This is a genomic window from Pseudoxanthomonas daejeonensis, from assembly GCF_022637495.1.
Classification (GTDB): Bacteria; Pseudomonadota; Gammaproteobacteria; order Xanthomonadales; family Xanthomonadaceae; genus Pseudoxanthomonas; species Pseudoxanthomonas daejeonensis.
Map to the genome: position 1 here is coordinate 3,005,021 of NZ_CP093331.1, position 454,781 is coordinate 3,459,801.

The window sequence follows — 454,781 nt, forward strand, 5'->3', positions numbered from 1 at the left end:
CGCATCCCGCTGATCGTCGGCCGCGGCCTGACCGCCAAGGCGCGCGAGTCGCTGGGCCTGCCGGCCTCGGACCTGTTCCGCCTGCCGCAGCAGCCGGTCGACAGCGGCAAGGGCTTCTCGCTGGCGCAGAAGATGGTCGGCCGTGCCTGCGGCCTGGCCGAAGGGCAGGGGGTGCGCCCGGGCGCCTACTGCGAGCCGAAGATGACCTCGGTCGGTTCGCAGGACACCACCGGCCCGATGACCCGCGACGAGCTGAAGGACCTGGCCTGCCTGGGCTTCTCGGCCGACCTGGTGATGCAGTCGTTCTGCCACACCGCCGCGTATCCGAAGCCGGTGGACGTGAAGACCCACCACACCCTGCCGGAGTTCATCTCCACCCGCGGCGGCATCTCGCTGCGTCCGGGCGACGGCGTGATCCACAGCTGGCTCAATCGCATGCTGCTGCCTGACACCGTCGGCACCGGTGGCGACTCGCACACCCGCTTCCCGGTGGGCATTTCGTTCCCGGCCGGTTCCGGCCTGGTCGCGTTTGCAGCGGCCACCGGCGTGATGCCGCTGGACATGCCCGAGAGCGTGCTGGTCCGTTTCAAGGGCCAGATGCAGCCGGGCGTGACCCTGCGCGACCTGGTCAACGCGATCCCGCTTTACGCGATCAAGGCCGGTCTTCTGACCGTGGCCAAGGCCGGCAAGAAGAACATCTTCTCCGGCCGCATCCTGGAAATCGAAGGCCTGCCGCAGCTGAAGGTCGAGCAGGCGTTCGAGCTGTCCGACGCCTCGGCCGAGCGTTCGGCCGCAGGCTGCACGGTGCGCCTGGACAAGGAGCCGATCATCGAATACCTCACCAGCAACATCACGCTGCTGAAGTGGATGATCGCCGAAGGCTATGCCGACGCCCGTTCGCTGGCCCGCCGCATCAAGAAGATGGAAGAGTGGCTGGCCAACCCGCAGCTGCTCGAGCCTGATGCCGACGCCGAGTACGCCGCGGTCATCGAGATCGACCTGGCCGATGTGCATGAGCCGATCGTGGCCTGCCCGAACGACCCGGACGACGTGAAGACCCTGTCCCACGTCGCCGGTGCGACGATCGACGAGGTGTTCATCGGGTCGTGCATGACCAACATCGGCCACTTCCGCGCCGCGGCCAAGCTGCTGGAAGGCAAGCGCGACATCCCGACCCGCCTGTGGGTCGCGCCCCCGACCAAGATGGACGCATCCGAGCTGACCAAGGAAGGCCATTACGGCACCTTCGGCACCGCCGGCGCGCGCATGGAGATGCCGGGCTGCTCGCTGTGCATGGGCAACCAGGCGCAGGTGCGCGAGGGCGCGACCGTGTTCTCGACCTCGACCCGCAACTTCCCCAACCGCCTGGGCCGCAACTCCAACGTCTACCTGGGCTCGGCGGAACTGGCGGCGATCTGCTCGCGCCTGGGCCGGATCCCGAGCAAGGCCGAGTACATGGCCGACATCGGCGTGCTGGATGCCAGCGGCAACGAGATCTACCGCTACATGAACTTCGACCAGATCGAGGAGTACCAGGACGTGGCGAAGACCGTCGCGGCCTGACGCATCTGAATCAACGGAAAACTGAAAGGCCCGGCCATGCGCCGGGCTTTTTTGTGCAGCGACGCCAAGATCAGATCCGCAGCACGCCGACGAAGTTCTGCAGCCACTCGCCCAGGTTCGGGGTCAGCGTGGCCGCCAGCATCAGCAGCAGGACCAGCAGCTTGGCCCCGAGGATCCGCATCAGGTCCATCAGCGACACGTGTTGCGCATCCTTGGTGAACATCTGCCCGATCAGCGGTGCGCGTTCCAGCGAGATCGACAGCCAGGCGCTGACCGCGAAGGCCAACGTCATCGAGCCCAGCGCCACCGCGCTCTGTTCCCACTCCAGCGCGAACGGGAACACCTCCTGCATCGCCAGCAACACCACCGGCGCAGCGAACGCGGCCCACAGGCAGCTGCGCACGCAGGTCAGGCCGAACTTCATTTCGGCCGCCGTCTGGTCACGCCAGCGAGCCAGGCGTGCGCGCTGGTCGGTCGATGCGATCGCGGCCTGGACATCGGCCGGATCGGGCACCGGCCAAGGGTCGTCGCCACGCTCCAGCGCCAGCCAGTCCTCGTCGTGGAACACTGCGGCCAGCGGCGAGCGCGGCGACATGCCCAGCCAGTGCGGATTGGGCCAGTCGGCGGGGAGGGCGCCATCGGGCAGGCGTTCGATCACATGGTCGCGCAGGTCGCGGCCCAGTCGGACCAGGCGGCCGTTCTGCAGCAATGCCTGCGACAGGAAGAACACGCCCAGTCCGAGCAGTGCCAGGGCGAGCGCGCCTGGCATGCGCGCGCCGTCGACCGCTTCGGGCATCCGGCTGCCCCAGTAGGCCAGTGGCGCCAGCACCGCGGCGATGGCCAGCAGGATGGAACTGAAGGTGTAGCGGCGGCTCAGGTAGCGGCCGGCATCGAACTCCGCCGGCGCATGCCGCAGGTGGATCGCGCAGCGCCGGTTCCAGGCGCGCAGCCGGGTCATCACCAGCCCGGCGAACCACAGGTACAGGGCGAACATCGCCCACAGGGTGACCCGGTCGCGGCCGTGGATCAGGTCGAGCGCGCCGCGCATGGCGCCGCGGAACTGCTCGGTCAGCAACAGGTGGCCCCAGCGCACCGCGAACAGCAGCAGCGTGGCCAGCGCGAGCAGCGCCAGCAGCGCGCAGGCCAGCGAGGGGGCGCTGTACGCAGGACGGCCGGCCGCCGATGCCAGTCGCGAAGCGTGGCCCTCGGTGCCGCCCCGCAGCAGCCGGTCCAGCCGCCACCCGGTCTCGCGCAGCGCATAGCGCACCGGCGGCAGCACCGTGCGCCCGGGACGCGAGGACAGCATCAACCACAGGCTGGCGATCAGCGCCAGGCTGGACGCGGCGACCAGCATCGGCAGCACCAGGTTGAGCGAGAGCACGCGGAAGTCGGCGGCGATGAGGGTGCTGCGTGCGCGGGCCCGCCAGGTGCCGGTGTTTTGGGTCGCGCTGGATCCGGGCACCGCAGGCGCATCGTCGAGCCGCATGTAGGTGTCAGGTTCCAGGCCCTGGATTCCGGCCAGCGTGACCACGCTCAGCGGCGAACGATTGCGACCACCGGGGGCCGGCACCATGTCTTCCGTTGCCTGCGTTCCCGTGGCCTGGGACGCAAGCAGTTCCTGGCTGGCACGGAACAGGTTGGCCGCATAGTCGGTCGGGAAGGCGAAGATGCGCCGGGTTCCGGGCACGATCTCGCGCTCGCCGGCGCCCTCGCGCGGGCGCTGGCATTCGGTGCGATAGCGGCGCCTGCCTTCGACCACGTCCACGTAGCAGGCCTGCATGCGGCCGTTGGCGACCATCAGGGTGCCGCGGTTGGCGCGCCGGTACTCGGGATGGGCGAGCAGGTGGTCGCCTTCCAGCGCCACCGGTATCGCCCCCGGCACCGAGCGTCGCACCACCGCGAGCATGAACAGCCGGTCGCGCACGTCGGTCGCCACCACCATCACCGCGCGCGGTCGCACGTAGACGTTCAAGGCGTCCATCAGCTGTTGCAGGCTCAGTTCGTCCGAGCGCGTGCTCAGCTGCGGCTGGTAGACCGGCGGCAGATCCAGGCTGGCGCCGGCGTCGCGCATGTCCAGCTCGAGGAAACGGCGGGTGACCAGTTGCGGATTCTTCGCTGCCTCGCGATCGAGATTGGCGTGTTCGGCACGGATCGCGGAAATATTCTGCGGGAACTGCAGGTAGGTCGGTTGCGGGCTGCCGGCGCAGGTCGGAGCCTTTTCGCCCATCGCTTCGGCGGCGGCGCGCTCGCCACCCAGCTGGGTGCGGGTCTCCTGGGTGCCCTGGCCGAATGCGGACTCTTCGGTCAGCACCACCACCTCGCCCGGGCAGATGCCATGCACGACTTCCAGGTAGGCGAACAGGTGGGCCATCTGCGCCAGCTGGTCCCACTGGGCGAAGGTGCGGTAACGGACCGAATATCGACCCGCCGGATCATCCTGCTCGATCAGCCGGTTGCTGGCGACCGTCGCCGACGGGCTCATCAGGTCCAGGTGCAGCCCGGCCTGCTGGGCGATGCCGGAAATCGAAGCCAGCGATCCGGAGAAGGTGGGGCCGAGCACCGCCACGCGTGCGGTGGCGCCAAGTTCGGCAGGAGCGCCGGTCATGCATGCGGCGCCGCCATCGTCCCTGCCCGGCCGCTCGCCGCCGGCGTTGAGCGCGATGGCCTGGCGCACGGCCCGGCACAATGCCAGCCGCTGCACGCCGAAGGTCGGTGATTCGCCCACCAGGTAGAGGACGAAGTAGCGCGTGCGCGGTCCCGCATTTTCGGGATCGCGCCAGGCATCGTTGCGGAACACGAGGACGCCGGGCGTGCTGCGGAATGGTCGCGGCGGCGGCCCGTCGCTTTTTTCGGCCACGACCGGCCAGGGCATCGCATGGCCCTGCAGCACGTAGCCGCCGAACTGGAAGCTTCGCACCAGCGTGGCCACTTCGATGTCGAACGAACGCCCCAGCCGCGACTCGACCGGGTCGGGCAGGGTGGCCACCGCGGCCTGCCAGTAGGCGCCGGTGCGCGCACTCACGCCGGGGAGCGGATCGAACACGTCGCGCACTGCCGCCGAATCGACCAGTACGCCTTCGCCGCGCGCAGCCGGATCCGGTTCGACCGCCGCTTCCACGCCGGGCGGTGCGGGCGGTGCGGGCAGGGCCACGGTGGCATCGGCGCGCGCGTGCAGGCCCAGTGCCAGCACGGGCACCAGCAGCAGGCCGGCCACTGTGCCTTTCGCGCGCGCGCGGCATGCGGCCCATGCTCGGCCGGCGACGCCGGTCACCGCCTCCATCTCGCCTCTCCTCGTTCCAGCCGGCGGGCGCGAGGCGCCCGCTCAGGCCTTGTGGATCAGGTCGAACACCAGCCGCTGCAGCGCCTTGTCGTCGTCCAGGCTGCCGTGGGTGGTGGCCTCGGTCGAACGGCTGGAACTGCCGTCGATTGCCGTGGCGCTGGGCAACCGGGCGATGTCCGAATGCGGGCTGGCCACCGCCATCATCTGCGCGCCCCACGGCAGGGTGGCGCGAGCCGGCACCAGGTCGCGCTCCAGGCCCAGGATCGGCGTCTCCTTCTTGTCCTCGAACGAGCGCGAGACCAGGTATAGCAGCGAATGGCCGTAGGGCTTGCAGGTCGGGTCGGCGCGCTCGGCCGCATCGGTCAGGTGCGCCACCAGCAGCTTGGTCCCGGTCTTCAGTACCGCCTTGCCCAGGGTGCGGTCGAACTCGTCGACCCGCACCGCCGGCGCGATCAGGCTGACCGAGCGCAGGTCGAAACCGGCCTGGATGGCCGCCGCGCCCAGGTGCGAATGGAGGATGCCGCCGGCCGAGTGTCCGATCAGGTGCAGCCGGATCTTCGGCAACCCGTATTCCTTGCCCTTGGCCTTGTACAGGTCGAACAGCATGCGCACGCCCGACCCGGGGTTGCTGCTGATCCGGGCCGCGTTCTCCTTCATTTCGCTCCACAGCGGACGACCCAGCGGGCGGGCGATACCTTCCACGCGCTGGTTCCACCATTCCTTCCAGTTGTCCTTGACCTTCTGCCACGCGCCGGATGCGCGCGCCTCGTCCGGTGCGATCTTGTCCTCGATCATGTTGGTGACGGTCTTGATCGCGCCGGTTTCCCACATCAGGAACACCGGGAAGATCTTCTCGTCATAGAGTTTCGGTACCCACAGCTTGGCCGACTGGGCCGCCGCGTCCTCGTTGTTGAGGCCGCCGTGGGCGTAGATGGCGATGTCCACCGCCTGGTTGGCGCGCATGCCCCACTTGCGGCAGGCCTCCTTGAGGTGGATGCGCAACAGCGCGTCCACGTCCGATTCCTGGGTGCGGAACTGGCCGCGCTGGCTCAGCTTGCCGTTGTTCTCCATGTTGATGATGAACGGGCTCAGCTCGTGCGCGGCCAGGATCGGATTGCTGGAAACCACGCCCTTGCCGCTGGTATCGATGCGCAGCGAGGTCGCATCGGCGATCGCCTCGTGCTCGGCGGTGACCACGCCCAGCTGCGCGACCCAGCAGTCCATCGCGTTCTCCAGCCAGTCGCTGTAGCGCAGCACCGCCAGTCCACTCTTGCCCCAGACATTGCCCCAGGAGTTGTGGACGATGAAACCGTCGCGCGTGTAGCCGACGATGGCGAATGCATGCCCGCCGTCGGGGCTGCCGGTCTTGCGCTTGATCACCGGCAGGTCGGCCGGGTCTTCCGGTCGCGGCACCGGCTGGTCGAGCAGGAGTTCTTCCCAGCCGCCATGGGTGAAGGCGCTGGCGTACAGCGCGCCGACCTGGTCGATGGCCACGTGCATGTCGCGCAGCGAGCGTGGGTCCAGGCGGTAGTACGCGCCGAGCGGGCGCTTGATCGCGTCGGTCCACCAGTCCTCGCTGGCCGCCTGCTTGGGTACCGGCATGTCCATCTTCGGCCACAGCCGCGCGCTGCTGGCGCCATGGCGCAGCCAGCCCTTGAGCGCGCCGCGCAGCGAGGAGCCGGAGTCGGCCTCCGGACCGCCGTCGTCGTTCTCGGCCCACTCGTCGTAGCGGCGCGCCATGCTGTAGAGCATGAACGGCGACATCGACTCGACATGGCGGCCGGCGCGTACCAGCAGGTACTCGATCACCACCGCCAGCGAATAGCCGGTGCAGGCGCTGGTCATGCCCTGGTCGAGCATGGGCCGCACGTCCGGCGGATAGCGCACGTCCTGTGGCGCTGATGAGACCGGCGGCTGGTACTCCCAGTCGCGCAGGTCGACCGAGTCCGGCCGCACGTTGAAGACGCGGCTGGTGCGCTTGCGCGCGGTGCCCACGGCGGTCAGCTCGAGCATTTCCAGCGGCGCCATCTCCGGCCGGCCGGGTGCGACCAGCGAACGGGGCGAGGCTTTCTTCGCGGCGCCCGCGCCAGCGCGGCGCCCGCCGCGCACCGGCGCGGCCGCGTGCCGCGCGTAAGCGGCAGCCATTTTTTCGTCGTAGCGGTTCTGCCGATAACCGGGGCCGTTATAGAGGCTGGCGAACTTGGCCCAGTCCTTGCGGCGCAGCGGCACGATCAGCGGCGAGCCGGGTCGAGCCAGCAGGCTCGCGAACGCTTCCAGTTGTCCGTCGGCGCCACCGGCATTGCACTCCACGAAGCGCCCGACGCTGTCGAAACCGCACAGCGCGTAATTGAAGCCCATGATCTGGAACGCGCCCCAGCTGGCCGACTGCATCGCCGCGGCAGGGTCCAGCGCTGCGGCCTTGTCCAGGCGCTTCCATTCGCCGGCCAGCGAGCCCGAGTACTGGCGCCGGTCCCACTTGGGATAGCTGATGTTGGGATGGCTGGCGCTGTACCGCCCCGCGGTGAGGCGGTGGAAGATATGCCCTTCGAACAGGATCTTGGGCCGGCGGTCCGGCGCGGGCAGGAAGCCGCTGCCGCTGGACTCGACCTCGGCGATGGCTTTCAGGGCGGGCAGTTCGACCTGGAGGCGGGCCGCCAGCTGCTTCCACATCGCATCGCTGACGCTGCGCTTGATATCCGTGTCCATGCGGGCTCCACTCCATGACGGGTGACTACGAGGACAACGCAGGCGGGCCGTGGCTCAGGACACCAGTCGCCGCTTTCGTGAGCGGTTCAGCGCAGGTAGGTCGACAGGTCCTCGGGCAGGCGGATGTCGACCAGGCGCCAGCGCAGGCCCTGGCGCTGCAGGACGAACACCGTGCGGTGCCCGTTGGCGTGCTCGAGTGTGCCGGTGAAACGCGACAGCGATTCGTAGCGCAGGCGCGTGCCCTGCAGCGGGCGCGCCGGTTCGGCCTCCGCCCAGGTGTCGCCACCGACCGTGCGGCCGCCCGCGCGCTGCCACAGCACGTGGCCCTGCAGCAGGGCACCGATGCCAAGCGGCGTGGCCAGGGTGTCGACCGCCACGCCGCTGGCGCTGCCGGCTACCGCCAGGGCCAGGGCGCCGAAGAAGTTGCCTGCCACGTCCTCGCCGGCGGTCCGGACCATGCGATCGTCCAGCTGCGCCTTGAGGTTGACCCGCAGCCGCGGGAAGTCGACATGCCGTTCGAGGGCGGCGGCATCGCGTTGCGCGATCGCGCGTTCGATCCCGCGCACCGCCAGCCAGGGGCCGGCGGCCACCCAGGCGAGCAGCGCCAGCAGCAACAGCACGAGCGCTGCGACGATCCCGCGCAGCGGTGGCGCACGGCGGCCAGGAACGGGAGGCGGCGCGGGTTTCGGATCCATGGCTCAGAACTCCAGGTCCAGTGCAGCGCAAAGGTAGTCGATGAACGGCCCCAACGCAGCCAGGTCGGTTTCGAGGGTCTTCCTCAGGCGCGGACCGGTCATGGCCGCATCATCCAGCGGCCGCGTGAACACCCAGTTGCGGTGCTTGAGGTCGTCGATGAACTCGAAATCGGCCGGGAAGCCGCGCGGTGCGCGCGACAGCACTTCGCTGTCATCCAGTTCGAAGCGCCGCCGCAAAGCCGGCGCATGCGCGGTCTTCTTCCAGGCGCCGGGGTTGTCGAGGATGAACTGGCGCACGCGGCGCTGGGTGTCGGGCTCCGGATGCCACAGTCCGCCACCGACGAAGCTCTCGCCTGGCTGCAGGTGGACGTAGAACGACGGCGCGGGAACCTCGCGGCGACGCTCGTGGAACAGCCGCGCGCCCTGCCACGGCTTGTACGGCGACTTGTCATTGGAGAAGCGCGCGTCGCGGTAGATACGGAACAGCGATCCGCCGACCGTGCGTGGATCGGCGCGGAAGTGCGGGCTCACCGCGGCCAGTCCAGGCTGCAGGTCGGTGATCAGGCGCAGGAACGGCTGGCGCACGTGCGCCTCGTAATCCTCGCGGTGGGCTTCGAACCAGGCCTTGTCGTTGTGCCGGGACAGGCCGCGCAGGAACTTGAAACTGGCAGCGCTGAAATACGTGCTCACAGGGTCGCCTGCAGTTCGCGGCCCCAGTGCTCGAGCGGATCGAGCAGGGCCAGCTTGGACGGGTCGCCGGCGTGGGTTGCGCGCAGCGTGGCGATCTCGGCGAAGTAGCCGTCAAGACCGTACTCGGACAGTTCGCTGCCGTCGGCCAGCCGGCGGCGGCGATAGTCATCCCAGCGTCCGCGTTCGGCGGGCGTCAGGGTCTCGGGCCAGTTGCGCGCGCGATAGCGGAACAGCAGTTCAGGCAGGCGCGGGTCGCGGAAGTCGAAGGCGCGCGTGCCGAGCTCGGCCGGCGCGGTGGCGCGCACCTGGGTGCACAGCCGCTTGTCGCCTTCACCGCAGAAGCCCGAATACAGCGCGCCATCCACGTCGCCGTCGGCGTAGTCGCGGCCGGTGGCGTAGACCTGGCGTGCCTTCTCGGCCAGGGCCGGCCCACGCTCGCGCAGGCGCACGGCCTTGGCCTGCAGCGTATCCGGATCCAGCCCCAGGCGCTGGAAATCCTCCGGGCGCAGGTGCGCCCAGGGCACCAGCATCGGCGACCGGTTCAGGTGCACTTCCTTCAGCGGCACGCGGGCTACCCCGGGCGGCAGGTCGGCGACGGGCGTGTAGAGCCGCTCGGCGATGCCAGCGGCGTCCTGTTCGATCAACGCATCGATGTCGCCATCCAGGTCGAACACGATCACCCGGTTGCTGATCGACGGATGCACGCTCAGCGGCAGGACCATCGCCGCGCACAGGCGGCTGGCCGGATAGCGTTGCGATACATGCAGCACCGGCTGCATCGCGAAGGTGTCCACCAGGCCGGCGGCGTGGCGCTTGTCGCGCAGCTTCAGCGCGTAGTCCCACAGCCGGGGCTGCGACTGGCGCAGCAGGCGCGCCAGGCCGATCGTCGCGTACACGTCCGAGAGCGCCTCGTGCGCATCGCCCTCGCGTACACCGTTGGCCAGCGCCAGGTGCTCGAGCCGGAACGAGGTGGCGCCGTCTTCGCGCTTCGGCCAGGTGATTCCTTCGGGGCGCAGCGCGTGCGCCAGGCGCAGCACGTCGAGCAGGTCCCAGCGCGAGTTTCCGTTGCGCCACTCGCGCTCGTAGGGATCGAAGAAGTTGCGGAACAGGGTGTGGCGGACGAACTCGTCGTCGAAGCGCAGCGAGTTGTAGCCGAGCGTGCAGGTGCCGGGACGCGAGAGTTCGTCGACGATGCGCGCGGCGGCTTCGGCCTCGACCACCCCATCGCGCAGGGCCTGTTGCGGCGTGATGCCGGTGATCAGCGTGGCGATGGGCGAGGGCAGCAGGTCTTCGGCGGGCTGCACGAACAGGCTGACCGGGTCCTCGACCACCTGCAGCGCGCTGTCGGTGCGGACCGCGGCGAACTGGGCGATGCGGCTGCGCCGGGGATCGGCGCCGAAGGTTTCCAGGTCGTAGAACAGGAAGCTGTCGGTCATGGGCTGCCTTCGCGCTAGCGCGCGTCCTCCAGGACCGGCAGGCGCTCGTGGACGATGCGGTCCAGCGCGCTCCAGTCGACCGCGGACAGGTCGTCGTGGCCCTGCGTGGCCTGCTCCAGGATCGTGCGCTGGATCTCGCTGCGCTCCAGCGCGACCGCGTAGGGAATGCGCATGAACGTGACCATGGCGTAGTGCGGCACGAAACGCTGCGGATGGCGCTCCTGCAGGGCCCGCTCCAGGTCGCGTTGCAGCAGGAAGCGCGGGTCGTCGACCCGGTCGCGCATCTCGATGTAGTTTTCCAGCGCCATCGCCTGGATCGCCGCCGCGTTCGGCTGGCGCTCGGCCTCGAACGCGGCGAACGCCTGTGCGAGCATGGGATGCGCGTCCATGGCGTCGGCCAGCGCCACGCAGTCCTCGAAGGCGCAGTTCATGCCCTGGCCGTGGAACGGCACCATCGCGTGGGCGGCATCCCCGAGGACCACCGCGCGGCCGCCCAGGTGCCAGCGGTCCAGGTACAGCGTGCCGAGCAGGCCTGGCGGATGCTGTTCCCAGTCCTGTTCCAGGTCCGGGATCAGCGGCAGCGCGTCGGGGAAATCGCGTGCGAACAGCGCCCGGACTTCTTCGCCGCTGCGCACGCTGGCGAAGCTGGGGTCGATGCCCGGTGCCCCGTGACCGCCGGGCCGTCCATGGTTGGGCAGGAACAGCGTGACGGTGAAGGTGCGCTCGTCGTTGGGCAGCGCAATGCACATGTAGTGCCCGCGCGGCCAGATGTGCAGCGCGTTGGGCTCGATCCGGTAGCCGCCGTCGGCGCCGGGTGGGATCGTCAGTTCCTTGTACGAATGGTCCAAGAACTCGGTGCGCTCGCCGATCCCGGCCTTGCGCACCATCTCGCCACGCAGGGCCGAACCTGCGCCGTCGCTGCCGATCAGGGTGGAGAAGCGGATGTCGTGCGGCTGGTCGTCGCGGTCGTCGATCAGGCGCGCCGAACCCGCGTCGAAGTCGACCGTGTGCAGGCGCCGGTGGAAATGGATCGTGGCGCCGGCGCGTTCGGCGGCGCGGAGCAGGGCGATGTTGAGGTCGGCACGGTGCACCGACCAGATCACTTCCGAATCGTCGCGTCCATACCGTTGCAGCTGCAAAGACCCGTCCAGGCCGTGGATCATGCGCCCGCGCATCATCACCGCCTGCGCCATGACCGCGTCCTCGACGCCGGCCGCGCGCAAGGCGTGGCGTCCGCGTTCGGCCAAGGCCAGGTTGATCGAGCGCCCGGACTCGTAGCCCTTGATCCGCGGGTCGCCACGCCGCTCGTAGACGGTGACCTTCCAGCCGCGCTGCGAGAGCAGGATGGCCAGCAGCGAGCCGGCCAGGCCGGCGCCGACCAGGGTCAGGCCGCGCTCGCGCGGCGTGGAGTCAGACCCCACGCCAATGCTCCACTTCCTCGACGAACCGCAGGACGTCGGCGAAGCGGTTGTACAGCGGCGCTGGCGAAATCCGGATCACGTCCGGTTCGCGCCAGTCGCCGAGGATGCCGGTATCGCGCAGGTACCCGAACAGTTCGCGGCCGCGCTCGCGCCCGCCCGCCACGCGCAGCGAAAGCTGCGCGCCGCGCCGGGACGGATCGGTGGGGGTGATGATCTCCAGCGTGCCGGCCAGGCGCTGGCGGATGAGCTGGTCGAGGAAGCCGGTGATCTTCTCCGACTTGGTACGCAGCACGGCCATGCCGCCGGCGCGTTCGAACTGGTCCAGCGAGGCACGCAACGGGGCCAGTGCCAGCACCGGCGGATTGGACAGCTGCCAGCCCTCGGCGCCGGCGGCTGGAACGAATTCCGGCGCCATGCGGAAGCGGGTGGCCGCATCGTGGCCCCACCATCCGGCCAGTCGCGCCATGCCCGATTGGCCATGCCGTTCGTGCACGAAGCAGCCGGCGACGGCACCCGGACCGGCGTTGACGTACTTGTAGTGGCACCACACCGCGAAGTCCGCGCCGCTGTCGTGCAGCGCCAGCGGCAGGTTGCCGACCGCGTGGGCCAGGTCGAAACCTGCGACCGCGCCCTGGGCCCGCGCCAGCCGTGCGATCTCCTGCAGATCGAAAGCCTGCCCGGTGCGGTACTGGATGCCGGGCCACAGGACCACCGCCAGGCGCGGCCCGTGTTCGGCGATGGCACGCTCGATCGCCTGCATCGACAGCGTGCCGTCGGGCTCGTCGGGCTGTACCTCGACCAGGTCGGTGGCCGGGTCGAAGTCGTGCAGGCGGATCTGCGATTCCACGGCATGCCGGTCCGACGGGAACGCGCCGGCCTCCATCAGGATCACCGGCCGCTCGCGGGTGGGCCGGTAGAAGCTGGCCAGCATCAGGTGCAGGTTCACCGTCAGCGTGTTCATCGCCACCACTTCGCCCGGCTGCGCGCCGACCAGGCGCGCCAGCGGTTCGCGCACCAGGCCGTGGTAGGTCATCCAGCCGGTGTCGCCGCTGAAGTGACCCTCGACCGCCTCGCCGGCCCACTTGTCCATCACCTCCAGCACGTGCGCCCGCGCGCCGCGCGGCTGCAGGCCCAGCGAGTTGCCGACGAGGTAGGTCTGCTCGCGGTCGCGGTGCCTGGGGATCAGGAACTCGTTGCGGAACGGACGCAGCGGGTCGGCGGCGTCCATGGCGAGGGCGTGGGTGCGGGCGCTTGCGGTGGCGTGACTCATGGATTCCAGGTACGGAAGAGGGTGGGCAGCCGCATCAGGTGATGTCGGCCAGCGATTCGGGTTGCGGGTCGTAGCGCGCCGGGCGCGGGTTGAGGTGGCCGCAGTGGCTGCACGTGCGGTGCGCCTCGGAGCCGTAGAAGCGTTCGAACACCGGCGGGAAGTCCTGCTCGATGTCGCGCAGGTGGAAATACTCTTCGTACAGCTTGTGGTTGCAGCGTTCGCAGAACCACAGCAGGCCGTCGTCCTCGTGCGCGAGCCGGCGTCGCTCGACCACCAGGCCGACGCTGCCGGGCAGCCGTTGCGGCGAATGCGGCACCCGCGGCGGCAGCAGGAAGATCTCGCCGGCGCGGATCGGGATGTCGCGCAAGGCGCCCGGGCCGCCCTGCGGGTTGTCCTGCACGCGCAGCACCATTTCACCTTCGAGCTGGTAGAACCACTCCGGGCCTTCGTCCCAGTGGAAGTCGGTGCGCGCGTTCGGGCCGCCGACCACCATCACGATGAAATCGCCGTCGTAGATGCACTTGTTGCCGACCGGCGGCTTGAGCAGGTGCCGGTGTTCCTCGATCCAGGCCTGCAGGTTGAGCGGGGCGGGCAGCATGGCGGATTCCTGCGCGGTGCCGGGGCCGGCACTTGAAAGCGGATGGCTCAGCGGTTCTCGCGATCCTGGCGGATGCGGGCGAGGGCGGCGTCGTACTTGCCGGACAGGCAGTCGATCGTGTCGATGTCCATGCCCAGGTGGTGCACGCGACCATCCTTCAGGCTGTAGACCCAGCCGTGCACCGTCAGTTCCTGCCCGCGCGCCCACGCATCGCGGACGATCGTGGTCTGGCAGACGTTGACCACCTGCTCGAGCACGTTGAGCTCGCACAGGCGGTCGTGTTGCAGCTCCAGGCCGCCACTATGGTGCAGGCAGTCGGCATGGCGGTCGGCCACGTCGCTCACGTGGCGGATCCAGTTGTCGACCAGGCCCAGCCGCAGCCTGGTCAGGCCGGCGTAGACACCGCCGCAGCCGTAATGGCCGACGACCAGGATGTGCTTGACCTTGAGCACGTCGACGGCGAACTGGATCACCGACAGGCAGTTGAGGTCGGTGTGGACCACGACATTGGCCACGTTGCGGTGGACGAAGACCTCGCCCGGCGCCAGGTCGATGATCTGGTTGGCCGGCACCCGCGAATCGGAGCATCCGATCCACAGGAATTCCGGCGCCTGCTGCTGCGACAGCCGCGAGAAGAATTCCGGATCCTCGGCGCGCACGCGCTCGGACCAGGCATGGTTGCGGTGGATCAGTTCGTTCAGTTCGTCGGCCATACCGGCATTATCACAGACCCGGGCCGGTCGCCGCTCGCACCCCGTGCCGGGCGGCCGCGCGCCGGTTCAGTCCCGTGGCCTTGCCAGCCGGTCGGCCATGAGTGCGGCCACCCCGGCGGCGGCTTCGCCTGGCAGCTGCCCAAGGCCGGCGATGGCGCCTTCGACATTGGCCACCGGATGGTTCTGGTTGAGCTTGAACTTCAGCTCGACCCGGTCCGGCTCGAAGCGGAACCCGACGATGCCGCGCAGCTGCGAACGCTCGCGCGGGTTGTCGTGGTCGTAGCGCCATTGGCCGCCCACCTGCGCTTCGAAGCGCTCGCCCAGGCGGGCGACGATCGAGGCGAGCGCCGCTTCCTCGTGCAGCGGCTGCAGCATCCCGGCCAGGTGCGCGACCGCGTAGTTCCAGGTCGGTACGCGGGCCGCGTCTTCCTTGTCCGCATACCAGCCCGGCGAAATGTAATGGTGCGGGCCGTGAACGAGCAGCAGGGCGGGGCCCGCATGCGCGGCCTGCGGATTGGGCCGCGCCCAGTGCCCTTCGATCAGGATGCGGCCGCCATCGCGCGCATACAGCACCGGCAGGTGCGACACGACCGGCAGGCCATCGGCGCCGCAGGTCACCAGGGTGGCGAACGGATCGCGCGCTACCAGCCAGTCCAGGCCGGCGAGGTCGTGTTCGGCGAAGGCGTGGGGTGTGTACATGGGCGTGGTCGTTCCCGCTGACGGGAACGCCTGCCGGCTCAGGCCCGGCGGCCGAGGTTGACGGTCATCTGCGCGACCAGTTCCTCGTCGCTATCGGCGCGAGGGGGTGCGATTTCGTCCAGCGAAAAGCCGCGCTCCAGCGCGTCTTCCTCGTCCATGCCATCGAACTCGACGAAACCGGCGTCCATCAGCAGTGCGCGCGCGGTGTCTTCGCTGTCATAGGTGTGCAGGTTGCCGTTGTGGTCGAGCACCTCGCCGGTGCCGCCTTCGCGTTCGCCCAGTCGTGCCCAGTGCAGGACGTGGCCCAGCGTGGCCAGCCACCAGGACTGGTGCAGGGAAGCATCGGGATTCATGGCATTACCTCGGCGACCAGCCAGAGCAGGCCTGCCATCGACAGGCCGAAGATGATGGTGAGCAGGGCGATCCGCGCCGGCGTGGCCAGGCCGCTCAGCGAGCGGTCGGGGGTGGCGCGGTAGCCGCCGCCCAGCAGCCAGCGCAACGCAGCCGGATTGGCGAAGGCGCCCGGCCCGAAGTCCGCGGAGGTGCCGGCATGCCGGTCACGCACGTGGACCAGGGTCAGCGGCCAGAAGATCACGAAGGCGGTGGCCCCGGCGATGGCCACGCCGACGAAACACAGGGCGAAGAACAGGATCATGGTGCTTGTGACATCCACATCAGGTTGAACCCCGGCACATGCACGTGCCGGGTCTTGCGAGGGGCTCGCATCGGGTTGAACCCCGGCACATGGACGTGCCGGCTCTTGCGAGGGACTCGCATCCTAGAACTCGGCGCTGCCTGGCGCGCGCGGGTAGGCGATCGCGTCGCGGATGTTGGACAGCCCGCACACGTACACCACCAGCCGCTCGAAGCCCAGGCCGAAGCCGGCATGCGGCACGCCGCCATAGCGGCGGAAGTCGCGGTACCAGCCGTAGTGTTCCGGATCCAGGCCGAACTGGGCCATGCGCGCGTCGAGCACGTCCAGGCGCTCCTCGCGCTGGCTGCCGCCGATGATCTCGCCGATCCCCGGCGCCAGCACGTCCATCGCCGCGACGGTCCTGCCGTCGTCGTTCAGGCGCATGTAGAACGCCTTGATGTGCTCGGGATAGTTCATGACCACCACCGGGCGGCCGACGTGTTCCTCGGTCAGCCAGCGCTCGTGCTCGGTCTGCAGGTCCAGGCCCCACTCGACGGGGAAGTCGAACTTCTTCCCGGATTTCTGCAGCAGGGTGATCGCCTCGCTGTAGTCGATCCGCTCGAACGGCGCGTTGATGAAGCCTTCGAGCTTGGTGATCGCATCGGGCTGCACGCGTTCGGCGATGAAGGCCATGTCGTCGGCGCGTTCTTCCAGCACCGTGCGGAACAGGTACTTGAGGAAATCCTCGGCCAGGTCGGCGTCGGCGGCCAGGTCGGCGAAGGCGATCTCCGGCTCGATCATCCAGAACTCGGCCAGGTGCCGGGTGGTGTTGGAGTTCTCGGCGCGGAAGGTCGGGCCGAAGGTGTAGACCTTGCTCAGCGCCAGGCAGTACGCCTCCACGTTGAGCTGGCCGGACACGGTCAGGAAGGTTTCCTTGCCGAAGAAGTCGCGGGAGAAATCCACCGCGCCGTCCTTGCCGCGCGGCAGGTTGGCCAGGTCCAGGGTCGAGACGCGGAACATCTGGCCGGCGCCCTCGGCGTCGGAAGTGGTGATGATCGGCGTGCTGATCCAGTAGAAGCCGCGTTCGTGGAAGAAGCGGTGCACGGCCTGGGACAGGCAGTGGCGGATGCGGGTCACCGCGCCGAACAGGTTGGTGCGCGGGCGCAGGTGGGCGAACTCGCGCAGGTATTCCAGCGAATGCTGCTTGGGCTGCATCGGATAGGTCAGCGGATCCTCGACCCAGCCCACCACCTCGATCCTGGAGGCCTGGATCTCGAAGCTCTGGCCCTGGCCCTGCGAGGCGACGAGGGTGCCGGTGGCGATCACCGAACAGCCCGAAGTGAGGTGCTTCACTTCCGATTCGTAGTTGGCCAGCGTGGACGGCGCAACGACCTGGATGGCGGCGAAGCAGGAGCCATCGCTGACGTTGACGAAGCTCAGGCCGGCCTTGGAGTCGCGACGGGTCCGCACCCAGCCGCGTACCGTGACCTCGCCGCCGGCGGGGATCCTGCCCGCAAGCGCATGTTCGACGCTGACCACCGTCATGGCTTGAATCCTTCTGGCCTGGGGCCCATCTGTGAGAGCGGAAGTGTAGCGGCTGCGGCCGCGCGGTTGCGAGGCACCGATGCCCGCGCCGCGCCGCAGCGTCCTGCGGCCGATATCAATCCCGGCACCGGCGAGGCGCCGGCCCCGCCTATAATCGACGGGCAATCCTGGAGGTTCCTGATGGCCGTAACCCTGACCCCTGTCGCCCTGGAGCGCGTGCAGCGCTTCCTGCAGCACGACCCGGCCGCGCTGGGCCTGCGCTTCGGCGTGACCCGCACCGGTTGCTCCGGCTGGGGCCACGTGGCCGACCTGGCCCGCGACAGCCGTGAAGGCGACGCGGTGTTCGAGCAGTCCGGCGTGCGCATCTTCGTGGACGCCGACAGCCTGCCGCTGGTGGACGGTACCGAGATCGATTTCGCCCGGCAGGGACTGGGCGAGACCTTCGTCTTCAACAATCCCAACGCCACGGCCGGATGTGGCTGCGGCGAGAGCTTCACCACCGGCGAGGCCTGAGCGCCTGCGGCTTCGAGCGGAGACTTCCGGCACGGCGCCGTCGGCCCGCGACGGGTTAGGCTTGGGCTTTGCCGTCCAGCTGGAGACTCCATGCGCCGCACCGTCCTCGCCGCCGCCCTGGCGGCCTGCTGCTTCCCCGCATTCGCCGCCCCCGCCGCACGCGAGCCGGCCGTCGCGTCGCGCAACGAAGCCGCAGTCGCACTGCATCGCCTGTTCGATGCCGAGTGGGAGCGCGGCCTGCGCGAATCCCCGGAAAATGCCGCCTACCAGGGGGATCGGCGCTACGACGACCGCTGGAGCGACATGAGCCTGGCGGCCATCGCCCGGCGCGAGGCGGCCGATCGCGAAGCGCTGGAAGCGCTGCAGCGGATCGACCGCGCGTCGCTGTCGCCGGCCGACCAGCTCAACTACGACACGTTCGCCTGGCTGCAGGAACGGGCGGTGGCCAGGCAGAAGTTCCGTGAGTACCTGCAGCCGATCGGCCACCAGGGCGGAGTGCAGACCGCCGACGGCATCGCCGAGCTGCTGCCGTTCGCCAGCGAGCAGGACTACCGCAACTGGATCGCACGCCTGCATGCGCTGCCGGTGCTGCTGGAGCAGAACACCGCCCTGATGAAAGCGGGCGCGGAGGCCGGCAGCATGCCGCCGAAGGTGCTGATGCAGCGCGTGCCGGCGCAGATCCGCGGCCAGGTGGTGGAGGATCCCGCGAAGAGCCCGTTCTACAAGCCGTTCCTGAAGATGCCCGAATCGATCCCGGCGGCCACGCAGGAAGCGCTGCGCAAGCAGGCGCGCGAGGCGATCGCATCGCAGGTGGTCCCCGCCTATCGGGAATTCGGCCGTTACTTCGAGCAGGACTACCTGCCGCGGGCCCGCGACACCATCGCCGCGACCGATCTTCCGGATGGCCCGGCCTACTACGACTTCCTCGCCGGCTGGTACACCACCACCGACCTGACCGCCGGGCAGATCCACGAAATCGGCCTGAAGGAAGTGGCGCGGATCCGCGCGGAGATGGAGAAGATCCGCGCCGAGGTCGGCTTCAAGGGCGACCTGCACGCCTTCTTCCAGCACCTGCGCACCGATCCGAAGTTCTTCCACAAGGATCCGGCCGACCTGCTGGAGGCCTACCAGGCCCTGTCCAAGCGCATCGATCCGGAACTCGTGAAGGTCTTCCGCACCATCCCGCGCCTGCCGTACGGGGTGCGTGCCATCCCCGACAACATCGCCCCGGACACCACCACGGCCTACTACCAGCCCGGCGCGGTGGACGGGAGCCGGGCGGGGTTCTACTACGTCAACCTGTACAAGCCCGAGGTGCGGCCGACCTGGGAAATGCTGGCCCTGTCCCTGCATGAAGCCGTACCGGGCCACCACTTCCAGTTCGCCCGCGGGGCCGAGCTGCCGGACCTGCCGATGTTCCGCCGCACCGCCTACTTCGTCGCCTACGGCGAGGGCTGGGGCCTGTACGCCGAGCGCCTGGGCTACGACATGGGCCTCTACGACGACCCCTACGACCGCATGGGCCAGCTGGCCTACGACATGTGGCGCGCGGTGCGGCTGGTGGTGGATACCGGCATGCACGCCAAGGGCTGGAGCCGGCAGCAGGCGATCGACTTCTTCATGGACAACTCGCCCAAGACCGGACAGGACGTGGTCAACGAGATCGACCGCTACATCGCCTGGCCGGGCCAGGCCCTGGCCTACAAGATCGGCCAGCTGCGGATCTCGGCCCTGCGAGAGGAGGCGGCGCGCGAACTGGGTCCGGCCTTCGACGTGCGCGACTTCCACGATGCGGTCCTGGATACCGGCTCGGTACCCCTTGAGACGCTCGAGAAGCGTGTCCGGACCTGGATCGCCGAGCGAAAGCGGGCCGGCAAGCCGGGCTGAATCCCGGGGTCAGGGCGGTCCGGGGGAGAGTATGGGCCGGGCCGGGGGTACCCGGCCCGGAACCGCGGGCCCCCGGCCGTGCCGCTATCCAGACCGGATCTGTACCCGGGATTTGCGTCCAAGTGCCTGACCCTGCATAATTTCCGGCTCCCTGCGCTACCTGGTGCGGGGAGACCTTGCCCCACCGCATCCAGTTCCGGATCGACGGGGGGCTGCCAGGCCTGCAAGGGCCGCATCCACGAGGAAGACACAATGCGTCATTACGAAGTCGTGTTCCTGGTCCATCCGGACCAGAGCGAGCAGGTGCCGGCCATGATCGAGCGCTACAAGTCGCTGATCGAAGGCTCCAGCGGCACCATCCACCGCCTGGAAGACTGGGGCCGCCGCCAGCTGGCCTACCCGATCCAGAACCTGGTCAAGGCCCACTACGTCCTGTTCAACATCGAGGCCAGCCAGCCTGCGATCGACGAGCTGGTCGAGACCTTCCGCTTCAACGACGCGATCCTGCGCCACCTGGTGATCCGCCGCGATGGCCCGGACACCGAGCAGTCGCTGATCATGAAGAGCAAGGACGAGAAGGGCGACAAGCCCGAGCGTGGCGAGCGCCGCCGCCGTGACGAAGAAGGCGAGGGCGCACCTGCTGCTGCTGCCGCCGACAACGACGGCGACAACGCCGAAGCCGCCTGATCTCGCCCCCTAGGAGCACACACATGTCCAAGTTCTTCCGTCGCCGCAAGTTCTGCAAGTTCACCGCCGAGGGTGTCAAGGAGATCGACTACAAGGATCTCAACACCCTGCGCCAGTACCTGACCGAGAACGGCAAGATCGTTCCGAGCCGCGTGACCGGCACCAAGTCGCGTTACCAGCGCCAGCTGTCGACCGCGATCAAGCGCGCGCGCTTCCTGGCCCTGATCCCGTACACCGACAACCACGACGTGTGATGCGGGTCCTTCGCAACAGTCCGCGCATCCACCTGCGGACTGCTGGCGAAGGGCGCCCCGGGTCACACCCGCTGTCGAAACACACCCGTCCTATTCGGACAGCACTCGTTGCGGCGCCCCGGCGCCGCTAACGGATAACGGAGCAAGACAATGCAACTGATCCTCCTGCAGAAGGTGACCAACCTCGGCAACCTCGGCGACAAGGTCGACGTGAAGCCGGGCTACGGCCGCAACTTCCTGGTCCCGCAGGGCAAGGCCGTGCCGGCCACCGCCGCCAACGTGGCCGAGTTCGAGGCCAAGCGCGCCGACTACGAGGCCAAGGCCAAGGCCAACCTTGACGGCGCCCAGGGCCGCGTCGCCCAGCTGGAAGGCGCCAGCGTGACCTTGAAGGTCAATGCTTCCACCGAAGGCAAGCTGTACGGCTCGGTCGGCCCGCGCGATATCGCCGACGCCTTCACCGCCGCCGGCCTGCCGCTGGAGAAGAGCGAAGTGGTGATGGGCGAAGGCCCGATCCGCCACATCGGCGAGTTCGACGTGCTCGTGCACCTGCACGCGGACGTCGAGACCACGGTCAAGGTCGTGGTCCAGCCGGAAGCCTGATCCATCCGGCCATGGCATGACGAAGGGCGCCGCAGGGCGCCCTTCGCTTTTGTGCGGCGCCGTCGCGGCCGGTGAGATGCCCACCGGTTATGCACAGGGTTATCTGCAACGTCCCCTCTGCCGAGGCGACTACCATGGCCGATCCCGTTCCCTTCCTTCCCTCCGCACGCAGCCTGGAGTCCAGCGCCCCGATGTCCGCACGCCCCGGCTTCCGCAACGACCGCAGCGACCGCAGTGATGCCCGCATCGAGCAGCTCCGCGTTCCGCCCAATTCGGTCGAGGCCGAACAGGCGGTACTGGGCGGATTGATGCTCGCCCCCGAGTCCTACGACGCGGTCGGCGACGTGCTGGTGGAGAACGACTTCTACCGGCGCGACCACCAGCTGATCTTCAGGGCGATCCGGGAGCTGGCGGAGAAGAGCCGCCCGTTCGACGCGGTCACCCTGGGCGAGTGGTTCGATTCGCAGGGCTATTCCGAGCAGATCGATGGCGGTGCCTATCTGGTCGAGCTGGCGACGACGACGCCTTCGGCCGCCAACATCCGCGCCTACGCGGAGATCGTCCGCGACAAGGCGGTGCTGCGGCAGCTGATCGAGATCGGCACCGGCATCGTCAACAACGGCTTCCAGCCCGAAGGCCGCGACAGCGCCGAGCTGCTGGCCAAGGCCGAGCAGGAGGTGTTCGCGATCGCCGAGGCCGGGTCGCGTGGACGCCAGGACTTCACCCCGGTCAACCGCGCGCTGACCGAAGCCTTCGAGGTGCTGCAGAGCCGCTACAACAGCGGCGGCGGCGTCACCGGCCTGCCCACCGGCTACACCGAATTCGACGAGATGACCGCCGGCCTGCAGCCGACCGACCTGATCATCCTGGCCGCGCGCCCGGCGATGGGCAAGACCACGCTGGCGCTGAACATCGCCGAGTACGGGGCGATGAAGTCGAAGAAGGCCGTGGCCGTGTTCTCGATGGAAATGTCGGCCTCGCAGCTGGCATTGCGCCTGATTTCCTCGATGGGCCGGGTCAATGCGACCCGCCTGCGTACCGGCCAGCTCGAGGACGAGGACTGGAGCCGCGTCACCAGCGCGATCCGCATGTTGCGCGACGTCAAGATATTCATCGACGACACCCCGGCGCTGTCGCCCGACGTGCTGCGTTCCAAGGCGCGCCGGCTCAAGCGCGAGCACGGCCTGGGCCTGATCGTGATCGACTACCTGCAGCTGATGCAGGTGCCGGGCAACAACGAGAACCGCGCCACCGAGATTTCCGAGATCAGCCGCTCGCTCAAGGCGCTGGCCAAGGAGCTCAACGTGCCGGTGATCGCGCTGTCGCAGCTCAACCGCTCGCTGGAAACGCGTACCGACAAGCGTCCGGTGATGGCCGACCTGCGCGAATCGGGCGCCATCGAGCAGGATGCGGACCTTATCGTCTTCATCTACCGCGACGACTACTACAACCGCGAGAATTCGCCGGACAAGGGCCTGGCCGAAGTCATCATCGGCAAGCAGCGAAGCGGCCCGACCGGCTCGCTGAAGCTGAAGTTCTTCGGCGAGTACACGCGCTTCGACAACCTGACCCACGACGCGGTCGGCGTGTTCGAGTAGCGCGGTTCCAGGGAGGTGGCGGCTGCGTGACAGGCCGCGCGCGCCCTTACCCGGCGCTCACGATCGGCGCCGTAGCATTGCCCGTCCGTGGCCGGAATGGCCATGTTTACCATGCACAGGAGCGTGTCCATGATCCGCAAGCAGACTTCCTTCGTCCTCGCCGCCGCGCTGCTCACCGTCGCCGTGGCCGGCTGCCAGACCACCGACCCGTACACCGGCCAGCAGCAGGCCAACCGTACCGGCACCGGTGCGCTGATCGGCGCCGGCATCGGCATCGCCGCGGGCCTGCTGACCGGTGACAGCGCCGTCGAGCGCCGGCAGCACGCGATGATCGGCGCCGGCATCGGCGGCCTGACCGGCGGCGCGATCGGCAACTACCAGGACCGGCAGCAGGCCGCGTTGCGCGAGAAGCTGCAGGGCACCGGCGTCGACGTGGCGCGCAAGGGCGACAACATCACCCTGAACATGCCGGGCAATGTCACCTTCGCCTTCAACAGCGCCAACATCGACCCGAGCTTCTATCCGGTGCTCAACGACGTGGCCGGCGTGCTGCGCGAGTACAACCAGACCGTGGTCGAGGTGGCTGGCCATACCGACAGCATCGGCAGCGAGGCGGTCAACCAGCGCCTGTCGGAGCAGCGTGCCGGCGCCGTCGCCCAGTACCTGTCCGCGCAGGGCGTGCAGCAGGAGCGCCTGATCACCATCGGTGGCGGCAAGCGCTATCCGATCGCCAGCAACGACACCGAGGCGGGACGCGCGGCGAACCGCCGGGTCGAGATCACCCTGGTGCCGGTGCAGTCGTAAACCGATCCCCCGGCCGCGGGCTCGCGGAGTCGACGAAGAAAACGGGCCGCTTTGCGGCCCGTTTTTTTGGCGCGAGATCGCGGATGTGGAGGAGCCGCAGCTCAGCCTGTGACCTGTTCGAGGATGCGCTTGCCTTCCCGTCCGGCGGACTCTTCATCCGTGGAGGCGCTCGCTGCAGCGGCCTGGCTTTTGAGCTCTCCGGTGACGCTGCACATCGCCGGGCACTGGGCCATCATGTAATCGGCGTTGGAGCTCAGCCGTTCGACCAGGAAGTCGACGAAGGCGCGCACTTTCGGCGACACCACCCGGCCCCGCGGGAACACCGCGTTGAGGTCGACCTCCGGACCGGTCCAGCCGGCCAGTACGCGCCGCAGCACGCCGGCCTCCACGTACGGCTTTGCGGTGACGTCGCTGGCCAGGGTCAGGCCTTCGCCGCACAGCACCGCGCCCAGCAGGGCGGATGGATCGTTGGCGGCCATCAGCGGGTTGATCGGATATTCCACCGTGCGGCTGCCGTCGCTGAGCGGCCAGGTGATGCGCGAGGGATGGTGGTGGTAGCTCTTGCGGACCGCGACGATGCGATGGTGCTGCAGTTCGTCCGGATGCAGCGGCTCGCCATGCTTGGCGATGTAGTGCGGGCTGGCGAAGATCTGGGTGCGGAAGCTGGCCAATCGCCGCGCGACCAGGCTCGAGTCGGGCAGGGTGCCGACGCGCAGGGCGACGTCGATCTCGTTGCCGATCATGTCCACCGGATCGTTGCTCATGTGCATGTCCAGGCGGATGTCGGGGTAGCGTTCGTGGAATTCGCCCAGCAAGGGCGATATCCAGGCGATGCCGATCGAGTAGGAAACGGTGAAGCGCAGCCAGCCACGCGGGCCGCCCTGCAACTGGCCGACCGCGCTTTCGGCTTCGTCCAGTTCGTGGGCGATGCGCTGGCAGTGCTCGTAGTAGACGTTGCCGGCTTCGGTCAGGCCCAGCCGGCGCGTGGTCCGGTGCAGCAGCTGCGCGCCCAGGCGCGTTTCCAGTTCCTGCACCTTGCGGCTGACGGTGGTCTTGGGCAGGCCGAGGGTCTTGGCCGCGGCGATGAAGCTGCCCTGTTCAACCACCTTGACGAAGACCAGGGTGTCGTTGAGGTCTTATGCCATGTCGGAAATCCGGGAGGAGGAGAATGGATTGGCCCTTCGGCGGGATGATTATTCCCTTTAATCAGGACTAATCAAGTCCTGATTGGCGGCGTAACTTGGCCGGCATCCCCCGTAGCCCTGGCCACACGCATGTGGATCACCAAGTTCATGTCCCGCCTGTTCCCGTCACCGGCCCCAAGCCGGGAGCGGGTTTTCGTTCGGCCTGGGCTGGGTGAGAGCCGGCCCACCGGGCATTTCCGGGAGTTCACCGTCCCGCCGCGCTACCAGCGCGGTGGCGTGGGCGAGGCCAGGAGGGCATCGAAATCCATTGGGTGCCCAGATGGGATTATCCCGTGTGTGGGAGGAAATATCCCGTGAGCGGGATGCTTTCCCCCGAGACCCTGGTGCTGGGCGCCAGTGGCCGGGTCGGTTCCGGCGTGGTCGCCGCGCTGCTGGAAGCAGGCAGCCCGGTGCTCGCCGTCGGACGCGACGACAGCCGGCTGCAGGCGTTGGCGCAGATGCATGCCGACGAGCCGGCGCTGGAGCTGCTGGCCGGATCGGTGGCGACCGACCGCGAGGCGGCACGGCTGGCCGCGCAGGTCGCCGAACGCCCGCGTCGACTGCGCGCGGTCATCGATACGGTCGCCGGCCCGCGTCGCAGTGCCCGCCTGCTCGATCGCCGCGCCACGTTCCTGCGCCACAGCCTGGATCGCGGCCTGCTGCCGCACCTGGCCGCCGCGCGCCACCTGCTGCCGCTCCTGGCCAACGACAGTCGCCAGGGCGAAGTCGACGCAGCGCGCTACCTGCTCATCGGCGGCCCGCAGGCCGAGTGCGGCTGGGCCGGATACGGACATGCATCGATCACCGGAGCGGCGCTGCGCATGCTGGCCAAGGTGCTGCACGAAGAGGCACTGCCTCTGGGCATACGCCTGCAGCTGCTGGCGGTCGATGCGCCGGTCTGGGATGCCGATAACGCCAGCTCCGCCTGCAGCGGCTGGCACGCCGCGCTCGCAGTCGGGCGCAGCGCGGTATCGCTGGTCGCCGGCAGCGGACGGCCTGATTGCATCGTGGCCTGTTCCGCGCGCGACGCAATTCCCGCGAGTCCCTTGCTGGCGCGTGACTTCGCCCAGGCGCTGCAGGCCGCGGCAGGTACCCATGACGGCGGCCGTGCCGCGGCCTGATGCGGGCTTCCGCCTGCTGCTTTCTTCCACTTCTGCCTATTCCGATCCCCGCGAGGTTTCCCCCATGAACATCCATTCCTTCTTCCATGCGCCGTCACCGCGGCTCCTGCGCCTGGGCGCCGCCAGCGTGCTGGCGTTGGCGGTCCTGGCCGGTTGCAGCGGACAGGCCAGCGAACAGGCCCCGCCTCCGCAGGTTGGCGTCGCGCAGGTCCTCGTCAGGCAGGTCAGCCAGTGGGACGAGTTCAGCGGTCGCATCGAGGCGGTCGAGAGCGTCGACCTGCGTCCGCGCGTTTCCGGCTACATCGAGCAGGTCAACTATCGCGAGGGGCAGGAGGTGAAGAAGGGAGATGTGCTCTTCACCATCGACGCACGCAGCTATCGCGCCGAGCTGGCCCGGGCGCAGGCCGAACTGTCGCGGGCGCGGACCCGTGCAGACCTGGGTCGCCGCGAAGCCGACCGTGCACGCCGCCTGTCCGAGCAGCAGGTCATCGCCGTGGAAACCTTCGAGCAGCGACGTTCCGCGTCCGAGCAGGCACAGGCCGACGTGGCCGCGGCGCAGGCCGCGGTCGATACGGCGCGGCTGGCGCTGGACTGGACCCAGGTGCGTGCGCCGATCAATGGTCGCGCCGGGCGTGCGCTGGTGACCGCCGGCAATCTCGTAGGCGCCGGCGATGCCGCCAGCGTGCTGACCACCGTGGTCTCGCTGGACAAGGTGCACGTGCATTTCGACGCCGACGAACGCAGCTTCCTGCGCTACGCGGAGCTGGCGCGCAAGGGCGAGCGGCCCAGCGAACGCGAAGGCACGCTGCCGGTACAGGTGGCGCTCGCCGACGAGACCGGTTTCCCGCACGAAGGCAGGGTCGACTTCCTCGACAACCAGGTCGATCCGGGCACCGGCACCATCCGTGCCCGCGCGGTACTCGACAACGCCGACCGTCGCTTCACGCCCGGCCTGTATGCACGCGTTCGCCTGCCCGGCAGCGGTGCATTCAAGGCTGCCCTGGTCGACGACAAGGCGGTGCTCACCGACCAGGACCGAAAGTACGTCTACGTGGTCGATGCCCAGGGCAAGGCGCAGCGGCGCGACGTACGCCTCGGGCGCTTGGCCGACGCCGATGGCCCGATCGATCGCCCGACAGGCGGCGCGCCCCTTCGCATCGTCGAGGCCGGCCTTTCGGCAGGCGACCGGGTGATCGTCAGCGGCGTGCAGAAGGTGTTTTTCCCCGGAATGCCGGTCGAGTCGCGACCGGTTGCGATGGGCGCACCCGCAACCGCTGCGGCGCCCGCCGTCGCCGCCAACTGAACTGACGCGCCACGCGCTCCTTGCCCGCTCCTGCCGCCCCCCGGCAGGGGCAGGGCGCCCCCATTCCCACGTTCCAGGAAATCCACCCATGGACTTCTCCCGATTCTTCATCGACCGGCCGATCTTCGCCGCGGTGCTGTCGATCGTGATCTTCGCCGCCGGCCTGATCTCGATCCCGTTGCTGCCGATCGGCGAATACCCCGACGTGGTGCCGCCTTCGGTAGTGGTGCGCACGGTCTATCCCGGCGCCAATCCCAAGGTCATCTCCGAAACGGTGGCCACGCCGCTGGAGGAGGCGATCAATGGCGTGGAGGACATGATGTACGTCAAGTCCGTCGCCGGCTCCGATGGCGTCCTGCAGCTGACCGTCACCTTCAAGCCAGGCACCGACGCCGATGATGCCGCCGTGCGCGTGCAGAACCGCGTGGCGCAAGCGCTGGCGCGGCTGCCCGAGGACGTGCGCCGGCAGGGCGTGACCACGCAGAAGCAGTCGCCGGTGTTCCTGATGGTGGTGCACCTGACTTCCAGCGACGGCCAGTACGACTCGCTGTACCTGCGCAACTACATGCGCCTGCACGTCAAGGACGACCTGGCGCGGATCCCTGGCGTCGGCGATGCGCAACTGTTCGGCGGCGGCGACTACGCCATGCGCCTGTGGCTGGATCCGGACAAGGTCGCCGCGCGCGGCCTGACCGCCAGCGACGTGTTGCGCGCGGTGCGCGAGCAGAACGTGCAGGTGTCGGCCGGGCAGCTCGGCGCCGAACCGATGCCCAACGGCAGCGACTTCCTGCTGCCGATCAACGCCAAGGGTCGCCTTGAGAGCGTCGAGGAGTTCGGCGCGATCGTGCTCAAGAGCGGTGCCGACGGCCAGACCGTGCGCCTGGCCGACGTGGCCCGGATCGAGCTCGCCGCAGGCGACTACACGCTGCGTGCGCGCCTGGACGGCAAGAACGCTGCGGCGATCGGCGTCTTCCAGGCGCCGGGCGCCAACGCGCTGGAGATCCGTGATGCGGTGGTCGAGCGGATGGCCGAGATCCGCAAGACCCTGCCGCCGGGCGTCGAGATCCAGTCGATCTACGACACCACGATCTTCGTGCGCGACTCGATCAAGTCGGTCGTGACCACCCTGCTGGAGGCCACCTTGCTGGTGGTGCTGGTGGTGATCCTGTTCCTGCAGACCTGGCGTGCCTCGATCATCCCGCTGCTGGCCGTGCCGGTTTCGGTGGTGGGCACCTTCGCGGTGCTGTACCTGCTGGGCTACTCGATCAATACGCTGACCCTGTTCGGGCTGGTGCTGGCGATCGGCATCGTCGTCGACGACGCCATCGTCGTTGTCGAGAACGTGGAACGCCACATCGAGCATGGCGCCACGCCGCTGGAAGCGGCGCACCTGGCCATGCGCGAAGTATCCGGGCCGATCATCGCCATCGCCCTGGTGCTGTGCGCGGTGTTCGTGCCGATGGCATTCCTTACCGGTGTGACCGGACAGTTCTACAAGCAGTTCGCAGTCACCATCGCCATCTCCACGGTGATCTCGGCGATCAACTCGCTGACCCTGTCGCCGGCGCTGGCGGCCAAGCTGCTCAGGCCGCACGACGCGCCCAAGGACGCCTTGTCGCGCCTGATCGACCACCTGTTCGGCTGGCTGTTCCGGCCGTTCAACCGGTTCTTCAGGCGCACCTCCGAGCGCTACGAGGGTGCAGTGGGCTGGGCGCTGGGCCGGCGTGGCGCGGTGTTCGCGGTGTACGCGGTGCTCCTGCTCGGCGCTGGCGTGATGTTCAAGGCGGTGCCGGCCGGCTTCATCCCGGTGCAGGACAAGCTGTATCTGATCGCCGGCGTGAAGATGCCCGAGGGCGCATCCATCGAGCGTACCGACGCGGTGCTGAAGAAGATGGCGGCGATGGCGATGGAAGTGGAGGGCGTCGCCCACGAAGTCGCCTTCCCGGGGCTGAATCCGCTGCAGTTCACCAACACGCCCAACAGCGGCGTGGTGTTCTTCCCGCTCAAGCCGTTCGCCGAGCGCAAGAACAGCGCCGAGCAGATCACCGCCGAACTCAACCAGCGTTTCGCCGGCATCGAGGAAGGCTTTACCTTCGCGTTCATGCCGCCGCCGATCCAGGGGCTTGGCAACGGTTCGGGCTGGTCGCTGTTCATCGAGGACCGCACCCGCCTGGGCTACGGTGAACTTCAGAACGCCGTGCAGGCCTTCCAGGGCGCGGCCGCACAGACGCCGGGGCTGGGATATCCGATCAGCAGCTACCAGGCCAACGTGCCGCAGCTGGATGCGGAGGTCGACCGGGTCAAGGCGAAGGCGCAGGGCGTCCCGCTCACAGAGCTGTTCGACACCTTGCAGACCTACCTCGGCTCGGCCTACGTCAACGACTTCAACATGTTCGGCCGCACCTGGCAGGTGATCGCCCAGGCTGACGGTCCGTTCCGCGACGAGGTCGAGGACATCTCCAACCTGCGCGCCCGCAATGACCGGGGCGAGATGGTGCCGATCGGATCGATGGTCCAGATCCGCGAGAGCTACGGCCCCGATCCGGTGATCCGCTTCAACGGCTATCCCGCTGCCGACCTGATGGGCGAAGCCGATCCGCGCGTGCTGTCCTCCGGCGAAGCGATGGCCAAGGTGACCGAACTGGCGCAGCAGGTGTTGCCACCGGGCATGGGCATCGACTGGAGCGACCTGAGCTACCAGCAGGCCACGCAGGGCAAGGCGGCGCTGGTCGTGTTTCCGCTCGCGGTGTTGCTCGCGTTCCTGGTGCTGGCCGCGCTGTACGAAAGCTGGACCCTGCCGCTGGCGGTGATCCTGATCGTGCCGATGACGCTGCTGTCGGCCCTGCTCGGCGTGTGGGCCAGCGGCGGCGACAACAACGTGTTCGTGCAGGTCGGCCTGGTGGTGCTGATGGGATTGGCATGCAAGAACGCGATCCTCATCGTCGAGTTCGCCCGCGAGCTGGAGCTGCAGGGCAAGGGCGTGGTCGAAGCGGCACTCGAAGCCTGCCGCCTGCGCCTGCGTCCGATCGTGATGACCTCGGTGGCCTTCATCGCCGGCACGGTGCCGCTGGTGCTGTCCACCGGCGCGGGCGCCGAGGTGCGCTCGGTCACGGGCATCACCGTGTTCGCGGGCATGCTCGGCGTGACCCTGTTCGGCCTGTTCCTGACCCCGGTGTTCTACGTCGCCCTGCGCAAGCTTGCGGACCGGCCGCTGGTGTCGCATGGCCCGGCCGCCGACGTCGCACCGGCACACGCTTGACCCTCATCCCCCAAACAGGAAGACATCCATGAATACCTCATCCAAGGTCGCGCTGGTCACCGGCGCCACCCGTGGCATCGGCCGCGAGACCGTGCGCCAGCTCGCCGAGAACGGCGTGCACGCGCTGTTGGCCGGTCGCAATCGAGAGAAGGCCGTGGAGGCGGCGCTGGAACTCCAGGCGCAGGGCCTGCCGGTAGAGGCCATCGCCCTGGACGTCACCGACGCCGCCAGCATCGCCGCTGCTGCGCAGGAGATCGAGCGCCGCTACGGTCGCCTGGACATCCTGGTCAACAACGCCGGGGTCATGCTCGACGAGATCGGAAAGTCCGTGTCGGAGCAGTCGCTGGACACGTGGCGTCGCACCTTCGACACCAACGTGTTCGGACTGGTCGCGGTCACCCAGGCGTTCCTGCCGCTGCTGCACCGCGCGCCCTCCGCACGCATCGTCAACGTCTCCAGCCTGCTGGGTTCGCTGGCGCTGCACGCCCAGCCGGGTTCGCCCATCTACGACTTCAAGGTGCCTGCCTACAACGTGTCCAAGAGCGCGGTGAATGCCTGGACCGTGCAGCTGGCCTATGAGCTTCGCGACAGCAGGATCAAGGTCAACACGATCCACCCCGGCTACGTGAAAACCGACATGAACGGTGGAGAGGGCGAGATCGAGATCGCCGACGGCGCACGCACCGGCGTCAGGCTGGCCCTGATCGGCGAAGACGGCCCGCAGGGCGGCTACTTCTATATGGACCAGGTGCTGCCATGGTGATGCGACCCTTGCTTGCGGCCTTGTCGCTCGCGCTGCTGTCGGCCTGCGCGGTCGGACCGGACTACCGGGCCTCCACGCCCGCTCCGGTCCAGCTGCACAACGCCGAAGCACCGGTGTTCGCCACGGACTCGCCGGTGGCCGAATGGTGGCGGCAGTTCGAGGATCCGGTGCTCGACCGGCTGGTAGGAGATGCGCTGGTCGCCAATCCGGACCTGCGCATCGCCATGACCCGGGTGCAGGCCGCGCGCGCGGTGTTCGTCGAGCTCGGGCTGGATCCTTGGCCGCACGTGCAGATGGACGCGGGCCAGGTGCGCGGGCGGCAACCGGCCGGCGACGGCGTGCGCACGGCCGTCGAGGAGTACAGCCTGGGCTTCGATGCAGCCTGGGAGCTTGACCTGTTCGGGCGGCTGCGGCGCGGTGCGGAAGCGGCACGCGCCGACCTGGGCGCCGAGCAGGCCGGACTGGAGGACGTACAGGTCAGCGTCGCGGCCGAGGTGGCGCGTAACTACTTCCTGCTTCGTGGTGCGCAGAAACGCGTCGCGGTCGCCGAGCAGACGCTGGGCAACCTGCACGAGACCCAGCGCCTGACCGAGACACGCTGGGAACTGGGCGCCGGCAGCGAGGTCGACGCGCAAAGTAGTCGAGCACGGCTGAAGGCGATCGAGGCGGACATCCCGCTGTTGAAATCGATCGAGGCGCGTGCGCGCCACCGGTTGGCCGTGCTGGTCGGTGAAAGGCCTGGCGCGCTCGATGCACTGCTGTCGCCGAGGCAGGCCCCGGCCTACGCGAAGGCATTGCCGCTGGGTGATACGCGCGAGCTCTTGCGCAACCGGCCCGACGTGCGCGCGGCCGAGCGTCGCCTGGCCGCCGCGACCGCGCGCATCGGTGTCGCCACGGCCGACCTGTTCCCGCGGATCAGCATCGGCGGTTTTGCCGGCTTCGTTTCCGGCGACTTCAGCGGGCTGGTTAGCGGCGACAACGAGGCCTGGTCGCTGACGCCATCCATCCGCTGGGCCGCGTTCGACATGGGCAGCGTGCGCGCGCGCCTGCGCGCCACCGAGGCCACGGCCGATGGCGTCGCCGTGCAGTACGAAAAGACGGTGCTGCTCGCGCTGGAGGACACGGAGAATGCGCTGGTGGATTACGCCAGGCGCCAGGAACGCCTGCGCATCGTGGTCGACCAGGCGGTCGCCGCTGGCAGGGCCAGCCAACTGGCCGAAGTCGGCTATCGCGAAGGGGGCGGTGACTTCCTGGCCTTGCTCGATGCGCAGCGCAACCAGCTCGCAGCCGACGATGCGCTCGCCGACGCGGAGGCGGCGGTGAACATCGCGGCCGTCGCGATCTACAAGGCGTTGGGCGGGACAGGCCAGGCCGGGCAGGGGGCGGATCTGGCAGCGACGGGTGCAGTCGAGGCTTACTGATGGCGGCGCACGGCGTCTTCACGGGGCTTCGGCGATGTTGCGCCGATGGACTGGATCGAAGAACTGCGCGTGCTTCCCGGAGTGCTCTACGCGATGGCGCTGGGCGGCGCCATCGGCTTCGAGCGTGAGCTCAAGGACCGGCCCGCCGGCTTCCGTACCCACATGCTGGTCGCCGGAACCGCGGCGTTGCTGCTCGGCCTGAGCAGGATGGTGCTGGAAGACTCGCACTACGCCGGCAATGGCCTGCAGATCGACCCGTTGCGCCTGGTGGAAGCGGTGATCGCGGGCGTGTCGTTCATCGGTGCCGGCACCATCTTCGCCAGCCGCGGCGGCCAGGGCGTGCAGGGCATCACCACCGCGGCATCCCTGTTGATGGTCGCGGCGATCGGGATCACGGTTGGTTTCCGCTACTACATCCTCGCCCTGGCAATCACCCTGTTGGCTTTGGCGGTGCTGACCGTCCTGCGTGCACTGGAGCGCCGCGCACGGCATGAGTTCGAGGGTGCACGCGACCGGTGAGCACCCGCTGGCATCGGGCGGTGTCCGCGCCTAGCTCCGTGCGCGGCCTGACGGTGATCGCGACACGGCGCGCCTGCCGTGCCCACCCAGCGAACTGCGGCCGCCATGAACGCATGCACAGCGCCGGTGGGGGGCGCCTTGATGCGGGGGGCAGGCGTCCCTACACTGGAAGGGTCTGGCGAGATGGCTTCGCCCGCGCTACCGGGGGTGTCCTGGTTTCGACGGGGGTTGCGAAATCGACTGGCGCATGCCGAGGGGGCAGCTTTCCTCGTTAATCCAGCGGCAAAACTCTAGTTGCCAACGACGACAACTACGCTCTCGCCGCTTAAGGCGTAGCCCCGAACCCACTTGTGCCTGTGCTCGTGGATGTAGGGTCATTATCACAGGATCGCCGGGGGTGGTTGCCTGTCAGCGCCCGGTTAACCCAAAACAGGCTGGTCCTTGGGTGCGCTTAGCACGCCGTGCTGCCACGGGACGAGATCCAACGGTGAGCTAAGCATGTAGTGCCGGAGATGGAGTACCTTCGGACGGCGGTTCGACTCCGCCCACCTCCACCAAAAATTGATTAGAAATTCATTTCTAATCATCGACTTAGGCCACCTTCGCGGGTGGCCTTTTTCGTTGTACGGACGCCTGTACGGAAAACATTCGGAAAAGTCTGACCCCGTATGTAGGCATCCACTGATGGTGCGGCCGGCGCAGAGGCGCGAATCTTAGGACGCCAGCAACGCGCGCGCCGACCCTTGGAGTCCAGGCCCATACCCCGCGCGGGTCCCGTTGATCCTCCCCTGTGTCCGGGGCTGCTGGCTACTTCTCGCCAAAGGCGTCTTCTACCTCGCGGGGCGCGATGTCCCGCCGAGACCGCCGTCGAGCTTGCGACCTGATTGCGGCCCGCGAACTAGGCGGTGCCCGACCCATCTCTTATTTTCTTATGCATGGTAGGCGGCTTAGAGAATCTCAGGTCTTCCGGAATTCCGAATAAGAGACTCACGCGTCCCACTAGATATTTCATGAACGAAATGTGCGCACTCACATAGTCAAGCTCATAGCTATATCGCCAGTCTACAAAGGTTCGCGATGCCAGCGCTAACTCTTCATGAAACGACTTTGGACGCAAGAATTCCTCTACTAGCGCTTCGTCCAGCACAAGAGAGGTCATGATGATTGTTTCCCTGTTCTGGGTGAAGTGCTTGTCGAATCCTGCCGTGAACAAGAATTGGGTTTCGGCGTCTAGATGGCCGAATAGTTCAAGCAAATTGTGGCCACCGTCTGAAACCCTAAGTGCTCGCAGCTGTGCCGTTTCGGAAATGTTGTTCTGCTTGCAAATGAGTGCCTTGAAAGCGATCTCGATGGCAAGCGCCCCCATCACAAGTGCTGCCGGCGCCGGCACTTCGGTGCCTGCCTTTCCGTCTCCCCGCGGTTGCTCATCAATCAATCGGCGGTACGCTGCCACCAGCATGACTGAGTGATTCTTCATCTGCACCCAATTCAACGCCATCCGATTCGCTCCAATACAAAACTGCGGCCCCTAATACCAGCGAGCCGCAGCTACAAACGGACCACGGCTACTTCTTCTTTCCGCCCTTGTCCGGACGTTGGGTCATTGCAGAGGCGGCAGCCTTCTTAGCGTCGGCCGCCGTTCCCTTTCCGCGCATCACTTTGGACGCCGACGTACCTGCTGCCTTGCCGGTTTGTTCGTTCTTGGCCATGATTTTCTCCTTCGCTGGATGATTCCAGCAAAGTAAGGCTGCGCCGCTCTAACGCATCGAACAAGTCTGTTGCAACTGGGTTTGAAGGTGCGACAATAACCGCCCCCTGAATAAAAAAGCCCCGCCCTGCGTTAAGCGGTTGGCGGGGCTTCTGCATTAGAGCGACGGAGCTAGACGCTAAAACAATCCGTCGGCACGCCTTCCATTCCTAATGCCCGCCAGGCCGCAAGCCTCGCCAGGTGTTCCGCCAGGTCTCTCGGTACCATCGCGACGAGTCTTTCCAAGTCCGGCAGATGATCCGGTATGACAGCCACAGCATCCACGGGCGACTGTGTCTTCTTGTCAATAATTTCCAGAGTTTCGCTATCGATCGTTGCTTCGTAACGCAAGGTTGTTCCCCTGTTGGTTGGAGGATCGCGCCGGACAAGGCGTGCACAGAGCATGCGATGCAGGCCCGCGCCCGTGAAATCGATTGTTCGGATCGTGGACAGCGGACAATAGGCGGGCTTTATCATCTACACCCGTCGCAATCTGTCCCTGGCATCCTGCTACGCCGCGTCATCGGCCAACCTTCCGCGGCGATCGACGCCGGCTTGACGGCGCTGCTCGGCCTCGATCCGTCGTGCCAGCGCTTCGGTCGACTCGCCGGGCTGCTGCGTGATGTTGTACGTATGCGACGACGCGTCGGTCACAGTGACACCGCCGCGCGGGGCTGCTGCCGGCACGGCCGGCGCTGCGCGACCGCGAGCGCTACCAGCCCGCACCGGTGCGCGCTTGCCTGCCGGGGCCGGGCCATCGCTGAAGGCCGCTTTTGCCAACAGCGCGCCGGTCCCGACGACGGGGATACGGGATGCGATGCTGTTCAACGTCGCGGCTTTGCCGATAACCCAACCGATCACGCGCACCAGGGCAGCGAAGCCCCGAAGCCCGTTGGCGATCACCGCGCCCAGGACGACGCCGAACGTGCGGCCAGCGGCGGCGGCGCCCTTGAGTTCTTCGCTCGTCAGGTTCAGCGGCGCCAACAGCTTGACGACCCAGGCCCAAGCCTTACCGATCGCATTCGCCATGCCGTCCCACACGGGGCGCAGCGGCGCGAGCGCGGCTCCAATCTCTGCCATCGCCGGGCCGACCGCCAAGCGAATGCCTTCGAACATGCCGCCCATGAAAGCCTTGATCGGCTGCCAGTATTTCCGGACGATCAAGGCGCCAGCCGTGAGCGCTCCGACAGCAATCGACACAGGACCGGCGCCGATGGCCGCGATCGCCGCGCCAACAGCCCGCAGCGGACCGGCGATCCGCATAGCAACAGGACCGAATCGCCCCAAGGCGGCCAGCGCGCCAGCGGCTCGCATGCGAGCGAATAGCCCCATGACGGATAAGACCGGACCCTTGACCGCCGTCCAGGCGTAGGCGACGCCAGCGGTAGCGGCGCGGAGGCCGGTCAGCGCCAATGCAGACCCCACGATCCCCTTGATTAGCCGCGGGTTCTCTCGCGACCAATTCGCAAAGCCTTCGATCATCGGCGCTGCGGTTTCCATCATGCGTGTCATGGCCGGCACCAAGGCATTGCCGATCACGACCGACACCTCCCGCATGCGGTTCTTCGTGATTTCCCACTGCGCGCCAGCCGTGCCGAGACGTGCATTGAACTCGCGCGCCATGCTGCCCTTAGCTTCCTCGCCCCGTACCAGCGCCAGTTGGCGGCGGTACTCTGCTGCGCCAGTAGCGAGCTTGGCAACGTCGTCGCCGTACTCGGCGCCAAATAGGCGCGTTGCGGCGGCCATGCGTTGTTCGGTGTTGAGCGCGTTGAGCTTGTCCAGGACCGACAGGATTGTGCCGGTGGCATCCCTTGCCATGCTGGCCTGAACGCCGTCGGCATTGAGCCCCAAGGAGGCCAGACCGGAACGTACGCGTTTGGACTGGACCGTCGCGGCACCGAGGATGCGCAGGACGGCGTTGGATGCGGTACCGGCTACCTCGGCCGAACTGCCGAGGTGAACAAACGTGGACCCGAGCGCAGCGGCTTCCCTTGCGGGCATCTTCAGTGCGCGCGCCATGCCGCCAATCCGTTGCATGACGTCGATGATTTCGCCGCCCTTGGCCTGCGACCTGTCATCCAGGTAGTTGATCGCGTCGGCAAGTTCGCCGATGCGCGGAATCGGAATCTGGAAAAGGCCCGCGATCTTGCCCATGTCGTCGGCAAGCTGGCCCGCCGGCATTTCGAACGCGTCCGCCATCATGGCCGCGGTGCGGGTGAACGCGACGACTTCGTCGTTCGCGACTCCCATCCGCAGCCCAGCGGCGACCATGTCCGCAAGGTCGTTCGTCGCCAGCGGAAGTTCGCGCCCAAGCTGCTGAACCTGCCGGGCCATGCTGAAATAAACGGGCGTCAGGTTGCCGGCAGCATCGCGCGCGCCGTCAAGCTGTTTTGCGACACCCAGCATCGCGGTTTCGAACTGGACGGCCACGCGCACGGGCGCCAGGCTGGCCGCGGCCACAACACCGAACGTCGCCGCCGCTCCGAAGAACTGGCCGCGCGCTTCACCGCGGCGGGCCTTGTTCGCCTCGATGCGTTCCTGCACGCCGGCAAGGCGGGCCTGCGCAATGCGCAGCTTGTCGGCCTCGCGCGCAAGTTGGGCATACTCGCGCCGCATCTTGTCGACGTTCTTGCCCATCCGCCCGAAGGTGTTGATCTGGCGCCCAAGCAGCCGTTGCCTACGCTCGACGTTCATGACCTCCTCGCCGATTGCCTTCAGACCGAACCTTGTCGAAGACAGGGCAGACCGAAGGCTGCCAGAGATGGCGCCACCGATCACGATGCTCGCTTTGAGAGTTTTGATAGACATTGCCAATTCTCAGGACATACCTACATGAATGATTCTTCGGACACTCCTTGGCGTAAGCTCAAAGAGGAATGCGATCACATTCGGGCTTAGCCCTTCCATCGCGCGATCAAGAATTGCCTGATTCCGCTGCTTCTTGAAAGCAGGCGCTATGGCCGAAAATTCAAGAATCTCGCCACCAAGACGGGCGGACAATGCCTTTGCGTCATCTTCACCGAGCAGTTCGACAAGTTCGTGCCCAAAGAAGGAATTGACTTTTTCTGGGATGTAGATGGACCCGTGACCGCCGCCGTAGACAGATTGGGCCTTTCGTTCGGATGGGGGGCGCTTGCGCGCCCACACATCCATTCCGAAGTCGACCGCCTTTTGCCAGCCAAGCACTTCGGCGACATCGTGATAAGCGCGGCCCAGGAGAAACCGCACAGGAGCGGTTTCCCACGGGTCACCGTTTCCCAAGGTTTCGCACCTGGTCAAGAATGTGGGCGTTTGGGTCTAGGCTATAGCCACCTCTCACGGCCAGGCGCTTGCGCTGGTGGCGGCTGAATTTCTGTTTCGGCTTGGCCTTTACCCTAAGCCTCGGTTCCAGCGCCGTTTCGGTAATCATTCGCGCGATAACCTCGTCGCGCGGGTCACCGCTCTCAACATAGGTTGCCCAAGCGCCAGCAATGAGGGCAGCGACGTTGTTTGAGAAGCCCGGCCCCAAGCATACGGACATCAGGCGGCATCCTGCCAGGTGTCGCCGCGCATCGGGGCAATGATGGTGTTCGCGCCGGCTGCGGTCACTTCGGCGGGAGTCGCATCGACCGCGAGTCCCCGGCGGATCAATCCGACGGAATCACCCATACTGACCTCAACGATTGCGCCGACTGCCACAATCTGATTTGCGATCAGGAAAGTGTGCGGATTGCCGATCACCTTCAGGTGGCGGCGGGTGGTAGATACGGTCTTTGTCTTCTCGATAAGCGCCATGCTTAGTCGGTTCCTTAGTCTTGATTGTTCCAGCCATGAGCCCAGGAGGATCGGACGCGGTTGGCGTGCTTGATTGGTGCGACGTGTATCCGAACGCGGGCGCCTACGTGTCCAACCGCGCGGTTAACTGCGTCGTTTGTAAGTTCCGGAAAGAATTTGCGAACACGGCGTTCGGCCTCGGCTTTGTCATACAAAAATGCGCCTCCGAGCATCGGACAGATGACGACTATTCGGTCGCCCGTCTCGTCGCGGGAACGGCTCGAAATTACGGCCGCTTCTATGGCCGATTCCAGGGCGGGGGAAAGTACTGCCGGCGGTCGCTTAGGGGCCCGACCCTGAGAAGGCCCGTTTAAACGACCGCCGACAATGGGGCGGAGCAGTCGCATTACGCGGCGACCGTCCAGAACGCAGATTCATCCGGCACTAGCGGCAGCATCGTGGCCCAAGCGGTACACGCCAGATGGCCCGCCTTTCCAAGCCTTTCGTAGTGGACCGTCACATCTTCGTTGACCGCGATGCCGCACCGGTTCCAGGCGCCGATGATGGTCGATGCTGTGTCTGCGCAAAGTTCAGCACGTACGCCAGCTGCACGCAGAATTCCGTCGTTTCCGAACGCGGCGCCGGCACTGCCAGTACCAACGATCGCGCGAAGTTCGTCGACGCGGAGCCCGCGCGCTGCGGCCGCCGCCAGGCTGAAGGCGCCGGGGCCAGTCGCCGTCACGGCGCTCAGTAGGACGGCGTCGGCCGCGCGGGCCAGGCCCAACGACAAAGCGATCGAAATTTCCGCGTGCAAGTCTTCAGGGGTATCGCGGCGCCGTACGCTTCGGGGAATCTCAAAGCGAACGCCGAGGGTGATTGCTTGCTTCCAAGACATCGAGGCGCCGAGGACGGGCAGGGCGACCGTCGGTGCATCGTCCTCGCTGTCGATGTCGACGACGCTGAAGGTCGCGGCTTCGATAGTCCGGAATTCGACCGGAACGTCCTCAACCGCGATCCCGCCCCGCAAGCCGACGGCATGTGCCTTGCGAGTATCAGGCAACACCATCACATGAGCGCCAACGCCAGCGACCCGTGAGGCCGCGACGATTGTGGCATCCATCTTTGCGGTCGCGCAGGCACTGCCAGCCTTGGGTGCGCGAATCAGACGGCCTTCCTTGTCGAACGCCGTAGGTAGGCTGGCCGTCTTCAGGTTGATTGGCAGGGAACGCGCAGTATGCGTGCGCGCATAGGCGGTCGGCTCCTGAAAGCCTGGCGGCGTGAGACCGCGATAAGGCTGCGCCAGGTCGGCGTCTTGCGCAGTCCTATGCAGCTGTTGCGCGATGCCTAAGTCAGGGGTCATGCGATTTGGAGTCCTACTTGGGTGTATGGCGCTAGTGTCAATGGCAGGGAAGCGCGTTCCCATTGCAGGAATGTCCGCCCATTGAGTTCTAGAGTCCTTAGCAGGAATTTCCTCGGCGCCAGGTATGAACACATAGCTGCCGGTGTCGCTTATTTCTCTACCGGGCTTAAGTGCCGGGCCTTGTTGCTATACCGAGCGGTATAGAAAACAACAAGTCAGTTCTGAAACTCCTCGCACATCGAGAATCGCGCGGTGTCGGCGACCCCGCAGGCCACCCCCCGTCCGGAAGGACCCATATGTGTCGCGAAGGAAATCGACTAATGTCTGTAGTCGGTACCTTTAATGGGAGAGAGGTGTGGGTATTCCTGCCGAGCAGTGCGTTGCGCTACTTCGTGATGCTCTCAATAATCGACCCGCTGATCCTTGGTCTGATGCGGCCGCTGCTTGGTTTGCTGACGTTGCCGGCATCGTATCTGCCCATAGTCCGATCCAAGGCGCAACGTTTCAGGCCATGCTGCCTCGCGTCACGGACATTCACTTGGCGGCCCAAAATCCGTTAGCCGCTAGTATGACCATGAGCGCACAGGCAGAGTTCGTTGCAAGGGCGCGAAGCTTGCTTACCCAATTGCAACTAGCGACTAACACGTTCACCACGCGCCAGCTTGGCGCAGGGGCGGTTCACGACTATTTCGAGGAAGTCCGGCAACTCTTAGCTGGTGCATCCCGTGATGTGCTGTTCATCGATCCCTACATCGACGCCACTTTCGTCACGCGTTACCTTCCGCAGATTCCCCAAGGTGTTGGGGTTCGCCTACTGACGGCGGAGCGGCAGGTTGCCGCGCTGCGTCAATCGCTGAACCTATTCCAGGCTCAGCACGGCACCGCTGTAGAACTGCGCGCGTTGCCCGACCGGTCGATGCATGATCGCCATCTAGTCGTCGACGCCCGCGACGTCTACCAGTCCGGCGCTTCGTTCAAAGATGGCGCGAGGAACGCGCCCACGTCGATCAATCAGATCGTAGACGTCGCCGCCGACTTGATTCGCGCACATGAAGCGAATTGGAGCGGTGCGCGCGTGGCCTAGTTCGATTGGTAGGCGGGTACGGCGGGTACGGTGGGTACGGCTTTTCCATATAGCCGATGGACTAGGACAGGTACTTGAAATTGCTTGTCCCCACCAATGCTCTGCCTCTGCTTCTTATAGATTTGGTGGTATAGCCATACCCACCATACCCGCTTAGAGAGAAATGCCTTTATGCACAAACAGTTAAGGCGGGTACGGGGTGGGTATCGGGTGGGTACGGGTCAGCGCTAGGCGGGTACAGCTTTTGACCTTATCCGGTCCTTTCTGCGGCTCCGGCGGCTTCGTTTCAGGACAGGTGCAATTAACTTCGGTGCCTTTAGCCATCCTGTGCCCCGCGCAAAAAAATGCCCCGACGTGAGCCGGGGCGATTCTGGGGCAGTTGGCCGCTATAGGTCGAACACCTGGCGTCCGCTCGTCTTTCGCGGCTGCCGACCCGACTGGCGTAGCCATTTTCCTACCGCGGTTGCCTCCTGCCTGGTGCAGGGGAAGCGCCCAGCGGTCAGCATTAGTTGGCCAATAGTGAGCGACTTGCCTCTCAGCGCGGCGACGGCTTCTTCGAACCACGGCTGCGGCTCAACAGGAACGACGATCTTCGGCCGAAGCGCAGGGCGGCCAGGCTTTCGCTTCGCTAGCGCGATCGCCACGAATAGGGCGTCCGTCGAGACGCCAATGCTTGGCATGACGGCTTTGATCCGTTGGGCACGCTGTGCCGCTTCGATGATTTGAATGTCGTCGATCATGCGGCGGCCACCAGGTGCGCCGACAGCACCCGACTCAGTTCGCTAGCGGGGACTACAGTCCGCCTACCGAATCGCGAGGTTGCGACTTCACCACTTCGAATCAGCTGATACATGGTCGATCGACCGACGGCCAATCGGCGGGCCGCTTCCTCAACGGAGAATGCGATTGCTTCGGGGTGTGTTTCTTTGCGTTCGCGCATGCTGTCTTAGTCCTCTATTTCCGCTCGGAATTAAGCGGACGCGGACAGATTGACGACGACGCCATCGGATGTTCATTGCAGGAATTTCCGCAGCGTTTAAACGCTACAGGAAGGCCAAGCTTGCCAGTTTATCGCGAGCCGCATCCTGCGCCAGGTGGCCGTAGTGCTTGGAGATCATTTCCAGAGACGTACCGGTCAACCGCGCAACCGTGACAGGGTCCAGGCCGCCGATGATTGCATCGGTGATCCATGCATGCCGAAGCGTATACAGCACGACGTCGGACGGTAGTTCAGCCCTGGCCGCTGCCGCCTTGACCTGGGGGGCCCACGCTTGCGGAGTCCAGGCCGCATCACCGTTCGTAAACATCGGTGCACCTGGTAGTTTGGACTTCGCTAAGCGGTCGAAAAGGCTGCGTGCAGGTGGCGACACAGGAACTGTGCGCGCCCCGGTCTTCGTAGTGAACGTGGCAAGCCCGTGCCGTGCGTCCCAATCCTTGCGAAGCATTGCCGCCGGGTCCCCCGGACGGCACCCGGTAAGCGCGACACATTCCGCGAGCGCGCGCAGGTCGCAAGGCATTGCTTCCAGTAGCGCGCGGCGCTGCGCCTTGTCGAGGTAGCGTTCCCGGCGCACGCCGGCGCCCTTGTGCGGCTTTATCGCGCCCCACTCGATAGCGCGATCCTGGGGAATCTCCCGGCGGCTTACGGCGCGATTAAGTGCGGCCTTCAGGGTCGTGAGGTTTCTATTTAGCGTGGCGCGCGAGGGGAGGGCCTTCTTGCGGCCCGTCATCTCTCCGGCCTCCATGCGCAGCGCCCATGCCTCCAGGTGCCGCTGTGTGAGCTTGTCCGCTCGGACCTTTCCAATCGGGTCGGCGTAGACAATGCGGTCGAATCGCTTTCGGGCGTCGACGGCGGCGCGGGTGCGTCCCTCGGCTTCAATGGCGGCGGTGTAGTCCCGACATACGTCGGCTACCGTGACCAGCCGGTCCGCCTGGACGCCTGCGTCGACCGTTTTGCGCCAGCGCCTAGCCTCCCGCTTGGCACTTTCGTAGTCATGTTCCGCGGACGCTGGGCCCAGGGACTGATAGACCTGCTTGCCGTCCTCGGTCCGAAAGCGGGCCACCCAGTTGCCGCCAAGGCTCAGGCGACGGAATCCTACGTATAGCCCGCGCTCTACCGGGGGGCCCCAATAGGGCTCGCGTCGAACCTGAAGGCGATTGCGTACACCGACTTTGTCGATATCTTCGCGGCTCATCGCAAGTTCCGTACGGACTGGGTACGGAAAATGATAACAGCCCCTTGCGGATAATGACAGAGTAAAAACTAGCAAAAACAGTAGCTTAAATGTATGTCAGGGTCCGTCAGAATCCAGAATAATCGCCTTCGGACGGCGGTTCGACTCCGCCCACCTCCACCAATTTGGTCCGCGGCTTCATGCGGATGTTGCTGAAGAACCCGATCCCCCAGGTTGTGGTGGATCGGGTTTTTGTTTTGGGCGCAGCGCGCACCCGCCTGCACTTCATCATCGCCCTTTCACCCTTCCTGCACGACTTCGCGATGAGGCCGCGCCTACGCTTCGGGCTGCTTCCCCGGAGTGTCTGCCATGGGTGCGGAAAGCGCATTCAACACCGTAGCCAAGAAGGCTTCGCATGCGGCCGGGACGCCCTGGGTGTTCTGCCTCGCGCTAGGCGTGGTTCTGGCGTGGGCCATGAGTGGGCCCTTGTTCGGGTTCAACGACACCTGGCAGCTGGTGATCAATACCAGCACGACCATCGTCACCTTCCTGATGGTGTTCCTCATCCAGCACACGCAGAACGCCGATACGGCGGCGCTGCACCTGAAGCTGGACGAACTGATCAGGGCGACCCGCGAAGCGGACAACATCCTGCTCGACATGGAGGAGATGGACGAGCACAAGCTGGAGGCGTTCCGCAGCCAGTACGAGGCGCTTGCCGAGAAGGCGCGGCGCGCGCCGGAGAAGGGGCAGGGTGGCTCGCCTTGCCGGGATGACGCCTGACGGCACCTTGGCCAAGTTGCTGCATCCCGGGCCGGGCGGTGCCCAGGGAGCAAAAAAAGGGCCGGGAACGCCCGGCCCTGTCTGCATCCGCTTCGGCTTCGAGTCAGGGGAAGGAGGCGACGAGCTCCAGCTCGCCGTCGTCGTTCTCGGCTTCGATGCGGGTGGGAATGAAGCGCAGGCCGGCGCGCGAATCGGCGATGACCCGGGCGATCTGCATGGCCTGGTCACGTTCCAGGAACCAGAACGAGGGTTCGCCGTTGTCGATCAAGCGCCAGCCGCCGTGGGATCCGACCAGCTGGAGGGTGCTGTCATCCATTGGGGCTGCTCCACGGGAAGAGGGTCCCCGGCCCGGCATCCTGCCGGCGACCTTGTCCATTGCAGAGCGGTTCCGTTGCTGGCGGTGCAAGCCGTTCTGCCGGGGCAACGACAGGATGCCTTCCCAGGATGCCCATGCGCAGTCGGGATACTTCCCGATTTCGTGTAGGACTTTTCCTACCCGCCCGCTGGAGGGGGGCTAGGGACGTCGGACCGACCGGTCAGGCGTTCTTGTTGTGGCGGCGCATGGTCCGCTGCTTCTCGCGCTGCCAGTCGCGCTCCTTGGCGGTATCGCGCTTGTCGTGCTCCTGCTTGCCCTTGGCCAGGGCGATCTCCAGCTTGACCTTGTTCCCGCTCCAGTACATCGCGGTCGGCACCATGGTGTAGCCGTCGCGCTGGACGCCACCGATCAGCTTGTCGATCTCGTGGCGGTGCAGCAGCAACTTGCGGGTCCGACGATCGTTGGCGATGACGTGGGTGGAGGCCTGGATAAGCGGGGTGATCTGGGCGCCGATCAGGTAGATCTCGCCGTCCTGCACGTAGGCGTAGCCGTCGGTGAGGTTGGCGCGGCCGGCGCGGATGGATTTCACCTCCCAGCCCTGCAGCGCCAGTCCGGCCTCGAACCTGTCGATGAGGTGGTATTCGTGGCGCGCGCGCTTGTTCAGCGCGATGGTGCGCTGGGCGGGCGCGGCCTTGGCTTTGGCCTTTGCCTTATCATGGGCCGGATTCTTGCTCATTCCACCATTGTCGCCGAATTCCGGCGTCCGCAGACGCACCAAGCATGCCCAGCATCCAACGCAGCGCCCTGGTCGGCCATTCCGCCGCCCGCATGTTCGACCTGGTCAACGACGTGGCGGCCTATCCGCGCCGGTTCGCCTGGTGCGAGCAGGCGCAGGTGCTGGAACAGGATGAGGGGCGGATGCTGGCGCGCCTGGACCTGGGCCTGGGTTCGCTGAGCACGTGGTTCACCACCGAGAACCGGCTCGAACGGCCGCACCGGATCGACATGCAGCTTCGCGATGGGCCGTTCCGCAAGTTGCACGGCGTGTGGAACTTCCACGTGCTGGACGAATCGTCCTGCAAAGTGACGCTGACACTGGAATTCGAGCCGCATTCGCGGCTGCTCGGGCCGGTGTTCACGCTCGGCTTCCAGGGCCTGGCCGACCGCATGGTCGACGATTTCGTGCGCGTGGCCGACAACGGCGGGTGACAGCGATGCTGCGCGTGCAGGTGGTGCTGGCCTGGCCGCACCGGTTCGTGCAACTCGACCTGCGGCTCGAGCCGGGCGCCACGGTCGCTGATGCGATCAGGCAGGCAGGCCTGGACCATGAACCCGGCGTGGCGGGCCATGCGGTGTTCGGGGTGGCGGTGGAACCGGCCACGCTGCTGCGCGACGGTGACCGCCTGGAGCTGCTCAGGCCCTTGCAGGCCGATCCGAAGGAGGCGCGGCGCCGGCGCGCACAGCGCCAGCGCGAAGGCTGATCCGGCTCAGCGCCGGCCCTTCTTGTCCTTGTCCCTGGCCAGGTTCGGGCCGAACTGGCGATAGGCCTTCTGCGACAGCTCCAGGTCCTGCTCGGGGAAGTAATCGCCATCCCAGCGGACTAGCGTGTCGTTTTCGAAATAGAGCGTCAGCGTCTTCGATTCGACCGTGCCGCGACGGTTGGTGCGTTCGGTTGCGGCGTAGTCCCAGCGCTGCGCATGGAACGGATCGGCCACCGAGGGCGTGCCAAGCAGGGCCGCGACCTGCTGCTTGCTCAGTCCGGGCTTGAGCTGGTCGACCGCTTCCTTCTCCATCAGGTTGCCCTGGTAGATCGGCTGCTTGTAGAGCACGCCGCAGCCGGCGACGGCGAGCGAAAGGGGAGCGATCAGCAACAGGCGACGGAAGCTTGGCATTGCGGGCACGCGGGACGGAAAGTGGGCCGATGATACACTCCCGGCGCGCCTGGAGGCCGTCGTACGGCGGCTGGCGGTAAACCGGCAGTGAATGGCCGGAAGAACGGAGAGAGGTCATGGAATCGAACGATCTGCGCCGCGTCGGTCTGAAGGTGACCCACCCGCGCATGCGCATCCTCGAACTGCTGGAGGAGAAGCAGCCCCAGCACCACCTCACCGCCGAGGACCTCTATCGCCGCCTGCTCGAGCATGGCGACGAGATCGGCCTGGCGACCGTGTACCGGGTGCTGACCCAGTTCGAGGCCGCTGGCCTGGTGATCAAGCACAACTTCGAGGGCGGCCAGGCGATGTACGAACTGGATCGCGGTGGCCACCACGACCACATGCTCGACCTGGACACCGGCAAGATCATCGAGTTCGAAAGCGCCGAGATCGAGAAGCTGCAGCGCGAGATCGCTGCCAAGCACGGCTATGAACTGGAAGAACACTCGCTGGTGCTCTACGTGCGCAAGAAGCGCCGCTGAATCCAGGCGGCGGCGTCACCGCGGGGTGAGTTCAGCGCGAGCGGGTGCCTGACCGGCGCGCCGGACGGACCGACTCCTCGGCTTCGACGGCGTCCGCTTCGGCCGCGATGGCTTCGTCCAGCAGCCGGCGTGCGGCTGCATGGGCCTCCGGGCCGATTTCGACGCCACCGAGCATCCGTGCCAGTTCGGCCTCGCGGCCGCCGTCGTCGAGCAGTTCCACGGCGCTGCGGGTGATGCCTTCCACCGGGGCCTTGCTGACCCGGTAATGCGCGTGGCCCTGCGCGGCGACCTGGGGCAGGTGGGTCACGCACAGCACCTGGCGCGCGCGACCGAGCGCGCGCAGCTTGCGGCCGACAATCTCGGCTACGGCGCCGCCGATGCCCGAATCGACTTCATCGAAGACCATCGTCGGCACGGCATCCGAACCGAGCGCGGCGACCTCGATCGCCAGCGAGATGCGGGACAGTTCGCCGCCCGAGGCGACCTTGCGCAGCGGCCGCGGCGGTTGGCCGGCGTTGGCGGCAACGAGGAACTCCACGCGTTCGGCGCCGTTCGGATCCGGTCGCGCGCCGTCTCCCGGTTCCAGTTCGACCAGGAAGCGGCCGCCACCCATGCCCAGTTCGGCGATCAGCGCGGTGGTGGCCGTCGCCAGGGCCTGGCCGGCGCTGCGTCGGGTACCGGTAAGGGTAGCTGCTGAGTTACGCCAGGCGGCAGACGCGGCGGCGATCTCGCTGTCGAGCCGATCCAGGCGCTCGCCGGCGCCGCGCAGTACGGCAAGTTCGGCGGCCACGCCATCGCGGTAAGCCGCCAGCTCGGCCGGGGCGAGGCGGTGCTTGCGGGCCAGGTCGTGGATGCGGCCCAGGCGACGCTCGAGCTGCTCGAAACGCGCCGGGTCCACTTCCAGGTCGTCGCGGATGCGTCCGACCAGGGCGAGCGCTTCCTCGACCTGCACGCCGGCGCCTTCGAGCAGGGTGTCGGCTTCGGCCAGGCGCGGCTCGTGCTCGGCGGCACGGGCCAGGGCGGCGCGGGTCTGCTGCAGCTGGCGGGCGAGCGATGGCGAGTCCTCGCCGCCCAGGCGGACCAGCGCGTCGTCGCAGGCCTCGATCAGGCCCGAAGCGTGCGCGTGCCGGCGGTGCGCCAGGTCGAGTGCCTCCAGCGCGGCGGGCTCCAGGTCCTCGCGCTCCAGTTCGGCCAGCTGGTGCTCCAGCCAGCCGATCCGGTCGGAGACGTCGCCCTGGGCCTGCAGGTGTTCGCGTTCGGCCAGCAGCGCCTGCCAGGCGGCCGCAGTCGCCTGCACCGCGGCGCGCTCGGCCTCGTTGCGGGCATGGGCGTCGAGCAGGGCCAGCTGGCTGGCCCGCGAAAGCAGGGACTGGTGCTCGTGCTGGCCATGGATCTCGACCAGCAGGCCGGCCAGCTCGGTGAGCTGGGCCAGGGTGACGGGGCGGCCGTTGATCCAGGCGCGCGAACCGCCGTCGGCGCGGATGATCCGCCGCAGCTGGCACTGGCCGTCCTCGTCCAGTTCGTTGCCGCGCAACCAGTCGCGCGCGAGCGCATTGCCGGTAAGGTCGAAGTCGGCCGACAGTTCGGCGCGTTCGCTGCCGTGGCGGACCACGCCGCTGTCGGCCCGCAGCCCGGAGAGGAAGCCCAGCGCATCCACCAGCAGCGATTTGCCCGCGCCGGTTTCCCCGGAGATCACGGTCATCCCGGGGCCGAATTCCAGTTCGGTGGCGCGGACGACGGCGAAATCCTTGAGGGCGAGGTGGCTGAGCATGTCGGCATTGTAGAGGCGGGCACGGGCCTTCCGCAGGCCGGGGCAGCCTGCGGCCCGGCGGTCGCGTGGGCTGAGACGCGCCGTGACCGGACCGCCGCATGGGTGATGTTCCGCTTGCGGGCCGGTCGCCGCTGGGGCTATCTATCCGCCATGAATCCCAACCCGCCACCGGCCCTTCCGCTCGACCCGCGCGCGCGCCAGCTGCTGCGCACCCTGATCGGGCGCTACATCCGCGACGGCGAGCCGGTGGGATCGCAGACCCTGGCCCGCCATGCCGGCCTGGATGTCAGCCCGGCCACGATCCGCAACATCCTGGCCGACCTGGAGGACAGCGGCCTGCTGAGCTCGCCGCATACCTCGGCCGGGCGGGTGCCGACCGTGCAGGGCTACCGGGTGTTCGTGGACAGCCTGCTGCAGGTCAAGTCGCTGGGCGAACGCGAGATGGCCCGGCTGCGGGCCGAGCTCACCGCGGGGGCGGGGGGCACCCAGGCGCTGCTGGGCAATGCCTCCGAGCTGCTTTCGGCGATGACCCATTTCGTCGGCGTGGTCGGCGCGCCGCGGCGCGGGCAGTTCGCTTTCCGCCAGATCGATTTCGTCGCGCTGGGCGGGCGCAGGATCCTGGCCATCGTGGTGTTCGCCGACGGCGAGGTGCAGAACCGGGTGGTCGAGCCGCAGCGCACCTTCGAACCGGCCGAGTTGGAAAAGGTCGCCAACTACCTCAACACCCATTGCGCCGGCCGGCCGCTGGCCCAGATCCGCGCGACCCTGCTGCACGAGCTGCGCCAGGCCCGCGACGAGATGGAGCTGCTGCTCGCCCAGTCGGTCGAGCTGGCCGAACAGGCACTGGAGCCGCCCGGCGACGACATGGTCCTGGCCGGGCAGACCCGGCTGATGGGCCTGCAGGACCTGTCCGACGTGGAGCGCCTGCGCGAGCTGTTCGAGGCCTTCGCCCGCAAGCGCGAGATCCTGCAGTTGCTCGAGCGCACCCAGCGCGCGCCGGGGGTACGCATCTTCATCGGCGAGGAAACCGGACTGGCCCCGCTGGACGGGGTCTCGCTGGTGACCGCGCCGTACGGCGCCGGCGGCCAGGTGCTGGGCGTGCTGGGTGTGATCGGCCCGACCCGGATGGCCTATGACCGGGTGATTCCGGTGGTCCAGGCGGCTGCCGACGTGCTCGGCGCGGCGCTGCAGTCGTCTGGCGAACGCCCGGCGACTTGAATCCGGTCGGCGGTCGAATCGGCTCCGCGACTTGAATCGCTCCACCCCGGCCCCCATACGGGCCGGATGGGCGGCCGGGAGCGCCGCCACGGAGCCGATTGCATGACCCAGAACGACATCCCCTCCGCCGCCGGTGCGGACGACGAAGCCACCCTCGAGCTGCAGCTGCGCGACGAGATCGAAGCCCTGAAGGGCGAGATCGAACAGCTGCGCGCCGACTCGCTGCGCGAGCGCGCCGACCTGGAAAACCAGCGCAAGCGGGTAGCGCGCGATGTCGAGCAGGCCCGCCGCTTCGCCAACGAGCGCCTGCTCGGCGAACTGCTGCCGGTGTTCGACAGCCTCGATGCCGGCCTGGCGGCCGCGGTCGACCAGAGCGGCCCGCTCAAGGACGGAATGGAGCTGACCTACCGCCAGCTGCTCAAGGTCGCCGCCGACAACGGCCTGTCGGTGGTCGATCCGGCCGGCCAGCCGTTCAATCCCGAGCACCACCAGGCCATCAGCCAGGCCGATCCGGGCGCCGCCGCGCCGGGCAGCGTGCTGCAGGTCTTCCAGAAGGGCTACATGCTCAACGACCGCCTGCTGCGTCCGGCGCTGGTCGTGGTGGCCCGGCACGACTGAACTGGTCTCATCCATGCCGCGACGCCCTCTTGAACGGCGCCGGCGCGGCCCTATCTAGCGAGCAAGGCCACGGTTTCACCGGCCATTCCATTCCGAGGGAGCACCACACAATGAGCAAGATCATCGGCATCGACCTGGGCACGACCAACTCGTGCGTCGCGATCATGGACGGCGGCAAGGCCCGCGTGATCGAGAACGTGGAAGGCGACCGCACCACGCCTTCGATCGTGGCCTACACCAAGGACGGCGAAGTCCTGGTCGGCGCGCCTGCCAAGCGCCAGGCGGTCACCAATCCGAAGAACACCTTCTACGCGGTGAAGCGCCTGATCGGCCGCAAGTTCACCGACGCCGAAGTGAAGAAGGACCTGGACCTGGTGCCCTACGGCATCCTCGCCCACGACAACGGCGACGCCTGGGTGCAGACCAGCGACGGCCGCAAGATGGCCCCGCAGGAAATCTCCGCCAAGGTGCTGGAGAAGATGAAGAAGACCGCCGAGGCCTTCCTGGGCGAGCCCGTCACCGAGGCGGTCATCACCGTGCCGGCGTACTTCAACGACAGCCAGCGCCAGGCGACCAAGGACGCCGGCCGCGTCGCCGGCCTTGACGTCAAGCGCATCATCAACGAGCCGACCGCCGCGGCCCTGGCCTACGGCCTGGACAAGGACGACAACCGCGATCGCAAGATCGTCGTCTACGACCTGGGCGGCGGCACCTTCGACGTGTCGATCATCGAGATCGCCAACATCGACGGCGAGAAGCAGTTCGAGGTGCTGGCCACCAACGGCGACACTTTCCTCGGTGGTGAGGACTTCGACGCGCGCGTCATCGACTACCTGGTCGAGGAATTCCAGAAGGACCAGGGCATCGACCTGCGCAAGGACCCGCTGGCCCTGCAGCGGCTGAAGGATGCGGCCGAGCGCGCCAAGATCGAGCTGTCAAGCGCGCAGCAGACCGAGGTCAACCTGCCGTACGTGACCGCCGACGCCTCCGGTCCCAAGCACCTGACCATCAAGCTGACCCGGGCCAAGCTCGAGGCGCTGGTCGATGACCTGGTGAAGAAGACCATCGAACCGTGCCGCACCGCGCTGAAGGACGCCGGCCTGCGCGCCAGCGACATCGGCGAAGTGATCCTGGTCGGTGGCCAGACCCGCATGCCGAAGGTGCAGGCGGCGGTGACCGAGTTCTTCGGCAAGGAACCGCGCAAGGACGTCAATCCCGATGAGGCCGTGGCGCTGGGCGCCGCGATCCAGGGCGGCGTGCTGGGTGGCGACGTCAAGGACGTGCTGCTGCTGGACGTGACCCCGCTGAGCCTGGGCATCGAGACCCTGGGTGGCGTGTTCACCAAGATCATCGAGAAGAACACCACGATCCCGACCAAGGCCTCGCAGACCTTCTCCACCGCCGAGGACAACCAGTCCGCGGTGACGGTGCACGTGCTGCAGGGCGAGCGCGAGCAGGCCCGCTTCAACAAGTCGCTGGCCAAGTTCGACCTGACCGGGATCGATTCGGCGCCGCGCGGCATGCCGCAGGTGGAGGTGTCGTTCGACATCGACGCCAACGGCATCCTGCATGTGTCGGCCAAGGACAAGAAGACCAACAAGGAACAGAAGGTCGAGATCAAGGCCGGCTCGGGTTTGTCCGAGGACGAGATCGCGCGGATGGTGGCCGATGCCGAAGCCAACCGCGAGGAAGACAAGAAGTTCCACGAGCTGGTGCAGGCACGCAACCAGGCCGACGGCCTGATCCATGCCACCCGCAGTGCCATCACCGAGCACGGCGCCAAGGTGCCGGGCGACGTGATCGGCCGCGTGGAGGGCGCCATCGCCGAGCTGGAGACCGCACTCAAGGGCGACGACAAGGGCCAGATCGAGGCCAAGTCCAAGGCCCTGGAAGAGGCCGGGCAGTCGCTGTACGCGGCGGCTGCAGCGCAGGGCGGGGCCGAAGGCGATGCCGGTGGCGCCGCTTCCGGTGGCGCGCAGGATGATGTCGTCGATGCCGAGTTCACCGAGGTCAAGGACGACGAGAAGAAGTAAGCCGCGTGCGGCGTAGCGCCGCCGGTGGTCATGCAGCCCGCGCCTTCGCATGGCGCGGGCTGTCTCGTAAGTCAGACACGGAATCCCGATGAGCAAGCGCGACTACTACGAAGTGCTGGGCGTGGCCCGCAACGCCAGCGACGAAGAACTGAAGAAGGCCTATCGCCGTTGCGCGATGAAGCACCACCCGGACCGCAATCCGGGTGACTCCGCCTCAGAAGCGGCGTTCAAGGAGTGCAAGGAGGCCTACGAAGTGCTGTCCGACGGTGGCAAGCGCCGCGCCTACGACGCGCATGGGCATGCCGCGTTCGAGCACGGCATGGGCGGCGGTGGCGCCGGCCCAGGCCCGGACATGGGCGACATCTTCGGCGACATCTTCGGGACCATCTTCGGCGGCGCCGGCGGTGGCCGCGCTGCGCGTCGCGGCGCCGACATCGGCTACGTGATGGAGCTGGACCTGGAAGAGGCGGTGGCCGGGGCCGAGAAGCGCATCGAGATCCCGACGTTGGCCGGGTGCACGACCTGCACCGGCACTGGCTCGGAAGACGGCAAGGTCGAGGGCTGCAATACCTGCCACGGCCGCGGCCAGGTGCGGTTCCAGCGCGGCATCTTCACCATGCAGCAGGCCTGCCCGGAGTGCGGTGGCCGTGGCCAGGTCGTGCGCAACCCGTGCAAGGACTGCCATGGCGCGGGCAGGATCGAGGACGAGAAGGTCCTGTCGGTGAAGATCCCCGCGGGCGTGGACAACGGCGACCGCATCCGCCTGTCCGGCGAGGGCGAGGCCGGTCCGCCGGGCACGCCGCCGGGCGACCTGTACGTGGAAGTGCGCGTGCGCGAGCACGACATCTTCCGCCGCGACGGCGACGACCTGCATTGCGACGTGCCGATCCGGATCTCGCAGGCCGCGCTTGGCGACACGGTCAACGTACCCACGCTGGAAGGCGAAGCGGAAATCCGCATCCCGGCCGAGACCCAGGCCGGCAAGGTATTCCGCCTGCGCGGCAAGGGCGTCAAGTCGGTGCGCAGCCGCAGCCCCGGCGATCTTTACTGCCGCGTCGTGGTCGAGACGCCGATCAACCTCACCGCCGAGCAGCGCGAGCTGCTGGAGCGGTTCGAGGCGACGTTCATCGGCGAGGAAGGACGCAGGCATTCGCCGCGCTCGGCCACGTTCCTCGACGGGGTCAAGTCGTTCTTCGGCCGGATCACTTCACCGTAAGCAGTCGCGCACCTGCGTCTGGCCGCGCAGGTGCGCCATGGAACACCGACTCCGGCATCGGGCGCCTGCATCGAAGTGCAAGTAACCCGGTGTGATCAGCCTCAACCGTTGCAGCTGAAACGCTGCGCGCCGCCCGCGAGGCGACGCGCTAGCATGCGTGGCCCGGAATCACGGTCGATCGAATGAGCGAGGCGCTCGAAAGCCACCTGGTCCACGAACGTCGCAACCGGCCTTCCGGATCGTTGCCGGTCGACCTGGTGTCGGTGCAGTCGCAACTGGCCTATGGCCACGCGGGCAACAGCGCGGCGGTGCCGGTGTTGCGCATGCTCGGCGTGCGCGTGGTGGAAGTGCCGACCACGCTGCTCAGCAATACCCCCTTCTACGCGACCTTGCGCGGGCGGGTGCTGCCCGCCGAATGGCTGGCCGACGTCCTGCAGGGCCTGGACGATCGCGGCGTCAGCACCCGCGCGCGGATGGTCGTTTCGGGCTATTTCGGCAGCGTCGCCAACGGCGAAGCCTTTGCCGGCTGGCTCGAGCGCCTGCACCACGGAGGCGTGGCGCCGCGTTACCTGCTCGATCCGGTCATCGGCGACACACATACCGGCGCCTACGTCGAGCCGGGACTGGAGTCCGTATTCGCCACGCGGCTGCTGCCGCTGGCGTGGATGGTCACGCCCAACGCCTTCGAACTGGAGCGGCTTGCCGGCCAACCGGCCTTGCACGAAGCCGACGCGGTGCAAGCGGCCCGCACCTTGCTATCGCGTGGCCCGCAGTGGGTACTCGCGCACAGCGTGGAAGGCGGGGATGGAGCGCTGGTCACGCTGCTGGTGGGGCGTGAGCGCGCCTGGCGCATGACCTCGCCGCGCCTGGACGTGGACGTGGCGGGCACCGGCGACGTGCTGTCGGCCCTGCTGGCGACGTTCCTGCTTCGCGGCGAGCCACCGCAACGAGCTGCCGAGCGTGCGCTGGCCGGCGTGCATGCCACGCTGGAATCGACCCTCCTCCATGGCTGGGAGGAGCTCGACGTGCTCGCCGCTCCGGCGGCGGCGCTGGCGGAAGGGCCAGCGCGTTTCCCGGCGGTGCCGCTTTGACTTCGACGATCTTTACCCCCGGAGCGCAAGCAGGCGGGGCGCCGGTAATCGGCCTGGTCGGCAGCGCCGGCGCTTATGGGCGCTGGCTGCGCCGGTTCTTCGAGGAGCGCATGGGCCTGCGGGTGCTGGGCCACGATCCAGCCGATGCGGGCAGCGATCCACCGTCGCTGCTGGTCGAAGAGGCGGAGGTGCTGGTCTTCGCCGCGCCGATCCGGCACACGCCCGGGCTGATCGCCGATTACGTCGCGCGTTCGGCGGGTCGCGAGCGGGGTCGCCTGTGGCTGGACATCACCTCGCTCAAGCAGGCGCCGGTGGCGGCGATGCTCGAGTCCCAGGCCGAGGTGGTGGGCCTGCACCCGATGACCGCACCCTTGAAGACGCCTACCTTGAAGGGCCGCGTGGTGGTGGTCTGCGAAGCGCGGCTGGATGCCTGGCGGCCGTGGCTGCAGCACTTGCTTGAAGCGTTGCAGGGCGAGTACGTGCGCAGCACCCCTGCCCACCATGACCGGGTCATGGCGCTGGTGCAGGCCATGGTCCATGCCGCGCACCTGGGGCAGGCCGGCGTGCTGCGAAGTTTCGCTGCCGAACTCGGCGGACCGGCGCAGCTGATGCCATACCGCTCCATCGGCTTCGAGATGGATGCGGCGGTGACCGCGCGGATCCTGTCGCTGAACCCGGAAATCTACGAGGACATCCAGTTCGGCAATCCGCACACCGGCGAAATGCTGGAGCGGTTGGCTACCGAGATCGCCCGCCTGCGCACCCTGGTCGGTCGCGGCGATGAGCCGGCGCGCGCCGAGTTCCGCGAACACTTCCTGAGCCGCAACCTGGAGGCCTGGGGCGATGGCGCCGCTGCCGACGGCAGTTACACCTTCGAGCGCGTCGGCTACCTGCTGGCCGACCTGACCGAGACGCGGCGGCTGAGCGTGCACCTGCCCGAGGATCGCCCGGGTTCGCTGCGGGCGCTGCTGCACGTGTTCGAGGCGCATGGCATCAGCCTGTCCTCGATCCACTCCTCGCGGACGCCGGCAGGCGAAGTCCATTTCCGGATCGGATTCGATTCCGGCGCCGATGTCGCCTCGCTGCGCGCAGCCGCCGCGGAGATCGACCAGTCAGGCCTGGGACGCGTGCTGGAGCGCCCCTGACGCGTCGCAGGATCAGTCCGCGGTCAGTATCAGGGTGCCATCGGCATTGGCGAAGCGATCGTCCCGGCGTTGCAGTCGTTGGCCGTCCGCCAGTTCGTAGCGCAGCGACGGCTGGCCATCGGGCCCTCCGTGCTCGTCGTGGAATTCGATGATGATGTAGGGATTGCCGTCGCTGGCGGTGGCGGGGAACTGGCGGAAGGACATGCTGGCCTCCTGGGCTGTCGACGGACGCGACCGGTCCGGCACCGATTATTCGCGCCGCGCCTTAAGCAGCCGTTGCCGCACCGTGAATGTTGTGTAGGCACGCCGGAAGCAGCGTGCTTGGGCCCAGCCCGGGCCGACCCGGTACAATGCCCTCCATGACTACCACCTATACCCTGTCCCGTCGCGCCCAGGCGCTTACCAGCTCGGCCATCCGCGAGATCCTCAAGGTCACCGAGCGCCCCGAGGTCATCTCCTTTGCCGGCGGCCTGCCGTCCCCGGCGACCTTCCCGGTCGAGCGCATGCGCGAGGCCACCGAAAAGGTCCTGCGCGAGGCGCCCCAGGCCGCCCTGCAGTACGGCCCGACCGAGGGCTTCACGCCGCTGCGCGAGTGGATCGCCGCGCGCCTGAGCCATGGCGGCGCGGTGGTTCCGGCTTCCCGCGTGCTGATCACCACCGGTTCGCAGCAGGGCCTGGACCTGCTGGGCAAGGTGCTGATCGACGAGGGCAGCAAGGTGCTGGTCGAGACACCGAGCTACCTCGGCGCGTTGCAGGCGTTCTCGCTGTTCTCGCCGGACTTCGCTTCGCTGCCGAGCGACGAGCAGGGCATCGTCACCGACGGCCTGTCGGTCGAACAGCTGGCCGGCGCGCGCTTCCTGTACTGCCTGCCCAATTTCCAGAACCCGACCGGCCGGCGCATGCCGCTGGAGCGGCGCAAGGCGCTGGTCGCGCTGGCGAACGCGGCCGGCGTGCCGCTGGTCGAGGACGATCCGTACGGCGAGCTGTCCTACGGTGGCGAGGCGCTGCCGAGCCTGCTGTCGATGAACCCGGACGGCGTGATCTACATGGGATCGTTCTCCAAGGTGCTGGCGCCGGGCCTGCGCCTGGGCTATGTCGTGGCGCCGGAGCCGGTGTTCGGCAAGATGGTCCAGGCCAAGCAGGCCGCCGACCTGCACACCCCGTCGTTCTCGCAGCGCATCGTGTACGAAGCGGTGCAGGACGGCTTCCTCGACGCGCACATTCCGTCGATCCGCACGCTCTACGGGCAGCAGTGCGAACGCATGCTGGCCGCGCTGGAGCGCGAGTTCCCGGAGCAGGTGAGCTGGAACCGGCCCGATGGCGGCATGTTCATCTGGGTCGACCTGCCCGAGGGCGTGGACAGTGGCGCTTTGCTGGCCAAGGCGATCGAGCGCAACGTGGCCTTCGTGCCGGGCGCGCCGTTCTATGCCGTCAATCCGAAGAAGAACAGCCTGCGCCTGTCGTTCGTGACCGTACCCGGCGAGAAGATCGACGCCGGCGTGAAGATCCTCGGCGAACTGCTGAAGGCCGAGATCGCCGCGCTGCCGGCGGCCGCCTGAGGTAGCGGGACGCGCGTTGATGGCATCGCGCGCCCCCTGCCGGATCGATGCCGTGCTGGTGGGCCGGGCCGTGGATTACACCCGGCCCGGCAGCCGCAGTGCGATCGACAAGCATCCACTGGCGGGCCCGGTCGGAGTCGGCCTCGAAGGCCTGGCCGGGGACGAGCAGGGCGACCGCCGCGTGCATGGCGGGCCCGACAAGGCCATCCATCATTACCCGCGCGACCACTACGCGACCTGGCAGGGCGAGGTGGGCGCACACCCGCTGCTGATGGCGCCTGGCGCCTTCGGCGAGAACATCAGCACCACCGGCATCACCGAAGCGGACGTGTGCCTGGGCGATCGCCTGCGGCTGGGCACGGCCCTGGTGGAGGTCTCGCAGGCACGGCAGCCGTGCTGGAAGCTGTCCGACCGTTTCGGCATCGCCGACATGGCGCGGCGCGTGCAGGACACCGGTCGCTGTGGCTGGTACTACCGGGTACTCGAGCCGGGGATCGTGCAGGCCAGTGACGTGCTGGCCCTGGTCGAACGGCCGCACGTGGACTGGGCGCTGCCGCGCCTGTCCGAACTGCTGTACCGGCGCACGCTGGATCGCGACGAGTTGCGTGGCGCATTGGCGCTGCCGCTGGTGCCGTCATGGAGACGGCTGTTCGAGCGCCGGCTGGAGCAGGGCGACACCGAGAGCTGGGAGTCGCGTCTGCACGGTCCCGGAGCCTCGCCCTAGGCTTCGACTCAGGCCGGCGATGGTGATGCGGTCTGATTCGCGTTGGGATCCCACGCCGACGATGGCGTGTTGCGCACATCCGGTCCACGCGGTCCGGGCGGGCGTGATCAGGCCGGGCGGCTGTAGTTCGCCAGGCGCCTCGCCAGCTCGTCCGGTGGCAGCCCGGGTGCGAACAGGAAGCCCTGGCCAACCGGCACGCCCAGTTCGAGCAGGAAGCGGCGTTGCGATTCCTGCTCCACGCCTTCGGCGACCAGGCCCAGGCCCAGGCTGCGGGCGATCGCGCTGACCGCCTCGCACACGGCGACGTCGGAGCGGTTCTCCGGCACGCCCTCCACGAACAGCTGGCTGAGCTTCAGTCCGTGGATCGGTAGCCGGCGCAGGTAGTTCAGCGCGCTGTAGCCTTCGCCGAAATCGTCGATGGTGAGCATCACGCCCATCCGCCGCAGCTCGGCGAAGGTGCGCAGGGTGGCGGGTGCGTCCTCGATCAGCACGCGCTCGGTGAACTCCAGTTCCAGCGCCGAGCCGGGCAGGTCGAACTCGCGCAGCGTCTCGGCGACCTTCACCGCCAGGTCTTCGGCGACGAACTGCCGATAGGACACGTTGACCGCCACGCGGATGATGCCCAGGCCCTGTTCCTGCCATTCGCGCACCTGGCGGCAGGCCGCGCGCAGCACCCAGTCGCCGATGCGGACGATGTCGCCGGTGGTCTCGGCGTGGCTGATGAACAGGTCCGGGCGCAGTTCGCCCAGCTGGTGGCTCTGCCAGCGGATCAGCGCTTCGGCGGCGACGATCCTGCCCTGGCGCAGGTCCACCTGCGGCTGGTAGACCAGGCGGAACTCGGCGTTGTCGAGCGCGCGCCGCAGCTGGGTCTCGATCTGCAGGCGGTCCTGCTGCTTCTGCGCCAGGTCCGGGGTGAACACCTGCCAGCCGTTGCGGCTGCGGCGCTTGCAGTCGTACATGGCGATGTCGGCACTCTGGATCAGCTGCTGCGGCCGCGTACCGTCGGCTGGTGCATAGGCGATGCCGATGCTTGCGCCGACCATGAACTCGTCTTCGCCGAACATGAAGGGCCGGGTGAGGGCCTGCAGGATCTTGTCGGCCAGCTGCGGGGCCTGCTCCGGCTCGCTGCCGTCGCACAGCACCAGGAATTCGTCGCCGCCGAAGCGTGCGAGCAGTCCCTCGGTGCCGATCGCGTGCGCGATGCGCTGGCCGGTGCGGACCAGCAGGTCGTCGCCGGCGGCGTGGCCGAGCACGTCATTGACGGTCTTGAAGCGGTCCAGGTCGATATACAGCACCGCCACCGCGCAGTGCGCCGGTTCGCGCAGCCGTTCGTCGAGTTCGCCCAGGATCGCGTCGCGGTTGAGGATGCCGGTAAGCGGATCGGTGCGCGCCTGGATGCGCAGCGTTTCCTCGGCCTGCTTGCGTTCGGTGATGTCCTGCAGCGTGCCGGCGATGCGCGGCGACACGTGGTTGCCCGGCTCGACCTCGCCGATCATGCGGATCCAGAACGCGTGGCCGTCGCCACGCTGGCCCTGCAGCTCCAGGTCGAAGCCGGTGCGCTGGGCGAACACGCGCTCGAGCGCGGCTTCCAGCCGGATGCGGTCGCCGCTGCGCATCCGCGCCAGCAGGTCGTCCATCGCATGCGAGCCCGGGGCCAGGTCGACGATGCGCATGGCCTCGCCGGTGAGGTACATGCGCTGGCGGCCACGGTCCCATTCCCAGCCGCCGATGTGGGCCAGCGACTGGGCGCGGTCGAACAGGGTGCTGTCGCGCTTGAGGTCGGTGATGTCGCTGAACAGCACGAACACGTGGTCGGCCTCGTCGCGGCCGGACGAGAACACCGGGACCGTGGTCGCCGAGATCCAGACCATGCGGTCGCTGGCCAGGTTGTGCAGGCCGATCACCGTGCTGGGGATGATCTGCCCGCTGCGCAGCGAGCGCTGCGCCGGCCACTGGTCTGCCGGCAGCACCCGGCCATGCTCGTCCAGGATGGTCCATTCCTGCGTAGGTGCGCGCAGGTCCGTTTCCAGCCCGGGGCCGAGGATCCGGTGCGCGGCCGGGTTGGCCGACAGCAGGTGGAACTGGCGGTCCAGCAGCAGCACGCCCTTGTCGATGGACTCCATCAGCAGGCGGTAGCGCGATTCGGCCTGCCAGCGGCCGCTTAGGTCGCGGGCGACGGCGACGATGCAGCGGCGCCCGGCATGCTCGAACCCGGCCGAATGCACCTCGACCGGGAAGCGGCTGCCGTCGCCGCGCATGTTGGTGACCTCGATCACGTAGGTCTCGCCGCGGTTGATCGTTTCCCAGACCGGCTTGAGGTGGTCCGGCGGCAGGTCCGGATTCAACGTCTCGATCGGCTGGCCGATGATCTCCTCGCGCGACCGGTGGTAGGCGCGGATGCCGGCCTTGTTGAGGTCCAGGACGATGCCGGTCTCGCTGAGCACGCTGACCGGGTCGGGGACCGCGTCGAACAGGGCGTGATAGCGCACGCGCGCCGACTCGCCTTCGGCGAGGGCGTGGCTGAGCGCGTCATGGGCCTGCTGCAGGAGCAGGCGGGTGCCGTGGGGCAGGGCGCGGTCGTGCAGGGCAGGTTCCTGCAGTGCCGGCTCTCGTAGCGCACGTTCCAGTGCGGCCAAAACCGCTTCCGGATCCGCCAGCGAAGCGGACTCGGAGACGGCCTGGCCGGCGGCGCTCATGCGGCCGCCAGCGCCCGTCCGACCTTGCTGCCGGTCGGCCGGCCCAGCTTCGCAGCCAGCCAGCGGCCGGTCTCGGCCAGAGCGTCCAGGTCGATGCCGGTATCGATGCCCATGCCCTGCAGCATATACACCAGGTCCTCGCTGGCAAGGTTGCCGCTGGCGCCGCGGGCGTAAGGGCAGCCGCCGGTGCCGGCCACCGCCGCATCGGCCACGCGAACGCCGGCCTCGATGCAGGTGGCGACGTTGGCCAGGGCCTGGCCGTAGGTGTCGTGGAAATGGACCGCCAGCGCGGCCATCGGGACCTCATCGGCCACTGCCAGCAGCATCCGGCGCGCCTTGAGCGGGGTACCCACGCCGATCGTGTCGCCCAGCGAGATCTCGTAGCAGCCCAGGTCGTGCAGGCGGTGCGCGACCCGGACCACGTCGGCCAGCGGCACGTCTCCCTGGTACGGGCAGCCGAGCACGGTGGAGACGTAGCCGCGCACGCGCACCCCATCTGCGCGCGCGCGCGCCAGCACGGGCGCGAAACGTTCGATCGACTGGTCGATCGAGGCATTGGTGTTCCGGAGGTTGAAGGCCTCCGAGGCGGCGGTGAATACCGCCACCTCGTCGGCACCGGCAGAGCGGGCGCGGTCGTAGCCCTGTTCGTTGGGTACCAGTACCGGATAGGACACGCCGTCGCGACGCCGGATGCCGGCCATCACCTCGGCCGCATCGGCCAGCTGCGGCACCCACTTGGGGCTGACGAAACTGGTTGCCTCGATGCTGCGCAGGCCGGTGGCCGAGAGCCGGTCGACCAGTTCGATCTTGTCGGCGGTGTCGACCATCGCCGATTCGTTCTGCAGCCCGTCGCGCGGGCCTACCTCGATGATGCGGACGAATTCGCTCATGCCTGCTCCGCGGCGGCGGCCACGGTGGCAGCCACGACCGCGAGGACCGCATCGGCCTCGACGAAGTCGCCGGTGGCCGCGCGCAGCTCGGTGACCACGCCATCGCGTGGCGCCCTGACGGTCAACTCCATCTTCATGGCTTCCATCACCAGCAGTTCGCTCCCCGCGAGTACGGCCTGGCCCGCGCTGGCCTTGACCAGCACCACGCGGCCAGGCATCGGCGCCAGCACGCGACCATCGCCGCCGCTGTCGCCCGATCCCTCGCCACGCTCCGCCGGCAGCAGCCGCAGCGGCAGTCGCCGATGGCCGTCGTGCAGCTCCAGCGTATCCCCGTCGAAGCGCGCCGCCAGGCGCCGACCCTGTCCGTCGATACGCAGGTCCAGGCTTCCATCGGCCAGGCGTGCGCCGGAGATTGCGTGGGTCGCGCCGTCCACCACGATCGTCCAGTCACCGCCATGCCCGGTGGCGCTGGCGTCGTGGACCTGGCCGGCGACCTGCAGCCGCAGGCGGCGGGCGGCGCGGCCCTGCAGGCGCCAGCCGTCGCCGAGGTGCCAGGGCGAATAGGGGTCGCCGCTGCCGCCGGCTTCGCGGCTCGCATCCGCTTGTGCGCGCAGCAGGGACGCCGCGCATGCCGCCGCCAGCAGGTCCGCGGGGGCGGGGTCGGTGCGGTCGAGGAACTCGTCCAGGTGCCGGTCGAGGTAGCCGGTGTCGATCCGGCCTTCGACCACGGCCGGATGACGCGCCAGCACCTCGAGGAAAGCAAGGTTGGTCTTGGGGCCGGCAACGTGGCAGGCGGCCAGCGATTCGCGCAGCAGCGCCAGCGCGCCGGGTCGGTCCGCCGCATGGACGATCAGCTTGGCGATCATGGGGTCGTAGAACACGGTGACCGTGTCGCCCGCTTCCACGCCCGCGTCGATGCGGACCTGCGGCGAAGGCGGCGGCAGTTGCAACGCGCGCAGGGTGCCGGAGGCGGGGAGGAAGCCCGACTCGGGATCCTCCGCGTACAGCCGCACCTCGATGGCATGGCCGTTCCGGGGCACCTGCGGCTGCTGCAAAGGCAGTGGTTCGCCGGAGGCCACGCGCAGCTGCCATTCGACCAGGTCCAGCCCGGTGACCATCTCGGTGACCGGATGCTCGACCTGCAGCCGGGTATTGATCTCCATGAAATAGAACGCGCCGTCCGGATCGACGATGAACTCGACCGTGCCGGCGTTGACGTAATCGATGGTGCGCGCGGCGGCGACCGCGGCTTCCCCCATCGCCTGGCGCAGTTCATCGGTCAGGAACGGCGAGGGCGATTCCTCGAGCACCTTCTGGTAGCGGCGCTGCGCCGAACATTCGCGTTCGTTGAGGTGGATCACCTGGCCGTGCGTGTCGCCGAACACCTGGATCTCGATGTGCCGTGGTGACGACACATAGCGTTCCAGCAGGACGCGGTCGCGGCCGAAGGCGTTGCGCGCCTCGCGCTGGCAGCTCTCCAGTGCCGGCGCGAAGTCTTCCAGCCTGTGGACCACGCGCATGCCCTTGCCACCACCGCCGTGGGCCGCCTTGACCATCAGCGGGAAACCGGTCCGCGCGGCTTCGCGGGAGAGCGTGGCCAGCGACTGGTCCTCGCCGTTGTAGCCGGGTACCACCGGTACGCCGGCCTGGGCCATCAGCTGCTTGGCACCGGCCTTGCTGCCCATGCGCCGCATCGATGCGGCGTGCGGCCCGATGAACACCAGGCCGGCGGCGGCGACCGCTTCGGCGAAGTCCGCGTTCTCGGACAGGAAGCCATAGCCCGGATGGATCGCCTGCGCGCCGCTGCGCCGCGCCGCCTCGATCACCGCGTCGCCGCGCAGGTAGCTGTCGGCCGGCGCCGGACCGCCGATGCAGTGCGCTTCATCGGCCAGGCGCACGTGCAGCGCGCCGGCATCGGCCTCCGAGTACACCGCAACGCTGGCGATGCCCAGCCGGCGACAGGAGCGGATGATGCGGCAGGCGATTTCGCCTCGGTTGGCGATCAGTATTTTTTCGAACATGCGGGTCTGCGACGGCTCGGTGGGGTGCCTGCCCGTTCCGGCCGGCGGCAAGCGGATTCGATGGGAGTGGTTGCGTGGCCGGGCCTGGCCGTCATTCCTCTGGAAGCCAGCGCGGCGCGCGCTTCTCGAGGAAGGCGCCGATGCCTTCCTGGCCTTCAGGCGACACGCGCAGGCGCGCGATCAGTGAAGCGTTGGCGCGATCGCGGACGACCGGATCAGCGGGCAGCATGGCCTCGCGCACCAGCACCTTGGCCGCGGCCGCGGCCCGCGGCGCGGCGCGGCAGAGCAGGGCGACCTGTTGGGCGACCGCGTCGTCCAGCGCATCGGCCGGCACGACCCGGTGCAGCAGGCCGACCTGCAGGGCGATATCGGCGTCGAAGGTCTCGGCGGTGGCGAACCAGCGCCGCGCCTGGCGCGGGCCGATCGCCGCGATCACGTACGGCGAGATCACCGCCGGCAGCAGCCCCAGCCGGCTTTCGGTGAGGCCGAAACGCGCCTGCGGCGTGCCGATGGCGATGTCGCAGCAGGCGACCAGTCCCACGCCGCCGCCGAAGGCCGGTCCCTGGACCCGGGCGATGGTCGGCAGCGGCAACTCGTCCAGGGTGCGCATCAGGCGGGCGAGGGCGAGGGCATCGTCGCGGTTCTCGTCCTCGCTGGCGGCGGCCATCCCGCGCATCCACTGCAGGTCGGCGCCGGCGGAGAACGAGGCGCCTTCGCCCTCCAGCACCACGACCCGGACCGCGTCATCGTTGGCGGTGGCCTGCAGCGCCGAGGTCAGCGCGGCGATCAGGGCCGGGTCGAAGGCGTTGTGCAGTTGCGGCCGGTTCAGGCGCAGGCGCAGCACGGGGCCTGCGCGTTCGATCAGCAGCGGTTCCGCCATCTTTCGCTTCCGGGGATTGCAGGCCTGGATGATAGCCGCGCCAGCCGGCACGGCCATGACGCAGCGCGGCGTGCCCGCAGCGGCGGTGATAGAATTGAGAACAGTTCTTGATAACCGGATGTCCCGTGACGCTGTCCGAGCTGCTGCCGCGCACCCCTGTCGTCGTCGAATCCGTGGTGGACCACCACCCGCACGATCCCATCGCCCGCCGCCTGCGCGAGTTGGGCTTCGTCGCCGGCGAGCCGGTGCAGGTCGTCGCGCGGGGGCCGTTCGGGGCCGAACCGCTCCTGGTCCAGGTCGGCTATACCCGTTTCGCCCTGCGCAGGTCCGAGGCCGCCCGCGTGCACGTTGCCCCCGCCCTCGGCGAGGCCGGCGCATGAGCGCCCAGGCCGCCGCCCCGCTGCGCCTGGCGCTGCTCGGCAACCCCAACTCGGGCAAGACCGCGCTGTTCAACCTGCTCACCGGCAGCCGGCAGAAGGTCGCCAACTACGCCGGTGTCACCGTAGAGCGCAAGGAAGGCCGCCTCCATTCGCCGGCGGGCCATTCGTATGCGGTGTTGGACCTTCCGGGTGCCTACAGCCTCAACCCGGCCAGCCTGGACGAGGCGATCACCCGCGACCTGTGCCGGGGCTTCTATCCCGGGGAGGCGGCCCCTGACGTGCTGGTCTGCGTGGTCGACGCGACCAACCTGCGCCTGCACCTGCGTTTCGTGCTCGAAGTGCGGCAGATGGGCAAGCCGATGATCGTGGCGCTGAACATGAGCGACGCCGCGCAGCGTCGCGGCATCACCATCGATCGCGCAGCGCTGGAGCGCGAACTGGGCGTACCGGTGGTGGAAACGGTCGCCGTGCGCCACCACGGCGCCAATAGCCTGGTTGAACGGATCGATGGCGTGGCGGCGCACCTGCATCCGCCGGTCGCGCAACTGGCCGATGACGCCGACCTGCATGCCGAGACCCGGCGCCTGCTCGCCGCCACCGTATCCATGCCGACCCGCACGGCCAGGATCGACGATGCGCTGGACCGCTGGCTGCTGCACCCGGTGCTTGGCCTGCTGACCCTGGCGGTGGTCATGTTCCTGATCTTCCAGGCGGTGTACGCCTGGGCCACGCCGGTCATGGACCTGATCGAGGCCGGTACCGCCGCCCTGGGCGAATGGGTCGGCGCGCGCATGGCCGAAGGGCCCCTGGCCAGCCTGCTGGTCGACGGCATCATCGCCGGCCTCGGTGGCGTGATCGTGTTCCTGCCGCAGATCCTGGTGCTGTTCGCCTTCATCCTCGCCCTCGAGGAATCCGGCTACCTGCCGCGCGCCGCATTCCTGCTGGACCGGATGATGGCGGGCGCCGGCCTCTCCGGACGCTCGTTCATCCCGCTGCTGTCCAGCTTCGCCTGCGCGATCCCCGGGATCATGGCCACGCGCAGCATCCAGGATCCGCGCGACCGCCTGGCCACGATCCTGGTCGCGCCGCTGATGACGTGTTCGGCGCGTCTTCCGGTGTACGCGTTGCTGATCGGCGCGTTCATCCCGGCGCGCGAGGTCTGGGGGGGCTTCAACCTTCAGGGGCTGGTGCTGTTCGGCCTGTACATGGCCGGCATCCTCAGTGCGCTGGCGGTGTCGTGGGTGATGAAGAAATGGCGCCGCGACAAGGGCGAGCATCCGCTGATGCTGGAGCTGCCGTCGTACCGCCTGCCCAATCCGCGCGATCTTCTGATCGGCCTGTACGAGCGCGGCATGATCTTCCTCAAGCGCGTCGGCGGGATCATCTTCGCCCTGACCGTGCTGCTGTGGGTGCTGCTCTCGTTCCCGGCGGCGCCGGTGGACGCGACGATGCCTGCGATCGACTACAGCTTCGCCGGCCGCATCGGCCATGCGCTGGCGGTGGTGTTCGCGCCGCTGGGCTTCAACTGGCAGATCTGCATCGCACTGATCCCCGGCCTGGCTGCGCGCGAAGTGGCGGTGTCCTCGCTTGCCACGGTCTATGCGCTGTCCGCCGCCGACGACGAGGCCGCCGCCCAGGCACTGATGCCGCTGATCACCGATGGCTGGTCGCTCGCCACCGGATTGTCGCTGCTGGTGTGGTTCATCTACGCACCGCAATGCCTTGCCACCTGGGCGGCCATCAAGCGCGAGACCGGTTCGTGGAAGACGATGGCCATCGCTGCCGGCTACCTGTTCGCGCTCGCCTACCTGGCCTCGCTGCTGACCTACCAGGTCGCGGTGCGGCTCGGGGCGGGCTAGGGCGCACGACGATGAACATCGCGCTGCCGCTGTGGCTCCAGTACGCCGTCATCGGCGTGGTGGTCGCCCTTGCCCTGTGGATCTTCGCGAAGAAGCAGCTGCCGGGCAGCCTGCGCCGCGCTCGCCTGGCCCTGGCCGCACCGCTGGTACGTGATGGCCGGCCTGCATGGATGCGTTCGCTGGCGCGGCGCATCGCCCCGCCGGGCTCAGGCCCGGGCGTGTCGGCCTGCGGTGGCTGCGACAACTGCGGCCCGGAGCCGAAGCAGCGTTAGCTGGATCGTTCCCGCTCGCCCCGCCTGAAGTGGCTTCAACCAGCGGCAGGGACGTCGGGATTAGAAGGGGTCGCGGTTGCCGGCGTGTCGGCTTTGCGGACTGAAGTCCGCTCCTGCAGGAGTCCGACGAATGGCCGCCTTCGCTGGCGGGCATGACCGCGACACCGAACGATTCGCAGCCCGGGGATACTCGCCCGCGTGGAGCGTCGCTGCACCTTGTAGGAGCGGGCATGACCGCGACGCCGAGGTGGTCCGGAGCCACGGGAGCGCCGCCCAGTTCGACGTTGCCGCCTCCTGGCGCCCAACGATCAGCCGTCCGCACCCTCCGGCAGCCACGCGCGGAAATCGCCGCTGCAGTGGAGCAGGGCCATCATGTACAGCATCCCGTCGTAATAACGGTGCTGCCCGGTCGGTACCGGGTGCTCCCACAGCGCACGGACGAAGGCCAGGCGTCGCGGATCGTCGGCGGCCAGGCTGGCCACCGCATTGGTCGCGATCAGGCCCGTCGTCCGACCCCCACCGAGCGGTTTACCGTCCAGTGTGTACAGGCTCTGGTAGGAGTCCATGCCCTGGGCTTCGAAGAATGCCTGCAGGCGGTTGCTCAACTCTATCTGGCGGGGATCGCGCGCCCACCAGGACCAGTCCACCGACCAGTTCATGGCGCTGCGCCACGCGTCGTAGCGGAAGTCGGCCGACTCCGGGCGCCAGGGCGCCGCCCACGGCGAGCCATCGAAGTTGCCGTAGTCGGGCGTAAGCGCAGTCCTGGGGTGCGAGGCGGTGGCGAAATAGTCCCGGCTGACCTGCGCCGCCTGGCGCCAGAAATCACGGTCCGCTTCGGGCCCGACGCGTGCCCAGATTTCATAGAAGGCGGGCAGGTGGTAGGACGCGTCGGTGTGCGCCGCGTTCGCAACGTCGGGAGTGAAGCGCACCATCTTCGCTTCCCGGTCGAACAGGTTCACCGCGGTCATCTCGCCGCGTGCGGTCGTGCCGGTGATGCGTTCGCGATGCAGTACATCGGTGAGCAGGCGCGTGGCCTGCGCGCTGTAGTCATGGAGGCCTTCGCCATCGCCCCAGCGCTGCGCGGCGAAATAAAGCGCGGTGATGAAGTATTCCTCGCCATCCGGTGCGGGCATCTCGTCGTTGGCCACTCCATCGGTGCCGACCGACCAGGCGAAGTAGCCATGCGCCGGGTGCGCCGGGTCGTCCTGGTACATGTGGGTCATGGCCCAGTTCCAGATCGCGTCGAACTCGGCCTTACGGTCCAGCTGCACCGCGATCATCATTCCGTACGACATGCCTTCCGAGCGCACGTCGTCGCTGTTGACGTCGTGGATGTAGGCGAGCGGGCCATGCGCATTGCTGCCGGCTTCGTAATAGACGGCCTGGTCGGTGCCGTTTCCATGGAACAGCTGCTGGAAGGCCGCTTCGACCTTCGCTTCGGTTTCCTCGCGCCCGTAGCCGGCTTCGGCGAACAGGTCCGGGTACTGCCCGGAGGCAACGGCGCCCTTCGCTGCCGTCGCGTCCTCGGATGGGGCAGGCGCGCGTGCGGAACCCGCCGTTACGGGCGCCGGCGTGCATGCGGCCAGCATGGTGCACAGCAACCAGGGAGCGGCCAGGGCGGCGATGCGATGGTAGTGGACGGTCATGCGGTTCCTGTGCGTACGTTCGGGGCGTGGAGGCTGAGGACGTTAGCAGGGCGCCAGCCCCGTACGCATCGGCATGCGCGTCGTGCCATCACTGGTCGGGAATGTCAGGCTCGACCAGGCGCGCGAGCTGCTCCAGGGATTCCTGCCAGCCCAGGTAGCACATCTCGACCGGGATCACTTCGGGAATCCCCTCCTGCACGACTTCCAGTTCGGTCCCGCACAGCACGGCCTTCAGGCGGACGCTGACCTGCATCTCGCCGGGAAGGTTGGGATCATCGAAGCGGTCCACGTAGCGGATCCGCTCGTGCGGCACCAGCTCGAGATATTCGCCACCGAAGGAATGGGTGTTGCGGGTGCCGAAGTTGGTGAAGGACATCCTGAAAGTGCCCCCCACCCGCGCCTCCAGGTGCGCGACGCTGGCCGTGAAGCCGTAGGGCGGCAGCCATTTGGCCATTGCGTCGGCCTCGGTGAACGCGCGATAGACGCGCTCGGGCGGACAGCGCAACACGCGATGGAGACGGACGGTACCGGTAGCCATGGCGATTCTCCGCGAGTGGTTGGATTTCGTTTACGACGGATCGGCCGCAGTGCGATCGACAGGGCGGCAGCGTCGTCAGCGCATGCCCTTGTGTTGCCCGCCATCGATAGGCACGCAGGCGCCGGTCACCCACATCGCCCGCGGCGAGGCGAGGAACAAGGCGACGTCAGCCACTTCCTGCAGCGTGCCCATGCGACCCCAGGGAATGCCCGCGCGCACCGCTTCGTAGCGCGGCGGATCCTGGCGACGGACCTGGTCCCACAGGCCGCCATCGAACTCGATCGAGCCGGGTGCGATCGCGTTGGCCCGGATCCGGTCGGGGCCATGGAAGATCGAGAGCTTCTTGGCGTAGGCGATCAGCGCGGCCTTGGCCGAGGCATAGCCGAAATCCGGCCCGGGACTGGCTTCCAGGCCCGAGATGGACGCGACCAGGACGATGCTGCCGCCGCCAGCCGCCTTCATCCACGGGATCACCTGTTCGCAGGCGCGGGCCGCGGCCAGTACGTCCACGCGCAGGCTCGCCTCGAAATCGACCACCGAGGGCCCCAGCGCAAGCGCCGAAGCGTTGTGGACCAGGACGTCGACGCCGCCGAAGGCCTGGCGTACGCCGTCCAGGAAGTCCGCCAGCGAGGGCCCGTCGCCGAGATCGCAGGGGCGGACATGGACGCGTCCACCGTGCCGTCGCAGCGATTCCTCCACCTCGTGCAGCGCGTTGCGGCCACGTGCGTCGGCACCACGGGCGCAGGTGGCCACGTCGGCGCCTTCCGCCGCCAGTCCCAGTGCGATCGCGCGCCCGATGCCGCGACTGCCGCCGAGCACGACGCAGCGCTTGCCTTGCAGTTGCAGGTCGATGGCCTGGTTCCTCCCGGATCGATGGTGGACCGCGCGGCTACATGCGGAACACGCCGAAGCGTGCCGGTTCGACCGGTGCGTTGAGCGAAGCCGACAGCGCAAGGCCGAGTACGCGGCGGGTGTCGGATGGGTCGATGATGCCGTCGTCCCACAGGCGCGCGGTGGCGTACCACGGGCTGCCCTGCTGTTCGTACTGCTCGCGTACCGGGGCCTTGAACGCCTCTTCCTCCTCCGCGCTCCACTGGCCGCCGCCGGCTTCCAGGGCGTCGCGGCGCACGGTCGCCAGCACGCTGGCGGCCTGTTCGCCGCCCATCACGCTGATCCGCGCGTTGGGCCACATCCACAGGAAGCGCGCGCCATAGGCGCGCCCGCACATGGCGTAGTTGCCGGCGCCGAAGCTGCCACCGATGACCACGGTGAACTTGGGCACCGACGAGCAGGCCACCGCCGTCACCATCTTCGCCCCGTCCTTGGCGATGCCGGCGTTCTCATACTTGCGGCCAACCATGAAGCCGGTGATGTTCTGCAGGAACACCAGCGGGATGCCGCGCTGGTTGCACAGTTCGATGAAGTGCGCGCCCTTGAGCGCGCTCTCGGCGAACAGGATGCCGTTGTTGGCGACGATGCCGACCGGATAGCCATGCAGGTGGGCGAAGCCGGTGACCAGGGTCTTGCCGTAGCGCGCCTTGAACTCCTCGAATTCGCTGCCATCGACCAGGCGCGCGATCACTTCGCGGATGTCGAACGGGCGGCGCGTGTCGGGTGGGACGATCCCGTAAAGCTCCTCGGCTGCGTACAGCGGATCGCGCGGCGCGCGCACGGCGACGTCGATGCGCTTCTTGCGATTGAGGTGGCTGACGATGCCGCGCGCGATCTGCAGCGCGTGCTCGTCGTCCTCGGCGTAATGGTCGGCCACGCCGGACACCGCGGTATGCACGTCGGCACCGCCGAGTGATTCGGCATCGACCACCTCGCCGGTGGCCGCCTTCACCAGCGGCGGGCCGCCGAGGAAGATCGTGCCCTGGTCGCGCACGATCACAGACTCGTCGCACATCGCCGGCACGTAGGCGCCGCCGGCGGTACAGCTGCCCATCACGACCGCGATCTGCGGGATGTTGTCCGCGCTCAGTCGCGCCTGGTTGTAGAAGATCCGGCCGAAGTGCTCGCGGTCGGGGAAGACTTCGTCCTGCAGCGGAAGGAACGCGCCGCCGGAATCGACCAGGTAGATGCACGGCAGGCGGTTCTCGCGCGCGATCTCCTGCGCACGCAGGTGCTTCTTGACCGTCATCGGGAAGTAGGTGCCACCCTTGACCGTGGCGTCGTTGGCCACGACCACCACTTCCTGGCCGCAGACCGTGCCGATGCCGCAGACCATGCCAGCGGCCGGCGCGGCATCGTCGTACATGCCCTCGGCCGCCAGCGGAGCGATCTCGAGGAAGGACGAGCCGGGGTCGAGCAGGGCATCGATGCGGTCGCGGGCGAGCAACTTGCCGCGCTCGGTATGGCGCTGGCGGGCCTTGTCGCCGCCGCCCCCGGCGGCGCGCTCCAGGCGCCGCCGCAGTTCAGCGGCGAGCTGGCGGTGATGATCGGAGTAGGCGGCGAATTCGGGCGATCGCGGATCGATCTGGCTGCGGAGGGCGGGCATGGGCGTCCTGGCGTGCGGATGCACGCAGGATACGGCAGCGCCGGCGATCCGCCTTCTGGCGGCGCAACAAGGCACGCTGGAACGGGGCGGCGGCTCCGTTCCGGCGTGCCCGGACTTTCAGTAAGGAATTACTGGTCCTCGGCTTTGCGCTCGGCCTTCTCGGCCGCTTCGCGGGCCTTGATCGCGGCCCTTTCCGCTGCATCGGCAGTGGCGTCGGCAGCGCGTGCGGTCGCGTCGCGGGTGGCATCGGCAGCGCGGTTGGCGGCGTCGCGGCTGGCGATCGCGGCCTGGTCCAGGGCCTGCTCGGTTTCCGCCGCGGCCTGCTGCGCATGGACTTCGGCGTTGGCGCCGGCTTCGCGGGCGGTATCGACGGCGTCGGCTGCCGCTGTTTCGGTCGCCGCCGCGGCATGGTCGGCAGCGGCAGCCGCATGGTCGGCGGCACGACCGGCTTCGGTGCGGGCAGGCTCGTTGCAGGCGGTGAGGGCGAGCGCGGCGGCGATGGACAGCAGCGGAAGAAGTCGATTCATGGCGATGGTCCTCGAGTGGGAAGGGTCGCCAAGGAGGATGGCTGAAGCGACTTCAGCATCCCGTGAATCAGCGCGCGTGCGGGGCGCGCGCAAAAGAAGAAAGGCCGCCGGTTTCCCGACGGCCTTTCCAGGTACAGCAGGAAGGTCAGCAGATTACTGCTTGACTTCTTCCTTGGCCTCTTCGGCAGCGTCCTTGGCCTGCTCGGCAACGTCGGCAGCAGCCTCGGCGGTGCCAGCAGCGGCGTCGGCGGTGGCGTCGGTCGCGGCGCCAGCGGTGGCGGCAGCAGCGTCGGCAGCGGTGTCGGCGGCAGCGGCAGCGGCGTCAGCAGCGCCCTGGGCAGCGTCGGCGGTAGCGGCGCCGGCGGCAGCAGCCGAGTCGGCAGCAGCCTGGGCTTCGGCAGCGGCGGCGTCAGCAGCAGCGGCAGCGTCCTGGGCCTGCTCCTGCTTGGAGCACGCGGCCAGGGCCAGACCCAGGGCCAGGGCGATCAGCAGCTTGTTGATGCTCATGATTGGATGTTCCTCGTCGTTAAGTTGGGCAACGCGCCATTGCGCGCCGGCAACATGATGACAAGCCGGTGTCGGCTGTCAAGCGCCGGTTGGGTCACCTTTGTAAAAGGTTGGTGAAAAACGGTTACAGCACTTCCACCGCCAGCGCCGTGGCCTCTCCACCACCGATGCACAGCGCAGCCACGCCGCGCTTCAGGCCCCGGGTACGCAGGGCATTGACGAGGGTCACGACCAGGCGCGCACCCGACGCACCGATGGGATGGCCCAGCGCGCAGGCACCCCCGTTGACATTGACCTTGGCGTGCGGGATGCCCAGCTCCCTGATCGGCGCCATGGCCACCACGGCGAACGCTTCGTTGATCTCGAACAGGTCCACGTCGGCGACCGACCAGCCGACCTTGTCGAGCAGGGTGGAGATCGCCCCGATCGGCGCAGTGGTGAACCATTCGGGCTGGTGCGAGAAGGTGGCATGGCCGGCGATCCGCGCCAGCGGCTGCATGCCACGGCGCGCAGCCTCGTCGGCCGACAGCAGCACGGTGGCCGCGGCGCCGTCGGAGATGGAGGACGAGCTGGCCGCGGTGACGCTGCCATCCTTCCTGAAGGCCGGCTTCAAGGTGGGAATCTTGGCGACGTCGGACTTGCCCGGCTGTTCGTCGCTGGCGAACTCGACCTCGCCCTTGCGGGTGGCGACCTTGACCGGAACGATCTCGCCATTGAACGCGCCGGCGGCCTGCGCGGCCTGCGCGCGGGTCACCGATTCGATGGCGAACGCATCCTGCTCCTCGCGGGTGAATCCGTACTTCTCGACGGTGGCTTCGGCGAACACGCCCATCGCCTGGCCGTCGTAGGGATTGGTCAGGCCATCCCAGGACATGTGGTCCACCGCCTGGAAGTTGCCATAGCGGTTGCCGGTGCGCGAGTTGGGGATCAGGTGCGGGGCATTGGTCATCGACTCCATGCCGCCGGCGACCACGACGGTGGCCGAACCGGCCTTGATCAGGTCGTGGCCGAGCATGATCGCCTTCATGCCCGAGCCGCACACCTTGTTGATCGTGGTGGCGCCGGCCGAGGTCGGCAGCCCGGCGGCGAGCGCTGCCTGGCGGGCGGGGGCCTGGCCCAGGTTGGCCGGGAGAACGCAGCCCATGATCACTTCGGTGACATCGGCGGCCGCGATGCCGGACTGGTCGAGCGCGGCGGAAATCGCGGCGGCGCCCAGGGTCGGGGTGGGCACGCCGGTGAACTGGCCAAGGAAGGAGCCGATGGCAGTGCGCTTGGCGGCAGCGATGACGACGTCGGACATGGGGGTATGCCTGTGGGGATGAGCCCCGATTATCGCGGCACCCGCCGGCACCCGCCACCGTGCTCCCGGACAGGCGACAGTCCTTGCCGATTGCGGTATAGAAACGGCGTGTCGGGGGACGGGGCGGCGATGCCGCCGATCATCGAGGATTGCGTGACGTGAAACACATTTTTGGCAATAAATTCGCACGCGGCGGCGTGGCGCGCTCCCTGCTGGCGGTCGCGATCGCGGCCACGCTGGCCTCCGGCCTGGCCGCCTGCGGCGGCGGCGGCGGGGGCAACCTGCGCCCGGGCAGCCCTTCGTCACCCCCGGTTTCACCGCCGCCGACTTCACCGCCCCCGACCTCGCCGCCGCCACCGCCCCTGGTCCAGCCGCCGATCGACGCGCACCTGACCCTGACCCACGCCACCGCGGCCGAACGGCAGGGCTATACGGGGGCGGATTACCGGATCGGCGTGATCGACACCGGCGTCAACCGCAACCACCCCAGCCTGGCCGGGCGGGTCGCGGCCAACCTCATCTACGTGAACCGCAACACCAACGACATGAACGTGGACGACAAGGTCGGCCACGGCACGACCGTCTCCCTGCTTGCCGCGGGTGCAGCGTATGGGAGCTGGCCGGGCGGCATCGCGCCGGGGGCCTCGATCCTGTCGGCGCGCATCATCAACGACGAGCGTCCGACCGACGACGGTTCCGGCCAGGGCAACGAAGTCACTGGCGCGCTGGGCCTGAAGCCGATCCACCAGGACCTGGTGGCCCGTGGCATGCGGATCATGAACAACTCCTGGGGCGGCCTTTACTGGAAGCAGGCCACCGCGACCGCGCCGATCGCCGACGAGTACCGCTTCTTCATCAAGGACAACGACGGCCTGGTGGTCTTCGCCACCGGTAACGAAAGCCGTCCGGACCCCACCAACATGTCGGCGCTGCCGAGCCAGCCCGGCCCCAATGGCACGATGCCCGCGGCCGACCTGGAGCAGGGCTGGCTGGCGGTGGCGGCGCTGGATACCTCCGATCCCAGCCGGCTGATGTACTACTCCAACGCCTGCGGCCTGGCGAAGAGCTACTGCCTGGTCGCGCCGGGGACCTCGATATTCCCGTCCCATACCGATACGGGCGCCACGCCCAACCTCAAGTACGGCAGCGGCACCTCGTATGCGGCTCCGCTGGTCTCGGGTGCCGCGGCGGTGGTCTGGCAGAAATTCCCATACTTCAACAACGACCTGGTCCGGCAGACACTGCTGGGCACGGCGACCGACCTTGGCACTGCCGGCCCGGACGCGGTGTTCGGCTATGGCCTGCTCAACGTGGCCAAGGCGCTGGACGGGCCGGGGCGGTTCGACTGGGGCGATGTCACGGTCACGATTCCGGACTCGTCCACCGGCACCGCCTGGAAGAACGACATCAGCGGTGCCGGTGGGCTGATCGTTCGCGGCCCCGGCGCCCTGGCGCTGGAGGGTAAGAATACCTACACCGGTAATACCCGCGTTGAATCCGGCTTCCTCGGGGTACTGGGCTCCATCACCTCGTCGGTTTCGATCGGCGCCACCACCAATGGTTCACCTGCGTCGTTCCAGATTTTCCCGGCCGCGCGTGTGAAGGGTAACGTCGAGAACCGGGGCACGTTCGCGAGTACCAACGTCGGCGGCCCAGGCACGATCGAGGGCAATTACGTGCAGTTTGCCGGCGCCACCTTCCTGACCCGGCTAGGTGCGCATCCACTGCAGATCACCGGTACCGCCGCACTCCAGGGGGGTAATGTCCGGGTGAACGGCGTGGTCGACGGATACGTCACCCAGTCTCGGCAGACGCTGCTCAGCGCGACCCAGGGCCTGAGCGGCGCGTTCGACGGCATCCAGGTGGGCGGCGGGCTTTTGCTGGACAGCACGTTCGGCTACGACGCGACCTCGGCTTGGCTGAACATCACCCGCGTCGAGGTGACCGCAGCGGCATTGAGCCTGAGCAGCATTACCCCTGCTTCGCTCGGCGCGGCCAGTCGTGTCGAAAGCGCGTTCGATGCCATCGATTCCGGTATGGAAGGCGTGGCCGATGGATTCATCCGCACGGCGGGAGAGGTCCAGCAGGTGTCCAGCGAGGCGGCATTCGTTGCGAGCCTCCGTAGCCTCTCCGGCGAAGTGCACGCATCGGCCGCGGCCGCGACGTACGACACGCTCGACCTGGGGCGGCGTGCGCTGTCCTCGCGCTTCGATGATCTGTCGTCGGGCACCCGCCGCGCCGGTGGCTGGATGGAGGCGCTCGGTGGCACGGCGTCACTGGGCAGCGGCGTCGATGCACAGGTCGATGGCTGGCTGGCCGGCCATGACGTGGGCCTGGACGGGGCGATGGTGGCAGGCGTGGCCTTCGGCGAGTCGACGACCGACAGCCGCATCAACGGCCTGATCGATCGCAGCCGCGAGCGGCAGACGCAAGCCCAGGCCTACCTGGGCCGGCAGTGGAACCAGACCTACCTAATGGGCCAGTTCGGCGCCGGCCAGTGGCAGCGGCAGATCGATCGCGAGCTGCTGCTGGGCGCCAGCCGCTACGGCGTGCACAGCGACTACGACGGCGACTTCGCCGTGGCCGGAGTGGAAGCGGGCTACCGCTTCGACGGCGCAGCCGGCTCGCTGGTGCCATACCTGGGTACCGAGCACACGCAGGTGCGCAGCGATGGCTTCCAGGAGCAGGGTGCGGCCGGGTTCGGCCTGCGCACCGGCGCCAGCACGTCTTCGCGCACGCAGGCCATCGCCGGCCTGCGTGCCAGCCGCGACTGGCAGCGGATCAGCCTGAGCGGCTATGCGGAGTGGCAGCAGACCCTGGCCAGCGATGGACTGGAGGTGTCGGCCAGCTTCGTCGGCGTGGATAGCTGGTCGCCGCTGGCGGCGTCCAATCCGGCGCTGTCGGGCGGCATGGTCGGGTTGTCGGCCAAGGCATGGTTGACCACGAACTCGACCGTGTCGTTCGGCTACGACCAGCGCTTTGGCCCGCGTGGAGACGCGAGCCTGGTGTCGCTGAAGTACGCGTTCGGGTTCTGATCGTCGAAGACGCTCAAGGATCATCGTGATCGGACTGCCTCACGGGAGCAGGGCAGTCCGATCTTTCATTTGGCTGAAACCAAGGGGAAGTTGATGTCGATCGACGGGGGGAAGTACAGGCGCGCAGCGCTGTACTTGGGGTTGAGTGCGGCCATCGTGATGCTGGCGGGCTGTGGTGGGGGCGGGGCGAACACGAAGCCGGATCCGGCGCCGACCAGTCCGCCGCCGACTTCGCCTCCACCACCGCCGCCGGTTTCACCGCCTCCGCCTCCGCCGGTGTCGCCGCCGCCTCCGGTTTCACCGCCACCACCAGTCTCGCCACCACCAGTCCCGCCACCGCCGCCGGTATCGCCGCCACCCCTGGTCGGACCACCGCCCGGATTTGATGCGCACCTGGTCATGATCAATGCGACCGACAGCCAGCGTCAGGGTTACACCGGTGCCGGTGTGCGCATCGGCGTGATCGACACCGGCGTCGACCGCAATCATCCGGCGCTGTCGCCGAGGGTCGAGGCCAACCTGACTTACGTCGATCCAGCAACCAACGATGTGGCCGTCGACGACAAGGTCGGCCACGGTACGGTGGTCGCGCAGTTGGCGGCGGGAAAGCCACTCGGGCAATGGCCGGGCGGAGTCGCCCCCGGGGCGACCGTCCTTTCGGCGAGGTTCCTGGATGACCGGTCACCGCCTAGCGCATGGGAGACGGCCGAGCTTTACGGCGGGCTAGGCATCAAGGCAGCCAACGAGGACCTGGCCAATCGAGGCGCCAGGATCCTCACCAATGCCTGGGGTGGTCCGCGTTGGACGAGTGATGTCGACAATGCAACGCTGTATCGCGAGTATCGGACTGTGATCAAGGATGACGGTGCGCTGGTCGTCTTCAGCGCCGGCAACAATGGGCGCAGCGAGCCCACTGAGATGGCTTCGCTACCTAATGAGCGTGACGGCAGCACGTACCCGAGTGCCAACCTGGCTGAACTCGAGCGCGGTTGGATTGTGGCCGCGGCGATCGATCCATCCGATCCATCGCAATTGATGGCCGGCTCCAATGCATGTGGTCGCGCCAGCTACTACTGTCTGGTCGCGCCGGGCAAGGCGGGCTTCATTGGATCCAATGACAGCCAGGGCAATCCGACCTACCAGTTCGTCAGCGACCCCACGTATGCGGCAGCGCTTGTTTCTGGTGCGGCCGCGCTTCTGTGGGAGAAGTACCCGTATCTGAATAACTACATGATCCAGCAGATACTGCTGGATACGGCGACCGACCTTGGCGCGCCGGGTCGCGATCCGGTGTTCGGGCGTGGTCTGCTCAACGTCGGGAAAGCGCTTGGCGGTCCGGTCGAGTCCCACCAGGAGTGGCTGAGGCCCGGCTTTGGCGGGGAATCGGCCTGGACCAATCCGATTACAGGTGTCGGCGGGCTGCAGAAGTCCGGTAGTGGCACGTTGAGCATCGGTTCGCCAACGGCGGATCTTGACTACGCAGGTGAGACCCAGGTCAACGGGGGAACCTTGCGTGTGCTGGGCAGGCTTACGCGTTCGAACGTAATTGTCGCGTCCTCTTTCAGCTCCACGCCTGCACGGCTTGAGATCGTGGGTTGGCTCGGCGGAAATGTGGCCAACCATGAGGTGGTTCACGTGGGCGAGACACGGCCCGACGCCAATGGCATCAATATTGCGGGTAATTATCTGCAGAGCGGCTACGGCAGCAAGCTGTCGGTAGTGCTTGGATATGACCCGCTGCATGTTGCTGGTACCGCGACGCTCACCAGCGGCATCCTCCATGTCGAAGGCGTGCGCCAGGGATACACATGGAAGTCGCGTGAGTACGTCCTCACTGCCGATGGAGGAATAACGGGTCAGTTCACTTCGATCGAAAGCGCACCGGACATATTTCTGTATGCAACGGCGGGCTACAGCGCAACCCAGGCCTGGTTGGACATCAACCGGCTCGAGGTTACCGCAGCGGCACTGAGCCTGGCCGACATCACGCCTGCGGCGATCGGTGCGGCGCAGCGTGTGGAGGCGGCGTTCGACGAGGTCGACGGGCGCCAACGCGATGGTGCAGGTGGTATTTCCGATGCTTTCCTGCAAGTTGCCGGCGAATTCCAGAACACCGCGAGCGCCAATGCGGCGGCCGCCTCCCTGCGCAGCCTGTCCGGCGAAGTGCATGCGGCGGCCGCGGCGGCGACGTACGACACCCTGGACCTGGGTCGGCGTGCGCTGTCCTCGCGCTTCGATGATCTGTCGTCCGGTGCTCGTCGCGCGGGCGGCTGGATGGAAGCGCTCGGTGGCACGGCGTCACTGGGCAGCGGCGTCGATGCGCAGGTCGACGGTTGGCTGGCCGGCCATGACGTGGGGCTGGACGGGGCGATGGTGGCAGGCGTGGCCTTCGGCGAGTCGACGACCGACAGCCGCATCAATGGCGCGATCGATCGCAGCCGCGAGCGACAGACGCAGGCGCAGGCCTACCTGGGCCGGCAGTGGAACCAGACCTACGTAATGGGGCAGTTCGGCGCCGGCCAGTGGCAGCGGCAGATCGATCGCGAGCTGCTGCTGGGCGCCAGCACCTACGGCGTGCACAGCGACTACGACGGCGACTTCGCCGTGGCCGGCGTCGAGACGGGTTATCGCTTCGACGGCGCGGCCGGCACGCTGGTGCCATACCTGGGTACCGAGCACACGCAGGTGCGCAGCGATGGCTTCCAGGAGCAGGGCGCGGCCGGGTTCGGCCTGCGCACCGGCGCCAGCACGTCTTCGCGCACCCAGGCCATCGCCGGCCTGCGCGCCAGCCGCGACTGGCAGCGTTTCAGCCTGAGCGGCTATGCGGAGTGGCAGCAGACCCTGGCCAGCGATGGACTGGAGGTGTCGGCCAGCTTCGTCGGCGTGGACAGCTGGTCGCCGCTGGCGGCGTCCAACCCGGCGCTGTCGGGCGGGATGTTCGGGCTTTCGGCCAAGGCATGGTTGACCACGAATTCGACCGTGTCGTTCGGCTACGACCAGCGCTTTGGCCCGCGTGGGGACGCGAGCCTGGTGTCGCTGAAGTACGCGTTCGGGTTCTGATCCGCGAACGCGTCGACGTCATTTTCTCGTAGGAGCGGGCATGGCCGCGACACTGATGGCGTTGGGCGCGCAGGCCGGGGTGATTCCGAGCGAACGCTCGCGCCGTTTCCATCGCCACATTGGCCGGAGCCGGAGTGCGAACAGTGATCGAACAATGACCTTCAACGCCGGGATCGGGATCGCATCATGAACCCGGCGGCATTGGTGTCGCGGTCATGCCCGCTCCTACAGGGGCGGGCGCAGCATTCGGATGGTCCGCGGCATCCCGTGCGAACGGATCAGCCTCGTTCCAGCCCGGCGCAGCGCGGCGCAGCGCGGCGGGCGCTCGGCTGACCTGCGCGGCATGCCGCGCAAACAGGTCATCCTCGTTCCGGCCCGCCGCAGCGCGGCGGGCGCTCGGCTGATTCACGCGGCAGTGCCGCGTACGCGAATCAGCCTCGCCCTTCGAACAGTTCGCGGCCGATCAGCATGCGGCGGATCTCGTTGGTGCCGGCGCCGATCGCGTAGAGCTTGGCGTCGCGCAGGATGCGGCCGGCGTCGAATTCGTTGATGTAGCCATTCCCGCCCAGCGACTGGATCGCCTCGAGCGCGACCTGCACCGCGGCCTCGGATGCATGCAGCAGGCAGCCGGCCGAGGCGGCGCGCGAGGCGTGGCCGGCGTCGAAATCGCGCGCGACCTGGTAGGCGAATGCACGACTGGACTGCAGGGCGGTATACATGTCGGCGATCTTGCCCTGCATCAGGCCGAAGGTGCCGATCGCCGCGTCGAACTGCTTGCGCTCGCGCACGTAGGGCAGGGTGATGTCCATCGCCGCCTGCATCAGGCCGATCGGGCCGCCGGTGAGGACCAGGCGCTCGGTGTTCAGGCCGCTCATCAGCACGCGCACGCCCTGGTTCACTTCGCCGAGTACGTTTTCCTGCGGGATCTCGCAGTCGGCGAACACCAGTTCGCAGGTGTTGGAGCCGCGCATGCCCAGCTTGTCCAGCTTCTGCGCGGTCGAGAAACCCTTCATGCCGCGCTCGACGATGAAGGCGGTCATGCAGCGGCTGCCCGCGTCCTTGCCGGCGGTGCGCATGTAGACCACCAGCACGTCGGCCTCGGGGCCGTTGGTGATCCACATCTTGTTGCCGTTGGCGACCCACACGCCGTCACGCAGTTCCGCACGGCAGCTCATCGAGCCGACCACGTCCGAACCGGCCCCCGGTTCGCTCATCGCCAGCGCGCCCTTCCATTCGCCGCTGCACAGCTTCGGCAGGTACTTCGTGCGCTGCGCGTCGTTGCCGTTGAGGTACAGGTTGGACACGCACAGGTTGGAGTGCGCGCCGTAGCTCAGGCCGACCGAGCCGGAGGCGCGCGAGATTTCCTCCATCGCCACCAGGTGGGCCAGGTAACCCATCTCGCTGCCGCCGTACTCGCCTGGCACGGTCATGCCCAGCAGGCCCATCTCGCCGAGCTTGGGCCACAGGTCCTGCGGGAAGGCGTTCTCCTCGTCGATCGCCGCCGCGCGCGGCGCGATCTCGGCCTCGGCGAACCGGCGCACCGCCTCGCGCAGGGCGTCGATCTCCTCTCCCAGCTGGAACGCGTGCATCGGATCCCCTGATGGTTACATGTGCACCCATTGTAGGCGCGTGCCGCCACGGCCACACGTGCGACCGCACAAAAACCGGGTTCGCGCATGCTCATTTCCCGAGGCAGGCATCAGCGCTCTCGCTGGAGCGGGCACGACCGCGACACCGACGCCGTGGGAAGCACGAGGGCGTCGCTCTGTCAGGTTCACCGGTGTCGCGGGCTGAACCCCGCTCCTACAAAGGCGTTGCGTCATGGCGTGTTGCAGGAGCGGGCACGACCGCGACATCGACGCGGTGGGAAGCACGAGGGCGCCGCCCTGTCAGGTTCGCCGGTGTCGCGGGCTGAACCCCGCTCCTATAAAGGCGTTGCGTCATGGGCGTGTTGTAGGAGCGGGCATGACCGCGACACCGATGCCATGGAAGCACGAGGGCGTCGCCCTGTCAGGTTCGCCGGTGTCGCGGGCTGAACCCCGCTCCTACAAAGGCGTTGCGTCATGGCGTGTTGTAGGAGCAGGCATGACCGCGACACCGGAAGCACGAGGGCGCCGTCCTGTCAGGTTCGCCGGTGTCGCGGGCTGAACCCCGCTCCTACAAAGGCGTTGCGTCATGGCGTGTTGCAGGAGCGGGCACGACCGCGACATCGACGCGGTGGGAAGCAGGAGGGCGCCGCCCTGTCAGGTTCGCCGGTGTCGCGGGCTGAACCCCGCTCCTACAAAGGCGTTGCGTCATGGCGTGTTGTAGGAGCAGGCATGACCGCGACACCGGAAGCACGAGGGCGCCGTCCTGTCAGGTTCGCCGGTGTCGCGGGCTGAACCCCGCTCCTACAAGGGCGTTGCGTCATGGCGTGTTGTAGGAGCGGGCATGACCGCGACACCGATGCCATGGGAACGACGACGGCGTCGCCCGCGCCCAAGCCCAGGAAATCTCAACGCATCGCCGGTGTTGCCGCCTCGGTGTCGCGGTCGTGCCCGCTCCTACGGAAGCAGGTCCCGCCCTCAGCGCTCGCCGCGCAGGTGTCCCATGCGCGGGCGGGTGCGGCCCATCGGCAGCTTGAGCTTGCCGATCGCGTTCAGGCGTGCCTCGGCGATGCGGTCGGCCGCGTACTGCGGGCTGATGCCTTCGCGCTCGGACAGGTCGAAGATCCTGCCGACGTTGTGGTAGATGCTGCGGATCAGCCGCATCGCGCGCTCGCGGTTGTAGCCGTCGATCTCCAGCGACACGTTCATCACGCCACCGGCATTGACCGCGTAATCGGGCGCATACAGGATCCCGCGCCGGTACAGCTCGTCGCCGATCGCGTGGCTGGCCAGCTGGTTGTTGGCCGAGCCGCACACGATCTTGGCCTTCAGGCGCTCCAGCGTCTGCGCATCGATGCTGCCTTCCATCGCGCACGGCGCGAACACGTCGGCGGCGACGTCGTAGATCTCGCTGCTCGACACCGCTTCGGCGCCGTACTCGCTCACCGCCCGATCGACCAGCTTCGGATCCAGGTCGGCGACGTACAGCTTCGCGCCGCGCTCCTTGAGCAGCTTCACCAGCTCCATCCCGATGTGGCCCAGCCCCTGGATGGCGATGCTGGTCTTGCCCACTTCCTCGTGGCCGAACTTGCGCTGCAGCGAGGCCATCAGGCCCTGCAGCGTGCCGTAGGCGGTGAACGGCGCCGGGTCGCCGGAGCCGCCATGCACCTGGTGCACGCCGGTGACGAACTCGGTCTCCAGGTAGATCTGTTCCATGTCGTTGACGTCGGTGCCGACGTCCTCGGCGGTGATGTAGCGTCCGCCCAGCGCCTCGACCTGGCGGCCGAAGGCGCGGAACAGCACCTCGGTCTTGTCGGTCTTCGGGTCGCCCAGGATCACCGCCTTGCCGCCGCCGATGTTCAGCCCGGCCAGTGCGTTCTTGTAGGTCATCGTCCGGCTCAGCCGCAGCACGTCGCGCACCGCGTCGGCCTCGTTGGCGTAATGGCGCATGCGCACGCCGCCGACCGCCGGGCCGAGCACCGTGTTGTGCACTCCGATGATGGCCTTCAGGCCCGCCTCGGGGTTGTTGCAGAAGATGACCTGCTCGTGGCCGGAGGTGGCGAGGGTTTCGAAAAGCATCGTGGGCTCCGGGTCGTGTCGCGCGTGGACGGGCAGGGCGCGACAGGGGCCGTGTGTGGCTGGAGGTGGCGGGTCTGCGCCCGGGAAACGCCGGGTCCAGAAAACAAAAATGCGACGGAACCGGGGGTAGGGCGGGTCGTCGCAGGCGCATTCTAACCCCAGCCTTGTACCCCGTTCGCACGGGGCTTGAAAGATACGAACGGTCGTGCTATTCAAGCCGCCATGACTCCGTCCGCCGCCACCGCCGCCGCCACCCCCAAGGGCGCCAGCACCCGCGGGATGCTCCTGGAGCGGGCCTGCGGCATGGCTGCCCGGATCGGGCTGGAAGGGATCAGCATCGGCGAGCTGGCCAGTGCGGCCGGCATGTCCAAGAGCGGGGTCTTCGCCCATTTCGGTTCGCGCGAGGACCTGGTCCGGCAGACCCTGGACTGGGCGGCCGGGCAGTTCATCGAAGAGGTGATGACGCCCGCGCTGCGCCTGCCGCGAGGCATGCCGCGCCTGCAGGCGATCAGCAATGCCTGGCTGGCCTGGATCACCGCACACCCCGATGGCTGCGTGTTCCTCGGCGCGGCCATGGAATACGACGGCCGCCCCGGCCCGATGCGCGACCACGTCGCCACCCTGCTCGAGTCCTGGCGCGGCGCGCTCGAGCGCGCCGTGGCCCTGGCGGTGGAGCAGGGCCACCTGCGTGCCGGCACCGACCCGGCACTGGTCGCGTTCCAGTTCCAGGCCCTGATGCAGGGCTACCACCACGCCCGCATGCACCACCCGCAGTCCGCCCGTGCCTTGACCGAGCGTGCGGTCGCCGACCTGTTCGCGCGCTACGCGGCCGACACCTCCGCGCCCGCGGCTTCCCCCACCGCCTGAGTCCCCGAAGGAGCACCGCCATGGCTGCCGTCGCGCCCGTCACTTCCCCGAAAAAAAGCACGATCGTTCGGACTTCTTCGGTGCCGCGCCTGCTGCGGATGGCCTTTGCTGTCGGTGGCTGGCTGATGCCCGACGCCACCGTGCGCCGCGCTTCGCGCCTGTTCGGCACGCCGATGGCGTCCTCGCGCAGCCGGGCGCTGGCGGCCGAAGCCGGCGACGCACGCGTCGGCCAGGTCATGAGCGAAGGCCACGCCGTCGCCACCTACACCTGGGGCGATCCGGCGACGGAGCCCTACGTGCTGTTCTCGCACGGTTGGTCCAGCTTCGGCCTGCGCTGCCGGCCGTGGATCGCGCCGCTGCGCGCGGCCGGCTACGCGGTCGTCGCGTTCGACCATCCCGCCCACGGCCGCAACGAGGGCGGGCGCGCGATCCTGCCGTCGTTCGCCGCCGCACTTACCGCGGTTGCACGCCGGCATGGCGCGCCGGCCGCGCTGGTTGCCCATTCGATGGGCGGCGCGGCGGCGATGCTCGCGCTCAGCGCCGGCCTGCGCACCGGCCACGTGGTGCTGCTCGCGCCGGCCGCCGACCTGCGTGCCGCCGGCGGCCGTTTCGGCCGGATGATCGGCCTGGCGCCGCCGCTGGTGGCGCGCATGTTCGAAGGTTTCGAGCGCCAGATCGGCCTGCCGGTCGACAGCTTCGCCGCCCAGCACCACGCCCCGCGCATGGCCGCGCCGGCGCTGGTCGTGCACGACCTGGAAGACGACGACGTGCCGTGGGACGAAGGCGAGCGCTACGCCCGCCTGTGGCCCGACGCGCGCCTGCTCACCACCACCGGCCTGGGCCACCACCGCATCGCCGGCGATGCGACGGTGATCGACGCCACGCTGCGTTTCCTGCGTGGCGAAGCGGTCGGCGAGCGCGTGGTGTCCTCGCCGAACCTGCCGTTCGGGTTTGCGTGAGGACGGTGACGTGCGCAGGTAGGTAGTCGGCATCAGGCCCCGGCGCGAACGGTCCCGCCGTTTCGACGGCCCGTGTGTGCCGCACCGCCGGCAAGCCCGCCCCCTCGACAGGGCGGTTCTCCCCAGGGCGCCCGATGGCCGGGCGGGGCGGGCTTGCCGGCGGTGTGGCGTAAGGCGGGGCTTGCCCCCGCAAGCGCTTCAGCCCGTCGTAGGAGCGGGCATGACCGCGACACCGAGGCGGTCGGACGCACGAGGCCGTTCCCCGTGCCGAGGCTCTCGCCGGAATCACGACGCCATCGCCCCGGCCCAGGCCGTCGGTGTCGCGGTCATGCCCGCTCCTACACCAGCCCGCCACCTCGTGGTCAGCCCGCGCTTTTGTAGGAGCGGGCACGACCGCGACACCGAGGCGGGTGGGCGCACGAGGCCGTCCCCCGTGCCCAAGCCCCCGGTCGGAATCTCGACGGCGTCGCCCGTGCCAGGGCGTCGGTGTCGCGGTCATGCCCGCTCCTACGAGAACCCTGCCACCTCGCGGTCAGCCCGCGCTTTTGTAGGAGCGGGCACGACCGCGACACCGAGGCGGGTGGAAGCCCGAAATCGTTGCCCGTGCCGAAGCCGCCGGGTCGGAATCTCGAGGCCGTCACCCCGGCCAGGGGCGTCGGTGTCGCGGTCATGCCCGCTCCTACGGGAACCCCGCCACCCGCGGCCACCCCGGGCCCAACCACCCCCGGCCAAAGTCACGCTGCAGCGCACCCATACGTTTCGCCTGCAAGCACTAGAATCTGGCCCAAGTCCTTGATTCAAGCAGCGCACGCATGAGCACGCCCGCCAGTCCCCGCTCCTCGGAAGTCACCCCGCAGCCGAACCCCGACGCCACCCCGTTGCGCTTCGTCACCGCCGCCAGCCTGTTCGACGGCCATGACGCGGCGATCAACATCATGCGCCGGCTGATCCAGGCGCAGGGCGCCGAGGTCATCCACCTGGGCCACAACCGCAGCGTCGAGGACGTCGTCCGCGCCGCGCTGCAGGAAGACGCCGACGCGATCGCGCTGTCCAGCTACCAGGGCGGCCACGTCGAGTACTTCAAGTACATGGTCGACATGCTCAAGGAGCACGGCGCCGGCCACATCCGCGTGTTCGGCGGCGGCGGCGGCACGATCACGCCCGAGGAAATCCGCGAACTGGAAGCCTACGGCGTCGAGCGCATCTACCACCCCAACGACGGCATGAAGATGGGGCTGGTGGAGATGATCGAGGACGTCGTCGCGCGGGCCAGCGCCGCGCGTGTCGAGGCCAACCGTGCCGATGCCGTTCGTGGCAATGCCCCCGGTCGCGCCCTCGCCGATGCCGGTGCCACCGGCCCCAACGCCGCATCCCCCACCACAACGCCGCCGTCCACCGCCGACGAAATCTCCATCGGCCGCGCCCTCAGCGCCATCGAGGATGGCGACCACGCCGACGTCGAACTGGCCCGCCTGCGCAAGCAGTGGCAGCTGGCCTCCGGCCGCACCCCGGTCATCGGCATCACCGGCACCGGCGGCGCCGGCAAGTCCTCGGTCACCGACGAACTGCTCAACCGCTTCCTGGCCAGCTTCCCGGCGATGCGCATGGCGGTGATCTCGGTCGACCCTACGCGTCGTCGCAGCGGTGGCGCTTTGCTGGGCGACCGCATCCGCATGAACTCGCTGCGCAGCCATCGCGTCTACATGCGCTCGATGGCCACCCGCCGCCAGAACGTGGCCACCAACGCGGTGCTCAAGGATTGCATCGGCTACCTCAAGTCGCTGGGCTTCGACCTGGTGATCGTGGAGACCGCCGGCATCGGCCAGTCCGATTCGGAGATCGTCGACCTGGTCGACTTCCCGATGTACGTGATGACCTCCGACTACGGCGCCGCCAGCCAGCTCGAAAAGATCGACATGCTCGATTACGCCGAGCTCATCGTGCTCAACAAGTACGACCGCCGCGGTGCCGAGGATGCGCTGCGCGACGTGCGCAAGCAGTGGAAGCGCAACCGCACCGCCTTCAGCACCGCCGACGCCGACATCCCGGTCTATCCGACGATCGCCAGCCAGTTCAACGACCCCGGCATCAGCTGGATGTTCGCCAACCTGTGCCGGCTGCTGTCGACCAAGCTGTCGCTGCCGGTGGAGAAGTGGACCCCGCAGCTCGACACCACGCTCAAGGAGCCGCGCGCCACCGTGCTGATCCCCGGCGCGCGCGTGCGTTATCTGGCCGAGATCGCCGAGCAGGGCCGCGGCATCAACCGCCGCATCGAGACCGAGGCCGAGAGCGCCAGCCGCGCGCAGTCGTACTGGGAATCCCTGCGCGACCTGGGCGACCCAAGCCTGCCCGAAGCCCTCGGCCTCTATCCCGCCGATGCCCTGGTCACCGATGGCGCCCGCGCCGGTCGCAACGCATCTCCCGGCCGCGACGGCCTCCCTGTTCGCGACGCCAGCCTTGTAGGAGCCCGATTTATCGGCGACACGGGCAATGACTCAACGAAGCCGTCGGATGACCCGGCAACGCTGTCGAACGCGGGGATGCGCGACGGCGTCGGGTCGCCGATGAATCGCGCTCCTACAGGGGAAGCGCCGGACCGGTCTTTGCTCACCCTGCGCCAGCGCTACAACGACGCCGTGCAGTCGCTCTCCAGCGAAGCCCTGCGCCAGCTGCGCGAATGGCCGCAGCGCCTGAAATCGATCACCGACGAGGCCACCGAATACCAGGTCCGCAACAAGACCATCCGCGTGGAGAACTACCGGCAATCGCTCAGCCACCAGCCCGTGCCCAAGATCGCCGCGCCCACCTACAAGTCCTGGGGCGAGCTGCTGACCTTCCTGGGCAAGGAGAACCTGCCGGGCAGCTACCCGTACACCGGCGGCGTCTACCCGTACCGCCGCACCGGCGAAGATCCCATCCGCATGTTCGCCGGCGAGGGCACGCCCGAGCGCACCAACCGCCGCTTCCACTACCTGTCCGTCGGCCAGCCGGCCGCGCGCCTGTCCACCGCGTTCGACTCGGTCACCCTGTACGGCGAGGACCCGGCGCCGCGCCCGGACATCTACGGCAAGATCGGCAACTCCGGGGTCAACGTGCCGACCCTGGACGACATGAAGAAGCTGTACTCCGGCTTCGACCTGTGTGCGCCGACCACCAGCGTGTCGATGACCATCAACGGCCCGGCGCCGATGATCCTGGCGATGTTCATGAACACCGCCATCGACCAGCAGGTCGAGAAGCACCTCAAGGCCGATCCGCAGCGCTGGGCCGAAGCAGAAAAGAAGATCAATGCGTTGTTCGAGGGCAGGGAGCGTCCGAAGTACCACGGCGACCTCCCACCCACCAACGACGGCCTCGGCCTGGGCCTGCTCGGCGTCACCGGCGAGCAGCTGCTCGATGCCGACACCTATGCCGCGATCAAGGCCGAGACCCTGCGCACCGTGCGCGGCACCGTGCAGGCCGACATCCTCAAGGAAGACCAGGCCCAGAACACCTGCATCTTCAGCACCGAGTTCGCCCTGCGCATGATGGGGGACATCCAGCAGTACTTCGTCGACCACCAGGTCCGCAATTTCTACTCGGTGTCCATCTCCGGCTATCACATCGCCGAGGCCGGGGCGAACCCGATCAGCCAGCTCGCCTTCACCCTCAGCAACGGCTTCACCATCGTCGAGTACTACCTCGCCCGTGGCATGCACATCGACGACTTCGCGCCCAACCTGAGCTTCTTCTTCAGCAACGGGATGGACCCGGAGTACACCGTCATCGGCCGCGTTGCCCGCCGCATCTGGGCCCGCGCCATGCGCGAGCGCTATAGCGGCAACGAGCGCAGCCAGATGATGAAGTACCACATCCAGACCAGCGGCCGCTCCCTGCACGCGCAGGAGATCCAGTTCAACGACATCCGCACCACGCTGCAGGCCCTGTACGCGCTGTTCGACAACTGCAACAGCCTGCACACCAACGCCTACGACGAGGCCATCACCACGCCGACCGAAGAGAGCGTGCGCCGCGCGGTGGCCATCCAGATGATCATCAACAAGGAGCTGGGGCTGAACTTCTGCGAGAACCCCTGGCAGGGCAGCTTCGCCGTGGAGTACCTGACCGACCTGGTCGAGGAAGCGGTCTACAAGGAGTTCGAGGCCATCAGCGAGCGCGGCGGCGTGCTCGGCGCCATGGACACCATGTACCAGCGCGGCAAGATCCAGGAAGAGTCGATGTACTACGAGCACAAGAAGCACGACGGCTCGCTGCCCCTGGTGGGCGTCAACACCTTCCTGCCCAAGGAACACGCCGGCGAGGTCGCCACCGAGATCGAGCTGATCCGCTCCACCGAGGGCGAGAAGGGCCAGCAGATCGCCAACGTCCTGGCCTGGCAGTCCAACCGGAATGCTTTAGCCCCCGAAGGGGAGACCCAGTCAGGCCATGTCGCCGGCGACGACGAGGCGATTGCCGCGGCCACCGCCCACGACGGCCACGGCCTGGCGTATCTTCAGGACACGGCGCGCAGGCGGGGCAACGTCTTCACGGCGCTGGTGGAAGCGGTCAAGACCCACAGCCTCGGTCAGATCAGCCATGCGCTGTATGACGTGGGTGGTGAGTATCGAAGGAACATGTAGGTCTGACTTGAGGGGCGCTGGTGGGATTTTTTTTAATGGCGTTGAATGTCAATGCCAACTGGCCTATTCATGTAATCGATCGAAAGGTGAAACTTTACCCGCGCGCCTACACCCTGTTCGAGCAAGGTGGGATCAGCCAGTCCGCTGATGTGGAAGAATATTTCTTCCCCTTCATTGGTGCGGATGAAGCCGAATTTGTAGCTGTTATGAAAACGCGCTATCTGCCCTCGCACAAAAAGATCGAGTTGATCGGCCTCTAGCGAATCAGCATCGGCTTCTTGCTCGGAACAGCGGGAATCGATCCAGCCAAGGATCTGCTCCGATCTGGCATGATTCGGCGTACTTGCCTGGAAGGCTCCTCTGCACAAGGCGGCGGCACGACGGACCCGTGCCAAGCGCTGAAACATTTTGCTATCTGGGTATTCGATCCCGTCAAAGTATATTACCAACGCCTCCAGTGCATCGATTGCTCGCACGGGCTCTTGGTTCTGAGAATAAAAATCCGCAGTTCGACAATACGTCTGTATTTGCAGGTCGACGATCTTTGTGCGCACCCGCTCATGGCAGTCCGGCAGCGCAGAAAGGGCGTCGAGTATGTTTTTCGCCTCTTCGAATTTTGCTAAGTATAAGCAGCAGCGTGCATATTCAAGCTTTGGCTCAGGACTAGTCGGGGCAAGCTGCATTGCAATGGTCAGCTGCTCTGCGGCCTTCTCCGCGTCGTGAAGGTCTCGAAGCAAGAATCCGGCAAACATGGTGCGGGCATTCGCAGCTGCCGGCTCCGTCTCAATGGCGCGCTCATAGCTGTCGTAAGCCTCGCTTGCGTTCCCCATTAATGCATTGATCCATGCCTCGACACGGAAACACTCGTAGAAGTCGGGGGAAAGAATCTTTGCTCGCTCCACGATCTTCAAGGCTTCATCAAAATTTCGCTCTTTGGTTAGGGTCAATGCATCTTTCAGGTGCTTGGCAATGACCCAGTCGCTGCGGCTGCGAGTATGTATGGTGTACGGTGACAGCGGATTCTTGATGGATGCCTTCTTTTGGTCTTCAGCCGCACTAACGAGTTTGTTCTTTCTTGAGACTATTTGGACCTGCTTTTCCTTCCCTGCTGGAAAGAATTTAGACAGATAGGATCTGGCTAGTTGTGAGAGTTCGTAGCTGCTCTCGTATGTGTTTCCGAGGTGTGAGCTGTTCATCAAGAACATATTTGTCCGCATTAATTCTTGAACTGCCTTAAGAAGGATATCTTCATCAAGTTCTGTCAAGTAAGAAAGCTCGGCGACTGTGTACGATCCACCAAGGGCCTGCAAGGCGCGAACAATCGACCTGGCATCCTCGCTGATCTGATCGAACACATTCGACAGGCAAAATTTCAGAAATAGTGATTCGTCCGCGAGTACTTCTTCGGGGCGGCGCCCAATCTGTACAGCTGAAACAAACCACTTAATGTGAAGTGGGTTGTTTCGCATGCGCTTACAGTAAGTAGACAGCTTCTCGTTGGATGCATTTGTAAGTCGATTGCAGCCGCGGACTTCGGCGGTTGCCCGTAGTAGTTGAACTGCCTCGGTGTCGCTAAGGCCTTGCAGTTGGACCGGAAATTCAAACGCGCCAAGACCTATTCTGGTCGTGATCAGGACCTTGCTCCCGAAGGGCAAATCTTCAAGGACGGCTTTAAGGTGATGATCGAGCACCGTCTCAAGATTGTCGATGATAAGTAATATTTTGAAGGTATTTAAAAGTTCCTTCAGGTCTGAAATTGGATCTTCGGTGTCACTTCCGCCAAGAACTTCTACTGCGGCCTCCATTAGGCCAAGAGAGGAGTTTATGGCGCCCTTGATCCTTGATATCTCATTCGCTGTCAGTTGGGTTGCTTTGGCGGTGACGAATATGATTGCTTCAAATTTTGAAGTTGAGTCTAGTATTTCATAGGCGGCCTTTAGCGCTAGCGATGTTTTGCCTAGCCCGCCTTCGCCGACAACCGTAATTACGGGGTAAGGGCCATTGCATGCCTTAACCAGGTTGCTCAACGCTTGTTTTCGGCCGATGAATCCAGTTTCATCGAAATCAGCTAATGGCAAATTGTGAAGGATTCGAGTCGGTTCAGCGAACGGTGGAATTTTAATCTTCAGCACATGCTCTGGTGACACAGAGAGGTCCAAAACTGTGCGGTGGAGCTCCGGCCAATTCGCGTCTTCCCTTACAAGGATCTCGGTCAGATTCGTTGTTCTAGCAAGATCATCAAATTCAAGAGGGCGAGAATGCATGACACGATTGCGTGTCCCCACTAGACGATCGAACTCTTGTCGTAGGGAAGTGATTTGATGCGTGTATCGTTCCGGCAGTAGCCTCTGGTGGCGTCTGCTTAGCGCGATAACGTCGCCGAAGTCTATGAACTCAATAAGGCTTGCGGAATGTGGAAGCGATGAGTCGTTTAGAGGGTCAGCGCCCGCGCGGCTTAGTGCGGTTCTAAGTAGCTCAATTCCAAAAAAATCGGTTGGGCTCACCGCCGGGGCTGCGTATCGAACTAGATTGTTTCGCATATCCAGTTCGATGCTGGATATCAGCGCGTACAGCGTTAGGCGACTGAGGCTGGCTGACATATTCTTCTCGAGAGTCGGGTCGATGTTCTGAAGCTAGAGGTGCAGGGTCGGGTTATATACTTTCGCGGTCAATGCAGGTCATGGGCGTTGCAGCCATTCCGGGGGGCTCAGTCCCAGAGCACTTCTTCCGGCCTCCGGCTGCTTACCTGGGCTTCGTAGTCCGCGTCGATGTGCTCGAGGAACTTGTCCACGCTGTTGAATCCGGATGCCAGCTTGAGCTTGGTGACTTCATTCGCGAGGCCAGCGCCATTCAGTAGAAGCACCGGATATTGATCTTCGAACACCTCGCGCTGCACCGCCTCGGAGAAGAACGACGTGGTGACATAGGCACCGACCCAGCCACGGCGCAGTCGAGCCACTGTGCGGGCAATATGGACGCCTCCGGTGGGGGCATCGACCTTTTCGCACTTGGCCTGCCCTAAGACCACGAGCTTGGTCCGGGACAAGCCTTCGCCGATGTCGATGCGTCCTACGAAGTCCAAGCCGCCATCACCGGTGCCACGGGTCAGCCAGCCACGGTGATAACTGGCACCGGTACCCCGGATCATGGATTCGCAGGCCAGGCTGGCCAAGGCTTCGAACCGATGCCTCCGGGGTTCGTAGAACCGATAGATGGTCTCCAGCGTCTTGCTGTTCTCCGAGCCGACCGGTGCCACCTGTCCCTTCCTGGGGAGGATGTGATGTCGCGAGACGCGTCGGCGAATGCGCTCGATCTCTGGACTTCCATACCTGATCCACTGCAGCCATGCCTTCGGCGCCATGGCGTTGGCTGTGGCGACATCGAGGCCGGCGTCGCGGCGGTCCTTGATCCACAGCATCGCCAGACTCTCGTCTTCCTCGGTGAGCGAGAGCACCGCCAATTCGAAGAGGTAGTTGGTGAAGAACCCGCCGTTCTGTTCCGAATACTGAGTGACCCGACGTGCGCCAACGATCAGGGCCAACCCCGCGAACTCCTTGATGCCCTTGCGCGGTGAGCTAAAAAGCAGGATGGGAGCGGCCAAAGCGCGCTTGGCTTTGTCTGCCGAGGTGTGAAATTCGAACTGCTTCAGCAGGGTCCGGTTACCGGGGGCGATACCGGGATCGATATCGGGCTTTTTGTTATCGCCAAAAATAGCGGGCAAATCCCTCGTCAGGAGAGAGAGTGTCATGCCATGGGTTCTCGGCCGAACCCATCTTATGTTCGTTGCTCGATAACAGAATGACGGCGAGCCGTTCGCCATCGGGCGCCCGGGTCGCGCTGGGGGAGTTGATGCCTTTCTCGAGCTGCAGGCTTGGCGAGCCGGGCTGGGAGACGACGTAATAGAAGTTCGGCAGGCCATCGATCTCAGGAACATCGACCTGTGCGGGTCTGGGATAGCGATAGAGTTGTCCCATACGGAATCGCTTCATGACGTTCAACATTTCCCCATCTTCCCCTTGGACCCGGACTGAGGCAGCGGCTGTCGTCCAGGCGGCTTGGTTCCCAAGTACCAGGTTAACCCGGTAGGCAAACTGGGGGCAGGGGCGGCTTAGTGGCAGGAGGCCTACACCGGTCCCCGATTGGGCTCAGCAATATGGCGAAAGCCCACAATCCCACCGCCGCTTTGCCATCGCGAAAAGCTTTCGCACGTCCTGCGCAGAAACCGTTAGCTCCGCCTGCGTGAGGTCGCTGGCCGTGGCCGGTCGCAGTTCGAGGAACTCGTGGAAGGCGTGGTCCAGATCCTCATCTGCACTGCCGTACTCGGCGTTGTGGCGACGCTGCAGCGCTGGCAGCTTGACCTGCTCGGCAACGAAGTAGAGCCCATTGTCGAGGGAGTCGATGATCTGGGCTTGCAATGTGGGCGGGCAGGAACCTTGTAGGAGGACCAATCCGTGCGTCTTCCAGTTGGCGGCGTCTCGATAGAGGTATTCCAAGGCATGGAGCGGGGCGGGCCCGGGATGGGACTTCTTGCTCATGGCACAGGTTCCGTTTGGCGGTCCGCAAACGTTGTCCTGGCTATGTCTCAGGAGTGGAGACGGGGCGTGACCAGATCGGATAAAGGGGGATTCCTACCCCTGACTCGGAAAATTCCTACACGAACATCAGCCCATTCCCACACCCCAGCGCGGCACGCGCCGACTACGCCCGCGGAACTTTTCCGTTGACCCTGCGTCCGTCCAGCCAATCCCGGCTGGCTCACCGGAAAAGGAGAACCGCCGTGTCGCAGAACAACGTGTCCCTGGAACTGAGCAACGAGCAACTGGCGCAGGCCGAGCAGGCCGTCACCGCGCTGGAGCAGGCCCTGGTCGGGCTGGTGTCGCTGAAGGCGGCCGACCGCCGGCGGCTGGTCAAGATGGGCCAGAAGTCGGAGGTGTTCTGCCGGCAGACGCTGCGCGTGCTGTCGCAGAACCCGCAGGTGGTGCCGCCGGGGCTGGACCTGGCCGAGGCGCAGGCCGACCTGCTGGCGCTGGACCAGCTGGCGCCGTTGCTGGACCGGCTGCAGCGCCTGGCCGAGCGCGGCCGCGACACGGAGATGGCGCTGGGCGCCGATGTGATGGACGCGGCGCTGGAAGGCTATGGCCTGCTGCGGGTGTCCGGCCGCCAGCAGGGGCTCGATGGCCTGCGCAAGGAACTGTCCAACCGCTGGGCTCGCCGCAGCAGCGCCGAACCCGAGCCGGCCGAGGCCTGATCCGCGTTCCTTTGCACGACTTCCGCGCCGGCGCTGTCTCTCCCCCGCGCCGGGGTGCATCGGAGCCTGTTCCGGGCTAAACCCCCCGCTGCACCTTTCACGGCCGCCCCAGGGCGGCCGTTTCTTTTGCAACGGTCAGGGAAAATAACTCGGCGCGCAGGGCTCCGAGCTCGGCGTTCGGACAAATTTTCACCATCGCCAGGGCTCCGAGCTCCGACGTTGGACAAAATTTCACCGACGCCGGAGCTATTTTCTCGGCCGTCGGACAAAATTTCATCAACGTCGGAGCTATTTTCTCGGCGGTCGGACAAATTTTCAGCGACGTCGAAGCTCCGAGCTCGGCGCGTCGAGCTTTTTTCTCCGGCGACCGAGCTCCGAACTCCGATTGCCTGATTTACTTCGCGTCCGCCGGCGGATTGGTGTTGATCATCCACGGGATACCGAAGCGGTCGACCAGGGAGCCGAAGCCGGGCGACCAGAAGGTTTCGGCCAGCGGCATGGTCGGCTTGCCGCCCTCGGCCAGGGCGTCGAACCAGCGCCGGGCCTGGGCCACGTCGTCGGTGTGCAGGCTGACGTCGAAGCCGTTCTTGGGCTTGTCGATGTTGGGCGCCCATTCCGGCGGCATGTCCGCGCCCATCAGGGCCTGGTCGCCCACCTCCAGCCAGCAGTGCATCAGCCAGTCCTTGTGGTCGGGATTGCTGACCTGCATCTCCGGCGGCGCCTCGCTGTAGGGCAGGGCGAAGGTGATCTTGCCGCCGAGCACCTTGGCGTAGAACTCGAACGCTTCGCGGCATTGGCCCTGGAAGCTGAGGCTGGTGACGATCTTCATGTGCGCTCCTTGTGGTCCATGGAGCCGGGGGCTCCGGATACAACCATGCGACGGGTGGCGGCGGTGGGGATCGACATGATGGGGCGGCGCTTGCGCGTTGGGAATCGACACGGTGGGGTGCGGGGCGTTTTTTGTAGGAGCGGGCATGACCGCGACACCGAGGCGGCCGGAAGCACGATGCCGTCGCCCCGGCCGGGGGCGTCGGTGTCGCGGTCGTGCCCGCTCCTACAAAGGCTCCACTGCGACACGGAGGTGGCGGGAAGCACGATGCCGTCGTCGCGGCCGAGGGCGTCGGTGTCGCTGTCGTGCCCGCTCCTACAAAGGCTCGACTGCGACACGGAGGCGGCCGGAAGCACGATGCCGTCGTCGCGGCCGGGGGCGTCGGTGTCGCGGTCATGCCCGCTCCTACAAAGGCTCCACTGCGACACGGAGGTGGCGGGAAGCACGATGCCGTCGTCGCGGCCGGGGGCGTCGGTGTCGCGGTCGTGCCCGCTCCTACAAAGGCTCCACTGCGACACGGAGGTGGCGGGAAGCACGATGCCGTCGCGCCGGCCGGGGGCGTCGGTGTCGCGGTCGTGCCCGCTCCTACAAGGGCGCGGATGGGTGGCTGGGTTCTGGGATTAGCCGTGTCCATGATCGTCGCCGGGCGTGAGCATTCATGCCGTGGTGGATGCTACGGTCGGGTTCCCGCGCAGAAACCACAGGTTCACCACGCCACTCATGACCTACCGCCTCGCGACCTCGATCCTGACCTGCGCCCTGATCCTGGGCATTGCCGGCTGCGCCACGCCCTCGGCGCCGGATGCGCCTCCTGCCCAGGTCGCGGCTGCGATCCCGGCCAAGCCGCCGATCACCAAGTTCAAGGCCTACACGCAGCGCTTCAGTGGCGAGACCCTGCTCACCCAGAGCCATGCGACCGGCCACGTGGGCGACCTGTTCTTCACCCACTGGAAGGATGGGGGCGAAGCCTCGTTCAAGCTGGACGAGCAGGGCAACTTCAAGATCGACTGGATCGGTGGCGACTACAACTACGTCGGTGGCCCGGGCTGGGAAAGCGGCGACCGCAATCGCGTGATCGGCTATCGCTTGAATGAGGACGCGGGCGCGAGCTACGTGACCCTCTATGGCTGGGGCTACGACAAGACGATGGATCCGGCCGATCCGGCCCACCTGGTCGAGTACTACATCGTCCAGCGCGGGGTCCGCGAGCCGGGCCAGGGCGGCGAGCAGGGCGTTTCCTTCGTCAGCAACGGCGTGGAGTACACCACCTGGCGCACTGTGCGCACGCAGAAGCCCTCGATCAACAACACCGAGACGTTCTACCAGTACTGGAGCAAGCCCAAGGCGCAGTTGCCGCTCGGGGTCGACCACAAGATCATCTTTGCCGACCACGTAAAGGCGTGGGAAGCCAGCGGCTGGAAGCTCCCCAACCTGGACAACTTCGACGCCAGCGACGATCCCACCTACCAGGTCTTCGCGGTCGAGGTCTTCCTGGTGGAGAAGGGCGGCAGCGTGTCGGGGCGGGTGTGGGATGCGGGCGGGTAAGCGCGAGGCGCCGCCGGGGATGCCTTTGTAGGAGCGGGCATGACCGCGACGCCGACGCCCTCGGCACGGGCGACGGTATCGTGGATTCCGGCCGCCTCGGTGTCGCGGTCATGCCCGCTCCTACAGGGGTGGGGTGGCCGCGCTTACGGGAAGCGGGCGAGGGCATCGTGGATTCCGGCCGCCTCGGTGTCGCGGTCATGCCCGCTCCTACAGGGGTGGGGTGGCCGCGCTTACGGGATGCGGGCGAGGGCATCGTGATTCCGGCCGCCTCGGTGTCGCGGTCGTGCCCGCTCCTACGGGGGCGGGTGGCCGCGCTTACGGGAAGCGGGCGAGGGCATCGTGGATTCCGGCCACCTCGGTGTCGCGGTCATGCCCGCTCCTACAAAGAGGGGAGGCGACGGGATCTCGCCAACTTGGGGGCCAGGTTCAGTAGTCTTGGGCGGGCGAGGCGAGGGGTTCGTTGTCGCCGGGCCACCACACCTCCTTCCACCCAACCGGTGGTCGGAGTGCACTTCTCCGGGCGAAGGGTGCGTGTTCCTGGCCACCGACCGGTTAGGATCGCTCAACGCTGTCGCCATCATCCGAGTCGGAGCATCGCATGTATCCGTCCGTCCCCGTTCGACGCCGCGCGGTTGCCGCCGGCCTGCTCCTGGCGATGCTCGGCCTGCCGCCGTTGGCCTCGGCCAACGAGCCTGGTCTGGTCGCCGAGCCTGACCTCACCGCCGAGCGTGACCTCGGGGGTGAGCCTGACCCCGCCGCCGCCCCTGAACCGGCGGCCGAGCCTGACTCCGCCGCCGAGGCTACCGCCGCAGCCGAGCCTGATCCCGCCGCTGAGCCCGCCGCCGAGCCTGCCCCGGCCCCCGGACCTGACCTGGCCGCCATCGAGCGCATCGTTGCCGCGCAGCACAAGGTTTCGCTCAAGCGGTTGAAGGACTGGATCGCGCTGCCGTCGATCGCGGCCGAAGACCTCAACGCGCGCGAGGGTGCCGAGTACATGGCCAGGCTGGCGCGCGATGCGGGCTTCCAGCACGTGGAGATCATCGACACCGACGGCAAGCCGGGCGTGTTCGCCACGCTCGATGCCGGCGCCGAGAAGACCGTGGGCCTGTACTTCATGTACGACGTGAAGCAGTACGACCCGGCCGAATGGTCCTCGCCGCCGCTGGAGTCGCGGCTGGTCGACAAGCCGGGCCTGGGCAAGGTGCTGATGGGGCGCGGCGCGGTGAACCAGAAGGGCCCGCAGGCCGCGTTCCTCGGCGCACTGCACGCGATCCGCGAATCCGGGCAGCCGCTGCCGGTGAACCTGGTGCTGGTGGCCGAGGGCGAGGAGGAGATCGGCTCGCCGCATATCGGCCAGCTGGTGCACCGCCCGGAAGTGGAAGAGGTCTTGCGCGATTCGGTCGGCGTGTTCATGCCGTACGCGGCGCAGGATTCCGATGGCAACGTGACCATTTCCCTGGGCGCCAAGGGCGTGATCGAACTGGAACTGGTCGCCAGCGGCGAGAAGTGGGGACGCGGCCCGAAGAAGGACGTGCATTCCTCGCTCAAGGCCATGGTCGACAGCCCCGTCTGGCACCTGGTCAAGGCGCTGGACACGCTGGTTTCCGAGGACGGCAACACCATCACCATCGACGGTTATCCGAAGGCGCCGCCGATCAGCGCCGAGCACCGGGTGATGGTCGCCGCCGCCGCCCAGGTGCGAAGCGAAGCCAAGGCCAAGGAACAGCTGGGCGTGGAGCACTGGATCGACGACCTGGCCTGGCGGCAGGCCAACGAGCGCCTGGTCTCCCAGCCCACGGTCAACATCGAAGGCCTGGTCGCCGGCTACACCGGCCCCGGCGGCAAGACCGTGCTGCCCGGCCGCGCGGTGGCCAAGATGGATTTACGCCTGGTCCCGGGCATGAAGAAGGACGACGCGATCGCCGCGCTGAAGGCGCACCTGGAAAAGCGCGGCTACGGCGACATCGAGGTCAACGTCAGCGGCGGCTACGACGGCACCCAGACCTCCGCCGGCGCCGAGCTGATCCAGGCCCAGCGCGCCGTGCTCGAACGCCGCGGCATCAAGCCCCTGCTGTGGCCGCGCAACGCCGGTTCGTATCCCGGCTTCGTCTTCACCGACGCCCCGCTCAGCCTGCCCGCCGCCCACTTCGGCCTGGGCCACGGCGGCGGCGCGCACGCCCCGGACGAATACTTCCTGATCGAATCCAGCAACCCGGCCGTGCAGGGCTACGACGGCGCGGTGATGTCGTACGTGGAGTATCTGTATGAGCTGGGGAAGTGAGGGGGTAGCCGACAGGATCGGGCATCACTTTCCGCGCGCGTGTTGGCCGCCCGGGCGGGGCCATCGCGTTCGCCTCCGACATGCGTGCCATCCCGCGCACGCCACCAGGGAGAACGACATGCAGCACGGGCATCGGGTGGGGAAAGCCGTCTTCTGCGCACTGGCCCTGTGGGCCGGGTCGGCGGTCGCGGCCGGCAAGGAGCCTTCGGCGGGCGATTGCTTCAAGGCCGGCTTCGAGTCCAACAACGCCGATGCGGTCGCGGCCTGTTACGCCGAAGACGGGATCATCTGGTTCCCCGGTGGTCCGAAGGCCCAGGGACGCGTCGCCATCCGCGACCGATTCGCCCGCTTCCTGGACGGCTTCACGGTCAAGGAGGTACAGATGACCGAGATCGGGCATGAAGGCATCGGCGATGCCCGGGTGGCGTGGGGCACCTATGCCATCCGCGCGGTCGACAAGGCCAGCGGCGCCGAGTTCACCCAGAGCGGCCGCTTCACCGATGTGCAGAAGAAGATCGATGGACGCTGGCTGTATGTGGTCGACCATCCTTCGGATGATCCGCCGGCCAAGCCGGAGACGGCCAAGAACTGAGCCGTTGGAATTGCGGCAGGCATGAGGGGGCGGAAGCGATTCTGTCCGCCCCAATCTCACCGTGTGGGACGGCGATCGTTAGAATGCGCGCGTCCCGCCAGGGACTGCGGATGCGCCTGCATCCGCTATAGGGGCGCCTGGGAACACTCCCGTACGACCTCCAGCACGCGCCACTGGCCCGTGCGGGTGGTTGTGCGCGCTCCGCAAGCATGCATCTCAAACAGGGGAAATACCGTAGTGAAGAAGTCTGCAACCGTAGTCCTGCCGCTCATTCTGGCCATGCTGGCCCCGTGCGCCGGTGCCCAGTCGGTCTCGCCGGCATGGGATGCCTATCGCAACAAGGAACAGCAGCCGTCGGCCGCTCCCGCGCCGGTTCAAGGCGAAGCACAACCCGCGTCGCAGACGGCTGCGCCCGTCCAGGCGCCGACCTATGCAGCGCCGGCAAGCGTCCCGCCGCCGCCGCACGGCTATACACGTCCTGCCGCCGAACCCAAGGGTGGGTTCTTCCTGGGTGCGCAGGTGGGCAAGGGCTGGATCTATGACGATGTCGACCAGAACGTGGCGGCCATCAATGGCGGTTACCGCTGGCAGGCCGGCGACGTCACCTTGGTCGGCATCGAGCTGGCCAGTGGCCGGTTGGCCGAGACCGACGATGACGGCTGGCGTTACGGCAAGGTCACTTACGGCAGTGTCGGCGCCAATGCGCGCTTCAACTTTGGCGAAGGCAGCCCGTGGTTCGCGATCGCGCGCCTGGGCTACTGGTCGGCCGACGGCGATGGCGACGACGAAAGCGACGTGGATGGCGGCTACGCCAGCTTCGGCATCGGCGTGGACGTGACGCGTAACTTCAACGTCAACCTGATGTACACCAACCACGCCTACGCGACCACCTATTACTACTACGGTGGCTACGAAGAGACCGAGATCAATCGGGCCGACATGGTGACCCTGGGCGTCGAAGCCAGGTTCTGAGTTGTGCAGGGAGCGCAGGCCTGCCTGGCCTGCGCTCCCTTGTCCGGGCTTGTTCCCGGTAGCCGATGCGGGTTTTCCGCGCGGTGGCAACGCCGGCGACGACCGGGGCGGCAGGCCGGAGATGCCTTTGTAGGAGCGGGCATGACCGCGACACCGAGGCGGCCGGAATCACGATGCCGCCGCCGCGCCGACGTCGTCGGTGTCGCGGTCATGCCCGCTCCTACAAAAGCGGGAGGCGGGGCCTCACCAGTCCGTCGGCGCGTAATCCTTCAGGAACTGGCCCCAGACGTGGGTGCCGGTGTTGATGCCGTCGATGATCGGGTCGACGATGCGCGCGGCGCCGTCGACGATGTCCAGCGGCGGGTGGAAGCGTTCCTCGATGATCTTGCGCGCGGCGATCTCCACCGGATCCTCGTCGGTCACCCAGCCGGTGTCCACCGCGTTCATGTGGATGCCGTCGCCGTGGTAATCGGCGGCCGCCGTGCGCGTCATCATGTTCAGCGCGGCCTTGGCCATGTTGGTGTGCGGGTGCTTGGTGGTCTTGAAGTTGCGGTAGAACTGGCCCTCGACCGCCGACACGTTGACGATGTGCTTGTCACGCTCGGGCGTGCGCAGCATCAGCGTCTTCAGGCGCGCGTTGAGGATGAAGGGTGCCACCGCGTTGACCAGCTGGGTTTCCAGCAGCTCCACCGCGGGCACTTCGTCCATCTGCAGGCGCCATGAGTTCCTTCCGCGCAGGTCCACCTGCTGCAGGTCCTTGTCGACGCGGCCTTCCGGGAACAGGTGCGCCTGCCCGAGCAGTTCGTCGGCCAGCAAGGGCACCTGCGACAGTTCCGCCGCGCGCGCCAGGCCGGCCGGCGTGTTGCGCGCCATGCCATCCACCAGCGACTGGCTGCCACCGGGCAGCAGGTCGGCGGCGCGCACGCCTTCGTAGCCGCCCACCAGCTTGCGCACGTGCTCGGGCAGGGTGTGCAGGCCCGCGGTCTCGCCAGCCATCATGTGCGCGTAGAACGCCGGCGGGCGGCGCACGGTCTGGCAGGCGTTGTTGACGATGAAGTCGAGGCGGTCGCGGGTGGCGATGAGTTCGGCGCAGAACGCCTCGACGCTGGGCGTATGCCGCAGGTCCAGGCCGAACACTTCCAGCCGGTGGCCCCACTGTTCGAAGTCCGGTTCCTGCGCGTAGCGCTGCGCCGAATCGCGCGGGAAGCGCGTGGTCACGATCAGCGAGCAGCCGGCGCGCAGCAGCTTCAGCCCGGCCTGGTAGCCGATCTTGACCCGCCCGCCGGTGAGCAGGGCGACGCGGCCGCTCAGGTCGGCCGTTTCGGTGCGCTTGCGGAAATTGAACTCCGCGCACGCCATGCACATCTGGTCGTAGAAGTGATGGACCTGGGTGTACTTCTGCTTGCAGACGTAGCAGTGCAGCAGTTCGGGCGACTCGCCGACCGAGGCCACGTGCGAGGCGTCATACGAGGACACCGGATCGGCCGCGTTGTTGCGCGGGTCGTGCTGGCCCGGCGGATGCGGCGGGAAGTAGTTGGGCGTGGTGAACACCGGCTTGCGGCGCAGCGTGCGGATCCCGGTCTGGTCGAGCAGAGCCTCGGTCTTTTCGGCCTTCTCGCGGGCGCGTTCGCGCGCGTCGTTCCTGGCCTGCTTGCGCCGCGTGCGCGGTTCGGGATGGTGCACGAGCGCCACGGCCTGCAGCAGGCCGATGCGTTCGTCGTCGTCGAGCGCGTCGAGCACGCTGCGGTCGTCGCGGATCGCTTCGAGCAGTTCCCGCGCGATACGCGCGCGCTCGGGCAGGGTGGCATCGCCGGCGGCGGCGCGGGGTGGGGTGGTCATGGGCTGGGCAACGGATTCGGATCGGGGCGCGCGGGGCGGCCGGGTGGGCGCTTGCGCGGGAGGCGGGTGGCACGGGTGCGAGGCGCGAGGCCTGCCGGGGGCGACATGGTACGGCATGCGCGGCCGGCCCCCTGAAAACGCGGTCAGGTACGCCTGTGATCGATGCGGGTTTCCCGCACGGTCGAAGCTCACGGCGAGGGGCGGGGGTTCTGATCCCGTGGAGGAAGCGGTCGTTTCGAGGGGGCGTGTCCTGGCGGGTGTTGGCGCGTAGTGCCCCGTGGGAAGAAGGAGATGGGGAAAAGCAGGGGCAGAGGTGTGTCCCTGCCGCAGATGTGTCCGGTAGACCGGGCAGCCCTGTGGATCGCCGCACGCGGTTCACATACGCTTCCGGCACCCGCATCCGACGACGGTTGTTCGATGGCTTCCAAGGACTGCCTCACCGCCCTGATGTTCGCGCTGGCCGCGACCGCCGCCGGTTTCGCCTGCGCCGCGCCGCCGGGGCCGGCTGGCGGCAGGCCGGGCACGTCGGTGCCCGCGGGCGATGCCGCGTTGTCGCGCCAGGCGGGCCCGCCCGGGAAGCCGGCATCGGGCGCGCCCGGCCCCGCCTTCGAATACGCCTACATCCCGCCGGCCTCGCGCGACCTCAAGGACATATACCGCCGCGTGCGCGAGGCCGACCTGTGGCGGCAGCTGCCGGAGGTGCAGGAGATCGACGGCATGTTCGCTTTGCCGCGTCGCCTGCGCTTCGTCACCGCCGAGTGCGGCGAGCCCGGCGCGTTCTACCGCCCGGAGCAGGCCGAGGTGGTGCTGTGCTACGAGACCCTGCGCGCGCTCTACGCGCAGGGCCAGGCGCACCAGCAGGCGCTGGGGCTGGGCAAGGACCATCCGCTGCGCTACCTGCGGGCCAACGTGCGCTTCATGGTGCTGCATGAAACCGGCCACGCGCTGGTGGACCTGCTGGACCTGCCGGTCACCGGCCGCCAGGAAGATGCGGTGGACCAGCTGGCGGCGATCCTGATGCTGCGCTTCGGCGGACTCGCCGAGAGCCCGGGCGAGGTGATCGACGACCTGCGCCTGGTCGCCAACTGGATGCTCACCCGCAGCACCGGCGCCTATGACCTGGACGCCTTCGCCGACGAGCATGCGCTGGGCGAGCAGCGCTTCTTCAACCTGCAATGCCTGATCTACGGCACCGATCCGGACGACTTCGCCGGCATGATCGAAGCCGGCGACCTCACCGCCGCCCGCGCCGCCGGCTGCCCGCGCGAAAGCCGCCAGACCAGCCGCGCCTGGGTGCGCCTGTTGCTGCCGCACCTGGCGCCGGGGAGGGAGGCGTATGCGGACGAGGCGGTCCGGTATCTGGAACGGGGTGGGTGAGGTCGCGCAGGCTGGCGATGCTCAGGCAGCCTGCATCACCTCACGGCAGGTGTTGGCACCAGTACTGGATCTCGCTGCTCTTGCTCGGTTCGTAGACGTACTGGAAACCGCTGAAGCCGTAGGCATCCTTGCGCGCATCGAAGGGCGGTCGCCAGGTGGCCTGGTGGATCAGGACCGGATCGCCGCTGCTCATGCCATAGGTGTAGGCGCGGATGAACTTCCCGGTGGTGGGCAAGTCGGCATAGACCAGCTTGAACTCGAAGTAGCGGCCGATCTTGCGGCCTTCGACGGTGTAGGGCGTGGCCGTCGGTGCCGCGTCCACGATCCATTCCTCGCCGCCATAGATGAGGTGGCAGCGTGCGGTCGCGGCCTGGGCGGCGCCGCACGCCAGCAGTCCGCAGAGCAGCAGGCAACACGGCAGGAACGTGCGCATGGGGGGCTGCATCACGGGGCTCCCTTGCACAGGTTGACGGTGGTCGCGCCGGCCTGGCCGCAGGGGCTGGCCACGCCTTCGGCGGGCCATGGCACGCCATCGGCGTCGAGCCTGGCCACGTGCGTGCGCCAGTTGCGCACGCCTTCCGGGCCGACCTGCGCGGACAGCACCCAGCCGGTGGTGGTGGCTTCGGTCTCGAAGCTGTTGAACAGGAAATTGCCGAGGCTGTAGATGATCGGCTTGCCCTTGTAGACGTCGGCGCCCTGGGTCACGTGCGGGTGCCCGCCGACCACCATGTCGGCGCCGGCGTCGATCATGCGCCGGGCGAATGCGCGCAGGCGCGGGCTGGGCTGGGCTTCCTCCTCCCAGCCCCAGTGCAGGTAGGGGATCACGATGTCGGCGTGGTGGTCGCGGCGCGCGGCGACGATGTCCTCGATCACCTGTTCGTCCTCGCCGCTCCAGGCCACGCCCGGGCGGGTCGCGTCGGCCTCGAACGAGCGCGGCTTGAACTCGACGTAGCCGAGCAGGGCGATGCGCAGGCCGTCGCGTTCCAGGATCAGCGGCGCATGCGCCTCGGTGGCGTTGCGGCCGCCGCCGAAGCCGGGCAGGCCGGCGCTTCGCATCAGGTCCAGTTGCTCGGCGAACGCTTGCTTGCCGAAATCGCCGGAGTGGTTGTTGGCCAGCGACAGGCCGTCGAAGTGGCGCTTGAGCACCGGCAGCACGTTCGGATCGGCGCGGAAGGTGTAAGGCTTGGCCAGCGCGTCGCCACCGGTGGCGACCACGCATTCCAGGTTGCCGATGCGCAGGTCGTGCGCATCGAGCAGGGGCGCGAAGGCGTGGAACGGATCGATGCCGGCGGTGATCAGTTCACCGGGGCGCTCGGCGACCATGACGTCGCCGACGAAGACGATCGAGACTTCGCGGTCGGGCGATGCGGGCGATGCGGGCGCAGCGATGGCGGCTACGGGGAGGAGGGGCAGGCTCCAGGCGAGCGCGGCGAGCAGGAAGGGGGCGATTCGCGGCGCATGGGCTGGCGAAGCGGAGTGCGACGCCGGGCGCCGCGGGCCGGCGGCGATGAAGGCCTTCAGCCCGAGGCATACCCTGATTGAACCTGTTGCCATCGATCCGCTCCCCAGCGGGTACCTGACCAGTTCCCGGGTGATCCGGGTGCCTGCCGCCCATGACGCGATCGTACTCCGTATGTGTTGGGCCCTTGCGTAGGAGCGGGCATGACCGCGACACCGAGGCGGTCGGAACGGGCGATGCCTTGGGATCCGGCGGCCTCGGTGTCGCGGTCATGCCCGCTCCTACAAGGGCGGGTTAGGGTTTCTGCAGGAGCGGAATTCAGGCCGCGAAGCCGAGTTGGTCGGCACGGGCGACGCCCTGCGGGATCCGACGGGCTCGGTGTCGCGGTCATGCCCGCTCCTACAGGGGCGGGTTAGGGTTTCTGTAGGAGCGGACTTCAGGCCGCGAAGCCGAGGTGGTCGGCACGGGCGACGCCCTGCGGGATCCGACGGGCTCGGTGTCGCGGTCATGCCCGCTCCTACAAGGGCGGGTTAGGGTTTCTGTAGGAGCGGACTTCAGGCCGCGAAGCCGAGTTGGTCGGCACGGGCGAGGCCCTGCGGGATCAGACGGGCTCGGTGTCGCGCTCATACCCGCTCCTGCGAGGGCGTGGCCCGCTTCGCCTTGCTCAGGGCACGCCGGTGAGCTCGGCGCTCAGCGCCACCAGCCGTGCACGTGCCTGCGCATCGCCGGCTTGCGGGTCCATCGGGGACACCGGCTTGCCTTCGAGGTAGAACGCGCCGGGCTGCAGCGTCGGTGCGGTGATCAGGCCCATCACGTGGTCCCGGCCCTCGGCGACGGTGGTGCGGGCGGGGATGCCGATGCCCTTGACCATCGTGGTGTCCATCAGCGTGGCCGGGTGCAGGGAGATCATGGTGACGCCGCGCCCGGCGAACGCGGGGGCCAGCTGCGTGGTCATCATCGCCTGGGCCAGCTTGCTCTGCGCGTAGCCGCGATGGTGGGCGCCGGGTTTTTCCAGCATGACGTCGTCGAAATCGATCGCCGCCGCGGCGCCGGAAGAGATGTTGACGATGCGCGAGGGCGCGGCCGCTTCCAGGTTCGGCAGCAGCCTGTTCACCAGGATCCAGCCGGCGAGGTAGTTCACGACGAACTGCAGCTCGTAGCCGTCTTCATTGGCGCTGCGTCGCGGCGCGTTGTTGAAGGCGATGCCGGCGTTGTTCACCAGCAGGTCGAGCCTGGGATAGTCCCGGGCGATGGTGTCGGCGAAATCGCGCGTGGCCTGCAGCGAGGAGAAATCGGCGGCGATGAAGCGGGCCGAGCCCTTGCCGGACCGGGTGATCTCGTCGACCACGGCCTGGCCGCGTTGCGCGTTGCGGCCATGGACGATGACGTGCGCACCGTCGGCGGCCAGGGCCAGGGCGAGCTCGCGCCCGAGCCCGTCGGTCGAACCGGTGACCAGGGCGGTCTTGCCGGCGTAGGAGAGCGGGGCGTCGGCGGCCTGCGCCTGCCGCGGTGCGACGGCAAGCAGGACGGTCAGGGCGATTGCGGCGAGCAGGATGCGCATGGCGAAGCTCCGTTCGGGCAGTGGCCAGCATAGGCCAGGAACGCGGCCGGCGGCTGTGGAATCCGCTCCAGGGGCGTGCTACAGGCAGCCCGTGCCCGTCCGGGCACGTCGCGGGAAGCCTCCGATGAAAGCAGCCATCGCATGCGCAACGCTTGCCGGTTTGCTCGCCCTGGCCGGGCACGGTTTTGCACTGGCCGAAGGCGGTTGCGGCATGAACAGCAACAAGCCCTGCGCCGAGCAGGGAAAACACAGCGCCAAGGAGCCGGCGTACGCCGGCATGAACAGCAACAAGCCCACCGCGCAGAAGGTTGAAACCGTGCCCGCGCGCGCCGACGTGCAGGCCAAGGCGCCGGAGGAAACCGCGGCCAAGGCGACGCTGACCGGGGTCAGTGGCAGCGACCTCAAGGTCAAGCCCAAGCCGCCCAAGACCACGGAGAAAGAACCCGCCCGGTAGCGGGGGAGGCAGCGTCGGCGTGCAGCGGCGTCGTGGCGCCGGGTCCTGCCCGGCGGCCACGATGCGACCCCCGGTCGGGATCAGGCCGGCAACGCGCGGTTGCGCCCTTCGGCCTTGGCCCGGTACAGCGCTTCGTCGGCTGCGTGCAGCAGGTCATCGGGCGTGCCGCCCCGCGCCGGACGCACGCTGGCGGCGCCGATGCTGATGCTGAGGCGGCCGGCCACGGTCGAGGCGCGGTGCGGGATCGACAGCTCCTGCACGGCGGCGACCAGTGCGTTGGCCAGGGCGAGCGCGGCGTCGGCGTCGCAGTCGGGCAGCAGCAATGCGAACTCCTCGCCGCCGTAGCGCGCGGCCAGGTCGGCTTCGCCACGGACCTTCGCGGCCAGGGTGCTGGCCACGGTGCCCAGCGCATCGTCGCCGCCGAGGTGGCCGTAGCTGTCGTTGTAGGCCTTGAAGTCGTCGACGTCGGCCAGCAGCACGGCCAGCGGCGCGTCGCGCCGGGCATGGTCGTCCCAGGCCTGCAGCAGCCGCCGGTTGAATTCGCCGCGATTGGCGATGCCGGTGAGCGCATCGATCGCGGCAAGGCGACGCAGCTGCGCGTTGGCCTCGCGCAGGGCGTCGGTGCGCTGGGTCACCTCGCGGGTCAGCGACAGTTCGCGCCGGCGCGCGGCGCGCAGGCGCAGGCGGACCAGCCCGGCTATCGCACCCAGCCCGGCCAGCACCACCAGCAGGCGCAGCCACCACGTCTGGTGCCACAGCGGCAGCAGGCTGAACTGCACCGAGGCGCCGTCCTGGTTCCACACGCCGTCGTTGTTGCTGGCCATCACGCGGAACACGTAGTCGCCGGGCGGCAGGTTGGTGTAGTACGCGGTACGCAGGCTGCCGGCCTGGTTCCAGCCGCGGTCGAAGCCTTCCAGGCGGTAGCGGTAGCGCACCGCGGACGGGGCGACGTAGCTCATCGCGGCGAACTGCAGTTCCAGGCGCTCCACGCCCGGCCCCAGCCGGCCGGGATCCAGTGGATCCACGTCCACGCCATCGACCAGCATCCGCTCGACCGTCACCGGGGGCGGCTGCGGATTGCCCTGCATGCTGTCGAGGTCCACCACGACCACGCCCTTGGCGGTGCCGAACCACAGGCGGCCGTCGTCGCTGCGCGCGGCCGGCGTCTGCGAAGCGCCGTTGCCCTGGGCGTTGAGCATGCCGTCGGCGGTGCCGAACCAGCGCGGCTCGACCTGCGGTTTGCTGCCGTCGTCCAGCGCCTGCAGGTCGGCCTTGGCGATCCGGCCGATGCCGCGGTTGGAGCTGAACCAGAAGTTGCCGCGTCCGTCGTCGAGCAGGGCGAACACCGCGTCGCCATGGAAGCCGGCGCGTTCCAGGTAACGGGTCACCACGCCGTCGCGGATGCGCACGATGCCCACGCTGGTGCCCAGCCACAGGTCGCCTTCGGGCGTGGGGTGGAAGGCGAACACGCTGGTGCCGGGCAGGCCGTCGGTACCGCAGCGATCGAACACGCCGGCGTGCAGGCAGTGCAGGCCGCTGCGCAGGCCGATCCAGAGCCGGCCGTCGGGGTCTTCGTAGAGGGCGCGGGTGTCGTCGCCGCGACTGCCCTCCACCACATGCACCTCGTCGCCTTCGATCCGCGCCACGCCTTGCAGGGTGCCGGTCCACATGCCGCCTTCGCGCGCCGGCGCGAACGCGAAAACAATGGTGCCGGGTAGGCCGTCGCCGATGCCCAGGTTGCGCGCCTTGCCATCGCCGTCGAAGCGGGTGACGCCTTCGGTGCCGCCGACCCACAGCCGGCCTTGCGCGTCGGACACGATCGCGCGCACCAGCTGGCTGGGTAGCTGCGCGTTGTAGTCGGCGGCCGGCTCCAGGGTCTGGTCGCGGTAGCGGGCCAGGCCGCCGCCGTCGGTGCCGATCCACAGGTCGCCGCCCGGGACCTGGTGCACGGCGCGCACGGCGTTGGAGGCCATCTGGCCTGTGACCGTGACCAGCTTGGACTGGCTGAGCCGGTGCAGGCCGCTGGAGGTGGTGCCGATCCACAGGTTGCCTTCGCGGTCCTCGAACATCGAGCGCACGGTTTCTCCGTGCATGCCGGCGAGGCGCTCGTCGCAGGCGAAGCGCTCGGCGGTCAGCCGGCACAGGCCCATGTCCAGTGGCGCGAACCAGACCGTGCCTTCGCGGTCGCCGAACAGGTGGTAGATGCGGCGGCCGTCGAGCGCGGCCGCGCGCGGCTCGCGATGGAAGCGGCCGTCGCGGAAGAACGCCGGTCCAGCCTGCGTGCCGGCCCACGCCGTGCCGGCCGCGTCGATGGCCAGGCTGTAGACCGCATTGCTGGGCAGGCCCTGCTTCTCGTCGTAGACCGCCACCCGCTGGTCCTGCCAATGCACGACGCCCACGCCGTCGGCGGCGATCCAGACCCCGCCGTCTGGGGCGGCGACGATCGCCCGGTAGAAGCCGCGCGGCGGGAAGCCGTCGGCGTCGCCGAGCAGTCGTGGCTCGCCACCGACGATGCGGACCACGCCGGCATTGGTGGTCAGCCACAGCGCCCCGGTGGTGTCGGTCACGATGCCGAACACGCTCTCGATGCCCTCGGGCAATGGCACCGGTTCGAGGGTGCGTCCGCGCTGCCGGTACAGGCCGCCGTTGAGGGTGCCGACCCAGATGCCGTTTGCGCCTCCGTCCTTGCCGACCGCCGCGCTGACCGCGGTGATCGCCGAGCTCTTCAGGGCCGGGGCGCTGCGCGGGTCGATGGCGTCGAAGCCGGCGCCGCTGTGCCGGACCAGGCCGCCATAGGTGGCCAGCCAGATGGCACCGTCGCCCTGCTGGGCGATCGACAGGACGGTGCCCTGCGGCAGCTGGTTCTCGTACCAGACATGGGTGAACTGCCCGATGGCGCGCTGGGGGTCCAGGGCGTGGGCGGGTCCGGTGGGGAGGGTGGCGCACAGGACGGCGCACAGGAGGCCGCGCAGGACATGCGGCAGCAGCGCGCAGGCGCGCTGGACATCAATGGACATGCGGCATTCCGACATCGGTCCCCTAACCGGTCTGTGCGCATGGTACCAGCACGGGTGGCGCGGGCCTGTGGAAATCGGGGGCCGAGTGCGGTTTCCAGCGTCGGGAGCGCGCTCCAGGACGCGCGCCACGGGGTGCGACGGCGGCCTGCCGTTGCGGGACTGCCGGGTCTGGCCGGGAAGGGGGCTAGCAGGCGTCATCCCGGATGCCGACGCGTCGATCCGGCGGCAGCTGCCGCCTCCTGCGGGGCGCAGGAACTCGGGAACGGAACCACGGTCGCACGTCATCGGCCGACCCGACGCGGTACGATGCCGCACCCCCTTGATTGCACGTCGCGACTTCCTGCCGTGATCCTCCGCATGCGGGCCCGCAATCCCCACGACCCCCTGGCGGCATGAGCGACACCACGAAGCAACCGGCACCCGGAGCCGAGCCCCGGATCACGCGCCAGCAACCGTGGATCGCCGCGATCCTCAGCGTGTTGCTGCACGTGCTGTTCCTGCTGATCCTGCTGTGGTCGTCAAAACCCATCGTGACCACCCCGCAGGGCGCGTCCAGCAGCGGGCGGATGAAGGTCAATTTCGTCGGCGAGCCGGCGCAGGCCGAACAGGACGCGCCGGTCAGCCCGCGACCGACGCCGACCCAGACCGCCAAGCCCCCGGCCAAGCCGGTGGTGCGCGAGCGCGCCGACCCGAGCAAGCCGGTGCTGGAGGCCACCTTCATCCAGCCGCCGAGCGAACCGGAGCAGGAGCCCGAAACGCGCGAACGCCAGGAATTGCCCAGCGACAGCCAGGCCCAGGCGCCCGCGGCCAGTTCGCCGGCTCCGGCGCAGCGCCGGCCGGAGACCTGGACGGGTCGGCCACCGGGCATGCTCGAGGAGGACGTCGCCAACGACGACGGGCGCGGGCGTGGCCCGGTCGAGCGCGACGGCAACCAGCGCGACATGGCCGCCGGCGAGCCGAGCATGGACGTGGGCGGCTTCCAGATCATCTACGACCTGCTCGGCGAGGAGCGCCTGCGCGGCTGGATCGAGGCGGGCATGAAGGAGGTGTCGATCCCGCTGCCGGGCACCCGCTACCTGATGGTCTGCCCGGCCGAGGTCGCGCTGCGGCGCGGCTCCAGCAAATGCCGCCTGCTCGACCCGGGCGATCCGGAAATGGACGGAGTCGGCGATGCGCGCCAGGTGATCACGGTGATGTACGTGTACAAGCGCGGCGAACTGGTCTGGCGGGGGCCGGGGCCGTACCGGTGAGCGCCGCGGTATCCAGGCGCGCCGCGGGTGCCCGGGTGCTCCGTTCCCGCCATCGCCGTGCTTTCCGTACCATGCCCGCATGAGCACCCGTCCATTGCCGGCCACGGCCCGCCCCGAGCCGCCGCACGTCCTCCCCGAGAGCCCCGACGTATACAAGACCCTGCTGGAGTCGACCCGGGCGATCCCGTGGAAGATCGACTGGGCGAGCATGCGTTTCGCCTACATCGGCCCGCAGATCGAGACGCTGCTGGGCTGGGAGCAGGACAGCTGGCAGACGGTGGACGACTGGGTGGCGCGGATGCATCCGGACGATCGCGCCACGGTGGTGGACTTTTGTGTGTCCCAGTCCCGGGCCGGCGTGGACCACGAGGCCGACTACCGGGCGCTGACGCGCGACGGCGGCTACGTCTGGATCCGCGACGTGGTCCACGTGGTCCGCGACGCGGCCGGCGAGGTGGATTCGCTGGTCGGCTTCATGTTCGACATCAGCCAGCGCAAGCACGACGAGGAAGAGCTGCTGCGGCTGCATCGGGATCTGGAGCAGCTTTCGCTGACCGACAGCCTGACCGGAATCTCCAACCGCCGCAGCTTCGACCAGTGCCTGGAGATCGAATGGAACGCGGCGCGGCGCAGTGCCCAGCCGCTGTCGCTGGTCGTGCTCGACCTGGACCACTTCAAGCAGTTCAACGATGCCCACGGCCACCTCGCCGGCGACGAGTGCCTGCAGAAGATCGCCGGGGCGCTGCGGGCGATCGCGCGACGGCCCCGCGACATCGTGGCCCGTTTCGGTGGCGAGGAATTCATCCTGCTGTTGCCGGAAACGGGCGCGGCCGCAGCGGCTTTGCTGGCCCAGGAGTGCGTGGCGCGGATCGCCGCGCTGCGGATCGCCCATGGCGGGCAGGGCGCTGGTGCGTTCGTCACCGCCAGCCTGGGCCTGGGCACCGTCGCACACGTGGACGCAGGCGCGACGGCGCGCGATTTCCTGGAGGCCGTGGATGGTTGCCTCTACGCGGCCAAGCGCGCCGGCCGCAACCGGATCGAGACGCTGCAGGGCACGGCAACGGACCGGCCCCAGGCCTGACCGGGGGCACCGTCACGCGTGCTGTCTCTCGGGGATACCCGAAGCGGACGGCAAGGCCTGCATATGCATATGCATGCGCCGGCGCGGCGTCCGGGATGATCGGCTAGGATCGGGCCGGCAGACGGCGTCGACCTGCGGTGCGGTCGACGCAGGGACAGGCCTGCGACATCGGCCATGCAACGGAGGCGGCATGCGGATTCACGGATGGGTGGTGTACGCAGGCCTGCTGTGCGGCATGGCGACCGCCGTCGCGCACGCGGGCAACGACGACGCGTCGATCGACCGGGACGACCAGCAGGTGATGAGCACCATTGCCTTCCTCGATGCCCACCCGGACCTGAAGTACCGGCGCGAGGGCTGGCTGGCGTTCGAGGCCGGCGACTACGAGGCGGCGATCGGCCACCTCACGAAGGCGGCCCGCTTCGGCGACAAGATGTCGCAGGCGATGCTCGCGGAGATGGCGTGGAAGGGGCAGGGGCAAACGGTGGATCGTCCGCTCGGCTATGCCTGGGCGGACCTGGCCGCCGAACGCGGTTACCGGCAGTTCGTGGCGCTGCGCGAACACTACTGGGGCCAGCTCACGCCGCAGGAACGGGAGCGTGCGATCGAGGTCGGCCAGCCGCTGCTGCCGCTCTACTCGCAGGAAGTGACGCAGGTGACGATGAGCAAGCACCTGCGCAAGGCGCGGCGCTACATGATCGCCGGCCGGGTCAGCCGCGGTGGGGATGTGTACGTTCCGGGCGTGGGTGGCCTGTGGACCAAGATCCGTGGCCACGACTTCTACGCCGAGAAGTTCTGGAATCCGGAGTGGTACCAGGAATGGAACGACCAGGTCTGGATGGATCCGCCCAAGGAGAACGTGGATGTCGGCGAGCCGGCCACGGTGCCGGGCAGGGAGTGAGTCGGCCGGGTTCGTCTCCACATCGATGGTCCTGCAGGGAGGGTTGCGGCATGCGGAAGAGCGGATGGATGTTGGGCGTTGGCCTCATGCTGGGCATGGCGACCGGCGTCGTGCATGCGGAGGAAAAAGCGGACCCGTTGATCGATAGCCAAGATCAGCAGGTGATGAGCACCGCCAGCTTCCTCAACGCCCACCCGGACCTGAAGTACCGGCGCGAGGGCTGGCTGGCGTTCGAGGCCGGCGACTACGCGACGGCGATCGGCCACTTCACGAAGGCGGCCCGCTTCGGCGACAAGATGTCGCAGGCGATGCTGGCCGAGATGGCGTGGCAGGGGCAGGGGCAACCGGTCGATCGTCCGCTCGGCTATGCCTGGGCCGACCTGGCCGCCGAACGTGGCTACCGGCAGTTCGTGGCGCTGCGCGAACGGTACTGGGCCCAGCTCACGCCGCAGGAGCGCGAGCGTGCGATCCAGGTCGGCCAGCCACTGCTGCCGGTGTACTCCCAGGAGGTCACGCAGGTCGCGATGAAGAAGGAGCTGCTCAAGGCACGCCGCTCCATGACGGGAAGACGCTTCAACCGCGGTGCGAACGTCGTGGTGCCGGGTCCGGGCCCACTGTGGACGACGATCCGCGGCCACGACTTCTACGCGGAGAAGTTCTGGAATCCGCAGCGGTACCAGGAATGGACCGACCAGGTGTGGAAGGACCCGCCCAGGGAGAACGTGGACGTCGGCGAGCCGACCACGATCCCGGGCAGGCAGTAATCGGGGGCAGGCTTATCCGCGCAGCGCCGCCTCGATCGTGGCGATGTCGATCTTGCGCATCGTCATCATCGCTTCGAACGCGCGCCGGGCCACGGCCGGGTCCGGGTGGGCGATGGCGTCGGTCAGTACGCGCGGTGTGATCTGCCAGTTCAGGCCCCACTTGTCCTTGCACCAGCCGCAGGCGCTTTCCTGGCCGCCGTTGTCGACGATCGCGTTCCACAGGCGGTCGGTCTCGGCCTGGTCATCGGTGGCGACCTGGAACGAGAACGCCTCGCTGTGCTTGAAGGCCGGTCCGCCATTGAGGCCGATGCAAGGGATGCCCAGCACGGTGAACAGCACCGTCAGCACGTCGCCCTGCTTGCCGGAGGGGAAATCGCTGGGGGCGTGGAACACCGCGCCGACCGCGCTGTCGGGGAAAGTCCTGGCATAGAAAGTCGCAGCCTCGAGCGCCGCGCCGTCGTACCACAGGCAGATCGTGTTCTTCGGGGTCATCGGGGGTTCCTTGAGGTATTGCCGGTTGTATGGGTCCGACGGATGCCTGGGTTGGAAATCGACACGGCGGTTCGCGGGGTCGCAGCTGAGGCCGGGAGTAGAGCGGAAGCGGGATCAAGCGGGAGAGAAGGTCGCCGCGGGCACGGTGAAGGGGTTGGCGCAGCTCCGCGCAAGCCTGTCCGCCCGCGATGCCGCGGGCCTGTCCCCGGCCGCGGCCGCACTGCGTTGGAAGGCAATACATCCCCAGCGAGGTTCGGCCATGGCGACGACGGCGAAGAAGGCGACAAAGAAGGCGACGAAGACAGTGGCCAGGAAGGCCGGGGGCGGCGGCACGCCCGGCCGCGCCCGCGATATCACCGTCGCTCCCACCTACCGCCCGACCGTGGCGACCGGACCCTTGCGGGTGACCGCGCAGGGCGCCACGCTCAAGGATGACGGCCGCCTGATCATCGTCGTGCATGTCACCGATACCGACGGCGTGCCGGTGGCCGGACTGAAGGTCGCCAACTTCAAGCTCTGGCAGATGGGCCATCTGTTCGATTCGCTCGACGGATTCTTCGTGGTCGAAGTCGAAGGCGTCGCCGGCCTCGAGGGCACCTACCAGCTGGTGCGCAAACCCTGGTCGCTGGTCGGCAACGGCACCATCCCGTTCTTCGTCCGCGTGCAGAAGGGCGCGCTGCGCAGCGGCACGGCGATGACCTTCATCGTCAAGGTGCGCGAAGGGCTTGACGCGTAGGACGTCGCTGCGCGCCGCGACGCATGCAGCGCCGGCATCGATTGTTGCCCGAAGGTGACGTTGTTACCCTGCCTCGGAACCTGGCCTCCATGGAACGACGGCATGCATCGACGACATTTCCTCGGCAGCGCGACGCTGGCGGCAGCGGCGCTCGTGCTGCCGCTGGCCCATGGCGGCGCTGCACTCGCCGCGCCGCGTCGGCGCGTCCTGCCGCTGCCGCTCAATCCGGGCGATACGGTCGGCCTGGTCAGTCCGTCGGCGGCGACCGACGACCCGCTGGACCTGCAACTGGCGCAGGAGGCGATGCAGGCGCTGGGGTTGAAGGTCAGGCTTGCGCCGCACCTGGCCTCGCGCCGTGGCCACCTGGCCGGCAGCGATGCCGAGCGTGCCGGTGATCTCAATGCGATGTTCGCCGACCGCGAGGTGCGGGCGATCGTCTGCGTGCGCGGTGGCTCCGGCGCGGCGCGCCTGCTGCCTTTGCTCGACTACGAGGCGATCCGGCGCAACCCCAAGGTGCTGCTGGGCTACTCGGACATCACCGCGTTGCACAACGCGCTGCTGTCGCAGGCCGGCCTGGTCAGCTTCCACGGGCCGATCGGTTCGGGCAGCTGGAACGCCTTCAATGCCGACCAGTTCCGGCGTGTGTTCTTCGCGCGCGAACTGATGCAGTACCGCAACGTGTCCGACCCCGGCGACGAGCTGGTCCAGCGCAGGAACCGCACCGTCACCATCACCGGCGGCACTGCGCGTGGCGAGCTGGTCGGCGGCAACCTCAGCGTGCTGGTCGCGCTGGCCGGGTCGCGCTACCTCCCGGATTTCCGCGGGAAGATCCTGTTCCTGGAGGACGTCTCCGAAGCGCCGTACCGGGTCGACCGCATGCTCAGCACGCTCAAGCTGATGGGCGCGCTGGACCAGGTCGCCGGGGTGATCTTCGGCGAATGCACCGAGTGCGATCCCGGCGGCGGCTTCGGTTCGCTGACGTTGCCGCAGATCTTCGACGACCATTTCAAGCCGCTGAAGGTCCCGGCGTACCGCGGCGCGATGATCGGCCACATCCGCCAGCAGTTCATCGTCCCGGTGGGTGGCCAGGTGGAGATGGATGCCGACGCCGGGACGTTCCGGATGCTGGAGCCGGTGTTCCAGGGCTGAGCGACCGCGCCAGGGTGCGGTCGCGCGATCCTCCGTGCGGCCAGGTCAGGCGGCGTTGTCGCCCGGCTCGGCCGGCTCGGCCACTTCGGTGTCGCGCTCCCAGCCTTCGTTCTGCAGCACCAGGCGCTGGATCGCGGTGACGCCGTGGTTGGCGTCCAGTTCCGGCAGCACTTCGATTTCCGAGGGCCAGCAGCGATAGATGTTGTAGGCCAGCACCAGCTGGCCGGCTTCGTTGCACAGCTCCAGCCGCACGTCCTTGCGGAAGTCCTTGAGCGCGACTTCGGCGCCCCTTGCAGCCTGCAGGTTCCAGACCCGGTTGGCCCAGCGTTCGAATTCCAGGTCATGGGTCACGCCACGCTCGATGGTGATCGGCTCGAACTGGATGGCGCCCGGCGACTTGCGCGTGGACGACGGGTCGTTGCCGCTGCGGTGGGTGACGACGTCGGTGGTTCGCCGCAAGGCGCTGACCTTGGAGATGCCGGCGACCACGCGACCGTCCCAGATCAGGCGGAACTTGTAGGTCTTGTACGGATCGTGCCGATGGACGTTGACGTTGAACTCGGGCATGTCGTGCTCCGGGGACGATGGCGGATGCGGCAATGCCTGAGTACTACGCAAGTCTCTGCGCCGGCAGGACAGATGCGCGTCGACCCGCTGGACGATGCCAGCGTGCGCGAGCAAGCCGGACTCCGCGGCGATCCTGCAGGCCCCTTTGTCCCGGCCGCAAACGTCACCCGCGCTCAGCGATTGCTGTAGCTCGCATTGCCCAGCCCGGTGCCGATGGTCAGCACCGCCCACCGCCTGGTCTTGCGCATGCGCCGGTGCTCGCTCAGGCCCTGGACCACGGCATCGTTGTGCAGGACGACCTGCGGCGGGTTCCCGTCGATCGGATCGAGGTGTGCGGCGAGCGCCTCGGGCAGCTTGAACGGCTGCTCCCAGTCGCCCGGGAGGTTCTGCGCGCCGTGCGACAGGGTTCCGTCGGCTTCCACTTGGCCCGGGCAGGCCACGCCGACGAACGGGGCGAGGTCGATCCCGCGCGTGCGCGCCTGCGCGGTCAGGCCGTTGAGCATGGCCGCGAGGCGGATGACCGCTTCGTTGCGTGACGGCGCATCGTCGGCGTGGCGCCACTTGAGTACTTCCAGCACGCGCGCCTTGCCGCCATCCGGGTGCTTGCCAAGGCGGTGTTCGACGATGCCACAGCGGATGTTGGTCCCGCCCACGTCCACCGCGAGGAACGCGGCGCGGTCGCGGTGCGTGCGCGGCAACAGTGGCACCCAGCCCAGCAGGCCGCCCTCGTCGGCGTCGTGTCGCAGCGGGTGCAGGGACACGTCCACATCCGCATGCTCCAGCAGGCAGACCGCGCGGCGCGTCGCCAGTCCACCGGCCTCGTGGTCCGGGAAGCCGCCGCCGAGCACGATCTTCTCCACGCCCTTCCATTGCGGCTGGGCGAGGAAGACCTGCACCACGTGCACGAGCCGGCGTGCGTACTCCTCCACGGCCAGGTGCACGAGATGCGCGGCATCGGGATCGCCGCCGACCAGGACCAGGTCGATCTCCTTCTTTCCAAGCTCGGTCGACGGGGTCTTGCCGAACGGATCCTTGCCGGTGCGGTGATGCTGGCGCGCGGTCTCAAGCAGTTCGCGGAACGCGGTCTGGCTCGCGCGGTCGCCCAGGAAGCCTTCCCCGTCCGGATCGGGTACGAGCAGGTTGTAGTGGTCGATGCGCAGGCCTGGAAGTCGCGAGGCACCATGCATTCCACGCTCGTCCTTTGCAGTAGGGCGGGAGGACTTCGCCCGCGCGGGTGTCGGATGCGTGGGCATGTCGCGTGCAACCGCGCGCGTCAACGCGTGGTGTCCGGACCGTCGCCCAAGGCGTCGGCCTGGCCGAAGTCCGGCTGCGTGCTGCCGTCGCGTTCCGGCGTGCCGTCGGGTTCGCCGCGCCCCAGCTTGCCGCCCTTGCCGTAGCCGCGCTGGTTGTAGCCGCGGTTCTGCGCGGTGTCGGCGTCCACGCTTCCGTGCGTCGGCGCGGCGGCATCGCCAGCCTTGTCGCCAGCCTTATGGCTAACCTGGGGTGGCGGTGCCTGCGAAGCTGGCGCGTCCTTTCGTTCTGGCTTCATGGTCGTTCTCTCAAGGAGTGCTGCAACAGTGCGCGCAGCGGCGTCAGCACACGATCAAAGCCGTGCGAGCGTGGAGTAAATGGCGGACCAGCCACGCCGCCGGCTTCACGCCTTCGTGGCGGGGCGCATGCGAAGAACATCGGGTCTTCCCCGCGGACTTTCCTGTCATGAAGGATGTTGCTGGCATGCAGGTCGAAAGGGTCGCGATCGCAGGATCCGGCCTGCAGGGCACGCGCGTGCAGCAGGCGCGCGTCCCGGGCGCGCTGTTCATCCATGGTTGGACCGGTAGCCGCCAGGACATGGCCGGGCCGATGATGGCAGCGGCGGCGGCCGGTTTCGCATGCCTGGACTACGACCTGCACGGGCACCGCGCCACGGCGGACCAACGCGCGCAGGTGACCTTGCGCGGCAGCCTGGCCGATGCGGTCGATGCCTGCGATTCACTTGCCGCGATGCAGAACGTGGACGGCGATGCGATCGCGGTCGTCGGCAGCAGCTTCGGCGGCTGGCCGGCCGCATTGCTGACCACGCAGCGGCCGGTACGCTGGCTCGCTTTGCGGGTGCCGGCGCTGTATCCGGACCAGTGGTGGGACCGTTCCAAGGAGTCGCTGGACGACGCTGGGCTGGCGGCGTACCGGCATTCCAGGCGCGATCGCGATACGGACCAGGCGCTGGCAGCGTGTGCGGCGTTCGAAGGCGAGGTGCTGCTGGTCTGGTCCGGCCACGACGAGCTGCTGCCGGAGGGCGTGTCCGAGAGCTTCCAGGTCGCATTCCCGCGCGCGCAGGCGCTGACCGTGCGCAAGATCCGCAATGCCGACCACGGCCTGAGCGGCGGACGCAGCCGTTCGGAGTACCGGTCCCTGCTGGGGGCCTGGCTGGGCAGTGCGCTGGCCGCACGGCGCCGGCGCGGACTGCTGCCGGTGCTCGAGCCGGACGCGGAGTAGGGGGCGGAACCACCGATGGCATCGGCCAAGGACACCGCGCTGCTGATCCTGGACATGGTGAACCTGTTCGATTTCGAAGGCGGCGGGCGGTTGGCCCGCGATGCGCTTTCGATCGTGCCGGCACTGTCCGCACTGAGGGCGCGCTTCGATGCAGCCGGTGCCCCCGTCGTCTACGTCAACGACAACTTCACCCACTGGCAGGGCGAGTTCAGCGACCTGATCGGGCGCTGCATCGCCGCCGGTGGCGTGCCGGCGACGATCGTCGGCCGGTTGCGCCCGGCGCCGCACCACTACTACATCCTCAAACCCAAGCATTCCGCGTTCCTGGCGACCGCGTTGCCGGTACTGCTGGCCAAGCTCGGCGTGCGCCGGCTGGTGGTTACCGGACTGGCGGCGGATTCGTGCGTGCTGGTGACCGCGCAGGACGCCAACATGCGCGAGTACCGCTTGTGGGTGCCCCGCGACTGCGTCGCCGCGCAGACGCCGGCGCGCAAGGAGGGCGCCCTGGCCATCGTCAGGACGGCGTTGCTGGGCGACGTGCGTTCGAGTGCACGAATGGATGGGCTGTTTCCGGTGTAGCCGGGAACCGGCAGCAGCTCCGATGCGTGTTGCCTATGCCGGCGTGCGCAGCGCCGACGGTGCAGTACCTGGCGCCGATGCGTCCAGCGATTCCAGCCAGTGCAGCACCGACCGCTGCAGGTCCAGGGCCGAGGCGCAGTCGCGGGCGAGTCCTTCCAGGTGGGCATGCCGCGCGTACGGCATCAGGTCCATGTACGCAGCGATCTCGCGCCGTTCCAGCCGGACCCAGTCCGGAATGGCCATCAGCCTCGCCGAAGGCTCGATCGAACCGGCCAGGCGCGCGCGCAATGCCGGGTCCAGGGTTTCCAGTGCGCGGGCGAGCCGGCCCAGCTGGGCTTCGGTTTCGACATGGTGCAGGTCGGCGCGCTCGCGCACGTCCCACGGCAAGGCCGCGTTGTTGGCGATGGCTTGGAGGACGGACAGGCCGTAGTGCTCGACGCGACAGGCGTCGGCGAGGCGGAGGTCGAGGGTGGTGCGCGGCGCTGCGTCCATTGCAGGTCGATGTGGGAGGTGGATGCGTACGCTGGCATCACGCCGGTGAAGGCGGCATCCAGAATCGGGCCGCAGTTGTCGGATTCGCACACGCGAAGCCCGATTGGCGGCATGGATGCGGCCCGCGCCCGCATCGTGCTCAGTCCGGGAACTGCTCCACGTGGGTTTCGCCGCGTCGGCCGTAGTAGGTGACGTGCCGGCCCGCGATCCACACCGTGTAGCCGACGCAGCCGGCGGCCATCGACAGCCGCTTGAATTGTGGATACGTCACCACGCCGCGCTGGGAGCCGGCGATGGCCGTCTTCAGCGCGACGGTGTTGAATCCCTCCGGGATGGGCATGTCCGGCGTCTCCAGGGGCAGGTCCAGCGGGGCCCCGTCACGCGGGTAGTAGGTGGCGCGGGCGCTGCGGTAGTCCACGGCGTAGCTGTCCACGCCCGCCACGACCATCAGTCCGATCACCTGGCCGAAATGCAGCCGTCCTTCAGCCGAGCCGGCGGCCGCTTCGCGGATCAGCTCGTGCGTGGCGTGGGACATTGGACTCCTTCGGAACTGTCGCGGTGGACCGCGTGGACTCTACTCCCCGGGCGTGATGGCGCGGCGAGGGCGAACCGATCAGCTGCCGCGCTTGTGGAAGTACACCTGTTCGGCCGCCCAGCGCAGCGGCGGGGTCTGCAGCAGCAGGTCGAACGGCCAGTCGAACGGCATCCGGTCGTAGGCCCAGCGCAGGGCACGCTTGAAGCGGAAGCGCGGGGCGGCATCGATCGCCACCTGTTCCGGTTCCGGGCCTCCATCGCGCAGCCGGGCAGCGATGGCCCGCCCGACCGTCCAGCCGTGCTCCCAGGCCGAATGGATGCCGCCAGCGGTGACCGGCGAGACCACGCCGGCAGCATCGCCGACCAGGATGGCGCGGTCGCGGGCCAGGTCGAACACCGGGCCGCTGCACGGGATCAGCCCGGCGCGGGTGGTGCCGGGCCGCAGCAGGCGCGGCAACCCGCCAGCCTGGCCCACGCGTAGCAGGAAGTCGTCGATGTCGGGAACGCGCGCGCGCGCCGGGTCGTGGCGCAGCGCCAGCCCGGCCTGGATCCCGGTCGGGTTCTGCGCGATCCAGCCGATATAGCCCGGCGCATGGCGGCGGCTGATGAAGCAGTGCAGGGCGTCGGGATGGGCGAGCCGGGCACCCGGGAATTCGTACTCGATTCCGTAGAGGAACTGGCGCACACCACCCAGGCCGCAGTGCCGCGCCACGCGCGAGCGCGCACCATCGGCCCCGACCAGGTAGCGGGCGTGGCCGACGCCATCCACGCGCCAGCCCTCGGTGCTGCGTTCGCAGGAGGTGAACGCACTTCCCAGGCGAAGGTCGACCCCATTGGTCCGCATCTGCGTGGCAAGCCAGCGCATCACCGCCGGCGTGTCGGTGGTGAGGAAGTAGTAGCCCGGCGCCGCCAGCGCGACCTGCTTCAGGCTGGGTGCGTACAGGCGTACCTGTTCGACGCGCCGTACCATCGTGGCTGGCACGCGGCCGAGCAGGGTCTGTTCGGCCGCCTCCTTCACGATGATCCCGGTGGTGTGCAGTTTCTCGCCGGGGTCATGCTTGCGCTCAAGCACGCACACGTGCAGTCCGCGCTGGGCGGCGGCGATCGCGCAGGCGGCACCGGCGAAGCTGGCGCCGACCACGATCAGGTCGGGGGTTGAAGCGGGCATTGCGGCCCCACCGTCATCTTGGGATGGCGGAAGACTGGAGGCGGCGTGCGGGGCGTGGAAGAAGCGGGCGTGAAGTGGCGGTGGGCGCACGCGGCCTGGCGGCGGCCGCGTGGTCGGTCAGGGTGTCAGCACCACCTTGCGGCAGTCGTCCTCGCGGGCGTTGAAAATCTCGTAGCCGCGGGCGGCGTCGGCCAGTTTCATGCGGTGGGAGATGATCGCCTCGGGCGCGAGCCGGCCTTCGCCGATCGCCTCGAGCAGCTCGGGCATGAGTCCCTGGACGTGGGTCTGGCCCATCTTGAAGGTCAGGCCCTTGTCGAAGGCATCGCCGAACAGGAAGCCGTGGATGAATCCCGCATACACCCCCGGAACGCTGACGACGCCGCCACGCCGCGTGGCGGCGATGCACTGGCGCAAGGCGTGGCCGCTGGAGCCTTCCAGCTTCAAGGTGGTGAGCACCGTTTCGGTGGTGCTGCCCTTGGCCTCGAAGCCCACCGCCTCGATGGTGGCATCCACGCCGCGCCCGGCGGTGGCTTCCACGATCACGGCGGCCGGGTCGTCCTGCTCGTCGAAGTTGATCGGAATGATCCCGTAGGTCCGGCGCGCGAACTCCAGCCGGTACTCGTTGTGGTCGACCATGAACATGGTCTCGACCCCGACCATCCGCGCGCAGGCGGCCGCCATGTAGCCGACCGGCCCGGCGCCGAAGATCGCCAGGGTCGAGCCGGGTCCGAGCTTGGCATTGAGCACGGCCTGGTAGCCGGTAGGCAGGATGTCGGAGAGGAACAGCACCTGTTCGTCGCTCAGGACGTCGGGCACCGGCAGCGGGCCGACGTTGGCCTTGGGAACCCTCACCAGCTCGGCTTGGCCGCCCGGCACGCCGCCATACATGTGGCTGTAGCCGAACAGCGCAGCCGGCGGCTTGATCTTCTTGGCGTTCATCGCCGCGCCCCTGCCGGGGTTGGTGGTCTCGCACGCGGAGAACTCGTCGAGCAGGCAGTGGAAGCACTGCCCGCAGGCGATCACGAACGGAATCACCACCCGGTCGCCGACCTTGACCCGGGTGACCTCGCGCCCGGCCTCCTCGACCACGCCCATGAATTCGTGGCCGAGGATGTCGCCATCCTCCATCCCCGGGATCTTGCCGCGGTAGATGTGCAGGTCCGAGCCACAGATCGCGGTGGCGGTGACCCGCAGGATGATGTCGTCCGGTGCGACCAGCGCCGGATCCGGCACGGTCTCGACCCGCACGTCGCGCGCCCCCTGGTAGGTGAGGGCCTTCATCACGCAGCCCTGGATTCGCGCGCGGCGCGCTGGTTGCCACCTTGCTCGGCGAGCAGGGTCAGTTTCGCGTCGGTGGCCTTTTCCTCTTCCAGGGTCTCCAGGATCAGCGGCAGGGCCTGCTTGTAGCCCAGCTGCTTGGCCAGCGCGGCGAGGGTGCCGTAGGCGGCGATCTCGTAGTGCTCCACCTTCTGGGCGCCGCCGATGAGGGCGGCATCGCGCAACGGTCCGGCATCGATGGAGTCGATGATCTCCTTGCCTTCCTCTACCAGGCCCTCCATGGCGGCGCACTTGATCCGCTTCAGGCGGATGTCCAAGACCTCGACGATGCGGTCGATGCGTTCGATCTGTCCCTCGGTCTCGGCGAGATGGGTGGTGAAGCCGTCGGCGAGCGCGGGGTTGTCGGCTGCGCGCGCCAGCCTGGGCAGCGCCTTGGTCAACTGCTTCTCGGCGCTGTAGATGTCGGACAACTCATGGACGAACAATTCTTCGATGGTCTTGATGGTCATGTGGATTTGTTCCGATGTCGTGGTTCATGGGGTGGGGTGGGGTGGGCGCGGCCTGCGCTCGGCTTGCCGGTCGCGACGCTCGCGGATTCCAGGCTGGCCTTCCCGGGCGCCGGGCTGCACGGCGGGATCGTTGCGTTGGTCGCCCTCGCGCTTGCCCGTCTGCTCTCCGCGCCGCGGAAGCGGGGGATGCGCGGGAGGGGATTGCTCATGCTTCATGGCGTTCGCCTCGCAAACCCGTCAAACCAAGAGGGCCTCCGTAGAGGCCCTCTCCGCGATGACTGCGGCTCGTCTATGGGATCAGCGCTGCTGGCCCTGGTCGTTCCTGTTCTGGTCCTTGTCGCGATTGCGCTGCTGGTCCTGGTCCTGCTGTTGCTGCTGGCGGTTCTGGTCCTGCTTGCCCTGCTCGTCGTCGCGCGGGTTCTGCTGACCCTGCTGGCCCTGCTGGCCCTGCTGGCCCTGCTGGCCCTGCTGGCCCTGCTGGCCCTGTTGCTTCTGGTTCGGCTGGTTCTGGTTCTGATTGGCCATCTCGGCGCTCCTGCTGCCATGGCCGGGTGCCATGGTTCGATTGCAGGATGCACAAGGCCGCATTACCCATGCGGCGTGTTTTCGGTGAAGGCCTGCTTTACATCTTTCGCTGGCCAAATCGTTCATCAAATGCCTGGTGCTGCACAGGCTGGCCTGCATCACCAACCTCCTTGCGGACTGCCTGAACGTTCGCCCGATTTTCGCGTCCGGGCCTCACGTTCCACTGATCGCTCGGGTGGGAGCCTGCATGCGTTCCCAAATCAACGGCAGGCAGGCCATGAACCTCCTTTCCTCCGTCACCGGCGAGATATCCGACAGCAAGGTCGCGGCAGTGTTCGACAGCGAAGCGGAGGCGCGCGCGATCGCGCGCCAGGTCCAGCACATGCTCGGCGCGCAGCAGGGGCAGGTGCAGGTCATCACCCCGCTCGACACCCGGCCCGGTCGCAAAATGGAACCGGAAGGCCGCGGCATCTTCCGCACCATCCTCGTCGCGCACTACAAGCTGGGGCTTATCGGTTTGGCGATGGGCGCGACACTCTTCGCCGTGCTGTACATGTCCGGACTCGAGGCGGTGGTGCTGTCCCCCGGCCTGGCCGCCGCCCTGATCGTCGGCTACGGCGGCGTGTTCGGACTCATGGCCGGCGGCCTGGTGTCGCTGCGGCCCGATCACAGCCCCTACGTCGCCAAGGTCCGGACCGCGCTGAAGGAGGGTCGCTGCGCGGTCGTCGTGCACGCCTTCGACGACGCCCAGCGCGATCGCGCCCAGGAAATGCTGACGGCCCATGGCGGCGACACCATACGCACGCTGTGACCGTCGCCCTGTACTGCCGCGCAGCCACGGCGGCATTGGCCCAGAGGCCTACATCACCTGCGTTTGCGACCCGCTAGGCTGCGCCCAGTCCGATGCATCCGACGTCGGTTAGCCAAGGGGAGCGCAGGTACGATGTTCAAGTCCGTGGTACTGGCAATCGGGTTACTGTCGGTTCTGCCGGTATCGGCGGCCGAGCCCGCTGCGGCTGGTCAAGCTGGCCAGAAGACGACCCAGCAGTTGCTGGCGGAGTTCCGCGACGAGATACAGGTGATCGAGACCGAGGTGGTGTCAAAGTCGATCTCGCTGACCGCCGACGAGGCGACGCGTTTCTGGCCCGTGTTCAAGAAGTTCCAGACCGAGAAGGCGGCCATCATCGATGGCCAGGTCGGGGCGATACGCGAGTATGCGAGCGAGTATGCGGATTTGAACGACGAAGAATCGATGGAATACGTGCGATCGCTGCTGGACCGCGACCAGAAGATCCATGACCTGCGCGAGAAGTACCTGGTCGAGTTCGCAAAGGTGATCCCGCCGGGCAAGGCCGCGCGCGTGATCCATGTCAGCCGCCGCCTGGGCCTGGCAGGCCAGGCCCGCTTGGCCCAGGCGATTCCGCTGGTGCATTGAGGCGGTCGTCGCGACGTTGTGGCAACCGGCGTCCTTCCCCTTGGCGCCGGGCGCACCGGTCCCCGCCATGGGGAAACCCTACCGGTGCGCGTGGGCGGCCGCTTCCACCAGGATGCGGCCGCTTTTTCTTCCGCAGCGCGGGCTCGCGAGCTTCCACGCCGGGCGGTGGCGCCTTGCGGCGCGCGCGTCCGCGGCATCGGTGCCGGGCGCCGCGTCGTGCGATCGATGACGAATTTGCTAGGCTTGCCGGCCCTCGTCTGCAGGTCCGACCGTGTCCCCCATCCTGTGGTTGCGTCTGGCGCTGATCATGGCGCTGGTGGTGCTCAATACGCTGGTCCATGCGCTGCCCCTGCTTGCGGTCGGCGTGCTCAAGGCGCTGCTGCCGTTCGCGCCGTTGCGGCGGGCGTGCAATTCGGTGCTGACCGGGCTGGCCGAGAGCTGGATCGCGGTCAACAGCGCGATGATGGCGGCATTCACCGGCACGCGCTTCGAGGTCGAACAGCACGGCACGCTTGAGCGCGACGGCCACTACCTGGTCCTGGCCAACCACCAGAGCTGGGTCGACATCCTCGTCCTGCAGAAGGTGTTCAACCGGCGCGCGCCGTTCCTGCGCTTCTTCCTCAAGCGCCAGCTGTTCTGGGTGCCGGTGCTGGGACTGGCCTGGTGGGCGCTGGATTTCCCGTTCATGGGCCGGTTCACGCGCAAGCAGATCGCGAAGAATCCCGAGCTGGGTCGCCGCGACATGGAGGCGACCCGGCGGGCCTGCGACAAGTTCCGCGACATCCCGGTTTCGGTGATGAACTTCGTGGAGGGCACCCGCTTCACCCCGCAGAAGCATGACGGCCAGGCCTCGCCCTTCCGGCACCTGCTCAAGCCCAAGTCCGGGGGCGTGGCTTTCGTGCTCGATGCGATGGGCGACGGCCTGCACGCGATCCTGGACGTCACCATCGCCTATCCGGGCGGCCGCCCTTCGATGATCGACCTGATGGCCAATCGCGTGCCGAACGTGCGCGTGCTGGTGCGACAGCGCCCGATCCCGGCCGAACTGGCCGCCGGCAACTACCAGGAGGATCGCGCCTTCAGGGCCCGCTTCCAGAAATGGATGAACGGACTGTGGGAGGAGAAGGACCGCGACCTGGAGCGGATGCTGGATCCGGGGACGGAGGGTCCGGGCGCAGCAGCGCAGCGGTCCCGTTCCACGCCTCCGTCACGAACCGACGCCTAGATTGCCCAGCACAGCACAGCACGCGCATCCATGGCCGCCTCCTCGTTCCCGTTCAACGCCGAAGCGCTGCTGGTCCAGAGCCTCACCGACTACGCCATCTACATGCTCGATCCGGAGGGCCACATCCTGAGCTGGAATCCAGGTGGCCGGCGGATCAAGGGATATACCGACGCCGAAGTGATCGGCCACCACTTCTCGCAGTTCTACACGGAGGACGACGTGAGACGGGGCGAACCCCAGCGCGGGCTGGCCACGGCCAGGAGCGAGGGCCGTTTCGAAGCGGAGGGCTGGCGGGTCAGGAAGGACGGCTCGCAGTTCCGGGCCAACATCGTGATCGATCCGATCTGGCAGGACGGCGAGCTGATGGGTTTCGTCAAGGTGACCAAGGATGTCACCGAGCGGTTCAAGGCGCAGACCCGCCTGCAGGAAGCCGAGCGGACGCTGGCCCAGTCGCAGAAGATCCATGCGATCGGCCAGCTGACCCTGGGTATCGCCCACGACTTCAACAACGTGCTGGCGGTGGTCACGGCCAGCCTGGACCTGATCGCCAGGACCTCCTCCGAGGAGCGCCGCCAGCAGCTGGTGGATGCCGCCCAGAAGGCGGCGCATCGCGGCAGCATGCTGTCCCGGCAGATGCTCGCGTTCGCGCGCGGGCAGAACCTGTCGCCGGCGAACCTGGACGTCAACGAGCTCATCCGTGCATCGATCGAGGTGTACCGGCGCGCCGCCGGTGCGATCGCCACCTGCACGCTGGACCTGGTCGACGGTGACCCCGTCGCCTACGTGGACGGCGCCCGGTTCGAGGCGGCGCTGATGAACCTGGTGGCCAACGCGCGCGATGCGATGACCGCGCAGGGAAGCATCGTCATCGCCACCCGCGTCGTGCAACCGGCCGATGGCGTCCATCCCGATCTCCAGCCCGGGCGGCGCTACCTCTACATCACGGTCACCGACGACGGCCCGGGCATGGGCGAGGAGGTGCGCCTGCGCGCGATGGAGCCGTTCTTCACCACCAAGGACGTGGGGCGGGGCAGCGGCCTGGGCCTGAGCCAGGTCTTCGGTTTCGCGAGCCAGTCCGGTGGCTTCGCTTCCATCCACAGCGAGCCGGGTGCCGGGACCCGTGTCACCATCGCCGTTCCGGTCGTGGAGTAACAACGTGCCCAGACTGCTGTACGTGGAAGACGACGAGCTGTTGCAGATGGTGACCACCATCGCTCTGGAGGAGGCCGGTTTCGAGGTCACCCAGGCCAGCAACGGCCACTCCGCGCGCGAGCTGCTCGCCGCGAACGAAGGGTTCGACTACGTCGTCAGCGATATCAGCATGCCGGGTGGGGTGACCGGCGTGGACGTGGCCGAGGCCGCGTTGCAGGCGCGCCCTTCCTGTCGCACGGTGCTGATCTCCGGTTATGCGCTGGCGCAGTTGCCGACCTTGCCGGCGAATGCGCAGTTCCTCGAGAAGCCGTACCACGTGCGCGACCTGCTTGCCGCGCTGGGCGGGAACTGAGCGTTCGCCCCCGGCACGGCGGGCTGCCTCCCGCCGACGATCACTCCAAAGCGGCCAGTACCCGGGTGACCACGCCGGCCAGGTCCGGGGTCCAGCGGACTACGATCACCAGGTCGTGCTCGCGGTCGACGTATACGTGGTTGCCGCCGAAGCCGGCTGCCCAGAACGCGCTTTCGGGCGCGGCGGGAATGGCCTGGCGCCCGGTGTTGAGCCACCACAGGTAACCGTAGTCCGGCTTGACCGGCGAGGGTGCGACGGCCTGCGCGATCCATGGCCACGCCGGAGTCCATGACCGCGCATGGCTCGCCGGTTGACCTGAACGGCGGGGGAGAGCCTAATCGTCCGGCGGATCGACGGTCCGCGGGCGTGTGGCCGCTACGGCTGCGCGCGGGGGCATGGCGACCTGGCAGGCATCCCGGCACGGGTTGGACGGCAAGTGCGTGGCAAGTGCGACGCTTCTTCCGACTGGAGGCGATGCTTGGCCGACATCTTCGTTTCCTATTCCCGCCAGGATCGCGCCCGGGTCGCGCCGCTCGTCGCGGCGCTGGAGGCCCAGGGCTGGTCGGTATGGTGGGATCCGGAGATCAATCCGGGCGAGGAATTCGACTCCCTGATCTCGCGCGAACTCGAGGGTGCCCGTTCGCTGATCGTGGTGTGGACGCCGCAGTCGGTCGATTCGCGCTGGGTCCGCGGCGAGGCGCGCGATGCGGCCGACCGCGGCGTGCTGGTGCCGGTGCGTTTCGAGCACGCCAAGCTCCCGATCGACTTCCGGGCCCTGCACGCGACCGACCTGGACGACTGGGACGGCGATCGCGGCCATGCGGCGTTCGTGAGCCTGTGCAAGGCACTGGAAGGCAAGCTCGGCGCGCCCAAGCCGGATCCGGTCCCCGCGCGCAAGAGCAGCCAGGTCAGCATCTGCGTGCTGCCGTTCGCCAACATGAGCGGCGACCCCGAGCAGGAATACTTCTCCGACGGCATCACTGAGGACATCATCACCGACCTGGGCAAGGTCTCGGCGCTGTCGATCGTGTCGCGCAACCTGGCGTTCTCGTTCAAGGGCGCGACCGGCGGGGTGGCCGACATCGGACGCCAGACCAAGGCCACGCACGTGCTCGCCGGCAGCGTGCGAAAGGCGGGCGACCGGGTGCGGATCACCGCGCAGCTGGTCGACGCGGCCAGGGATTCGCAGGTCTGGGGCGAGCGCTACGACCGCGACCTCAACGACATCTTCGCCCTCCAGGACGAGATCTCGAAGGCCATTGTCTCGGCGCTGAAGTTGACCCTGCTGCCGCAGGAAAAGCAGGCGCTCGAGCAGCGCGCCACCACCAACGCCGAGGCCTACAAGCTGTACCTGATGGCGCGCCAGTTCTGGCTGCGCGACAACGAGCGCAACAACGAGATCGTCATCCGCATCTGCAAGCACGTGGTCAAGCTGGATCCGAACTACGCGCAGGCCTGGGCGACGATGGCGCTGGCGCAGTGGAACCTGTTCTGGCAGGCCGACCTGGCGTACGAAGACCTGGAGTATCCGGCCAAGCGGGCGCTGGAGCTGGGTCCGCACCTTGCCGATTCGCACGCGGCCTGGTCGGCGACATTGCGCAGCGTGGGCAAGTTCGGCGAGGCACTGGAAGCGGCGGACCGGGCGGTGGCCCTCGAGCCGGAGTCCTATGTGGCAAACCGGCTCGCCGGCCTGAGCTGCATGGGCCTACGCCTTTACGACCGGGCCATCGGTTACTTCGAGGTCGCCGCCAACGCGATGGAGTCGGACTTCACCGCGGCCAGCTTCATCGTCCAGGCCTGCGAGACCAAGGGCGACGTGGCGCGGGTGCAGGCGGCCGCCGAGCGGACGATGAAGCGGATCGAGAAGATCGTCGCGGACGACCCGGGGCACGGGCGGGCGATCGGGTTTGGCGTCTCCATGCTGGTGACCCTGGGCCAGAAGGATCGGGCGATGGAGTGGGCCACGCGTGCGCACCTGGTCGATCCGGAGAACGCGAACCTGCAATACAACCTGGCCTGCGCGATGTCGCTGCTGGGCGAGTACGGCCGCGCCCTGGACATCCTCGAAGACGTGGTGTCGCGCTCGTCGCAGGGCATGTTGAGCTGGATCGAAACCGATTCCGACCTCGATCCGATCCGTTCCGATCCGCGGTACGACGGGATGATCGGGGGCGCCAGGGATCGCCTGGCCCTGAAGGCCGACGTGCAGCCTGCCTGAGGCGCGGGAAGAATGGGGATGCCGATGACGGACACCGACACAGACGAGGCTCCGTTGCTCACCCACAGCCTCGTTGTCGGAGTTACCGGCCACCGAAAGTTGCGCGACGCCGACCTTGCGGGGTTGCACGCGCGGGTACGCGCCGGACTGCAGGAGGTGCAGTCGCGCCACCCGAACCTGCCGTTGGTGCTGCTTTCATCGCTGGCCGAGGGCAGCGACCAGCTCGTCGCCGAGGTGGCGCTGGAACTGGGCGTGCGCGTGATCGCGCCGCTGCCGCTGCCGCTGGAGCTGTACCGCGAGGATTTCGACGGGCCGGGCAGGGAGCGGTTCGACGCCCTGCTGGGTCGGGTTGAAATGATGCAGTTGCCGCTGGAGCCGGGTACGACCCGTGCGTCGGTGGCCGGACCGGGGCCGGAACGCGACCGGCAGTACGCGCAGGCGGGGATCTTCGTGTCGAGCCACTGCCACGTGCTGCTCGCGCTGTGGGACGGCGAGGAATCCACGCGCCTGGGCGGCACCGCGCAGGTGGTGCGCTACCACCTGCACGGTTCGCTGTACGGGGAGGCCGAGCGGCGTCACGCGGCGGCGACATTGCTCGGCCCGGACCAGGAGAACGTGGTGTACCACCTGCCGGTGGCGCGCCAGGGCGATCCCGACCTGGCCGGCACGCGGGGACGCTGGCTGGTGGCGGAGGAGGGGCGCGAGGTCGCAGTCCCGCTGCCGCCCGCATTCGCGCGGACCTTCCACCGGCAGGAGGCGTTCAACATCGACGCGCGCAAGTACGCGCGCCAGATCGCCGGACAGGCGCCGACTTCCCCGGCGGCTTCGGCGTGCCCGATCTGGCGTACCTTCACCGCCGCGGACTGGCTGGCACGCACCTACCAGCGGCGGGTGGCGCGGGTGCTGTGGATCACCTACGTGCTGGTGGCGCTGATGGGTTTCACCTTCTTCACCTACACCCACGTCGCCAGCCATGACCTGGTGATCTACGGTTTCCTGCTGCTTTTCCTGGTCGGGCTGGGCGTGGCGACGCTGGCCAGCCGTCGCCAATGGCAGCGCAAGTACCTGGACTACCGCACCTTGGCCGAAGGCCTGCGAGTGCAGTCGTACTGGCGGCGCGCGGGCATCGTGCAGCCCGGCACGCCGGCCGTGGCCCATGACAACTTCCTGCAGAAGCAGGACGTGGAACTGGGCTGGATCCGCAACGTGATGCGGGGCGCCAGCCTGGACGGCATGCGCGTGCCGGTGCAGGCCGATGCCGCGGAGGTGGATGCGGTGATCGCCGAATGGATCGGCACGCCCACGTCAGGCGGGCAACTGGCGTACTACTCGTCGGCGTCGCTTCGCCGCGGGCGCCTGCACCATCGCGCCGAGTCGCTGGGGCTGGCGTGCATCGGGCTGGGCGTGGGACTGAGCGTGGTGCTCGCCCTGTTCGCGCGCCAGTTCGATGCTCACCTCAAGCACGTGCTGGTGTCGGCGATGGGCTTCGTCTCGATCGCCGCCGGCGTGCACGAGGCCTACGTGCACAAGAAGGCCGACAAGGAAATGGTCCGCCAGTACCGGTTCATGCAGCGGATATTCGGTTCGGCGCAGCGGCTGCTGCAGGGCGCGTCCGGCCTGGCGGAGAAGCGCCGCATCCTGGTCGCGCTGGGCGAGGCCGCGCTGACCGAACACGCCGAATGGTCGCTCATGCACCGCGAGCGGCCGCTGCCGACCTCGCGCATCTGACGCCTGGCCGTCGCGCCGCCGCGCGCCGGCCGGTTACTTGCCCGGCTTCTTTTCCGGCTCGTCCAGGCGGGTAAGCACGCGGGTCGTGCCCAGCACTTCGATGCGACCTCCGGACTTGCGGAAGGCTTCCAGGTCGTCGGAGATGCGTTCGCTGGTCAGCGTGTTGCCGGATTTCGAGCTTTCGCCGGCAGGCTTGCGGTACGCGGTCGGGGTCTTGATCGGCTTGCGCGTCGCCATCTGGAAACTTCTCCGTGTCAGTACAGGGTCAAGGGGATGCCGCGCAGCCGCTGGTCGCGGTAGGTGGCGCGTACATCCCGGCAGTAGGGCCCGCCCATCGAGAACCGGCGGCAGATGGAAGGCCTTTCGTCATAGATCGAGCAACGCATGTGCAGCGGGTCGATCGCCGCGCACCAGCCTTCCTCGTTGTGTGCCAGCACTTCCACGCCCTGGGCATTGCGCGTGACGAAGTGGCGGGGTACCTGGTCGTCCTCCGGCATCAGCACCACGGTCAGCCGGCAGCACACCGCATCGCAGCGGCTGCACAACGGCTCCGCCTGGCGCGACTGCTTGCGCCCGGGGGTATCGGTGATGGCTTCGTGGCCTGGCACGCGGAATCCGGTGGAGCCGCACGCATTGCGCGCGGGTGGGGCATCGATGAAGGAGCGAGGCGCACCGTCGCCCGGGTGGCGAGGGGTTGCGGGGATTGCGCCATGGGACGCCGGTCCATCCTACTCCATGCGCGTGAACCGGGCCGGAGCGGTGCCGGTCCAGGCCACTTGCGGCCACGCCCGGAGCAGGGCCGGAGCACGGCCGGCTCCGGCCGGCCGCGGCCTGGCTGGCATGCCTCGCCGGTCGCACGCCGGCACGCTGCTAGAGTGGCTGCATCACGAATGCGGGGGCCCCCCAATGATCGAGCGTTTCCATCCGATCGGCGTTCCCGGCCAGCCCTGGGGCGAGGCCGAGCGGTCCGCCTGGCGGGCGCAGCAGCGCCGCCAGCGCAGCTATGCCGAGGACGTGCTCGATCCGTTGGCCCGGTTGCACGCCCACTGGGACGTGCAGGCCTATGGCGAGCTCGACTACGCGCCCGACTTCTATCCGCTGGTCGCCCTGCACGGCTGCGACTGGGACCATGCGCGCCCGGTCGCGCTGGTGACCGGAGGCGTGCACGGCTACGAGACCAGCGGGGTGCATGGCGCGCTCAAGTTCGCCGCCGACTGCGGCAGCGCCTACGAGGGACGGATCAACCTGCTGGTGGTGCCCTGCGTCAGTCCCTGGGCCTACGAGCACGTCCAGCGCTGGAACCCGGCGGCGGTGGATCCGAACCGGTCCTTCGGCGAGCACGGCGCCGCGCTTGAATCCATCGCCTTGATGCGCTTGCTGGCGCCGCTGCAGGGGCGGGTGCTGGTCCATGTCGACCTGCATGAAACCACCGACAGCGACGAGTCCGAATTCCGGCCGGCGCTGGCGGCACGGGACGGCAAGCCGTTCGAGCCCAATGGCATTCCCGATGGCTTCTACCTGGTCGGCGACAGCGAGAATCCGCAGCCGCAGTTCCAGCAGGCGATCATCGCGGCGGTGGAGCGGATTACTCACATCGCGCCGGCGGACGCGCAAGGGATGATGATCGGCTCGCCGGTGGTGGCGCCGGGGGTGATCAACTATCCGGTCAAGTCGCTTGGCCTGTGCGCGGGCATCAGCGGTGCGAAGTACGTGACCACCACCGAGGTCTATCCGGACAGCCCCAAGGCCACCGCCGCGCAATGCAACGACGCGCAGGTCGCGGCGGTGCGCGCGGCGATCGACTACGCGCTGGCGCACGGCTGAGACCGGTACGCGTCGCCGGTGCGGCCTTGGCCGCAGCGCAGAGGCAGCGGTCGGCGGGAGCGCGCGGTGATGGATAATGCGCAAGGGATGCGAGCGTGCGCTGCCTGTCCGGCGATGACCGGCGGGCCGCCCACGCGTGCCTTGCAGTTTTTCCGGGGGATCGGATGTCGGGATGGATCGGTTTGGGGCTGCTGGCCATGGCGCTGACGGGTGGCGCGTGCGCGTGGATCTGGCGCGCCCGGGCAATGCCTGGGCGGTCGCAGGCGGGGCATGCGGCCGATGTGGCGGTAGGTGTCGATGGCAGCGACAGCGACCCCGGACGCCAGTGGGCGTTGCCGCTGGTGGAGTCGGCACTGGGCGATGACCCGGTCGCGCCTGGCGCTACCGACGACGAGGTCGTGCGCGCGGCGGAACGCGCGCTCTCGCGTTTCGCGTCCGAACCGCAGCGCCTGCCACGCCGGCCGCAGTTGCTGCCCGAGCTGCTCGGCACGCTCAACGACGATGAAGCCTCCGGCAAGCGCATCGCCGCGCTTATCGCGCGCGATCCCGCGCTCGCGGCCGCGCTGCTCAGGCTGGCGAACAGCTCCCTGTACCGGATCCAGCCTGCGCCCGTTGAAAGCCTCGATCGCGCGGTTGCACTGATCGGCACCGAAGGCCTTCGCCGCCTGGTGGCGGTGGCGCTGATGCAGCCGGTGATGCGTACCGAACGGGGGATGTTCGGGCGCCTGCCCGAGCGGATCTGGGAGCACACGCAGCACGCCGCGCTGGAAGGCGCGCGCGTGGCCCGGGAAGTGGAAGGCGAGGATGCCTTCGCCGCCCAGCTGCTGGCGCTGCTGCAGGGACTGGGCGCCATTGTCGTGGTGCAGACCCTGCGCGACGAAGCGGCCAGCCGCGGACAGGAAACCCTGCCGCCCGAGAGGGTCGCCGACGTATTGCAGCGCTGGTCGCCACGCATCGGGCGGCTGGTGGCAGCGGAGTGGCAGCTGTCCCCGCGCCTGCTGGGCGCGCTGGACGAGCAGGCGCTCGATGACGTGGCCGCAATGGGCGGGCTGGGTCGGGCGCTGGCGTCGGCCGGACCCGCCGCGCTCGCTTCGATGGACCTCGGACAGGCGCTCGCGTGAGGGCCGGATCCGGGCCGATGACCCATGACTTTTGACCTAGACAGATTGTTCTAGACAATCCTGTCTGGAAGGTGCAGGATCGCTCCATCGCCCGATGGATGCCTGCCCATGTCCCGACCCGATACCCGACCCCCGAAGCCGACCGCCGCCGAGCTGGACCTGCTGCGGGTGATCTGGCGGCAGGGCCCGTCGACTGCACGCGAAGCGCACCTGGCGCTGCAGGTGGAGCGCCCGGAAGTACAGCCGGCGACCGTGCTGCGCCTGTTGCAGGTGATGCACGGCAAGGGCCTGGTGGTACGCGACGAGAGCAAGCGTTCGCATGTCTACGCCGCTGCGCATGCGCGCGATGCGCTGCAGACCAACCTGCTCGACGAGCTGATCCAGAAGGTGTTTTCCGGCTCGGGCAAGGCACTGGTGATGGCGGCGCTGGAGGGGCACGTCAGCGAAGGCGAGCGCGACGAGATCCGGCGCTTGCTCGAGGAAACCGAAGTGCCGCCCGCGGACCAGGGAGGAACCGGCCATGCATGAGCAGATCGCCGAACTGGTTCCGGTGCTGGGCCGGGCCTTGCTGCATTTCCTCTGGCAGGGCGGGCTGATCGGCCTGCTGGCGGCGCTTGCGCTGCAACTGCTGCGCAACGCGCGACCGCAGCTGCGCTACGCGGTGGCGTGCCTGGCACTGCTGGCCTGCGTGCTCCTGCCGATGGCCACGGTCGCCTGGGAGCTGGCGGACATGGCGCCCGGCGGTCCCGCCGACATGGTGCCCTTGGCGGGTCTGTCCGCGGCGCCGGCGGCGGCTTTCGCCGGGCCGGCACTGCTCGCTGGCCCGGCGGAGTGGCGCGTGGACGCCCTGCTGCCCTGGATCGTCGCCGCGTGGGCAGCCGGGGCGTGCGCGCTGTCGCTGCGCATGGCAGCCGGGGTGTGGTGGGTCTATCGCCTGCCGTTGCTGCCGCTGCCGCACATCCAGCAGAAATGGCAGCAGCGGGTCGATGCGCTGGCGGCACGTTGCGGCGTACGACGCACGGTCACCCTGCGCCTGGTCGACGAGATCGACACGCCGGCCGCGGTCGGCTGGTGGCGGCCGATGGTGCTGCTGCCGGTGTCGTTGCTGTCCCGCCTGCCGGCGGATTACCTCGAAGCGCTGCTGGCGCACGAGCTGGCGCATGTGCGCCGCCACGACTACCTGGTCAACCTGCTGCAAGGGCTGGCCGAAGCATTGCTGTTCTACCACCCGGTCACCTGGTGGCTGTCGCGTCGCATCCGTGACGAACGCGAGCACGTGGCCGACCGCATCGCCGCCGAGGCCATGGGCGATCCCCGACGGCTGGCCCTGGCCCTGGCGGCCCTGGCAGACGCACGCACCGCGCCTGGCCTGCTCCCGCAACCCGCACTTGCCGCGCTCGGCAACCACAGAGGACACCTCATGTCGCGCATCGAAAACCTCGTCCGTCCCGGCCGTGTCAGCAGCGGTGGCCGGCTGGTCTTCCCGCTGATCGGACTGGCTGCCGCCGGCCTGGCCTTCTACGCCCATGCACAGCGCGATCCGCAGGCGTCGGTTGCGCCGGCGATCACCCTGGCGCCCGCCGCCGTGGGCGTGCTCGCCTCGCCGTCCGCCGCACCCGCGCCTGCGCCGCGCACTTCGACGACCGCGCAGGCCGCCCCGGTCGCGAAGGGAACGCGTGCGTCCTCCATTCCGGCGCCGCCCGCGCCGCCGGCAGCGCCGGTAGCGCCGACCCTCAAGGCACCGCCTGCGCCCCCGGCTCCGCCGACCCCCAGCGCGGAAAAGGCGCCGCCCGCGCCTCCCGCGCCGCCGACCCCCAGTGCGGGCAAGGCGCCGCCTGCGCCTCCCGCGCCGCCTGCACCGGTCATCGCCGGCATGCGCCAGCATGGCACCCACGGCGAGCCGTACGCTTTGGTGCGCAAGGGCAGCGACGGCTACCTGATGTCCGGCTCCAGCGATGACATGCCGCAGATCGAAACGGTGCGCCGCTCGGTCGATGGCGACTTCCTCTGGTTCCGCCGCGGCGGCAAGGACTACGTGGTCACCGATCCTGCGACCGTGGCGCGCGTGCGGAAGTCATGGGCTGAAGCCGACGTGCTGGGCGAGCGGATGCGCGCGCTCAGCCAGGACATGGAAGGCCACGGCAGGAAGATGGAGGCCATCGGCCGCGAGATGGAGAAGGCTTCGGGCGACATGGGCTCACCGCCAGGCTTCGAAGCGGTGTCCCGCCAGCTCGAAGCGCTGGGTAGCGAGCAGGGCGAACTGGGCGAACGCCAGGCCCGCCTTTCGCTGGCCCTGGCCGATGCATCCGCTGATCGCGACGTCAGGCGCCAGGCCGAGCTGCAGGACCAGATGCAGGTACTGGAGCGCGAGCAGGCAGCGCTGTCGAAGCGGATGGAAACCCAGTCGCAGAAGCTCGAAGCGGAGGCCGGACGCCACCAGCAGCGCATGCAGCCCATGGAAGCGCTGTCGCGGCAGATGGAGCAGGCCTCCCTGCCGATGGAAGCACTGGGCAGGCAGATGGATGGCCTCGGCAAGCAGATGGACCAGGTAAGCCAGCGCGCCGAACGCGATACCCGCAACCTGATCGCCGAGTCGCTGGAGAAGGGGCTGGCGAAGCCGTCGCCGCAGCGGCAATAAGCTGTGACGTGGCGGGCACCCCGCGCGGGTGCCCGCTTCGGTATGTCCATGGCATGGGGAGCCGCCGGGCGAGATGTCCCCCGGCCGGGTTCGGCGCCACCTGCATCCGGCGTGATCGCGCCGCACGCAACACATTCCGCCTCCCGCGTCCAGTCCTGATCAGGGGCTTTTCGGGCGCCGGCCATCGGCTAGGCTCTCGCCGCCACTGCCACATCGCGCGTCCATGGCGCGTTCGACGGGCCTGCGGCAGGGGGATATCGATGAACCTGCGCGCGCGCGGCCGGAACGGCCACGTGATCGCGCATGGCGGTTCAAGAACGCCGCATCACGGCCGATCTTCCCCGGTGGCATGCCTGCGGGCTCGAACGCATCCGTGCGTCCGTGGTCGTGGCCGGCACTCGGACTACGGAACAGGGGATATCGATGCGAAGGATGATCAAGGGAATGCCGGCGATGCTGCTGGCGCTGTGCATGGCCGTGCTGGCCAGCGGCGGCGTGTCGGCGCAGTCGGCCGAGAGGCCTTCGGCTTCTGCATGGGAGCTGCTGGCTGGCCTGGCAGGGCAGAAGCTGAGCAAACGGGACGCGCCTGCTTCCGGCATCGCTTTCGAATGGAGCGAGGACGGGCGCACGTTGCGGCGTACCGAATGGCAGGGCGCGCGCATCACCAAGAACGTCAGTGACTACACCCTGTCGGAGGATGGCGCCCACATCCTCCAGGCCGAAACCCTGGAGAGTTTTCCTACGATCCATCGCCGATGGCTCGGTACGCCGCAGGCGGATGGCTCGATCGTGTTCGTCCACCAGGGGATCCTGAAGATGCCCTACCGGATGACGGTCGGGACGGACAACGGCCTCCAGGAACGATCCGTGAAGCTCGTCGGGGGGCGCTACGTGGACGGCCGCGGCACCCTGGACCAGGCATTCATCGCGAACGCGCCCGTGGCCCGGGCACCGGCTTCGCTCGCCGCTGCCGCCGGGCCGGGAACGGTCGCCGGGGGTGGGGCGACGGAAGCCGAAATCGCGGTATGGGGCGACTACGCAGGCTTCATCGGGCAACGCTGGCGCCTCGATATCGGCTCGCGCCCACGCGTGTTCGAGTTCAGCTGGATCGAACCGGGCCAGCGCATGCTTATCGCGGAAACCCACCTGGACGACGGCAGCGCGTTCTCGAAGACCACGATCAGCCGCACCCCGGTGCCGGGCGAGCTGCAGGTCGTGAACGAACGCAAGGGATTGAAGACGACGCGCCTCGCGCGCGTCCAGGCCGATGGATCGCTGCTGTTCCCGAAGCAAGGCGTGCTCGAGCCGGCCATGCGCATCTCCCGCCGCGATGGCGGCAGCTGGGTCGAACAGCAGCTCAAGGGCGACAACAGCGTGCGCATGGAATACGTGTACACCGCGCTGCAGGCGGCGGGTACGAACACGGCGGTCGCGGCCACCGCGGGCGCCGCGCCCGCGCCGGCGGTGGGCCTTGCGGCTTCTCCCGCGGTCAGATCCGCTGCGGCCGTGCCAGCCGTCGCGCCTGCTCCAGGTAACGCGGCCGGATCGTATCCGGTGCGCGTCATCAGCGGCGCCGGAACCATCAGCGGAAGCTTCAGCCCCGGCGTGTCGGGTATCGATCGCCAGGGCAACCGCTATGACTGCTACCTGCTCCAGACCCAGCCGGGCGACCGCTGGGAAATCACCACGCAGGCCGACGATGCGTACGTCCCGGGGCTGGTCGTGTCGCACCTCGGGCTGGCGCACGGGCCCGACTGCATGGCCAACCTGCAGCAGGTGGCCGGCGCGAAGCGCAGGGAGGCCTTCCTCACCTTCAACCAGATCCACTCGATGACCGCCGGCGGCGGCTACTACTGGTTCGTGCCCGTGGGCGTACCGGGCCGTTCCTACACGCTGCAGGTCAAGCGCAAGCCCGGCAAGCCGGGCGGTGGCATGGTGCCGGCCGGTGCCGCATCGATTCCTGCGCCGCTGGTCGCGGTGGATACCGGTCCGGCCGCGCCGGTGCTGGAAGATCCGGCATGGCGCGCCGAGCGCGTTTCAGCGGTGCAGGCGATCCTGGCCCGTCTGGAGGATCGCACCCTGCGCACGCAGTTCGGGTGGCAGGCCCAGGGCGAGCGTGCATACATCGAGTGGAAGCGGTACCTGTGGGGCGGCAAGGACGGGGTGTTCCGCATCGTCGGTGGCACGGTCAACGATGGTGGCGTCCACCAGTCGCCGGAGATGACCGACTACCGCCTCGATCCGGCCACGCAGACCTACCGCACGGTGGACTCGAAGGAGAACAACGAATTCCTGCCGCTGGACGCGGACACCCTGTTGGCCATCTTCTACGATGTCGATGACAGCGGCCGGCCGACCCGCAAGAAAGCAACGGCGGTCAAGCTGAACCCTGACGGCAGCCAGAGCTACGACGGTTCCCTGCGCTACTGGCCGAGCGATCGCGATGCACTCGCCGCCCTGGTGCCCGAACTGCGGACGCGCCAGGCCCGGATGCGCGCCGACCTTGCGCGCGAGCGCGAGCGCGCCGCACGGGAACTGGCCGAGCAGCAGGCGCGGGACGAGGCCTCCGGCGGCTCGGGCATCGGGCGCATGCTCGGGACCCTGGCCATCGCCACGGTCGGTGCGGCGACGGTGGGTTACCACGGTGGCAGCGCCGAGCAGATCATGGGGGGCGCACTGGTCGGCGCGACGATCGCAAATCCCGACAGCGCCGCGGCCTCGATCCTGGGCGCCGCGGGCCAGGAGCTGGTCACCGGTGGTGTTTCCGGGATGGGGGCCGCCAGCAGCCTGGCCGGGATGGCAAGCGGCGGTGGCGGCAGCTATCCGACCCGACCGAACCTGGCGCAGTCGGCGTGCGCGGGATTCACGGAATCCAACTACCAGCAGAAGGCCGTGTCCGGCGGCGGCGACCAGCAGCTGTACGCCATGTGTGGGCAGGCGTTCGACTACTACACGATGTACAAGCGCGCGATCGCGCAGGGCTACAGCGAGGCCGACGCCAACCGCACCTACGCGGCCCACCAGCAGTCCGCGGAAGTCGCGGCCGGCTACCTGCGCAGCCACGGAGCGGACTGAGCCATGCCCATGTCATTGCGCAGGATGCTGCCTCTCTTCCTGCTGGCCGCCAGCGCTCCACTGTCGGCGCAGCAGCTGAGCCACTTCTTCTGCTACGTGCCCGATCCGGCCAGCGGCACGGTGTTCGTCTCGCCGGTGATGCCGATCGGGCCGATGGCCGAGCGTGCCGGCTATGGCGCCGAATTCCTCGGCTACCTGCGAGGCAAGGGCCTGCTGCGCGGCCAGGCGCAGGGCTACTGCCAGATGCGCCCCTCGGTCGAGGCGATCACCCGCACGCAGTCCGCGCTGGCGCAGCAGTCGTGTCCCGAATGCGGCGGCGCCACCCGCTTCCAGGGAGTGGCGTGGAGCCGCAACGGCACTGCGGCGCCCGCGCCGCAAATCGCCAAGGCGGCGTCGGCGGCCCACAGCCCGGGAATCGAGATCGTGTCGCTCGACACGCCGTCCAACAATCCGGCGATCGAAATCCTGTCGTTCGACGCGCCGGGCAATCCGGCCTGGCTGCTGGTGATGGGTAACCGCCGCACCGGCCGCGTTGTGGTGGCCGGCAACCGTCCGTCGCGCCAGGCGGTGGAAAAACTGGAAGCGAAGTTCGACCCGGCCGACGGCTGGAAGACGCTGCTGATCAGCACTTCGCGCGGCGCCGGTGCGGTGGTGTGCGGGCCGGAGAACGGCGAGACGCGGTTCTTCGTGGCCAGCGAGCAGGCGGACACCGCGGCGGCGCAGATGAATGCCCGGCAGTTCGCGTTGCAGAACCTCCGTGGCGTGGCCACCGCCGAGCTGCAGGTCTGCGGCGGCCCGTGGGACACGCGGGTGCCCGACGACCGCTCGCAGACGATCAGCGACGACTTCATCCAGGAAATCAGCGACGAAGTGAAGCGGCAGATCCGCTGTGACCCGGCGCATGGCCGGCCGTGTCCGCCGCCGCCGCGACCGACCGCCAACGGCGTGCGCGGATGAGTGCTGCGGCCGCCGGGAATCGCCGGCGGCCGCGCGCACGGTTCAGCCCGACTCGCGCAGTCCGTCCACGTCCAGGATCAGGGCCAGGCGGCCGTCGCCGATCAGGGTGGCGCCGGCATAGCCGGGCAGGCCGCGCAGGGCGCGTGGCAAAGGCTTGATCACCACTTCCTCGCGGCCGCGGACCTGGTCGACGATCAGGCCGAAGCGCGAGTCGCCCATCTGCAACACGACCACGGTGAGCAGCGTCGCTTCGCATGCCTCGATGCCCAGCCAGCGGCGCAGGTCGAGCAGGGGCAGGGCATGCGACTGGCGGTCCAGCACCGGTCGGCCGTCGAACCAGCCCAGCGAAGCCGGCGCGGCGTGCAGCACTTCCAGCACGCGCGCCAGCGGCAGCGCGTACACCGCTTCGCCGGCCTGCACCAGCAGGGTCGGCAGGATCGCCAGGGTCAGCGGCACGCGGATCATGAAGCGGCTGCCGCGGCCCAGTTCGGACTGGATCTGGATCTGCCCGCCCAGTTCGCGGATACGCGACTGGACCACGTCCATGCCCACGCCGCGCCCGGAAATGTCGGTTACTTCGGCCTTGGTCGAGAAGCCGGGCAGGAAGATCAGGTGCAGGCATTCCTCCGGGCCCAGGCGCGCGGCGGCCTCGGGGTCGATCAGGCCCTTCTCGCGCGCTTTCGCGCGCAGGCGTTCGGGATCGATGCCGGCGCCGTCGTCCTGCACTTCGATGCCGACGTAATCGCCTTCCTGCTGCGCGGACAGGCGCAGCCGGCCCACGCGCGGCTTGCCCGCGGCTTCGCGCAACGCGGGCGCTTCGACGCCGTGGTCGATGCCGTTGCGGACCAGGTGCACCAGCGGATCGGCAAGGGCTTCGACCAGGTTGCGGTCCAGCTCGGTCTCGGCGCCGACCATCTCCAGTTCCACTTCCTTCTGCAGGGAGCGGGCGACGTCGCGGGCGACCTTGGGGAAACGCGAGAACACCTTGCCGACCGGCTGCATGCGCGTGCGCATCACCGCCGACTGCAGGCGCGCGGTGGCCACGTCGAGCGTGCCGACCGCGCGGTCCAGCTCTTCGTCCTTGAGCCGGGTGCGCAGGGTCTTGAGCCGGTTGCGGGCCAGGACCAGTTCGCCGATCAGGTTGACGATGGCGTCCAGGCGGCGCGTATCCACGCGCACGGTCTGCTCGGCTTCGCCGCCACCCGCGGCGCGCGGCGGCGCCGCGGCCGGCCGCGCTGCAACGGGTGCGGGCACGGCGGGAGAGGGTGCGCGCGCGGGCGCGCTGGGCGGCACGACGGCCGGCATGGCATGTGCACCGGGTGCGGCGGCGCCGTGCAGCTGGTCGAGCAGCGCTTCGAATTCGTCGTCGTCGATCATGCCCGAGGCGGGCCTGGACGGAGCCACGGCAGGGGGCTGCACGCCGGGCGCGGCCGTGCCGTGCAGCTGGTCGAGCAGCGCCTCGAACTCGTCATCGTCGATCATGCCGCCCGTTGCAGTGGCCACCGGTGCCGGCGACGCGACCGGTGCCGGCACGGCCACCGGATCGAGGCTGAACTGTGCGATCAGCTCGGCCGGTGCATGGACCGGTTCGGTTCCGCCGGCGACCGCGTCGAGCATGGCCTGCAGCCAGTCCAGCGAACGCTGCGCCGCATCGAAGTGCTGCGCTTCGAGCACGGCCTGGCCGGCGCGCACGCTGCCGAGCGTCTCTTCCGCCGCGTGGCACAGTTCGACCATGCCATGGATGCCGAGGAAGCCGGCTCCGCCCTTGAGCGTGTGGAAGCCGCGGAACACCGCATTGAGCTGTTCGCGGTCGTCGGGCGCATGTTCGAGCGCGACCAGCTGCTCGCCCAGCCGGTCCAGGATTTCCTGGGCCTCGACGATGAAGTCGGCCGCGATTTCCGGGGTCACGCCGCTCATGGCTCGCTGTCCATCGTCAGAGCCCCAGGTCTGCCAGCAGGGCGTCGGCATCGACCTGCGAGACCGCGTGGCGGTCCAGGCCGGCGACCGCCGGCCCGGCAAGTCCGGAACCCTCGTGTTCGCTTTCCTTCGGCGGCAGGCCGAGCGCGCCGAAGCCTTCGTGCACGGTGCGCACGATGCCGGCGACGCGGCGGATGATCTGCCCGGTCAGGTCCTGGTAGCTCTGGGTCAAGCCGATCTCGGTGAGGTTGTGGCGGATCCGGTCCAGCACTTCGTCCTGGCGCGCGGAGACGCCTTCGATGCGCAGGTCCTCGACCAGGTCGCGGCACTGGTCGGCCAGGTCCAGGGTGCGATGGGTCGCCTGCTCGGTGACCGTGACCACGTGGTCCAGGCGCGCGCAGGCATCGTCCAGTTCGGCGGCCTTGGCGTCCTCGCCGGGGATCTGCGGCAACTCGCCCAGCGCCTGGCTCAGCTCGCGGGCCAGGCGGCCCAGGCCCTGCACCAGCGGCCGGGTGCGTGCCGAGGCGAGGGCGTCGATCACCGCGCGCATGGCGGTCTCGTCGCCGCGCTCCAGCGCGTCGAGGGCCTCGTGCAGGCGCTGGATCAGCGCAATGCGCTCGGGCGAGGTGCAGGCATTCATGCGGTGGCTGCCAGGCGCTCGAAGATCTTGCCGAGCTTCTCTTCCAGGGTCTGCGCGGTGAACGGCTTGATGATGTAGCCGTTCACGCCGTTCTGCGCGGCCTCGATGATCTGCTCGCGCTTGGCTTCGGCGGTGACCATCAGCACCGGCAGGGTCTTGAGCTTGTCGTCGGCGCGGATCGCGCGCAGCAACTCGATGCCGGTCATGCCCGGCATGTTCCAGTCGGTGACCACGAAGTCGAACGGGGCCGAGCGCAACGCGGCCAGTGCCGTGTGGCCGTCGTCGGCCTCGGCGGTATTGCTGTAGCCCAGGTCGTTGAGCAGGTTCTTGACGATGCGGCGCATCGTCGAGAAATCGTCAACGATCAGGATGCGCATGTTCTTGTTCACTTCGTGCTCCGGTTCTTGGGTGGTGCGTGCAACTGCGTGCGGTGCGGGATTGCGTTCATCGCGATGGCGGCCTATGCGTCTTCCAGGCCGGCGTCGCGCGATTCGTACTGGGACAGGCGGCCACGCAGGCGCAGCACGGCCTGGCCGTGGATCTGGCACACCCGCGATTCGCTGACCCCGAGCACCGCGCCGATCTCCTTGAGGTTCAGCTCCTGCTCGTAGTACAGCGACAGCACCAGCTGTTCGCGCTCGGGCAACTGGCCGATGGCCTCGGCCAGCTCGCGGCCGAAATCACCGCGTTCGAGGTTTTGCTGCGGATTGAGGCCACCGCTGTGCAGGGTCACTTCGCCGTGGTCTTCCACGTGCGAGTCCAGGCTGAGCACCTGGCCGCGCGAGGCGTCCTCGAGCAGGCGCATGTACTCGGGCAGCGGCATTTCCAGTCGCGCGGCGACTTCCTGCGGCGTGGCTGCACGGCCGGTGGCCTGCTCGAGCTGGCGCATCGCGGCGGCCGCGTCGCGGGCGCGACGGTGCACCGAGCGCGGGACCCAGTCGCCACGGCGGATCTCGTCGATCATCGAGCCGCGGATGCGGATCGAGGCGTAGGTCTCGAACGAGGCCCCCTGGTCGGGGTCATAGCTGCGCGAGGCCTCGATCAGGCCGATCATGCCGGCCTGGATCAGGTCGTCGACCTCGACGCTGGCCGGCAGGCGCGCGGCCATGTGGTGGGCGATGCGGCGCACCAGCTCGGCGTGGCGGGCGACGGCGTCATCGGCGGTGGAGCGCTGGACGGCGCGGTATTCGGCGAGCGCGTTCATGCCGTCGCTCCCTGGCCGAGCCTTTGCTGGATCAGCCTGTCCACGAAGAATTCGATGTTGCCGCGCGGTGCCGCCGGCGCATCCCAGCGGGCGGCGCGGCGGGCGATCTCGGCGATCGCGCGGGCCGAGGGGCTGGCCGGGTAGGCGGTGGCGACGGCCTGCTGGCGCTGCACGGCCATGCGCAGCCAGTCGCACTGCGGGACGGCGCCGAGGAAGTTCAGCGACACGTCGCCGAGGAAGCGCTCGCACACGCGCGCGAGCTTGTCGTACAGGCCGCGGCCCTCGGCCGGGCTGCGCACCATGTTCGCCACCACCTGCATGCGGTTCACGCCGCGCTCGTGGGCGAGCACCTTGATCAGGGCGTAGGCGTCGGTGATCGATGCGGGTTCGTCGCAGACCACCACCACCGCGTCCTGCGCGGCCTGGCAGAAGGTCAGCACGCTGTCGGTGATGCCGGCGGCGGTATCGACGATGAGGATGTCCAGGTCGCGCTGCAGGTCGTTGAACACGTTGACCAGGCCCACGTGCTGGGCCGGCTGCAGTTCGGCCATGTGCCGGCGCCCGGAGGCGGCGGGCACCACCAGCATGCCGTTGGGGCCTTCGAGGATCACTTCGTCCAGCTCGCAGCGGCCCGACACCAGGTCGGCGAGGGTGTGCTGCGGCGACAGCCCCAGCAGCACGTCGACGTTGGCCAGGCCCAGGTCGGCGTCGAGCAGCAGCGTGCGCTTGCCCAGCCCGGCCAGCGAGGCGGCCAGGTTGACCGACAGGTTGGTCTTGCCCACGCCGCCCTTGCCGCCGGTGATGGCGATGCTGCGGACGGGAGCGTGACTCGGGTTGGCGGCTGACGGGTTCAAGTTGGCGTACTCACGCGGCGGCATGATCGTGCTCCGGGATATTCGGCTTATCGGCCGCGCGGCGCAGATCTTCAAGGCGAAGAACAATGCTGGCCGCATTGGCGCGGTGGAGGTCGTCGGGAACGCACTGGCCGTCGGTGATCCAGGTCAGCGGCAACTGGTGGTCCACGACCACCGACAGGGCGCTGCCCAGGCGGCCGGTCTCGTCCAGCTTGGTCAGGACCACGCCCTGCGGCTTGGCCGGGCCGAAGCGGCGCACCACTTCGTCCAGGTCGGCGTAATGGGAGTTGGCCGGCAGGACGAGCAACGTGCGCACCTCGCGGGCGGCGCGCAGCCAGTTGAGCTGGCTGGCCAGGGCGCGGTCGCGCTGGCCCAGTCCGGCGGTATCGACCAGCACCAGGCGGTAGTCCTGCAGGCGCTGCAGCAGGGCGATCAGGGCGGCATCGCTGTCGGCTTCGTGCACGGCGATCCCGAGCTGGCGGCCGTAGCTGTAGAGCTGTTCGCGTCCGCCGATGCGCGCGGTATCGGTGGTGACCAGGGCGATGTTGCGGGCGCCATGCTCGGCGGCGAAGCGCGCGGCGAGCTTGGCGATGGTGGTGGTCTTGCCGGCGCCGGTCGGGCCGACCAGGGCGATCACGCCGCCCTGTTCCAGCGGATCGACCGGGCACACCGGCAGCAGGCGCGAGACCAGGCCCAGCATCAGCCCGCGACCGCGGTGGTCGGGCGTGTCGGCCGGCACCTGCATGACGATGTCGCGGGTGATCCCGGCATCGAAGCCATAGTCCTCCATCAGTTCCATCGCCTGCAGGCGCACCGGCGAGCCGCGCAGGCGCTCGTCGGTGAGGCGGTGCATCTCGCGCTCGATCATCTGCCGCATCTGCGCAAGTTCGTCGCGCATGGCGGCGAGCTGTTCGTCGTTTGCCGGGGCCGGCGCGACTGGAACCGCGGTCAGCGTGGCGCCCGCTGCAGGTGCCGGCATGGCGGTGGTTTCGGCCTCGGCGACGGCGGCGGCGTTCTCCGGGGCGGACATCGCGCTGGGAGCCATGTTTGGTGCGGCGGCGGCCAGCGGTGCGTGCATGGCGTTGGCTGCCTGCGCGGTCGGCGTGGTCAGCGCCGCGGCCATCGCCGCGGCGAAATCGGCGGAGGTCGTTCGCGCGGTGGCCGGGACCGGCGCCGGCGGCATGTTGTCCAGGAAGGGATTGGGGCGCGGCGCGGCCGGTCGCGTGGCGACGGCGCGGGCGGCGGCTTCGGCGGTGGCCTCGGCCTCGGCGGCGCGCTGCGCGTCGAACAGCGCCTTCTGCACCGCGTTCTCGTCGTAGTTGCTGGCGGCGACGATCTCCACGCCCTCGTCGGTGCGGCGGTTGGAGAGGATCACCGCGTCCGGGCCATGTTCGGCACGGACCATGCGCAGCGCGGTGCGCATGTCGACGGCTACGAATCGTTTGATCTTCATGACTGCTCCTTACCGCTACCTGTTCACTTCATCGCATCAGCTGATCGTGCCGATCAGCTTGAGCCGCTTGTCTTCCGGCACCTCGGTGTAGGCCAGCACCGACAGCGAGGGCACGCTGTGGCGGACCAGCCGCGCCAGCGCGGCGCGAACCGTGGCTGGCACCAGCACCACCGCCGGTTCACCGCGCGCTTCCTGGCGGCCTGCGCAATCGGCCAGGCTTTGTTGCAACCGTTCGGCAAGACCCGGTTCCAGCGCGGCGCCGGAAGCGCCTTGCGCGGAATCCTGCAAGACCCGTTCCAGTGGCGCCGCCAGGGTGAACACCGGCAGCTCCGGCGCGGCACCGGCGATCTCCTGGACGATGAAGCGCCCCAGCGTGTTGCGCACCGCGGCGGTGAGCACGGCCGGGTCCTGGCTGTGCGCGCCGTGCTCGACCAGGGCCTCGGCGATCTTGCGCAGCTGGCGGACCGGCACGCGCTCGACCAGCAGGTTCTGCAGCACGCGCACCAGCACCGACAGCGACAGGGTCTTCGGGCTGAGGTCTTCGGCCAGCTTCGGCGCACGCTTGGCCAGGGTGGCCAGCAGCTCCTGCACCTCTTCGTGGCCGAGCAGCTCCGGCGCGTGTTCGCGGACCAGGTGCGAAAGGTGGGTGGCGACCACGGTGGCCGGGTCCACGACGGTGTACCCCATCGATTCGGCCTGCGCACGCTGGTGCGGCTGGATCCACACCGCATCCAGGCCGAACGCCGGGTCCTTGCCCTTGATCCCGTCGATCGCGCCCAGCGCGCCACCCGGGTCCAGTGCCAGGTCGCGGTCGGGATGGATCTCGCCGGTGGCCACCGGCACGCCGTGGACCAGCAGGCGGTAATGGTTCGCCGGCAGTTCCAGGTTGTCGCGGATGTGCACCGGCGGGATCAGGAATCCGATCTCGTGGGTCAGCTTGCGGCGCACGGCCTTGATCCGTGCCATCAGCTCGCCGCCCTGGGCCTTGTCCACCAGCGGGATGAGCCGGTAGCCGACTTCCAGGTCGAGCGGATCGACCGGGCGCAGTTCGTCCCAGTCCAGTTCGGCGCTGGACTGGCCCGGCGCCGGCAAGGCGCCGGCGACCGCGCCGTCGGCGCTGCCGTCCTGGCCCTGCTCGCTGCGCTTCCACAGTTTCCAGGCGCCGAAGGCCAGCGCACCGCCCAGTGTCAAAAAGGCGGCATTGGGCATGCCCGGGACCAGGCCGACCAGGATCAGGATGCCGGCGGCGATGGCCAGCGCCTTGTGCTGGCCGAACGCCTGGCCAACCATCGCCTGGCCCATGTCCTGGGCGCGCGAGGCGCGGGTGACCAGCATGGCCACGGCGGTCGACACCAGCAGCGCCGGCAACTGCGCGACCAGGCCGTCGCCGATCGAAAGCAGGGTGTAGGTCGCCGCCGCGTCGGCCACCGGCATGCCGTGCTGGAGCACGCCCACGCCCAGGCCACCGATCAGGTTGACGAACAGGATCAGGATGCCGGCGATCGCATCGCCGCGGATGAACTTGCTGGCGCCGTCCATCGCGCCGTAGAAGTCCGCTTCCTCGCGCACTTCCTCGCGGCGGGCCTTGGCCTCCTCGCGGGTCAGCAGGCCGGCGTTGAGGTCGGCGTCGATCGCCATCTGCTTGCCGGGCATGGCGTCGAGGATGAAGCGCGCCGTCACCTCGGAGATGCGCCCGGAGCCCTTGGTGATGACCACGAAGTTGATGATGGTCAGGATCGCGAAGACCACTATTCCGACCGCGTAGTTTCCGCCGACCACGAATTCGCCGAACGCGGCGATCACCTGGCCGGCGGCCTCGTGGCCGTCCTGGCCATGCAGCAGGATCACGCGCGTGGAGGCCACGTTCAGCGCCAGGCGCAGCATGGTCGTGGTCAGCAGGATGATCGGGAAGATCGTGAAGTCCAGCGGTCGCTGCACGTAGACCACCGCCAGCAGCACCACCAGCGAGATCGCGATGTTGAAGCTGAACAGCATGTCCAGCAGCATCGGCGGCATCGGCACCACGATCATGCCCAGCAGGGCGATCACCACCAGCGGTGCGCCCAGGCCGTTGCGGGCCAGTTCGACCAGGCGGCGCGACATCGGGGTGGACGAGGGCAGGGCGCTCATCGGCGGTTACCGCCCGGCTTTCCGTTGTCGGGGAACTCGTCCACGGCCACGGCGCCCAGCTGCGGCGAGGCGGGCGCGGTGCCGGCGCGCCAGGCGCGCAGCTGGTAGACGTAGGACAGGACCTGGGCGACAGCGGCGTACAGTCTCACGGGGATTTCCTTGCCGAGCTGGCTCTCCCTATACAAGGCGCGTGCCAGAGGCGGCGCCGACACGATCGTGACCCGGTGCCGGTCGGCCACTTCGCGGATGCGATGCGCCACTTCGTCCACGCCCCGCGCCACGACCGTGGGCGCGCGCATGTTGTCGCCGTCGTACTTGAGCGCCACCGCGTAGTGGGTCGGGTTGACCACGATCACGTCGGCGGCAGGCACCGCTTCCATCATCCGGCGCTGCGACAGCTGGAACTGCATCTGCCGGATCTTGCCCTTGACCTGCGGATTGCCTTCGCTCTGCTTGGCCTCGTCGCGAAGTTCCTGGCGGGTCATCTTCAGCTTCCGCAGCCAGTTCCAGCGCTGGTAGGGCGCATCGATCGCGGCCAGCAGCGCCAGCGCGCCGGCGGTGGCCAGCAGCAGGCGGCCGGCGAAGTGCAGGCCGGTGCGCGCAGCCTCCTCCAGGCTCTGGTTGGGCATGCTGCGCAGCACGTCCATGCCGTGGGCCAGGGTCAGGCCTGCGGCCGTGCCGACGAATGCGACGCGCATCAGGGACTTGGCGAGCTCGGCCAGGCTTTCCGGGCCGTAGGTGCGCTTGAGCCCGGACATCGGGTTGAGCCGGCCCAGGTCGGGCACGAGCGACTTGCCGGAAAACTGCAGGGCGCCCATCACCAGCGGTGCGACGAATGCGGCGAGCAGCGACACGACCGCCAGCGGCAGCATCACCCAGACCAGCTGCAGGACCAGCAGGCCCATGTGCCCGAACAGGCGTTCGGGCGCATGCAGCAGCGCCCGGTCCGGAGTGAGTGCGCCGCGCAGCCAGTCCTGGGTGCCATGCGCCAGCGCAGGCCCATAGCTGAGCAGCGCGATCACCCCGGCGCCGAACACCGCGGCGGTCGCCAGCTCGCGCGATCGCGGCAGGTTTCCCTTTTCGCGGGCCTCGCGCAGCCGTTTCTCGCTGGGTTGCTCAGTGCGCTCCTGGCCGTCCTCGTTCTCGGACATCGCCGGTTCCTGCCCCGGGGTGGGGACCGGGAATCAGGTCAGGCGATGCAAGCCCCGTTCCACAACCGACGCGAACCCCGCCGGGACAGGCCCATGCAGGCCGGTGAAGATCGGCTCCCGCTCGCTGCCGCGCCGCGGGCTCAGGGCGACGACCCGGCCAGGCTCGGAAGGCTGTCCAGCGGCTGCGGCCGGCCGATGTGGTAGCCCTGGATCCAGTCGACCTGAAGTTCCTCCAGGACCGCCAGGATCGCGGCATCCTCGACGTACTCGGCGATCGTCTCGGCCTGGTAGGCGCGGGCGATGGTGACCATGGCCCGGACCAGGTCGCGGTCGCGCGGGTTGCTGGCGACATTGCGCACGAAGGTGCCGTCGATCTTGACCAGGTCGATCGGCAACTGCTGCAGGCGCTCGAAGCTCTGCATGCCAGTGCCGAAGTCGTCGAGCGCGATCAGGCAGCCGCGCTGGCTCAGCCCGTCCAGCAAGGGGCGCACCTGGACCAGGCCACCGGTGATCGCGCGTTCGGTGATCTCGAAACACAGGCGCTCGGCGCAACCGGGGAACACGTCCAGCTGGTACAGCAGCCAGTTGCGGAAGTTCTCCGACACCAGGCTGCGACCGGTCAGGTTCACGGTCAGCCGCGGGTACGGCAGCTGGTGGCTGTTGTCGCGCATCCAGGTCAGCAGGGTCTCGATCACCGCGCGGTCGAGTTCGACCTCGCCGCGGCTGGCGTCGAGCTCGTCCATGTAGTCGCGCGGCATCAGCAGGCGCCCGTCGTCGCTGCGCAGCCGGCACAGGATCTCGCCCATCTGCGCGGTGGTCGCGGACAGTCGGCGGATCGGCTGCACGTGCAGTTCGATCTTGCGCCGGCGCAGCAGCGAAAGCGCCAGGGAATGGGTTTCCAGCATCGCCCGCAGCGCGGCCGGGTCGCTGAGCCCGGGTGTCGCGAACACCGGGGCGGTCTCGCCACGCTGGCGCGCGGCCTGCATCGCGCCGTAGGACGCGTCCAGCGCCAGTTCCAGCGATTGCGCACTCGCGTCGCGCAGCGGGCACACCCCCAGGTGGGGCTCGATCCGCACCTGGGCTTCGGCATAGTTGAACTCGAACTGTTCGATCCTGGCCAGCAGCGCCTTCCACGACATGTCCGCGCGGGTCGGCACCAGCGCGAAGCGGCCCATGCCCAGCGTGTAGGCCTGCACGTCCGGTTGCAGGAAATCATGGATCGAGGCGGTAAGCGCTTCCTGCGCCGGCAGGCCGTAGCCGGCCATCAGGTTGTCCAGGTGCTCGATGCCCAGGCAGCCGATCTCGGCGGGTGGTTGCCCGCCGTGGGTCAGGTCGTGGCGCAGCGCATTGATGTTGGGAACGCCGCTGAGTCCGTCGCGACGGCTTTCCTCGGCCAGTCGGGCGATGGCGCGGCGGTTGTCGCGCGCGATCACCTGGGTGAGCACCATGAGCTGCTGCAGCACGCTCATCTCGAAACCGATCTGCAGCAGGTGCAAGGCATCGCTGCGCAATCCGACCCGGGTGCCGGCGCCGACCAGGTAGACCAGCAGCAGGGTCACCGCGGCGATCAGCGGCGCCGACCAGCGCCAGGGCAGGCGCAGCACCGCCCAGACCATCAGCGCGGCGAGCATGAAGCGCTGGTCGAGCAGGCCGCCGAGGGGATGCTGGCTGCTCCCTGGCAGCGCCCAGAGCAGCGCCGTCAGCAGCATGGAATAGCCGCCCAGCAGGACCCACTCCCACCAGAACATGCGGCTGGGCATCGGCGCAGGCTCGTTGCGACCGGTGAAGAACAGCACGATCGGCAGCGTCAGGCAGAGCACGCCGAAGAAGCGCGCGAAGCCGACCTGCAGGGTCTGGTCGAGGAGGTTGGGTGGTGCGACTTCGGAGAACAGGCCGTTGACCAGCGCGTGGCCCAGCGCCCAGCCAAGCGGGTAGAGCACCAGCGCGATCGCGCCGTACGGAACGATGTCGCGCTGGCGGATCCTGTTCTTTCCGGGCGGGCGCGGCCAACCCATCCAGTGGGCGCACAGTACGGTCCAGCCATACATCGCCGCATACAGCGGCAGCGAGCGCAGCAACAGCTCCCAGGTGCCGCTGTCGTCCTCGCGCAGCAGCAGTCGCACGCACCAGGCCAGGAACAGCGACAGGTAGCCGATCCGGAAGTAGAGCTTGTGCGGCGAGAGCATCGCCAGGGCGAGCAGCACGCCCCATTGAAGGTGGGCCAGCGAGGCGGTCGCGCCAGTGCCGAAGCCCGGCCAGTAGGGAATGGCGAGCAGCGGCAGGCCGAAGCAGAGCGCCGCGATCAGGATCGCGTCGCGGGTATTGCGCCGGGTCCATTGCTGCATGACGCCCCCTGCGTCAGTGCCCGACCGCACTATGCGGCCGCCATCGGCAAATGGAAAGCGTTGCCGCCGATGCCCTGGGCCGGGGCGGCGCAGGCCGGCGCCTCGCCAGTACGGGGTGTGCATCGGCGGAGCCTCCACGCCGCATGGGATTGCTGCGCTACTGGCTGGTATCGGCGTGGTGGCGGGCGATCTTGACCCGGCTCAGGGAGCGGCGACGCGGGCGCCGGTGGCCCAGGCTGCATCGAACAGGGCCTGCACCGGCGTGGCCAGTTCACCGACCAGCACCGCCAGCAGGAACAGGCCGGTCAGCACGGCCACCGGCAGGCCGAGCTGGATCGGGTTGAGCGCCGGTGCCGCGCGGGCGAGCACGCCGAAGGCCAGGTTGGTCGCCAGCAGCGCGACCATCACCGGCAGCGCCAGCGTCAGGCCGCCGCGCAGGACCAGCGAGAACAGTTCGACCACCACGCCCAGGCTGGCGCCGGTGTCGCCCCAGGGCGCGGCGATCGGCAGCACCTGGTAGCTGCGCACCAGCAAGGCGATCATGGCCAGGTGGCCGTCGGCGGCGAAGAACAGCAGCCCGAACGCGATGTAGAACCACTGCGCGACCACGCCCGAGCTGGTGCCGCGCAGCGGATCGTTCATCTGCGCGAAGGCCAGGCCCATGCCCTGCGACACCAGTTCGCCGGCGAGCGCGCCGGCCTCGAACACCAGCTTCAGGACGAAGCCCATCGCCACGCCCATCGCCACTTCGCGGGCCACGCCCAGCACGGTGACCGCGTCGATGCCGCCCGCCTGGGGCGGCGGTGGCAGCATCGGTGCGATCGCCATCGCCAGCGCGCCGGCCAGCAGCACGCGCAGGCGCACCGGCACCGCGCGCGTGCCGATCAGCGGCATGGCCATCAGCATCGCGCCGGTGCGCAGCATGGTCCACATGATCGTGCCCAGCATGCCGAAGGCTTGCTGGCCATCGATCAGCATGGCGGTGGCGGCATCCATCGCGCGTCGCGCCCGGGTCAGCCGATCAGGTGCGGGATGCGCTGGAACAGCGCGATGGTGTAGTCGACCAGGTAGGCGAGCAGGAAGCTGCCGAGCGCGAACAGTGCCGCGGTCAGGGTCACCGCCTTGGCGATGAACGCGATGGTCGGCTCGTTGAGCTGGGTCGCGGCCTGGATGACGCCCACGACGATACCGACCACCAGCACCGCCAGCAGCAGCGGGCCACCGACCCAGAGCGCAACTTCCAGGCCGCGGCGCAGTTCGGTCAGGGCGAGTTCGGGGGCCATGCTCAGACTCCGTTGAAGCTGGCGGCCAGGGTGCCGACGGTCAGGACCCAGCCGTCGACCAGCACGAACAGCAGGATCTTGAACGGCGCGGAGATCAGCATCGGCGACAGCATCATCATGCCCATCGACATCAGCACGCTGGCCACGACCAGGTCGATGATCACGAACGGGATGAAGATCAGGAAGCCGATCTCGAACGCGGTCTTCAGTTCGGAGGTCACGAACGAGGCCACCAGCACCGGGAACGGCACCGCTTCCGGACCGCTGTAGGTGTCGTGCCCGGCCAGGCCGGCGAAGGTCATCAGGTCGGTCTCGCGCACCTGGGCCAGCATGAAGCCGCGCAGCGGCGATGTGCCCAGGTCCCAGGCGGTACGGAAATCGATGCGGCCGTCGAGGTACGGTGCGAAGCCGAGGTCCCAGGCCTTCTGCCACACCGGCATCATGATCATCGCGGTCAGGAACAGGGCCAGGCCGACCAGGATCTGGTTGGAGGGCGTCTGCCCGGTGCCCAGCGCCTGGCGCAGCAGGGCCAGCACGATGATGATCCGGGTGAACGCGGTCATCACCAGCAGCAGCGACGGCAGCAGGGTGATCGCCGTCATCAGCAAGAGGGTCTGCAATGGCACGCTGACCGGCGCATCGCCGATCCGGCCGACGGTCACGTTCGGCAGCGTCGGCATCTGCGGCGCGACGGGCGCGGCCAGCGCCAGCAGCGGCGCGCATGCGACCAGCAGCAGGGCAAGCAGGATGAGGACGCGGGAAAGGCGGAGGCGCGGCATGTCAGGCGTCCTTGCGCAGCCGCTTGGACAGCAGCTGGGCGAAGTCAGGCAGGTCTTTCAGGGTGGGTAGCTTGGGGGCTTCGACTGCGGGCAGCGGCTGCGCCAGTTCGTGCAGGCGGGTGATGCCGGCCGGGGTCACGCCCAGCAGCAGTTGCGTACCGCCCACGTCCAGCACCACGGCGCGTTCCTTGGATCCCAGTTGCAGGCTGGCCACCACGCGCAGCCCTTCGGTGGGGCGGAAACCGGCGCCGGGCAGGCGCCTGAGCAGCCAGGCCAGGCCCAGGATCAGCCCCAGCACCAGCATCAGCGCCAGGAACGCGCCGAACAGGCCGGTGGGCGCGGCCTGCGCCGCCGGCTTGGCCGCGTTCGCGATGGCCGGCGTGGCGGCAGCCAGGGTGGACAGCGTGAGGCTCACCGCAGTCTCCGGATCCGCTCGCTCGGGCTGACCACGTCGGTCAGGCGCACGCCGAACCGGTCGTTGATCACCACCACCTCGCCATGCGCGATCAGGGTGCCGTTGACGTAGACGTCCAGCGGTTCGCCTGCGCCGCGCTCCAGTTCGATGACCGAACCCTGGTTGAGCTGGAGCAGGTTGCGGATCGGCATGCGCGAGCGGCCCACTTCCAGCGACAGGGTCACCGGCACGTCGAGGATCACGTCGAGGTTGAGGTCGCGCGCGTCGAGCATGCTGTCGGACTGCAGCGCGTCGAACTGCGCCAGCGCGGTGGCGGATTCTTCCTGGGTGTTCATGCGGATGTTTCCTCGGTATTGACGGGCGTGCGCGGCGCCGGGGCGCCGGGCGGGCGGGTCTGGACGATCTTCACCGCGTTGCGGCCGTTGGACAGGCCGAACTCGCCGGTGAAGACCGGAATGTCCTCGACGCATACCGGCACGCTCGGCGGCAGGTCGATGGGCAGGATGTCGCCGACCTTGAGCCGGGTGAGCTGGCGCAGGTCGATGCGCTTGCTCGCCAGCACGCTGGAGACGGTGACCTCGGCCAGCATCAGCTGCTCGCGCAGCGTGCTGTTCCAGCTCTCGTCGCGGTCGATGCGGTCGCTCTGGATGCCGGCGTCGAGCAGTTCGCGGATCGGCTCGAGCATGGAGTACGGCAGGGTCACGTGGATCTCGCCGCCGCCGCCCTCCAGCTCGACGTGGAAGCGGCTGACCACCACGTACTCGCGCGGGGTGACGATGTTGGCGAAGTGCGGGTTGATCTCGGAGTTGATGTACTCGAACTCCACGTTCATCACCGGCGCCCAGGCCTCGACCAGGTCGGCGAAGGTCTGCTTGAGCAGCAGCTGGATCACCCGCATCTCGGTCGGGGTGAACTCGCGGCCTTCGATGCGGGTGGGGTAGCGGCCGTCGCCGCCGAAGAAGTTGTCCACCACGGTGAACACGAGCTTGGGCTCGAACACGATCAGGCCCATGCCGCGCAGCGGCTTGAAGCGGATCAGGTTGAGGTTGGTCGGCACGTACAGCGAATGCATGTAGTCGCCGAACTTGATCAGCTCGATGCCGCGCACCGACAGGTCGGCCGAGCGCCGGATCAGGTTGAACAGGCCGATCCGCCACAGCCGCACGAAGCGCTCGTTGACCATCTCCAGGGTCGGCATCCGGCCGCGGATGATCCGGTCCTGGCTGGCGAAGTCGTACTGCCGGGCGACGCCGGGATCGAACGGCTCGGGCTCGGTGCTGACGGCGCCGGAATCCACGCCATGCAGCAGCGCGTCGATCTCGTCCTGTGACAGCAGGTCGTTGATGCTCATGGCGCGCGGGATCCGGTTACTGGGTGACGAAACTGGTGAACAGCAGTTCTTCGACGCTGGGCGAGCCGGTCTCGGCGCGCATCAGCTTGCGCACTTCGGCCAGGGCCAGCGCCTGCAGCTTCTCCTTGCCGGTGCGATCGGCGATGCCCTGCGCATCCTGCTGGGCGAGCAGCATCAGCAGGCGCGCGCGGATCGCGGGGGCATGGCGTTCGAGCTGGGCCAGCGCGGCCGGATCGCGGGTCATCAGCTGGATCTCGACCTGCAGGTACTGCGGGCCGGCATTGGCGCCGGTGAGGTTGACCACGAACGGCGGTTCCAGCGCCAGGTACTGGGCCGGCGCGGGCAGCTTGGGCTTGCGCGCTTCGGCGGCGGCCTGCTCGGCAGCGGAGGCCTGGCGCGAACTCCAGTACCAGCCGCCGCCGGCGCCAGCGGCAGCCAGGACCGCGACAGCGCTGATGATCAGCGGCAGCTTGCTGCCGGCCTTGGTGGCGTGCGCGGCGCCTTTCTGGGCCGTGGCGCGGGAATTCTTGTCGGCAGCTGTGGCCACGCGTCGATCTCCTGAGGGTTGCCCCGGTCAGGATGCAAGCGGCGTGCCGTGGCTCCGGCGGGAAACCGGCGCGTGGGTCCCTGCGTACCGTGATGCCTGGTTTTCGTAGGAGCGGGCATGACCGCGACACCGACGCCGTTGGCCTGGGCGTCGTCGTCGTGGTTCCGATGGGCTCGGTGTCGCGGTCGTGCCCGCTCCTACAGGGACGGTGTAGTCCCGGGATTGGCGCGCCTGCGCCTGGATCAGGCGTAGGCGTCAAGCAGGCCGCGGGCGACCTGTCGTACCGGGGGCGGGGTGGCAGGGCCGTCATCCGTCCCGCCGCTTGCGCCACCACCACGGGAGCCATTGCCCTGTCCGCTGCCGTCCTGCTGCGACTGCTGGCCCACGCCGGCATGGGCCAGCTGGAAGCCGTTCTGCCCGAGCATTTCGCGCAATCGCGGCAGGCCGTTCTCCAGGGCCTGTCGCACTTCCGGCTGCGCACTGCTGAAGTCGGCGCTGATCCGGTCGCCGTCCAGCTGCAGGCGGATCTCCACCGGTCCGAGGTCCTGGGGCGAAATGCGGATGTGCGCGTGGCCGATCTTCTGCCCGGCCAGCCATTGCACGTGGGTACCGACGTCATCGGCGAAGGCTTCACCGTGCAGCTGCGGCGTCGGCGCATTGGGGGGCGTCGACAGCGGCGGCGTGGGCGAGGCCTGCGTAGCCGTCGCAGGTGAGGCCATCGCCAGCGGGAAGGCGCTTACGCCTGCGTTCGGCGTGGTGTCGGCACCGGCATCGGCGACCGGTTGCAGCAAAGTGGCCAGCGTATCGGCCGCTGCCGGGGTGGCCGCTGCATCGGCGGCGGCATCCGCGGTGCCGACGGCCAGTCCCCCGCTGGCAGTCATCGCCGCGGTGCTGGCAGCGCTTGCATGCGGGAACGGCGCGGCCATCGCGCTCGTCGGCGTGGGCGTGGGCGTCGTCGGTGGCGGTGTAGGCGTCGGCGCAAGACCCGGCGCGAGCAGGCTGGCCAGGCCCGGCGGCGGCCAGGCGGCTTCGGGGTCGGTAGTGGGCTCGTCCGCCGGCACCAGTTCCAGGGCGTCCCCGCTGGCGGCGCTCGCAGTGGGCGCCGGGGTGCTTTCAATGTCGCGCGCCGACGCGGCTTCTTGCGTCTTCGATGCGCGCGGCTGGGCGCTGTCGCGGCCACCGGATTCCGCCCGGCGGCCGGGGGCCTGCGCGGCCTCGCCCGATCCCGCCGGTGCGCCGCCGTCGAGCATGCGCGAAAAGTCCTCGCCCTCGCGGGCGTCACCTGCAGAAATGCCCGCCTGCTTGCCTGCCGAACCGGGCTGTGGCGCGGACGAAACTGCGCTGGCCAAGGCCGATGGATTCAACGCGATTCCCCTTCCGCATCGCCGGCCTGCTGGGCCGCGCGGACGCGTCGTGCGCCGAGGTCGTCCATCTCGCGCTGGCTGCGGCGTTCGTCGACCTTGCGCTCCTGCGCCCGGTAGCTGGCCGACAGCTGCTCGAGCACCTGCTTGTCTCGGCTGGCCAGGAGCAGGCGGGCGCGCTCGGCGTCCACGTTCTCGCGGCTGTGGTCCACGGTGCGGCTCTGCTGTTCCACCGCGCTCTCGAGCCGGTCCAGGAAGGCGCGGCGGTTGGCCAGTTGCGCCGGGCTGATCGCGGCCATCTGGCTGGAGGCGTACTCGTCGGCGTAACGGCGCAGTTCGGCCAGCCGCGATTCCTGCAGCTCGTGCGCGCGCTGGCGCTCGGCCAGGTCGCGGGCCACGGTGTCTTCGTGCTCCTGCGCGCGGCGCAGCAGCGGGTCGAAGCGGCGGGACTGCATCATGCGACGTTTTCCTTCTTGTGCAGCAGGCCGGGCTCAAGCAGGGCGGCCAGCGCGTCGCGGCTGTGGTGCAGGTCCGCGGCACGGGCCACGTCCTGGCCGAGGAACTCGACGATTTCCGGCCAGCGGTCCAGGGCCTCGTCCACCACCGGATCGCCGCCGCGCTGGTAGGCGCCGATGGCGATCAGGTCGCGGTTGCTGTTGTAGGCGGAGACCAGGCGCTTGAGCGCGCGGATCCGTGCGCGCCAGGTGTCGTCGGCGATGTCCTGCACGACGCGGCTGACCGAGGACTCCACGTCGATGGCCGGATACAGGCCGGCATCGGCGATCCGCCGCGACAGCAGGATGTGGCCATCGAGGATCGCGCGCGCCGCGTCGGCGATCGGATCCTGCGGATCGTCGCCTTCGGTGAGCACGGTGTAGAACGCGGTGATCGAACCGCGGCCGGCGGCGCCATTGCCGGCGCGCTCGACCAGGGCCGGCAGCTTGGCGAACACCGACGGCGGATAGCCGCGGGTGGTCGGCGGCTCGCCCACCGACAGGCCGATCTCGCGCTGGGCCTGGGCGAAGCGGGTGAGCGAATCCATCAGCAGCAGCACGTTCAGGCCCTGGTCGCGGAACCACTCGGCGATGGCGGTGGCGCGATAGGCGCCATGCAGCCGCGCCAGCGGCGGGCGATCGGCCGGTGCGGCCACGACCACGGCGCGGCGCAGGCCTTCCTCGCCCAGGGTGGTCTCGACGAAATCGCGCACTTCGCGGCCACGTTCGCCGATCAGGCCTACGACGATCACGTCGGCGGCGGTGTAGCGGGTCATCATTCCCAGCAACGTCGACTTGCCCACGCCCGAGCCCGCGAACAGGCCCACGCGCTGGCCGCGGCCGATCGGCAGCAGTGCATTGATCGCGCGCACGCCCACGTCCAGCGGCTGGATGATCGGTTCGCGCGCCAGCGGATTGATCGAGACGCCGGCCATGCCGACGCTGCCTTCGGCCCGGATCGGGCCGCGGCCGTCCAGCGGCACGCCGTCGGAATCGATCACCCGGCCGAGCAGGCCCTCGCCGACTTCCACGCCGCCGCGGCGACGGACCGGGACCACCCGCGCGTTCGGCAGCAGGCCATGCAGTTCGGCGCTGGGCATCAGCGAGGTGCGTTCGCCGGCGAAACCGACGACCTCCGCTTCGACCCAGCCGCCATCGGCGACTTCGACCTTGCAGGTCGCGCCCATCGGTGCCTCGCAGCCGGTCGCCTCGAGGGTCAGTCCGATGGCGCGGCGCAGGATGCCTTCGCGGATCAGGCCGCGACCGCTGGACGGATCCAGCGCGATCGTTTCCAGGCGCGTGGCCAGGCGCAGGTTGCGTGCCGCCAGCCAGTCGGCCGGCACGGCGCCGGGAACGGCCGGAGCGGGGGCGGCGGGACTGGATTGCGGCGTCATGCGCGCGCTCCGGCCTTGTGGATCACGCTTTCCAGCGCGCCGCGCAGGCGGGCTTCCAGGGTGCCGTCGATGCGCACCGCTTCGGCGTGCACGCGCAGGTCGCCGCGGCCCAGGGTCGGGTCGGGCACCAGGCGCGCGCCGCTGACCAGGGCCAGCAGCGGGGCCAGTGCGTGGATGTCGTCCGGGTGCAGGCGCACCTCGACGTCGCGGCTGGTGCCGCCGACCGCGTCGAGTGCTTCGCCGACCAGGTCCGAGAGCAGCACCGGGTCGGCGCCATAGGCCCGACCGACCAGGCTGCCGGCGATGCGCACGGCCAGCTCACCGAGCGCCGCGGTGACCTCGTCCTCGAGCCGGGCGAGGGGGCGGGAGAAGTTGTCGAGGATGCCTTCGATCTGGGCGGTCAGGCGGCGCACTTCGGCCTGGCCCTGGGCGAATCCCTCCTGGTGGCCCAGCGCCAGCCCGGCTTCGTAGCCGTCACGGCGCGCGGCCTCCTCGATGGACTGGACCTCTTCCAGGCTCGGCGGCCGCGGCAGCGGCATGTCGCCGGGCGCATCGATCGCGGCGGCGGGCGTCGCATCCAGGTCCGGGGCCAGCCAGCGCACCACCGCGCTCATACCAGCTCCTCGCCGCCGCCGGCGCCGCCGAGGCTGACCACGCCTTCGTCGGCCAGACGCCGCACGATGGTCAGGATTTCCTTCTGCGCGCCTTCCACGTCGGACAGGCGCACCGGTCCGCGTGCCTCCATGTCCTCGAGCAGGATCTCGGCGGCGCGCTGGGACATGTTGCGGGTGATCTTCTCGCGCACCTTGACGTCGGCGCCGCGCAGGGCGATGCCCAGGCGTTCGCCCGAGACTTCGCGCAACAGGGTCTGCAGTTCGCGGTCGTCCAGTTCGACCAGGTCGTCGAACACGAACATCAGGTCCTGGATGCGCTGGCTCAACTCGGCGTCCACCTGCGAAATCGCGCCGAGGATCGACTGGTCCTGGCCGGTTTCCAGGTAGTTGAGGATGTTGGCCGCGACCTTGACCCCGCCGATGTTGGAGGATTTCAGGTTCTGGTTGCCGGAGAACTGGCGCTCCATGATCTCGTTGAGTTCGTTGAGCGCGTTGGGCGGGATGCCGTCCAGGGTGGCGATGCGCAGGAGCACGTCGGCGCGGGTGCGCTCGGGCAGCAGCTTGAGCGTGTCGGCGGCGTGGTCGCCGTCCAGGTGCGAGAGCACGATCGCGATGATCTGCGGATGCTCGTTGCGGACCAGGTCGGAGATCGCGCGCGAGTCCATCCACTTCAGCGTGTCCAGGCCGGTGGTGTTGCGGCCGAGCAGGATGCGGTCGATCAGGCTGCCGGCCTTGTCGGCGCCCAGCGCCTGGATCAGCACGTTGCGGATGTAGTCGTCGGCGCCCACGCCCACCGAGGTCTGCTTGTCCAGCGCGCCGTCGAAGTCGTCCATCACCCGCAGCACCTGGTCGCGGGTGACGCCGCTCATGGTCGCCATCGCCAGGCCCAGCTTCTGCACTTCCTTGGCGCCCATGTGCTTGAGTACCTCGGCCGCGTCGTTCTCGCCCAGCGACAGCAGCAGCACCGCGGCGCGCTGCACGCCATTGAGTTCTTCGGTGGCGTTAGGTTGCTTCATTGCCCACCCACTCCCTCACCACCTGGGCGACCCGCTTGGAGTCGGACTTGACCGCTTCGCGCGCGTTGCGCAGCCGGTCCTCGTAGGCATCGGAGGCCAGCGCGATCGTCTGCTGGCGCGCGTGGCCGATGTGCGCGGTGTCGTTGGCCAGCGCCGGCATGTCGTCGTCGACCAGGGACACCTCGGCGGTTTCCTCGGCCAGGTCCTGGCGGTTGCGCGCCTTCGGCGCCGGACCGGCGATCTGGCGCAGCGCCGGGCGCAGCACGCCGAACAGCAGGGCCAGCACCACCAGCGCACCGAGCACCAGTCGCAGGGCATCGCGCACGCGCGGGTCTTCCCACCATTTGGGCGGCTCGATGGCATCGGCGTCTTCGCGTACGAACGCGGCGTTGACCACCGAGACCACGTCGCCGCGCGCGGCATCGAAGCCCACCGCCTGGCGGACCAGCTCCTCGACCCGCTTGACCTCTTCGGCGTCCATCGCCTGCAGCGCGTTCTTGCCGTCCTTGCCGGGGCGCGGCACGTGGTCGACCAGCACCGCGGCGGTGATCCGGCGGATCCTGCCCGCCGGCTGGCGGGTGTGCTGCAGGGTGCGGTCCAGTTCGAAGTTGCGGGTGGCGCTGCGCGAGCTTTCGGTCGGACCGGCCGCGGCGACGGTGGCATTGGCCGGAGCCGCCGCAGCCGGATCGGCAGGGTTGGCGGCGCCAGCGGCGACCGGAGCATTCGCACCGGGCGGGGTATTGCTGGTCGCGCCGGGGATGCCCTGCGGGCCCTCGGCGGCGGAGCTGTTCTCGCTGACCTGTTCGCTGCGCAGCTTGGCCGGCTCGCCGTTGAACAGTTCGCGCGCTTCCTCGGTGACCGAGAAGTCCATGTCCACGGTGACTTCGGCGTTGACCCGGCCCGGCCCGGTCAGCGGTTCGAGCAGCTCGCGGATGCGCTGGTTGTAGGACGTTTCCTGGCGACGGACCTGCTCGAACTGGGCGGCGCTGAGCGCCGATTCGCTGTCGCCGCCGTTGCTGCTGAGCAGGCGGCCGTTCTGGTCGACCACGGTGACCCGCTCGGGGGACAAATCGGGGATCGACGAGGACACCAGGTGCACGATCGCATCGACCTGGTTGCGCTCGAGCAGGGCGCCCGAGCGCAGCTCGAGCACCACCGAGGCGCTGGCGGCCTCGCGCTGGCGGGTGAACGCCGACGGCTTGGGGATGGCCAGGTGCACGCGCGCGTCGCGGACCGGGCGCAGCGTGGCGATGGTGCGGACCAGTTCGGTCTCCAGCGCGTGCTGGTAGCGCGCGTTCTCGACGAACTGGCTGACGCCGAAACCCGGGTCGCGTTCCATCAGCTCGAAGCCCAGGCGGCCGCTTTCGGCCAGGCCGGACCCGGCCAGCTTCAGCCGCGCGTCGTGCAGGTTCTGCTCGGGCACCGAGATCGCGCCGGTGGCCTGGTCGAGCTTGAACGGGATCTGCGCGGCGCGCAGCAGGTCGGCCGCCTCGGCGGTGGCCTTGGGGTCCAGGCCGGTATAGAGCGGGCTGTAGTCGGGCTTCTGCGACCAGAAGAACACGTACAGGCCGGCGGCGACCGCCAGCGCGATCATCGCCAGCGTGCCGGCCTTGCGGCCCAGCTGCATTTCCTGGAGCTTGACCACGGCCGAGGCGGCCTTCTCGGCGGCCTGCTCGCGGTTCAGTGATTCCCTGGATATCGAAAGCGCCATCGCGGTCCGGTCCCTGCGTTTACAGCGGCATGTTCATGACGTCCTGGTACGCCTGTACCAGTCGGTTGCGCACTTCCACGGTGGCGCGGAACGCCACCTGCGATTGCTGCGAGGCGACCATCACCCGGGCCAGGTCGGCACCGGGTTCGCCCAGTTCGAAGGCGCGCTGCAATGCGCCGGATTTCGCCTGGGCCTCGCTGACGCCATTGATCGCGCCGCGCAGGGTCTCGCTGAAACTGGTGCCGCCGACGGCGCCGACCTGGCCGGGTGCCTGCAGGCCTCCGGGCAGGCCCTGGATCGCGTCGCTGCGCGCCATGTCGCCCGCGACGCGCGGCGCCTGGCCCAGCTGGGTCTGGTAGGCACGGATCTGCGACAGGACGGAGCTGATCGAATCGGTCATGGGACCCCCGGGCAATGCACGCCGCTGTCGATGCAAGCGGCGTGCCGGAACCGTGCCGGCATTCCGGCAGGGGCAAGGGGCGGGTGACGCGGGGTGCGAAGGAAAGGCGCGCCGAAGGCGGCCCGTTCCGGGTCAGTCCGGTAGCCAGGCCCGGCGCCAGGCCTCAAGGCCCGGGCCTTCCAGCATCCAGTCGCGACGCACCGCGTCGCGCAGGGCCCCGCCGGCCGCGACGCTGGCCGCAGGCTCGGCCAGATGGGCGCGGATGGCGTCGATCCAGTCGCGCGGACGGTTGCGCACCCGGGTGGCGGGCAGGTCGCCGCGATAGGGCAACAGGTCGCTGCACACGACCGGATAGCCGCAGGCGCCGTATTCGAGCAGGCGCAGGTTGCTCTTGCAGGTGTTGAACGGATGGTCTTCGAGCGGCGCCAGCGCCAGGTCCAGGCCCAGCGCGGCCAGCACCCGCGGGTATGCGCCGATCGGCACGCCAGGATGGAACTCGGCCACGTGCGGCCGCAACCGCTCGGGACACATGCCGAAGAACACCCAGTCCACCTCGCCGGCCAGCGCCTGGACGACGCCGGCGATCATCGCCAGGTCGCCATCGTGGCTGACCCCGCCGGCCCAGCCGACCCGCGGCTTGCCGCCCGGCTTGCGCGCGGTCGCGGGCAGGCCGGTCCACAAGCGCGGATCGAGCCGGTTCTCGACCACGCGGATGTCCGGGTGCCAGCCGCGACAGGCCTCGGCCAACGGCTGGGTGGAGACCACGAAGCGGTCGGCATGGGCCAGGCCGCGCCGCAGCCGTTCGCCTACATCGCGCGGCATGTGCCGGCGATGGATGTTGCGCGCCGGCAGGTCGGGCAGCCAGTCGTCCAACTCGTAGACCTTGAAGGCCGGCGAGAAGCGCCGCAGGTGGCCCATGCGCGTGATGTCCTCTTCGCCGACGCGGCGCTGCATCACGATCACGTCGGGGCTGAAGCGTTCGACCTCCACCACGTCGAGTGCGCGCGGCGGCGCGGCGCCTTCGACCAGGCCCGCCGCCTGCAGCGCCAGGAACGGCTGCAGCACGCGGTAGTGGCCGCTGCCATGGGCGTCGCTGGGCTGGGCCAGCACGCGGGGCAGCAGGCCGGCGGGCAGGGACCGGCGGGAAAGGGCGGTCTCCTCGAGTTCGAAGCCGCCGGGCACGTCCAGGCGCAAGTTCGGGTTGTAGGCCGGGTCACGCGCCAGCACCGGAAGCCAGCGTGCGTAAAGCGCTTGCTGCGCCGGGGCGTCGGTGGCCGCGTCATCGGCCGCATGCAGCAGCAGTGCGTCGGGGGTCCACACGGTGAGGCGGCCGGCTGCACCGGCGCGCAGGCACAGGTCGACGTCGCAGCCCTGGTCCGGAAAGGCATTGGCGTCGAAGCCGCCGAGTGCCGCGAACACTTCGCGCTCGACCAGCATGCAGCTGCTCGAGACGGCGGCGTAGTCCTGCGCCACCTGCAGCCGGCCCATGTAGCCGCCTGCGCCGACCGGCTGGCCGGCGAACACGCGTCCCCTGCCGGCATGCAACCCCGGCACCAGTCCGGCATGGGTGATGGTGCCGTCGGCGGCAACCGTCTTGGCCCCGGTAATGCCGACCTCGGGACGCTGGCCATGGTTGAGCAGGCCGTGCAGCCATCGGGGGTCCAGCACGGCGGCTTCGGCATCGAGGAACAGCACGAATCCGTCGGCCACCGATTCCGCCGCAAGGTTGCGGGCGGCGGCGGGCGAGGTGCCGGCGCCGGCATCGACCACGCGGACCCGGCCGGCGGCGAGCGGAACGACCTGGTCCATCCATTGGCGCAGGCTGGCCGGAGCGCCACGGTCGACCAGCACCAGCTCGTAGTGCGGCCAGGCGGTGTTTTCCAGCACCGACAGCACGCAGCGCTCCAGCGGTGCCAGCGCATCGCCGGCCAGCACGATGATCGACACGGCCGGTTGCCCTTCGTGTCCGTAGTCGATGCGGTGCAGGCCGGGGGCGCAGCCGGTCACGGTCGCTGCGGAATAGCCGCGCTCATGCAGGTGCCGGAGGATCGCGCCACGCTGCGCCTCGTCGGCCAGGCGCGGTGGCGCGCAGGACAGCAGGGGTTCGGCCAGGTGGCCGAAGCCGGCCAGCCCGTGCCGCAGGACCAGGCGCAGGATCAGGTCCAGCTCCGCCGCACCTTCGTGTGCCGGATCGAACCCGCCCGCATCGAGCACGCACTGGCGGCGGAAGATCCAGTGCCCGGCCATTGCGGCCGGATTGCCGAGCAGGAGGTCGAGGTTGAAGTCCGGCCGCAGCGCCGGCGCCATGTGGCCGTCGTCGTCGCGATACCACTCGTCGGCGTAGAGCGCCTGCAGGCCCCCGGCCGTGGCCAGCTCGGGCAGCAGGCGACGCAGGCCGCTGCCGGTGAACTCGCTGCCGGCCTCGACCACCAGCACCCAGTCCACGTCCCAGCCGGCGAGCGCGGTATCGAGCGAGGCGGCGGTCGCGCCCGGTTGCCAGGGCACCGCTTGCGCGGGCATCGGGGCGTCTGCCGGCAGCGCCGCATCGCCGGCCACGCGGACATCGATGCGCGCCTGCGCGGGCGCGTGGGTGGCCAGGCTCGAAAGCGTGGTGCGGAGTCCGTCCGGCGCGCGCGCGTCGGGGACCACCAGCACGCCCAGTACCGGCAGGCCCGGCAGGCTTGCCAGGTGTGCGTCGTAAAGCAGCGCCTGCGCCGGCAGGAGGCGACGGCGGGCCTGCCAGTCGTGCTTCTGCCACTGGCCCAGGCCGGCCGCGTGCGCGTCCTCCAGCGCCTGCACCAGGTCGAGCGGTTCTGCGGGCACGGAACGGTCCAGGGGGGCCGCCGCGACCATGCGCGTGTCGCGGTCGCCGCGATACCAGCCCAGCGCGCGGATGCCGTGGCGGAACGCCTCGTGGCCCGGATCTCCGACGCCGGGCCGGTCCCGCCCCGCCTGGCTGAACTGCTGGCGCGAGACGCGGAAGTCGAGCAGCGCCGTGCCGAGCATCGCCACCGGGCCACGACGCAGCAGCTTGGCGTACAGGGCCAGGTCGGCGACCCAGGCGACGCGCACGCCATCCAGCACCGGCAGGTCGTCGCCCATCTCCAGCAGCGGCGCACGCCGGCACATGACCGAGCTCGGTTCGCCGAGGAAGTTGATCGTGCGGTCGGCGAGGAAATCGACCAGGTCGTGGCCGTCCAGAAGCAGGTCCCGGCGCGGGAAGGCGGTGGCCGGCGTGTCGGGCAACAGCGCGCCGTTACTGTCGACCCGCCGCCGCCGTGCGGTGGCGAGCACCGCGCCGGGGGCGCGTGCGAACGCGTCGACCAGCGCGGCGATGCAGCCGTCGTGCAACACGTCGTCGTCGTGCAGGAACTTGATGTATTCGCCGGATGCCAGCGCGATGGCGCGCGCGGTGCTGCGCGTCTCCCACAGGCGCGAGGGGTTGCGCGAGTAGTGCACCGGGAAGCCGGCGGTGGCGGCGAACGCCTCGACCAGCGCCTGGACCCGGTCGTCGCGCGAGTCGTCGCAGACCACCAGTTCGAGCGGGCGATGGGTCTGCCTGCGCACGCTTTCCAGTGCCTGCCCCAGCCAGGTGGCCTTGTAGGCCGGCATCACCACGCTGACCAGCGCGGCGGCGGTGGAGGGTGCCTGCCCGCCGTCGCTCATCGTGCGCCCCGCGCGGCCACGGCCTGGCGCAGGCGCTCGACCAGGCGATGCGAATTGGCGCTGTCGTCATGCTGGAAGAACATCCGCCGCACCATGCAGTAGTGCGGGTCGGGATGATTCGCCGGACGGGAAAGCGCCGCGTCGAGCGCGGCCAGCAAGGCGTCGAAATCGGTGGCGACCGGGCCGGGGAAGGCCAGGTCCATATCGTAGAGCAGGCCGTTCTGGTGGTCGCGGAAGTGGTCCGCGTCCCAGGCGAAGCTCACCACCGGCAATTCCAGGTACAGCGCATCGATATACACCGACGAGTAATCGGTGAGCACGACCGCGCTCTCGCGCAGGAGCGGGGCGATCTCGTGGAAGGCGTCGTGTTCCAGCTCGAAGATGCGGCCGTCGAGGTCGCGGTCGCGGTCGAATGGCGATGGCGCGTTGGCCAGGTAGTGGCCGCGCACGCCGAGCACCGCGTCGTGGCGGGCGAGCAGCCGCTTCAGGCGTTGCACTTCGATGTCGCTGAACCGGTAGCAGCGCTCGCGGGCGACGCTGGCGTCGCGGTAGGTCGGCGCATACAGGACCAGGCGCCGGCCGTCGCGCAGCGCGCGCACGCGCAGCAGTTCCTCGCGCAGGCACTCCGGCAGGACGGCTTCATCCATGCGCAGGAAGTCGGTGCGCGGCAGCCCGGTCACCCAGACCCGGGAAGGCGGCAGCGGGTGGAAGATCGCGGCCATCGCATGGCCATCGACCGGCGAGGAGGCGACCAGGCCGTCGTAATGGCGGCGCTCGCGGCGGCGGAAGCGGTTGCGGTCGCCGTTCCGTCGCTGCGCGGGGTTGGCCATGGCGAACAGGCGCTTGAGCGGGATCCCGTGCCACAGGTTGACGACCACGCGCCGGCGCAGCCAGGGCCGCGGCGCCGAATAGCCGCCGCCCCTCCACGCCATGGACATGTCCAGGCTCGTCGAATTGGTCAGCAGCAGCACGCCGCAGCGGGCCAGGGCCCACAGGCCGGCCAGCGTGTCCAGGTCCTGCACGCGGGTATGGGCCGATTCTTCCAGCCCCGGCGGGCGGTAGCCGCCCCGCACGAAGATCCAGCGCTCGATCGAGGGGTCGTGCCTGACGTGCTCGTACACCGCGCGCGCATTCTCGGTGAACTGGCCCGGCTTGAGCGGATGCACGAAGAACGCCCAGCGGTCCATCCGCTTGGGCACCAGCAGGTCGAACACGCGCCACAGGGCGAGCAGGGGCACGCCGAGCCATGCGTGCACGATCCGTCGCCGCCATGGCGGCATGCGCACCGGCGCGCTCACGCCGCCCGTACCCGTGCCGGCGCGGTGACCATGTCGCAGATGCGCATGACGTCCTCGTCGGCCAGCTCCGGGTGGATCGGCAGGCACAGCACCTGGCGTGCGGCGGTGCTGGCCACGGGCAGGTTGCCCGGAGCGGCCGAAGGCAGGCCCCGGTACATCGGGAATTCGCTGATGAGCGGGTAGAAATAGCGCCGCACCAGGACTTTCTGATCGCGCATCAGCTGGTACAGCGGGTCCCGCTGCAGCGCGAACTCCTCGCCGACCATCACCGGGAAATAGGCGTGGTTGCCCGTGACCCCGACGGGCGGGCGCAGGCAGCGCAGGCCGGGTACGCCGGCCAGCAGGCGCCGGTAGAGTCCGTCGATCTGCGCGCGCCGGGCGAGCGCGTGGTCGATGTGCTTGAGCTGGAGCAGGCCGAACGCGGCGCAGACCTCGTTCATCTTGCCGTTGATGCCCGGCGCGACCACGGTGGTCTCGTTGACGAAGCCGAAGTTCTTGAGGTGGTCGATGCGCTGCTTGGTACGCGCGTCGGGGCAGATGATGGCCCCGCCCTCGAAAGTGTTGAACACCTTGGTGGCATGGAAGCTGAGCACCGACAGGTCGCCGTGGCGCAGCACGCTGCCGCGCCCGTCGCGCACGCCGAACGCGTGGGCGGCGTCGTAGATGACCTTCAGGTTGTAGTTCTCGGCGATCCGGTCGATGCCGTCCACGTCGCAAGGCGTGCCGTAGCAGTGCACCGGAAGGATCGCGGTGGTCTGCGGGGTGATCGCCGCCTCGACCTTGGCCGGGTCCAGGTTGTAGGTGACCGGGTCGACGTCGACGAACACCGGCTTGATCCCGTTCCAGAGCAGCGAATGGGCCGTGGCCACGAACGAGTACGGGGTGGTGATCACCTCGCCGGTGATGCGCAGCGCCTGCAGCGCGGTGACCAGGGCCAGGGTGCCGTTGGCGAACAGGGCGATGTGCTCCACGCCCAGGTAGGCGCACAGCGCCTTTTCGAGCGCCTGATGCATGCTGCCGCCGTTGGTCAGGATCCGGCTTTCCCAGATCCGCTCCAGGTACGGGACGAACTCCTCGAGGGGAGGCAGCAGCGGGCTGGTGACTTGGATGGGCTTGGCATTCATCCGGGCGGCTTCGATGCGGCGGAAGGAGCGCGGCTCGCCTTGCGGGCCTCGTGTCCGGTCGATGCAAGCCGCGTGCCGTCGCGGGGCTCAGGCACGCAGGTCCAGCAGCTGCTCGATGGCGTCCGGGTCGAACACCGGGATTCCGGCGACCCGGTGGACGTCCTGCCGCTCCCGGAAGGAGTCGTCGATGAAGATCGCCGGCACGCCCGTCTCGATCGCCGCGCTCTTGGGCGAGCCGTCGCGCAGGTGCACGATGCGGCTGAACAGGTCCGCGCACACCCGGTGCCGGGCCAGGGCCTGGTGCGGGCAGCCTGCGTGGCGGGTCAGCAGCACCATCTCGATGCCGGCGGCGGCCCACTGGTAGAGCAGGCCGGCGAGTACCGGGTTGACCGCCCCGTCCACGATCAGGGTGTCGTCCAGGTCCAGGTAGACCCGGCGGTAGTCCAGCGTGGCGCGGTAGCGGTTGCCCAGCGCGCGGTCGAGCTGCACCGGATGCGACTGCGGCAGCACCGCGAACGGGCGGCCCAGGTGGGCGTAGACGTGGAGCAGGGCGTGGTTGACGCCGCGCACCCGCGACAGCGCCATCGAACCGGCGATACGCGGCGCGACCTCCAGCAGCTTGGGCACGCCGTCGGCGTCGCGCCGCGCCTGGAAGAACCATGCGCCGCGCAGGCGCAGCTCGCCGGCGATCGCCGTGGCCATCGCGGCCAGCGCGGGGTCGCCGGTGGCCGGTTCGGTGCGCACGCTGATCCCGTTCCTGACCCGGCTCCTTCGCCGCGGCGCGGCATGCAGCAGCACGCCATCGCCGTCGGACACGCAATCCACGGTGTATTCGTCGCCCGGCAGGTACTCGCTGATCACGTAGGGCGTGGTGCCCTCCAGCAACTGCCGGTGCCGCAGGACATCATCGACCCGCTCGGCGCCCTGGCTGCCCTGGCCGATGGCCGGCTTGGCGAATACCGGGTACGCGCCGCCCGGCGCGCCGGCGTCGTCGGGGACGATGCCCAGCGGGCGCAGGCGCGCGTGGGCCAGGCGCTTGTCGCGGCACAGCGCGGCGGTGTCCGCATCCGGCACCGCGGCCGGGGCGAGCAGGCGTTCGCGCGCGCAGGCCAGCAGCGGGATGACGCTGTCGTGCGCGGGCACGACCAGGTCGATGTCCCATTCGCGGATCAGCGCGTTCAGCGCGCCGACCAGGTCGCCGTCGACCGTGTCGGCATCGATCCGGCGATACCTGCGATAGGCGAATTCGCCGTGGTCGTCGACCGAGGACGCGCCATGCAGGCGCACGTCCTTGGCGTACCGCAGCGCGGCGTGGACCTCCAGCCCGATCTCCGAGCCGCAGGGGAACACCAGTACGTTGATCGGCCCGGACACGTCAGTCGATGCCCGCCACGGCGCGCTCGAACCGGGCCAGCGCCCGCCGCGAATATCCATCCGCGTCCCAGGCGGGGCCCGCCTGCGGGCGGTCCAGCCAAGCGCACATGCCCTCGGCCAGGCCATCGGTGGAATCGGCGACCAGTTGTCCGGCGCCATCGGCCAGCACGCTCTGCGGGCCGGGGATGTCGGTCGACAGCACCGGCCGGCCGAGGGTCAAGGCCTCCAGCAGGACGATGCCCTGGCCCTCGTAGTGCGACGACAGCACGAACAGGTCGAGCTCGCGCATCAGCGGATAGGGATTGGCGAGCGCACCGGTGAGCAGCACGTCCTCTTCCAGTCCCAGCTCGGCGATGCGCTGCTGCAGCACCGGCCGCTCCGGCCCCTCGCCGACGATCACCAGGCGCGCGGCCGGATGCGCGCGCCGCACCCGGGCGAACGCGTCGAGCAGGCGGCGATGGCCCTTCTCCGGCGACAGCCGGCCGACCGTGCCCAGCAGCATGTGGCCTTCGCGCCAGCGTGCCAGCCCCGGCGGCAGCTCCTGCCCGGCGCGGGCGCGGATGAAACCGGGGTCGATGCAGTTCTCCACGCTGTGGAAGCGGTCGGGCTGCTGCCCCGGCGCACCGGCGAAGCGGCGCCGGTTGACCGCATCGAGGCTGTCGGAAACCGAGACGAGCGCGTCGCACAACGGGTACTGCTCGAATACCTTGGCCAGTTGCGGATGGCGGCTGCGCAGCTCCTGGTCCATGTCGTTGTGCAGGTAGACCGCGCAGCGCGTCCCGGCCGGGCGGCCGCGCGCGAACAGCGCGGTCCAGAACGCGGCGTAGCCCGAGAAGTCGACCACCACGTCGAAGTCGGCGCTGCCGAACTGGCGTGCGTACTCGCGCACGTAGTAGGTGTCGAGCAGGCGCAGCTGGCGTGCGTTGAGCACCTCCCGGCCGCCCTGGCGTGCGCTGAGCCACTGCTGCTCGCGGTTGGCCACCGGGTAGCTGATCCGGCCCCAGCGCGCCACGTGCGCGGGCAGCTCGGCGAAGCGCTCCAGGCGCTGCGGGTAGCTTTCCAGGGTCCACGGATCGACGGTCACCGTGACCGACACGCGCGACGGGTCCAGCGAGCCGGCCAGCCGGTTGAACGAGGCAGTCACGCCGTTGGGACTGAAGTTGCCGACCTGGAAGAGCAGGGTGCGCTTGCTGCGCGGTGCCCGGGGGACCACGTGGCGCGTGTTGTCCTCGAAGAAGAACGCGACGGTGCGTGCGGCCGATCCACCGTCTTCCAGCGGCCAGTAATCCCGGCGCGCCGCCTCGACTGCCGCCCCGGTGACCGCCGCTCCGCCAAGGGCCGCGACGAGCGCCTGTTCAAGCGCATCGGGGGTGGCGCAGGCCTGCACCGGAAGGCTGGCCGGATCGAGGTACAGGCCGCGCTCGCGGCGGTACTGCTCGAGGTCCGGCACGTACAGCAGCACCGGACGACCGCTGGGCAGGAAATCGAACAGGATCGAGGAATAGTCGGTGACCAGCACGTCCACCACCGACATCAGCTCGGTGATGTCCATGCCGGCGGGAACGGCCATCGCGCCATCGGGCAGCGGGCCGAGCGTGCGCGCGACCATATGGTGGCCGCTGAACAGCACGCGCGCGCCGTGGCCGGCCAGGCGTGCGATCGCTTCGGACACCAGCGCCGCGTCCAGCGAGGCGCCGTCGAGGCTGCCGCGCCAGGTCGGGGCGTACAGGATGACCTTCGCGTCCGCGGCCAGGCCCAGCCGCGCCTTCAGCCGTGCGCGCGCCTCGGCGTCGGCGCCGAGCATGAGGTCGATCCGCGCCTGGCCGGTGTCGGCGATGCGGGCGCCGATCACGTCCTCCACCTGCATGGAGGCCAGCAGCGTCTTGCGGGTGAAGGCGTTGGGCATCGCGACGTGGGTGGCCTGCAGCAGGTTGCGCAGCGCGTTCTTGTGGTCGAACAGCGCCCCGGGGATGTCGATGCCCAGCTTCTTCAGCGGGGTCCCATGCCAGGTGTTGAGGTAGCGCTGCTCCGGCCGTCGCACGAAGTACGGCATGAAGGTGTTGTTGTTGACCAGCCAGCCGGCGGTGGCCAGGTAGCGCGCATACAGCGGGCTGCCATGCTGCACGAAGACCACGTCCGGCATCGCGGCCAGGTCTTCGGGAATGGCCGCGTGCGGCTTGACCGCCCACACGTGCAGCAGGCCGCGCCCTGCCAGGCGCTCGCGCGCGGCACGGAACACGGCCAGCGGATTGCAGCTCACCGAATCGCCGTGGAAGCTTTCGTAGAGCACGACCTCGTCGCGGACCGGCAAGGTCTCGATGAACTCGGCGTACTCCAGCTTGATGTCGCGCGTCGGCGCGGCCTGGCCTTCGACAGCCGGCGCTTCGGGAACGATGTCGAAATCGCGCCGGAACAGGCGCGTGGCCAGGAAGGCGTGGCACGCTTCGGCACCGAGACCGGCGCGATGCAGGACGACGCCCAGGCGGAAACTCCAGCGCGGCGCGTGCGCATCGTGGCGGTCGATGCCGGCGCGGTAGGCCGCGGCGGCTTCGGCATGCAGGCCCAGGCGCTCGCATGCCAGGCCCAGTTCGAAATGAAGGTGGGGATCGGTCGTGCGCGCCTGCAGGTCGCCGAGCAGGGCATTGCGTCGCGCCGCATCGTCGACGCCGCTGGGCGGCGCGAACCGCAGCTCTTCCGGCACGCAGCGCAGCCATGCGTCGATCGCCGCATCGGTCTCGCCTGCGGCGTGGAGGCACGTGCCCTGGCGGTAGCGCCAGTCGGCGTCTTCCCGGCACGCCAGCGCGCACGCGTAGGCCATGGCTGCCTCCGCGGGACGCTCCAGGCGCTCGAGCATCCAGCCGCGACGGTAGTGCCACCCGGCCTGCTCCGGTTCCAGGGCGAGCGCGTTCGCGTAGGCATCCGCGGCTTCCTCCCAGCGGTAAAGCGTCTCGAGCAGGTAGCCGTGCGCGGAATGCAGACGGGCGTTTGCCGCATGGGTCGGATCGGCCAGGCGCAGCCGGTAGGCACGCTCGGCACCGGCCCAGTCCTTCTCGCGCTCGTGGCGCAGGCCGATTCCCAGCATCGCGACCTCGGGGTCCGTCGCCATGACCCGCGCATAGCAGGCCTCGGCGGCATCGATGCGCCCACGTTGTTCCTCGACCCGGCCGAGCCGGTAGTGGGTGTCGGCGTCGCCGCCGTCGAGCGCCAGCGCGCTTGCGTAGGCGCCGGCCGCGTCGTCCAGCCAGCCGAGGCGTTCGCAGGCCAGGCCCAGCGCTTGGAACCAGTCGGCACGCCCATCCTCCAGCGTGGTCGCCGCGCGCATGGCCGTCACCACCCGGCGCCAGCCGTTGCGCTTGGCCACGATCGCACCGAGCAGGGCGTGGTGCGCGGCCACCTCCGGCTGCAGTTCGCAGGCGCGCACGGCGAACATGTCGGCCACGTCCCACAGGCGCAACTGCGCGAGGTTGCCGGCGATGCGGGCGAACACCGCCCCTGACGCCTGCAATCCGTCGAGCAGGGCCAGGGTGCGCAGGTTGAACTGGGTCTTGCGCGCCACGTCCAGCCGTTCGCCAGAAGCCAGCGTGGTCTCCAGCCCGGCGGCGTGGCCGCTGCCGAGGTAGTGCGCGACCGGATCGCGGCGATGGTCGCCTTCCAGGTGCGCGGCCTGGTACCACCACAGGTCGAAGCCGGCGGAGGGATTGCGGAATTCGCGCCAGCCATCGCTGCGGAAGTGGCGCCAGGCCGCGTTCGCGCCGCCGGCGACGTCCGGGTTCTGCGCCTGGTAGAAAGCGGCGTCGAACCACGCCGGCACGGTGTCCGTGCCGGTCGTGGCGTGCCCCGCACCGGCCTCGATGGCCGGGCCGGAGTCGTGGGATCTGCTGTGGTCGTCCATCGGGATGCCGTCGTGGGTGCAGGGCGGGTTACTGCACGGCGCGGATGCTGGCCTTCAGCGAGGAACTGGAGATGTTCTCGGTGCGCGCCAGGTAGCGGACTTCGCAGTAGCGGGCGAGCTCGTCGAAATGGCCGAGCCAGTCCGAGCCCATCACCAGGACGTCGGCGCCGTAGCGGCGGATGTCGCCGGCCTTCTGTTCCCAGGCGTCCTCGGGAAAGACATCGTCGACGTAGCGGATCGCGCGCAGCACCGCCTCGCGGTCGGCATAGCTCTGGGTCGCGCGCTTGTGCTTGATCGCGTTGAAGCTGTCAGAGGACAGGCCGACCAGGAGGGTGTCGCCCAGGGCCCGTGCGCGCCGCAGCAGGTTGACGTGGCCGACGTGGAGCAGGTCGAAGGTGCCGTAGGTCAGGACGATGGTCATGCGGACTCCGGAAGGGCTCTGGCGATGCCCACCGGACCATGCAAGCCGCGTGCCGGGCCGCCCGGCCGGGTGCTGTCGTCAGCGGGTGACCCGGACCGCGACCTGCACCCACTCCGACTTCCACAGGTACTCGAAATCCCGCCCGCAGCGCGTGCACCAGTCGAGGAGGGCGCGATGCTCGTCGTCGCGGAAGTCGTTGCCGGCCTGCATGAAGTATTCGTCGAACAGGATCACCGTGCCGGGCGCGATCCGCGCATCCAGGCCCTCGAGCGCTTCGAAGGTCGAGCTGTACAGGTCCGCATCGGCGTGGAGCAGGGCGAGCGGCTGGTCCAGGCGCGCGGCGACGCCGGCGATCGTGTCGCTGAACCAGCCCGGCACGACCTCGACGTTGGCCGGCTCGAAGGTGGGGAGCTCGCCTTCGCCAAGCGCGAACGCACCCTTCTTCCACGGGCCCATCCAGTCTTCGGGCAGTCCCTCGAAGCTGTCGAGCAGGTAAAGCGTCCGGTCCGCGGGCATGCGCGCGTGCAGGAAGCGCGCGCACTCGCCCTTGTAGACGCCCAGCTGGAGGAAATCGCCGGGCAGGCCAACCTCGCGTACCGCCTCGTCCAGCGCGGTGAGCTTGTAGCTGTACCAGCGGTCTTCGCCGGGGGCGAAGGTGCGGGTGCGCAGTTCCGGCACGCCCGGCAGGCGTTCGCGGACACGCTGGAAGGCGGGGGCCAGGCGGGGGTTGCCGTGCATCGGTGCGATCCGTCAGGCCGCGTTCGATGCGCGCAGCGCATCGAGCTGGTGCGCCCCGACCTCGACGCCGCAGAGCATCTGGTTGACCAGCGAGACCTGGAGGCCGAGCGAGGCCGGCGCCACGTCGGGGTGGTCCATGATCGTCGGGCTCTGCACGTCGATGAAGGCCATTTCGCGGCCGCGCGGCGAGTCCATGGCGATGTCGCGGATGTAGGGCAGCTGCGGCGAGCGGCTGGAATAGACCACCACGCGCTCGGCCCCGGGGCCATCGGCCGAGAGGTGGGCGGCGAACAGTTCGCGCTTGTCGCGCGGGAACAGGCCGCGGGTGAAGTGCGAGTCCCGGTAGCGATTGACGTAGTAGTCGTCCGACAGGATCGGCTCCACGCAGACCGCCTTCAGCCCGGTCCTCAGCGAGTGCAGCAGGGCACCGGATGCGCCCTTGGAGGTTCCGTACAGGACGGTGTATCGCGGGTCGACGGCAAGGTCGGCCATGACCTTGGCGATGAGCGCGGACACCCGCGCCTCGTTGTCGGGCTGGGCGAGGGTATCGGTATAGAACGCGCCGACCACGCCGCCGAGGTCGGCGATCCGCAGGATCGCGGTATCCGGCGGCGTGTACTTCGGCGCCTGGCTCAGGTTGCGCATGAAATAGCGGGCCGAGAAACCGGCCTCGTACATCTGGTCGACCTGCGACATGCTCGAGAAGATCACCAGCAGGCGGCGTGCGGCGCCGTGCGCCGGCATCTCCAGCCTGTAGCAGATGCCGCCGTGCTCGCGCAGGCCGAAATCCGTATGCCGCGCCCAGAACGCCGGCGCGATCGCGGCATGGACGAACGACGTGACCGCACCGCCTTCGCTGGCGAACTTGTAGACGAGGAAGCCATGGCCGGACAGGTGGGCCAGGGCCGCGCCCGCGCCTTCGTCCCGCCGCGACTGGTGGATCAGGTTTTCGTCGCCCGGGTGGCGCACATGCACGAACCTGCTGCCCAGTTCGGCCTGGAACAGGTGGTCGATGTCGATTTCCAGGCCTGCCACTATCGCTCGCTCCTCGTGCCGTGCGGTCCATGCGTGCGCGCACCGGCCGCAGCGCGGGCGCCCGCTCCCGTCATGCAAGGCGCGTGCCCGCGCCGGGCGCTGCTCAGCCGACCAGTTCCGCCGGGTCGCGCTCGATCCCGTACTTGCGCAGCTTCTCGACCAGCGTGGTGCGGCGCAGGCCCAGCAGCTGGGCGGCGTGGGCGACCACGCCCTGGCTGCGTTCCAGTGCTTCGCGGATCAGCTGGAGCTCGATCCGGGCCATGTGCTCGCGCAGGTCCAGGCCATCCTCGGGAAGGCTGGCGGCATCGGCTGCGGGCGGGGTGGCCGCGGCGGCAACCGGCTCGCAGGCGGGCGCCTGCTGCGGCAGGGGCGCCGGCTCGCTGCCGGCCGGCACGTGCGCGCGGTAGCGCGCGGGCAGGTCGTCCAGCCGCACCAGGCCGCCGGGATTGAGCACGGCCAGGCGCTCGACCAGGTTGGTCAGTTCGCGCACGTTGCCCGGCCAGGCATAACCGGCCAGGGCCGCGAGCGCTTCGCGGGCGAAGCGGATCTCGCCGCGGCCGGTGCGGGCCAGCTGGCCGGCGATGGTGTCCACCAGTGCCGGCAGGTCGTCGCGCCGCTCGCGCAGCGGCGGCATGTCGATCGGGAACACGTTGAGGCGGTAGAACAGGTCCTCGCGGAAGCTGCCCTCGGCGATCCGCTCTTCCAGGTGGCGATGGGTCGCGGCGACCACGCGCACGTTGCACTTGATGGTCTGGTTGCCGCCGACGCGCTCGAAGCTGCGCTCCTGCAGCACGCGCAACAGCTTGACCTGCATCGGCATGCTCATGTCGCCGATCTCGTCCAGCAGCAGGGTGCCGCCCTCGGCCATCTCGAAGCGGCCCTTGCGCGCGCTCAGCGCGCCGGTAAACGCGCCTTTCTCGTGGCCGAACAGTTCGCTCTCGAGCAGGTCCGGCGGGATCGCGCCGCAGTTGATCGCCACGAATGGCCCGTCGCGGCGCGCCGACTGCTGGTGGATCGCACGCGCGGCCACTTCCTTGCCGGTGCCCGATTCGCCCAGCACCAGCACGGTGGTGTCGAACGGGGCGACCTGGCCGATCATCCGGCGCAGGCGCTGCACGGCCACGCCGTTGCCGGTCGGGCCGCTGTCCTGCACCGCCACGCCGGCCTGGGCTTCGGCGTCCAGGCGCTTGAGGCTGGCCCGGCGCAGGCAGGCTTCCAGCTGGGCGTGGCGGATCGGCGATTCCAGCGGCCAGACCCCGGCTTCGTGCAGGCCATGGGTCGCGGCGAAGTTAGCGGTATCACCTTCAAGCAACAGAATCGGCGGCGGCAAGGGCGTGGCGCCGAGCCAGGCGAAGAAATCGCGCGCAGCCTGCGCGTCGTCCAGCTCGCCGACGACCAGGGCCATCCAGTCGGTCGGGCGCTGGCGGGCGGTGGCGACGTCGGCCGGCGAGGCCGACCAGCGCGGATTGAGGTCCATGAATTCCAGCAGGCCGCAGACGCGCTCGGCGCGCTCGGCCTGGCTGTCGATCACCAGGATGCGCGACTCGCTCACGGAGCGCTCCCTTGCGCCAGGCGCTCGAGGATCGGCATCACTTCCTGCAGGTAGGACAGCTTGCTGACGAAGCTGTCGGCGCCGGCGCGCATGGCATGGTCGCGGTGCTCGGAATCGTCGAAGTGGCTGGCGATCACGATGTAGGGCGGGTCGTCCTGGGCCTTGATCAGGCGCGTGGCCTGCAGCCCGCCCATCTCCGGCATGGCCAGGTCCATCAGGATCGCATCGGGGCGCAGCGCCTCGGAACGTTCGATCGCTTCCAGGCCGTTGCCGGCGGTGCCGGCGATCTCCAGCCATTCGACCTTGCGGAAGTGGCGCATCGCGGCGTTGATGAAGCCGTCGTGGTCGTCGACCAGCAGGACACGGATGTTGCGCATGGGAACTCCTCCTCAGCCCGCGCGGGCCAGCAGCGGGGCGGCGACGCGGCGGCGCTCGCGCGCCGGGGCAATGGACATCTGTTCGCGGTACTTGGCCACGGTGCGCCGGGCGATGTGCACCCCCTGGCGGGCCAGCAGCGCGGCAATGGCGTCGTCGGCCAGCGGGCGCGCCGCCGGTTCGGACTCGATCAGCCGGCGCACCATCGCCTTGACCGCCGCGCCGGAGACATTGGCGCCTTCCAGGCGCACGGCGAAGAAGTGCTTGAGCTCGAAGGTGCCGCGCGGGGTCTGCACGTACTTGCCGCTGGTGATGCGCGAGACGGTGGATTCGTGCATGCCGATCTCGTCGGCGACTTCCTTCAGCGTGAGCGGGGCCATGCATTCGTCGCCGCGCTCCAGGAAGGCGGCCTGGCGCTCGACGATGACGCGCGCGGTGCGCAGCAGGGTGTCGTAGCGCATCGACAGGCCACGGGTCAGCCAGCGCGCTTCCTGCAGCAGTTCGCGCAGGCGGCTGCTGCCTTCGCTTTCCCCGGACTGGGCCAGGGCGCGTTCGTAGGTGCCGTTCACCGAGAGTTTCGGCGCGGTCGCAGGATTCAGGGCCACGCGCCACTGGCGGTCGGCCTGCCACACGACCACATCGGGAATGATGTAGCCCGAATCGACCGGGTCGACCTCGGCCTGCGCCGGGCGCGGCTGCAGCGACAGCACCAGGCGCACGGCCTCGGCGACGTCGCCTTCGTCGGCCTGCAGCTGGCGGGCGATGGCCGCATGGTCGTGGGCGGCCAGCGCCGGCAGGCACTGGTCGAGGATGCGCACGGCCAGGTTGAGACCGGCGCACGGCGCCGGCAGCGCGGCCAGTTGCGCCTGCAGGCATTCGTGCAGGTCGCGCGCGGCCATGCCGGCCGGCTCGCCGTGCAGCACGCGCTGGCGGACCGCTTCGATCCGCTCGGCGCTCACGTCGAAGCGGGCGCAGGCGCGCAGCAGCAGTGCTTCATGGTCGCCGTCGAGGTAGCCGGCGTCGTCGCAGTGCTCCAGCCAGAAGCCGGCGATTTCCAGCTGCCGGCTGTCCAGTTCCAGCTCCAGGCGCTGCAGCACGCGCACGCACGGGTCGCTGGAACCGGGCTCGGCGATGCGGTGCATGCGGTCTTCGCCTTCGCCGCTCCAGCTGGCGCCGGGCACGTCCCACATCGAGGATTCGGGCAGTTCGTCGAAGGCGGCTGTTTCGAGCTGCTGTTCGGCCGCGCCTTCCGGCACGTTCCCTGCATCTGCATCGCCGGCGCTCGATTCCTCGTCGAGCTCGAGCATCGGGTTCTGCTCCAGCACGCGGGCCACTTCCATCTGCAATTGCTGCGCATCGAGCTGCAGCAGGCGGATGGACTGGAGCAACTGCGGTGTGAGGTGCAGTTGCTGGCCGAGCTGGACCGAGACGCTGGCTTTCATTTTGATCCCCGTGCGCCGGGCTCCCTGGCGCGATGGGGGCATCGTGCGCCCGGCATGACGGGAATTGAATCGGGGCGTCCCCGAGTCGGGTAGTCGATTTCCCTACATGGCGTAGGGGTTTCCCCGACATGGCCACGGATTTCCGGCGCCGCGGCCGACGGTCCGCTGGGAAACCGGCGTCAACCCAGTTCGTTGAGGTGCTTGACCGCGAGCAGGACCAGTTCGTTGGCGCGGCGGCATCCGAGTGCCTCCATCATCCGCGCGCGGTGGGTCTCCACCGTCTTGACGCTGATGCCCAGGTCGGCGGCGATCTCCTTGCTGCTCAGGCCACGACCGATCTGGGACAGGATCTCGCGCTGGCGTGGCGGCAGGGCCGCCACCCCGACCGGCTTGGACTTGCCCAGCAGCGGGGCGATCATCCTCGAGGAGATGCGCGGGCTGAGGAAAACATCGCCGCCGGCAGCCGAACGCAGCGCCAGTTCCAGCTCCAGCGGCGCGGCGTCCTTGACCACGAAGCCGACCGCGCCGCGATCCAGCGCATCGCGCACGTGCATCGCATCGTCGTGCATGGACATCATCACCACGCGCGTGGTGGGCACCTTGCCGAGGATGCCGCTGAGCGCCTCCAGCCCGTTGCGGCCGGGCAGGGACAGGTCGAGCAGGACCAGGTCCGGGCGGTGCATCACGGCCAGGTCGATCGCCTGGTCCGCATTCATGGCCTCGGCGACCACATCCACCCCGGTGAAGGTCTGCAGCAGCCGGCTCAGGCCGGCCCGTACGAGGGTATGGTCGTCAACGATCAGGACACGCACGGGCGGATGGGGGCTCCCCGGAACCGGCCCCCACCTTAGCCCAGCGGGGCGGCAGGGGAAAGGACGCCCGTCTCAACGCCTGCGCGCGGCGACCTCGCGGCGGTGCATCCGGAACAGGTGCCGTTCCAGCGCATCTTCCAGGCTGGCCGGCAACGGCCGGAAGCGCAGCCAGAGCCAGGCCTGGCCGTCGACCAGGGCGCTGGCGGCCACGGTCGCGGGCAGTTCCAGGTCGTCGGGCAGCCATTCTGAGGGCTGCAGGCGCACGATGCCGGCGCTGCCGATGGCCAGTCCGGCGTCGTCCGGCACCGCCAGGCGCAGGCCGTGCACCGACCAGCGCAGCGGCTGCGCGGGGAGCGCGTGCGCTGACTGGCGGACCAGCCGCCCCAGCAGGACCAGCAGCAGGTCCAGCTTGGCGTCCATGCGCTGGGCCAGTTGCGGCAGCTCGCCGCGCTTCTCTTCGCCGCTGTCCTCGCCCCGCAGGTCCTCGACCTGGGCCAGGCCCTTCAACAGGGCCTCGGCCTGCTGCAGTTGCGCGGCGCCGGTGCCGGGCGCGAAGCCGGCCGGGAGGATCGCTTCGCAGGCCAGTGTCTCGTCGAACAGCGCCGCTTCGACGCCGGCGGCCGCGTCGGGCCAGTGCGCGCTCACGACGACAGCCCATGGGGACGCGGCACCACGCGCGGATCCTCGTGCAGCAGGTGCTGCATCCGCAAAAGGTCGCGCAACGCCTGCATGGGTGCCTGCAGGCCGACGGTGTCGATGTACTGGCGCATGCGCCGGTCGTGCAGGGCCAGCACGTCGCCGGCGTTGCCGTAGTCCTCGCCGTCCAGCGCGTCACGCAGGTCCAGCAGGTCGGCATGCAGGGCGTCGAGCGTGGCGTTCATGGCGTGGCTGCGGTCGGTATGCGGGAGGTGGGCGGGGATCAGCGCGTGCCGGCGCGTGCGTACGCGCTCGCGGCCTGGGTCGACTGGCGCTGCTGGCGGATCAGGTCGAGCAGCAGGCCCTTGCGCTCGCGCATGCGTTCGATCGTGTCCAGCTGCAGGTCGCGCAGCGCACCGATCTCGCCGGCGAACAGGCGCGCATCGGGCAGGGCGCAGAACTCGCGGACGCCGACGTCGTAGTCGTCGATCATCGAGGGCAGGGCGGCCAGGTCGTCGCGCTCGAGCGTGGCACGGATCGAAGCCATCGCCCCGCGCAATGCGTCCAGCCGTGCCGCCGTGCCGGTCATGACTCGACCGCCATGGCGCGCTGCGCCTCGGGGATGGCGTTCCATGCCGATTCGATCTCGCCGAGCAGGTCCAGCGACTCGGACAGCGCGGCCCGGTCGTTGTGCAGGTTGGCCTCGATCAGCCGGCGGACGATGTAGTCGTACAGCGCGGACAGGTTGGACGCCACTTCGCCGCCGGCCTCGTGGTCCAGCGAGCCGTTGAGGTGGCCGATGATCGCGCAGGCCTCGCCGATCGCCTTGCCCTTGTGCGCGGGATCGCCCTGCGCCAGGCAGGCCTGGGCCCGGCGGATGCGCTGCCCGGCGCCTTCGAACAGCAGCGAGATCAGCCGGTGCGGATCGGCCTCGTTGACCTTGGCGGAGACACCGGTCTTGCGGTACTGCTCGGCGAAGTGGCGGCTGGAACCGTACATGGAGTCATTCCTCGGAGAGCGGGACCGGTCGGGATCGAAAGGCGGGACAGCCTTCGCGGGTGGGGCCGCAATGCTGGATACGGTCCTTATCGGCAGGCCTGCCCGCGGGCTTGAGCGCCGGCATCAGTCGGACGGCGAAAGCAGGTTGTTGAGCGAGCTGGCGCTGCCCTGCATCTGCACGATCATCGTTTCCATCGCGGTGAACTGCGTGGTGTAGAGGGTGCTCAGGCGCGCCATTTTTTCGTCGAGGCGGTCGAGCTGGTCCTCCAGGCCGGAGATCTGCTTGTTGATGCTGTTGCTGCGCAGGACGAGCGTGCCGTCGATCGAATCGAGGTGGTTGTCCATCAGCTTGGCCACCGCGCCGCCGTAGCCGCCCTCCTTGCCGAGCAGGGCCTTGGCCGCTTCGGGATCGCCGGCAATCGCGCTGTCGAAGGCGGTGGCGTCGAAGGCCATCACCCCATCCTTGGACACGCTCACGCCGAGCGCCTTGAGCTCGCCCACGTTGGCGCTGACATGGCCGCGCAGCTGCTGTTGCAGGGTGCGCACCAGCGAGTCGCCGGTCAGCGCCGAGGCGGTGCGGGTATCGCTGTTGTAGGCGCTGGTCGACTTGAGCGTGCCGACCACGCTGTTGTAGGCGGTGACGTAGGCGGCGATCGAGCTCTTGAGGCTGCTGTTGTCCGAGGCGACGTTGACCAAGTACGAAGTGCCGGCCAGCGCCTTGGTCAAGGTCAGGTTCACGCCCGGGACCAGGTCGCCGATGGTGTTGCTGCTGGAAGTGCGCTCGAATCCGTCCACCCGCACCAGCGCATCGGTGGCCGCTACGGTCTGGGTGAGTCCGCCGCCAGCGCCGTTGGTCAGCGCGGCCAGGCCGCCGTTGCCACCGCTGGCGCTGATCGACAGCGTGCCCGCCGCGCCGGTGGTCGTGGCGCTGAACACCAGGTGCTGGCCATCGTCGGCGGTGACCACGCTGGCGGTGACGCCCTTGCCGCCCGCGGCGCGGTTGACCGCCGCGGCGATGTCGGCAAGCGTGGCATCGGCACCGATCGCGACCTTGGCGTTGTCGTCCTTGCCGCTGCCCCAGGTGATGGACAGGGTGCCGCTGCCGACCGTGGCGTCCTTGGCGAAGGCCACCGAGGACAGCTTCTGCGCGCTGGCCAGCCTCACCACCTCGACGTTGTAGTCGCCGGCGACCGCCTTGGACGTGGTGGTGGCGGTGAAGCCCGCCCCGGACTGCACCGTCGCCTTGAACGCGGGCGTATCGGCCGCCTCGCCCATCTTCGACAGCGCGGTCTGCAGCGAGGTCATGGCGCTCTTGATCTGCCCGATCGCCGACAGCTTGGAGGTGGCGGTGGAGCCGGCCTTGTTGATCCGGGTTTCGGTCGGGGTGCGCGCGGCCGTCACCAGCTGGGAGACCAGGGTGGGGATGTCCAGGCCGGAGCCGGACGCGGAGATCGTGTTCGCCATGTTCCTCTTCCTCGCCAGTCACGACAGGCCTGCCACGGCCGCGGCCTGGCCCTGCCAGTGCGCGCCGCACGCAGGCGCGCGGGATTGCTGAAACCACTATCGGCCGGATGCCCGCGGGACTTGAGCCGGGGGCTTCCGTGGTCCCGTTCCACAGGCAAGTTCCATGCCGTGGGAAGCGGCGGCGGCTGGAAGGCCGGAAACGGACAAGCCCCTCCGGAGAGGGGCCTGGCCGTATTGCGTGGAACCGCTCTGTGTTGCGAAGTTACTGCAGCAGGCCCAGCACGTTCTGCGGAACCGACTTGGCCTGGGCCAGCATCGCCGTACCGGCCTGCTGCAGGATCTGGGTGCGGGTCAGCTCGGCCGTTTCCTTGGCGTAGTCGGTGTCCTGGATCCGGCTGCGGGCGGCCGACAGGTTCTCCGAGCTGGTCTGCAGGTTGGAGATCACCGAGCTGAAGCGGTTCTGGATGGCACCCAGGTCGGCGCGGGCGGTGTTGACCGACTGCAGCTGGGTGTCGATCGCGGTCAGCGCGGCGGTGGCGCCGGAGGCCGAGGAGATGTCCAGGGCGGCGACGGCGGTGGCCGTGGCGCTCATGTCGACCGTGCTGATGGCGATCTGGTTGTCCGCGCCGGCGTCGGCACCGACCTGGATGGTGAAGCTGGTGGTCGAGCCGTTCAGCAGCTTGGTGCCGTTGAAGTTGGAGTTGTCCTTGACGCGGGTGATTTCGTCGGACAGCTGCTTGACTTCCTTCTGCAGCGCGCTGCGGTCCTCGGCGCTGTTGGTGCCGTTGGCGGCCTGCACGGCCAGCTCGCGGATACGCTGCATGTTGTCGCCGATCGAGCTCAGCGCGCCTTCGGCGGTCTGGGCCAGCGAGATGCCGTCGTTGGCATTGCGGGCGGCCACGTCCATGCCGCGGACCTGGGTGGTCATGCGCTGGCTGATCGCCAGGCCGGCCGCGTCGTCCTTGGCGCTGTTGATGCGCAGGCCCGAGGACAGGCGCTGGATGGTGGTCGCCAGGCTTGCGCTGTTGGTGGACAGGTTGCGCTGCGCGTTCAGCGACATCACGTTGGTGTTGATGACTTGTGCCATTTTGATTCTCCTAAGCGATTTATCCCGGGAAGGTTTCAGAGCCTTGGCCGGAGCCTCCGCAGGGGGGTCATCAAGTTGACCGATGCCGCTGCTGGTTTGGATAACGGCGCGTTGTCAAGAAGCTTTAGCGGGTCGGGAGAAAATCTTTCGGCTTCCCCGGTTTTTCCGCTGCAACCCGTCGCTGCGCCACCGTGGCGGTTTCCCGCCGGTACCAGTAACGGCACGCGGCGCCGGAAATTTAGCCCGGGTTGCTGCAGGCGCCGGAACAAGCAAAAAGCGGCGCAGGTGCCTGCGCCGCTTCGACGGGGAACAACGCGGTGCGCCGGGGATCCGGCGGGCGGGCTCAGCGCAGCAGGTTGAACAGGGACATGCCCTGCATCCGGGTGAACACGGTCTGCGCGGTCTGCAGCGCGGTGCTTTCCATCTGGAAGCGGGTGATCGCTTCGGCGTAGTCCAGGTCGCGCAGTTCCGACAGCGTGCCCTGGATGATGACGCCGTTGGCATCGCGTACCGCGGCGGCTTCGTCAATCGTGGCCAGTTGCGCGCCGCCGGCGGCGCGCGCGTCGATCATCTGTGCCGACGCCCGTGCGACATCGCGCATCGCGCCCTGCAGCGCGTTCTGGCGCGCGGCCTGCTCGGCCGGCGTGGTCGCCGTCGCTTCCAGCGCGCCGATCAGGTCCTGCAGGGTCGCGAACACATCCCGGGTGCCGGCCGGGCCGACGTCGAAGGCATCGCCCGTCGCCGGCTGGCCACCGATGGAAACGCGCAGTCCGCCATGGACGATGTCCTCGCCGTTGATCCAGGTGCCGCCACCGACCGTGGCGCCGCCGCCATCTAGCACGTCGTAGGTGCTGGCGCCGGTGAAGAGGATCCGGTAAGCCTCGCCGTTCCAGGCGCCCGTGTTGCCGCGTCCGTAGCCGCCGATCACGCCGGTGCCGGCATTGGCCGGGTCGGCGCTGGCGTCCAGGGTCCCGTCGCCGGTGCGCACCCGCATGAAGATCTCGCTGCCGGGCGTGGCATCGGCGACGAACGTCTCCGGCGCGATCTCGATCCGGCGCTGGGTCTGGTCGCCGTTGTAGGCCACGCCCCCGGCGACGCGGCTGAAAGGGGCTGAATCGTCGGCACTGCCGCCGAACAGGTAGCGTCCGCTGCCGTCGGTACTGTTGGCCACGCTGATCATGCCGTCCAGGATCGAACGCAGCTCGGCGGCGATCGCGCTGCGATCGGCATCGGACAGGCTGCCGTTGTTGGCCTGGATGGTGAGCTCGCTGACCCGGGTCATGTAGTCGCCGGCCTGCGCCAGGATGTTTTCCTGCAGCCCCAGGCGATTGGCGACCGTGTTGGCGTTCTTGCCGAAACGCTCCAGCTCGGCCAGGGTGCGATCCAGGCCGACCGCGCTGCCGGCGGCGACCGGGTCGTCCTTGGCGGTGACCAGCTTCTGCCCGGAAGCGAGCTGCTCCTGCAGCGAATTGAGCTGCTTCTGCCGCGCCAGCATGCCCGACAGGGACTGGCTGTACATCATTCCGGTGGAGATTCGATCGGTCATCAGCGCACCGCGTTGAGGATGGACTGGAACATCGTGTCGGCCGTGGAAATGATCTGCGCGGCCGCCTGGTAGGCCTGTTGCAGGCGCAGCATGTTCGCCGCCTCCTCGTCCAGGTTCACCCCGGAGATCGAATCGCGCAGCGCCTGCGCGTCGTCGTGGATCACCTGCTGGGCGTCGTACGAGTACTGGGCCTGGCGCGCGGCCGAACCGACCATCGTGGTCAGTCCGCCCATCGCGCCGTTGAGGCTGATGGTGCCGCCGTTGAGTACGCGCGCATCATCCAGGTTGGCCAGCAGCGCGGCGTTGCCGTTGTCGCCGGAACGGGCGCTGGTGCGGCCGATGCGGAACTGGTCCCCGGCAGCCGGCGCGCCGTCCAGGCTCACGCTCCAGCCGTTGGCGCTGATCGTCTGCCCCGGGGTGAACGCGAACGGACCGGCACCGTCGATGGTGTACTGGCCTGCGTCGAGGAATTCGATCACCGCGTCGTCGAGCAGGTTGGCGTCCCCGGCGTCGACGACCTTCAGGCCTTTCAGCGCGCCGGTGCCGACGTTGTCCAGGTCCGCCTTGCCCGAAACCGGGCTGGCCGCGGCGATCCGCGACGGATCGCTGATCGCCACGCTCATCCCCGCTGCGACGCCGGCGGTGGGCTGGAGCAGGAAGCGGTCGCCCGCGACAGGCGGCGGGGTCGTGGAAACGACCAGGGCGATGCCATCCACCAGCAGCGGATCGGCGCTGGTGCCGGTGCCGGCCAGGGCCACGGCCACGCCGGTGTCGGCGCGCGTCGCGGTCCAGGCGCCGCCGTCGAAACGCAGCACGAGGTTCTGCCCGGTGACGGCGCCGGCGTCGGCCAGGGTCGCCTGCAGGCCCGCGCCGCTGGCGTTGCCCCCGTGCCCGCTGACCTTCGGCGCGGGCAGCGAGAAGAAGTCGCCGCCCATGTCGCCGTACAGGTCCATGCCGGCGCGATGGCCGGTGTTGAACGTGTCGGCCATGGCGACGGCGATGCGGCCCAGTTCGGCCATCGCCGGATCGAGCACCGACGCGCGGAATTCGGCCAATCCGCCCATGCGCCCGCCGAGCGTCCGCTGGTCCAGGGCCACGGTCGTGCCCTGGCTGCTCAACGCCAGTTGCAGGCGTTCGGGACGGTAGGGATCGGCGACGGTGGTGACGGACGAGGGCTGGTTGCCGACCACCAGCGGCTGCCCGCCGGCGGTGAAGACATTGAGCATCCCGCCGTCCTGGACCACGGCGGTGCCGCCGGTATAGCCGACCAGCTCGCTGACCAGCCGATCGCGGCGGTCGAGCAGGTCAGGGGAAGCGCCCGCCAGGTTGCCGCCGATGGATTCGTTGATCCGCGCGATCTCCCCGGCGAGCCGGTTGATCTCCTGCGCGCCGGCGACCAGGCCGTTGTTGACCTCCGCGTCCAGCGACTGCAGTTGCCCGTCGAGTTGGCGGAAGCGCGTCGCCAGCGAGCCGGCCTGGGCAAGCAGGTCCTGGCGCTCGGCGGTGCCGGCCGCGTTGGAAGACAGTGCGCTGACCGAATCGAAGAAGTTGGACCACAGGCCGGCGACATTGGTGGCCTTGTCGGAGAACAGCTTGTCGACCCGGTTGGACAGGCCCGACAGCTGCTCCAGGCGCGCCAGTTCGCCGCCGCTGTCGAGCAGTCGCGAAGTGGCCAGCTGGTCGGCGATGCGCTGGATGTCGGCGATCTTCACCCCGTTGCCGACCTGGCCATAGCCGTAGTCGGTCGGGTTGCGCGTGGCGAACTCGACCCTTTGCCGGCTGTAGCCTTCGGTGTTGACGTTGGCGACGTTGTGGCTGACGGTGGAAAGCGCCCGCTGGAATGCGATCAGCGCGCCGGTACCGGTGGACAGGACGGACATCGGGCTTATCTCCGGAAGGCGGCGTCGAGGGAGCCGAGCGCGCCGGCGGCGGTGGCCACGACGGCGCCGGCGCCGGTGGCCGCATCGGCCCCCGTGCGCGCGGCGACGCCGGCGATCGCCTGCACCGCGCGGCCGATGGTCGGGCCGTTGGCGATCGAGGCGATCTTGGCCGCGTAGGAAGGATCGGTGGCATAGCCGGCGCTCTGCAAAGCCTGGGCGAAGCGCTTCACGTCGCCGCCGGACTGCAGGGCCTGGCGGTAGCGCGGGTTGTTCTTCAGCATCCGCACGTAGTCGGCGAAGCTTTCGGCCGGCGAGGCGTAGGCGCGGAAGTCGGCGGTCTCGCTGACGCGCCGGCCGTCGACGAATTCGTGGGTGCCGCTGGTGACGCGCTCGCCCTTCCAGCCGGTGGCCTTGATCCCGAACAGGTTGTGCGCGCTGGCACCGTCGCCGCGCTCGATCTGCTTGCGGCCCCAGCCGGTCTCCAGCGCGGCCTGGGCGACGAGCGCGCGGGCATCCACGCCCAGCTCCTTTGCCGCGGCCTGGGCGTGGTGCCAGATCTTGGCCACGAACTGTTCGGGGCTGCGCGGCGCGAAGCTGGCGGCAGCCTCGCTCGCGGCGGCAGCATCGGTCGTGCCGGTTGCCGCGGCGGCGGGCGTGGCCATCAGCCGCGCGACCAGTGCGTCCAGCGGCGACGTGGACGCGGACGCGCCGCCGTCGCTATCGCGACCGGCGATCAGGTCCAGGGCGCGATCGACTTCCGCGGTGGAGGTGTTGTCGCTGGCGCCGACGCGCGAATAGGCCAGCGCCGCGGCTGCGGCCCGGGTCGGGCCCGGCCGCGCGTCGACCGCGCCCGGCAACTGCGTGTCCAGCGCCGGTGCGGCCTGCGGGGCGACGCCGGACTGGCGGCCGAGCTGGCGCGCGATCATCGGCGCCAGGCCCAGTCCCTTGCCCTCGGTCAGGGCCTTGGACAGTTGCTGGTCGTAGAGGTCGCGGAAGGTCTGGTTCTCGCCGGGGAACAGCGAATCGCCGAAGCTGGCGTCGCGCATGCTCTTGACCAGCATCTGCGCGAACTGGCCCTCGAGCTGGCGCGCGACCTGGTCGATGCGCGCGGCATCGGGCCGGTTCGTGCTGGCCAGTTCGATCGGTGAGGGCGCCCCGATACGCATCAGATCACTTCCAGCTCCGCGCGCAGCGCACCGGCCTGGCGCAAGGCTTCCAGGATCGCGATCAGGTCGCCCGGAGCGGCACCGACTTCGTTCACCGCGCGCACGATCTCGTCCAGGGTGGTGCCACCCTCGAACTTGAACATGCGGCTGCCCTCCTGCGAGGTGCTGACGGTCGAGGAGGGCGTGGCCACGGTCTGGCCGCCACCGAAGGCGTTGGGCTGGCTGACGTCCACCGCTTCGCTGATGGTCACGGTGAGGGCGCCGTGGGCGACCGCGGCCGGCATCACCCGCACCTGCGCGCCGATGACCACGGTGCCGGTGCGCGCGTTGACGATGACCTTGGCCGGTGCGGTGCCGGGGGTGAGCTCGAGGTTCTCCACGCGCGCCAGGAAACCGATGCGCGCGCCCGGGTCCGACGGTGCGGCCACCGACACGGTGACGCCGTCGACCGCGCGCGCCGCACCGGAACCGAATGCGCCGTTCAACGCGTCGACCATGCGCGAGACGGTGGTGAAATCGTTCTGGTGCAGGTTCAGGGTGATGTCGCCACCGGAATCCAGCGCGCTGGGCACCGCGCGCTCGACCGTGGCGCCGTTGGGAATGCGGCCGACGCTGGGCACGTTCACCGACACGCGCGAACCGTCCTTGCCCTGTGCGCCGAAGCCGCCGACCACCAGGTTGCCCTGGGCGATCGCGTAGACCTGGCCGTCGGCACCCTTCATCGGCGCCATCAGCAGCGAGCCGCCGCGCAGCGAGACCGCGTTGCCGATCGAGGACACGGTGATGTCGATGGTCTGGCCGGGCTTGGCGAACGGCGGCAGCTCGGCGTGGATCGCCACCGCCGCCACGTTCTTGAGCTGCGGATTGACGTTCGGCGGGACATTGACGCCCAGCTCGCCGAGCATGTTCTTCAGGCTCTGCACGGTGAAGGGCGCCTGGCTGGTGCGGTCGCCGGAGTTGTCCAGGCCGACCACCAGGCCGTAGCCGACCAGCGCGTTGCCGCGCACGCCGCCGACCTGGGCCAGGTCCTTGATCCGCTCGGCATGCGCCGCCGGAAGGAACGCGGCCAGCAGCGCAAGAGCGAAGAGGATTTTCCCATTGAACCCCCGCACATGGATGTGCGGGCTCTTGCGAGGGACTCGCATGTCATCGTACGGGCTTTTGCGAAGGACTCGCATATAGGGCTCTCAGTAGGGATACAGGCGCGTGTTGAAGAAGCGGCCCAGCCAGCCCATCGCGTTGGACTGGGCGATCGCGCCGCGGCCGCCGTAGACGATCCGCGCTTCGCCGACGCGGCTGGAAGGCACGCTGTTGTCCAGGTTGATGTCGGCCGGACGCACGACCCCCTGGATCTGGACCAGTTCGTCGCCCTGGTTCAGGCGCATGTTCTTCTGGCCCTGCACGACCAGGTTGCCGTTGGGCAGGCGCTGGATCACGGTGACGGTCACGCTGCCCTGCAGCCGGTTGCTCTGGCTGCTCTTGCCCTGGCCGTCGAAGTCGCGCTCGCCGCTGATCGTGGCCGACAGGATGTCGCGGCCGTTGTACGTCACCGGTGCGCCGAGGATCTCCGGCGCCGACATGCTGATGTCGCTGGTCTTGCCGACCTGGGTGGTGGCGCTGGTCTGCGCCGTGGTGGATTCGACCAGGTTGATGGTGAGCAGGTCGCCGACGTCGCGCGCGATGCGGTCCGAGTACAGCGACAGGCCGGGACCTGCCTGGTAGATCGCACCCGGCGTGGCCTGCGCGACGGGGGCGACCACCGGCACGACCGGCGCCATCGCCGGATAGGGGCGCACGTCGCCGGCGGCGACGCAGCCACCGAGCAGCAGCGTGGCGCACGGGAAGGCGAGGGCGGTCAGGACGTGGGTCTTCATGGCGGTGTCTCCTGCGGCGCCGTGGCGGCCGTCAGACGTTGCTGTTCAGATAGCCGAGCATCGAGTCGGTGGTGGAGATGGCCTTGGCATTCATCTCGTAGGCGCGCTGGGTCTCGATCATGCTGACCAGCTCCTCGACCACGTTGACGTTGCTGCCTTCCAGAGAACCCTGCACGACCAGGCCCAGGCCGTTGAGGCCGGGCGTGCCGTTCTGGGCGGGGCCCGATGCGGTGGTCTCGACGTAGAGGTTCTCGCCGCGCGCCTGCAGGCCCGCGGGATTGATGAAATCGGTGACGCTCAGCGAGCCCACTTCCAGCGACTGGCCTTCGCCGGCCATCTGCACGGTCACCGTGCCGTCGTTGCCGATGGTCATCGACTGCGCGCCCTCGGGGATCTGGATGCCCGGCTGCACCGGATAGCCGCTGCTGGTGACCAGCTCGCCCTGGGCGTTGACCTGGAAGCTGCCGTCGCGGGTATAGGCCGAGCTGCCGTCGGGCATCAGCACCTCGAAGAAGCCGCGGCCGTTGATCATCACGTCCAGCGAGCGTCCGGTCTGCTGCGGGTTGCCCTGCTGGAAATCCTTGGAGGTCGAGACCACGCGCACACCGGTTCCCAGCTGCAGGCCGGACGGAAGCTGGGTCTGCGCCGAGGTCGAGCCGCCGGGTTGGCGCAGCTGCTGGTACAGCAGGTCCTCGAAGTTGGCGCGGTCGCGCTTGAACCCGGTGGTGTTGGTGTTGGCCAGGTTGTTGGAGACCACCGACATGCGCGTCTGCTGCGCATCCAAGCCGGTCTTGGCGACCCAGAGTGCCTGATTCATGGCGCGATACCTCGTGAGGCGGATTGACGCCGGTGCAGATGCATGCGGCGTGCCAGAACGGGGCCGGGGGATCGGCGGGGGCTGAGATGACCTGGCGCGCAGGTAGGAAGCGCCGGCGGTGGCCGGCTTCGGGCCGAGCCGCGGCTCCGCTCAAATCCGAATGCCGTGGCCCTGCTTTTGTAGGAGCGGGCATGACCGCGACCCGAGGGCTTCGGTACAGGCGATGTCCTCGAGGTTCCAGCGCCCGTGTCGCGGTCATGCCCGCTCCTACAGGAAAGCGCCCGGTCACTGGCGACGCGTGTCGTAGAACGAAGCCACGCCCTGGAAGCGACCCGAGGCCGTCGTGTCCTGGGGATAGGGCGCAAGCAGCACAGGGATGTGCTGCGCTCGCTCCTCGGAGGCTGGACGCCGGAGCGGAGCGATGCGCGCTATCCCCAGGGCACGGCGGCCCCTTCCGAAGCGGGAGCTCTTGCTGCAGCGCCCTCCGACACCGCGGCCCGTTTGACGGCAGCGCCTTGCGCCTTGCGGACCCTACGCCAAGCCTTCCCGGATGCCGGCCTCAGCCGCCCAGGCGCAGCAGCGAGTTGGAGGCCTGCGCGTTGTCGTCGCCGCGCTGGATCACCTTGACCTGCATTTCGAACTGGCGTTGCAGCTGGATCATCTGCACCAGCGCACCGGCCGCATCGACGTTGCTCTGCTCGAGCGCGCCGGTGGCCATCACCGCGCCCGGCGCCTGCGCGAGTGGCTGGCGCGGGTCGGTGTTGCGCATCAGCCCGTCCAGCCCGCGGGCGAGCCGGTCGGGCGTGGCTTCCACCACCTTCAGCCGACCGACGATGGCCATCGTGTCGGCGCCTTCGCCCAGCGGCACGATCGAGATCGTGCCGTCCTGGCCGATTTCCAGCGACTGGTGCGGGGGCAGGGCGATCGGGTTGCCTTCCTGGTCCAGCAAGGCGCGCCCGCCGGCGGTGACCAGCTGCCCGTTCGGGGTCAGCGACAGGTTCCCGGCGCGCGTGTAGGCCTCGCTTCCGTCGGGTGCCTGCACGGCCAGCCAGCGGTCGGCCTGCAGCGAGACGTCCAGCGGATTTCCGGTGACCTGCTGCGCACCGGCGCGGGCGTCGAAGCCCTCGTCGATGTGCATGGCCGCGGTGCGCGACGCGTAGCCCGGTCCACGCACCGGAAAGGCCTCGGTGTTGGCCAGCGCGGCCTTGAAGCCGGCGGTGTCGGCGTTGGCGAGGTTGTGCGACACCGTGCCCTGCGCCTGCAGGGTGGCGCGCGCACCGGTCATCGCGACATAGAGGGCCTTGTCCATGCGGGGTCTCTTCTCGGTCTACAGGCAGGTTGCGTGCGATCCATCCGCATCAGCGGATGTTGATCACCGTCTGGGTCGCCTGGTCCTGGGTGGAGATCATCTGCGCGTTGGCCTGGAAGTTGCGCTGGGCCACGATCATGTTCACCAGCTGCTCGGTCAGGTCCACGGTCGACGACTCCAGCGCGCCGGCCTGGATCTGGCCGAAGTCCGAGCTGTCCGGCGCACCGGTGCGCGGCGTGCCCGACGCGTGGGTCGCGCCCCACTGGTTGTTGCCCTGCGACTGCAGGCCCTGCGGATTGACGAAGTTGGTCAGCACGACCTGTCCCAGGGCCACGTCGTCGCCGTTGGTGTAGCGGGCGAACACCACGCCGTCCTCGGCCACGCTGATCTCGCTGAGCTTGCCTGCGGCATAACCGTCCTGGTGCACGTCGCGCAGGGCGAAGCTGCCGCCGTACTGGGTGCTTCCGGACAGGTCCAGGGTCATGTTGAGCACGCCGGCGCCGGTGCCCGGCGTGTACGGGTCCATCACGACCTGGCCGTTGGCCGGGGTCAGCAGCGTGCCGGTGGAGGAGAACTGCAGCGTGGTCGGCGCGCCGACCGCAGTGCCGTCGACGTAGTTGTGGACCTGCCACTCGTTGGGCGTGGCGGTCTTGACGAAGTACGAGGTCTGCACGTGGCTCACGCCCAGCGAGTCGTACACGGTGACGCCGCCGCTGGAGGAGGTGTAGCTGTTCGGGTCGGCCGGGTCGAACGGCGTGGTGACCGGGGCCGCGGCGTTGCCCGGCAAGGTCACCATCAGGTCGACGCTGGAGGTCTGCGCCGGCGGACTGTCGGTGGTCAGCAGCTGCAGGTCGCTCAGGCGGCCCACGTCGAAGCCGTTGCCGCCGGCGTTGGGCGCGAACACCTGCAGGCGCGCACCGTCCGGCGTCACCACGAAACCCTGGTTGTCGGTCTGGAAGTTGCCGGCGCGCGTGTACAGCGTGTTGCCGTTCTTGTTCACCGTGAAGAAACCTTCGCCGTCGACCGCGAAATCCAGGCTGCGCCCGGTCGGGTCGATGTTGCCTTGCGAGAACTGCTGGGCGACGTTGCTGACCTTCACGCCGGCGCCGATCGCGTTGCGCGACAGGCCGTAGGTCGTGTACGAGAACAGGTCGGCGAATTCGGCGCGCGATTCCTTGTAGCCGGTCGTGTTGACGTTGGCGATGTTGTTCGCGGTGACGTTGAGGTCGGAATTGGCCGCGTTGATGCCGGACAGTGAAGTGTTGAAGCTCATGGCGGACTCCTGGATGAAGTCTTGCGTGTCGCGTGCGGGAAGGAGGCTCAGCTGACGCGGAGCACGTAGTCGAGGGGAACGGTGCCCAGTCCGGGCAGGTCGAGGTAGAGGCCGTCGGTACCGACGGTGACGCTGTCGACGGTGCCCTTCACGTAGGTGTCGACCTTGGTGTTGGTGCCGTCGCTGCCGGCGTGGCTGGCGGTGATGCCGTAGCTGCCGGCGGGCAGGCGGTTGCCGAGCGCGTCCTTGCCGTCCCAGTTGAACGCGACTTCGCCGGCCTTGGTCGCGGCGAGGGTGAAGTCGTGCACCTTCTGGCCGTTGGCATCGGTGATGGTGAAGGTCACGTTGCCGGCGCCGGGTGCGGCGACCGCGCCGCTGGCGCCACCGTCGGCGCCGAGCGCGAGCTTGGACGAGGGCACCAGCACCTGGCGGCCGACCAGCGCCGCACCCCGCAGCACCTGGTCGTTGCCCAGCGAGGTGGAGAAGCCCTGCACCTGCGAGTTGAGGTCCTGGATGCCCTGCACGGTCGAGAACTGCGCGAGCTGGCCGAGGAAGGCACTGTTCTCCATCGGCTTGAGCGGATCCTGGTGCTGGAGCTGCTCGGTCATCAGGCGCAGGAAGTCGGCCTGGCCCAGCGACTCCTCCTTCTTCTTGGTGGAGGTGTTGCCGGTCATCCCGAGGCTGGAATAGATATCGCTGCCAATCGTGCTCATGCGCGGGTTCCTCAGCGGCCCATCGTCAGGGTGGCCAGGGCGAGATCCTTGGCCGTGTTGATGACTTCCACGCCAGCCTGGTAGTTGCGCGAAGCGGAAATGAGGTTGACCATCTGCGCGACCGGATCGACGTCGGGCGAGAACACGTAGCCGTCGGCGTCGGCCAGCGGATGGCCCGGTTCGTAGCGGCGCACCGGCGGTGCTTCGCTTTGCGCGATCTCGCGCACGCGCACGCCGGTGAGGCTGGGGTCGCGGCTGTTGGCCTGGGCCTGGAACACCGGCTCCAGCGGCTTGTAGACCGCATCGGCCGAACCGGCCACCGAGTCGGCATTGGCCAGGTTGCTGGCGATGGTGCTCAGGCGCACGGACTGCGCCTGCAGCGCGGAGCCGGCGACGTCGAAGATCGGCAGGTTGCTCATGGCGGCGACGTGTTCCCTGTGGGCCGGTCTTACTGGCCGGTGATGGCGGTGAGCAGCGTGCGCACCTTGGATTCGAGGAAGCTCAGCGACGCGCGGTATTCCAGTGCGGCGCGGCCGTAGGCGGCGCGCTCGGCATCCGGATCGACGGTGTTGCCGTCGAGGCTGGGCTGGCTGGACTGGCGGGTGAGCTGGAACGGCAGCTGGCCGGTGGCGATCGCATCGGACAGGTGGCCCTCGCGGGTCGTGGCCAGGCCCGTGGCCGGCGCCAGGCCTTCGCGTTGCATCCGCGCCGCGCCCAGCGCGGCGTTGAAGTCCATGTCCTGGGCCTTGTAGCCGGGCGTATCCGCGTTCGCCAGGTTGCTGGCGATGAGCTTCATCCGCTGCTCGCGCAGGGGCAAGGCGTCGGCGTGGACACCCATGTAGGAAGAGATCGGATTGGACATGCTGCCTCCGGACGGACCGTTGCCGTCACACAGGCAAGCGCCGTGCCAGAAGGAGCGGGAGGGCCGCCTGCCGGGGCCGTGAACCGCGCCGCCGGTGGGCCTCAGGCCGCGCGGGCGACCTGGTGCAGCCGCGCCAGCACGTGCTCGGCGAGCTCGTGCGGGCTGTACTTGGCGACGAAGGCGTTGGCGCCCACGCGCTCGACCATGGCGTTGTTGAACACGCCCGACAGCGAGGTGTGCAGCAGCACGTACAGGCCGGCCAGCCCGGGGTGGCGACGGATTTCCGTCGTCAGGGTGTAGCCGTCCATGGCCGGCATCTCGATGTCGGAGATGACCATGGCGTAGCGTTCGGCCGGGTTCTCGCCGGCAGCGTGCACCTGCAAGAGGTGGTCCAGCGCCTGGCGGCCGTCGGAGAGCAGGGTGACGCCCACGCCGAGCTGGTCCAGCACGCTGCGGATCTGCTGCCGGGCCACGCGCGAGTCGTCCACCACCAGCACCTGCAGCGGCGGGGCGTCGGCGGGCAGCGCCAGCGCGGGGTCCAGGGTCGCGTCCATCCGCGCCTGGGTGATGTCGGCCAGCACGCTTTCCACGTCGATGACCTGGATCAGCGCATCCTGGAAGCGGGTGACCGCGGTCAGGTAGCTGGCCTGCGCGCCCAGGTCCGGCGGCGGGTGGATGTCTTCCACCGCGATGTTGACGATCCGCTCCACGTCGCTGACCAGGAAACCCTGGACCGAACGGTTGAATTCGGTCACCACCAGGTAGTGCGTGCTCTCGCCATCGCCGGACCCATCGCGCTCGGGATGGCCGATGGCCAGGCCCAGGTCCAGCACCGGCACCGAGCGGCCGCGCACGTCGGCCACGCCGGCGAACTGGGGTGGCAGCCCCGGAAGCTGGAACAGCGCCGGCCGGCGCAGCACTTCCTGCACCTTGAACACGTTCACGCCGAACAGCTGGCGGCCGCCGAGCCGGAACAGCAGCAGGGCCAGCCGGTTGTGGCCGGCGAGCCGGGTCCTCTGGTCGATGCGGTTGAGCAGGTTGTGCGCCATGTGCCCGGTATCGGCGCCGACGGCGATGGCTTGAGCGGGCGGGCGGGGTCGCGGCGGCACGCCGCTTGCATGGTCGTTGCCACGACATTCCATGGGAGGCCGCCGTGCTCCTGATGCGCTCGATGCTCATGTTCCTGCTGGCGCTGCCGATGACGGTGGCGCTGGCTGCCGGTGGCTTCCAGCCGGTGGAGTCGATCCGTGCCGCCGCGCTGGGCGCGGTGCCGGGCGGCCAGGCCGAGGCCAGCCTCGACCCGGCCCTGCGCATGCCCGCCTGCGCGCAGGCGCTGCAGGCGCAGCAGGCCACCGCTGGCACGGTCGAGGTCGCTTGCCCGGATGGCTGGCGGCTGTTCGTGCCGGTCAAGCTGCGACGCACCCAGCCGGTGCTGGTCCTGGCCCGTGGCGTGGCCGCGGGCGAGCCCATACCGGCCGACGCGCTGGCCACCGAGACCCGCGATACCTCGCGGATCGCCGGTGCCGCCCTGTCCGATGCCGGGCAGGCCGTCGGCCAGGTGGCCCGGCGTGTCCTGCCGGCGGGGACGGTTCTTTCCGCCGGCGACCTGGTCGCACCGCGGCTGGTGCGCCGGGGCGACCAGGTGGCGCTGGTGTCGCGCCGGGGCGGCGTGGAAGTGCGGGTCTCCGGCCGCGCCCTGGGCGATGCCGGCGAGAACGAGCGCGTGGCGGTCGAGAACCTGTCATCGCGGCGGGTCCTGCAGGGCAGGGTCGGTCCCGGCGGCGAGGTCCTGGTGACCCGATGAAAGACTTCGCAAGCGCCGCTCCGGACACGCCGAAGGCGACCGCCGGAAATATTTTCGACCCGGGCCTAAAGTTCTCCCGCTCCCTTGCCGATACCCCCGGCGTACCCCGCAAGAAGGACTCACCGTGATGAGCCAGAAGATCGAAGGCACCCCGCCCCCGGCCGTGCGCAGCACCGGTCCGGTCGGTGGCCGCATCGCGCCCGCAGGCGCCGATCGCTCCAACCCGGTCGAAGCCAGCCAGCCCGGCGACAGCCTGCGCCTGACCGGCGAGGCCACCAGCCTGCAGGCCCTGCAGCGCGAGCTGTCGGCCGCCCCGGCGATCGACCAGGCCCGCGTGGCCGAGGTCAAGCAGGCGCTGGAATCGGGCACCTACCGCATCGATCCGGCGAAGATCGCCGAGCGCATGCTGGACCTGGACAAGCAGCTGGGCGGCGGCTGATCGATGGACGCCCCGGCCACCAGCGACGAGGCGCTCGACCGCCTGGCCGCGGCGCTCGCCGACGAGCGCCGGGCCCTGCTGGGCCACGACATCGAACTGCTGGTGCGCTCCACCCACGACAAGCTGGCGGCGCTACGCCGGCTGGAAGCGGACCTGCCCGGCGGCATCGCCGAGCGCCTGGCCGAACTGGCCGAGACCAACCGCAGCAATGGCGCACTGCTGGCGCGCCGCCGGCGCGAGGTCAACTGGGCGCTGCGCCACCTCGGCCGCGCCGAAAGCGCGCCGGCCTACGACGCGCAGGGCCAGGCCCAGCAGCTGCAGGCGCGCCGCGAACTGGCGGTGGTGTGATCGCCGCACGCGGCTGCCGATGCGCAGCCGGCTAGAATCGGATGCTGCGAACCCTGCTGGCAGTGCCGTGACCGAAACTCCAGACGCAGCACGCGTCCCCTCCGTGCAGACCATCCAGGCCCTGAGCGACCGCATGCTCGAGGGCGTGCTGCTGTATGGCGCCGACAGTCGCCTGCTCTACGCCAATCCGTCGGCGCATGCGCTGTGCCGGGAATGCTATCCACGCGACCTCGCCAGCGGCCTGAGCCTGGAGCAGCTGCTGCCGCTGGACGCGCTGGTCCAGGCTCGCGCGAGCGGGCGCTGGAACGGCCACCTGTCGTTCGGACAGGACGCGATCCTGATGGTCCACCTCTACTTCGACCAGAACGAGGGCGGCCACTTCCTGGTGGTGATGCAGGACCTGAGGCAGATCCGCTTCTACGAGCAGGACCTGCTGCGCCGCCATGCCGAACTGAACGTGCGCCTGACCGCGGCGCAGGAGAAGCTGCTGCAGGCCGAAAAGCTGGCTTCGATCGGCCAGCTCGCCGCCGGCGTGGCCCACGAGATCAACAACCCGATCGGCTACGTGCATTCCAACCTGGGCAGCCTGCAGGAGTACCTGCACAGCCTGTTCGCGCTGATCGAGGCCTACGAGCGCGCCCTGCGTTCGCCGGACCCGCGCGCGATGATCCCGGAGATCGACCAGACCCGTTCGCGCCTGGACATCGACTTCATCAGCCGCGACCTGCCACAGCTGATGACCGAATCGCGCGAGGGAATCGAGCGGGTGACCCGGATCGTGCGCGACCTGAAGGATTTCTCGCGCAGCGAGCGCGACGAGTCGTGGAAGCTGGTGGACATCCACGCCGGCCTGGAATCCACGCTCAACATCATCTGGAACGAGCTCAAGTACAACACCACGCTGGAGAAGCGCTACGGCACGCTGCCACCGGTGGAGTGCCTGCCGTCCGAGCTCAACCAGGTGTTCATGAACGTGCTGATCAACGCCGGCCAGGCGCTCGGCGAGCGCGGCACGATCCGCGTGGAAACCGGCCACGAGGATGACCACGTCTGGGTCGAGATCGCCGACAGCGGCCCGGGCATCCCGCCCGAGGCACAGCAGCGCATCTTCGATCCGTTCTTCACCACCAAGCCGGTCGGCAAGGGCACCGGCCTGGGCCTGTCGATCTCCTACGGCATCGTCGCCAAGCACCACGGCCGGATCGACGTGGACAGCCGCATCGGCGAAGGCTCGCGTTTCCGGATCGTGCTGCCGGTGCGGCAGCCGCAGCCGGCGGCCTGAAGCGCCCGGGCGATGCTGGGCCCGGCGGAGCGCACCGCGCTCACGCCATCGGCGGGCGCACCTGGTGGGTACGGAACGCCTGGCGGATGTGCTCGCGCAGTTCGTCGTCGTTCCACGGCTTGGTCAGGAACCGGTAGATCGCGCCGCGGTTGATCGCGTCGGTGACCGTGGCCAGGTCGGTGTAGCCGGACAGGACCATGCGCACGGTATCGGGGTAGAGCATCTTCACCCGGCCCAGGAACTCGGTGCCGCTCATGTCGCTCATGCGCTGGTCGGAGAGGATCACCTGCACGTCGTTGGTGGCGAGCAGGTCGAATGCATCGCGCACGTTGCCCGCGGCCAGGATCCGGTAGCCGTCGCGGCGGAACAGGCGCACCAGCGAGCGCAGCACGTTCTCCTCGTCGTCGACCAGCAGCAGGGTCTGGTCCTGCTTGCTGGCGGCGAACAGTTCCGGGCGCAGGTAGCGCCGGCGCAGGGCCAGGCCGGCGGCGTCGGCCGGCATCGGCTCGCCGAACAGGTAGCCCTGGAAGACGTCGCAGTCGCTGCGCCGCAGGTAGCCCAGTTGCGCTTCGGTCTCCACGCCGTTGGCGATCACTTTCATGTTGAGCTGGTGGCCCATCGCGATGATCGCGCGCACGATCGCGGTTTCGCGCTCGCCGGCAGGAGAGCTGCGGATGAAGCTGCGGTCGATCTTGAGCTTGTCGACCGGGTAGCGCACCAGCGCGCTGAGGCTCGAATCGCCGGTGCCGAAGTTGTCCAAGGCCAGGCCCACGCCTTCGCGGCGCAGCGCGACCAGCCCTTCGTAGACCGGGATGACGTTGGCGGCCAGCGCGCTTTCGTTGATCTCCAGCACCAGGCACTCGGGCGGCACGCCGGCCTGGCGCAGCAGGGTGAGCACCTCGTCCGGGAAGCCGGGCCGCTGCAGTTGCAGGGTCGAGACGTTGACCGTGACGAACAGGTCGTCGAAGCCCGATTCGCGCCACAGCCGCAGCTGCTCGATCGCGTTCTCCAGCACCCAGCCACCGATCTGGACGATCACGCCCAGGCGCTCGGCCGTGGGCATGAAGCGCTCGGGCACCAGCAGCCCCAGGCTAGGCGACTGCCAGCGCACCAATGCTTCCATGCCGATCACGCGGCCGTCGCGGGCGCTGATCTCCGGCTGGAAGCGCAGGCGCAGTTCGCCATTGGGGATCGCATCGACGATCTGCCGCGCGATCACGCTTTCGTTGTGGACGTTCTGCAGGCTCTGGCCGCCGTAGAACTGGATGCGCTCGTCGCCATGGGTGGCCTGGCGCGAGGCGATCTCGGCCGTGCGCAGCAGCGTGTCGGCGTCCTGTGCGTGGCCAGGGCACAAGCTCACGCCCAGTTTGACGGTAAGGAACAGGGTGTACGGAAGCACGCTCAGCGGCAGCTCCGCTTCGCGCTGCAGCGCCCAGGCCACGTCGGTCGCATCGGGGCTGCCGGCAACCAGGGGAATCGCGGCGACGAACTCGTCGCTGCCATGCCGCCACAGCCGGCCACGGCCCTCCAGCGAAGCCTCCAGCCGGCGCGCCAGCAGGTCAAGCGCCAGGTCGCCCACGGCCACGCTCATGTTCTCGTTGACCGAGGCGAAGTGGTCGATGTCCAGGTGCACCACCATCAGCGGCGCGCCACCGGCCAGGGCGTCGTCGACCATCGCCTGCAGCGCCGGGTTGGCGGCGCCCAGGCGCGGCGGTGCCGCTACGCCGCCGTGGTCGTATGCGGGCAGGATCGGGGGCATGGCGTTCAGGACGTGGCCTGCTGCGCGTACGGCAGCTGGAGGTGGATGCGGGTGCCGCGGCCGGGCAGGGCGTCGATGCGCAGCTGGCCGCCGACGCTCTGCGCGCGCTCGCGCATGATCACCAGGCCCAGGCCGCTGGCGTCTGCCGGCTCGAAGCCGCGGCCGTCATCTTCGATCCGCAGCCGCAGGCAGGTGCCTTCGCCATCCTCCAGCGCCAGGCTCACGCTGCGCGCACGGGCATGGCGCAGGACGTTGGTCAGTCCCTCCTGGGCGATGCGGAAGCAGGCCTGCTCCACCTCACGCTCCGGGCGCTGCGGCAGGGCCTGGATATCCAGCTCCAGGTGCACCGGCGAGTTGCGCATCAACGTGCCCGCGTGCCAGCGCAAAGCCGCCTCCAGGCCCAGCGCGTCCAGCTGCGGCGGGCGCAGCAGCATGGACAGGTTGCGCAGCTTGTCCAGGGTCGTGTCGGCGGTTTCGGCCAGCGCATGCAGGTCTTCCTGGCGCCGGTCCGCGTCGGCTTCACCCATCGCGGCGTACGCGGACAGCTTCATCGCGGTGATCGCCTGGCCGATGTCGTCGTGCAGCTCGCGGGAGATCGCCCGGCGTTCGTCCTCCTGCGCGGTGAACAGCTGCCGGCCCATTGCCTGCAGTTCCTGGTTGCTGTTGGCCAGGTCGTAGCGCATGCGCTCGGGCTCGCTCAGGTCGCGCATGACCAGCAGCTTGCACTGCTGCCCACCGTAGCGTGCGTCGCTGCACGACAGGGCGACCCGGAAGGTGCTGCCATCCTCGCGGCGCATGCAGGGCGAGGGCTCCTCGCCGGGAACGCCCGACTGCAGGTATTCGCGCAGCCGCACCAGGTCGGGTGCGTCGACCAGCGCCGACAGCGGCTCGCCCAGCAGGCGCTCGCTCTGCCGGGCGAACAGTCCTGCGCAGGCCGGATTGGCGTAGATCACGTGTTCGCCGGACAGGATCATCACGCCATCGGGCAGGATCCTCATCAGTTCCGCGAACTGCTGTTCGCGCTCGCCCAGCAACCGCCGTGTCTGCTGCTCCTCGGTGACGTCCTGCGCGGTTCCACGCAGGAGCCGGCGCCGGTCCTCGTCCACGGCCTGCACGCGCAGGCGCAGCAGGCGCTCCTGCCCGCTGGTGCCGATGAAGGGCAACAGCACGTCCATCTTCTGCGCCTGCCCGCTGGCCAGTTCGTCGAGCAGCTGGTCCAGGCGCGCCTGGTTGACCGGATCGGCGGCGACCAGCACGTCCTGCAATGCGCGGGCCCGGTCGTCGCCACCGGCCTGGCCCAGCAGGTGCTGCAGGATCGGGCTGAAGTGGCCACGACGGGTCTGCGAATCGATCTCGAACGAGCCCAGCCGGGCCAGCCGCTGTGCTTCCTGCAGGCGCGCCATGGCCTGCTCCCGGGAGCGCTGCGATTGCAGCTCCAGGGTACGGTCGAAAGTCACGATCAGGCGGATGCGGTTGCCGCCGACGAAGACCAGTTCCGAACTGCGCATCTCGACGTCGCGATGGCTGCCGTCGCTGGTCCGCAAGCGCTCGATCCGCGCGTAGGGCTGGTCGGGCGCGGCGCGGATGGCGGCCACGCCGGCGTCGTAGTACTCCCGGCTTTCGCTGGGCCACAGCATGTGCATCTCCATGCCGCGCAACTCGCCACGCGACCAGCCCAGGAAGCTGCTGGCCGCCGGGTTGGAATCCAGGATCCGCATCGTCTCCAGGTCGTAGGTCCACATCGGGCTGGGACTGGCCTCGAACATCTCCCGGTAGCGCGACTCGGAATTCACGAGTCGCTGCTGCGCAAGGAGCAGGCGATCGACCAGCGGACGCAGCAGCAGGTACAGCAGCAGGCCGGTGCCCACCATGTAGACCACGCCCTTCCAGCTCTGCAGGCGGGTGACGGTGCGGACGTCGGCGAACAGGCTGGCGATGAGCTGGTCGCTGAACAGGATCCAGCAGATGCCCAGGAGGACGTAGAACAGGGCGATGCGCCACACCAGGCCGCGCGCCTTCGATTCCACCAGTGGCATGCCGACCGCCGGGGCGGGGCCCTGCGTCTCTGGCTTTTCCTGTGCGCGCATCGATCCCCCCGGCGTGGATCGCAAGCATATCAGTGCCCCCGGCGTGCACAGCGCATGCGTGCCCGATGCGGGCGGGCGCACAGGCACGGCTCAACAAACGTCCATGGCGGCCGCTACCTCCTTGACGACCCGCTACGGGCGATTGCATGGAGTGCAGGCATGGACGCGGGTGCGATCGCTAGCCTGATGCAGCATCCGATCGACAGCGCCCTGCTGGTGCTCGATCGCGAGGGCATGCCGTTGGCCGCGAACCCGGCCGCGCAGGCGCTGGGCCTGCAGCATGCGGCGGCCCGCTATGCGCCGATGCTGCAGGACCTGCGCCGGATCCTGGCCGCCGACGGCCTGCAGGCAGTGGCCTGCAGCCTGCCGGGGCCGCAACGCCGGCTCGATGGATGGCTGCGCGCGGTGCGCGCGCCGGAAGGGGGCGTGCTGGCCTACACCCTGGGGATCCCTGATCCGGAAGGCGTCGGCCGCTGGCAGGTGGCGCTGGACAGTGCCGGGCATGGCCTGTGGGACTGGGACATCGCCGCCAACCGCCTGTTCCGCTCGGAGAGCTGGCTGGCGATGCTTGGATACACCGCCGACGACGCGCCTGATACCAGCCTGGAGTCGGCGCTGTCGCTGGTCCATCCCGACGACATCGAGCGCGTGCGCCGTGGCGTGCAGGCGCACCTGGACGGGCATGCCGGGGTCTATGCCGGCGAGCACCGCGTGCGCCACCGCGACGGCAGCTGGCGCTGGGTCCGCGACAGCGGGCGCGTCGTGGCCTGGTCGGCCGACGGCCGGCCCTTGCGGATGGTCGGTACCCATACCGCGATCGAAGAACAGAAGCAGCTCGAGACCGAGTTGCGCAGGCAGCAGGCGCTGCTCGAGGACGTCCAGCGCGTCGCCGCGATGGTGCCGTGGTCCTGGGATCCGCGCAGCGACAGCGGCTGGTGGCCGGCGGATCTCTACCACCTGGCCGGCCATCCGTTCCAGCCGCGCGACAGCGCCCGGGCCTGGTTGCGGCGGCTGCCGCGCGCGGCAGCCTCGACGCTGCGTGGCGCGTGGCGGCGCATGCGCCGCGACGGCCAGCCGGTGCACTTCCACCTGGAAGTGGGCGATGCGCTGGGTGCGCCCCTGCAGCTGCAGGCGTGGGCGCGCCCGGAAATGGACGCGGACGGGCACATCGTCCGCGTGCTCGGCCAGGTCCAGGACGTGACCGCGCAGCGCAACGCCGATGCACTGCTGCGCTGGCGTACCGAACTGCTGGACCGGGTCTCGTCGCTGGGCCACATCGGCGGCTGCGAGATCGAGCCGGTCAGCCGGCGCGTGCAGTGGACCGAAGAATGCTGCCGCATCCACGGCATGCCGCCGGGCCCGCTGGGCCTGGACGATGCCCTGGCGCTGTACACGCGCGACTCGCGCGAGGCGTTCGAGGCCGCGTTGGCGCGGCTGGTCGAAGGCGGTCCGCCCGAACAACTGGAGCTGTGCTTCTACCGCCACAGCGGACAACGCGTGTGGGTGCAGGTCCTGGTCGAGATGGATACGCGCCAGGGCCTGGCGCCGCGGCTGGTCGCGCTGTACCGCGACATCACCCGCGAGCGCGAGACCAGCGAGCGGATCGAACTGCTCTCGCATTACGACCTCCTCACGGGACTGCCGAACCGCTTCCTGCTGCGCGCCCAGGCCGAGGAGGCGATCATGGCGGCGCAGGACGAAGCAGGCGAGGGAGGCCTGTCGTTGCTGCTGGTGGACCTGGACGGCTTCAAGAACATCAACGATTCGTTCGGCCATGCGGCCGGCGACGCCATGCTCAAGGCCGCCGCCGGGCGCATGCACCACGCGCTCGGAAACGGCGAGTTCTTCGGCCGGCTTGGCGGCGACGAATTCCTCGTCGCGCTGCGCGGGCCGACCGACCCGGATGCCGCCGAGGCACTGGCGGCGAGGCTGATCGCCGCGCTCTCCGAGCCGCTGGCCTTCGGCAGCGAACAGCTCAAGGTCGGCGCCAGCGTCGGCATCGCGCTGCTCGGCCGCGACGGCGATGCCTTCGACGACCTGCTGCGCGCGGCGCATGCCGCGCTGCGGGCCGCGCGCGAACGCGGCCGCAACAGCTGGCAGCTGCACAACCAGGACATCCACCGCCAGACGCGGCGCCGGCTCGAGATCGAGCATTCGCTGCGCGGGGCGCTGGAACGCGAGGAATTCAGCCTGGTCTACCAGCCGCAGGTCAGCCTGCGCGATGGGCAGGCGCCGGGCATCGAGGCCCTGCTGCGCTGGCACCGGCCCGCCGGCCATTGCCATCCGGGCGAGTTCATCCCGGTGGCCGAGCAGTGCGGCGAGATCGTGCGGCTGGGCGAGTGGGTGATCGCACAGGCCTGTCGCCAGGCCGTGGCCTGGCATGCGGCCGGGCTCGATTTCGGCCGGATCGCGGTCAATGTCTCCGGCGTGCAGCTGCGCGACCGCGGTTTCGCCGAGCGCGTGGTGACCCTGTGCCAGCGCGCCGGCTGGCCGCCGGGCCGGTTGGAACTCGAGTTGACCGAGTCGGCCCTGATCGTGGACAGCGACAACGTCCGGCACTGCTTCCAGGTGTTCGAACGCCATGGCGTGCAGCTGGCGGTGGACGATTTCGGCACCGGCTTCTCCAACCTGCAGTACCTCAACCGATTCCCGGTGCAGCGCCTGAAGATCGACCGCAGCTTCGTCACCGACATGCTGCGTGATGCCAATGCCGGTGAAGTCACCCAGGCCATCATCCACCTGGGCCATGCGCTGGGCATGCGCGTGGTCGCCGAAGGGGTGGAAACGCTGGAAGAACAGGCGCAGCTCGCCCGCTGGGGCTGCGACGAGATCCAGGGCTACCTGTACACGCGGCCGCTGCCGCCACGCGAACTGGCGCAGTGGCTGCGCCAGCTGTCGCCCGAGGCCGGCCCTGCCGGCTGGACCGCGGGCCTGGCATCGCACGGCCGCTGAGGACTCCCCCGGGATATGGAAAGGGCTGCCGGTGGCGGCCCTTTTTTTTGTGGAAGGGATCTGGAGGTCACGTGCTTGCGTGGTCGGTACCGAAGCCGATCTGCGCAGGTGCGCAGGCCCGGTCACGTCAGCATCGCGAGGACGCCTGAGGCTTCCCCGGGGCACGCGTTGCAACCGGGAGGCGGTGCGGGCTGCAGGCGGCGCGCGCCTGGCGCGTTGCGATGACGGCGTCAGCCTGCCGAAGCCTCAGCCGGTCGAGGAGTCCAGGTCCCAATCGATGCAGGCGGCCAGCACGTCGGCCATCTGCTTCGCGTCCACCAGCGCCCGTGCCGCTCCGATCTCGTCGTTGGCGAGCTGCTCCAGGCGGGACAGGACCGCCTTGCGGGCGGCGGGGGAGGCAGCTTCACTCCCGGCGTTCGCCGTCGCCACCGACTGATCGGGTGCCGGGACAGGGGCGGCTTCCATGGCCGCCTCGCTGCCGGCAAAGGCCAAGGCCCCGGCTTGGGGCCGGGGCCTGGCGGGGAGGGCCGCACCGGTATCGCGCGACGGCATCCCGTAATGTTCCATCTCAGAACAGCTCGACGGTACCGGCACCCATGCTCTGCTGGGCCACCGGCTTGTGCGGCGGCTGTTCCCAGTCGCCGCGCAGGTCGCGCAGGCGCTGGCCCAGGCGCTGCAATGCGCGCATCACGTCCTCGTCGGCCGCGCCGTTGCTGCGATGGAGCAGCTCCTGCAGGGCCAGCGCTTCGCGGTTGATCGCATCGAGGCGGTCCAGGTGCACGTGTGCGCCGCCCAGGGCCTGGGTGGCGATGTCCTCGAACTGCAGGGCGCGCACCGCTTCGGCGACGGAGCCGTCGATGGCACGGCCGCATTCGGAGATCTCGCGCATGCCATCGCCCAGCGAGCTGTTGATCGCCGCGACGTTCTGCAGCATCTGCGCGGCTTCGGCACGGGCTTCGCGGGAACGGTCCAGGTCGCGCGAGGCCATCTGCGTGACCGTTTCGCGGACCTTCTGGATCGCGTCCTTGGAGCTGTGCGCGAGCTTGCGGATCTGCTCGTTGAAGGTGGTCGACCGCTCGGAGAGGTTGCGCACCTCGTCGGCGACCACCGCGAAGCCACGCCCGGCCTCGCCGGCGCGCGCCGCTTCGATCGCCGCGTTCAACGCCAGCAGGTTGGTCTGGTCGGCGATCGACTTGACGTCTTCCAGCAGGGCGAAGATGCCGTCCAGGTGCTGTGCCATCTGGTCGATGTGCTGCACGGTGACGGTGCTCTGCCCGGCGACCTGTTCCAGCGCCTCCACCAGTTGCTCCATGCGCGAGCTGGCGTGCTGGGCGAAGCGGGCGACATCCACGCCGCCGGCGCCGTCCTGGTCGGCGATGATCCGGGCCATCGCCGATCCCTGCTGGCGCGACTTGCGGTTCATCGCATCGAAGCTGCCGCCCAGGCCGGCAACGGCCTGGCGGATCAGTTCACGGGCGCGCTCGACCTCGTGGCGCGAACCGTCGATTTCCTTGCCGACGAAGCTGCGCAGGTCGCCGAGCAGCTGTTCCTGCTCGCGCAGGACGCGCTGGTGTTCGGGCGAGCGCGCCGGCGTGCCGGCCCCGCGCAACAGCAGCCATGCCGCGAAGCCGAACCAGCTCAGGGTAAGCGTCGTCAGGATGGCCCAGCGCACCGCAGGCGGCCAGTCAAAGCCGATGGCGAGAGGGGTGAGGAGCGTCAGCACCAGCGGTGCTGCCATGCGGATAATCAGTCGGGGGTCCATGGGCGATCTCTGCGGAGCTACGTTCGCAGTATCGGCCGCAGCCCGGGGGGCTTTAGCACGACCGGCGCCTTCACGCGCCGGTAGCGTGCTCAGCGCAGTTGTCCGCCGACCGCTTCCAACATCGCCCGGCGGGCGAGCAGGAACTGCCACGGGTGGCCGCCGACCTGGCGCCACAGCAGTGCCGAGCGCACCGCGGCCAGCAGCAGGGCGCGTATTTCCGAGACCACGCCGGGCTGGCCGAGGTAATGCGGGTTGCCCTGGACCATGATCCGCGGCCGCAGGTGGCTGATGGTGTCCGCATACAGCCCGCCCAGCGCGGCCAGCACCTCCGGATGGGTGCTGTCGTGTTCTTCGGCCTGCGGGGCGATCGCGGCGATGCCGTTGGCCACCGCGGCCAGGGTGTTGGGCTCGCCGGTGAACCGGCGCTCGAGCTGGATCGTGGCCCAGGCCAGCCGCGGCAGCATCGGGTCGTCGCCACGGCTGCCGAGGTAGTCGGCGAGCACGCGCAGGCCGGGTTCGAGCGTGCGCACGCCGCCGTAGATCTGGGCGGTGGAGTCGGCGTCGATGCGGAACACGCTGTCCAGCACCGGGCGCGCGGCGCCGGTTTCGCTCTGGCCGGTCTCGGCGATACGGCGTACCTGTTGCAGCGCCTGGGCCAGGCCGGCCAGCGCCAGCACGCGATCATCGTAGGGAGAAGTCATGCGTCCATTCTAACCGGCGGTTGCGACCGCGACCGCGCCCATGCCCGATCGCGAGCGCAGGCGGGCGTCGCAGGTGGTGGGCGAAGAAATGCGACGCCGCAGTGTGACGTTCGTCCCGTGTCTGGCGCCGATCGCCCTGCACATCGCCATCGGAAGGGAGAAAAGGGTGCCCTAGCGCCCCGGCGACGGTGCGTCGGTGGAATCGATCACGGCACCGCCCAGGCACGCCATGCCGTCGTAGAGCACCAGCGACTGTCCGGGCGTGGCTGCACGCTGGGCGCGCACGAATCGCACCGAGACGCTGCCGTCCTCCTCGACGCGCACGTGGCAGGGTTCTTCCTGCTGCCGGTAGCGGACCTGCGCGGTGCAGTCGAACATGGTCGCCGGCGGTGCGCCCTCGACCCAGTGCATCGCCTCGCTGCGCAGCGCGTGCGACTGCAGCCACGGACTGTCGCGGTCCTGGTCGACATAGAGGACGTTGCCCGCCACGTCCTTGCCGACCACGTACCACGGCGCCGCCTGCCGGCCGCGCACGCCGCCGATGTTCAGGCCCTCGCGCTGGCCGAGGGTGAAGTAGAAGACGCCCGGGTGCATGCCGATCCGCACCCCGTCCGGATCTCGGATCTCGCCCGGCTGCGCAGGCAGGTAGCGGCCGAGGAATTCGCGGAAATCACGCTCGCCGATGAAACAGATGCCGGTCGAGTCCTTCTTGGCATGGTTGGCAAGCCCTGCTTCGCGCGCCATCTGGCGCACCTGCGCCTTGGGCAGGTGGCCGATCGGGAAGACGGTGGCGGCCAGCTGGGCCTGGCCGAGCTGGTGCAGGAAGTAGCTCTGGTCCTTGTCGCGGTCGGCGCCGCGCAGCAGCCGCCAGCGGCCGCCGGATTCGACGACCTGCGCGTAATGGCCGGTGGCGATGCGTTCGGCCCCCAGCTCGCGGGCCGCGTCCAGGAAGTGCTTGAACTTGACCTCGCGGTTGCACAGCACGTCCGGGTTGGGGGTGCGCCCGGCGGCGTATTCGGCCAGGAAGTGCTCGAACACGCCGGCCCAGTACTGTTTCGAGAAGTCGCGGAAATGGAACGGGATGCCGAGCCGGCCGCAGACGGCGACCGCATCGCGGCGATCCTCCTCGGCACGGCACTCTCCGCTGCCGTCGTCGTCCCAGTTCTGCATGAACAGGCCCGCGATGGACTCGCCGGAGCGGGCCAGCAGCCAGGCGGCCACCGAGGAGTCGACGCCACCGGACACGCCGACCACCGTGCGCGGCGCGCTCATCGACATGCCTCCATGCAGGCCGGCAGGGTCACAGCGCCTGCACCAGCGACAGCGGATGGCGCCGCCCGGCCAGCCAGTCGGCGGCGACCTGCCAGACCAGCGGGCTGCGGTGGTCGCCGGCCCGCGCACGCAGTTCGGCCGGCGTCAGCCAGACGGCACGCTCGATGCCCTCGTCCAGCCGGCGTGACGGATCATGGGCCACTGCCCGGCCGGCAAAGGCGAACCGCAGGTACTGCTGCCCGCCCGGCGCGGTCCACTGGTAGGTGCCGATGAAGGCCTCCACGGCGATCTCCCAGCCGGTTTCCTCGAGGGTCTCGCGCACCGCCCCCTCGGCGAGGGTCTCGCCCGGCTCGAGGTGGCCAGCCGGCTGGTTCAGGACCAGACGACCCTCGATGCGCTCTTCGACCAGCAACAGGCGCCCGTCACGGGCGATCACGCTCGCCACGGTCACGTCGGGATGCCAATCACGGACGGGCAGGGAAGCCAACGGCTCAGAACTCGTCGCTGTCGGGATCGCCAGCCAGTTCCCGCTCCATTTCGTCGGCGCTGGTCACCGCGGCGTTGATCGCCTGGTCCAGCGCCTCGGCACCGGCTGCGGCGTCGAGCTTCACCACGAGCAGCGCATGCCCGTTGTGCTTGACCCAGGCGCCGAGCTTGAGGTCGTTCGACGCTTCCAGCAGCCGGTTGGCGACCGGCCCCGGGAAGGCGCCGCTGGACTTGTAGGCGGGCGACCAGATCTCGCGGATGCGATGGGTGCCATAGGTCTCCACCGGCGAACGGACGAATACCAGCTGGCTGCGCTCGGCGTTGTCCTTGCCCTCGAGGGCCATGATCATCTTGTAATCACCATCGCCATCCACTTCGTATTTGTAGCCCAGCTCGTCGAGCATTGCGGCTACCGACGGATCGGCTTTCGGTGCTGCGAGGGCGGAAAGCGGGAGGAGGACCAGCAGGAGCAGGACGGCGAGGCGACGCAGCGACATGGGAATCCCTGGTTTGAGTTGTGATGGTGGCGCGACGGCATTGTCCGGCAGCCAGCGCGATCGAGTCCATCGGCAGGCGACCGTTATAATCGCGGCCATGCCCCACACCCCCCGACACGAACACGAACACGGGACCCTGGTCGATCCGGGCAAGCCCGAAGTCGCGCCACCGCCGATGTACCAGGTGGTCCTGCTCAACGACGATTACACCCCCATGGACTTCGTCGTGGCGGTGCTGCAGCAGTTCTTCGCCCTGGACATGGAACGGGCCACCCAGGTGATGCTCCACGTGCATACCCGCGGCCGCGGCGTCTGCGGCGTCTTCACGCGGGAAGTGGCCGAATCCAAGGTCGCCCAGGTCAATGAATTCTCGCGGATGAACCAGCATCCCTTGCTGTGCAGCATGGAAAAGGCCTGAGCGGCCTGCCGGGCCGGAGGGCCCGGTCGCCCCGGCGTGCCGCAGGCTGAACGCAGCGATCCGAGGGGGTTGTGGAATTCCGGGTAACAGGCCGCATATTGTTGGCATACCGCCGGAGTCCACCATGTTCAGCAAAGACCTCGAACAGACCATCGGCCAGTGCTACAAGCGCGCTCGAGAAGCACGTCATGAATTCATGACCGTCGAGCACCTGTTGCTGGCGCTGCTCGACAATCCTTCCGCCCAGGCCGTGCTCAGGGCGTGCGGGGCCGATTCCGGCCGCCTGCGCGGCGAGCTCGACCAGGCCATCGAGGCCTCCGTCTCGCGCCTGGCCGAAGACGACGGGCGCGACACCCAGCCCACGCTCGGATTCCAGCGCGTGCTGCAGCGGGCCGTCTACCACGTGCAATCCTCCGGCAAGAAGGAGGTGACCGGCGCCAACGTGCTGGTCGCCATCTTCGGCGAGAAGGATTCGCACGCGGTCTATTTCCTGACCCAGCAGGACGTCACCCGGCTGGACGTCGTCAATTACCTGTCCCATGGCATCGCCAAGCTCGGCGACGAACAGGACAGCGGCTCGTCGGCGCCGAGCGACGGCGAGGGCAAGGCCGAGGCCGGCGAGGGCGACGGCAAGACCGATGCCCTGGCCGAGTACGCGACCAACCTCAACGAACAGGCGCGGATCGGCAAGATCGACCCGCTGGTCGGCCGCGCCGACGAGATCGAGCGCACCATCCAGGTGCTGTGCCGCCGGCGCAAGAACAACCCGCTGTACGTCGGCGAGGCCGGCGTGGGCAAGACCGCGATCGCCGAGGGCCTGGCCAAGCGGATCGTCGAAGGCGAGGTCCCGGACGTGCTGTCGGACGCGGTGATCTACGCACTGGACCTGGGCGCGCTGGTGGCCGGGACCAAGTATCGCGGCGACTTCGAGAAGCGCCTGAAGGGCGTGCTTTCGTCGATCAGGAAGATCCCCGGCGCGATCCTGTTCATCGACGAGATCCACACCATCATCGGTGCCGGCTCGGCCTCCGGCGGCACCATGGATGCCTCCAACCTGATCAAGCCGGCACTGGCGTCCGGCGAGCTGCGCTGCATTGGCTCGACCACGTTCCAGGAGTACCGCGGCATCTTCGAGAAGGACCGGGCGCTGGCCCGCCGCTTCCAGAAGATCGACATCGTCGAACCGACCGTGGGCGAGACCTACGAGATCCTGCAGGGCCTCAAGCCCCGTTACGAGGCCCACCATGGCGTCACCTACGCCGACGAGGCGCTGCAGGCGGCCGTGGAGCTGTCGGTCAAGCACATCGCCGACCGGCTGCTGCCCGACAAGGCCATCGACGTGATCGACGAAGCCGGCGCGCGCCAGCGCCTGCTGCCGCCCAGCACGCGCAAGGAGCTGATCGACGTCGAGGAGATCGAGACCATCGTCGCCAAGATGGCGCGGATCCCCGCCAAGCAGGTCAGCGCCACCGACAAGGACGTGCTCCAGCACCTGGAGCGCAACCTGAAGATGGTGATCTTCGGCCAGGATCCGGCGATCGAGACGCTGGCCTCGGCGATCAAGCTGGCGCGCAGCGGCCTGGCCAACCCGGACAAGCCGATCGGCAACTTCCTGTTCGCCGGGCCCACCGGCGTGGGCAAGACCGAAGTGACCAAGCAGCTGGCGTTGCAGCTGGGCATCGAGCTGGTCCGCTTCGACATGTCCGAGTACATGGAACCGCACTCGGTGTCGCGCCTGATCGGCGCGCCTCCGGGCTATGTCGGTTTCGACCAGGGCGGCCTGCTGACCGAGAAGATCGTCAAGACGCCGCACTGCGTGCTGCTGCTGGACGAGGTCGAGAAGGCGCACCCGGACATCTTCAACATCCTGCTCCAGGTCATGGACCGCGGCGTGCTGACCGACACCAACGGGCGCGAAGCGAACTTCAAGAACGTGGTGATCGTAATGACCACCAATGCAGGGGCGGCGCAGGCGTCGCGGCGTTCGATCGGCTTCACCCGGCAGGATCACTCGACCGACGCGATGGAAGCGATCCGCCGCGGTTTCAGCCCCGAGTTCCGCAACCGCCTCGACGCGGTGGTGCAGTTCCAGCCGCTGGGCTTCGAACACATCCTGCGTGTGGTCGACAAGTTCCTGATCGAGCTGGAAATGCAGCTCAACGAAAAGCACGTGGCCCTGTCGGCTTCGCCGACCGCCCGCGAGTGGCTGGCGCAGCACGGCTTCGACCCGCTGATGGGCGCCCGGCCGATGGCACGGGTGATCCAGGACAAGATCAAGCGCCCTCTGGCCGACGAACTGCTGTTCGGCAAGCTGGTCGACGGCGGCCGGGTCGACATCGACGTCGTCGATGGGGTGCTCGTGGTGGAGAGCCACTCCGAGCCGGAACGGCTGTTGCCCGCGACAGTGTGACCCTGCACGCGCGCCGGGTGGCGAGAGCCCCGGCGCGCTAGTGGCCAGCATGCGCGGCGACCGGAATGTCTCACGCCTCGTACCCGGCGGCAGTCATGGTCCGCGGGTTCAATGCGGGTGCGCAGCAGCAGGCGAAACTCCGATCGCTTCGATCCGCTTCACCTGGCAGATGTCGTAGCGGGTCTGTACCCGGGTCCCTTTCGGGCACACGCGGTTGTCGACGCCCTGGGACCTTATCGAAACCGACCGGGCCGACGCCAACGAGTGGCAGGCGCCACGCAATTCGACGTGATAGTAGCTGTCACCATCGCGCAGGCTGAAGGACGACGTGCTGCCGTGGCGCGTGATGTCACGGTCCGGGCCTAGGTCGATGCATGTGGTGAGCGCGGGGGCTTCGTTGGCGGTAGCCGCGAAGGCGATGCCCGCAAGGAAAGCGGCAGCGAGAAAACGCTTGGTATCCATGGCAGTGTGGCTGGCGCCGGCCCGGATTGGACCGGACTCAGGCTAGGGCCGCCGCACGGGTCGCGAATCTGCCTGTGGTGACAATGACCGTCGTCATTGGCCCGATAGGGGCGGTGACTTCCGGCGGTGCATCGAGCTATCGACGCCGGGCCCGAGTTGAAGCCACGTAGATGGCAGGACCGCCGCCGCCCGCCACGACGAGGAGACGGTAGGCGACGGTCCTGCGCCGGAAATCAGCGCGAGATGCGCTTCTTGCGGCTGGCGAACTCTTCGGCTTCGAGCGACTCGACCTTGCCGACGCTGCACGTCGAACGGTTGGTCTTGACCTTGCTGCCCTTCGGGCAGAGGCGGTTGGCCGCGCCATCGGTGCTGATCTCGATGCTGGTCGCGGTGGCCAGCGAACTGCAGTCGCCGCGGAAGCCGACCAGGTAGTGGGCGTCGCCGTCGCGCAGCAACATGTTCTGGGCGCCACCGCCACGAACGATCTCCTGGTTGGTGCTCAGGTCGACGCAATCGGTGATCGAAGTGCTTTCAGCGGCGTTGGCGGCGAACGCTGCGCTGGCGAGGAACACTGCAGTGCAAAGACGCTTGATGTTCATGGCGATATGGGGTCGGGTCCGGTCCGGATTGGACCGCGCACAGGCTATGCGCCACCCCGGATTCGTGAACCTGCCTATGGTGACAATGACCAAGGTCATGGAGGTGCCGACAGTAATGGCACGTTCATATCAAACGCCCGGATATGCGTCATTGCCCACTTCAGCAGTCGTGTTTTTCCATCAGGACGCGCAAAGAAAAAGGCGGCCGATGGCCGCCTTCTTTCGCACGCATGGCGATCATGCCGTGGGCGATCACTTCATGCGATAGGTGATGCGTCCCTTGGTCAGGTCGTACGGCGTCATCTCCACCTTCACCTTGTCGCCGGTGAGGATGCGGATGTAGTTCTTGCGCATGCGGCCGGAGATGTGGGCGATGATTTCATGCCCGTTCTCCAGGCGTACCCTGAACGTGGTGTTGGGCAGCGTCTCGGCGACGGTGCCTTCGAACTCGATGGAGTCGTCTTTCGACATGCGGTTCCAGATTAGGCGCGGGCGGGCGGAAAGCCGGGTATTTTACGCCAGGCTGGCGGCAAAGGCAAAAATTATGTTAACAGGCGGTCGCAGCGGCTAGCGTCGAGGCCTGCACGGTGCCGAATGCCGCGGTCCAGCTTCCATCCCGGCCACGCTCGCCTACCAGCTTTTCCACTGATTCCAGGAAGCGCGCGCGCGGCCAGGTCTCGCCCCCCAGCGTGTAGAGGTGGGGATTCTCGACCTGGGCATCGAGCAGCGGCCAGCCCCATCCCTCCAGCTGGCGGGCCAGTGCCGCCAGAGCCACCTTCGAGCCTCCGGGCTGGGCGCTGAACATGCTCTCTCCGAAGAACATCCGCCCGATCGCCACGCCATAGATGCCGCCCGCCAGCTGTCCGTCTCCATCCAGCACCTCCACCGAGTGGGCGTGGCCCAGGCGGTGCAGGCGCGCATAGGCCAGTCGCATCTCCGGCGTGATCCACGTGCCGCGTTGCCCGGGGCGGGGTGTATCGGCGCACGCGGCGAGCACCGCATCGAACGCGGTATCGGCGCGGATGCACCAGCGGCTGCGGCGCAGTTCGCGACGCAGCCGCGAGGACAGGTGCACCGCATCGGTGCGGAACACCATCCTCGGGTCAGGGCTCCACCACAGGATCGGCTGGCCCCGCGAGTACCAGGGAAAGATGCCGCCGCGATAGGCCTCCAGCAGGCGCCCGGGCGACAGGTCGCCGCCCACGGCGAGCAGGCCGTCGGGTTCGCGCAGGGCCTGGCTGGCCGGCGGAAACGGCGCGCCGGGGTCGTCCGGCAGCAGGTAGGGTCGGGCAGCCATCACGCGAGTCTAGGGTGGCCCGCGCCCATCAGGACGATGCCCGGAAGGGCGAGTGGGCGACCAGGTTGGCGGCATACCGCTGCACGGAACTGGTCTCCTCGGTGCACCAGTCGCGCAGCGCCTGCCGGAACTGTGGATGGGTGATCCGGTGGCGACTGCGGACAAGGGCCGGGAGAAAGCCCCTGGCCAGCTTGTGCTCGCCCTGCGCGCCGGGCTCGAACCGCGCCAGACCATGCTCCAGGCAATACTCGATGCCCTGGTAGTAGCAGGTCTCGAAGTGCAGCCCCGGCAGTACCCCGTCCGCGCCCCAGTAGCGGCCGTACAGCGCATCGGTACCGCGCAGGCAGAGCGCACCGGCGACCGCGACGCCATTACTTATTGCCAATATTATCAATATATTGCGAGGCATTATTCGCGCAATGTGTCCGATAAAATCCCGGGTCAGTGCGGGTGCGTTGCCGTAGTCGCGAAACGTCTGCAGGTAGAAGCGGTGGATCGCATCGAGGTCCCCGGGCGTGGCTTCGTCGCCATGCACTCGACGGAAGACGACCCCGGCGCGCTGCACCTTCGCCCGTTCCTGGCGGATGTTCTTGCGGTGCTTGTGGTCCATCGCGGCAAGGAAGGCATCGAAATCCGCCCAGCCATCCCGGTTGTGCCAGTGGTACTGCACGTCTATCCGCGACAGCCAGTCCTCGTCGAACAGGCTGTCTTCCGATTCGGTGTGGAAGTTGACGTGGGCCGACGACACGGCATCGGCCGCGGTCCGCCGCGCGATCTCGGCAAGCAGTGCACGCCTGGATGCCTCATCGCGCGCGAGCAGGCGCGGCCCGGTAACCGGGGAGTAGGGCGCCGCGAACAGCCACTTGGGGTAGTAATCCAGTCCGTGGCGCGCGTAGGCATGGGCCCATGCGTGGTCGAACACGAACTCGCCGTGCGAGTTGGCCTTGAGGTAACCCGGTGCCGCCGCCACCAGTCGCTCGCCTTCCCACAGGGTCAGGTGGCGCGGGGTCCAGCCCCAGTCCTCGCGCAGGCAGCCATGGCGCTCCAGGCCTTCGAGGAATGCATGGCAGAGGAATGGATTGGCGCCGTCGTGCAGCGCGTCCCATTGCACCGCGTCGACCTGCGCCAGCGCAGGCAGCAAGCGGACCTGCAGGGTCATCGCGGACGCTTGCCCCGAGCCATGGCGCCAGGACGTCGCGGACGGTCAGCGTGCCGCCGTACCGGGTCGGGACGGCGGCATCGCATCAGGCGCCCTTGTCGAGGTAGCGCTCTGCGTCCAGCGCGGCCATGCAGCCGAAACCGGCCGAGGTGATCGCCTGCCGGTAATGCTGGTCGGCCACGTCGCCGGCGGCGAACACGCCTTCTACCGAGGTCTGGGTCGCATTGCCGCCCAGGCCGGAGCGGATCTCCAGGTAGCCGTTGTCCATCGCCAGCTGGCCCTCGAACAGGCCGGTGTTGGGATGGTGGCCGATGGCGACGAAGAAACCATGCGCGGCGATGTCGCGGGTGCTGCCGTCCTGCACCGACTTCACCCGTACCCCGGTCACGCCCGCGTCGTCGCCGAGCACCTCGTCGACGGCGTGGTGCCAGACCGGTTCGATCTTGCCGGCCTGGATCTTCGCGAACAGCTTGTCCTGCATGATCTTCTCCGCCCGCAGGGTGTCGCGGCGATGCACCAGGTAGACCTTGCGGGCGATGTTGGACAGGTACAGCGCCTCTTCCACGGCGGTGTTGCCGCCACCGACCACGACCACGTCCTGGTCGCGGTAGAAGAAGCCGTCGCAGGTGGCGCAGGCGGATACGCCGCGGCCCTTGAACTTCTCCTCCGACTCGATGCCCAGGTACTTGGCGGTCGCGCCGGTGGCGATGACCAGGGCGTCGCAGGTGTAGGTGGCGTTGTCGCCGCTCAGGGTGAACGGCTTCTTCGACAGGTCGGCAGTGTGGATGTGGTCGAAGATGACCTCGGTATCGAAGCGTTCGGCATGGGCCTGCATCCGGGTCATCAGGTCCGGGCCCATCAGGCCGTGCGCGTCGCCGGGCCAGTTGTCGACCTCGGTGGTGGTCATCAGCTGGCCACCCTGCTGCAGGCCGGTGATCACCACCGGCTTGAGGTTGGCACGGGCGGCGTAGACGGCAGCGGTCCAGCCGGCGGGGCCGGAACCGAGGATGAGCAGGCGCGAATGCTTGGTGGCGGTCATGCAGTCCGGAGAAGATGAGGGAAGGTCGGCGTATAGAGTGGCGGCCGTACCGGGGCGAATCAAGGACGGGTCCGGCCGCGGCGCAGGTCCCCGGACAAATCCGGGGATGCCATGCAGCGCTAGGCAATGGCTGACAGAAGCGTTTAAGATCAAGGCCTAACATCGCATTCTGCGAGCGCTTCCAGACCCGCGCTTCCGGACCATAGGATCAATCTTCAGACGTGGCCAAGGCATTGACGGAACGCAGCAAGTCCAGCCGCGGCACGAACGCGCGCGACGACGCCGGCGCGGCCAGTCCGCGACGTCAACGCCTGTGGCGCGACCTTGCGCTGATCGTCATCGCGCCACTGTTGCTGTACCTGCTCGCATGCCTGGTGAGCTATTCGCCCGACGACCCGGGCTGGTCCAACAGCGGCAGCGTGACCGGCCAGGTGCAGAACCTGGGCGGACTGGCGGGCGCCTGGATCGCCGATGTCCTGATCCAGCTGTTCGGCTACGCCGCATTCGTCCTGCCCGTGATCATCGGCGCGGTGGCATGGATTGCGCTGTTCGGCCTGGGCGAGGAAGACGAGCTCGGCCCGGCGCTGCGCCTGGTCGGCATCGTCGCTTTCCTCATTTCGCTGACCGGCCTGCTGCACCTGCGGATGATCGGAACCGGCGGCGTCGGTGACCCGGGCCAGGCCGGCGGCGGGATCGGCCAGCTGGTCGGCAAGTCTCTGGCCACCGGCTTCGGCGAACTCGGCGCCAACCTGTTCCTGGTCGTGCTGCTGCTGGTCTCGGTCACCCTGGCCACCGGCCTGTCCTGGTTCTGGGTGATGGAGAAGATCGGCGCCGGCGTACTCGCGCTACCGGACCTGCTGCGGCGCAAGACCCAGCAGGCCGAAGAGTGGAAGCGCACCCGCGACCTGCGCGAGGAGCGCGAGGAAGTCCGCAAGACCGACGCGGTCAGGCAGGCCCGCCGCGAGCCGGTGCGGATCGAACCGCCGGCCGCGCCGGTGGTGGAGAAGAGCGAGCGGGCCAAGCGCGAAACCCAGATCCCGCTGTTCCAGGGCGCCGGCGGTACCGCCGACGGCCTGCCGCCGCTGGCCCTGCTCGACGATCCCAAGCCGCAGACCAAGGGCTATTCCGAGGAGACGCTCGAGACCCTGTCGCGGCAGATCGAATTCAAGCTCAAGGACTTCCGTATCGACGCGCAGGTCGTCGGCGCCTATCCGGGCCCGGTGATCACCCGTTTCGAGATGGAACCGGCGCCGGGCGTGAAGGTCAGCCAGATCAGTTCGCTGGACAAGGACATCGCCCGCGGCCTGTCGGTGAAGTCGGTGCGCGTGGTCGACGTGATCCCGGGCAAGTCGGTGATCGGCCTGGAGATCCCCAATACCGGACGGGAGATGATCTATCTGTCCGAGCTGCTGCGCTCCAAGGAATACGACAAGTCCGCCAGTCCGCTGACCCTGGCGCTGGGCAAGGACATCGCCGGCCGCCCGACCGTGGCCGACCTGGCGCGCATGCCGCACCTGCTGGTCGCCGGCACCACCGGCTCGGGCAAGTCGGTGGCGGTCAACGCAATGGTCCTGAGCCTGCTGTACAAGGCCAGCCCGAAAGACCTGCGGATGCTGATGATCGACCCGAAGATGCTGGAGCTGTCCGTCTACCAGGACATCCCGCACCTGCTGGCACCGGTCGTGACCGACATGAAGGAGGCCGGCAACGGCCTGCGCTGGTGCGTGGCGGAGATGGAGCGCCGCTACAAGCTGATGAGCGCGGTCGGCGTGCGCAACCTGGCCGGCTTCAACAAGAAGGTCAGGGACGCGCAGGACGCCGGCCAGCCGCTGATGGACCCGCTGTTCAAGCCGAACCCGGAGCTGGGCGAAGCACCGCGTCCGCTCGAGCCGCTGCCGTTCATCGTCATCTTCATCGACGAATTCGCCGACATGATGATGATCGTCGGCAAGAAGGTCGAAGAACTCATCGCCCGACTGGCGCAGAAGGCGCGCGCGGCCGGCATCCACCTGATCCTGGCCACCCAGCGCCCTTCGGTGGACGTCATCACCGGCCTGATCAAGGCCAATATCCCGACCCGCATCGCGTTCCAGGTGTCGAGCAAGATCGACTCGCGCACCATCCTGGACCAGTCCGGCGCCGAGACCCTCCTCGGCCATGGCGACATGCTCTACCTGCCGCCGGGCACGGCCATGCCCGAGCGCATCCACGGTGCCTTCGTCAGCGACGAGGAAGTACATCGCGTGGTGGAACACCTCAAAGCCAGTGGCCGCGCCGACTACATTGAAGGCGTGCTGGACGAGGTGCAGACCATGGGCGACGGGGTGGTTGTCGGCGCGACCGGCTTGCCCGAGTCCGGCGGCGGTGGCGGCGACGAATCCGACCCGCTGTACGACGAGGCGGTGCGCATCGTCACCGAGACCCGCCGCGCTTCGATTTCCGGTGTCCAGCGACGCCTGAAGATCGGCTACAACCGCGCCGCGCGCCTGATCGAGGCGATGGAAGCGGCCGGCGTGGTCACGCCGCCCGAGCACAACGGCGACCGCAGCGTGCTGGCGCCGCCACCGCCGCGCGACTGAACCCCGGCCCGCCTGTCGTGGAATTCTCGACGCCTGTTCAGGTTCGTCGCGCCACACTGGCGGCCACACTCCACCCTCGCGACCGACGCCCCATGCATCGCTCCCCGCGCATCGTTTCCCGAATCGTTCTTGGCCTGTCCATGTCGCTGCTCCTGGCGGGCAATGCCGTCGCCGGCGCCCGCGACGAGCTCACCCGCTTCACCTCCGGGCTCAAGGGCCTGGAAGGGCGGTTCACCCAGCAGGTGTTCGACGCCAACGGCCGGGCCAAGGAAAGCAGCAGCGGCACCGTCGCCGTCGCCGCGCCGCGCCTGTTCCGCTGGGAATACGTCAAGCCGTTCGCGCAGATGATCGTCGCCGATGGGCAGAAGGTCTGGGTCTACGAACCGGACCTGCAGCAGGCCACCGTCAAGACGCAGGGCGAGGAGGAGCGCAACAGCCCGCTGGTCGCGCTGTTCGACCCGGCCCGGCTGGACCGCCAGTTCGACGTCAGCGAGGAAGCGGCGGCCAACGAAGGCCTGCAGTGGCTCACCCTCACCCCGAAGGTCGATGCCGAAGCCAATTTCCAGATGGCGCGACTGGGCTTCGGAGCGCAGGGCCTGGCCCGGATGCAGGTGCTCGACCTGGTCGGGCAGAAGACCGAGATCCGCTTCGATGGCTGGAAGCGCAATCCGTCGTTCGCACCGGGAACGTTCAAGTTCGTCCCGGGCAAGGACGTCGACGTCGTCGGCCAGTGATCAAGCCGCAGTGACTCCGGGGCCGCTCGCCGGGCCTGCGACCGCAGGCGCTAGGATGGCGTCATGAGTCGAACCCGTCGCAACCCCGAACCGGCTTCCGACGGCCTGCTGGCCGTCGATGAGGCAGGCCAGCTAGCCATGCGCCCGCTGGCCGAACGCATGCGCCCGCGCACCCTGGATGAAATGGTCGGCCAGCGCCGCCTGCTGGCACCGGGTTCAGCGTTGCGACGCGCGGTGGAATCGGGCCGGGTGCATTCGATGGTGCTGTGGGGCCCGCCGGGCTGCGGCAAGACCACGCTCGCGTTGCTGCTGGCCCGTTACGCCGAGGCTGATTTCCGTGCGATCTCGGCGGTGCTGTCCGGCTTGCCGGAAGTCCGACAGGTACTGGCCGAGGCCGCGCAACGCTTCGCCGAAGGACGCCGCACGGTGCTTTTCGTGGACGAAGTGCACCGCTTCAACAAAGGCCAGCAGGATGCGTTCCTGCCCCACATCGAGCGCGGCAGTATCGTTTTCGTCGGCGCCACCACCGAGAACCCGTCGTTCGAGCTCAACTCGGCGCTGCTGTCGCGCTGCCGCGTGCACGTGATGGAAGCGGTGTCGGTCGACGACATCGCTTCCGCACTGGTGCGGGCGGCGGAGGACGGCGAACGCGGACTGGGCGGGCAGGGCATCGAAGTGGAATCCGCACTGCTGCGCGAGATCGCCGGCGCGGCCGACGGCGACGTGCGCCGCGCCCTGACCCTGCTGGAGATCGCCGCCGAACTGGCGGTCGACGAAGGCGGCCGCATCACCGAGCAGACCCTGCTGCAGGTCCTGGCCGATCGCACCCGGCGCTTCGACAAGGGCGGTGAGCAGTTCTACGACCAGATTTCGGCGTTGCACAAGTCCGTGCGCAGCTCCAATCCAGACGCGGCGGTGTACTGGCTGGCGCGGATGCTCGACGGCGGTTGCGATCCGTCCTACCTGGCCCGGCGCCTGACCCGGATGGCGGTCGAGGACATCGGCCTGGCCGATCCGCGCGCACTGCAGATGTCGGTGGACGCCTGGGACACGTACGAACGGCTGGGCAGCCCGGAGGGCGACCTGGCCCTGGCCCAGGTCGCGATCTACCTGGCCAGCACGGCCAAGTCCAACGCCGCCTACAACGCGTACAACGCCGCGCGGGCGGACGTGCGCGAGTACGGCACCGCCGAGGTGCCCTTGCACCTGCGCAACGCGCCGACCAGGCTGATGAAGCAGCTGGGCTATTCCAAGGGCTACCAGTACGACCACGACAGCGACGGCGGCATCGCGCTGGACCAGACCGGTTTTCCCGATGCCATGGGCGAGCGCACCTACTACTCGCCCGTCGAGCGCGGGCTCGAGATCCGGTTGAAGGAAAAGCTCGATCGCCTGCGTGTGGCACGCGAACAGGCGCGCAAACCGCAGCGATAGCGCATGCCGCCCGGCCGCGGGCAGAAGGAGGATGCGGTGGACCTGGTGCGTTCTTTCATCGCCGTCGGCAGTGGCGCGGCGATCGGTGCCTGGATGCGCTGGGGGCTGTCGGCCTGGCTCAATCCGTCGCGCAGTCCGGTAGCCCTGGGTACGCTGGCGGCCAACCTGGTCGGTGCGTACGTCGTCGGCATCGCGCTGGGCTGGATCACGTTCCGGCCGGGCATCGCGCCGGAATGGCGCCTGTTCCTGGTCACCGGGCTGCTGGGCGGCCTGACTACTTTTTCGACCTTCTCGGCCGAGATCGTCCAGCACCTGACCCGCCAGCAGTACGGCACCGCGGTGCTCGGCGTGGCCCTGCACCTGTTCGGTTCGCTGCTGCTGACCGCGCTGGGCCTGTACACCTACCGCGTGCTGCGCATGGGCGCTTGAAGCGCCCCGCGGTATCGGTGAGGATCGGTTGCGGCCTGAGCGCGTCCCGACGGGACCGGCCTGAGCAGGGGCAGGGGATGGCAACCGGCATGAATGTGTCCTACGACCTTTCCGGAGCTGCGCGATGCTGCCGCAGCCTGGCCCTGGTCGTCCTGCTCGGTGTCGTTGCCGGCTGCGCCCGGCTGCCGCCTCGCGCGGAACTGCCCGACGAACCGGCGTTGCCCGCCGCCACGGAGGGCGTGATCGCCGGCCGGGTGGTCCCGCTCACGACGGCGAACCCGGGGCAGTCCGGCTTCCACCTGGTGAGCGATGGCACCCAGGCGTACGCGCTGCGTGCCTACAGCGCGCAGGCGGCCACGCGCAGCCTGGATATCCAGACCTACATCTGGCATGCCGACCTCACCGGCAGGCTGCTGGCCCGCCAGGCCCTGCAGGCGGCGGACCGCGGCGTGCGCGTGCGCATCCTGGTCGACGACCTGGACGCGCGCGCCAAGAACGCCGGGCTCGCCGCGCTGGATGCGCATCCCCGGATCGAGGTGCGCCTGTACAACCCGATGGCCAGTCGTTCGGGCAAGCTCGGCATGGCCGGCGAATTCAGCACCGGCTTCAAGCGGCTCAACCACCGCATGCACAACAAGAGCTGGATCGCCGACGGACGCATGGCGCTGGTCGGCGGGCGCAACCTCGGCAACGAATACTTCAATGCCAGCGACGGCGCCAACTTCATCGACCTGGACATGCTCATGGTCGGCCCGGTGGTGGATGCGGCAGCGAGCAACTTCGATCGCTTCTGGAATTCACCGTCCAACTACCCGATCCACCAGCTGTCCCCCGAAGCGGTCAGCGACGAGAAACTCGAGCGACTGCGTACCGTGCTCGAAGCCAGTGTCGAGGAACTGGCCGGCAGCGGCTATGCCACCGTGCTGCGCGAAGATCCGCGCGTGCAGGACATCATCGACGGAGGCACGCAGCTGCACTGGAGCGGGACCTGGCGTTTCGTCAGCGACGATCCGCTCAAGGCGCGCCTGCCGCTGGAAAAGCGTTCGGAGGTGGTCGCCGCGTTGTTGCCCCAGATCGCCGGCGCGCGCCAGCGGTTGCTGGTGATCTCGCCGTATTTCGTGCCAGGCGAGCGCGGCACGGCCGAACTGGTCGGTGCGGCCGGGCGCGGCATCGACGTACGCATCCTGACCAACTCGCTGGCCGCCAACGACGTGGCGGCGGTGCATGGCGGCTACAGTCGCTACCGCCGCGACCTGCTCGAAGGCGGCATCGGCCTCTGGGAGCTCAAGCCCAGCGGGACCCCGGCGAAATTCAGCCTCGCCGGGTCCTCCGGCTCGAGCCTGCACACCAAGGCAATGATCGTCGACGAAGGGGTGTTCGTCGGTTCCTACAACCTGGATCCGCGTTCGACCTCGTTGAACACCGAGCAGGGCGTGCTGGTCGGGCATCCGGCGCTCGCGTCGGAACTGGCGCTGCTGTTCGCGCGCCAGACCGCGCCCGATCACGCCTGGTCGGTCACCCTGGACCACGGCGACCTGCGCTGGCGCGATGGAGAGAAGACCTGGACCGGCGATCCGGAGGCTACCGGCTCGCAGAAGGCGCTGGCGTGGCTGATGCGGATCCTGCCGGTGGAATCGCAGCTGTAGCGGCGTCGCCGGGCGCGGCGTCGACGCACACCGGGCATCCGCTGTTTTTTGGCCACCTGCCGCACTTGATGCATGATGGCCTTTCCCGCAACAAGGAGACGCACCATGCGCACACCCCTGCTTGCCGCGAACCTCTGCCTGACCGCGATCCTGTGCCTCGCCCTTGCGGCGTGCCGGAAGGATGCGCCACAGGACGCCAGCGCCGACGCCGCAGTCGCAGCCGGCGGCGAAGTTGCAGCGACGACGCCCGCATCCGCGGGGACGGCTGCCGATACGGCCCTGCAGGGCGACGTCATCGCCTCCACCAACGAGCCGTTCTGGCACGCCCAGGCCTCCGGGCCGGTTTTGACCCTGCGCGGCATCGAAAGCGAGCGCCAGCTGGCCATCAGCACCAACGATGTCGCGGGCGATACGCGCACACTGCGCGCGTCCGACGCGAACGGACTGGTCGAGCTCAAGATCGTCGCCCGCGAATGCCAGGACACCATGGCCGGTGCGAGCTTTCCCTACACAGCGGTGCTGGTCATCGACGGTGGCACGCCGGTGAGCGGCTGCGCCCGCCCGGCTTCGATGCCGCCACCGGGCGAGCCCCAGTAGATTCCATGGTGTGCCGGCGTCGTTGACGCTCCACGGATCACCGCCGGCGGCAGGTGCGGGTAAAATGGCGCGCCTTGCCTCCGGAATGGAAACAGTCATGCCCACGTCGCCCACCTGCCCGCAGTGCGGACTGGAAAATACCTACGTCGATGGCGCGCTGTGGATCTGTGCGGATTGCGGCCATGAATGGGGCGCCGAGGAGGCTGCCGCCGCCGGCGTGGTCGTGCGCGACAGCAACGGCAACGTGCTGGTGGCCGGCGATACCGTGGTGGTGATCAAGGACCTGAAGGTGAAGGGTTCCTCGATCCCGCTCAAGCAGGGCACCGTGATCCGCAACATCCGCCTGGTCGAGGACGACGCCGAGCACATCGAAGGCAACTCGGAGAAGATCAAGGGCCTGGTGCTGAAGACCATCTTCCTGCGCAAGGCCTGAGCGCGCCGCCGACGACCCTGGCGGCGCACCCGGTTACTTCAGGCCGGCGCGCGCAATGCCAGGTTGAGCTGGTCGACGACGATGGCCCAGTCGGCATCCTCGATCCGCTCGTCGCGAAGCAGCTGGGCCTGCGATGCCGACCAGAACGGGGCGTCTTCCAGGCGGATGTTGTCCGCCAGCGGCGCATGGGTGGCGATGAAGCCGCGGATGCTGGGCGCATCGTTCGGCAGGCCCAGTTGTGCGAACAGGTCGGAGAACGCGTGTACGGTCGGTTCCATGGACAGCTCCGGGGGAGGGCGGGTGCGCCAGCGTGACGCCAGTGGCGTCAACGCGGGATCAGGTCGATCGATGTGCGCGACGTACCTCGGGTGACGCCGTGCCGATCAGCCCCCCGACTTCCGTCATGGGCATGCCCGGCGGGGTGATGCTATCAATCCCTCCGCCATGGGGAGGCGCTCCATCCCGGGGCGTCCCCGCCGCAAGGAGGAAGGCCGCATGCGTACCACCCGTCGAGAACTGATCAGGCTCGGTGCCCTGGCTGCTGCTGCGGCGGCGCTGCCCGGCCTGGCCGGTGCGGCGCAGCCGATGCCGATCGCGCGCGCGGCCCGTCCATTGCGGATCCTGATCCTGGGCGGCACCGGTTTCACCGGCCCCTTCCAGGTCCAGTACGCACTGGCCCGCGGCCACAAGGTGACCCTGTTCAACCGCGGCAAGCGGCCATCGCCGGAATGGCCGGGCGAAGTCGAACAGCTGCACGGCGACCGCAACAGCGGCGACCTGTCCGCGCTGCGCGGACGCCAGTGGGACGTGTGCATCGACAACCCCACCAGCCTGCCGTTCTGGGTGCGCGACGCCGGCCTGGCGTTGAAGGGCAATGTCGGCCACTACCTCTTCATCTCGACCATCTCCGTCTACGCAGACGGCAGCCGCCCGGGCATCACCGAAGACGCGCCGCTGGCGGCGTACAAGGGCAAGGATGCGATGGCCGAGACCCAGCAGACGCTGATGGCCGACGTCGAGAACCTGTACGGCCCGCTCAAGGCACTCAGTGAAGCCGAAGCGTGGAAGCAGTTCGGCGACAACGTGACCGTGGTGCGCCCGGGTTACATCGTCGGACCGCGCGACGAGACCGACCGCTTCACCTACTGGCCGCACCGGGTCGCGCAGGGCGGGGAAGTGCTCGTGCCCGGCGATGGCAAGGACCCGATCCAGGTCATCGACGGTCGCGACCTGGGCGAATGGATGATCCGCCTGGCCGAGGCGCGCACCTTCGGCACGTTCAATGCGGTCGGCCCGCGCGAGCCGCTGCTGATGGACGCGATGCTCGCGACCTCGCGCTCGGTGAGCGGCAGCAGCGCCACGTTCACCCATGTCGCCCCGGAGTTCCTGGTCGAACAGAAGGTCGACCTGCCGATCTGGGTGCCGCGCGGAGAAGGCCCGTATGCCGGCTATGGCCAGGTCAGCAACGCGCGTGCGGTCGGTGCAGGGCTCACCTTCCGTCCGCTGGCCACCACCGTGGCCGAGACGCTGGAGTGGTTCGGCAGCCAGCCGGCCGAGCGCCGGGCCAAGCTGCGTGCCGGCATCACCCGCGAGCGCGAAGCCGAAGTGCTCAAGGCCTGGCATGCGCGTCCCAGGGCCACGGCAGGCTGAGATCTTCGCGTTGGAGGCCGGGCCCGATCACCCCGCGACAAGGCCGGATGAGCCACGAAGCCGTGGCTCGGCCACGGTTCATCGTGAGGGGGGCACGCTGGGTCGAAAGCGTAAGAGGACAGCGCCATGGCAACCGGCTGGGCAGGCGACAACGCGGTCAACGAGCAGATCGACGCGACGGTGAAGGACGCCGTGGAACGCGCGCGCCGGCAACTTCCGCAGGGGCCCGGCCTGGAGCGCTGCGAGGAGTGCGACGCGCCGATACCGGTCGCGCGTCGCCGCGCCGTGCCCGGGGTGCGCCTGTGCGTCGCCTGCCAGGAAGCGCATGACGAAGAGAACGGCTTCAGCGGCTTCAATCGCCGTGGCAGCAAGGACAGCCAGTTGCGCTGACCGCGATCGCGCGGACAGGGTGCGTCGCGTCAGCGACTCTCCTGCGTTGCAGGATCGGGCGGCGGCGGAGCGAGCCACCGTTGTGGCACCTGGTGGCCACGCCATCGGCGCACGGTGCGCTGGAAGAACAGGCTGTTGGGTATCTGCAGGACGCTGCCCTCGTCGGTGGCGTCCACGGCCACCTCCTGCAGGGTGGTGAAGATCAGGTTGATGTCGATTACGCGGCCCTTGAGTCCCGGCTTCTCGCCGTTCTCGAGTACCTCGATGTGGTCTTGCAGGCGGAACGGCCGCGTGCTGAAGATCAGCACCGTGCAGAAGATGTTGGACAACACGCTCCATGCGGCGAAGAACGCCACCGCACCCACCGCGGCGAAGCCGGTGAACGCGGTCCAAAGGACCGTGCCGGAAACACCCAGCCGCTCCAGCACCAGCAGGAGCGCGGCGCAGGCGATCAGGGTGGCGGATACGCGGCGCAGCACCGCCGCCATCTCCGGTGGCAGGCCCCGATGCGCGACCAGGCGGCGCACGACCGCGCGAACCAGGCGCTGCAGGACCCAGGCAACCACCAGCACCAGCAACACTTCGCCGATCGGCAACACCGTGCCCAGCCAGTCCTGCACCCATACGGGCAGACGTTCCCTCATCCCGCGGATGCTCCTGCGTGGCCGGCGCGATCGCCGCCCGGGCATTCTAGGAGATGCGGTCGCTCCGGTCCCGCACGGGCGTCGCGGCGACCTGGTTGCGACCGGCATGTTTGGCCGCATAGAGCGCCCGATCGGCGGCCTCCAGCCATTGGCGCAGGCCGGGATCGGCAGGATCGGCCTCGGCCACGCCGATGCTCACCGAACAGCGCAAGCCGCCAGCGTGCCGGGCGGAGGTCTCGGCGGCCTCGACGTCGCGGCGCATGCCTTCGGCGATCGCGAACGCTTCGTCGCGCCCGATGCCGGCCAGCACGACCGCGAACTCGTCGCCACCGAAGCGCCCGGCATTGTCGGCATCGCCCAGGCGCCGGCGCAGGAGGCCAGCCACCAGGCGCAGCACGTCATCGCCCGAAGCGTGGCCGTACTGGTCGTTGATGTCCTTGAAGCGGTCGATGTCGACCATCAGCAGCGTCGCCACGGTCCCGTCGTCGCGCAGCCGGCGAAGCGCGGCCTCGGCCTGCTGCTGCCAGTGGCGGCGTCCCGCCAGGCCGGTGAGCGCATCGATGCGCTGCAACTGGTCCAGGGCGCGGTTCTGCTCGCGGATCCGGGCGATCAGGCGGTTGGCCGCCAGGCTCACCGCGATGGTGTGGATCAGCAGCATCGGCAGGCAGGCCAGGATCACCAGCATGCTCGTGGCGGGCTGGAACGCGAGGCCCGCCACCACGCTGCCCAGCACCATCCCCGCCAGCATCACGGGCAGCGACTGCAGCCACAGCCGCGGCACGCCGGTGCTGATCTTGTCCACCGTCGCCAGGGTCAGCAGCAGCACGCTGGGCAGCAGGTTGAAGTGCATCAGCGGCACCCAGATCCCGGCCAGCGCCGAATCGAACAGCAGGTTGCGCACTTCGGCCCGGTGCGGATGCCGGCTGCGCAGCGCCGTCCACAGGGCCAGCTGCGGCCACAGCAGGGCAGTGAACCCGAGCCATGCCCAGGACCCGATGCCGGCATTGTTCTCGTACAGGACCGCGGCCAGTGCGATACCGCCCAGGCCCATGCCGAGCACGCGCAGCAGATAGACCTGGCGTGGCATGCGCGCCTGTCGCCCGGAGGCGGCGGAAGTCAGCGCAGTCGCGGTACCCGGTGGCGCATCGGTGTCTGGATCCAGGGAAACCCCGGTAGGCATGCGGCGTCCCCCGTCGCGCAAGTTCCTGGCGGAATGATACCGCTCAGGCGGGCAGGGGGCCGGGCAATACCCGGATCGAGACCCCGTCGCATTCCACGCGCTGACCTGCGCGGATCTTGCAGGTCTTGCGCAGCTCGACCGCACCATCGACCTGGACCTGACCGTCGGCCACCAGGGCCTTGCCGGCACCGCCGCTGTCGCAGATCCCGGCCAGCTTGAGCAGCTGGTTCAGTTCGACGTACTCACCTTCCAGCTCGAAATCGACGTTTTCCATCATGCCTCGTAGTTCAGGGGCGGAACTGGCTTGATGCCTGCTCGCGCCAGCGGCGCAGGCCGTCGAGCTTCTGCCGGTAGACGCTGCGTACCTGCTCGTTGCCGCCAAGGGTATAGGCCCGGCCGAGTTCGCGCTGCGCGCGCGACAGGTCCCCGGACAGGAAGTAGGCGCGCGCCAGGCCGAAATGGAACTGGTGCTGCTCGCCCTGCAGGCGGATCGCGCGCCGATAGCGGGCGATGGCGCAGTCGTACCGGGCGTCGTTCTCGCATTCCAGCGCGATCATGAACTGGTGGAACGGATCGGTGGCCTGGACCCGGTCCAGCCGCCACTCGTAGCGACGCTGCATGCGTGCGTCGCCCGAACGGCGGTACAGGCCCACCAGGTTGCTGAGCGTGGCCGCGTGGTCTGACTTGGTTCGCAGCGCGGTCATGTACGCACGCTCGGCACCCCGCGAGTCGCCCTGGCGTAACAGGAGTACGCCCATGTTGTTCCAGGCCGGGACGAAATCGGGCGCGTCGGCCAGCGAGGCCAGCAGTGCGGAGCGGGCGCCGAGCGGATCGCCGGCGGCCATCAGCTCGGCGCCCCGGTTGTTGTGGAAGTGCGCCATGGCGCGCTGGTCGGTGATCCCGCGCGGCCGGTTGCGCGCGGCAAGGATGTTGGTATCCACGTCCACCACCTGCCATTGCATGGTGGTGCGCACGCCGACATTGACGTGGTTGGCGTTGTAGATCACGCCTTCGTCCTGGTACCACGCCAGCACCTCGCCCACTTCCTGCACCTGCGCTTCCAGCCCGGCTTCGCGCGCCAGTGCGACGAACAGCAGGGTGAAGGAGAGGCAGTTGGCCTTGCGGTCGCGGTAGACCTCGGAGACCGTGCGCGTGGTTTCGTTGTCGTATTCCAGTGCGAGACCATCGTCGCCGAAGACATAGCCGGCCAGGTGTTCCAGCTTCTCGTCGCGCGACCCGCCCGGCAGCACGACCCGCTGCTGGACCTGCTCGCGAAGTTCGTCGGGGACGGCCATCACCTGCGCGGTCGTGGGCACGGACGCCGGCGGGGGCAGATGAGCACCGTCATCGGGGGCGGCGGCAGGCGCAAGCGCCAACGCCGCGATCATCGTCCAGCTGTTCAGCATGGCAATCTCCCGGTGTCCTGCGTCGCGGCCAGTGTATGCCTATCCGTGAGCGGTGGCGGTGACCGCACCGGTGCCGGTCCGGGTGTCTACCGGCTCCGTTGCAGGTGAGGTCGGCGCGCTGGCCGGCGGCGCGGCCAGCGCATCCGGCACGGCGTCCGGAGTGCGGTTCAGCACGACGATGCTGATCCGGCGGTTGATCGGCGCACGCGGGTCATTGCGGTCGAAAGGCACCGACGAGGCCAGCCCGACCACGCGCGCGATCCGCGCCTCGTCCAGTCCGCCCTCGAGCAGGGCACGGCGCGCCGCATTGGCGCGATCGCTCGACAGTTCCCAGTTGCCGTACCCGCGCGGGGCCTGGAACGACGTCTCGTCGGTGTGGCCGGCGAGGGCGATCTTGTGCGGCGTGTCCGAGAGCAGCGTGCCGAGCTCGTGCATGACCTCGATGGTGTAGTCCTTCATGCTCGAGCTGCCCAGGTCGAACATCGGCCGGTTGAGCCGGTCCACGATCTGCACGCGCAGGCCTTCGGGAGTGAGGTCGATCAGCAGCTGGTCCTTGAACGGAGCCAGCGCCAGGCTCTTCTCGACGGCCGCTTCCAGGTCCTTGCGCAGTTCCTCCAACTGGCGCCGGTCTTCTGCCGCGGCGGCGGCACGCGCATCTTCGCTCGGGATCCGGCTGCGGGTGGCCTCGCCAGGCTCGCCCACTTTCGGCCCGATGCCGCCGGGCATCGACAGGGCATTGGCCGTGGGGATCAGCTTGTCGGACGCGCCGCCCGGGCCGAGCGAACTGGTGCCCGGGATGGCCGCGGTGCCTTCGACCGCGCTGGGATTCTTGAAGTACTCCGAGACCGCGGCCTTCTGCTCCTTGCTGGCGATGCCGACCAGCCACATCACCAGGAAGAACGCCATCATTGCGGTGACGAAGTCGGCATAGGCCACCTTCCACGCGCCCCCGTGATGGCCGCCGCTGACCTTCTTGATCCGGCGGATGATGATCGGCTGGTTCTTGTCCATGGACGGTCAGCGATTGCTGCGCAGGTGTGCTTCCAGGTCGGCGAACGCCGGGCGCACGTCGGAGAACAGCAGCTTGCGCGCGAACTCGACCGCCACGCTCGGCGGATAGCCACGCAGGCTCGACACCAGCGCCATCTTGATGATCTCGAATGCCTTTCCTTCCTCGTGGGCGCGATGCGCCATCGACGCAGCCAGCGGGCCGACGAATCCATAACCCAGCAGGATGCCCAGGAACGTACCGACCAGCGCGGCGGCGACATGGTGGCCGATGGTGGCGACGTCGCCGCCGATGGAGGCCATCGTCACCACGATGCCCAGCACCGCGGCGACGATGCCGAAGCCGGGCAGGGAGTCGGCCAGCACCTGCAGGGCATGCGCCGGCTCGGCGGCTTCCTGGTGGTGGGTCTCGACCTCGATCTCGAGCAGTTGCTCCAGTTCGTGCGGCTCCATGTTGCCGCTGACCATCAGCCGCAGGCAGTCGGTGGTGAACTCCATCAGGTGGTGGTCGGCCAGCAGCTTGGGATACTTGGAAAACACCGGACTGGACCCGGGATTGTCGATGTCCTTCTCGATCCCGATCATGCCTTCCTTGCGCGCCTTGACCAGCACGTCGTAGACCATCGACAGGATGTCGACGTAGTCGTTGCGCTTGTAGCGGGCGCCCTTGAGCAGCCCGGGGATGCCGATGATCGCCGCCTTGACCACCTTGAGCGGGTTGGCGACCAGGAACGCGCCGAACGCCGCGCCGCCGATGATCAGCACCTCGTAGGGCTGCCACAGCGCGGCGAGCTTGCCGTGCGACAGGACGAAGCCCCCGAGCACGCTGACGATGACGATGATGAAGCCGATGATGATGAGCATGACGGCGCGCGGTTGGGGTCGGTCCGGTATCGGCACGGTCGCGGCGAAGTTGAGGCGAAGGTGAGGCCCGCGACCTGCGCTAGACTCCGGGAACCGACGACTCGTCCACAGGGGGACGCGATGGCCAGGCGGAACAGGAGCGGGATCATTGCCGGCGCACTGCTGGCGTTGCTGGCGGCCACCCATGCCGGCGCGGCCCCGGTGGTGGACAGTGTCGAGCTGAATGGCGCCACGGTGTGGAAGACCAGTGCGATCCCCGACGGAGTCGTGGGCGAGTATCTCTACGAAAGGCAGGGCGAGCCGAAGATCGTGCTCGCCGCCGACGGCACCGGCAGCTTCCAGGCGCACATGGTCGCCCCGATCCCTATCCGCTACTGGGTCCTCGCCAACGAGGCGGGCGAACCGGTGAAGGAATCGGGCGGAGCCAACTACCGGTACACCATCGTGCTGCAGTACGGCCCGGGTGGAGGCGGCAACTATCCCGAGGGCGGCTTCGACAGCTGGTACTGGACGTGGCTGGCCGACGATGGCTGCGCCAACATCCTGGGCGAGCGGTTCAAGTGCGGTTGAGCCCACGGCTGCCGTGACCAGGGCGCCGGTACATCGGGTATCCATGCGCTGATCGACCGATGCGGACGCCATGACCGAACCAAAGACACGCCCGACCGGTGAGCCTGTCGAGGATTTCCTCGGCAGGTTCGTCGAACCTCGCCGCACCGAAGCGCGTGCGCTGGTGGAGCTCATGCAGGAAGTGACCGGCGAGCCACCGGTGGTGTGGGGCGGCGACATCGTCGGCTTCGGCCAGTACGCCCAGCGCTATGCCGATGGCCGCCAAGTGCCCTGGCCACTGCTCGCTTTCTCCCCGCGAGCGAAGGAACTGTCGATCTACGTGATGGACGGCTTCGACGGGCGCCAGGCGTTGCTGGCCGAACTGGGGCGCCATCGCGCCGGGAAATCATGCCTGTACCTGCGGCGGCTCTCGGATGCCTCGCCCGAGGTGTTGCGGCGGCTGCTCGCCGCCAGCGCCGCGACGCTGGAACCCCTGCGCATCCGCTGAAGCCCGCCGGTGTATGCTGCGCCGCCGTCGCGGTCAACCGCCGGCGTGATCCCCGAGACCCTCGCAAGGAGCCCCCCATGATCCAGCGTTTCGAAGTCGGTCCGCGCATGTCCGAACTGGCCGTCCACAACGGCGTCGCCTATCTCGCCGGACAGATTCCGGAAGACACCTCGCAGGACATCATCGGCCAGACCCGCCAGGTCCTGGAGGCGATCGACGCGCTGCTTGCCCAGGCCGGTACCGACAAGTCGCGCATCCTGCGCGCCGAGATCTTCCTGGCCGACATCACCGAGTTCGCCGGCATGAACCAGGCCTGGGACGGCTGGGTCGCCGCCGGGCACACGCCGCCGCGCGCCACGGTACAGGCCGCGCTGGCCAAGCCCGACTGGAAGGTCGAGATCGTGGTGACCGCCGCGGTCTGAGGTGCGCCGCCTTCGGGCGGCATCCGCTCAGGCGGAAGGCGGCTGGAGTCGTCCCAGCGCCAGGTGCGCGCGGTGGGCAAGGGCGCCATACAGCAGCGTGCTGGCGATGGCACAGGCGATCGCCGCGCCGGTTGCGCCCAGGCGCGGCACCAGCAGCATCAGCAGCATGACCTGCAGCAGCGCGGCGACGGCCACGCTGCGGAACAGCACGCCGTTATCACCGCGATGCTTGAGATAGGTCGGCGCCATCGCCAGCACCGTGCTCAACGCGGTGCTGGCAGCCAGTATCCGCAGCGCAGGCGCACCATCGGCGACGAATTCCGGCCGGAACAGGCCGATCAGTTCCGGCGCGAAGGTGAACACCACCAGCAGGTAGACCAGCAGCGGCATCGCCAGCCAGCGCAGGCGCTCGCGGCGCAGGCGCCGGATCCCGTCGATGTCGCCCCGCTCCAGCAGCAGCGACAGCCGGCTTGCATAGACCCGGTTGGTCGCGGTGGCCAGCACCTGCGCGATCGCCGCGGTACTGAACGCGACGGCGAAGCCGCCCACCGCGCTCGCCGGGGCCTGCCCCCACTCCAGGGCGATGATGCCCCCTTGGGCGAAGATCGCGAGCGAGACGCGATAGGCCCAGAACGGCCGCGCCTCCCGCGCCCAGCGCTCCGCATGGACGACCGGCGCGACCGAATACACCGGTGGCGGCAGTGCGCGGCGGAGCTGCCATGCCATCAGCACCAGCGCCACGCACCAGGACACACCCCAGGCGGCGATCGCCACCGGCGCATGCAGTTCCAGCGACAACGCGAGGGCGAGGCCGACCAGCGCGAGCACGGTGCCAGGCACCACCAGCCGGAACACCCGCGTGGCCGGCATGGCGCGGCCGGATGCGGCCAGCACTTCCAGCACCAGGTGCACCAGGGCGCCGGCCGGCAGCGACACGCAGCTGATCACGATGCCCAGGCGGGTCTGCGCATGCAGGTCCTGTGCATGCCACGCCCACAGGCCGACCGGGATGCCGACCAGCGCGCTGCCCAACAGGATCCGCCGGCAGGAGAAGCCGAGGAAACCACGCAGCACGTCGTGCTGCCGGTGTTCCAGCAGCGTCGGCACGAGCTTGAGCGTGAACTTCTCCAGGCCCTGCGGAACCAGCGTCACCATCAGGATGAACGCCGCGGCCGCCACCACGTAGCTCTCGAAGCCCGCCACGCCCAGCTGCCGGGCCAGGACGATTCCCAGCGCATAGGACACCGCCTGTCCGGACAGCGACAGCAAGGCAAGCCGGGTTTCCCAGCTCGTGCGGATCACGGTTTACCCGTGGCCACGGACGCGAAAGGCGCGCAGCGGGCGCATGCCGGCCGGAGGGCGGAGAGCCACGATCCCGGCCGGCATGCACGTGTCAGAAGGTCAACCTGCCGCGCATGCTGAACACCCAGATCGCATCCGTGGAACGGTTGAGCGCCGGGTCCACCTGCACCTGCAGGTCGGGGGTGATCGCGAAGTGCGGGGTGACGTGGAAGCGGTAGAACACCTCGGCGGTGTACTGGTTGCGCAGCTGCGGACTGGCGGGCTGCAGTCCACCGATGGCGACGCCGAACAGGTCGGAGAAATGCTCGGTAGGGCGCCAGCCCAGGCCGACCGCCGCGTTGTTGTCCACGAACCAGCCATCGGACCAGCCAGCGCGCGCGAACCACATCATGCTCGGCCCGATCATGTAGTTGGCGTTGAACGCCAGCCCCTTGGATCGCGGCAGGCCACCCTGTTCGGGATCGCGATACCAGGCGGTCAGGTGGATGTTGTTGGCGTCCATCGCCGCCCGTGCCTGGATCGGCGTGCCGGTCCGGGCCAGCGCGCTCCAGCCGACCTCGAGCATGTAGAAATGCTCGTCCTTGCTGAAGAAGTCGTCGATGGTGCTGCCGGTGTCGTCGCTGTGGACGGTGAAGATGCCGGGCTTGAGGTAGAACCCGGTGGTGGTCGGATACCACGCCGCGACCGCACCGAAGCCACGCAGTGGCGCGGCGATGCTTGGGCTGGTCGAGAACGCCTGGGTCAGGAACTGGCGGTTGTCGTCGAAGAACGGATAGGCGTTGAGGAAGTTCGGCGCGAAGATCTTGCCGATCGTGTACTGGAAACGGTTGTCGGCCAGGTTCTGGCGGATGTAGGCCTGGGTCACGCCGAGGCTGAAATCACCGTAAGTGGCCGCGGTGGGAATCAGCGAGCCGGTGGCCATGCCCGCCTGCAACGGCGCCAGGTCGGTGCCCACCGGGCGCCGGTCCTCGACCGCGATGTCGAACGACAGCGCATTGGCCTGGCCGCGGTTGAACAGGTCGTACGAGGCATTCAGCGTCAGCTTGCTGCCGACCGCGTTGTGCTCGTCGATCAGGCTGTGGGAGTAGTTCTGCCACAGCATCATCCAGGAACCGCCGATGGTGAGGCCGGTGTCCTGGCGCAGTTGGTTCTTCCAGCCGAACCAGGAATTCATCCCGGTCTCGCGACGCAGCCAGCCGGTCGGCACCGCGGTGTCTTCCTGCAGGTCGCCCTGTACCGACATCGAAGTGTCGAGCAGGTTGGGATAGAGCTCGTCGGCGGCGGCATCGGCCAGGGTCAGGTCGAGCGGGGCGGGTGCAGGCGCCGCTTCCGCCGGCGGGGCGGGTGACGCTTCCTGGGCCTGTGCCGCCAGTGACGACATGCCGCAGAACAGGGCGGCCGCCAGCGCGTGGCGGCGCCATTCGGGGGAGGAAACAGGGCGATCACGCATCCTTCAACCCTCCCAGCGCGGCAGGTCGCTGCCGCGCACGGTCACCAGCGGATCGCGCCATTGCCCGGGCGTCTTCGACAGGCGCACCTGCGGCACGAGGCGTTCCACTTCGCCGTAGGGTGTCTGCCGCTTCATGGTCTCCGGTGGCGACATGCGGTTTTCGGGGCGCGAGGCATCGAAGCGGATGTCGGCGAAATGGCCCAGGTCCTGGAACCACATCGCCGCCCGGGCCAGGTTGACCCGCACGTGCCAGGTGCCGCCTTCGATGGCCTGGCGACGCAGCGCGGCGAGGATGCCGGCCGCGCCGATGTAGCCGGTGATGTAGTCGTTCATGACCAGCGTCGGCGGGAAGCGCGGGACGCCGGTTCCGCCGCCCTCGGTCATGGTGAAACCGGTGGTGGAGACGCCCTCCATGTCGAAGGCGGCGCGATCACCCCATGGTCCTTCCCAGCCGTAGCCACGCACCGACAAGTAGACGATGCCGGGCCGCTTGGCCGCCACTTCCTCCACGCCAAAACCCAGCCGTTCCATCGAGCGGCCGCGGAAGCCTTCGATGAACACGTCCGCATCCGGCAGCAGGCCGGCGAAGTTGGCGTTCTGGGCCTTGTTGCGCAGGTCGACCCAGGCCGAACGCATGCCGACGTTGACGTCCACCACCAGCGCCTCGTGTTCGAAGCTCTGGTCGCGGGCGATGTGCAGCACATCGGCACCGTACTCGGCGAGCGTCCGCGCCGCCGTGGTGCCGGCGATCACGTGCGTGCAGGAGATCACTTTCATGCCCGACAGTGGCCGGGCGGCCTGTGGCGCGAACTTGCGGGGCGGGGCATCGCCGACCTTGACCAGTTCGATCAGCGGCGTGCCGGCCAGGTACTTGCCCTGCGGGTGCGCCAGCCATTCCTTGCGGGTGCGGTGCAGGGCGGCCACGCCGTTGCTGGCGGCGAGCGTGTCTTCCAGTTCCTGTCCATCCCACTTCTTGACCGCCGCGCGGATCGCGGTCTGGTCCGCCGTGACCTTGAGCACGTTGAGGATGCGATCCATCAGGTGCGGGTAGATGCCCGTCAGGTTGATGAAACGGCCATCGCGCGTCTCGAAGGCCTGGAACGACAGCGGATTGTCCAGGCCGATCGGGGCCTGCAGCATCAATCCGTTGACGCTGGGCTTCCACGCGGTGAGCGCGGCCGGGATCGGGTCGCTGGCCGGGATCAGGCCGACCGCCTGCATCTTGGTATGGACCATGCCGATCAGCGGATTGGTGTTCCACACCGCCTGGCGCAGGTCCACGCTCAGGTCCTGGCCCTCGCCGGTGCGCTGGCGCCAGATGGCGGCCGCGCCGACGCCGGCGGCCATCGCCGGGATCGCCATGCACGCGCCGATGCGGAAATGGCTGCGCAGCAGCGGGTCCGATCCGGTGAACTCCACCTTGCCGCCGGCATCGGTGGCAGCGCCCCCGATGTCACGCATGAAGTCGGCGAAACGCGTGTCGATGTCGAACGTGGTGACTGCCTGGGCCATCGCCGAAGCCATGGGGAAGCGCATGGCAAGCGCGGCGCCGACGGCCGCGCCAGTACCCACCTTCAGAAACGTGCGGCGATCCGGATCATATTGCGACATACAGCCTCTCCTTGAGGGGGAACGTGCAGCCGGGCTCGGGATTACGGTTGTTTCCGTGGTGGGTACTTTCAACGTGCGGGGTGCGGCCTCGCGATCGTTACCTGGAAAAGTTCCTGTCGCGGCTGGATCTGGGGGGCCTTGGGCGCGATGCCGCAGGAAACGGCGGGCCGGCATTGCCGGCGCGCTGGACGCGGATTGCCGTCGTGCACGATTCGCTATTCCTCTTCCGGCGTTGCGTCGGCGGGTCGATCGACCACGCTGGCCTCGCGCAACTCCCGCTTGGCGTCATTGATGGCGCGGCCGTCGAGCGGACGGGCACTGGCGATGCGGCAGGGCGGGGCGATGGTCGAACCGTTCGCAGCCCGAGGCTGCACGCTGTCCATGCGCACGTTCACCATTCCCAGCGAGTTGCTGATGGTGATCGAACTGGCGAAGGACAGGCCGGAACAGCGCGTCCGGAATTCGATCAGGTAGCCCTGGTTGGGCGTGTTCCAGATGGCCAGCGCCTGGTCGCCCAGCGGCGTCCAGCGGGTGACCCCGGCGATCCTGTCGATGTTGAAGCTCCCGACCGGCGGGCCTGCATGCGCGCGATAGAGCTCGAGACGGTCGGCGCTGCTGAGGGCCGCGCCGGAGTGTGCGCATCCCGTGGCAAGCAGGGCGAGGGCGAGCACGAGCAGGATCCGCTTCATGACGATCACTCCATCCCGGAACGATGGCTACTTCAATACCGCGAAACACCGTCCCGGCTCAAGAGCGCGTGCGGCAGGCCCCCCTGGCGAACGTCCCGCCCAGTCAGGCCAGGCATTTGCATGCCCAGCGACCTTGTGGCCAAACTGCCGGAACATCAGGTGCCTGCGCATCCGGATCCGGGGAGGGTGGGGCGCAGGCGACCGGTGCCACGACGCGGTGCATGCGACGCGTGCCCGGTCCCTTACCCAGAACCCCCGACGCATGGAAGGCCGCATGCCCGCATCGGTTCCGAAAACACGCGCTGGCGGATTCCCGCTTGCGGCAATCCGCAGCCTCGTGCTCGGATTCGTCATCGCCGCAGCGATCCCGGGATGTTCGTCGCTGCCGCGCAACCCGGTTCCTCCCGCACTGGTCGAGCAGGCGCAGATTCCCGGCATGCCCGGCGTGCGTGCCCGTGCCGGGCGGCCGGCACCTGCGATGGAGCGCGACTACCTGCTATCGCTGCAACAGGAATCGCCCGAGGATTTCCCGATCGCCGCGGACGGGATCATCCACTACCCGCACCTGGCCCTGTCCGGCGGCGGGGTCAATGGCGCCTTCGGCGCGGGCTTCCTCAAGGGCTGGACGGAGACCGGCACGCGCCCGGTGTTCAAGATCGTCACCGGCGTCTCCACCGGCGCGCTGATGGCGCCTTTCGCCTTCCTCGGCCCCCAGTACGACGAGTCGCTGCACAAGTTCTACACCACCACGACCACCGCCAACGTGTTCACAGAGCGCTCCCGGCTCATGGCGCTGATGCGTGGCGACGCGCTCGCCGATACCGCGCCCCTGGTAACGCTCATCGAGCGCTACATCGACACGGCCTTGCTCGAACAGGTCGCCCAGGCGCACCGGCAGGGCAGGCGGCTGTTCATGGGTACGGTCGACCTGGATACGCGCAGCTTCATGGTCTGGAACATGGGCCTGATCGCCTGCCAGGCCGACGATGCCGCGCTGGCCCTGTTCCGCAAGGTCATGCTGGCGTCTTCTTCGGTGCCCATCGCGTTCCCGCCGGTGCTGTTCGAGGTCGAGGCCGACGGCAAGCGTTACGACGAGATGCACGTGGATGGCTTCGTCTGGGCCAACGTGTTCCTCAATGGAGGCATCTTCGATCCGGCCAAGCTGCACACCAGCGCCGGTCGCGCCCCTGGCCACGAGGACATCTTCGTCATCCACAACGGGCAGTTGAATGCGCCTCCCGCTTCGACCACGCGCTCGCTGCGCGGCATCACCGTGCGCACCATCGACATCTCCGGGCGCGCCGGCATCGTCGGCGACCTGTTCCGCGAATTCACCTTCGCCCAGCGCAACCAGGCCGATTTCCACTGGGTCACGATCGACGAAAGCGTCGTGCTGCCGGACCTCACGGCATTCGATCCCGCGCAGATGGCTTCGCTCTACCAGGCCGGTTACGACGCCGCGCGGGCTGGGCCCGCCTGGCGGACCCAGCCTCCCGGTATCCGGGGAGAGTAGGGCGGCACTGTCGCGCTGCGATGCAACCACGCGTTCAAGCCGCCGCGCCTACTGCTGCGACGGATCCGAGCGCGGATCCGGCTCCACGGGCAGGCCGTCCCAGTACGCGCGCGGTACCAGCTTGGGGCTCTCCGGATCGGCCTCGTAGTTGGGCGACATGATCTGCACGCCCGCGGCATTGAAAGCGTCCTGGATCTGCGCGTGCAGTTCGCTGAGCACCAGGGCACGACGCAGCGCCTCGGCCACGCGCACCCGCAGGCGATAATCCACGTAGAAGTCCGAAAGCGCGGTCTGCAGCACGAACGGCGGCGGATCGACCGCCACGCCCGGGGTGCGCGAGGCGGCCTGCAGCAGCAGCCGGTGCACCTGGCGCCAGGGCGCGTCGTAACCGATGGTGACTCCAGTCTCCATCCACATCCCCGGACCCTCGGGATGGCGCGAATAGTTGTGCAGCTGCCCGCCGAGCACGACGTTGTTGGGAATGCTGACTTCCACGCCGGCAACGGTGCGCAGGCGGGTGGTGAACAATCCGATCTGCAGGACCACGCCTTCGACCTCGCCGCTGCGAACGTAGTCACCCACGGACATGGTCCGCGAATAGAGGATGGTGAAACCACCCGCCGCCTGGCCGACGATGCCCGACGCACCCAGCGAGATCATCAGGCCGACCAGCACGCTCAGTCCCTTGAACGCATCGGTCTCCGAGCCGGGCAGGTAGGGGTAGGCCATGGCCAGGGCGAACAGCCAGATCACGACATTCACCAGCTTGCGCGTGGGCTCGGCCAGCACCTGGTCGATGCCGAACAGCTGGAACCGGCCATCCTGCACGCCGCGGAAGGTGATGGTCACCGAGTGGGTGAGCAGGCGCGCCAGCACGAAGATCAGGATCGCGGCCACCAGGCCTGGCAGTGCGGCGGCGATGGCCTGGGCCCAACTGCGCAACAGGTCCAGCATCCAGCCGGTCATCGCTTCGGCCCACGGCCGGGTGAAGCCGAACTGGCCCAGGACGAACCGCACCCATTCCTCGAGGATCACGAAAATGGTCAGCGCAATGAACACGCGCATCAGCCAGCCGATGACGATGCGTATGCCACCCACCAGGTGGCGTATCGCGTCGCGCTCGATCGTTTCGCTGCGCGCCTCGACCAGGCGCTTGAGCCGATCCCGGATCCGGCGGCCCAGCCACAGCACGCCCACGGCCAGCGCGATCGCGATGACGGTAGCCAGCAGCGACCACAGCAGGCCCTGCAGCAGCCGGGCCGGCGCCTGTTCCCGCCGCGCCGTGTCGACGGCCTCCTGCAGGCGCCCGGCGATCGCGATGCGGGCCTGGCCCATCGTCTCGCCATGCAGTACGTCCAGATCGCCGGTCGTGAACATCATCACCAGCTCGTCGGACAGCAGCACCAGCAATCCCTCCGAGGACTGCTTGAAGTTGACCTTCACCGGACCGGACGCTTCGACCACGCGGCGGATGGCCGCCTCGGTGGTGCGGGCACGCAGCTCCGGCGTCCGGCCCAGGAACTCGGCGCGCAGGGTCACGATGTCGCGGTTGTAGAAGCGGACCGTGGCCTCGGAGTCTGCCGGGGTCTCGACCGCGGGAGGCGGCGCGGCGCCCGGGAGTGCCGGCAAAGGCGACGTGGCCGGTGCCGCACCCAGTGCCACGGCCGACAAAAGCAGGCCCAGGACTGTTACGCCACGCAGTGCTGCGAGCAGATGGCGTCGGCCACCGGGAGACGACTTCGCGTTCGGTTCCATAAGCGCCCCAGGAACGTACACGGGGATTCCGGCTCCATCGCCAACCGCGGCCACGACCCCGATCCGTGGTCGCGCTAGGTGTACCGCAGAAGCCGACTGGGCCGCCATTGGCAGAAGGGGCCTATGGATTCCTTCCCTGCGGCCCCTAGGTCGACATAATGTGCATTATGCGAAATACAGGACGGCTGCGATACGTGGGCCGTGTCCTCCGCGATTGGCTGGCACACAAGCTGCAGCGGCCCAAAGCCACACCCGATCACGTGGAGCTCCGCGCATGGATCTGACCGCTTCCAACTTCCGCCCGCCGTGCTGGCACGCGGACCAAGCCTGCCCGAACCAGTGCGCCGAGCAAGTGCGCGACCAGATCGCCCGCAACCACGTGCGCCTGCATTGCCCCTCATTCGGTTTGTACCGCTATGGGCTAAAGGTCTAGTCACTTGCACGCCGCTGCGACGTACTCATCCCACGATCTGAGTGATTCAATGGAATGCCCTTGACGTGGCCGCGACGCTTGCAGATTAGCGTCTCGCGTTCGCTTCGCTGCCTCGCATTGACCAATGCTCGACGGCATCGAATAACCTTGGGATCCCGAATTCGTAGAGCGCTCTGCGCGCCTAGATCGGCCAAGTAGCGCTGATTGGCGGTCACGCTCGCTTGAGCTTGCGCAGCCGTCATGCGGTCACGATCACGCGCATCGCCAGTGCCCTCAAACTCGGCATTCCAACCGGCTTCGGTGGATGGGCAAGGGCTCGACGAGTATGCGACCGCGTCGGTGCGCGGATGCTTGCATTTACTGATCGACTGTCCGTGTGCTGCCGGCGACAGCGCCAGCAGGATCAGCAACGTTCCCCGAAACATCCATTCCCCCCGAAATGGTGGCCAGTACGACCAGGTGCCCGACGTAGTATCCGAGGAAGGTCCAGCCAGCGCGGCAGCTCCGCCTTGGTTTTCCCCAGCACCCGGATTAGCGGGAGCGCCACCAGCACCCAGCCATTGCCGTTGTAAGCGCAGATCCCGGCCAAAGCGGCCAAAGCGGCTGGGAGTGCTCTCCCCTCCCCTCGCAGCCACTGCCAGGCGGCGAAGGTCAGCGCCACGCCGGCAGCTCCGTAGTCCACCCACAGGGAGGCGACCAGGCCGACCCGACTAGAACTTGCACGCCTGGGCCACGTATCCGTCCCACTTGCGCAGATCCTGCATCTTCCGCCATGGCCCCAGCCGGTAGAGCTCGCGATCACGGTGGGTTTTGGCGTCCTGGCAACGCCCGATCGTGGATGTGCGCTTTGTGCTGGCCTGGGGCTGGGATCGTCGGACCTTGCGCGAAGCCTGCGAGGTCATGTCGCGCGGTCGGTTCGCTTGCTCGATCTCGCGGATTCGCTGCAGGTCTGCCTCCCGAGGTGGCTCATAGCTTCCATGGCTCCAGGCCTTCTCGGTGGTCGCGCCTTCCGCGCAAGGCGCCGACTGGTAGGCGACCTGATCACCTGCGACGCATTTGTACACGTGCTGCGCGCATGCATCCGAAGAAACCAGTCCCACCACAAGGCAACTCAACTGGAGCGCATGCATTCCCATAGGGGAATCGTATCCCCGACTCCGCAGCGGTACCCGGTGCGAAGTACCGACTGGAAGGTCGGAATTTCCTGAAGTTCCTGTAGGACACGCACGGCGGATGCCCGTGCATCGCCCGACGCATCATCCAGTTCCAGCGCTCATCGATGTCCGATCGATCAGAGCGTCGTCTCCACGTATGCGTAGATGTAGTTCGAGCCGCCATTGACGCTGCCCAGCAGGCGCGAGCTGGCGAAGATGCCGGAACGGTGCGAGATGCCCAGGCCGAAGTAGGTCTGTTTCCAGTCCTTTTTGCCAAACAGGTCGCCCAGGCTGATGTCGATGGTCGGGTCCAGGTAGTTGAGCAGCTTTGACGTCGGGCGTTCGCGCCGCGCCTGGCTGGTGACTTCCGGCGATGGCACGTGGTTGGAGTACGAGATACCCGCGCCCATGCCGAACCGGGTGTTGACCCGGTGGCTCCACGGGAAGCCGTAGAAGAAGCCCTTCATGTAGGCGTCGAACTGCCACGCATCGGGTGCGATCGTGTTCATTTCGTTGCGATAGAGGAAGCCGGCATAGCCATGGAAGTCGATCGGCCAGCCGTTGATCCGCTCCACGAACGGCTTGCCCAGGTGCACGCCGGTGACGCTGCTCGGATTCTCGTGGTCCAGCGAGGTGCAGCTGAGCGTCATGATCTTGGCCATGTGGCAGCCATCGCCCGACGCCCGGCCGTAGAACACCTTCATCAGCAGCGGTACGTCTTCGTCGTCCCAGCGTGCGATCGCGGTGCCGAAGTCGTAGACGGCGCCGGCGAAGACCGCCGGCTGCAGGCCGTCGCGGATGATCGGGCTGTCCTCGATGACGCTGTCGTGCGCGGTCACCGCGACGCCACCGATCAGGCGCCAGTTCTTGAGGAAACCGTAGGTGCCGTACAGGCCCACGGTCACGTCGGTGCCGCTGCCTGGCGCGTAGGCCGGCCGGTCGACCGTGGCCTCGTAGGGCCTTACGCCGTAGTAGTAGTTGTTGAGGTCGGCGTCGCGGAAGGACACGCTGACGTCCGGGCGCAGGCTCCAGCGGTCGCCGCTCCAGGTGTACGAGTAGCCCAGCCGCAGTTCGCTGCCGTTGGACGTGCTGCTGACGTCGGCCAGCGCAGTCGCGCGCAGGGTTCCCCAGTCCAGGCTGTGCCGGTAGCGCATGCCCAGGTCCGCACCGGCGTTGCGCGGCACCATGCCTTCGAGGATGTCCGGGATGTCGTCTTCGGCGAAACCTTCCAGCCGGCGCGACAGGAAGGCATCCAGGCGATGGGTGCCGTCATCGACGAACTTGACCCCTGCCCGGTCCGCGTTGAGGTAGAAGCGCTCGCCTTCGTACAGGTACAACGGCAGCAGGTCGCTACGTTGGCCGGCGTCCTTGTAGGGCGATTCCTCGAAGCGGTAGAGGAAACCCAGGCCCGCGCTCCCGGGCTCGTCGATCAGGTCGGAGATCGCATCGGTATCGACCTGCGCCAGCGCGGGCGCGCTGGCCAATGCACCGGCGATCGCCAGCGCGAGCAACGATCCGCCGCGCAGGCCGGGATAGAGCGAATGCAGGAAACCGGTGTGCCGCGCGTGCGTGGTGTTCATCAAGCTCCCGTCTCGATCGTTGCCTGTTGCGTACGAGGGACCCGGCGCCATGCAGCCATGCCTCCCTCCCCTTGTCGCCGGTCCGGCGGGATCAGAAATCCACGCCGTCGCGGATCAACGGACAGGTCATGCAATGACCGCCCCCGCGGCCGCGGCCCAGCTCGGCGCCGACGATGGTGATCACCTCGATGCCTTCCTTGCGCAGCGCAGTGTTGGTGGTCGGGTTGCGGTCGTAGGCCATGACCACGCCCGGAGACAGCGCCACCAGGTTGTTGCCGCTGTCCCACTGCGAGCGCTCGGCGGCGTAGTGGTCCCCACCGGCCGCCACCATGCGCAGCTTCTTCAGCCCGAGCGACTCGGCGACCACGTCGTTGAAATGCTTCTTCTCGACGGTCACCTCGAAACCCGGCGCCTTGTCGCTGGGACGCAGCGAGATCGGCGTGATCTGGTCGACGATGTGCGGGAAGTAGGTCGCCACGTCGCGGTCGGCGAACGTGAATACGGTATCCAGGTGCATCGCCGAGCGCAGCTTGGGCATGGAGGCCACCACCACCCGCTCGGCGGCCTTGTTGTCGAACAGCGCCTTGGCCATCTGCAGGATCGCGGTGCGCGAGGTGCGTTCGCTCATGCCGACCAGCACCACGCCGTTGCCGGGCACGAGCACGTCGCCACCCTCGAGGGTGGCATTGCCGTGGTCGACGGTCGGGTCGCCGTACCAGGTCGGGAAATTCGCCGTCGCGAAATCCGGATGGAACTTGTAGATGGCGGTGGTGAGGATGGTTTCCTCGTGGCGCGCCGGCCAGTACAGCGAATTCACGGTCACGCCCTGGTAGATCCAGCAGGTCGTGTCGCGGGTGTAGAGCATGTTCGGAAGCGGCGGCAGCAGGTAACCGAACATGTCCGGCACCTCGCGCGCGGCCCTGAGGATGGGGCCGGCGAAATCGTCCGGGACATCGAGCACGCTCAGCCCGCCGATCAGCGTGATCGCCAGTTCCTGTGGCGAGAGGCTCTCCAGGTAGGCGCGCACGTCGACCATGACATCCAGGCCGACTTCGTTGGCGTTGATCTGGTGGTCCAGGATCCACTTGCGCGCCTCGGGCAACGCCACGGTCTCGGCAAGCATCTGGTGCATCTCCACGACATCCACGCCGCGGTCGCGCATCTTGGAGACGAAATCGAAGTGGTCGCGCTTGGCGTTGTCCACCCACATCACGTCGTCGAAGAGCAGGTCGTCCTTGTTCCTGGGCGTCAGGCGCATGTGCGCCAGGCCGGGGGAACAGACCAGGACCTTGCGCAGCGTGCCGACTTCCGAGTGAACGCCATAGACAGGTGCGGACATGCCAATCTCCAAGCTGGACGTGGAATGTGGTGGTGCCGCCGCCCTTCCGCCCGTAGCCATGTCCTGGGCGATGCGCTTCGCGGCCCTGATCGTTCAGCTCATCTTGACACCGGCCACGGTCGCCTGTCGATCACACCCCGGGGTGGATACGGGGCATGCCCTTGCGCATGCCGTCGCATGGGGAGTATGAATGTCCGGGCAATCCGATGCCGTTATGAACCTGCGTCCCGACAACCTGCGTGTCCGGAGTATCGCGTGTTCCCGGAAGACAAGGGGGGAAGCGAGGCGCCACTCGCAACCGAATTCTTTCAACGGAGGAACCTGATGAAGCAGACGAAGATCATTGTTGGTGCAGCGCTGGTCCTGGGTATTGCCGCCCTGTCCGGATGTGCGACCCATAACAACCCCAACACGTTTACCCGTTCCGAAGCCGGAAGGGCGCAGCACGTCGAAACCGGCACGGTGACTGCGGTGCGCGCGGTCCAGATCCAGAACGATTCGCGCGGCGTTGCCACCGCCACGGGTGCGGTCCTGGGTGGACTGGCCGGAAGCACCGTGGGCGGTGGACGCGGCCAGACCGCGGCGACCGTCGGCGGCGCGGTGGCGGGCGGTGCGGCGGGCAATGCCGTGGCCGGCACCACGCGTCCTGGCGTGGAAGTCACCGTGCAGCTGGAGTCGGGCAGGACCATGGCGGTCGTGCAGGAAGGCACCCCGGACCAGTTCCGCGTCGGCGACCAGGTGCGCGTGTCTTCCGACGGCGTCACCACCCGCGTTTCGCGCTGAGCACTCCCTGCCCTCGCGGGCTGGGACTGGCGCGAACAATCAAAGCCCCGGCGATCCGCCGGGGCTTTTTTCTTGCATCCTGCCGCACTGCCTCGATCGTTACAGGACGATGTAACCGGTGGCGATCCAGTAGATGCCGACGATCGCGCCGAGCGTGGCCAAGGCCAGGATCACGATGTCCGAGGTGCGCTCGAATACCTTCTTGCCCTGCTCGCGCCGCGCCCAGACGTACAGCAGGCTGCCCGGCGCATACAGGATGGCCGACAACACCAGCAATTTCAGGCTGCCGGCATAGAGCAGGTAGCCGGTATAGACCGTGGCCACCGCGGCGATGAGGATGTGCCGCGAGCGCAGCGCCGAGCGTTCCTGCTCGTAGGTTTCGCCACGCGTAGTCAGCTGCAACGCATACCCGGCCACCAGCAGGAACGGGACCAGGGCCATCGAGCTGGTCAGGTTGAGCATCAGCCCAAAGGCGTCGGTCGACCAGTAGGTGGTGATCACGATCACCTGGATGACAATGCTCGTCGCCCACATCGCCACTACGGGCACCTTGTTCTTGTTCTCGCGGGCGAAGATCGCCGGCATGGCGCGGGTGCGCGCGGCGGCCGACATCACCTCGGCGCAGATCAGCGCCCACGCCAGGTAGGCACCGAGCACCGAAACCAGCAGGCCTACGCTGACGAAAACCGCACCCCAAGGGCCGACAACCGCCTCGAGCACGCCAGCCATGGAAGGCTGGCGGATGCCGGCGATGTCCTCGCGCGGCATCACCGCGTAAGGCAGCAGCGTGACCAGCACCATCAGCGAGGTCACCCCGACGAAGCCCACGATGGTGGCGAAGCCGACATCGCGCCGCTCCTTGGCGTAGCGCGAATAGACGCTGGCGCCCTCGATTCCGATGAACACGAACACCGTGACCATCATCGTCATCCGCACCTGCTCGAATATCCCGCCATCCAGCCCGCCGCCGTAGAAATTGAAGCGGAACATCTCCATGCGGAAGGCGAAGAACAGGATCAGGATGAACACCACGATCGGAATGACCTTGGCGATGGTGACGATCATGTTCAACGCGGCGGCCTGCTGGATCCCGCGCAGGATCATGAAATGGAACAGCCAGATGCCGATCGACGACACCAGGATGGCGACCAGCGTGTTGCCTTCGCCGAACACAGGGAAGAACGCGCCGAGCGTGGACTTGATCAGCACCCAGTAGGACACGTTGCCGATGCAACTGCCGATCCAGTAGCCGAACGCGGACAGGAAGCCCGGATAGTCGCCATAACCGGCCTTGGCGTAGGCGAACACGCCGGCGTCGAGGTCCGGCTTGCGCTCGGCCAGGAACTGGAACACCCGCGCCAGCATGTACATGCCGGTGCCGGCGATCAGCCAGGCGATCACCGCACCCAGCGGGCCGGTGGCGCCTGCGAAGGTGCGGGGCAGCGAGAAGATCCCCGCGCCGACCATGCTGCCCACCACCATCGCGGTGAGCTGGAACCGGGACATTTTCGCGTCAGCTGATGCCATACCCCACCCCTTCGATGGGCCGCGGCTGCGGCAGTCAGGGCCATGCTGTGCGGCGGACGGACCAAAAGTAAACCGGCGCCCGCGATCCGTACCGGCAGGTACGGGCCATGATCGCGGGCCACCGGCGTATTCATCTTGCATGTGGCCGCAGCTTTGGCGCCCTTGCGTTCGAGGAGAGGCAACAGTCGTTTCCTCCCCGTAAGGCCACCTCCGGATGCGCATGCGTCCGTGCGGTCGCCATGTCACGCGCGGCACCCTATTGGAGGGCCCACGGATGGCCGACACCGTCGCTCCCGAGTTCGTCCGTTTCATCGAGACCGAACGCAGCGCAAAGCGCCTGCCACAGGCCGCGGCGCGAACGAAGATCGCCGAAGGCGATGTGTTCCCCACTGTGTTCGTCCCCGCCACGCGGCTCACGCCGCTGTTGCGCGTGGGGGCGGGTCGCGCCGCCGGTTTCTTCCGTGCGACGAAGAAGACTGAAGTCATCTGGGTCCAGGGTGACAGCGAGCTGGCCGTGGGATTCGCCGCAGTCGACGTGAAGCTGGCCGACGGTGCGCTGCAGGTCAGCATCCCGGTGCGTTGCGACCAGATCGGCAAGGGCACGGTCACCGTGCTGTTCGTGGTCGGTTCGGCGGCCTCGCCTTCCGGACTGTATGCGGCCACCGCCAGCAGGCCGATCGGCCCCGAGCCGGTGGTGGCGATCTGGAGCGAGGCGCTGGTCGCATTCGCCTGGAACTGCCTGCTCGAACTGGTCGGCGGCATGGCCGCCGCGGTGGGCAAGGACCAGCGCGGCAACCTGCTGGTGCCGGTCGAGCTTTCGGCCCGCAAGCAGGGCATCGAGATCGTGCCGATGGCGCGGTTCCGGTTCTCCGGCACGAGTTCGCTGAAGAGCACGGCGGTGCGCTCGTGAGCCTGGGCAGCGGTGATTTCGGAGTCCTCGGCAACCTGGGCAAGGCGCTGGGCATATTCGATGCCGAGGGCGATCCCAACCAGGACTGGTTCGCCAACCCGGAACATTCGCTCAGGACCATCCTGGCCAGTCCCGCGCAACGCGAGGCCCTGATGGCCTTCGTCGATGAGGCGATGGGCGGCGCGGAGCGCAGCACAGACAACGGCCTGACCTGGTTGCCGCTGCTGCAGATCGAGGACCCGCCGCTGCAGGTGGCCGTGACCGTCGACGAACGACCGACGGAAGGCCTGCACATCGGCCTGGGCCTGCGTTGTTCGACCACCGACCCGGGCTCGGCCACCACGCTGGCGATCCCCCTGTTCCGCGCACAGAAGGAAGGAGGCTTGCCGGTCGAGCCCCTCCTGCTCGGCTCCAGCGGCGGACGCATCCGCCTGGGCAGCACGATCACGCTCGATGCCGCGCCGCCGGTGCCCGGCCAACCGCGGCTGGGCGGCGTGGGCCTGGAAATCGATCTGCCCACCTCGCCGTACGATCCCGCAGCGCCGGTGTTCGCGCTGTTGCTCCAGGGGCTGCAACTGCCGGGTGCACCGACCCCGCGCGACGTCCGCGTCTCGGCCGATGGCACCGATGCACTGGACGATGCCCTGCTCGACCTGGTGCTCTCGCTGGTCAAGGCGCAGGCCGATGCCGCCGCAGCCTCGCCCGAACTTTCGGCGCTTGCCGGCCTGCTCGGCCTGCGCGATGGCGACCAGGTTCCCGACTTCCCGATCACGACGCTGCCGGCGCGCGGCGCGCTGGCGATCGCCGACTGGATCCGCGGCATCCTCCTGGACACCGCTGCGCGTGCCGACTGGCTGGGCCACCTGGCCGGCCTGCTCGGTGGCAGCGTGGCCGCGGGTGCGGCGCGCTTCGATCTTGGGGGTGCGGCACAGCTGGAACTCGCCCTGCGCGTCGACAACGGGCCCAGCGGCAACCCGCGCCTGACCCCGTCGCTTTCGGTACTGCTCGGCACCGGCAATACCCGCGTGGAAGCACGCGCGGACCTGTTGCGCATCGACCTGGTCACGGGCCAGGCCACTGCCCTGCCCTCGCTGGGACTGTGGGCCGCCGCAGGCACGCCGGCCAGCCCGCTGCTGGACAGCACTGAAGCACGAGCCGAGACGCTGCGCCTGGGCTTCGCCCTGGATGGGGCGCGACGCCTCACCTTCGTGCTGGCAGCCGACGGCGTGCAGGTGCGCGGGACTTCCTACGGCACGCTCGACCTGGGCACGCCCGATGCGGTGATGGGGGCCGCCGGCGCCATCGTTTCCGATGCACTGGACGAGATCGCCGACGAGGTACTCGCCGGACTCGGCGACGCATTGGGCCTGGTCCGGCGCCTGACCGGCCTGTCGCCCCCTGCCGGGGTTCCAGCGATTTCCGCGCAGCAGCTGCTGGCCGATCCGCTTGCCGCCGTGGCCGATTACTGGCGTGCCCTGCTGGCCGTGCCCACCGCCGCTGCCAGCGTGCTCGAGGACCTGCGTCGCGCGATCGCCGATGCGGCGCAGGACGCGGTGCCATTGATCGGCGACGGCACCCGTGCCGCGCCCTGGCGCCTGTCCCTGGCCGGACCGCTGAACCTGGAGGTCTGGCGCGACGGTGACGTGCTGGTGGTCGACCTGGGTGTTGAAACCGTCGTCGCCAGCCTCGGTGCGGCCTCGACCGTGCAGTCGCGGATCGCGGCACGGCTGGCAAGGATCGACCTGGCCAATCGCGGCGTTGAACTGCTAGGCCAAGTGGAAGCGCTGCTGGCCACGCGTGCACAGGGCAGCACCCCGCTCGCGCGCCTGGCACTGGCCGACGGCCTGTCACTGGAGGCCGGCCATGCCGGCCTGCGCATGGCCTGGTCGCCGGCGGCCGGATTGTCGGTGGCGGCGGACGTGCCGGCGCTGGCCCTGCATCGGGATGCGACACAGTGGCCGATCCGGCTGCCGGCCATCGCCGCCGATGGCCGCGTGGATCTCGCGCCTGCCGACTGGGATGGCGTGGAGGCGCTCGCCGGCCAGCTGGGCCGCCTGGCGGGTGGCTTCACCGCCGAACTGGTCGCGGTACTGGGCTGGGATGGCCCGCCGGATGCATCCTCCGCCCAGCGGCTGCGTCTGCGAGACCTGGTCGATGACCCTGCCGCGGCGTTGCGCGCGTGGTTGCCCTTGCTGCTGGGCGGCGACCTGCGCGAACGCGCATTGGCCATCGCCGCCGACCTGTTTTCCGGCACCCCGGCATTGCCCGGTGTGCTCGCGGGTATCGGTCGTCCGGATGATCCGTACCGGATCGCGGTCGACCCGGCGCTGCCCGAGCTTGCGCTCTGGTTCGCTCCCGAGGGCATCGCATCCGTGGTGCCTTCGATCGACGACCTGCTCGATGGCTGGCAACCCGGACAGGCCGGGCTGCCGCCGGCCGTACTGCAGGCGGCATTGGTCGCACGTGCCGCGCTTTCCGCCGACCTGCGTGCGCTGCTGTACGGACGCGACGTTGAAGCCGCGCTGGCCGCGCTGCAGCAACGCTGGGCCGGTGGCGACGGGCGCATCGTCATGCCCGCGACCGCACCTGCAGGCGTGACCCTGCATACCGCGCCGCTGTCTGCGGTGCAGTTGCCTGGACGCATCAACCTGCCCGCGCTGCTGGGCCGTCCGCTGACCACCATCGTGCACGTGGCACTCGGCACCGATGCCTGGCCCGATGCCCCCGCCGGTCGACGCATCGACCTGTGCGGCAGCGGGCGCGATGCGTCGATGTTCGCCTTGCCCGCTGCGGCCACGGGCGAGTGGTACGTGGCGCTGGGGACGCGCGCCGAATGCCGGGGAACCGGCGGCGGCGACGGTACCGCGGGGCAGGCTGAGCGGCTCGCACGCTGGCTCTCGACGCTGAGTGCGGTGGACAGCCAGGTCGTGGTGGTCGCCGTGGCGGGAGCGGGCCATGCCGCGCGCGTCGCTGCGCAGAAGCCCGAATGCGCTTGCGTGACCGCACTGGTCACCTTGGGTACGCCGCTGACGCCGGTCTCGCTCACTGCCCTGTCGATCCAGCCCACGGCCGATGCGCTGCGGCTGCTGCAACGCCTGCTGCCGGCACCTGACTCTGCCGACTCGGCCGAACTGCAACTGGGCCGCGGCCTGGTCCGCTCGATGATGGAACTGGCCGCCCTGCCCGATCCGGCCGACGACCTGGGCCTGCCCGATGTCCCCCCGCCGCCGCCGCGTGCCGGGCTGGATGTGCGCGCGATCTTCGGCGTCGTCGCGGAAGCGGATGTGGCGCGCGCACTCACCGCGATCGTCGCCGCCGGCCTGGGCGCGCGTACCCAGACAGCGTCCCCTGCCACCGCGATCCGCGCCGGCCTGCACTGGCCGCTACCGTCGGGCGCGGCTGGCACGCTGAACCTCAGCGGCGGCGCCCAGCTCGAGCTTGTCGGCAGCGACATGGCCGGCAATCCGCAACTGGCGCGGGCGCTCCACGTGCAGGTCCGGATCGACGATGCGATCGGCTGGATCGTCGCCACCGATGAGCTGGAACTGCGCGCGGTCTCGATCGCGCTGACCCTGCCGCTGGCGGGCGACCTGCCGGCGTCCGCGCGCGTGGTGCTGCACGACGCGCGCATCTATGGCCAGTCCTGGGAGGCGCTTGCCTGCGGCGGGCCGGCCGATGCGGTGGCCGCGGTCCTGCCGGAAGCGCGCGTGCTGCTGGCGGCTGCGATGCAGCGACTGACCCGCGACACCGCCAGCCAGGCATCACTGGCGCTGTCGCAGCTGCTGAAGGCGCTGGGCATCCTCGATGGCGCCTTCGGTCTGGTCGGCGACGCGCTCGACCAGTTCGTGCACGATCCGGCCGGCCTGGTCCGCCAGCGCATGGCCAGCGCAGGCAGCGAAGTCGCCGCTGCAGTGGCTTCGCTGCTGGGCCAGCGCGGCATCGGCATCGACCTGCCGGCGCGGCGCGTGTACGTGGAAGGCGAAGGTCGCGGCCGCTTCGACTGGTCACTGGATCTGTCGGCGGGCGCCGATGGCCCGGTAGGCCAGGCGCGACTGGGGTCGATCGACGTGCCGGTGACCGGCGGTCTGCAGTTGCAGCTCGACCTCGATCCATTCCGCGTCGCGCTGGACTGGCAATTGCCGGGCGGCGGCTCGGAAGCCGTCGAACTCTGGCCCCTGCCCGATCCGCAGGCACTGGCTCGAATGGCGGCGCGTGCCGCGCCCGGCCTGGCTGCGCAGGCGGCCGTGGAAACGATGCGCCGTGCCGATGTAGCTGTGCGGCCGGTGCTCGACAGCGCGCTGGACACGCTTGGCATGCTGGCCGGTGTTGCCAGCGATGCGCAGCGATCGTTGCGGCCCCTGGTCGGCATGTTCGCCGATCCGGTCGCGTGGCTGCGCGGCAGCGGCGCGCTGGCTACCGATCCGGTCCGGATCCAGGCGTTGCTCGATGCGTTGCGACCGCTCATGGGCTTGCCAGGCAGCGTGGGCCAGTCGCTGGCGCTGGCGCCGGGTGTCACGCTGGCCGTGGCCGCCGACAGCGGTGGCGCGCGCCTGGCCCTGGGTGTGGATTCCTCCTCGTGGAATGCCGCCCCAGCGGTAACCGGCCGGTTGGCCTGTGGCATCGGTGCCACGCTGGCCCTGTCTGCCGGCGCAGCACCACGCCTCGGCCTGGAAACCCGCATCGGCCTGTCCGGGGGGATTGGCGATCGCCAGTCGCTGGCCGTTGCACTTGGCGACAGTGGCCTGCGCGTGGCGCTGCGACCGGCCAGCGGTGCCGACATCGCCTTGCTGCCGTTCGCCGGCCTGGGCTCGCTGGCACAGACCGCGGCCGAATCGGTGTTGCCCTTCCTGCTCGACCGCATTGCCGGCCTGAACGGCACGCCCGGCGATCTGGTTCGCGCGGTTGGCGACGCACTCGCGCTGCGTCGCAATGCGAAGTTCGACGTCGATGCCTTGCGTGCGTGGGCGGCTGACCCGGCTGCGGCCCTGTCCGGGGCGATTCCCACCCTCACCGGCGGCGCACTGCAGGCCATCGCGCCGCTGCTCGACGACTTCCTGCCTGCGGCCGTGCAGGCCACGGCGATCCCGGCCCAGCTCGACGTCACCGTCTCCGGCGTCACCCTGGTCTGGCGTCCGGGCGAAGGTCGCATGCAGGTTCTGGCACCCTCGCTCGCCGTGCCCGGCATCGAAACGCTCGGCTTGAAGCTTGCGGTCAGTGCGGCCGGACTGGACGAACTCGCCGTCGCGGTCGGACCGGCACGGATCGACGCGGGCGGCGTGCTGCTGCGACCGTTCGCCAGCATTGCCGCCGGCAACGCACCGGCCGGTGGCCGCCGCGTGCTGCTCGGCCTTTCGGCCGACGACACGCATCATTTCGCCGCACGCTGGAACCTGGACGGCGGCAGCTTCGACGTAGTTGCCAGCGATGGCGTGCTCGCCGACGCGATCGCGACCACGGACCCGGCCCAGGTCGCTTTGCGCATCGTCGACGTGGTCGCCGACGTGGTCGCAGCGATGGCCATGGCCCAGCAGCCGGTGCAGGACCTGCTCGACACGTCGTTCGGCTCGGCCGCCGGCTCGGATGTGCGCAGGCTGCTGCAGGGCGTGCTGCTGGACGATGCCGATCCGGGCCAGCTCATCGACGGCCTGTTCGATCCGGAGGCTCTGCTCGAACGCGTCCAGCGCCTGTTCCGGAATATTGCCGGCGCCGCATTCGAGATCGATGCCGGCGACCTCAAGCTGGCCATCACCAGCTCCGGCGATGGAACGATCGGCCTGCAGGTCGGCATCGACAACCGCTTCGCCCTGGTCGAGGGCGATGTCTGCCTCTGGCTGGAGAACGATGCCGACTGGATCGAGGATGGCAGCAGCGACCCGGGCGGCGGCGTGTTCGTGGGCCTGATGAAGACCGGCCCGCTGGCGTTCACCCCCAGCCTGGCGGTGCGCGGCGTCGGCCTGCGTGTTGGCAAGTCCAGCGGACCTTTGCTGGATGCAGGGATCAGCATCGGTTCGGTGGCGCTGCATGTGTTCGCAAATGTCGATGGCGACACCGCGCCCGACCTGGGCCTGCAACTGCAGTTCTCGGAGCTGGCCGTCGCCACCTCCGGCGCACAGGGCGACAACGGCGTCGCCCAGGGAATCATGCGCGACACCGGCCCGACGCCACCCAAGCCTGCGTTCTCGCCGGCGCTGGCGATCCAGTCGCACGACGGCGGCCCGGTCAACGTGTCGCTTTCAGCCGGCGATGGCGCCGGCCCCTGGTGGATCGGCATCCGACGCGGCTTCGGTCCGCTGTACCTGGAACAGATCGGCTTCGGCGCCACGTCGCTCAACGGGCGCCTGGAGCGCATCTCGCTGCTGATGGACGGCTCGGTGTCCATGTTCGGCCTGACCTGCACGGTCGACGACCTGCAGATCACCTACTTCGCCGGCAACGACGATTTCTTCAACCCCGCCAACTGGCAGGTCGACCTCGCCGGGCTGGCGGTATCGGCCGACATGGCCGGCGTGTCGCTGGCCGGTGGCCTGCTCAAGCAGACCACGCCGAAGGGCACCGAGTACCTGGGCATGCTGCTGGGCCGTTTCGCGGTCTACGGGCTGACCGTGTACGGCGGCTATGGCGAAGGCGAACAGGACGGACAGAAGTTCACCGCATTCTTCGCCATCGGCGCGGTCAACGGGCCGATCGGCGGCCCGCCGGCGTTCTTCCTCACCGGCATCGGTGGGGGCTTCGGCATCAACCGCCAGCTGCGGTTGCCATCGGACCTGGCCCAGTTCGGCGACTATCCGCTGATCCAGGCGCTGGACATCGCCGCGTCGCCCAGCGACCCCATGACCCAGCTGCGCGAGCTCGGCAGCTACTTCCCGATGCAGCGCGGCACGTTCTGGTTCGCCGCGGGCATGTCCTTCAACAGCTTCGCGCTGGTGGACGGCATCGCGGTGGTCGGTGTCCAGATCGGCGATGGACTGGACATCAACCTGCTCGGCCTGGCGCGCATGGCCTTGCCGCGTCCGCAGGCTGCGCTGGTCTCGATCGAGTTGGCGCTGATGGTGCGCTTCTCCAGCAGCGAAGGCGTGCTCTGGGTGCAGGGCCAGCTCACCGACAACTCCTGGCTGCTGTACGAGGACGTCAAGATCACCGGCGGGTTCGCCTACGTGATCTGGTTCAAGGGCGAGCGCGCCGGCGAGTTCGTGCTGTCCCTGGGCGGCTACCATCCCGACTTCCACCGCGACGGCTATCCGGTGGTGCCGCGGCTGGGCCTGCGCTGGAGCATCGGCAGCAACATCGTCATCAAGGCCGGTACCTACTTCGCGCTGACTTCCGAAGCGCTGATGGCCGGTGGCGATTTCGAGGTCTCCGCCCGCTTCGGCCCGGCATGGGCGGAGGTGAAGTTCGGTGCGCACGGCATCGTGTTCTTCGATCCGTTCCACTACGACGTGAGCGCCTACGCGCGGATCGCGGCGGGCGTGACCATCGACACGTGGCTGTTCGGCGAAATCACCTTCTCGATCAACATCGGGGCGCGCATCCACGTGCTGGGCCCGGATTTCCGCGGCAGCGCGACCTTCGAGATCGGGCCGATCGAGCTTACGGTCAGGTTCGGCGGCAGCGAGAAGGCCGACCGCAACCTGCTCGGCGCCGACGCGTTCATCGGCAAGTACCTGGAAGCGGCCGACAACGGCAAGGCCCGCCCGCATGCGGTGATGGTCAACACCGGCGCCCTGCCGGCGCGTGGCGAGGATTCCACGCCGGACGGCTCGGCGTCGCGGCCGTTCGTCGTGGTCAACGAGTTTTCGATGAGTTTCACCACCACCGTGCCCGCCACTGGCGTCGCGCGCACCCAGCCACGCCCGGGGCAGCAGGCCAGCACATCCCATCCACCCAGTGCCGCCCTCGGCGTCGCACCCATGGGCGCGGCGATGACGGCTTCGACGATTGGCCTGGCGTGGCGGGCCGATGGCGCGGACCGACCATTCCCGTTCCGCGACCGTGCACGCCCGCACGGCAGTTTCCCCATGGGCATCTGGGGCCCGGAGCAGGATCCGAACGCGCGCAAGGTGCCCAAGGGCGAGATGGTCAAGGCGCTCAACGAACTTGATCTGGTGTGCAGTGCCGAACCCAGCGGTGGCGGTCCGCAGATCGCCTACCACCAGGTGGAGATCGGCAAGCGCAAGCCGCTGCCCTTCAGTCGCCGCCCGGCCGCGATCAGTGCGCAGCTGGCAGCGGCGCAATCGGTCGCCGCACTGGTGCAGCAGCCCGGCACCACCGCCGCGGCATTTGCCGTTGCCCGCGACTATCTCGCACGCACCGCCACGCCCACCGCGCTGGCCGCGCTGCGTGGCGAACGGCAGTCGCCGCCGCGCGTCGGTGCGCTGACCGAGGGCCTGGAGATCGCGCAGGCCACGACCGTGCCCGCGCCCGCATCGCCACCGGCGGTAGCCGATTACGACCACTTCATCGATGCCCCGGTGGTCGTCGGCCTGCTCGACGGCGTGACGGTTGGCGTGTCGGTCGCGCCCAGGACACGCACGAGCGTCAAGGGATCGGAGCGCGGCTGGCGCATCGCACCGCCCACGCTGGCAGCGGTCGACGCCGGTCGCAGCCGTTCGATCGCCGCGCGACTGACGGTGGTCGATACGCCCGCGCTTGCGAGCCGCAATGGAACCGTGCTCGCGGCCAACACGCTGCCGCCCACCGCGATCGCACACGCGGCCAGCGCCAGCGTGGCCCGCCAGGGCTCGGCGCAAAGCGACGCGTTGACCGGCTTTGCCGCTGCGATGAGCACCCGGGCCGCGGTCGTGCGCCCCCGGAACCGGCGCGCTGCCGCCGCCTCGGGAGCCACCCTGGCCGCGGGACAGACCGTGATCCTCAAATTGCCGAATGCCCGCGCCGATGTCGCCAGCAACGCCGAGCGTCCCCGGCTCGTGGTCTCAGGCATGCCCGCTCGCGTGGTCCTGCTGGCGCATGGCGGCCGTTGGCTGGCCGACCGGCAGGTCGGGCCGGGACAGGACGCGGCGTCGCTGGAACTGCCGGTGGGAACCGAACGGATCATCGCGATCGGCCAGGGCAGCATGGACGCGGGCGCTGTCGCCGCACGCGGCCTGTCCGGCTGGCACGCCGGCATGCAGCTGCCTTATGCGGGCTGGTCCACGGCGGTCGCTCCGGGGTGCGTCGTGCGCGCACGCGGCCAGCGCCTCGCCCTGCATGGCGAACGCCAGGACGCCGGATGGGTCGGCGGCGCCGAGCTCGTGCGAGGCACCGGCACGGTGGCCACCACCTTCAGCGGCGCGCCACGCATGCTGCTCGTGGCGCTGGACGATCCGGCCGTGGCCGGCGAACCCTCCGCTGCGCGCCAGCTGCTGCTGGGCCTGGACGGCGCGGTGCGGGTGCGTGATGGGGCGAGCGACCGGCCGCCGGTGCTGCTGGTGATGGACAACCGCAGCGTGCTGGCCTACGACATCGTCGCCGACGGCGACCGGCCAGTGGTGGTGACCATCGCCAGCGACGACGACTGGTCGCTGGTCGGGGTGATGGCTTCGCCGGACCTGGATGCGAAGTCGGCGATCGCCATGATCGCTGCGCGCGGCCTGGACGCGGTCGTGGCGCCCTTCGCGCCTGCCTCCATTGCGGGCAACGCTGCTTCGAGCCTGCTGGCATGGCAGGGACCGGTGCGCGACCGGCAGACGCGGATCGCGGCAAGGGCCCAGGCCGGACGCCCGTTTGAAAGCGGAGCCACGAAAGAACCCGCCGCGAAGAAGCCGTCCCGCGCGTCCCCGAAGAAATCCCCCGAACCCGCACGCACGCGGCACGGCAACGCACGCAAGAATGGAGCGCCCCGCTGATGCCCCCGAATACCGGCCACTTCATCCTGCACTCCAACGTGATGCCGCGGATCACCGCAGGCCGCTACCAGCTGTCGACGCGGCAGACCGGCCAGCCCTTCGAGGTCGAACCGGAGATCACCCACATCCAGGTTTCGTCGCCGCGCTTCACCATGCCGACCGACCAGGTCCTGTCGAGCTTCCCACCGGCCAATGCCGAGGGCGCATTCGGCGAGAGGCTGCCGCAGATCGTGCTCAAGCGCCGCACCCTGCCCTGGGAGCGCAACCCCGCCGGCGGCCTGGAGCCATCGCAAACACCCTGGCTGGCGCTGGTGGTGGTGGCCGAGGGCGAGGCCGAACTGTCGACCGCGACGCGCGTGGCCGACTGCGTGACGCCCGGCACTTCGCTGTCGCATCCGGAAGATCGCGATGTCGAGCAGGGCCTGTACCTGGCGGTCACCGAAACGGTGGTGCGCAAGATATTTCCCTGCCGCGAGGACCTGCCGCTCCTAGCCCACGTGCGCGAGGTGGACGTCAACGACACCGAGCTGGCCAATGGCGACGACGATGGCTGGCTCGCCGTGATCCTGGCCAACCGTCTGCCCGTGTTCGACCACGCCAACGGCAAGGCGGTGCGTTACATGGCCTGCCTGGTCAACCTGGAAGGCCAGCTCGACGCCCTGCCGCCGCCGCAGACCATCGCCGACAGTTTCGTGTTCGAACTGGCCCAGGACTGGTCGGTGCTGGCGAACCTGGAAGCGCGCAGTCCGGACCTGCGCGTACTGGGTGGACTACCGATGCCGCAACCGCTGCGCACGCCGCGCGACACCCCGGTGGCCGCCGCAGTCTCCGCCCCCACGGCCAAGGCCTCGCCGATGGGGCCCGCGCTCGACGGCATGGCTTCGATCCGGGACGTACCGGTGACCCGCCAGTGGTCGCCCGTGACCGCGCAGGTGACCGCGGCCGCGCGCGAGCCCGATGCCAAGGTGCTGGTCCGCGACACCATGGCCAAGGGTTTCCGCCTGCCGATCGAGCTGTACGCCCGGGAGAAGACCCTGCGTTTCCCGGTGCTGTCGCACTGGTCGTTCACCACCGCTGGCGAAGTGGACTTCGAGAACCTGATGAAGGATCTGGACGTCGGCCTGCTCGGCACGCTGCCCGAGGCTCCAGCCCCGGCGGCGACGGTGCCGGAAGTGGTGCAGACCGGGCACATCGGCCTGGACCACCGCACCCGCCGCGGCGATCCGGTCCGCGCCTGGTACCGCGGCCCGTGCGTGCCCTTCCCCACTGCGCGCAATGGCGATGCCGCCACGACGGCCGCGGCACTGGCGCATTCGGCCGACCAGTTGCGGCGTGTGATCCCCGACGGCCGAGAAGACCTCGGCCTTGCGGCGGCATTCGAGATCGGCCGACTGATGGCGCTGTCACAGCTGTCGGTGGTATCGGCGCTGCTGCGGTTCCGTGCCGAGCAGTTCGGTGCGGGCCGGGTCCGCGAGCTGCTGGCCGGACTGGTCGGCTTCGAACTGCCGACCTTGGGCGCGGCGCGGGTGGACCTGGGACGCTTCGTCGCCCTGCACGCACTCACGAATTTCACCCGCGACCCGGGCACCACGTTCGGCCTGCGCCGCCCTGTCGCCGATCCGGGCCGACCGTTGCGGATTTCGGGCGATCTCGACGCGGTGATCGCCGAAGGCCTGGGGCTGGACTTGTCCGCCGTGCGCAAGCAGGCCGACAGCATCGGTGTGATCGCTGCGCTGGGAAGCACGACGGCGCCACTGGCCAGTCCCGGCCGACCGCCATCGGACAAGGTCATGCTGCCGGCCCTGCAGGCCGCGCTGCGCGGCGAGCTGCAGCGCACGCTGGAAGTCGCCGCGCCGAAGAAAGCCGTCCAGCGCGACACGCGTGCCCGCTCGGGCGCCGCCTCGAGAACCCCGGTGCGCGACGCGCTGGACGAACTGCTGGACAGCCTCGCCGCGGATGAGCGGGTCGGCGACGAAGACGGGGAGGAAACGCCATGAAGTCCGCCATCAACGCGCAGGTGGCGCTCAAAGCCGCCCTCAAGGCCACGCAATACACCGACCTGGTCACCGATCACGATCCGGACGATGGCAACCATGTCGTGCCGGGTGAACTGCGCCGTTTCCTGGCCCGGCTGCGCCTGCTGCACGGCGTCCCCTTCAGTTACCTGGTCCCGGACGCGGACCTGCTGCCGCTGGAATCGATCCGCTTCTTCCACCTGGACCGGGCCTGGACCGATGCACTGGTCCAGGGTGCGCTGAGCGTGGGGACCATCACCAGCACCGACCGCGCCCAGCTCGAAGCGGTCTATCCGCATATCCGCGACGAGGTGGATGAAGCCGAGCGCAACATCCGGCGCCCGGCGCGCGAGGACCTGCTCAAGGCAGGCGGAGGTGCGATCACCGGCTTCGTCATGCGTTCGCGCCTGGTGTCCGGATGGCCCAACCTGCACGTGCGCGCCTATTCGGTGGACTCGCTGCCGGACAACGCGCTGACCACGCAGGCCGAATCGAGCCCGTACCGGATGAAGGTGCTACGCCTGGAGCGGCTCGCCCCCTCGGTCCTGCTGGTCCTGTTCGATGGCGTGCCGGCGGTGGTGCACATCGAGGAACCCCGCCAGGGGCTGCAGTTCGGCGTGCGCACCACGCGCAACAGCCAGGGCAGCAGCCAGGCGCGCCTGCCGGTGCGCGACTGCGCCAACGGCAATGGCGTACCGCCCCTCGATGCGATGGTGGACGCCAACTCGGTGGCCGTGCCGTTCCGCGCGAACGCGCCGGGCGTGATCAACATCCACGAGCTGCGCAAGCGCCTGGCCATCAAGGCGCCCCATTCGGGGGGATCGCTGGAATCGAACGAGTTCGCGCTGCAGATGCTGCGTTTCCCGTATCGCCAGGTGTTCGGCGACCCGGACAACAGGGAGCAGCAGCGGTTCTACCCGCTGGACCAGTTCAAGGTGACGCTGGCGCTGGACACATGGAAGACGCAACTGGCCGGCAAGCTCGACGGAGGTCCCTGATGGCTACCCGGATCCGCAAGGGAGACACCGCCGTGCCGCCGGCCGGTGCGGCCGCCAATCCGAACGCCGCGACCCGCGAACTGTTGCGAGGCAAGCGTTTCCTCGCCGCCGACCGCGCCGCCATCGACCTGGGCGAGATCGCGACATGGGACAGGTACCTGCTGCGCGAGCGGCGCCTGCTCGCGCCGATCGACGTGCAAGCCTTGTACGTCCCGCCCGGCGGCAGCGAGCCGATGGTGCGGTTGCCGATGCTGGTGGCCGGCGCTGGCGGGCATGCAGTGCAGGACGTCGAGGACGGCATGCCCGACCCGTTCGACCCGGGCCAGCCGCGACCGGCCGGCGTGCACCTGCACTGGGCCATGCCCGACGCACTGCTGCGTGGCGAAATGAAGTCCGCCGCCGATGGCGCGCCGAACCGCCTCGCCCTGCCGCCGCTGCCCGACCGCTGGATCGTACTGAGGCTGCTGTTGCCTTCGGGAGCCGCGAAGCCGGTGGTGACCGGCTGGGTCCTGGAGGCCGATCGCGCGATCGCCGTGCCGCTGGCGCAATGGACCGAAGATGGCGCCGCATCGGCCAGCGCGACCCCGGCGGGCACTGCGATCGACGCCGACGCGCTGACCGGCACCGTCGGTGGCGCGGTCAGCTGGTCGGGCGTGTACGACGCCGTGCTCAACCGCTTCGCCTTCCACGATCCGCTCGACGACGTGGATGCGCTGGCGCGACCTGGCGTGGAAGAGGACTGCGCGAGCTACGTCGTGGCCGGCTGGTGGAGCGATCCGGGCCGCGACCCGCTCGACGCGGCGCGCAGCAAGGCCAGCCTGCATGAACTGCTCGAGCGCATGCGCTGGCGGCTGCTCTACGAATGGGGCGACGAGACCGCCGAGCGCAGTCGCCAGCAGGCGCAGGACGACTTGCGCAAGGCGCTCGGCCTGACCAGCGCCGCGCGCACCGATGCCCCGCGTCCAGCGAAGAAGACGGCGCGACAGGCACGCGCCGCCGCGCAGTCGGCCAAGGCCACGGCCTATGTGCCGCTGGACAAGACCGTGCTTGCGTTACAGCCGAATCTTTCCGCCTCGGTGTTCGCGGCCGATGCCGTCCAACGCTTCGTCGCGCCAGCCTGGCAGCTTCGCTCCTGCCTGCTGCATGGCGTGATCCATGGCGTGCCGGTGCGCGGCGAACCTGCAGTGGACAGACGCCCGGACAGCCGCACCCTGGAAGTTTCCCTGGGCTTGCAGGAGGACGACCTGCTGGCCGCGCTCGCAGTCCCCGGAAGCGCGGGCATCGAAGCGCGTCGTGCCGCAGACCGGCTGCTGACCGCATTCACCGCGCAGAAGGTCGATCGGCTCGGCGCCGCCGATGGCGCGGTCGAACTGGAGGAATACGAGCATGGCGTCGCCTTCGCCTCGTTGCCCGCCGGCTCCGCGGGTAACGACCGCTACCTCAAGCGCGTGCAGACCGGCGGCGTCGGCGGCCTGGCGCTGGGGCGCAAGCGCGGCATCGAGGTCGCCGCGCGCCAGAAGAGCAAGACCGGTGCATCCGCCGCGCAATCGCCGCTGCTGCAGGCGCAGACGCATTTCTCCGTGCATGCGCGGCCCTCGCTGATGATCGCCAGCGAAGCGGCGATCGGTGACCTCGCCCGATCCCGCGTCGGCGACGTACTGACCCCCACCGAAGCACGCGTGGTCGACCGCCCGGCCCCGCGCCACGCCTTCCCCACCGAACCGATGGTCGCCGTGCGCGGCGCCAGTCGCAGCCTGCGCCATAGCAATGACGGGCGCTTCTCCGCGGACGGCAAGCTGACCTGCCGCTGGCCGAGCCACGTCGTCTCGTCCATCGATGGCGTCATCGCCAGCGACCGTTTCATCGCCTCGCTGGGCAACGGTTCGATCCCCGCCGAAGTCCTCGGCCTGGCCCGCGAAGCGCTGCTGCACGACCCGTACCACGACGAGTGGATCGCCGCGGCGCTGGCACCGGCCGGAAGCAGCCGCACCGCATTGCTGAAACGACTGAAGGCCGAATCGGTGCTGCGCTATGGCCGCGATGGCACCTACGACGGTGCGACGGTCGCCTTCGATCCGGTGCTTGCGCGGGCCACGCCGGCGCGCGCGATGGCCGCCCGCCAGCAGGTCCGCGCCGGTGCCTGGCAGCAGCAGAAGCGGGTCGCCGACGAAATGCGCCGCTTCTCGCTGTTCAAGGGCGCCGACCCGGATCCGGTCGGCGTCACCACCTGGGCCCAGCCGTGGATTCCGATGTGGCTGGAATGGGAAGTGAAGGTCGAGGGACTGGATCCGCCCAGCCTGGAGGCCTGGACGCTGGGCGCGGTCGACTTCGAGAACGCCACCGTGACCATTGCCGGCGGCACCGCCCAGGTGCGCGGGCGGGCGCAACTGGCCACCGGCGCGGCAAAGACCCTGCACGACGCCATCGACGACTGGCTGCGCAAGGAGGACGCGCTGGACGCCGCCGAAGCCGGCCTGGTCGACGAGGACGTGGAAGACAGCTATCGCATCCTGGCCGATGCGGTGGAAGGGCTGGACGTGGTGACGGCCACCCTGGATGGCCTGCGCCACCAGTTGCTCGGCCTGGAATCCACCGATGGCCTGCGCAGGCCCGCGATGCCCGGGGGCGTCGCCGAACCGGCTCCCGTGGCGCCGCCACGCGGCCTGCTGGCCGGCACCCTGGCCCTGACCCGCGCGCGCCTGCTCGATGCATTCGGGCGCACGCTGGAAGTCCCGGTCGATGCGGTACGCACGCCGGCGCGCGCCGCGTTCGATGATCGTCCGGACGTGCTGGCCATGCCACCGCGCCTGTTGCGACCGGCCCGCTGGCAGTTCCGCCTGGTCGATGCCGCGACGCCTGCCGGTGCCGAGGGCATCGAGGCGCGGGTGGACCAGATCGAACCGGCGTTGCAGGTCAGCCCGGTGGCCGGTTTCCTGATGCCCGACCACCTGGACGAAAGCCTGGAGTTGTTCGATGCCGGCGGTGCGCCGGTCGGCGAGCTGCTGCACGAGCCTGGCAGCGGTGGCGTGATGTGGGAGATCGCCGCGGGCCGCGAAGGTCCGGCCGACGCCGGGCCGCATTACGGGCTGGCCCCGGCGCAGAGAGCGCTGGGCGACTTCGCCGCCGCACTGGTGGCCGCCGACGCCGCAGCGCGCCAGGGCGCCGCGCTGGATCCGGATGGTCCGGGCGAGAGTGCGCTCTCGGCGATGCTGCGCGCGGTCGACACCACGCTGTGGTCGGTCGACAGCTTCGCTTCGCTCGGCAGCGAACACGTGGCCGGACTGGTCGGGCGACCGCTGGCGATGGTCCGCGCGCAGTTGCGGCTCGAGCTGCGCCCTCCCGAGGACATCGACCTTTCCGATCCGCAGTGGGCCGAAGCCTGGCGCCAGGCCGAGCGCGACGCGGCCAGGTACGCGTTCCCGGTCAGGATCGGCGAGATCACCCGCAGCGACGACGGCGTACTGGGCTTCTTCGTCGATGACGACTATTCGCGCTTCCGCCTCGTCGACAAGGCGATTGCCGGGGCCGCCACCGAGTCCGGTCGCAGTCGCGGCCAACTGGGGCTGTACCCGCCGGCGCCGGGAATGCCCGCCAACGATGCGCTGGTCCATCCCTACATCGCCGGCAGCGACGATGCGGACACCTTGCACCTGCACCTCGGCCAGCAGGTGACGCTGACCATGCTGATGCATCCCGCGGGCAAGGCCACGCTCACCTCGGGCCTGCTGCCGCGCAAGCAGCTGGCGCTGGCACGCGACTGGGTCGGCCCCGGCCTGACCGCGCTCGCGCCATCGCTCAGGACCGGGCCGGTGCTGGTCGAAACCGACCTGGCCAGCGAAGGCCAGGTGCGCCTGCCCAAGGTGTCGGTTTTCGGCAAGGACCAGAACTTCCTGTGGCGGGATACGCCTGCCACGTGGCGCACCGACGCCATCCTGGCCGCGACCCAGACGGCGCTGCTGCCCGACAGTCCGGCCGAGCTCCGCGAGGGCTGGATCCGGGTCGCACCGGACCGTCCCGAAGGCACGTCCTGACCTCCCGCATCGCCATCGACATCCAAACCGTCGTAGAGGCTTCCATGGGCCGCCATACCTGCATGATCTGTTCCCCTTTCGTCCCCGGCCTGACCCAGGCCGGCAGCGTGCGCGACATGGCCGATGACCTGGCCAGCCAGGAGCGCGTCGACAACGTGCGCGTCACGCCGCTGCGTGTCGGCACCGGGCGCACGCGTGCCGCGGTGGAGCGCCTGAAACTCTGGGAGAACGGCCGGATCCTGCGCATCCGCTTCCTCGATGGCCTGCCCGAAGTGCAGGCGCGCGTGCGCGAAATCGCGAAGGAATGGGAGGCGCTGGCCAACCTGGAACTGCGCTTCGTCGACAGCGGTGCGTCGCAGATCCGGATCAGCTTCGCCGAGAAGGATTTCTCCTGGTCGACCGTGGGCACCGACGCGCTCACCGTTCCTTCTTCCGAGGCGACGATGAACTACGGCTGGCTCGAACCCGGCACCGCGTTGCGCGAGTACCAGCGCGTGGTCCGGCACGAATTCGGCCATGCGCTGGGCATGATCCACGAACACCAGAATCCGGCCGCCTCCGGGCGCATTCCCTGGGACCGGCCCAAGGTTTACGCGTACTACGCGCAGCAGGGCTGGAACCGTGCCGACGTGGACCACAACATCTTCGCCGTCTACGACGAGGACAGCACCAACCACAGTGCGTTCGATCCGGACTCGATCATGCAGTACGCGGTGCCCGATTCGCTGACCGTGGGTTCGTACGCGATCGGCTGGAATACCGTGTTCTCGCCGACCGACATCGAATTCATGCGCCGGCAGTACCCACGCAACGTGGCGCCCATCAGCGAGCTGCAGGCCGGCGGGCCGCGTCTTGAAACCGACCTGGCCACGGCCGGCGAAGTGGACAGTTTCCATTTCCAGGTCGCGCAGCCCGGCACTTTCATCATGACCACCGAGGGTCCGACCGATACCGTGCTGACCCTGCACGGCCCGAACGACCGCGGCGCCGTCCTGGCATGGAACGACGACCTGGGGCGTGGCCTCAACGCCCGCATCGTGCGCAAGCTCCACCCCGGCGAGTACTGGCTTACCGTCCGGCACAAGCGCGCTTCGGCCACGGGAAGGTACAGTATCGGGATCAAACTTCGCGCATAATATTATTGTTAATCAATTATTTATCGATACTTGTTAAAGTGAATTGACGCAAGACTTGACCCTTGAGGGCGCTCAAGGGTTGAGACTACCCGCATGGATCAACGCGGGTTTGAACGATGAACATCGGCCAGCTGGCGCGCCAGACGGGCGTGCCGATCGACACCATCCGCTTCTACGAACGCGAGCGGGTGTTGCCCACGCCCCACCGCAGCGCCAACGGCTACCGCCACTACGGACCGGCCGACACGCAGCGGCTGGGATTCGTACGCCGGGCCAAGGAGCTGGGTTTCGCCCTGGACGAAATCCGTGGACTGCTCGCCCTGAGCGATGCGCGCAATGCCGACATGGCCAGCGTGCGCAGCGCCGCCCAGGTGAAGCTCGAGCTCATCCAGCAACGCATCTGCGAACTGGAGCGCGTCCGCGATGCGTTGCGCGGGCTGGTGGACTCGTGCCCAGGGCACGGGGAACTCGGCGACTGCCCGATCATGTCCGCGCTGGCGGGGGCCGTCGATTGAACACCCATTCCCATACCCACGAAGCGGCACCCAACGCGACAGGCAGCTGTTGCCACTCACCCCACCCGACCCATGAAGGCGCGCCGGTCGCCGGGGAGAGCATCGTCGATCCGGTCTGCGGAATGACCGTCGACCCGCGACGCTCACCCCACCAGGCCAGCCACGACGGCATCACCTGGCACTTCTGCTCGGCCCGCTGCCAGGAGCGATTCCTCGCCGACCCACAACGCTACCTCGCGCCATCCGCCTCTGCGGATGCGCCCATGGCACCTGCCGGAACCCCGTACACCTGCCCGATGCACCCGGAGATTGTCCGCGACGGACCGGCAACCTGTCCGATCTGCGGCATGGCGCTGGAGCCGGTCGTGCCGGGCCTGGACGACGGCGAGAACCCGGAGCTGGTCGACTTCCGCCGGCGCTTCCTGGTGTCGCTGCCGCTGACCGCGGCCACCATGCTGCTGGCGATGGCGGGGCATCTGCTTCATGGCCTGTCCGCCAGCACGCGGACCTGGCTGGAGCTGGCCCTGGCCACGCCGGTCGTGCTGTGGGCCGGCTGGCCGTTCCTGCAGCGCTGGGCCGCCTCGCTGGCGACCCGCAACCCGAACATGTGGACGCTGATCGGAACCGGCGTGCTGGCCGCGTATCTCTACAGCGTGGTCGCCACGCTCGTTCCCGGCTGGTTTCCGCTGGCCTTCCACGAACATGGACGCGTCGGCGTCTACTTCGAAGCCGCCGCGACCATCGTTTCGCTGACCCTGCTCGGCCAGTTGCTCGAACTCAAGGCCCGCTCGCGCACGTCCTCGGCGATCCGCGCGCTGCTCGAGCTGGCCCCGGCGATGGCGCGCCGCCTGCACGAAGACGGCAGCGAAGAGGACGTGCCGCTGGCGCAGGTGCGGACCGGCGATCGCCTGCGGGTGCGTCCCGGCGAGAAGGTGCCGGCCGATGGCGTGGTGATCGAGGGCCGCTCGCACGTGGACGAATCGATGCTCACCGGCGAGGCCATGCCGGTCGCCAAGAGCACGGGTGATGCCGTCGTGGGCGCCACGCTCAACGGCAACGGCGCCCTCGTTGTCCGCGCCACGCGGGTCGGCGAAGCAAGCGTGCTGGCGCGGATCGTGCAGCTGGTCGCGCAGGCGCAACGCACGCGCGCACCCATGCAGAAGCTGGCCGACCGCGCCTCGTTCTGGTTCGTCCTCGCCGTGATCGGCGTCGCCGCCATCGCCTTCCTTGCCTGGGGCCTGTTCGGCCCGGAACCGTCATGGACCCGGGCGTTGCTGCACGCGATTTCGGTGCTGATCATCGCCTGCCCCTGCGCGCTGGGACTGGCCACGCCGATGTCGGTGATGGTCGCCACCGGGCGCGCGGCGCAGGCCGGCGTGCTGTTCCGTGATGCCGAAGCGATCGAGCGCCTGCGCCAGGTCGACACCGTGGTGGTCGACAAGACCGGCACGCTCACGCGGGGCCGGCCGGAGTTCCGCGACGCCGTCGCACTGCCGGGCTACGACGCCGGGCGCGTGCTGCAGCTGGCCGCCAGCCTGGATGCCGGCAGCGAACACCCGCTGGCCCATGCGATCGTCGCTGAAGCGCGTAGACGCGGCCTCTCGCTGTCGCCCGCCAGCGAGTTCGAATCCGGAACCGGCACCGGGGTACGAGGTCGCGTGGATGGCCACGACCTGCTGCTCGGATCTCCGGCCCTGATGCGGCTCGAAGCGGTCGACTTCCCCGACCTGGACGCGCAAGCCGCTTTCTTGCGGGACGAGGGTGCAAGCGTCGTGTTCCTGGCCATCGACGGACGCGCCGCGGGCATGCTCGCCGTCTCCGATCCGGTCAAGGACAGCACGCCCGAAGCGATCGCGCGCCTGCATGCGGCAGGCCTGCGCGTGGTCATGGCCAGCGGCGACGGCGTCGCCACCGCACGGGCGGTGGGCCGGAAGCTGGGCATCGACCAGGTGCATGGCGAGATGACGCCGGCCGGCAAGGTCGCCCTGCTCCGCCAACTGCAGGACCAGGGCCGGCGCGTGGCGATGGCCGGCGACGGCATCAACGATGCCCCAGCACTGGCTGCAGCCGACATCGGCATCGCGATGGGCACCGGCACCGACGTGGCCATGTCCAGCGCGCAGGTGACCCTGGTCAAGGGCGACCTGCGCGGTATCGCCGACGCGATCGCCATCTCGGCGACCACGGTGCGCAACATGCGCCAGAACCTGGGCTTCGCCTTCCTCTACAACGCGCTGGGCGTGCCGATTGCGGCAGGTGCGCTCTATCCATTCACCGGCATGGTCATGTCGCCGATGCTCGCCGCTCTGGCGATGAGCCTGAGCTCGGTATCCGTGGTCGGCAACGCATTGCGGCTGCGATTCAGCGGCCGGAAAGCCTGGTGAGCCTCGCGTCGGATGAATGGCTGCCTGGAACCGCTGCAGGTGAACGCATCACGCAAAGCTAGCGATCGCTCCACTCGTGCTTTACCGGCCGTGCCGGATGCTGTCCACGCGGTCGATCAGGCCGCGCGTTGGAACCGCACGATCATGAAGAACCAGAAAAACCAGAACGATCAGCAACGCCAGCACCCGAAGCCCGAGCCCGACCAGAACCGCCAGCAGCAGCAATGGCAGGATCCGGAAGGCCAGAAGGGTCACAACCCGCAGCAGCGTCCGCAGCAGGACGAACAGCACAAGCAGCAGCGCTGACCCATGCCTCGATGACCCGCTCCGGGCATCGCCAAAAGAAAACGGGCCCGCATTTCTGCGGGCCCGTCTGCTTGTATGGCGTCCCCACGGGGATTCGAACCCCGGTCGCTACCGTGAAAGGGTAATGTCCTAGGCCTCTAGACGATGGGGACGTGTTACCTGGTCGCTCTTCCGCCCGAAGGCGAGAATTTGGTGGAGCCAGCCGGGATCGAACCGGCGACCTCTTGCATGCCATGCAAGCGCTCTCCCAGCTGAGCTATGGCCCCACGAGCTGAGGAGCGAAATTGTATGCAGCCTTTGAGGGACGCGCAAGCCTTCCCGTGAATTTTCTTCAGGCCCGGTCGCGCCGGCGGGTTCGCCGGTCACTCCACCTGCGGGCGCAGTTGCGGATCCAGCGCCACGCGCTCGTCGAACACGAAGCAGTTGCCCTCGTAGCCCAGCCCACCGACCTGCTCGAAGTAGTTGAGGATTCCACCTTCGAGCTGCAGCACGTTGTCCATGCCATCCTGGCGCATCCACAGGGCCGCCTTCTCGCAGCGGATGCCGCCGGTGCAGAAACTCACCACGGTTGCATCACGCAGCGCGTCGCGATGCGGGAGCAAGGCGTCCGGCAGTTCGGTAAAGCGGGTGATCGGCAGGGTCAGGGCGCCGGCGAAGGTTCCGTGCTCCACTTCCTGCTGGTTGCGGGTGTCGAGCATGACCACGGCGCGGCCGTTGTCGTCGCGCCCGCCCTGCCCCAGCCAGCGCGCCAGGGTTGCCGGGTCGATCGACGGGGCGCGCCCGTCGACGGCCAGCGGCGTGGCCTGCGGATGGCGGAAGCTGATGATCTCGGGCTTGACCTTGACCTTGAGCTGGGCGAACGGCTGCCGGGTGCTGGCGCTGTATTTGACCTGCAGGCCGGCGAAACGCGGATCGGCGCGCAGCGCATCGACGAACGCATGCAGGGGCTGCTCCTCGCCTGCCAGGAACAGGTTGATGCCTTCGACGGCGACCAGGACCGTCCCCTTGAGCTCCGCCGACCCGGCGGCCTCGTGCAGGTGGTCGGCGAGGCCGCGCGGGTCCTCGACGTGGGTGAAGTGGTAGGCGGCAGCGTTGATCATGGCCCGTATTGTAGGCGCGCGCCCTGCACTGCCCGCTGAGCGGATGCGTCCGTCGCGCCCGGATCACCAGTGCGTCCCAAGGGCTTCGGGCACAAACGGAGGAGGGTCAGCGCAGCAGGAGCCAGGGCAAGGCCAGCATCAGCAGGACGATCGCCACGATGGCCGCGAGCCGGGGCAGCACGTAGCCGGGCCGGCGGCGCAGGAGGTCGATGAACCGCTCGCTCCCGTGCTGGCGGGCGTGTTCCCGGGCCTGTTCGCGCCGGGCCTGCTGGTAGTCGTCGAGCAGGCGCCTGGCCTGCGGATAGGCATCGGCGTCCTGCAGCCACAGGGCGGGTGAGGAAATGCCCCACGGACCGGGAGCGGTTTCATACCACTCGATCGCGTGCGCGGTCAGCAGATCGCGCACCTCGTCGGCCTCGTCGTCGGGCACGTTGCGCAGGTTGAACAGGCGTTTCGTCATGGGCGCATGATACCGGCGCCGCGCCGGCCGGCCGTGCATCGCATCGGTTACCCTTGCCGCCCCTCGAATCGACCCCTGCCATGCGCCGCATCCCCGCCCTGCTCTGCCTGCTTTCAGTCCTTTTTCTGTCCGCCTGCCAGGCCGACCAGGGTCCGCCACCCGGCGGCAGCGTGGCCGAGCTGCAGCGCGTCGACGAGCAGGTCGGCAGCGGCGCCGTCGCCACCGCCGGCAGCGACGTGACCGTGCATTACACCGGCTGGCTGTACGACGAAGGCGCGGCCGACAAGCGCGGCGCGAAGTTCGACAGTTCCCGCGACCGCGGCGAGCCGTTCACCTTCCTGCTCGGCGCCGGCCAGGTGATCCGCGGCTGGGACGACGGTGTCGCCGGCATGCACGTGGGCGGCACGCGCACGCTGCTGATTCCTTCCTACCTCGCATACGGGCGCAACGGCGCGGGCGGGGTGATACCGCCGGGTGCATCGCTCGTCTTCGAAGTCGAACTGGTCGACGTCAGGCCGCACTGAGCACGGACATGCCGGTACAGGATCCACCGTCAGGCGTCGAAGCACTGCCCGGCATCGCGATCGTCGGCGGCGGCCCGGCCGGGCTGATGGCCGCCGAGGTCGCGCGCGCGGCAGGCGTGGAAGTGGATCTGTTCGAAGCCAAGGGCTCGGTCGGGCGCAAGTTCCTGATCGCCGGCAAGGGCGGCCTCAACCTGACCCACGCCGAACCGATGCCCGGCTTCGGCGCGCGCTACGGCCTGCGCCGGGACGCGGTCGGGGCCTGGTTGCGCGACCTGGGCCCGGACGAGCTGCGCCAATGGGCGCGCGGGCTGGGCGTGGAAACCTATGTCGGCACGTCCGACCGCGTATTCCCGCTGGACCGCAAGGCCGCGCCGCTGTTGCGCGGCTGGGTCCGCAGGCTCAAGGACCAGGGCGTTCGCTTCCATGTCCAGCACCGGTGGCTGGGGTGGGACGAGAGCGGCACGTCGCTGCGTTTCGAGACCCCTGCGGGGATCCGCCGACTGCGCGCCGGCGCGACCGTGCTGGCGCTGGGGGGCGGCAGCTGGCCGCAACTGGGTTCCGACGGTGCCTGGGTCGCCGCCCTGCAGGATCGCGGCATCGATGTCGCGCCGCTGCTGCCGAGCAACTGCGGTTTCGACGTCGGCTGGAGCAGCCACTTTGCCGCGCGGCATGCCGGTGCCCCGCTCAAGCCGGTCGTGGCTTACCGGCGCGACGCAGCCGGTGTCGAACACGCGCTGCAGGGCGAATGCGTGGCGACATCGACCGGCATCGAGGGCAGCCTGGTCTATGCACTCTCCGTGCCGTTGCGCGATGCCATCGCCCGCGACGGACAGACGACCTTGTGGCTGGACCTCGTACCGGGTCGGACGCTGGAGCGCCTGAGTGCCGACCTGGCCAAACCCCGCAACGGCCGCAGCCTCAGCGAACACCTGCGACGCCAGGCGGGTATCGAGGGCGTCAAGGCCGCGCTACTGCGGGAAGTACTGGACGCCGATGCGCTCGCGGACATGCAACGGATTGCCGCCACGCTCAAGCGCCTGCCACTGGCGCTGCGTCGCCCCCGCCCGATCGACGAAGCGATCAGCAGTGGCGGTGGCGTGCGCCTGGAGGCCCTCGACGAAGGGCTGATGTCGCGGGAGCTGCCCGGCGTGTTCTGCGCCGGCGAGATGCTGGACTGGGAAGCCCCGACCGGCGGCTACCTGCTCACCGCCTGCTTCGCAAGCGGCCAGCGTGCGGGTCTCGCCGCCGCGCGCTGGTGCCGCGAGTCCAGGCAGTAGCTCACGAAGAACCGCCACGGCGCAGCGCGTCACGCTGCTCGCGGCTGATCACTTCCGGTTCGCGCGACGGCCTGCCCTGCCCATCGAAGAACGGCGCACCCGCGCGCCGGCCACGCAGGCGCGACGCGATGACCGGCCCGAAGATGTGCAGGCCGCACAGCAGCAAGCGCAGGGGCGATGACTTGACGGGGGCGGTGGCCGAACCGGTGTTCACGGCGACCCGGTCGCGCGGCCCCAGCGCCGCGTCGAGCGCTGCGGGGACCACGGCCACGCAGGACACCACGCCGGTGTAATACAGCTTCGGATCGCGCGAGGTGTTGGCCAGGGGCGTGCGACAGCAGGCCGCATACCAGCGCAGCAGGCCTTTGGGCCCCATCGACATGCATGCCAGGTGCTCGCTGCCGGCCGTGATGCGCAGCCCGTCCGGAGCGATCGCCACGATATCGGTTCCGCCACGGGAATCCAGCACCCCGGCCTGGCCCAGGAAGCGCGCGAATGCCTGGCAATCGCGGCAGTAGCAGGTGGCGCGGGCGTAGGTGCGGGCCGGATCCAGCTCGCCCCGCACCTGCCCGCAGCGGCAGGCGAGTTCCATGACCATGAATCCTTCTCCCTTGCATGCCCTGCGCCGTGCAGCGCGTCGTTGCGCGCAGGTTACCGCTTGCCGTCGCAGCCGCCGAACACCCCGCGCCGACCGATCCCGGCTCAAGTCCCCCGGACCCATGCCGATACGGGTCCCATGGACATCCTCAGCCTCGTCGGTCTACTGCTCGCACTGGTCGCGCTGGTTGGCGGCAGCATCCTCAAGGGTGCCGGGCTCGGCTCCCTGTGGTCTTCGGCCGCGTTCGTCATCGTCATCGTCGGCACGATCGCGGCGATCTTCGTGCATACGCCGCCGACCGTGTTCAAACGGGCGCTGCGCATCGCCAGCTGGATCCTGAAGCCGCCGGCCGCCGATCGCGAGACGCTGATGGCGCAGATCCTGGAGTGGAGCAACATCGCCCGCCGCCAGGGCCTGCTGGGCCTGGAGCAGCAGGTGGCCGAGCAGGACGACCCGTTCCTGAAGAAGGGCCTGCAGATGCTGGTCGACGGTGTCGAACCCGAACAGATCCGGCACATGCTCGAGATCGACCTGGACGGCCAGGAGCACCAGGACCTTGCCGCCGCCAAGGTGTTCGAGGGCATGGGCATCTATGCGCCGACCCTGGGCATCATCGGCGCGGTGTTCGGCCTGATCGCGGTGATGAAGAACCTCGCCGATCCGAGCAAGCTGGGCCACGGCATCGCCGCCGCGTTCACCGCGACCATCTACGGCATCGCCTCGGCCAACCTGTTCTTCCTGCCGGTGGCCGCCAAGCTCAAGAGCGTGATCGCCCGCCGCACCGGCGAGCGCGAGATGATCATCGAGGGAATCATCGCCATCGCCCAGGGCGAGAATCCGCGCAACATCGAATCCAAGCTCGCCGGCTTCCTGCACTGAGGCCCGACGTCGATGGCCCGGAGGAAGAAGCACGAGGAACACGGCAACCACGAGGCCTGGGCGATCCCCTACGCCGACCTGATGACGTTGCTGCTGGCCTTCTTCGTGGTCATGTATGCGATTTCCTCGCTCAACGAGGGCAAGTACCGGGTCATGGCCGACGCGTTGAACGCGGCGTTCGGCGGCGCACCCCGCACGATCAACCCGGTGCACGTGGGCAACCAGCAACTGCAGGGCGCCGACTTCGACCGGCCATCGCCGATGAAGTCCGGCGCCAAGCAGGGCCCGTCCGCACCCTCGCCCGCACCCAACCCCACCCTGCTGCCTTCGCTGGCCTCGCACCTGCGCACCGGCCAGCCGATGGACGTGGCCAACGCCGACGCCGTGCGCCGGGCGCGGCGCCAGCTGGGCGACATCGCCACCCAGATGGAAAGCGCGCTGGCCTCGCTGGTCGAAGCCAAGCTGATCACGATCAAGCGTTCGGACCTGTGGCTGGAAGTGGAGATCAACAGCGACATCCTGTTCGACACCGGCTCGGCGAGCCTGGACCTGTCCGCGCGCGGCGTGCTGGCCAAGCTGGCCGCCGTGCTGCACGACACGCCCAACCCGGTGCGGGTGGAGGGCTACACCGACAACCGGCCGATCAATACCGTGCAATTCCCGTCCAACTGGGAACTGTCGGCCGCCCGCGCGGCGAGCGTGGTCCACCTGTTCGCCAGCCAGGGCGTCGCCCAGCCAAGGCTGGCGATGGTCGGCTACGGCGAGTACCGGCCACGCGCGGACAACCAGTCCGAGGAAGGCCGCAACCGCAACCGGCGCGTCGTCCTGATCGTGCTTGCCAGCCCCGACGACGACACCCGGCCGCAGGATGCGGTCAAGACCGTGGCATCGGCGCCGATAACCGCAGTGGCCCCGGCACCCGTCGCGGGCAGCGGCCTGGTGCCGGTGGGCGCCAACCCCTAGGACAAGGACTGAACGATGCGCGTATGGGCGATCGCCAACCAGAAAGGTGGTGTGGGAAAAACCACCTCCACCCTGGCCCTGGGCCGAGGCCTGGCCTTGCGCGGTGAGCGCGTGCTGCTGGTCGACCTGGACCCCCATTCCTCGCTGACCCGCGCGTTCGGCATCCCCGCCGATCCGGCGCCGGAGGGCGTCCTGGAACTGTTCGCCACCCCGCCGCAGCCGCTGGCGGCGCTGGCGCGCCCCAGTGCCATCCCCAACCTGGCCTACGTCTGCGCGCAGACCGCGCTGGCCACGCTGGAACGCCGCAGCGCCAACCAGCCCGGCCTGGGCCTGGCCCTGTCGCAGGCGCTCACGCGCCACGCCGGGCAGCACGATTACGTGCTGCTGGATTGCCCGCCGACGCTGGGATTGCTGATGATCAACGCGCTGGCCGCGGCCGATCGCGTGGTCATCCCGACCCAGGCCGAACCGCTGGCCCTGCACGGGCTGGCGGGCATGCGCCGCACCGCGGAGATGGTCGAGCGCTCGCGCCGGCGCCCGTTGCCGGTGTCGGTCCTGCCCACCCTCTACGACCGCCGCACCCGCGCCGGCCAGGACGCGCTGCGCAAGATGCAGGAAGACCACGGTGAGCGCGTGTGGGAAGACGCGATCCCGGTCGATACGCGGCTGTGCAACGCCGAACAGCTGGTGCAGCCGGTTGGCGAGGAAGGCGGCTATCCGGGTCGCGCGCTGTCCAGCTACCGCCGCGCGCTGGAATGGATCCTGGCCAGCGATGGCGAACAGGCGCTGGAGCGTGCCGCATGATCCCGGCCGCCGCCCTCGACGATTACCTCGACGAACTGCTGGTGCTCGCGCCGGCGGACGAACACAAGCCCATCGAGCCGGCCCCGCTGCCTGTCGCACCGGCACCGGCGCCGCCCCGGCTCGCGCCGATGCCGCCGCGCACGCCAGTCCAGCCGGCACCGATCCCGATCCCGAGGATTGCGGCGGCTCCGGCCGCCTCGCTCGAGCCCGAGGAACCGGTCTCCTCCCACTCCCACCGCCGCGCCGCCGACCGCAGTTCGCGCTGGCTGCGGCTGCGCTGCGCCAACCAGGCCTACGGCCTGGAGCTGCTGAAGGTGCAGGAGGTCGTGCTGGCCACCCCGCTCCTGCCGCTGCGCGGCACGCCGCCGGCGATGCTCGGCGTCATGAACCTGCGCGGCCAGGTGGTGCCGGTGATGGACCTGGGCGTGCACCTGGGCCAGGCAGCGCAGCCGGGCACGGGCGCCACCCGGATCGTGGTGCTGGAGGAGAAAGGCGAAACCCTGGGCCTGCGCGTGTCGGCCGTGGAGGACGTCGTCAACCTCACCGACCACCAGATCGAACCGCCGGACAGCAACCGCGCCGGCCGCATCCACAGCGACCTGTTCCGCGGCATCGCCCGGCAGTCGGCCGAGCCGGTGATCCTGCTCGACGCCTCGCAACTGCTCGTGCCCACCGGCGCGGCCGCGCACTAAAGGTCGAGCCATGCCAGCCGCTACCAGTTGCAATCCCAATTCCGGAGACGCGATGAACACCGTGTCCCTAGGCGACGACCTCGGCATCGAAGCCAGCGCCGACCTGAAACAACGCCTGTCCGCGCACCTGGAAGACCCTGCGCTGGCGCTTGACGGCAGTGCGGTCAAGCGCGTGCACACGGCCGCGATGCAGGTGCTGTGCGCGTTCTTCCTCAGCCGCGGCGAGCAGGGCCGCCAGACCGAACTGGCCTCCTGCAGCGACGCGCTGCGCGATGCCGCCCGCCTGCTGGGCCTGTCCACGCAGCTGGGCCTGGCCACAAACGAATCGTCCGGCGACGGACAGCAACTGAAGCAACCCGTGGAGAACCCCGCATGAGCGCACGCATTCTGGTGGTGGACGATTCGGCCTCGATGCGCCAGATGGTCTCCTTCGCCCTCACCTCCGCCGGCTTCGCCGTGGACGAGGCCGAGGACGGCCAGGTCGCACTGGGCCGCGCGCAGGGCCAGCGCTTCAACGCGGTGGTGACCGACGTGAACATGCCGAACATGGACGGGATCTCGCTGATCCGCGCGCTGCGCGGCCTGCCCGACTACCGCTTCACCCCGATGCTGATGCTGACCACCGAATCGGCGGCCGACAAGAAGGCCGAAGGCAAGGCCGCCGGCGCCACCGGCTGGCTGGTCAAGCCGTTCAACCCCGAGCAGCTGGTCGCCACCGTCCAGAAAGTCCTCGGTTGACTCCCGCCGTACCCCATACCGAGCGCGTCGCCATGAGCATGGACCTGCAACGCTTCCACGCCACCTACTTCGAAGAGAGCCGCGAAGGCCTCGATGCGATGGAGGCCGGCCTGCTCGCCCTCGAAGGCGGCAGCCTGGATCCGGAGGTGGTCAACTCGGTGTTCCGCGCCGCGCACTCGATCAAGGGCGGTGCGGCGACGTTCGGCTTCGACAAGATGACCGCGCTGACCCACGTGCTGGAGACGCTGCTGGACGAGATCCGCTCCGGCAAGCGCGCACTCGCGGCCAGCGCGGTGGACGCGATGCTCGGTTCGGTCGACGTGCTGCGCGCACTGCTGGCCGAATCCGAGCACGGCAAGCCGGCCGATCCGGTCGCGGTCGCCGCGGTCCACGCGCGCCTGGGGCAGGAACTGGGCGGCAGCGGCGAAACGAAGGCCGCAGCCAGGGTCGATGCCGAGCCCGAAGGCTGGGACATCGCCTTCTCGCCGGCGCCGTCGCTGTTCATGAGCGGCAACGATCCGCTGCGCATCCTGCGCGAGCTCGAGCACCTCGGCCCGCTGGACGTGGCCGCCCGGCTCGAGCGCCTGCCCGCCTTCGCCCAGCTTGACCCGCTGGAAGCCTGCATCGCATGGGACCTTGGCCTGCAGGCCAAGGTGCCGCGCAGCGCGATCGACGACGTGTTCGCCTGGGTGGTGGACGACTGCACGCTGGATATCCAGCCGCAGCCAGCCGTCGCGGCCGTCGCGGTTGCCACCGCGGCGGTCGCGGCGGCCCCTGCCCCCGCGCCCGCCACCACCGGCACTGCGGCTGCGGCACCGTCCGCGGCTGCCGCCGAAGCGGAGAGTTCGATCCGGGTCAGCGTCGACAAGGTCGATGCGCTGATCAACCTCGTCGGCGAGCTGGTCATCACCCAGGCCATGCTCAAGCAGGTCAGTGGCGGACTGGATCCGGGACTGTCCGAACGCCTCACCGCCGGGCTTGAACTGCTCGAACGCAACACCCGTGACCTGCAGGAAGCGGTGATCGGCGTGCGCATGCTGCCGGTCGATGCGGTGTTCCGTCGCTTCCCGCGCCTGGTCCGCGACCTGTCGGCGCGGCTGGGCAAGCAGGTCCGCCTGCGCACGATTGGCGAAGGCACGGAACTGGACAAGGGCCTGATCGAGAAGATCGCCGATCCGCTCGTGCACCTGGTCCGCAACTCGATCGACCATGGCCTGGAATTGCCCGAGGCACGACGCGCCGCCGGCAAGGACGAGACCGGCACGATCACCCTGGCCGCCTCGCACCAGGGCGGACACATCGTCATCGAAGTCGCCGACGACGGCCGTGGCCTCAACCGCGGACGGATCCTGGAAAAGGCCGCCGAACGCGGCCTGGCGATTCCCGAGAATCCCACCGACGCGCAGGTCTGGGATCTGATCTTCCAGGCCGGCTTCAGCACCGCCGACCAGGTCACCGACCTGTCCGGGCGCGGCGTGGGCATGGACGTGGTCCGTAGCAACATCCAGGCGCTGGGTGGCGAAGTCCAGCTGGAAAGCGGCGAAGGCCGTGGCACCCGCGTGGTGATCCGCCTGCCGCTGACCCTGGCCATCCTCGATGGCATGGTCGTATCCACCGGCGGCGAGATCCTGATCCTGCCGCTCAACCACGTGCTCGAGGCCTTGCAACCGGAAGCCGACGACATCCGCACCGTTGCCGGCGATGGCCGCGTGCTGCGCGTGCGTGGCGAGTACCTGCCGTTGCTGTCGCTTTCCGGCCACTATGGTTTCCAGGATCCGGGCACCGAATCGCTGGTCGTGGTGGTCGAGGGCGACGGACAGAAGCTGGCCCTGGAAGTGGAAGAACTGGTCGGCCAGCAGCAGGTCGTGGTCAAGAACCTGGAACGCAACTACCGGCGCGTGCCCGGCATTTCCGGCGCCACCATCCTGGGCGACGGCCACGTCGCGCTGATCGTGGATGTCGGCGGGCTGGTACGCCTGCGGCACCAGCTGCCGCAGGCTGCCTGATACGACGCAGCCGGACGCGCAAACCGGGACTGTTGACGATGCCCGCCACCTGGCGGGCATCGTCGTTTCCGCCTGTAGCCGCGGGTTTCGCCTCCGCTCCACCAACGTAACGGCCGCGATCGCACGCGGGTTGTCAAGCCTTTGCGTGTCCGGCCGCTAATGGAGAACAACTCCTCGCGCCGTCGGTTCGTCACCGGTCCGCGGCCATTCCACCCGCTTCGAGGTTCCGCCATGAACTGGTTCAACAATCTCCCGATCGCAAGGAAGCTGGCCCTGGCCTTCACCGCGACCACGGTCATGACCGTGGCCCTGGGCCTGTTCGCGCTGCTGCGCCTGGGCACCGCCAACGACCAGATCCGGGAAAGCAACAACAATTGGATGCCCGCCGTCGTCCACCTCGGCGAAATGCTGTCCCTGCTCAACGAGTACCGCACCTACGAGCTGGCGCAGCTGGGCAAGCAGGGCCTGGCGGAAGAGATCACCGACTACAACAAGCGCCTCGCCGACACCCGCGCGAACATCGAGGCTGCGGAGGCCGCGTACAACGCGATTCCTTCCGCGTCCGACGCCGACGAACTGGCTCTGTACGAGGCGGTGAAGGAGGCGCGCGCCGGCTACTTCGCCTCCCACGACAATATTGCAGCCGCCATCGCCATCGACGATTTCGTGGCGGCCGAGGACGTGTCCAGCGGCGAGTCGCGCAAGATGCGCCGCCAGTTCGCCGAATCGCTCAAGGCGCTGATCGAGTTCAATGTGCAGGGTCTGGATCGGCAGGTGCAAGCGGCCGAATCAGCGCACCAGCGCACCGTGGCCGCGATCTGGATCGGCATGGGCCTGCTGGTGGTGCTGGCCGGCCTGCTCGGCTGGCAGATCGCCCGCATGATCGCCAAGCCCCTGCAGAAGGCCACCCGCGTCGCCGGCCAGATCGCCCAGGGCCGCCTGGACAACGTGATCATGGCCGAAAGCAGGGACGAATCCGGCCAGTTGCTGGAGTCGATGCGCGCGATGCAGGAGCAGCTCAAGGCAGTCATCGCCGCGCAGAACGACATGGCGCGCCTGCACGACGAAGGCACGGTCAGCTACCGCATGGACGAGGCGGTCTTCCCGGGCGAGTACGGCCAGATGATCCGCGGCACCAACCAGCTGGTCGGCGCGCACGTGGATGCGATCCTGGATGCGCTGTCCATCATCAGGCGCTATTCGATCGGCGACCTGTCCGTGGACATCGCGCGCCTGCCGGGCGAGAAGGCGGTGATGACCGACACGGTCGATGCGGTCAAGCTCAGCCTCGGCGCGATCAACTCCGAGATCAAGCGCATGTCCCAGGCCGCCGCGCAGGGCGACTTCAGCATGCGCGGTGACGAGTCCGCCTACCAGTACGACTTCAAGGTCATGGTCCAGGGCCTCAACGCGATGATGGACACCTCTGATCGCAACCTGGGCCAGCTCTCCCACCTGCTGCGCTCCATCGCCGATGGCGACCTGACCACGCGCATGGACGGCGACTTCCACGGCGTGTTCGCCCGCATGCGCGACGACGCCAACGCCACCGTCTCCCAGCTGTCCTCGATCGTCGGCCGCATCCAGCAGGCCTCCGGCGCGATCAACGTCGCTTCCACCGAGATCGCCGCCGGCAACAACGACCTGTCGCGCCGCACCGAGCAGCAGGCCGCCAACCTGGAAGAAACCGCCGCCTCGATGGAGGAGCTCACCTCCACCGTCAAGCAGAACGCCGACCACGCCCGCCAGGCCAACCAGCTGGCCATCGGTGCGGCCTCGGTCGCCTCGCAGGGGGGCCAGGTCGTGGGCCAGGTCGTCACCACCATGACCGACATCCAGGCCTCCTCGCGCAAGATCGCCGACATCATCTCGGTCATCGACGGCATCGCCTTCCAGACCAACATCCTGGCGCTCAATGCGGCGGTCGAGGCAGCCCGTGCCGGCGAACAGGGCCGCGGCTTCGCCGTCGTGGCCACCGAGGTGCGTTCGCTGGCCCAGCGTTCGGCCACCGCGGCCAAGGAGATCAAGTCGCTGATCGAGGACTCCACCAGCAAGGTGTCCGACGGCTCGGCCCTGGCCGAGCAGGCCGGCAAGACCATGGACGAGCTGGTCGCCTCGGTGCAGCGGGTGACCGACATCATGGCCGAGATCTCGGCCGCCTCGCAGGAACAGGCCGCCGGCATCGAGCAGGTCAACCAGACCATCGTGCAGATGGACGAGACCACCCAGCAGAATGCGGCGCTGGTGGAAGAAGCCACCGCGGCGGCACGCTCGATGGAAGAACAGGCCGGCGGCCTGGCCCAGGCCATCGCCGTGTTCCGGATCGAGGGCGACGCCGCGGTGGCCCATGCCCCGGCCAGCGCAGCGGTGGCCGTGCCGCTGCCGGCGCGCAAGGCCCCGGCGCGTACCCCGGCGGTGCGCGCTCCCGCCCCGCGCACCGCCGGCAACACCGCACTCAACGAGGCCGACTGGGCCGAGTTCTGAGGCCGGCACGACCGCGGCATGTCCAAGAACCCCGGCTCCGGCCGGGGTTCTTGCTTTGCGGGTCAATTTTTCCCGCCGCGGGCCGATACGTCGGTAACCGAAGTCCCGTCGCAAGCTCCGATGCAGGAAATGCACGACTCCCTCGCCGAACCGCAGGACCTGGAGGATGCCGCACGCTACGTGCTGCACGATCCACGCGAGATCGCGCGCGTCCTGCAGTCCCTGGTCGAGGCCGGAGCCCTGATCAGCGCGCACATCATGCCCGGCGGGCTGCCCTGCCCGACCGCTTTGCTGGACGTGGATGTCGACGGCAACGTGCTGGTGGACGGCAACCACCAGGAGAGCATCAACCAGCGCATCGTGACGGCCCACCACCTGACCTGTGTCTCGCAACTCGACCGGGTGAGGATCCAGTTCCGGCTGCAGGACCTGGTGCGGGTCGACAACGACGGGCGGACCGCCTTCTCCGCACCGGCGCCGGCAGCGCTGCTCAAGCTGCAGCGGCGCGAACTCTACCGGCTGCAGCTGGTGCCCGGCCCGCTGGTGACCGTGCAGGTCCCCGCCGTCGCCGACCGCGACCCCGCCCTGCAGGTCCGGGTGCTCGACCTCAGCGGCGGCGGCCTTGCCCTGGCGGTCCGCGAGGAGGACGAGCGCCGCTTCGCCGCGCGCACCGTGCTGTCCGACTGCCTGCTGCGGCTGCCGGACATCGATCCGATGCCGGTCCAGCTGGAAGTGGCGCATGTGTCCCGCCGGGACCCGCCACCGGGCGCAGCCCTGCGCGCCGGCTGCCGCTTCATCGGCCTGTCGCCGCATTCGGAGAAGCAGGTCCTGCAGTACATCTTCCGGGTCGAGCGCCAGCGCAACGCCCGCGAGCGGCGCGCGGTGTGAGCGCCGCTAAAGTTGCCGCCGCCGCGGCCGATCCTTCCATCGAACCGATCCGCGCGCAGGCGCGGCCAAGCCCTGCAGGAGCGCACCCATGAGCAGCACCCCGACCCCCACCCCCGGCGAGTTCCTCACCTTCACCCTGGGCGAAGAGCACTACGGCGTCGACATCCTCAAGGTCCAGGAGATCCGCGGCTACGACGCGGTGACCCGGGTCCCCGATGCCCCCGAATACATCAAGGGCGTGATCAACCTGCGCGGCACCATCGTGCCGGTGATCGACCTGCGCCTGAAGCTGCGCCTGCGCGAGGCTCGCTACGACAGCCTGACCGTGATGATCGTGCTCAACGTGAAGGATCGCGTGGTCGGCATCGTGGTCGACGGCGTTTCCGACGTGGTGCCCCTGCTGCAGGAACAGATCCGGCCCAAGCCCGAGTTCGGCGCCGCGGTCGACACCCGCTTCATCAGCGGCATCGGCACGCTCGACGAGCGGATGCTGATCCTGCTCGACATCGAAATGCTGCTGGACAGCACCGACCTGGGCGCGGAAGCGCCCTCGCTCGAGGCCGCCTGAGCCTGACTAAAGTCCTGCGGCCGCGCGCCGATAGGCACCCTACAGGGCGCTTGCCCGGATCCGCACCTTTTTCCTGGAGTACTGAAATGAAGCCGACCTTCCACATGCTGATCCTCGCCGCCGCCGTGCTGGCGGCCGCCCCGGTCGCCGCCCTGGCCGTCGACGCCATCCCGGCCGAACAAGCCGCACGTTTCGTGGGCAAGGACGGCATGGTCTGCGGCAAGGTGGAGAAGACCCGTTACGCCCAGAACTCCGAAGGCGAACCCACCTTCCTGTACATGGGCGGCGCCTTCCCGCGCCACACCTTCTCCGCCCGCATCCCCGGCGACCAGCGCAACAAGTTCAAGCCCAGCCCCGAAGAGCTCGAGGGCAAGGACGTGTGCGTGATCGGCACCATCCAGCGCGATGCGAGCCGTGCCGAGATCGCGGTCACCTCGCCGTCGAACCTCAAGCTGGCGACCATCAAGTAATAACGCCGGCCCGGTCGCATCGCGCGCCCGGGCCTGCCCTGCTGCAACGTAAAGGGGAAACGTTCAATGCATTGGCTGAAGAACCTCAAGCTCACGCCCAAGCTCATGCTGGCGTTCGGGGTGGTGCTGGTCCTGATGGTGGTCCAGGGCCTGGGCGCCTACTACGGGCTGTCTTCGCTGAATCGGGCCACCACGCAGCTGGCGGGCAACACCATGGACACGGTGTCCACGGCCGCCGAACTGCGTTCGCTGCTCGGCGAGTTCCGCATCGCGTCGTATCGCGGCCTGACCCGCGCCAGCGATGCGGTCAAGCAGGATGCGCGCAAGCAGACTGCCGACCTGTCGGTGAAAGTCGACGAGGCGGTTGCCGACTACGCGAAGCTGGCCAGCAGCGACGAAGAACGCAAGCTGCACGGTGAATTCGTCGCCGCCTGGGCCGAAGCAAAGGTCTCGTACGACTCGGTCAACGAGATGATCGACCTGGACCTTCCGGACGATGCCATCGATACGTTCCTCGGCGAAACCGCCGAACGCCACAACCAGGCCAGCGCGGTCGTCACCGCCCTGATCAAGGAAGCGGACCGCCAGGCCGACAAGGCAGGCGACGACGCCAAGGGCACCTATGCCGCGTCCAGCCTGGTCACCCTGTTCATGCTGCTGGCGGGCATCGGCGGTGGCCTGGCGATCGCCTGGCTGCTGGCCCGCAACCTGACCGGCGCAATGCGCGGGGCGGTCAGCGTGGCCAACGACGTGGCCAGTGGCAAGCTCGACACCCGCATCGATACCACGCGCAGCGACGAGATCGGCGACCTGCTCAAGGCGATGCAGCGCATGCAGCACGACCTGCGCGAGCGCACCGAACGCGACCAGAAGGTGGCCAACGAGAACCTGCGCGTCCGCACGGCGCTGGAAAGTTCCACCACCGGCCTGATCATCACCGACCCGGAGCTGCAGGTCGTCTACACCAACCCCGCCCTGCGCGGCATGCTCGACTCCTATGCCGAGCAGATCGTAGGCGCCCTTCCCGGCATCGACCCGGCGCGGCCGCTGGTCGGCCAGCCGGTGACCGTGCTCGAGCACGGCGGCAAGATCGATCCGGCGTTCCTGGGCCAGCTGGAGAAGGACGGCCGCGGCGAACGCGAGGTGCATTACGGCGAGGCGGTCTTCTTCCAGAACATCTCGGTCATCCGCGATGCCCAGGGGCAGAACGTGGGCACCGTGGCCGAGTGGCGCGATCGCACCACCGAAATCCATGTCGAACAGGAAGTCGCGCGGATCGTCGAAGCGGCTGCCGCGGGCGACCTGTCCGGACGCATCGGCACCGAAGGCAAGCATGGCTTCCTGCTGCAGCTGGCCAGTCAGCTCAACACCCTGCTCGACGCCAACGCGGTGAGCCTGTCGGAAGTCTCGCGCCTGCTGACCTCGTTGTCGCAGGGCGACCTGACCACGCGCATGGACGGCGACTTCCACGGCGTGTTCGCCCGCATGCGCGACGATGCCAATGCCACCGTCTCGCAGCTGACCTCGATCGTCTCCCGCATCCGCGGGGCATCCTCGGCCATCTCCACCGCTTCCACCGAGATCGCCTCGGGCAACAACGACCTGTCGCGCCGCACCGAGCAGCAGGCCGCCAACCTGGAAGAAACCGCCGCCTCGATGGAGGAGCTCACCTCCACCGTCAAGCAGAACGCCGATCACGCCCGCCAGGCCAACCAGCTCGCCATCGGCGCGGCCTCGGTCGCCTCGCAGGGCGGCCAGGTGGTTGGAAAGGTCGTCGCGACGATGGCCGACATCCGTGCCTCCTCGCGCAAGATCGCCGACATCATCTCGGTCATCGACGGCATCGCCTTCCAGACCAACATCCTGGCGCTCAATGCGGCGGTCGAGGCGGCCCGTGCCGGCGAACAGGGACGCGGCTTCGCCGTGGTCGCCACCGAGGTGCGTTCGCTGGCCCAGCGTTCGGCCACCGCGGCCAAGGAGATCAAGTCGCTGATCGAGGACTCCACCAGCAAGGTGTCCGACGGTTCGGCCCTGGCCGAGCAGGCCGGCAAGACCATGGGCGAACTGGTCGCCTCGGTGCAGCGGGTGACCGACATCATGTCCGAGATCTCGGCCGCCTCGCAGGAACAGGCCGCGGGCATCGAACAGGTCAACCAGACCATCGTGCAGATGGACGAGACCACCCAGCAGAACGCGGCGCTGGTGGAAGAAGCCACCGCGGCGGCACGCTCGATGGAAGAACAGGCCGGCGGGCTGGCCCAGGCCATCGCCGTGTTCCGGATCGAGGGCGGCGCGGCGGCGAAACATGCGCCGGTCGCGGCCAGTTCAACCACGGCGGTCCAGTTCCCGGTACGCAAGGCCTCCGCCCGCGCTGCGGCGCCTCGTACCGCCGGCAACACCGCCACCATCCTCAACGAGGCCGACTGGGCCGAGTTCTGAGCACGGGCGTATCGCCTGCATGTTCGAACCCCGGCCCAGGCCGGGGTTCTTTTTTTGACGGACCGATGCCGGCGTCGTGGTGTTCGGCAAAAGCCCATCGCGACGCCCGGAGTTCCGGAGCCGTTCTCCGTGGTCCGTACGCCATGATCCATCACCCGGTTCAGCTCGCAGGACCCCTCTCGCCGAAAGTTGGCGCGCTGGCGGCCGATACCTTCCAGGTATCCCCCCGAAGTCCTACCCCATGAGCCTGCGATCCCTCGCGTCACGCGCCCTCTCCAACTTGCCGATGAAGCGCAAGTTCCTGATGCAGACCGCCTTCGTCGCCGTCGGCATCGTCGCCCTGGCGGTCGTCGCCGCCCGCATCCAGTACCTCGATCTCAACTCCACCCGCCAGGCCGGACTGCGCGCCCAGGTGGAGATGGCGATGGGCGTCATCGAGGGTTACACCGCCCGCGCCGAATCCGGGGAGCTGGAACCTGAGGAGGCCAAGGCGGCGGCCCTGAAGACCCTGTCGATGATGCAGGCATCCAAGGGCGTGGATTACTTCTTCGTCACCGACCAGACGCCGACGATGCTCATGCATCCGACCCGGCCGGACCTGGACGGCAAGCCGGTATCGGACGTGCTCAGTCCCGATGGCAAGGCGATCTTCCCCGCGTTCGTGGCGGCGGCGCGGGGCGGCGGCGGCTTCGTCGACTACAGCTGGGCCAAGGCCGGCGAGAAGGATCCGGTGCCCAAGACCTCGTATGCGGCGCTATATGCGCCGTGGGGCTGGGTGGTGGGCACCGGCGTCTACGTCGACGACACCCAGGCACAGGCGCTGCAGTTCACCGCGATCATGACCGTCGCCGGCGGCCTGCTGGTACTGCTGAACCTGGCCATCGGCTGGGTGATCGGCGGATCGGTGCTCGATTCCATCGGCCGCGCCCTGGCGGCAGTCAAGGGGGTGTCCCGCGGCGACCTCGGCGTTCGCACCGGCCACCACGGCCGCGACGAGGTCGGGCAGATGCTCAAGGCCACCGACGAGATGGTGCAGATGCTCGAGCGCTTTTCGCACGAGACCCACGAGATGATCCGGCTGCACGCCGCCGAGGACATCACCCATCGCATGCCCGAGGAATTCCCCGGCGTGTACGGCGAACTGGCCGCCGGCATCAACACGATGATGTTCGAGCACCTGGATGCGATCACCGACGCCATCGCTGTGCTGCGGAAGTACGCCCATGGCGACCTTTCGCACGACGCGCGACGCCTGCCGGGCAGCCGCGCCTTCCTGCACGAGGCCATGGATGCGGCCAAGGCATCCCTGCAGTCGATCAACGTGGAGATCAAGCGGCTGGCGCAGGCCGCGTCGGCCGGCGACTTCAGCATGCGCGGTGACGAGTCCGCCTACCAGTACGACTTCAAGGTCATGGTCCAGGGCCTCAACGCAATGATGGACACCTCCGACCGCAACCTGGGCCAGCTCTCCCACCTGCTGCGCTCCATCGCCGATGGCGACCTGACCACGCGCATGGACGGCGACTTCCACGGCGTGTTCGCCCGCATGCGCGACGACGCCAACGCCACCGTCTCCCAGCTGTCCTCGATCGTCGGCCGCATCCAGCAGGCCTCCGGCGCGATCAACGTCGCTTCCACCGAGATCGCCGCCGGCAACAACGACCTGTCGCGCCGCACCGAGCAGCAGGCCGCCAACCTGGAAGAAACCGCCGCCTCGATGGAGGAGCTCACCTCCACCGTCAAGCAGAACGCCGACCACGCCCGCCAGGCCAACCAGCTGGCCATCGGCGCGGCCTCGGTCGCCTCGCAGGGGGGCCAGGTCGTCGGCCAGGTCGTCACCACCATGACCGACATCCAGGCGTCCTCGCGCAAGATCGCCGACATCATCTCGGTCATCGACGGCATCGCCTTCCAGACCAACATCCTGGCGCTCAATGCGGCGGTCGAGGCGGCCCGTGCCGGCGAACAGGGCCGCGGCTTCGCCGTGGTCGCCACCGAGGTGCGTTCGCTGGCCCAGCGTTCGGCCACCGCGGCCAAGGAGATCAAGTCGCTGATCGAGGACTCCACCAGCAAGGTGTCCGACGGCTCGGCCCTGGCCGAACAGGCCGGCAAGACCATGGACGAGCTGGTCGCCTCGGTGCAGCGGGTGACCGACATCATGTCCGAGATCTCGGCGGCCTCGCAGGAACAGGCCGCCGGCATCGAGCAGGTCAACCAGACCATCGTGCAGATGGACGAGACCACCCAGCAGAATGCGGCGCTGGTGGAAGAAGCCACCGCGGCGGCACGCTCGATGGAAGAACAGGCCGGCGGGCTGGCCCAGGCCATCGCCGTGTTCCGGATCGAGGGCGACGCCGCGGTGGCCCATGCCCCGGCCAGCGCAGCGGTGGCCGTGCCGCTGCCGGCGCGCAAGGCTCCGGCGCGCTCCCCGGCCCCGCGCGCTCCCGCACCGCGCACCGCCGGCAACACCGCACTCAACGAGGCCGACTGGGCCGAGTTCTGAGGCCGGATCGTGCGACACAGGCGAAGCCCCGGTCCAAACCGGGGCTTTGCTCTTTGTAGGAGCGGGCATGACCGCGACACCGAGGGCATCGGAGCCGCGTCGTCGTCGCCTGTGCCAGCGGCGTCGGTGTCGCGGTCATGCCCGCTCCTACAAAAAGGCAGCGCACTAGTAGCCGTGCTGCAGCCACACCGCACGCCCATCAACTTCGGCGGCCTCGCGCCGATATTCAAGGTGACGGGAATCTTCCCGCCCGGCCGTACCGTCCCCCTACCGGACCTCCCATGAGCGCCACGCATCTGCCGCACCCCCCAACGGACCAGCGCGAGTTTCCGTTCTCCGATCGCGACTTCCGCCGGGTCTGCCAGATGATCCATGCCCGTGCCGGCATCGCCCTGGCACCGGGCAAGCGCGACATGGTCTACGGGCGCCTTTCAAGGCGCCTGCGTGCGCTCGGCATGTCCGACTTCGGCCACTACCTGGACCAGCTCGACGCGCATCCGGATGGCGAGGAATGGCAGGCGTTCACCAACGCGCTGACGACCAACCTGACCGCCTTCTTCCGCGAGCCGCACCACTTCGAGCGCCTGCACGCGCAACTGGCCGAATCGGGCGGCGGCCCGCTCAAGCTCTGGTCCTGCGCCGCTTCCACCGGCGAGGAGCCCTACTCGATCGCGATCACCGCCTGCGAGGCGTTCGGCACCCTCACCCCGCCGGTGCGCATCCTGGCCACGGACATCGATACCCAGGTGCTGGCCACCGCGCAGCGCGGCGTGTATCCGCTCGAGCGCATCTCCGGGCTGGACGAAGACACGCGCAGGCGCTACTTCAAGCGCGGCACCGGCCCCAACGAAGGCCGCTGCCGGGTCCATCCTGCGCTGCAGGCCCTGGTCGACTTCCGCCCGTTGAACCTGCTCGACGCGCGCTACGACGTGGGCGGCCCATTCGCGGCGATCTTCTGCCGCAACGTGATGATCTACTTCGACAAGCCGACCCAGCGCGACATCCTTTCGCGGCTGGTGACGCAGATGGACGCCACGAGCCTGCTCTACACCGGGCACTCGGAAAACTACCTGCACGCGGCCGACCTGATCCAGCCTTGCGGTCGCACCCTGTACCGGCGCAATCCGTCCGCGGCGCGCGCATGAGCGGCATCGCGCTTCAGGCCGATACGGTCATGCGCTACAGCGACCCGCAGTTCAAGGTCCCGGCGGCCAAACTGCTGCCGACGCAGTACCTGGTGGTGGACGACGGCACCGCCCTGGTCACCATCCTGGGTTCGTGCGTGGCCGCGTGCATCCGCGACCCGGCGTTGCAACTTGGAGGCATGAACCACTTCCTGCTCCCGGACGGCAATACCGGCGACGGCGCACCGGCGCGCTACGGCAGCTATGCGATGGAAATCCTGATCAACGAATTGCTCAAGCGCGGCGCCAGCCGCAAGCGCCTGGAAGCCAAGGTGTTCGGTGGCGCCAACGTACTCAAGGGCTTCACCAGCAATCCGGTCGGCACCCGCAACGCCGAGTTCGTGCTCGCCTACCTGGACGCCGAGCGCATTCCGGTCGTCGCCGAGGACCTGCGCGGCATCCATCCGCGCAAGGTCTTCTTCTTCCCGCAGACCGGAAAGGTCATGGTCAACCGCCTGCCGCACGCGCACGGCGTCGAAGTCGCGGCCACCGAAACGGCGGTGCGCACGCGCCTTTCGCGCACCCCGGTCAGCGGCGGCGTGGAGCTGTTCTGATGGAGAAGATCAAGGTTCTGGTGGTCGACGATTCGGCGGTCGTCCGGCAGATCCTGACCGAACTGCTCGGCAGCGACCCGGGCATCGAGGTGGTCGGAACCGCCGCCGATCCGCTGCTGGCACGCGAGAAGATCAAGCGCCTCAACCCGGACGTGCTGACCCTGGACGTGGAGATGCCGCGCATGGATGGCCTGGCGTTCCTCGAGAACATCATGCGCCTGCGGCCGATGCCGGTACTGATGGTGTCTTCGCTGACCGAGCGCGGCGCCGAGATCACGCTGCAGGCGCTGGCCCTGGGTGCGGTCGACTTCGTCACCAAGCCGAAACTCGACGTGGCGCGCGGCCTGGGCGAATACGCCAACGAGATGATCGCCAAGGTCAAGGCCGCCGCGCGTGCGCGCGTGCAGGGACTGGCACGGCCCGCGATGCGGCTGGAGCCCGCTGCCACTGCGCGTCCGGCCACTCCGACCGCGGCGCGTTTCCGCACCACCGATCGGTTGATCGCGATCGGCGCCTCCGCCGGCGGCACCGAGGCCATCCGCGTCGTGCTCGAACAGATGCCACCGGATGCGCCGGCGATCGTGCTGACCCAGCACATCCCCGGCGGCTTCAGCCGCGCGTTCGTCGAACGGCTCGACCGCCACTCGCAGATGCTGGTGCGCGAAGCCAGTGATGGCGAAGCGGTCCTGCCCGGCCACGCCTACCTGCCGCCCGGAGACCGCCACCTGCGGGTGATCCGCGACGGTGCCCGCTGGCGCTGCCGGATCGACGATGGTCCACCGGTCAACCGGCACCGGCCAGCGGTCGACGTGCTGTTCCGCTCGGTCGCGCAGAGCGCCGGCGCCAATGCCGTGGGCGCGATCCTCACCGGAATGGGAGACGACGGAGCGCGAGGCCTGCTGGAACTGCGCCAGGCCGGCGCGCCAACCCTGGTCCAGGACGAAGCATCCAGCGTGGTCTGGGGCATGCCCGGCGCGGCCTTCAAGCTCGGTGCGGCGCAGGAAGTGGTGCCGCTCGATCGCATCGCCGGCCGCCTGCTGGAACTGGCCGGTTCGCACGCGCCGGCCGCGACCGGCTGACCGGAACGCACTGCGTTCGGTGCGGCCCGGTTCGGTTCGGTCCGGAATGAACGCGCGGTACGGAACGCGAGCGGCGGTCCCGTGCTGGCCGGCAATGCTGATGTCATACATGGACCCGGCGTCGAACTGCCTGCGCCGGCGGCTCAGTCCGGGTTGGCCACGCCGTGCGGGACGTGTCCGGCCGCCACGTGCTGGCGGGCGCTGTCGATGTTGTGCGCCGAATCGTCGAAGAAGATGTCCGCACCGAACGCCGCCAGGAACGGGCCCTTGGCCCGTCCGCCGAGGAACAGCGCCTCGTCCAGGCGCACGCCCCACTCGCGCAGCGTGCGGATCACGCGCTCATGCGCCGGTGCCGAACGCGCGGTGACCAGCGCGGTACGGATTGGCGCGTCCTCGCTGGGCGGGAACGCCGCCTGCAGATCGTGCAGGGCCGACAGGAAGCCGCGGAACGGCCCGCCCGGGAGCGCCTCGCGCGCGCGTTCGTGCTCGTGAAGCCCGAATGCCTCCACGCCCTGTTCGCGCGAGATGCGCTCGCTCTCGTCACCGAAGATCACCGCGTCGCCATCGAATGCGATCCGCAACTGGTCGCGCGCCGCATTGGCGGCGCGAGCCGGCAGGATCGTCGCCGCGGCGACCCCGTGCTGCAGCGAGCGCCGCACCGATTCGGGATTGGCCGACAGGAACAGGTCGGTGCCGAACGGCGCCACGTAGGGCCAGGTCGGCTCGCCGGCGGTGAACACCGCGCGCACGATGCCCAGGCCGTGGTGCTGGATCGAGTTGAAGATGCGCAGGCCGGTATCGGCCGAATTGCGCGACAGCAGGATCACCTCGACCTGCGGCGTCCCCGGGGGCAAACGCCGGTTCAGCGCCAGCAACTTGCGCACCACCGGGAATGCCACGCCCGGCTCGAGCACTTCGTCCTCCAGCTCGCGCTGGTAGCCGGCATAGGCATCCACGCCCTCGCGCTCGTACAGCGCGTGGCTTTCCTCCAGGTCGAACAACGCACGCGAGGTCACCGCGATCGTGAGCAGGCGGGGGGCGTTGTCGTCGGGTCTGGCCATGCCGGCATTATCGACCATGCCGACGCCACGTGCATGGCGCGCAGTGCCTCAACCGCCGGGCGAATCGATCCTCACGCGGGCCGGCGCACCGCGCTGGCGATCGCGGGTGACCGCACGCACTTCCAGCTCCAGGTGCACGGGCCTCTGCTGGCTGGTAGGCACGTCCTGCCAGGTGAACTGGTGCTCGGCCTTCCGTCCGGAGACAGGAGAGGCCACGACCACGGCCGGGAGGAGGCCCTCCGGTGCCTGGCCACTGACCAGCCGGTACTCGAAGCCGATCTCGTCCAGCGAATAGTCGCTGCCCCGCGGCCACTTCAACTGGACCGACAGGAAGCCCAGTGCGTCGCAGGTCGCGCCGCCGCCGATGCCACGCGTCAGGCTTGCGATCTCGATCTCCGGCGCCGGGATCTGCGCGTTGTCGACCAGCGCCGGAGCATCGGCCTGGAAAGGCGTCACGTTGCTGGTGAACATGCACGCAGCGGCCGCTGGCGCCGGCATGGCGCACAGCAGCATCAGATACAACAACTTCACGGGACCCCTCCCCTGCCGTTGAAGCTCGATGACTTCGAGTGGATTCTGGTTGTGACCGGGAAGGCTTACCCACTTCACCCGGCGCGCTACGTCATACCACGAATTGTTCGCTGAGGATACGTTCCTCGAGGTTGTGCTCGGGATCGAACAGCAGGGTGACCATGCGGTCGGCCGACTCGCGGATCACCACCTCCACCACGTCGCGCGTCTCGTGCGAGTCGGCGGTCACGCTGACCGGCCGCTTGTACGGATCGAGCACCTCGAAGCGGATCTCGGTATCGGCCTTGAGGATGGCGCCGCGCCAGCGTCGTGGCCGGAACGCGGCAATCGGGGTCAGCGCGATGGTGTGCGACCCCAGCGGCAGGATCGGTCCGTGCGCGGAAAAATTGTAGGCCGTGCTGCCGGCCGGCGTGGCGACCATCACGCCGTCGCAGATCAGCTCGTCCAGGCGGGTCTGGCCGTTGAGACCGATGCGGATGTGCGCGGCCTGCCGCGTCTGCCGCAGCAGCGAGACTTCGTTGTAGGCCAGCGAACCGATGCTGGTGCCCGACTCGGTCTGCGCCACCATCTCAAGCGGACGCAGCTTGGCGGGCTCGGCCGCGGCGATCCGCTCGAGCAGGTCGTCGGCGTTGAAATGGTTCATCAGGAAACCAACGGTGCCCAGCTTCATGCCGTAAACCGGCTTGCCCAGCCCGCCGTGCCGGTGGAGCGTCTGCAGCATGAAGCCATCTCCGCCGAGCGCGCAGATCACGTCCGCCTCCTCGGGCGGATGCTGCCCATGCCGGGCCACCATCGCCTGCAGCGTCTCCTGCGCGTTGGGCGCCGTACTGGCGAGGAAGGCGATGCGGGGACTGGCACTCATCACGATCTCCGTCGGGAGCCGGCAGGATAACCGCTCGCGACAGATCGATGTCCAGCAGGGGCGCCGGCGTCATGCCGGCGCCCCGATCGCGGCTCAGCCGCGCGAAGCGAGCTGGCCCAGCTTCTGCACGGCCACCGACAGGGTCGGATAGTCCAGCGTCTTCTGCGCCGACAGCTCCGACAGCATGCCCAGGGTGAAGCGCAGTGCGGCATCGTCGCGCGACAGCCAGTGACGGACCTTCGCGTCGGCATCGGCACCGGGCTGGGACATCGCCTGGCCCGCCAGCACGCGGTGGTGGGCGGCCAGCTCGTCGCGCATCACGCCCCGGGCGACCGCATGCCAGCGACCGTCCACGGCGAGTGCGTCGACCTGCTCGAACAGCCACGGCAGCTGCAGGGCGTCGCCCAGGCGGAAGTGCACGCGCGAGACATCGACCGGCTTGAGCTTGCGCGCGCGCGCCAGCTCGATGATGTCGAAGGCAGGCTCCAGGTACGGCAGTTCGGACAGCTGCTGGGCGAGCTTGGGCGGCATGCCCTTGTCACGCCATTCGCGCAGCGCCGCTTCGTACGCAGGCCGCTGGGAATCGGGCAGCACGCCCGACGCTTCGCGGATGTCGTTGAACGGATCGCGGTAGCGATCCACCGCCTCGGTGATGCTCGGCATCGGCCCGGGGCGGTTGAGCAGCCAGCGTACGAACGAGCGCTGCAGGCTCCAGATCACCTGCAGGGCATCGATCTGCGCGGCCTCGGGCAGCTTGCCGTCGAGCGCGTCGATCTGGGTCCAGAGCATCCGCGCATCCAGCGTCTCGCGGCTGATGGTGTAGGCCTTGGCCACCTCGGCCGGGCTGCGGCCGGTGTCTTCCTGCATGCGCAGCAGGAAGGTCGCGCCCATCCGGTTGATGGTCGTGTTGGTGACGGCGGTGGCGATGATCTCGCGCTTGAGGCGGTGCCGCTCCATCTCGTCGGTGTACTTCTTCTGCAAGGGCAGCGGGAAGTAGCGCTGCAGCTCCTTGGACAGGTACGGATCCTCGGGGATGTCCGAATCCAGCAGTTGCTGGAAGGCGACCAGCTTGGAGTAGGACAGCAGGACCGCCAGTTCCGGCCGGGTCATGCCCTGCCCGCGCGCCTTGCGTGCGGAAAGCTCCGCATCCGACGGCAGGAACTCGATCTGCCGGTCGAGCAGGCCCTGCGACTCCAGCGTACGGATGAAGTGCTGCTTGGAACCCAGCCGCTTGACGCTCATCCGCTCCATCAGGCTGATCGCCTGGTTCTGCCGGTAGTTGTCGAACAGCACCAGCCGCGCGACCTCGTCGGTCATGGATGCCAGCAGCTTGTTGCGGGCCGGCATGGTCAGCTTCTTCGCACGGACCACGTCGTTGAGCAGGATCTTGATGTTCACCTCGTGGTCGGAGGTGTCCACGCCGGCGGAGTTGTCGATGAAGTCGGTGTTGAGCAGGACGCCGGCGTGCGCGGCCTCGATCCGGCCCAGCTGGGTCATGCCGAGGTTGCCGCCCTCGCCCACGATCCGGCAGCGCAGCTGTCCGCCGTTGACGCGCAGTGCATTGTTGGCGCGGTCGCCCACGTCCGAATGCTGCTCGGTGGACGCCTTGACGTAGGTGCCGATGCCGCCGTTCCAGAGCAGGTCGACCGGCGCCTGCAGGATCGCCGACATCAGTTCGTTGGGCGACATCGACCTGACGCCTTCGTCCAGGCCCAGCACGGCACGCACCTGCGGGGTGATCTCGATCGACTTGGCACTGCGCGGGTGCACGCCGCCACCCTTGCTGATCAGCTTGGTGTCGTAATCGGCCCAGCTGGAGCGCGGCAGCGCGAACAGGCGTTCGCGTTCGGCGAACGTGCGCGCGGCATCCGGATCCGGGTCCAGGAAGATGTGGCGGTGGTCGAACGCGGCGACCAGGCGGATGTGCCTGGACAGCAGCATGCCGTTGCCGAACACGTCGCCCGACATGTCGCCGATGCCCACGCAGCTGAAGTCCTCGACCTGGCAGTCGCGGCCCAGGGCGCGGAAATGGCGCTTGACCGACTCCCACGCGCCGCGGGCGGTAATACCCATGCCCTTGTGGTCGTAGCCGACCGAGCCGCCGGAGGCGAAGGCATCGCCCATCCAGAAGCCGTGGGCGATGGCCAGGCCATTGGCGATGTCGGAGAACGTCGCCGTGCCCTTGTCCGCGGCGACCACCAGGTACGGATCGTCCTGGTCGTGGCGGACCACGTCGCGCGGCGGCACGATCCTGCCTTCGACGATGTTGTCGGTGATGTCGAGCAGGCCCTGGATGAACAGCTTGTAGCAGGCGATGCCTTCCGCCATCACCGCATCGCGCTCGCCGGACGCCGGCGGCTGCTTGACGAAGAAGCCACCCTTGGCCCCGACCGGCACGATCACCGTGTTCTTGACCATCTGTGCCTTGACCAGGCCGAGCACTTCGGTACGGAAGTCCTCGCGACGGTCCGACCAGCGCAGGCCGCCACGCGCCACCGGGCCGAAGCGCAGGTGCACGCCTTCCACGCGCGGACCGTAGACGAAGATCTCGCGGTACGGGCGCGGCTTGGGCAGGTCGGGCACCAGCGCCGAGTCGAACTTGAAGCTGATGCAGTGGCCCGGCTTGCCGTCGGCGCCGGTCTGGAAATAGCTGGTGCGCAAGGTCGCGTCGATCGCGCCGATGAAGCCGCGCAGTATGCGGTCGTCGTCCAGGCTGGAGACGCGGTCGAGCAGCTTGAGCAGTGCGGCGCGCGTGACGCGCTCCTGGGTGGTGCGATCGGCGCTGCGCGCGTCGACCACTTCCTGCAGCGCCTTGATCGCCGGTTCGTCGCCGGCGGCAAGGACGCGCAACTGGTCGACCAGGCGCTGCTGGCCGTCGAGGATCTGCGCGGCCGTTTCATTCCCGGTGGCCGGATGGAACCGCGCCTCGAACAGCTCGACCAGCAGGCGGGCCAGCAGCGGGTAGCGGCCGAGCGTCTCTTCGACGTAGTTCTGCGAGAACGGCACGCCGGTCTGCAGCAGGTACTTCCAGTAGCCGCGCAGCAGCGCGACCTGGCGCCAGTCCAGGCCGGCGGCCAGCACCAGGCGGTTGAGTCCGTCGTTCTCGGCGCGGCCGGACCAGATCGCGGCGAAAGCCTGTTCGAAGACCGGTGCAAGTGCAGTGGGGTCACCACCGCCGATGGCGCGCTCGACCTCGAAGTCCTGGATGTAGATCGGCTGGCTGCCGCCATCGTCCAGGCTGGCCTGCAGCCGGTACGGGTGCTCGGAGATGACCTTCAGCCCCATGTTCTCCATCAGCGGCAGCACATCCGACAGCGGGATGTCGTCATGCTGGCGGTACAGCTTCAGGCGAAGCCCGGCGGTGCCCTCGCGCGCGACCGCGTGCAGGCTCAGGCGCAGGTCTTCCGGCCCGGTCAGCGCGGCCAGCTGTTCGACGTCGTTGGCGGCCAGCTCGGGCGTGATGTCCTCGATGTAGCCGGCCGGCAAAGCCCGCCCGTACCCGCTCGCCATGCGCAGGCCGTCGGCCTCGCCGTGGCGTGCGATCAGCAGTTCGCGCAGGTCGTCCTGCCAGTTGCGCAGCAGGTGGGCCAGGCGACGCTCCAGCTCGCTGGTGTTCATGTCGGTAGACGCGCCGGCCCGCGGACGCACGATCAGGTGCAGCTGGGCCAGCGGAGACTCGCCCAGGACCACGCTCGAATCGACCTGTTCGCCCTGCAACGCGTCCTTCAGCAGCGTTTCGATGCGCAGGCGCACGTCGGTGTTGAAGCGCTCGCGCGGGATGTAGACCAGGGCGGAGAAGAAGCGGCCATAGCGGTCGCGGCGCAGGAACAGCCGGCTGCGCACGCGCTCCTGCAGCCCCAGCACGCCGGTCGCGGTGCGGTACAGCTCTTCCTCGCTGGACTGGAACAGCTCCTCGCGCGGCAGCGTCTCCAGGATGTGGCGCAACGCCTTGCCGCTGTGGCTGCTCGGCGACAGCCCGCTGCGGCGCATGACGTGCTCGTAGCGCTCGCGCACCAGCGGGATTTCCCACGGGCGGCGGTTGTAGGCGCTGGAGGTATACAGGCCCAGGAAGCGCTGCTCGCCGGTGATCACGCCGTTGGCGTCGAACTCCAGCACGCCGATGTAATCCATGTAGCCCTTGCGGTGGATCCGCGAGCGCGCATTGGTCTTGGTGAGGATCAGCGCCTCGCTGGTGCCCGAGCGGTTCAGGCCGTGCGCCGCCAGGCCCTTGACCGGCCGCGGCGGAGAGCTGTCCTTGCCGCGCATCAGGCCCAGGCCCGAGCCCTCGACCGGCGCCAGCACCGACTCACCGCCCTGCTTGACCACCTTGTACTCGCGGTAGCCGTACAGGATGAAATGATCGTTGGCCGCCCAGCGCAGGAACTCCTGCGCTTCGCGCCGGCCGGTGTCGTCCACCGGCATGCGCCGCGTCGCCAGGTCGTCGCCCAGTACCTGCATGCGTTCGCGCATCAGGCCCCAGTCGGCGACCACGCCGCGGACTTCGTCCAGCACTGCGGCGATGCGCTGCTCGATCTGGCGCATCGCCGACGGCGCCTGGCGGTCGATCTCCAGCAGCATCAGCGATTCCGGACGACCATCGCCGACCGACTGCAGCTTGCCGTTTCCATCGCGCGCGAAGCGCACCAGCGGATGGCCGAGCACGTGCACGCCCACGCCCATCTCGGCCAGGGCCATGCTGACCGAATCCACGAGGAACGGCATGTCGTCGTTGACGATCTGCAGCACCGTGTAGGCGGACTCCCAGCCGTTGGCGGCCAGGGTCGGGTTGAACACGCGCACGTTGGCCGTTCCTGCCCGGCGCCGACGCGCGAACTCGAGCATGTCCATGCCGATCGCCGCCCAGGTCTTGGGCGGGTGCTGCGGATATTCGTCTTCTTCCAGTCGGCGGTAGAACTCGCCCAGGAACTCCTGCAACTCGGCCTGGCGCGTCGCCGGCGCCTGGCGCCGCGCCGCTGCGTACACAGGCTCCAAGGAGAAGCGCGCCTGTGCGGCAACCGGCGCTGCGGCCTTCTTCGCCGGGCTCGCGGCCTTCGTCGGCTTCGTCGTCCGTTTTTCACCGGAAGAAGTGGATTTCATCGCCTGTAACTCCGCAGCAAAAGTGTGTGCGGACAATTGTAGCCGCGCCCATCGCAACAACCTTGCTGCAGGACGGAAGAAATCACCGCTTCCAAATTAATGAACTGGACGGTATAGTCCAGTCCGCATGCAGACTCCCAGCCCCGCTGCCCCGCGACAGGTCGACGACGCCCGCCACCAGCGGGTGCACGATGCAGTGCGCGCCCTGGTCCGCGAGCAGGGCGTGCAGATCAGCATGGACGCGGTGGCCGCGCGCGCCGGATGCTCGAAGCAGACGCTGTATGCGCGCTACGGCTCCAAGCAGTCGCTGCTGCTGCGGGTCCTGAGCGAGGACAGCCGCAAGGCCGCGGTCCTCACCGGCGTTCCCGATTCCGCGACCTTGCGCCCGCGTCTGGTCGCCTTCGCCCGCGACCACCTGGCCCGCCTGTCCGGACCGGGCACGATCGGGACCGCGCGACTGATCACCGGCCAGGCCTGCCAGTTCCCCGACGAAGTGCGGGCACTCTACGGGATCTGGATCGAGGGCCTGCAGGAGCGCCTCGCCACCTGGTTGCAACAGGCGATGCGCCGGGGCCTGCTCCGGCATGACGATCCGCACTCGGCGGCCGAGCTGTTGCTGGGCATGATCGTCGGCCTGGATTTCGACCGGCAACGCTTCCTGGTTCCTCACCGCGACACAACCAGCCTGCGGACACAGTGGGCGGAATTCGCGGTCGACAGTTTCCTGCGCGCATTCGCCCCGCCCGTTCCACGCACCTGATTCCCAGTCCTGTTCCTACATTTCCCCGGAGTTCCCATGCGCCTCCCCCTCCTCCTGTCCTGCGGCCTGCTTGCCCTGACCGCCTGCGGCGGCGGCAAGGACGAAGCTGCCGCCCCACCGCCCCCTGAAGTGGGCGTGATCGAGGCCCAGCCACAGACCGTGCCGCTGAACCGCGACCTGGTCGGCCGCCTGTCGCCCTACCGCAGCGCCGATGTGCGCGCCCGCGTACCGGGCGTGCTGCTGCGGCGGGTATACGAAGAAGGCAGCGATGTGCGCGAAGGCCAGGTGCTGTTCGAGATCGACCCCGCGCCACTGCAGGCTTCGCTCGGCGTCGCCCAGGCCCAGCTGGCACAGGCCGAAGCCACCTACGCCAATGCACGCACCACGGCCGACCGTGCCCGCCAGCTGGCGCCGCAGAAGTTCGTCTCGCAAAGCGACCTGGACAACGCCGTCGCCACCGAGCGCAGCGCCTCGGCCGCGGTCGCGGCGGCGCGTGCCAACGTGCGCAACGCGGATATCAACCTGGGCTACGCCAAGGTCACCGCGCCCATCGCCGGCCGCGCCGGCAAGCAGCGCGTGACCGAGGGTGCCCTGGTCGGCCAGGGTGAAGCGACCCTGCTGACTACGGTCGACCAGCTCGACCCGCTGTTCGCCAACTTCTCGATCGGCTCTACCGAACTGGCGCAGCTGCGCGCAGCGACCAACGTTTCGCTGGTCGGCACCGGCAAGGCCACCGTGCAGGTGGTGCTGCCCGGCGACCGCGTGCACGAGCAGCCGGGCACCCTGGACTTTTCCGACACGACGGTCGACCCGGCCACCGGCGCGGTCACGATGCGCGCCCTGGTCCCCAATCCGGGCCAGACGCTGTTCCCGGGCAGCTTCGTCACCCTGAAGGTGAACATGGGCGAGCTGCACGAAGTATTCCTGGTGCCGCAGGAAGCGGTGCTGCGCGATGCCAATGGCGCCTTCACCCGCGTGGTCGGCGCCGACGGCAACGTCGAGCGCAAGAACGTGACCACCAGCGCCGCCCATGAAGGGCGCTGGATCGTCACCTCCGGACTGGCGGCGGGCGACAAGATCATCGTCAGCGGCGTGCAGAAGGCCAAGGAGGGGGCACCGGTGCAGGCGACGCCGTGGCAGCCGGCGGCAGCACCGGGCAAGCCGGCCCAGGCGCCAGAGACACCGGTCGATGCGGCAGCCGAAAAATCGCCCGAACCGGCCGCGTAAGGACCGATCCCAATGCCCAAGTTCTTCATCAACCACCCGGTCTTCGCCTGGGTCGTAGCGATCCTGATCTCGCTTTCCGGCGTGATCGCGATTCTTGGCCTAGGCGTGGAATCCTATCCGAACATCGCACCGCCGCAGGTCACCGTCGGCGCCACTTATCCCGGTGCCAGTGCTGACACGGTCGAGAAAGCGGTCACCCAGGTCATCGAGCAGCAGCTCACCGGCATCGACCACCTGCTCTACTTCAGCTCGTCGTCCAGCGCCAGCGGACGCGCCAGCATCACCCTGACCTTCGAGACCGGTACCGACCCGGACATCGCCCAGGTGCAGGTGCAGAACAAGGTCGCCCTGGCGACGCCGCGATTGCCGACCGAAGTGATCCAGCAGGGCGTGGTAGTGGCCAAGGCCAACGCGGGCTTCCTGATGGTCGTGGGCCTGGTCTCCGACAACCCGGCGGTCGACCGCAATGCGCTCAATGACCTCAACGGTTCGCGCGTGATCGACCAGATCTCGCGCATCCCCGGCGTGGGCAGCATCCAGCAGTTCGGCGCCGAGTACGCGATGAACATCTGGCTGAACCCGGAAAAGCTGCAGGGCTTCGGCCTGTCGGCCACCCAGGTGCTGGCGGCCATCCGGGGCCAGAACGTGCAGTTCGCCGCCGGTTCGGTCGGCGCGGACCCGGCACCGGAAGGCCAGGCGTTCACCGCCACGGTCTCGGCCGAGGGCCGCTTCAGTTCGCCCGAACAGTTCGAGAACATCATCCTGCGCGCCGACAGCGACGGCACCACCGTGCGCCTGGCCGATGTGGCCCGGGTCAGCTTCGGCCCCGGCTCGTACGGCTTCGACACCAAGTTCAACGGCAAGCCGATGGGCGCCTTCGCGGTGCAGCTGCTGCCCGGCGCCAACGCACTTAACGTGGCCGGCGCCGTGCGCGCCAAGATGGACGAGCTGCAGTCCACGTTCCCGCAGGGCGTGACCTGGATGTCGCCCTACGACAGCACCACGTTCGTCAAGATCTCGATCGAGGAGGTCGTCAAGACCCTGGTCGAGGCGATCGTGCTGGTGTTCCTGGTGATGCTGATCTTCCTGCAGAACATCCGCGCGACGATCATTCCCACCCTGGTCATCCCGGTGGCCCTGCTGGGCACATTCCTGGGCATGACGCTGATCGGCTTCACGATCAACCAGCTGACCCTGTTCGCGATGGTGCTGTCGATCGGTATCGTGGTCGACGACGCGATCGTCGTGATCGAGAACGTCGAACGCATCATGACCGAGGAAGGCCTGCCGCCGCGCGAGGCCACGCTCAAGGCGATGGAGCAGATCACCGGCGCGGTGGTCGCCATCACCGTCGTGCTGGCGGCCGTGTTCATCCCCAGCGCACTGCAGGGCGGCGCGGCCGGTGAGATCTACAAGCAGTTCGCGCTGACGATCGCCATCGCGATGGCGTTCTCCGCGTTCCTCGCGCTGGGCTTCACCCCGGCGCTGTGCGCGACCTTCCTCAAGCCCAGCCACCACGCCAATTCCAACTGGGTGTTCCGTACCTTCAACAAGTACTACGACAAGGTCAGCCATACCTATGTCGGCCACATCGGCAGCGCCGTCAGGCACGCGCCGCGCTGGATGATCCTGTTCGCGGCGCTGGCGATCCTGTGCGGCTTCCTGTTCTCGCGCATGCCCGGCAGCTTCCTCCCCGAGGAGGACCAGGGCTACGCCATGGCGATCGTGCAACTGCCGCCGGGCGCCACGCTGCAGCGGACCCAGGGCGTGTTCGACCAGATGCGCGGTTCGCTCGAGCAGCTGGACGGGTTCGAGAGCATGTTGCAGGTAGCCGGCTTCAGTTTCGTCGGCTCGGGCGAAAACGTCGGCATGGCCTTCATCAAGCTCAAGCCGTGGGACGAACGCGACCTCACCGCACCTGAGTTCATCCAGCAGGCCAATGGCGCGCTGTTCGGGATCAAGGAAGCCACGATCTTCGTGGTCAACCTGCCGACCGTGCAGGGCCTGGGCCAGTTCGGCGGCTTCGACATGTGGCTGCAGGACCGTACCGGCCAGGGCCAGGCCGCCTTGACCCAGGCCCGCAACATGCTGCTCGGCCAGGCCGCGCAGAACCCGGGACTGGTCGGTGTGCGCCCGAACGGACTGGAAGACTCCCCGCAGCTGCAGTTGCACGTGGACCGGGTGCAGGCGCAGTCGATGGGACTGGAGGTCAGCGACATCTACAACGCCATCAGCCTGATGCTGGCGCCGGTGTACGCAAACGACTTCTTCTACCAGGGGCGCATCAAGCGCGTGAACCTGCGCGCCGACGCACCGTTCCGCACTGGCGCCGAATCGCTGTCGAGCTTCTACACGCCCAGCCAGGCTGGCGGCATGATCCCGTTGTCCACGGTGGTCGGTTCCGAATGGAACACCAGTGCGCCAGCCCTCAGTCGCTACCAGGGCTATGCCGCGGTCAATATCGTCGGCTCGCCTGCACCGGGACACAGCTCGGGCGAAGCGATGAAGGCGATGGAGGAGATCGTCCAGAACGACCTGCCGGGCGGCTTCGGCTACGACTGGAGCGGCATGTCCTACCAGGAGATCCTGGCCGGAAACGCCGCCACCTTGCTGCTGGTGCTTTCGATCGTGGTCGTGTTCCTGTGCCTGGCCGCGCTCTACGAGAGCTGGTCCATCCCGGTGGCGGTGCTGCTGGTGGTCCCGTTGGGGCTGCTCGGCGCGGTGCTGTTCAGCCTGATGCGCGGCCTGCCGAACGACATCTTCTTCAAGATCGGCCTGATCACGATCATTGGCCTGGCCGCCAAGAACGCGATCCTGATCATCGAGTTCGCGGTGGAGCAGCGCCTGGCGGGCAAGACCCTGCGCGAGGCAACGATCGAAGCCTCGCGCCTGCGCTTCCGGCCGATCCTGATGACCTCGTTCGCGTTCATCATGGGCGTGGTCCCGATGGCGATCTCCACCGGCGCCGGCGCCAATGCGCGCCATGCGATCGGTACCGGCGTGATCGGCGGCATGGTCTTCGCCACCTTCCTCGGCCTGCTGCTGATCCCGGTGTTCTTCATCGTGGTCCGGCGCATGCTGGGCGACAAGCTGGACGAGCCGTCGAAGGAATGGCTGGAGAAGCAGCGCGGTAGCGACGCGACGACGGACTGATCCCCGCGACCGCGTGCGACATGCAAGGCCCCGGCAGCGATGCCGGGGCTTTTTTACGCCTGTGCGGATAGTGCGAAGCGGAAGGCGATGGCGCAAACGAAGACGCCCCGGGATTACCGGGGCGTCGGTGGCGCGTCGCGTGCGGTCCGGCTTACTTCACGGCCGCCTGGTAGCGGCGCTCGACCTCGTCCCAGTCGACCACGTTGAAGAACGCGCCGATGTATTCCGGGCGACGGTTCTGGTACTTGAGGTAGTAGGCATGCTCCCAGACGTCCAGGCCCAGGATCGGGGTATTTCCGTCGCTGAGCGGGGTGTCCTGGTTGGCACTGCTCTCGACCACGACCTTCTTGTCCGGGGTCACGCTCAGCCAGGCCCAGCCGCTGCCGAAGCGGGTCAGCGCGGCCTTGGTGAAGGCTTCCTTGAACTTCTCGAAGCCGCCCAGGTCCTTGTCGATCGCCTTGGCCGTGTCGCCCTTGGGCTCGCCGCCACCCTTGGGCGACATCACCGTCCAGAACAGGGTGTGGTTGGCATGGCCGCCACCGTTGTTGCGCACCGGGCCCTGCAGGTTCTCCGGCAGCGTCTTCAGCTTGGCCACCAGCTCTTCGACCGGCAGGTTGGCGTACTCGGTACCTTCGAGCGCGGCGTTGACGTTGTTGATGTAGGTCTGGTGGTGCTTGGTGTGGTGGATCTTCATCGTCTCCGTATCGATGTGCGGTTCCAGCGCATCGTAGGCATACGGCAACTCGGGAAGGGTATAGGCCATGGTGCTCTCCTTGGAATTCGTGGGAATCCGTGTCCGGGCGAACCGGACGCTGCGGGCAACAGTGTAGGGATGCGGGCGCGCGCAACCAAGGTGTCTGCGTTGCCTGGCGGGGAATGCAGCGTCCCGGCGACGTCGGCCCAACCGGGCATCAGCATGCGCGCGAGCGGGTTCCCACGACGTGAAGCGGCGGCGCTGTGCCTGCGTTCAAGCAGCGCCGCAGGCGCGCGCGCATACTCCGGCCACACCCTTTAGCACGTCCCGCGCATGCGCCCCACCCGTTCTGCCAGCCTGCTGCTGGTCGTCGTCGCCCTGGCAGCGCTGGCTTGGCTGTCGCGACCCGTCGCGGACCGATCGGCTACTCCGGGCGCATCGACGCAGGTTGTCGATACCGCTCCGGCCGCCCACGCCGAGGCCCTGCCCGCCTTCCTGCCCGGCGAAGCCGCGGCGGTGATCCGGCGCATCCAGGATGGCGGGTCGTTCCAGCACCGCCAGGACGGCAGCGTGTTCGGCAACCGCGAAGGCCGCCTGCCCCGCCATGCCCACGGCTACTACCGCGAGTACACGGTGCCCACGCCCGGACTGTCCCATCGCGGTGCACGCCGGATCGTCACTGGCGGAGATCCGCCGCGCGACTGGTATTACACCGGCGACCACTACGAAAGCTTCCGCCGCTTCCAGCCACCCGCACGGGAAGGGTTCCCATGAGCGAATCCGGATTCGACCTCGGTTTCGACGATGCCTCGCAGGCGGGCGTGTACCAGGTCGACGCGGCCGACGTGCCTGCGCTGGCCGCCGCCGCGCGCGATGCCGGGCTGCTGGTGCGCCGCATCGACCTGGCCGGCTGCCGCGACAAGCAGACCCTGCTGCTGCGGATCGCCACCATGCTGGACGTGCCCGGCGGGCGCGGCGGCAACTGGGATGCGCTGATGGACGCGCTGCGCGACCTCGAATGGCTGCCCGCTCCCGGGTACATGCTGCTGTTCGAGGCCGCCGGGCAGCTGCAGTCCGCGCGCGCCGACGAACTGCAGACCCTGCTGGGCCTGCTCCAGGAAGCCTCGCACTGGTGGGCCGAGGCTGAGGTGCCGTTCTGGGCGTTCGTGGCCCTGGAAAGCCCCGTCTCCGCGCGCGACAGCTGACGCCGTCGCACCGGGATCAGGCATCCAGGTCGGCCCAGCGTGCGTAGGCCGAATCCAGCTCCGACTGGGCCGTGGCCATTCGCTGGGTATGGGCCGCGACCGCACCCGGGTCCTGCTGGTAGAAGCCGGCATCGGACATCGCCGCGGCCAGGGCCGCCAGCTCCGTCTCGAGGGTCTCGATCCGGGCCGGCAACTGCTCCAGCTCACGCGCGTCCTTGTAGCTGAGCTTGCGCTTGGGCGTGGCATCGGCAACGGATGCCGACGCCTGGATCGCTGCCGGTACGGCCGCCGAGGTGGCGTTCGCCGTCGCCGAGGCACGGGCAACCTGCGCGGCGCTGGCCGGCGCCGCGGGACGCTGGCGTACCCAGTCGCTGTAGCCACCGACGTACTCGCCGATCCTGCCCTCGCCTTCCATCACCATGGTCGAGGTGACCACGTTGTCCAGGAAGTCGCGGTCGTGGCTGACCAGAAGCAGCGTGCCGCTGTAATCGCCGAGCAGTTCTTCCAGCAGTTCCAGCGTTTCCACGTCCAGGTCGTTGGTCGGTTCGTCCATCACCAGCAGGTTCGAGGGCTGGGCGAACAGGCGCGCCAGCAAAAGGCGGTTGCGCTCGCCGCCGGACAGCCGCGTGATCGGCGCGCGGGCGCGCTCCGGGGTGAACAGGAAATCCTGCAGGTAGGCATGCACGTGCTTGCGCTTGCCGTTGATATCGATGAAGTCCGCGCCTTCGGCGACGTTCTCGATCGCGCTCCAGTCCTCGCGCAAGGTCGCGCGGTACTGGTCGAAATAGGCGATCTTCAGGTTCGTGCCCTGGCGCACCTCGCCCGCCTGCGGCTGCAGCTCGCCCAGCAGCAGCTTCAGCAGCGTGGTCTTGCCGCTGCCATTGGGGCCGACCAGGCCGATGCGGTCGCCGCGCAGGATCACGCTGGAGAAATCACGCACCATGGTCCTGGCGCCGAAGGCGAACGAGACGTCCTTGGCCTCGATGACCTTCTTGCCGGAATTCTCGCCCTGCGCGGCCTCCATGCGCACGTTGCCGCCGAGGTCGCGGCGCTGGGTGCGTTCGGTGCGCATCGCCTTCAAGCGACGCACGCGGCCTTCGTCGCGGGTGCGACGGGCCTTGATGCCCTGCCGGATCCACACCTCTTCCTGCGCCAGCAGCTTGTCGAAGCGCTGGTTTTCCTGCGCCTCGGAGTTCAGCCGTTCCTCGCGCCGGCGCTCGTAGTTGGCCCAGTCGCCGGGCCAGCTGGTGACCCGGCCACGGTCGATCTCGACGATGCGGGTGGCCAGCGCTCGCAGGAAGCGGCGGTCGTGGGTGACGAACAGGACGCTGCCCGCCCACGCCTTGAGGAATCCCTCCAGCCAGTCGATGGCCTCGATGTCCAGATGGTTGGTCGGCTCGTCCAGCAGCAGCAGGTCCGGCGAGGACACCAGCGCACGCGCCAGCAGCACGCGTCGCTTCATGCCGCCGGACAGGCGCGCGAACTCGGCATCGCCGTCCAGTTCCAGCTTGGTCAGCGTCTCGACCACGCGCTGGTCCAGCGCCCAGCCATCGGCGGCATCGATCTTGGCCTGCACCTTGCCCATCGCATCGGCGTCGAACTCGTCGGCATGGCTCAGGTGGTGGAACTGGGCCAGCCACTTGCCCAGGTCGCCCAGGCCATCGGCGACGACGTCGAACACGCTGCCGGCCGCGCCCAGCGGCACCTCCTGCTCGAGCCGGGCGATGCGAACGCCCTGCTGGACGCGCACTTCGCCGTCGTCGGGCTTCAGTTCGCCGGCGATCAGCTTCATCAGGGTGGACTTGCCGGCGCCGTTGCGGCCGATCAGGGCGATGCGTTCGCCCGGTTCGATCGACAGGTCGGTCTTTTCCAGCAACAAGGGGCCGCCGACGCTGTAGTCGAGGTTCTGCAGGGTGATCAAAGGCATCCGCACATTGTACCGGGCGCCGCGAGGCGCCAGACCCCGTGACATGCGTGATCGGCGCCCTTTCGCGGCCGTGACCTGCGAAAATGGCGCATGAACGACTTCGCTTCCATGCCCCTGTCCCCGGCCCTGCGTCCCGGCCTGGACGCGCTGGGCTACACCACCCCCACCCCGATCCAGGCCCTGGCGCTGCCGCCGATCCTGGACGGCCTGGACCTCATCGCCCAGGCGCCGACCGGTAGCGGCAAGACCGCCGCGTTCGGCCTGGGCCTTCTGCAGCGGCTCGATCCGGGCGTGTCCCGCGCGCAGGCGCTGGTGCTGTGCCCGACCCGCGAACTGGCCGACCAGGTCGGCAAGCAGCTGCGCAGGCTGGCCACCGGCATCCCCAATCTCAAGCTGAGCATCCTTACCGGCGGCATGGCGCTGGAACCCCAGATCGCATCGTTGCAGGCGCACGACCCGCAGGTGGTGGTCGGCACCCCGGGCCGGATCCAGGAGCTCGCCCGCAAGCGCGTGCTCCACCTGGGCGGCGTGCGCACGCTGGTGCTGGACGAAGGCGACCGCATGCTGGACATGGGCTTCGAGGAAGCCGTCCGCGAGATCGCCAGCCGCTGCGACAAGCACCGGCAGACGCTGCTGTTCTCGGCGACCTTTCCCGACGAGATCCGCGAACTGGCCCGGCAGCTGCTGCGCGAGCCGGTGGAAGTGTCGGCCGAAGGCAGCGACAGCGCACCGGCGATCGAGCAGCGCTTCTTCGACGTCGATGCCGCCTACCGGCAGAAGGCCGTGGCCGGGCTGCTTTTGCGCTACCGGCCCGAGTCGGCCGTGGTGTTCTGCAATACCCGCAAGGACGTGGACGAAGTGGCCGGCTCGCTGCGCCAGTTCGGGTTCTCCGCGCTGGCCCTGCATGGCGACATGGAGCAGCGCGACCGCGACGAAGTACTGCTGCAGCTCGCCAACCGCAGCTGCAATGTGCTGGTCGCCAGCGACGTGGCCGCGCGCGGCCTCGACGTGGAGGACCTGGCGGCGGTGCTGAACTACGAGCTGCCGACCGACGTGGATGCCTATCGCCACCGGATCGGCCGCACCGGGCGTGCCGGCCGCAAGGGACTGGCGTTGAGCCTGGTCGCCCCGCGCGAGAACGCGCGCGCGGAGATGATCGCCGCCGCGCAGGACGCGCCGCCCCCGCGCGAATCCTCGCCGCTGGCCACCGGCCGTCCCGCGCAGCCGGCGCAGGCGCCGATGACCACGCTGCGCATCGACGGCGGCAAGACCGACAAGCTGCGCGCCGGCGACATCCTCGGTGCGCTCACCGGCGAAGCGGGCGTGCCGGCGAAGGCGATCGGCAAGATCGCCATCCATGCCACCCGCTCCTACGTGGCCATCGCCCACGAACAGGCCGCACGCGCGCTCAGGCAGCTCGAAGCGGGCAAGATCAAGGGGCGGCGCTTCCGGGTTCGGCCTCTCTGAAGCAAGACGGCCGCGCCCGGCAGGGCGCCGCAACGCCGGTTCAAGGCCAAGGCAATCCCTGTTGCCTCCGCGCGCGTGGAGCATCTGCTTGCCTGCCGCACGACGCGCAAAAAAAAGAGCTGACGGACCGCTCCCCGCGGCCCGCCAGCCCCCTCCCGCCAGCACGGGAATCCGATCAGAAGCCTGCGGTGAACTCCACGCCCCAGACGCGCGGCGGCGTCACGCGTGCGCCGACCGTCCCCAGCACGGTCTTGCCGTAGGTGGCCAGGCCGTTCACGTACTGGTTGTCGAGCAGGTTCTCGCCGTACACGGCCACGCCGTACCGGCCGCTACCCGAGGTCCAGCCCACGCGGAGGTTGGCCAGTTCCTGCGACTCGCCCAGGCGCAACGCCGGGCTCACGCCACAGGTGCCCTGGCTCTGCGATTCGTCGCTGCAGCGCGTCTTGCCCCGATAGCCGTAGCGCACCGACGCACGCACGCTGCCATTCTCGTCCAGGTCCCAGAGGTAGGCCGCACCGGCGGCGAACGACCACTTCGGGATGCCGGTCGCCTGGCCGCTGACGTCGATGCCCTCCGGCGTCACGTAGTTCCTGTAGGTCGAATCGATGTAGGCGGCGTTGAAATCCAGCGAGAGCGCGCGGGTCGCCTGCCAGATCGCGTTGAAGTCCACGCCCCACGCTTCCAGGTCAGAGGTGTCGACCACGTAGCGCGGGATCGCCGGCGTCGTGTCCAGGCGGATCGCCTGGCGGTTGTCGTACGTGTAGTAGTACGCGGATGCGTCGTAGCGGAAGCCGTATTCGGGCAGGACCTGCTTGATCCCCGTCTCGAAGTTCCACACGTCTTCGTTCTCGAACTGGCTGTCGATCTGCAGCGCGTTGAAGCCGCCGGCCTTGTAGCCCTTGGCCACCGACGCGAAGCCCATGAGGTCGTCGGTGAAGTGGTAGTCGGCCACGAAGCGCGGGCTGATGTCGTCCCAGCTGTTCGAATCGCGGGTCTTGACGCCCTTGTTCATCATCGCCGGCGGATCGATGAAGGCGATGTCGAAGATGTAGGCCTCCTTCGGGATCCCCAGCATGGCGAAGATGCCCAGCGCCTCCATCTGGTCCAGCGTCGCATCCAGGCCCGGCGCATGGCGCTGGTCGTTGAACCAGCTGAAATCCTTCTCGTCGCGCGTGTAGCGCAGGCCGAAGGTCAGGTTGAGGCGGTCGTTGGCGCGCCAGATCACGTCGCCGTAGAGCGCATAGGCGGTGGTCTCGAGCGTGTTGACGAACTGCTCGTTCCAGGGCTCGCCCATCAGCGTCAACGGGATGCCGTACATCTGCATGACCTGGCTGGTGAAGCCGTACAGCGTCCCGTCCGGGGTCGGCGCCAGGCCCATGTTGCGCACGATCGTATCGACCGAGTCGGTATAGGCGTTGACCTGGCTGGTCTGGTCGGCCTTCTCGCGGAAGTAGCTCGCGCCGGCCACCCAGTCGAAGCGCTCGCCGCTGCCGGCGAACTTGAATTCCTGGTAGAAATTCGTGTTGCTCTCGGTGTTGACCGAATCCACGTACAGGTCGCGGCGGTCGGTACCGTCCTCCTCGACCCGGTTCAGCGAATCGTAGTCGTGCCACGCCGTGGTCGAGGTCAGGCTGCCCCACGACAGAGCGTGGTCCACGATCAGGGTCACGCCGTCGAAGCGCCGCGACTCCTCGTTGCCGTCCACGTCGACCGCGGCCGGCGTCCTGCGCGGATCCAGGTAGGCGGTTTCGTCGACCGGCAACGACGGCGTGGCGGGCGCCGCGGGCAGCGGCACGATGCCGATCGTGGCCTGGCCCAGCTGGTCCAGGTTTTCATGGTCCCAGGTGATCCAGGCGGTGGTGTTGTCGCCGAAGCGGGTGCTGAAGGCCGCACGGGTCGCCCAGTTGTCCTCCGGCGCCAGGTCCTCGCCGGTATTGGCGTCCTGGATCCAGCCGTCGGCCTGGTTGAACACGCCGTTGAGGCGGAACGCGGAGTCCTCACCGACCGGGATGTTGGCCATCGCGTCGACGTACTGCTTGCCATGTTCGGCCAGGCGCAGGCGCGCGCGACCCTCGGCATCCGGCCCGGGCCGGTGGGTGACGATCGAGATGGCGCCAGCCGCGGTATTGCGCCCGAACAGGGTGCCCTGCGGTCCCTTCAGCACTTCGATCCGCTCCACGTCGGTGAACGGCAGCAGCACGCCGCCGCCGCGCCCGGCGTAGACGCCGTCGACATACACGCCGACGGCCGGATCGGTACCGATCCCGAAGTCGTCGGTGCTGATGCCGCGCAGCTGGAAACTGGGCTGGGTCGGCTGCTGGCCATTGACGACCAGGCCGGGGACGAACATGTCGATGCCGCTCAGGTCCTCGGCGACGACGTCGTCGAGCATCTGCGCATTGACGACCTGCAACGCGATCGGAACGTCCTGCAGTTCCTGCTCGCGGCTCTGCGCGGTGACCGTGATCTTGTCGAGCGTGACCGCGTCGGGCGCGACCTGGCTCTCCTGCGGCGCGGCGAAGGCCAGCGATGCGGCGCCCGCCGCGATGCTGCCGAACAATGCCTGGCGCACGCGCAGGCTCAAAGGATTCTTGCGAACCATCATGGAGTACTCCCCTACTCGCTATGTCGCTGGTTGATTTTGTTTTGGTTGTTGCTGGAAACGCGGTCGACTTACCCTGTATTGCCGCACTCGCCGTGCTGGGCCGCGATCCACTCGCGGATCAGCTCGACCCCCTCCGCGTGCGTCACGCTGCGGCCCAGTTCCGGCATCATCACCCCTGGATCGGTGCTGATCATCCGGTAGGTCAGGATCGACTCGTCCGGCTTGCCGGGAACGATGTCGAAACGCCGGTCGCCCGTGCCATGGCCCGCGGCGATCGGCAGCTTGCAGCGCCCCAGGCGCAGTGGCTCGCTGACATCGCTGGCCAGCCACAACCCCGAGGTGTTGCCTGGCCCGGCTGCGCTGTGGCAGTGCGAACAGTTGATGTCCAGGTAGGCCCGGGCCCGCGCATCGACGCTCTCCGCCGCATCCTGCCAGTTGGCGACGCGAGGCACCGCCGAGGCTTCGGGAAGGCCGTCCAGGTAGCCCATGCGCTGCCATTGCGCCAGCTGGTTGGCGACCACCACCTCGCCATCGACGCCGGGATAGGCGAGATCGCGGTTGAGGTGGCGGGCCTTGGGGCCAATCGGCTGGAACTCACGGGTACTCAGGTCGCTGACGTGGCACCCGGCGCACTGGTTCTGGTCGGGCACCTGGTAGGCGGCTTCCTCACGCGAGCCGCTGGCGTCCACCAGGGTCAGCGGCACCAGGTCGCCGGCGCGCATGAGCCTGGCCTCGGTCTGCTCGGCGTTCCAGACGTAGGGCAAGGCGACCCAGCCCGACTCGCGCCGCACCAGCAACCGCGTCTCGAGCAGCCGCACCTTGTCCAGTTCCAGCTGCCCGCCGGGCAGCTGGCCCTCGTGCCCCTGGCTGCGCAGCACGGCCTGGCTGTCGCGCGGCTCGCCTTCGATGCGCGGGTAATAGAAGGTCTTGCTGATGATCGTGCCGACCGGGAAATCGAACGCTTCGTTCGCGTCGTAGTGCGCGGACGTTCCCTCGGGCATCCAGACCGTGCGCAGCTTGTGCGCGTAGTCGGTGAACAGGGCGGAATTGAGGTCGTAGGGCAGGACCCGTTCGTTCAATTCCAGCCGCCCATCGGCCATGTCGAAGAGATGCCATTCGGAAAGCGATTCCGGCTGGCCTTCGGCATGGAACGCGACCGGCGGCGGGTGCGCAGGACGACAGCCGGAAACCAGCCCCGCGGCAAGCGCCACCGCGCCTGCCAGGGCCACCAGTCTGGACAGCGGGCCACGCCCGCGGGACGGCCGATCAACCACGCTTGAGGTCCACCTGCGGCAGCGGCGGCAGCGTGCAGCCGAACGGCGTCGCGTCGCTGGTCGGGTTCTTGTAGCCATTCGGGCCATCGGCATTGACCACGCCGGACACGTCATGCAGGCAGATCTGCGGCCCTTCGACCAGCTCCGCGTTCGCGTAACCGTCCCAGAGCACGTCGGGCAGGCGCCCGTTGAGCCCGAACAGCGCGACCTTCAGCGCCTTCAGGTCGAAACCGTCGGGCGCGTCGCCGCCGCCCGAGAGCCGGTTGCCGTGGACTGAAATCCGCTCAGGGTACGGATCGAAGCTCTCCGAACGGCTGTCGGCGCTGTAGCCCGTCGAGTAGACGCTGGAGACGATGATGTTGGCGGTCTTGTTGTCCTTGATGTCGTTGTCGAAGATCTCGACATCGTCATTGGAATTGATCACCACGCCGGTACCCGCCGGAACGCTCGCCACCGGCGTGCCCTTGGCGCCGAAGTTGCCGGTGTTGTTGGCGAACACCTGGTTCTTGAACACGCGCACGTTGCCGCCAGGCTGCTTGAGCGCCGGCATGTTGAACACCAGGATGCCGCCGGTGTTGTTGGTGGCCACGTTGCCGTAGACGTCGGCGTTGATCGTGTTCTCGATCTCGATGCCGGCGACGTTGTACTCGGCGCGGCTGTTGCGCACGATCACGTCCTGCGACTGGCCCACGTAGATGCCCGCGTCCGAAGCGCCGATCGCGATCGAATCTTCGATCAGCACGTTGCGGGTGCGGACCGGATAAAGGCCATAGCCGCCGTTGGAAGTCTTCGGCCCGCCGGTCCACTCCACGCGCACTCCGCGGATGGTGATGTGTTCGGCCTCGTTGATCTTCAGGCCATCGCCCTTGGCGTCCTCGATCGCGATGTTCTCGATCGTGAAATGGTCGGCGTTGACCAGCAGGCCCTCGGCGCCGGCCTTCTGCCCCTTGAAGCTGAGCACCGACTTGTCCTGGCCCGCGCCACGCAGGGTCACGTTGTCCACGCGCAGGCTCAGGCTGCGGTCGAACGTGTAGCGACCGGCCGGCACTTCGATGACATCGCCGGGCTTGGCGTCGAGCAGCTTCTGGCGCAGGGCGTCGGCGAAAGCGGCATCGCCCTCGGCCACGGTCGCGCTCGGGACGTGCGCGGGACCGCCGTCGCCGCAGCCGGCCAGCACCGCGGCCAACGCGGCCACCAGCAGCGCCGGAGCGCCCTGCTTCCATCCCCGCGCGCCTGCTGCGCCCCTGCCCTTGCCCCGCTTCGCCATGGTCCCTCCCCGTCGATGCCACGATCATGTGGCCGTCCCCCAGTCTCCGCTGCATCCGGGGGCGTACGCGAGGGCAAAGCCGGCATAATGAGGGGGGTAAAGCGGACAGGTTGTGATCGATGACGCCAAAAGCCCCCCTGGACGCCCTGCCCCTCCACGGCGCCAACATCAAGTGCGGGATCGTCGCCGGCCTGGTCGCCATGGCCGACCGGCTGGACGTGCCCTGCGATGGCTGGTTCGAGGGCCTGCGGCTCGAGCGCGCGCAGTTCGTTACCGAAACCCCCGTCTACCTCTCCTACCGCCAGGCCTGCGAGATCGTCGGGCGCGCCCTGCGCACGCTCCCGGGGGATGGACACGGCCTCGCGCTGGGCACGGCCCAGGACGTGGGCCATTTCGGCCTGCTCGGGCTTGCGATGATGACCGCCGGGAGTTTCGGCGAGGCGCTGCGCCTGGGCGTGCAGTTCGCGCCCATCACCGGGGCGATGATGGAGCTGCAGCTGCAGCTGGAAGCGCAGGTGCCGGAGGGCGGGAGCCCGGGCGTGGCGATGATCGCGCGCATGGGCACGCCCGAACCGGATATCGAACCGTTCCTGTGCGAGGAGCTGTTCGCCAGCAGCCTGATGCTCTGCCGCGGCCTGCTCGGACCGCGCTTTGTCCCGGCCCTGGTCGAACTGGCCTACCCGGCCCCGGCGTATGCCGGCGAGTACGAACGCCTGTTCGGTTGCGAGGTGCGCTTCGAGGCGGCCAGCAACCGGGTCGTCATCGACGCAAGCTGGCTCGGCGCGCCGATGCCGGCCAACAACCCGTCCACGGCCCGCCAGGTGCTGGAACTGTGCCAGCAGCAGATGCCGGCCGTGCGGCCCTCCAGCGAAATCGTGGCCGCGGTCGAGCAGTTGGTGCGACTGCAGCTGGCAGACGCACCGCGACTGCTCGACATCGCCGCCGAGCTGCACGTGAACGAACGCACCCTGCGTCGTTACCTGCACGATGCCGGGACCAGCTACAAGGAAATCCACGACCGGTTGCGACGCGATACCGCGCAAAGCCTGCTGACCGGTCCCGGCTCCAATGTCGCCGCGGTCGGCGCGGCCATCGGATTCCACGATCCCCGCGAGTTCCGGCGTGCGTTCAAGCGCTGGACCGGCCTGGCGCCGCGCGCGATGCGCAGCCGCACTTCCTGACGCGCCCCGGCGGATAACGCAGCGCCTGGCCGTCGGCGTTCGGGTTCAGGCCCGCAGCAGCGCACGCAGGGGCGCCGCTGCGGTCCAGCGTTCGCGACCGCGCAACCCTGTAAGCTCGACGAGCACCGCCGCGCCCACCAGCTGTGCACCCTGGCGCTGCAGCAGCCGCGCGGCCGCGGCCAGCGTGCCGCCGGTGGCCAGCACGTCGTCGACCAGCAGCACCCGCGTACCGCTCGCGAGCGCATCGGCCTGGATCTGCAGGCGATCGCTGCCGTACTCCAGTGCGTAGGCCTCTTCCAGCAACGCGCCCGGCAGCTTGCCCGGTTTGCGCAGCGGCACGAAACCGGCATCCAGGTCCCGTGCCAGCGCCGCGCCGAGGATGAAGCCGCGCGACTCCGCCCCCGCCACGGCCTGGATTCCGGCATCGCGCCACGGCGCGCCCAGCGCCGACACCATCGCAGCCAGCCCATGCGCATCGGCCAGCAGCGGCACGATGTCCTTGAACATGATTCCCGGCGAAGGGAAATCCGGCACGTCCCGGATCAGCGCCGCCCATTCCGGCGTCTTCCGATCATCCATCGCAAAGCCTCCTTGTCCTGTCGGCCGATTCCGGTCCATGCCCCTCGATGCTGACGCAACCGTGGGTCATGAACTGCATGAAAGCATCGAACAGCCCGCGCGGTGCCGCGCCCACTCCGGTCGTGCGCCGGCGTAGTGCCCGCGACCAGGCTGTTCCTCGTATGGCCGCCGCATCACGTCCAGTAATTCGGTGATCCCGGCGGAGTCACCCTGCTCGGCACGGTCGATCGCCTCCTGCGCCAGCCAGTTGCGCAGGACGTAGCGCGGATTGGCCAGGCGCATCGTTTCGCGCCGCTGCTCCGCATCGAGCGGGTCGTCCAGCTGCCTGGCCCGGTGGCGTTTCAGCCATCCGAGCAGTGACGCCTCGATCCCGGCGCGCGCGTCCGCGTCATAGAAAGCCTCCGCGAACGGCGCCCGGTCCGCGCCGGCCGCTTCGTGCTCGCCGAGCGCGCGGAAGAACAGCGTCATGTCGACCTGCCCCTCCTGCAACAACTGCTGCAGCTCTGCGAACAGGCGCAGGTCCTCGTCGCGACAATGGGCCAGCCCCAGCTTGCGCGCGACCAGGTCGCGGTGGGCCAGGTCCCAGGCCCGCCCGAAGCGCGCCAGGCCGGCCTCCAGTGGTGCGACCTCCTTGAACAGCGGGGCCAGCGACTGCGCCAGCCGGGTCAGGTTCCAGTACGCGACCTGCGGCTGGGTGCCGAAGCGGTAGCGCCGACCCTGTGCGTCGGTGGTGTTGGGGGTCCAGTCCGGATCGTAGTCCTCGACCCAGCCGTAGGGACCGTAGTCGATGGTGAGGCCGAGGATGGACATGTTGTCGGTGTTCATCACGCCGTGGACGAAGCCGACCCGCATCCAGCCGGCGACCATCCATGCGGTGCGCTCGCACACCTGCGCGAACCATTCCGCATCGCCTGCTTCGCCTTGGCCGGCCAGCTCCGGGAAGTGATACCGCTGCGTGTAGTCGGTCAGGCGCCGCAGCAGCGCGACGTCGCCGCGCGCAGCCGGCAACTGCCAGCTGCCGAAGCGCAGGAAGGTCGGCGCCATGCGGCACACGATCGCGCCCGGCTCCGGTCGCGGATGGCCGTCGTAGAACATGTCGCGGACTACGCCTTCGCCGGTGCCCACCAGCGACAGCGCACGCGTGGTCGGCACGCCCAGGTGGTGCATCGCCTCGCTGCACAGGAACTCGCGCACCGACGAGCGCAGCACGGCCCGGCCATCGGCGAAACGCGAGTAAGGCGTCCGGCCAGCGCCCTTGAGCTGGAGTTCCCAGCGCGCCCCCTGCGCACCGAGGGCTTCGCCCAGCGAGATCGCGCGGCCGTCGCCCAGCTGCCCGGCCCAGCTGCCGAACTGGTGGCCGCCGTAGTTGCCTGCCCACGGCTGCATGCCCGGCAGCTGGGCATTGCCGCCGAACACGCGGGCGAAGTCCGGCGCGGCGACATCGGCCGCATCCAGGCCGACCAGCGCCGCGGCCTCCGGCGACCAGGCCAGCAGGTGCGGAGCGGAAACCGGCGCCGGATCCACCCGCGACCAGGCCGCCGCCTCTACTTCGCGTATGCGCGGCCCCGATTCCGGATCGCCGGGCAGCTCGCGCAGGAAGGCGTTGTCGAATTGGATCTGCATGCTGACCAGATGGGGGCGTCGCGCGGTTTCCGTAGGCCACGCCCGCCGCTTCAGCCCGCCGAAAGCGCGAACGGCCCACCCTGTGCCAGCGCACGCTGGTGGGCCGGTCGCTCATGGATGCGCCGCAGGAAACCCGCCAGCGCCGGATGCCGCTCGAGCCCGCCGCGCACCGCGGCCGCTTCGACCGGGAAACTCATCTGGATGTCGGCCGCGGTGAACCGTTCGCCGCCGAACCAGCCACCGGAGCGGGCCAGCGAGCTTTCCATCCAGTCCAGGTGCAGCTTCAGTTGCGGCCCGACGAAGCCGGACATCGCCTTGCCGACGATGCGCCCGGCGACCGGGCGGGCGAAGAACGGCATCTTCGCGGCGCGGATCCGCGCAAGCACCAGGCTCAGCAGCAGCGGCGGCATCGCCGAACCTTCGGCGTAATGCATCCAGTAGCGATACTGCAGCCGTTCGGACGAATCCATCGGCAGCGGAGTCGGCGAGAACGCGTGGGTGGTGTCGTAACGCTCGACCAGGTACTCGAGGATCGCGCCGGATTCGGCCAGGGTATGGCCGTCGTCCACCAGCACCGGCGACTTGCCGAGCGGATGCACCGCACGCAGCGCCGGCGGCGCCAGCATCGTGACCGGGTCGCGTGCGTAGCGCACCAGCTGATACGGCAAGGCCAGCTCCTCCAACAGCCACAGCACGCGCTGGGAGCGGGAGCTTTCCAGGTGGTGGACGGTGATCATGGCGGCGCCGGATGCGGGGGAATGCCCCATCCTCGCATTTCACCGCCCGCAACGAAAAACGCCGGAGGCTTGCGCCCCCGGCGTTTCGTGGTGACCGGCCTTGTGGCAGGTCGACGCAATTACAGCGGCTGAACCTGGTCGGCCTGCAGGCCCTTCTGGCCCTGCACGACGATGAAGGAGACCTTCTGGCCTTCCTGCAGCGACTTGAAGCCCGAACCCTGGATCGAACGGAAATGCACGAACAGGTCGGCACCGCTCTCCGGGGTGATGAAGCCGAAGCCCTTGGCGTCGTTGAACCACTTGACGGTACCAGTCTGACGATCGGACATGATTTGCTAACTCCTATCAACTTTTAAATGGAAAACCGAGCGCGGCACATCCGCGACGGTACTGGGTTGCAGGCGTTGGCAAAGCGGAACGATGTAGCGGATCGTCAGATCGACTGCACCAGGCCACGATTCACGGTGACCCATGCAAACACAGTGCGCGCACCATACCCGGATTTCCGCTGAATAGCGAGTCCGGGCTGCCCGCCTATTCAGGAGGAGGCGCGACGGGCCCGGGCGGCAGCCCCCAAGCCCGGGCAGCGAGCTGGTACGACAGCACCCTGGCGGCATGATCGTGGATGTTGGCCACCACCATCAATTCATCCGGGCGGTGCCGGGCGGCAAACGCCGCCAGCCCCCGGGCCACGGTCTCCGGACCACCGACGACGCTGCAGGCCAGCGCCCGCTCGACTCCGGCCTTCTCCTCCGGCGTCCAATAGGCCTCGATGTCGTCGATCGGCGCGGGAATCAGGCCGGTGCGGCCGCGCCGCAGGTTCACGAACGCCTGCTGGGCGGTAGTGAACAGGCGCCGGGCTTCCTCGTCGCTGCCGGCGGCGATCACGTTCACCGCCAGCATCGCGTGCGGCTGGCGCAGCTGCGCCGATGGCCGGAAGTCGCGGTGGTAGAGCATCAATGCCTGGTCCATCGCGTCGGGCGCGAAATGCGAGGCGAAGGCAAAAGGCAGGCCCAGGGCCGCGGCCAGCTGCGCCCCGAACAGGCTGGAGCCCAGGATCCAGACCGGTACCTCCAGTCCCGCCCCCGGCACGGCGCGTACCGCCTGTCCGGGCTGGGCTGGCTGGAAGTAGCCCAGCAGTTCCTGCACGTCCTGCGGAAAACGCTCGGCACTGTCGAAGTAGCGGCGCAGGGCCTTCGCGGTGGCCTGGTCGGTCCCCGGCGCGCGGCCCACGCCCAGGTCGACCCGGCCCGGATGCAGGGCGGCCAGGGTGCCGAACTGCTCGGCCACCTGCAGCGGTGAATGGTTGGGCAGCATGATTCCGCCGGCGCCCACCCGGATCGCGCGCGTACCGGCGGCGATGTGCGCGATCAGCACCGCCGTCGCCGCGGAGGCGATCCCGGGCATGTTGTGGTGTTCGGCCAGCCAGAAGCGCCGGTAACCCAGCGCCTCGGCATGGCGCGCCAGGTCCAGGCTGTTGCCCAGCGCGGTGGCCACGTCGCTGCCTTCGCACACCGGTGCGAGGTCCAGGACCGAGAGTGGAATGGTCTGCGTCACGCGGGCTGCCAGGCGTTCACTACGTCGCTATCGCCGCGCCGCCTCGCGCACCGGCGTGGCTGGCCCGGCCAGGCGCGCGGTGGCGGGCGCCAGCGTGGCCACACCATGGCCCCGCTCGGCCAGGTACTCGAGCCATTTGCCCAGGAACGTGTTCATGCGCAGGCGATGGCCAACCAGTTCGGCCGGCGGCGGATACAGGCCGATCACGTCCTGCCAGCGACGACCCACGTAGCAGTGGGTGGTTTCCACCTGTCGCGCGTCGCTGTACAGGCGCAGGTAGGCCGAAGGATCCGGTTCGCCGGTCAGCGGATCGCGCAGGTCGTAGGTCAGGCGAAGTTCGAGCGTGTACGGATGGCGCTCGAGTACGTCCAGGCGCACGTCCAGGCCGTCGCCCACGCTGGAAAGGTAGCTGCCCTCGCCCAGGCGTGCCGGCGCGAACAGGCGTTGCAACCGCGCGTGGTTTTCAGCGTACAGCGCCATCAGCCAGCCGAAGCGGCTCAATCTCGGGATGCGCGTGCCGTGTGGGGTGACCTGCTGCATGCGACCGATGCTACACGCTGTGCAACGGGCGCGGCAGCATTGACCGTGAACGCACACAGGCCTACCTTGGGGAAGCCACTGGGGGTGTGATCCCCTGTCGGCTCAGAACATTTCCCTCTGCAACCCCAGCGTCGACAGGACCTTGCCCGAGATTTCCTCGATCGAGGTATGGGTCGTGCTCAGCGTCGGGATCCGCTCAAGGCTGAACATCGCTTCGGCCGCCTGCACTTCGCGCCGGCACGTGTCCAGCCGCGCGTAACGCGAATCCGGCCGCCGCTCCTGGCGGATCTGCTGCAGCCGCTCCGGATCGATCGTCAGGCCGAACAGCTTGCGCCGGTACGGCTTGAGCCGCGGCGGCAGACGATCGCTCTCCAGGTCGCCATCGGTCAGCGGATAGTTCGCCGCCTTGATCCCGTAGTGCAGCGCCAGATAGACGCAAGTCGGCGTCTTGCCCGCGCGCGACACGCCGACCAGGACCACGTCGGCCTCGTCATAGTCCAGCGCCACGCCGTCGTCATGGCTCAGCGAATAGTTCATCGCGTTGATACGGCGGTGATAGGTCTCGAAATCGACCATGCCATGCGCCTGCCCCACCCGCGACTGCCGCGGCTGTTCGAGCTCGCGCTCCAGCGGCTCGATGAAGGGCGCGAACACGTCCAGCATCAGCGCGCCGCTCTCGGCCAGGGTCAGGCTCAGCTGCGGATCGACGCAGGAGTTGACCACGATCGGCCGCACCCCGTGGAGGACGCCCGCCGCGTGGATGCGCCCGGCCGCCTCGCGCGCCTTGTCGACGTCATCGACGAAGGCCAGCCGGTCGGTGAGGAACTGGAAGCCACTGAACTGGGTAAGCAGGCTGTGGCCGATGGTCTCGGCGGTGATACCGGTGCCATCGGAGACGTAGAACACCGGGCGGATGCTGGTCATGGAATCGTTTTCTCCGTCTCACACCAAAACGGCCGCATTTACAAGATTGATATGCCTGGATGCTGGGGCGCATCATAACGGTTCCACATATCTCGGGACGGCGGCCACTGCCCGGCCGGGCGGTGGCTCTACGGAGCATCGCACTTGAACCAGAACATCCTGTGGTTGCACGAGCTGCGCTTGGCCGACCTGGCCCGCGTCGGCGGCAAGAATTCCTCGCTCGGCGAAATGATCGGCAACCTGGCCGGCCTGGGCGTGTCCGTTCCCGGGGGCTACGCCACCACCTCCGAGGCGTTCAAGGCGTTCATCGCCCACAACGACCTCTCCAAGCGGATCTTCGACAAGCTGGCCACGCTGGACGTCGAGGACGTGCCGGCGCTGACCGCGGCAGGCCGCGAGATCCGCGGCTGGGTGATCGATGCCCCGCTGCAGCCGGAGCTGGATCGCGACATCCGCACCGCGTACGCGCAGCTGTGTGCCGACAACGGCGGCGGCGACGTGGCCGTGGCCGTGCGCTCCTCGGCCACGGCCGAGGACCTGCCGGACGCATCGTTCGCCGGCCAGCAGGAAACCTTCCTCAATGTCACCGGTGCCGACGATGTCGTGCACAAGGTCAAGGAAGTGTTCGCCAGTCTCTACAACGACCGTGCGATCGCCTATCGCGTGCACCACGGCTTCAAGCACGAGGACGTGTTCCTTTCGGCCGGCGTGCAGCTGATGGTGCGCTCGGACGTGGGCTCGTCCGGCGTGCTGTTCACCCTGGACACCGAATCGGGTTTCCGGGACGTGGTCTTCGTCACCTCCAGCTACGGGCTGGGCGAAATGGTCGTGCAGGGCGCGGTCAATCCGGACGAGTTCTACGTCTACAAGCCCACTTTGCGCCAGGGCAAGCCGGCGATCCTGCGCCGCGCGCTGGGCAGCAAGGCGTTGCGCATGGTCTATTCGGACCAGCCCGGCGAGCGCGTGCGCACCGAGGACGCCCCGGTTGAGCTGCGTACAAAGTTCTCGATCTCCGATGCCGACGTCGAGGAGCTGTCCCGGCAGGCGCTGGTGATCGAGCAGCACTACGGCCGGCCGATGGACGTGGAGTGGGCCAAGGACGGGGTCAGCGGCAAGCTGTTCATCGTCCAGGCCCGCCCTGAAACGGTGAAGTCGCGCGCCAAGGCCACCCAGATCGAGCGCTACACGCTGTCGCAGCGTGGCGAGGTGATCGCCGAGGGTCGCGCGATCGGCCAGAAGATCGGCAGCGGCGTGGCCCGCGTGGTCCGTTCGCTGGACGACATGAGCCGGGTCCAGCCCGGTGACGTGCTCGTCGCCGACATGACCGATCCGGACTGGGAGCCGGTGATGAAGCGCGCCAGCGCGATCGTCACCAACCGCGGCGGCCGCACCTGCCACGCGGCGATCATCGCCCGTGAACTGGGCGTGCCCGCGGTGGTGGGCACCGGCAACGGCCTGGAGAAGATCGCCGACGGCCAGGAGGTCACGATCAGCTGCGCCGAGGGCGACACCGGCTTCATCTACGCAGGCGCCCTGCCCTTCGAGCGCACCACCACCGACCTGGGCAACATGCCGCCGGCGCCGCTCAAGATCATGATGAACGTCGCCAATCCGGAGCGTGCGTTCGACTTCGGACAGCTGCCCAACGCCGGTATTGGTCTTGCCCGTCTGGAGATGATCATCGCCAGCCACATCGGCGTGCATCCCAAGGCCTTGCTGGAATACGGCAAGCAGGACGCGGAAACGAAGAAGAAGATCGACGCCAAGATCGCCGGCTATTCCGATCCGGTCGGGTTCTACGTGGATCGCCTGGTCGAGGGCATCGCCACCCTCACCGCCTCGGTCGCGCCACACCCGGTGATCGTGCGCCTGTCGGACTTCAAGTCCAACGAGTACGCGAACCTGATCGGTGGCCACCGCTACGAGCCGGAGGAAGAGAACCCGATGATCGGCTTCCGCGGCGCCAGCCGCTATGTCGATCCCTCCTTCGCCGACGCCTTCGCGCTGGAATGCAAGGCGGTGCTCAAGGTCCGCAACGAGATGGGCCTGGACAACCTGTGGGTGATGATCCCGTTCGTGCGCACGCTCGAGGAAGGCCGCAAGGTCATCGAGGTGCTGGCCGCCAACGGCCTGCGCCAGGGCGAGCGCGGCCTGAAGATCATCATGATGTGCGAGGTGCCGTCCAACGCGTTGCTGGCCGACGAGTTCCTGGACATCTTCGACGGCTTCTCGATCGGCTCCAACGACCTGACCCAGCTGACCCTGGGCCTGGACCGCGATTCGGCGATCGTGGCCCACCTGTTCGACGAGCGGAACCCTGCGGTGAAGAAGCTGCTGTCGATGGCGATCAAGGCCGCGCGGGCCAGGGGCAAGTATGTCGGCATCTGCGGCCAGGGGCCGTCCGATCACCCCGACCTGGCCGAATGGCTGATGGCCGAAGGCATCGAATCGGTGTCGCTGAATCCCGATACCGTGGTCGATACCTGGCTGCGGCTGGCCAAGACCAAGGCGGGCTGATCCGCCGCGCCCTGCAAGCAGAAGGCCCGCCGGAAGGCGGGCCTTTTTTTGAGCCACCGCGGCAGCTGCGAAGCCGTGCCGTGTCCGCTATGCCGCGTCGTCAGCCGCCGGCCAGCTGCGCCAGGTGCCTGCGGTAGTGGCGCAGCTCGTCGATCGAATCATGCACGTCGCTCAGGGCAGTGTGTGCCGACTGCTTGCGCACGCCCGCCAGCACGTCCGGCGCCCAGCGCCGCGCGAGCTCCTTGAGCGTGCTCACGTCGAGGTTGCGGTAGTGGAAGTACTGCTCCAGCCGCGGCATCAGGCGGTGAAGGAAACGCCGATCCTGGCAGATGGAGTTGCCGCACATCGGCGATGCCTTCGCCGGCACCCATTCGTTGAGGAAGGCGACGGTGCGCGCCTCGGCCTGGGCGATACCGACGTCGCTGTCGAGCACGCGCTGCCACAGGCCGGACTTCCGATGCTGGTTGCGGTTCCACTCGTCCATCGCCTCCAGCGCAGCCAGTGGATGGGCGATCGCCAGTTCCGGCCCCTCGGCCAGCACGTTGAGCTGGGAGTCGGTGACCACGGTGGCGATCTCGAGGATCGAATCTCCGCCGGTATCCAGCCCGGTCATCTCCAGGTCGATCCAGATCAGGCGGTCCTGTCCTGCGGCTATGCCCATGTGCGTCCATTCCGGTGGTCGTGTCGCGTCCTTGCGGGCCGCGCTTGGGCTGGCATGATAGCGCAGACCCCATTACCGGCCGTTCCATGGACTCCGCGAACATCCATGCCGTGCTCGCCGCGATGCTGGCGCCGGCGTTCTTCCTGACCGCCACCGCCTCCCTGCTGCTGTCGGCCAACAACCGCCTGGCACGCATCATCGACCGCGCCCGCACCCTGTTGCGCGAGCTGGCCTTGATCGAAGACGAGATCGAGCGCGCCCTGTACGAACGGCGCATCGCCCTGCAGCGCAGGCGCAGCCTGAACATCCTGCGCGCCGGACAGCTGTTGTACGGGGCGATCAGCTGCTTCGTCGGTACCAGCCTGGCGGTGTCGGTCGACACGTTCACCGGGCACCGCCTGGGAGCGCTGCCGATCTGGCTGGCGTCGGCCGGGGTGCTTTCGATGTTCGCGGCCAGCATCCTGCTGGCACGCGAATCGACCTTGGCCGTCACCGCGATCAACGAGGAGATGGATCACCGGCCGGTCGCACCCAAACCGATTCCGTAGAGCGGGCCCTGCCCCACGCCCGGCGCATCGACAGCGAGGGCGTGGCTGGCCAGGATTCCGGACGCAGCTCGCCATCGCACATGGCCGCGCTACAGCGGCGGCTTGCCGCGCTTGCTGCGGAAATAATTGGTCAGGCGCCGCCCCGACTCCTCGCCCAGTACCCCACCCTGCACCTGCACGCGGTGGTTGTGGCGCGGATCGGACACCAGGTCCGAGACACTGCCGCACGCCCCGGTCTTGGAGTCGCCCGCGCCGTAGACCAGGCGCGCGACCCGCGCGTGCACGAGGGCCATGGCGCACATCGCGCACGGCTCCAGGGTCACGTACAGGGTGCAGCCCACCAGCCGGTGGTTGCCCAGGCGCTTGCCGCCCTGGCGCATGGCCATGATCTCGGCATGGGCGGTGGGATCGTGCTCGGTGATGTTGCGGTTCCAGCCCTCGCCGATAACCTCGCCCGCCGGCGATACCAGCACCGCGCCGACCGGGATCTCGTCGTCCTCGTTCTCCGCGCGTTCGGCCAGGGACAGCGCGTGGCGCATGAAGCGCTCGTCCACCGCCGGGTCGACCACGGCCGTCGCGACCGGCTCGCGCGCGTCCAGGAGCTTCCAGAGCACCCGCGTCGCGCCCAGTCCGCCCAGCGGTTTGTGCGCGTACTGGGGAATGTCCCCGGCGACGCTGTAGCCCAGGCGCCGGTAGAACGCAGTCGCGCCCTCGACCAGGGACACATCCAGGGTGATCAGGCGGCGGCCCCGCTCGCGCGCAGCCTGCTCAAGCGCTCGCACCAACTGCGCGCCGATGCCCGATCCACGCGCCGCAGTGGTCGTCATCACCTTGGTCAGCTCGGCACGGTGCGGCTGGCTGGGCGCGGATACCAGTGCCAGCGAGCCGGTGGCCAGCAGCTCGCCGTCGCGCCAGGCGCACAGGACGATGCGTTCGCCGCGCACCACCGCTTCCAGCGCGTCGTCCCAGAAAGCCCGGGCCTCGCCCAGGCCCAGCGGATGCATGAAACCCACCGAGCCGTTGCCGGCCACGGTTTCCACGAGCAGGTCGGCCAGCGCGTCGCGGTCGGCCCCTTCGGCGGGAGCGATGCGGAGGGTGGGATCGTCGATATCCATTACCAGCGCTGGTGGACGTACGGCTTGATGTCCTGTTCGTAGATGCGGGCCACCGCGTCCATCGTCTCCGGTGGCAGCGCGTCCAGGCTGGCGGCGGCGATGTTCGCCCGCGCCTGCTGCGGATTGCGCGCACCGGGGATGACCACCGTCACTGCCTCGTCCATCAGGATCCAGCGCAGCGCCAGCTGGGCCAAGGTGGCGCTTTCGGGCACCAGCGGCCGCAGCTTCTCCACTGCGGCCAGGCCGACCTCGTACGGCACGCCGGCGAAGGTCTCGCCCACGTCGAAGGCTTCGCCGTGGCGGTTGAACTGGCGGTGGTCATCGGCCTCGAACCGGGTGTCGGCGCTGAACTTGCCGCTGAGCAGGCCACTGGCCAGCGGCACCCGGACGATCACGGCCACGTTGCGCTGCCGCGCCTGGCGGAAGAACAGCCCGGCCGGCCGATGGCGGAACATGTTGTAGATGATCTGCACGCTGGCCACGCCCGGGTACTCGATCGCCTTGAGGCCCTCTTCCACCCGCTCGACGCTGACGCCGTAGTGGCGCAGCTTGCCGCGCTCGACCAGCCGCTCCATCCGCTCGAACACCTCCGGGTGGTAGTACGCATCGGTCGGCGGGCAGTGCAGCTGGACCAGGTCGAGCACCTCGACCTCCAGGTTGCGCAGGCTGCGGTCGATCCACGCCTCCAGGTTGTCGGCGCTGTAGCCTTCCACGGTCTGCTGCGGCAGGCGCCGGCCGGCCTTGGTCGCCACGAACGGGCGCTCGCCGCCGCGTTCCTTCAGCACCCGCGCGATCAGCCGCTCGGAGTGGCCGTCGCCGTAGACGTCGGCGGTGTCGATGAAGTCCAGCCCCGCATCCAGCGCCGCATGCAGTGCGGCCACCGACTCGGCGTCGTCGACCTTGCCCCACGCCGCGCCGATGGCCCAGGCGCCGAAGCCGATCTCGCCGACGTTGCGGCCGGTACGGCCGAAGGCTCTGGAACGCATGGACGACTCCTGTCAGTGGGTTGCCGGTGCCGTCCGCAAGGCGCGGCGTCCGGCAGCATGGGGCGGCTGCGCGCAGCTCACTCCCACTCGATCGTGGCCGGCGGCTTGCCGCTGATGTCGTAGACCACGCGCGAGACGCCGCGCAGCTCGTTGATGATCCGGTTGGACACTTTGCCGAGAAACTCGTACGGCAGGTGCGCCCAATGCGCAGTCATGAAGTCGATGGTCTCCACCGCGCGCAGCGCGATCACCCACTCGTAGGCGCGCGCGTCGCCGACCACGCCGACCGACTTCACCGGCAGAAACACGGCGAACGCCTGCGAGGTCTTGTCGTACAGGTCGGCCTTGCGCAGCTCGTCGATGAAGATCGCGTCGGCCTTGGCCAGCAGCTCGGCATACTCGGGCTTGACCTCGCCGAGGATGCGCACGCCCAGGCCCGGGCCCGGGAACGGATGGCGATAGACCATCGCGCGCGGCAGGCCCAGCTCCACGCCCAGGCGCCGCACCTCGTCCTTGAACAGTTCGCGCAACGGCTCGACCAGGCCCAGCTTCATGTGCTCGGGCAGCCCACCGACATTGTGGTGGCTCTTGATCACGTGCGCCTTGCCGGTCTTGCTGCCGGCAGACTCGATCACGTCCGGGTAGATCGTGCCCTGCGCCAGCCACCGTGCGTTCTTCAGCTTGTTCGATTCTTCCTCGAAGATCTCGACGAACAGGTTGCCGATGATCTTGCGCTTGGCTTCGGGGTCAGCCACGCCCTGCAGCGCGGTGAAGTAGCGCTCCGCCGCGTTGACCCGGATCACCTTGAGGCCCATGTGTTCGGCGAACATCGCCATCACCTGGTCGCCTTCCTGCCAGCGCAGCAGGCCGGTATCGACGAACACGCAGGTCAGCTGGTCGCCGATGGCCCTGTGCAGCAGCGCGGCCACCACGGAGGAGTCGACGCCACCGGACAGGCCAAGGATCACCTCGTCCGTGCCGACCTGCGCACGCACCCGCGCGATCTGGTCCTCGATGATGTGCTCGGCCGTCCACAACGTCTGGCAGCCGCAGATGTCGACCACGAAGCGGCGCAGCAGCGCCTGGCCCTGCTTGGTATGGGTGACTTCCGGGTGGAACTGCACGCCGTACCAGCCGCGGCGGTCGTCAGCGAAGGCGGCGACCGGGATGCGGTCGGTCTTCGCGGTGACCGTGAAGCCCGGCGGCGCGACGGAGACGTGGTCGCCGTGGCTCATCCACACATCGAGACGCGGCGGCGATCCCGGATGGTCCTTCAATCCCTCGAACAGGCGGTCAGCCGCCACCAGCGAAACTTCCGCATGACCGAACTCGCGCTGGTCGGCCGCTTCGGTCTCGCCGCCGAGCTGCTTGGCCATGGTCTGCATGCCGTAGCAGATGCCCAGCACCGGCAGGCCGGCATCGAACACCTGCTGCGGCGCGCGCGGCGAACCGTCCTCGGTCGTCGACTCCGGGCCACCGGACAGGATGATGCCCTTCGGCGCGAACTCGGCGATCTGCGCAGGGTCGTGGTCCCAGGCCCAGATCTCGCAGTAGACGCCGAGCTCGCGGATGCGCCGGGCGATCAGCTGGGTGTACTGCGCGCCGAAGTCGAGGATGAGGATCTTGTCGCTGTGGATGTCGGTCATCGGCGGGCGGAGCGCTTCTTCGTTTTGGGTTGTGGTGGCCATCCCTGGCGGGACATGGCGGACTTCGGATCGCCCTGCCCGGCCATTCGTGGCCGGGCGTTCGGCAGACCGCGCGGCAGTGCCGCGCAAGCGGCCTGCCTCACCCCATCCGGTAGTTCGGCGGTTCCTTGGTGATCTGCACGTCGTGGACGTGGCTTTCGCGCTGGCCGGCGCCGGTGATCACCACGAACTTGGGCTTGCTGCGCATCTGCGCGATGTCCGCGCAACCGACATAGCCCATGGTGGCGCGCAGACCGCCGACCAGCTGGTGGATCACGCCCGACAGCGGGCCACGCACCGGCACGCGCCCTTCGATGCCCTCCGGAACCAGCTTGTCGGCGTCGGAGGCATCCTGGAAGTAACGGTCCTTGGAACCCTTCTCCATCGCGCCCAGCGAGCCCATGCCGCGATAGCTCTTGTAGCTGCGACCCTGGAACAGTTCGATCTCGCCCGGCGATTCCTCGGTGCCGGCGAACAGGCCACCGATCATCACGGTCGAGGCACCGGCCGCGATGGCCTTGCCGATATCGCCCGAATAGCGGATGCCGCCGTCGGCGATCAGCGGGATGCGGTCCTGCAGCGCCTCGGCCACCAGGTCCACCGCGGTGATCTGCGGCACGCCCACGCCGGCGACCACGCGCGTGGTGCAGATCGAACCGGGACCCACGCCGACCTTGACCGCGTCCGCACCGACGTCGTACAGCGCCAGCGCGGCCTCGCCGGTGACGATATTCCCGCCAATCACCTGCACCTGCGGGAAGTTCTTCTTGACCCAGGCCACGCGGTCGACCACCGCCTGCGCATGGCCATGGGCGGTATCGACCACGATCACGTCCACGCCGGCGGCGACCAGCGCTTCGACGCGCTGTTCGGTGTCGCCACCCACGCCCACCGCCGCGCCGACCAGCAGTCGCGAGGACGCGTCCTTGGCCGCATTGGGGTTGTCGGTCTTCTTCTGGATGTCCTTGACCGTGATCAGGCCGCGCAGCGCGTAATCGCCATTGACCACCAGCACCTTCTCGATCCGGTTGCGGTGCAGCAGCTTGAGCACTTCCTCGTCGCTGGCGCCTTCGCTGACCGTGATCAGGCGGTCCTTCTTGGTCATGATGTGGCGGACCGGATCGTCCAGCTCGGTCTCGAAGCGCATGTCCCGGCGAGTGACAATACCGGTGAGCTGGCCCGCGTCGTCCACCACCGGCACGCCGGAAATGTTGCGCGCGCGGGTCAGCGCAAGTACTTCGCGGATCGTGGTGTCGGGCCGCACGGTGATCGGGTCGCGGATCACGCCGGACTCGAACTTCTTCACCTTGGCCACTTCGGCCGCCTGCTGCTCGGCGGTCATGTTCTTGTGCAGGATGCCGATGCCACCCAGCTGCGCCATGGCCACGGCCAGGCGGGCCTCGGTGACGGTGTCCATCGCCGCCGAGACGATCGGCAGGTTGATGCGCAGGTCGCGGGTCAGCCGCGTACCGAGGTCGACATCCTTCGGCAGCACGGTGGAGTGGGCGGGGACGAGCGAAACGTCGTCGTAGGTCAGTGCTTCGGCCTGGATGCGGAGCATCGGCATACCCGGATGTGGGGAAGCGCGCCATTATACCTGCGAATGGGGCGCCCCCGCCTGCCTGCCGGACGACACGCTGCATTCTCCGGATGGCGTCTGCACGGCCCGGTCGCGCGGACCGGCGCCGGCACGGGCTCCCGGTCTCCGGAGTTACCCGGCCCGGGGTCAGGCGCCCTGCTCGAGTGCCTCGACCGCCTCGATCGTGTTCTGCATCAGCGTGGCGACGGTCATCGGGCCGACCCCGCCGGGCACCGGCGTGATCCAGCTGGCACGCACCGCGGCGGCGGCATAGCCGACGTCACCGACCAGGCGGCCGTCGTCCAGGCGGTTGATGCCGACGTCGATGACCACCGCACCCGGCTTGACCCATTCGCCCGGCACGATGCCCGGACGGCCGACCGCGACCACCAGGATGTCGGCGTCGCGGACCCGTGCCTCCAGCACCTCGGCCGGGGTGAACTTGTGGCAGCTGGTCACCGTGCAGCCGGCGATCAGCAGCTCCAGCGCCATCGGCCGCCCGACATGGTTGCTGACGCCCACGATCGTCGCGTTGCGCCCACGCACCGGCCGGTCGGTGTGCGCCAGCAGGGTCATGATCCCGCGCGGCGTGCACGGCCGCAGCCCGAACTGGCGCAGGGCCAGGTGGCCGACGTTCTCCGGATGGAAGCCGTCCACGTCCTTGCGCGGATCGATCCGCCGGATCAGGCCGGTGGCATCGGGAATGCCCGGCAGCGGCAGCTGGACCAGGATGCCGTGGATCTCCGGGTCGGCGTTGAGCCGGTCGATCAGGGCCAGGATGTCGGCCTCCGAGGTACCGGCCGGCAGGTCGTAGTCGAACGCCTCGATGCCCACCTTCTCGGCGGCGCGGCGCTTGTTGCGCACGTACACGGCCGACGCCGGGTCCGACCCCACCAGCACCACGGCCAGGCCCGGCCGCGAACGGCCCGCGGCCACGCGGGCGTCGACCCGCACCTTGAGCCCGTCGAGCAGGTCTTCGGAAACCCGGCGGCCATCGAGGATGCGGGCGGTGATCGGCGCTGCTGTCATCGGGCAATGCTTGCGGCTGGGGGCGTGGAATCGGCACATTGTCCCCGATTCGGCTACGGCCAGATAGGGAGGACGACCATGGTCGACACCGTGGAACTGGAGGCGGCCGCATTCCGCCGGCTGCTGCGCCATCTCAACGAGGCGCGCACCGACGTGCAGAACATCGACCTGATGATCCTCGCCGGGTTCTGCCGCAACTGCTTGGCCGACTGGTATCGCGAAGCCGCGCAGGCCGCCGGCGAACCGATGGACAAGAAGCAGGCGCGCGAGGCGATCTACGGGATGCCGTTCGCCGAATGGAAGCAGCGCCACCAGGCAGAAGCCACGCCCGAGCAGCTCGCCGCCTTCGAGGCGGCACGCCAGCGCCATGGCTGAGCGGCTGCGCCCGGGCCGGGTCCTGCTCGCGGCCGGACTGCTGGTGCTGGTCGGATACGCGGCCATCAGCGCGCTGATGTACGCGCGCCAGCGCGACCTGGTCTACCATCCCGGCCATACCCGGGTCGGCACCGAAGCGACCGACTTCGAACTGCATTCCGATGGCATCCGCCTGCGCGGCTGGCGGGTGAACCCGGGGCGCAACGATGCCCTGGTCTACTTCGGCGGCAACGCCGAGCGGATCGAAGCCTGGCGCGAACCGTTCGCGCAGTGGTTCGGACACCGCACGGTCTACCTGGTCGCCTACCGCGGCTATGGCGCCAGCGAGGGGGAGCCGGGGGAGGAAGCCCTGCGGGCTGACGCCCTGGCGCTCTACGACGAGGTCCGGCGCCGCCACCCCGATGGCGACATTGGCGTGGTCGGACGCAGCCTGGGCAGCGGCGTGGCGGCCTGGGTGGCCTCGCGGCGTCCGGTCGATCGCCTCGCCCTGGTCACCCCGTTCGACGGGTTGGCCGAGGTCGGGCAGGCGCACTACCCTTGGCTGCCCGTTCGCCTGCTGATGGACGAGCGCTATCCATCCGCCGAATACCTGCGTGGCTACCAGGGCCGCGTACTGGTCCTGCGCGCTGGTCGCGACCAGGTCGTCCCGCCGGGCAATACCGACCGCCTGCTGGCCGCACTGCCGCGGCCGCCACGGGTGGTGGACTTCCCGGACAGCGGCCACAACGACCTTTCCGACGATCCTCGCTATGGCGAGGCGCTGGCCGGATTCATGCGCTGATCCACCGCAGCATCCCGGCGCTGGCGGTCAGGTGCCGCCCTCTCCCGCGGCGTCGCCGCCAGTGCTGGCGTCCAGCCGCTGCGACTCGCGCCGCGGCGTGGTGAACGGCGTCGGCGTGGCCGGCGCGGTGTTGCCGATGATCAGCGGACGCCCGGCGCGGATGTCGCCGGCGGCCACTTCCAGGCTGAAGCGCTCCGCATCCAGGCGCCGCATCTCCTCGCTCACGCGAGCGGCCTCGTCGGCGTCCACGCCGAGGGCTTCGAGCGCGGCCTGGCCGAAGCGCACGGCCGACTCGAAGGTCTCGCGGATCTGGTAATCCACGTCGAGCGCGACCAGTTCCAGCGCGTGCTCGCGGTCGAAGGCCCGCACCAGCACCTTGGCCTGCGGGAAATGACCGTGGCACAGCTCGGCGATCTGGTTGGCCGCGGCGCGGTCGTCGATGCACACCGCCAGCGCACGCGCGGTGCCGGCACCGGACGCGTGCAGCACGTCCAGCCGCCGACCATCACCGTAATAGACCTTGAAGCCGAACTCGCCGGCGCTGCGGATCATCTCGATGTCGGTGTCGATGATGGTCACGTCGACGTCGCGCGCGAGCAGCGCCTGGCTCATGACCTGGCCGAAACGTCCGAAGCCGATGATCAGCACGCTGCCGCCCAGGCCTTCGGCGGCGTCGATGCCGTCCATCGACAACTTCGCCTCGGTCCGCACGAAACGGCGCACCAGCAGCACCACCAGCGGGGTCAAGGCCATCGAGAGGACCACGATCGCGGTCAGATTGGCGTTGGCCGGCGAATCGATCACGCCGGCCATCTGCGCGGCGGCGAACAGGACGAAAGCGAATTCGCCGCCCTGCGCCATCAGCACGGCGCGATCCAGCGCCTCGCCACGCCCGCTGCGCGTGATCCGCGCGACCGCGTAGATGCACACCCCCTTGGCCACCATCATCGCGACCACGCCCGACGCGATCAGCGGCCAGTTCGCGGCGACCACGGCCAGATCCAGCGCCATGCCCACCGCGAGGAAGAACAGGCCCAGCAGCAGGCCGCGGAACGGCTCGATATCGGCTTCGAGCTGGTGCCGGAAGGTGGATTCGGACAGCAGCACGCCGGCCAGGAACGCGCCCATCGCCATCGACAGCCCGCCGATCTCCATGAGCAGTGCCGCGCCCAGCACCACCAGCAAGGCCGCGGCGGTCATCACTTCGCGCGCCTTCGCCGCCGCCAGCAGGCGGAACAGCGGGTTGAGCAGCCAGATCCCCGCCGCGACCAGTCCGGCAAGCGCCGCCACGGCGATCGCCACCCCGACCCAGCGACCGCCGCCATCGTCGTGGGGCAGCGGCGACAGGAATGCGACCAGTGCCAGCAACGGCACGATCAGCAGGTCTTCGAACAGCAGGATCGAGACGATCTTCTGCCCGCGCGGCAAGGCGATGTCGCCGCGCTCGCTGAGCAGTTGCATCACGATCGCGGTCGAGGTCAGGACGAAACCGGCCGCACCGATGAACGCCGTCCGGGGCGGCAGCCCCAGCAACATCGCAACACCGGTCAGCACCGCGGTACACACGCCGATCTGCAGCGTTCCAAGGCCGAAGATCTCCCGGCGCAGTCCCCACAGGTGCGATGGGCGCATCTCCAGCCCGATCACGAACAGGAACATGACCACGCCAAGCTCGGCCACGTGGAGGATCGCCTGCGGATCGGTGAACCAGCGCAGGCCGAACGGCCCGATCAGCAGCCCGGCGCACAGGTAACCCAGTACCGAGCCGAGCCCCAGTCGCCTGAAGATCGGGACCATGACCACCGCTGCGCCCAGCAGCGCGACGATACTGACCAGCTCGCTTCCGGTGGTGCCTTCGACCGCCATCCCGATCCTTTCCTTTTCAGGCCGGCGTTCGCGCCGGCGCGATTTCCATGCGACACGCGCCGCCGCGTGTCAGCCGCCGGTCGCGCAGAAGCGAGCGTAGTCGATGTAGCCCGGGAACGACCGGCCCGGCGCGCAGACCGCGCAATCGGGATCGGGTGCCAGGCGGAGTTCGCGGAACCGCATCGCCAGTGCGTCGAACTGCAGCAGGCGTCCAGCCAGCGACTCGCCGATGCCCAGCAGCAGCTTGATCGCCTCGTTGGCCTGCAGCAGGCCCACGATGCCGGGCAGCACGCCCAGTACGCCGGCTTCGGCGCAGCTGGGCGCGAACTCCGGCGGGGGCGGTTCCGGGAACAGGCAACGGTAGCAGGGGCACAGTCCGCGGTGGCGACCGGCGTCGAACACGCTGGCCTGCCCTTCGAAACGTTGCACCGCGCCATACACCAGCGGCTTGCCCAGCTTCACGCAGGCATCGTTGAGCAGGTAGCGCAACGGGAAGTTGTCCGAACCATCCACCACCACGTCGATACCGTCGAGCAACGCCTCGACGTTCGCCGCGGTCACCCGGGCGGCGACCGGCTCGATGCGCACGCGCGGATTGAGCGCGGCCAGGCGCTCGCTCGCCGATTCGACCTTGGCGGTACCGATCGCGGCCTCCACATGCAGGATCTGGCGCTGCAGGTTGCTGCGGTCGACCACGTCGTCGTCCACCAGGCGCAGGTGGCCCACGCCTGCCGCGGCCAGGTAGAAGGCCGCGGGGGAACCCAGCCCGCCGGCACCCACCAGCAGCACGTGCGAGTCCTGCAACCGGCGCTGGCCTTCGATTCCCACTTCCGCCAGGCGCAGGTGCCGTGAATAGCGCTCCAGGAAATCGGCTTCGTCGGCATCCAGCCGCGGGCGCACGACCGGCAGCCCCTCGGCGATCCAGGCGGTCGTGCCGCCCGCGATCGAGTGCACGTCGGTGTAACCGGCGTCCTGCAGCACCGCCGCGGTGGCGGCAGAACGCCGCCCTGACTGGCAGATCAGCAGGACGGGGCGCTCCACCCCCGGCAGGTGGCTTGCATGGGCGCCCTCAAGTTCGGACTTGGCGATCGCGATCGCCCCCTCCGCCTGGCCGGCCAAGCGCTCATGTGCGTCGCGGATGTCCACCAGCACGGCACCGTGATGCTGGCGTTCGCGCGCCTGCGACGGCGTGATCTCGGAAATGGCCATGGCCCGATTATCGACCGCGCGGATGACGGGCGGAAGCACCACGCGTCGCGGGGCTGTGTTTCTCGAGTGGCGTGCACCGCTGCGGCGCGCCAGGCGATCCCGGTTCGCAGCGATGCACCGCCGCGCCGGCCATGGGCGTCAGAGCGTCACGACCTCAACCAGGTCGCCCGCCGCATAGTCGCGCGCGCCCTCCTCCAGCACGATCAACGCGTCGCTGCCGGCGGCGGCACGCAGGCGATGCGAACCGTCGGCCGGATTGGGATGGACCTGCAGCGCGGCGTCCCCACCCTGCACGAGCTGGCCGCGCAGGAGTTCAAGCCGCTCGTGCCGCTTGCGCCAGGACGAGGCCAGCCGCGCGCGCCAGCGCGGACGCGGTTCGCTGCGGCCCTGCAGCGTATCGAGCAGCTCTCGGCCGAGCATGGTGAAGGTCGCCAGCACCGAGACCGGATTGCCAGGCAGGCCGAGCACCATGGCCTTTCCTGCCTCGCCGAACAGGACCGGCATGCCCGGTCGCATCCGCACCTTCCAGAACAGGATACGACCGTGGGCCTGCAGCCAGCGCGGCAGGTGGTCCTTCTCCCCGGCCGAGACGCCGCCGCAGGTGAGGACGACATCGAAGCTGGCGACCGCGTCGGCCAGCATCGCTTCGATCCGCGCCGGATCGTCCGGCAGCGTCGGCCAGGCCACCGGCTCGAGCCCCAGCGCGCGCAACTGGGCCATGAGCTGTTCGCGGTTGCTGTTGTAGACCTGCCCGGCTTCCAGCGGCAGACCGGGCTCGACCAGCTCGTCGCCGCTGGTGAACACCGCCACCGTCGGACGCGCGGCCACCGGCAAGCGGTCGATGCCCAGCGAAGCGGCCAGGCCGATCCGTGCCGGGGTCAGCACCTGCCCGGTGCAGAGGACGACATCGCCTACCTCCACGTCTTCGGCGCGCAGGCGCACGTGGGCACCGCGCGCCAGCCCGGCGGGTACCGTCACCCGGTCGCCCGCAATGACCGCGTTCTCCTTGATCAGCACCGTGTCGGCGCCCCTCGGCAAGGGCGCCCCGGTGGTGATGCGCGCGCATTCGCCGGCCGCAAGCTGCAAGCCCAGGTCGCGCCCCGCGAACTGTTCGCCCGCCAGTCGCAACGTCGTGCCGTCCTGCGCGGCCAGGTCGGCATGGCGAAGCGCGAAGCCATCCATCGCGCTGTTGTCGAAGGCTGGCAGCGCGACGGGGGCGACCACGTCAGCCGCCAGCACCCGGCCGTCGGCGCGCGATGTGGCGACGCGTTCGGCTTCCAGGCGCCGCGCGCCGGCGGCCGTGCGTACGATCTGCAGCGCTTCGGCCAGGGAAATGCGGGTCGGGAACGTTTCGCTCATTCAGGGCCTGTCGGATCGCCGGATGGCCTGGGCAGCTCCATGCATGCCGTCGCCAGGTCCCGTGGCGTGTTGAGGTTGCCGAAGCGTACGCCCATCAGGCGCACGCGAGAGAGGCCCAGGCGTCGCGCAAGGTTGCGCGGCGCCAGGTCGCCTTCGGCAATCATCGCGGGCAGCTCGCGGCGCAGGGCTTCGCAGCGGTACAGGGCTACCAGGGGCTGCAGGCCGTCGTCGTCCTCGGCCAAGGCACCGTTCCCGGTCGCACCACTGGCGAGGGTACGCAGCAGGCAGTCGTTCACGTCGAACAGGTCCACCGGCAGGATCAACAGCCACTCGGTGCTGCAGGCGGCGGCCAACGCGTCGATTCCCGCCAGCGGCCCACTGCCCGGATCCAGCCGGTCGACAACCGCCTGCAATCCCGCCTCGGCGTAGCGCTGCAGGTCACCGTTGGCGCTGACCAGCACCGGACCGGTTTCCCCGGAGAAACGCCGAGCGAACCGCAGTACCTGGGGAAGCCCGTCGCGCACGAGCCAGGCCTTGTCGACGCCACCGAGCCGCGTGCCGCGACCGCCGGCCAGCAGGCCCAGGGTCGGCAGCCCGTTAACCGGTGTCTGGGCGGCCCGCACCGCCGTCATCTCACTTGCCGCGCTTCTTGACGTGGCGGATCAGCCGACGCTTGCGCGCGACCTGGCGATCGGTCAGCTCGTTCTTCTTGCCTTCGTAGGGGTTCGCGCCTTCACGGAACAGCATCCGCACCGGCGTACCGACCAGCTTGAAGCGCTTGCGGAAGAAGTTCTCGAGGTAGCGCTTGTACGACTCTGGAAGATCCTTGAGGCGCGTGCCGTGGACCACGAAGGTCGGCGGGTTCTCCCCGCCCGGATGCACGTACCTGAGCTTGGAGACGTGGCCGCGGATGGCCGGCGGCGGATTGGTCTCGTAGGCGATTTCCAGCGCCTTGTTCACTTCGCTGGTGCTGAAGGTCCGGATCGCCGACGCGTGGGCGCGATGGACCGCGCGGAACAGTTCGCGCAGGCCCGAGCCGTGCTTGGCCGAGATCCGTACCGCTTCGGCCCAGGGCACGAAGGACAGCTTCCGCGACAGCAGCGCTTCGGCCTGCTCGCGCTGGTAGGTCGTCAGTCCATCCCACTTGTTGACCGCCACCACGAGGGCGCGGCCGGCGTCGAGCACCGCGCCGAGCACGGTCGCGTCCTGGTCGGTGACGCCTTCGGTGGCGTCGAGCATGAGCACCGCGACCTGGCAGCGCTCGATCGCCTGCAGGGTCTTGACCACGCTGAACTTCTCGACGGCTTCCTCGACCTTGCCCTTGCGGCGGATACCGGCGGTGTCGACCAGCCGGTACAGGCGGCCCTCGCGTTCAAGGTCGGCGGCGATCGAGTCGCGCGTCGTGCCCGGCACCTCCGAAGCGATCATCCGCTCCTCGCCCAGCAGGCGATTGACCAGGGTCGACTTGCCCACGTTGGGGCGGCCGACGAACGCCACGCGCAGGCGCGTCGGGTCGTTGTCGAACTCCTCCACGCTGCCTTCTTCCGGCAGGCGTTCGAGGACTTCCAGGTGCAGGTCGTCCAGTCCCTGCCGGTGCGCGGCGGACACCGCCAGCACGTCGGCGAAACCATAGCGCGCGAACTCGGCGCGGACCGATTCCTCGTTGGTGCCATCGATCTTGTTGATCACCAGCAAGGTCGGGCGTGCCAGCTTGCGCAGCCAGGACAGGATCTCGTCGTCGAGCGACGAAGTCCCTTCGCGTCCATCGACGATGAACAACACCAGGTCGGCCTCGCCGGCCGCGGCCCGTGCCTGGCGGGCGGTAGCGCCGGCCAGGCCTTCCTCGTCGCCGGCGATGCCGCCGGTGTCGACCAGCAGGAACGGACGCTCCGGCTCCAGCCGGCACACGCCGTAATTGCGGTCGCGGGTAACGCCGGGTTCGTCGTGGACCAGCGCGTCGCGGCTGCGGGTCAGCGCATTGAAAAGGGTCGACTTGCCGACATTCGGCCGTCCAACCAGTGCAACCAGCGGCAACATGCTGCGATCCCTGCCTGCATCCGTCCGCTCAGTCCAGACGGAAGGCGGTGAGACCGCCCTCGACGTTCTGGACCAGCAGGATGCCGTCGGCCACGACCGGCTGGGCCTTGATCGCCTTGCCGCCCACGCGTTCGCGCGCGGCCAGCTCGCCGTTGTCCAGGCGCAGCCAGTGCAGGTAGCCGTCGAAATCGCCGACCACCGCGTAGTCGCCCTGGACCACCGGGCCGGTCAGCGAGCGGCGCGCAAGCACCGGCTGCGACCACAGCGCGGCGCCGCTGTTCTTGTCGAGCAGGTACACGGTGCCGGTGGGGCTCGAGACCAGCAGCCCTGAAGGTCCCACGCCCATGCCGCCAATGCCGCCGTACTCGCTCTGCCACATCGGCCGACCCGTCGGGCCGTCGATGGCCACGGTGCGGTTCTTGAAGCTGCTGACGAACAGCAAGGTGCCGTCGATCAGCGGCCCGCTGTCGACATCGGCCATGCGCTCCAGTTCGGTGCGTCCGTCGGGGGTGCCGATCGCCTGCTGCCAAAGCACGCGGCCGTCCTGCAGCGCCAGCGCGCTGAGCGTACCGTCGTCGTTGCCGGAGAACAGCACGCCCGGTGCCCATGCCAGCGGCGCGTTGCCTCGCACGGTGAGTGCCGGCAACTCATGCTCGCTGAACCAGCGGCGTTCGCCATTGGCGGCATCGAAAGCACTGATGCGGCCATCGTTGCTGCGCACGTAAACGGTGCCCTGCGTCACCAGCGGCGCGGCGATGACCTCGCTGGTCACCTTCGCACGCCAGCGCTCGGTGCCGCTCGAGGCGTCCAGGGCGATCACATCGCCAGCCAGGCTGCCGACGACGACCAGGCCTTCACCCACGCCGGGGCCGCCGGACAGGCGCAGCGCGTCGTCCTTGGCGCCACGGAACTGCCAGATTTCCCGGCCCGTCTGCAGGTCCAGCGCAGTGACCCGGCCTTCCGCCGCCGCGGCGAACACCCGTCCTTCCGAGACGACCGGACCTTGCCTGGCGCCGATCTTGCGCTCGCCATCGCCCAGGCCCGTCGACCAGATCTTCGACGGCTTGGCCGTGGCCTGGAAATCGACCAGTTCAGCCGGTGCGGCGGCCTTCTTGGCCTCCGCATCCTTGCCCGCGAACCAGCCCTTGACCGTGCTGCAACCGGACAGTGCGAACACCAGCAGGACGCCGGCCGCAGCCGGGCGAAGCATGTGCATGCGTGTCATGTCAGATCGCCTCCGCCGGCTCGGGGACCTTGCCGCCGGCTTCCTGCAGTTTCAGTTCGAGGCGGCGACGGGCCGGCGAGGCCACGTCGGTTCCTGCGAGCGCCCTGGCGTAGGTATCGCGCGCTTCATCGCGCTTGCCGGAGGCAAACAGCGCATCGCCGCGCAACTCCAGGCCCGCGCTGCCGTCATCGTCCGCCAGCAGCTTCAACGCCTCGTCGTGCTTGCCGCCGGCATTGAGAAGCTGTGCCAGCCGCTCGTTGACTAGCGGCTGCAGGGAGGGTTCGGCTTGGATGCCGCGCAGGGTCGCGATCGCCTCGTCCACCTTGCCTGCCTCGACCTGCGACTTGGCAACGCGCAGGGCGGCCAGCGTCGCATAGGTACCCTTCTGCCCGGCCAGCAGTGCGCCAGCCTTGTCCACCGCGCCCGCTTCGAGCTGCTTCACCGCTTCGGCGTAGGTCGAATGCGCCTGCTGCTGCTGTTGTGCCTGGTGGGCGACCCACCAGCGCCAGCCATAGATGGCGGCAATGCCCAGGGCAAGTCCGCCCAGGATTCCAAGTGCGTTGTTGCGCAACCACGAGCGGACGCGTTCGCCCTGCTCGTGCTCGTCCAGAAGGTCGTCGATTGCCATGCAGTTCCCTGCCCCGCGCGGGATCCGGCGAGGTCTTATTGTCCCAGTGGAGTACCCGGCCGGCGCCGGTTATTCGGCAGCGGTGACGGAACCGTCAGAGGATACCGCAAAGCGGGCGACGTTAGCCCGCTGATACGGCGTGGTATCCACGATACTGCCTGCTTGCTGAACGCGTACCACCGAGGCATTGCCCAGTACCACGCGCCCCACCGAGGCGGTGTCGAAGCTGCGCGCATCGCCGGCGCGCATCAGGCCTTGCTCGAGCGTGCTGCCATCAGGCGCAGTCACTTGCATCCAGCTCTCGCCGCTGAAATCGAACAGGAGTTTTCCGGAGGACGCCTGGGGAACCCGGTTCACGGGCGCCAACGAGGCCATGTAGGGGGCCCCGGAATCAGCCTCGACGGCCGCCGTGCCTGTCGCGGGCACCGCCACCGACTGGGCGACCCGCAACGGCGGCGCTGGCTGGGCGACCTCGGCCGGTACCGCGTCGAGCGACGCGGTGGTCGGGGCGACGTCGTTGAAATGCGAACGCGTCGCCAGCCAGACCGGCACGGCGATCGCAGCGGTGATCACCACGTACACGGCGCGGCGCCCGGCGCTCTCCATCACCCGCTGGTAGCGCGGCGTGTACGCATGGCTCACCAGGTCGACCGGCACGGCCGGCGCGATGTGCGTCTCCAGGAGCGGCTCGACATCCACGCCCAGCAGCCGGGCGTAGCTGCGCAGCTGGCCGCGGACGAAGACGTTGGCTCCGATTACCTGCCAGCGCCCTTCCTCCAGCGCCTCGACCACGTGTACCGGCATGCGCAGCCGCGATGCGACTTCCTGCACGCTCAGGCCTGCAGCGGCCCTCGCTTCGCGCAGGCGCTCGCCGCACCCCCGCGCATCGCCCTGGATGTTCGCGCTGGACTCGTGGATCACTGTGACCCTTCCCCGGTACTGGAAAGCACGGCCTGCGGGAACTCCGTCCTCAGCCGCTGCTGATATCGACTGGCGGCCGCCTTGTCGCCAAGCCTGTCTTCGATCCTGGCCGCGAGTTGTAACACGGATGCATCGGCCGGCGCAGCCGCCAGCCTGCGTTCCGAGAACGCCCGTGCCTCAAAGTATCGCCCCTGGCCATATTGATACTCGGCCATGCTGGCCAATGCATAGGCATTTTTCGGCTCAAGCTCCAGAGCGCGACGCAAATCACGCTCGGCGCGTTCGCCCTGCCCGCTTTTGAGGGCACAGCCACCCGAATTGGCCAGGGCTGACCCGGGGCTGCGGTAGTTCGGCGCCGCCAGGGCACGATCGAACCAGACCAGTGCTTCGGCCGGATAACCGTTGCTGCACAGCCATGCGCCGTAGTTGTTGAGGACCTCGCCCTGGCGCGGCGCCAGCTCGGCCGCACGGCGGTAGTGTTCGCCCGCCTGGGCAGCCTGACCACGGCGCGCGGCGACGGCGCCGAGCAGGGTGTAGGCGTCGGCGGCAGTGGGATCCTGCTTGAGGACCTTGTGCGCCTGCTTCTCGGCTTCGGCCAGGTCGCCCGAGGCGAACCGCTGCGCAGCCAGGCCCAAGGTCTCGCGGACCTGCACCCGCTTCTTGGTGGCCTCGCTGTCCGAGTAGCTGTACTCGGGCGCGATCTGCTCGCTGCCCTTGATCTTGGGTGCCTTTACAACCGGCGACTTCGAGCACGCTGCCAGCAGCAGCACGCCCGCCAGCAGGACCAGTCGCGGGTCAGGCCGCATGCCCGTCGACCTGTCCCTTCGTGTCCAGGTCGCGACCCAGGCTGCGGTTGAACTCCGCCTGGCGTCGGGTGCGATCCATCACCTGCCCCTTGAGCTGGCCGCAGGCCGCGTCGATGTCATCGCCGCGCGTGCGCCTGACCATCGTCAATACCTGCGAGTCGAGCAGGATCTTCTGGAAGGCGCGGATCTGTACCTCGTCCGAGCGCTCGTAGCGGGTGCCGGGGAACGGGTTGAACGGGATCAGGTTGACCTTGCCCGAATCGCGCGCCTGCACGGAGTTGTCGAACTGGCGCATCAGCTTGGCAAGCTGGCGGGCATGCTCGGGCTGGTCGTTGACCCCCTTCATCAGGGTGTACTCGAAAGTCACCGAGTCGCGCTTCTTGTTCGCACGCAGGTAGCGGGCGCAGGACGCCATCAACTCGGCGATCGGATATTTCCTGTTGAGCGGGACCAGGGTCTCTCGCAGCGCATCCGTGGGCGCATGCAGGGACACGGCCAGCGATACATCGCTCTCGGTGGAGAGCCGGTCGATCATCGGCACCAGGCCGGACGTCGACAGGGTCACCCGCTTGTTGGCCAGGCCGTAGCCCAGGTCGTCGCGCATCACGCTCATCGCGCGCACGACGTTGTCGAAATTCATCAGCGGCTCGCCCATGCCCATCATCACCACGTTGGTGAGTCGGCGCTGCTGGTGCGGGACGTTGCCCAGGTGGCGGGCGGCGACCCAGACCTGGCCGATGATCTCGGCGGTGGTCAGGTTACGGTTGAAGCCTTGGGTGGCGGTCGAACAGAAGGTGCAGTTGAGGCCGCAACCGACCTGCGAGGACACGCACAAGGTCCCGCGCCCCTTGTCGGGGATGTACACCGTCTCGATCGCGTTCTTGCCGTCGGTGCCCATCGCCAGCAGCCACTTGTGGGTGCCGTCGGTGGAGGGCTTGTCGAACACGACGTTGGGGACGACGACCTCGGCATGCGCATGCAGCTTGGCGCGCAGCGCCTTGCCGAGGTCGGTCATCTGGTCGAAATCGGTGACGTAGCGGTGGTGGATCCACTTCATCACCTGGTGGGCGCGATACCGCTGCTCACCCAGGGTCTCGGCGAAGAAACGCTCGAGACCCTCGCGGTCCAGCTCCAGCAGGTTCTGGCGCACCACCCCGCCGGCGAGCGGCTCGCCGGTGAGGGTGACACTGGGAATCTGCTGAAGTTCGGCCACGTCTTTACATCCGGATCAGCGCGAAACCACTTCCGTGGCAGCGAAGAAGTAAGCGATCTCGATCGCGGCGTTCTCGACCGAATCGGAGCCGTGTGCCGCGTTGGCGTCGATCGACTCGGCGAAGTCGGCGCGGATCGTGCCCGGCGCGGCTTCCTTCGGGTTGGTAGCGCCCAGCAACTCGCGGTGTGCGATCACGGCGTTCTCGCCTTCCAGCGCCTGGATCATCACCGGGCCGGAGATCATGAATTCGACCAGCGCGTTGAAGAACGGGCGCTCGCGGTGCACTGCATAGAAGCCTTCCGCCTCGCGGCGCGACAGCTGCTTGTACTTGGCAGCCACGACCTTCAGGCCGGCTTTCTCGAAGCGGGAGTAGATTTCGCCGATGACGTTCTTGGCAACGGCATCGGGCTTGACGATCGAAAGGGTGCGCTCCAGCGCCATGGACTTCTCTCTAGTGACGGACGGACGTTCCGGACCAGGACGGACCGGAAGTTAACACGGAAAACCCGCGCCGAAACGGGGGCTTAGCTTCAAATGCGTAGCGCAATTCTAACATTGTGGCCGCAGGTTTGCCGACCGGCAGGCAAACGCCCGATTGCTGCAGCGCAAAATGACCGGGTCAGGAACCGGGCCTAGAATTAAACAATCGTTTGATTAAGATCCGGAACCGAAGGCATGGGCAAGCCAGCACATTTCTCCACCAAGGACCGGATCCTGGGCGCGGCCGAGGAGCTGTTCGCCCAGCACGGCTTTGCCGGGACCTCGTTGCGCCAGGTCACCGGCCTGGCGGCGGTCAACATCGCCGCGGTCAACTACCACTTCGGCTCGAAGGAAAACCTGGTCAACGAAGTCTTCCGTCGACGAATGGACGGCATGACCAGCCAGCGCCTGGAACAGCTGGAAACCGCCCTGCGTGAACGACCCGGCGAACTGGAGCCGGTCCTGGCCGCTTTCATCGAACCTGCGCTGGCGCTGGCCCAGGACCGCAATGGTGGCGCCTCTTTCGTGCGCGTGATCGCCCGCGCCTACGCCGAGCACAACGAGAGCCTGCGCAAGTTCCTCTCCGACCACTACGGCCATGTGTTGCGGGAATTCGGCAAGGCCCTCGCCGGCTGCCTGCCCGGCCTGGACAAGGAAACGCTGTACTGGCGCCTGGACTTCCTGGCGGGCTCACTGACTTACGCGATGTCCGACTTCGGCCTCATCAAGCGGCCGACCGGCGCCAGCGAGGTCTCCCATCGAGCGCGGGCCTCACGAGAACTGATCCGATTCGCCGCCGCGGGCCTTGGCGCTCCGGCGAAATAAACGTTGTCAATACAGAAGGTTGAAAGACATGTCTGAGAAACTTCTTGTACGTCGCGCCGCCGTGCTCGGCGCCGGAGTCATGGGCGCGCAGATCGCCGCCCACCTGACCAATGCCGGCGTGGATACCGTCCTGTTCGACCTGGCGGCCAAGGAAGGGCCGGCCGACGGCGTCGTGCTCAAGGCGATCGCCAACCTGGGCAAGCTCAGCCCCGCTCCGTTCGCCAGCAAGTCGCTGGCCGAGGCGGTCACCCCGGCCAACTACGACACCGGCCTGGAGCAGCTCAAGGACTGCGACCTGATCATCGAGGCCATCGCCGAGCGGATGGACTGGAAGCAGGACCTGTACCGGAAAATCGGCCCGTTCGTGGCCGACCACGCGGTGCTGGCCTCCAACACCTCGGGCCTGGGCATCAACAAGCTGGCCGAAGTGCTGCCCGAGCAGCTGCGCCACCGGTTCTGCGGCGTGCATTTCTTCAACCCGCCGCGCTACATGCACCTGGCCGAACTGATCCCGGCTTCCAGCACCGACAAGTCCGTGCTGGAAGGACTCGAAACCTTCCTGGTCACCCAGCTGGGCAAGGGCGTGGTCTATGCCAAGGACACGCCGAACTTCATCGGCAACCGGATCGGAGTGTTCTCGATCCTGTCGGTGATCCACCACACCCGCCAGTTCGGCCTGGGCTTCGACGAGGTCGACGCGCTGACCGGCCCGCTGGTCGGCCGTCCCAAGTCGGCCACCTACCGCACCTCCGACGTGGTCGGCCTGGACACCATGGCCCATGTCATCAAGACCATGGCCGACACCCTGCCACTAGACCCGTGGCACAAGTACTTCCAGTCGCCTGACTGGCTGCAGGCGCTGATCGGCAAGGGCGCGCTGGGCCAGAAGGCCGGCGCCGGCATCTTCCGCAAGGTCGGCAAGGACATCGTCGTCCTCGACCTGGAGAAGCAGGACTACCGCGCCGCCGACCGCAAGGCCGCCGACGAGGTGGTCGAGATCCTCAAGATCAGGAACCCCGCCGAGAAGTTCGCGAAGCTGCGCGAGAGCCAGCATCCGCAGGCGCAGTTCCTGTGGGCCGCCTTCCGCGACCTGTTCCACTACAGCGCCTACCACCTGGCCGACATCGCCCACACCGCGCGCGACGTCGACCTGGCCATCCGCTGGGGCTACGGCTGGTCGCTGGGTCCGTTCGAGACCTGGCAGGCCGCCGGCTGGAAGCAGGTGGCGCAGTGGATCGCCGACGACATCGCCGCCGGCAAGTCCATGAGCGACGCGCCGCTGCCGGCCTGGGTGCTGGACGGCCGCGACGGCGTGCACGCGGCTGCCGGCAGCTACAGCCCGTCTGACAACGCCCTGGTGCCCCGCTCCACCCTGCCGGTCTACCAGCGCCAGCGCTTCCCCGATCCGCTGCTGGGCGAGAAATTCGACACCGGCCAGACCGTGTTCGAGAACGACGGCGTGCGCATGTGGCACGACGGCGACGGCATCGCGGTGGTCGGCTTCAAGACCAAGATGAACACCGTTTCCGACCAGGTGCTCGATGGGCTGCAGGAAGCGATCACCATTGCCGAACGCGACTTCCAGGGCCTGGTGATCTGGCAGCAGAAGGAGCCCTTCTCCGCCGGCGCCGACCTGGCCGGGGCACTGGGTGCGCTTCAGGCCGGCAAGGTCGCCGAGTTCGAGGCGATGGTCGCCAACTTCCAGCGCACCAGCCAGCGGATCAAGTACGCGCTGGTCCCGGTGGTCGCGGCCGTGCGCGGCCTGGCCTTGGGCGGCGGCTGCGAGTTCCAGATGCACAGCGCCCGCACCGTGGCCCACCTGGAGAGCTACATCGGCCTGGTCGAGGCCGGCGTGGGCCTGCTGCCGGCCGGTGGCGGCCTGAAGGAACTGGCGGTGCGCGCCTCGCGTGCGGCCGGTCCGGGCGGCGACGTGTTCGCCGAGCTGAAGAAGACCTTCGAAACCATCGCCATGGCCAAGGTGTCGGCTTCGGCCCTGGAGGCCAAGGAGCTGGGGCTGCTGCGCGCAGACGACAAGGTGGTGTTCAACGCCTTCGAACTGCTGCACGTGGCCAAGGCCGAGGCGCGAGCACTCGCCGAAGGTGGATATCGCCCACCGCTGCCGGCGCGCCGCGTCCAGGCCGCCGGCGACGTGGGTATCGCGACGTTCCGGATGATGCTGGTCAACATGCTGGAGGGCCGCTTCATCAGTCCGTACGACGACGAGATCGCGACCCGCATCGCCACCGTGCTCAGCGGCGGCGAGATCGATCGTGGCGCCATCGTCGACGAGGAGTGGCTGCTGAAGCTCGAGCGCACGCACTTCGTCGAGCTGGCCCAGCAGGAAAAGACCCAGGCCCGCATCGGCCACATGCTCAAAACCGGCAAACCGCTGCGCAACTGAGGCTGGCGCGGCGCCATCGCGCAGATGGCGCCCCCTTCCGTCCGCCGCGGTCCCAGGCCCTTCCGAACTCCGGAGTAACGAAATGACCAAGCAGATCCAGGACGCCTACATCGTCGCCGCCACCCGCACCCCGGTCGGCAAGGCGCCCAAGGGCATGTTCCGCAACACCCGCCCCGACGACATGCTCGCCCACGTGCTCAAGTCCGTGGTCGCGCAGGCGCCGGGCATCGATACCTCGCGCATCGACGACGCGATCATCGGCTGCGCCATGCCCGAGGGCGAGCAAGGCATGAACGTGGCGCGCATCGGCGTGCTGCTGGCCGGCCTGCCCGATACCGTGGCCGCGCAGACCATCAACCGGTTCTGTTCGTCCGGCCTGCAGGCCGTGGCCCTGGCCGCCGACCAGATCCGGCTGGGCAACGCCGACCTGATGCTGGCCGGCGGCACCGAGTCGATGTCGATGGTGCCGATGATGGGCAACAAGGTCGCCCTTTCGCCGTCGGTGTTCCGGGACGACCACGTCGCCATCGCCTACGGCATGGGCATCACCGCCGAGAAGGTGGCCGAAGAATGGAAGGTCTCGCGCGAAGAGCAGGACGCCTTCGCGGTCGCTTCGCACCAGAAGGCGCTGGCCGCGATTGCCGCCGGCGAGTTCCGCGACGAGATCAGCCCCTACGAGATCCAGTCGCACGTGCCTGACCTGGCCAGCAACACGATCCAGCTGCGCAAGAAGCTGGCCGATACCGACGAAGGCCCGCGCGCGGATACCTCGCTCGACGGCCTGGCCAAGCTGCGCCCGGTGTTCCGCAACGGCCAGTTCGGCGGCACCGTCACTGCCGGCAACTCTTCGCAGATGAGCGATGGTGCCGGTGCGGTCCTGCTGGCCTCCGAGCAGGCGATGAAGGATTACGGCCTGACCCCGCTCGCCCGCTTCGTCAGCTTCTCGGTGGCCGGCGTGCGCCCGGAAGTGATGGGCATCGGCCCGATCGCCGCGATCCCCAAGGCGCTCAAGCAGGCAGGCCTGACCCGTGACCAGTTGGACTGGATCGAACTCAACGAAGCCTTCGCCGCGCAGGCGCTGGCGGTGATCCGCGACAGCGGCCTGGACCCGTCCAAGGTCAATCCGCTGGGCGGTGCGATCGCGCTGGGGCACCCGCTGGGCGCGACCGGCGCGGTGCGCACGGCCACGATCGTCCATGGCATGCGTCGTCGCCAGCAGAAGTACGGCATGGTGACCATGTGTATTGGTACCGGCATGGGTGCGGCCGGGATCTTCGAGGCGCTCTGAGTCCAGAGCGTCCTGTAGAACGGACGGCTAGGCAGAACGAAAAACGGCGCCCCTAGGCGCCGTTTTTTATCTATCGCTGCCGGCAGTTAGTTGCCGGGCAACGCCGATCAGTCTTGGTCCTTCACGCCCAGCTCGCCCAGGGCGCGCTGCATCATGTCCCGTGCTGGATCGCTCAGCTTCTCGTGGTCGAGCGCGTAGCGGATCGTCGCCTCAATCAGCCCGATATGCGTACCGCAGTCGAAGCGCGTGCCCTGGAACCGGTAGGCGTGCACCGGCTGCTCGGCCAGCAACGCGGCGATCGCATCGGTCAGCTGGATCTCGCCACCGGCGCCGGGCCGGGTCGCCTCGAGCAGGCCGAAGATGCGCGGGCTCAGCACGTACCGGCCGACCACGGCCAGATTGCTCGGCGCCACTTCAGGCTTGGGCTTCTCGACGATCGCCTTGATCCGGCCCTGGCGGCCGTCGAAGGCCTCTGTGGCCACGATGCCGTAGCTGCCGGTGGCCTCGTGGGGCACGTTCTGCACCGCGATCATGCTCGCGCCGGAAGCCTGCGCCGCATCGGCCATCTGCTTCAGCGCGCCTGCGCCACGGTTCCAGATCAGGTCGTCGGGCAGCAGCACAGCGAACGGTTCGTTGCCGATGACTTCCTTGGCGCAAAGCACCGCATGCCCCAGGCCCAGGGCTTCAGCCTGGGTCACGAAGATCGCGCGCACGCCCGGGGGCAATACGTGCCGTACCAACTCCAGCTGCTCGGTCTTGCCGGCACGTTCGAGCTTCTGCTCCAGCTCGTACGCCTTGTCGAAGTAATCGGCGACCGCATGCTTGTAGCGGTTGGTGATGAATACCAGCGTGTCGCAGCCAGCCTCGATCGCCTCGTCCACGGCGTACTGGATTAGCGGCCGGTCGATGATCGGCAGCATCTCCTTGGGAACAGTCTTGGTCGCGGGCAGGAATCGGGTCCCCAACCCCGCCACCGGGAAAACTGCCTTCCTGATCCTCTGGGACGTCATCGTGTCGCTCGTGCCTCACGCGCCGGGAACGGCACCACGGTGGCGCCGGATTCGGATGCCTCGACCAGCTCGGCGGGGATGAACTCCGGAATCACCTCGCGCAACACCTGCCGCAGCGCCTGCTCGTCGTAGCGCGCACTGGCTTCGCGCATGCGTTCGACACCTGTCCGAACCAGCTCGGCGGAGGACTCCCTTGCACCTGCCTCCAGGATCTTGGAATGCGAGGTCGGGCGGTAGTGTTCGTCGGCATAGAAAAGCGTTTCGTGCAGCTTCTCGCCTGGCCGCAGGCCGGTATACACGATCGCGATGTCACGGCCTGGCTGCTTGCCTGCCAGGCGGATCATCTGCTCGGCGAGCAGCCGGATCGGCACCGGCTCGCCCATGTCGAGGGTATAGATCGCCGCATGCGAGCCCGACGCCGCCGCCTGCACGATCAACTGGCAGGCCTCTGGGATCGTCATGAAGTAGCGCGAAACCTCGGGATCGGTCACGGTGACCGGCCCGCCCTTGCGGATCTGTTCGCGGAACAGGGGAACCACGCTTCCTGCCGAGTCGAGCACGTTGCCAAAGCGCACGGTGACGAAACGGGTGCCGCTGTGCTTGCTGTCCAGCGATTGCGCGATCATCTCGGCGAAACGCTTGGTTGCCCCGAGGACGTTCGCGGGATCGACGGCCTTGTCGGTGGAGATGAAGACGAACGTGCCGACGTTGCTCTCGCGGCACAGCCGGGCAACCGTATCGGTGGCCAGCACGTTGTTGCGCACGGCCTCGCGCATCTGGTTTTCGAGCAAGGGCACCTGCTTGTAGGCCGCAGCATGGAAAACCGCATCGGGTTGCCCCAGCTGCAGCGCGTAAGCAGTCACCGCCGGATCCCCGCAGTCACCCAGAACCGCCTCGATCTCAAGGTCGGGGAAGGCGCGCCTCAGGTCTCCGTGGATTGTGATCAACGCAAGCTCATTGATCTCCAGCAGCACGATCCTGCGCGCACCGTGGCGCGCGCACTGCCGGCACAGCTCCGAACCGATCGAACCGCCGGCGCCCGTCACCATCACCGTCCGCCCGCCCAGCCATCCACGGATCAGCTTCCAGTCCGGCTGCACTGGCTTGCGTCCGAGGAGGTCTTCGATCGCGACCTCCTTGAGCTCACCTGGCAGCGCCTGCCCTTCCAGCACGTCCGTCAGGCGCGGCACGGTGCGGAACAGCAATCCGGTCCGCTCGCAGATTCCCATCACCCGCTGCATCGCTGCGGCATCGAGCGAGGGCATTGCGATCACCAGCATGCCCGCCGCTGTTTCCTTGGCCATCGCCGGTGCATCGTCCAGTCCGCCCAGGACAGGCAGGCCATGCAGGCGCGATCCCCGCAGCCGTGGCGCGTCGTCGAGGAATCCGACGGGCTCGTAGGCTCCCGAACGACGCAGGTCCCGGACCAGTGCTTCACCCGCCCTGCCTGCCCCGAGGATCAGCACCCGGCGCGCGGACAAGTGGCGCTGTCCGACATGATGGTCCTTCCACACCCGGTACAGCAGCCGGGGCATGCCCAGCAGAACGGTCAGGGCAAAGGGATACACCACCAGGGCCGTCCGCGGCACCGTGTCCAGGCGGTTGTAGACCGCCAAGGCCATCACGATCGCCAGGAGGCCGAAGATGCCGGCCTTCAGGATGTTCCAGAGGTCGGGCACGCTGGCGAATCGCCACAGCCCCCGGTAAAGCCCCACGCGCCAGAACACGAGCCCCTGCGCCACCAGCACCAGGGCGATCGTCGGCGAGAAATCGAACCAGGCATACCCCTCGTGGCGGCTGGCATAGCGCAGGATATGGATCAGCTGCCAGCAGACGTAAACCATCACCATGTCGTGCAGCACGACGGCGATGCGGGTCAGTGCGGCTGCCGAATTTTGTCCGGAATTCATGCGTTCTCTTTAGTTGAAACCGCTCTTCCTTGACACGAGACGCCGACGCTGGAAGAACCAGCCAAGGGCCGCGCATGCAAACCAGAGGACCGTGACCGCAGCCGCCTGCCACGGCCCGATCTTGTTCACGGAAAGCGCAAGGATACTAGCTGCCAAGCTGAACGTAGCGTAGATGCATGTCACAAATGTGTGACTCCGGGCGGTTTTAACCCAACGCTGATACAGGTGGGAGGTATGCGGCTGCCACCATCGCTCGCCCCCCCGCATGCGGGCACCCAAGGTCAGGGAAGCGTCGACCAGGAACGCCGACAGGGGCAGGAGCACCAGGATCGCACCGTCCGGGCCCCGCTCGACCGCCGCTACCGATGCCAATGCCGCCAACGCATAGCCCAGGGTCCCGCTGCCCACATCGCCGAGGAATATTCTCGCCCGCGGGAAATTGAACGGCAGGAACACCGCCGCTGCGACTCCGAACGCCAGTGCCGCGTAAGCGGTGCCCGGCGCCAGCCATGCGAAGGCCACTGCACACAACATGGCCTGGCTGGTGGCCAGGCCATTGATGCCGTCCATGAAGTTCCAGACGTTGACCAGCCCCGGGACCAAGGCCAGGGTCAGGATTGCCCAGCCCCACTGCCCCTCCGCTCCATGCAGCCCCCAGGCGAGCAGCGCGCCGGCCAGGCATTGCACGGCCAGTCGCAACCAGGGCGAAAGCGGTCGATGGTCGTCCACCCATCCGATCCCGGCGACCAGCATCAGCCCACCTGCGAAACCCAGCACGGCGGCCGGCCGGGCGGTGCCGGCAATCAGCGCGACCACGCATCCGGCCAACAGCGCGCAGGCGATGCCGATGCCTCCTCCACGCGGCGTCGGCACCGCGTGACTGCGCCGCTCACCGGGCAGGTCGACCAGATTGCGTCGGCGCGCATAGGCCAGCGCCGCCCAGGTCATCAGTACCGAAATACCGGCGTGGAGCGCCAGCCAGCCCGCCATTGCCATCAGACGACCGCGTAGTTCAACAGCGGCTTGACCGTTCCCCATTCCTTGCAGCTGGGACACTGCCAATGGTGGGTCCGGGCTCCGAAACCGCAACGCGTGCAGCGGTAACTCGGATTGCGGACGAGCAGCTGGTCGGTGATGTGCTTGAGGTCATGCAGGGTGGCGGTGCTGTCCGCACCCACGGCCAGGGTGAGATCGATCAGCGCGGCCTCGCCACGCACGGACGGACGGTCCTTGAGCTGACGCCCGAGGTAGTCACGTGCGGCATTCGGTCCCTCCTGGCCCTCGATCAGGCGGGTGAGCGCCAGCACCGGCGCGATGCCACGGTAGTGCTCGCCCATCTCGGCCAGGAATGCACGTGCGCCGGCGTTGTCGCCGACCTCCCCGTAACACGCCAGCAGGCTGGGCAGGAATTCAGGCAGATACTCCGGATCGTGGCGGGCAGCACGCTCGTAGGCACGGATCGCGCCTTCCGGATTGCGGGCATCCGCTTCGATGCGCCCTTCAAGGATGCCCGCACGCACGCTGGCGGCATCGGCCTGGTAGGCACGCGCGATCGCCGCGCGGGCACCATCGAGATCGCCGTTGGCGCGATGGCGCTCGGCCAGCTCGCATTCGAACTGGGACACCAGCTTGCCCATCGGCTCGCCGGCGACCTCCTCGTAGCGCATGGCGTTGTCGATCGCGCGTTCCCAATCCCGCTCGGCCTGGTAAATGCCGATCAGGTGCTTGAGCGCCTGCGGCGCGCGCTGGTCGATCCGGGCCAAGTCGGTGAAGACGGTCTCGGCACGATCAAGCAGGCCGGACTTCATGTAGTCCTCGCCAAGCGCGAGCAGGGCCTGGACCCGTTGGGCATCGCTGAGGTCATTGCGCTGCACCAGGCCCTGGTGCAGACGGATCGCGCGGTCGACTTCGCCACGGCGACGAAACAGGTGCCCCAGCGCGACCTGGGTTTCGAAAGTTTCCTTGTCCAGCTCGGCGATGTGCAGGAACAGTTCGATCGCCTTGTCCGGCTGCTCGTTGAGCAGGTAGTTCAGGCCACGGAAGTAGGTGGTGGAAAGGCGACTGACCTGCGTGTCGCCATGCCGCTGTCCACCGCGCCGGCCGATCACCCAGCCGGTGAGCGCGGCGATGGGCAAAAGCAGGAAGAACCAGAACCACTCGTTGAGAAACTCCATCGCTCAGGTTCCCGGGTTGGGCGGACGCGGACCTTCCGCGGCCGTTGCGACGGTTACGGGACGGTTAGCGCGGCGCAGGCGTGCATGCAAGGGGAGGACGGTCGTCGCCATCACCATTCCGCCACCCAGGAGCACACCGGCGAGCAGCGACACCATGATGGCGATTCCCGTGGTGGTGACGACTTCGACGATGCCGAAATCGAGCGCGATCCGCTGCGGATTGAGCGAACCGACCACCAGGCCCGCGGCCAGGAAGGCGACGAGCACCAGCAGACGAAGAATGGTCATGTCCCGACTCCTGCGACAGTCGGGGAAGCTTAACGGACCGGAACGCGGTCGACGAGCGTCAGCTGCCGTCGTCGGCGGATGCCGGGATCGGCTGCACGTCGCTCACCTTCTCGCGCAGCTCCTTGCCGGGCTTGAAGTGCGGTACATGCTTGCCGGGAAGGGCCACCGAATCGCCGGTCTTGGGGTTTCGCCCCAGACGTGGCGGCCGGTAATGCAGGGAAAAGCTGCCGAAGCCCCGGATCTCGATCCGCTCACCGGAGGACAGCGCACCCCCCATCATTTCCAGCAACGACTTGACGGCGAGGTCTACGTCCTCGGCCCTCAGGTGCGACTGGCGGCGGGCCAGGATCTCGATCAGTTCGGACTTGGTCATCTCAGGCTTGGCTGGATGCGGGTTGACAGGCCGAGGCGGCCCGGGAAACCCGGACCGCCTCGGTAACTGCGTTACTTCTTACTCGGACTTGCCGCCCAGCTGTGCACGCAACAGCGCGCCCAGGCTGGTGGTGCCGGCAGCGGCCTCGGCGGCCGACTTGTTGTACTCGTGCAGCGCCTCGGCGGTTTCGGCTTCGTCCTTGGCCTTGATCGACAGCTGCAGGGTGCGGCCCTTGCGGTCCATGCCCACGAACTTCGCCTCGACCTTGTCGCCGACCTTCAGGTGCTGGGTGGCGTCGTCCACGCGATCGTGGCTGATGTCGCGAGCGGCGACATAGCCCTCGATGCCGTCGGCCAGTTCGATCGTGGCGCCCTTGGCGTCCACTTCCTTCACCGTGCCTTCGACCTTCGAGCCCTTCGGGTTGGTCGCCATGTACTGGCCGAACGGATCCTGCTCCATCTGCTTCAGGCCCAGGCTGATGCGCTCGCGCTCCGGATCGACCGCGAGCACGACCGCGTCAAGCGTGTCGCCCTTCTTGTAGTTGCGCAGGATGTCTTCGCCGGTGGCGTTCCAGCTGATGTCCGACAGGTGGATGAGGCCGTCGATGCCGCCGTCCAGGCCGATGAAGATGCCGAAGTCGGTGATCGACTTGATCTGGCCCGACACCTTGTCGTTCTTCTTGTGGATCGCGGCGAAGGTCTCCCAGGGGTTGGCGGCGACCTGCTTCATGCCCAGCGAAATACGACGACGCTCTTCATCGACGTCCAGGACCATGACTTCGACTTCGTCACCGACCTGCACGACCTTGGACGGGTTGACGTTCTTGTTGGTCCAGTCCATCTCGGACACGTGCACCAGGCCTTCCACGCCCGGCTCGATCTCGACGAACGCGCCGTAATCGGTGACGTTGGAGACCTTGCCGAACACGCGGCTGTTGGCCGGGTAACGGCGGGCGATGTTGTCCCACGGATCCTCGCCCAGCTGCTTCAGGCCGAGCGAAACGCGGTTGCGCTCGCGATCGAACTTCAGCACGCGCACGTCCAGCTCGTCGCCGACGTTGACCACTTCGGACGGGTGGCGGACGCGCTTCCACGCCATGTCGGTGATGTGCAGCAGGCCATCGATGCCGCCCAGGTCGACGAACGCGCCGTAGTCGGTGAGGTTCTTGACCACACCCTTCAGCACCGCGCCTTCCTGCAGCTTCTCCATCAGCTGCTCGCGCTCTTCCGAATGCTCGCTCTCGACCACCGCACGGCGGGAGACCACGACATTGTTGCGCTTGCGATCCAGCTTGATGAGCTTGAACTCCAGCTCCTTGCCTTCCAGGTAGGCCGGGTCGCGCACGGGGCGCACATCGACCAGCGAACCGGGAAGGAATGCACGGACGTCCTTGATGTCGACGGTGAAGCCGCCCTTGACCTTGCCGCTGATGCGGCCGGTGATGGTCTCGTTCTTCTCGAGGGCTTCTTCCAGCTCGTCCCACACCATCGCGCGCTTGGCCTTCTCGCGCGACAGCACGGTCTCGCCGAAGCCGTTCTCGAGGGAATCCAGCGCGACCTTGACCTGGTCGCCCACGCCCACGTCGATTTCGCCGGCGTCGTTACGGAACTGCTCGATCGGCACGATGCCTTCGGACTTCAGGCCGGCATTGATCACCACCACGTCGCCGCGGACTTCCACGACGGTACCGATGACGATGGCACCCGGCTTCAGCTTGGCAAGGTTGGCCTGACTGGCTTCAAACAGTTCGGCAAAAGATTCGGTCATTGTGATTACTCGGTTGAACACACGGACGGAAAGCACGGCGCATGCCGCATTCCGCCCCCCTGGTCGGCCCACGAGGGAGCCCAGTGTGGTTGATTGGAAAAACCGCCGTGGTCATCCACGACGGCGCCTTCTGCTGCGCGCGATCCGATCGAACCGGAAGCCCGTGTCAGTCGGTGCGCACCGGCACCAGGCCGAGCACGCGATCGACGACCTCGTCGATGGACAGGCCGGTGGTGTCGAGGAGGACGGCGTCTTCGGCCGGCTTCAACGGTGCCACCGCACGCTGGGCGTCGCGGGCGTCGCGGGCGAGAATCTCCCGCAGCAGACCGTCAAATGTAACCGAAACCCCTTTTTCCTTCAACTGGTTATGACGCCTGCGGGCGCGCTCGTCGGCGCTGGCCGTCAGGAACACCTTGGTCGTGGCGTCCGGGAAGATGACCGTCCCCATGTCGCGGCCGTCGGCCACCAGGCCCGGCTCGCGGCGGAAGGCGCGCTGGCGCTCCTTCAGGGCGGCACGGACCTCGGGGATGGCACCGATCGCCGAGGCCAGGGTGCCCGTGGTCTCCAGCCGCAGTTCGGCGGTGGCGTCGGTCCCGTTGACGAGCACCCGCAGGCCATCCCCGGACTCACGGAAGTCCACGGCGGTGTCGAAGGTGCAGCGGACCAGGGCCGCCGGGTCGGCCAGGTCCAGGTCGGCCCAGCTGGCCGCTACCCCGACCGCCCGGTAGAGTGCGCCGGAATCGAGGTAATGCCAGCCAAGTCGCGAAGCCACCAGCCGGCTGACCGTGCCCTTGCCGGCACCGGAAGGACCATCGATGGTGAGGACCGGGACGGCGGATGACATGGAAGCTCCGAGGGGTTCTGGGGCGCCGGATTGTAGCCCGCCCGCCCCGCCGCCCCGGGCGCCGGGCGCAACCACTTGAAACAGCAAAGGAAAGGCCGCTAGAATGGCGGGCTTGTCTGTACGCCCTGGCCGATCTGGCCCTGGCATCCCATCCGTCGTCCTCCGAGGTGTGTCATGAAAGTCCTGTCCTCCCTGAAGTCGGCGAAGGCCCGTCACCGCGACTGCAAGGTGGTCCGCCGCCGCGGAAAGGTCTTCGTGATCTGCAAGTCGAACCCGCGCTTCAAGGCCCGCCAGCGCTGAAGCCGGCATGCGTTCCGGCCCCGCCGGGACGCGGATCGAACCCGAAGGCCGCAGCGATGCGGCCTTCGACGTTTCTGGGGCTAACCTTCGAGCCGGGCTTCTGGATCTTGACGCCGGCCCCACCTCGAGCCGCGCGCTTCTGCTTACAATCGTCCGGTCAAGCACCAGCATCGTCCGGCAAGACCCGGCGATGACCATCCACCACGGGGAGAGCAATGCGATGACGCACCGTCCGAACACCCTCATCCTGCTGGCCCTGCTCGCCCTGTGCGGCGGCGCCCAAGCCGACACCCTCCTGGTCGAACGCGCCAACCAGACCCCGGCGGTGGCCCAGCCCTCGCGCGGCCTGAGCATGGGCGAGGTCGAGTCCCGCTTCGGCGCTCCGCAGGAGAAACTCGATCCGCGCGGCGGCCAGAAGCAGCAGTGGCCGACGATCAACCGCTGGGTCTACCCGGAGTTCATCGTCTACTTCGAGAAGAACAAGGTGATCGACGTGGTGGCACGCAAGGCCGATGCCCAGGAAATCGGACCCAAGCCTCCGATCCGGTAAACCGCACCGAGACACGCGCCCGCCCGACCCGGCGGGCGTGAAAGCCCACGGCCAGCCTCCTGCAGGCGAGCGCGATCGCGCAGGTCGAAATCCGCACCGCCCGGCATGGCTCCGGGCCCCACGAGCATCCCTCCGGCAATGACCGAAACACTGCGCTTTCCCGCGGAATGGGAACCCCAGTCCGCGATCCTTATCGCATGGCCGCATGCCGGCACCGACTGGGCCGAACGCCTGGCCGAGGTCGAGGAGACCTACATCGCGCTGGTGCAGGCCATCACCCGCTTCCAGGACGCCTGGATCTGCGTGGCCGACGACGACCTGCAGACCTACGCCGAAGCACGCCTGCGCTCGGCCCGGGTGGACATGGACCGGGTCCGCTTCATCCCGTTCGACTACGACGATACCTGGCTGCGCGACTCGGGCCCGATCACCCTGCGCGAAGGCGATGGCTTCCGCCTGCTCGATTTCCGCTTCACCGCGTGGGGCGGCAAGTTCGAGGCCGGGCGCGACGACCGCCTGGTCGAGGCGCTCAGTGCCCAGGGCCTGTTCGGCGACACCCCGCGCCAGCGCGTCGATTTCGCCCTGGAGGGCGGCGGCATCGAAACCGACGGCGACGGCACGCTGCTGACCACCTGGCACTGCCTGCACGAGCGCCACCCCGAAGCAGGCCGTGACGAGCTGGACTCCAGCCTGCGCGGATGGCTGGCGCAGGATCGCGTGCTGTGGCTGGACCATGGCTATCTCGAGGGAGACGACACCGACGCGCACATCGACACCCTCGCGCGTTTCGCTCCGCATGATGCGATCGTGTTCCAGGCCTGCGACGATCCGGCGGACAGCCACTACCTGGAGCTGCAGGCGATGGCCGCGGAGATCGCCGCGCTGCGCACCGCCGACGGCCGTCCCTACCGCCTGTTCCCGCTGCCGTGGGCCGCACCGATCCTCGACGGCGAGCGCCGGCTGGCCGCCTCGTACGCCAACTTCCTGATCGTCAACGGTGCCGTGCTGATGCCGGCGTATGGCGACCCCGCAGATGATCGCGCCGCGGATGTATTGGCAGAAGCATTCCCCGGTCGTGAGATCGTGCAGGTGCCCTGCCGCCCGTTGATCTGGCAGAACGGCAGCCTGCATTGCATCACCATGCAGCTCCCGCTCGGCATAGACGACTGAGGTCGCGCGCGGTCCAGCGCACCATCCCGCGGAAGCACCACCCACGTTGGCGGCGGACCCTGCTTCAGACCCGGTGCACGGCGCCGGGTTACCATCCATGCATTCCCCGACGAACCCTCCGCCGATGAGCCGCAAGAGTCTTTCCGTCGCCCTGGTCCAGGAGCGCAACCACGGCGATGCCGAAGCCAACTTGACGGTGATCGAGCAGCGCGTGGCGGAGGCTGCCGCACAGGGCGCGCAACTGGTCCTGCTGCAGGAACTGCACAACGGCGCCTACTTCTGCCAGCACGAATCGGTGGACGAGTTCGACTTGGCCGAGCCGGTCCCCGGCCCCAGCACCGCGCGCCTGGGCGCGCTGGCGAAGAAGCATGGCGTGGTGATCGTCGGCTCGCTGTTCGAACGGCGCGCGCCCGGCCTGTACCACAACACCGCGGTCGTGCTGGAGAAGGACGGCACGCTGCTGGGCAAGTACCGCAAGATGCACATCCCCGACGACCCGGGCTTCTACGAGAAGTTCTACTTCACCCCGGGCGATATCGGCTTCCGGCCGATCGACACCTCGGTGGGCCGCCTCGGCGTGCTGGTGTGCTGGGACCAGTGGTACCCGGAAGCGGCGCGGCTGATGGCGCTCGCCGGCGCCGAGCTGCTGCTCTATCCGACCGCGATCGGCTGGGATCCGGATGACGTGCAGGACGAGAAGAACCGCCAGCGCGATGCGTGGGTGCTGAGCCACCGAGGCCATGCCGTGGCCAACGGCCTGCCGGTGCTGTCGTGCAACCGTGTCGGCCACGAAACTTCGCCGCTCGGAGCCTCGGGCATCCAGTTCTGGGGCAACAGCCACGTGCTCGGTCCACAGGGCGAATTCATCGCCGAAGCCGGTGGCGATCCGACCGTGCTGGTCTGCGACGTCGACCTGCAGCGCAGCGAGCACGTGCGCCGGATCTGGCCGTTCCTGCGCGACCGCCGCATCGATGCCTACGGCGACCTGCTCAAGCGCTACATCGACTGAGGCCTGCGCGTGCCCCCGACCCTCCGCGACGCCACGCCGGCCGACGTGCCGGCGATCACCGCCATCTACGCGGCCGAAGTGCGCGACCACGTCAACACCTACGAGTACGACATCCCCGACGAGGCCGAAATGGCGCGGCGCATGGGCGCGGTTCTTGATGCCGGGTATCCGTACCTGGTCGCCGAGGATTCGCAGGGCCTTGCCGGGTACGCCTACGCCAACAGCTACCGCGCACGCATCGGCTACCGCCTCACCGTGGAGAATTCGGTGTACGTGGCTGCGGGCCGGCAAGGTCGTGGCATCGGTGCCGCGCTGTTGGAGCGCCTGATCGCCGACTGCGAGGCGCGCGGCTACCGGCAGATGATCGCGGTGATCGGCGAACCGACCAATACCGCTTCGATCCGGCTGCACGAAAAGTTCGGCTTCCACCTGGTCGGCATCTTCCGCGGCATCGCCTGGAAGCACGACCGCTGGCTGGATACCGTGCAGATGCAGCGCAGCCTGGGTCCCGGCAACAACGAGCCTCCGCATGACTCCTGACAGCGACACCCCCGACGCGATGCATGACGCCGCGAACGATCCGATGCGAGGCCAACCGCACCGCATCGTCGAACGCGACGGCGTGCGCTACACCCTGCTGGGCACCGCGCACGTTTCCCAGGCCAGCATCGACGCGGTGCATGCGGCCATCGACAGCGGTGGCTACGACGCCGTGGCCGTGGAGCTGGATGCCGGTCGCCTGCAGTCGCTGGCCGATCCGGCCGCGTTGGCACAGCTGGACATCGTCAAGGTGCTGCGCGACGGGAAGGCCCACCTGTTCGCCGCCAACCTGGCCCTCGCCGCCTACCAGCGCCGCCTGGCCGAGCAGTTGGGCGTGGAACCGGGCGCCGAACTGAAGGCCGCGGTGCAGGAGGCGCGCGCGCGCAACCTGCCCTTCCACCTGATCGACCGCGAAGTCGGACTCACCTTCCGCCGCGCGATGCAGAAGCTGGGCTGGTGGGGACGGGCCAAGACCGGTGCCGGGATCCTGCTGGCGATGGTCGGCGACGAGGAGATCGGCGAGGACGACATCGAGAAGCTCAAGGGCGGCGACGTCCTCGAGTCCAGTTTCGGCGAATTCGCCGCGCACAGCCCGGCGCTGTACGAGAGCGTCATCGCCGAACGCGACCGGTACATGGCCGCCAACCTGCGCGACCTGGCCGGCAGCGGCGCGCGCGAGGTGCTGGCCGTGGTCGGCGCCGGCCACCTGCCCGGCCTGGCCCGCCACCTCGCCGAGGACACGCTCGCCCCGCAGGCGGTCCGCAGCGAACTGGAGGTGGTCGAGGCGAAGAAGAGCTTCCCCTGGTTCACCCTGGGCCTGACGGTCTTCGTGATCGGCGGTTTCGCCTGGGGCTTCTGGCAGGGCGGCCTGGACGTGGGCTCGGACCTGATCGTGCAGTGGGTGCTGGCCACCGGCCTGCTCGGCGCATTGGGCTGCGCGATCGCCGGCGGCCATCCGCTCAGCATCCTCGCCGCGTTCGTCGCTTCGCCGCTTACGCCGCTGCATCCGGCGCTGGCCTCGGGCACGATCAGCGCCCTGGTCGAAGCGACTTTGCGCAAGCCGACCTACGCAGACTTCATGGCCCTGCGCGATGACGTGCAGACCGTGAAGGGCTGGTGGCGCAACGGCGTGGCGCGCGTACTGCTCAACTTCTTCCTGACCAGCCTGGGTACCGCCATCGGCGTGTGGACCGGCGGCCTGCGCATGCTGGGTCGCCTGTTCGGCTGAACCCCGCTTCGCGCCGCGCACGAGCGCGGCCATGCCGCCCGCCGGTTCGCGGCGGGCGGCAACCACTCACTCCAGGTGCAGGGCGGCCACGGCGACGGCTTCCGGGCCATCGCCCGCGGGCACGCCGCGGGCGCGCCGCACCAGTCGCGACATGCCGCTGCGCATGTCGTCCAGGATCGCGTAGATGGTCGGTAGGAACAGCAGGCTGACCACCGTGGAGAACGCCAGGCCGCCGGCGATCGCGCGCGCCATCGGCGCATAGGCCGGGCCGTCGCCGGCCATCTTCGTCTCCGCCAGCGCGATCGGGATCATCGCCAGGATCGCCGTGCCCATCGTCATCAGGATCGGCCGCAGGCGTTCGCGGCTGCCCTCGACCAGCGCATCGGTGCGCGACATGCCGCGCCTGCGCAGGTTGTTGATGTGCTCGACCATGACGATGCCGTTGTTCACCACCACGCCCATCAGCACCAGGATGCCGATGAAGGACATGATCCCGAACGTGGTGCCGGTCAGGGCGAACAGCCAGAACACGCCGAACACGGAGAACAGCACGCCGCTCATGATCGCCGCCGGGAACAGCAGCGACTCGAACACCGCGGCCATCACGATGTAGATCATCACGAGCGCGATCATCAGGTTGAACATCATCTGCGCGCCGGCCTCGTCCTCTTCCTGGAACGCGCCGCCATCGAACGAATAGCTGTAGCCCGGCGGGAAGGACATGCCCTTGAGCGTCTCCTCCATCGCCTTGCGCGCCTCGGGCACGGTCGCCTTCTCGGCCAGGTTGGCCTGCACCGACAGCGTGGTCTGGCGATTGGTCCGCTGGATCTGCGTCGCCGACGGGGTCACGGCCACGTCGACCAGGCTCAGCAGCGGTACCGTGCGCCCGTCCGGGGAACGGACCATGAATCCGGCCAGGTCCTGCGTGCCGTAATCCTCGGCACCGGCGAAGCGGACCCACACCGGCACTTCGGCTTCACCACGCCGGAACTCGCGCAGCGGCGCCCCGCGCAGGGCCAGGCCGACGAAGTTCGCCACCTGGTCGGCGCTGAAGCCGAACGCGGCTGCACGCTCGCGGTCCACGCGCACGTTGAGCTCGCTGTTCTGGTCGCCGATGTCCACGCGCACGTCGCGCAGTTCCGGCCGCCGCGACAGGATCGGGATCAGCTCGTTGGCGATCTCGCCCAGCGTCGCAGTCGAGTCCCCGACCAGCTGGAACGACACGTTCTGGCCCGGGGACCCGCCGCCGCCCTGCCCGCCCTGGTCGCCGATGCCGATGTTGGCCCGCGCCGACTTCGGCAGGGCCTCGCGCAACGCCTCGACCAGCGGCTTGGTTTCACTGGGCTTGTCGGTGTCGAACTTGACCATGGTCCCGCCCCAGCCCTGCTCGCTGAAGAACGAGTAGATCTGGTTGATCCGGAACTTGGCGCGATTGGCCTCCAGGAACTTCTCGATCCGCAATACCTCGTCGGACATTTGTTCCTTGGTGTAGGCACCCTTCCACTGGTAGTAGATCTGGGCCTGGTCACCGTCGTCGCCGCCGAACATGTCGAACTTGGTGAACTTGATCGGCACCAGGCTGACGAGGATCACCAGCAGGATGCCCAGCACGCTCCAGCCACGATGCTCCAGCGTCCAGCGCAGCAACCCGGCATAGCGCTTCTGCATGCGCGGGATGATGCCCCTGGAGTCATGCACCAGCGGCGGGGTCTTCAGCCGCGCCGAGAGCATCGGGATCAGGCTCACCGCCACCAGCCAGGAGGCCAACAGCGATACCGAGATGGTGATCGCGATCTGGCCCAGATAAATGCTGAGGAAGTTGCGCTCGCCGAACAGGTTGGGCACGAACACGATGCAGTGGCACAGGGTGCCGGCCGACAGCGCGATGGCCACGTGGCGGGTGCCGACGATCGAGGCGGCGACCGGGTCGTCGGGGAACTTCTCCCGCTCCTGGTAGATGCTCTCGACCACGACCACGGCGTTGTCGACCAGCATGCCGATGGCCAGCAGCAGGCCCATCATGGTGAGGATGTTGAGGGTGACGCCGGCGAAGTACATGAAGCCCAGCGTCATAACGAAGCAGATCGGAATGGCCAGGGTCACCATCGCCACCGAGGGCCAGTGGCGCAGGAAGAACCACAGCACCATGATCGACAGGACCAGGCCGATCAGCCCGGCCTCGGCCAGTTCAAGCAGCGAGGACGTGACGTTCTTGCCCTGGTTGTCGATGATCTTGATCTGCACGTCCCGCAGCGCCGGTTGCGCGCGGATCGCCTCCACCTCGGCGAGCGCCTTGCTGGAGACGTCGACCAGGTTCGCGTTGCGTTCCTTGAAGATGTCCAGGCCCACGGCCGGCTGCCCGTCGAGGCGGCGGCCATAGTCCATCCGCGCCGGCTTCAGGCGAACGTCGGCGATATCGCCCAGGCGCACGTTGCCGCTGCCGACCACCAGGTCGCGCAGCTGCTGCAGGTCGGTGAGCTCGCCGACCGGCTGCACGCGCAGGCGCTGGGGGCCATCGCTGATCACGCCGGCGGAGATCGAGAAGTTGACCGCCTGCAGGCGCTGGGTGAGGTCGTTGAGGCTCAGGTCGTGCGCGGTCAGGCGATCCTGGTTGATCGCGATCTCGACCTCGTTCGGCGGCGCGCCGGATACCTCGACGCGGGCGACACCCGGGATACGCTCGATCCGGCGCTTGAACTCGCGCTCGATCATGTCGTACGCGCCGGTCAGGTCGGACTTGCTGGCCAGGCGGACGCGCAGTACCGGCTCGTCGGTGGTGGAGAACTTGAAGACGAAGTAGCGCTGCAGGTCGTCGGGCAGGTCGTCGCGGATCGCATCCAGCCGCTCGCGGGCCTCGGACGCGGCGATCGCCACGTCGCGGTCCCAGTCGGAGAACTGGATGAAGATCTGCGCGCCTTCGGACTTGGCGTTGGACTCCATCCGCTTGATGCCCGGCATCGTCGACAGCGCCTCCTCGGCCGGGCGCAGCACCGTGCGCTCGACCTCTTCCGGCGTGGAGCCGGTGTAAGGCAGCTGGACGAAGATGAAGGGCGGGGAGACCTCCGGGAAGGCCTCCAGCGGCAACCTGATTGCCGCGATCAGGCCGATCACGAACAGCGACACGAAGAACATCACCGCCGTGACCGGTCGCCGGATGCTGAACTCCGCGATGCTCATGCGGGCTCGCCCTCGCCTTCACCCACCACCTGGCCGAGCGCACGCGCGGCGCGCCGGCCGCGCTCGCGGTAGTACTCGTCCGCGCGGCGGTCCAGCAGGTCATAGACCACCGGGATGACCAGCAGGGTCAGCAGGGTGGACACGATCAGGCCACCGATCACCGTCACCGCCATCGGCGAACGCACTTCGGCGCCCGGACTGCCGAACAGCGGCGCGATGGCCAGCGGCAGGAAGCCGAACACGGTGCACAGGGTGGTCATCGCGATCGGCCGCAGGCGCGATCGGGCGCCCTCGACCAGCGCGGTGCGCTTGTCCACGCCGGCCTCGCGCAGCTGGTTGACCTTGTCGATCAGAATGATCGCGTTCTTGGTCACCAGGCCGACCAGCAGGATCAGGCCGATGAACACCACCACCGATACCGGCGACCCGGTCAGGAACAGCGCGGCGACGGCACCGACCATCGCCAGCGGGATGGTGAACAGGATCACGAACGGATGCAGCAGCGATTCGAACTGCGACGCCATCACCAGGTAGACCAGGAACACCGCCAGGGCGAAGGCGAACAGCAGCGAGTTGAGCGACTCGGTCAGTTCCTCGCCCTGGCCGCCGATGTGCATGCCCACGCCGGCGCCGAGCGGATCGGCGACGACCATCTTCTGGACCTCATCGACCGCGGCACCCAGGTCGATATCGCGCAGGTTGGCCGACACGATGGCCACCCGCACCTGGTCGGCGCGATGGACCTCGCTCGGTCCGGTGGTAGCGACCACTTCGGCCACCGCCGACAGGGTCACCGGACGGGCGCTGCCCGGATTGACGATCAGGCGACGGATGCTGTCCACCGAGGCGCGATCGCCTTCCTGCGCACGCACCAGCACGTCGATCTTGCGGTCGCGGAAGCTGTAGCGGGTTGCGACTTCGCCGCGCACCTTCTTGACCACCACGTCGGCGATCTGGCGGGTGGTCAGTCCTAGTGCGCCGGCCCGTTCCTGGTCGAAGCGGATCTGGATCTCCGGGAAGCCCTGCTCCACCGTCGACTTGACGTCGGCGTAGTGCGGATTGGCCCGCAGCATCGTCGCCAGCTTCTGGCCCGCGCGCTCGATGGTCGCCAGGTCCTGGCCGCGCAGTTCCACTTCCAGCGGCGTGGAGGAACTCAGCAGCTGGGGCCGGCTGAAATCGACCTGTGCACCGGGCTGGCCCTTCATCGAGGCACGCAGGGCTTCGGTGGTGCGCGCTTCGACCTCCGCGCTGCCGCCGTTGGCCATGACCACGGTGAGCTTGCCGACGTTCTCGCCGCTGTCGGTGGGGCTGGCATCCAGGCGCGTGCCACTGCCACTGACGCCGTACAGGGACTGCACGCCATCGGCACCGGCATGCTTCTCCTGAAGCTTGCGCACCAGCGCGTCGGTCTGCGCCAGTGGCGTGCCGGGCGGCAGCTTCACCGTCATTTCGAAGCGGTCCTGCGCCAGCTGCGGGATCAGGTCTGCGCCCAGCTGCGGGACCATCAGCAGCGCGGCGATGAATGCACCCGCGGCCAGGCCGAGTACCAGCGTGGGCCGCTCGAGCGATGCCGGCAGCAGTTTCATGTAGCCGGCCTCGGCGCGGTGGTAAGGCGCCATCGCCAGGTCGCTGGCCTTGCGCATGACCGGGCCGACGCCCGCCACCACGAGGCGCCACACGCGGGTCACGCCCCAGGCGATGCCGAAGAACACGCCGCGGATCCCGGCACCGATGCCGCGACCGGTTACGGCGACCGGCTTCTGCCAGCGCGACTGCGGCTGCCACTGCGGATGCGGCGCCTCTTCCGGGAATGCCAGCGGCGGACGACCCTTGATCGAGCTGAGCATCGGGATCAGGGTCATCGACACCACCAGCGAGATGGCGATGGCGATGGCAACGGTCAGCGCCTGGTCGCGGAACAGCTGGCCGGCGATGCCCTGCACGAACACCAGTGGCAGGAACACGGCGATGGTCGTCAGCGTCGAGGCGACCACGGCCATGCTCACCTCGCGGGTGCCGACCACGGCGGACTCGAGCACGCCCAGCCCTCGCTCGCGCGCCTTGGCGATGCTCTCCAGCACCACGATCGAGTCGTCCACCACCAGGCCGGTCGCCAGCGCCAGCCCGCCGAGCGACATCACGTTCAGGCTCAGGTCGAGCTGGTCCATGAAGAAGAACGTGGCGATGATCGAGACCGGCAGCGACAGGCTGATCACGAACGTGCTCCAGCCATCGCGCAGGAACAGGAAGATGATCAGGATCGCGAGCATGCCGCCGATCACCGCGTCCTTCTTGACGTCGGCGATGGCGTGCTCGATGAACAGCGACTGGTCGTCGATGATGGTCAGCTCGACATCCGGCGGCACCTGCTTCTGCAGCTGCTCCAGGCGCTCCTTGAGCGCCTTGGCGGTGGCCACCGTGTTGGCGTCGCCTTCCTTGTAGATCGCCAGCTCGACCGCTTCCTTGCCGGCCAGGCGGATGACCGCCTCGCGTTCCTTGTAACCCTGGCGGACGTCTGCGACATCCTTCAGGCGCACCGGCATGCCGCCGGCGACGGTACTGCCGCCGCCGCCCGAAGCGCTCTGCACCGAAGCCGCCGCGGCCATCGCCTCCGCCGAACCGGTGGAGGCGGCGATCGCCGCCATCTGCCGCGCCGCCGAGGCCGCGGCATTGTCGCCACCGCTCTGGGTGGTGACCAGCATCTCGCGGATCTCGTCGATCGAGGCGAACTGGTTGACCGTGCGCACCAGGTAGCGCTGCGAACCTTCCTCCAGGCGGCCGCCGGAGACGTTGATGTTCTCCTGCTGCAGGCGCTGGATGACGGTGTCGATCGGCAGGTTGAGCTGGGCCAGCTTCTGCTGGTCGATGTCGACCTGGATCTCATCCTCGAGGCCGCCGCCGACCTTGACCGCGGCCACCCCGGCGACCGGCTCGAGCTTCTTCTTCAGGTCCTCGTCGGCGTAGCGGCGCAGCTCGGTCAACACGCGCACGCTTTCCGCATCGCTGGCACCGGCCTGCTTGCCCGACAGCGCCACCCGCAGGATCGGCTCGGTCGAGGGATTGAAGCGCAGCAGCACCGGCGCCTTGGCCTCCAGCGGCAGGAACTGCGCCAGCAGCTCCATCTTGTCGCGGACCTCCAGGCTGGCCTGGTCCATGTCCGTGCCCCAGGCGAACTCCAGCACGACGTCGCTCTGCCCGGTGCGCGACACCGACTTGAGCTTGCGCAGGTTCTTGACCACGCCGACGGTCTCTTCGACCGGCTCGGTGATCAGGGTCTCGATTTCCAGCGGCGCCGCACCGGTGTACTCGGTGCGCACGGTCAGGGTCGGATAGCTCAGGTCGGGCAGCAGGTTGACCTTGAGGCTGCCCAGCGAGATCAGGCCGAACAGCACCATCGTGACCGTGATCATCGCGATGGTCACGCGACGGCGGGTGGAGAATTCGACCAGCCCTCCCCCCAGCCTGCCACCGCCTGCCGCGTTGTGCGGCGCGTGGTCGGGCGCGCTCATTGCTTGCTACCGGCCGACTTGGCGGCGGTGGCATCGGCCACGGCCTTGGCCGGGGCTTCGCCTCCGATCACCTGCACCGCGCTGCCTTCGCGCAGTGCGACCTTGCCGGCGGTGACCACCTGGTCGCCCGTCTTCACGCCTTCGCGCACTTCGATCCATTCGCCATCCACGTAGCCGACCTTGACCGGCACGCGCGCGGCCTTGCCCTCGCGGATCACGAACACCGCCGGCTCGCCATCGTCGAGCAGGGCCACGCGCGGCACCACCAGCGCGTCCGGGCGCTGGTCGTAGTCGATGCGGATGCGGCCGAACATGCCCGGCTGCAGGGTGTCGCCGCCGGTGAAGGTGCTGATCACGCGGAAGGTGCCGCTGCCGGCGTCCACCACCGGTGCCACGCGGTCGACCACGCCTTCGAAGGTGCGGCCGGGCAGCGCGTCGACCTGCAGCAGTACCGGCTGGCCGGGCTTCATCGTCGCCAGCTCGCGCTCGGGCACGTTGAGCGTGGCCTCCAGGCGCGAATCGTCGACGATGCGGAAGATCGGAGTGTTGATCTGGACGAAGTTGCCCGGCTTGATCGAGCGCAGCGCGACCACGCCGGAGATCGGCGCGGTCACCGTCGAGTACGACAGCTCCAGCGCAGCCATGTTGTACTGGGCGCGGGCGTTCTCCAGGTCGTAACGCATCTGGTCGACCTCGCCGGCGCTGATCAGCTGCTGGGCGACCAGCTGCTGCGCGCGACGGTAGTTGTTCTCCAGCTTGCCCATCTGGGCCTGGGCCTGGGCCAGGGCCAGGCGCGCCCGATCCGGATCAAGCTTCACCAGGGGCTGCCCCGCCTTGACCTGCTGGCCTTCCTCGACCAGCACGGCCAGGGCAACGCCGGAGGTCTTGGCCACCACCTGCGAGTCGGCCAGCGGCTCCAGCGCCGCAGTGCCGGTGTAACTGGCCGCGATCGGCCGCCTGGCCGCCTTGGTCACCTCGACCGGAATGGCCTCGACCTCGGCTTCCTTGGCCTGGGCGTCACCCGGGCCGCCTTCGCCCTTCTTGCAGGCGGTCAACGCGGCGGCGAGGACAAGGGCGGCCGCGGCGGCGCGCAGTCCTGGACGGAAGGGGTGGCGAGTGGCCATGACGATATCCATGTGTTCGAGGGGCCCGGTGGGGGTGTGATCAGGTGTTGTATGCAAGTAGATCACCTGAACAGTCAGTCGCCATGCGCCGAAGGTCATGGGTACCGGCGGCGAGCTTGGACCCATGCGAGAAGCCGCAGGTTCCGGTCGCGTGAACACGCAGGCTATACTGCGGCCGCTTCATGACAGGCGCCGCCCTCACCGGCTGCGCCAGCATGACCAGCCCACTTACCGCGACCGACCCCGGACCACCGAATGATGCGCCCGCTGCCGCTAGCCGCCTGCCTTGCCCTGCTCACCGCCCTGCCCTTCGCCGCGCTCGCCCAGGGGGCCGCTCCGCCGGCTCCCGCGCCGGCCCCCGCCGAACCTGTCGCCGCTCCTGCGCCCGCCGCCCCGGCAGCGCCGGTCGGCAACGCCGAGACCGGACGCCAGCTGGCCTATACCTGCCAGGGCTGCCACGGCATCACCGGCTACAAGAACGCCTACCCGAGCTTCAAGGTGCCGCTGATCGGCGGCCAGTCCGCCGAATACCTGGCCCAGGCGCTGCACGAATACCAGCAGGGCAAGCGCAAGCACCCGACCATGCAGGCCCAGGCCCAGAGTTTCTCGGACCAGGACATCGCCGACATCGCCGCCTTCCTGTCCACCCTCAAGTAAGCAGCCGCCACCCATGCCGACAGCCGTGACCTCAACGCGTCTCGCCATCGCCCTGACCACCGCCCTGCTCCTGGCGGCCTGTTCCGGGCAGGACAGCTCCCATTCCGCCGCCGAAGGTGAAGCCCAGGCCGCGAAAAGCTCGTCGGCGGGCCTGCCTGACGGCCGCATCGCCGTGGGCGAGCAGCTCGCCAATGCCAAGGGCAAGGCCACCGGCCAGAGCTGCATCGACTGCCATGGCCCCGATGGCAATGCGCCGATCGATGCCGCCTACCCGAAGCTGGGCGGCCAGTACGCCGACTACATCGCCCACGCCCTGCAGCAGTACCGCAAGGGCGAGCGCCAGCATGCGCTGATGACGCCGCAGGCCACCGGCCTGAGCGACCAGGACATCGCCGACCTGGCTGCGTTCTTCGCCTCGCGTCCGACCCAGCTGCGCGACCTGCACGGCGTGCACTGAGTCTCAAGCACCCGCGTCACGAGCGAAGGCCCGCGAAAGCGGGCCTTCTGCTTTCCAGGCCACCCGCATGCGTGGGCGCGGATGGCCTGCATGGTCGCGGCATTGCCCGGCCACGGGCCGTGACAACAGGCCCCGCCCCGGCGCGGCACAATGCCCGCATGGCCAGCGCACCACCGCCCGCTTCACCCAAGCCCCGCCGCGAGCGCGGCAATCCGAGCCTGCGCGAGCGCTTCGACGCGTTGCGCAACCTGCCGCCGTTCCTGCGCCAGATCTGGCAGACCAGCCCCGCGCTGACCCTGGCCAGCCTCGGCCTGCGGCTGGTCCGCGCTCTGATGCCGGTGGTCATCCTGTACATCGGCAAGCTGATCATCGACGAGGCGATCCGGCTGGTCGGGCTCGGCCTGCAGTTCGACGGCCTGGGCGACGCCCTGTGCGGTGGCCAGCTCGACCACCTGCTGTGGCTGCTCGGCCTGGAGCTCGCGCTGGCGGTGGTGTCGGACCTCCTCGGGCGGCTGGTCAGCTATGCCGACGGCCTGCTCTCGGAGCTGTTCACCAACGCCAGCAGCGTGCGCCTGATGGAACACGCCGCCACCCTGGACCTGGAGGACTTCGAGGATCCGGACCTGCAGGACAAGCTGGACCGCGCCCGGCGGCTGACCATGAGCCGGATGAACCTGATGAGCCAGCTGTTCGGCCAGGCCCAGGACGCGATCACGGTGATCGCCTTCGCCACCGGCCTGCTGGTCTACGCGCCCTGGCTGATCCTGCTGCTGGCGGTCGCGCTGGTGCCGGCCTTCGTCGGCGAGGCGCACTTCAACGCCCTGGGCTACTCACTCAACTTCCAGTGGACGCCCGAACGCCGGCAGCTCGAATACCTCCGCCAGACCGGCGCCAGCGTGGAAACGGCCAAGGAGGTGAAGATCTTCAACCTCCATCGCTTCCTGATCGACCGCTACCGCGTGCTGGCCGAGAAGTTCTACCTCGCCAACCGCGCCCTGGCGCGCCGGCGCGCGCTGTGGGGCGCGATGCTGGCGGCGCTGGGCACGCTGGGCTACTACGTCGCCTACGGCTACATCGCCTGGCGCACGGTGAAGGGCGACTTCAGCATCGGCGACCTGACCTTCCTGGCCGGCAGCTTCCGTCGCCTGCGCCAGTTGCTGGAAGGCCTGCTGGTCGGGTTCTCGCAGGTCGCCGGACAGGCGCTCTACCTGGACGACCTGTACTCGTTCTTCGAAATCAGGCCGGAGATCGCCTCCAGGCCCGACGCCCTGCCCGTGCCGCGGCCGATCGCTCGCGGCTTCGCGTTCGAGAACGTCGGCTTCCGCTATCCCGGCGCCGAATCATGGGCGCTGCGCGGCCTGGAATTCGAGCTGCGCGCAGGTGAGGTACTCGCCCTGGTCGGCGAGAACGGCGCCGGCAAGACCACGCTGGTGAAACTGCTGGCACGGCTTTACGAGCCCGACGAGGGCCGCATCCTGCTCGACGGCCGCGACCTGCGCGATTACGACCTGGATGACCTGCGCGCCAACATCGGCGTCATCTTCCAGGACTTCGTCCGCTACCACCTGTCGGCCGGCGAGAACATCGGCGTGGGTCGGATCGAGGCCATGGAAGACGACACGCGCATCCGCGAGGCGGCGCGCCGGGCGATGGCCGACGAACTGATCGGCGCATTGCCGCAGGGCTACGACCAGGTGATCGGCCGTCGCTTCAAGAACGGCGTGGACCTCTCCGGCGGGCAGTGGCAGAAGCTCGCCATCGCCCGCGCCTACATGCGCGACGCGCAGGTCATGATCCTCGACGAGCCGACCGCGGCGCTGGACGCACGCGCCGAGTTCGAGGTGTTCCAGCGCTTCAAGGAGCTGTCGCACATGCGTACCGCGGTGCTGATCTCGCACCGCTTCTCCAGCGTGCGCATGGCCGACCGGATCCTGGTCCTGGCCGGCGGCAGGGTGGAGGCCAGTGGCACGCACCAGGAACTCATGGCCCAGGGTGGCCGTTATGCGGAGTTGTTCGAACTGCAGGCCGCCGGCTATCGTTGACGGCCCTTAGTCACGACAGGATGCCCGTCATGCGCCTGCCTTCCCGCACCGCCACCGTTTCGGCCCTCGCCTCCGCGCTCACCGTCGCCGCCCTGCTTTCGGCCTGCAAGCCGGCACAGGAGCCCGCGGCCACTCCGGGGCCTGCGACGGCAGAACCGGCGCGTACCGTCAGCAGCGAAAAGGGCGACCTTCAGCTGAGCGTGGTGGCCAGCGGCCTGTCGCATCCCTGGGCGCTGGCACCGCTGCCTGACGGTGGCTTCCTGGTCACCGAACGCGGCGGCAACCTGCGCCATGTGGCTGCCGATGGCAGCGTATCGGCGCCGCTGGCCGGCGTGCCGACGGTGGTCGCGCGCGGCCAGGGTGGCCTGCTCGACGTGGCCCTGGCCCCGGACTTCGCCCAGAGCCGGCGCATCTACCTGAGCTATGCGGAACCCGGCGACGGCGGCGTGTCGGGCACGGCAGCGGCCTACGCCACGCTCGGCGACACCGGACTCAGCGACGTGACGGTGTTCTACCGGCAGGAGCCCAAGGTCAACGCCGAGAACCACTACGGCTCGCGCTTCGCCTTCGACAACCAGGGCCATGTGTTCATCAGCCAGGGCGAGCGCACCATGCGCACGATGTCGCAGGAGCTGGACAAGCTGCAGGGCAAGCTGGTCCGGCTGAACCTCGATGGCAGCGTTCCGGAGGACAACCCCTTCGTCGGCCAGGCCGGCGCACGTCCCGAAATCTGGAGCTATGGCCATCGCAACTCGCAGGGCCTGGCGTTCGACCCACGCACCGGCAAGCTGTGGGAAGTCGAGCACGGTCCGCGTGGCGGCGACGAGATCAACCTGCCGCAGCCCGGCGCCAACTACGGCTGGCCGGTCGTCACCCATGGCATCAACTATTCGGGCCAGCCGATCCCCGAGGCAGTGGGCAAGGAAAAAGAAGGCATGGCCCCGGCCCACCACGTGTTCGAGGTTTCGCCGGGCCTGTCGGGCATGGCGTTCTACACCGGGCAACCGGGCAAGCCGTGGAACGACAGCCTGTTCCTGGGCGCCCTCGCACAGCGCAACCTGATCCGCCTGCAGCTGGACGGCGACCGTGTCGTGGGCGAGGAGCGCCTGCTGCAGGACGTCGGCGAGCGCATCCGCGATGTGCGCGTGGCCGCCGACGGCAACGTCTACCTGGTCACGGACGAGGAAGACGGCAAGCTGCTGAAGCTGGTACCGCCGCAGGGCTGAGCGGCCCACGGCGACGCTCCGTCGCCGGGCAGCCTGCCCGGCGCGGAGCCGGTATCCCGATCCCGCCCTGATCCTGCGCAAGGCCGCGGGACGGCGGTCGGCTACAATACGCAGCGAATATCCCCCTGCGCCCACGCCCCGATGTCCTCTGCCTACGGCACCGAAACGGTGCTCGACGTCCGTCACTGGACCGACGACTACTTCAGCTTCACCACCACGCGCGACGACGGTTTCCGCTTCGAGAACGGCCAGTTCGTGATGATCGGCCTGGCCACCGACAGCGGCAAGCCGCTGCTGCGCGCCTATTCGATCGCCAGCGCGAACTGGGAAGAGCAGCTGGAGTTCTTCAGCATCAAGGTGCCCAACGGCCCGCTGACCTCGCGCCTGCAGCACATCCAGCCCGGCGACACGGTGCTGGTCGGTCGCAAGCCCACGGGGACGCTGCTGATCAGCGACCTGCACGTGGGGCGCAACCTGTACCTGCTGGGCACCGGCACCGGCCTGGCGCCGTGGCTGTCGGTGGTCAAGGACCCGGAGACCTACGAGCGCTTCGAGCGCGTGGTCGTGTGCCACGGCGTGCGCAGCATCGGCGACCTGGCCTACCGCGACTATTTCGAGAAGGAACTGCCGAACCACGAGCTGCTCGGCGACGTCCTGCGCGAGAAGCTGCTCTATTACCCGGCAGTCAGTCGCGAGGCGTTCCCCAACCATGGCCGCCTGACCGACCTGATGGCCAGTGGCGAGATGATGCGCACCCTGGGCCTGGACCCGCTGGATGCGGAGCACGACCGCGCGATGATCTGCGGCAGCCCGCAGATGCTGGCCGACTTCCGCAGCCTGCTCGACGGACGCGGCTTCACCGCCTCACCGCGCATCGGCACCGCCGGCCAGTACGTGTTCGAGCGCGCCTTCGTCGAGAAGTAGCCCCGCGCGCCGCCCCAGGGCGCGTGCTGTGCGGGATCATGGAAGAAGTCGTTTCGCTGCCGCCGGACGAGGTCAAGGCGCGACCCTCGGCTACGGCCACCCGCCGCAGGGAGTCGAACCGGCCTCAACCGCTACGCGGCTCCGCCAGCGCCCGGTCGATATCCGAGGCGAGCGATTCGGGCTTCTGGTTCGGCGCATAGCGCGCCAGCACCCGGCCGTCGCGACCGACCAGGAACTTGGTGAAGTTCCACTTGATCGCACCATCGCCGAGGAAGCCGAGGAAGCCGCGCTTCTCTCGACGCAGCCACTGCCACAACGGGTGCGACCCGGGGCCGTTGACCTCGACCTTGGCGAACATGGGAAAGGTCACCCCGTAGTTCAGCGCGCAGAAATCGCGGATCTGCGCTTCATCGCCGGGCTCCTGGCGGCCGAACTGGTCGCAGGGGAATCCCAGCACCGACAGGCCGCGTTCGCCACGCTCCCGCCACAGCCGCTCCAGTCCCGCGTACTGCGGGGTGAAGCCGCAACGCGACGCCACGTTGACGACCAGCAGGACCTGGCCGGCGAATTCGGAAAGGGCGCGCTCGTGGCCGTCGATGTCGATCGCCGAGAAATCGTGGAAGCGGGTCATGGGGGATCGCGGTGGCCGGGACGCCGCAAGCATAGCCGGCCTCGTGCGGGGCCACGCGCGACGGCCCGATGCCCTACTCTTGGCGACGATCGTAGCCCCCGCCACAGGAGCCGTCATGCAGGCCCCTCACGACACCGCCCAGATGGCATCGCTCTACGTGCACATCCGCATCGTGCTCGGGATGATAGTCGGCCTGGGACTGACCCACCTGCTGCGCCATTTCGCCAACCTGATCGAGAACCCGAAACGCAAGCGCATCTACTGGGTGCACCTGGGCTGGGCGCTGTCGATGTTCCTGTTCCTGATCCATTTCTGGTGGTGGCAGTTCCGGCTGGGGCACCTGGTCGAATGGAACTTCAACCTGTACCTGTTCGTGACCCTGTACGCGTTGCTGCTGTACCTGCTGTGCGCGCTTGTGTTCTCCGACAGCGCCAGCGAATACCCCGATTACCGCGAATACTTCTATGCCCGCCGGCAATGGTTCTTCGGCCTGCTGGCGCTGGCCTATGCGGTGGACATGGTGGACACCTGGATCAAGGGACCGGCGTACTTCCACAGTTTCGGCAACGAGTTCCTGGTGCGGAACCTGGCCTACATCGTCCTGTGCGGCATCGCCATGCTGACCCGGAGCCCCCGGTTCCATGGCGCCTTCGTCAGCCTCGGACTGGCCTACCAGGCGGCATGGATCGCACGTCAATTTGAGACGCTCTGACGGTCGCCCCTGCCTTTCGTCACAGGCGCCGGCTCCCGGCCGCGGGTTAGATTCAGAGGAATCATCCCCGCAGGATCCGTTGTAATGAAGAAGACCGGCCTCTACCTGGCGCTCGCCGCCGCCCTTGGACTTGGCATGACCGCCTGCAACCGCACCGACGCGCCCGCCAGCGGCTCGGCCGCCACGGCCGAAACCGCCGCGCCGGCCACGCAGGACAACCCGTTCTTCGTGCAGAGCGACCTGCCGCTGCACTACCCGCACTTCGACCGGATCAAGGACGCCGATTTTGGCCCGGCCTTCGACGCCGGCATGGCCGAACAGCTGAAGGAAGTCGCGGCGATCGCCGACAATGCCGAGGCCCCGACCTTCGACAACACGATCCTGGCGATGGAGAACAGCGGCCAGGTCCTGGACCGCGCGGCCACGGTGTTCTTCAACCTGTCCAGCACCGACACCAACGACGCGCGCAAGAAGCTCGACGCCGACTACTCGCCGAAGTTCGCCGCCCACCGCGACGCGATCTACCTGGACGGGAAACTCTTTGCCCGCGTGCAGTCCCTGTACGACCAGCGCGAAGGCCTGGGCCTGGACGCCGAGGGCGTGCGCCTGGTCGAGCGCTACTACACCGACTTCGTCCGCGCCGGCGCCAAGCTGTCCGACGCCGACAAGGCGAAGTTGAAGGACATGAACGCCCAGCTGGCCACGCTGGGCACCCAGTTCGACCAGAACGTGCTCAACGAGGTCAATGCCTCCGCCGTGACCTTCGACAATGCCGAAGCACTGGCCGGCTCCAACGATGCCCAGGTCGCCGCCGCCGCCGACGAGGCCAAGAAGCGTGGCGTCGAGGGCAAGTACGTCGTCACCCTGCTCAACACCACCGGCCAGCCGCCGCTGACCTACCTGAGCAACCGCGACGCGCGGCAGAAGATCTTCGAGGCCTCCGTCGCCCGCGGCAGCCGCGGCAACGAGTTCGACAACACCGTGATCGTGTCCCAGGTGATGAAGCTGCGCGCCGAACGCGCCGCTTTGCTGGGCTTCCCGAACCACGCCGCCTATTCGCTGGCCGACTCGACCGCCAAGACCCCCGAGGCGGTCAACGACATGCTCGGCAAGCTGGCCCCGGCCGCGGTCGCCAACGCGACGCGTGAAGCCGCCGAGCTGCAGAAGATGATCGACCAGGAGCAGGCCGCCAAGGGCGAGCCGACCTTCAAGCTCGAGCCGTGGGACTGGGCGTTCTACAGCGAGAAGGTGCGCCAGGCCAAGTACGACTTCGACGAGTCCCAGCTCAAGCCGTACTTCGAGATGAAGAACGTACTGGAGAACGGCGTGTTCTTCGCCGCCACCCAGCTCTACGGGATCACCTTCAAGGAACGCACCGACCTGCCCAAGTATCGCGACGATACCTGGACCTACGACGTCTTCGACGCCGACGGCAAGCAGCTGGCGATCTTCATCTTCGACCCCTACGCGCGCGAGTCCAAGCGCGGCGGTGCGTGGATGAACGCCTACGTCTCGCAGTCCGGGCTGCGCGGCACCCAGCCGGTCGTGGCCAACCACCAGAACATCACCAAGCCGGCCGACGGCCAGCCCACGTTGCTGACCTGGGATGAGGTCACCACGATGTTCCACGAGTTCGGCCACGCGCTGCACGGCATGTTCTCGGACGTGGAGTACCCGTACTTCAGCGGCACCGCGGTGCCGCGCGACTTCGTCGAGTTCCCCTCGCAGGTCAACGAGATGTGGGCCGACTGGCCTTCGATCCTGGCCAACTACGCCAAGCACCACCAGACCGGCGAAGCGATGCCGCAGGCACTGCTGGACAAGGTCCTGGCCGCGAGCAAGTTCAACCAGGGCTTCGCGACCACCGAGTACCTGGGTGCGGCCATGCTCGACCAGCGCTGGCACCAGATCGGCGCCGACCAGGTGCCTGCCGCCGCCGGCGTGATGCAGTTCGAGGCCGATGCGCTGAAGGGCGACGGGATCTACTTCCGCCCGGTCCCGCCGCGCTATCGCACCCCGTACTTCAGCCACATCATGGGCGGCTACGCGGCCGGCTACTACGCCTACATCTGGTCCGAGGTGCTGGACGCCAACACCCAGGAGTGGATCCGCGCCAATGGCGGCCTGAAGCGCGAGAACGGTGACCGTTTCCGCGCCACCCTGCTCTCGCGCGGCGGCAGCAAGGACGCCCTGCAGCTGTTCCGTGACTTCGCCGGGCACGATCCGAAGATCGAGCCGCTGCTGGCCAAGCGCGGCCTGGATTCCGCGCCCCCGCGCTGATCCAGGTCCACCGCGGCATCGCACTGCGCCACCTTCGGGTGGCGCAGTCGTTTCCGGCCGCAGCCTTGTCCGTGCGCACCCGGGGTTTTCCACAGGCAGTGTGGATGATCGCTGCACGAAGCTGTGGATAAGCGGCGACGCCGCAGGCGTGGCGGGGCTGTCAAGATGGTTGGCGCTTTTTTGGCCACGGGATCCGCACCGCTCTGCCCGGCGTGCTTGCGCATGTGCAAAGCGGCACTCCGCCCGGCAGGCGAACGAAGCGGAAAAGAGGCGCGCTGCATGTCCGGACCGCAGACGTCGACGCTGTATCCGCCGGCATGCTCAGCGCGGAGCGACGTACCCGCCCGGCACCCCGCGTGGCGACATCACCACCTGCCACAACTGGGTCCGGCGGCTGCGGAAAGCCGCCATCGACGCGGACAGATAGAACCGCCACATCCGCCTGAAGCGTTCGTCGTAGCGCGGGTCCAGCCGGTCCCAGGCCGCTTCGATGTTCGCGCGCCACGCCTGCAAGGTGCGGTCGTAGTCGCTGCCGAAGTTGTGCCAGTCCTCGACCACGAACAGGCCCTCGCTGGCCCGTGCCACCTGCGCGGCGGACGGCAACATCGAATTGGGAAAGATGTAGCGCGCGATCCACGGGTCGGTGTGGTTCGAGGATATGTTCCCGCCGATGGTATGCAGCAGGAACAGCGCCTGGTCGGGCAGGCAGCGCCGCACCACTTCGAAGTAGCCGCGATAGTTGCGGACGCCCACGTGCTCGAACATGCCAATCGAGAACGCCGCGTCGAACGGCTCGCGCAGGTCGCGGTAGTCCTGCAACCGGATCTGCACCGGCAAACCGGCGCACAGCCGCCTGGCGTAATCCGCCTGCGCCTGCGAGATGGTTACCCCGACACCGCTCACCCCATACCGCTCGACCGCATACTTCAGCGCCTCGCCCCAGCCGCAGCCGATGTCGAGCACGCGCATGCCAGGCCGCAGCTCGAGCTTGCGGCAGACCAGGTCCAGCTTGGCTTCCTGCGCTGCATCCAGCCCGTCAGCTTCGCGCCAGTATCCGCAGCTGTAGACCAGCCGGCGCCCGAGCATGGCCGCGTAGAGGTCGTTGCCCAGGTCGTAGTGCCGGCGACCGACCTCGCCACTGCGTCCCCGCGACTGGCGGTTCGACAGCCGGGCCAGCAGCGCGTCGCCGATCTCGGCCAGGCCGTGCACGCGCTGGTCCAGTCGCGCCTGCATCAGCTGGCACAGGAGGCCATCCAGCGAACGCGCATCCCACCAGCCATCCATGTATGACTCGCCCAGCCCCAGCGAACCCTGCGCCAGCAGCCGCGTGTAGAGGTGCTCGTCGTGGACCTGCAGATCCCAGTCGCGGTTGCCGCCGATGCGCACCCCGGCCTCGCCCAGCAGCGCCTCGATCCGGCGGCGTGCGCGGGAATCGGCGCCCGGCATGGCACGCCTACTCCACGAACAGTCCGCGGACGCCCTCTGCCAGGTGCGGCCGCAGTACCGCGGCGGGCACCTCGACGTTCTGCACGCCATCGGCATAGGGACCGACCTGGTAGGGCGGGAACACGAAACGCAGGGCCGCGATACGGCCATCTGCGGCCGCCACCGGTTCGAACTGCGCGAAGTTCTGCGGCTGCGGCTCGGTGCCCTGGTCGATCATCTTCAGTGCCGTGGACAGCAGGCGCTGGCGATCGGCCGGGTCCAGGGCCTCGTCGGCGGCACGGGTGTGCGCGGCGGCACCGAGCTGTTCGCCGATGTAGTCGGCGACCGGGCGCCAGTCGGCCGGCGTGGCCAGCAGGGAGTCGGAGGTCAGCATGCGCTGCTCGCCCGGCAGCCAGACGAAGCGCGCCACGAGTGGCTGGCCGTGGGCGCCGCCGGTGTACAGGCTGCCATCGGCGGCCACCGCGACCACATCGGCGGTCCGCATCAGCTCGCGGAACCCGAGCGACAGTTCGTAAGGCGCCGTCGGTGCGGCATCCAGCCCGCCGACCGCCTGCATCAGCTCGGCACGCGAGGCCTCGGCATAGTCATGCAGCGCCTTGGCCAGTCCCGGATCGGCCGCGGCGGCGGGTGGATAGCTGATCCCGACCACGTAGCGCGGGTCGGTCTCGATCACGTCGACCAGCCCGGGCGCTGCCGTAGCGGCCGGCTCCGGAGCCGCGGCGATGCCATCGGTACCGGCTGCGGCCGCCGGCGAAGCGGGCGTTTCCGTCACCGGCGCCGCATCGCGCTGGCAGGCTGCCATAGCGACGAGCAACAGCGCCGTGGCGGCCGTGCGACGGTTGAGGGCGGCAGGTTTCATGAGGTACTCCCCGGTGCATGGGCGGGAACCTGGAGGACCAGGCGCGCCGGTCGTAGGTTCAGGCGGCGAGCAAGTCAGTGTATTCCGGATGCCGGGTGATCCAGACCTCCGCATAGGAACAGGCCGGGAGCACCCGCCACCCTGCCCCACGGGCGTGCTCGAAGGCGGCCTGCACCAGCCGGCCGGCAATGCCTCGGCCGCCGATTGCGGCGGGCACGCCGGTATGGTCGATCACCATGACCTGACCGCCGCCCACCGGACCTGCGTCCCGCAGGTGGTAGGTCAGCTCGGCCTCGTGCCCGTCGTCCAGCAGGCGGAAGCGCTGGCGGGCGGGGTCGTGGTGGATGGGCGACGGCGATTCGGTCATGGCGGCTCCGGGAGGACGGCAAAAGGCGACGCAGTACGTCACATTCTGGCGTCCGGCCCTGCAAAGCAGGGTGACGACATTGCTGAACGAGGGGATACGGGGCCCCTGGAGGGTTGGCACGGGTTATGCGTTGGTTCATCCATCGGAATTCGACGCCCAGTTTGCAAGGAGCCTCAGCCATGAACGCATTCGAACATTCCAGCCCGAACGATTTCTCCAGCGACTTCTCCCTGCTCGAAGGCCTCTACCAGCTCGTGGTCAACGGCCACACCGATGGCTGGGAGTTCGAGCAGCTCGATAGCGTGGTCTACGAGCGACTCAAGAGCGCCTACTCGGTCGTCGCCTGACACAGCTGCAAGGGGGAGGACGGAGCGCGGAACACGCGATCCGTCCGGGGGCAGTCCCGTCGGCGGCGGGGCTGCCCTTTTTATTTCACCGGTGGTCGCGCTTGCGCTGGTTGCGCCGGTCGTGGGTGCTGCTGCTGCCATGGATCGCCCGCATCCGGCTTTCGCCGGCGTGCAGCTCCTGGAGCTTCGCCTCCACGTCCGCCGGCGCATGGCCGTCGCTGCTGGCTGCGTGCGCAGCATGCGGCTCTTCCAGCATCCGCCACGGCGGCGTGTGGCGCGCCTGTTCCTGGTGGGCCTGCAACAACTCACGGGTCCGCGCCAATGCCAGTTCGGGCGTCAACGCCGGGGCGCGCGGGCGACGGCCCGGGCGCGGTGCAGCAGGCTTGTTCGCGGCACGCGTGCGCGCGGCTGGCGTCTTCGCCACCGGAGCGGCCTGAAGCGTCGCGGCAATCGCCTTCTTCGCCGCCACTTTGCCCGCGACCGGCTTCCTGGCCGCCGTCTTGCGGGCGACGGCCTTCTTCGGCGCCGTCTGCCGGGCCGTGACCTTCTTCGCTGCGACCTTCTTCGCTGCGACCTTCTTCGCTGCGACCTTCTTCGCTGCGACCTTCTTGGTCGCGACCTTCTTGGTTGCGACCTTCTTGGTTGCGACCTTCTTGGTCGCGACCTTCTTCGTTGCAACCTTCTTCGTTGCAACCCTCTTCGCCGGCGCCTTCCTGGCCGCACCCTTCGCCGCAGCCTTGCGTTTCGCAGCGACCTTGGTCGGTGCCGCCTTCTTCGCGACCCGCTTGGCAACCTTCGTCGCGACAGGCTTGCGGTCCATCGACTTTTTGGCTGCAGGCGCCTTGACCGCCACCCTCTTCACGGCCGCCTTCCGCGCCGCCGGGGTCGCTCCGGCGGTCTTCCGGCCAGCGACGGCCTTCGATGCCGGTGCGCGTTTCGTCGCGGCCTTCCTGGCCACCTTCTTCGCCGCCTTGCGCATCGGCGCAACGGTCTTGGACGTGCGGGTCTTGCTGGTCGGGGTTCGCGTGCTCCGGGTTGCCATCTCCGCCTCCATCAACGTGGGTACGGGACACCGTTGCACGCCCGGCATTCACGCCGGGTGAGCGTGGCGCATCAACCGAAACGCGGATTCAGCAGCTGCTCCAGGAAGACCTCCCACACCCGCGGCTCCATCGCCAGCATGAATATCACGCCGAACGCCGCACCGGCCAGGTGCGCACTGTGGTTGATCCGGTCGCCGCCCTTGCGGTCCATCCAGATGCTGTAGCCGACGTAGAAAACCGCGTACAGGATCGCCGGCGCCGGAATGAAGAACACGAAGATCAGCGACCACGGCGAAAGCAGGATGAAGGCGAACAGCACCGCCGACACCGCGCCCGAGGCGCCCAGGCTGAAGTAGCTGGGGTTCTTCTGGTTCTTCAGGTAGCTCGGCAGGATCGAGACCACCAGGGCCGCCAGGTAGAACAGCGGATAGGTCAGCGGGCTGCCGGTGATCTTCAGCATCACCTGTTCGATCATCCGCCCGAAGAAGAACAGGGTGACCATGTTGAACAGCAGGTGCGGCAGGTCCGCGTGCAGGAAGCCGTAGCTGACCAGGCGCCAGTATTCGTGGCGCTTGGACACGGCCGGCGGCCACAGGATCAGCCGGTCGACCACGCGGCGGTCCTTGAACGCCAGCCACGACACCAGCGCGGTGATCGCGATCAGGACGAGGGTCACGGGAGACGACATGGGAGTCCTCAGGCGATCCGGTAGTTGTCCTGCATCGGATAGCGGCGCGCGTAGGCGGCGAACGCCAGCGCGGCCACGAACGCGAAGCCGGCGAAGAAGAACATCAGGAACGCGTTCTCGCTGAGCCCGGTGCCGGCGATGCGGCTCAGCACCGCCTCGTTGCGCACACCGAAATTGGTCAGCAGTACCCAAAGGCTGCCGAAGGTGCTGGTCAGGTACCAGAAGGCCATGATCACGCCCTTCATCGCGTGCGGCGCCTGGCTGTAGGCGAACTCAAGCGCGGTGGCCGAGACCAGCACCTCGCCGAAGGTCAGCAGCAGGTAGGGCAGGGCCTGCCAGGTCAGCGAGACCTGCTCGCCGCCGTCCAGCCACAACTGCAACGCGCCGGCCACGATCCACGACACGCCGGAAATGGCGATGCCCCACCCCATCCGCCGCAGGGCGGTGGGCTCCCAGCCCATGCGGCGCAGGAGCGGATAGAGCACGATGTTGTTGAACGGGATCAGCAGCATCACCAGCAACGGGTTCAGCGCCTGCATCTGTGCCGCGTCCTGGATCAGCCAGCTCGGCCACCAGGTCGACGCGTGCGGGATGACCATCTCCCGGCCCTGGATGATCCAGGTCGAGGCCTTCTGGTCGAACAGCGACCAGAACGGGGTCACCAGCGCGAACACGATCAGGATCCGCAGCACCGCGCGCACGCCGTCCACCGCCGCATCCGGATGCGCGCCGCGCGCGCGCTCCAGCTGCATCGACGCGCCCCAGCCGCCCAGCGCGATCACCACGCCCAGCGCCAGGCAGGCGGAGATCACGAAGCCGAAGTCCGGCCACCACGACGGCGCCAGTCCACCGAGCGAAAGCGCCCACAGCCCCAGCAGCGCCACGGCCAGCACCACGCCCGACATCGCCACCGCATGGCCCGGACGGCCGCGCCCGGGCGCCTGCGCGCGCAGCGCGGTCTTGACCACTTCGAAGAAACTGTGCGGATCGTTGCCCGAGGGCGGCACGTTGACGTAATGCCGGCGTCCGAGCCAGAACACGAAGGTGGCGATGAACATCAGCACGCCGGGGATGCCGAAGGCGACCGCCGGGCCCCAGTGGCGCAGGAACAGCGGCGCCAGCAGGGAAGCGAAGAACGAGCCGAAATTGATGATCCAGTAGAACGCGTCGAAGACGACCTTGGCCCTGGACTTGTTGCTCTGGTCGAACTGGTCGCCGCAGAACGACACCACCAGCGGCTTGATGCCTCCCGAGCCCAGCGCGATCAGGAACAGGCCGGTGTAGAAGCCGGTCGCGTTGTTCTCGAACATCGCCAGGCAGGCATGGCCAGCGCAGTAGATCAACGAGAACCAGAGGATCGTGTGGTACTTGCCGAAGAACCGGTCCGACAGCCAGCCGCCGAGCAGCGGGAAGAAGTACACGCCGATGACGAAGGTGTGGAAGATGTCCTTGGCGGCGCCGTCGCGCTGGGGTCCCTCGGGCAGGTAGGCCAGCAGGATCGAGCTGATCAGGAACGGCACCAGGATGTTGCGCATCCCGTAGAAGCTGAAGCGCTCGCAGGCTTCGTTGCCGATGATGTAGGAGATCTGGCGCGGCATGCGCCCTTGGTCCGCGGTCGTCGTGCTCATCTAGGTCGTGCTGCAAAAGAAGTCGAGGGTACCTGATCGCCCTGCCCCACCGGAACCGCCCGGCCGTGCGGCGGGCCGCGACCACTGCCCGCGCCGCGTCGTGCTGGCATCATGGCGCCATCCCGCACTGGTGCCGCCGATGTCGCCTCGCTCCCGCCTGATGTCCCGCCCCGTGGCGGCCTGCCTGGCCCTCGCCGGCCTGGCTTGCGCTTTCGACGCGCCCGCCTGGGCCGCGGCCGCCGCCGAGCCGCTTTCGACCGTGTCCGAACGCTCCGGCTTCCAGCGCACCGGCCGCTACGACGAGGTCGCCGCGCTGGCCGCCGCCTTCCAGGCCCGCTATCCGGACCGGGTCGTAGCGCGCAGCTTCGGCACCACGCCGGAAGGCCGCCCGATGCAGATGCTGGTCGTGACCGCGACCGGCGCCTTCGACCCCGCTGAAGCCCGCCGCCGCGGCCTGCCCGTGGTGCTGGTCCAGGGCGGCATCCACGCAGGCGAGATCGACGGCAAGGATGCCGGCTTCCTGGCGATGCGCCAGATCCTGGAAGGCGAGGCCGCTCCGGGCGTGCTCGACAAGGTCGTGTGGCTGTTCGTGCCGGTGTTCAACGTCGACGGCCACGAGCGTTTCGGCGCCTGGAACCGTCCCAACCAGCGCGGCCCGGTGGAAATGGGCTGGCGCACCACCGCGCAGAACTTCAACCTCAACCGCGACTACCTGAAAGCCGACGCGCCGGAAATGCGGGCGATGCTGCGCCTGGTCCAGGAATGGGATCCGCTGGCCATGGTCGACCTGCACGCCACCAACGGTGCCCAGTTCGAGCACGACATCTCGTTCCAGGTCGAGCCGCTGCACGCCGGCGACCCGGCCCTGCGCAAGGTCGGCCGCCAGTGGCGGGACGCGGTGATCGCCGATGCGGCGCGCGAGGGTTCGCTGCCACTGGGGTTCTACCCCTCGTTCGTGGTCCAGGACGATCCCGCGTCGGGCTTCGAGGACGGCGTGGCGCCGCCGCGCTTTTCGCACGGCTATTTCCTGCTGCGCAACCGGCTGGGCATGCTGGTCGAGACGCACTCCTGGAAGCCCTACCCCGAGCGCGTGCGCAGCACCCGCAACGCGATCGTCTCGGTGCTGGAGCAGATGGCGCTGCATGGCGCGCAATGGCGGCGCACGGCGCTGGAGGCCGATGCGCGCGCAACCCGCCTTGGCGGGCAGGACGAGCCGCTGGCGTGGAAGGCAACCGCTGAATCGCGCACCGTCGATTTCCGCGGCTACGCCTACACCCGCACGCCGTCGGACGTCTCCGGCGCGCTGATGACCCGCTACGACGAAACCACCCCCCAGGTCTGGCGCGTGCCGTTGCGCGACCACGTGGTTCCCGCGCTGACGGCCACCGCGCCCAGGGCCGGTTATCTGGTCCCACCGGCCTGGGTGGCATTCGTGCAGCCCGCGCTGGAAGCCCATGGTGTTTCCTTCCGCCGCCTGGAAGCGACATGGCCGGATGCACCGGTCCAGGCTTTCCGCGCCGGCACCTCCAAGACCGACGCCACCTCCACCGAAGGCCGCCAGCGGCTGGCGCTGGCGGGCGGCTGGAAAGACGAGCCGCGCGACATCGGCCCCGGCGCGCTGTTCGTCCCGGTCGACCAGCCGCTCTCGCGCCTGGTGCTCGCCCTGCTCGAGCCGCAGGCGCCCGATTCGCTTGCCGCCTGGGGCGGTTTCAACATCGCGTTCGAACGCAAGGAGTACATGGAAGACTACGTCGCCGAGGACGTGGCCCGGAAGATGCTGGCCGCCGATCCGGCGCTGCGCGCGGAATTCGAACGCCGCGTGGCCACCGACCCGGCGTTCGCCGCCGATCCGGCCGCACGCCTGGATTTCTTCTACCGACGGCACACGGCCTGGGACGAACGCTACGGGCTGTATCCTGTCCTGCGACTTGACCAGCCGCCACCGGCCCGCTGACCGCGTCGAGGACGCCATGGACCGCCTGCATCGCGTCGCCGCCAGCCTGCTGGTGTACTCGGGCCTGCTGCTGTGCGCCGCGCCCCTGCCCGCGCTGGCAGGGGCCCTGGAGCACGGCACGACGGCGCCGGCCGATGCGGCGCCCGGGTTCAGCGTGGTCACCCTCAACCTGCACCACGACCGCGACGACTGGCCGCGTCGACGCGTCCAGATCGTGGAGACCCTGCGACGCCTGCAACCCGATGCGATCGCGCTGCAGGAAGTACTGCAGCACGAAAGCCTGCCGAACCAGGCCACTTGGCTGGCACGCGAGCTCGGTTACCAGTCGCACTTCGTGACCACCGACCCGCCCAGCCACAAGCGCCGCTACGGCATCGCCCTGCTGACCCGCACGGAGATGCTGGAGGACGGTGAAACGATGCTGCATCCGCTGGAGGACCATCGCACCGCCGGATTCGCGCGCGTGATGGTCGGCGACCAGCCGTTGAACCTGTACTTCACGCACCTGTACTGGGCCCCCGACGGCGCCGCAACGCGCACCCAGCAGCTCGCCGACCTGCTCGCGTACGTCGATGCCACGGCCGGCGACGCGCCCTCCCTCATTGCCGGCGACTTCAATGCCGACGCGACCGCGCCCGAGCTCGATGCGCTGCATGCGGGCTGGGAGGACGCCTGGGGCACGCTGCATCCCGACGCGGATGTCGCCGCATCGAGCACGCTCAATCCGGCCTACTTCAGCGTACCGGCGCGCGTGGACCATGTATTCGCGCAACGCGGACGCCTGCGGCCGGTCGAAGCCGAACTGCTCTTCGCCGAGCCCGATGCCGATGGCACGTGGGCTTCGGACCATCGTGGCCTGCTGGTCCGCTTCAGCCTGGCGACCGACGCGGAGCCGGCGGCCGAACCGGAAACACCCTGATCCTGCGTGCTGCGGCTCACGGTTTAATGTTTCGCATACATCGCCTTCGCGCCGGGCATGCGCTTGCTCGGCGACGCTGTGGACCCCCATTCGCAGGAACCGCACACGATGAGCCACCTCACCGGCAAGCGCATCGCCATCCTCGCCAGCGACGGATTCGAGGAATCGGAGTTGCTCGAGCCGATGCGCGCCCTGCGCGAACACGGGGCGCAGGTCGACGTGGTGTCGCCCGAGCGCGGTCCGATCCAGGGCTTCCGCCATTTCGATCGTGGCCAGACGGTTCCGGTCGACCGCGACCTGGCCGACGCACGTGCCGCCGACTACGACGCGCTGGTCATTCCCGGGGGGCTGTTCAATCCCGACGCGCTGCGCCACGACGAAGACGCACTGCGCTTCACCCGCGACTTCTTCAACGATGGCAAGCCGGTGGGCGCGATCTGCCACGGCCCGTGGGTGCTGGTCGATGCCGGCGTGGTCCAGTCACGCGAGATGACCTCGGTCCCCAACATCCATCGCGACCTGGAGAATGCCGGGGCCCGCTGGGTCGATCGCGAAGTGGTCGTCGACCAGGGGCTGGTCACGAGCCGTACGCCGAAGGACCTGCCGGCGTTCTGCGCGAAGCTCGTGGAGGAGATCGCCGAAGGCCGCCACGCGCAGCCGGCGGCGTCAGCATGAGTGGCGGTGCTGCTGCGACGCGCCTGGCCGCCATGGCCTCGGGCGCAGGCCTGATCCTGGTGCTGGCGGCCGGATGCCGGCCTGCCGAACCCGAAGCGGTGGTCCCGCGCCCCGCTGCGCAGGCCAGTCCGCCGGCACCGGCGCCCGTACAGCCCACGGCCTCGGCCACCGCCGCGCCCAATCCGGGCACCCCGGTCGAATCCCACTGGCAATGCGGCGACCAGCGCGTGGCCGCGCGCCTGGATCCCGCCTCGCAGACGCTGACCCTGATCCACGAGCGCGGCCAGCTCGCGCTGCCGCAGTCGGTGGCCACCTCAGGGACCCGCTACGCGGACGAGAACGGCAACGAGTTCCGGAGCGGGGAAAGCGGCGCCACGCTCACGCTGTCCGGTACGCCGGCACGCGAATGCAGCCAGGTGACGAACGGCGCCAGCGGCTGAGCCGACAGGCGCCGCGCCTTTGCGTACACAGGCCAGGCACATGCCGCGCTCCGCGTCGTCCCGGTTTCGGCCAGGACGGGCTGTCGTGCAGCAGGGAGAGTGCGATCAGGCCGCGGTGGATGCGCGCAGCGCGGCGATCCGCTCCGGCAGCGGCGGATGGCTCATGAACAGCTTGCGCAGGCCCTGGCCCATGCCACCGGCGATGCCGAACGCTTCGACCTGGGCCGGCAGCGTGCTCTGGCCATGGTTCTGCGAGAGCCTTTCCAGCGCCGCGATCATCTTCTGCCGCCCGGCCAGCTGCGCGCCGCCGGCATCGGCGCGGAACTCGCGTCGCCGCGAGAACCACATCGCGATCATGGTCGCGAACAGGCCGAACACCATCTCCAGCACCATCACGATGCCGAAGTAGGCCAGCCCGCGGCCGCCACCCTCGCGGTTGCCGGACAGGAAACTGTCGACGATGCCGCCGACCACGCGCGCGAGCACGATCACGAAGGTGTTGAGCACGCCCTGCAGCAGGGCCATGGTCACCATGTCGCCGTTGGCGACGTGCGCGATCTCATGGCCGAGCACCGCCTCGGCCTCGTCGGCCTGCATCTGCCGCAGCAGGCCGGTGGACACCGCCACCAGGGCGTTGTTGCGGTTGGCGCCGGTCGCGAACGCATTGATCTCCGGCGCGTCGTAGACCGCGACTTCGGGCATTCCGATGCCGGCCGCCTGCGCCTGGCGCTGCACGGTCGCCAGCAGCCAGCGCTCGGTTTCGTTGCGCGGCTCGGTGATCACCTGGGCGCGGGTCGCGCGCTTGGCCAGCCACTTGGACATCAGCAGTGAGACCAGGGAGCCGCCGAATCCGAACAGCGCAGCCATCACCAGCAGGCCGCCCATCTGGTTCGGATTGACCCCCAGGAACGACATGATGATGCCGGCCAGGAACAGCACGGCCAGGTTGGTGGCAAGGAACAGGGCGATACGACTGAACACGGGCAAGTCTCCGCAATTGGCTTGTCGCCGCCGTAATGGGTGCGCTGCGGCTTGAAATCAAGCCACGGCCGCCGCGACCATGGCATCGATGCACGACCCGGCGCCCCCGACCCCTTTGCTTTCCTCCACCCGCCTGCCCAACGCGCATGGCTACCGGGGCCGCTTTGCGCCCTCGCCCACCGGTCCCCTGCACATGGGCTCGCTGCTGGCGGCGCTGGGCAGCTGGCTGCTGGCGCGCCAGGCCGGGGGCGAATGGCTGGTGCGGATCGAAGACCTCGATCCACCGCGGGAGGTGCCCGGGGCCAGCGACCTGCAACTGGCGACCCTGGCGGCGTTCGGGCTGGAGCCGGACCAGCCGCCGGTGCGGCAGAGCGACCGCCATGCCCTGTACCGCGATGCGCTGGATCGCCTGCTCGCCGCCGGCCACGCCTTTCCCTGTTCCTGCACCCGCAGCGACCTGACGACGCAGGGCGGCATCCACCGGCAGTGCGTGGCCACCGTCCCGCGGCCGCATCCCGCGTTCCGCCTGCGCGTGCACGACGCCGGCCTCACCAGCTTCGAAGACGGACTGCAGGGCGAGGTGCGGCAGGATGTCGCCAGCGAGGTCGGCGACTTCGTCCTGCTTCGCGCCGATGGCTACTGGGCCTACCAGCTGGCGGTCGTGGTCGACGACGCCGCGCAGGGCATCACCGATGTCGTCCGCGGTGCCGACCTGCTCGACTCCACCCCACGCCAGATACTGCTGCAGCGTGCCTTGGACCTGCCCACGCCGCGCTACCTGCACCTCCCTCTGGTGCTGGACGCCGATGGACGGAAGCTCTCCAAATCCAGCGCCGCACTGCCGGTGGACCCGGCCGATCCCCTGCCCGCGCTGCGCCTGTGCTGGGCCCTGCTCGGCCAGGACCAGGCACCATTGCGGGGCGCCAACAGCCCCGATGCACTGCTGCGGTGCGCGCTCGCGCACTTCGATGGTTCACGGCTTCCGGCGCGCTTGCACTTTCATGAAGCTGCCACTACAACGGGATCGACGGATCCTGAATAGACCTGAATACCCTCGGGAGGGGTTGACCATGAGCAGTCGCGTCGCACTCGTCACGGGCGGCACCGGTGGTATCGGCACTTCAATCTGCAAGAAGCTCGCCGACATGGGCCACAAGGTCGCCACCAACTACCGCAATGAAGAACGGGCCAAGGCCTGGCAGGCGCAGATGAAGGCCGACGGCTACGACATCGTCCTGGTCAAGGGCGACGTCACCTCGCCGGACGAGGCGCAGGCGATGGTCAGGGAGGTCGAGCAGTTGCTTGGGCCGGTCGAGATCCTGATCAACAACGCCGGCATCACCCGCGACGGCACCTTCCACAAGATGAAGGCCGACCAGTGGAACGACGTGATCAACACCAACCTCAACTCGGTGTTCAACGTCACCCGCCCGGTGATCGACGGCATGCGTGATCGCAAGTGGGGCCGGATCATCCAGATCAGCTCGATCAATGGACTCAAGGGCCAGTACGGCCAGGCCAACTACGCCGCCGCCAAGGCCGGCATGCACGGCTTCACCATCTCCCTTGCGCGCGAGAACGCCAAGCTCGGCATCACCGTGAACACGGTCTCGCCCGGTTACGTCGCCACCGACATGGTGATGGCGGTGCCGGAGGACGTGCGCGCCAAGATCGCCGCGGACATCCCGACCGGCCGCCTGGGCAAGCCCGAAGAGATCGCATACGCGGTCGGTTTCCTGGTCGACGAGCAGGCCGCCTGGATCACCGGCTCCAACCTGGATATCAACGGCGGCCACCATATGGGGTGGTAGCCGTCAAGGCGGACCTGCGGCAGTTGCATGCGCTGCTGCGGTGCGCCATGCTCGGCGCCACTTGAAGTCCGTCTGCGAGCGCTCGATGGCTGCCATCCGCATCATCAAGAAATATCCGAACCGTCGGCTCTACGACACCGAGATTTCCAGCTATATCACCATCGAGGACGTGCGCCAGCTCATCCTCGACGGCGAGTCGTTCGAGGTCCGCGACGCCAAGAGCGGCGACGACCTCACCCGCTCGGTCCTGCTGCAGATCATCGCCGAGCAGGAGCAGGACGGCGAGCCGATGCTCTCCACCCAGCTGCTGAGCCAGATCATCCGCTTCTACGGCGACTCGCTGCAGGGCTTCATGGGCAACTACCTCGAGCGCAGCATGACGCTGTTCCTCGAGCAGCAGCAGACCTTCCGCCAGCAGATGGGCAACCTGCTCGGGCAGACGCCGTGGACGGCGATGAACCAGCTGACCGAGCGCAACCTGGAAATGTGGCAGGACTTCCAGCGCGGGCTGGCCGGCAACCTGGGCCGGCCCACCGGCACGGCCGCCCCGCGCGGCGAACCGGAACGTGGCACCGGCACCGGTACGGGCGGCAAGCCGCGGCGCTGAACCAGGCCATCGCGCGCCCGGCCGCACCGGCTGGCGGCGCGCACGCTCCCTCGCAAGACATCACGCTCGCTCGCATACCTGTCCGGCCGACCAGCCCCACGGGCCGGTCGCGGCCGTGCCTGCCTTTACTGCCGGCAGAAGCTCTGCCGGTATTCCAGCGCCTTGGGCATGAGCGACTGCAGGGTCTGGATGCGGGTGCCGGGGTTGGGATGGGTCGAGGAGAACTCGGGCGGCGCCTGGCCACCGGAGGATTCGCTCATCCGCTCCCAGAGGCCGATCGCCTCGTTGGGGTCGTAGCACGCCGCCGCGGCCAGCATCAGCCCGACCTCGTCGGCCTGGGTCTCGTGGGTGCGCGCATACGGCAGCAGGTAGCCGTAACCCATCGCCGCCATCACCATCTGCTGCTGTTGCGGATCCATGCCGCTGGCCGCGCCCGCCATCTGCCCGATCTGCGCCAGCTTCTGCTGGCTCATCCGCTGCGCGCCGTGGCGCAGCAGCGCATGGGCGATCTCGTGGCCCATCACCACCGCCATCGCGTCCTGGCTCTGTGCCACGGGAATCAGGCCGGTGTAGACGGCCATCTTGCCGCCGGGCAGGCAGAACGCATTGGCCTGCTCGGAGGGAATCACGTTGACGTCCCACTCGAACTCGCGCCAGTGCTCCGGCGCAGCCATGCCGTGCTCGGCGGCCAGCGCCGCGGTGACCTCGGGGACCTTCTCGATCAGGCGCTGCGCGATCGCGGTGATCTGCTGCGCGGTCTGGTCGGTCCTGGGTAGCGGCTGCTCCTGCGACAGGATCTCCTGGTAGGCCTGCAGGCCCATCGCGCGTTCCTGCTCCGGCCCGATCGAGCCGTCGATCAGCACCGTTTCGCCGGTATACGGATCCTCGGTGCGATTGGAGAAGTAATAGCAGCCGCCGTAGACCAGGAACCCGAGCAGGATCAGCCAGCGCAGGTTGCCGATGCCGCCGCCACGCCGCCGCGGAGCCTGCCCTTCGCCGGAACCGCCGAACGGATCGTTGCGCATTCTTCCCTCCTGCCTCAGATGCCGCGCACCAGGCGAAAGCCGATGCGCGCGCTGGTCATGTCCGAATCCATCGGTGCCCGCCATGCCGACCGGGTCTGCGCCGGCGATCCGGCCCAGACGCCTCCACGCACCACGCGCGAACGACACCCGGGATTGAACCACGCCGCACCGTCCGCAGGCGCCCGCCGGTAGCTGGCGTGCCAGCAGTCGGCGACCCATTCGCTGACATTGCCGGCAAGGTCGTGAAGACCCCATGCATTGGGCTCGAAACGCCCGGCGGGCGCCGGGCCCCAGTAGCCGTCGCCGAAGCCGACGAAGGCGTTGTTCCAGGTCCGTCCGCCCGGCGAGACGTCGTTCCCGCCGGCGAAGTTGCCGCTGCCTTCCGGCGGCACGGCCGCGTTCCCCCACGGGAAGCGGGCCGGCTCGCCGGCGCGCAGCGCGTACTCGAACTCGGTCTCGCTCGGGAGCCGGTAATGCCGACCGGTCTGGTCCGAAAGCCAGGCCGCATAGGCCTCGGCATCGCGCACGCTCACGTGCAGTACCGGGTCGCCCTGCCCGGCCGGCCGGCCGTCGTATCCCGAACGCCAGTCCGCGCCACTGCGCCGGGCGAAGTTGCCGCTGCGTTCGTCGTACACGATCGAGTTGCCTCGCCGGGTCGCGCGCGGCCGTGCACCGGCCTGGGCGACGAAGCGGCCGAACTCGGCCACGGTCACTTCGGTCAGCGACATGGCGAAGCCACGGTCGAAACGCACGTAGTGCACCGGCCGCTCCGCGTCAGACGAGTCCGGCTCGCTGTCCGGCGCGCCCATATGGAAGGCGCCGTGCGGCACCACCACCATCTGCGGCCCGCGACTGCCATCGGCCAGCGCGTCGGTGAACACCTGGCCCGGGCGGAACGCGCCGTAGTGCGTGGCCAGGTCGATGCGCTGGCGCAACTGCACGGCGACCGGATCCCCGGGCGGCGCGATCTGCAGGATGTCGGCCAGCCGTGTCCGTGCATCGCGCAGGCCGTCGCCGCGCACGAGGTCGCGCAGGGCCGCATCGCGCAGCGCGCCGATCCGCGCGTCACGCAGGGACGCCACCCGCTGGCGTGCGTCGCGGACGGCACCGGCGCCATCTTCGCGTACCGCCTGGGCATGGCCGAGCCACTGCTCGGCCGTGGCGAAGTCCAGGGCGAGCGCCGCCTGTTCGGCGCGCGACAGCGCGGCGCTCTCCACCGCGGCCCTACCCTGCAGCGCGCGGGGATCGTCCGGCCGCAGTGCCAGCGCGTCGCGGAAGTACGCCAGGGCGCCATTGCCCTGTTCGCCCAGCCGGCCTGCCCGCAGGTCGTCCTCGCCGGCCCGGTCGAGCGCATCCAGGCGCCGCTCGGCCTCCACCTCCCGCTGCAGCGCCAGCACGCCTGCGTCATCGGGCGCCAGTGCGCGCGCCACCGCAGCCAGCTGTTCGAGCCGGGCCAGGCCGGGGCTGCCGCGATCGGGCTCCGCCAGCAGCGTTCGTGCTTCATCGACGACCCGCGCGCGCGCGCGCTGCAGGCCGCGGCGGGCGGCACGGTCGCCGGGGTCGGCCTGCAGGAGCGCCAGGTAGATCGGTACCGCCGAATCGGCATCCTCGAACAGGCGGCCCGATTCCAGCGCCTGCGCCGCGCGCGCGCGCCACGGCGCGAGGTCCCCGCCATCGCCAAGGTCGACCGGTGGGGGTGACCAGGCGCCGAAGACCGCCTGGCTTTCGTCGCCACTCACCGTCACCTGCGGCCCCTCAGGGCTCGCGGCGCCACCGGCGGCTGCGTCCGCCGTGGAAGCAGGCTGCCCGGGTGCTTCGGGCGCGCGCGCGCAGCCGACAGCCAGCAGGGTCGCCATCAACATCAGTGCGTGGCCGCTCGCGCGCAAGATCGCTCCCTTCCCGGTCCATCCGCCTCTGGCGGTTTGACGTTAGGCTATCGCAGCCCGCCCGGGCAATCGAAGAAGCCACCGGAACCGAAGTGCCAGAAACCCATTGGATCGACCAGCCCGCCGAACTCCTGCGCCGCCTGGAGCACGCTCCGCCCCGCGTCGGGCTGGATACCGAGTTCATACGCGAGCGCACCTACTGGCCACGGCTGGCCCTGGTGCAGATGGCGGTAGGCGACGAGATCCTGCTGGTCGACCCGCTGGTCCCGGGCATGGCCGCCGCCCTGGCCGCCTGGCTGGACGCGCCGGGCGTACTCAAGGTGATGCACAGCGCCAGCGAGGATCTGGTCGCGTTCAAGTGCACCTGCGGCACCCTGCCCCGGCCCATGTACGACACCCAGATCGCCGCGGCACTGGCTGGAATCGGTGCCGGCGTGGGCTACCAGAAGCTGGTCGAACAGGTCACCGGGGTGGTCCTGCCCAAGGGCGAGACGCGCTCGGACTGGCTGCGCCGTCCGCTCAGCGCGGCCCAGCTCGAATACGCCGCCGATGACGTGCGCCACCTCGCCGCGCTGTACGAGGCCACCGCGAGCAGGCTGCGTGAACTCGGCCGCGAAGCCTGGCTGGGCGAGGATGTCGATCGCCTGCTGGCCAACGCCGCGCGCGAGGAAGGCGAGGCGTGGCCGCACCTGTCGATGCGTTCGGCCCAGTTCCTGGATACCGCCGGCCAGCGCCGGCTGCTGCGCGTGCTGCGCTGGCGCGACCGCCACGCGCGCGAACACGACCATCCGCGCAGCTGGGTGCTGGACAACGAGCTGGCCGTGACCCTGTCGCGCGATCCACCGGCCGATGCCGAGGCGCTGCAGCGGCGCCTGGATGCGATACCCAAGTCGCCACGCCGCCTCGCCACGGCGATCTGGCAGGCGCTGTCCACGCCCCTGCCCGACGAGGAAAGCATGCCGGCGCCCGCAGCCGACCCGGACCGCCAGGCGCTCAAGCGCCTGCAGGATGCCGTGGCCCGGCGCAGCGCCGAGCTGGCTCTTCCCGACGGCGTGCTGGCGTCGCGTCGCCACCTCGAAGCCTTGCTTGAAGGCGCGGGCTGGCCCGTGCCGTTGCAGGGCTGGCGCCGAGGCGAACTGGAAAGCACGCTGGCGCCCCTGTTGGCACCCGCGCCCACCGCGGGCTAGAATCCGTCGCACAGTTTCATCCGTGGGGCCATAGCTCAGCTGGGAGAGCGCGTCGTTCGCAATGACGAGGTCGGGAGTTCGATCCTCCCTGGCTCCACCATCTACCCGTCCTAGACGGTGCAACCAAGGCCGGAAACCCCTAGAAGCATATGGGTTTTCGGCCTTTCTTGTATCCAAGGTAGTCCAGCCTAGACCGCTCGAATCCGGCGGTAACTAGCGGTAAGTTTGGCGGTAACCGGGGCACTCCCCTAACCTGTTACCGCCAAGGAGCCGCCCAATGCCTCTCACTGATGCCGCCATCCGCAAAGCCAAGCGCCCTGCACCCGGCGACAAGCCGCTAGAGCTACGCGACGGCAACGGCCTGTACCTAGAAGTCCCGCCACGGCACGCGATGCGCTGGCGTCATGACTACAGGCGACCAGTCACCAAGACGCGGAACACCTTATCCCTCGGCACATATCCCGAAGTTAGCCTCGCAGCGGCCCGCGAGCGACATGCCGAGGCCCGTCGCCAGCTAGCCGCAGGAATCGACCCCGGCGAGCAGCGGAAGGCTGCCAAGATCGCTGGCGAAGCCGCAGCGGCAAACAGCTTCGAGGTTATAGGCCGCGAGTGGTTCGCCAAACAAAAGACGGGGTGGAGCGATAGCTACGCGACCAAGGTTATCCGCCGGCTGGAAAGCGACATTTTCCCGTGGTTGGGTAACCGCCCTGTTGCGAGCATCACTGCCCCGGAACTACTTAAGCACCTAGAACGAATCGAACAGCGCGGCGCTATCGAGACAGCGCATCGGGCCTTGCAGACGTGTGGGGCGGTATTCCGCTACGCCGTCCGCACAGGGCGCGCCGAAGGCGACCCAACCGGGGCTTTGAAAGGCGCGCTTACCCCGTGGCGTCCCATGCCTTTCGCAGCCGCCACCACACAGGCGGAGGCGGCCATCTTGCTGCGGAAAATCCAGCAGTCCACCAGCCGGCCAATCGTCCGTAGCGCGCTACGACTTGCGCCGATGCTCTTCTCCCGCCCGGGCGAACTTGTCCGTATGAAGTGGGAAGAAATAGACCGCGACGCAGGACAGTGGCGCTACTTCGTCACGAAAACCAAGCGTACCCACATCGCCGCGCTTTCAACGCAGGCAATGGAAATCCTGCTCGACCTACATCCCCTTACCGGACGCGGCGAGTACGTGTTCCCCGGGGGGCGTGACCCCCGTAAACATATGTCCGGCAATGCCATTCTGGTTGCCGCACGGCGCTGCGGCATCGAAAAAGACGAAAGCACCATTCACGGATTTCGCCACATGGCTAGCACGTTGCTCAATGAAACCGGCCTGTGGAATCCCGATGCAATCGAGGCCGCATTGACCCACAAGATGCCGGGAGTTCGTGGCGTCTATAACCAAGCGCAGTACCTAGACGAGCGCAAGAAGATGATGCAGGCATGGGCGGATTACCTCGATGCACTGAAAGCCGACACGGCTAGCAAGGTAGTCCCCTTCAAGCAGAGAGTAGCGCTTGGGTAGGCTCCGCACTGGGGGCGAGGACATCGCCTCTTGAGGTCCACCGCTCGTCTATGTGCAAGCACCAGTATCACTAGATACGGCGTTGGCCGGAGGCTGACAACTCTAGCCCGTTTTCAAGACTACCAGGCTAGCGGAACCAACTTCTCTCCTCTCCACTCCTCCACCAACGAGACGCCTGGGAGATCACCCCATACTTCTTGGTCTGCATGGTCGAGGATAATCACCTGCAAAGCACCCTTCGCAGCGACGACTTGCTTGCCCAGAGCTTCAAAGATGCGACGAACTGCTTGAATATCTTCTTGATCGGTGAGCTTCCAGTCCCGCTCTCCGCTCTGCTGCTTGGTCATTGTGGGGAAATAGACTTGGCTCGGCTGGTCGTAGACCAGTAGAGCTGGCACCGGACTAGGTGGGTTCTTAAGGAAGTAGATCTGTAAGGCGAGCGTAATAGCCACATGGTAGGCGAGCCAATTTGCGCCGCTCCCTATTTCCCAAAGATAGTCCTTTCGTCCTTCCCTTGAGACCTGAACGGTAAGCTCTTTTGGATCAAGGCGAACGGGACTGTCGCTCCACTCTGCGTTCAGAGCGGGGACAATTGTTCCAGTAATCTGCTGTATCTCATCCAAAGTGCTGTCTAAGCGTCGCTGAATGTTGGATTCCTTGATCTGAGTCTGCAGCTCTTCGAGTCGCTTACGCAGTTCCTCGACCTCGATCTCAATCTCTGGCGACTTGTCCGCCTCGTCATACTGCCTCAGCAACTGTTGCAGGCCACCTATGAATCGATCTGCTGACGCCGTGCGAGCCATTTCCTTCTGCACGAGATCCGAGCTCGCTTCATACGTCCTGATTTCTTGCCTTACAACAGTGATCTCCGAAAGCACATTTTCCATCAGAGTTCGTTGTCTCTGATACTCGGCGTCAAGCGAAGTTGTAGCGAGCGGATGAGCTTGGAGCTTACCTTCGATTTCAACGAGTGCAGCATCTAGCTTATCCAGGGATTCTGCCGTCTTGGAAGGAAAGAGCAGTCCTGCCTCATGTCTTCCCTCGATCTCGGAACGCATCCAAGTGGAGAGTGACAGACGCTCACGCTGAACTTTCAATGCACCTGCATACTCATCGCTACCTTCGCGAAGCCGCTTCAACTCCATCAATCTTTGGCGATGGGTTGACGCCTCGGCGCCAAGCTTCTGTTCGCGATCTCGCAGCGTATTGAGCACGGCAAGTGTGTTCTCAACGCCTTCCGCAGACACCGGTAATGCGGAGCGCGATTGATTAGCAATAAGTTCGAGCTCGCTGATAATTTCTCCCCACTCCTCCGGGGTGCCATCGCGAGTGGATAGACCCAGTTCGCGCGCCTGCGTTAACCATGTCCGCCCTTCTGCAACGCGCCTTCCCGATACGTTCTTGAGAATCTTTAGATCCGCTTCGAGCTTTCGTAATCTTCTGGTCAGCCGATCGGCCTCGTGTCGTAAAGCAATGGTTCGGGCCGTGATTGCATTCAATGCGTATGGGAGTACTGTTTTCAGCTTCTCTCGGTGCTCATTAGCATCCGCCTTGTAAAAGAGAACATTAGGGTTCGCTACGATGTTCTGCGGCTGGAAGACGAAAGCAGTTAGATCGCGGAAGGAAGGCCGGAGCTTGAAGCCGAACTCAGTGTTGGGCTCGAAATCAAGTTGCGTGAGTCCTGCCAGTCGGTCGAGGAGTGCGCGGACTGCTGAGTCAGTTGAGTTTCCCTCAGTGATGACTCCGGGCACTTCAACAAGAACAGCTTCGAGGACGAACATCTCGCTCGTCGATTGCTGGGTGCCTGGCTCTTTCCTCGCGAAAAGCTTCTGTCCTTCGACTGTTTCCACGAGCACTCCAAACCATGCGCATTTTTCGCGAATTACACCTACGGGTATTGCGCAGCTCCTGGAAGCAAGGCAGTAATCTATGATGGGGATGACTGCCGACTTACCCGTCTTCGATGCTCCTGTGATGACGTTGACCATGCCCGGCTCGAAGACGACTGATCTTGGGGTGGATCCATTTCTGGGCCAGAGGATCAGTTGAAGAATTTGAAAGCGCATTAGAAGGCGACTCGAAGAGTGGATGCGACCTGTTCAATAGGCATGCGAGCGAGCCATATTCCTAGCTTCTCGCAAGCTTTTCCGAGCTTTAAAATATTAGGCGATGGAGTCGGCAGCTTGATATCCAGCGGAAGCAGTTCGGCAGCCATCGGATCGAGATGAAGCATGTTTGTCATCACAGCTGCGGTTATGGAAGCGTGGCTAAGGCTCCGAAGCGCGAGTGCACGCTCGTGAAGCGCCAGCAAGTCTTCTTGCCTACTCCCTAGCTTTGCCGCGAAAAGACTGAGACCGGAACCTGAGTTAGTTCTTGTGAGCGCATCACGGCTTTCCTTATGTAGCGTAATCGGCAAGATCACATGGACTAACGGAATCGGGATGCCATGACTGACTTCTGCAAAATAGCCTTGAGCTGTGCGCCACACAAGAAATGCGCCCAAAGCCGGGTTGTAGACACGCTCCAGCTCGGAAAGCCGAGAGTGCGCGGAGGATGAAGGTAGCGAGATTACGGCCAATTCCTAGCCCAGGAGGTCATTGAAGCTTGGGTGCCAGCCGATTCTCTTGCTGTCAGAGAACTCGTTCAGACATCCGTGTGTGAAATGGTCTGGCACGGTCTTTCCTTGAAGCTCAACGGATAGTTTTCTACATTCCGCGTAGATCGCCGCGCCCCTTTTGACTCCATCTAGATGTTCGTGCGTCGCTTCAAAGCTGTCGCAGATCGCCGCGTGGCGGCTCAGTAGGTTCGCGTCCCATTCGTCCAAGGACTGCGGGAGGAGAATCCCCTCCGCCCCCCATTTCGTTTTGTTGGCTACTGTACGTAGATAGTCACTCACAGCATTCAGCTGTTGGCTCCCGCCTACATTGATCAGTTCCAGCTGACGAATAAAGACCGGCTTGGATGAGAGCGCGGCGTCGATGTCGTCAGCCGAGGGAGGGGCAGAGTCGAAGTCAAAGTAGGCGGGTAGATTGATGGATTGGACAAAGATACGGATCAAATCTTGAAACTCACCTGCATTGAGGCAGCCAGGTTTGCCAAGCTCCAAGAGGCGATCTGTCCGATGCTTGGCCTCGCCAAGCGCATAAGCCAAAATTCTGTCGAGCAGAGGGGCCGAGACGCTTGGAGCATAGAGATTCCGGATCATTTCGGTAGGCGCGGCTTGGCAGATCAGTCGAAATCTCACCGCCAAAGCGAGTTGTTCGTCAGGGCCCGCGTCTAAGAAACGTTTGACAAAAGGATAGACGGCCGACTTCTTCCTGGCCGGTGTCATTCCCTTCTGGATGTCTGCGACTAAGGTTGCGATATCACTCGCCGTCTTAGCTGCGAGCAGTGCTTGGACCCACGGGCCGGGCGCGTGAACCGGGGTTACGAAAAGGCAAAGCTGGGAGGCGTTGCCGGTGCTGATGGGGCCGTGATCTTCGAGCCAGTTGTGGATGCTCTTCCACAGGTCAGCCGACCAATCAGTAAGAGGATTGCTGGCTTTCCTCTTCGTCTGCTCCATGAGCCTCGTCCCGTCCTCATAGTGAACGGAGACGTCATCATCGTGCTCGACGTAAACTGTTGCGGAACGCGACTCGCTCAGGAGGCGCGCGCACAGCCTGACGGTCTGGAGCCCGTATCCCAGATATGGCCCAACGGCGCTGTGTTTGGTGCTCTTTGTCGGCATCCCCTTCTGCCATGCCCCCTGCCGATCCTGATGATAGCCCCATCTGGGCCCTGTAATAATCCTAGCTCATGGACACCGGGTATGGGTGGCCTATGGGTTCACCACCTACGTCGGGCAGGCATTTCTGTTGCAACTGGGCATCTGGCTTGGAAGTAGCCTAACCAAGCCGGAATCCTTATCTATACATCCGCATTTTAAACAGTTGGCCTACTTCCCTGCCCGGTGCAACAAAACGAATGACTCGCGAGCACGTACAAGCCCCAGCCTTATCTCCGCGATGGATTCCACGGGCCTACCCATGAAGAAGGCTATATCGTCAGGCGATCCAATCATCCGCTCCAGGACATCAAGCTGCGTCTCTGCGATTAGCGGGTTCGCGACCTTCCCATAACTGAGAGAGTCAGCAAGACTCTTGAAGCAAACCGCAACAAAGTAGATCTTTTCAGCGGCATCATGACCTGCACTGGCTGCGACAAAATCCGCCCTTGCTTTCACCGCTATGGCAAGTGCTTCCACGGCATTGACGCTTCTACGGTACTTCCAGAAATTCCAAAGATAGCGGGCAACCCAGAACGCGACTGCACAGATTGCGGCTGTCCCGATAAACTCAAGCATTAGGCCTCCTGCACGAGCGGCATCTGTATCGTTTCACGACAACTATTGGCCGGGCGAACCTGTGCACTGGTACTCCACCGTGACCCGTCGGCTACCGCAGTTGCCGAACCCCCGCCTAGACAGACAGTCGTTCCGCTGCGAACCGAATGACTCGGCTCCCTTGTAGCCCCATGCCATGCACTTCTGCATAGCCAGCCGATCTCCTTCCGCTTGGCTCAGATCCGGGCGCTGGAACTCGTTGTGTTCGTAGGAAAGACTTACCATGCCATCGGCGCGACTGCCTCCCGTCACCAGCCAATTCTTCTGAGTCGCGCAGCCTACGGTTAGAAGTGCGACAACAATGCCGCACAGAACAGCTCTTTCCCCTTTCATTACTTGCCCCTATTGCAGTCCGAACTCTACGAGTTATCAGACTCAAGCATCCGCAGCAGGTCGTCTTTCTTCGCGGTGGGCAGCCGATCAAAGGCTAGGATCATGCGGGCCAGCCGATCATCCGTTGTTAGCAGGTATGCAGTCGGAACATCCAGGGCAACGGCCATCCGCTCGACCATCGCCATGTCCGGCTCGTGAACTCCCTGCTCGTATCGGTTGATACGTGTGCTTGCCACAAATGCATCCAGCCCCGTTCGGATACCCAACTCCTTCTGCGACAACTGATGCCCCTGCCGCGCCTGCTTCAGGCGCCGCTGGAACACCAGCCGGATGTCGGTCTGCCTCGGCACTGCTACGGACGCTCGTATAGGAAATCCCCTACGAGATTCGTAACTTTGCCTTGATCGCGATACTACGAATTTCGTAGCTCTGGGCGCAAGCGAACTGGCCAGACGCTCGCCGAAGCTGCTCTGGGCATCAACAGCAACCTATTGATCTGTATTTGAATTTTGTTTCGGTACCCTACATACAGAACCCCAGACGAGGGTTGTGACACAAGGACGCGAAAAAGGAACACGCATGATCGATCTAGACCCCACCGCCCTTACTCAAGCTATCGCTTTGAGTGGGCCACTGAACGTGCGGGCGATTGGCTTTGATATCCCATCGTTCGACCTGTTGAAGGGCATCCAGCGCAGGCCTAACGGCCTCATCCGCCGCAATGCTAGAAATGCGGAAGTATTGAAGCACCGGATCCACACCCGCCCGAAAGCCGGGAGCAATCCGTGAACCTATGGACAGTCTTGGATGCCATGCAGGCAACCGAAGTCCACAACGTAGCAGTGTCGGAAGTTAGAACGCATGCTCATTTGCAGCCGCGAAGCGAGCGCCTTCTTCCCTACAAGGATGCTGGGCGGGCAAAGCTGCTAAGTGATGACCATATCCAAGTGCTCAGTTCGGCACTGGATGTCAGCCAAGAAGTTGAACTTGAGCCGATCTGGCTGGCTGACATACCAGCAACGCCGGGGAGGAATATCAAGGCTGGCCTGTACGTCGTTGACGGGCACCACAGGCTCAGCGCCTACAACAAGGCCGAGCGCAAGACGATTCCCGCTCGCATACTCCCCATGAATTTCGCAACGGCAGTCCTCGTTTCCAAGCCGATCAACTGTAGTGGTTGCAAACTCCTCATGCACAGGGAGCAACGGTTGGATGCCACTTGGCAGTATCTGGCTGCCGTTATGGAGCGAGGCGCACGGCCCTTCCTACCCCATGGCGAATCTCTGCGCTCGGTTGCGGGAAAATTTGGCGTCGGACACCAAACGGTCTCCCGCATGCTAGTGGAACTGCGGAAGGTGAGGCTTGATGAATATTTGCCAGACGCCCGTGACCCTGGAACAGATTGGCCACGCTGGAAGTATGTCCGTACACCCAAGTCCATTTGGCAAACACCCATCGAGATGCTACCTAATGAAGCGCGCATAGTGCGGAATGCCGAATCACTCGCGCGCGCCATTGCCGGGATGATGGAGAACTCATCCCCGGAAGAACGGGCGCTGGCGTTGCAGATGTTGGCAGCCGAGGAAGTGTCCAGCATTGACCCGACCGAAACTGTTAATTTCTTAGCTGATGCAGCCCGCCCCTACGGGACGTATGTGGAATACGTGCTGTCTCATTGGGACAGGAAGAAGGCCAGCCAAGCCGAGGGATTGTCTCAGAACGAGCGGTTCATGGAGACAGCGGCGACATAGGGTGGCTTGTCACAGGCCAAAATTTGTTGCGCTTCCGCGAGCCCCCTTCTCTAACTCGCTGTGACGGGGCGCCCCCCTATGCCTCCGGCATAGCACCGACCCATAGCTCGGCCCCATCCCCCTCCCGTCTCATGGGTTCACTGCGCCGCAGTGGCGTTTCCGCGCTTCAGAAATACACCACCCAATCCGATTGATTCGCCCGCGTTACACGCTGGCGAGCCTTTCATCGTTTGAGAAATCCACATGATCGAACTACAACAACCCACGGTCCCCTACTGGTTCATGCGAGCGAAGGAGGTCACTGGCGCCATCGGCGTAAGCAAGAGCACCCTCTACGCTTGGGCAGCTTCCGGGAAGTTTCCCAAGGCTGTGCAGCTACCCGGCGGCGGCGCTACTGCCTGGGTGTCCACCGAAGTCACCGCGTGGATGAGCGCTGCAGTGGCAGCACGCGACAGCGCACTAGCCTTAGCGGACCAACTTTGACGGTAACTTTGACGGCAACAAGAAATAGCGAATCACATAAAGTTATTGCGTTACAGCAACTTACGAGTATTATTATGGCGACCCTGGCCCACCACTTTTCCGAAAGCCACCTCCGGGTGGCTTTTTTCTTGCGCGAAGGCAACCCCGGCAACATCGCGAACGCTCGTTTAGGATCGCAGGCACCGCCGCCCGGATCCGCGCCTGCATGAAGAAGACGTTCCACGCCCTGCTCCTGGCCTGCGCGTGCGCGGCCCCGTTCGTGGCGCCGGCCAGGGCAGCGTCCGTGGCGCGCGTGGACGCGCCCACCATGGAGGGCCTGGCCCCGGCGCACTTCGCCATTGGCGGCCGCGTCGCGACCACGCCGGGCTCCGGCGGCTGGACCTGGCAGTGGCCGGGCCTGTACTTCGAAACCGCCTTCGCCGGCGGCGAGGCCGTCTTCGAGGTCGGCGCGGGCGCGACCATCCTCCATGTGGAGGTCGACGGACGCACGGCCGCCACCCTGGCCAGGCCCGCGCCCGGCCTGTACCGCGTCTCCGGCCTGGCCGGAAATCGCCCGCACATCCTGCGCATCCAGGCGGCCACCGAGAACCAGGCGGGGCCCAACCACTTCGGCGGCATTTTCCTGCCCGCCGGCAGCCAGCGGCTGCCGCCGCCGCTGCGCGAGCGGCGCATCGAGTTCATCGGTGACTCGCACACCGTCGGCTACGGCAACCTGTCGCCACGGCGCGAGTGCAGCGAGGCGGAGGTCTGGGCGACGACCGACAACACCCGCGCCTACGGGCCGCTGCTGGCCGCGCGGTACGGCGCGGACTACCGGATCAACGCCATCTCCGGGCGCGGCGTGGTGCGCAACTACGGTGGCATGGCGGCCGATACGCTGCCCCAGGCCTATCCCTACGCGCTGTTCGACCGCTCCGAGCGCGCGGGCGACGAAGGCTGGCATCCACAGGTGGTGGTCATCGCGCTGGGCACCAACGACTTCTCCACGCCCCTGGCGGCGGGCGAGCGCTGGAAGGATCGGCAAGCGCTGTACTCCGACTACGAACGCGCTTACGTCGCCTTCGTGCGATCGCTGCGCGACCGCTACCCTGCAGCCCGCTTCGTCCTCTGGTCCACCGACCTGTTCGGTGGCGAGATCCGCGCGGAAGTCGAACGGGTGGTCGCCCGGCTGAATGCCGACGGCGATGTGCCCGTCACCTACCTGCCCGTCGCCGGCCTGCAGATGTCCGGCTGCCACGGGCATCCGTCCCTCGACGACCATGCACGCATCGCCGAACTGCTGGCAGCGCATATCGAAACACTGGCCGACCGCTGGGATGAATGAACGCTCAAGCCGCAGGCGCGCTCCAGCGGGAACCGTCCTGCCACGGGCGCCGCTGCCGGAACAGCACCAGGTAGGCACCACTGGTCCAGGCCAGCCCCGCCGCCCAGCCGCCCAGCACGTCGGACGGATAGTGCACGCCCAGGTAGAGCCGCGACACGCCGACCAGGCCGGTGAACACGACGGCCAGGACCAGCACCGGCCAGCGCCAGCGCGTGTGCCAGGCCAGCAGCACCAGCACGGCGGCCAGGGTCATCGAACCCATCGCATGGCCGCTGGGGAAACTGAAGGTCGTCTCCGGCGCGATCGATTCCCACAGCGACGGGCGCGCGCGCTGGAAATAATGCTTGGTCGCCACGTTGAGCAACGCCGAGCCGGCGAAGGCGGCGATCGCGAAGACCGCCTCGCGCCAGCGACGGAAGGCGAGCAGCGCCAGCGACAAAAGGATGTCGACCGGGATCACCCCATAGCGGTAACCGGCCAGGCTGAACCACAGGAAGAACCGGTCCCAGCCCGGTGACGTCCAGCCGTGCAGGCGCATCAGCAGTGCGTCGTCGAAGACCAGCGCTTCCATCTCGTGCACTTCGTCGGCCAGTTCGGCGAACACCCACAGCGGCAGCAGCACGCAGGCGAACAGCACGACGAGCAGGCCCAGGTTGCCGCGCAGCACCGCGGCCAGGGAAGACAGGCGCGAGCGGGCCTCAGCCGGCCCTGCGGGCATAGCGGGTGTCGACGTAGTCGTCGATCAGGGCGACGAATTCAGCGGCGATGTTCTCGCCCTTCAGGGTGACCTTCTTCTCGCCGTCGACGAACACCGGTGCCGAAGGCGCTTCGCCGATCCCCGGCAGGGAAATGCCGATGTTGGCGTGGCGCGACTCGCCCGGACCATTGACCACGCAGCCCATCACCGCCAGGGACAGGTTCTCGGCCCCGGGATGCGAGACGCGCCATTCGGGCATCTTCGCGCGCACGTGCTCCTGCACGGTCTTGGCCAGCTCCTGGAAGAACGTGCTGGTGGTGCGGCCGCAGCCCGGGCAGGCGGTGACCATCGGGGTGAAGGCGCGCTGCCCGGTCGTCTGCAGCAGTTCCTGCGCGACCACGACCTCGGTGGTGCGCGACTGGCCCGGCTCGGGGGTCAGCGAGATGCGGATGGTGTCGCCGATGCCTTCCTGCAGCAGCACCGACAACGCCGCGGCGGAGGCCACGATGCCCTTGCTGCCGATGCCCGCCTCGGTCAGGCCCAGGTGCAGCGCGTAGTCGCAGCGCGCGGCCAGGTCGCGGTAGACCGCGATCAGCTCCTGCACACCGCTGACCTTGCAGCTGAGCACGATGCGCTCGGCCGGCAGGCCGAGTTCGACCGCGCGCGCGGCCGAATCCACCGCCGAGAGGATCAATGCCTCGCGCAGCACGCGGCCGGCGTCCCAGGGCTCGGCGCGGGCGTGGTTCTCGTCCATCAGGCGCGCGGCCAGCGACTGGTCCAGCGAGCCCCAGTTGGCGCCGATGCGCACGACCTTGCCGTACTCCAGCGCCTTCTCGATGATCGCGGCGAACTGGGTGTCCTTCTTCCTGCCGAAGCCGACATTCCCCGGATTGACCCGGTACTTGGCCAGCGCCTCGGCGCAGGCCGGTTCGCCGGCGAGCAGCTGGTGCCCGTTGTAATGGAAGTCGCCGATCAGCGGGACGTCCACGCCCATCATCACCAGCTTGTCGCGGATGCGCGGGATGGCCGCCGCGGCTTCGGGGGTATTCACCGTCAACCGGACCAGTTCGGAGCCCGCGCGCCACAGCTCGGCGACCTGCTTCACCGAAGAGGCCACGTCGGCCGTATCGGTGTTGGTCATCGACTGGACCACCACCGGCGCGCCTCCACCCACGGCAACCCCGCCGATCAGGACCTGGCGGGTGGGACGGCGCGGCCACGGTGCGGCCGAGGCGGGAGGCGTGGGGCGGGTGACGGCGTCATGCTGCATGCGCGCATTCTAGACGGGCGACGGCAACGGCGCCCGAACCCCGGCGCAGCGCGTGGCGGCTCAGGCGGCGGCTCAGGCCAGGCGACGTGCCGCAGGACGGCCGAGCAGGAACCCCTGCCCGCAGCTGCAGCCCATTTCCTTCAGCGTGTCGCGCTGCAGTTCGGTTTCCACGCCCTCGCCCACCGTCTCGATGCCCAGCGTACCGGCCAGTGCCAGGATCGCGCGGACCAGGGCCAGGCTTTCCTGGCGTCCCCCGTCCTCGTCCAGGCCGGCGACGAAGCTGCGGTCGATCTTCAATCCTGAGATCGGGAACCGGTGCAGGTACGACAGCGCGGAGAAGCCGGTGCCGAAATCGTCCAGCTGCGCGAGCACGCCGTGCTCGCGCAGGGTGTTGAGGATGCGCAGCGTGCGCGGCGCGTCGTCCAGCAGCGCCACCTCGGTGATCTCCACCCGCAGTCGCGACGGATCGGCGTCGGCCGACTGCAGCAGGCCGAGCAGCCGGTCGGCGAAATCCGGCGAACGGAAGTGCCGCGGCGACACGTTGACCGACACGTAACCGCTGCCGCCCCGGGCCAGTTCGCCGATCACCTGCTCGTACAGCAGCCAGTCGACCTGCTCGATCAGGCCGCTCTCCTCGCCCAGCGCGATGAACTCGGCCGGAGGCAGCAGGCCGCGGCGCTCGTGCTGCCAGCGCAGCAGCGCTTCGTGGCCGATCACCTCGCCATCCTCGAGGCGGATGATCGGCTGGTAGTACGGCAGGAAGTCGCGGCTGATGATCGCCCGGCGCAGGTCCGCCTCCAGGTCCAGGCTGCGCACGGCCTGCTCGCGCATGTCCTCGTCGAAGATGGCGTAGCGGTCGCGACCCTCGTTCTTGGCCCGGTACATGGCCGCATCCGCGTCGCGCAGCAGCTCCTCACCGGTGTTGTAGCGCGGGTGCCACAGGGCGATACCCATGCTGGCCGAAGGAAACAGTTCGCGTCCGGCCACCCACAGCGGCCTGCCGATCAGGGCCAGCAACCGCGGCGCCAGGTCGCGCACGCTGCCGCCGCCGTCCGGGCAGCTGACCAGGATCGCGAACTCGTCGCCACCGAGCCGGGCAACCACATCCTCGGCCCGCATCGCCGAGACCAGGCGCTTGGCGACCTCGATCAGAAGCTCGTCGCCGGCGGCGTGGCCGATGCTGTCGTTGACCAGCTTGAACCGGTCCAGGTCCAGGAACAGCACCGCGAACGGCATGCCGTCGCCCAGCTGCGCGCGTTCGATCGCGCTGGCCATGCAGTCCAGCAGGTAGGCGCGGTTGGGCAGCCCGGTCAGGGTGTCGTGCAGGGCCTGGTGGGTCAGCCGTTCCTCGGCGCGCATGCGCTCGCCGATCTGCGCGACCAGCTGCTCGTTGGCCTCCTCCAGCTCGGTGGTGCGCTCGACCACGCGCTGTTCGAGCTCGGAATGCGCCGCGCGCAACCGCTCCTGCGAACGCTGCCGGGCCAGGCCATTGCTGATGTTGTGGGCGACGAAGGTCAGCAGGCGCTGGTCGTCGGCCGTGAAGCGGATGTCGGCGGTATAGCTCTGCACGGCCAGCACGCCGACCACGTCGCTGTCCCGGTGCAGCGGCACGCCCAGCCAGCTGTAGGCCTGGATGCCGTACTCGTGGATCTCGCCCTCGCCGGCCAGGCGGTCGATGTCGCTGCGGTCGACCAGCAAAGCCTCGCGCATGCGCAGCACGTATTCGGTCAGGCCGTTGCTGAGCTTGCGCGCCGGCCGGTGGTCGCCTTTCTCGTCGACCGAGTACACGAACTCGATCGACTCCTGGTCGTCGCTGAGCAGCGCGATGTAGAAATTGCGCGCATAGATCAGTTCGTCGACCGCCGCATGCACCTTGGCGTGGTACTGCTCCAGCGACTCGGAGCTCATCGCCATCTCGGTGATGCGGAACAGCGCATGCTGCAGGCGTTCGGCGCGCTGGCGCTCGACCACTTCCTCCTGCAGCTCGCGGTTGGCGTGCTGCAATTCGAGCGTGCGTTCGCGTACCCGGCGTTCGAGTTCGACCTGGGCCTGGCGACGGTCGATGGTGGTCAGCACGTGCTGGGCGACGTAGCCCAGCAAGGCACGGTCTTCATCGGTGTAGCTGGCCGGCCGGTCGTAGCTCTGCACCACGATCGCGCCGCAGACCCGCTCGCCGCGCTTCATCGGCACGCCCAGCCAGTCCTGGCTGTCGGGACCCTGGATCTCGCTGTACTGGACCTGCAGCTTGCGCCGGATCAGGGTCGACGGCCCGCGCAGCGCGCGCCCGTGGCGCAGCAGCGCGAACGTCAGGCTGTTGGGCATGTCCGCATCGGTCCACTCCTGCTCGGGGTCGGGCTGGTAGGCGTCGGCCTCGTCGGCGAAGTAGACGAAGCGCAGCGACTCGCGCGTGTCGTCGTAGGTGACGATGTAGCAATTGGGCGCATACATCAGCGAACCGATGATCGCGTGCAGGCGATGCAGCATGTCGCCCATCTCGACCTCGGCGCTGGCCAGCTCGGCGATCTCGAACAGCGCCTGCTGCAGGCGCCGCGACTTCTCGAGCCTCTCGATCCGCGCTTGCGCCCGGGACGCCTCCAGCGCCGATCCCAGCAACGTCCGCGCCGTGGCAACCCAGGCTTCGCGCGCGGCGGCGTCCAGCGGGCCCTGCAGCTGCGCCACCAGCGACACGTTCGCGCCTTCCTCGTCGTTCCAGTACGCCGACACGGTCCCCGGCTCCTGCGCCAGCGAGCCGGCTTCGGCCAGGGCCAGCTCCAGGCGACGTGCCGGGCCGGTCTGGATCGGCGGTTCCATCAGGAAACGATTGCCCAGGGTTGCGTCGCGCCAGCCCACGGCCAGCTGCGCGCCCGCCGGCAGCAGTGCATGCAGGGTGGCGGCTGCGCGCTCCAGGGGCGTGCGCGGCCCGACCGCAGCCTGCGCCAGCGGTGCGCTTTCAAGTGTGCTTGCTGGACTCATGCATCCCCGGGTGCTGCCCCTCGACCCAAGCATAACGCCGACGATGCCCGCGTATGCAGTCCGGACCCCATCCGCCCGCCCGTGCGTTGTTCATGGCATGTCGTTCCCCTGCACCCTGCCGCGCATGGCGGCCTTGCCGGCCATCGCCCGGCAACCGCTTGCGCCGCGCCCGCCGAACCGTAGTCTGGTGGCCATGGACCAGCCCGTGGCCGAGACGACCGATGAAGCGCTGATGCTCGCCTGGGCAGGCGGTGAAGCGGCCGCGTTCGAAACCCTGTACGCGCGGCACCGCGGCCCCCTGTTCCGGTTCCTGCTCGGCCAGCTGCGCGACCGGCCCCAGGCCGAAGAGGTCTACCAGGACGTCTGGCAACGGGTGATCGCCGCCCGCGAGGGCTGGAAGCCGGAGGCCGCGTTTTCCACCTGGCTGTACCGGATCGCGCACAACCGGCTCAACGACCACTGGCGCGCCCAACGCCACCGGCCCGCGGCGCCGATCGACGCGGACCTGCGCGTGGCCGCCCTGGCCGACCCGGACGATCCCGAGCGCGTGGCGGCACGCGAGGAAGGGCGCCAGTCCCTGCAACAGGCACTCGACGAACTGCCCGAAGAACAGCGCGAGGCGGTGCTGCTGCGCCTGCAGCAGGAACTGAGCCTGGAGGAAATCGGGCAGATCACCGGCGTCGGCCGGGAAACCGTCAAATCGCGGCTGCGCTATGCGCTGGACAAGCTGCGCGCGAGGTTGAACCCATGAATCCGCAGCACGAACGCCACGAACCCCTGGACCCGGAAGAGCGCGCGTTGGCACGCCTGCTGGCCGACAGCGAGCTGGCCGAGCCATCGGCGGGACTGGACGCACGCATCCTGGCCGCCGCGCGTGCGTCTTCGCGCCCTGCGCAGGTGTCCGCGCCGCGTCGCCGCCGACTGCGCTGGCCGGCCACGCTGGGCCTGGCCGCCTCGGTGACGTTGGCGGTCGGCGTCGCCTGGCAGCTGCGCGAACCGCCGCTGCCGGCTCCGGCGCCGGTGCGGGACGAGGTATCCATCCAGCCGCCGGAAGCGGAGGACGCAGCCTCGCACCCCGCCACCGCGCCCGTTGCCGAAATGGCTCCGCCGCCTGCACCGATGACTGAACCATCGACCAGGCAGGCACCGCCAGAGCAACAGCGCGTGGCCGTGGCCGTGGCCGCGGCCCGCGAGCGGACGGACCAGCGCCAGGAAAAGGCCGCCCGCCAGGCCGAGACGCGGGCCGCTGCCGAGGCCGAACAGGCACGCGCCCAGCAGGCAGCGGTCGCCGCCGCGTCGCAGCGGACCAGCCAGCGTGCCGAGAAGGCCGCCCGCCAGATGGCTGCCGCTCCTTCCGCCGCCTTGCCGCCGCCCCCCGCCGCACCGCCGGTGGATGTGGCCGAACCGCGCCCGACCGACGTTTATCAGGAACCCTCACCGCCTGCTCCTCCAGCCCCGGTCGCGGACATGGGTGCAGCGGCCGGCACGATACCCGCCGAGCGCGCCCGTGCCGCGTCGGCCGATGACGGTTTCGCCGCAGATCCGCCCCAGGCCGTCGCCGCCGACGCGGCGGGCCTATCGCTGGCCACGGCAACGGCCATGATCGATGCTGACGCCCGCCTGCCGGCCACCCAGTGGCTGCAGCGCATCCGCGAGCGCGCCGGCCGTGGCGAACAGGAACTCGCGCGGGCCAGCATGGCGCGCTTCGTCGCCACCCATCCGGACGTGCCGCTGCCCGACGACCTGCGCCTGCTCGCGCCCTGAGCTCCATCGGGCGCCACAGCGCGCCGGCGGCCGCGGACCCGGCGGCTACAATGCGCGCAGAGATGACCGATACCCTCGCCGCCCCGGCCACGCACCTGCTCGAAGTCCGGCACAGCCGCTTCCTTGCCCACGCCGAGGCGGTGGATGGCCCGGTGCCGGCCATGCAGTTCGTCGCGCGGGTCTCCGATCCCGACGCCACCCACAATTGCTGGGCGTGGCGGATCGGCCAGGATTACCGCTCCAGCGACGACGGCGAACCGGCCGGGACAGCTGGACGCCCGATCCTGGCGGCGATCGACGGCCAGGGTTACGACCGGATCGCCGTGGTGGTGACCCGCTGGTACGGCGGGATCAAGCTGGGCGCTGGCGGACTGGTGCGCGCGTACGGCGGCACGGCCGCCGAATGCCTGCGCATCGCCCCTCGCCAGCCACTGGTGGCGATGGCCGACCTCGGGCTGGCCTGCGCGTTCGACGACCTGGGCCTGGTGCACGCGGCGCTGCCCGCGCATGCGGCCGAGAAAACCGGCGAGCGCTTCGAGGCCGACGGCGCGCACCTGTCGCTGCGCCTGCCCGCCGCGCAGGTCGATGCCCTCCAGCGGAGGCTGCGCGACGCCACCCGCGACCGCGTCCGCTTCCACATTCCGCAGCACCCGGAGACCCATTGATGGCCGAGAACGACAACGAACGCGACGGCCGCATGCGCCGGCTTGGAAGCCTGCGCACGCTGTGGCCGTTCGTACGCCGCCACCGCGGGCTGTTCGGCGCCTGGCTGGTCGCGCTGGCCGTGTCTTCCAGCGCGACCCTGAGCCTGCCGGTGGCGGTGCGCTACATGATCGACCACGGCTTCGGCGGCGGCAGCCAGATCAACCAGGCCTTCGGCCTGCTGTTCGTGGTCGCCGTGGTGCTCGCAGCGGCGACCGCGGCGCGCTTCTTCTTCGTGTCGCTGCTCGGCGAAAAGGTGGTCGCCGACCTGCGCAGCCAGCTCTATGCGCACCTGATCGGACTCGATCCCGCGTTCCACGACCGCAGCCGCAGCGGCGAGCTGGTCTCGCGCCTGTCGGCCGACAGCGAACTGCTGCGCAGCGTGATCGGCACGACGATGTCCGTGGCCCTGCGCAGCAGCGTGACCGTGGTGGGCAGCCTGGTGATGCTGTTCGTGACCAGCCCGCACCTGGCTGCGTACTCGCTGGTCGGCATCCCGCTTTCGGTGCTGCCGATCGTGCTGGGTGCGCGCCGGCTGGAAAAGGCCTCGCGTGCGAGCCAGGATCGCGTCGCCGATGCCAACGCACTGGCCGCCGAGACCCTGGGCGCGGTGCGCACGGTCCAGGCCTACGCCCGCGAACCCTACGAACGCGGACGCTTCGGCGCGGCGCTGGACGTCGCCGTGGCCACCGCGCGTCGGCGGATCGGCGCGCAGGCCATGGTCACCGCCGCCGCCATCGTGCTGGTATTCGGCGCGATCGTTCTGGTCCTGTGGTCCGGCGCGCACCAGGTGATCGAGGGCACGATGACCGCCGGCACGCTCGGCCAGTTCGTGCTGTACGCGCTGATCGGCGGTGGCTCGGTGGGCGCGCTGGCCGAAGTGTGGAACGAGCTGCAGCGCGCCGCCGGCGGCATGGGCCGCATCTCCGAACTGCTGCAGGAACAGCCGCAGGTCGCCACGCCGGCCCGGCCGGTCGCGCTGCCGTCGCCGCTGCAGGGCGACATCCGCTTCGAGCAGGTGATGTTCCACTACCCCGAACGGCTGGATGCGCCGGCGCTGCAGGGCTTCGACCTGCACGTGCGCCATGGCGAGACGGTCGCCCTGGTCGGCCCGTCGGGTGCAGGCAAGAGCACGGTGCTCTCGCTGCTGCTGCGCTTCCACGATCCGCAGTCGGGCGCGGTCCGGATCGACGGCATCGACCTGCGCGAAACCGACCCTGCCGCCCTGCGCGCGCAGGTGGCACTGGTGCCGCAGCACCCGGTGCTGTTCGCGGCCAGCGCGATGGACAACATCCGCTACGGCCGGCTCGATGCCAGCGACGACGAGGTGCGCGCCGCCGCGCGCGCCGCGGAGGCCGACGGTTTCATCGAAGCGCTGCCGCAGGGCTATGCCAGCGAACTGGGCGAGCGCGGCGCGCGCCTGTCCGGTGGCCAGCAACAGCGCGTGGCGATCGCCCGGGCGCTGCTCAAGGACGCACCGGTGCTGCTGCTGGACGAGGCCACCAGCGCGCTGGACGCGCAGAGCGAACGCGCGGTGCAGCATGCGCTGGAGAACCTGATGCGTGGCCGCACCACGCTGGTGGTCGCACACCGCCTGGCTACGGTGCTGCGCGCCGACCGGATCGTGGTCATCGACCAGGGCCGGATCGTCGCCGAAGGCACCCACGAACAGTTGCTCGCGCAGGGCGGCCTGTATGCGGAGCTGGCGCGGCTGCAGTTCCTGGACTGATCCGCTGCATCGAAGCTGTCGCCGTGGCGCATCACCCATGCCGGTTGTTCCATGGCGCCAGCTGAAGCCGGCTTCTGCATGGATCGGCGAAACCTGCTTGCCGGCTCCACCTGCATTGGTTGAACGCAGCCTCTACACCGGCAGCGCGCGGGAAAGGATGCCGGTGAAATCGAGATCCGACGGCAAGGTGCCCATCGCCAACCCGTGTTCGCCGCCGAGGCGGCTGCGCAGGAACGCCTCCGCCAGGGGGCTGCCCACGGCGAGCAGGGCCGAGCCCTGGAGCACCAGCGCAAGGCGCTCGACCAACGAGCGTGCCTGCGCTTCCGGTACTTCGGCGGCTGCGAGCTGCTGGTTCAATCCCGCCGCCTCGCGTTCCAGCAGCGGATGGGATGCGGCCGCCCGTTCGAGCGCATCGTGCAGCGCCCGCGTCGCGGCGGGTTCGCGCGAAAGCGCGCGCAGCACGTCCAGGCACTGGATATTGCCGCTGCCCTCCCAGATCGAATTGAGCGGCGCCTGCCGGTACAGGCGCGGCAGGATCGAATCCTCGACATAACCGGCACCGCCCAGGCACTCCTGCGCTTCGTTGACCAGGACCGGCGCGCGCCGGCACAGCCAGTACTTCCCGATCGCGGTGGCGATGCGTGCGAAGGCGGCGGCCTCGCGGTCGGTGGCCGCCGCGTCGACCACCGCGGCCACGTGCAGCGCGAAAGACGTCGCCGCCTCCGACTCGATCGCAAGATCGGCCAGCACGTTGGCCATCAGCGGATGTTCGACCAGGCGCCGCCCGAACGCGCGCCGATGGCGCGCATGGTGCAGCGCCTGGGCCAGGGCCATGCGCACTTCGGCGGCCGCGCCGAGCATGCAGTCCAGCCGGGTCAGCATCACCATCTCCAGGATCGTGGCCACGCCACGCCCCTCCTCGCCTACGCGCCAGGCCTGCGCGCCGCAGAATTCCACTTCGCTAGAAGCGTTCGCCCAGTCGCCGAGCTTGTCCTTCAGCCGCATCAGCCGGAATGCGTTCTTCGTGCCATCGGCCAGCCGCCGCGGCATCAGGAAGCAAGCGAGCCCACCGGGAGCCTGGGCCAGCACCAGGAAACCATCGGACATCGGCGCGGAAAAGAACCACTTGTGTCCCACCAGCGCGTAGCCATCGCCTGCCGGCAGCGGCGTGGCGGTGGTGGCATTGCTGCGCACGTCCGAGCCTCCCTGCTTCTCGGTCATGCCCATGCCGATGGTGAGCCCGGCCTTGCCCGCCACCGGCACGTCGCGCGGGTCGTAGCGCGGCGCTGCTGCCTTGTCCGCCCACTCGCGCAACGCCGGCTCGCGCCGCAGCACCGGCACCGCCGCATGGGTCATGGTCAGGGGGCAGCTGGTGCCGGCCTCGGCCTGGTGGTGCAGGTAGCTGAGAGCGGCACGCGCCACGTGTGCCCGCCGGCCCTTTTCCTGCCATGACAGGCCGGCCACTCCGTGCGCCTTGGCCTGCTCGAGCAGCCGGTGGTAGGCCGGATGGAACTCGACCACGTCGATGCGGCGGCCATGCCGATCATGGGTGCGCAGTCGCGGGCGGTCGCGATTGGCGTCGAAGCCCAGCCGGTACAGCTCGTCGCCGGCAAGCCGGCCATAGGCCTGGAGGCTGTCGGCATGCCCCTGCGCGCCGGCGAGCGCGATGCCCTCGCGAAGTGCCACGTCGTCGGCCCACAGGTCACGCGGCTCGAACGACGGCGGCGGCGCATCCACCCGGTGGGTCTCGAAACGAGACGGATCGTGCGTCTCCGGATCCCGCCTGTCCTGCTCGCGCATGACGCTCCTCCGGGTCCGGATCGCGGCGCGGGGGCCGCTCCGGGACTCAGCTGAAGTCGAAATTCATCGCCGCGCCCACCGGCGCGACGAAGCCGCCTGCGACATAGTCCACGCCGGCGCTGAACAGCTGGCTCATCGCCTGCGCATCCTCCACGTGCTCGGCGATCGTGGTGATGCCGGCTTCGCCCGCGCGCGTGGTGATCTCGCGGACCTTGTCCTGGACCTCGCCCGGCCTGCCCATCTCGTCGGTCAAGCCCGGGTCGATCTTGAAGAACGACGGCTTGAGGTGCGCCAGCAGCTGGAAGGAATCGAGCCCGGAACCGAACTGTTCGAGCCCGAAACGGCAACCCATCGGCGCCACCGCGGCCAGGAACTGCTGGGCGTTGCGCAGGTGGGTGAACACCTTCGCCTCCGGCGCCTCCAGCCACAGCCGTTCGCCTGGAACGCCGTGCGCGGCCAGTTCGCGGCCGATCAGGTCGGCCATGGTCGTGCTGGCGAACGATGCCGGGCTGATCCGCACCAGCATCCGGGTCTGGCGACCGGCGCGCTCCCGCTCGCCGAGCACGGTGATCGCCCGGCGCACCACCCACAGGTCGATTTCACCGAGCAGGCCATGCTCCTCGGCGATGCCGAGGAAGCCCGACGGCGTGACCAGCTCGCCGTTGGCGTCCACCCGCAGGTGCGCCTCGTAGAGCTCGCCCGGCTCGCCCTGCAGGCTCATCACGGGCTGGTAATGCAGGGTGAAACCCTCGCCGACCAGGGCCTCGCGGATGCGCGAGACCCACAACTGGATGCGCTCTTCCTCGGCGCGGTCGACGGCGCCCGGGTCGAACACCTGCACCGTGTTGCCGCCCAGTTCGACGGCGGAATTCAGGCACTGGTTCGCCCGCGCCAGGATCTGCGGCACGCTGGCGATCTTCTCGCCGACCTGCACGCCGCCAATGCTCGCGGTCACCGTGACCGAACGCGCACCGACGCTGAACACGTGGGTGGCGAAGGCTTCGCGCAAGGCGTCGGCCACCGCCCGCGTGCGCGCATGGTTGCCCTCCAGCAGCAGGGCGAAACTGTGCTCGCCGAAACGCGCGACCTTGATGTCGGCGTCCACGGACGTGCGCACCCGCGCGGCCAGCGCCGCGATCAGTGCGTCGGCCGAGTCCAGGCCGATGTCCGGCAGCAGTCGCGCGTAGTGGTCCGGATCGACCAGCAGGAAGCCGTACTGGCCGCCGTCGCGCCCGATCGTGGCGACGGTGTCCTCGAGCAGGTGCATGAAGGTCGGCCGGTTCAACAAGCCGGTCACCTGGTCGCGACGGCGCAGCTCCTCGACCTCGCGCGCCAGTTCCGGGTCCAGTTCCTCGCGGCGCCGGAACACGACCTGCACGCAGGCCTCGCCCTCGTAGCTGGCGGTGACGAACTCCATCTTCGCCGGGAAGGTGCTGCCATCGACATGGCGCGCCTCCATCAGGTATTCCGGCGGCGGCGGCTCGCCCTTGGACATCGATTTGAGCAGCTGCTTGAAGCCGTCGATGTGCTGCGGGCCGACCAGGTCCAGCAGCGAGATGCCTTCCACCTCGTCGAACGATTCGAACCCGAACATCTCCAGGTAAGCGTCGTTGGCGCGGATGTGCATGCCTTCATGGATGTAGGCCACCGGATCGCGCGAGGAGGCGATCAGCGAGTCGCAGCGGCGCTCCGTCTCGCGCAGCTGCGCTTCCAGCCGGCGCAGGCCACGGCGCGCGTCCAGGTCGGCCCATTCGCGCTTGAGGATTTCCAGCAGGTGCTCGGGACGGTGCTTGAGGACCAGGGCGCGGGCACCGCCGCCCAGGGTCGCGAGCACGGCGGCCTCGTCGATCCGGTCCACCAGCAGCAGCAGCGGGAGGTCCTTGCCACTGGCGGCGACCTGGGTGCGCACCTGTTCCAGCGGCATCGAGGCCGCGTCGGCGGCCACGACCAGGTCGATCGGCTGGCTGGCGACCATCTGCGCCAGCTCGGCGGCGTTGGTCGGCCGCAGCGGGCGTACTGCGATGCCGCCGTTGCGCAGGGTACTGACGATCGCTTCTGCGTCTTCCACGCGGTCGTCGACGATGAGCAGGCGAATCGCGGTGTCTTTCTGCATGCGGTGGGCCAGGGGAGCCTTCGGGATGGGCGCTCGGGGGAAAGCGCGGACGAAGCCGGTTTAATACACGATGGTCGCCGGAGCGTCCATGGCGCGTCGCGTGAAAGCCGCCGTGCGTCACCGGTGCCCGCGCAGGGCGCGCTAGCATGTGCGCCCCGCGAGCGGCGGGACTGTCGTGTGAGGACGCGAGGCATGGGCATCGAGATCGAACGCAAGTTCACGGTCACCGGCGATGGCTGGCGGGCGGCAGCCGAGCGGGTCCAGCCGATGGCGCAAGGCTATCTGAACAGCCTGGCGGCCCTGGAAGGCGGCGGGCAGCGAGCGTCGGTGCGCGTGCGGATCGAAGGCGATCGCGCATTCCTCAACCTCAAGTCGCGCGAGCCGGGGCACACCCGGCAGGAATTCGATTACCCCGTGCCGGTCGAAGACGCCCGCCAGCTGCTGGCCCTGTGCGTGGGTGGGCGCATCGAGAAACGCCGCCACTACGTCCGCCATGCCGGCCACCTGTGGGAAGTGGACGAATTCATCGGCGACAACGCCGGGCTGGTGGTGGCCGAGCTGGAACTGGCGTCGGCCGACGAGGCCTACGCGCGCCCGGACTGGCTCGGCATCGAGGTCACCGACCTGCAGCGCTATTACAACCTGGCCCTGGCCGAACGGCCGTACTCGCGGTGGGACCCGGTCGAGCGCGAGCCGCCGCTTCGCTGACACCGGCGGACCCGGCGTTTCCTCGAGCAGGACCGCCGCGCCGGCGCATGGCGAAACGGCGCGAAGACGGTTCACGGGGCAAGGGGTAGCGGGGCGAGTCCCGCTCCCAGGGATCACCTTGCGGGAACAGGGTCCCGACCCCATCTGGGTGCCATGAGAATCGATATCTGGTCCGACGTCGTCTGTCCCTGGTGCTGGATCGGCAAGCACCGTTTCCAGCGTGGCGTGGAACTGCTGGGTGACGCCGCCCCGCCGCTGGAGGTGCACTGGCACCCGTTCCAGCTCGATCCGGACGCCGGCACGGAGCCGGTACCGTTGCGCCAGGCCTATGCCGCCAAGTTCGGCGGCGCCGAGCGCACCGAACAGATCCTGGCCCAGACCCAGGCCACCGCGCGCGCCGAGGGACTGCCGATGGATTTCGAGCGCGGCCAGGTCCGGGTGACCACCCTGCCCGCGCACCGGCTGATGTGGCTGGCCGCACGCGAAGGTGACGCACACCTCGTGGGCGAAGCGTTGTTCCGCGCCCACTTCGTCGAAGGCCGCGACCTGGCCGATCCGCAGACGCTGGTCGAGGCCGGTGCCGCCGGCGGGCTGGCCGCCGGGCGGGTCCGCGCCGTCCTCGACACGGACGAGGGCCTGGCCGAGGTCCGCGCCGAACTGGCGCAGGCACAGGCGATGGGCATCCGCGCGGTGCCGACCTTCGTCATCGACGGCCGCTATGCCATCCAGGGCGGGCAGCCTCCGGAAGCCTTCGCGCAGGCGCTGCGCCAGGCGATGGCCGAGGGCGCCCCGGCGCCTGCCTCCGGTGAGGCCTGCGGACCGGAAGGCTGCTCGGCATAGGAGCCGATCCGGGCGGACATTTGCCGGGACCGGTCCATCACGGCCGGATCCAGGCCGGGATGGCCCAGCGAACGGCTTCGCGTCGCAGGCCGGATCCGTTCCCCGGAGAACGGACGCATGCGCGGTACGCCCGTGCACAGCGTCCCGCCCGCATCTGCGACAATGGCCCGGCGCGCGATCGGCGCGATCCGGAGTCCAAACGCATGCTCGTGATCGGCGTCGCCGGCACCGAACTGACCACGCAGGAACGCGACTGGCTGCAGCACGACGCGGTCGCCGGCGTGATCCTGTTCCGGCGCAACTTCGCTTCGCGCGACCAGGTCGCCGAGCTGTCGGCCGCGATCCGCGCCGCCGCGCCGCGCCCGCAACTGGTCTGCGTGGACCAGGAAGGCGGCCGCGTGCAGCGTTTCCGCGAGGGCTACAGCGCGCTGCCGCCGTTGCAGCACTTCGACGCCCTGTACCGCCGCGACCCCGAAGCCGCCCTCGCCCTGGCCCAGGAACATGCCTGGCTGATGGCCAGCGAAATCCGCGCCAGTGGCGTGGACCTGAGCTTCGCCCCGGTGGTCGACCTGGCCCGCGGCAATCGCGCCATCGCCGACCGGGCCTTCAGCGACGACCCGCAGGTGGTCGCCGCGTTCACCCGCGCGTATGTCCGCGGCATGCACAGCGTCGGCATGGCCGCCACGCTCAAGCATTTCCCGGGCCATGGCACCGTGCTCGAGGACACCCACTTCGACGACGCAATCGATCCGCGTCCGCTGGACGTGCTGCGCGCAGAGGACCTGGTCCCGTTCGTGGCCGGGATAGAAGCCGGTGCCGACGCGGTGATGATGGCGCACGTGGCCTACCCGGCGGTGGCGCCGGAGCCGGCCGGCTACTCGAAGTTCTGGATCGAGCATGTCCTGCGCAGCGAAATGGGTTTCCGCGGCGTGGTCTTCTCCGACGACATCGGCATGGCCGCCGCGTTCTCCGCGGGCGGGGTCAAGTCGCGGATCGACGCTCACCTGGACGCCGGCTGCGACGTGGTCCTGGTCTGCCACCCGGAACTGGTCGAGGAATCACTGCGCGCGGTCGAAGGCCGCGCGCTCAACACCGCGGCGCTGACTGGCCTGATCGGCCGCGGCGCACTGGGCTGGGACGGCCTGCTCGCCGATGCCCGCTACGACAGCGCGCAGTCGCGCCTGCCACCGGCCTCGGTCGCCTGACCCGGCCAGCCACCTACTTTTCCGCTTCTCCACACCTCTTCCGGTAGCATCGCCCGATGTCGAATCTCCTAATCGCCGAAGTCCTCGAAAAGTCCGACCTGCTGGTCGACCGCCCCGCCATCGATGCGGCCATCGCCTCCATGGCCGATGCCATCGCCCGTGACTACATCGGCGACGTGCCGCCGCACCGCCTGGGCGACAGCTTCGTGCCGGTGTTCCTGACCGTGATGCACGGCGCCCTGCCCTTCGCCGGCCAGCTGGCTCTGGAGCTGGGCGCGCGCGGGCTGGACCTGCAGTTCGACTACCTGCACGCGACCCGCTACCGCGGCAACAACCAGGGCGGCGAACTGGTCTGGAAGCACCGGCCGGCCACGTCGCTGTATGGCCGGCGCGTGCTGATCGCCGACGACATCCTCGACGAAGGCCACACCCTGGCCGAGGTCAGCCGCTGGTGCATCGAACAGGGCGCCACCGACGTGCGCATCGCCACGCTGACGGTCAAGGACCACGACCGCTGCGTGGAAGGCGTGCGCGCCGACTACGTCGGCCTGCACCTGCCGGACCGCTACGTGTTCGGCTTCGGCATGGATTACTACGAGCAGGGGCGGAACCTGCCGGGCATCTACGCGCTGAAGGACTGAGCGGCATGGACATCGCCCTGGCCGTGATCGGCGGCACCGGCGTCTATCGGCTGGCCGCGCTGGAAGACGCGGAGGCCCGCCATTTCGAAACGCCCTACGGCGCGCCCTCCGGTCCCTTGCGGATCGGCCGCCTCGGCGACGCGCGCATCGCCTTCCTGGCCCGCCACGGCGAAGGTCACGCGCTGCCGCCGCACCGGGTCAACTACCGCGCCAACCTGCATGCGCTCAGGCAGGCCGGCGCCCGGCGCGTGCTGGCGCTCAACACCGTCGGCGGCATCACCGACCACTACGGCCCGCGCGTGCTCGCCTGCCCCGACCAGCTGATCGACTACACCTGGGGCCGCGAGTCGAGCTTCTGGGACGGCGAAGGCGAAGCGCTGCACGTGGACTTCGGCCACCCCTACAGCCCGATGTTCCGGCACAAGCTGCTGGCCGCCGCCCGGGTGACCGGTGCGCGCGTGGTCGACGGCGGCTGCTATGGCGCCACCCAGGGACCGCGCCTGGAGACCAATGCCGAGATCGCCCGCATGCGCCGCGACGGCTGCGACCTGGTCGGCATGACCGGCATGCCCGAGGCGGCGCTCGCACGCGAGCTGGGCCTGGAATACGCCTGCCTGGCGATCGTGGCCAACTGGGCCGCCGGGTGCGGCGACGCGCAGGAGATCACCCTGGCCGAAGTGCTGGACAACGTGGCCGCCGCGTCGGCTGGCCTGCCGGAGCTGGTCGCCGAGCTGGCCCGGGGCTGATCCGGCCACCGGTGTTAGCGGTAACCCATGCAACGGTGCCCCGGACGATTGTCAGCCGCGCCCCGGCTTTTGCATACTCCGCTTCGCGGCAGCCGCCGCGCATTCCGTCAATCGCTAAGGACTACGCAGCATCATGGCCAACGGTACCGTCAAGTGGTTCAACGACGCCAAGGGATTCGGCTTCATTTCGCCGGAAGATGGCAGCGCGGACGTGTTCGCACACTTCTCCGCGATCAACTCCAAGGGTTTCCGTTCCCTCACGGAAGGACAGCGGGTGAGCTACGAGGTGACCCAGGGCCCCAAGGGCGCGCAGGCCTCCAACATCACCCCGATCGCCTGACCGCGACTGTCAGGTGTTTCAATTGAACCCCGCCGCAAGGCGGGGTTTTTTTTATCCGGCCGGCGCTGCCGGGGTTGCTGCTTCCTCGTGCAGGAAGCGGCCATGGCGCAGGAATTCCAGCACCTGGCCGATGACCACGTCATTGACCACCATGAAGGTGTGGTTCACCGGCAGCACCAGGAAATCAGCCATCCCGTCGACCTTGGCGCGCTCCACCGCGACCTTGCCGTCGTTCTCGCCGACGATGCGCGTGGCCAGCACGCTGTCGAAGGCGGTCTGTTCGTTGCCGGCGATGATGCCGAGCGGGAACTCCGCCGGCCCCAGTCGCGCGGCGATGCCACCCGGGCCGGTCACCAGTTGCGCGCCGGCCGGGCCATTGACCCGGTCGTACAGCGTGGTGCCGACCAGCGCGTCGGCGACCTCGCTGCCCTGGTTGGGCGGACCGAGCATCACCACCCTGCCCAGCCCTGCGACCGGATCATTGCCGAGGTAGTAGCGCAGCAGCAGGCCGCCCATCGAATGGGTGACGAAATGGATGCGCTGCGCGCCGGCGTCGCGGCATTCGCGCACGCCCTGCGGAATCGCGGTCCGCGCCGAGGCCTCGATCGTCTGGCTTTGCGACGGGTAGTCGATATTGGCCGTGGCATAGCCGGCATCGCGCAGCATCCAGTCGATCCGGGCCATCGAACGATGGGTCCGTCCCAGTCCGTGCAGCAGGACCACGCACTCACCCTGCACCGGCGGCAGGCGCTGCGGATCTTCGCCGGACGGCGCATCGGGCCGCGCATGGGCGACGCCCGCGGCCAGCAGCAGGAACCATGCGCAGGCGATGCGAACGACCCGGTGCGCGTGCGGCGCGACAACAGCAGCCTTCAGTTCCATTCGTCATCCCGTTGGCCCAGTCAACGCGAATATACAGGCAGCCACCATCCACGCCGCGCGCCCGGCCCATGTTCCGCCGGCCGGCGCGCTCTGCTACAACTGGCCCGCCGATGCTGTCGCCCAAGGGGGCATCGTTGCCGGGCCAGATGCATGGCGCGGACGCGGGCCCAGTGATGTACCACGCACGCGAGGTTCCCATGCTCCGATCGTCGACCCGATTGCTTGCCTGCCTGTTGATGCTGTTCGCCCTGGCCGCCTGCCAGCCTCCGGTACGGCTGATGCCGGCACCGGCGGTGTTCCTCAACGGCGAACACAACCTGTTCGGCGCCAACGCCAACCTCGATCGCAGCAGCGACATCCAGGTCTTCTACGCGACCAACCGGGTGCCCTTCGGTCCTTCGGGCGCGCGCGCCTACACCGTGTTCCCCGGCGACGAACTCCACCTGGGCGTGGCCAACCTCAGCATCGGCGGTGGCGGCCGCAGCTGGGACTGGCTTTACGAGCAGTCCACCAATGCTTCCGCCGAGCGCCGGCCGCAGCTCCTGGTCAATTCGATGGACGAAAAGGCGTCGGTCGCACCGGGCGCCTCCGTGGACGAGCCGGGCGAGGAAGCCCTCGCCTTCCTGCGCCTGGTCGACGAGGCGCTCGCGCGCAGTGCCGACCCGAACCTGACCATATACGTCCACGGCGCCAATACCAGCGTCGGCCGCGCGACCGCGCAGGCGGCACAGTACCGCCATTTCACCGGGCGCAATTCGGTGGTGCTGTCCTTCATCTGGCCGTCGGCCGAGAACTTCATGCGCTTCTCCCACGACGTGGCCAAGGCCGGCGGCACCGCTCCGGCTTTCGCCCAGCTCGTGCGCATGCTCAGCCAGCACACCCGGGCCCGGCACATCAACGTGATCGCCTACAGCTCAGGGGCGATGGTGGCCTCGCCCGGCCTGGCGATCCTGGGCACGGCCACCGCGGGATACGATCCGGCGTCAGCGCGGCTGGGCGAGGTCTACTTCCCCGCGCCGGACGCCGACTTCCGCCAGTTCGTGAGCGAACTGCAGGTCTACCACGGCTATCCGCAAAGGGTGACGGTCACGGTGAACATGCGCGACTCGGTGCTGGTGCTGTCGCGGCTGCACCAGCGTGGCTCGCGTGCCGGCAGGCCGGATCCGACCGAACTCAGCCCCGAAGACGCGCAGTGGATGATCGACGCCTCCAACCGGCTGGACTTCGACCTGATCTCGGCCAGCGCCGACGACCTGCCGGGCATGGACCGGCGTTCGCACATCTTCTGGTACGACCATCCCTGGGTCAGCAGCGACGTGCTGCTGAAGATGCTGTTCCACATGGCGCCGGAAGAACGCGGGCTGCAGCGCAACCAGAACGAAGCGGACCTGCAGTTCTGGACGTTCCCGGAAAACTACGAGGCGCGCCTGGACGAAGTGATGGACCAGCTGGTGCAGACGGCATCGGCGCCACCCGCAGCCGGGATGGAGGCCAAGGGGACGACACAGTAATCCTGTGCCGGTCACGCGCCCGCATGCAGCACCGTGGCGCCATTCTGCCGGAGGCGTGCCACTTCCGTAGGAGGCGTGCACTTCTGTAGGAGCGGGCATGACCGCGACCACGACGGCCTCGGAAACCACTAGCGGGTCGCCTGTGCTGAAGGCGTCGGTGTCGCGGTCATGCCCGCTCCTACGAGAGCGAGGAGCACGGTCCTCTGCCGCACAAAACCCGGGCCACCGCATCACAACCTCGAACCGCATTCCACGCCTGGGCGGGGATGACTAGCGAATCCGTGCCACTCAGGGCGGCGTCACCGTGACCGTCGCCGGCCGTGCCGCACCGGTGCCGCGCAGCGTCGGCTGGTACATGTCCTCGGCCTGCGGGGGCGGCACGGTGTAGGTGCCCGGCGTGACCGCGCGCACCAGGTAGTACAGCCGCGCGGTGGCGCCCTGGTCCAGCGACAGCGCCGCCACATAGCGGTCGTCGCGATACTCCTCGTGCTGCAGCTCGGCCTGGTCGGCGCGATCTGACAGGGCCACGCCCTCGATCTGCACGCCGTCCCACTGCGCGTTGTCGCCGAGGTTGAGGTTCTCGGCCTCCAGGCCGGCCGCCAGCAGGTCGGTGACCAGCGCATCGGGCATGGCCTGCTCGGCCTGCACGGTCAGGCGCGCGACCAGCACCTGGCCCTCCTTGAGCGTGCCGCCCTTCCAGGGCGAACCGTCGGGCAGGAACCAGTCGCGGACGATGCCGACACGCCGACGGTCTTCGGCCGGCGGCTGCCGCGGAATGCCGGCCACTTCGACGCTCGCGTAGTACGGGCCGCCCTGCGGCTCGAAGCGCACGCCCTGTGCCAGCGCGGCATGGTCCAGGCTGCGCGCGAAGACCGCCGCGGGTTCGACCTCGACGGTTTCGCCGCCCGATACCCAGCGCCCGGCCAGGGCGCGTCCGCCACCGGCATCGAGCGCCTTGCCCAGGCGCGCCAGCGCCATCTGCTCCTGCGTGCTCAGCCACAGCCGGCCATCGCGGTCGACGTCGCGGCGTGCCTGCAGCGCGCGCGCCAGATCGACCGCGCGCCCGTCGTATTTCGCATTGCCGCGCCCGCGCTCGTGCAGCAGCGCGATCATCAGCGCGTCGTCGCGGATGCGGCTGCCGTAGTCGCCCAGCCAGGCTGGACGGTCGTCCGGATCGCGCGCGAACCCGTCGGCAATGGCCTGCGCGCCGCGCTTGCCATCGCCCTGCAGCTCCAGCGCCAGGCCCAGCTGGACCAGCGGCAGGCCGGTCAGGCTCTCGCCCTTCTCCTGGTCGTAGAGCGCGCGCAGGGTGCCCAGCGGCGCGCGGTTGACCCGCGCCAGCACGTAACCGGCATAGGCACGGTTGGCGAAGCGCAGGTGGTCGCGATGGTCGCGTCCATAGAATTGCGCACCGCCGGACAACAGGTCTTCGGAGAGCCGGTCCAGCGCCTTCTGCAGCACGCCGTCGGGCACGGCGAAGCCGGCCTCGCGTACATCGAGCAGGAAATCAGCGATGTAAGGCGTCAATGCCGGCTCGGTGTCGCCACTGTCCCCGCCCCACATCGAAAAGTGGCCACTGCCAGCCTGCATCGCCGCCAGGCGGCCGACGGCGCCTTCCAGGCGCGCGCGACGCGTGGCCGGGTCCAGGCCCGGCACGCCGAGCTGTCGTGCGGTCGCCGCATCCATCACCAGTGCCGCGTAGCCCTTGCTGGTGGTCTGTTCGGCGCAGCCGTACGGATACTCGAGCAGGCCCTGCAGCGCACTGGCGAACGGGATCGGCGGCGAGGCGGTGACGCGCAGCCGCACGTTGACCGTATCGGCGACCAGGCCGTCGGCGAGCGACGCATCCAGCACCAGCGGCGTGCCTTCCTTCAGCACGGGCGTACTGGTACGCAACACCCCTGGCCACGCCGCGCGCACCGGCAGGTCGTAACGCCGGTCCACCGCATATCCCCCGCCATCCACGCGCACGCGCACCCGCGCCACCGTGTTGCCCGGTTCGGCAAGCAGCGGGAATTCGAGCGTGGCCTTGGCCCCGTCGTCCAGGCGCAGGCGACGCTGGCCCTCGCCCACCGCCAGCGGTCCTTCGCCTTCCACGCGCACCCGGAATTCGGACGCCGCACCGCTGAAGTTCTGCACGTCCAGGCTGACCGTGCCGCGGTCGCCCGGCGCCATCACCCGCGGCATGCCAGCCTCGGCCACCACCGGCGCACGCACCAGGGCCTCGCCGTCGCGCTTGCCGTAGCGGTCGTCGGCATAGACCAGCGCCGACACGCGCAAGGTGCCGTTGAAGTCCGGCAGCGGCAGCTTCAGCCGCGCGTTGCCCTGCGCATCCAGCTTCACCGGCCCGGAGAACAGGTCCACGGTCTGCACCCGCGCGGTCGGCCTGCGCGCCTGCGGCAACGCCTCCAGCGCCATGTCGCCGCCGAAACGCAGGCGCGCGTTTCCGCCTGCGAAGCTCTCGATCACCCGCCCGTAGACATCGTAGGCATCGGTCGCAAGCCGGCGCTGGGCGAAGAAGTGCGCGTTGGCGTCCGGCACCGGGAAACGGGTGATGTTGAGGATGCCCACGTCGGTGGCCGACACGGTGACATGCGCATCGCGGCCGGCCAGCTGCGGCACGCTCACCGTGACCGGCAGGTCCTGCTGCGGCCGGCTCTGCGCGGGGAATTTCAATCCGACCGAGACACGACGGTCGTCGCGCCGCATCGGCACGTGGGCCACGCCGACCGCACGCGCGGGGGTGACCTGGCTGGCCGCCGATCCGCCGCGGAACACCAGTGCGGTGACGTAGACGTCGTGGCGCTCCCAGTCCGCGGTCACCGGGATCTCGAACGTGCCGCTCGCCTTGCCGTCCTGCCCGCGCAGTTCGATGTCGTGCGCGTACAGCAGCCGGTCGCTCTCCACCAGCAGCACGCCGCGGCCGGCGTGCGGCGGCGTCACCGTGACCTTGAGCGTGTCGCCGGCGCGGTAGCCGGTGCGGTCCAGGGCCAGCTTGACCCGGTCCGGGCGCGCGTCCGGGCCGCGATTGTCGTCGCCCCAGCTCCAGCCGGCGCGGAACGGGTAGCGCAGGGTCAGGCCGGTCGCCGGATCGAGCACGTCGATGCGGTACTCGCCCCACTCCACCGGGAAATCGAAACGCGCCGCGGTAGCGCCGGCATCGACGCTGCGCGTCTGCACGTCCTCGAAACGGCGGGTGAAGTCGTAGTCCCAGCCGCCATCGTCCTCGTAGCGCCAGTGGTAGTCACGCAGCTCGCGCACCAGGGTCACCTTCAGCCCCTTGGCCGGTTGCGGCTTGCCCTGCGCATCCACCCGCACCAGCTCGAAACGGGCGGCGGCATTGGCATCGGCGCCGTCGGCCTCGTCGAACAGCGGGCGCACCCCGACCAGCGCAGGCGCCGGCCACAGCACGCGCTGCAGGCTGCGGTTGACCGGGCGTCCGCCACTCTCGTGGACGCTGCCGGCGATCGTCACCTGCACCGGCGTGGCGGCCTTGGCCGCCTCTTCGGGCAGCGGCAGCGAGGCCTCCAGGCGGCCCTGCGGATCGAGCGTCGCATCGAGTACGTCGCGAGGCTCCCGTGGCAGGTCCACGGTCGGATCGCCGAAGAAGAACCCGGGCAGGCCCTCGACCGGCTGGCGCGCGACCGCCAAGGCCATCTTCGCGGTGAAGCGGTTGCCGGCGGCCGGTGCGCCATAGAGGTAGGCCGCCTCGGCCTGCAGCTTCAACGGCTCGCCCGGCTTGAGCGTGTCCTGCGCGGACAGGTCCAGCTTCAGGCGCTCCGGCAGGAACTCCTCGATCCGCAAGGCCATGCCCTGGACGACGTCCTTGCCGGCCGGGTCGGTGCGGAACTCCACCTGCCAGCGACCAGTCGGCGCATCGGACGGGATCGCCTGCTCGAACGCGTAATACCCCTGTGCGCCCGGCTCGAGCCGGGTCTCGCGGAAGACGCGACCGTCAGGCTGCTTCAGTCGCAGGAACAACGGTTGCGCTGCGCCCGCTCCAGGCGCCCCCGCCTTGCCGCCCGGCGCAGGCGCCAGCGACTTGCCGTCACCGTCGCGCAGCAGAGCGGAGATGCGTACCGTCTCGCCCGGCCGGTACAGATCGCGCCCGGACCAGGCGAACACGTCGAAATCCGCCTGGGCGCGTCCCCCGACCGCGAACTCGGACAGGTCCAGGGCCGGCTGGTTGAACGGCAGCAGGGACACATCCTTGCCACGACGGGCCACCAGCACCTGGCCGGCGTCGAGCGTGTAGTCCAGCAGCGCGTTGCCGTTGCCGTCGGTGGCCGATTTCAGCACCGCCTCGCCCCTGGCGTCGAGCACGCGCAGCTCCACGCCCTTCAGCGGCGAACCGTCGTGCAGCGAAGCGGTGTGCACGTAGAGCGTGTCGCGGTAGGCGCGCGCGTGCAGGCCGATGTCGCTGACGCTGAAGAACGCGGTGTCGTACTGGTCACTGAACTGGCCGACCCGGCGCAGCACCGCGAAGTACAAGCCGGGTTGCTGCAGCTCCGCGATGTCCTGCACCGGCAGGTAGTTGAGGACCCGTTCGTTGCGCTCGCCGCCCAGGACGAAGCGGTTGAGGTAGACCGGCTCGGCCAGCTCGCGCAATGGCGCCCGGTCGTCGTAATCACGGTCGAGCTCCCAGCCACCGCGACGGCCGCCGCGCTGGAACTGGGCGAAGAAGCGCGGCAGCTCCGACTCGCGCACGCGCAGGAATTCCACGTCCACTTCCGGCACGTTCACCGACACCACCGGCAGGCCACGGCTCTCGCGCGCCGGCAGCACGCTGCCCTGCGAGGCGAACCCGGCCACCGGATCGAGCTCGCCGGTATGGATCGTTTTCTTGAGGGGCGCGTCCAGGCGGCTGCCGTCTGCGGCGAGCAGCCCGGCGGCGACGGTCACGGTGTAGTCGCGCGCCGGTTCGACGAAGGGATAGCGCAACGTCTTGCCATCGTCGGACAGCGTCCAGCCGCTTTCGCCCGAGCCGGCCGGCTCGACCTGCAACAGGCGGTCGAATTCCTGGGTCCCGACCAGTGGCCTCGAGAACTCCAGCGCCAGGGCCAGGCTGCCATCCTGCTGGTCGGGCCAGGCACGGACCAGTGCGAATCCGGTCACCTCGGCACGCTGGGCCTGCAGCTTCTCGCCGCCCGCTGCGGGCAGCTGGCCGCCGGGATCGCGACTGCATCCGGCGACCGCCAGGATCGCCAGCATCGCCACCCGTGCCAGCCACGCCGGGCCGGTTCCACGCCAGCCCTTGCCACGCCACCCCTTGCCACGCCCGTCCATTGCCGTCCGCGTCATGCGTCGCGCTCCCTGCCCGTTGCTCCGAGTATAGGACGGCGTGCGGTCACGCCGACGCCGGGGGCCGCCGCCGCGAAGCGCGGAAGGTCAGTCGCCGGCTGCCAGTGCGGCCGCCACCGCTTCGAACAAACGGTGCATGTCGAGCGGTCGCTGCAACCGCTGCAAGGGCATCGAAGCGGGCACCTGTGCGGGGTCGAACGGCGCCTCGTCATCCTCGATCACGATGGCCGGTCCGGTGTAGCCGGTTTCGTGCATCGTCGACAGCAACGCTTCGGCGGGGAACAGGCTGATCCGGCTATCCACCACGACCACGTCCGCCGCGCCGGTCTCGGCCCATCGGCGCAGCGCCGCGGCGCCGTCGGCCGCCCGGTCGATCAGGTAGCCCTGGCTGATCAGCGCATCGCCCACCAGCGAAAGGCGCGCGCCTTCGCGGGCCACCAGCAGGATCCTTTCGCCCTGCCCGGCGATCGCGGGCGCGTCGTCGAGGTCCAGTTCGTCGGCCTCCACCGGGGCCGGCAGCCAAAGCTCGAACCGCGTGCCCTCGCCGACCACGCTGGCCACCCCGATCCGGCCGCCCAGGCCCTCGACGATGCGCTTGCACGAAACCAGGCCCAACCCGGTACCGCTGGTCTTGGTTGTGAAGAACGGCGTGAACAGCTGGGCGATGGTCTGCGCATCCATGCCGCTGCCGGTATCGGCCACGACCAGGCGCACGCCGCCATCGGCTTCCTCGCCGACCAGTTCCAGGCGGCCGCTCTGGGGCATCGCCTGGATCGCGTTGAGGCACAGGTTGAGCAGGCACTGCTGCAGCTCGGTGTAGTTGGCGTCCAGTGCCAGCGCCGGGTCGGCCAGCCTCACTTCCAGCTGCACGTCGCGCGGCAGGCTGCCCTTGAGCAGCAGCTGCACCGCGCGGAACAGGTCCGTCAGCAGGAAACGCTCGCTGGCACGGCGCGAGCCGCGCACGAACGACAGCATCGATTCGGCCATCTCGTGGCCACGGCGTCCGCACTCGGCCACCACCGAGGCCAGCTGGTGCAGGCGGGGGTCGTCGCTGCGCTGGGCGATCAGGTCCGGCACGATCAGCAGGGGCTGCAGGATGTTGCGCAGGTCGTGGCTGAGCCCGGCGGCCAGCAACGACAGGCTCTCCAGCCGCTGGCTGCGCATCAGCTCGACTTCGGCGCGCGCGCGCTCGGTCTCCAGGCGCGCTTCGCGCAGGGCGCGCTCCACCGCCGCCGGCAGGCGCGCGCTGCTGTGCTTGAGGATGTAATCGTTGGCGCCCTCGTGCAGGGCCGCCACCGCAACGTCCTCGCCGATGGTGCCCGAGACGAAGATGAAAGGAAGGTGCGGCGTATGCGCACGGACGATCCGCAGCGCATCGTGCCCGGAGAAGCCCGGCATCGACAGGTCCGACAGGACGATGTCCGGATGGAACGTGGCCAGCGCCTGCTGCAGCGCCGGCTCCTCGTCCACGCGCATGAAGTCCGCATCCAGGCCCGCGTCCTCCAGCTGCATCTGCAGCAGCTCGGCGTCCTCCGGCGAATCCTCGACGAACAGGACCCGGAACCGCCTTTCGGTGCTGATCGCCCGCAACGGCGCCATCGTCAGCCTTCGCCGCCGGGCGCTTCGTTGATGACCGCCCAGAACTTGCCGAGCGTCTTCACCGCGCCGAAGAACTGGCCCACGTCCACCGGCTTGACCACGTATGCGTTCACGCCCAGGTCCCAGCTGCGCGCCAGGTCGCTTTCCTCGCGCGAGGACGACAGGATCACCACCGGGATGCGCCGCAGCTTGTCGTCGGCGCGGATGCGCTGCAGCACTTCCAGCCCGTCCATGCGCGGCATCTTGATGTCGAGCAGCAGCACCGCCGGCTCCTCGTCGGTGCGGTTTGCGTACGCGCCCTTGCGGAGCAGGTACTCCATCGCCTCCACCCCGTCCTCGACGTGGACGATCGGGTTGGCAAGGTTGGCCTCGCGCAGCGCATCGATGGCCATTTCGGCGTCGGCGGCATTGTCTTCGGCCAGCAGGATGGTGCGGATCGTGCTCATTTGAAGGTTTCGCCCGTTGAAATATTGTCCTGCGGAGGCAGGACGAAGTGGAAGGTGGAACCCTGGTCCGGGACCGACTCGGCCCAGACCTTGCCGCCCAGTCGCGTCACGACCCGGCGCACGCTGGCCAGGCCGATGCCGGTGCCCGGATAGTCGCTGGCCTTGTGCAACCGCTGGAACACTCCGAACAGCTTGCCGGCGTACTCCATGTCGAAACCTACCCCGTTGTCGCGGACGCTGAAGTGGTGGCCGCCGTCCTCCTGCACCTCGCAAGCGACTTCGATCACCGCCGGTTCCCTGCGGGCGGAGTACTTGACCGCGTTGCCCAGCAGGTTCAGCCACACCTGCCGCATCATGTTCTCGTCGGCCACCAGCACCGGCAAAGGCGCGATTCGCCAGTCGATCCGGTGCGCCGCGACGCCTTCGGCGGCGTCGGCCTGCCGGTTCGCATCCAGCATCGCCCGCGTCTCGTGGACGAGGGACTGCATGTCCACCGCCTGCAGCTTCATCGCGTTGCGGCCCAGGCGCGAATAGACCAGCAGGTCGTCGATCAGGGTCGACATCCTCCGCGCGGAGCTGCCGATCACCTCCAGGTAGTGCGTCCCCTTTTCGTCGATCCCGTCGCCGAGGTGGCGCGAGAGCTTGTCTGCGAATCCTGCCACATGGCGCAGCGGGGCGCGAAGGTCGTGGGACACCGAATAGCTGAACGCTTCAAGTTCGCGATTCACCTCGGTGACCTGTTCGATCTTGCCCTCCAGCTGCCGGTTGAGCTCGCCGATCCGGTGCTGCGCGGCCTTCTGTGCGCTGATGTCGCTGACCGTCATCAGCGCGACGTCGTCGTCGCGATCGGGCAACTGCATGCGCCGGGCGTTGAGCAGCATGGTCCGGCTGACCCCGTCGGCAGTGCGCTGGACGTGTTCGAAATCCCATAGTTCGCGACCGCGGGCGAGCACTTCGCTCAGGCGCTGGCGGATCACCGGGTCGCGCCAGGCGCCGTGCCCGATCTCGTCCAGGCGCTCGTAATGCTCGTCGCCGTCCTCGTCGGCGTAGAGCTCGGCGAAGGCGGTGTTGTGCATCAGCACGCGCAGTTCGCGGTCCAGCAGCACGATCGGTTCGCGCACCGTCTGCACCACCGCCAACGCCCGCGCACTGGCCTGGCGCACCTCGCCCTCCGAATCGGCCCGTCGTTGCTCCATCCGGTACAGCAGGTAGATGACCACGCCCATGAGCGTCAGCTGGGCCATGAGCGCAGCCAGGCCCAGCCAGCGCACGCGTTCGCGCTGCCGGTCGGCATAGGCGCTGCGTTCGGCCAGCAAGGAACGCTCATTGGCCATGAAATTCGTGAACAGGTCGCGGACCTGGTACTTGCCGTAGAGCTCGTCGATCAGGTCCAGGCGTTCGGCCGGGGTCACGCCCATGCTCAGCCGCCTCGCCACGTCGATGCGACGCTCGATCAGGGTCTGCAGGCGGCCGATGAGGATCTGCTGCCCGGGGTTGTCGCGGCTCAGTTCGGTCAGCTGCCTCAGCTGCGGATCGATCCGCGCGAGGGTTTCCTCCAGGCGCTGGCGCAGTCGCGGATTGCTGCTGCCGCTGCCCAGGGCCAAGCCGATCGAATCGAGCTCGCGGATCATCGCTTCCAGGCTATGAGTGGAAGATTCCACCTGCTGGGTGTGGCGGACCCAGCGGTCGGCCTCCTGGCTGTTCTCGGTCCATTGCCGGATCAGCAGGTAGGGCACCAGCAGGATGAGGACCAGCGCCGATACCAGCAGGGGCAGGCGCCAGCGGACATAGGTGATGGTGAGGCTGTCCTGCCGCAATGCTCGGGGTCTCCGCTGTCGGGCCGTTATGCGGCCGGTACCGCCCGATGATGCCTGCTGGCATCGGCCTTGTCAGGATCCGCGTCCCCCGCGGCGGGATGAGGCCGGCTGCACGGGCGGGAGCCTGAAACAGAAAAGGCCGGCAGGGCCGGCCTCTCCGACAGCACCCGCATGTGCAGGCCTGGAATGTGGTGGGCGGTACAGGGATCGAACCTGTGACCCTTGCCGTGTGAAGGCAATGCTCTACCGCTGAGCTAACCGCCCGGAAATCTGGATCAGCCGCACCTTGATGCGGGTGCGCATGTTAATGGGGCGTGGCGATCCGGTCAACGCCGCAGAGGCGTCTGGGCGTGCTTTCGGAGGGTTTAGGCGCATGCCCCGTGGCGTGTGCGTGCAGGCGCCACCGCTGCACGGCCGGCGTCGTCGTCGGCATCGCCCTCGCCTTGCCCCTTCCGCGTTCAGCTGGCCTTGCTCCGGCGCAGGGCATCGACCCGGGCCGGGGGACAGAACGCGTCGCTGCGGGCCTCGGCCCAGAAATCGTGGAAGACGGCATGCTCGGGAATACGCTGCAGAAGTTCGCCCGGGCGCAGGTAGCGGTACAGCGCCGCCAGCGAACGGATCTCCACCGGCGACACCCTGCGCAGGATGTGCTCCGGCCCCAGGTCCGAGGGATGCTCCAGCCCCGATGCGCACAGCAGGTCGCGCAACGCGCGCAGGGTGTTGTCGTGGAACTGGTGGACGCGAGTGGCTTTGTCGGCCGGGTCCAGGTGCTTCCAGCGGTGCGGGTTCTGGGTCGCGATCCCGGTCGGGCAGCGGTCGGTATGGCAGCTCAGCGACTGGATGCAACCCAGCGCGAACATGTAGCCGCGCGCCGCATTGCACCAGTCCGCGCCGAGCGCCAGGGTGCGCGCGATGTCGAAGGCGCTGGTGATCTTGCCGGCCGCCGCGACCCGGACCCGGTCGCGCAGGTCCAGCCCGACCAGGGTGTTGTGGACCAGCAGCAGCGCTTCGTGCATCGGCACGCCGATGTGGTCGATGAACTCGGCCGGTGCCGCGCCGGTACCGCCCTCGGCACCATCGACGACGATGAAGTCCGGCAGGCATTCCGGCTGCGACGTTGCGCTCTCGGCCATCGCCTTGGCGATGCCGAACCATTCCCAGGGGTGGCCGATGGCCAGCTTGAAGCCGACGGGCTTGCCGCCGGAGAGCTCGCGCAGCCGGGCCACGAACCGGAGCAGCCCCATCGGCGTGTCGAAGGCCGCGTGCCGGGCCGGAGAAACGCAGTCGATCCCCATCGGCACGCCGCGCGTGGCCGCGATCTCCGCGCTGACCTTGGCCGCCGGCAGGACGCCGCCATGTCCGGGCTTGGCGCCCTGCGACAGCTTGATCTCGATCATCTTCACCTGCGGCCGCGCGGCCTGCTCGGCGAAACGCGCCGGATCGAAGCGTCCGGCTTCGTCGCGACAGCCGAAGTAGCCCGAACCGATCTCCCAGACGAGATCGCCACCGTTTTCCAGGTGATAGGGCGAGATCGAGCCCTCTCCGGTGTCGTGGTAGAAACCTCCGCGCCGCGCGCCTTCGTTCAGTGCGCGCACCGCATTGGCCGACAGAGAACCGAAGCTCATCGCCGAAATGTTGAAGACGCTGGCCGAGTACGGCTGCGCGCAAGCGGCGCCAACCACCACGCGGAAATCGTGGTCGGGAATTTCGGTCGGCGCCAGCGAATGGTTGATCCATTCGTAGTCCACCGCGTAGGCGTCCTGCAGCGAGCCGAACGGGACCACGTCCATCACGTTCTTGGCGCGGCGGTAGACCAGCGTCCTTTGCTGGCGCGAGAACGGGGCCTCGGCGGTATCGCTTTCGATGAAGTACTGGCGCATCTCCGGACCGACCGATTCCAGCCCGTAGCGGAAGTGGGCAAGGATCGGATAGTTGCGGCGCAGCGTGGTGCGGGTCTGCAACAGGTCCCACGATCCCAGCAGCACCAGCAGCAAGGCGATACCCACGCCCCACCACCAGCCGGGCCAGCGCAAGGCCAGCGGCATCGACACCAGCAACAGCAGCCAGCTGGCCGCATAGGCCGAGTAACGGCTCATCCCTGCTCCCTCGTGGACCGGACCCGATCCAGTCTAGCCGCGGCCCGACCGGAACGAAGCACTACCCCCACCACGGGCGCTCGCTCGCGCGATTCAGGCGTCCGTGTCGCGGTGACGCCTGCGCCTACAGGCGGTCGTCCACCGCCGCGCGCGGCCACGCCGACTTGACGTCGTATACCGCCGCGCCAGGACGCCCCAGCGCGCGCACCTGCGCTGCGTCGTAGCCGCGATAGTCCTCGTGCGCCACGGCCAGGACGACGGCGTCGTAGCTGCCGGCCCGCGGTTCGGCGAGCAGGGTCACGCCCTGCCGCGCGACCTCGGCCGGATCGGCCCATGGGTCGCAGGCTTCCACCTGCGCGCCCGCCTCCGCCAGCTGCCGTGCCAGGTCCAGCGCACGGCTGTTGCGAAGGTCCGGGCAGTTCTCCTTGAAGGTCACGCCCAGGACCAGCACCCGCGCCTGGGCCGCCGCCACGCCGCGCTCGCCCAGCATCGCCAGCACCCGGCCCGCCACGTGCGCGCCGACGCGTTCGTTGACCTCGCGTGCGGTGTGGATCAGCTCGGGGTGGTAGCCGACGCTCTCGGACTTGTGCAGCAGGTAGTACGGATCCACGCCGATGCAATGGCCGCCGACCAGGCCCGGTCGGAACGGCAGGAAGTTCCATTTGGTGCCGGCTGCCTCGAGCACGTCGCCGGTATCGATGCCGAGCCGGTCGAACACCAGCGCCAGCTCGTTGACCAGGGCGATGTTGACGTCGCGCTGGATGTTCTCCACCACCTTGGCTGCCTCGGCCACGCGGATCGACGGCGCCGGGAACGTGCCGGCGCTGATCACCTGCCGGTACAGCGCATCGACCGCTTCGGCCGCCCCGGGCGTGGAGCCTGCGGTGATCTTGCGGATGTCGGCCAGCCGTCGCTGCCGGTCGCCCGGGCTGACCCGCTCCGGGCTGTAGCCGCAGCTGAAGTCGACGTTGAAGCGCAGCCCCGAAGCCTGCTCCAGGATCGGCACGCAGATTTCCTCGGTCGTGCCCGGATACACGGTGGATTCGTAGATCACCAGCGCCCCGCGCCGCAGCGCTGCGCCGACCAGCGCGCTGGCACTGCGCAGCGGCTCCAGGTCCGGCTGGTGCGACGCGTCGATAGGCGTGGGCACGGCGACGATGAACACCTCGCAGCCCACCAGCGCGGCCGGGTCGCTGTCCAGGCGCAGGCCGGTCGCGGCGCGGATCTCGGCGCCATCCAGCTCCAGGGTGCGGTCGATCCCCTCGCCCAGCTCCCGCACCCGCCCGGCGTCGAGGTCGAACCCCAGCACTTCGCGCACGGCACCGAACGCCACCGCCAGCGGCAGTCCGACGTAACCCAGGCCGATGACCGCGATGCGGGCATCGGCGGGCGGCAACGGCACCGGGGCGGTCGGCTCGGACATGGAACTCCTGGCGGATATCGGGTGTGCCCGGGGCGGGGGTCGAACCCGCATAGCCTCGCGGCTGGGGGATTTTAAGTCCCCTGTGTCTACCAGTTTCACCACCCGGGCAGGGCGCGTGCATTGTGCCACCGGGGCCGGGCGCCGCGGCCGGGTCGCAGGCTATGATGCGGCCGACCCGCCGGCCGCGGGCAATGGGGACCCACGACGCATGCGCGCAAGGATCGAGGACGTCGCCGCCGCCGCGGGCGTGTCGATGAAGACCGTCTCGCGGGTGTTCAATCGCGAACCCAATGTGCGCGACGACACGCGCCTGAAGGTCGAGGAAGCCGCGCGCCAGCTGCGCTACCGGCCCAATTCCTCCGCACGCAGCCTGGCCGGCCGGCGCTCGTACCTGATCTCCCTGCTGTACGACAATCCGTCGTCGAACTACGTCATGGAGATCATCGAGGGCGTGCTGGCGGCCTGCGAACAGGCCCACTACGGACTGACCCTGCGTCCGGTCGATTTCGGCCGCCGCGGACACGTCGAATCGGTCGAAGGCCTGATCAACCAGTACCGCCCCGACGGACTGGTGCTGACTCCCCCGCTGACCGACGACCTGCCGCTGCTGCGGCGGCTGCGCGAGCTGGATGTGCGCTATGCCGGCATCTCGGCCAAGCGCAACAACACCCGCATCGGCGCGACCCTGGACGAGCGCGCCGCGGTGGCCGACATGATGGCCCACGTGGTCGCGCTCGGGCACCGGCGCATCGCCCACATCACCGGCCACCGCAGCCATGGCGCGCGCGCCTGGCGTCTGGCCGGCTACCTGGACGGGTTGAACAACGCCGGGATCGAACCGGATCCGGCGCTGGTGATCGAAGGCGAATTCTCGTTCGATTCGGGTATCGCCGGCGCAAGGCGATTGCTCGACCTGGACGATCCGCCGACGGCGATCTTTGGCGCCAATGACGACACCGCCTGTGGCGTGCTCTACGAGGCGGCCGCGCGCGGCCTGGTCGTGCCTGACCAGCTGTCGGTATTCGGCTTCGACGACACCCCGATGTCGCGCCAGGTGTGGCCCAGCCTGAGCACGATCCGCCAGCCCAGCCGCGAGATGGGCCGGATCGCCGCTCACCAGTTGCTCGACGAGATCAGCAGCCGCGGCCCGGGCAGCATCGTCAGGGTGCCCTACCAGCTGCAGATCCGGCACTCGACCGGGCCGGTGCCGCGAGGGCCCTGAGCGGGACGACAAGCGTGGCCAGCGCGGGAATCCACCGCCAAGGCCCGATCACCGGCCCCGCCCCTCCGCACCGGCTGGACGCACCTGGAAACGAAAAAGCCCCTGATCGCTCAGGGGCTTTCGATATGGAGGCCTGGGTCGGAATTGAACCGGCGTACGCGGATTTGCAGTCCGCTGCATGACCACTCTGCCACCAGGCCGGTGGTGCGTACCGCAGTGTAATCGCTTGCGGCCTGCCGACAAAACAAAACCCCGTTGCCGGGGTCTGTTTCCGATCCGTTCCGGCGCCTGGGCGACGGCTGGATCAGCTTATCTGGAGCGGGAAACGAGACTCGAACTCGCGACCTCAACCTTGGCAAGGTTGCGCTCTACCAACTGAGCTATTCCCGCTTGGGAGACGCGCATTTTAGGGATTCGGCGGGCGGTGTCAACCGTGTTTGCGCTTTTCTTCGCTCGCCCGGGTCGCTGCGGCCTTTTCGTCGTCGCGCAACGCCGGCCACGCCGCGTGCAGGTACTGGACCCCGGACAACAGGGTGAGCACCGCGGCGATCGCCAGCAACCAGTCGCCGAGGTGGAAAATCCACTCGCCGAGCCAGATGTCGGTCCCGGGGTGCAACGGGTACTTCGGGTTGATCGAATACAGCAGGCACGAAACGGCGACCATCTGCGCGACCGTCTTGATCTTGCCGATCGTCGCGACCTTGACCGTCGCCCGCTGGCCCAGCTCGGCCATCCACTCGCGCAGCGCCGAGACGGCGATCTCGCGACCGACGATCACCGAGGCCCAGAACGCCATCCACGGCGTCGGATGGCCCTGCACGATCAGGAACAGGGCCACGGCCACCATCAGCTTGTCGGCGACCGGGTCGAGGAAGGCGCCGAACGCCGAATACTGGTGGTAACGACGCGCGATCCAGCCGTCGAGCCAGTCGGTCACCGCCGCCAGGATGAACACGGCCGCCGAGGCGAAGTTGGTCCACTTGTAGGGCAGGTAGAACACCATCACCAGCACCGGAATCAGCACGATCCGCAGCAGGGTCAGCCAGGTCGGGATGGTCAACTTCATCGTGTTTCGTTTTGTCCGGGTTCTGCCGGAGGCGCCAGCCCGTGCAGGGTAGCGTAGATGCGCGCGGCCAGGGCGGCGTTGATCCCCTCCACGCGCGCGATTTCCTCTTCGCCTGCCGCCTTCAACCCGCCCAGGCCACCGAAATGGCGCAGCAGCGCGGCGCGCCGGCGAGGGCCGATTCCGGGGATGTCTTCGAGCCGGCTGGTGCTGCGCGCCTTCTGCCGCTTGCCGCGATGCCCGGTGATGGCGAATCGGTGCGCTTCGTCGCGGACCTGCTGGATGAACTGCAGGGCCGGCGACGCGGCACCGGGCCGCAGTTCGCGGCCATCGGCCAGGACCAGGGTCTCGTCACCGGCACGACGCTGCTCGCCCTTGGATACGCCGACCAGCAGCACGCCCTCCACGCCCAGGTCGGCCAGCGCTTCGCGCGCCTGGGCCAGCTGGCCTGCGCCGCCGTCGATCAGCAGCACGTCGGGAAGGATCGCGTTGCTGCCCGGGCTCGACGCGCCGTCACCGGCCTCCAGCGCGCGCCTGAAGCGGCGCTCGATCGCCTGGCGCATGGCCGCGTAATCGTCTCCGGGTTCGATTCCGGTGATGTTGTAGCGCCGGTACTGGTTGCGCACCGGCCCGGCGGGATCGAACACCACGCATGAGGCCACCGTGGCCTCGCCCAGGGTATGGCTGATGTCGAAACACTCGATCCGGGCCGGGACTTCCGCCAGTTCCAGGAGCGCGCGCAGCCCTTCGCTGCGGGCCTGCTGCGCGCCGCGGCTGGCCAGCTCGGTGGCCAGCGCGAGCTGCGCGTTGCGCCGGGCCAGGTCGAGGTAGCCGGCGCGTTCGCTGCGCACGCTGGACTTCAGCGCCACCTTGCGCCCGGCGGTCTCGGCCAGGGCCAGTTCGATCAGGTCCGCGTCGGGGATCGCGCGGTCGAGCACGATCTCCGCCGGCGGCGGCTGCTCGGCGTAGTACTGCGAGACGAACGCGGCCAGCACTTCCTCGGCACTGTCTTCGCCGTTGGTGCGCGGGAAGAAGGCGCGCGTGCCCAGGTTGCGGCCGTCGCGGAACGCCAGCAGCAGCACGCAGGCGGTGCTGCCCTGCATCGCGCAGGCGAGTACGTCCAGGTTGGCGGCATGCCCGTCCACGTATTGCCGGGCCTGCAGTCCGCGCAGGGTCGCCAGCAGGTCGCGCAGGCGCGCGGCCTGCTCGAATTCGAGCCGGGCACTGGCCGCCTCCATCGCCGCGGCCAGCTCCTCGCCCAGCTCGTCGCTGCGCCCTTCCAGGAACAGCGAAGCGCGATGCAACGACTGGGCGTATTCGTCGGCTTCGACCAGCCCCACGCACGGGGCGCTGCAGCGGCCGATCTGGTACTGCAGGCACGGCCGGCTGCGGTTGCGGAACACGCTGTCCTCGCAGCTGCGCAGGCGGAACAGCTTGTGCATCAGGTCCATGGTCTCGCGTACCGCGCCGGCGCTCGCATACGGGCCGAAGTAGCGCCCCGGCACCGCCCGCGGGCCGCGGTGGAAGGCCAGCCGCGGCCACTTCTCCTGCGTCAGCAGCACGTAGGGATAGCTCTTGTCGTCGCGCAGCGAGACGTTGTAGCGCGGCGCCAGCGACTTGATCAGCTGGTTTTCCAGCAGCAAGGCCTCGGCCTCGGTGCGGGTGACCGTGACTTCCATGCGCGCGATCTGCGCGACCATCGCGTGGATGCGCGGCGTCCGCGGGGCGTTGCTGAAGTAGCTGGCGACGCGACGCTTCAGCGCACCGGCCTTGCCCACGTAGAGCAGGCTGCCGTCCGCGGCGTACATGCGGTAGACGCCGGGCGCCGTGCTCAGCTGTGCGACGAACGCCTTGCCATCGAATTCCCCTGCTGCCGTACCGCCCGCCACGTCGTTCATTCGCTGATCGACACGTCTTCCAGGCTGCCGGTGACGATGTCGTAGCGCAGCACGCCGTGTGCGTCGGTCTCGGCGATCCAGACCGAACCTGCGGCGATGGCCAGGCCGGTCGGCCCGTGCAGGCGCCGCGGCAATTCAATCGTGGACAGCTCGCCGCCGCCCAGGCGCAGGGTGCGCAGCGTGCCGTTGCCGCTGTCGGCGATCCACAGCAGCGGAGCATCCGGGCTCAGTGCGATCCCCAGCGGATGTTGCAGGCGTGCGCTGGAACGCGGGCCGTCGGCATCGCCGAAGTCCCATGGCCCCTGCCCCACCAGGGTCTGGACCAGGTCGTTGCGCAGCTGCAGCGAACGCACCGCAGAACCCAGCGCATCGCAGACGTAAACGACCTGCTGCACCGCGGCCAGCCCCGCAGGCTGCGCGAACGCGGCCATCATCGCGTTGCCGTCGCGAAGCTCCAGACGGCCGGAACCGGCCCGCAGGTGCAGTTCGCCGCGGCCCAGGTCGCAACTCCAGATGCGGTTGTCTCCGGCGCTGGCGATATGCACCTGGTTGCCGGCTACTGCCAGGCCCACCGGATGGTTGAGCGGGCTGCGCGCATTGGCCGCGAGCGGACCCTCAACCGGGTCGCCCGGGCGGCCGTTGCCGCACAGCGTGTCGACCTGGCCGGTGCGCAGCTGGATCCGGCGCACGGCGTGGTTGCCGGTGTCGGCGACGTACAGGTATTCGCGCTCCACGGCCAGGCCCTGCGGCCGATTGAACGCGGCCTGGTCGGCGGGGCCGTCCATGAAATCGGCCGTGCCCAGCCCGAACTGGCGCAGGATGCGGCCGCCATGGCTGCATTCCAGGATGCGGTGGTGGCCACTGTCGGCGACGAACAGGCGGTCGGGAGTGGCGGCGATCCCGCAGGGGAATCGCAGCGGCAGGCGCGGCTCAGGCAGCGTCTCGGTCGAAAGCAGGTCCTCGTCCAGCGGCCGCGGCAGGCCCTCGACCAGCGCGAACAGCGCCCGCTCGAGGTCCCCGCCCAGGCCGACGATGCGTTCGCGTTCGCAGCCATCGGCATCGACCAGCAGCAGGGTCGGCCACGCCTCGATGCCATAGCGCTGCCAGGCCGCCCAGTCGGCGTCCAGCAGCACCGGCGAGGCCACGCCAAGCCTGCGCAGCAACTTGAGCGAGCGCTGCGGCACCCTCTCGCTGTCAAAGCGCGGCACCTGGACCACCAGGATCTGGAGCCGGCCGGGGTTGCGCGCCTGCCACTGGGCCAGTTCGGCCAGCCGCTGCGCGCACCAGGCGGACGCGGCGTTGACGAAGGCAAGCACGACCGGGCGGCCGCGCAATTCGTGCAGCGAGGCCGCCGGGGCATTGAGCCAGGGCAGTTCGCGGGGCAGTTCCTGGAGGGGGGCCGCGTTCATGGTCCGATTATGCCTGTCCCGGCCGGCCGGGACAGGCGCGCCACGACCGCCTGTGCCGCTGCATCGACCAGTCGCCAGACCTCCTCGAAGTGGTCCTCGCTTCCGTGGTAGGGATCGGGAACCTCGCCTGCCGGGCTTATCCCGCTCCAGTCCAGCAGCAACACCGCGCGCTCTTCCAGCCCGTCCGGTGCCAGCCTGCGCGCATCGCGCAGGTTGCCGGCGTCGGCGCAGAGCAGCCAGTCGAACTCGTGGAAATCGTCCGCGCGCAGCTGGCGGGCACGCTGTCCGCCGATATCCACGCCGTGCCTGCGCGCACAGGCGATGGCGCGCCGATCAGGGAGTTCGCCGGCATGCCAGCCTCCGGTACCGGCCGAATCGACCTCCACCCGGCCGGACAGCGGCGAGGCCCCGATGCGCGCGCGCAATGCCCCTTCCGCAAGCGGCGAACGGCAGATATTGCCCAGGCACACCACGAGCAGCTTCATGCCGTCCGAGGCGCCGTGCCGGCCAGGCGCGCTTCGGCGCGTTCCAGGTCCTCGGGCGTATCGACCCCCGGCGGGAACGGCTCGGGCGCCAGCGCCACCGCGATCCGGTACCCGGCCTCGAGCACGCGCAACTGTTCGAGTGATTCGACCTGCTCCAGCAGACCCGGCGGCATCCGCGAGAACGCCTGCAGGAACCCGGCGCGGTAGGCATAGATCCCGATATGGCGCAGCCAATGGCCGCCCTCGGGCAGGACATCGCGGTCGCGGGCGAAGGCGTCGCGCGGCCATGGCAGCGGCGCGCGGCTGAAGTACAGCGCATCGCCCGAGGACGCGCGGACCAGCTTGACCGTGTTCGGATCGAACAGCGTCCGCGCATCGGTCACCGGCTCGGCCAGGGTGGCCATCGGTGCGCCGCTGGCGGCCAGCACGCGGGCCACCTCGCCGATGCCACTGGCCGGCGCGAACGGCTCGTCGCCCTGCAGGTTGACCACGATGGTGTCGTCGCCCCACCCCGCGATCGTCGCGCATTCGGCCAGCCGGTCGGTGCCCGAGGCGTGGTCGGGGGACGTCATCGCGACGCGCACGCCGGCGGTTCCGTCCATCGCATCGGCCACGCGCGCGTCGTCGGTGGCCAGCCACACCTCGCGCGCACCGGCGGCCAGTGCGCGGCGCGCGACATGCAGCACCAATGGTTCGCCGCCGAGCAGGCGCAATGGCTTGCCCGGCAGCCGGCTGGCGGCATAACGGGCCGGGATGGCAACCACGAATCCGTTTGCGGGGTCCATGCAGTGCTCCCTGTCGAGGCGCCCATTGTAGGAGCGCAGTCCGGCCCGCGACAGCGAAGGCCTCGGCGGACACCGCGCCCATCGGTTGCGGCAAACCAGTGTCGCGGTCGTGCCCCGCACAGCGTCCGTGGCATGGCTGTTTGTAGGAGCGGGCATGACCGCGACACCGAGGTGGTCGGAGCCTTCAGGGGACGTCGCCCTTGCCGGCGGCGCCGGTGTCGCGGTCATGCCCGCTCCTACGGAGGGCGGTCGCGATACACCAGGAGTCAGCGCAGGCGCGCGAGCCGGTCCAGCAACGCCACCCAGAAGGCCGCGGGCAACTCGGCATCGACCGGGATCGAGAAACAGCGCGCATCGGCGAACGGGGCGCACTTGACCGCATCCTTCTCGGTCATCAGCACCGGCAGGTCGTTGCCGAACTGCAGGTCCTCGACGCGATAGGCGTGGTGGTCGGCGAACGCGTGCGGCACCACGCCCACGCCCAGGGCACGCAGCATGTCGAAGAAGCGTTGCGGGTTGCCGATGCCAGCGACCGCGTGCACGCGAATGCCGATGTAGGAGGCCAGCGCGCGGGGACGCCCGCCGGCGATCGGTACCGCTGCGCGGGCGTTCAGCTGCATCGGCCACTCGCCGAAACCGGTACCGACCTCCCCGCCCCCGTGCCCGAGGTTGACCACCCGGAAGTCGCAGCAGCGCCCGCGCTCGACCGGTTCGCGCAAGGGACCGGCCGGCAGCAGCCGGGCGTTGCCGTAGCGACGGGCGCCGTCGACCACCTCGATCTCGATGTCGCGTGCCAGCCGGTAGTGCTGCAGGCCGTCGTCGCAGACCACGATGTCGCAGCCGGCTTCGGCCAGCGCACGCGCGGCGGCGGCGCGATCGCGATCCACGCGCACCGGCACGGCCAGCCGGCGCGCGACCAGGACGGGCTCGTCGCCACCCTCTTCGGGCGAAGTTTCCGCCGTCACCCAGCGCGCCGTGCCCTCGTCCTTGCGACCGTAGCCACGGCTGGCCA

At 68.6% G+C, this 454,781-nt stretch carries 397 protein-coding genes, 7 tRNA genes, 1 other RNA gene and 1 pseudogene (2 of these 406 running past the window's edge); 168 read left to right on the forward strand and 238 right to left on the reverse strand.

Going from position 1 to position 454,781, the window contains the following annotated elements; all coding sequences use genetic code 11:
• Nucleotides 1-1,563, forward strand: the 3' portion of a protein-coding gene (gene acnB / locus MNQ95_RS13490; protein ID WP_241953173.1) for a bifunctional aconitate hydratase 2/2-methylisocitrate dehydratase. Its footprint begins 1,029 nt before the window's first position; only the last 1,563 of its 2,592 coding nucleotides appear in the window; the start codon falls outside the window, past its left edge; the stop codon is at nt 1,561-1,563.
• A 70-nt stretch (nt 1,564-1,633) separates the two neighbouring features.
• Here the strand turns inward: acnB and MNQ95_RS13495 are convergent, their stop codons facing one another.
• The 13 genes from MNQ95_RS13495 to asnS form a co-directional block, all read right to left on the reverse strand.
• Nucleotides 1,634-4,777 (reverse strand): hypothetical protein, encoded by a 3,144-nt coding sequence (locus MNQ95_RS13495; protein ID WP_241953174.1) that lies wholly within the window; start codon nt 4,775-4,777, stop codon nt 1,634-1,636.
• Nucleotides 4,778-4,885: 108 nt separating this feature from the next.
• Nucleotides 4,886-7,549 (reverse strand): N-acetylmuramidase domain-containing protein, encoded by a 2,664-nt coding sequence (locus MNQ95_RS13500; RefSeq protein ID WP_241953175.1) that lies wholly within the window; start codon nt 7,547-7,549, stop codon nt 4,886-4,888.
• A gap of 86 nt (nt 7,550-7,635) precedes the next feature.
• Nucleotides 7,636-8,244, reverse strand: a complete 609-nt coding sequence (locus tag MNQ95_RS13505; RefSeq protein WP_241953176.1) for a DUF2939 domain-containing protein — start codon at nt 8,242-8,244, stop codon at nt 7,636-7,638.
• 3 nt (nt 8,245-8,247) lie between these two features.
• Nucleotides 8,248-8,934, reverse strand: a complete 687-nt coding sequence (locus tag MNQ95_RS13510) for a DUF2461 domain-containing protein (protein WP_241953177.1) — start codon at nt 8,932-8,934, stop codon at nt 8,248-8,250.
• Nucleotides 8,931-10,370, reverse strand: coding sequence for an exodeoxyribonuclease I (gene sbcB, locus MNQ95_RS13515; RefSeq protein ID WP_162408812.1), 1,440 nt, complete (start codon nt 10,368-10,370; stop codon nt 8,931-8,933). Before sbcB ends, MNQ95_RS13510 begins: the two co-directional genes overlap by 4 nt.
• Before the next feature lie 14 nt (nt 10,371-10,384).
• Entirely contained in the window at nt 10,385-11,791 is a 1,407-nt protein-coding gene (locus tag MNQ95_RS13520; protein WP_241953178.1) for an FAD-dependent oxidoreductase, read from the reverse strand.
• On the reverse strand, nt 11,781-13,061 hold the full coding sequence (kynU, locus tag MNQ95_RS13525; RefSeq protein WP_241953179.1) for a kynureninase: 1,281 nt from the start codon (nt 13,059-13,061) through the stop codon (nt 11,781-11,783). The genes MNQ95_RS13520 and kynU overlap by 11 nt, the downstream gene beginning before the upstream one ends.
• Nucleotides 13,062-13,095: 34 nt before the next feature.
• Nucleotides 13,096-13,659: a 3-hydroxyanthranilate 3,4-dioxygenase gene (locus MNQ95_RS13530; RefSeq protein ID WP_241953180.1), complete on the reverse strand. Its 564-nt coding sequence runs from the start codon at nt 13,657-13,659 to the stop codon at nt 13,096-13,098.
• Between the two features lie 47 nt (nt 13,660-13,706).
• A complete protein-coding gene (gene can / locus MNQ95_RS13535; RefSeq protein ID WP_241953181.1) occupies nt 13,707-14,372 on the reverse strand; it encodes a carbonate dehydratase in 666 nt (221 codons plus the stop codon).
• A 66-nt stretch (nt 14,373-14,438) separates the two neighbouring features.
• Nucleotides 14,439-15,071, reverse strand: coding sequence for an FMN-binding negative transcriptional regulator (locus MNQ95_RS13540; RefSeq protein WP_241953182.1), 633 nt, complete (start codon nt 15,069-15,071; stop codon nt 14,439-14,441).
• Nucleotides 15,072-15,109: 38 nt separating this feature from the next.
• On the reverse strand, nt 15,110-15,424 hold the full coding sequence (locus tag MNQ95_RS13545) for a hypothetical protein (protein WP_162408824.1): 315 nt from the start codon (nt 15,422-15,424) through the stop codon (nt 15,110-15,112).
• The gene (locus tag MNQ95_RS13550) at nt 15,421-15,726 is read right to left on the reverse strand and encodes a hypothetical protein (protein ID WP_162408826.1); all 306 of its coding nucleotides are present in this window, start codon (nt 15,724-15,726) and stop codon (nt 15,421-15,423) included. Before MNQ95_RS13550 ends, MNQ95_RS13545 begins: the two co-directional genes overlap by 4 nt.
• Before the next feature lie 123 nt (nt 15,727-15,849).
• Nucleotides 15,850-17,250, reverse strand: a complete 1,401-nt coding sequence (gene asnS / locus MNQ95_RS13555) for an asparagine--tRNA ligase (protein WP_162408828.1) — start codon at nt 17,248-17,250, stop codon at nt 15,850-15,852.
• 180 nt (nt 17,251-17,430) lie between these two features.
• On the opposite strand from asnS, the gene MNQ95_RS13560 reads away from it, so the two are divergent.
• From MNQ95_RS13560 to MNQ95_RS13590, 7 genes are all read left to right on the forward strand, one after another.
• Nucleotides 17,431-17,763, forward strand: a complete 333-nt coding sequence (locus MNQ95_RS13560; protein WP_162408830.1) for a HesB/IscA family protein — start codon at nt 17,431-17,433, stop codon at nt 17,761-17,763.
• Nucleotides 17,764-17,853: 90 nt separating this feature from the next.
• On the forward strand, nt 17,854-19,650 hold the full coding sequence (locus tag MNQ95_RS13565) for a DUF885 domain-containing protein (RefSeq protein ID WP_162408832.1): 1,797 nt from the start codon (nt 17,854-17,856) through the stop codon (nt 19,648-19,650).
• Nucleotides 19,651-19,902: 252 nt separating this feature from the next.
• A complete protein-coding gene (gene rpsF / locus MNQ95_RS13570; RefSeq protein ID WP_162408834.1) occupies nt 19,903-20,337 on the forward strand; it encodes a 30S ribosomal protein S6 in 435 nt (144 codons plus the stop codon).
• A 23-nt stretch (nt 20,338-20,360) separates the two neighbouring features.
• Nucleotides 20,361-20,591: a 30S ribosomal protein S18 gene (gene rpsR / locus MNQ95_RS13575; protein WP_052633502.1), complete on the forward strand. Its 231-nt coding sequence runs from the start codon at nt 20,361-20,363 to the stop codon at nt 20,589-20,591.
• Nucleotides 20,592-20,741: 150 nt separating this feature from the next.
• Nucleotides 20,742-21,191: a 50S ribosomal protein L9 gene (gene rplI, locus MNQ95_RS13580; protein ID WP_162408836.1), complete on the forward strand. Its 450-nt coding sequence runs from the start codon at nt 20,742-20,744 to the stop codon at nt 21,189-21,191.
• A 191-nt stretch (nt 21,192-21,382) separates the two neighbouring features.
• Nucleotides 21,383-22,789, forward strand: a complete 1,407-nt coding sequence (locus MNQ95_RS13585) for a replicative DNA helicase (RefSeq protein ID WP_162408838.1) — start codon at nt 21,383-21,385, stop codon at nt 22,787-22,789.
• Nucleotides 22,790-22,918: 129 nt separating this feature from the next.
• Nucleotides 22,919-23,593, forward strand: coding sequence for a YiaD family glycine zipper/OmpA-like lipoprotein (locus MNQ95_RS13590; protein ID WP_238390272.1), 675 nt, complete (start codon nt 22,919-22,921; stop codon nt 23,591-23,593).
• A gap of 101 nt (nt 23,594-23,694) precedes the next feature.
• Here the strand turns inward: MNQ95_RS13590 and MNQ95_RS13595 are convergent, their stop codons facing one another.
• Nucleotides 23,695-24,699: a LysR family transcriptional regulator gene (locus tag MNQ95_RS13595; protein WP_486660003.1), complete on the reverse strand. Its 1,005-nt coding sequence runs from the start codon at nt 24,697-24,699 to the stop codon at nt 23,695-23,697.
• Between the two features lie 392 nt (nt 24,700-25,091).
• Here MNQ95_RS13595 and MNQ95_RS13600 point away from each other — a divergent pair, with 392 nt between their 5' ends.
• From MNQ95_RS13600 to ssrA, 7 genes are all read left to right on the forward strand, one after another.
• Nucleotides 25,092-25,898, forward strand: coding sequence for an SDR family NAD(P)-dependent oxidoreductase (locus MNQ95_RS13600; protein WP_425605672.1), 807 nt, complete (start codon nt 25,092-25,094; stop codon nt 25,896-25,898).
• A gap of 64 nt (nt 25,899-25,962) precedes the next feature.
• The gene (locus MNQ95_RS13605; RefSeq protein ID WP_241953183.1) at nt 25,963-27,201 is read left to right on the forward strand and encodes an efflux RND transporter periplasmic adaptor subunit; all 1,239 of its coding nucleotides are present in this window, start codon (nt 25,963-25,965) and stop codon (nt 27,199-27,201) included.
• Nucleotides 27,202-27,289: 88 nt separating this feature from the next.
• Nucleotides 27,290-30,460: an efflux RND transporter permease subunit gene (locus tag MNQ95_RS13610; protein ID WP_241953184.1), complete on the forward strand. Its 3,171-nt coding sequence runs from the start codon at nt 27,290-27,292 to the stop codon at nt 30,458-30,460.
• Between the two features lie 28 nt (nt 30,461-30,488).
• On the forward strand, nt 30,489-31,223 hold the full coding sequence (locus MNQ95_RS13615; RefSeq protein ID WP_241953185.1) for an SDR family oxidoreductase: 735 nt from the start codon (nt 30,489-30,491) through the stop codon (nt 31,221-31,223).
• Nucleotides 31,217-32,644: an efflux transporter outer membrane subunit gene (locus MNQ95_RS13620; protein WP_241953186.1), complete on the forward strand. Its 1,428-nt coding sequence runs from the start codon at nt 31,217-31,219 to the stop codon at nt 32,642-32,644. Before MNQ95_RS13615 ends, MNQ95_RS13620 begins: the two co-directional genes overlap by 7 nt.
• A 45-nt stretch (nt 32,645-32,689) precedes the next feature.
• Complete coding sequence (locus tag MNQ95_RS13625) at nt 32,690-33,163, forward strand: MgtC/SapB family protein (RefSeq protein ID WP_162408852.1); 474 nt, start codon at nt 32,690-32,692, stop codon at nt 33,161-33,163.
• A gap of 203 nt (nt 33,164-33,366) precedes the next feature.
• Nucleotides 33,367-33,720: a transfer-messenger RNA gene (ssrA, locus tag MNQ95_RS13630) on the forward strand.
• Between the two features lie 341 nt (nt 33,721-34,061).
• On the opposite strand, the gene MNQ95_RS13635 is transcribed toward ssrA, so the two are convergent.
• From MNQ95_RS13635 to MNQ95_RS13665, 7 genes are all read right to left on the reverse strand, one after another.
• On the reverse strand, nt 34,062-34,640 hold the full coding sequence (locus MNQ95_RS13635) for a hypothetical protein (RefSeq protein ID WP_241953187.1): 579 nt from the start codon (nt 34,638-34,640) through the stop codon (nt 34,062-34,064).
• Between the two features lie 88 nt (nt 34,641-34,728).
• On the reverse strand, nt 34,729-34,872 hold the full coding sequence (locus tag MNQ95_RS13640; RefSeq protein WP_241953188.1) for a hypothetical protein: 144 nt from the start codon (nt 34,870-34,872) through the stop codon (nt 34,729-34,731).
• A 170-nt stretch (nt 34,873-35,042) separates the two neighbouring features.
• On the reverse strand, nt 35,043-35,387 hold the full coding sequence (locus MNQ95_RS13645) for a hypothetical protein (protein WP_241953189.1): 345 nt from the start codon (nt 35,385-35,387) through the stop codon (nt 35,043-35,045).
• A 33-nt stretch (nt 35,388-35,420) separates the two neighbouring features.
• Nucleotides 35,421-37,718: a phage tail tape measure protein gene (locus MNQ95_RS13650; RefSeq protein WP_241953190.1), complete on the reverse strand. Its 2,298-nt coding sequence runs from the start codon at nt 37,716-37,718 to the stop codon at nt 35,421-35,423.
• A gap of 9 nt (nt 37,719-37,727) precedes the next feature.
• Nucleotides 37,728-38,171 carry a hypothetical protein gene (locus MNQ95_RS13655; RefSeq protein ID WP_241953191.1) on the reverse strand — a complete coding sequence of 148 codons (444 nt, stop codon included), beginning with the start codon at nt 38,169-38,171 and terminating at the stop codon, nt 37,728-37,730.
• Between the two features lie 258 nt (nt 38,172-38,429).
• Nucleotides 38,430-38,684, reverse strand: a complete 255-nt coding sequence (locus MNQ95_RS13660) for a hypothetical protein (RefSeq protein ID WP_241953192.1) — start codon at nt 38,682-38,684, stop codon at nt 38,430-38,432.
• Nucleotides 38,685-39,069: 385 nt separating this feature from the next.
• A complete protein-coding gene (locus MNQ95_RS13665) occupies nt 39,070-40,023 on the reverse strand; it encodes a hypothetical protein (RefSeq protein ID WP_241953193.1) in 954 nt (317 codons plus the stop codon).
• A 574-nt stretch (nt 40,024-40,597) separates the two neighbouring features.
• On the opposite strand from MNQ95_RS13665, the gene MNQ95_RS13670 reads away from it, so the two are divergent.
• Entirely contained in the window at nt 40,598-41,107 is a 510-nt protein-coding gene (locus tag MNQ95_RS13670; protein WP_241953194.1) for a hypothetical protein, read from the forward strand.
• A gap of 386 nt (nt 41,108-41,493) precedes the next feature.
• Here MNQ95_RS13670 and MNQ95_RS13675 read toward each other — a convergent pair whose 3' ends face one another.
• From MNQ95_RS13675 to MNQ95_RS13680, 3 genes are all read right to left on the reverse strand, one after another.
• Nucleotides 41,494-41,847 (reverse strand): hypothetical protein, encoded by a 354-nt coding sequence (locus MNQ95_RS13675; RefSeq protein WP_241953195.1) that lies wholly within the window; start codon nt 41,845-41,847, stop codon nt 41,494-41,496.
• Entirely contained in the window at nt 41,844-42,047 is a 204-nt protein-coding gene (locus tag MNQ95_RS15895) for a helix-turn-helix domain-containing protein (RefSeq protein ID WP_425605673.1), read from the reverse strand. The genes MNQ95_RS13675 and MNQ95_RS15895 overlap by 4 nt, the downstream gene beginning before the upstream one ends.
• Before the next feature lie 103 nt (nt 42,048-42,150).
• Complete coding sequence (locus tag MNQ95_RS13680) at nt 42,151-43,299, reverse strand: tyrosine-type recombinase/integrase (RefSeq protein WP_241953196.1); 1,149 nt, start codon at nt 43,297-43,299, stop codon at nt 42,151-42,153.
• A 348-nt stretch (nt 43,300-43,647) separates the two neighbouring features.
• Here MNQ95_RS13680 and MNQ95_RS13685 point away from each other — a divergent pair, with 348 nt between their 5' ends.
• Nucleotides 43,648-44,061 (forward strand): low affinity iron permease family protein, encoded by a 414-nt coding sequence (locus MNQ95_RS13685; protein WP_162408854.1) that lies wholly within the window; start codon nt 43,648-43,650, stop codon nt 44,059-44,061.
• Nucleotides 44,062-44,164: 103 nt separating this feature from the next.
• Here MNQ95_RS13685 and MNQ95_RS13690 read toward each other — a convergent pair whose 3' ends face one another.
• Both MNQ95_RS13690 and smpB read right to left on the reverse strand, forming a co-directional pair.
• Complete coding sequence (locus MNQ95_RS13690) at nt 44,165-44,377, reverse strand: hypothetical protein (RefSeq protein WP_162408856.1); 213 nt, start codon at nt 44,375-44,377, stop codon at nt 44,165-44,167.
• Between the two features lie 220 nt (nt 44,378-44,597).
• Nucleotides 44,598-45,113 (reverse strand): SsrA-binding protein SmpB, encoded by a 516-nt coding sequence (gene smpB, locus MNQ95_RS13695; RefSeq protein ID WP_162408858.1) that lies wholly within the window; start codon nt 45,111-45,113, stop codon nt 44,598-44,600.
• 44 nt (nt 45,114-45,157) lie between these two features.
• Here smpB and MNQ95_RS13700 point away from each other — a divergent pair, with 44 nt between their 5' ends.
• Nucleotides 45,158-45,586: a type II toxin-antitoxin system RatA family toxin gene (locus MNQ95_RS13700; protein WP_162408860.1), complete on the forward strand. Its 429-nt coding sequence runs from the start codon at nt 45,158-45,160 to the stop codon at nt 45,584-45,586.
• Nucleotides 45,583-45,858, forward strand: coding sequence for an RnfH family protein (locus MNQ95_RS13705; protein WP_162408862.1), 276 nt, complete (start codon nt 45,583-45,585; stop codon nt 45,856-45,858). The genes MNQ95_RS13700 and MNQ95_RS13705 overlap by 4 nt, the downstream gene beginning before the upstream one ends.
• Nucleotides 45,859-45,864: 6 nt before the next feature.
• Here the strand turns inward: MNQ95_RS13705 and MNQ95_RS13710 are convergent, their stop codons facing one another.
• Nucleotides 45,865-46,269, reverse strand: coding sequence for an outer membrane protein assembly factor BamE (locus MNQ95_RS13710; protein WP_162408864.1), 405 nt, complete (start codon nt 46,267-46,269; stop codon nt 45,865-45,867).
• A 116-nt stretch (nt 46,270-46,385) separates the two neighbouring features.
• Here MNQ95_RS13710 and fur point away from each other — a divergent pair, with 116 nt between their 5' ends.
• On the forward strand, nt 46,386-46,793 hold the full coding sequence (gene fur / locus MNQ95_RS13715) for a ferric iron uptake transcriptional regulator (protein ID WP_162408866.1): 408 nt from the start codon (nt 46,386-46,388) through the stop codon (nt 46,791-46,793).
• A gap of 31 nt (nt 46,794-46,824) precedes the next feature.
• On the opposite strand, the gene recN is transcribed toward fur, so the two are convergent.
• Nucleotides 46,825-48,564 carry a DNA repair protein RecN gene (recN, locus tag MNQ95_RS13720; RefSeq protein WP_241953197.1) on the reverse strand — a complete coding sequence of 580 codons (1,740 nt, stop codon included), beginning with the start codon at nt 48,562-48,564 and terminating at the stop codon, nt 46,825-46,827.
• A 150-nt stretch (nt 48,565-48,714) separates the two neighbouring features.
• Between recN and hrcA the strand changes: the two genes are divergently transcribed.
• From hrcA to MNQ95_RS13750, 6 genes are all read left to right on the forward strand, one after another.
• On the forward strand, nt 48,715-49,782 hold the full coding sequence (gene hrcA, locus MNQ95_RS13725; protein ID WP_162408870.1) for a heat-inducible transcriptional repressor HrcA: 1,068 nt from the start codon (nt 48,715-48,717) through the stop codon (nt 49,780-49,782).
• Between the two features lie 102 nt (nt 49,783-49,884).
• Nucleotides 49,885-50,400, forward strand: a complete 516-nt coding sequence (gene grpE, locus MNQ95_RS13730; RefSeq protein WP_162408872.1) for a nucleotide exchange factor GrpE — start codon at nt 49,885-49,887, stop codon at nt 50,398-50,400.
• Nucleotides 50,401-50,510: 110 nt separating this feature from the next.
• Nucleotides 50,511-52,433 (forward strand): molecular chaperone DnaK, encoded by a 1,923-nt coding sequence (gene dnaK / locus MNQ95_RS13735; RefSeq protein ID WP_241953198.1) that lies wholly within the window; start codon nt 50,511-50,513, stop codon nt 52,431-52,433.
• Nucleotides 52,434-52,521: 88 nt separating this feature from the next.
• Nucleotides 52,522-53,649 carry a molecular chaperone DnaJ gene (dnaJ, locus tag MNQ95_RS13740; protein WP_162408876.1) on the forward strand — a complete coding sequence of 376 codons (1,128 nt, stop codon included), beginning with the start codon at nt 52,522-52,524 and terminating at the stop codon, nt 53,647-53,649.
• 182 nt (nt 53,650-53,831) lie between these two features.
• Nucleotides 53,832-54,740 carry a pyridoxal kinase gene (gene pdxY, locus MNQ95_RS13745; RefSeq protein ID WP_162408878.1) on the forward strand — a complete coding sequence of 303 codons (909 nt, stop codon included), beginning with the start codon at nt 53,832-53,834 and terminating at the stop codon, nt 54,738-54,740.
• Nucleotides 54,737-55,885: a prephenate dehydrogenase gene (locus MNQ95_RS13750; RefSeq protein WP_238390273.1), complete on the forward strand. Its 1,149-nt coding sequence runs from the start codon at nt 54,737-54,739 to the stop codon at nt 55,883-55,885. The genes pdxY and MNQ95_RS13750 overlap by 4 nt, the downstream gene beginning before the upstream one ends.
• 12 nt (nt 55,886-55,897) lie before the next feature.
• On the opposite strand, the gene MNQ95_RS13755 is transcribed toward MNQ95_RS13750, so the two are convergent.
• A complete protein-coding gene (locus MNQ95_RS13755) occupies nt 55,898-56,089 on the reverse strand; it encodes a hypothetical protein (protein WP_162408880.1) in 192 nt (63 codons plus the stop codon).
• A 155-nt stretch (nt 56,090-56,244) separates the two neighbouring features.
• Between MNQ95_RS13755 and MNQ95_RS13760 the strand changes: the two genes are divergently transcribed.
• Together MNQ95_RS13760 and MNQ95_RS13765 are read left to right on the forward strand one after the other, a co-directional pair.
• The gene (locus MNQ95_RS13760) at nt 56,245-57,444 is read left to right on the forward strand and encodes an aminotransferase-like domain-containing protein (protein ID WP_425501309.1); all 1,200 of its coding nucleotides are present in this window, start codon (nt 56,245-56,247) and stop codon (nt 57,442-57,444) included.
• Between the two features lie 19 nt (nt 57,445-57,463).
• Entirely contained in the window at nt 57,464-58,168 is a 705-nt protein-coding gene (locus MNQ95_RS13765) for an MOSC domain-containing protein (RefSeq protein ID WP_241953199.1), read from the forward strand.
• Nucleotides 58,169-58,275: 107 nt separating this feature from the next.
• Here MNQ95_RS13765 and MNQ95_RS13770 read toward each other — a convergent pair whose 3' ends face one another.
• The 4 genes from MNQ95_RS13770 to MNQ95_RS13785 form a co-directional block, all read right to left on the reverse strand.
• Entirely contained in the window at nt 58,276-60,864 is a 2,589-nt protein-coding gene (locus MNQ95_RS13770; RefSeq protein ID WP_241953200.1) for a sensor domain-containing protein, read from the reverse strand.
• Nucleotides 60,861-61,754, reverse strand: a complete 894-nt coding sequence (locus MNQ95_RS13775) for a hydroxymethylglutaryl-CoA lyase (RefSeq protein ID WP_241953201.1) — start codon at nt 61,752-61,754, stop codon at nt 60,861-60,863. Before MNQ95_RS13775 ends, MNQ95_RS13770 begins: the two co-directional genes overlap by 4 nt.
• Entirely contained in the window at nt 61,751-63,775 is a 2,025-nt protein-coding gene (locus tag MNQ95_RS13780; protein ID WP_241953202.1) for an acetyl/propionyl/methylcrotonyl-CoA carboxylase subunit alpha, read from the reverse strand. Before MNQ95_RS13780 ends, MNQ95_RS13775 begins: the two co-directional genes overlap by 4 nt.
• Before the next feature lie 91 nt (nt 63,776-63,866).
• Entirely contained in the window at nt 63,867-64,655 is a 789-nt protein-coding gene (locus MNQ95_RS13785; RefSeq protein ID WP_241953203.1) for an enoyl-CoA hydratase-related protein, read from the reverse strand.
• 125 nt (nt 64,656-64,780) lie between these two features.
• On the opposite strand from MNQ95_RS13785, the gene MNQ95_RS13790 reads away from it, so the two are divergent.
• Genes MNQ95_RS13790 through MNQ95_RS13800 form a run of 3 tightly spaced genes read left to right on the forward strand, consistent with a single transcriptional unit; the run spans nt 64,781 to nt 67,166 of the window.
• Nucleotides 64,781-65,035, forward strand: a complete 255-nt coding sequence (locus MNQ95_RS13790) for a FeoA family protein (protein WP_162408894.1) — start codon at nt 64,781-64,783, stop codon at nt 65,033-65,035.
• A complete protein-coding gene (gene feoB / locus MNQ95_RS13795) occupies nt 65,032-66,894 on the forward strand; it encodes a ferrous iron transporter B (protein WP_241953204.1) in 1,863 nt (620 codons plus the stop codon). Before MNQ95_RS13790 ends, feoB begins: the two co-directional genes overlap by 4 nt.
• Before the next feature lie 11 nt (nt 66,895-66,905).
• Complete coding sequence (locus tag MNQ95_RS13800; RefSeq protein WP_425605674.1) at nt 66,906-67,166, forward strand: DUF6587 family protein; 261 nt, start codon at nt 66,906-66,908, stop codon at nt 67,164-67,166.
• A gap of 308 nt (nt 67,167-67,474) precedes the next feature.
• Here MNQ95_RS13800 and MNQ95_RS13805 read toward each other — a convergent pair whose 3' ends face one another.
• The 7 genes from MNQ95_RS13805 to MNQ95_RS13835 all read right to left on the reverse strand — a co-directional run bounded on the left by MNQ95_RS13805 (nt 67,475) and on the right by MNQ95_RS13835 (nt 74,181).
• Nucleotides 67,475-68,812 (reverse strand): family 8 glycosyl hydrolase, encoded by a 1,338-nt coding sequence (locus MNQ95_RS13805; RefSeq protein WP_241953205.1) that lies wholly within the window; start codon nt 68,810-68,812, stop codon nt 67,475-67,477.
• A gap of 88 nt (nt 68,813-68,900) precedes the next feature.
• On the reverse strand, nt 68,901-69,350 hold the full coding sequence (locus MNQ95_RS13810) for an SRPBCC family protein (RefSeq protein WP_162408900.1): 450 nt from the start codon (nt 69,348-69,350) through the stop codon (nt 68,901-68,903).
• Nucleotides 69,351-69,425: 75 nt separating this feature from the next.
• On the reverse strand, nt 69,426-70,169 hold the full coding sequence (locus MNQ95_RS13815) for an SDR family NAD(P)-dependent oxidoreductase (protein WP_241953206.1): 744 nt from the start codon (nt 70,167-70,169) through the stop codon (nt 69,426-69,428).
• A 70-nt stretch (nt 70,170-70,239) separates the two neighbouring features.
• On the reverse strand, nt 70,240-71,847 hold the full coding sequence (locus tag MNQ95_RS13820) for a carboxyl transferase domain-containing protein (protein ID WP_241953207.1): 1,608 nt from the start codon (nt 71,845-71,847) through the stop codon (nt 70,240-70,242).
• 128 nt (nt 71,848-71,975) lie between these two features.
• On the reverse strand, nt 71,976-72,374 hold the full coding sequence (locus MNQ95_RS13825) for a hypothetical protein (protein WP_162408906.1): 399 nt from the start codon (nt 72,372-72,374) through the stop codon (nt 71,976-71,978).
• A 153-nt stretch (nt 72,375-72,527) separates the two neighbouring features.
• Complete coding sequence (locus tag MNQ95_RS13830; protein WP_162408908.1) at nt 72,528-72,881, reverse strand: hypothetical protein; 354 nt, start codon at nt 72,879-72,881, stop codon at nt 72,528-72,530.
• A gap of 124 nt (nt 72,882-73,005) precedes the next feature.
• On the reverse strand, nt 73,006-74,181 hold the full coding sequence (locus MNQ95_RS13835) for a thiolase family protein (protein ID WP_241953208.1): 1,176 nt from the start codon (nt 74,179-74,181) through the stop codon (nt 73,006-73,008).
• A gap of 158 nt (nt 74,182-74,339) precedes the next feature.
• Between MNQ95_RS13835 and MNQ95_RS13840 the strand changes: the two genes are divergently transcribed.
• Complete coding sequence (locus MNQ95_RS13840; RefSeq protein WP_241953209.1) at nt 74,340-77,216, forward strand: autotransporter serine protease; 2,877 nt, start codon at nt 74,340-74,342, stop codon at nt 77,214-77,216.
• 65 nt (nt 77,217-77,281) lie between these two features.
• Here MNQ95_RS13840 and MNQ95_RS13845 read toward each other — a convergent pair whose 3' ends face one another.
• Nucleotides 77,282-77,617 carry a hypothetical protein gene (locus MNQ95_RS13845; RefSeq protein WP_241953210.1) on the reverse strand — a complete coding sequence of 112 codons (336 nt, stop codon included), beginning with the start codon at nt 77,615-77,617 and terminating at the stop codon, nt 77,282-77,284.
• Here MNQ95_RS13845 and MNQ95_RS13850 point away from each other — a divergent pair.
• Entirely contained in the window at nt 77,616-80,276 is a 2,661-nt protein-coding gene (locus tag MNQ95_RS13850) for an autotransporter serine protease (RefSeq protein ID WP_241953211.1), read from the forward strand. The two genes, MNQ95_RS13845 and MNQ95_RS13850, sit on opposite strands and share 2 nt — an antisense overlap.
• Nucleotides 80,277-80,316: 40 nt before the next feature.
• Nucleotides 80,317-80,466, forward strand: coding sequence for a hypothetical protein (locus tag MNQ95_RS13855; protein ID WP_241953212.1), 150 nt, complete (start codon nt 80,317-80,319; stop codon nt 80,464-80,466).
• Between the two features lie 241 nt (nt 80,467-80,707).
• On the opposite strand, the gene MNQ95_RS13860 is transcribed toward MNQ95_RS13855, so the two are convergent.
• The gene (locus MNQ95_RS13860) at nt 80,708-81,865 is read right to left on the reverse strand and encodes an acyl-CoA dehydrogenase family protein (RefSeq protein WP_241953213.1); all 1,158 of its coding nucleotides are present in this window, start codon (nt 81,863-81,865) and stop codon (nt 80,708-80,710) included.
• 975 nt (nt 81,866-82,840) lie between these two features.
• Nucleotides 82,841-83,941, reverse strand: a complete 1,101-nt coding sequence (locus tag MNQ95_RS13865; protein ID WP_241953214.1) for a Glu/Leu/Phe/Val family dehydrogenase — start codon at nt 83,939-83,941, stop codon at nt 82,841-82,843.
• A gap of 222 nt (nt 83,942-84,163) precedes the next feature.
• On the opposite strand from MNQ95_RS13865, the gene MNQ95_RS13870 reads away from it, so the two are divergent.
• From MNQ95_RS13870 to MNQ95_RS13880, 3 genes are all read left to right on the forward strand, one after another.
• Nucleotides 84,164-84,808 (forward strand): TetR/AcrR family transcriptional regulator, encoded by a 645-nt coding sequence (locus MNQ95_RS13870; protein ID WP_241953215.1) that lies wholly within the window; start codon nt 84,164-84,166, stop codon nt 84,806-84,808.
• Between the two features lie 80 nt (nt 84,809-84,888).
• On the forward strand, nt 84,889-85,767 hold the full coding sequence (locus MNQ95_RS13875; RefSeq protein ID WP_241953216.1) for an alpha/beta hydrolase: 879 nt from the start codon (nt 84,889-84,891) through the stop codon (nt 85,765-85,767).
• 812 nt (nt 85,768-86,579) lie between these two features.
• Nucleotides 86,580-90,386: a methylmalonyl-CoA mutase family protein gene (locus tag MNQ95_RS13880; RefSeq protein WP_241953217.1), complete on the forward strand. Its 3,807-nt coding sequence runs from the start codon at nt 86,580-86,582 to the stop codon at nt 90,384-90,386.
• A 32-nt stretch (nt 90,387-90,418) separates the two neighbouring features.
• Here MNQ95_RS13880 and MNQ95_RS13885 read toward each other — a convergent pair whose 3' ends face one another.
• The 4 genes from MNQ95_RS13885 to MNQ95_RS13900 form a co-directional block, all read right to left on the reverse strand.
• Nucleotides 90,419-92,650 (reverse strand): tetratricopeptide repeat protein, encoded by a 2,232-nt coding sequence (locus MNQ95_RS13885; protein ID WP_241953218.1) that lies wholly within the window; start codon nt 92,648-92,650, stop codon nt 90,419-90,421.
• Between the two features lie 443 nt (nt 92,651-93,093).
• A complete protein-coding gene (locus tag MNQ95_RS13890; protein ID WP_241953219.1) occupies nt 93,094-94,134 on the reverse strand; it encodes a restriction endonuclease in 1,041 nt (346 codons plus the stop codon).
• Nucleotides 94,085-94,375 (reverse strand): hypothetical protein, encoded by a 291-nt coding sequence (locus MNQ95_RS13895; RefSeq protein ID WP_241953220.1) that lies wholly within the window; start codon nt 94,373-94,375, stop codon nt 94,085-94,087. Before MNQ95_RS13895 ends, MNQ95_RS13890 begins: the two co-directional genes overlap by 50 nt.
• A gap of 156 nt (nt 94,376-94,531) precedes the next feature.
• Nucleotides 94,532-94,921: a hypothetical protein gene (locus MNQ95_RS13900; RefSeq protein WP_241953221.1), complete on the reverse strand. Its 390-nt coding sequence runs from the start codon at nt 94,919-94,921 to the stop codon at nt 94,532-94,534.
• 242 nt (nt 94,922-95,163) lie between these two features.
• Here MNQ95_RS13900 and MNQ95_RS13905 point away from each other — a divergent pair, with 242 nt between their 5' ends.
• Nucleotides 95,164-95,634, forward strand: a complete 471-nt coding sequence (locus MNQ95_RS13905; protein ID WP_241953222.1) for a hypothetical protein — start codon at nt 95,164-95,166, stop codon at nt 95,632-95,634.
• Nucleotides 95,635-96,028: 394 nt separating this feature from the next.
• Here the strand turns inward: MNQ95_RS13905 and MNQ95_RS13910 are convergent, their stop codons facing one another.
• On the reverse strand, nt 96,029-96,463 hold the full coding sequence (locus MNQ95_RS13910; RefSeq protein WP_241953223.1) for a VOC family protein: 435 nt from the start codon (nt 96,461-96,463) through the stop codon (nt 96,029-96,031).
• Nucleotides 96,460-96,981: a hypothetical protein gene (locus tag MNQ95_RS13915; RefSeq protein WP_241953224.1), complete on the reverse strand. Its 522-nt coding sequence runs from the start codon at nt 96,979-96,981 to the stop codon at nt 96,460-96,462. Before MNQ95_RS13915 ends, MNQ95_RS13910 begins: the two co-directional genes overlap by 4 nt.
• A 202-nt stretch (nt 96,982-97,183) precedes the next feature.
• Between MNQ95_RS13915 and MNQ95_RS13920 the strand changes: the two genes are divergently transcribed.
• From MNQ95_RS13920 to MNQ95_RS13935, 4 genes are all read left to right on the forward strand, one after another.
• A complete protein-coding gene (locus MNQ95_RS13920; RefSeq protein WP_241953225.1) occupies nt 97,184-98,008 on the forward strand; it encodes a glycoside hydrolase family 11 protein in 825 nt (274 codons plus the stop codon).
• Between the two features lie 598 nt (nt 98,009-98,606).
• Complete coding sequence (locus tag MNQ95_RS13925) at nt 98,607-100,289, forward strand: M20/M25/M40 family metallo-hydrolase (protein WP_241953226.1); 1,683 nt, start codon at nt 98,607-98,609, stop codon at nt 100,287-100,289.
• Nucleotides 100,290-100,407: 118 nt separating this feature from the next.
• Nucleotides 100,408-100,881, forward strand: coding sequence for a YybH family protein (locus MNQ95_RS13930; protein ID WP_241953227.1), 474 nt, complete (start codon nt 100,408-100,410; stop codon nt 100,879-100,881).
• Nucleotides 100,882-101,118: 237 nt separating this feature from the next.
• On the forward strand, nt 101,119-101,853 hold the full coding sequence (locus MNQ95_RS13935; protein WP_241953228.1) for a porin family protein: 735 nt from the start codon (nt 101,119-101,121) through the stop codon (nt 101,851-101,853).
• 243 nt (nt 101,854-102,096) lie between these two features.
• Here MNQ95_RS13935 and MNQ95_RS13940 read toward each other — a convergent pair whose 3' ends face one another.
• Nucleotides 102,097-103,692: an SDR family NAD(P)-dependent oxidoreductase gene (locus tag MNQ95_RS13940; RefSeq protein WP_241953229.1), complete on the reverse strand. Its 1,596-nt coding sequence runs from the start codon at nt 103,690-103,692 to the stop codon at nt 102,097-102,099.
• Between the two features lie 417 nt (nt 103,693-104,109).
• On the opposite strand from MNQ95_RS13940, the gene MNQ95_RS13945 reads away from it, so the two are divergent.
• Complete coding sequence (locus MNQ95_RS13945) at nt 104,110-105,069, forward strand: DUF4344 domain-containing metallopeptidase (protein WP_241953230.1); 960 nt, start codon at nt 104,110-104,112, stop codon at nt 105,067-105,069.
• Nucleotides 105,070-105,109: 40 nt separating this feature from the next.
• On the opposite strand, the gene MNQ95_RS13950 is transcribed toward MNQ95_RS13945, so the two are convergent.
• The 3 genes from MNQ95_RS13950 to MNQ95_RS13960 all read right to left on the reverse strand — a co-directional run bounded on the left by MNQ95_RS13950 (nt 105,110) and on the right by MNQ95_RS13960 (nt 108,089).
• Nucleotides 105,110-105,514, reverse strand: a complete 405-nt coding sequence (locus MNQ95_RS13950; protein WP_241953231.1) for a hypothetical protein — start codon at nt 105,512-105,514, stop codon at nt 105,110-105,112.
• Entirely contained in the window at nt 105,514-106,623 is a 1,110-nt protein-coding gene (locus MNQ95_RS13955; RefSeq protein WP_241953232.1) for a CapA family protein, read from the reverse strand. The genes MNQ95_RS13950 and MNQ95_RS13955 overlap by 1 nt, the downstream gene beginning before the upstream one ends.
• A gap of 569 nt (nt 106,624-107,192) precedes the next feature.
• The gene (locus MNQ95_RS13960; RefSeq protein WP_241953233.1) at nt 107,193-108,089 is read right to left on the reverse strand and encodes an SDR family NAD(P)-dependent oxidoreductase; all 897 of its coding nucleotides are present in this window, start codon (nt 108,087-108,089) and stop codon (nt 107,193-107,195) included.
• 124 nt (nt 108,090-108,213) lie between these two features.
• On the opposite strand from MNQ95_RS13960, the gene MNQ95_RS13965 reads away from it, so the two are divergent.
• A complete protein-coding gene (locus MNQ95_RS13965) occupies nt 108,214-108,543 on the forward strand; it encodes a hypothetical protein (RefSeq protein ID WP_241953234.1) in 330 nt (109 codons plus the stop codon).
• Nucleotides 108,544-108,623: 80 nt separating this feature from the next.
• Here the strand turns inward: MNQ95_RS13965 and MNQ95_RS13970 are convergent, their stop codons facing one another.
• Entirely contained in the window at nt 108,624-111,560 is a 2,937-nt protein-coding gene (locus tag MNQ95_RS13970; protein ID WP_241953235.1) for a ligand-binding sensor domain-containing diguanylate cyclase, read from the reverse strand.
• Nucleotides 111,561-111,952: 392 nt separating this feature from the next.
• Here MNQ95_RS13970 and MNQ95_RS13975 point away from each other — a divergent pair, with 392 nt between their 5' ends.
• The 4 genes from MNQ95_RS13975 (at nt 111,953) to MNQ95_RS13990 (ending at nt 115,556) form a co-directional block, all read left to right on the forward strand.
• Complete coding sequence (locus MNQ95_RS13975) at nt 111,953-112,810, forward strand: hypothetical protein (protein ID WP_241953236.1); 858 nt, start codon at nt 111,953-111,955, stop codon at nt 112,808-112,810.
• Between the two features lie 79 nt (nt 112,811-112,889).
• Complete coding sequence (locus MNQ95_RS13980; protein ID WP_241953237.1) at nt 112,890-113,891, forward strand: GGDEF domain-containing protein; 1,002 nt, start codon at nt 112,890-112,892, stop codon at nt 113,889-113,891.
• 190 nt (nt 113,892-114,081) lie between these two features.
• Nucleotides 114,082-114,792, forward strand: a complete 711-nt coding sequence (locus MNQ95_RS13985) for an SEL1-like repeat protein (protein ID WP_241953238.1) — start codon at nt 114,082-114,084, stop codon at nt 114,790-114,792.
• Between the two features lie 164 nt (nt 114,793-114,956).
• Entirely contained in the window at nt 114,957-115,556 is a 600-nt protein-coding gene (locus tag MNQ95_RS13990) for an SEL1-like repeat protein (RefSeq protein ID WP_241953239.1), read from the forward strand.
• 12 nt (nt 115,557-115,568) lie between these two features.
• Here MNQ95_RS13990 and MNQ95_RS13995 read toward each other — a convergent pair whose 3' ends face one another.
• Nucleotides 115,569-116,048, reverse strand: coding sequence for a VOC family protein (locus MNQ95_RS13995; RefSeq protein WP_241953240.1), 480 nt, complete (start codon nt 116,046-116,048; stop codon nt 115,569-115,571).
• Nucleotides 116,049-116,307: 259 nt separating this feature from the next.
• Between MNQ95_RS13995 and MNQ95_RS14000 the strand changes: the two genes are divergently transcribed.
• A complete protein-coding gene (locus MNQ95_RS14000) occupies nt 116,308-116,784 on the forward strand; it encodes a hypothetical protein (protein ID WP_241953241.1) in 477 nt (158 codons plus the stop codon).
• 102 nt (nt 116,785-116,886) lie between these two features.
• On the forward strand, nt 116,887-117,933 hold the full coding sequence (locus MNQ95_RS14005; RefSeq protein WP_241953242.1) for a S66 peptidase family protein: 1,047 nt from the start codon (nt 116,887-116,889) through the stop codon (nt 117,931-117,933).
• 45 nt (nt 117,934-117,978) lie between these two features.
• On the opposite strand, the gene MNQ95_RS14010 is transcribed toward MNQ95_RS14005, so the two are convergent.
• The 3 genes from MNQ95_RS14010 to MNQ95_RS14020 all read right to left on the reverse strand — a co-directional run bounded on the left by MNQ95_RS14010 (nt 117,979) and on the right by MNQ95_RS14020 (nt 120,049).
• Entirely contained in the window at nt 117,979-118,500 is a 522-nt protein-coding gene (locus tag MNQ95_RS14010) for a phage tail protein (protein ID WP_162410574.1), read from the reverse strand.
• Between the two features lie 173 nt (nt 118,501-118,673).
• Nucleotides 118,674-119,687, reverse strand: a complete 1,014-nt coding sequence (locus MNQ95_RS14015) for an ROK family protein (RefSeq protein ID WP_162410573.1) — start codon at nt 119,685-119,687, stop codon at nt 118,674-118,676.
• 86 nt (nt 119,688-119,773) lie between these two features.
• A complete protein-coding gene (locus MNQ95_RS14020) occupies nt 119,774-120,049 on the reverse strand; it encodes a hypothetical protein (protein WP_162410430.1) in 276 nt (91 codons plus the stop codon).
• Between the two features lie 185 nt (nt 120,050-120,234).
• Here MNQ95_RS14020 and MNQ95_RS14025 point away from each other — a divergent pair, with 185 nt between their 5' ends.
• Nucleotides 120,235-120,993 (forward strand): alpha/beta hydrolase family protein, encoded by a 759-nt coding sequence (locus MNQ95_RS14025; protein ID WP_241953243.1) that lies wholly within the window; start codon nt 120,235-120,237, stop codon nt 120,991-120,993.
• Between the two features lie 15 nt (nt 120,994-121,008).
• Nucleotides 121,009-121,572 (forward strand): cysteine hydrolase family protein, encoded by a 564-nt coding sequence (locus MNQ95_RS14030; protein ID WP_162410571.1) that lies wholly within the window; start codon nt 121,009-121,011, stop codon nt 121,570-121,572.
• A gap of 33 nt (nt 121,573-121,605) precedes the next feature.
• Here the strand turns inward: MNQ95_RS14030 and MNQ95_RS14035 are convergent, their stop codons facing one another.
• The 6 genes from MNQ95_RS14035 to MNQ95_RS14060 all read right to left on the reverse strand — a co-directional run bounded on the left by MNQ95_RS14035 (nt 121,606) and on the right by MNQ95_RS14060 (nt 126,078).
• Nucleotides 121,606-122,064, reverse strand: coding sequence for a hypothetical protein (locus tag MNQ95_RS14035; protein ID WP_241953244.1), 459 nt, complete (start codon nt 122,062-122,064; stop codon nt 121,606-121,608).
• A gap of 139 nt (nt 122,065-122,203) precedes the next feature.
• Nucleotides 122,204-122,599, reverse strand: coding sequence for a DUF1398 domain-containing protein (locus MNQ95_RS14040; RefSeq protein WP_162410569.1), 396 nt, complete (start codon nt 122,597-122,599; stop codon nt 122,204-122,206).
• A gap of 78 nt (nt 122,600-122,677) precedes the next feature.
• Nucleotides 122,678-123,766 (reverse strand): NAD(P)/FAD-dependent oxidoreductase, encoded by a 1,089-nt coding sequence (locus MNQ95_RS14045; protein ID WP_241953245.1) that lies wholly within the window; start codon nt 123,764-123,766, stop codon nt 122,678-122,680.
• Between the two features lie 117 nt (nt 123,767-123,883).
• Nucleotides 123,884-125,047, reverse strand: coding sequence for a zinc-dependent alcohol dehydrogenase (locus MNQ95_RS14050; protein WP_162410567.1), 1,164 nt, complete (start codon nt 125,045-125,047; stop codon nt 123,884-123,886).
• A complete protein-coding gene (locus MNQ95_RS14055; RefSeq protein WP_162410566.1) occupies nt 125,047-125,553 on the reverse strand; it encodes a YciE/YciF ferroxidase family protein in 507 nt (168 codons plus the stop codon). Before MNQ95_RS14055 ends, MNQ95_RS14050 begins: the two co-directional genes overlap by 1 nt.
• 297 nt (nt 125,554-125,850) lie before the next feature.
• On the reverse strand, nt 125,851-126,078 hold the full coding sequence (locus MNQ95_RS14060; RefSeq protein WP_241953246.1) for a hypothetical protein: 228 nt from the start codon (nt 126,076-126,078) through the stop codon (nt 125,851-125,853).
• A 136-nt stretch (nt 126,079-126,214) separates the two neighbouring features.
• Here MNQ95_RS14060 and MNQ95_RS14065 point away from each other — a divergent pair, with 136 nt between their 5' ends.
• From MNQ95_RS14065 to MNQ95_RS14095, 7 genes are all read left to right on the forward strand, one after another.
• Nucleotides 126,215-126,889, forward strand: coding sequence for a hypothetical protein (locus MNQ95_RS14065; RefSeq protein ID WP_241953247.1), 675 nt, complete (start codon nt 126,215-126,217; stop codon nt 126,887-126,889).
• Nucleotides 126,890-127,021: 132 nt separating this feature from the next.
• Complete coding sequence (locus tag MNQ95_RS14070; protein WP_162410563.1) at nt 127,022-127,513, forward strand: hypothetical protein; 492 nt, start codon at nt 127,022-127,024, stop codon at nt 127,511-127,513.
• Nucleotides 127,514-127,784: 271 nt separating this feature from the next.
• Nucleotides 127,785-128,738: a 1-acylglycerol-3-phosphate O-acyltransferase, YihG family gene (locus MNQ95_RS14075; protein WP_425605675.1), complete on the forward strand. Its 954-nt coding sequence runs from the start codon at nt 127,785-127,787 to the stop codon at nt 128,736-128,738.
• Nucleotides 128,739-128,768: 30 nt separating this feature from the next.
• A complete protein-coding gene (locus tag MNQ95_RS14080) occupies nt 128,769-129,890 on the forward strand; it encodes a PAS domain S-box protein (RefSeq protein ID WP_241953248.1) in 1,122 nt (373 codons plus the stop codon).
• 4 nt (nt 129,891-129,894) lie between these two features.
• Nucleotides 129,895-130,242 (forward strand): response regulator, encoded by a 348-nt coding sequence (locus MNQ95_RS14085; protein WP_162410561.1) that lies wholly within the window; start codon nt 129,895-129,897, stop codon nt 130,240-130,242.
• Nucleotides 130,243-130,720: 478 nt separating this feature from the next.
• Nucleotides 130,721-132,460: a TIR domain-containing protein gene (locus MNQ95_RS14090; protein ID WP_241953249.1), complete on the forward strand. Its 1,740-nt coding sequence runs from the start codon at nt 130,721-130,723 to the stop codon at nt 132,458-132,460.
• Between the two features lie 24 nt (nt 132,461-132,484).
• Nucleotides 132,485-134,188: a hypothetical protein gene (locus tag MNQ95_RS14095; RefSeq protein ID WP_241954458.1), complete on the forward strand. Its 1,704-nt coding sequence runs from the start codon at nt 132,485-132,487 to the stop codon at nt 134,186-134,188.
• A 33-nt stretch (nt 134,189-134,221) separates the two neighbouring features.
• On the opposite strand, the gene MNQ95_RS14100 is transcribed toward MNQ95_RS14095, so the two are convergent.
• Together MNQ95_RS14100 and MNQ95_RS14105 are read right to left on the reverse strand one after the other, a co-directional pair.
• Nucleotides 134,222-134,425 (reverse strand): hypothetical protein, encoded by a 204-nt coding sequence (locus MNQ95_RS14100; protein ID WP_162410556.1) that lies wholly within the window; start codon nt 134,423-134,425, stop codon nt 134,222-134,224.
• A gap of 17 nt (nt 134,426-134,442) precedes the next feature.
• Nucleotides 134,443-134,778, reverse strand: coding sequence for a YkgJ family cysteine cluster protein (locus MNQ95_RS14105; RefSeq protein WP_425501349.1), 336 nt, complete (start codon nt 134,776-134,778; stop codon nt 134,443-134,445).
• A 316-nt stretch (nt 134,779-135,094) separates the two neighbouring features.
• On the opposite strand from MNQ95_RS14105, the gene MNQ95_RS14110 reads away from it, so the two are divergent.
• The 6 genes from MNQ95_RS14110 to MNQ95_RS14135 all read left to right on the forward strand — a co-directional run bounded on the left by MNQ95_RS14110 (nt 135,095) and on the right by MNQ95_RS14135 (nt 143,803).
• Nucleotides 135,095-136,012 carry a M14 family metallopeptidase gene (locus MNQ95_RS14110; protein WP_241953250.1) on the forward strand — a complete coding sequence of 306 codons (918 nt, stop codon included), beginning with the start codon at nt 135,095-135,097 and terminating at the stop codon, nt 136,010-136,012.
• Between the two features lie 245 nt (nt 136,013-136,257).
• A complete protein-coding gene (locus MNQ95_RS14115) occupies nt 136,258-137,133 on the forward strand; it encodes an HDOD domain-containing protein (RefSeq protein WP_241953251.1) in 876 nt (291 codons plus the stop codon).
• Nucleotides 137,134-137,241: 108 nt separating this feature from the next.
• A complete protein-coding gene (locus MNQ95_RS14120; RefSeq protein WP_241953252.1) occupies nt 137,242-137,661 on the forward strand; it encodes a BlaI/MecI/CopY family transcriptional regulator in 420 nt (139 codons plus the stop codon).
• Nucleotides 137,654-139,771, forward strand: a complete 2,118-nt coding sequence (locus tag MNQ95_RS14125) for a M56 family metallopeptidase (protein WP_241953253.1) — start codon at nt 137,654-137,656, stop codon at nt 139,769-139,771. Before MNQ95_RS14120 ends, MNQ95_RS14125 begins: the two co-directional genes overlap by 8 nt.
• Nucleotides 139,772-140,203: 432 nt before the next feature.
• Complete coding sequence (locus tag MNQ95_RS14130; protein WP_241953254.1) at nt 140,204-142,846, forward strand: hypothetical protein; 2,643 nt, start codon at nt 140,204-140,206, stop codon at nt 142,844-142,846.
• Between the two features lie 24 nt (nt 142,847-142,870).
• Complete coding sequence (locus MNQ95_RS14135) at nt 142,871-143,803, forward strand: hypothetical protein (protein WP_241953255.1); 933 nt, start codon at nt 142,871-142,873, stop codon at nt 143,801-143,803.
• Nucleotides 143,804-143,845: 42 nt separating this feature from the next.
• Here MNQ95_RS14135 and MNQ95_RS14140 read toward each other — a convergent pair whose 3' ends face one another.
• From MNQ95_RS14140 to MNQ95_RS14400, 53 genes are all read right to left on the reverse strand, one after another.
• Entirely contained in the window at nt 143,846-145,720 is a 1,875-nt protein-coding gene (locus MNQ95_RS14140) for a chemotaxis protein CheA (RefSeq protein ID WP_162410549.1), read from the reverse strand.
• Nucleotides 145,721-145,736: 16 nt separating this feature from the next.
• Nucleotides 145,737-146,360, reverse strand: coding sequence for a protein phosphatase CheZ (locus tag MNQ95_RS14145; protein WP_162410548.1), 624 nt, complete (start codon nt 146,358-146,360; stop codon nt 145,737-145,739).
• Nucleotides 146,357-146,749: a chemotaxis response regulator CheY gene (gene cheY / locus MNQ95_RS14150; RefSeq protein ID WP_052633590.1), complete on the reverse strand. Its 393-nt coding sequence runs from the start codon at nt 146,747-146,749 to the stop codon at nt 146,357-146,359. Before cheY ends, MNQ95_RS14145 begins: the two co-directional genes overlap by 4 nt.
• A gap of 71 nt (nt 146,750-146,820) precedes the next feature.
• Nucleotides 146,821-147,564, reverse strand: coding sequence for an RNA polymerase sigma factor FliA (locus MNQ95_RS14155; RefSeq protein WP_162410547.1), 744 nt, complete (start codon nt 147,562-147,564; stop codon nt 146,821-146,823).
• A complete protein-coding gene (locus MNQ95_RS14160; protein ID WP_241953256.1) occupies nt 147,561-148,442 on the reverse strand; it encodes a P-loop NTPase in 882 nt (293 codons plus the stop codon). Before MNQ95_RS14160 ends, MNQ95_RS14155 begins: the two co-directional genes overlap by 4 nt.
• Nucleotides 148,429-149,871, reverse strand: coding sequence for a flagellar biosynthesis GTPase FlhF (flhF, locus tag MNQ95_RS14165; protein WP_241953257.1), 1,443 nt, complete (start codon nt 149,869-149,871; stop codon nt 148,429-148,431). The genes MNQ95_RS14160 and flhF overlap by 14 nt, the downstream gene beginning before the upstream one ends.
• A 36-nt stretch (nt 149,872-149,907) precedes the next feature.
• A complete protein-coding gene (gene flhA / locus MNQ95_RS14170) occupies nt 149,908-151,974 on the reverse strand; it encodes a flagellar biosynthesis protein FlhA (protein WP_425501348.1) in 2,067 nt (688 codons plus the stop codon).
• A gap of 23 nt (nt 151,975-151,997) precedes the next feature.
• Nucleotides 151,998-153,152, reverse strand: coding sequence for a flagellar biosynthesis protein FlhB (flhB, locus tag MNQ95_RS14175; RefSeq protein WP_241953258.1), 1,155 nt, complete (start codon nt 153,150-153,152; stop codon nt 151,998-152,000).
• A gap of 140 nt (nt 153,153-153,292) precedes the next feature.
• Complete coding sequence (locus tag MNQ95_RS14180; protein ID WP_241953259.1) at nt 153,293-155,497, reverse strand: EAL domain-containing protein; 2,205 nt, start codon at nt 155,495-155,497, stop codon at nt 153,293-153,295.
• Between the two features lie 201 nt (nt 155,498-155,698).
• On the reverse strand, nt 155,699-156,493 hold the full coding sequence (gene fliR, locus MNQ95_RS14185; RefSeq protein ID WP_162410541.1) for a flagellar biosynthetic protein FliR: 795 nt from the start codon (nt 156,491-156,493) through the stop codon (nt 155,699-155,701).
• 17 nt (nt 156,494-156,510) lie between these two features.
• Entirely contained in the window at nt 156,511-156,780 is a 270-nt protein-coding gene (locus tag MNQ95_RS14190) for a flagellar biosynthetic protein FliQ (RefSeq protein ID WP_162410540.1), read from the reverse strand.
• Between the two features lie 2 nt (nt 156,781-156,782).
• Nucleotides 156,783-157,559 carry a flagellar type III secretion system pore protein FliP gene (gene fliP, locus MNQ95_RS14195; RefSeq protein WP_162410539.1) on the reverse strand — a complete coding sequence of 259 codons (777 nt, stop codon included), beginning with the start codon at nt 157,557-157,559 and terminating at the stop codon, nt 156,783-156,785.
• A gap of 1 nt (nt 157,560) precedes the next feature.
• Nucleotides 157,561-157,962 carry a flagellar biosynthetic protein FliO gene (fliO, locus tag MNQ95_RS14200; protein ID WP_241954436.1) on the reverse strand — a complete coding sequence of 134 codons (402 nt, stop codon included), beginning with the start codon at nt 157,960-157,962 and terminating at the stop codon, nt 157,561-157,563.
• An 8-nt stretch (nt 157,963-157,970) separates the two neighbouring features.
• Complete coding sequence (gene fliN, locus MNQ95_RS14205; RefSeq protein WP_238390360.1) at nt 157,971-158,246, reverse strand: flagellar motor switch protein FliN; 276 nt, start codon at nt 158,244-158,246, stop codon at nt 157,971-157,973.
• A gap of 59 nt (nt 158,247-158,305) precedes the next feature.
• A complete protein-coding gene (gene fliM / locus MNQ95_RS14210) occupies nt 158,306-159,325 on the reverse strand; it encodes a flagellar motor switch protein FliM (protein WP_162410537.1) in 1,020 nt (339 codons plus the stop codon).
• A gap of 16 nt (nt 159,326-159,341) precedes the next feature.
• Entirely contained in the window at nt 159,342-159,872 is a 531-nt protein-coding gene (locus MNQ95_RS14215) for a flagellar basal body-associated FliL family protein (RefSeq protein WP_162410536.1), read from the reverse strand.
• A 242-nt stretch (nt 159,873-160,114) separates the two neighbouring features.
• Nucleotides 160,115-161,122 carry a flagellar hook-length control protein FliK gene (locus MNQ95_RS14220; RefSeq protein WP_241953260.1) on the reverse strand — a complete coding sequence of 336 codons (1,008 nt, stop codon included), beginning with the start codon at nt 161,120-161,122 and terminating at the stop codon, nt 160,115-160,117.
• Between the two features lie 110 nt (nt 161,123-161,232).
• Nucleotides 161,233-161,691, reverse strand: a complete 459-nt coding sequence (gene fliJ / locus MNQ95_RS14225) for a flagellar export protein FliJ (protein ID WP_162410535.1) — start codon at nt 161,689-161,691, stop codon at nt 161,233-161,235.
• Nucleotides 161,688-163,121 (reverse strand): FliI/YscN family ATPase, encoded by a 1,434-nt coding sequence (locus MNQ95_RS14230; RefSeq protein WP_241953261.1) that lies wholly within the window; start codon nt 163,119-163,121, stop codon nt 161,688-161,690. The genes fliJ and MNQ95_RS14230 overlap by 4 nt, the downstream gene beginning before the upstream one ends.
• Entirely contained in the window at nt 163,118-163,735 is a 618-nt protein-coding gene (locus tag MNQ95_RS14235; protein ID WP_162410533.1) for a FliH/SctL family protein, read from the reverse strand. Before MNQ95_RS14235 ends, MNQ95_RS14230 begins: the two co-directional genes overlap by 4 nt.
• Nucleotides 163,732-164,751: a flagellar motor switch protein FliG gene (gene fliG / locus MNQ95_RS14240; RefSeq protein WP_162410532.1), complete on the reverse strand. Its 1,020-nt coding sequence runs from the start codon at nt 164,749-164,751 to the stop codon at nt 163,732-163,734. Before fliG ends, MNQ95_RS14235 begins: the two co-directional genes overlap by 4 nt.
• Nucleotides 164,738-166,462: a flagellar basal-body MS-ring/collar protein FliF gene (fliF, locus tag MNQ95_RS14245; RefSeq protein ID WP_241953262.1), complete on the reverse strand. Its 1,725-nt coding sequence runs from the start codon at nt 166,460-166,462 to the stop codon at nt 164,738-164,740. Before fliF ends, fliG begins: the two co-directional genes overlap by 14 nt.
• A 19-nt stretch (nt 166,463-166,481) precedes the next feature.
• Nucleotides 166,482-166,862: a flagellar hook-basal body complex protein FliE gene (fliE, locus tag MNQ95_RS14250; protein WP_241953263.1), complete on the reverse strand. Its 381-nt coding sequence runs from the start codon at nt 166,860-166,862 to the stop codon at nt 166,482-166,484.
• Nucleotides 166,863-166,994: 132 nt separating this feature from the next.
• Nucleotides 166,995-170,528, reverse strand: coding sequence for a glycosyltransferase (locus tag MNQ95_RS14255; protein ID WP_241953264.1), 3,534 nt, complete (start codon nt 170,526-170,528; stop codon nt 166,995-166,997).
• Nucleotides 170,525-171,766 carry a CDP-glycerol glycerophosphotransferase family protein gene (locus MNQ95_RS14260; protein WP_241953265.1) on the reverse strand — a complete coding sequence of 414 codons (1,242 nt, stop codon included), beginning with the start codon at nt 171,764-171,766 and terminating at the stop codon, nt 170,525-170,527. The genes MNQ95_RS14255 and MNQ95_RS14260 overlap by 4 nt, the downstream gene beginning before the upstream one ends.
• Nucleotides 171,767-171,822: 56 nt before the next feature.
• Nucleotides 171,823-172,950, reverse strand: coding sequence for a DegT/DnrJ/EryC1/StrS family aminotransferase (locus MNQ95_RS14265; protein WP_241953266.1), 1,128 nt, complete (start codon nt 172,948-172,950; stop codon nt 171,823-171,825).
• Nucleotides 172,951-173,037: 87 nt separating this feature from the next.
• Nucleotides 173,038-174,324 (reverse strand): ATP-grasp domain-containing protein, encoded by a 1,287-nt coding sequence (locus tag MNQ95_RS14270; RefSeq protein WP_241953267.1) that lies wholly within the window; start codon nt 174,322-174,324, stop codon nt 173,038-173,040.
• A 1-nt stretch (nt 174,325) separates the two neighbouring features.
• On the reverse strand, nt 174,326-178,216 hold the full coding sequence (locus MNQ95_RS14275) for a CDP-glycerol glycerophosphotransferase family protein (RefSeq protein WP_241953268.1): 3,891 nt from the start codon (nt 178,214-178,216) through the stop codon (nt 174,326-174,328).
• Between the two features lie 28 nt (nt 178,217-178,244).
• Nucleotides 178,245-178,637, reverse strand: coding sequence for an FAD synthase family protein (locus tag MNQ95_RS14280; protein WP_162410526.1), 393 nt, complete (start codon nt 178,635-178,637; stop codon nt 178,245-178,247).
• Between the two features lie 78 nt (nt 178,638-178,715).
• Complete coding sequence (locus MNQ95_RS14285) at nt 178,716-179,375, reverse strand: TylF/MycF/NovP-related O-methyltransferase (protein WP_241953269.1); 660 nt, start codon at nt 179,373-179,375, stop codon at nt 178,716-178,718.
• Between the two features lie 12 nt (nt 179,376-179,387).
• The gene (locus MNQ95_RS14290; RefSeq protein ID WP_241953270.1) at nt 179,388-180,410 is read right to left on the reverse strand and encodes an XcbB/CpsF family capsular polysaccharide biosynthesis protein; all 1,023 of its coding nucleotides are present in this window, start codon (nt 180,408-180,410) and stop codon (nt 179,388-179,390) included.
• Nucleotides 180,411-180,513: 103 nt separating this feature from the next.
• On the reverse strand, nt 180,514-181,962 hold the full coding sequence (locus MNQ95_RS14295) for a sigma-54 dependent transcriptional regulator (RefSeq protein WP_241953271.1): 1,449 nt from the start codon (nt 181,960-181,962) through the stop codon (nt 180,514-180,516).
• Nucleotides 181,959-182,339: a response regulator gene (locus MNQ95_RS14300; RefSeq protein ID WP_162410522.1), complete on the reverse strand. Its 381-nt coding sequence runs from the start codon at nt 182,337-182,339 to the stop codon at nt 181,959-181,961. Before MNQ95_RS14300 ends, MNQ95_RS14295 begins: the two co-directional genes overlap by 4 nt.
• A gap of 12 nt (nt 182,340-182,351) precedes the next feature.
• On the reverse strand, nt 182,352-183,779 hold the full coding sequence (gene rpoN / locus MNQ95_RS14305) for an RNA polymerase factor sigma-54 (RefSeq protein WP_162410521.1): 1,428 nt from the start codon (nt 183,777-183,779) through the stop codon (nt 182,352-182,354).
• Between the two features lie 179 nt (nt 183,780-183,958).
• Nucleotides 183,959-184,591: a response regulator gene (locus tag MNQ95_RS14310; RefSeq protein WP_162410520.1), complete on the reverse strand. Its 633-nt coding sequence runs from the start codon at nt 184,589-184,591 to the stop codon at nt 183,959-183,961.
• A gap of 72 nt (nt 184,592-184,663) precedes the next feature.
• Complete coding sequence (locus tag MNQ95_RS14315; protein WP_162410519.1) at nt 184,664-185,236, reverse strand: PilZ domain-containing protein; 573 nt, start codon at nt 185,234-185,236, stop codon at nt 184,664-184,666.
• Nucleotides 185,233-185,472 carry a hypothetical protein gene (locus tag MNQ95_RS14320; protein WP_162410518.1) on the reverse strand — a complete coding sequence of 80 codons (240 nt, stop codon included), beginning with the start codon at nt 185,470-185,472 and terminating at the stop codon, nt 185,233-185,235. The genes MNQ95_RS14315 and MNQ95_RS14320 overlap by 4 nt, the downstream gene beginning before the upstream one ends.
• 38 nt (nt 185,473-185,510) lie before the next feature.
• On the reverse strand, nt 185,511-185,816 hold the full coding sequence (locus tag MNQ95_RS14325; RefSeq protein ID WP_162410517.1) for a hypothetical protein: 306 nt from the start codon (nt 185,814-185,816) through the stop codon (nt 185,511-185,513).
• Nucleotides 185,813-186,226 carry a flagellar export chaperone FliS gene (gene fliS / locus MNQ95_RS14330; protein WP_162410516.1) on the reverse strand — a complete coding sequence of 138 codons (414 nt, stop codon included), beginning with the start codon at nt 186,224-186,226 and terminating at the stop codon, nt 185,813-185,815. The genes MNQ95_RS14325 and fliS overlap by 4 nt, the downstream gene beginning before the upstream one ends.
• Nucleotides 186,227-186,349: 123 nt before the next feature.
• Entirely contained in the window at nt 186,350-187,690 is a 1,341-nt protein-coding gene (fliD, locus tag MNQ95_RS14335; protein WP_241953272.1) for a flagellar filament capping protein FliD, read from the reverse strand.
• Between the two features lie 262 nt (nt 187,691-187,952).
• The gene (locus MNQ95_RS14340) at nt 187,953-188,777 is read right to left on the reverse strand and encodes a flagellin domain-containing protein (protein ID WP_162410514.1); all 825 of its coding nucleotides are present in this window, start codon (nt 188,775-188,777) and stop codon (nt 187,953-187,955) included.
• A 343-nt stretch (nt 188,778-189,120) separates the two neighbouring features.
• Nucleotides 189,121-190,323, reverse strand: a complete 1,203-nt coding sequence (gene flgL, locus MNQ95_RS14345; protein WP_241953273.1) for a flagellar hook-associated protein FlgL — start codon at nt 190,321-190,323, stop codon at nt 189,121-189,123.
• Nucleotides 190,323-192,203: a flagellar hook-associated protein FlgK gene (gene flgK / locus MNQ95_RS14350; protein ID WP_241953274.1), complete on the reverse strand. Its 1,881-nt coding sequence runs from the start codon at nt 192,201-192,203 to the stop codon at nt 190,323-190,325. Before flgK ends, flgL begins: the two co-directional genes overlap by 1 nt.
• A 5-nt stretch (nt 192,204-192,208) precedes the next feature.
• Nucleotides 192,209-193,369, reverse strand: a complete 1,161-nt coding sequence (flgJ, locus tag MNQ95_RS14355; RefSeq protein WP_241953275.1) for a flagellar assembly peptidoglycan hydrolase FlgJ — start codon at nt 193,367-193,369, stop codon at nt 192,209-192,211.
• Nucleotides 193,369-194,514, reverse strand: a complete 1,146-nt coding sequence (locus MNQ95_RS14360; RefSeq protein WP_241953276.1) for a flagellar basal body P-ring protein FlgI — start codon at nt 194,512-194,514, stop codon at nt 193,369-193,371. Before MNQ95_RS14360 ends, flgJ begins: the two co-directional genes overlap by 1 nt.
• 42 nt (nt 194,515-194,556) lie before the next feature.
• Complete coding sequence (gene flgH, locus MNQ95_RS14365; RefSeq protein ID WP_241953277.1) at nt 194,557-195,243, reverse strand: flagellar basal body L-ring protein FlgH; 687 nt, start codon at nt 195,241-195,243, stop codon at nt 194,557-194,559.
• A gap of 31 nt (nt 195,244-195,274) precedes the next feature.
• Nucleotides 195,275-196,060, reverse strand: a complete 786-nt coding sequence (gene flgG / locus MNQ95_RS14370) for a flagellar basal-body rod protein FlgG (RefSeq protein ID WP_162410508.1) — start codon at nt 196,058-196,060, stop codon at nt 195,275-195,277.
• 559 nt (nt 196,061-196,619) lie between these two features.
• Nucleotides 196,620-197,369, reverse strand: a complete 750-nt coding sequence (locus MNQ95_RS14375) for a flagellar basal body rod protein FlgF (protein ID WP_162410507.1) — start codon at nt 197,367-197,369, stop codon at nt 196,620-196,622.
• Between the two features lie 49 nt (nt 197,370-197,418).
• Nucleotides 197,419-198,642: a flagellar hook protein FlgE gene (gene flgE, locus MNQ95_RS14380; protein ID WP_162410506.1), complete on the reverse strand. Its 1,224-nt coding sequence runs from the start codon at nt 198,640-198,642 to the stop codon at nt 197,419-197,421.
• A gap of 47 nt (nt 198,643-198,689) precedes the next feature.
• A complete protein-coding gene (locus tag MNQ95_RS14385) occupies nt 198,690-199,355 on the reverse strand; it encodes a flagellar hook capping FlgD N-terminal domain-containing protein (protein ID WP_162410505.1) in 666 nt (221 codons plus the stop codon).
• A gap of 11 nt (nt 199,356-199,366) precedes the next feature.
• Nucleotides 199,367-199,774 carry a flagellar basal body rod protein FlgC gene (gene flgC / locus MNQ95_RS14390; RefSeq protein ID WP_241953278.1) on the reverse strand — a complete coding sequence of 136 codons (408 nt, stop codon included), beginning with the start codon at nt 199,772-199,774 and terminating at the stop codon, nt 199,367-199,369.
• Between the two features lie 29 nt (nt 199,775-199,803).
• Entirely contained in the window at nt 199,804-200,217 is a 414-nt protein-coding gene (gene flgB / locus MNQ95_RS14395; RefSeq protein WP_162410503.1) for a flagellar basal body rod protein FlgB, read from the reverse strand.
• 101 nt (nt 200,218-200,318) lie between these two features.
• Nucleotides 200,319-201,266 carry a chemotaxis protein gene (locus MNQ95_RS14400; RefSeq protein WP_162410591.1) on the reverse strand — a complete coding sequence of 316 codons (948 nt, stop codon included), beginning with the start codon at nt 201,264-201,266 and terminating at the stop codon, nt 200,319-200,321.
• 122 nt (nt 201,267-201,388) lie between these two features.
• On the opposite strand from MNQ95_RS14400, the gene flgA reads away from it, so the two are divergent.
• From flgA to MNQ95_RS14420, 4 genes are all read left to right on the forward strand, one after another.
• Nucleotides 201,389-202,021 carry a flagellar basal body P-ring formation chaperone FlgA gene (flgA, locus tag MNQ95_RS14405; protein ID WP_241954437.1) on the forward strand — a complete coding sequence of 211 codons (633 nt, stop codon included), beginning with the start codon at nt 201,389-201,391 and terminating at the stop codon, nt 202,019-202,021.
• A gap of 127 nt (nt 202,022-202,148) precedes the next feature.
• A complete protein-coding gene (gene flgM, locus MNQ95_RS14410) occupies nt 202,149-202,460 on the forward strand; it encodes a flagellar biosynthesis anti-sigma factor FlgM (protein ID WP_162410502.1) in 312 nt (103 codons plus the stop codon).
• 3 nt (nt 202,461-202,463) lie between these two features.
• On the forward strand, nt 202,464-202,808 hold the full coding sequence (locus MNQ95_RS14415) for a flagellar protein FlgN (RefSeq protein ID WP_241953279.1): 345 nt from the start codon (nt 202,464-202,466) through the stop codon (nt 202,806-202,808).
• Nucleotides 202,809-202,941: 133 nt separating this feature from the next.
• On the forward strand, nt 202,942-204,090 hold the full coding sequence (locus MNQ95_RS14420) for an ATP-binding protein (protein ID WP_241954438.1): 1,149 nt from the start codon (nt 202,942-202,944) through the stop codon (nt 204,088-204,090).
• A 40-nt stretch (nt 204,091-204,130) separates the two neighbouring features.
• On the opposite strand, the gene MNQ95_RS14425 is transcribed toward MNQ95_RS14420, so the two are convergent.
• Both MNQ95_RS14425 and MNQ95_RS14430 read right to left on the reverse strand, forming a co-directional pair.
• Nucleotides 204,131-205,849 (reverse strand): EAL domain-containing protein, encoded by a 1,719-nt coding sequence (locus MNQ95_RS14425; RefSeq protein ID WP_162410499.1) that lies wholly within the window; start codon nt 205,847-205,849, stop codon nt 204,131-204,133.
• 5 nt (nt 205,850-205,854) lie between these two features.
• Nucleotides 205,855-207,885, reverse strand: coding sequence for a PAS domain S-box protein (locus MNQ95_RS14430; RefSeq protein WP_241953280.1), 2,031 nt, complete (start codon nt 207,883-207,885; stop codon nt 205,855-205,857).
• Between the two features lie 210 nt (nt 207,886-208,095).
• Here MNQ95_RS14430 and MNQ95_RS14435 point away from each other — a divergent pair, with 210 nt between their 5' ends.
• Nucleotides 208,096-210,888 (forward strand): EAL domain-containing protein, encoded by a 2,793-nt coding sequence (locus tag MNQ95_RS14435; RefSeq protein WP_241953281.1) that lies wholly within the window; start codon nt 208,096-208,098, stop codon nt 210,886-210,888.
• A 246-nt stretch (nt 210,889-211,134) separates the two neighbouring features.
• Here the strand turns inward: MNQ95_RS14435 and MNQ95_RS14440 are convergent, their stop codons facing one another.
• The 6 genes from MNQ95_RS14440 to MNQ95_RS14465 form a co-directional block, all read right to left on the reverse strand.
• Nucleotides 211,135-211,455 (reverse strand): hypothetical protein, encoded by a 321-nt coding sequence (locus MNQ95_RS14440; protein WP_241953282.1) that lies wholly within the window; start codon nt 211,453-211,455, stop codon nt 211,135-211,137.
• 1 nt (nt 211,456) lies between these two features.
• Complete coding sequence (locus MNQ95_RS14445) at nt 211,457-212,650, reverse strand: methyl-accepting chemotaxis protein (RefSeq protein WP_162410495.1); 1,194 nt, start codon at nt 212,648-212,650, stop codon at nt 211,457-211,459.
• A gap of 89 nt (nt 212,651-212,739) precedes the next feature.
• The gene (gene hflD, locus MNQ95_RS14450) at nt 212,740-213,351 is read right to left on the reverse strand and encodes a high frequency lysogenization protein HflD (RefSeq protein WP_241953283.1); all 612 of its coding nucleotides are present in this window, start codon (nt 213,349-213,351) and stop codon (nt 212,740-212,742) included.
• Nucleotides 213,352-213,522: 171 nt separating this feature from the next.
• A complete protein-coding gene (gene mnmA, locus MNQ95_RS14455; RefSeq protein ID WP_241953284.1) occupies nt 213,523-214,623 on the reverse strand; it encodes a tRNA 2-thiouridine(34) synthase MnmA in 1,101 nt (366 codons plus the stop codon).
• Between the two features lie 28 nt (nt 214,624-214,651).
• Nucleotides 214,652-215,101, reverse strand: coding sequence for an NUDIX hydrolase (locus MNQ95_RS14460; protein ID WP_425605744.1), 450 nt, complete (start codon nt 215,099-215,101; stop codon nt 214,652-214,654).
• A 13-nt stretch (nt 215,102-215,114) separates the two neighbouring features.
• Entirely contained in the window at nt 215,115-215,606 is a 492-nt protein-coding gene (locus MNQ95_RS14465; protein ID WP_241953286.1) for a YbjN domain-containing protein, read from the reverse strand.
• Between the two features lie 97 nt (nt 215,607-215,703).
• Here MNQ95_RS14465 and clpS point away from each other — a divergent pair, with 97 nt between their 5' ends.
• Together clpS and clpA are read left to right on the forward strand one after the other, a co-directional pair.
• Nucleotides 215,704-216,024, forward strand: coding sequence for an ATP-dependent Clp protease adapter ClpS (clpS, locus tag MNQ95_RS14470; protein WP_162410490.1), 321 nt, complete (start codon nt 215,704-215,706; stop codon nt 216,022-216,024).
• Nucleotides 216,025-216,148: 124 nt separating this feature from the next.
• Complete coding sequence (gene clpA / locus MNQ95_RS14475) at nt 216,149-218,434, forward strand: ATP-dependent Clp protease ATP-binding subunit ClpA (protein ID WP_241953287.1); 2,286 nt, start codon at nt 216,149-216,151, stop codon at nt 218,432-218,434.
• Between the two features lie 108 nt (nt 218,435-218,542).
• Here the strand turns inward: clpA and MNQ95_RS14480 are convergent, their stop codons facing one another.
• The 6 genes from MNQ95_RS14480 to trxB form a co-directional block, all read right to left on the reverse strand.
• Nucleotides 218,543-218,896 (reverse strand): hypothetical protein, encoded by a 354-nt coding sequence (locus MNQ95_RS14480; RefSeq protein WP_241953288.1) that lies wholly within the window; start codon nt 218,894-218,896, stop codon nt 218,543-218,545.
• A gap of 233 nt (nt 218,897-219,129) precedes the next feature.
• On the reverse strand, nt 219,130-219,495 hold the full coding sequence (locus MNQ95_RS14485) for a hypothetical protein (protein ID WP_162410487.1): 366 nt from the start codon (nt 219,493-219,495) through the stop codon (nt 219,130-219,132).
• A gap of 252 nt (nt 219,496-219,747) precedes the next feature.
• The gene (infA, locus tag MNQ95_RS14490) at nt 219,748-219,966 is read right to left on the reverse strand and encodes a translation initiation factor IF-1 (protein WP_162311621.1); all 219 of its coding nucleotides are present in this window, start codon (nt 219,964-219,966) and stop codon (nt 219,748-219,750) included.
• A gap of 76 nt (nt 219,967-220,042) precedes the next feature.
• A complete protein-coding gene (aat, locus tag MNQ95_RS14495) occupies nt 220,043-220,792 on the reverse strand; it encodes a leucyl/phenylalanyl-tRNA--protein transferase (protein ID WP_241953289.1) in 750 nt (249 codons plus the stop codon).
• 28 nt (nt 220,793-220,820) lie between these two features.
• Nucleotides 220,821-221,951: a GNAT family N-acetyltransferase gene (locus MNQ95_RS14500; protein WP_241953290.1), complete on the reverse strand. Its 1,131-nt coding sequence runs from the start codon at nt 221,949-221,951 to the stop codon at nt 220,821-220,823.
• A gap of 85 nt (nt 221,952-222,036) precedes the next feature.
• Nucleotides 222,037-222,990 carry a thioredoxin-disulfide reductase gene (gene trxB, locus MNQ95_RS14505; RefSeq protein ID WP_241953291.1) on the reverse strand — a complete coding sequence of 318 codons (954 nt, stop codon included), beginning with the start codon at nt 222,988-222,990 and terminating at the stop codon, nt 222,037-222,039.
• Between the two features lie 221 nt (nt 222,991-223,211).
• On the opposite strand from trxB, the gene MNQ95_RS14510 reads away from it, so the two are divergent.
• The 7 genes from MNQ95_RS14510 to MNQ95_RS14540 all read left to right on the forward strand — a co-directional run bounded on the left by MNQ95_RS14510 (nt 223,212) and on the right by MNQ95_RS14540 (nt 230,842).
• The gene (locus MNQ95_RS14510; protein WP_162410483.1) at nt 223,212-225,569 is read left to right on the forward strand and encodes a DNA translocase FtsK; all 2,358 of its coding nucleotides are present in this window, start codon (nt 223,212-223,214) and stop codon (nt 225,567-225,569) included.
• 140 nt (nt 225,570-225,709) lie between these two features.
• Nucleotides 225,710-226,303, forward strand: coding sequence for an outer membrane lipoprotein periplasmic chaperone LolA (gene lolA, locus MNQ95_RS14515; RefSeq protein WP_241953292.1), 594 nt, complete (start codon nt 225,710-225,712; stop codon nt 226,301-226,303).
• A 138-nt stretch (nt 226,304-226,441) separates the two neighbouring features.
• Entirely contained in the window at nt 226,442-227,737 is a 1,296-nt protein-coding gene (locus MNQ95_RS14520) for a replication-associated recombination protein A (protein WP_241954439.1), read from the forward strand.
• A gap of 3 nt (nt 227,738-227,740) precedes the next feature.
• On the forward strand, nt 227,741-228,166 hold the full coding sequence (gene crcB / locus MNQ95_RS14525; RefSeq protein WP_241953293.1) for a fluoride efflux transporter CrcB: 426 nt from the start codon (nt 227,741-227,743) through the stop codon (nt 228,164-228,166).
• Between the two features lie 89 nt (nt 228,167-228,255).
• A complete protein-coding gene (locus MNQ95_RS14530) occupies nt 228,256-229,812 on the forward strand; it encodes a phospholipase D-like domain-containing protein (RefSeq protein WP_241953294.1) in 1,557 nt (518 codons plus the stop codon).
• Nucleotides 229,813-229,917: 105 nt separating this feature from the next.
• Nucleotides 229,918-230,409 (forward strand): hypothetical protein, encoded by a 492-nt coding sequence (locus MNQ95_RS14535; protein ID WP_241953295.1) that lies wholly within the window; start codon nt 229,918-229,920, stop codon nt 230,407-230,409.
• Between the two features lie 97 nt (nt 230,410-230,506).
• Nucleotides 230,507-230,842: a zinc ribbon domain-containing protein YjdM gene (locus MNQ95_RS14540; protein ID WP_162410478.1), complete on the forward strand. Its 336-nt coding sequence runs from the start codon at nt 230,507-230,509 to the stop codon at nt 230,840-230,842.
• A 38-nt stretch (nt 230,843-230,880) separates the two neighbouring features.
• On the opposite strand, the gene MNQ95_RS14545 is transcribed toward MNQ95_RS14540, so the two are convergent.
• On the reverse strand, nt 230,881-231,120 hold the full coding sequence (locus MNQ95_RS14545; protein WP_162410477.1) for a DUF2789 domain-containing protein: 240 nt from the start codon (nt 231,118-231,120) through the stop codon (nt 230,881-230,883).
• A 217-nt stretch (nt 231,121-231,337) separates the two neighbouring features.
• Here MNQ95_RS14545 and MNQ95_RS14550 point away from each other — a divergent pair, with 217 nt between their 5' ends.
• Nucleotides 231,338-232,492 carry an NAD-dependent epimerase/dehydratase family protein gene (locus MNQ95_RS14550; RefSeq protein ID WP_241953296.1) on the forward strand — a complete coding sequence of 385 codons (1,155 nt, stop codon included), beginning with the start codon at nt 231,338-231,340 and terminating at the stop codon, nt 232,490-232,492.
• Nucleotides 232,493-232,618: 126 nt separating this feature from the next.
• Nucleotides 232,619-232,882, forward strand: coding sequence for a DksA/TraR family C4-type zinc finger protein (locus tag MNQ95_RS14555; protein ID WP_162410475.1), 264 nt, complete (start codon nt 232,619-232,621; stop codon nt 232,880-232,882).
• 29 nt (nt 232,883-232,911) lie between these two features.
• On the opposite strand, the gene MNQ95_RS14560 is transcribed toward MNQ95_RS14555, so the two are convergent.
• The 6 genes from MNQ95_RS14560 to motA form a co-directional block, all read right to left on the reverse strand.
• On the reverse strand, nt 232,912-233,526 hold the full coding sequence (locus MNQ95_RS14560; RefSeq protein WP_241953297.1) for a mechanosensitive ion channel domain-containing protein: 615 nt from the start codon (nt 233,524-233,526) through the stop codon (nt 232,912-232,914).
• A gap of 46 nt (nt 233,527-233,572) precedes the next feature.
• Nucleotides 233,573-234,706: a sensor domain-containing diguanylate cyclase gene (locus MNQ95_RS14565; protein ID WP_241953298.1), complete on the reverse strand. Its 1,134-nt coding sequence runs from the start codon at nt 234,704-234,706 to the stop codon at nt 233,573-233,575.
• Between the two features lie 43 nt (nt 234,707-234,749).
• Nucleotides 234,750-234,980: an RNA-binding S4 domain-containing protein gene (locus MNQ95_RS14570; RefSeq protein WP_162410472.1), complete on the reverse strand. Its 231-nt coding sequence runs from the start codon at nt 234,978-234,980 to the stop codon at nt 234,750-234,752.
• A gap of 13 nt (nt 234,981-234,993) precedes the next feature.
• Nucleotides 234,994-236,022 (reverse strand): tetratricopeptide repeat protein, encoded by a 1,029-nt coding sequence (locus MNQ95_RS14575; protein WP_241953299.1) that lies wholly within the window; start codon nt 236,020-236,022, stop codon nt 234,994-234,996.
• Between the two features lie 129 nt (nt 236,023-236,151).
• Entirely contained in the window at nt 236,152-237,123 is a 972-nt protein-coding gene (gene motB / locus MNQ95_RS14580; protein ID WP_241953300.1) for a flagellar motor protein MotB, read from the reverse strand.
• 6 nt (nt 237,124-237,129) lie between these two features.
• Nucleotides 237,130-237,984, reverse strand: coding sequence for a flagellar motor stator protein MotA (gene motA, locus MNQ95_RS14585; RefSeq protein WP_162410470.1), 855 nt, complete (start codon nt 237,982-237,984; stop codon nt 237,130-237,132).
• A gap of 120 nt (nt 237,985-238,104) precedes the next feature.
• On the opposite strand from motA, the gene MNQ95_RS14590 reads away from it, so the two are divergent.
• From MNQ95_RS14590 to MNQ95_RS14600, 3 genes are all read left to right on the forward strand, one after another.
• Nucleotides 238,105-238,554, forward strand: a complete 450-nt coding sequence (locus MNQ95_RS14590; protein WP_241953301.1) for a hypothetical protein — start codon at nt 238,105-238,107, stop codon at nt 238,552-238,554.
• Between the two features lie 70 nt (nt 238,555-238,624).
• Nucleotides 238,625-239,041, forward strand: a complete 417-nt coding sequence (locus tag MNQ95_RS14595) for a DUF1801 domain-containing protein (RefSeq protein WP_241953302.1) — start codon at nt 238,625-238,627, stop codon at nt 239,039-239,041.
• Between the two features lie 77 nt (nt 239,042-239,118).
• Nucleotides 239,119-239,463 (forward strand): RidA family protein, encoded by a 345-nt coding sequence (locus MNQ95_RS14600; protein WP_241953303.1) that lies wholly within the window; start codon nt 239,119-239,121, stop codon nt 239,461-239,463.
• Nucleotides 239,464-239,490: 27 nt separating this feature from the next.
• On the opposite strand, the gene MNQ95_RS14605 is transcribed toward MNQ95_RS14600, so the two are convergent.
• From MNQ95_RS14605 to MNQ95_RS14620, 4 genes are all read right to left on the reverse strand, one after another.
• Nucleotides 239,491-240,765, reverse strand: a complete 1,275-nt coding sequence (locus MNQ95_RS14605; RefSeq protein WP_241953304.1) for a lipopolysaccharide biosynthesis protein — start codon at nt 240,763-240,765, stop codon at nt 239,491-239,493.
• 91 nt (nt 240,766-240,856) lie between these two features.
• Nucleotides 240,857-242,215 carry a carbohydrate porin gene (locus MNQ95_RS14610; RefSeq protein ID WP_241953305.1) on the reverse strand — a complete coding sequence of 453 codons (1,359 nt, stop codon included), beginning with the start codon at nt 242,213-242,215 and terminating at the stop codon, nt 240,857-240,859.
• A 3-nt stretch (nt 242,216-242,218) separates the two neighbouring features.
• Nucleotides 242,219-243,826, reverse strand: a complete 1,608-nt coding sequence (locus MNQ95_RS14615; RefSeq protein ID WP_241953306.1) for a CoA transferase — start codon at nt 243,824-243,826, stop codon at nt 242,219-242,221.
• 215 nt (nt 243,827-244,041) lie between these two features.
• On the reverse strand, nt 244,042-244,515 hold the full coding sequence (locus MNQ95_RS14620; protein WP_162410463.1) for a DUF6491 family protein: 474 nt from the start codon (nt 244,513-244,515) through the stop codon (nt 244,042-244,044).
• 274 nt (nt 244,516-244,789) lie between these two features.
• On the opposite strand from MNQ95_RS14620, the gene MNQ95_RS14625 reads away from it, so the two are divergent.
• Nucleotides 244,790-246,028, forward strand: coding sequence for a patatin-like phospholipase family protein (locus MNQ95_RS14625; protein ID WP_241953307.1), 1,239 nt, complete (start codon nt 244,790-244,792; stop codon nt 246,026-246,028).
• 48 nt (nt 246,029-246,076) lie between these two features.
• On the opposite strand, the gene MNQ95_RS14630 is transcribed toward MNQ95_RS14625, so the two are convergent.
• Entirely contained in the window at nt 246,077-247,783 is a 1,707-nt protein-coding gene (locus tag MNQ95_RS14630; RefSeq protein WP_241953308.1) for a mechanosensitive ion channel family protein, read from the reverse strand.
• Between the two features lie 274 nt (nt 247,784-248,057).
• On the opposite strand from MNQ95_RS14630, the gene MNQ95_RS14635 reads away from it, so the two are divergent.
• Nucleotides 248,058-248,216, forward strand: coding sequence for a hypothetical protein (locus MNQ95_RS14635; RefSeq protein ID WP_241953309.1), 159 nt, complete (start codon nt 248,058-248,060; stop codon nt 248,214-248,216).
• On the opposite strand, the gene MNQ95_RS14640 is transcribed toward MNQ95_RS14635, so the two are convergent.
• The 4 genes from MNQ95_RS14640 to MNQ95_RS14655 form a co-directional block, all read right to left on the reverse strand.
• Nucleotides 248,213-248,626 (reverse strand): hypothetical protein, encoded by a 414-nt coding sequence (locus tag MNQ95_RS14640; RefSeq protein WP_241953310.1) that lies wholly within the window; start codon nt 248,624-248,626, stop codon nt 248,213-248,215. The two genes, MNQ95_RS14635 and MNQ95_RS14640, sit on opposite strands and share 4 nt — an antisense overlap.
• Nucleotides 248,627-248,926: 300 nt before the next feature.
• The gene (locus MNQ95_RS14645) at nt 248,927-249,346 is read right to left on the reverse strand and encodes a hypothetical protein (protein ID WP_241953311.1); all 420 of its coding nucleotides are present in this window, start codon (nt 249,344-249,346) and stop codon (nt 248,927-248,929) included.
• Nucleotides 249,347-249,507: 161 nt separating this feature from the next.
• The gene (locus MNQ95_RS14650; protein WP_241953312.1) at nt 249,508-250,950 is read right to left on the reverse strand and encodes a MipA/OmpV family protein; all 1,443 of its coding nucleotides are present in this window, start codon (nt 250,948-250,950) and stop codon (nt 249,508-249,510) included.
• A gap of 91 nt (nt 250,951-251,041) precedes the next feature.
• The gene (locus tag MNQ95_RS14655; protein ID WP_241953313.1) at nt 251,042-252,289 is read right to left on the reverse strand and encodes an arginine deiminase; all 1,248 of its coding nucleotides are present in this window, start codon (nt 252,287-252,289) and stop codon (nt 251,042-251,044) included.
• Nucleotides 252,290-252,613: 324 nt separating this feature from the next.
• On the opposite strand from MNQ95_RS14655, the gene MNQ95_RS14660 reads away from it, so the two are divergent.
• Nucleotides 252,614-253,072, forward strand: a complete 459-nt coding sequence (locus MNQ95_RS14660) for an outer membrane lipoprotein (RefSeq protein ID WP_162410456.1) — start codon at nt 252,614-252,616, stop codon at nt 253,070-253,072.
• 99 nt (nt 253,073-253,171) lie between these two features.
• Here MNQ95_RS14660 and MNQ95_RS14665 read toward each other — a convergent pair whose 3' ends face one another.
• Nucleotides 253,172-254,578 (reverse strand): basic amino acid/polyamine antiporter, encoded by a 1,407-nt coding sequence (locus MNQ95_RS14665; protein WP_241953314.1) that lies wholly within the window; start codon nt 254,576-254,578, stop codon nt 253,172-253,174.
• Between the two features lie 295 nt (nt 254,579-254,873).
• Between MNQ95_RS14665 and MNQ95_RS14670 the strand changes: the two genes are divergently transcribed.
• From MNQ95_RS14670 to MNQ95_RS14710, 9 genes are all read left to right on the forward strand, one after another.
• On the forward strand, nt 254,874-255,509 hold the full coding sequence (locus tag MNQ95_RS14670; protein WP_241953315.1) for a hypothetical protein: 636 nt from the start codon (nt 254,874-254,876) through the stop codon (nt 255,507-255,509).
• Nucleotides 255,506-265,351, forward strand: coding sequence for a DUF6603 domain-containing protein (locus MNQ95_RS14675; protein WP_241953316.1), 9,846 nt, complete (start codon nt 255,506-255,508; stop codon nt 265,349-265,351). The genes MNQ95_RS14670 and MNQ95_RS14675 overlap by 4 nt, the downstream gene beginning before the upstream one ends.
• A complete protein-coding gene (locus tag MNQ95_RS14680) occupies nt 265,351-267,348 on the forward strand; it encodes a hypothetical protein (RefSeq protein WP_162410452.1) in 1,998 nt (665 codons plus the stop codon). The genes MNQ95_RS14675 and MNQ95_RS14680 overlap by 1 nt, the downstream gene beginning before the upstream one ends.
• Entirely contained in the window at nt 267,345-268,364 is a 1,020-nt protein-coding gene (locus MNQ95_RS14685) for a hypothetical protein (RefSeq protein WP_241953317.1), read from the forward strand. Before MNQ95_RS14680 ends, MNQ95_RS14685 begins: the two co-directional genes overlap by 4 nt.
• A complete protein-coding gene (locus MNQ95_RS14690; protein ID WP_241953318.1) occupies nt 268,364-272,395 on the forward strand; it encodes a hypothetical protein in 4,032 nt (1,343 codons plus the stop codon). Before MNQ95_RS14685 ends, MNQ95_RS14690 begins: the two co-directional genes overlap by 1 nt.
• 62 nt (nt 272,396-272,457) lie before the next feature.
• Nucleotides 272,458-273,531: a M12 family metallopeptidase gene (locus MNQ95_RS14695; protein ID WP_162410449.1), complete on the forward strand. Its 1,074-nt coding sequence runs from the start codon at nt 272,458-272,460 to the stop codon at nt 273,529-273,531.
• Between the two features lie 116 nt (nt 273,532-273,647).
• Nucleotides 273,648-274,046, forward strand: a complete 399-nt coding sequence (locus MNQ95_RS14700; protein WP_241953319.1) for a heavy metal-responsive transcriptional regulator — start codon at nt 273,648-273,650, stop codon at nt 274,044-274,046.
• 122 nt (nt 274,047-274,168) lie between these two features.
• Complete coding sequence (locus tag MNQ95_RS14705) at nt 274,169-276,430, forward strand: heavy metal translocating P-type ATPase (protein ID WP_241954440.1); 2,262 nt, start codon at nt 274,169-274,171, stop codon at nt 276,428-276,430.
• Between the two features lie 12 nt (nt 276,431-276,442).
• Nucleotides 276,443-276,736 carry a hypothetical protein gene (locus MNQ95_RS14710; RefSeq protein WP_241953320.1) on the forward strand — a complete coding sequence of 98 codons (294 nt, stop codon included), beginning with the start codon at nt 276,443-276,445 and terminating at the stop codon, nt 276,734-276,736.
• A gap of 76 nt (nt 276,737-276,812) precedes the next feature.
• Here the strand turns inward: MNQ95_RS14710 and MNQ95_RS14715 are convergent.
• The 4 genes from MNQ95_RS14715 to MNQ95_RS14730 all read right to left on the reverse strand — a co-directional run bounded on the left by MNQ95_RS14715 (nt 276,813) and on the right by MNQ95_RS14730 (nt 278,296).
• Nucleotides 276,813-276,888 (reverse strand) — tRNA-Glu (locus tag MNQ95_RS14715).
• Between the two features lie 38 nt (nt 276,889-276,926).
• A tRNA-Ala gene (locus MNQ95_RS14720) sits at nt 276,927-277,002 on the reverse strand.
• Nucleotides 277,003-277,098: 96 nt separating this feature from the next.
• Nucleotides 277,099-277,836, reverse strand: coding sequence for a sulfurtransferase (locus tag MNQ95_RS14725; RefSeq protein ID WP_241953321.1), 738 nt, complete (start codon nt 277,834-277,836; stop codon nt 277,099-277,101).
• A gap of 106 nt (nt 277,837-277,942) precedes the next feature.
• Nucleotides 277,943-278,296, reverse strand: coding sequence for a DUF6164 family protein (locus tag MNQ95_RS14730; RefSeq protein WP_162410445.1), 354 nt, complete (start codon nt 278,294-278,296; stop codon nt 277,943-277,945).
• Nucleotides 278,297-278,385: 89 nt separating this feature from the next.
• Here MNQ95_RS14730 and MNQ95_RS14735 point away from each other — a divergent pair, with 89 nt between their 5' ends.
• Nucleotides 278,386-278,820 carry an FKBP-type peptidyl-prolyl cis-trans isomerase gene (locus MNQ95_RS14735; RefSeq protein ID WP_238390357.1) on the forward strand — a complete coding sequence of 145 codons (435 nt, stop codon included), beginning with the start codon at nt 278,386-278,388 and terminating at the stop codon, nt 278,818-278,820.
• 8 nt (nt 278,821-278,828) lie between these two features.
• Nucleotides 278,829-280,097 (forward strand): TIGR03862 family flavoprotein, encoded by a 1,269-nt coding sequence (locus tag MNQ95_RS14740; protein WP_241953322.1) that lies wholly within the window; start codon nt 278,829-278,831, stop codon nt 280,095-280,097.
• A gap of 1 nt (nt 280,098) precedes the next feature.
• Here MNQ95_RS14740 and MNQ95_RS14745 read toward each other — a convergent pair whose 3' ends face one another.
• Complete coding sequence (locus tag MNQ95_RS14745; RefSeq protein ID WP_241953323.1) at nt 280,099-280,689, reverse strand: DUF6151 family protein; 591 nt, start codon at nt 280,687-280,689, stop codon at nt 280,099-280,101.
• 144 nt (nt 280,690-280,833) lie between these two features.
• Here MNQ95_RS14745 and MNQ95_RS14750 point away from each other — a divergent pair, with 144 nt between their 5' ends.
• From MNQ95_RS14750 to MNQ95_RS14825, 16 genes are all read left to right on the forward strand, one after another.
• Nucleotides 280,834-281,574, forward strand: coding sequence for a flagellar motor protein (locus MNQ95_RS14750; protein ID WP_162410442.1), 741 nt, complete (start codon nt 280,834-280,836; stop codon nt 281,572-281,574).
• A 12-nt stretch (nt 281,575-281,586) separates the two neighbouring features.
• Entirely contained in the window at nt 281,587-282,537 is a 951-nt protein-coding gene (gene motD, locus MNQ95_RS14755) for a flagellar motor protein MotD (protein WP_425605678.1), read from the forward strand.
• A 15-nt stretch (nt 282,538-282,552) separates the two neighbouring features.
• Complete coding sequence (locus MNQ95_RS14760) at nt 282,553-283,341, forward strand: ParA family protein (RefSeq protein ID WP_162410440.1); 789 nt, start codon at nt 282,553-282,555, stop codon at nt 283,339-283,341.
• The gene (locus MNQ95_RS14765) at nt 283,338-284,033 is read left to right on the forward strand and encodes a chemotaxis protein CheW (protein WP_425605679.1); all 696 of its coding nucleotides are present in this window, start codon (nt 283,338-283,340) and stop codon (nt 284,031-284,033) included. Before MNQ95_RS14760 ends, MNQ95_RS14765 begins: the two co-directional genes overlap by 4 nt.
• Nucleotides 284,034-284,085: 52 nt before the next feature.
• On the forward strand, nt 284,086-284,409 hold the full coding sequence (locus MNQ95_RS14770; protein ID WP_241953324.1) for an STAS domain-containing protein: 324 nt from the start codon (nt 284,086-284,088) through the stop codon (nt 284,407-284,409).
• A complete protein-coding gene (locus MNQ95_RS14775; protein ID WP_162375500.1) occupies nt 284,406-284,771 on the forward strand; it encodes a response regulator in 366 nt (121 codons plus the stop codon). The genes MNQ95_RS14770 and MNQ95_RS14775 overlap by 4 nt, the downstream gene beginning before the upstream one ends.
• Nucleotides 284,772-284,803: 32 nt before the next feature.
• Nucleotides 284,804-286,777: a chemotaxis protein CheA gene (locus MNQ95_RS14780; RefSeq protein WP_162410436.1), complete on the forward strand. Its 1,974-nt coding sequence runs from the start codon at nt 284,804-284,806 to the stop codon at nt 286,775-286,777.
• Nucleotides 286,778-287,008: 231 nt separating this feature from the next.
• Nucleotides 287,009-289,261, forward strand: a complete 2,253-nt coding sequence (locus MNQ95_RS14785) for a methyl-accepting chemotaxis protein (protein WP_241953325.1) — start codon at nt 287,009-287,011, stop codon at nt 289,259-289,261.
• A gap of 129 nt (nt 289,262-289,390) precedes the next feature.
• Nucleotides 289,391-290,149 carry a flagellar brake protein gene (locus MNQ95_RS14790; RefSeq protein ID WP_241953326.1) on the forward strand — a complete coding sequence of 253 codons (759 nt, stop codon included), beginning with the start codon at nt 289,391-289,393 and terminating at the stop codon, nt 290,147-290,149.
• Between the two features lie 88 nt (nt 290,150-290,237).
• Nucleotides 290,238-290,717 (forward strand): chemotaxis protein CheW, encoded by a 480-nt coding sequence (locus tag MNQ95_RS14795; protein WP_241953327.1) that lies wholly within the window; start codon nt 290,238-290,240, stop codon nt 290,715-290,717.
• Between the two features lie 86 nt (nt 290,718-290,803).
• Entirely contained in the window at nt 290,804-291,187 is a 384-nt protein-coding gene (locus MNQ95_RS14800; RefSeq protein ID WP_162410432.1) for a hypothetical protein, read from the forward strand.
• Between the two features lie 66 nt (nt 291,188-291,253).
• Complete coding sequence (locus MNQ95_RS14805) at nt 291,254-293,626, forward strand: methyl-accepting chemotaxis protein (RefSeq protein WP_241953328.1); 2,373 nt, start codon at nt 291,254-291,256, stop codon at nt 293,624-293,626.
• Nucleotides 293,627-293,867: 241 nt separating this feature from the next.
• Complete coding sequence (locus MNQ95_RS14810; protein ID WP_241953329.1) at nt 293,868-296,129, forward strand: methyl-accepting chemotaxis protein; 2,262 nt, start codon at nt 293,868-293,870, stop codon at nt 296,127-296,129.
• 281 nt (nt 296,130-296,410) lie between these two features.
• Nucleotides 296,411-297,274 (forward strand): CheR family methyltransferase, encoded by an 864-nt coding sequence (locus MNQ95_RS14815; RefSeq protein ID WP_241953330.1) that lies wholly within the window; start codon nt 296,411-296,413, stop codon nt 297,272-297,274.
• Entirely contained in the window at nt 297,271-297,867 is a 597-nt protein-coding gene (gene cheD, locus MNQ95_RS14820; RefSeq protein ID WP_162410986.1) for a chemoreceptor glutamine deamidase CheD, read from the forward strand. The genes MNQ95_RS14815 and cheD overlap by 4 nt, the downstream gene beginning before the upstream one ends.
• Nucleotides 297,867-298,946: a protein-glutamate methylesterase/protein-glutamine glutaminase gene (locus tag MNQ95_RS14825; RefSeq protein WP_241953331.1), complete on the forward strand. Its 1,080-nt coding sequence runs from the start codon at nt 297,867-297,869 to the stop codon at nt 298,944-298,946. The genes cheD and MNQ95_RS14825 overlap by 1 nt, the downstream gene beginning before the upstream one ends.
• A gap of 143 nt (nt 298,947-299,089) precedes the next feature.
• Here MNQ95_RS14825 and MNQ95_RS14830 read toward each other — a convergent pair whose 3' ends face one another.
• From MNQ95_RS14830 to MNQ95_RS14845, 4 genes are all read right to left on the reverse strand, one after another.
• A complete protein-coding gene (locus MNQ95_RS14830; protein WP_162410988.1) occupies nt 299,090-300,007 on the reverse strand; it encodes a 5'-nucleotidase in 918 nt (305 codons plus the stop codon).
• Nucleotides 300,008-300,055: 48 nt separating this feature from the next.
• Entirely contained in the window at nt 300,056-300,538 is a 483-nt protein-coding gene (locus MNQ95_RS14835) for a hypothetical protein (RefSeq protein WP_241953332.1), read from the reverse strand.
• Nucleotides 300,539-300,629: 91 nt separating this feature from the next.
• Nucleotides 300,630-301,400, reverse strand: a complete 771-nt coding sequence (locus tag MNQ95_RS14840) for an NAD kinase (protein WP_162410990.1) — start codon at nt 301,398-301,400, stop codon at nt 300,630-300,632.
• Nucleotides 301,401-301,493: 93 nt separating this feature from the next.
• Nucleotides 301,494-306,497 (reverse strand): NAD-glutamate dehydrogenase, encoded by a 5,004-nt coding sequence (locus MNQ95_RS14845; protein WP_241953333.1) that lies wholly within the window; start codon nt 306,495-306,497, stop codon nt 301,494-301,496.
• 127 nt (nt 306,498-306,624) lie between these two features.
• Here MNQ95_RS14845 and MNQ95_RS14850 point away from each other — a divergent pair, with 127 nt between their 5' ends.
• The 3 genes from MNQ95_RS14850 to MNQ95_RS14860 are packed head-to-tail and all read left to right on the forward strand — an operon-like array spanning nt 306,625 to nt 311,637.
• Nucleotides 306,625-307,257, forward strand: a complete 633-nt coding sequence (locus MNQ95_RS14850; protein ID WP_162410992.1) for a TetR/AcrR family transcriptional regulator — start codon at nt 306,625-306,627, stop codon at nt 307,255-307,257.
• A gap of 36 nt (nt 307,258-307,293) precedes the next feature.
• Entirely contained in the window at nt 307,294-308,484 is a 1,191-nt protein-coding gene (locus tag MNQ95_RS14855) for an efflux RND transporter periplasmic adaptor subunit (RefSeq protein WP_241953334.1), read from the forward strand.
• 12 nt (nt 308,485-308,496) lie between these two features.
• Complete coding sequence (locus MNQ95_RS14860) at nt 308,497-311,637, forward strand: multidrug efflux RND transporter permease subunit (RefSeq protein WP_241953335.1); 3,141 nt, start codon at nt 308,497-308,499, stop codon at nt 311,635-311,637.
• Nucleotides 311,638-311,788: 151 nt separating this feature from the next.
• On the opposite strand, the gene MNQ95_RS14865 is transcribed toward MNQ95_RS14860, so the two are convergent.
• A complete protein-coding gene (locus MNQ95_RS14865) occupies nt 311,789-312,400 on the reverse strand; it encodes a superoxide dismutase (protein WP_162410995.1) in 612 nt (203 codons plus the stop codon).
• 264 nt (nt 312,401-312,664) lie between these two features.
• Here MNQ95_RS14865 and MNQ95_RS14870 point away from each other — a divergent pair, with 264 nt between their 5' ends.
• Both MNQ95_RS14870 and MNQ95_RS14875 read left to right on the forward strand, forming a co-directional pair.
• The gene (locus MNQ95_RS14870; RefSeq protein WP_162410996.1) at nt 312,665-313,105 is read left to right on the forward strand and encodes a guanyl-specific ribonuclease; all 441 of its coding nucleotides are present in this window, start codon (nt 312,665-312,667) and stop codon (nt 313,103-313,105) included.
• Complete coding sequence (locus tag MNQ95_RS14875; protein ID WP_241953336.1) at nt 313,102-313,536, forward strand: barstar family protein; 435 nt, start codon at nt 313,102-313,104, stop codon at nt 313,534-313,536. The genes MNQ95_RS14870 and MNQ95_RS14875 overlap by 4 nt, the downstream gene beginning before the upstream one ends.
• Nucleotides 313,537-313,552: 16 nt before the next feature.
• Here the strand turns inward: MNQ95_RS14875 and MNQ95_RS14880 are convergent, their stop codons facing one another.
• On the reverse strand, nt 313,553-315,463 hold the full coding sequence (locus MNQ95_RS14880) for an ATP-binding cassette domain-containing protein (RefSeq protein WP_162410998.1): 1,911 nt from the start codon (nt 315,461-315,463) through the stop codon (nt 313,553-313,555).
• A 90-nt stretch (nt 315,464-315,553) separates the two neighbouring features.
• On the opposite strand from MNQ95_RS14880, the gene dbpA reads away from it, so the two are divergent.
• Nucleotides 315,554-316,930: an ATP-dependent RNA helicase DbpA gene (gene dbpA / locus MNQ95_RS14885; protein ID WP_241953337.1), complete on the forward strand. Its 1,377-nt coding sequence runs from the start codon at nt 315,554-315,556 to the stop codon at nt 316,928-316,930.
• A 175-nt stretch (nt 316,931-317,105) separates the two neighbouring features.
• On the opposite strand, the gene MNQ95_RS14890 is transcribed toward dbpA, so the two are convergent.
• The 3 genes from MNQ95_RS14890 to MNQ95_RS14900 all read right to left on the reverse strand — a co-directional run bounded on the left by MNQ95_RS14890 (nt 317,106) and on the right by MNQ95_RS14900 (nt 322,076).
• On the reverse strand, nt 317,106-319,535 hold the full coding sequence (locus MNQ95_RS14890) for a TonB-dependent receptor (protein WP_241953338.1): 2,430 nt from the start codon (nt 319,533-319,535) through the stop codon (nt 317,106-317,108).
• 68 nt (nt 319,536-319,603) lie between these two features.
• Nucleotides 319,604-320,764, reverse strand: coding sequence for an SO2930 family diheme c-type cytochrome (locus MNQ95_RS14895; protein WP_241953339.1), 1,161 nt, complete (start codon nt 320,762-320,764; stop codon nt 319,604-319,606).
• A gap of 37 nt (nt 320,765-320,801) precedes the next feature.
• Nucleotides 320,802-322,076, reverse strand: a complete 1,275-nt coding sequence (locus MNQ95_RS14900) for a parallel beta-helix domain-containing protein (protein WP_241953340.1) — start codon at nt 322,074-322,076, stop codon at nt 320,802-320,804.
• 119 nt (nt 322,077-322,195) lie between these two features.
• On the opposite strand from MNQ95_RS14900, the gene MNQ95_RS14905 reads away from it, so the two are divergent.
• Nucleotides 322,196-323,257 (forward strand): AraC family transcriptional regulator, encoded by a 1,062-nt coding sequence (locus MNQ95_RS14905; RefSeq protein ID WP_241953341.1) that lies wholly within the window; start codon nt 322,196-322,198, stop codon nt 323,255-323,257.
• Nucleotides 323,258-323,302: 45 nt separating this feature from the next.
• On the opposite strand, the gene MNQ95_RS14910 is transcribed toward MNQ95_RS14905, so the two are convergent.
• The 7 genes from MNQ95_RS14910 to ppsR form a co-directional block, all read right to left on the reverse strand.
• Nucleotides 323,303-323,836 (reverse strand): adenine phosphoribosyltransferase, encoded by a 534-nt coding sequence (locus tag MNQ95_RS14910; RefSeq protein WP_241953342.1) that lies wholly within the window; start codon nt 323,834-323,836, stop codon nt 323,303-323,305.
• A gap of 66 nt (nt 323,837-323,902) precedes the next feature.
• The gene (locus MNQ95_RS14915) at nt 323,903-325,459 is read right to left on the reverse strand and encodes a protein adenylyltransferase SelO (protein WP_162411005.1); all 1,557 of its coding nucleotides are present in this window, start codon (nt 325,457-325,459) and stop codon (nt 323,903-323,905) included.
• 50 nt (nt 325,460-325,509) lie between these two features.
• Nucleotides 325,510-326,196, reverse strand: a complete 687-nt coding sequence (locus MNQ95_RS14920; RefSeq protein ID WP_241953343.1) for a glutathione S-transferase family protein — start codon at nt 326,194-326,196, stop codon at nt 325,510-325,512.
• 119 nt (nt 326,197-326,315) lie between these two features.
• The gene (locus MNQ95_RS14925) at nt 326,316-326,525 is read right to left on the reverse strand and encodes a cold-shock protein (protein ID WP_162411007.1); all 210 of its coding nucleotides are present in this window, start codon (nt 326,523-326,525) and stop codon (nt 326,316-326,318) included.
• Between the two features lie 205 nt (nt 326,526-326,730).
• A complete protein-coding gene (locus tag MNQ95_RS14930) occupies nt 326,731-327,753 on the reverse strand; it encodes an LLM class flavin-dependent oxidoreductase (RefSeq protein ID WP_241953344.1) in 1,023 nt (340 codons plus the stop codon).
• Nucleotides 327,754-327,780: 27 nt separating this feature from the next.
• Nucleotides 327,781-328,293, reverse strand: a complete 513-nt coding sequence (locus tag MNQ95_RS14935) for a DUF1249 domain-containing protein (protein ID WP_162411008.1) — start codon at nt 328,291-328,293, stop codon at nt 327,781-327,783.
• Between the two features lie 102 nt (nt 328,294-328,395).
• On the reverse strand, nt 328,396-329,217 hold the full coding sequence (gene ppsR / locus MNQ95_RS14940) for a posphoenolpyruvate synthetase regulatory kinase/phosphorylase PpsR (RefSeq protein WP_162411009.1): 822 nt from the start codon (nt 329,215-329,217) through the stop codon (nt 328,396-328,398).
• A gap of 144 nt (nt 329,218-329,361) precedes the next feature.
• Between ppsR and ppsA the strand changes: the two genes are divergently transcribed.
• Complete coding sequence (gene ppsA / locus MNQ95_RS14945) at nt 329,362-331,734, forward strand: phosphoenolpyruvate synthase (RefSeq protein WP_241953345.1); 2,373 nt, start codon at nt 329,362-329,364, stop codon at nt 331,732-331,734.
• A gap of 100 nt (nt 331,735-331,834) precedes the next feature.
• Here ppsA and orn read toward each other — a convergent pair whose 3' ends face one another.
• Nucleotides 331,835-332,395, reverse strand: a complete 561-nt coding sequence (orn, locus tag MNQ95_RS14950) for an oligoribonuclease (RefSeq protein WP_241953346.1) — start codon at nt 332,393-332,395, stop codon at nt 331,835-331,837.
• Between the two features lie 86 nt (nt 332,396-332,481).
• Between orn and MNQ95_RS14955 the strand changes: the two genes are divergently transcribed.
• Nucleotides 332,482-332,943 (forward strand): DUF2721 domain-containing protein, encoded by a 462-nt coding sequence (locus tag MNQ95_RS14955; protein ID WP_162411012.1) that lies wholly within the window; start codon nt 332,482-332,484, stop codon nt 332,941-332,943.
• An 89-nt stretch (nt 332,944-333,032) separates the two neighbouring features.
• Here the strand turns inward: MNQ95_RS14955 and tadA are convergent, their stop codons facing one another.
• From tadA to folD, 6 genes and pseudogenes are all read right to left on the reverse strand, one after another.
• On the reverse strand, nt 333,033-333,482 hold the full coding sequence (gene tadA, locus MNQ95_RS14960) for a tRNA adenosine(34) deaminase TadA (RefSeq protein WP_238390399.1): 450 nt from the start codon (nt 333,480-333,482) through the stop codon (nt 333,033-333,035).
• A 186-nt stretch (nt 333,483-333,668) separates the two neighbouring features.
• A pseudogene (locus MNQ95_RS14965) lies at nt 333,669-334,058 on the reverse strand (GNAT family N-acetyltransferase); the annotation flags it as partial.
• Complete coding sequence (locus tag MNQ95_RS14970) at nt 334,058-335,044, reverse strand: aldo/keto reductase (protein ID WP_162411014.1); 987 nt, start codon at nt 335,042-335,044, stop codon at nt 334,058-334,060. The pseudogene MNQ95_RS14965 and the gene MNQ95_RS14970, both read right to left, overlap by 1 nt.
• A gap of 77 nt (nt 335,045-335,121) precedes the next feature.
• Nucleotides 335,122-336,690 (reverse strand): glutamine-hydrolyzing GMP synthase, encoded by a 1,569-nt coding sequence (gene guaA, locus MNQ95_RS14975; RefSeq protein ID WP_241953347.1) that lies wholly within the window; start codon nt 336,688-336,690, stop codon nt 335,122-335,124.
• Between the two features lie 139 nt (nt 336,691-336,829).
• On the reverse strand, nt 336,830-338,290 hold the full coding sequence (guaB, locus tag MNQ95_RS14980) for an IMP dehydrogenase (RefSeq protein ID WP_162411016.1): 1,461 nt from the start codon (nt 338,288-338,290) through the stop codon (nt 336,830-336,832).
• Between the two features lie 165 nt (nt 338,291-338,455).
• Complete coding sequence (gene folD / locus MNQ95_RS14985; protein WP_162411017.1) at nt 338,456-339,337, reverse strand: bifunctional methylenetetrahydrofolate dehydrogenase/methenyltetrahydrofolate cyclohydrolase FolD; 882 nt, start codon at nt 339,335-339,337, stop codon at nt 338,456-338,458.
• 78 nt (nt 339,338-339,415) lie between these two features.
• Here folD and MNQ95_RS14990 point away from each other — a divergent pair, with 78 nt between their 5' ends.
• Together MNQ95_RS14990 and MNQ95_RS14995 are read left to right on the forward strand one after the other, a co-directional pair.
• Nucleotides 339,416-339,712 carry a DUF1244 domain-containing protein gene (locus tag MNQ95_RS14990; RefSeq protein WP_241953348.1) on the forward strand — a complete coding sequence of 99 codons (297 nt, stop codon included), beginning with the start codon at nt 339,416-339,418 and terminating at the stop codon, nt 339,710-339,712.
• Nucleotides 339,705-340,493, forward strand: coding sequence for an alpha/beta hydrolase (locus MNQ95_RS14995; RefSeq protein ID WP_241953349.1), 789 nt, complete (start codon nt 339,705-339,707; stop codon nt 340,491-340,493). The genes MNQ95_RS14990 and MNQ95_RS14995 overlap by 8 nt, the downstream gene beginning before the upstream one ends.
• A gap of 27 nt (nt 340,494-340,520) precedes the next feature.
• On the opposite strand, the gene MNQ95_RS15000 is transcribed toward MNQ95_RS14995, so the two are convergent.
• From MNQ95_RS15000 to ndk, 11 genes are all read right to left on the reverse strand, one after another.
• Nucleotides 340,521-342,359: a monovalent cation:proton antiporter-2 (CPA2) family protein gene (locus MNQ95_RS15000; protein WP_162411020.1), complete on the reverse strand. Its 1,839-nt coding sequence runs from the start codon at nt 342,357-342,359 to the stop codon at nt 340,521-340,523.
• 69 nt (nt 342,360-342,428) lie between these two features.
• Complete coding sequence (moeB, locus tag MNQ95_RS15005) at nt 342,429-343,568, reverse strand: molybdopterin-synthase adenylyltransferase MoeB (RefSeq protein ID WP_162411021.1); 1,140 nt, start codon at nt 343,566-343,568, stop codon at nt 342,429-342,431.
• A 138-nt stretch (nt 343,569-343,706) separates the two neighbouring features.
• Nucleotides 343,707-344,927, reverse strand: a complete 1,221-nt coding sequence (locus MNQ95_RS15010; protein WP_241953350.1) for a molybdopterin molybdotransferase MoeA — start codon at nt 344,925-344,927, stop codon at nt 343,707-343,709.
• Nucleotides 344,924-345,559: a molybdenum cofactor guanylyltransferase gene (gene mobA / locus MNQ95_RS15015; protein ID WP_241953351.1), complete on the reverse strand. Its 636-nt coding sequence runs from the start codon at nt 345,557-345,559 to the stop codon at nt 344,924-344,926. Before mobA ends, MNQ95_RS15010 begins: the two co-directional genes overlap by 4 nt.
• 1 nt (nt 345,560) lies before the next feature.
• Nucleotides 345,561-346,964 (reverse strand): ribosome biogenesis GTPase Der, encoded by a 1,404-nt coding sequence (der, locus tag MNQ95_RS15020; RefSeq protein WP_162411024.1) that lies wholly within the window; start codon nt 346,962-346,964, stop codon nt 345,561-345,563.
• Nucleotides 346,965-346,992: 28 nt separating this feature from the next.
• Entirely contained in the window at nt 346,993-348,189 is a 1,197-nt protein-coding gene (bamB, locus tag MNQ95_RS15025) for an outer membrane protein assembly factor BamB (protein ID WP_241953352.1), read from the reverse strand.
• Nucleotide 348,190: 1 nt separating this feature from the next.
• Nucleotides 348,191-348,817 (reverse strand): YfgM family protein, encoded by a 627-nt coding sequence (locus MNQ95_RS15030; RefSeq protein ID WP_241953353.1) that lies wholly within the window; start codon nt 348,815-348,817, stop codon nt 348,191-348,193.
• Nucleotides 348,818-348,886: 69 nt separating this feature from the next.
• Entirely contained in the window at nt 348,887-349,738 is an 852-nt protein-coding gene (locus MNQ95_RS15035; RefSeq protein ID WP_241953354.1) for a helix-turn-helix domain-containing protein, read from the reverse strand.
• Nucleotides 349,735-350,544: a type IV pilus biogenesis/stability protein PilW gene (gene pilW, locus MNQ95_RS15040; protein ID WP_162411028.1), complete on the reverse strand. Its 810-nt coding sequence runs from the start codon at nt 350,542-350,544 to the stop codon at nt 349,735-349,737. Before pilW ends, MNQ95_RS15035 begins: the two co-directional genes overlap by 4 nt.
• The gene (gene rlmN, locus MNQ95_RS15045) at nt 350,534-351,757 is read right to left on the reverse strand and encodes a dual-specificity RNA methyltransferase RlmN (RefSeq protein ID WP_425501367.1); all 1,224 of its coding nucleotides are present in this window, start codon (nt 351,755-351,757) and stop codon (nt 350,534-350,536) included. The genes pilW and rlmN overlap by 11 nt, the downstream gene beginning before the upstream one ends.
• Before the next feature lie 15 nt (nt 351,758-351,772).
• Nucleotides 351,773-352,198 carry a nucleoside-diphosphate kinase gene (ndk, locus tag MNQ95_RS15050; RefSeq protein WP_162411029.1) on the reverse strand — a complete coding sequence of 142 codons (426 nt, stop codon included), beginning with the start codon at nt 352,196-352,198 and terminating at the stop codon, nt 351,773-351,775.
• A gap of 234 nt (nt 352,199-352,432) precedes the next feature.
• Here ndk and MNQ95_RS15055 point away from each other — a divergent pair, with 234 nt between their 5' ends.
• From MNQ95_RS15055 to MNQ95_RS15065, 3 genes are all read left to right on the forward strand, one after another.
• The gene (locus MNQ95_RS15055; protein ID WP_241953355.1) at nt 352,433-353,062 is read left to right on the forward strand and encodes a TetR/AcrR family transcriptional regulator; all 630 of its coding nucleotides are present in this window, start codon (nt 352,433-352,435) and stop codon (nt 353,060-353,062) included.
• 28 nt (nt 353,063-353,090) lie between these two features.
• Entirely contained in the window at nt 353,091-355,463 is a 2,373-nt protein-coding gene (locus tag MNQ95_RS15060) for a 3-hydroxyacyl-CoA dehydrogenase/enoyl-CoA hydratase family protein (RefSeq protein ID WP_241953356.1), read from the forward strand.
• 82 nt (nt 355,464-355,545) lie between these two features.
• Nucleotides 355,546-356,751, forward strand: a complete 1,206-nt coding sequence (locus tag MNQ95_RS15065; RefSeq protein ID WP_241953357.1) for an acetyl-CoA C-acyltransferase — start codon at nt 355,546-355,548, stop codon at nt 356,749-356,751.
• A gap of 107 nt (nt 356,752-356,858) precedes the next feature.
• On the opposite strand, the gene galU is transcribed toward MNQ95_RS15065, so the two are convergent.
• The 8 genes from galU to cmk all read right to left on the reverse strand — a co-directional run bounded on the left by galU (nt 356,859) and on the right by cmk (nt 365,117).
• On the reverse strand, nt 356,859-357,761 hold the full coding sequence (galU, locus tag MNQ95_RS15070) for a UTP--glucose-1-phosphate uridylyltransferase GalU (protein WP_162411033.1): 903 nt from the start codon (nt 357,759-357,761) through the stop codon (nt 356,859-356,861).
• A complete protein-coding gene (locus MNQ95_RS15075) occupies nt 357,758-359,671 on the reverse strand; it encodes a nucleoside-diphosphate sugar epimerase/dehydratase (protein ID WP_241953358.1) in 1,914 nt (637 codons plus the stop codon). Before MNQ95_RS15075 ends, galU begins: the two co-directional genes overlap by 4 nt.
• A 9-nt stretch (nt 359,672-359,680) precedes the next feature.
• Nucleotides 359,681-360,661: an MraY family glycosyltransferase gene (locus MNQ95_RS15080; RefSeq protein ID WP_241953359.1), complete on the reverse strand. Its 981-nt coding sequence runs from the start codon at nt 360,659-360,661 to the stop codon at nt 359,681-359,683.
• Nucleotides 360,662-360,666: 5 nt separating this feature from the next.
• The gene (lapB, locus tag MNQ95_RS15085; protein ID WP_162411035.1) at nt 360,667-361,845 is read right to left on the reverse strand and encodes a lipopolysaccharide assembly protein LapB; all 1,179 of its coding nucleotides are present in this window, start codon (nt 361,843-361,845) and stop codon (nt 360,667-360,669) included.
• A gap of 3 nt (nt 361,846-361,848) precedes the next feature.
• Nucleotides 361,849-362,133 (reverse strand): hypothetical protein, encoded by a 285-nt coding sequence (locus MNQ95_RS15090; RefSeq protein WP_241953360.1) that lies wholly within the window; start codon nt 362,131-362,133, stop codon nt 361,849-361,851.
• Nucleotides 362,134-362,191: 58 nt separating this feature from the next.
• On the reverse strand, nt 362,192-362,506 hold the full coding sequence (locus tag MNQ95_RS15095; protein WP_241953361.1) for an integration host factor subunit beta: 315 nt from the start codon (nt 362,504-362,506) through the stop codon (nt 362,192-362,194).
• Nucleotides 362,507-362,584: 78 nt separating this feature from the next.
• Nucleotides 362,585-364,273, reverse strand: coding sequence for a 30S ribosomal protein S1 (gene rpsA / locus MNQ95_RS15100; RefSeq protein WP_162411038.1), 1,689 nt, complete (start codon nt 364,271-364,273; stop codon nt 362,585-362,587).
• Between the two features lie 166 nt (nt 364,274-364,439).
• A complete protein-coding gene (cmk, locus tag MNQ95_RS15105) occupies nt 364,440-365,117 on the reverse strand; it encodes a (d)CMP kinase (protein WP_162411039.1) in 678 nt (225 codons plus the stop codon).
• 174 nt (nt 365,118-365,291) lie between these two features.
• Here cmk and ykgO point away from each other — a divergent pair, with 174 nt between their 5' ends.
• The 6 genes from ykgO to MNQ95_RS15135 all read left to right on the forward strand — a co-directional run bounded on the left by ykgO (nt 365,292) and on the right by MNQ95_RS15135 (nt 369,914).
• On the forward strand, nt 365,292-365,417 hold the full coding sequence (gene ykgO / locus MNQ95_RS15110) for a type B 50S ribosomal protein L36 (RefSeq protein ID WP_010342887.1): 126 nt from the start codon (nt 365,292-365,294) through the stop codon (nt 365,415-365,417).
• A gap of 220 nt (nt 365,418-365,637) precedes the next feature.
• A complete protein-coding gene (locus tag MNQ95_RS15115; RefSeq protein WP_162411040.1) occupies nt 365,638-365,967 on the forward strand; it encodes a hypothetical protein in 330 nt (109 codons plus the stop codon).
• 138 nt (nt 365,968-366,105) lie between these two features.
• Nucleotides 366,106-367,137: an agmatine deiminase family protein gene (locus MNQ95_RS15120; RefSeq protein WP_241953362.1), complete on the forward strand. Its 1,032-nt coding sequence runs from the start codon at nt 366,106-366,108 to the stop codon at nt 367,135-367,137.
• A 124-nt stretch (nt 367,138-367,261) separates the two neighbouring features.
• Complete coding sequence (locus MNQ95_RS15125; protein ID WP_241953363.1) at nt 367,262-368,146, forward strand: carbon-nitrogen hydrolase; 885 nt, start codon at nt 367,262-367,264, stop codon at nt 368,144-368,146.
• A 9-nt stretch (nt 368,147-368,155) separates the two neighbouring features.
• Complete coding sequence (locus tag MNQ95_RS15130; RefSeq protein ID WP_241953364.1) at nt 368,156-368,686, forward strand: GNAT family N-acetyltransferase; 531 nt, start codon at nt 368,156-368,158, stop codon at nt 368,684-368,686.
• Entirely contained in the window at nt 368,676-369,914 is a 1,239-nt protein-coding gene (locus tag MNQ95_RS15135) for a TraB/GumN family protein (protein WP_425605680.1), read from the forward strand. Before MNQ95_RS15130 ends, MNQ95_RS15135 begins: the two co-directional genes overlap by 11 nt.
• Nucleotides 369,915-369,980: 66 nt before the next feature.
• Here the strand turns inward: MNQ95_RS15135 and MNQ95_RS15140 are convergent, their stop codons facing one another.
• Genes MNQ95_RS15140 through MNQ95_RS15150 form a run of 3 tightly spaced genes read right to left on the reverse strand, consistent with a single transcriptional unit; the run spans nt 369,981 to nt 377,724 of the window.
• A complete protein-coding gene (locus MNQ95_RS15140; protein WP_241953365.1) occupies nt 369,981-373,091 on the reverse strand; it encodes an efflux RND transporter permease subunit in 3,111 nt (1,036 codons plus the stop codon).
• Complete coding sequence (locus tag MNQ95_RS15145) at nt 373,088-376,600, reverse strand: efflux RND transporter permease subunit (protein ID WP_241953366.1); 3,513 nt, start codon at nt 376,598-376,600, stop codon at nt 373,088-373,090. Before MNQ95_RS15145 ends, MNQ95_RS15140 begins: the two co-directional genes overlap by 4 nt.
• Nucleotides 376,597-377,724 (reverse strand): efflux RND transporter periplasmic adaptor subunit, encoded by a 1,128-nt coding sequence (locus MNQ95_RS15150; protein WP_241953367.1) that lies wholly within the window; start codon nt 377,722-377,724, stop codon nt 376,597-376,599. The genes MNQ95_RS15145 and MNQ95_RS15150 overlap by 4 nt, the downstream gene beginning before the upstream one ends.
• 258 nt (nt 377,725-377,982) lie before the next feature.
• Between MNQ95_RS15150 and MNQ95_RS15155 the strand changes: the two genes are divergently transcribed.
• The 5 genes from MNQ95_RS15155 (at nt 377,983) to MNQ95_RS15175 (ending at nt 383,030) form a co-directional block, all read left to right on the forward strand.
• Complete coding sequence (locus tag MNQ95_RS15155) at nt 377,983-378,381, forward strand: c-type cytochrome (RefSeq protein WP_241954442.1); 399 nt, start codon at nt 377,983-377,985, stop codon at nt 378,379-378,381.
• Between the two features lie 13 nt (nt 378,382-378,394).
• Nucleotides 378,395-378,838 (forward strand): c-type cytochrome, encoded by a 444-nt coding sequence (locus tag MNQ95_RS15160; protein WP_162411047.1) that lies wholly within the window; start codon nt 378,395-378,397, stop codon nt 378,836-378,838.
• Between the two features lie 158 nt (nt 378,839-378,996).
• Nucleotides 378,997-380,880 carry an ABC transporter ATP-binding protein gene (locus tag MNQ95_RS15165; protein WP_241953368.1) on the forward strand — a complete coding sequence of 628 codons (1,884 nt, stop codon included), beginning with the start codon at nt 378,997-378,999 and terminating at the stop codon, nt 380,878-380,880.
• A 29-nt stretch (nt 380,881-380,909) separates the two neighbouring features.
• Nucleotides 380,910-382,106, forward strand: a complete 1,197-nt coding sequence (locus MNQ95_RS15170; protein ID WP_241953369.1) for a PQQ-dependent sugar dehydrogenase — start codon at nt 380,910-380,912, stop codon at nt 382,104-382,106.
• 141 nt (nt 382,107-382,247) lie between these two features.
• Nucleotides 382,248-383,030 (forward strand): ferredoxin--NADP reductase, encoded by a 783-nt coding sequence (locus MNQ95_RS15175; RefSeq protein ID WP_162411050.1) that lies wholly within the window; start codon nt 382,248-382,250, stop codon nt 383,028-383,030.
• A gap of 124 nt (nt 383,031-383,154) precedes the next feature.
• On the opposite strand, the gene MNQ95_RS15180 is transcribed toward MNQ95_RS15175, so the two are convergent.
• Nucleotides 383,155-383,661 carry a glutathione peroxidase gene (locus MNQ95_RS15180; RefSeq protein WP_162411051.1) on the reverse strand — a complete coding sequence of 169 codons (507 nt, stop codon included), beginning with the start codon at nt 383,659-383,661 and terminating at the stop codon, nt 383,155-383,157.
• A gap of 115 nt (nt 383,662-383,776) precedes the next feature.
• On the opposite strand from MNQ95_RS15180, the gene MNQ95_RS15185 reads away from it, so the two are divergent.
• Nucleotides 383,777-384,373: a hypothetical protein gene (locus tag MNQ95_RS15185; RefSeq protein WP_241953370.1), complete on the forward strand. Its 597-nt coding sequence runs from the start codon at nt 383,777-383,779 to the stop codon at nt 384,371-384,373.
• Nucleotides 384,374-384,457: 84 nt separating this feature from the next.
• A complete protein-coding gene (locus MNQ95_RS15190) occupies nt 384,458-386,653 on the forward strand; it encodes a M3 family metallopeptidase (protein ID WP_425605681.1) in 2,196 nt (731 codons plus the stop codon).
• A 321-nt stretch (nt 386,654-386,974) separates the two neighbouring features.
• On the opposite strand, the gene cfa is transcribed toward MNQ95_RS15190, so the two are convergent.
• Genes cfa through MNQ95_RS15205 form a run of 3 tightly spaced genes read right to left on the reverse strand, consistent with a single transcriptional unit; the run spans nt 386,975 to nt 389,325 of the window.
• Entirely contained in the window at nt 386,975-388,099 is a 1,125-nt protein-coding gene (gene cfa / locus MNQ95_RS15195) for a cyclopropane fatty acyl phospholipid synthase (protein ID WP_241953371.1), read from the reverse strand.
• A 7-nt stretch (nt 388,100-388,106) separates the two neighbouring features.
• Nucleotides 388,107-388,958, reverse strand: a complete 852-nt coding sequence (locus tag MNQ95_RS15200) for a DUF3298 and DUF4163 domain-containing protein (RefSeq protein ID WP_241953372.1) — start codon at nt 388,956-388,958, stop codon at nt 388,107-388,109.
• 58 nt (nt 388,959-389,016) lie between these two features.
• Complete coding sequence (locus tag MNQ95_RS15205) at nt 389,017-389,325, reverse strand: GNAT family N-acetyltransferase (protein WP_241953373.1); 309 nt, start codon at nt 389,323-389,325, stop codon at nt 389,017-389,019.
• A gap of 179 nt (nt 389,326-389,504) precedes the next feature.
• Here MNQ95_RS15205 and MNQ95_RS15210 point away from each other — a divergent pair, with 179 nt between their 5' ends.
• Nucleotides 389,505-389,672, forward strand: a complete 168-nt coding sequence (locus MNQ95_RS15210; protein ID WP_202922885.1) for a hypothetical protein — start codon at nt 389,505-389,507, stop codon at nt 389,670-389,672.
• A gap of 85 nt (nt 389,673-389,757) precedes the next feature.
• On the opposite strand, the gene MNQ95_RS15215 is transcribed toward MNQ95_RS15210, so the two are convergent.
• The 3 genes from MNQ95_RS15215 to MNQ95_RS15225 form a co-directional block, all read right to left on the reverse strand.
• Nucleotides 389,758-390,714 (reverse strand): histone H1-like repetitive region-containing protein, encoded by a 957-nt coding sequence (locus MNQ95_RS15215; protein WP_241953374.1) that lies wholly within the window; start codon nt 390,712-390,714, stop codon nt 389,758-389,760.
• Nucleotides 390,715-390,785: 71 nt separating this feature from the next.
• Nucleotides 390,786-391,403, reverse strand: a complete 618-nt coding sequence (locus tag MNQ95_RS15220) for a rhomboid family intramembrane serine protease (RefSeq protein ID WP_241953375.1) — start codon at nt 391,401-391,403, stop codon at nt 390,786-390,788.
• An 8-nt stretch (nt 391,404-391,411) separates the two neighbouring features.
• On the reverse strand, nt 391,412-393,031 hold the full coding sequence (locus MNQ95_RS15225) for a POT-type proton-dependent oligopeptide transporter (RefSeq protein WP_162411057.1): 1,620 nt from the start codon (nt 393,029-393,031) through the stop codon (nt 391,412-391,414).
• 160 nt (nt 393,032-393,191) lie between these two features.
• On the opposite strand from MNQ95_RS15225, the gene MNQ95_RS15230 reads away from it, so the two are divergent.
• From MNQ95_RS15230 to MNQ95_RS15245, 4 genes are all read left to right on the forward strand, one after another.
• A complete protein-coding gene (locus tag MNQ95_RS15230) occupies nt 393,192-394,985 on the forward strand; it encodes a M14 family metallopeptidase (protein WP_241953376.1) in 1,794 nt (597 codons plus the stop codon).
• A 16-nt stretch (nt 394,986-395,001) separates the two neighbouring features.
• Nucleotides 395,002-395,904 (forward strand): endonuclease/exonuclease/phosphatase family protein, encoded by a 903-nt coding sequence (locus MNQ95_RS15235; protein WP_241953377.1) that lies wholly within the window; start codon nt 395,002-395,004, stop codon nt 395,902-395,904.
• 108 nt (nt 395,905-396,012) lie between these two features.
• Entirely contained in the window at nt 396,013-396,579 is a 567-nt protein-coding gene (locus MNQ95_RS15240) for a type 1 glutamine amidotransferase domain-containing protein (RefSeq protein ID WP_162411060.1), read from the forward strand.
• The gene (locus tag MNQ95_RS15245; protein ID WP_162411061.1) at nt 396,576-397,019 is read left to right on the forward strand and encodes an MliC family protein; all 444 of its coding nucleotides are present in this window, start codon (nt 396,576-396,578) and stop codon (nt 397,017-397,019) included. Before MNQ95_RS15240 ends, MNQ95_RS15245 begins: the two co-directional genes overlap by 4 nt.
• 105 nt (nt 397,020-397,124) lie before the next feature.
• Here MNQ95_RS15245 and htpX read toward each other — a convergent pair whose 3' ends face one another.
• Nucleotides 397,125-398,000, reverse strand: a complete 876-nt coding sequence (gene htpX / locus MNQ95_RS15250; RefSeq protein WP_241953378.1) for a protease HtpX — start codon at nt 397,998-398,000, stop codon at nt 397,125-397,127.
• Nucleotides 398,001-398,193: 193 nt separating this feature from the next.
• On the opposite strand from htpX, the gene gluQRS reads away from it, so the two are divergent.
• The 3 genes from gluQRS to phaR all read left to right on the forward strand — a co-directional run bounded on the left by gluQRS (nt 398,194) and on the right by phaR (nt 400,418).
• A complete protein-coding gene (gene gluQRS / locus MNQ95_RS15255) occupies nt 398,194-399,042 on the forward strand; it encodes a tRNA glutamyl-Q(34) synthetase GluQRS (RefSeq protein ID WP_238390402.1) in 849 nt (282 codons plus the stop codon).
• A 28-nt stretch (nt 399,043-399,070) separates the two neighbouring features.
• Complete coding sequence (gene phbB / locus MNQ95_RS15260) at nt 399,071-399,811, forward strand: beta-ketoacyl-ACP reductase (RefSeq protein WP_241953379.1); 741 nt, start codon at nt 399,071-399,073, stop codon at nt 399,809-399,811.
• An 85-nt stretch (nt 399,812-399,896) separates the two neighbouring features.
• Entirely contained in the window at nt 399,897-400,418 is a 522-nt protein-coding gene (gene phaR, locus MNQ95_RS15265) for a polyhydroxyalkanoate synthesis repressor PhaR (protein ID WP_238390398.1), read from the forward strand.
• A gap of 125 nt (nt 400,419-400,543) precedes the next feature.
• On the opposite strand, the gene MNQ95_RS15270 is transcribed toward phaR, so the two are convergent.
• The gene (locus MNQ95_RS15270) at nt 400,544-401,443 is read right to left on the reverse strand and encodes a M48 family metallopeptidase (protein WP_162411065.1); all 900 of its coding nucleotides are present in this window, start codon (nt 401,441-401,443) and stop codon (nt 400,544-400,546) included.
• Nucleotides 401,444-401,457: 14 nt separating this feature from the next.
• Complete coding sequence (locus MNQ95_RS15275; protein WP_425605745.1) at nt 401,458-403,305, reverse strand: formylglycine-generating enzyme family protein; 1,848 nt, start codon at nt 403,303-403,305, stop codon at nt 401,458-401,460.
• 116 nt (nt 403,306-403,421) lie between these two features.
• Here MNQ95_RS15275 and rnd point away from each other — a divergent pair, with 116 nt between their 5' ends.
• The 3 genes from rnd (at nt 403,422) to MNQ95_RS15290 (ending at nt 406,032) form a co-directional block, all read left to right on the forward strand.
• Nucleotides 403,422-404,516, forward strand: coding sequence for a ribonuclease D (gene rnd, locus MNQ95_RS15280; protein WP_241953381.1), 1,095 nt, complete (start codon nt 403,422-403,424; stop codon nt 404,514-404,516).
• Nucleotides 404,517-404,540: 24 nt separating this feature from the next.
• A tRNA-Ala gene (locus MNQ95_RS15285) sits at nt 404,541-404,616 on the forward strand.
• A gap of 177 nt (nt 404,617-404,793) precedes the next feature.
• Nucleotides 404,794-406,032: a tyrosine-type recombinase/integrase gene (locus MNQ95_RS15290; RefSeq protein ID WP_241953382.1), complete on the forward strand. Its 1,239-nt coding sequence runs from the start codon at nt 404,794-404,796 to the stop codon at nt 406,030-406,032.
• 119 nt (nt 406,033-406,151) lie between these two features.
• Here the strand turns inward: MNQ95_RS15290 and MNQ95_RS15295 are convergent, their stop codons facing one another.
• From MNQ95_RS15295 to MNQ95_RS15315, 6 genes are all read right to left on the reverse strand, one after another.
• Nucleotides 406,152-407,882: a DUF3732 domain-containing protein gene (locus tag MNQ95_RS15295; protein WP_241953383.1), complete on the reverse strand. Its 1,731-nt coding sequence runs from the start codon at nt 407,880-407,882 to the stop codon at nt 406,152-406,154.
• Nucleotides 407,883-408,097: 215 nt separating this feature from the next.
• Nucleotides 408,098-408,610: a three component ABC system middle component gene (locus tag MNQ95_RS15300; protein ID WP_241953384.1), complete on the reverse strand. Its 513-nt coding sequence runs from the start codon at nt 408,608-408,610 to the stop codon at nt 408,098-408,100.
• Nucleotides 408,611-408,613: 3 nt separating this feature from the next.
• Nucleotides 408,614-409,594: an ABC-three component system protein gene (locus MNQ95_RS15305; protein ID WP_241953385.1), complete on the reverse strand. Its 981-nt coding sequence runs from the start codon at nt 409,592-409,594 to the stop codon at nt 408,614-408,616.
• Between the two features lie 372 nt (nt 409,595-409,966).
• A complete protein-coding gene (locus MNQ95_RS15310; protein ID WP_241953386.1) occupies nt 409,967-410,374 on the reverse strand; it encodes a hypothetical protein in 408 nt (135 codons plus the stop codon).
• 42 nt (nt 410,375-410,416) lie between these two features.
• Nucleotides 410,417-410,746: a YecR family lipoprotein gene (yecR, locus tag MNQ95_RS15900; RefSeq protein WP_425605682.1), complete on the reverse strand. Its 330-nt coding sequence runs from the start codon at nt 410,744-410,746 to the stop codon at nt 410,417-410,419.
• A 26-nt stretch (nt 410,747-410,772) separates the two neighbouring features.
• Nucleotides 410,773-411,096: a helix-turn-helix domain-containing protein gene (locus MNQ95_RS15315; RefSeq protein WP_241953387.1), complete on the reverse strand. Its 324-nt coding sequence runs from the start codon at nt 411,094-411,096 to the stop codon at nt 410,773-410,775.
• Nucleotides 411,097-411,325: 229 nt separating this feature from the next.
• On the opposite strand from MNQ95_RS15315, the gene MNQ95_RS15320 reads away from it, so the two are divergent.
• The 4 genes from MNQ95_RS15320 to MNQ95_RS15335 all read left to right on the forward strand — a co-directional run bounded on the left by MNQ95_RS15320 (nt 411,326) and on the right by MNQ95_RS15335 (nt 414,304).
• Nucleotides 411,326-411,535: a hypothetical protein gene (locus MNQ95_RS15320; protein ID WP_241953388.1), complete on the forward strand. Its 210-nt coding sequence runs from the start codon at nt 411,326-411,328 to the stop codon at nt 411,533-411,535.
• Nucleotides 411,532-412,497 carry a ParB N-terminal domain-containing protein gene (locus MNQ95_RS15325; protein ID WP_241953389.1) on the forward strand — a complete coding sequence of 322 codons (966 nt, stop codon included), beginning with the start codon at nt 411,532-411,534 and terminating at the stop codon, nt 412,495-412,497. Before MNQ95_RS15320 ends, MNQ95_RS15325 begins: the two co-directional genes overlap by 4 nt.
• 282 nt (nt 412,498-412,779) lie before the next feature.
• The gene (locus MNQ95_RS15330; RefSeq protein ID WP_241954444.1) at nt 412,780-412,980 is read left to right on the forward strand and encodes a helix-turn-helix transcriptional regulator; all 201 of its coding nucleotides are present in this window, start codon (nt 412,780-412,782) and stop codon (nt 412,978-412,980) included.
• Between the two features lie 205 nt (nt 412,981-413,185).
• Complete coding sequence (locus MNQ95_RS15335; protein ID WP_241953390.1) at nt 413,186-414,304, forward strand: SGNH/GDSL hydrolase family protein; 1,119 nt, start codon at nt 413,186-413,188, stop codon at nt 414,302-414,304.
• A gap of 4 nt (nt 414,305-414,308) precedes the next feature.
• Here the strand turns inward: MNQ95_RS15335 and MNQ95_RS15340 are convergent, their stop codons facing one another.
• The 3 genes from MNQ95_RS15340 to MNQ95_RS15350 all read right to left on the reverse strand — a co-directional run bounded on the left by MNQ95_RS15340 (nt 414,309) and on the right by MNQ95_RS15350 (nt 419,244).
• Nucleotides 414,309-415,022, reverse strand: a complete 714-nt coding sequence (locus MNQ95_RS15340; protein WP_162411069.1) for a phosphatase PAP2 family protein — start codon at nt 415,020-415,022, stop codon at nt 414,309-414,311.
• Nucleotides 415,003-416,271 carry a flavodoxin-dependent (E)-4-hydroxy-3-methylbut-2-enyl-diphosphate synthase gene (ispG, locus tag MNQ95_RS15345; RefSeq protein ID WP_241953391.1) on the reverse strand — a complete coding sequence of 423 codons (1,269 nt, stop codon included), beginning with the start codon at nt 416,269-416,271 and terminating at the stop codon, nt 415,003-415,005. The genes MNQ95_RS15340 and ispG overlap by 20 nt, the downstream gene beginning before the upstream one ends.
• Before the next feature lie 72 nt (nt 416,272-416,343).
• Nucleotides 416,344-419,244 carry a bifunctional diguanylate cyclase/phosphodiesterase gene (locus MNQ95_RS15350; RefSeq protein WP_241953392.1) on the reverse strand — a complete coding sequence of 967 codons (2,901 nt, stop codon included), beginning with the start codon at nt 419,242-419,244 and terminating at the stop codon, nt 416,344-416,346.
• Nucleotides 419,245-419,437: 193 nt separating this feature from the next.
• Here MNQ95_RS15350 and MNQ95_RS15355 point away from each other — a divergent pair, with 193 nt between their 5' ends.
• The 4 genes from MNQ95_RS15355 to MNQ95_RS15370 all read left to right on the forward strand — a co-directional run bounded on the left by MNQ95_RS15355 (nt 419,438) and on the right by MNQ95_RS15370 (nt 423,439).
• Nucleotides 419,438-419,995: an RNA polymerase sigma factor gene (locus MNQ95_RS15355; RefSeq protein WP_162410984.1), complete on the forward strand. Its 558-nt coding sequence runs from the start codon at nt 419,438-419,440 to the stop codon at nt 419,993-419,995.
• Nucleotides 419,992-421,008, forward strand: coding sequence for a hypothetical protein (locus tag MNQ95_RS15360; protein WP_241953393.1), 1,017 nt, complete (start codon nt 419,992-419,994; stop codon nt 421,006-421,008). The genes MNQ95_RS15355 and MNQ95_RS15360 overlap by 4 nt, the downstream gene beginning before the upstream one ends.
• A gap of 62 nt (nt 421,009-421,070) precedes the next feature.
• A complete protein-coding gene (locus MNQ95_RS15365) occupies nt 421,071-421,673 on the forward strand; it encodes an IMPACT family protein (protein WP_241953394.1) in 603 nt (200 codons plus the stop codon).
• Complete coding sequence (locus tag MNQ95_RS15370) at nt 421,673-423,439, forward strand: ABC transporter transmembrane domain-containing protein (RefSeq protein ID WP_241953395.1); 1,767 nt, start codon at nt 421,673-421,675, stop codon at nt 423,437-423,439. Before MNQ95_RS15365 ends, MNQ95_RS15370 begins: the two co-directional genes overlap by 1 nt.
• A 132-nt stretch (nt 423,440-423,571) precedes the next feature.
• On the opposite strand, the gene MNQ95_RS15375 is transcribed toward MNQ95_RS15370, so the two are convergent.
• Both MNQ95_RS15375 and MNQ95_RS15380 read right to left on the reverse strand, forming a co-directional pair.
• A complete protein-coding gene (locus tag MNQ95_RS15375; protein ID WP_241953396.1) occupies nt 423,572-425,239 on the reverse strand; it encodes an acyl-CoA dehydrogenase family protein in 1,668 nt (555 codons plus the stop codon).
• 46 nt (nt 425,240-425,285) lie between these two features.
• The gene (locus tag MNQ95_RS15380) at nt 425,286-427,352 is read right to left on the reverse strand and encodes a GGDEF/EAL domain-containing response regulator (RefSeq protein WP_162410963.1); all 2,067 of its coding nucleotides are present in this window, start codon (nt 427,350-427,352) and stop codon (nt 425,286-425,288) included.
• Nucleotides 427,353-427,544: 192 nt separating this feature from the next.
• Here MNQ95_RS15380 and MNQ95_RS15385 point away from each other — a divergent pair, with 192 nt between their 5' ends.
• The 6 genes from MNQ95_RS15385 (at nt 427,545) to cspE (ending at nt 431,832) form a co-directional block, all read left to right on the forward strand.
• Complete coding sequence (locus MNQ95_RS15385; RefSeq protein ID WP_162410962.1) at nt 427,545-428,060, forward strand: CYTH domain-containing protein; 516 nt, start codon at nt 427,545-427,547, stop codon at nt 428,058-428,060.
• Between the two features lie 153 nt (nt 428,061-428,213).
• Nucleotides 428,214-428,900 (forward strand): DsbA family oxidoreductase, encoded by a 687-nt coding sequence (locus MNQ95_RS15390; RefSeq protein WP_241953397.1) that lies wholly within the window; start codon nt 428,214-428,216, stop codon nt 428,898-428,900.
• Nucleotides 428,901-429,103: 203 nt separating this feature from the next.
• Nucleotides 429,104-430,105 carry a beta-N-acetylhexosaminidase gene (nagZ, locus tag MNQ95_RS15395; RefSeq protein ID WP_162410960.1) on the forward strand — a complete coding sequence of 334 codons (1,002 nt, stop codon included), beginning with the start codon at nt 429,104-429,106 and terminating at the stop codon, nt 430,103-430,105.
• A gap of 56 nt (nt 430,106-430,161) precedes the next feature.
• Nucleotides 430,162-430,746: a hypoxanthine-guanine phosphoribosyltransferase gene (locus tag MNQ95_RS15400; RefSeq protein WP_241953398.1), complete on the forward strand. Its 585-nt coding sequence runs from the start codon at nt 430,162-430,164 to the stop codon at nt 430,744-430,746.
• The gene (locus MNQ95_RS15405) at nt 430,743-431,492 is read left to right on the forward strand and encodes an S-methyl-5'-thioinosine phosphorylase (RefSeq protein ID WP_202922883.1); all 750 of its coding nucleotides are present in this window, start codon (nt 430,743-430,745) and stop codon (nt 431,490-431,492) included. Before MNQ95_RS15400 ends, MNQ95_RS15405 begins: the two co-directional genes overlap by 4 nt.
• A 133-nt stretch (nt 431,493-431,625) precedes the next feature.
• Nucleotides 431,626-431,832, forward strand: coding sequence for a transcription antiterminator/RNA stability regulator CspE (cspE, locus tag MNQ95_RS15410; RefSeq protein WP_162410957.1), 207 nt, complete (start codon nt 431,626-431,628; stop codon nt 431,830-431,832).
• Nucleotides 431,833-431,883: 51 nt separating this feature from the next.
• On the opposite strand, the gene MNQ95_RS15415 is transcribed toward cspE, so the two are convergent.
• Nucleotides 431,884-432,714, reverse strand: a complete 831-nt coding sequence (locus MNQ95_RS15415; RefSeq protein WP_241953399.1) for an alpha/beta hydrolase — start codon at nt 432,712-432,714, stop codon at nt 431,884-431,886.
• Nucleotides 432,715-432,911: 197 nt separating this feature from the next.
• On the opposite strand from MNQ95_RS15415, the gene MNQ95_RS15420 reads away from it, so the two are divergent.
• A complete protein-coding gene (locus tag MNQ95_RS15420; RefSeq protein ID WP_241953400.1) occupies nt 432,912-434,225 on the forward strand; it encodes an alpha/beta hydrolase in 1,314 nt (437 codons plus the stop codon).
• A gap of 288 nt (nt 434,226-434,513) precedes the next feature.
• On the opposite strand, the gene MNQ95_RS15425 is transcribed toward MNQ95_RS15420, so the two are convergent.
• The 8 genes from MNQ95_RS15425 to MNQ95_RS15460 form a co-directional block, all read right to left on the reverse strand.
• A complete protein-coding gene (locus tag MNQ95_RS15425; RefSeq protein WP_425605746.1) occupies nt 434,514-439,511 on the reverse strand; it encodes an alpha-2-macroglobulin family protein in 4,998 nt (1,665 codons plus the stop codon).
• A 102-nt stretch (nt 439,512-439,613) separates the two neighbouring features.
• The gene (locus MNQ95_RS15430; protein WP_162410955.1) at nt 439,614-441,125 is read right to left on the reverse strand and encodes a sensor histidine kinase; all 1,512 of its coding nucleotides are present in this window, start codon (nt 441,123-441,125) and stop codon (nt 439,614-439,616) included.
• Nucleotides 441,126-441,127: 2 nt separating this feature from the next.
• On the reverse strand, nt 441,128-441,571 hold the full coding sequence (locus MNQ95_RS15435; RefSeq protein WP_162410954.1) for a response regulator: 444 nt from the start codon (nt 441,569-441,571) through the stop codon (nt 441,128-441,130).
• Entirely contained in the window at nt 441,568-443,388 is a 1,821-nt protein-coding gene (locus MNQ95_RS15440; protein WP_241953401.1) for a sensor histidine kinase, read from the reverse strand. Before MNQ95_RS15440 ends, MNQ95_RS15435 begins: the two co-directional genes overlap by 4 nt.
• A gap of 189 nt (nt 443,389-443,577) precedes the next feature.
• Nucleotides 443,578-443,652: transfer RNA gene (locus tag MNQ95_RS15445), tRNA-Val, on the reverse strand.
• 194 nt (nt 443,653-443,846) lie between these two features.
• Nucleotides 443,847-445,484, reverse strand: coding sequence for an FMN-binding glutamate synthase family protein (locus MNQ95_RS15450; protein ID WP_241953402.1), 1,638 nt, complete (start codon nt 445,482-445,484; stop codon nt 443,847-443,849).
• 124 nt (nt 445,485-445,608) lie between these two features.
• Nucleotides 445,609-446,907, reverse strand: a complete 1,299-nt coding sequence (locus MNQ95_RS15455; protein WP_241953403.1) for a nucleotide sugar dehydrogenase — start codon at nt 446,905-446,907, stop codon at nt 445,609-445,611.
• A gap of 24 nt (nt 446,908-446,931) precedes the next feature.
• A tRNA-Leu gene (locus MNQ95_RS15460) sits at nt 446,932-447,015 on the reverse strand.
• 100 nt (nt 447,016-447,115) lie between these two features.
• Between MNQ95_RS15460 and MNQ95_RS15465 the strand changes: the two genes are divergently transcribed.
• Entirely contained in the window at nt 447,116-448,129 is a 1,014-nt protein-coding gene (locus tag MNQ95_RS15465) for a LacI family DNA-binding transcriptional regulator (protein WP_162410950.1), read from the forward strand.
• A 126-nt stretch (nt 448,130-448,255) separates the two neighbouring features.
• Here MNQ95_RS15465 and MNQ95_RS15470 read toward each other — a convergent pair.
• From MNQ95_RS15470 to lpxK, 8 genes are all read right to left on the reverse strand, one after another.
• Nucleotides 448,256-448,329 (reverse strand) — tRNA-Cys (locus MNQ95_RS15470).
• A 114-nt stretch (nt 448,330-448,443) separates the two neighbouring features.
• Nucleotides 448,444-448,519: transfer RNA gene (locus MNQ95_RS15475), tRNA-Gly, on the reverse strand.
• A gap of 37 nt (nt 448,520-448,556) precedes the next feature.
• Nucleotides 448,557-449,195 (reverse strand): CDP-diacylglycerol--glycerol-3-phosphate 3-phosphatidyltransferase, encoded by a 639-nt coding sequence (gene pgsA / locus MNQ95_RS15480; RefSeq protein WP_162410949.1) that lies wholly within the window; start codon nt 449,193-449,195, stop codon nt 448,557-448,559.
• On the reverse strand, nt 449,192-451,090 hold the full coding sequence (gene uvrC, locus MNQ95_RS15485) for an excinuclease ABC subunit UvrC (RefSeq protein WP_241953404.1): 1,899 nt from the start codon (nt 451,088-451,090) through the stop codon (nt 449,192-449,194). The genes pgsA and uvrC overlap by 4 nt, the downstream gene beginning before the upstream one ends.
• Nucleotides 451,087-452,499 carry a redoxin domain-containing protein gene (locus MNQ95_RS15490; RefSeq protein ID WP_241953405.1) on the reverse strand — a complete coding sequence of 471 codons (1,413 nt, stop codon included), beginning with the start codon at nt 452,497-452,499 and terminating at the stop codon, nt 451,087-451,089. The genes uvrC and MNQ95_RS15490 overlap by 4 nt, the downstream gene beginning before the upstream one ends.
• Entirely contained in the window at nt 452,496-452,984 is a 489-nt protein-coding gene (locus MNQ95_RS15495; RefSeq protein WP_241953406.1) for a low molecular weight protein-tyrosine-phosphatase, read from the reverse strand. Before MNQ95_RS15495 ends, MNQ95_RS15490 begins: the two co-directional genes overlap by 4 nt.
• Nucleotides 452,981-453,769 (reverse strand): 3-deoxy-manno-octulosonate cytidylyltransferase, encoded by a 789-nt coding sequence (gene kdsB, locus MNQ95_RS15500; protein WP_241953407.1) that lies wholly within the window; start codon nt 453,767-453,769, stop codon nt 452,981-452,983. Before kdsB ends, MNQ95_RS15495 begins: the two co-directional genes overlap by 4 nt.
• Before the next feature lie 266 nt (nt 453,770-454,035).
• Nucleotides 454,036-454,781, reverse strand: the 3' portion of a protein-coding gene (lpxK, locus tag MNQ95_RS15505; RefSeq protein ID WP_241953408.1) for a tetraacyldisaccharide 4'-kinase. 259 nt of this gene lie beyond the right edge of the window; the window shows 746 of its 1,005 coding nt (coding positions 260-1,005); the start codon falls outside the window, past its right edge; it ends in the stop codon at nt 454,036-454,038.

Bases quoted from the DNA above. Each gene is read 5' to 3' on its own strand.
- MNQ95_RS14905 (WP_241953341.1), top strand. From the start codon at position 322,196: ATGACGCCAAAAGCCCCCCTGGACGCCCTGCCCCTCCACGGCGCCAAC.
- MNQ95_RS14670 (WP_241953315.1), top strand. From the start codon at position 254,874: ATGGCCGACACCGTCGCTCCCGAGTTCGTCCGTTTCATCGAGACCGAA.
- MNQ95_RS15170 (WP_241953369.1), top strand. From the start codon at position 380,910: ATGCGCCTGCCTTCCCGCACCGCCACCGTTTCGGCCCTCGCCTCCGCG.
- MNQ95_RS14120 (WP_241953252.1), top strand. From the start codon at position 137,242: ATGTCCCGACCCGATACCCGACCCCCGAAGCCGACCGCCGCCGAGCTG.
- MNQ95_RS14235 (WP_162410533.1), bottom strand. From the start codon at position 163,735: ATGAGCGCGGTGGTGCGCTGGCTGGCCCCGGACCTGGATGCGACGCCC.
- tadA (WP_238390399.1), bottom strand. From the start codon at position 333,482: ATGCGCCACGCGCTGTCCCTGGCCGAACGCGCGGAGAACGAGGACGAC.
- MNQ95_RS13665 (WP_241953193.1), bottom strand. From the start codon at position 40,023: ATGACCCCTGACTTAGGCATCGCGCAACAGCTGCATAGGACTGCGCAA.
- MNQ95_RS14030 (WP_162410571.1), top strand. From the start codon at position 121,009: ATGGCATCGGCCAAGGACACCGCGCTGCTGATCCTGGACATGGTGAAC.
- MNQ95_RS15435 (WP_162410954.1), bottom strand. From the start codon at position 441,571: ATGAGCACGATCCGCACCATCCTGCTGGCCGAAGACAATGCCGCCGAC.
- MNQ95_RS14795 (WP_241953327.1), top strand. From the start codon at position 290,238: ATGAGCAGCACCCCGACCCCCACCCCCGGCGAGTTCCTCACCTTCACC.
- flgM (WP_162410502.1), top strand. From the start codon at position 202,149: ATGAGCCAGAAGATCGAAGGCACCCCGCCCCCGGCCGTGCGCAGCACC.
- fliG (WP_162410532.1), bottom strand. From the start codon at position 164,751: ATGAAGCAACCTAACGCCACCGAAGAACTCAATGGCGTGCAGCGCGCC.
- MNQ95_RS14655 (WP_241953313.1), bottom strand. From the start codon at position 252,289: ATGTCCGCACCTGTCTATGGCGTTCACTCGGAAGTCGGCACGCTGCGC.
- fliN (WP_238390360.1), bottom strand. From the start codon at position 158,246: ATGCTCGACGCGCGCGACCTCAACCTCGACGTGATCCTCGACGTGCCG.
- MNQ95_RS14665 (WP_241953314.1), bottom strand. From the start codon at position 254,578: ATGTCCCGGTTCCAGCTCACCGCGATGGTGGTGGGCAGCATGGTCGGC.
- flhA (WP_425501348.1), bottom strand. From the start codon at position 151,974: ATGTCGCGCCGCCTGGTCGAACTGGCCCGCAACGGCCTGGGCGCACCG.
- MNQ95_RS14760 (WP_162410440.1), top strand. From the start codon at position 282,553: ATGCGCGTATGGGCGATCGCCAACCAGAAAGGTGGTGTGGGAAAAACC.
- hflD (WP_241953283.1), bottom strand. From the start codon at position 213,351: ATGACTTCTCCCTACGATGATCGCGTGCTGGCGCTGGCCGGCCTGGCC.
- moeB (WP_162411021.1), bottom strand. From the start codon at position 343,568: ATGGCCATTTCCGAGATCACGCCGTCGCAGGCGCGCGAACGCCAGCAT.
- MNQ95_RS14750 (WP_162410442.1), top strand. From the start codon at position 280,834: ATGGACATCCTCAGCCTCGTCGGTCTACTGCTCGCACTGGTCGCGCTG.
- rpsR (WP_052633502.1), top strand. From the start codon at position 20,361: ATGTCCAAGTTCTTCCGTCGCCGCAAGTTCTGCAAGTTCACCGCCGAG.
- MNQ95_RS13870 (WP_241953215.1), top strand. From the start codon at position 84,164: ATGACTCCGTCCGCCGCCACCGCCGCCGCCACCCCCAAGGGCGCCAGC.
- MNQ95_RS13950 (WP_241953231.1), bottom strand. From the start codon at position 105,514: ATGCAGCCCCCCATGCGCACGTTCCTGCCGTGTTGCCTGCTGCTCTGC.
- MNQ95_RS13540 (WP_241953182.1), bottom strand. From the start codon at position 15,071: ATGTACACACCCCACGCCTTCGCCGAACACGACCTCGCCGGCCTGGAC.
- MNQ95_RS15495 (WP_241953406.1), bottom strand. From the start codon at position 452,984: ATGAAGCTGCTCGTGGTGTGCCTGGGCAATATCTGCCGTTCGCCGCTT.
- MNQ95_RS13620 (WP_241953186.1), top strand. From the start codon at position 31,217: ATGGTGATGCGACCCTTGCTTGCGGCCTTGTCGCTCGCGCTGCTGTCG.
- MNQ95_RS14415 (WP_241953279.1), top strand. From the start codon at position 202,464: ATGGACGCCCCGGCCACCAGCGACGAGGCGCTCGACCGCCTGGCCGCG.
- MNQ95_RS14110 (WP_241953250.1), top strand. From the start codon at position 135,095: ATGATCGAGCGTTTCCATCCGATCGGCGTTCCCGGCCAGCCCTGGGGC.
- MNQ95_RS15375 (WP_241953396.1), bottom strand. From the start codon at position 425,239: ATGCGCGAGCAGGACAGGCGGGATCCGGAGACGCACGATCCGTCTCGT.
- MNQ95_RS14180 (WP_241953259.1), bottom strand. From the start codon at position 155,497: ATGCAGCAATGGACCCGGCGCAATACCCGCGACGCGATCCTGATCGCG.
- MNQ95_RS13920 (WP_241953225.1), top strand. From the start codon at position 97,184: ATGACCTACCGCCTCGCGACCTCGATCCTGACCTGCGCCCTGATCCTG.
- MNQ95_RS15135 (WP_425605680.1), top strand. From the start codon at position 368,676: ATGACTCCTGACAGCGACACCCCCGACGCGATGCATGACGCCGCGAAC.
- MNQ95_RS14070 (WP_162410563.1), top strand. From the start codon at position 127,022: ATGTTCAAGTCCGTGGTACTGGCAATCGGGTTACTGTCGGTTCTGCCG.
- MNQ95_RS14870 (WP_162410996.1), top strand. From the start codon at position 312,665: ATGCGCCCCACCCGTTCTGCCAGCCTGCTGCTGGTCGTCGTCGCCCTG.
- MNQ95_RS14530 (WP_241953294.1), top strand. From the start codon at position 228,256: ATGAATGTGTCCTACGACCTTTCCGGAGCTGCGCGATGCTGCCGCAGC.
- MNQ95_RS14420 (WP_241954438.1), top strand. From the start codon at position 202,942: ATGCTCGAGGGCGTGCTGCTGTATGGCGCCGACAGTCGCCTGCTCTAC.
- MNQ95_RS13770 (WP_241953200.1), bottom strand. From the start codon at position 60,864: ATGAGCGCCGCCGGCCAGGCCGTCTCCGAGTCCGCTTCGCTGGCGGAT.
- MNQ95_RS13885 (WP_241953218.1), bottom strand. From the start codon at position 92,650: ATGCATTCTCGCCCTCTTGAATTTGATGATCTTGCTAGAACAACGAAT.
- MNQ95_RS14080 (WP_241953248.1), top strand. From the start codon at position 128,769: ATGGCCGCCTCCTCGTTCCCGTTCAACGCCGAAGCGCTGCTGGTCCAG.
- MNQ95_RS14650 (WP_241953312.1), bottom strand. From the start codon at position 250,950: ATGAACACCACGCACGCGCGGCACACCGGTTTCCTGCATTCGCTCTAT.
- sbcB (WP_162408812.1), bottom strand. From the start codon at position 10,370: ATGACCGACAGCTTCCTGTTCTACGACCTGGAAACCTTCGGCGCCGAT.
- MNQ95_RS14300 (WP_162410522.1), bottom strand. From the start codon at position 182,339: ATGCGCAACATCCGTGTCCTGCTGGTCGACGACCACGACGGCTTCATC.
- MNQ95_RS14015 (WP_162410573.1), bottom strand. From the start codon at position 119,687: ATGCATGGTGCCTCGCGACTTCCAGGCCTGCGCATCGACCACTACAAC.
- clpA (WP_241953287.1), top strand. From the start codon at position 216,149: ATGTTCAGCAAAGACCTCGAACAGACCATCGGCCAGTGCTACAAGCGC.
- MNQ95_RS15450 (WP_241953402.1), bottom strand. From the start codon at position 445,484: ATGAGCCGTTACTCGGCCTATGCGGCCAGCTGGCTGCTGTTGCTGGTG.
- MNQ95_RS14880 (WP_162410998.1), bottom strand. From the start codon at position 315,463: ATGCCTTTGATCACCCTGCAGAACCTCGACTACAGCGTCGGCGGCCCC.
- motA (WP_162410470.1), bottom strand. From the start codon at position 237,984: ATGCTCATCATCATCGGCTTCATCATCGTCATCGTCAGCGTGCTCGGG.
- MNQ95_RS13890 (WP_241953219.1), bottom strand. From the start codon at position 94,134: ATGACACTCTCTCTCCTGACGAGGGATTTGCCCGCTATTTTTGGCGAT.
- MNQ95_RS14100 (WP_162410556.1), bottom strand. From the start codon at position 134,425: ATGGCGACGCGCAAGCCGATCAAGACCCCGACCGCGTACCGCAAGCCT.
- MNQ95_RS15430 (WP_162410955.1), bottom strand. From the start codon at position 441,125: ATGGCGCCGTTGCGGGCGATCAGCACCGAAAGGCGGTTCCGGGTCCTG.
- MNQ95_RS13910 (WP_241953223.1), bottom strand. From the start codon at position 96,463: ATGAAGATCGTCACCAGCCTCAGCTTCCAGGGCCAATGCCGCGAAGCG.
- MNQ95_RS15065 (WP_241953357.1), top strand. From the start codon at position 355,546: ATGACCAAGCAGATCCAGGACGCCTACATCGTCGCCGCCACCCGCACC.
- MNQ95_RS14920 (WP_241953343.1), bottom strand. From the start codon at position 326,196: ATGATCACCGTCCACCACCTGGAAAGCTCCCGCTCCCAGCGCGTGCTG.
- MNQ95_RS13785 (WP_241953203.1), bottom strand. From the start codon at position 64,655: ATGGCGGAACCGCTGCTGATCGAACGCGCAGGCCCCGTGCTGCGCCTG.
- MNQ95_RS13545 (WP_162408824.1), bottom strand. From the start codon at position 15,424: ATGAATCCCGATGCTTCCCTGCACCAGTCCTGGTGGCTGGCCACGCTG.
- fliE (WP_241953263.1), bottom strand. From the start codon at position 166,862: ATGACCGATTCGATCAGCTCCGTCCTGTCGCAGATCCGTGCCTACCAG.
- kdsB (WP_241953407.1), bottom strand. From the start codon at position 453,769: ATGGACCCCGCAAACGGATTCGTGGTTGCCATCCCGGCCCGTTATGCC.
- flgH (WP_241953277.1), bottom strand. From the start codon at position 195,243: ATGAAGACCCACGTCCTGACCGCCCTCGCCTTCCCGTGCGCCACGCTG.
- rpsF (WP_162408834.1), top strand. From the start codon at position 19,903: ATGCGTCATTACGAAGTCGTGTTCCTGGTCCATCCGGACCAGAGCGAG.
- MNQ95_RS14545 (WP_162410477.1), bottom strand. From the start codon at position 231,120: ATGGAACCGACCGTACACGCGTTCTCCGACCTGTTCGCACAACTGGGC.
- MNQ95_RS13970 (WP_241953235.1), bottom strand. From the start codon at position 111,560: ATGTCCATTGATGTCCAGCGCGCCTGCGCGCTGCTGCCGCATGTCCTG.
- MNQ95_RS15220 (WP_241953375.1), bottom strand. From the start codon at position 391,403: ATGTCGTCTCCCGTGACCCTCGTCCTGATCGCGATCACCGCGCTGGTG.
- MNQ95_RS13660 (WP_241953192.1), bottom strand. From the start codon at position 38,684: ATGGCGCTTATCGAGAAGACAAAGACCGTATCTACCACCCGCCGCCAC.
- MNQ95_RS14970 (WP_162411014.1), bottom strand. From the start codon at position 335,044: ATGCGTTCCAGAGCCTTCGGCCGTACCGGCCGCAACGTCGGCGAGATC.
- MNQ95_RS14865 (WP_162410995.1), bottom strand. From the start codon at position 312,400: ATGGCCTATACCCTTCCCGAGTTGCCGTATGCCTACGATGCGCTGGAA.
- bamB (WP_241953352.1), bottom strand. From the start codon at position 348,189: ATGACACGCATGCACATGCTTCGCCCGGCTGCGGCCGGCGTCCTGCTG.
- MNQ95_RS15155 (WP_241954442.1), top strand. From the start codon at position 377,983: ATGCGCCCGCTGCCGCTAGCCGCCTGCCTTGCCCTGCTCACCGCCCTG.
- rpsA (WP_162411038.1), bottom strand. From the start codon at position 364,273: ATGACCGAATCTTTTGCCGAACTGTTTGAAGCCAGTCAGGCCAACCTT.
- crcB (WP_241953293.1), top strand. From the start codon at position 227,741: ATGCCGCCCGGCCGCGGGCAGAAGGAGGATGCGGTGGACCTGGTGCGT.
- kynU (WP_241953179.1), bottom strand. From the start codon at position 13,061: ATGAGTCACGCCACCGCAAGCGCCCGCACCCACGCCCTCGCCATGGAC.
- MNQ95_RS14855 (WP_241953334.1), top strand. From the start codon at position 307,294: ATGCGCCTCCCCCTCCTCCTGTCCTGCGGCCTGCTTGCCCTGACCGCC.
- MNQ95_RS14915 (WP_162411005.1), bottom strand. From the start codon at position 325,459: ATGCAGATCCAATTCGACAACGCCTTCCTGCGCGAGCTGCCCGGCGAT.
- MNQ95_RS15030 (WP_241953353.1), bottom strand. From the start codon at position 348,817: ATGGCAATCGACGACCTTCTGGACGAGCACGAGCAGGGCGAACGCGTC.
- MNQ95_RS14680 (WP_162410452.1), top strand. From the start codon at position 265,351: ATGCCCCCGAATACCGGCCACTTCATCCTGCACTCCAACGTGATGCCG.
- MNQ95_RS13775 (WP_241953201.1), bottom strand. From the start codon at position 61,754: ATGAGCGAATTCGTCCGCATCATCGAGGTAGGCCCGCGCGACGGGCTG.
- MNQ95_RS13605 (WP_241953183.1), top strand. From the start codon at position 25,963: ATGAACATCCATTCCTTCTTCCATGCGCCGTCACCGCGGCTCCTGCGC.
- MNQ95_RS15385 (WP_162410962.1), top strand. From the start codon at position 427,545: ATGGGCATCGAGATCGAACGCAAGTTCACGGTCACCGGCGATGGCTGG.
- MNQ95_RS14040 (WP_162410569.1), bottom strand. From the start codon at position 122,599: ATGTCCCACGCCACGCACGAGCTGATCCGCGAAGCGGCCGCCGGCTCG.
- feoB (WP_241953204.1), top strand. From the start codon at position 65,032: ATGAGCGCCCAGGCCGCCGCCCCGCTGCGCCTGGCGCTGCTCGGCAAC.
- MNQ95_RS13820 (WP_241953207.1), bottom strand. From the start codon at position 71,847: ATGCCCGCCCTCCGCAGCCAGATCGATCCGCGATCGCCCGAATTCGCC.
- MNQ95_RS14125 (WP_241953253.1), top strand. From the start codon at position 137,654: ATGCATGAGCAGATCGCCGAACTGGTTCCGGTGCTGGGCCGGGCCTTG.
- MNQ95_RS14500 (WP_241953290.1), bottom strand. From the start codon at position 221,951: ATGACCCTGCAGGTCCGCTTGCTGCCTGCGCTGGCGCAGGTCGACGCG.
- MNQ95_RS14730 (WP_162410445.1), bottom strand. From the start codon at position 278,296: ATGACGAAACGCCTGTTCAACCTGCGCAACGTGCCCGACGACGAGGCC.
- MNQ95_RS15270 (WP_162411065.1), bottom strand. From the start codon at position 401,443: ATGCGCAACGATCCGTTCGGCGGTTCCGGCGAAGGGCAGGCTCCGCGG.
- MNQ95_RS14600 (WP_241953303.1), top strand. From the start codon at position 239,119: ATGATCCAGCGTTTCGAAGTCGGTCCGCGCATGTCCGAACTGGCCGTC.
- MNQ95_RS13755 (WP_162408880.1), bottom strand. From the start codon at position 56,089: ATGTCCTTCCGCCAGTTCCCCGCCACCGCCAGCGACGGCAATCCCTAC.
- MNQ95_RS13855 (WP_241953212.1), top strand. From the start codon at position 80,317: ATGGCCGCGACACTGATGGCGTTGGGCGCGCAGGCCGGGGTGATTCCG.
- MNQ95_RS14005 (WP_241953242.1), top strand. From the start codon at position 116,887: ATGCATCGACGACATTTCCTCGGCAGCGCGACGCTGGCGGCAGCGGCG.
- MNQ95_RS14385 (WP_162410505.1), bottom strand. From the start codon at position 199,355: ATGAGCACGATTGGCAGCGATATCTATTCCAGCCTCGGGATGACCGGC.
- MNQ95_RS14485 (WP_162410487.1), bottom strand. From the start codon at position 219,495: ATGAACATCAAGCGTCTTTGCACTGCAGTGTTCCTCGCCAGCGCAGCG.
- infA (WP_162311621.1), bottom strand. From the start codon at position 219,966: ATGTCGAAAGACGACTCCATCGAGTTCGAAGGCACCGTCGCCGAGACG.
- MNQ95_RS14925 (WP_162411007.1), bottom strand. From the start codon at position 326,525: ATGTCCGATCGTCAGACTGGTACCGTCAAGTGGTTCAACGACGCCAAG.
- MNQ95_RS15060 (WP_241953356.1), top strand. From the start codon at position 353,091: ATGTCTGAGAAACTTCTTGTACGTCGCGCCGCCGTGCTCGGCGCCGGA.
- MNQ95_RS14465 (WP_241953286.1), bottom strand. From the start codon at position 215,606: ATGTCGCTGCGTCGCCTCGCCGTCCTGCTCCTGCTGGTCCTCCTCCCG.
- MNQ95_RS15360 (WP_241953393.1), top strand. From the start codon at position 419,992: ATGAATCCGCAGCACGAACGCCACGAACCCCTGGACCCGGAAGAGCGC.
- MNQ95_RS15140 (WP_241953365.1), bottom strand. From the start codon at position 373,091: ATGAGCATCGCGGAGTTCAGCATCCGGCGACCGGTCACGGCGGTGATG.
- MNQ95_RS14630 (WP_241953308.1), bottom strand. From the start codon at position 247,783: ATGGAACCGAACGCGAAGTCGTCTCCCGGTGGCCGACGCCATCTGCTC.
- MNQ95_RS14375 (WP_162410507.1), bottom strand. From the start codon at position 197,369: ATGGACAAGGCCCTCTATGTCGCGATGACCGGTGCGCGCGCCACCCTG.
- MNQ95_RS14535 (WP_241953295.1), top strand. From the start codon at position 229,918: ATGCGCACACCCCTGCTTGCCGCGAACCTCTGCCTGACCGCGATCCTG.
- motB (WP_241953300.1), bottom strand. From the start codon at position 237,123: ATGGACAAGAACCAGCCGATCATCATCCGCCGGATCAAGAAGGTCAGC.
- MNQ95_RS14995 (WP_241953349.1), top strand. From the start codon at position 339,705: ATGGCTGAGCGGCTGCGCCCGGGCCGGGTCCTGCTCGCGGCCGGACTG.
- MNQ95_RS14590 (WP_241953301.1), top strand. From the start codon at position 238,105: ATGGCCAGGCGGAACAGGAGCGGGATCATTGCCGGCGCACTGCTGGCG.
- MNQ95_RS13670 (WP_241953194.1), top strand. From the start codon at position 40,598: ATGAGCGCACAGGCAGAGTTCGTTGCAAGGGCGCGAAGCTTGCTTACC.
- folD (WP_162411017.1), bottom strand. From the start codon at position 339,337: ATGACAGCAGCGCCGATCACCGCCCGCATCCTCGATGGCCGCCGGGTT.
- fur (WP_162408866.1), top strand. From the start codon at position 46,386: ATGGAATCGAACGATCTGCGCCGCGTCGGTCTGAAGGTGACCCACCCG.
- MNQ95_RS15355 (WP_162410984.1), top strand. From the start codon at position 419,438: ATGGACCAGCCCGTGGCCGAGACGACCGATGAAGCGCTGATGCTCGCC.
- MNQ95_RS14710 (WP_241953320.1), top strand. From the start codon at position 276,443: ATGAATGGCTGCCTGGAACCGCTGCAGGTGAACGCATCACGCAAAGCT.
- MNQ95_RS15010 (WP_241953350.1), bottom strand. From the start codon at position 344,927: ATGAGCGAAACGTTCCCGACCCGCATTTCCCTGGCCGAAGCGCTGCAG.
- MNQ95_RS13780 (WP_241953202.1), bottom strand. From the start codon at position 63,775: ATGTTCGAAAAAATACTGATCGCCAACCGAGGCGAAATCGCCTGCCGC.
- MNQ95_RS14135 (WP_241953255.1), top strand. From the start codon at position 142,871: ATGCTGCCTCTCTTCCTGCTGGCCGCCAGCGCTCCACTGTCGGCGCAG.
- orn (WP_241953346.1), bottom strand. From the start codon at position 332,395: ATGGGCATAGCCGCAGGACAGGACCGCCTGATCTGGATCGACCTGGAG.
- lolA (WP_241953292.1), top strand. From the start codon at position 225,710: ATGTCGCTGCTCCTGGCGGGCAATGCCGTCGCCGGCGCCCGCGACGAG.
- MNQ95_RS15245 (WP_162411061.1), top strand. From the start codon at position 396,576: ATGAGTGGCGGTGCTGCTGCGACGCGCCTGGCCGCCATGGCCTCGGGC.
- MNQ95_RS13800 (WP_425605674.1), top strand. From the start codon at position 66,906: ATGAACATCGCGCTGCCGCTGTGGCTCCAGTACGCCGTCATCGGCGTG.
- MNQ95_RS13940 (WP_241953229.1), bottom strand. From the start codon at position 103,692: ATGACCACCCCACCCCGCGCCGCCGCCGGCGATGCCACCCTGCCCGAG.
- pgsA (WP_162410949.1), bottom strand. From the start codon at position 449,195: ATGAAGTTGACCATCCCGACCTGGCTGACCCTGCTGCGGATCGTGCTG.
- MNQ95_RS14570 (WP_162410472.1), bottom strand. From the start codon at position 234,980: ATGGAAAACGTCGATTTCGAGCTGGAAGGTGAGTACGTCGAACTGAAC.
- dnaK (WP_241953198.1), top strand. From the start codon at position 50,511: ATGAGCAAGATCATCGGCATCGACCTGGGCACGACCAACTCGTGCGTC.
- MNQ95_RS14445 (WP_162410495.1), bottom strand. From the start codon at position 212,650: ATGGACCCCCGACTGATTATCCGCATGGCAGCACCGCTGGTGCTGACG.
- MNQ95_RS14825 (WP_241953331.1), top strand. From the start codon at position 297,867: ATGGAGAAGATCAAGGTTCTGGTGGTCGACGATTCGGCGGTCGTCCGG.
- MNQ95_RS13550 (WP_162408826.1), bottom strand. From the start codon at position 15,726: ATGATCCTGTTCTTCGCCCTGTGTTTCGTCGGCGTGGCCATCGCCGGG.
- MNQ95_RS14255 (WP_241953264.1), bottom strand. From the start codon at position 170,528: ATGAGCGACGGCGGGCAGGCACCCTCCACCGCCGCCGCGCTGGTCAGC.
- MNQ95_RS14045 (WP_241953245.1), bottom strand. From the start codon at position 123,766: ATGCCCGCTTCAACCCCCGACCTGATCGTGGTCGGCGCCAGCTTCGCC.
- MNQ95_RS15125 (WP_241953363.1), top strand. From the start codon at position 367,262: ATGAGCCGCAAGAGTCTTTCCGTCGCCCTGGTCCAGGAGCGCAACCAC.
- galU (WP_162411033.1), bottom strand. From the start codon at position 357,761: ATGACGTCCCAGAGGATCAGGAAGGCAGTTTTCCCGGTGGCGGGGTTG.
- MNQ95_RS14160 (WP_241953256.1), bottom strand. From the start codon at position 148,442: ATGCCGCCGCGTGAGTACGCCAACTTGAACCCGTCAGCCGCCAACCCG.
- MNQ95_RS13590 (WP_238390272.1), top strand. From the start codon at position 22,919: ATGATCCGCAAGCAGACTTCCTTCGTCCTCGCCGCCGCGCTGCTCACC.
- MNQ95_RS14595 (WP_241953302.1), top strand. From the start codon at position 238,625: ATGACCGAACCAAAGACACGCCCGACCGGTGAGCCTGTCGAGGATTTC.
- MNQ95_RS15120 (WP_241953362.1), top strand. From the start codon at position 366,106: ATGACCGAAACACTGCGCTTTCCCGCGGAATGGGAACCCCAGTCCGCG.
- MNQ95_RS15305 (WP_241953385.1), bottom strand. From the start codon at position 409,594: ATGGAGCAGACGAAGAGGAAAGCCAGCAATCCTCTTACTGATTGGTCG.
- MNQ95_RS15420 (WP_241953400.1), top strand. From the start codon at position 432,912: ATGCTCCGATCGTCGACCCGATTGCTTGCCTGCCTGTTGATGCTGTTC.
- flgB (WP_162410503.1), bottom strand. From the start codon at position 200,217: ATGTCCAATCCGATCTCTTCCTACATGGGTGTCCACGCCGACGCCTTG.
- fliR (WP_162410541.1), bottom strand. From the start codon at position 156,493: ATGGATGCCGCCACCGCCATGCTGATCGATGGCCAGCAAGCCTTCGGC.
- MNQ95_RS14910 (WP_241953342.1), bottom strand. From the start codon at position 323,836: ATGGATGATCGGAAGACGCCGGAATGGGCGGCGCTGATCCGGGACGTG.
- MNQ95_RS13565 (WP_162408832.1), top strand. From the start codon at position 17,854: ATGCGCCGCACCGTCCTCGCCGCCGCCCTGGCGGCCTGCTGCTTCCCC.
- MNQ95_RS14705 (WP_241954440.1), top strand. From the start codon at position 274,169: ATGACCGTCGACCCGCGACGCTCACCCCACCAGGCCAGCCACGACGGC.
- fliD (WP_241953272.1), bottom strand. From the start codon at position 187,690: ATGGCGAACACGATCTCCGCGTCCGGCTCCGGCCTGGACATCCCCACC.
- MNQ95_RS15415 (WP_241953399.1), bottom strand. From the start codon at position 432,714: ATGGAACTGAAGGCTGCTGTTGTCGCGCCGCACGCGCACCGGGTCGTT.
- MNQ95_RS14840 (WP_162410990.1), bottom strand. From the start codon at position 301,400: ATGAGTGCCAGTCCCCGCATCGCCTTCCTCGCCAGTACGGCGCCCAAC.
- MNQ95_RS14610 (WP_241953305.1), bottom strand. From the start codon at position 242,215: ATGCGTGATCGCCCTGTTTCCTCCCCCGAATGGCGCCGCCACGCGCTG.
- MNQ95_RS13845 (WP_241953210.1), bottom strand. From the start codon at position 77,617: ATGACCAGGTGCGCATCAAATCCGGGCGGTGGTCCGACCAGGGGTGGC.
- MNQ95_RS14875 (WP_241953336.1), top strand. From the start codon at position 313,102: ATGAGCGAATCCGGATTCGACCTCGGTTTCGACGATGCCTCGCAGGCG.
- MNQ95_RS15230 (WP_241953376.1), top strand. From the start codon at position 393,192: ATGTCCCGCCCCGTGGCGGCCTGCCTGGCCCTCGCCGGCCTGGCTTGC.
- MNQ95_RS13700 (WP_162408860.1), top strand. From the start codon at position 45,158: ATGCCCAGCATCCAACGCAGCGCCCTGGTCGGCCATTCCGCCGCCCGC.
- MNQ95_RS14815 (WP_241953330.1), top strand. From the start codon at position 296,411: ATGAGCGCCACGCATCTGCCGCACCCCCCAACGGACCAGCGCGAGTTT.
- MNQ95_RS14440 (WP_241953282.1), bottom strand. From the start codon at position 211,455: ATGGAACATTACGGGATGCCGTCGCGCGATACCGGTGCGGCCCTCCCC.
- MNQ95_RS14685 (WP_241953317.1), top strand. From the start codon at position 267,345: ATGAAGTCCGCCATCAACGCGCAGGTGGCGCTCAAAGCCGCCCTCAAG.
- MNQ95_RS13805 (WP_241953205.1), bottom strand. From the start codon at position 68,812: ATGACCGTCCACTACCATCGCATCGCCGCCCTGGCCGCTCCCTGGTTG.
- MNQ95_RS14620 (WP_162410463.1), bottom strand. From the start codon at position 244,515: ATGAAGCGGATCCTGCTCGTGCTCGCCCTCGCCCTGCTTGCCACGGGA.
- MNQ95_RS14320 (WP_162410518.1), bottom strand. From the start codon at position 185,472: ATGAACGCCACGCTCGACGCCCTGCATGCCGACCTGCTGGACCTGCGT.
- MNQ95_RS15275 (WP_425605745.1), bottom strand. From the start codon at position 403,305: ATGTTGATGGCGACCCTGCTGGCTGTCGGCTGCGCGCGCGCGCCCGAA.
- MNQ95_RS13985 (WP_241953238.1), top strand. From the start codon at position 114,082: ATGCGGATTCACGGATGGGTGGTGTACGCAGGCCTGCTGTGCGGCATG.
- MNQ95_RS13635 (WP_241953187.1), bottom strand. From the start codon at position 34,640: ATGAAGAATCACTCAGTCATGCTGGTGGCAGCGTACCGCCGATTGATT.
- MNQ95_RS15190 (WP_425605681.1), top strand. From the start codon at position 384,458: ATGAAGAAGACCGGCCTCTACCTGGCGCTCGCCGCCGCCCTTGGACTT.
- MNQ95_RS14565 (WP_241953298.1), bottom strand. From the start codon at position 234,706: ATGCCTACCGGGGTTTCCCTGGATCCAGACACCGATGCGCCACCGGGT.
- MNQ95_RS15895 (WP_425605673.1), bottom strand. From the start codon at position 42,047: ATGCGCGAACGCAAAGAAACACACCCCGAAGCAATCGCATTCTCCGTT.
- MNQ95_RS14765 (WP_425605679.1), top strand. From the start codon at position 283,338: ATGATCCCGGCCGCCGCCCTCGACGATTACCTCGACGAACTGCTGGTG.
- MNQ95_RS15090 (WP_241953360.1), bottom strand. From the start codon at position 362,133: ATGACCATTCTTCGTCTGCTGGTGCTCGTCGCCTTCCTGGCCGCGGGC.
- MNQ95_RS13930 (WP_241953227.1), top strand. From the start codon at position 100,408: ATGCAGCACGGGCATCGGGTGGGGAAAGCCGTCTTCTGCGCACTGGCC.
- MNQ95_RS15240 (WP_162411060.1), top strand. From the start codon at position 396,013: ATGAGCCACCTCACCGGCAAGCGCATCGCCATCCTCGCCAGCGACGGA.
- MNQ95_RS14275 (WP_241953268.1), bottom strand. From the start codon at position 178,216: ATGGACGACCACAGCAGATCCCACGACTCCGGCCCGGCCATCGAGGCC.
- MNQ95_RS13895 (WP_241953220.1), bottom strand. From the start codon at position 94,375: ATGAAGCGATTCCGTATGGGACAACTCTATCGCTATCCCAGACCCGCA.
- der (WP_162411024.1), bottom strand. From the start codon at position 346,964: ATGTTGCCGCTGGTTGCACTGGTTGGACGGCCGAATGTCGGCAAGTCG.
- MNQ95_RS13990 (WP_241953239.1), top strand. From the start codon at position 114,957: ATGAGCACCGCCAGCTTCCTCAACGCCCACCCGGACCTGAAGTACCGG.
- ykgO (WP_010342887.1), top strand. From the start codon at position 365,292: ATGAAAGTCCTGTCCTCCCTGAAGTCGGCGAAGGCCCGTCACCGCGAC.
- MNQ95_RS13650 (WP_241953190.1), bottom strand. From the start codon at position 37,718: ATGTCTATCAAAACTCTCAAAGCGAGCATCGTGATCGGTGGCGCCATC.
- MNQ95_RS13865 (WP_241953214.1), bottom strand. From the start codon at position 83,941: ATGCTTTTCGAAACCCTCGCCACCTCCGGCCACGAGCAGGTCATCTTC.
- MNQ95_RS15225 (WP_162411057.1), bottom strand. From the start codon at position 393,031: ATGAGCACGACGACCGCGGACCAAGGGCGCATGCCGCGCCAGATCTCC.
- flgA (WP_241954437.1), top strand. From the start codon at position 201,389: ATGCTCATGTTCCTGCTGGCGCTGCCGATGACGGTGGCGCTGGCTGCC.
- ndk (WP_162411029.1), bottom strand. From the start codon at position 352,198: ATGGCGCTGGAGCGCACCCTTTCGATCGTCAAGCCCGATGCCGTTGCC.
- MNQ95_RS13640 (WP_241953188.1), bottom strand. From the start codon at position 34,872: ATGGCCAAGAACGAACAAACCGGCAAGGCAGCAGGTACGTCGGCGTCC.
- dnaJ (WP_162408876.1), top strand. From the start codon at position 52,522: ATGAGCAAGCGCGACTACTACGAAGTGCTGGGCGTGGCCCGCAACGCC.
- MNQ95_RS13830 (WP_162408908.1), bottom strand. From the start codon at position 72,881: ATGAGCATCAACAAGCTGCTGATCGCCCTGGCCCTGGGTCTGGCCCTG.
- MNQ95_RS14480 (WP_241953288.1), bottom strand. From the start codon at position 218,896: ATGGATACCAAGCGTTTTCTCGCTGCCGCTTTCCTTGCGGGCATCGCC.
- MNQ95_RS14010 (WP_162410574.1), bottom strand. From the start codon at position 118,500: ATGCCCGAGTTCAACGTCAACGTCCATCGGCACGATCCGTACAAGACC.
- MNQ95_RS14745 (WP_241953323.1), bottom strand. From the start codon at position 280,689: ATGGAACTCGCCTGCCGCTGCGGGCAGGTGCGGGGCGAGCTGGATCCG.
- MNQ95_RS14900 (WP_241953340.1), bottom strand. From the start codon at position 322,076: ATGGCGAAGCGGGGCAAGGGCAGGGGCGCAGCAGGCGCGCGGGGATGG.
- MNQ95_RS15180 (WP_162411051.1), bottom strand. From the start codon at position 383,661: ATGACCCGCTTCCACGATTTCTCGGCGATCGACATCGACGGCCACGAG.
- MNQ95_RS14055 (WP_162410566.1), bottom strand. From the start codon at position 125,553: ATGACCATCAAGACCATCGAAGAATTGTTCGTCCATGAGTTGTCCGAC.
- nagZ (WP_162410960.1), top strand. From the start codon at position 429,104: ATGCTCGTGATCGGCGTCGCCGGCACCGAACTGACCACGCAGGAACGC.
- MNQ95_RS13675 (WP_241953195.1), bottom strand. From the start codon at position 41,847: ATGATCGACGACATTCAAATCATCGAAGCGGCACAGCGTGCCCAACGG.
- MNQ95_RS15115 (WP_162411040.1), top strand. From the start codon at position 365,638: ATGACGCACCGTCCGAACACCCTCATCCTGCTGGCCCTGCTCGCCCTG.
- MNQ95_RS15095 (WP_241953361.1), bottom strand. From the start codon at position 362,506: ATGACCAAGTCCGAACTGATCGAGATCCTGGCCCGCCGCCAGTCGCAC.
- MNQ95_RS14190 (WP_162410540.1), bottom strand. From the start codon at position 156,780: ATGGCCCCCGAACTCGCCCTGACCGAACTGCGCCGCGGCCTGGAAGTT.
- MNQ95_RS14990 (WP_241953348.1), top strand. From the start codon at position 339,416: ATGGTCGACACCGTGGAACTGGAGGCGGCCGCATTCCGCCGGCTGCTG.
- MNQ95_RS15075 (WP_241953358.1), bottom strand. From the start codon at position 359,671: ATGAATTCCGGACAAAATTCGGCAGCCGCACTGACCCGCATCGCCGTC.
- MNQ95_RS15145 (WP_241953366.1), bottom strand. From the start codon at position 376,600: ATGAGCGCGCCCGACCACGCGCCGCACAACGCGGCAGGCGGTGGCAGG.
- MNQ95_RS14645 (WP_241953311.1), bottom strand. From the start codon at position 249,346: ATGCATGCGCTCCAGTTGAGTTGCCTTGTGGTGGGACTGGTTTCTTCG.
- MNQ95_RS14695 (WP_162410449.1), top strand. From the start codon at position 272,458: ATGATCTGTTCCCCTTTCGTCCCCGGCCTGACCCAGGCCGGCAGCGTG.
- MNQ95_RS14935 (WP_162411008.1), bottom strand. From the start codon at position 328,293: ATGCAGCAGGTCACCCCACACGGCACGCGCATCCCGAGATTGAGCCGC.
- rpoN (WP_162410521.1), bottom strand. From the start codon at position 183,779: ATGAAAGCCAGCGTCTCGGTCCAGCTCGGCCAGCAACTGCACCTCACA.
- MNQ95_RS15310 (WP_241953386.1), bottom strand. From the start codon at position 410,374: ATGCTTGAGTTTATCGGGACAGCCGCAATCTGTGCAGTCGCGTTCTGG.
- MNQ95_RS13880 (WP_241953217.1), top strand. From the start codon at position 86,580: ATGAGCACGCCCGCCAGTCCCCGCTCCTCGGAAGTCACCCCGCAGCCG.
- MNQ95_RS13810 (WP_162408900.1), bottom strand. From the start codon at position 69,350: ATGGCTACCGGTACCGTCCGTCTCCATCGCGTGTTGCGCTGTCCGCCC.
- MNQ95_RS13710 (WP_162408864.1), bottom strand. From the start codon at position 46,269: ATGCCAAGCTTCCGTCGCCTGTTGCTGATCGCTCCCCTTTCGCTCGCC.
- MNQ95_RS14140 (WP_162410549.1), bottom strand. From the start codon at position 145,720: ATGAGCGGCGTGACCCCGGAAATCGCGGCCGACTTCATCGTCGAGGCC.
- MNQ95_RS15165 (WP_241953368.1), top strand. From the start codon at position 378,997: ATGGCCAGCGCACCACCGCCCGCTTCACCCAAGCCCCGCCGCGAGCGC.
- MNQ95_RS14890 (WP_241953338.1), bottom strand. From the start codon at position 319,535: ATGATGGTTCGCAAGAATCCTTTGAGCCTGCGCGTGCGCCAGGCATTG.
- MNQ95_RS15350 (WP_241953392.1), bottom strand. From the start codon at position 419,244: ATGAGTCCAGCAAGCACACTTGAAAGCGCACCGCTGGCGCAGGCTGCG.
- MNQ95_RS15400 (WP_241953398.1), top strand. From the start codon at position 430,162: ATGTCGAATCTCCTAATCGCCGAAGTCCTCGAAAAGTCCGACCTGCTG.
- MNQ95_RS15490 (WP_241953405.1), bottom strand. From the start codon at position 452,499: ATGAACGCGGCCCCCCTCCAGGAACTGCCCCGCGAACTGCCCTGGCTC.
- phbB (WP_241953379.1), top strand. From the start codon at position 399,071: ATGAGCAGTCGCGTCGCACTCGTCACGGGCGGCACCGGTGGTATCGGC.
- MNQ95_RS13975 (WP_241953236.1), top strand. From the start codon at position 111,953: ATGAGCGACACCACGAAGCAACCGGCACCCGGAGCCGAGCCCCGGATC.
- grpE (WP_162408872.1), top strand. From the start codon at position 49,885: ATGACCCAGAACGACATCCCCTCCGCCGCCGGTGCGGACGACGAAGCC.
- MNQ95_RS13900 (WP_241953221.1), bottom strand. From the start codon at position 94,921: ATGAGCAAGAAGTCCCATCCCGGGCCCGCCCCGCTCCATGCCTTGGAA.
- MNQ95_RS14425 (WP_162410499.1), bottom strand. From the start codon at position 205,849: ATGCCCCCGATCCTGCCCGCATACGACCACGGCGGCGTAGCGGCACCG.
- flgC (WP_241953278.1), bottom strand. From the start codon at position 199,774: ATGAGCAACCTGCCGATCTTCGACGTCGCCGGCTCCGCGCTGCAGGCG.
- MNQ95_RS14230 (WP_241953261.1), bottom strand. From the start codon at position 163,121: ATGACGCCGCAATCCAGTCCCGCCGCCCCCGCTCCGGCCGTTCCCGGC.
- MNQ95_RS13955 (WP_241953232.1), bottom strand. From the start codon at position 106,623: ATGGCAACAGGTTCAATCAGGGTATGCCTCGGGCTGAAGGCCTTCATC.
- MNQ95_RS14725 (WP_241953321.1), bottom strand. From the start codon at position 277,836: ATGATCAACGCTGCCGCCTACCACTTCACCCACGTCGAGGACCCGCGC.
- MNQ95_RS13685 (WP_162408854.1), top strand. From the start codon at position 43,648: ATGGGTGCGGAAAGCGCATTCAACACCGTAGCCAAGAAGGCTTCGCAT.
- MNQ95_RS14770 (WP_241953324.1), top strand. From the start codon at position 284,086: ATGAACACCGTGTCCCTAGGCGACGACCTCGGCATCGAAGCCAGCGCC.
- MNQ95_RS14020 (WP_162410430.1), bottom strand. From the start codon at position 120,049: ATGAAGCCAGAACGAAAGGACGCGCCAGCTTCGCAGGCACCGCCACCC.
- MNQ95_RS14325 (WP_162410517.1), bottom strand. From the start codon at position 185,816: ATGACCGGCACGGCGGCACGGCTGGACGCATTGCGCGGGGCGATGGCT.
- MNQ95_RS13585 (WP_162408838.1), top strand. From the start codon at position 21,383: ATGTCCGCACGCCCCGGCTTCCGCAACGACCGCAGCGACCGCAGTGAT.
- MNQ95_RS15175 (WP_162411050.1), top strand. From the start codon at position 382,248: ATGTCCTCTGCCTACGGCACCGAAACGGTGCTCGACGTCCGTCACTGG.
- hrcA (WP_162408870.1), top strand. From the start codon at position 48,715: ATGAATCCCAACCCGCCACCGGCCCTTCCGCTCGACCCGCGCGCGCGC.
- MNQ95_RS14810 (WP_241953329.1), top strand. From the start codon at position 293,868: ATGAGCCTGCGATCCCTCGCGTCACGCGCCCTCTCCAACTTGCCGATG.
- motD (WP_425605678.1), top strand. From the start codon at position 281,587: ATGGCCCGGAGGAAGAAGCACGAGGAACACGGCAACCACGAGGCCTGG.
- MNQ95_RS13625 (WP_162408852.1), top strand. From the start codon at position 32,690: ATGGACTGGATCGAAGAACTGCGCGTGCTTCCCGGAGTGCTCTACGCG.
- MNQ95_RS14435 (WP_241953281.1), top strand. From the start codon at position 208,096: ATGGACGCGGGTGCGATCGCTAGCCTGATGCAGCATCCGATCGACAGC.
- MNQ95_RS15205 (WP_241953373.1), bottom strand. From the start codon at position 389,325: ATGACCGAATCGCCGTCGCCCATCCACCACGACCCCGCCCGCCAGCGC.
- MNQ95_RS14340 (WP_162410514.1), bottom strand. From the start codon at position 188,777: ATGGCACAAGTCATCAACACCAACGTGATGTCGCTGAACGCGCAGCGC.
- MNQ95_RS15290 (WP_241953382.1), top strand. From the start codon at position 404,794: ATGCCTCTCACTGATGCCGCCATCCGCAAAGCCAAGCGCCCTGCACCC.
- MNQ95_RS14280 (WP_162410526.1), bottom strand. From the start codon at position 178,637: ATGACCATCGTCCTGACCTACGGCACCTTCGACCTGCTCCACGTCGGC.
- MNQ95_RS15335 (WP_241953390.1), top strand. From the start codon at position 413,186: ATGAAGAAGACGTTCCACGCCCTGCTCCTGGCCTGCGCGTGCGCGGCC.
- MNQ95_RS14220 (WP_241953260.1), bottom strand. From the start codon at position 161,122: ATGCTCGACGGCGGCGCACCGGCGGGATCGGGCGAGGCCGCGCAGGCC.
- MNQ95_RS14400 (WP_162410591.1), bottom strand. From the start codon at position 201,266: ATGGCGCACAACCTGCTCAACCGCATCGACCAGAGGACCCGGCTCGCC.
- MNQ95_RS14115 (WP_241953251.1), top strand. From the start codon at position 136,258: ATGCCTGGGCGGTCGCAGGCGGGGCATGCGGCCGATGTGGCGGTAGGT.
- MNQ95_RS14785 (WP_241953325.1), top strand. From the start codon at position 287,009: ATGAACTGGTTCAACAATCTCCCGATCGCAAGGAAGCTGGCCCTGGCC.
- asnS (WP_162408828.1), bottom strand. From the start codon at position 17,250: ATGACGGTGGTCAGCGTCGAACATGCGCTTGCGGGCAGGATCCCCGCC.
- MNQ95_RS14690 (WP_241953318.1), top strand. From the start codon at position 268,364: ATGGCTACCCGGATCCGCAAGGGAGACACCGCCGTGCCGCCGGCCGGT.
- yecR (WP_425605682.1), bottom strand. From the start codon at position 410,746: ATGAAAGGGGAAAGAGCTGTTCTGTGCGGCATTGTTGTCGCACTTCTA.
- MNQ95_RS14830 (WP_162410988.1), bottom strand. From the start codon at position 300,007: ATGGCCAGACCCGACGACAACGCCCCCCGCCTGCTCACGATCGCGGTG.
- MNQ95_RS14430 (WP_241953280.1), bottom strand. From the start codon at position 207,885: ATGCCACTGGTGGAATCGAAGGCGCGCGGCCTGGTGTGGCGCATCGCC.
- MNQ95_RS13945 (WP_241953230.1), top strand. From the start codon at position 104,110: ATGGCTTCCAAGGACTGCCTCACCGCCCTGATGTTCGCGCTGGCCGCG.
- uvrC (WP_241953404.1), bottom strand. From the start codon at position 451,090: ATGAACGACGTGGCGGGCGGTACGGCAGCAGGGGAATTCGATGGCAAG.
- flgK (WP_241953274.1), bottom strand. From the start codon at position 192,203: ATGTCCGTCCTGTCCACCGGTACCGGCGCGCTGATCGCATTCCAGCGG.
- MNQ95_RS15200 (WP_241953372.1), bottom strand. From the start codon at position 388,958: ATGAAACCTGCCGCCCTCAACCGTCGCACGGCCGCCACGGCGCTGTTG.
- MNQ95_RS15160 (WP_162411047.1), top strand. From the start codon at position 378,395: ATGCCGACAGCCGTGACCTCAACGCGTCTCGCCATCGCCCTGACCACC.
- MNQ95_RS14780 (WP_162410436.1), top strand. From the start codon at position 284,804: ATGAGCATGGACCTGCAACGCTTCCACGCCACCTACTTCGAAGAGAGC.
- MNQ95_RS14660 (WP_162410456.1), top strand. From the start codon at position 252,614: ATGAAGCAGACGAAGATCATTGTTGGTGCAGCGCTGGTCCTGGGTATT.
- cheD (WP_162410986.1), top strand. From the start codon at position 297,271: ATGAGCGGCATCGCGCTTCAGGCCGATACGGTCATGCGCTACAGCGAC.
- MNQ95_RS14775 (WP_162375500.1), top strand. From the start codon at position 284,406: ATGAGCGCACGCATTCTGGTGGTGGACGATTCGGCCTCGATGCGCCAG.
- MNQ95_RS13610 (WP_241953184.1), top strand. From the start codon at position 27,290: ATGGACTTCTCCCGATTCTTCATCGACCGGCCGATCTTCGCCGCGGTG.
- MNQ95_RS15185 (WP_241953370.1), top strand. From the start codon at position 383,777: ATGCAGGCCCCTCACGACACCGCCCAGATGGCATCGCTCTACGTGCAC.
- MNQ95_RS15235 (WP_241953377.1), top strand. From the start codon at position 395,002: ATGGACCGCCTGCATCGCGTCGCCGCCAGCCTGCTGGTGTACTCGGGC.
- MNQ95_RS14700 (WP_241953319.1), top strand. From the start codon at position 273,648: ATGAACATCGGCCAGCTGGCGCGCCAGACGGGCGTGCCGATCGACACC.
- mobA (WP_241953351.1), bottom strand. From the start codon at position 345,559: ATGACGGCGGTGCGGGCCGCCCAGACACCGGTTAACGGGCTGCCGACC.
- MNQ95_RS14000 (WP_241953241.1), top strand. From the start codon at position 116,308: ATGGCGACGACGGCGAAGAAGGCGACAAAGAAGGCGACGAAGACAGTG.
- MNQ95_RS13980 (WP_241953237.1), top strand. From the start codon at position 112,890: ATGAGCACCCGTCCATTGCCGGCCACGGCCCGCCCCGAGCCGCCGCAC.
- MNQ95_RS13825 (WP_162408906.1), bottom strand. From the start codon at position 72,374: ATGAATCGACTTCTTCCGCTGCTGTCCATCGCCGCCGCGCTCGCCCTC.
- MNQ95_RS15330 (WP_241954444.1), top strand. From the start codon at position 412,780: ATGCGAGCGAAGGAGGTCACTGGCGCCATCGGCGTAAGCAAGAGCACC.
- recN (WP_241953197.1), bottom strand. From the start codon at position 48,564: ATGCTCAGCCACCTCGCCCTCAAGGATTTCGCCGTCGTCCGCGCCACC.
- MNQ95_RS14155 (WP_162410547.1), bottom strand. From the start codon at position 147,564: ATGAACGCGCTCGCCGAATACCGCGCCGTCCAGCGCTCCACCGCCGAT.
- flgJ (WP_241953275.1), bottom strand. From the start codon at position 193,369: ATGCGTATCGGGGCGCCCTCACCGATCGAACTGGCCAGCACGAACCGG.
- MNQ95_RS13680 (WP_241953196.1), bottom strand. From the start codon at position 43,299: ATGAGCCGCGAAGATATCGACAAAGTCGGTGTACGCAATCGCCTTCAG.
- MNQ95_RS14520 (WP_241954439.1), top strand. From the start codon at position 226,442: ATGCGCCCGCTGGCCGAACGCATGCGCCCGCGCACCCTGGATGAAATG.
- gluQRS (WP_238390402.1), top strand. From the start codon at position 398,194: ATGGGCTCGCTGCTGGCGGCGCTGGGCAGCTGGCTGCTGGCGCGCCAG.
- MNQ95_RS13615 (WP_241953185.1), top strand. From the start codon at position 30,489: ATGAATACCTCATCCAAGGTCGCGCTGGTCACCGGCGCCACCCGTGGC.
- MNQ95_RS15390 (WP_241953397.1), top strand. From the start codon at position 428,214: ATGAGAATCGATATCTGGTCCGACGTCGTCTGTCCCTGGTGCTGGATC.
- MNQ95_RS14035 (WP_241953244.1), bottom strand. From the start codon at position 122,064: ATGGACGCAGCGCCGCGCACCACCCTCGACCTCCGCCTCGCCGACGCC.
- flgL (WP_241953273.1), bottom strand. From the start codon at position 190,323: ATGACCGATCGAATCTCCACCGGAATGATGTACAGCCAGTCCCTGTCG.
- MNQ95_RS15215 (WP_241953374.1), bottom strand. From the start codon at position 390,714: ATGGCAACCCGGAGCACGCGAACCCCGACCAGCAAGACCCGCACGTCC.
- MNQ95_RS15425 (WP_425605746.1), bottom strand. From the start codon at position 439,511: ATGGACGGGCGTGGCAAGGGGTGGCGTGGCAAGGGCTGGCGTGGAACC.
- MNQ95_RS14285 (WP_241953269.1), bottom strand. From the start codon at position 179,375: ATGCACGGCAACCCCCGCCTGGCCCCCGCCTTCCAGCGTGTCCGCGAA.
- flhF (WP_241953257.1), bottom strand. From the start codon at position 149,871: ATGAAGATCAAACGATTCGTAGCCGTCGACATGCGCACCGCGCTGCGC.
- MNQ95_RS15455 (WP_241953403.1), bottom strand. From the start codon at position 446,907: ATGTCCGAGCCGACCGCCCCGGTGCCGTTGCCGCCCGCCGATGCCCGC.
- pdxY (WP_162408878.1), top strand. From the start codon at position 53,832: ATGAGCGAGGCGCTCGAAAGCCACCTGGTCCACGAACGTCGCAACCGG.
- aat (WP_241953289.1), bottom strand. From the start codon at position 220,792: ATGGCTGCCCGACCCTACCTGCTGCCGGACGACCCCGGCGCGCCGTTT.
- MNQ95_RS15000 (WP_162411020.1), bottom strand. From the start codon at position 342,359: ATGGCGGTCGAAGGCACCACCGGAAGCGAGCTGGTCAGTATCGTCGCG.
- MNQ95_RS13925 (WP_241953226.1), top strand. From the start codon at position 98,607: ATGTATCCGTCCGTCCCCGTTCGACGCCGCGCGGTTGCCGCCGGCCTG.
- MNQ95_RS15365 (WP_241953394.1), top strand. From the start codon at position 421,071: ATGACCGATACCCTCGCCGCCCCGGCCACGCACCTGCTCGAAGTCCGG.
- MNQ95_RS15370 (WP_241953395.1), top strand. From the start codon at position 421,673: ATGGCCGAGAACGACAACGAACGCGACGGCCGCATGCGCCGGCTTGGA.
- MNQ95_RS14145 (WP_162410548.1), bottom strand. From the start codon at position 146,360: ATGAATGCCTGCACCTCGCCCGAGCGCATTGCGCTGATCCAGCGCCTG.
- MNQ95_RS13765 (WP_241953199.1), top strand. From the start codon at position 57,464: ATGGCATCGCGCGCCCCCTGCCGGATCGATGCCGTGCTGGTGGGCCGG.
- MNQ95_RS14550 (WP_241953296.1), top strand. From the start codon at position 231,338: ATGCGTACCACCCGTCGAGAACTGATCAGGCTCGGTGCCCTGGCTGCT.
- MNQ95_RS14790 (WP_241953326.1), top strand. From the start codon at position 289,391: ATGCACGACTCCCTCGCCGAACCGCAGGACCTGGAGGATGCCGCACGC.
- MNQ95_RS13760 (WP_425501309.1), top strand. From the start codon at position 56,245: ATGACTACCACCTATACCCTGTCCCGTCGCGCCCAGGCGCTTACCAGC.
- pilW (WP_162411028.1), bottom strand. From the start codon at position 350,544: ATGCGGCCTGACCCGCGACTGGTCCTGCTGGCGGGCGTGCTGCTGCTG.
- MNQ95_RS15320 (WP_241953388.1), top strand. From the start codon at position 411,326: ATGATCGATCTAGACCCCACCGCCCTTACTCAAGCTATCGCTTTGAGT.
- MNQ95_RS14540 (WP_162410478.1), top strand. From the start codon at position 230,507: ATGCCCACGTCGCCCACCTGCCCGCAGTGCGGACTGGAAAATACCTAC.
- MNQ95_RS13860 (WP_241953213.1), bottom strand. From the start codon at position 81,865: ATGCACGCGTTCCAGCTGGGAGAGGAGATCGACGCCCTGCGCGAGGCG.
- MNQ95_RS14050 (WP_162410567.1), bottom strand. From the start codon at position 125,047: ATGAAGGCCCTCACCTACCAGGGGGCGCGCGACGTGCGGGTCGAGACC.
- fliJ (WP_162410535.1), bottom strand. From the start codon at position 161,691: ATGATGCAGTCCCGCCGCTTCGACCCGCTGCTGCGCCGCGCGCAGGAG.
- MNQ95_RS14845 (WP_241953333.1), bottom strand. From the start codon at position 306,497: ATGAAATCCACTTCTTCCGGTGAAAAACGGACGACGAAGCCGACGAAG.
- MNQ95_RS13500 (WP_241953175.1), bottom strand. From the start codon at position 7,549: ATGGACACGGATATCAAGCGCAGCGTCAGCGATGCGATGTGGAAGCAG.
- can (WP_241953181.1), bottom strand. From the start codon at position 14,372: ATGGCCGACGAACTGAACGAACTGATCCACCGCAACCATGCCTGGTCC.
- flgG (WP_162410508.1), bottom strand. From the start codon at position 196,060: ATGAATCAGGCACTCTGGGTCGCCAAGACCGGCTTGGATGCGCAGCAG.
- MNQ95_RS14555 (WP_162410475.1), top strand. From the start codon at position 232,619: ATGGCAACCGGCTGGGCAGGCGACAACGCGGTCAACGAGCAGATCGAC.
- guaA (WP_241953347.1), bottom strand. From the start codon at position 336,690: ATGACCGACATCCACAGCGACAAGATCCTCATCCTCGACTTCGGCGCG.
- MNQ95_RS15055 (WP_241953355.1), top strand. From the start codon at position 352,433: ATGGGCAAGCCAGCACATTTCTCCACCAAGGACCGGATCCTGGGCGCG.
- MNQ95_RS14095 (WP_241954458.1), top strand. From the start codon at position 132,485: ATGACGGACACCGACACAGACGAGGCTCCGTTGCTCACCCACAGCCTC.
- MNQ95_RS15340 (WP_162411069.1), bottom strand. From the start codon at position 415,022: ATGCCCGCAGGGCCGGCTGAGGCCCGCTCGCGCCTGTCTTCCCTGGCC.
- ppsR (WP_162411009.1), bottom strand. From the start codon at position 329,217: ATGACCAGCATCCGCCCGGTGTTCTACGTCTCCGATGGCACCGGTATC.
- MNQ95_RS13645 (WP_241953189.1), bottom strand. From the start codon at position 35,387: ATGATAAAGCCCGCCTATTGTCCGCTGTCCACGATCCGAACAATCGAT.
- dbpA (WP_241953337.1), top strand. From the start codon at position 315,554: ATGAACGACTTCGCTTCCATGCCCCTGTCCCCGGCCCTGCGTCCCGGC.
- fliP (WP_162410539.1), bottom strand. From the start codon at position 157,559: ATGCCGCGCCTCCGCCTTTCCCGCGTCCTCATCCTGCTTGCCCTGCTG.
- cspE (WP_162410957.1), top strand. From the start codon at position 431,626: ATGGCCAACGGTACCGTCAAGTGGTTCAACGACGCCAAGGGATTCGGC.
- MNQ95_RS14360 (WP_241953276.1), bottom strand. From the start codon at position 194,514: ATGCGAGTCCCTCGCAAGAGCCCGCACATCCATGTGCGGGGGTTCAAT.
- MNQ95_RS14265 (WP_241953266.1), bottom strand. From the start codon at position 172,950: ATGAATGCCAAGCCCATCCAAGTCACCAGCCCGCTGCTGCCTCCCCTC.
- MNQ95_RS13835 (WP_241953208.1), bottom strand. From the start codon at position 74,181: ATGTCCGACGTCGTCATCGCTGCCGCCAAGCGCACTGCCATCGGCTCC.
- MNQ95_RS14025 (WP_241953243.1), top strand. From the start codon at position 120,235: ATGCAGGTCGAAAGGGTCGCGATCGCAGGATCCGGCCTGCAGGGCACG.
- trxB (WP_241953291.1), bottom strand. From the start codon at position 222,990: ATGACCGCCACCAAGCATTCGCGCCTGCTCATCCTCGGTTCCGGCCCC.
- MNQ95_RS13530 (WP_241953180.1), bottom strand. From the start codon at position 13,659: ATGCTGCCCGCCCCGCTCAACCTGCAGGCCTGGATCGAGGAACACCGG.
- MNQ95_RS14130 (WP_241953254.1), top strand. From the start codon at position 140,204: ATGATCAAGGGAATGCCGGCGATGCTGCTGGCGCTGTGCATGGCCGTG.
- smpB (WP_162408858.1), bottom strand. From the start codon at position 45,113: ATGAGCAAGAATCCGGCCCATGATAAGGCAAAGGCCAAAGCCAAGGCC.
- fliS (WP_162410516.1), bottom strand. From the start codon at position 186,226: ATGTACGGTTCCAGCCGCCACTTCGCCGAGCAGTACCGCAAGACCGGT.
- cmk (WP_162411039.1), bottom strand. From the start codon at position 365,117: ATGTCATCCGCCGTCCCGGTCCTCACCATCGATGGTCCTTCCGGTGCC.
- guaB (WP_162411016.1), bottom strand. From the start codon at position 338,290: ATGCTCCGCATCCAGGCCGAAGCACTGACCTACGACGACGTTTCGCTC.
- rplI (WP_162408836.1), top strand. From the start codon at position 20,742: ATGCAACTGATCCTCCTGCAGAAGGTGACCAACCTCGGCAACCTCGGC.
- MNQ95_RS14800 (WP_162410432.1), top strand. From the start codon at position 290,804: ATGAAGCCGACCTTCCACATGCTGATCCTCGCCGCCGCCGTGCTGGCG.
- MNQ95_RS13850 (WP_241953211.1), top strand. From the start codon at position 77,616: ATGATCAATGCGACCGACAGCCAGCGTCAGGGTTACACCGGTGCCGGT.
- MNQ95_RS13995 (WP_241953240.1), bottom strand. From the start codon at position 116,048: ATGACCCCGAAGAACACGATCTGCCTGTGGTACGACGGCGCGGCGCTC.
- MNQ95_RS14560 (WP_241953297.1), bottom strand. From the start codon at position 233,526: ATGAGGGAACGTCTGCCCGTATGGGTGCAGGACTGGCTGGGCACGGTG.
- MNQ95_RS13965 (WP_241953234.1), top strand. From the start codon at position 108,214: ATGAAAGCAGCCATCGCATGCGCAACGCTTGCCGGTTTGCTCGCCCTG.
- MNQ95_RS14635 (WP_241953309.1), top strand. From the start codon at position 248,058: ATGGATCTGACCGCTTCCAACTTCCGCCCGCCGTGCTGGCACGCGGAC.
- MNQ95_RS14625 (WP_241953307.1), top strand. From the start codon at position 244,790: ATGCCCGCATCGGTTCCGAAAACACGCGCTGGCGGATTCCCGCTTGCG.
- flgE (WP_162410506.1), bottom strand. From the start codon at position 198,642: ATGAGCTTCAACACTTCACTGTCCGGCATCAACGCGGCCAATTCCGAC.
- MNQ95_RS14955 (WP_162411012.1), top strand. From the start codon at position 332,482: ATGGACTCCGCGAACATCCATGCCGTGCTCGCCGCGATGCTGGCGCCG.
- MNQ95_RS15465 (WP_162410950.1), top strand. From the start codon at position 447,116: ATGCGCGCAAGGATCGAGGACGTCGCCGCCGCCGCGGGCGTGTCGATG.
- cfa (WP_241953371.1), bottom strand. From the start codon at position 388,099: ATGCCGGGCGCCGATTCCCGCGCACGCCGCCGGATCGAGGCGCTGCTG.
- MNQ95_RS14850 (WP_162410992.1), top strand. From the start codon at position 306,625: ATGCAGACTCCCAGCCCCGCTGCCCCGCGACAGGTCGACGACGCCCGC.
- MNQ95_RS13960 (WP_241953233.1), bottom strand. From the start codon at position 108,089: ATGCGCATCCTGCTCGCCGCAATCGCCCTGACCGTCCTGCTTGCCGTC.
- MNQ95_RS13505 (WP_241953176.1), bottom strand. From the start codon at position 8,244: ATGGATCCGAAACCCGCGCCGCCTCCCGTTCCTGGCCGCCGTGCGCCA.
- fliF (WP_241953262.1), bottom strand. From the start codon at position 166,462: ATGGCGCTTTCGATATCCAGGGAATCACTGAACCGCGAGCAGGCCGCC.
- MNQ95_RS14740 (WP_241953322.1), top strand. From the start codon at position 278,829: ATGCCGGTACAGGATCCACCGTCAGGCGTCGAAGCACTGCCCGGCATC.
- MNQ95_RS14860 (WP_241953335.1), top strand. From the start codon at position 308,497: ATGCCCAAGTTCTTCATCAACCACCCGGTCTTCGCCTGGGTCGTAGCG.
- lapB (WP_162411035.1), bottom strand. From the start codon at position 361,845: ATGGAGTTTCTCAACGAGTGGTTCTGGTTCTTCCTGCTTTTGCCCATC.
- flhB (WP_241953258.1), bottom strand. From the start codon at position 153,152: ATGTCCGAGAACGAGGACGGCCAGGAGCGCACTGAGCAACCCAGCGAG.
- MNQ95_RS14805 (WP_241953328.1), top strand. From the start codon at position 291,254: ATGCATTGGCTGAAGAACCTCAAGCTCACGCCCAAGCTCATGCTGGCG.
- MNQ95_RS13690 (WP_162408856.1), bottom strand. From the start codon at position 44,377: ATGGATGACAGCACCCTCCAGCTGGTCGGATCCCACGGCGGCTGGCGC.
- mnmA (WP_241953284.1), bottom strand. From the start codon at position 214,623: ATGAGCGCGCCGCGCACGGTGGTCGGCGTGTCCGGTGGCGTCGACTCC.
- fliM (WP_162410537.1), bottom strand. From the start codon at position 159,325: ATGAGCATCAACGACCTGCTGTCACAGGACGAGATCGACGCGCTGCTG.
- clpS (WP_162410490.1), top strand. From the start codon at position 215,704: ATGCCCCACACCCCCCGACACGAACACGAACACGGGACCCTGGTCGAT.
- ispG (WP_241953391.1), bottom strand. From the start codon at position 416,271: ATGCAGCATGACGCCGTCACCCGCCCCACGCCTCCCGCCTCGGCCGCA.
- MNQ95_RS15150 (WP_241953367.1), bottom strand. From the start codon at position 377,724: ATGGCCACTCGCCACCCCTTCCGTCCAGGACTGCGCGCCGCCGCGGCC.
- MNQ95_RS15080 (WP_241953359.1), bottom strand. From the start codon at position 360,661: ATGGCGGGCTGGCTGGCGCTCCACGCCGGTATTTCGGTACTGATGACC.
- MNQ95_RS15380 (WP_162410963.1), bottom strand. From the start codon at position 427,352: ATGCAGAAAGACACCGCGATTCGCCTGCTCATCGTCGACGACCGCGTG.
- MNQ95_RS14615 (WP_241953306.1), bottom strand. From the start codon at position 243,826: ATGTCGCAATATGATCCGGATCGCCGCACGTTTCTGAAGGTGGGTACT.
- MNQ95_RS15210 (WP_202922885.1), top strand. From the start codon at position 389,505: ATGAACGCATTCGAACATTCCAGCCCGAACGATTTCTCCAGCGACTTC.
- MNQ95_RS13560 (WP_162408830.1), top strand. From the start codon at position 17,431: ATGGCCGTAACCCTGACCCCTGTCGCCCTGGAGCGCGTGCAGCGCTTC.
- phaR (WP_238390398.1), top strand. From the start codon at position 399,897: ATGGCTGCCATCCGCATCATCAAGAAATATCCGAACCGTCGGCTCTAC.
- MNQ95_RS14060 (WP_241953246.1), bottom strand. From the start codon at position 126,078: ATGGCCAATCAGAACCAGAACCAGCCGAACCAGAAGCAACAGGGCCAG.